This window comes from Paenibacillus ihbetae (assembly GCF_002741055.1).
GTDB lineage: Bacteria > Bacillota > Bacilli > Paenibacillales > Paenibacillaceae > Paenibacillus_AQ > Paenibacillus_AQ ihbetae.
This window is the reverse complement of sequence record NZ_CP016809.1, coordinates 4,182,464-4,643,836: the sequence shown is the minus strand read 5'-3', so window position 1 is coordinate 4,643,836 and position 461,373 is coordinate 4,182,464. Positions and strand designations below refer to the sequence as shown.

At 53.2% G+C, this 461,373-nt stretch carries 442 protein-coding genes, 24 tRNA genes, 2 rRNA genes, 5 pseudogenes, 5 riboswitches and 2 other annotated features (2 of these 480 only partly in view); of the genes and pseudogenes, 101 read left to right on the top strand and 372 right to left on the bottom strand.

Annotated elements, in window-relative coordinates; genetic code table 11:
* From BBD41_RS20845 to BBD41_RS20830, 4 genes are all read right to left on the bottom strand, one after another.
* Window positions 1–599: the 5' portion of an MBL fold metallo-hydrolase gene (locus BBD41_RS20845; RefSeq protein ID WP_099478606.1), read on the bottom strand. It extends 256 nt beyond the left edge of the window; 599 of the gene's 855 nt are visible here — the first part of the coding sequence; it begins with the start codon at window positions 597–599; the stop codon falls past the left edge of the window.
* 290 nt (window positions 600–889) lie between these two features.
* Window positions 890–2,863, bottom strand: a complete 1,974-nt coding sequence (locus BBD41_RS20840; protein WP_099478605.1) for a PTS fructose transporter subunit IIABC — start codon at window positions 2,861–2,863, stop codon at window positions 890–892.
* Between the two features lie 72 nt (window positions 2,864–2,935).
* Entirely contained in the window at window positions 2,936–3,847 is a 912-nt protein-coding gene (gene pfkB / locus BBD41_RS20835) for a 1-phosphofructokinase (protein WP_099478604.1), read from the bottom strand.
* On the bottom strand, window positions 3,847–4,596 hold the full coding sequence (locus BBD41_RS20830; RefSeq protein ID WP_007127323.1) for a DeoR/GlpR family DNA-binding transcription regulator: 750 nt from the start codon (window positions 4,594–4,596) through the stop codon (window positions 3,847–3,849). Before BBD41_RS20830 ends, pfkB begins: the two co-directional genes overlap by 1 nt.
* A 291-nt stretch (window positions 4,597–4,887) precedes the next feature.
* On the opposite strand from BBD41_RS20830, the gene BBD41_RS20825 reads away from it, so the two are divergent.
* Window positions 4,888–5,799, top strand: a complete 912-nt coding sequence (locus tag BBD41_RS20825; protein ID WP_099478603.1) for a J domain-containing protein — start codon at window positions 4,888–4,890, stop codon at window positions 5,797–5,799.
* 99 nt (window positions 5,800–5,898) lie between these two features.
* Here the strand turns inward: BBD41_RS20825 and BBD41_RS20820 are convergent, their stop codons facing one another.
* Window positions 5,899–6,846: a hypothetical protein gene (locus BBD41_RS20820; protein WP_099478602.1), complete on the bottom strand. Its 948-nt coding sequence runs from the start codon at window positions 6,844–6,846 to the stop codon at window positions 5,899–5,901.
* Between the two features lie 175 nt (window positions 6,847–7,021).
* Between BBD41_RS20820 and BBD41_RS20815 the strand changes: the two genes are divergently transcribed.
* Entirely contained in the window at window positions 7,022–7,882 is an 861-nt protein-coding gene (locus BBD41_RS20815) for a DegV family protein (RefSeq protein WP_099478601.1), read from the top strand.
* Window positions 7,883–8,130: 248 nt separating this feature from the next.
* Window positions 8,131–8,634 (top strand): hypothetical protein, encoded by a 504-nt coding sequence (locus BBD41_RS20810; protein WP_077567819.1) that lies wholly within the window; start codon window positions 8,131–8,133, stop codon window positions 8,632–8,634.
* Window positions 8,635–8,770: 136 nt separating this feature from the next.
* On the opposite strand, the gene glpX is transcribed toward BBD41_RS20810, so the two are convergent.
* From glpX to BBD41_RS20790, 4 genes are all read right to left on the bottom strand, one after another.
* Window positions 8,771–9,748 (bottom strand): class II fructose-bisphosphatase, encoded by a 978-nt coding sequence (glpX, locus tag BBD41_RS20805; RefSeq protein ID WP_099478600.1) that lies wholly within the window; start codon window positions 9,746–9,748, stop codon window positions 8,771–8,773.
* Window positions 9,749–9,901: 153 nt separating this feature from the next.
* Window positions 9,902–10,708: a pyruvate, water dikinase regulatory protein gene (locus BBD41_RS20800; RefSeq protein WP_099478599.1), complete on the bottom strand. Its 807-nt coding sequence runs from the start codon at window positions 10,706–10,708 to the stop codon at window positions 9,902–9,904.
* Window positions 10,709–10,721: 13 nt separating this feature from the next.
* A complete protein-coding gene (locus tag BBD41_RS20795; protein WP_077567822.1) occupies window positions 10,722–11,381 on the bottom strand; it encodes a helix-turn-helix transcriptional regulator in 660 nt (219 codons plus the stop codon).
* A gap of 237 nt (window positions 11,382–11,618) precedes the next feature.
* Window positions 11,619–11,795: a GapA-binding peptide SR1P gene (locus tag BBD41_RS20790; RefSeq protein ID WP_099480719.1), complete on the bottom strand. Its 177-nt coding sequence runs from the start codon at window positions 11,793–11,795 to the stop codon at window positions 11,619–11,621.
* Between the two features lie 317 nt (window positions 11,796–12,112).
* On the opposite strand from BBD41_RS20790, the gene BBD41_RS20785 reads away from it, so the two are divergent.
* Window positions 12,113–13,102 (top strand): cation diffusion facilitator family transporter, encoded by a 990-nt coding sequence (locus BBD41_RS20785; protein ID WP_099478598.1) that lies wholly within the window; start codon window positions 12,113–12,115, stop codon window positions 13,100–13,102.
* 98 nt (window positions 13,103–13,200) lie between these two features.
* Here BBD41_RS20785 and BBD41_RS20780 read toward each other — a convergent pair whose 3' ends face one another.
* Window positions 13,201–14,997: a S9 family peptidase gene (locus BBD41_RS20780; RefSeq protein ID WP_099478597.1), complete on the bottom strand. Its 1,797-nt coding sequence runs from the start codon at window positions 14,995–14,997 to the stop codon at window positions 13,201–13,203.
* A gap of 310 nt (window positions 14,998–15,307) precedes the next feature.
* On the opposite strand from BBD41_RS20780, the gene BBD41_RS20775 reads away from it, so the two are divergent.
* Window positions 15,308–16,699 carry a SpoVR family protein gene (locus tag BBD41_RS20775; protein ID WP_077567825.1) on the top strand — a complete coding sequence of 464 codons (1,392 nt, stop codon included), beginning with the start codon at window positions 15,308–15,310 and terminating at the stop codon, window positions 16,697–16,699.
* Between the two features lie 145 nt (window positions 16,700–16,844).
* On the opposite strand, the gene BBD41_RS20770 is transcribed toward BBD41_RS20775, so the two are convergent.
* The 3 genes from BBD41_RS20770 to BBD41_RS20760 all read right to left on the bottom strand — a co-directional run bounded on the left by BBD41_RS20770 (window position 16,845) and on the right by BBD41_RS20760 (window position 20,257).
* Window positions 16,845–17,915 (bottom strand): globin-coupled sensor protein, encoded by a 1,071-nt coding sequence (locus BBD41_RS20770; protein ID WP_077569077.1) that lies wholly within the window; start codon window positions 17,913–17,915, stop codon window positions 16,845–16,847.
* A gap of 138 nt (window positions 17,916–18,053) precedes the next feature.
* The gene (locus tag BBD41_RS20765; protein WP_099478596.1) at window positions 18,054–18,254 is read right to left on the bottom strand and encodes a hypothetical protein; all 201 of its coding nucleotides are present in this window, start codon (window positions 18,252–18,254) and stop codon (window positions 18,054–18,056) included.
* A 107-nt stretch (window positions 18,255–18,361) separates the two neighbouring features.
* On the bottom strand, window positions 18,362–20,257 hold the full coding sequence (locus BBD41_RS20760; RefSeq protein WP_007127310.1) for a PrkA family serine protein kinase: 1,896 nt from the start codon (window positions 20,255–20,257) through the stop codon (window positions 18,362–18,364).
* 265 nt (window positions 20,258–20,522) lie between these two features.
* Here BBD41_RS20760 and BBD41_RS20755 point away from each other — a divergent pair, with 265 nt between their 5' ends.
* On the top strand, window positions 20,523–21,347 hold the full coding sequence (locus BBD41_RS20755; RefSeq protein ID WP_099478595.1) for a DUF2161 family putative PD-(D/E)XK-type phosphodiesterase: 825 nt from the start codon (window positions 20,523–20,525) through the stop codon (window positions 21,345–21,347).
* 434 nt (window positions 21,348–21,781) lie between these two features.
* Here the strand turns inward: BBD41_RS20755 and BBD41_RS20750 are convergent, their stop codons facing one another.
* Window positions 21,782–23,011: an aminotransferase-like domain-containing protein gene (locus BBD41_RS20750; protein ID WP_077567827.1), complete on the bottom strand. Its 1,230-nt coding sequence runs from the start codon at window positions 23,009–23,011 to the stop codon at window positions 21,782–21,784.
* Window positions 23,012–23,124: 113 nt separating this feature from the next.
* Window positions 23,125–23,781 carry a DNA-binding response regulator gene (locus BBD41_RS20745; RefSeq protein WP_099478594.1) on the bottom strand — a complete coding sequence of 219 codons (657 nt, stop codon included), beginning with the start codon at window positions 23,779–23,781 and terminating at the stop codon, window positions 23,125–23,127.
* A gap of 363 nt (window positions 23,782–24,144) precedes the next feature.
* On the opposite strand from BBD41_RS20745, the gene BBD41_RS20740 reads away from it, so the two are divergent.
* Both BBD41_RS20740 and BBD41_RS20735 read left to right on the top strand, forming a co-directional pair.
* Window positions 24,145–24,558, top strand: coding sequence for a hypothetical protein (locus tag BBD41_RS20740; RefSeq protein WP_189636068.1), 414 nt, complete (start codon window positions 24,145–24,147; stop codon window positions 24,556–24,558).
* The gene (locus tag BBD41_RS20735) at window positions 24,555–25,640 is read left to right on the top strand and encodes a phosphodiester glycosidase family protein (RefSeq protein WP_099478593.1); all 1,086 of its coding nucleotides are present in this window, start codon (window positions 24,555–24,557) and stop codon (window positions 25,638–25,640) included. The genes BBD41_RS20740 and BBD41_RS20735 overlap by 4 nt, the downstream gene beginning before the upstream one ends.
* Window positions 25,641–25,934: 294 nt before the next feature.
* Here the strand turns inward: BBD41_RS20735 and BBD41_RS20730 are convergent, their stop codons facing one another.
* The 25 genes from BBD41_RS20730 to metA all read right to left on the bottom strand — a co-directional run bounded on the left by BBD41_RS20730 (window position 25,935) and on the right by metA (window position 56,744).
* Window positions 25,935–26,189 (bottom strand): AbrB/MazE/SpoVT family DNA-binding domain-containing protein, encoded by a 255-nt coding sequence (locus BBD41_RS20730; RefSeq protein WP_007127303.1) that lies wholly within the window; start codon window positions 26,187–26,189, stop codon window positions 25,935–25,937.
* 185 nt (window positions 26,190–26,374) lie between these two features.
* Window positions 26,375–26,839 (bottom strand): tRNA (uridine(34)/cytosine(34)/5-carboxymethylaminomethyluridine(34)-2'-O)-methyltransferase TrmL, encoded by a 465-nt coding sequence (gene trmL, locus BBD41_RS20725; RefSeq protein ID WP_077567830.1) that lies wholly within the window; start codon window positions 26,837–26,839, stop codon window positions 26,375–26,377.
* Window positions 26,840–26,979: 140 nt separating this feature from the next.
* Window positions 26,980–28,065, bottom strand: a complete 1,086-nt coding sequence (gene serC, locus BBD41_RS20720; protein WP_099478592.1) for a 3-phosphoserine/phosphohydroxythreonine transaminase — start codon at window positions 28,063–28,065, stop codon at window positions 26,980–26,982.
* A gap of 180 nt (window positions 28,066–28,245) precedes the next feature.
* Window positions 28,246–29,670 carry a type I glutamate--ammonia ligase gene (gene glnA / locus BBD41_RS20715; RefSeq protein WP_007127300.1) on the bottom strand — a complete coding sequence of 475 codons (1,425 nt, stop codon included), beginning with the start codon at window positions 29,668–29,670 and terminating at the stop codon, window positions 28,246–28,248.
* A gap of 332 nt (window positions 29,671–30,002) precedes the next feature.
* Window positions 30,003–31,058, bottom strand: a complete 1,056-nt coding sequence (gene aroF / locus BBD41_RS20710) for a 3-deoxy-7-phosphoheptulonate synthase (RefSeq protein WP_077567832.1) — start codon at window positions 31,056–31,058, stop codon at window positions 30,003–30,005.
* Window positions 31,059–31,255: 197 nt separating this feature from the next.
* Window positions 31,256–33,043 carry a cache domain-containing sensor histidine kinase gene (locus BBD41_RS20705; protein ID WP_099478591.1) on the bottom strand — a complete coding sequence of 596 codons (1,788 nt, stop codon included), beginning with the start codon at window positions 33,041–33,043 and terminating at the stop codon, window positions 31,256–31,258.
* Between the two features lie 41 nt (window positions 33,044–33,084).
* Window positions 33,085–34,659, bottom strand: a complete 1,575-nt coding sequence (locus BBD41_RS20700; protein ID WP_099478590.1) for a response regulator — start codon at window positions 34,657–34,659, stop codon at window positions 33,085–33,087.
* Window positions 34,660–34,735: 76 nt separating this feature from the next.
* Complete coding sequence (locus tag BBD41_RS20695; protein WP_099478589.1) at window positions 34,736–36,418, bottom strand: extracellular solute-binding protein; 1,683 nt, start codon at window positions 36,416–36,418, stop codon at window positions 34,736–34,738.
* A 202-nt stretch (window positions 36,419–36,620) separates the two neighbouring features.
* On the bottom strand, window positions 36,621–37,517 hold the full coding sequence (locus tag BBD41_RS20690) for a carbohydrate ABC transporter permease (protein WP_077567836.1): 897 nt from the start codon (window positions 37,515–37,517) through the stop codon (window positions 36,621–36,623).
* 30 nt (window positions 37,518–37,547) lie between these two features.
* Window positions 37,548–38,504, bottom strand: a complete 957-nt coding sequence (locus BBD41_RS20685; RefSeq protein ID WP_077567837.1) for an ABC transporter permease — start codon at window positions 38,502–38,504, stop codon at window positions 37,548–37,550.
* Window positions 38,505–38,835: 331 nt separating this feature from the next.
* Complete coding sequence (locus BBD41_RS20680) at window positions 38,836–39,792, bottom strand: 4-hydroxy-3-methylbut-2-enyl diphosphate reductase (RefSeq protein ID WP_077569079.1); 957 nt, start codon at window positions 39,790–39,792, stop codon at window positions 38,836–38,838.
* Window positions 39,793–39,844: 52 nt separating this feature from the next.
* On the bottom strand, window positions 39,845–41,290 hold the full coding sequence (locus BBD41_RS20675; protein ID WP_077567838.1) for a sensor histidine kinase: 1,446 nt from the start codon (window positions 41,288–41,290) through the stop codon (window positions 39,845–39,847).
* Between the two features lie 2 nt (window positions 41,291–41,292).
* Window positions 41,293–41,979 (bottom strand): response regulator transcription factor, encoded by a 687-nt coding sequence (locus BBD41_RS20670; RefSeq protein ID WP_077567839.1) that lies wholly within the window; start codon window positions 41,977–41,979, stop codon window positions 41,293–41,295.
* Between the two features lie 132 nt (window positions 41,980–42,111).
* Window positions 42,112–43,761, bottom strand: a complete 1,650-nt coding sequence (locus tag BBD41_RS20665) for a S1C family serine protease (protein ID WP_099478588.1) — start codon at window positions 43,759–43,761, stop codon at window positions 42,112–42,114.
* A 198-nt stretch (window positions 43,762–43,959) separates the two neighbouring features.
* Entirely contained in the window at window positions 43,960–44,619 is a 660-nt protein-coding gene (locus tag BBD41_RS20660) for a response regulator (RefSeq protein WP_077567841.1), read from the bottom strand.
* Window positions 44,619–45,719 carry a sensor histidine kinase gene (locus BBD41_RS20655; protein ID WP_077567842.1) on the bottom strand — a complete coding sequence of 367 codons (1,101 nt, stop codon included), beginning with the start codon at window positions 45,717–45,719 and terminating at the stop codon, window positions 44,619–44,621. Before BBD41_RS20655 ends, BBD41_RS20660 begins: the two co-directional genes overlap by 1 nt.
* A gap of 5 nt (window positions 45,720–45,724) precedes the next feature.
* On the bottom strand, window positions 45,725–46,903 hold the full coding sequence (liaF, locus tag BBD41_RS20650) for a cell wall-active antibiotics response protein LiaF (RefSeq protein WP_077567843.1): 1,179 nt from the start codon (window positions 46,901–46,903) through the stop codon (window positions 45,725–45,727).
* Window positions 46,904–47,208: 305 nt separating this feature from the next.
* On the bottom strand, window positions 47,209–47,508 hold the full coding sequence (locus tag BBD41_RS20645) for a hypothetical protein (protein WP_007127286.1): 300 nt from the start codon (window positions 47,506–47,508) through the stop codon (window positions 47,209–47,211).
* Between the two features lie 147 nt (window positions 47,509–47,655).
* Complete coding sequence (locus BBD41_RS20640) at window positions 47,656–48,420, bottom strand: 3D domain-containing protein (protein WP_077567844.1); 765 nt, start codon at window positions 48,418–48,420, stop codon at window positions 47,656–47,658.
* A gap of 139 nt (window positions 48,421–48,559) precedes the next feature.
* Window positions 48,560–50,497 carry a threonine--tRNA ligase gene (gene thrS, locus BBD41_RS20635; protein ID WP_099478587.1) on the bottom strand — a complete coding sequence of 646 codons (1,938 nt, stop codon included), beginning with the start codon at window positions 50,495–50,497 and terminating at the stop codon, window positions 48,560–48,562.
* 460 nt (window positions 50,498–50,957) lie between these two features.
* A complete protein-coding gene (locus tag BBD41_RS20630) occupies window positions 50,958–51,863 on the bottom strand; it encodes a putative sporulation protein YtxC (protein ID WP_077567846.1) in 906 nt (301 codons plus the stop codon).
* 206 nt (window positions 51,864–52,069) lie between these two features.
* Complete coding sequence (gene mqnC / locus BBD41_RS20625) at window positions 52,070–53,203, bottom strand: cyclic dehypoxanthinyl futalosine synthase (RefSeq protein ID WP_007127282.1); 1,134 nt, start codon at window positions 53,201–53,203, stop codon at window positions 52,070–52,072.
* 198 nt (window positions 53,204–53,401) lie between these two features.
* Complete coding sequence (locus tag BBD41_RS20620; RefSeq protein ID WP_077567847.1) at window positions 53,402–54,622, bottom strand: trans-sulfuration enzyme family protein; 1,221 nt, start codon at window positions 54,620–54,622, stop codon at window positions 53,402–53,404.
* Window positions 54,619–55,803, bottom strand: coding sequence for a PLP-dependent transferase (locus tag BBD41_RS20615; RefSeq protein ID WP_077567848.1), 1,185 nt, complete (start codon window positions 55,801–55,803; stop codon window positions 54,619–54,621). Before BBD41_RS20615 ends, BBD41_RS20620 begins: the two co-directional genes overlap by 4 nt.
* Before the next feature lie 23 nt (window positions 55,804–55,826).
* Window positions 55,827–56,744 carry a homoserine O-acetyltransferase MetA gene (gene metA, locus BBD41_RS20610; protein ID WP_077567849.1) on the bottom strand — a complete coding sequence of 306 codons (918 nt, stop codon included), beginning with the start codon at window positions 56,742–56,744 and terminating at the stop codon, window positions 55,827–55,829.
* 133 nt (window positions 56,745–56,877) lie between these two features.
* A riboswitch (SAM riboswitch) is annotated at window positions 56,878–57,005 on the bottom strand.
* A gap of 424 nt (window positions 57,006–57,429) precedes the next feature.
* On the opposite strand from metA, the gene corA reads away from it, so the two are divergent.
* Window positions 57,430–58,365 carry a magnesium/cobalt transporter CorA gene (corA, locus tag BBD41_RS20605; RefSeq protein WP_077567850.1) on the top strand — a complete coding sequence of 312 codons (936 nt, stop codon included), beginning with the start codon at window positions 57,430–57,432 and terminating at the stop codon, window positions 58,363–58,365.
* Between the two features lie 185 nt (window positions 58,366–58,550).
* Here the strand turns inward: corA and BBD41_RS20600 are convergent, their stop codons facing one another.
* The 13 genes from BBD41_RS20600 to BBD41_RS20540 form a co-directional block, all read right to left on the bottom strand.
* The gene (locus tag BBD41_RS20600) at window positions 58,551–59,564 is read right to left on the bottom strand and encodes an HRDC domain-containing protein (protein WP_077567851.1); all 1,014 of its coding nucleotides are present in this window, start codon (window positions 59,562–59,564) and stop codon (window positions 58,551–58,553) included.
* Window positions 59,565–59,773: 209 nt separating this feature from the next.
* Complete coding sequence (locus tag BBD41_RS20595; RefSeq protein ID WP_099478586.1) at window positions 59,774–60,655, bottom strand: ROK family protein; 882 nt, start codon at window positions 60,653–60,655, stop codon at window positions 59,774–59,776.
* 96 nt (window positions 60,656–60,751) lie between these two features.
* Window positions 60,752–61,429 carry a molybdate ABC transporter permease subunit gene (gene modB / locus BBD41_RS20590; protein WP_223260533.1) on the bottom strand — a complete coding sequence of 226 codons (678 nt, stop codon included), beginning with the start codon at window positions 61,427–61,429 and terminating at the stop codon, window positions 60,752–60,754.
* Window positions 61,426–62,265, bottom strand: a complete 840-nt coding sequence (gene modA, locus BBD41_RS20585) for a molybdate ABC transporter substrate-binding protein (protein WP_099478585.1) — start codon at window positions 62,263–62,265, stop codon at window positions 61,426–61,428. Before modA ends, modB begins: the two co-directional genes overlap by 4 nt.
* Window position 62,266: 1 nt before the next feature.
* Window positions 62,267–63,130, bottom strand: coding sequence for a 5'-3' exonuclease (locus BBD41_RS20580; RefSeq protein ID WP_206098332.1), 864 nt, complete (start codon window positions 63,128–63,130; stop codon window positions 62,267–62,269).
* Between the two features lie 412 nt (window positions 63,131–63,542).
* Complete coding sequence (locus BBD41_RS20575) at window positions 63,543–63,905, bottom strand: arsenate reductase family protein (protein ID WP_099478583.1); 363 nt, start codon at window positions 63,903–63,905, stop codon at window positions 63,543–63,545.
* Window positions 63,906–63,938: 33 nt separating this feature from the next.
* On the bottom strand, window positions 63,939–64,952 hold the full coding sequence (locus BBD41_RS20570) for an RluA family pseudouridine synthase (RefSeq protein WP_077569081.1): 1,014 nt from the start codon (window positions 64,950–64,952) through the stop codon (window positions 63,939–63,941).
* A 3-nt stretch (window positions 64,953–64,955) separates the two neighbouring features.
* Window positions 64,956–65,516: a cob(I)yrinic acid a,c-diamide adenosyltransferase gene (locus BBD41_RS20565; protein ID WP_077567855.1), complete on the bottom strand. Its 561-nt coding sequence runs from the start codon at window positions 65,514–65,516 to the stop codon at window positions 64,956–64,958.
* 207 nt (window positions 65,517–65,723) lie between these two features.
* Window positions 65,724–65,987, bottom strand: a complete 264-nt coding sequence (locus BBD41_RS20560; RefSeq protein ID WP_007127268.1) for an aspartyl-phosphate phosphatase Spo0E family protein — start codon at window positions 65,985–65,987, stop codon at window positions 65,724–65,726.
* Between the two features lie 118 nt (window positions 65,988–66,105).
* Window positions 66,106–67,311, bottom strand: a complete 1,206-nt coding sequence (locus BBD41_RS20555; protein ID WP_099478582.1) for an aminotransferase class I/II-fold pyridoxal phosphate-dependent enzyme — start codon at window positions 67,309–67,311, stop codon at window positions 66,106–66,108.
* A 14-nt stretch (window positions 67,312–67,325) separates the two neighbouring features.
* Window positions 67,326–67,826 (bottom strand): Lrp/AsnC family transcriptional regulator, encoded by a 501-nt coding sequence (locus tag BBD41_RS20550; protein ID WP_007127266.1) that lies wholly within the window; start codon window positions 67,824–67,826, stop codon window positions 67,326–67,328.
* A 181-nt stretch (window positions 67,827–68,007) separates the two neighbouring features.
* Window positions 68,008–68,388, bottom strand: coding sequence for a spore coat protein (locus BBD41_RS20545; RefSeq protein WP_077567857.1), 381 nt, complete (start codon window positions 68,386–68,388; stop codon window positions 68,008–68,010).
* 44 nt (window positions 68,389–68,432) lie between these two features.
* A complete protein-coding gene (locus BBD41_RS20540; RefSeq protein ID WP_099478581.1) occupies window positions 68,433–68,669 on the bottom strand; it encodes a hypothetical protein in 237 nt (78 codons plus the stop codon).
* Between the two features lie 147 nt (window positions 68,670–68,816).
* On the opposite strand from BBD41_RS20540, the gene BBD41_RS20535 reads away from it, so the two are divergent.
* Complete coding sequence (locus tag BBD41_RS20535) at window positions 68,817–70,046, top strand: NAD(P)/FAD-dependent oxidoreductase (RefSeq protein ID WP_099478580.1); 1,230 nt, start codon at window positions 68,817–68,819, stop codon at window positions 70,044–70,046.
* Window positions 70,047–70,137: 91 nt separating this feature from the next.
* Here BBD41_RS20535 and BBD41_RS20530 read toward each other — a convergent pair whose 3' ends face one another.
* From BBD41_RS20530 to BBD41_RS20515, 4 genes are all read right to left on the bottom strand, one after another.
* On the bottom strand, window positions 70,138–71,358 hold the full coding sequence (locus BBD41_RS20530; protein WP_077567860.1) for an MFS transporter: 1,221 nt from the start codon (window positions 71,356–71,358) through the stop codon (window positions 70,138–70,140).
* A gap of 146 nt (window positions 71,359–71,504) precedes the next feature.
* The gene (locus BBD41_RS20525; RefSeq protein WP_099480715.1) at window positions 71,505–72,086 is read right to left on the bottom strand and encodes a hypothetical protein; all 582 of its coding nucleotides are present in this window, start codon (window positions 72,084–72,086) and stop codon (window positions 71,505–71,507) included.
* A gap of 165 nt (window positions 72,087–72,251) precedes the next feature.
* Window positions 72,252–72,671, bottom strand: coding sequence for a DUF350 domain-containing protein (locus tag BBD41_RS20520; RefSeq protein WP_007127260.1), 420 nt, complete (start codon window positions 72,669–72,671; stop codon window positions 72,252–72,254).
* 131 nt (window positions 72,672–72,802) lie between these two features.
* Window positions 72,803–75,172 carry an endonuclease MutS2 gene (locus BBD41_RS20515; RefSeq protein ID WP_099478579.1) on the bottom strand — a complete coding sequence of 790 codons (2,370 nt, stop codon included), beginning with the start codon at window positions 75,170–75,172 and terminating at the stop codon, window positions 72,803–72,805.
* A gap of 157 nt (window positions 75,173–75,329) precedes the next feature.
* Here BBD41_RS20515 and BBD41_RS20510 point away from each other — a divergent pair, with 157 nt between their 5' ends.
* Together BBD41_RS20510 and BBD41_RS20505 are read left to right on the top strand one after the other, a co-directional pair.
* Window positions 75,330–75,695 carry a phage holin family protein gene (locus tag BBD41_RS20510; RefSeq protein ID WP_099478578.1) on the top strand — a complete coding sequence of 122 codons (366 nt, stop codon included), beginning with the start codon at window positions 75,330–75,332 and terminating at the stop codon, window positions 75,693–75,695.
* A 220-nt stretch (window positions 75,696–75,915) separates the two neighbouring features.
* Window positions 75,916–76,302, top strand: a complete 387-nt coding sequence (locus tag BBD41_RS20505) for a cupredoxin domain-containing protein (RefSeq protein ID WP_077567863.1) — start codon at window positions 75,916–75,918, stop codon at window positions 76,300–76,302.
* Window positions 76,303–76,429: 127 nt separating this feature from the next.
* Here the strand turns inward: BBD41_RS20505 and BBD41_RS20500 are convergent, their stop codons facing one another.
* From BBD41_RS20500 to leuB, 11 genes are all read right to left on the bottom strand, one after another.
* On the bottom strand, window positions 76,430–78,295 hold the full coding sequence (locus BBD41_RS20500; RefSeq protein WP_077567864.1) for a cell division protein ZapA: 1,866 nt from the start codon (window positions 78,293–78,295) through the stop codon (window positions 76,430–76,432).
* 346 nt (window positions 78,296–78,641) lie between these two features.
* Window positions 78,642–81,092, bottom strand: coding sequence for a phenylalanine--tRNA ligase subunit beta (gene pheT / locus BBD41_RS20495; RefSeq protein WP_099478577.1), 2,451 nt, complete (start codon window positions 81,090–81,092; stop codon window positions 78,642–78,644).
* 30 nt (window positions 81,093–81,122) lie between these two features.
* Window positions 81,123–82,157, bottom strand: coding sequence for a phenylalanine--tRNA ligase subunit alpha (pheS, locus tag BBD41_RS20490; RefSeq protein WP_099478576.1), 1,035 nt, complete (start codon window positions 82,155–82,157; stop codon window positions 81,123–81,125).
* A gap of 72 nt (window positions 82,158–82,229) precedes the next feature.
* Window positions 82,230–82,509 (bottom strand) — a binding site (T-box leader).
* Between the two features lie 115 nt (window positions 82,510–82,624).
* Window positions 82,625–84,490 carry a ribosomal protection-like ABC-F family protein gene (gene abc-f, locus BBD41_RS20485; protein ID WP_099478575.1) on the bottom strand — a complete coding sequence of 622 codons (1,866 nt, stop codon included), beginning with the start codon at window positions 84,488–84,490 and terminating at the stop codon, window positions 82,625–82,627.
* Window positions 84,491–85,023: 533 nt separating this feature from the next.
* Window positions 85,024–85,097: transfer RNA gene (locus tag BBD41_RS20480), tRNA-Gly, on the bottom strand.
* 75 nt (window positions 85,098–85,172) lie between these two features.
* Window positions 85,173–85,246: transfer RNA gene (locus BBD41_RS20475), tRNA-Pro, on the bottom strand.
* 173 nt (window positions 85,247–85,419) lie between these two features.
* Window positions 85,420–86,385: an aldolase catalytic domain-containing protein gene (locus BBD41_RS20470; protein ID WP_007127252.1), complete on the bottom strand. Its 966-nt coding sequence runs from the start codon at window positions 86,383–86,385 to the stop codon at window positions 85,420–85,422.
* Between the two features lie 170 nt (window positions 86,386–86,555).
* Complete coding sequence (locus tag BBD41_RS20465; RefSeq protein ID WP_077567867.1) at window positions 86,556–87,704, bottom strand: ATP-binding protein; 1,149 nt, start codon at window positions 87,702–87,704, stop codon at window positions 86,556–86,558.
* Window positions 87,705–88,040: 336 nt separating this feature from the next.
* Complete coding sequence (locus BBD41_RS20460; RefSeq protein WP_077567868.1) at window positions 88,041–88,448, bottom strand: hypothetical protein; 408 nt, start codon at window positions 88,446–88,448, stop codon at window positions 88,041–88,043.
* Window positions 88,449–88,723: 275 nt separating this feature from the next.
* Window positions 88,724–89,263: a peroxiredoxin gene (locus BBD41_RS20455; protein WP_077567869.1), complete on the bottom strand. Its 540-nt coding sequence runs from the start codon at window positions 89,261–89,263 to the stop codon at window positions 88,724–88,726.
* A gap of 166 nt (window positions 89,264–89,429) precedes the next feature.
* Window positions 89,430–90,506: a 3-isopropylmalate dehydrogenase gene (gene leuB, locus BBD41_RS20450; protein WP_007127248.1), complete on the bottom strand. Its 1,077-nt coding sequence runs from the start codon at window positions 90,504–90,506 to the stop codon at window positions 89,430–89,432.
* A 1,578-nt stretch (window positions 90,507–92,084) separates the two neighbouring features.
* Between leuB and BBD41_RS20435 the strand changes: the two genes are divergently transcribed.
* Window positions 92,085–92,585 (top strand): hypothetical protein, encoded by a 501-nt coding sequence (locus BBD41_RS20435; RefSeq protein ID WP_157929324.1) that lies wholly within the window; start codon window positions 92,085–92,087, stop codon window positions 92,583–92,585.
* On the opposite strand, the gene BBD41_RS20430 is transcribed toward BBD41_RS20435, so the two are convergent.
* On the bottom strand, window positions 92,549–93,331 hold the full coding sequence (locus BBD41_RS20430) for a SurA N-terminal domain-containing protein (RefSeq protein ID WP_077567872.1): 783 nt from the start codon (window positions 93,329–93,331) through the stop codon (window positions 92,549–92,551). The genes BBD41_RS20435 and BBD41_RS20430 overlap by 37 nt on opposite strands.
* A 144-nt stretch (window positions 93,332–93,475) precedes the next feature.
* Between BBD41_RS20430 and BBD41_RS20425 the strand changes: the two genes are divergently transcribed.
* Window positions 93,476–94,456: an aldo/keto reductase gene (locus BBD41_RS20425; RefSeq protein ID WP_028403768.1), complete on the top strand. Its 981-nt coding sequence runs from the start codon at window positions 93,476–93,478 to the stop codon at window positions 94,454–94,456.
* A 286-nt stretch (window positions 94,457–94,742) separates the two neighbouring features.
* On the opposite strand, the gene ilvC is transcribed toward BBD41_RS20425, so the two are convergent.
* The 3 genes from ilvC to ilvB form a co-directional block, all read right to left on the bottom strand.
* Window positions 94,743–95,735 carry a ketol-acid reductoisomerase gene (gene ilvC, locus BBD41_RS20420; protein WP_099478572.1) on the bottom strand — a complete coding sequence of 331 codons (993 nt, stop codon included), beginning with the start codon at window positions 95,733–95,735 and terminating at the stop codon, window positions 94,743–94,745.
* Between the two features lie 169 nt (window positions 95,736–95,904).
* Window positions 95,905–96,390, bottom strand: coding sequence for an acetolactate synthase small subunit (ilvN, locus tag BBD41_RS20415; RefSeq protein WP_077567874.1), 486 nt, complete (start codon window positions 96,388–96,390; stop codon window positions 95,905–95,907).
* Window position 96,391: 1 nt separating this feature from the next.
* Complete coding sequence (gene ilvB / locus BBD41_RS20410; protein ID WP_007127243.1) at window positions 96,392–98,134, bottom strand: biosynthetic-type acetolactate synthase large subunit; 1,743 nt, start codon at window positions 98,132–98,134, stop codon at window positions 96,392–96,394.
* Window positions 98,135–98,745: 611 nt separating this feature from the next.
* Between ilvB and BBD41_RS20405 the strand changes: the two genes are divergently transcribed.
* Window positions 98,746–99,192, top strand: a complete 447-nt coding sequence (locus BBD41_RS20405) for a GNAT family N-acetyltransferase (RefSeq protein ID WP_077567875.1) — start codon at window positions 98,746–98,748, stop codon at window positions 99,190–99,192.
* A 2-nt stretch (window positions 99,193–99,194) separates the two neighbouring features.
* On the opposite strand, the gene BBD41_RS20400 is transcribed toward BBD41_RS20405, so the two are convergent.
* The 5 genes from BBD41_RS20400 to BBD41_RS20380 form a co-directional block, all read right to left on the bottom strand.
* Window positions 99,195–99,521, bottom strand: coding sequence for a hypothetical protein (locus BBD41_RS20400; protein WP_099478571.1), 327 nt, complete (start codon window positions 99,519–99,521; stop codon window positions 99,195–99,197).
* 205 nt (window positions 99,522–99,726) lie between these two features.
* Window positions 99,727–100,086 carry a 50S ribosomal protein L20 gene (gene rplT, locus BBD41_RS20395; protein ID WP_007127240.1) on the bottom strand — a complete coding sequence of 120 codons (360 nt, stop codon included), beginning with the start codon at window positions 100,084–100,086 and terminating at the stop codon, window positions 99,727–99,729.
* 30 nt (window positions 100,087–100,116) lie between these two features.
* The gene (rpmI, locus tag BBD41_RS20390) at window positions 100,117–100,317 is read right to left on the bottom strand and encodes a 50S ribosomal protein L35 (protein WP_007127239.1); all 201 of its coding nucleotides are present in this window, start codon (window positions 100,315–100,317) and stop codon (window positions 100,117–100,119) included.
* A gap of 26 nt (window positions 100,318–100,343) precedes the next feature.
* Window positions 100,344–100,838: a translation initiation factor IF-3 gene (gene infC, locus BBD41_RS20385; protein ID WP_007127238.1), complete on the bottom strand. Its 495-nt coding sequence runs from the start codon at window positions 100,836–100,838 to the stop codon at window positions 100,344–100,346.
* A 277-nt stretch (window positions 100,839–101,115) separates the two neighbouring features.
* Window positions 101,116–102,354 (bottom strand): glycosyltransferase family 2 protein, encoded by a 1,239-nt coding sequence (locus BBD41_RS20380; RefSeq protein ID WP_077567877.1) that lies wholly within the window; start codon window positions 102,352–102,354, stop codon window positions 101,116–101,118.
* Between the two features lie 673 nt (window positions 102,355–103,027).
* Between BBD41_RS20380 and BBD41_RS20375 the strand changes: the two genes are divergently transcribed.
* Entirely contained in the window at window positions 103,028–104,155 is a 1,128-nt protein-coding gene (locus tag BBD41_RS20375) for a UDP-N-acetylglucosamine--LPS N-acetylglucosamine transferase (protein WP_007127236.1), read from the top strand.
* Window positions 104,156–104,339: 184 nt separating this feature from the next.
* Here the strand turns inward: BBD41_RS20375 and trmB are convergent, their stop codons facing one another.
* On the bottom strand, window positions 104,340–105,053 hold the full coding sequence (gene trmB / locus BBD41_RS20370) for a tRNA (guanosine(46)-N7)-methyltransferase TrmB (RefSeq protein ID WP_077567878.1): 714 nt from the start codon (window positions 105,051–105,053) through the stop codon (window positions 104,340–104,342).
* Window positions 105,054–105,243: 190 nt separating this feature from the next.
* Entirely contained in the window at window positions 105,244–105,423 is a 180-nt protein-coding gene (locus tag BBD41_RS20365; protein ID WP_028403761.1) for a hypothetical protein, read from the bottom strand.
* 329 nt (window positions 105,424–105,752) lie between these two features.
* Here BBD41_RS20365 and mnmL point away from each other — a divergent pair, with 329 nt between their 5' ends.
* The 4 genes from mnmL to BBD41_RS20345 all read left to right on the top strand — a co-directional run bounded on the left by mnmL (window position 105,753) and on the right by BBD41_RS20345 (window position 109,592).
* Window positions 105,753–106,706 (top strand): tRNA modification radical SAM protein MnmL/YtqA, encoded by a 954-nt coding sequence (gene mnmL, locus BBD41_RS20360; protein ID WP_077567879.1) that lies wholly within the window; start codon window positions 105,753–105,755, stop codon window positions 106,704–106,706.
* Window positions 106,706–107,296: a tRNA 5-(aminomethyl)-2-thiouridylate-methyltransferase MnmM gene (mnmM, locus tag BBD41_RS20355; protein WP_077567880.1), complete on the top strand. Its 591-nt coding sequence runs from the start codon at window positions 106,706–106,708 to the stop codon at window positions 107,294–107,296. Before mnmL ends, mnmM begins: the two co-directional genes overlap by 1 nt.
* A gap of 71 nt (window positions 107,297–107,367) precedes the next feature.
* Window positions 107,368–108,336, top strand: a complete 969-nt coding sequence (locus BBD41_RS20350; RefSeq protein ID WP_099478569.1) for a type I phosphomannose isomerase catalytic subunit — start codon at window positions 107,368–107,370, stop codon at window positions 108,334–108,336.
* Window positions 108,337–108,419: 83 nt separating this feature from the next.
* Complete coding sequence (locus BBD41_RS20345) at window positions 108,420–109,592, top strand: alpha/beta hydrolase (protein WP_418304236.1); 1,173 nt, start codon at window positions 108,420–108,422, stop codon at window positions 109,590–109,592.
* Between the two features lie 160 nt (window positions 109,593–109,752).
* Here BBD41_RS20345 and BBD41_RS30040 read toward each other — a convergent pair whose 3' ends face one another.
* The 3 genes from BBD41_RS30040 to BBD41_RS20335 all read right to left on the bottom strand — a co-directional run bounded on the left by BBD41_RS30040 (window position 109,753) and on the right by BBD41_RS20335 (window position 111,276).
* On the bottom strand, window positions 109,753–109,929 hold the full coding sequence (locus tag BBD41_RS30040; RefSeq protein ID WP_167392984.1) for a hypothetical protein: 177 nt from the start codon (window positions 109,927–109,929) through the stop codon (window positions 109,753–109,755).
* Between the two features lie 83 nt (window positions 109,930–110,012).
* Window positions 110,013–110,867, bottom strand: a complete 855-nt coding sequence (locus tag BBD41_RS20340; RefSeq protein WP_099478568.1) for a LysE family translocator — start codon at window positions 110,865–110,867, stop codon at window positions 110,013–110,015.
* Window positions 110,868–110,943: 76 nt separating this feature from the next.
* Window positions 110,944–111,276, bottom strand: coding sequence for an antibiotic biosynthesis monooxygenase family protein (locus BBD41_RS20335; protein WP_099478567.1), 333 nt, complete (start codon window positions 111,274–111,276; stop codon window positions 110,944–110,946).
* Between the two features lie 114 nt (window positions 111,277–111,390).
* Here BBD41_RS20335 and BBD41_RS20330 point away from each other — a divergent pair, with 114 nt between their 5' ends.
* The gene (locus BBD41_RS20330) at window positions 111,391–112,326 is read left to right on the top strand and encodes a LysR family transcriptional regulator (protein WP_099478566.1); all 936 of its coding nucleotides are present in this window, start codon (window positions 111,391–111,393) and stop codon (window positions 112,324–112,326) included.
* 176 nt (window positions 112,327–112,502) lie between these two features.
* Here the strand turns inward: BBD41_RS20330 and BBD41_RS20325 are convergent, their stop codons facing one another.
* Both BBD41_RS20325 and recQ read right to left on the bottom strand, forming a co-directional pair.
* Entirely contained in the window at window positions 112,503–114,302 is a 1,800-nt protein-coding gene (locus BBD41_RS20325) for a B12-binding domain-containing radical SAM protein (RefSeq protein WP_099478565.1), read from the bottom strand.
* A gap of 90 nt (window positions 114,303–114,392) precedes the next feature.
* Window positions 114,393–116,273, bottom strand: coding sequence for a DNA helicase RecQ (gene recQ / locus BBD41_RS20320; RefSeq protein ID WP_099478564.1), 1,881 nt, complete (start codon window positions 116,271–116,273; stop codon window positions 114,393–114,395).
* 364 nt (window positions 116,274–116,637) lie between these two features.
* Here recQ and BBD41_RS20315 point away from each other — a divergent pair, with 364 nt between their 5' ends.
* The 3 genes from BBD41_RS20315 (at window position 116,638) to speD (ending at window position 119,034) form a co-directional block, all read left to right on the top strand.
* The gene (locus BBD41_RS20315) at window positions 116,638–117,423 is read left to right on the top strand and encodes an AraC family transcriptional regulator (RefSeq protein WP_099478563.1); all 786 of its coding nucleotides are present in this window, start codon (window positions 116,638–116,640) and stop codon (window positions 117,421–117,423) included.
* A 65-nt stretch (window positions 117,424–117,488) separates the two neighbouring features.
* Window positions 117,489–117,950: an SRPBCC family protein gene (locus BBD41_RS20310; protein WP_099480713.1), complete on the top strand. Its 462-nt coding sequence runs from the start codon at window positions 117,489–117,491 to the stop codon at window positions 117,948–117,950.
* Between the two features lie 277 nt (window positions 117,951–118,227).
* Window positions 118,228–119,034 carry an adenosylmethionine decarboxylase gene (speD, locus tag BBD41_RS20305; RefSeq protein ID WP_077567888.1) on the top strand — a complete coding sequence of 269 codons (807 nt, stop codon included), beginning with the start codon at window positions 118,228–118,230 and terminating at the stop codon, window positions 119,032–119,034.
* A gap of 126 nt (window positions 119,035–119,160) precedes the next feature.
* Here the strand turns inward: speD and BBD41_RS20300 are convergent, their stop codons facing one another.
* Window positions 119,161–119,967 (bottom strand): MBL fold metallo-hydrolase, encoded by an 807-nt coding sequence (locus BBD41_RS20300; RefSeq protein ID WP_099480711.1) that lies wholly within the window; start codon window positions 119,965–119,967, stop codon window positions 119,161–119,163.
* Window positions 119,968–119,974: 7 nt separating this feature from the next.
* Window positions 119,975–120,607 (bottom strand): ArsR/SmtB family transcription factor, encoded by a 633-nt coding sequence (locus BBD41_RS20295; RefSeq protein WP_189636070.1) that lies wholly within the window; start codon window positions 120,605–120,607, stop codon window positions 119,975–119,977.
* A gap of 307 nt (window positions 120,608–120,914) precedes the next feature.
* Here BBD41_RS20295 and BBD41_RS20290 point away from each other — a divergent pair, with 307 nt between their 5' ends.
* Window positions 120,915–121,430, top strand: coding sequence for a hypothetical protein (locus BBD41_RS20290; protein ID WP_077567890.1), 516 nt, complete (start codon window positions 120,915–120,917; stop codon window positions 121,428–121,430).
* Window positions 121,431–121,522: 92 nt separating this feature from the next.
* Here the strand turns inward: BBD41_RS20290 and BBD41_RS20285 are convergent, their stop codons facing one another.
* From BBD41_RS20285 to BBD41_RS20280, 3 genes are all read right to left on the bottom strand, one after another.
* Window positions 121,523–122,377, bottom strand: coding sequence for a VOC family protein (locus BBD41_RS20285; protein WP_099478562.1), 855 nt, complete (start codon window positions 122,375–122,377; stop codon window positions 121,523–121,525).
* Window positions 122,378–122,775: 398 nt separating this feature from the next.
* The gene (locus BBD41_RS29850) at window positions 122,776–122,943 is read right to left on the bottom strand and encodes a hypothetical protein (RefSeq protein WP_007127219.1); all 168 of its coding nucleotides are present in this window, start codon (window positions 122,941–122,943) and stop codon (window positions 122,776–122,778) included.
* 115 nt (window positions 122,944–123,058) lie between these two features.
* Window positions 123,059–123,982 carry an AEC family transporter gene (locus BBD41_RS20280; RefSeq protein ID WP_099478561.1) on the bottom strand — a complete coding sequence of 308 codons (924 nt, stop codon included), beginning with the start codon at window positions 123,980–123,982 and terminating at the stop codon, window positions 123,059–123,061.
* Window positions 123,983–124,196: 214 nt separating this feature from the next.
* Between BBD41_RS20280 and BBD41_RS20275 the strand changes: the two genes are divergently transcribed.
* Window positions 124,197–124,538, top strand: a complete 342-nt coding sequence (locus BBD41_RS20275; RefSeq protein ID WP_077567892.1) for a hypothetical protein — start codon at window positions 124,197–124,199, stop codon at window positions 124,536–124,538.
* An 88-nt stretch (window positions 124,539–124,626) separates the two neighbouring features.
* Here BBD41_RS20275 and BBD41_RS20270 read toward each other — a convergent pair whose 3' ends face one another.
* Complete coding sequence (locus BBD41_RS20270; RefSeq protein ID WP_099478560.1) at window positions 124,627–125,100, bottom strand: GNAT family N-acetyltransferase; 474 nt, start codon at window positions 125,098–125,100, stop codon at window positions 124,627–124,629.
* Window positions 125,101–125,265: 165 nt separating this feature from the next.
* A complete protein-coding gene (locus BBD41_RS20265) occupies window positions 125,266–125,847 on the bottom strand; it encodes a GNAT family N-acetyltransferase (RefSeq protein ID WP_077567893.1) in 582 nt (193 codons plus the stop codon).
* A 110-nt stretch (window positions 125,848–125,957) separates the two neighbouring features.
* Here BBD41_RS20265 and BBD41_RS30570 point away from each other — a divergent pair, with 110 nt between their 5' ends.
* Both BBD41_RS30570 and BBD41_RS30565 read left to right on the top strand, forming a co-directional pair.
* Window positions 125,958–126,818: an aminotransferase-like domain-containing protein gene (locus tag BBD41_RS30570; RefSeq protein WP_335582723.1), complete on the top strand. Its 861-nt coding sequence runs from the start codon at window positions 125,958–125,960 to the stop codon at window positions 126,816–126,818.
* Window positions 126,787–127,413 carry an aminotransferase-like domain-containing protein gene (locus BBD41_RS30565; protein WP_335582722.1) on the top strand — a complete coding sequence of 209 codons (627 nt, stop codon included), beginning with the start codon at window positions 126,787–126,789 and terminating at the stop codon, window positions 127,411–127,413. The genes BBD41_RS30570 and BBD41_RS30565 overlap by 32 nt, the downstream gene beginning before the upstream one ends.
* Before the next feature lie 164 nt (window positions 127,414–127,577).
* Here BBD41_RS30565 and BBD41_RS20255 read toward each other — a convergent pair whose 3' ends face one another.
* Together BBD41_RS20255 and BBD41_RS20250 are read right to left on the bottom strand one after the other, a co-directional pair.
* Entirely contained in the window at window positions 127,578–128,081 is a 504-nt protein-coding gene (locus tag BBD41_RS20255) for a GNAT family N-acetyltransferase (protein ID WP_077567895.1), read from the bottom strand.
* Between the two features lie 112 nt (window positions 128,082–128,193).
* Complete coding sequence (locus BBD41_RS20250) at window positions 128,194–128,736, bottom strand: DUF2569 domain-containing protein (RefSeq protein WP_099478559.1); 543 nt, start codon at window positions 128,734–128,736, stop codon at window positions 128,194–128,196.
* Between the two features lie 163 nt (window positions 128,737–128,899).
* Between BBD41_RS20250 and BBD41_RS20245 the strand changes: the two genes are divergently transcribed.
* Entirely contained in the window at window positions 128,900–129,988 is a 1,089-nt protein-coding gene (locus tag BBD41_RS20245; RefSeq protein WP_099478558.1) for a M24 family metallopeptidase, read from the top strand.
* Window positions 129,989–130,121: 133 nt separating this feature from the next.
* Here the strand turns inward: BBD41_RS20245 and BBD41_RS20240 are convergent, their stop codons facing one another.
* The 7 genes from BBD41_RS20240 to BBD41_RS20210 form a co-directional block, all read right to left on the bottom strand.
* A complete protein-coding gene (locus tag BBD41_RS20240) occupies window positions 130,122–131,516 on the bottom strand; it encodes an L-cystine transporter (protein WP_099478557.1) in 1,395 nt (464 codons plus the stop codon).
* Window positions 131,517–131,732: 216 nt separating this feature from the next.
* Entirely contained in the window at window positions 131,733–132,554 is an 822-nt protein-coding gene (cobS, locus tag BBD41_RS20235; RefSeq protein WP_099478556.1) for an adenosylcobinamide-GDP ribazoletransferase, read from the bottom strand.
* Window positions 132,551–133,126, bottom strand: coding sequence for a bifunctional adenosylcobinamide kinase/adenosylcobinamide-phosphate guanylyltransferase (gene cobU, locus BBD41_RS20230; RefSeq protein ID WP_099478555.1), 576 nt, complete (start codon window positions 133,124–133,126; stop codon window positions 132,551–132,553). The genes cobS and cobU overlap by 4 nt, the downstream gene beginning before the upstream one ends.
* Window positions 133,123–134,190 (bottom strand): nicotinate-nucleotide--dimethylbenzimidazole phosphoribosyltransferase, encoded by a 1,068-nt coding sequence (gene cobT, locus BBD41_RS20225; protein WP_099478554.1) that lies wholly within the window; start codon window positions 134,188–134,190, stop codon window positions 133,123–133,125. The genes cobU and cobT overlap by 4 nt, the downstream gene beginning before the upstream one ends.
* 88 nt (window positions 134,191–134,278) lie before the next feature.
* A complete protein-coding gene (locus tag BBD41_RS20220) occupies window positions 134,279–135,064 on the bottom strand; it encodes an ABC transporter ATP-binding protein (protein ID WP_099480709.1) in 786 nt (261 codons plus the stop codon).
* The gene (locus BBD41_RS20215) at window positions 135,064–136,110 is read right to left on the bottom strand and encodes a FecCD family ABC transporter permease (RefSeq protein ID WP_077567902.1); all 1,047 of its coding nucleotides are present in this window, start codon (window positions 136,108–136,110) and stop codon (window positions 135,064–135,066) included. The genes BBD41_RS20220 and BBD41_RS20215 overlap by 1 nt, the downstream gene beginning before the upstream one ends.
* On the bottom strand, window positions 136,107–137,117 hold the full coding sequence (locus tag BBD41_RS20210; protein ID WP_099478553.1) for an ABC transporter substrate-binding protein: 1,011 nt from the start codon (window positions 137,115–137,117) through the stop codon (window positions 136,107–136,109). The genes BBD41_RS20215 and BBD41_RS20210 overlap by 4 nt, the downstream gene beginning before the upstream one ends.
* A 409-nt stretch (window positions 137,118–137,526) precedes the next feature.
* A riboswitch (cobalamin riboswitch) is annotated at window positions 137,527–137,736 on the bottom strand.
* 172 nt (window positions 137,737–137,908) lie between these two features.
* On the opposite strand from BBD41_RS20210, the gene BBD41_RS20205 reads away from it, so the two are divergent.
* Window positions 137,909–138,421 carry a GNAT family N-acetyltransferase gene (locus BBD41_RS20205; RefSeq protein WP_099478552.1) on the top strand — a complete coding sequence of 171 codons (513 nt, stop codon included), beginning with the start codon at window positions 137,909–137,911 and terminating at the stop codon, window positions 138,419–138,421.
* A gap of 51 nt (window positions 138,422–138,472) precedes the next feature.
* On the opposite strand, the gene BBD41_RS20200 is transcribed toward BBD41_RS20205, so the two are convergent.
* The 4 genes from BBD41_RS20200 to cobD form a co-directional block, all read right to left on the bottom strand.
* Window positions 138,473–139,366, bottom strand: coding sequence for a histidine phosphatase family protein (locus tag BBD41_RS20200; RefSeq protein ID WP_237086845.1), 894 nt, complete (start codon window positions 139,364–139,366; stop codon window positions 138,473–138,475).
* The gene (cbiB, locus tag BBD41_RS20195) at window positions 139,363–140,340 is read right to left on the bottom strand and encodes an adenosylcobinamide-phosphate synthase CbiB (protein WP_099478551.1); all 978 of its coding nucleotides are present in this window, start codon (window positions 140,338–140,340) and stop codon (window positions 139,363–139,365) included. Before cbiB ends, BBD41_RS20200 begins: the two co-directional genes overlap by 4 nt.
* The gene (locus BBD41_RS20190; protein WP_099478550.1) at window positions 140,337–141,074 is read right to left on the bottom strand and encodes an adenosylcobinamide amidohydrolase; all 738 of its coding nucleotides are present in this window, start codon (window positions 141,072–141,074) and stop codon (window positions 140,337–140,339) included. The genes cbiB and BBD41_RS20190 overlap by 4 nt, the downstream gene beginning before the upstream one ends.
* Before the next feature lie 303 nt (window positions 141,075–141,377).
* The gene (gene cobD, locus BBD41_RS20185) at window positions 141,378–142,502 is read right to left on the bottom strand and encodes a threonine-phosphate decarboxylase CobD (RefSeq protein ID WP_099478549.1); all 1,125 of its coding nucleotides are present in this window, start codon (window positions 142,500–142,502) and stop codon (window positions 141,378–141,380) included.
* A gap of 161 nt (window positions 142,503–142,663) precedes the next feature.
* Between cobD and BBD41_RS20180 the strand changes: the two genes are divergently transcribed.
* Window positions 142,664–143,665 (top strand): lipoate--protein ligase, encoded by a 1,002-nt coding sequence (locus BBD41_RS20180; protein ID WP_077567908.1) that lies wholly within the window; start codon window positions 142,664–142,666, stop codon window positions 143,663–143,665.
* A 141-nt stretch (window positions 143,666–143,806) separates the two neighbouring features.
* Here BBD41_RS20180 and BBD41_RS20175 read toward each other — a convergent pair whose 3' ends face one another.
* A complete protein-coding gene (locus BBD41_RS20175; RefSeq protein WP_099478548.1) occupies window positions 143,807–144,520 on the bottom strand; it encodes a metal-dependent hydrolase in 714 nt (237 codons plus the stop codon).
* Window positions 144,521–144,877: 357 nt separating this feature from the next.
* On the opposite strand from BBD41_RS20175, the gene BBD41_RS20170 reads away from it, so the two are divergent.
* A complete protein-coding gene (locus BBD41_RS20170) occupies window positions 144,878–145,792 on the top strand; it encodes a DMT family transporter (RefSeq protein WP_099478547.1) in 915 nt (304 codons plus the stop codon).
* A 77-nt stretch (window positions 145,793–145,869) separates the two neighbouring features.
* Window positions 145,870–146,676, top strand: a complete 807-nt coding sequence (locus BBD41_RS20165) for a Cof-type HAD-IIB family hydrolase (RefSeq protein ID WP_077567911.1) — start codon at window positions 145,870–145,872, stop codon at window positions 146,674–146,676.
* Window positions 146,677–146,793: 117 nt separating this feature from the next.
* Here BBD41_RS20165 and BBD41_RS20160 read toward each other — a convergent pair whose 3' ends face one another.
* The 3 genes from BBD41_RS20160 to BBD41_RS20150 form a co-directional block, all read right to left on the bottom strand.
* Window positions 146,794–147,558: a MerR family transcriptional regulator gene (locus BBD41_RS20160; RefSeq protein WP_099478546.1), complete on the bottom strand. Its 765-nt coding sequence runs from the start codon at window positions 147,556–147,558 to the stop codon at window positions 146,794–146,796.
* Window positions 147,559–148,246: 688 nt separating this feature from the next.
* Entirely contained in the window at window positions 148,247–148,840 is a 594-nt protein-coding gene (locus BBD41_RS20155) for a GNAT family N-acetyltransferase (RefSeq protein ID WP_077567913.1), read from the bottom strand.
* A gap of 7 nt (window positions 148,841–148,847) precedes the next feature.
* On the bottom strand, window positions 148,848–149,459 hold the full coding sequence (locus BBD41_RS20150) for a TetR/AcrR family transcriptional regulator (protein WP_077567914.1): 612 nt from the start codon (window positions 149,457–149,459) through the stop codon (window positions 148,848–148,850).
* A 259-nt stretch (window positions 149,460–149,718) separates the two neighbouring features.
* Between BBD41_RS20150 and BBD41_RS20145 the strand changes: the two genes are divergently transcribed.
* Window positions 149,719–150,192 (top strand): MarR family winged helix-turn-helix transcriptional regulator, encoded by a 474-nt coding sequence (locus BBD41_RS20145; protein WP_077567915.1) that lies wholly within the window; start codon window positions 149,719–149,721, stop codon window positions 150,190–150,192.
* 81 nt (window positions 150,193–150,273) lie between these two features.
* Window positions 150,274–150,477, top strand: a complete 204-nt coding sequence (locus tag BBD41_RS30680) for a YgaP family membrane protein (RefSeq protein ID WP_077567916.1) — start codon at window positions 150,274–150,276, stop codon at window positions 150,475–150,477.
* A 222-nt stretch (window positions 150,478–150,699) separates the two neighbouring features.
* On the opposite strand, the pseudogene BBD41_RS30675 reads toward BBD41_RS30680, so the two are convergent.
* A pseudogene (locus BBD41_RS30675) lies at window positions 150,700–150,984 on the bottom strand (IS1380 family transposase); the annotation flags it as partial.
* An 89-nt stretch (window positions 150,985–151,073) separates the two neighbouring features.
* Entirely contained in the window at window positions 151,074–151,664 is a 591-nt protein-coding gene (locus BBD41_RS20130) for a TetR/AcrR family transcriptional regulator (RefSeq protein ID WP_157929323.1), read from the bottom strand.
* A 159-nt stretch (window positions 151,665–151,823) separates the two neighbouring features.
* Between BBD41_RS20130 and BBD41_RS20125 the strand changes: the two genes are divergently transcribed.
* Window positions 151,824–153,476 (top strand): CocE/NonD family hydrolase, encoded by a 1,653-nt coding sequence (locus BBD41_RS20125; protein WP_077567918.1) that lies wholly within the window; start codon window positions 151,824–151,826, stop codon window positions 153,474–153,476.
* Between the two features lie 690 nt (window positions 153,477–154,166).
* On the opposite strand, the gene BBD41_RS20120 is transcribed toward BBD41_RS20125, so the two are convergent.
* The 4 genes from BBD41_RS20120 to BBD41_RS20105 form a co-directional block, all read right to left on the bottom strand.
* Window positions 154,167–154,943 carry an MBL fold metallo-hydrolase gene (locus BBD41_RS20120; protein WP_077567919.1) on the bottom strand — a complete coding sequence of 259 codons (777 nt, stop codon included), beginning with the start codon at window positions 154,941–154,943 and terminating at the stop codon, window positions 154,167–154,169.
* A 219-nt stretch (window positions 154,944–155,162) separates the two neighbouring features.
* Window positions 155,163–155,402, bottom strand: a complete 240-nt coding sequence (locus BBD41_RS20115) for a hypothetical protein (protein ID WP_007127192.1) — start codon at window positions 155,400–155,402, stop codon at window positions 155,163–155,165.
* On the bottom strand, window positions 155,399–156,424 hold the full coding sequence (locus tag BBD41_RS20110) for a TIR domain-containing protein (protein WP_077567920.1): 1,026 nt from the start codon (window positions 156,422–156,424) through the stop codon (window positions 155,399–155,401). The genes BBD41_RS20115 and BBD41_RS20110 overlap by 4 nt, the downstream gene beginning before the upstream one ends.
* Window positions 156,425–156,530: 106 nt before the next feature.
* Window positions 156,531–157,670 (bottom strand): serpin family protein, encoded by a 1,140-nt coding sequence (locus BBD41_RS20105; RefSeq protein ID WP_099478545.1) that lies wholly within the window; start codon window positions 157,668–157,670, stop codon window positions 156,531–156,533.
* 187 nt (window positions 157,671–157,857) lie between these two features.
* Between BBD41_RS20105 and BBD41_RS20100 the strand changes: the two genes are divergently transcribed.
* Window positions 157,858–158,454: a GNAT family N-acetyltransferase gene (locus tag BBD41_RS20100; protein ID WP_077567922.1), complete on the top strand. Its 597-nt coding sequence runs from the start codon at window positions 157,858–157,860 to the stop codon at window positions 158,452–158,454.
* 289 nt (window positions 158,455–158,743) lie between these two features.
* Here the strand turns inward: BBD41_RS20100 and BBD41_RS20095 are convergent, their stop codons facing one another.
* The 4 genes from BBD41_RS20095 to cysT are packed head-to-tail and all read right to left on the bottom strand — an operon-like array spanning window position 158,744 to window position 162,506.
* Window positions 158,744–159,799 carry a sulfate ABC transporter substrate-binding protein gene (locus tag BBD41_RS20095; protein ID WP_077567923.1) on the bottom strand — a complete coding sequence of 352 codons (1,056 nt, stop codon included), beginning with the start codon at window positions 159,797–159,799 and terminating at the stop codon, window positions 158,744–158,746.
* Between the two features lie 31 nt (window positions 159,800–159,830).
* Window positions 159,831–160,895: a sulfate/molybdate ABC transporter ATP-binding protein gene (locus tag BBD41_RS20090; RefSeq protein ID WP_099478544.1), complete on the bottom strand. Its 1,065-nt coding sequence runs from the start codon at window positions 160,893–160,895 to the stop codon at window positions 159,831–159,833.
* Between the two features lies 1 nt (window position 160,896).
* A complete protein-coding gene (locus tag BBD41_RS20085) occupies window positions 160,897–161,694 on the bottom strand; it encodes a sulfate ABC transporter permease subunit (protein WP_077567925.1) in 798 nt (265 codons plus the stop codon).
* Window positions 161,691–162,506 carry a sulfate ABC transporter permease subunit CysT gene (gene cysT / locus BBD41_RS20080; protein WP_077567926.1) on the bottom strand — a complete coding sequence of 272 codons (816 nt, stop codon included), beginning with the start codon at window positions 162,504–162,506 and terminating at the stop codon, window positions 161,691–161,693. The genes BBD41_RS20085 and cysT overlap by 4 nt, the downstream gene beginning before the upstream one ends.
* A 196-nt stretch (window positions 162,507–162,702) precedes the next feature.
* Between cysT and BBD41_RS20075 the strand changes: the two genes are divergently transcribed.
* A complete protein-coding gene (locus BBD41_RS20075) occupies window positions 162,703–163,104 on the top strand; it encodes a secondary thiamine-phosphate synthase enzyme YjbQ (RefSeq protein ID WP_077567927.1) in 402 nt (133 codons plus the stop codon).
* A gap of 152 nt (window positions 163,105–163,256) precedes the next feature.
* On the opposite strand, the gene BBD41_RS20070 is transcribed toward BBD41_RS20075, so the two are convergent.
* The 3 genes from BBD41_RS20070 to BBD41_RS20060 all read right to left on the bottom strand — a co-directional run bounded on the left by BBD41_RS20070 (window position 163,257) and on the right by BBD41_RS20060 (window position 166,040).
* Window positions 163,257–163,850: a TetR/AcrR family transcriptional regulator gene (locus BBD41_RS20070; protein WP_077567928.1), complete on the bottom strand. Its 594-nt coding sequence runs from the start codon at window positions 163,848–163,850 to the stop codon at window positions 163,257–163,259.
* A gap of 6 nt (window positions 163,851–163,856) precedes the next feature.
* Window positions 163,857–164,489, bottom strand: a complete 633-nt coding sequence (locus tag BBD41_RS20065; protein ID WP_099478543.1) for a YigZ family protein — start codon at window positions 164,487–164,489, stop codon at window positions 163,857–163,859.
* Window positions 164,490–164,684: 195 nt separating this feature from the next.
* Entirely contained in the window at window positions 164,685–166,040 is a 1,356-nt protein-coding gene (locus BBD41_RS20060; RefSeq protein ID WP_077567930.1) for a glucose-6-phosphate isomerase, read from the bottom strand.
* A gap of 191 nt (window positions 166,041–166,231) precedes the next feature.
* On the opposite strand from BBD41_RS20060, the gene BBD41_RS20055 reads away from it, so the two are divergent.
* Window positions 166,232–167,128, top strand: coding sequence for an NAD(P)-dependent oxidoreductase (locus BBD41_RS20055; protein ID WP_099480705.1), 897 nt, complete (start codon window positions 166,232–166,234; stop codon window positions 167,126–167,128).
* A gap of 308 nt (window positions 167,129–167,436) precedes the next feature.
* Here the strand turns inward: BBD41_RS20055 and ppnP are convergent, their stop codons facing one another.
* From ppnP to BBD41_RS19990, 12 genes are all read right to left on the bottom strand, one after another.
* Window positions 167,437–167,754, bottom strand: coding sequence for a pyrimidine/purine nucleoside phosphorylase (gene ppnP / locus BBD41_RS20050; protein ID WP_007127179.1), 318 nt, complete (start codon window positions 167,752–167,754; stop codon window positions 167,437–167,439).
* A gap of 96 nt (window positions 167,755–167,850) precedes the next feature.
* A complete protein-coding gene (gene tkt / locus BBD41_RS20045) occupies window positions 167,851–169,872 on the bottom strand; it encodes a transketolase (protein ID WP_077567932.1) in 2,022 nt (673 codons plus the stop codon).
* Between the two features lie 451 nt (window positions 169,873–170,323).
* Window positions 170,324–173,341: a VWA domain-containing protein gene (locus BBD41_RS20035; RefSeq protein WP_099478541.1), complete on the bottom strand. Its 3,018-nt coding sequence runs from the start codon at window positions 173,339–173,341 to the stop codon at window positions 170,324–170,326.
* The gene (locus tag BBD41_RS20030) at window positions 173,325–175,373 is read right to left on the bottom strand and encodes a vWA domain-containing protein (RefSeq protein ID WP_099478540.1); all 2,049 of its coding nucleotides are present in this window, start codon (window positions 175,371–175,373) and stop codon (window positions 173,325–173,327) included. The genes BBD41_RS20035 and BBD41_RS20030 overlap by 17 nt, the downstream gene beginning before the upstream one ends.
* Window positions 175,374–175,866: 493 nt before the next feature.
* The gene (locus BBD41_RS20025) at window positions 175,867–176,820 is read right to left on the bottom strand and encodes a DUF58 domain-containing protein (protein ID WP_099478539.1); all 954 of its coding nucleotides are present in this window, start codon (window positions 176,818–176,820) and stop codon (window positions 175,867–175,869) included.
* On the bottom strand, window positions 176,817–177,806 hold the full coding sequence (locus tag BBD41_RS20020) for an AAA family ATPase (protein ID WP_077567936.1): 990 nt from the start codon (window positions 177,804–177,806) through the stop codon (window positions 176,817–176,819). Before BBD41_RS20020 ends, BBD41_RS20025 begins: the two co-directional genes overlap by 4 nt.
* Before the next feature lie 65 nt (window positions 177,807–177,871).
* Window positions 177,872–179,569, bottom strand: coding sequence for a phage tail tape measure protein (locus BBD41_RS20015; protein ID WP_077567937.1), 1,698 nt, complete (start codon window positions 179,567–179,569; stop codon window positions 177,872–177,874).
* Between the two features lie 61 nt (window positions 179,570–179,630).
* Window positions 179,631–180,578, bottom strand: coding sequence for an ABC transporter permease (locus BBD41_RS20010; protein WP_077567938.1), 948 nt, complete (start codon window positions 180,576–180,578; stop codon window positions 179,631–179,633).
* A complete protein-coding gene (locus BBD41_RS20005; protein ID WP_077567939.1) occupies window positions 180,575–181,504 on the bottom strand; it encodes an ABC transporter ATP-binding protein in 930 nt (309 codons plus the stop codon). Before BBD41_RS20005 ends, BBD41_RS20010 begins: the two co-directional genes overlap by 4 nt.
* Window positions 181,501–183,861, bottom strand: coding sequence for a DUF7408 domain-containing protein (locus BBD41_RS20000; protein ID WP_099478538.1), 2,361 nt, complete (start codon window positions 183,859–183,861; stop codon window positions 181,501–181,503). Before BBD41_RS20000 ends, BBD41_RS20005 begins: the two co-directional genes overlap by 4 nt.
* 363 nt (window positions 183,862–184,224) lie before the next feature.
* The gene (gene purU, locus BBD41_RS19995; protein ID WP_099478537.1) at window positions 184,225–185,124 is read right to left on the bottom strand and encodes a formyltetrahydrofolate deformylase; all 900 of its coding nucleotides are present in this window, start codon (window positions 185,122–185,124) and stop codon (window positions 184,225–184,227) included.
* A 550-nt stretch (window positions 185,125–185,674) separates the two neighbouring features.
* Window positions 185,675–186,796, bottom strand: coding sequence for a deoxyribonuclease IV (locus BBD41_RS19990; protein WP_007132415.1), 1,122 nt, complete (start codon window positions 186,794–186,796; stop codon window positions 185,675–185,677).
* 126 nt (window positions 186,797–186,922) lie between these two features.
* Here BBD41_RS19990 and BBD41_RS19985 point away from each other — a divergent pair, with 126 nt between their 5' ends.
* Window positions 186,923–187,396 carry a DUF2621 domain-containing protein gene (locus BBD41_RS19985; RefSeq protein WP_007132414.1) on the top strand — a complete coding sequence of 158 codons (474 nt, stop codon included), beginning with the start codon at window positions 186,923–186,925 and terminating at the stop codon, window positions 187,394–187,396.
* 163 nt (window positions 187,397–187,559) lie between these two features.
* Here the strand turns inward: BBD41_RS19985 and BBD41_RS19980 are convergent, their stop codons facing one another.
* The 8 genes and pseudogenes from BBD41_RS19980 to BBD41_RS19940 all read right to left on the bottom strand — a co-directional run bounded on the left by BBD41_RS19980 (window position 187,560) and on the right by BBD41_RS19940 (window position 197,981).
* The gene (locus BBD41_RS19980) at window positions 187,560–187,982 is read right to left on the bottom strand and encodes a hypothetical protein (RefSeq protein ID WP_099478536.1); all 423 of its coding nucleotides are present in this window, start codon (window positions 187,980–187,982) and stop codon (window positions 187,560–187,562) included.
* A gap of 689 nt (window positions 187,983–188,671) precedes the next feature.
* A complete protein-coding gene (locus tag BBD41_RS19975; protein WP_099478535.1) occupies window positions 188,672–189,133 on the bottom strand; it encodes a hypothetical protein in 462 nt (153 codons plus the stop codon).
* Between the two features lie 74 nt (window positions 189,134–189,207).
* Complete coding sequence (locus BBD41_RS19970) at window positions 189,208–190,269, bottom strand: hypothetical protein (RefSeq protein WP_099478534.1); 1,062 nt, start codon at window positions 190,267–190,269, stop codon at window positions 189,208–189,210.
* Between the two features lie 540 nt (window positions 190,270–190,809).
* On the bottom strand, window positions 190,810–192,687 hold the full coding sequence (locus BBD41_RS19965) for a UvrD-helicase domain-containing protein (RefSeq protein WP_099478533.1): 1,878 nt from the start codon (window positions 192,685–192,687) through the stop codon (window positions 190,810–190,812).
* A complete protein-coding gene (locus BBD41_RS19960; protein ID WP_157929322.1) occupies window positions 192,677–194,788 on the bottom strand; it encodes an ATP-dependent nuclease in 2,112 nt (703 codons plus the stop codon). The genes BBD41_RS19965 and BBD41_RS19960 overlap by 11 nt, the downstream gene beginning before the upstream one ends.
* Before the next feature lie 921 nt (window positions 194,789–195,709).
* A complete protein-coding gene (locus tag BBD41_RS19950; RefSeq protein ID WP_099478530.1) occupies window positions 195,710–195,937 on the bottom strand; it encodes a hypothetical protein in 228 nt (75 codons plus the stop codon).
* A 258-nt stretch (window positions 195,938–196,195) separates the two neighbouring features.
* Window positions 196,196–196,786, bottom strand: a pseudogene (locus BBD41_RS19945) (ATPase, T2SS/T4P/T4SS family); the annotation flags it as partial.
* Window positions 196,779–197,981 (bottom strand): P-loop NTPase family protein, encoded by a 1,203-nt coding sequence (locus BBD41_RS19940; protein ID WP_099478529.1) that lies wholly within the window; start codon window positions 197,979–197,981, stop codon window positions 196,779–196,781. The pseudogene BBD41_RS19945 and the gene BBD41_RS19940, both read right to left, overlap by 8 nt.
* Window positions 197,982–198,298: 317 nt before the next feature.
* On the opposite strand from BBD41_RS19940, the gene BBD41_RS19935 reads away from it, so the two are divergent.
* The gene (locus tag BBD41_RS19935) at window positions 198,299–199,183 is read left to right on the top strand and encodes a thermonuclease family protein (RefSeq protein WP_099478528.1); all 885 of its coding nucleotides are present in this window, start codon (window positions 198,299–198,301) and stop codon (window positions 199,181–199,183) included.
* A 20-nt stretch (window positions 199,184–199,203) separates the two neighbouring features.
* Here BBD41_RS19935 and BBD41_RS19930 read toward each other — a convergent pair whose 3' ends face one another.
* The 6 genes from BBD41_RS19930 to BBD41_RS19905 all read right to left on the bottom strand — a co-directional run bounded on the left by BBD41_RS19930 (window position 199,204) and on the right by BBD41_RS19905 (window position 201,623).
* Complete coding sequence (locus BBD41_RS19930) at window positions 199,204–199,626, bottom strand: thiol-disulfide oxidoreductase DCC family protein (protein WP_077567952.1); 423 nt, start codon at window positions 199,624–199,626, stop codon at window positions 199,204–199,206.
* Window positions 199,627–199,719: 93 nt separating this feature from the next.
* A complete protein-coding gene (locus BBD41_RS19925) occupies window positions 199,720–200,001 on the bottom strand; it encodes a hypothetical protein (protein ID WP_028406504.1) in 282 nt (93 codons plus the stop codon).
* An 89-nt stretch (window positions 200,002–200,090) separates the two neighbouring features.
* Window positions 200,091–200,333 carry a zinc ribbon domain-containing protein gene (locus tag BBD41_RS19920; RefSeq protein WP_077567953.1) on the bottom strand — a complete coding sequence of 81 codons (243 nt, stop codon included), beginning with the start codon at window positions 200,331–200,333 and terminating at the stop codon, window positions 200,091–200,093.
* A gap of 127 nt (window positions 200,334–200,460) precedes the next feature.
* Window positions 200,461–200,880 carry an organic hydroperoxide resistance protein gene (locus tag BBD41_RS19915; RefSeq protein ID WP_077567954.1) on the bottom strand — a complete coding sequence of 140 codons (420 nt, stop codon included), beginning with the start codon at window positions 200,878–200,880 and terminating at the stop codon, window positions 200,461–200,463.
* A 191-nt stretch (window positions 200,881–201,071) separates the two neighbouring features.
* Window positions 201,072–201,154, bottom strand: a tRNA-Leu gene (locus tag BBD41_RS19910).
* Window positions 201,155–201,266: 112 nt separating this feature from the next.
* Window positions 201,267–201,623, bottom strand: a complete 357-nt coding sequence (locus tag BBD41_RS19905) for a helix-turn-helix domain-containing protein (protein ID WP_077567955.1) — start codon at window positions 201,621–201,623, stop codon at window positions 201,267–201,269.
* 178 nt (window positions 201,624–201,801) lie between these two features.
* Between BBD41_RS19905 and BBD41_RS19900 the strand changes: the two genes are divergently transcribed.
* A complete protein-coding gene (locus BBD41_RS19900; RefSeq protein WP_077567956.1) occupies window positions 201,802–202,452 on the top strand; it encodes a PAS domain-containing protein in 651 nt (216 codons plus the stop codon).
* Between the two features lie 231 nt (window positions 202,453–202,683).
* Here the strand turns inward: BBD41_RS19900 and BBD41_RS19895 are convergent, their stop codons facing one another.
* From BBD41_RS19895 to BBD41_RS19835, 13 genes are all read right to left on the bottom strand, one after another.
* Window positions 202,684–204,312 carry an alpha/beta hydrolase gene (locus BBD41_RS19895; protein WP_099478527.1) on the bottom strand — a complete coding sequence of 543 codons (1,629 nt, stop codon included), beginning with the start codon at window positions 204,310–204,312 and terminating at the stop codon, window positions 202,684–202,686.
* 17 nt (window positions 204,313–204,329) lie between these two features.
* Window positions 204,330–205,352 (bottom strand): FecCD family ABC transporter permease, encoded by a 1,023-nt coding sequence (locus tag BBD41_RS19890; RefSeq protein ID WP_099478526.1) that lies wholly within the window; start codon window positions 205,350–205,352, stop codon window positions 204,330–204,332.
* Complete coding sequence (locus tag BBD41_RS19885; protein ID WP_099478525.1) at window positions 205,345–206,352, bottom strand: FecCD family ABC transporter permease; 1,008 nt, start codon at window positions 206,350–206,352, stop codon at window positions 205,345–205,347. The genes BBD41_RS19890 and BBD41_RS19885 overlap by 8 nt, the downstream gene beginning before the upstream one ends.
* Before the next feature lie 34 nt (window positions 206,353–206,386).
* Window positions 206,387–207,415 carry an ABC transporter substrate-binding protein gene (locus BBD41_RS19880; RefSeq protein WP_099478524.1) on the bottom strand — a complete coding sequence of 343 codons (1,029 nt, stop codon included), beginning with the start codon at window positions 207,413–207,415 and terminating at the stop codon, window positions 206,387–206,389.
* Window positions 207,416–207,528: 113 nt separating this feature from the next.
* Window positions 207,529–209,202, bottom strand: a complete 1,674-nt coding sequence (locus BBD41_RS19875) for an AraC family transcriptional regulator (RefSeq protein WP_099478523.1) — start codon at window positions 209,200–209,202, stop codon at window positions 207,529–207,531.
* 362 nt (window positions 209,203–209,564) lie between these two features.
* Window positions 209,565–210,023 (bottom strand): KGG domain-containing protein, encoded by a 459-nt coding sequence (locus BBD41_RS19870; protein ID WP_077567962.1) that lies wholly within the window; start codon window positions 210,021–210,023, stop codon window positions 209,565–209,567.
* A gap of 191 nt (window positions 210,024–210,214) precedes the next feature.
* Window positions 210,215–210,297: transfer RNA gene (locus tag BBD41_RS19865), tRNA-Leu, on the bottom strand.
* 42 nt (window positions 210,298–210,339) lie between these two features.
* Window positions 210,340–210,415 (bottom strand) — tRNA-Lys (locus tag BBD41_RS19860).
* A gap of 74 nt (window positions 210,416–210,489) precedes the next feature.
* Window positions 210,490–210,564 (bottom strand) — tRNA-Glu (locus BBD41_RS19855).
* A gap of 110 nt (window positions 210,565–210,674) precedes the next feature.
* Window positions 210,675–211,373, bottom strand: a complete 699-nt coding sequence (locus tag BBD41_RS19850) for a Type 1 glutamine amidotransferase-like domain-containing protein (RefSeq protein WP_077567963.1) — start codon at window positions 211,371–211,373, stop codon at window positions 210,675–210,677.
* 169 nt (window positions 211,374–211,542) lie between these two features.
* A tRNA-Ser gene (locus BBD41_RS19845) sits at window positions 211,543–211,631 on the bottom strand.
* 4 nt (window positions 211,632–211,635) lie between these two features.
* Window positions 211,636–211,711: transfer RNA gene (locus tag BBD41_RS19840), tRNA-Asn, on the bottom strand.
* 30 nt (window positions 211,712–211,741) lie between these two features.
* Entirely contained in the window at window positions 211,742–212,227 is a 486-nt protein-coding gene (locus BBD41_RS19835) for a SprT family protein (protein ID WP_206098331.1), read from the bottom strand.
* Window positions 212,228–212,340: 113 nt separating this feature from the next.
* Between BBD41_RS19835 and BBD41_RS19830 the strand changes: the two genes are divergently transcribed.
* Together BBD41_RS19830 and cmpA are read left to right on the top strand one after the other, a co-directional pair.
* Window positions 212,341–212,691 (top strand): hydrolase/acyltransferase, encoded by a 351-nt coding sequence (locus BBD41_RS19830; RefSeq protein WP_077567965.1) that lies wholly within the window; start codon window positions 212,341–212,343, stop codon window positions 212,689–212,691.
* An 81-nt stretch (window positions 212,692–212,772) separates the two neighbouring features.
* Window positions 212,773–212,901: a cortex morphogenetic protein CmpA gene (gene cmpA, locus BBD41_RS19825; protein WP_007132384.1), complete on the top strand. Its 129-nt coding sequence runs from the start codon at window positions 212,773–212,775 to the stop codon at window positions 212,899–212,901.
* A gap of 111 nt (window positions 212,902–213,012) precedes the next feature.
* Here the strand turns inward: cmpA and BBD41_RS19820 are convergent, their stop codons facing one another.
* Window positions 213,013–213,483, bottom strand: coding sequence for a DinB family protein (locus BBD41_RS19820; RefSeq protein WP_077567966.1), 471 nt, complete (start codon window positions 213,481–213,483; stop codon window positions 213,013–213,015).
* A gap of 164 nt (window positions 213,484–213,647) precedes the next feature.
* Here BBD41_RS19820 and BBD41_RS19815 point away from each other — a divergent pair, with 164 nt between their 5' ends.
* Window positions 213,648–214,223: a CGNR zinc finger domain-containing protein gene (locus BBD41_RS19815; protein WP_077567967.1), complete on the top strand. Its 576-nt coding sequence runs from the start codon at window positions 213,648–213,650 to the stop codon at window positions 214,221–214,223.
* Between the two features lie 479 nt (window positions 214,224–214,702).
* Here BBD41_RS19815 and BBD41_RS19810 read toward each other — a convergent pair whose 3' ends face one another.
* The 10 genes from BBD41_RS19810 to BBD41_RS19765 all read right to left on the bottom strand — a co-directional run bounded on the left by BBD41_RS19810 (window position 214,703) and on the right by BBD41_RS19765 (window position 226,078).
* On the bottom strand, window positions 214,703–216,895 hold the full coding sequence (locus tag BBD41_RS19810; RefSeq protein WP_099480703.1) for a Tex family protein: 2,193 nt from the start codon (window positions 216,893–216,895) through the stop codon (window positions 214,703–214,705).
* A 738-nt stretch (window positions 216,896–217,633) separates the two neighbouring features.
* Window positions 217,634–217,984 carry a type II toxin-antitoxin system PemK/MazF family toxin gene (locus tag BBD41_RS19805; RefSeq protein WP_006212388.1) on the bottom strand — a complete coding sequence of 117 codons (351 nt, stop codon included), beginning with the start codon at window positions 217,982–217,984 and terminating at the stop codon, window positions 217,634–217,636.
* A gap of 3 nt (window positions 217,985–217,987) precedes the next feature.
* Window positions 217,988–218,269 carry a CopG family ribbon-helix-helix protein gene (locus BBD41_RS19800; RefSeq protein ID WP_028406492.1) on the bottom strand — a complete coding sequence of 94 codons (282 nt, stop codon included), beginning with the start codon at window positions 218,267–218,269 and terminating at the stop codon, window positions 217,988–217,990.
* Between the two features lie 234 nt (window positions 218,270–218,503).
* A complete protein-coding gene (gene alr, locus BBD41_RS19795) occupies window positions 218,504–219,691 on the bottom strand; it encodes an alanine racemase (RefSeq protein ID WP_099478521.1) in 1,188 nt (395 codons plus the stop codon).
* A gap of 269 nt (window positions 219,692–219,960) precedes the next feature.
* On the bottom strand, window positions 219,961–221,073 hold the full coding sequence (locus tag BBD41_RS19790) for an outer membrane lipoprotein-sorting protein (protein ID WP_077567969.1): 1,113 nt from the start codon (window positions 221,071–221,073) through the stop codon (window positions 219,961–219,963).
* A 223-nt stretch (window positions 221,074–221,296) separates the two neighbouring features.
* Entirely contained in the window at window positions 221,297–222,631 is a 1,335-nt protein-coding gene (locus tag BBD41_RS19785) for an MFS transporter (protein WP_099478520.1), read from the bottom strand.
* 54 nt (window positions 222,632–222,685) lie between these two features.
* Window positions 222,686–223,192, bottom strand: coding sequence for a winged helix-turn-helix domain-containing protein (locus BBD41_RS19780; RefSeq protein ID WP_007132377.1), 507 nt, complete (start codon window positions 223,190–223,192; stop codon window positions 222,686–222,688).
* 188 nt (window positions 223,193–223,380) lie between these two features.
* A complete protein-coding gene (locus BBD41_RS19775) occupies window positions 223,381–223,941 on the bottom strand; it encodes a GNAT family N-acetyltransferase (RefSeq protein ID WP_099478519.1) in 561 nt (186 codons plus the stop codon).
* Window positions 223,942–223,974: 33 nt separating this feature from the next.
* On the bottom strand, window positions 223,975–225,318 hold the full coding sequence (locus tag BBD41_RS19770; RefSeq protein WP_099478518.1) for an alpha/beta hydrolase: 1,344 nt from the start codon (window positions 225,316–225,318) through the stop codon (window positions 223,975–223,977).
* Between the two features lie 190 nt (window positions 225,319–225,508).
* On the bottom strand, window positions 225,509–226,078 hold the full coding sequence (locus BBD41_RS19765) for a GbsR/MarR family transcriptional regulator (RefSeq protein ID WP_077567974.1): 570 nt from the start codon (window positions 226,076–226,078) through the stop codon (window positions 225,509–225,511).
* Window positions 226,079–226,459: 381 nt separating this feature from the next.
* Here BBD41_RS19765 and BBD41_RS19760 point away from each other — a divergent pair, with 381 nt between their 5' ends.
* From BBD41_RS19760 to BBD41_RS19750, 3 genes and pseudogenes are all read left to right on the top strand, one after another.
* Window positions 226,460–227,662: a quaternary amine ABC transporter ATP-binding protein gene (locus BBD41_RS19760; protein WP_077567975.1), complete on the top strand. Its 1,203-nt coding sequence runs from the start codon at window positions 226,460–226,462 to the stop codon at window positions 227,660–227,662.
* Window positions 227,655–228,477 (top strand): annotated as a pseudogene (locus BBD41_RS19755) (ABC transporter permease); the annotation flags it as partial. The gene BBD41_RS19760 and the pseudogene BBD41_RS19755, both read left to right, overlap by 8 nt.
* A gap of 12 nt (window positions 228,478–228,489) precedes the next feature.
* Window positions 228,490–229,416 (top strand): glycine betaine ABC transporter substrate-binding protein, encoded by a 927-nt coding sequence (locus BBD41_RS19750; RefSeq protein ID WP_007132371.1) that lies wholly within the window; start codon window positions 228,490–228,492, stop codon window positions 229,414–229,416.
* A gap of 217 nt (window positions 229,417–229,633) precedes the next feature.
* Here the strand turns inward: BBD41_RS19750 and BBD41_RS19745 are convergent, their stop codons facing one another.
* The 8 genes from BBD41_RS19745 to BBD41_RS19710 all read right to left on the bottom strand — a co-directional run bounded on the left by BBD41_RS19745 (window position 229,634) and on the right by BBD41_RS19710 (window position 237,006).
* Window positions 229,634–230,365, bottom strand: coding sequence for a DUF6081 family protein (locus BBD41_RS19745; RefSeq protein ID WP_099478516.1), 732 nt, complete (start codon window positions 230,363–230,365; stop codon window positions 229,634–229,636).
* A 35-nt stretch (window positions 230,366–230,400) separates the two neighbouring features.
* Window positions 230,401–231,327 carry a prenyltransferase gene (locus BBD41_RS19740; RefSeq protein WP_099478515.1) on the bottom strand — a complete coding sequence of 309 codons (927 nt, stop codon included), beginning with the start codon at window positions 231,325–231,327 and terminating at the stop codon, window positions 230,401–230,403.
* Window positions 231,328–231,482: 155 nt separating this feature from the next.
* Complete coding sequence (locus tag BBD41_RS19735; RefSeq protein ID WP_077567980.1) at window positions 231,483–232,460, bottom strand: LacI family DNA-binding transcriptional regulator; 978 nt, start codon at window positions 232,458–232,460, stop codon at window positions 231,483–231,485.
* Between the two features lie 345 nt (window positions 232,461–232,805).
* Complete coding sequence (locus BBD41_RS19730; protein WP_077567981.1) at window positions 232,806–233,555, bottom strand: ABC transporter permease; 750 nt, start codon at window positions 233,553–233,555, stop codon at window positions 232,806–232,808.
* Window positions 233,556–234,317 carry an ABC transporter ATP-binding protein gene (locus tag BBD41_RS19725; protein WP_099478514.1) on the bottom strand — a complete coding sequence of 254 codons (762 nt, stop codon included), beginning with the start codon at window positions 234,315–234,317 and terminating at the stop codon, window positions 233,556–233,558.
* 211 nt (window positions 234,318–234,528) lie between these two features.
* Complete coding sequence (locus BBD41_RS19720; RefSeq protein ID WP_099478513.1) at window positions 234,529–234,870, bottom strand: DUF1048 domain-containing protein; 342 nt, start codon at window positions 234,868–234,870, stop codon at window positions 234,529–234,531.
* A gap of 70 nt (window positions 234,871–234,940) precedes the next feature.
* Window positions 234,941–235,261 carry a PadR family transcriptional regulator gene (locus tag BBD41_RS19715; protein ID WP_077567984.1) on the bottom strand — a complete coding sequence of 107 codons (321 nt, stop codon included), beginning with the start codon at window positions 235,259–235,261 and terminating at the stop codon, window positions 234,941–234,943.
* 362 nt (window positions 235,262–235,623) lie between these two features.
* The gene (locus BBD41_RS19710; protein ID WP_077567985.1) at window positions 235,624–237,006 is read right to left on the bottom strand and encodes an extracellular solute-binding protein; all 1,383 of its coding nucleotides are present in this window, start codon (window positions 237,004–237,006) and stop codon (window positions 235,624–235,626) included.
* Between the two features lie 287 nt (window positions 237,007–237,293).
* On the opposite strand from BBD41_RS19710, the gene BBD41_RS19705 reads away from it, so the two are divergent.
* From BBD41_RS19705 to BBD41_RS30035, 3 genes are all read left to right on the top strand, one after another.
* Complete coding sequence (locus tag BBD41_RS19705; RefSeq protein WP_157929321.1) at window positions 237,294–237,839, top strand: cohesin domain-containing protein; 546 nt, start codon at window positions 237,294–237,296, stop codon at window positions 237,837–237,839.
* Window positions 237,840–237,964: 125 nt separating this feature from the next.
* Entirely contained in the window at window positions 237,965–241,564 is a 3,600-nt protein-coding gene (locus tag BBD41_RS19700; protein ID WP_162292790.1) for a cohesin domain-containing protein, read from the top strand.
* 411 nt (window positions 241,565–241,975) lie between these two features.
* Window positions 241,976–242,149, top strand: a complete 174-nt coding sequence (locus BBD41_RS30035) for a hypothetical protein (protein ID WP_167392983.1) — start codon at window positions 241,976–241,978, stop codon at window positions 242,147–242,149.
* Window positions 242,150–242,315: 166 nt separating this feature from the next.
* Here BBD41_RS30035 and BBD41_RS19695 read toward each other — a convergent pair whose 3' ends face one another.
* The 10 genes from BBD41_RS19695 to BBD41_RS19650 all read right to left on the bottom strand — a co-directional run bounded on the left by BBD41_RS19695 (window position 242,316) and on the right by BBD41_RS19650 (window position 250,858).
* Window positions 242,316–242,951, bottom strand: coding sequence for a pyridoxamine 5'-phosphate oxidase family protein (locus BBD41_RS19695; protein WP_077567988.1), 636 nt, complete (start codon window positions 242,949–242,951; stop codon window positions 242,316–242,318).
* Window positions 242,952–242,985: 34 nt separating this feature from the next.
* Window positions 242,986–244,104, bottom strand: a complete 1,119-nt coding sequence (locus BBD41_RS19690) for a stalk domain-containing protein (protein ID WP_157929320.1) — start codon at window positions 244,102–244,104, stop codon at window positions 242,986–242,988.
* Window positions 244,105–244,345: 241 nt separating this feature from the next.
* Window positions 244,346–244,621: a hypothetical protein gene (locus tag BBD41_RS19685; protein WP_077569093.1), complete on the bottom strand. Its 276-nt coding sequence runs from the start codon at window positions 244,619–244,621 to the stop codon at window positions 244,346–244,348.
* 705 nt (window positions 244,622–245,326) lie between these two features.
* Window positions 245,327–246,961, bottom strand: a complete 1,635-nt coding sequence (groL, locus tag BBD41_RS19680; protein WP_028405904.1) for a chaperonin GroEL — start codon at window positions 246,959–246,961, stop codon at window positions 245,327–245,329.
* Between the two features lie 62 nt (window positions 246,962–247,023).
* Window positions 247,024–247,305, bottom strand: coding sequence for a co-chaperone GroES (gene groES, locus BBD41_RS19675; RefSeq protein WP_007132345.1), 282 nt, complete (start codon window positions 247,303–247,305; stop codon window positions 247,024–247,026).
* Window positions 247,306–247,821: 516 nt separating this feature from the next.
* Complete coding sequence (gene tatC, locus BBD41_RS19670; protein ID WP_077567990.1) at window positions 247,822–248,598, bottom strand: twin-arginine translocase subunit TatC; 777 nt, start codon at window positions 248,596–248,598, stop codon at window positions 247,822–247,824.
* Window positions 248,599–248,681: 83 nt separating this feature from the next.
* The gene (tatA, locus tag BBD41_RS19665) at window positions 248,682–248,918 is read right to left on the bottom strand and encodes a twin-arginine translocase TatA/TatE family subunit (protein WP_007132343.1); all 237 of its coding nucleotides are present in this window, start codon (window positions 248,916–248,918) and stop codon (window positions 248,682–248,684) included.
* Between the two features lie 266 nt (window positions 248,919–249,184).
* Window positions 249,185–249,676, bottom strand: a complete 492-nt coding sequence (locus BBD41_RS19660) for a MogA/MoaB family molybdenum cofactor biosynthesis protein (RefSeq protein ID WP_077567991.1) — start codon at window positions 249,674–249,676, stop codon at window positions 249,185–249,187.
* A gap of 47 nt (window positions 249,677–249,723) precedes the next feature.
* On the bottom strand, window positions 249,724–250,200 hold the full coding sequence (moaC, locus tag BBD41_RS19655) for a cyclic pyranopterin monophosphate synthase MoaC (protein ID WP_077567992.1): 477 nt from the start codon (window positions 250,198–250,200) through the stop codon (window positions 249,724–249,726).
* The gene (locus BBD41_RS19650) at window positions 250,181–250,858 is read right to left on the bottom strand and encodes a 5-formyltetrahydrofolate cyclo-ligase (RefSeq protein WP_099478509.1); all 678 of its coding nucleotides are present in this window, start codon (window positions 250,856–250,858) and stop codon (window positions 250,181–250,183) included. The genes moaC and BBD41_RS19650 overlap by 20 nt, the downstream gene beginning before the upstream one ends.
* A gap of 174 nt (window positions 250,859–251,032) precedes the next feature.
* Between BBD41_RS19650 and BBD41_RS19645 the strand changes: the two genes are divergently transcribed.
* Window positions 251,033–252,985, top strand: a complete 1,953-nt coding sequence (locus BBD41_RS19645) for an ABC-F family ATP-binding cassette domain-containing protein (RefSeq protein WP_077567993.1) — start codon at window positions 251,033–251,035, stop codon at window positions 252,983–252,985.
* An 850-nt stretch (window positions 252,986–253,835) separates the two neighbouring features.
* On the opposite strand, the gene BBD41_RS29845 is transcribed toward BBD41_RS19645, so the two are convergent.
* From BBD41_RS29845 to BBD41_RS19610, 7 genes are all read right to left on the bottom strand, one after another.
* The gene (locus BBD41_RS29845) at window positions 253,836–254,039 is read right to left on the bottom strand and encodes a hypothetical protein (protein ID WP_157929319.1); all 204 of its coding nucleotides are present in this window, start codon (window positions 254,037–254,039) and stop codon (window positions 253,836–253,838) included.
* A gap of 155 nt (window positions 254,040–254,194) precedes the next feature.
* Window positions 254,195–255,238 (bottom strand): tRNA (adenosine(37)-N6)-threonylcarbamoyltransferase complex transferase subunit TsaD, encoded by a 1,044-nt coding sequence (gene tsaD / locus BBD41_RS19635; RefSeq protein ID WP_099478507.1) that lies wholly within the window; start codon window positions 255,236–255,238, stop codon window positions 254,195–254,197.
* Complete coding sequence (rimI, locus tag BBD41_RS19630) at window positions 255,235–255,762, bottom strand: ribosomal protein S18-alanine N-acetyltransferase (RefSeq protein ID WP_077567996.1); 528 nt, start codon at window positions 255,760–255,762, stop codon at window positions 255,235–255,237. The genes tsaD and rimI overlap by 4 nt, the downstream gene beginning before the upstream one ends.
* 17 nt (window positions 255,763–255,779) lie before the next feature.
* A complete protein-coding gene (gene tsaB / locus BBD41_RS19625) occupies window positions 255,780–256,568 on the bottom strand; it encodes a tRNA (adenosine(37)-N6)-threonylcarbamoyltransferase complex dimerization subunit type 1 TsaB (RefSeq protein WP_099478506.1) in 789 nt (262 codons plus the stop codon).
* Window positions 256,565–257,026, bottom strand: coding sequence for a tRNA (adenosine(37)-N6)-threonylcarbamoyltransferase complex ATPase subunit type 1 TsaE (gene tsaE, locus BBD41_RS19620; protein ID WP_077569095.1), 462 nt, complete (start codon window positions 257,024–257,026; stop codon window positions 256,565–256,567). The genes tsaB and tsaE overlap by 4 nt, the downstream gene beginning before the upstream one ends.
* Before the next feature lie 332 nt (window positions 257,027–257,358).
* Entirely contained in the window at window positions 257,359–257,541 is a 183-nt protein-coding gene (locus BBD41_RS19615) for an H-type small acid-soluble spore protein (protein WP_077567998.1), read from the bottom strand.
* 3 nt (window positions 257,542–257,544) lie between these two features.
* The gene (locus BBD41_RS19610; RefSeq protein ID WP_099478505.1) at window positions 257,545–257,832 is read right to left on the bottom strand and encodes a hypothetical protein; all 288 of its coding nucleotides are present in this window, start codon (window positions 257,830–257,832) and stop codon (window positions 257,545–257,547) included.
* A 183-nt stretch (window positions 257,833–258,015) separates the two neighbouring features.
* Here BBD41_RS19610 and ku point away from each other — a divergent pair, with 183 nt between their 5' ends.
* From ku to ligD, 3 genes are read left to right on the top strand one after another with little or no spacing between them, the layout of a single operon-like run.
* Window positions 258,016–258,939 carry a non-homologous end joining protein Ku gene (gene ku / locus BBD41_RS19605; protein WP_099478504.1) on the top strand — a complete coding sequence of 308 codons (924 nt, stop codon included), beginning with the start codon at window positions 258,016–258,018 and terminating at the stop codon, window positions 258,937–258,939.
* 5 nt (window positions 258,940–258,944) lie between these two features.
* Window positions 258,945–259,850: an ATP-dependent DNA ligase gene (locus BBD41_RS19600; protein ID WP_077568000.1), complete on the top strand. Its 906-nt coding sequence runs from the start codon at window positions 258,945–258,947 to the stop codon at window positions 259,848–259,850.
* Between the two features lie 5 nt (window positions 259,851–259,855).
* On the top strand, window positions 259,856–260,773 hold the full coding sequence (ligD, locus tag BBD41_RS19595; protein WP_077568001.1) for a non-homologous end-joining DNA ligase: 918 nt from the start codon (window positions 259,856–259,858) through the stop codon (window positions 260,771–260,773).
* Here ligD and BBD41_RS19590 read toward each other — a convergent pair.
* Window positions 260,756–261,904, bottom strand: coding sequence for an SPL family radical SAM protein (locus BBD41_RS19590; protein WP_077568002.1), 1,149 nt, complete (start codon window positions 261,902–261,904; stop codon window positions 260,756–260,758). The genes ligD and BBD41_RS19590 overlap by 18 nt on opposite strands.
* Window positions 261,905–262,118: 214 nt before the next feature.
* Between BBD41_RS19590 and BBD41_RS19585 the strand changes: the two genes are divergently transcribed.
* Both BBD41_RS19585 and BBD41_RS19580 read left to right on the top strand, forming a co-directional pair.
* Window positions 262,119–262,694 (top strand): TetR/AcrR family transcriptional regulator, encoded by a 576-nt coding sequence (locus BBD41_RS19585; RefSeq protein WP_077568003.1) that lies wholly within the window; start codon window positions 262,119–262,121, stop codon window positions 262,692–262,694.
* A gap of 111 nt (window positions 262,695–262,805) precedes the next feature.
* A complete protein-coding gene (locus BBD41_RS19580) occupies window positions 262,806–263,861 on the top strand; it encodes a serine hydrolase domain-containing protein (RefSeq protein WP_099478503.1) in 1,056 nt (351 codons plus the stop codon).
* A 130-nt stretch (window positions 263,862–263,991) separates the two neighbouring features.
* On the opposite strand, the gene BBD41_RS19575 is transcribed toward BBD41_RS19580, so the two are convergent.
* Window positions 263,992–264,945 (bottom strand): YitT family protein, encoded by a 954-nt coding sequence (locus BBD41_RS19575; RefSeq protein WP_237086843.1) that lies wholly within the window; start codon window positions 264,943–264,945, stop codon window positions 263,992–263,994.
* Between the two features lie 166 nt (window positions 264,946–265,111).
* Window positions 265,112–266,542 (bottom strand): cardiolipin synthase, encoded by a 1,431-nt coding sequence (gene cls, locus BBD41_RS19570; RefSeq protein ID WP_099478502.1) that lies wholly within the window; start codon window positions 266,540–266,542, stop codon window positions 265,112–265,114.
* Window positions 266,543–266,832: 290 nt separating this feature from the next.
* On the opposite strand from cls, the gene BBD41_RS19565 reads away from it, so the two are divergent.
* A complete protein-coding gene (locus BBD41_RS19565; RefSeq protein ID WP_077568007.1) occupies window positions 266,833–267,807 on the top strand; it encodes a M23 family metallopeptidase in 975 nt (324 codons plus the stop codon).
* Between the two features lie 39 nt (window positions 267,808–267,846).
* Window positions 267,847–268,260 carry a bactofilin family protein gene (locus BBD41_RS19560; RefSeq protein ID WP_077568008.1) on the top strand — a complete coding sequence of 138 codons (414 nt, stop codon included), beginning with the start codon at window positions 267,847–267,849 and terminating at the stop codon, window positions 268,258–268,260.
* A 257-nt stretch (window positions 268,261–268,517) separates the two neighbouring features.
* Here the strand turns inward: BBD41_RS19560 and BBD41_RS19555 are convergent, their stop codons facing one another.
* Complete coding sequence (locus tag BBD41_RS19555; RefSeq protein WP_077568009.1) at window positions 268,518–269,294, bottom strand: ABC transporter permease; 777 nt, start codon at window positions 269,292–269,294, stop codon at window positions 268,518–268,520.
* Complete coding sequence (locus BBD41_RS19550) at window positions 269,284–270,201, bottom strand: ABC transporter ATP-binding protein (RefSeq protein WP_077568010.1); 918 nt, start codon at window positions 270,199–270,201, stop codon at window positions 269,284–269,286. Before BBD41_RS19550 ends, BBD41_RS19555 begins: the two co-directional genes overlap by 11 nt.
* A 580-nt stretch (window positions 270,202–270,781) precedes the next feature.
* Between BBD41_RS19550 and BBD41_RS19545 the strand changes: the two are divergent.
* A pseudogene (locus BBD41_RS19545) lies at window positions 270,782–270,973 on the top strand (helix-turn-helix domain-containing protein); the annotation flags it as partial.
* 187 nt (window positions 270,974–271,160) lie between these two features.
* Here BBD41_RS19545 and BBD41_RS19540 read toward each other — a convergent pair.
* Together BBD41_RS19540 and BBD41_RS19535 are read right to left on the bottom strand one after the other, a co-directional pair.
* On the bottom strand, window positions 271,161–272,102 hold the full coding sequence (locus BBD41_RS19540; protein WP_077568011.1) for an LCP family glycopolymer transferase: 942 nt from the start codon (window positions 272,100–272,102) through the stop codon (window positions 271,161–271,163).
* 376 nt (window positions 272,103–272,478) lie between these two features.
* Window positions 272,479–272,841 (bottom strand): hypothetical protein, encoded by a 363-nt coding sequence (locus BBD41_RS19535; protein WP_077568012.1) that lies wholly within the window; start codon window positions 272,839–272,841, stop codon window positions 272,479–272,481.
* Window positions 272,842–273,109: 268 nt separating this feature from the next.
* Here BBD41_RS19535 and BBD41_RS19530 point away from each other — a divergent pair, with 268 nt between their 5' ends.
* Window positions 273,110–273,478, top strand: a complete 369-nt coding sequence (locus BBD41_RS19530) for a helix-turn-helix domain-containing protein (RefSeq protein ID WP_007132316.1) — start codon at window positions 273,110–273,112, stop codon at window positions 273,476–273,478.
* Window positions 273,479–273,612: 134 nt separating this feature from the next.
* Here the strand turns inward: BBD41_RS19530 and BBD41_RS30030 are convergent, their stop codons facing one another.
* From BBD41_RS30030 to BBD41_RS19515, 4 genes are all read right to left on the bottom strand, one after another.
* Window positions 273,613–273,762 carry a hypothetical protein gene (locus tag BBD41_RS30030; protein ID WP_167392982.1) on the bottom strand — a complete coding sequence of 50 codons (150 nt, stop codon included), beginning with the start codon at window positions 273,760–273,762 and terminating at the stop codon, window positions 273,613–273,615.
* A 319-nt stretch (window positions 273,763–274,081) separates the two neighbouring features.
* Complete coding sequence (gene gltB, locus BBD41_RS19525) at window positions 274,082–278,677, bottom strand: glutamate synthase large subunit (protein ID WP_077568013.1); 4,596 nt, start codon at window positions 278,675–278,677, stop codon at window positions 274,082–274,084.
* Between the two features lie 475 nt (window positions 278,678–279,152).
* Window positions 279,153–281,420 (bottom strand): YhgE/Pip domain-containing protein, encoded by a 2,268-nt coding sequence (locus BBD41_RS19520; RefSeq protein ID WP_099478501.1) that lies wholly within the window; start codon window positions 281,418–281,420, stop codon window positions 279,153–279,155.
* Window positions 281,421–281,660: 240 nt separating this feature from the next.
* Window positions 281,661–282,242, bottom strand: coding sequence for a TetR/AcrR family transcriptional regulator (locus tag BBD41_RS19515; RefSeq protein ID WP_077568015.1), 582 nt, complete (start codon window positions 282,240–282,242; stop codon window positions 281,661–281,663).
* A 350-nt stretch (window positions 282,243–282,592) separates the two neighbouring features.
* Here BBD41_RS19515 and BBD41_RS19510 point away from each other — a divergent pair, with 350 nt between their 5' ends.
* The gene (locus BBD41_RS19510) at window positions 282,593–283,765 is read left to right on the top strand and encodes an MGDG synthase family glycosyltransferase (RefSeq protein WP_077568016.1); all 1,173 of its coding nucleotides are present in this window, start codon (window positions 282,593–282,595) and stop codon (window positions 283,763–283,765) included.
* Between the two features lie 147 nt (window positions 283,766–283,912).
* Here BBD41_RS19510 and BBD41_RS19505 read toward each other — a convergent pair whose 3' ends face one another.
* From BBD41_RS19505 to thpR, 3 genes are all read right to left on the bottom strand, one after another.
* Window positions 283,913–284,596: a metal-dependent hydrolase gene (locus BBD41_RS19505; RefSeq protein ID WP_099478500.1), complete on the bottom strand. Its 684-nt coding sequence runs from the start codon at window positions 284,594–284,596 to the stop codon at window positions 283,913–283,915.
* A 42-nt stretch (window positions 284,597–284,638) separates the two neighbouring features.
* Window positions 284,639–285,514 carry a cell wall hydrolase gene (locus BBD41_RS19500; RefSeq protein ID WP_077568018.1) on the bottom strand — a complete coding sequence of 292 codons (876 nt, stop codon included), beginning with the start codon at window positions 285,512–285,514 and terminating at the stop codon, window positions 284,639–284,641.
* Window positions 285,515–285,611: 97 nt separating this feature from the next.
* On the bottom strand, window positions 285,612–286,184 hold the full coding sequence (gene thpR, locus BBD41_RS19495; protein ID WP_237087118.1) for an RNA 2',3'-cyclic phosphodiesterase: 573 nt from the start codon (window positions 286,182–286,184) through the stop codon (window positions 285,612–285,614).
* 128 nt (window positions 286,185–286,312) lie between these two features.
* On the opposite strand from thpR, the gene BBD41_RS19490 reads away from it, so the two are divergent.
* Together BBD41_RS19490 and BBD41_RS19485 are read left to right on the top strand one after the other, a co-directional pair.
* A complete protein-coding gene (locus BBD41_RS19490) occupies window positions 286,313–287,266 on the top strand; it encodes a D-2-hydroxyacid dehydrogenase (protein WP_099478498.1) in 954 nt (317 codons plus the stop codon).
* A gap of 135 nt (window positions 287,267–287,401) precedes the next feature.
* Complete coding sequence (locus BBD41_RS19485) at window positions 287,402–287,713, top strand: MGMT family protein (protein WP_099478497.1); 312 nt, start codon at window positions 287,402–287,404, stop codon at window positions 287,711–287,713.
* Window positions 287,714–287,967: 254 nt separating this feature from the next.
* Here BBD41_RS19485 and BBD41_RS19480 read toward each other — a convergent pair whose 3' ends face one another.
* The 38 genes from BBD41_RS19480 to BBD41_RS19305 all read right to left on the bottom strand — a co-directional run bounded on the left by BBD41_RS19480 (window position 287,968) and on the right by BBD41_RS19305 (window position 320,902).
* Window positions 287,968–288,936, bottom strand: a complete 969-nt coding sequence (locus BBD41_RS19480) for a TRM11 family SAM-dependent methyltransferase (protein ID WP_099480699.1) — start codon at window positions 288,934–288,936, stop codon at window positions 287,968–287,970.
* Window positions 288,937–289,040: 104 nt separating this feature from the next.
* Window positions 289,041–290,078, bottom strand: a complete 1,038-nt coding sequence (locus tag BBD41_RS19475) for an MsnO8 family LLM class oxidoreductase (RefSeq protein ID WP_099478496.1) — start codon at window positions 290,076–290,078, stop codon at window positions 289,041–289,043.
* A gap of 68 nt (window positions 290,079–290,146) precedes the next feature.
* The gene (locus tag BBD41_RS19470) at window positions 290,147–291,562 is read right to left on the bottom strand and encodes a deoxyguanosinetriphosphate triphosphohydrolase family protein (protein ID WP_077568024.1); all 1,416 of its coding nucleotides are present in this window, start codon (window positions 291,560–291,562) and stop codon (window positions 290,147–290,149) included.
* A 536-nt stretch (window positions 291,563–292,098) separates the two neighbouring features.
* Window positions 292,099–292,884 (bottom strand): glycoside hydrolase family 73 protein, encoded by a 786-nt coding sequence (locus tag BBD41_RS19465; RefSeq protein ID WP_099478495.1) that lies wholly within the window; start codon window positions 292,882–292,884, stop codon window positions 292,099–292,101.
* On the bottom strand, window positions 292,871–293,323 hold the full coding sequence (locus BBD41_RS19460; protein WP_099478494.1) for a phage holin family protein: 453 nt from the start codon (window positions 293,321–293,323) through the stop codon (window positions 292,871–292,873). Before BBD41_RS19460 ends, BBD41_RS19465 begins: the two co-directional genes overlap by 14 nt.
* A 352-nt stretch (window positions 293,324–293,675) precedes the next feature.
* Window positions 293,676–293,813, bottom strand: coding sequence for an XkdX family protein (locus BBD41_RS19455; protein WP_077568029.1), 138 nt, complete (start codon window positions 293,811–293,813; stop codon window positions 293,676–293,678).
* Window positions 293,806–294,417, bottom strand: coding sequence for a hypothetical protein (locus BBD41_RS19450; protein ID WP_099478493.1), 612 nt, complete (start codon window positions 294,415–294,417; stop codon window positions 293,806–293,808). Before BBD41_RS19450 ends, BBD41_RS19455 begins: the two co-directional genes overlap by 8 nt.
* Before the next feature lie 12 nt (window positions 294,418–294,429).
* Window positions 294,430–297,006 carry a hypothetical protein gene (locus tag BBD41_RS19445; protein ID WP_099478492.1) on the bottom strand — a complete coding sequence of 859 codons (2,577 nt, stop codon included), beginning with the start codon at window positions 297,004–297,006 and terminating at the stop codon, window positions 294,430–294,432.
* Window positions 297,007–297,552: a YmfQ family protein gene (locus BBD41_RS19440; protein WP_099478491.1), complete on the bottom strand. Its 546-nt coding sequence runs from the start codon at window positions 297,550–297,552 to the stop codon at window positions 297,007–297,009. It abuts the gene before it with no gap.
* A complete protein-coding gene (locus tag BBD41_RS19435; RefSeq protein WP_099478490.1) occupies window positions 297,549–298,607 on the bottom strand; it encodes a baseplate J/gp47 family protein in 1,059 nt (352 codons plus the stop codon). The genes BBD41_RS19440 and BBD41_RS19435 overlap by 4 nt, the downstream gene beginning before the upstream one ends.
* Window positions 298,600–299,013, bottom strand: a complete 414-nt coding sequence (locus BBD41_RS19430) for a DUF2634 domain-containing protein (protein ID WP_077568034.1) — start codon at window positions 299,011–299,013, stop codon at window positions 298,600–298,602. Before BBD41_RS19430 ends, BBD41_RS19435 begins: the two co-directional genes overlap by 8 nt.
* A complete protein-coding gene (locus BBD41_RS19425) occupies window positions 299,010–299,306 on the bottom strand; it encodes a DUF2577 domain-containing protein (protein ID WP_099480697.1) in 297 nt (98 codons plus the stop codon). The genes BBD41_RS19430 and BBD41_RS19425 overlap by 4 nt, the downstream gene beginning before the upstream one ends.
* A gap of 6 nt (window positions 299,307–299,312) precedes the next feature.
* On the bottom strand, window positions 299,313–300,278 hold the full coding sequence (locus tag BBD41_RS19420; protein WP_099478489.1) for an XkdQ/YqbQ family protein: 966 nt from the start codon (window positions 300,276–300,278) through the stop codon (window positions 299,313–299,315).
* A 13-nt stretch (window positions 300,279–300,291) separates the two neighbouring features.
* On the bottom strand, window positions 300,292–301,008 hold the full coding sequence (locus BBD41_RS19415) for a LysM peptidoglycan-binding domain-containing protein (RefSeq protein WP_077568036.1): 717 nt from the start codon (window positions 301,006–301,008) through the stop codon (window positions 300,292–300,294).
* A 1-nt stretch (window position 301,009) separates the two neighbouring features.
* Entirely contained in the window at window positions 301,010–302,842 is a 1,833-nt protein-coding gene (locus BBD41_RS19410) for a phage tail family protein (RefSeq protein ID WP_077568037.1), read from the bottom strand.
* A 194-nt stretch (window positions 302,843–303,036) separates the two neighbouring features.
* On the bottom strand, window positions 303,037–303,459 hold the full coding sequence (locus tag BBD41_RS19405; protein WP_007132059.1) for a phage tail assembly chaperone: 423 nt from the start codon (window positions 303,457–303,459) through the stop codon (window positions 303,037–303,039).
* A gap of 27 nt (window positions 303,460–303,486) precedes the next feature.
* On the bottom strand, window positions 303,487–303,945 hold the full coding sequence (locus BBD41_RS19400; protein ID WP_007132058.1) for a phage tail tube protein: 459 nt from the start codon (window positions 303,943–303,945) through the stop codon (window positions 303,487–303,489).
* Between the two features lies 1 nt (window position 303,946).
* Window positions 303,947–305,266, bottom strand: a complete 1,320-nt coding sequence (locus BBD41_RS19395; RefSeq protein ID WP_099478488.1) for a phage tail sheath family protein — start codon at window positions 305,264–305,266, stop codon at window positions 303,947–303,949.
* Window positions 305,267–305,440, bottom strand: coding sequence for a hypothetical protein (locus BBD41_RS30025; RefSeq protein ID WP_007132056.1), 174 nt, complete (start codon window positions 305,438–305,440; stop codon window positions 305,267–305,269).
* The gene (locus tag BBD41_RS19390) at window positions 305,437–305,874 is read right to left on the bottom strand and encodes a phage tail terminator family protein (protein ID WP_099478487.1); all 438 of its coding nucleotides are present in this window, start codon (window positions 305,872–305,874) and stop codon (window positions 305,437–305,439) included. Before BBD41_RS19390 ends, BBD41_RS30025 begins: the two co-directional genes overlap by 4 nt.
* Window positions 305,875–306,156: 282 nt before the next feature.
* A complete protein-coding gene (locus BBD41_RS19385) occupies window positions 306,157–306,372 on the bottom strand; it encodes a hypothetical protein (RefSeq protein ID WP_157929318.1) in 216 nt (71 codons plus the stop codon).
* 81 nt (window positions 306,373–306,453) lie between these two features.
* Window positions 306,454–307,830 carry a hypothetical protein gene (locus BBD41_RS19380; protein ID WP_099478485.1) on the bottom strand — a complete coding sequence of 459 codons (1,377 nt, stop codon included), beginning with the start codon at window positions 307,828–307,830 and terminating at the stop codon, window positions 306,454–306,456.
* Window position 307,831: 1 nt separating this feature from the next.
* Window positions 307,832–308,398 carry a YmfQ family protein gene (locus BBD41_RS19375; RefSeq protein WP_099478484.1) on the bottom strand — a complete coding sequence of 189 codons (567 nt, stop codon included), beginning with the start codon at window positions 308,396–308,398 and terminating at the stop codon, window positions 307,832–307,834.
* A complete protein-coding gene (locus BBD41_RS19370; RefSeq protein ID WP_099478483.1) occupies window positions 308,391–309,545 on the bottom strand; it encodes a baseplate J/gp47 family protein in 1,155 nt (384 codons plus the stop codon). Before BBD41_RS19370 ends, BBD41_RS19375 begins: the two co-directional genes overlap by 8 nt.
* On the bottom strand, window positions 309,545–310,006 hold the full coding sequence (locus BBD41_RS19365; RefSeq protein WP_099478482.1) for a DUF2634 domain-containing protein: 462 nt from the start codon (window positions 310,004–310,006) through the stop codon (window positions 309,545–309,547). The genes BBD41_RS19370 and BBD41_RS19365 overlap by 1 nt, the downstream gene beginning before the upstream one ends.
* Window positions 309,999–310,388, bottom strand: a complete 390-nt coding sequence (locus BBD41_RS19360; RefSeq protein WP_099478481.1) for a hypothetical protein — start codon at window positions 310,386–310,388, stop codon at window positions 309,999–310,001. Before BBD41_RS19360 ends, BBD41_RS19365 begins: the two co-directional genes overlap by 8 nt.
* Window positions 310,381–311,358, bottom strand: coding sequence for an XkdQ/YqbQ family protein (locus BBD41_RS19355; RefSeq protein WP_099478480.1), 978 nt, complete (start codon window positions 311,356–311,358; stop codon window positions 310,381–310,383). The genes BBD41_RS19360 and BBD41_RS19355 overlap by 8 nt, the downstream gene beginning before the upstream one ends.
* Window positions 311,355–311,990: a LysM peptidoglycan-binding domain-containing protein gene (locus tag BBD41_RS19350; RefSeq protein WP_099478479.1), complete on the bottom strand. Its 636-nt coding sequence runs from the start codon at window positions 311,988–311,990 to the stop codon at window positions 311,355–311,357. The genes BBD41_RS19355 and BBD41_RS19350 overlap by 4 nt, the downstream gene beginning before the upstream one ends.
* Window positions 311,991–312,054: 64 nt before the next feature.
* Window positions 312,055–313,821, bottom strand: coding sequence for a TrbL/VirB6 family protein (locus tag BBD41_RS19345; protein ID WP_099478478.1), 1,767 nt, complete (start codon window positions 313,819–313,821; stop codon window positions 312,055–312,057).
* 14 nt (window positions 313,822–313,835) lie between these two features.
* On the bottom strand, window positions 313,836–313,970 hold the full coding sequence (locus BBD41_RS30490; protein ID WP_257790686.1) for a hypothetical protein: 135 nt from the start codon (window positions 313,968–313,970) through the stop codon (window positions 313,836–313,838).
* Window positions 313,971–313,993: 23 nt separating this feature from the next.
* Window positions 313,994–314,428, bottom strand: coding sequence for a phage tail assembly chaperone (locus BBD41_RS19340; RefSeq protein ID WP_007132046.1), 435 nt, complete (start codon window positions 314,426–314,428; stop codon window positions 313,994–313,996).
* 176 nt (window positions 314,429–314,604) lie between these two features.
* The gene (locus tag BBD41_RS19335; protein WP_007132045.1) at window positions 314,605–315,012 is read right to left on the bottom strand and encodes a phage tail tube protein; all 408 of its coding nucleotides are present in this window, start codon (window positions 315,010–315,012) and stop codon (window positions 314,605–314,607) included.
* 143 nt (window positions 315,013–315,155) lie between these two features.
* On the bottom strand, window positions 315,156–316,625 hold the full coding sequence (locus tag BBD41_RS19330; protein ID WP_099478477.1) for a phage tail sheath family protein: 1,470 nt from the start codon (window positions 316,623–316,625) through the stop codon (window positions 315,156–315,158).
* Between the two features lie 2 nt (window positions 316,626–316,627).
* Window positions 316,628–316,837: a YqzN/YkzM domain-containing protein gene (locus BBD41_RS19325; protein WP_099478476.1), complete on the bottom strand. Its 210-nt coding sequence runs from the start codon at window positions 316,835–316,837 to the stop codon at window positions 316,628–316,630.
* Between the two features lie 12 nt (window positions 316,838–316,849).
* The gene (locus BBD41_RS19320) at window positions 316,850–317,704 is read right to left on the bottom strand and encodes a hypothetical protein (RefSeq protein ID WP_099478475.1); all 855 of its coding nucleotides are present in this window, start codon (window positions 317,702–317,704) and stop codon (window positions 316,850–316,852) included.
* Between the two features lie 329 nt (window positions 317,705–318,033).
* Complete coding sequence (locus BBD41_RS19315) at window positions 318,034–318,990, bottom strand: alpha/beta fold hydrolase (RefSeq protein ID WP_077568041.1); 957 nt, start codon at window positions 318,988–318,990, stop codon at window positions 318,034–318,036.
* 270 nt (window positions 318,991–319,260) lie between these two features.
* Window positions 319,261–320,058, bottom strand: a complete 798-nt coding sequence (locus BBD41_RS19310) for a TetR/AcrR family transcriptional regulator (protein WP_077568042.1) — start codon at window positions 320,056–320,058, stop codon at window positions 319,261–319,263.
* Window positions 320,059–320,392: 334 nt separating this feature from the next.
* Entirely contained in the window at window positions 320,393–320,902 is a 510-nt protein-coding gene (locus tag BBD41_RS19305) for an ArpU family phage packaging/lysis transcriptional regulator (protein ID WP_077568043.1), read from the bottom strand.
* A 277-nt stretch (window positions 320,903–321,179) separates the two neighbouring features.
* Between BBD41_RS19305 and BBD41_RS19300 the strand changes: the two genes are divergently transcribed.
* A complete protein-coding gene (locus BBD41_RS19300) occupies window positions 321,180–321,620 on the top strand; it encodes a helix-turn-helix domain-containing protein (RefSeq protein ID WP_189636076.1) in 441 nt (146 codons plus the stop codon).
* A gap of 76 nt (window positions 321,621–321,696) precedes the next feature.
* On the top strand, window positions 321,697–322,122 hold the full coding sequence (locus BBD41_RS19295; RefSeq protein ID WP_007132039.1) for an ImmA/IrrE family metallo-endopeptidase: 426 nt from the start codon (window positions 321,697–321,699) through the stop codon (window positions 322,120–322,122).
* A 181-nt stretch (window positions 322,123–322,303) separates the two neighbouring features.
* Here BBD41_RS19295 and BBD41_RS19290 read toward each other — a convergent pair whose 3' ends face one another.
* The 10 genes from BBD41_RS19290 to BBD41_RS19245 all read right to left on the bottom strand — a co-directional run bounded on the left by BBD41_RS19290 (window position 322,304) and on the right by BBD41_RS19245 (window position 330,996).
* Window positions 322,304–322,864 carry a TetR/AcrR family transcriptional regulator gene (locus BBD41_RS19290; protein WP_077568045.1) on the bottom strand — a complete coding sequence of 187 codons (561 nt, stop codon included), beginning with the start codon at window positions 322,862–322,864 and terminating at the stop codon, window positions 322,304–322,306.
* Window positions 322,861–323,280, bottom strand: coding sequence for a YvaD family protein (locus BBD41_RS19285; RefSeq protein ID WP_077569097.1), 420 nt, complete (start codon window positions 323,278–323,280; stop codon window positions 322,861–322,863). The genes BBD41_RS19290 and BBD41_RS19285 overlap by 4 nt, the downstream gene beginning before the upstream one ends.
* A gap of 502 nt (window positions 323,281–323,782) precedes the next feature.
* On the bottom strand, window positions 323,783–324,520 hold the full coding sequence (locus BBD41_RS19280) for a hypothetical protein (RefSeq protein ID WP_077568046.1): 738 nt from the start codon (window positions 324,518–324,520) through the stop codon (window positions 323,783–323,785).
* A 334-nt stretch (window positions 324,521–324,854) separates the two neighbouring features.
* On the bottom strand, window positions 324,855–325,634 hold the full coding sequence (locus tag BBD41_RS19275; protein WP_099478474.1) for an AraC family transcriptional regulator: 780 nt from the start codon (window positions 325,632–325,634) through the stop codon (window positions 324,855–324,857).
* Window positions 325,635–325,640: 6 nt separating this feature from the next.
* Window positions 325,641–326,237 carry a LysE family transporter gene (locus BBD41_RS19270; RefSeq protein WP_077568048.1) on the bottom strand — a complete coding sequence of 199 codons (597 nt, stop codon included), beginning with the start codon at window positions 326,235–326,237 and terminating at the stop codon, window positions 325,641–325,643.
* Between the two features lie 125 nt (window positions 326,238–326,362).
* Complete coding sequence (locus BBD41_RS19265) at window positions 326,363–326,731, bottom strand: DMT family transporter (RefSeq protein WP_077568049.1); 369 nt, start codon at window positions 326,729–326,731, stop codon at window positions 326,363–326,365.
* 4 nt (window positions 326,732–326,735) lie between these two features.
* On the bottom strand, window positions 326,736–327,305 hold the full coding sequence (locus BBD41_RS19260) for a TetR/AcrR family transcriptional regulator (protein WP_077568050.1): 570 nt from the start codon (window positions 327,303–327,305) through the stop codon (window positions 326,736–326,738).
* A gap of 436 nt (window positions 327,306–327,741) precedes the next feature.
* On the bottom strand, window positions 327,742–328,548 hold the full coding sequence (locus tag BBD41_RS19255) for an energy-coupling factor transporter transmembrane component T family protein (RefSeq protein ID WP_077568051.1): 807 nt from the start codon (window positions 328,546–328,548) through the stop codon (window positions 327,742–327,744).
* Window positions 328,545–330,374 (bottom strand): ABC transporter ATP-binding protein, encoded by a 1,830-nt coding sequence (locus tag BBD41_RS19250; RefSeq protein WP_077568052.1) that lies wholly within the window; start codon window positions 330,372–330,374, stop codon window positions 328,545–328,547. Before BBD41_RS19250 ends, BBD41_RS19255 begins: the two co-directional genes overlap by 4 nt.
* Window positions 330,367–330,996 carry an ECF transporter S component gene (locus BBD41_RS19245; protein WP_077569098.1) on the bottom strand — a complete coding sequence of 210 codons (630 nt, stop codon included), beginning with the start codon at window positions 330,994–330,996 and terminating at the stop codon, window positions 330,367–330,369. The genes BBD41_RS19250 and BBD41_RS19245 overlap by 8 nt, the downstream gene beginning before the upstream one ends.
* Window positions 330,997–331,095: 99 nt before the next feature.
* Window positions 331,096–331,208, bottom strand: a riboswitch (TPP riboswitch).
* A gap of 166 nt (window positions 331,209–331,374) precedes the next feature.
* Between BBD41_RS19245 and asd the strand changes: the two genes are divergently transcribed.
* Window positions 331,375–332,220, top strand: a complete 846-nt coding sequence (gene asd, locus BBD41_RS19240) for an archaetidylserine decarboxylase (protein ID WP_077568053.1) — start codon at window positions 331,375–331,377, stop codon at window positions 332,218–332,220.
* Window positions 332,221–332,252: 32 nt separating this feature from the next.
* On the opposite strand, the gene BBD41_RS19235 is transcribed toward asd, so the two are convergent.
* The 4 genes from BBD41_RS19235 to pdxR all read right to left on the bottom strand — a co-directional run bounded on the left by BBD41_RS19235 (window position 332,253) and on the right by pdxR (window position 336,068).
* Entirely contained in the window at window positions 332,253–333,140 is an 888-nt protein-coding gene (locus BBD41_RS19235) for an SDR family oxidoreductase (protein WP_237086841.1), read from the bottom strand.
* A 363-nt stretch (window positions 333,141–333,503) separates the two neighbouring features.
* Window positions 333,504–333,626, bottom strand: coding sequence for a hypothetical protein (locus tag BBD41_RS30485; RefSeq protein ID WP_257790685.1), 123 nt, complete (start codon window positions 333,624–333,626; stop codon window positions 333,504–333,506).
* Between the two features lie 136 nt (window positions 333,627–333,762).
* Entirely contained in the window at window positions 333,763–334,548 is a 786-nt protein-coding gene (locus BBD41_RS19230; RefSeq protein ID WP_077568054.1) for a helix-turn-helix domain-containing protein, read from the bottom strand.
* Between the two features lie 20 nt (window positions 334,549–334,568).
* Complete coding sequence (pdxR, locus tag BBD41_RS19225) at window positions 334,569–336,068, bottom strand: MocR-like pyridoxine biosynthesis transcription factor PdxR (RefSeq protein ID WP_099478473.1); 1,500 nt, start codon at window positions 336,066–336,068, stop codon at window positions 334,569–334,571.
* A 124-nt stretch (window positions 336,069–336,192) separates the two neighbouring features.
* On the opposite strand from pdxR, the gene BBD41_RS19220 reads away from it, so the two are divergent.
* The 3 genes from BBD41_RS19220 (at window position 336,193) to BBD41_RS19210 (ending at window position 338,489) form a co-directional block, all read left to right on the top strand.
* A complete protein-coding gene (locus BBD41_RS19220; RefSeq protein ID WP_077568056.1) occupies window positions 336,193–336,807 on the top strand; it encodes a pyridoxamine 5'-phosphate oxidase family protein in 615 nt (204 codons plus the stop codon).
* A gap of 127 nt (window positions 336,808–336,934) precedes the next feature.
* Complete coding sequence (locus tag BBD41_RS19215; RefSeq protein WP_099478472.1) at window positions 336,935–338,233, top strand: aminotransferase class I/II-fold pyridoxal phosphate-dependent enzyme; 1,299 nt, start codon at window positions 336,935–336,937, stop codon at window positions 338,231–338,233.
* A 130-nt stretch (window positions 338,234–338,363) separates the two neighbouring features.
* On the top strand, window positions 338,364–338,489 hold the full coding sequence (locus BBD41_RS19210) for a sporulation protein YjcZ (RefSeq protein WP_077568058.1): 126 nt from the start codon (window positions 338,364–338,366) through the stop codon (window positions 338,487–338,489).
* Between the two features lie 141 nt (window positions 338,490–338,630).
* On the opposite strand, the gene BBD41_RS19205 is transcribed toward BBD41_RS19210, so the two are convergent.
* From BBD41_RS19205 to BBD41_RS19195, 3 genes are all read right to left on the bottom strand, one after another.
* The gene (locus BBD41_RS19205) at window positions 338,631–339,851 is read right to left on the bottom strand and encodes an ABC transporter permease (protein WP_099478471.1); all 1,221 of its coding nucleotides are present in this window, start codon (window positions 339,849–339,851) and stop codon (window positions 338,631–338,633) included.
* Window positions 339,848–340,600, bottom strand: a complete 753-nt coding sequence (locus BBD41_RS19200; RefSeq protein WP_099478470.1) for an ABC transporter ATP-binding protein — start codon at window positions 340,598–340,600, stop codon at window positions 339,848–339,850. Before BBD41_RS19200 ends, BBD41_RS19205 begins: the two co-directional genes overlap by 4 nt.
* Before the next feature lie 151 nt (window positions 340,601–340,751).
* A complete protein-coding gene (locus tag BBD41_RS19195) occupies window positions 340,752–342,092 on the bottom strand; it encodes a DEAD/DEAH box helicase (protein WP_099478469.1) in 1,341 nt (446 codons plus the stop codon).
* A 188-nt stretch (window positions 342,093–342,280) separates the two neighbouring features.
* On the opposite strand from BBD41_RS19195, the gene BBD41_RS19190 reads away from it, so the two are divergent.
* A complete protein-coding gene (locus BBD41_RS19190) occupies window positions 342,281–343,114 on the top strand; it encodes a nucleotidyltransferase domain-containing protein (RefSeq protein WP_099478468.1) in 834 nt (277 codons plus the stop codon).
* Window positions 343,115–343,122: 8 nt separating this feature from the next.
* On the opposite strand, the gene BBD41_RS19185 is transcribed toward BBD41_RS19190, so the two are convergent.
* Window positions 343,123–343,896, bottom strand: coding sequence for an SDR family NAD(P)-dependent oxidoreductase (locus tag BBD41_RS19185; protein ID WP_206098254.1), 774 nt, complete (start codon window positions 343,894–343,896; stop codon window positions 343,123–343,125).
* Window positions 343,897–343,996: 100 nt separating this feature from the next.
* On the bottom strand, window positions 343,997–344,455 hold the full coding sequence (locus BBD41_RS19180; protein WP_099478467.1) for a chemotaxis protein CheX: 459 nt from the start codon (window positions 344,453–344,455) through the stop codon (window positions 343,997–343,999).
* Between the two features lie 410 nt (window positions 344,456–344,865).
* Between BBD41_RS19180 and BBD41_RS19175 the strand changes: the two genes are divergently transcribed.
* Both BBD41_RS19175 and BBD41_RS19170 read left to right on the top strand, forming a co-directional pair.
* Window positions 344,866–345,768, top strand: coding sequence for a LysR family transcriptional regulator (locus BBD41_RS19175; protein ID WP_007132016.1), 903 nt, complete (start codon window positions 344,866–344,868; stop codon window positions 345,766–345,768).
* Window positions 345,769–345,840: 72 nt separating this feature from the next.
* Window positions 345,841–346,650: a histidinol-phosphatase gene (locus tag BBD41_RS19170; protein WP_077568063.1), complete on the top strand. Its 810-nt coding sequence runs from the start codon at window positions 345,841–345,843 to the stop codon at window positions 346,648–346,650.
* 303 nt (window positions 346,651–346,953) lie between these two features.
* Here the strand turns inward: BBD41_RS19170 and BBD41_RS19165 are convergent, their stop codons facing one another.
* On the bottom strand, window positions 346,954–347,862 hold the full coding sequence (locus BBD41_RS19165) for a metallophosphoesterase (RefSeq protein WP_099478466.1): 909 nt from the start codon (window positions 347,860–347,862) through the stop codon (window positions 346,954–346,956).
* Window positions 347,863–348,025: 163 nt separating this feature from the next.
* On the opposite strand from BBD41_RS19165, the gene BBD41_RS19160 reads away from it, so the two are divergent.
* On the top strand, window positions 348,026–349,405 hold the full coding sequence (locus BBD41_RS19160; protein ID WP_099478465.1) for an aldehyde dehydrogenase: 1,380 nt from the start codon (window positions 348,026–348,028) through the stop codon (window positions 349,403–349,405).
* Window positions 349,406–349,610: 205 nt separating this feature from the next.
* Here BBD41_RS19160 and BBD41_RS19155 read toward each other — a convergent pair whose 3' ends face one another.
* The 5 genes from BBD41_RS19155 to BBD41_RS19135 all read right to left on the bottom strand — a co-directional run bounded on the left by BBD41_RS19155 (window position 349,611) and on the right by BBD41_RS19135 (window position 354,823).
* Entirely contained in the window at window positions 349,611–350,306 is a 696-nt protein-coding gene (locus tag BBD41_RS19155; RefSeq protein WP_099478464.1) for a potassium channel family protein, read from the bottom strand.
* Window positions 350,307–350,433: 127 nt separating this feature from the next.
* Window positions 350,434–351,234 carry an AAC(3) family N-acetyltransferase gene (locus BBD41_RS19150; protein ID WP_099478463.1) on the bottom strand — a complete coding sequence of 267 codons (801 nt, stop codon included), beginning with the start codon at window positions 351,232–351,234 and terminating at the stop codon, window positions 350,434–350,436.
* A 119-nt stretch (window positions 351,235–351,353) separates the two neighbouring features.
* The gene (gene sdhB / locus BBD41_RS19145) at window positions 351,354–352,118 is read right to left on the bottom strand and encodes a succinate dehydrogenase iron-sulfur subunit (protein WP_077568068.1); all 765 of its coding nucleotides are present in this window, start codon (window positions 352,116–352,118) and stop codon (window positions 351,354–351,356) included.
* A 15-nt stretch (window positions 352,119–352,133) separates the two neighbouring features.
* Window positions 352,134–353,879 (bottom strand): succinate dehydrogenase flavoprotein subunit, encoded by a 1,746-nt coding sequence (sdhA, locus tag BBD41_RS19140; RefSeq protein WP_077568069.1) that lies wholly within the window; start codon window positions 353,877–353,879, stop codon window positions 352,134–352,136.
* A gap of 275 nt (window positions 353,880–354,154) precedes the next feature.
* A complete protein-coding gene (locus tag BBD41_RS19135; protein ID WP_099478462.1) occupies window positions 354,155–354,823 on the bottom strand; it encodes a succinate dehydrogenase cytochrome b558 subunit in 669 nt (222 codons plus the stop codon).
* Between the two features lie 271 nt (window positions 354,824–355,094).
* On the opposite strand from BBD41_RS19135, the gene BBD41_RS19130 reads away from it, so the two are divergent.
* A complete protein-coding gene (locus tag BBD41_RS19130) occupies window positions 355,095–356,021 on the top strand; it encodes a LysR family transcriptional regulator (RefSeq protein ID WP_077568071.1) in 927 nt (308 codons plus the stop codon).
* A gap of 22 nt (window positions 356,022–356,043) precedes the next feature.
* Here the strand turns inward: BBD41_RS19130 and BBD41_RS19125 are convergent, their stop codons facing one another.
* Entirely contained in the window at window positions 356,044–356,718 is a 675-nt protein-coding gene (locus BBD41_RS19125) for a potassium channel family protein (RefSeq protein ID WP_077568072.1), read from the bottom strand.
* A gap of 16 nt (window positions 356,719–356,734) precedes the next feature.
* Window positions 356,735–358,075, bottom strand: coding sequence for a TrkH family potassium uptake protein (locus BBD41_RS19120; RefSeq protein ID WP_099478461.1), 1,341 nt, complete (start codon window positions 358,073–358,075; stop codon window positions 356,735–356,737).
* Window positions 358,076–358,138: 63 nt separating this feature from the next.
* A riboswitch (cyclic di-AMP (ydaO/yuaA leader) is annotated at window positions 358,139–358,285 on the bottom strand.
* 291 nt (window positions 358,286–358,576) lie between these two features.
* On the opposite strand from BBD41_RS19120, the gene BBD41_RS19115 reads away from it, so the two are divergent.
* Window positions 358,577–360,265 (top strand): CPBP family intramembrane glutamic endopeptidase, encoded by a 1,689-nt coding sequence (locus BBD41_RS19115; protein ID WP_099478460.1) that lies wholly within the window; start codon window positions 358,577–358,579, stop codon window positions 360,263–360,265.
* On the opposite strand, the gene uvrC is transcribed toward BBD41_RS19115, so the two are convergent.
* Window positions 360,237–362,354, bottom strand: coding sequence for an excinuclease ABC subunit UvrC (uvrC, locus tag BBD41_RS19110; RefSeq protein WP_099478459.1), 2,118 nt, complete (start codon window positions 362,352–362,354; stop codon window positions 360,237–360,239). The genes BBD41_RS19115 and uvrC overlap by 29 nt on opposite strands.
* Window positions 362,355–362,496: 142 nt before the next feature.
* Between uvrC and BBD41_RS29840 the strand changes: the two genes are divergently transcribed.
* A complete protein-coding gene (locus BBD41_RS29840; RefSeq protein ID WP_157929317.1) occupies window positions 362,497–362,673 on the top strand; it encodes a hypothetical protein in 177 nt (58 codons plus the stop codon).
* Here BBD41_RS29840 and trxA read toward each other — a convergent pair.
* A complete protein-coding gene (gene trxA, locus BBD41_RS19105; protein WP_007132002.1) occupies window positions 362,654–362,971 on the bottom strand; it encodes a thioredoxin in 318 nt (105 codons plus the stop codon). The genes BBD41_RS29840 and trxA overlap by 20 nt on opposite strands.
* A gap of 250 nt (window positions 362,972–363,221) precedes the next feature.
* On the opposite strand from trxA, the gene BBD41_RS19100 reads away from it, so the two are divergent.
* Window positions 363,222–363,377, top strand: a complete 156-nt coding sequence (locus BBD41_RS19100; RefSeq protein ID WP_007132001.1) for a hypothetical protein — start codon at window positions 363,222–363,224, stop codon at window positions 363,375–363,377.
* 97 nt (window positions 363,378–363,474) lie between these two features.
* Here the strand turns inward: BBD41_RS19100 and dnaI are convergent, their stop codons facing one another.
* From dnaI to BBD41_RS19085, 3 genes are all read right to left on the bottom strand, one after another.
* A complete protein-coding gene (dnaI, locus tag BBD41_RS19095) occupies window positions 363,475–364,428 on the bottom strand; it encodes a primosomal protein DnaI (protein WP_099478458.1) in 954 nt (317 codons plus the stop codon).
* Between the two features lie 35 nt (window positions 364,429–364,463).
* Window positions 364,464–365,966, bottom strand: coding sequence for a replication initiation and membrane attachment family protein (locus BBD41_RS19090; RefSeq protein ID WP_077568077.1), 1,503 nt, complete (start codon window positions 365,964–365,966; stop codon window positions 364,464–364,466).
* 274 nt (window positions 365,967–366,240) lie between these two features.
* Window positions 366,241–366,540, bottom strand: coding sequence for a YuiB family protein (locus tag BBD41_RS19085; protein ID WP_007131998.1), 300 nt, complete (start codon window positions 366,538–366,540; stop codon window positions 366,241–366,243).
* Window positions 366,541–366,800: 260 nt separating this feature from the next.
* Here BBD41_RS19085 and hemQ point away from each other — a divergent pair, with 260 nt between their 5' ends.
* Complete coding sequence (hemQ, locus tag BBD41_RS19080) at window positions 366,801–367,550, top strand: hydrogen peroxide-dependent heme synthase (RefSeq protein ID WP_077568078.1); 750 nt, start codon at window positions 366,801–366,803, stop codon at window positions 367,548–367,550.
* Window positions 367,551–367,902: 352 nt separating this feature from the next.
* Here the strand turns inward: hemQ and BBD41_RS19075 are convergent, their stop codons facing one another.
* Together BBD41_RS19075 and BBD41_RS19070 are read right to left on the bottom strand one after the other, a co-directional pair.
* Window positions 367,903–368,166: a hypothetical protein gene (locus tag BBD41_RS19075; RefSeq protein ID WP_077568079.1), complete on the bottom strand. Its 264-nt coding sequence runs from the start codon at window positions 368,164–368,166 to the stop codon at window positions 367,903–367,905.
* Window positions 368,167–369,360, bottom strand: a complete 1,194-nt coding sequence (locus tag BBD41_RS19070) for an NAD(P)/FAD-dependent oxidoreductase (protein ID WP_007131995.1) — start codon at window positions 369,358–369,360, stop codon at window positions 368,167–368,169.
* Between the two features lie 480 nt (window positions 369,361–369,840).
* Here BBD41_RS19070 and BBD41_RS19065 point away from each other — a divergent pair, with 480 nt between their 5' ends.
* Window positions 369,841–370,842: an NAD(P)/FAD-dependent oxidoreductase gene (locus BBD41_RS19065; RefSeq protein WP_099478456.1), complete on the top strand. Its 1,002-nt coding sequence runs from the start codon at window positions 369,841–369,843 to the stop codon at window positions 370,840–370,842.
* A 223-nt stretch (window positions 370,843–371,065) separates the two neighbouring features.
* Here the strand turns inward: BBD41_RS19065 and sda are convergent, their stop codons facing one another.
* Both sda and BBD41_RS19055 read right to left on the bottom strand, forming a co-directional pair.
* Window positions 371,066–371,209: a sporulation histidine kinase inhibitor Sda gene (sda, locus tag BBD41_RS19060; RefSeq protein WP_028404801.1), complete on the bottom strand. Its 144-nt coding sequence runs from the start codon at window positions 371,207–371,209 to the stop codon at window positions 371,066–371,068.
* Window positions 371,210–371,493: 284 nt separating this feature from the next.
* Entirely contained in the window at window positions 371,494–372,156 is a 663-nt protein-coding gene (locus BBD41_RS19055; protein ID WP_077568081.1) for a YheC/YheD family protein, read from the bottom strand.
* A gap of 221 nt (window positions 372,157–372,377) precedes the next feature.
* On the opposite strand from BBD41_RS19055, the gene BBD41_RS19050 reads away from it, so the two are divergent.
* Window positions 372,378–372,587, top strand: coding sequence for a hypothetical protein (locus BBD41_RS19050; RefSeq protein WP_028404799.1), 210 nt, complete (start codon window positions 372,378–372,380; stop codon window positions 372,585–372,587).
* 203 nt (window positions 372,588–372,790) lie between these two features.
* On the opposite strand, the gene BBD41_RS19045 is transcribed toward BBD41_RS19050, so the two are convergent.
* A complete protein-coding gene (locus tag BBD41_RS19045; protein WP_007131990.1) occupies window positions 372,791–373,150 on the bottom strand; it encodes a HesB/IscA family protein in 360 nt (119 codons plus the stop codon).
* Window positions 373,151–373,543: 393 nt separating this feature from the next.
* On the opposite strand from BBD41_RS19045, the gene mqnE reads away from it, so the two are divergent.
* Both mqnE and BBD41_RS19035 read left to right on the top strand, forming a co-directional pair.
* Window positions 373,544–374,650 (top strand): aminofutalosine synthase MqnE, encoded by a 1,107-nt coding sequence (mqnE, locus tag BBD41_RS19040; protein WP_007131989.1) that lies wholly within the window; start codon window positions 373,544–373,546, stop codon window positions 374,648–374,650.
* A 188-nt stretch (window positions 374,651–374,838) separates the two neighbouring features.
* The gene (locus BBD41_RS19035; RefSeq protein ID WP_099478455.1) at window positions 374,839–375,897 is read left to right on the top strand and encodes an NAD(P)/FAD-dependent oxidoreductase; all 1,059 of its coding nucleotides are present in this window, start codon (window positions 374,839–374,841) and stop codon (window positions 375,895–375,897) included.
* A 54-nt stretch (window positions 375,898–375,951) separates the two neighbouring features.
* Here BBD41_RS19035 and BBD41_RS19030 read toward each other — a convergent pair whose 3' ends face one another.
* Window positions 375,952–376,203, bottom strand: coding sequence for a YuzB family protein (locus BBD41_RS19030; protein WP_077568085.1), 252 nt, complete (start codon window positions 376,201–376,203; stop codon window positions 375,952–375,954).
* Between the two features lie 82 nt (window positions 376,204–376,285).
* Here BBD41_RS19030 and BBD41_RS19025 point away from each other — a divergent pair, with 82 nt between their 5' ends.
* On the top strand, window positions 376,286–376,531 hold the full coding sequence (locus BBD41_RS19025) for a NifU family protein (RefSeq protein WP_007131986.1): 246 nt from the start codon (window positions 376,286–376,288) through the stop codon (window positions 376,529–376,531).
* Window positions 376,532–376,614: 83 nt separating this feature from the next.
* Here the strand turns inward: BBD41_RS19025 and BBD41_RS19020 are convergent, their stop codons facing one another.
* From BBD41_RS19020 to BBD41_RS18985, 8 genes are all read right to left on the bottom strand, one after another.
* Window positions 376,615–377,388 (bottom strand): SDR family oxidoreductase, encoded by a 774-nt coding sequence (locus BBD41_RS19020; RefSeq protein WP_077568086.1) that lies wholly within the window; start codon window positions 377,386–377,388, stop codon window positions 376,615–376,617.
* 279 nt (window positions 377,389–377,667) lie between these two features.
* Complete coding sequence (locus BBD41_RS19015) at window positions 377,668–378,510, bottom strand: MetQ/NlpA family ABC transporter substrate-binding protein (protein ID WP_099478454.1); 843 nt, start codon at window positions 378,508–378,510, stop codon at window positions 377,668–377,670.
* A 65-nt stretch (window positions 378,511–378,575) separates the two neighbouring features.
* Window positions 378,576–379,244, bottom strand: a complete 669-nt coding sequence (locus tag BBD41_RS19010; RefSeq protein ID WP_099478453.1) for a methionine ABC transporter permease — start codon at window positions 379,242–379,244, stop codon at window positions 378,576–378,578.
* Window positions 379,244–380,260, bottom strand: a complete 1,017-nt coding sequence (locus tag BBD41_RS19005) for a methionine ABC transporter ATP-binding protein (RefSeq protein ID WP_077568090.1) — start codon at window positions 380,258–380,260, stop codon at window positions 379,244–379,246. Before BBD41_RS19005 ends, BBD41_RS19010 begins: the two co-directional genes overlap by 1 nt.
* A gap of 112 nt (window positions 380,261–380,372) precedes the next feature.
* A riboswitch (SAM riboswitch) is annotated at window positions 380,373–380,521 on the bottom strand.
* A gap of 119 nt (window positions 380,522–380,640) precedes the next feature.
* Complete coding sequence (locus BBD41_RS19000; protein WP_099478452.1) at window positions 380,641–381,360, bottom strand: Cthe_2314 family HEPN domain-containing protein; 720 nt, start codon at window positions 381,358–381,360, stop codon at window positions 380,641–380,643.
* 51 nt (window positions 381,361–381,411) lie between these two features.
* The gene (locus BBD41_RS18995; RefSeq protein ID WP_077568091.1) at window positions 381,412–383,181 is read right to left on the bottom strand and encodes a UbiD family decarboxylase; all 1,770 of its coding nucleotides are present in this window, start codon (window positions 383,179–383,181) and stop codon (window positions 381,412–381,414) included.
* 108 nt (window positions 383,182–383,289) lie between these two features.
* Window positions 383,290–384,264 (bottom strand): COX15/CtaA family protein, encoded by a 975-nt coding sequence (locus tag BBD41_RS18990; RefSeq protein ID WP_099478451.1) that lies wholly within the window; start codon window positions 384,262–384,264, stop codon window positions 383,290–383,292.
* A gap of 215 nt (window positions 384,265–384,479) precedes the next feature.
* Window positions 384,480–384,824, bottom strand: a complete 345-nt coding sequence (locus BBD41_RS18985) for a thioredoxin family protein (RefSeq protein WP_007131978.1) — start codon at window positions 384,822–384,824, stop codon at window positions 384,480–384,482.
* 106 nt (window positions 384,825–384,930) lie between these two features.
* Between BBD41_RS18985 and BBD41_RS18980 the strand changes: the two genes are divergently transcribed.
* A complete protein-coding gene (locus BBD41_RS18980) occupies window positions 384,931–386,349 on the top strand; it encodes a DUF2515 family protein (RefSeq protein ID WP_237086839.1) in 1,419 nt (472 codons plus the stop codon).
* Window positions 386,350–386,466: 117 nt separating this feature from the next.
* Here BBD41_RS18980 and BBD41_RS18975 read toward each other — a convergent pair whose 3' ends face one another.
* From BBD41_RS18975 to BBD41_RS18965, 3 genes are read right to left on the bottom strand one after another with little or no spacing between them, the layout of a single operon-like run.
* Window positions 386,467–388,092 (bottom strand): putative polysaccharide biosynthesis protein, encoded by a 1,626-nt coding sequence (locus BBD41_RS18975; RefSeq protein WP_099478450.1) that lies wholly within the window; start codon window positions 388,090–388,092, stop codon window positions 386,467–386,469.
* Window positions 388,093–388,145: 53 nt separating this feature from the next.
* A complete protein-coding gene (locus BBD41_RS18970; protein WP_007131975.1) occupies window positions 388,146–388,625 on the bottom strand; it encodes a DUF456 domain-containing protein in 480 nt (159 codons plus the stop codon).
* 7 nt (window positions 388,626–388,632) lie between these two features.
* Window positions 388,633–389,379, bottom strand: a complete 747-nt coding sequence (locus tag BBD41_RS18965; RefSeq protein WP_077568094.1) for a Cof-type HAD-IIB family hydrolase — start codon at window positions 389,377–389,379, stop codon at window positions 388,633–388,635.
* Window positions 389,380–389,546: 167 nt separating this feature from the next.
* Between BBD41_RS18965 and BBD41_RS18960 the strand changes: the two genes are divergently transcribed.
* Window positions 389,547–390,011, top strand: a complete 465-nt coding sequence (locus BBD41_RS18960) for an SRPBCC family protein (protein ID WP_099478449.1) — start codon at window positions 389,547–389,549, stop codon at window positions 390,009–390,011.
* Between the two features lie 149 nt (window positions 390,012–390,160).
* Here BBD41_RS18960 and BBD41_RS18955 read toward each other — a convergent pair whose 3' ends face one another.
* The 3 genes from BBD41_RS18955 to BBD41_RS18945 all read right to left on the bottom strand — a co-directional run bounded on the left by BBD41_RS18955 (window position 390,161) and on the right by BBD41_RS18945 (window position 394,064).
* A complete protein-coding gene (locus BBD41_RS18955) occupies window positions 390,161–392,206 on the bottom strand; it encodes a peptidoglycan D,D-transpeptidase FtsI family protein (RefSeq protein ID WP_099478448.1) in 2,046 nt (681 codons plus the stop codon).
* Window positions 392,207–392,346: 140 nt separating this feature from the next.
* Complete coding sequence (locus BBD41_RS18950; protein WP_099478447.1) at window positions 392,347–393,492, bottom strand: transglutaminase domain-containing protein; 1,146 nt, start codon at window positions 393,490–393,492, stop codon at window positions 392,347–392,349.
* Window positions 393,493–393,617: 125 nt separating this feature from the next.
* Entirely contained in the window at window positions 393,618–394,064 is a 447-nt protein-coding gene (locus tag BBD41_RS18945; protein WP_099478446.1) for a hypothetical protein, read from the bottom strand.
* Between the two features lie 174 nt (window positions 394,065–394,238).
* On the opposite strand from BBD41_RS18945, the gene BBD41_RS18940 reads away from it, so the two are divergent.
* Both BBD41_RS18940 and BBD41_RS18935 read left to right on the top strand, forming a co-directional pair.
* Window positions 394,239–395,408, top strand: a complete 1,170-nt coding sequence (locus BBD41_RS18940; protein WP_099478445.1) for an MFS transporter — start codon at window positions 394,239–394,241, stop codon at window positions 395,406–395,408.
* A 408-nt stretch (window positions 395,409–395,816) separates the two neighbouring features.
* Window positions 395,817–396,164 (top strand): toprim domain-containing protein, encoded by a 348-nt coding sequence (locus BBD41_RS18935; protein ID WP_099478444.1) that lies wholly within the window; start codon window positions 395,817–395,819, stop codon window positions 396,162–396,164.
* A gap of 220 nt (window positions 396,165–396,384) precedes the next feature.
* On the opposite strand, the gene BBD41_RS18930 is transcribed toward BBD41_RS18935, so the two are convergent.
* From BBD41_RS18930 to BBD41_RS18920, 3 genes are all read right to left on the bottom strand, one after another.
* On the bottom strand, window positions 396,385–397,002 hold the full coding sequence (locus BBD41_RS18930) for an SCO family protein (protein WP_077568101.1): 618 nt from the start codon (window positions 397,000–397,002) through the stop codon (window positions 396,385–396,387).
* Window positions 397,003–397,140: 138 nt separating this feature from the next.
* Window positions 397,141–398,079: a heme o synthase gene (gene cyoE / locus BBD41_RS18925; protein ID WP_099478443.1), complete on the bottom strand. Its 939-nt coding sequence runs from the start codon at window positions 398,077–398,079 to the stop codon at window positions 397,141–397,143.
* Window positions 398,080–398,361: 282 nt separating this feature from the next.
* Window positions 398,362–398,589, bottom strand: coding sequence for an alpha/beta-type small acid-soluble spore protein (locus BBD41_RS18920; protein ID WP_077568103.1), 228 nt, complete (start codon window positions 398,587–398,589; stop codon window positions 398,362–398,364).
* 121 nt (window positions 398,590–398,710) lie between these two features.
* Here BBD41_RS18920 and BBD41_RS30020 point away from each other — a divergent pair, with 121 nt between their 5' ends.
* Entirely contained in the window at window positions 398,711–398,878 is a 168-nt protein-coding gene (locus BBD41_RS30020) for a hypothetical protein (protein WP_167392981.1), read from the top strand.
* Between the two features lie 64 nt (window positions 398,879–398,942).
* Here the strand turns inward: BBD41_RS30020 and trpS are convergent, their stop codons facing one another.
* Complete coding sequence (gene trpS, locus BBD41_RS18915; RefSeq protein ID WP_099478442.1) at window positions 398,943–399,929, bottom strand: tryptophan--tRNA ligase; 987 nt, start codon at window positions 399,927–399,929, stop codon at window positions 398,943–398,945.
* A gap of 60 nt (window positions 399,930–399,989) precedes the next feature.
* Window positions 399,990–400,243, bottom strand: a binding site (T-box leader).
* Window positions 400,244–400,422: 179 nt separating this feature from the next.
* Between trpS and BBD41_RS18910 the strand changes: the two genes are divergently transcribed.
* Together BBD41_RS18910 and BBD41_RS18905 are read left to right on the top strand one after the other, a co-directional pair.
* Complete coding sequence (locus tag BBD41_RS18910) at window positions 400,423–401,403, top strand: aldose 1-epimerase (RefSeq protein ID WP_077568105.1); 981 nt, start codon at window positions 400,423–400,425, stop codon at window positions 401,401–401,403.
* Between the two features lie 258 nt (window positions 401,404–401,661).
* Window positions 401,662–401,883 carry an alpha/beta-type small acid-soluble spore protein gene (locus tag BBD41_RS18905; protein ID WP_007131961.1) on the top strand — a complete coding sequence of 74 codons (222 nt, stop codon included), beginning with the start codon at window positions 401,662–401,664 and terminating at the stop codon, window positions 401,881–401,883.
* A 96-nt stretch (window positions 401,884–401,979) separates the two neighbouring features.
* Here BBD41_RS18905 and BBD41_RS18900 read toward each other — a convergent pair whose 3' ends face one another.
* Complete coding sequence (locus BBD41_RS18900; protein ID WP_007131960.1) at window positions 401,980–402,384, bottom strand: hypothetical protein; 405 nt, start codon at window positions 402,382–402,384, stop codon at window positions 401,980–401,982.
* Window positions 402,385–402,618: 234 nt separating this feature from the next.
* On the bottom strand, window positions 402,619–404,412 hold the full coding sequence (locus BBD41_RS18895) for a M3 family oligoendopeptidase (protein ID WP_099478441.1): 1,794 nt from the start codon (window positions 404,410–404,412) through the stop codon (window positions 402,619–402,621).
* A gap of 127 nt (window positions 404,413–404,539) precedes the next feature.
* On the opposite strand from BBD41_RS18895, the gene BBD41_RS18890 reads away from it, so the two are divergent.
* Both BBD41_RS18890 and BBD41_RS30335 read left to right on the top strand, forming a co-directional pair.
* Window positions 404,540–404,728, top strand: coding sequence for a YycC family protein (locus BBD41_RS18890; protein WP_099478440.1), 189 nt, complete (start codon window positions 404,540–404,542; stop codon window positions 404,726–404,728).
* On the top strand, window positions 404,725–404,955 hold the full coding sequence (locus BBD41_RS30335) for a hypothetical protein (RefSeq protein WP_007131957.1): 231 nt from the start codon (window positions 404,725–404,727) through the stop codon (window positions 404,953–404,955). Before BBD41_RS18890 ends, BBD41_RS30335 begins: the two co-directional genes overlap by 4 nt.
* A 143-nt stretch (window positions 404,956–405,098) precedes the next feature.
* On the opposite strand, the gene BBD41_RS18880 is transcribed toward BBD41_RS30335, so the two are convergent.
* Together BBD41_RS18880 and BBD41_RS18875 are read right to left on the bottom strand one after the other, a co-directional pair.
* Window positions 405,099–405,791, bottom strand: a complete 693-nt coding sequence (locus BBD41_RS18880) for a DUF2225 domain-containing protein (protein ID WP_099478439.1) — start codon at window positions 405,789–405,791, stop codon at window positions 405,099–405,101.
* Window positions 405,792–405,834: 43 nt separating this feature from the next.
* Window positions 405,835–406,218, bottom strand: coding sequence for a globin domain-containing protein (locus BBD41_RS18875; RefSeq protein ID WP_077568109.1), 384 nt, complete (start codon window positions 406,216–406,218; stop codon window positions 405,835–405,837).
* Between the two features lie 404 nt (window positions 406,219–406,622).
* Between BBD41_RS18875 and ylbJ the strand changes: the two genes are divergently transcribed.
* Together ylbJ and BBD41_RS18865 are read left to right on the top strand one after the other, a co-directional pair.
* The gene (gene ylbJ, locus BBD41_RS18870) at window positions 406,623–407,861 is read left to right on the top strand and encodes a sporulation integral membrane protein YlbJ (protein WP_099478438.1); all 1,239 of its coding nucleotides are present in this window, start codon (window positions 406,623–406,625) and stop codon (window positions 407,859–407,861) included.
* A 64-nt stretch (window positions 407,862–407,925) separates the two neighbouring features.
* The gene (locus tag BBD41_RS18865; RefSeq protein ID WP_077568111.1) at window positions 407,926–408,729 is read left to right on the top strand and encodes an NAD kinase; all 804 of its coding nucleotides are present in this window, start codon (window positions 407,926–407,928) and stop codon (window positions 408,727–408,729) included.
* A gap of 90 nt (window positions 408,730–408,819) precedes the next feature.
* On the opposite strand, the gene BBD41_RS18860 is transcribed toward BBD41_RS18865, so the two are convergent.
* Complete coding sequence (locus BBD41_RS18860) at window positions 408,820–409,326, bottom strand: YutD family protein (protein ID WP_099478437.1); 507 nt, start codon at window positions 409,324–409,326, stop codon at window positions 408,820–408,822.
* A gap of 37 nt (window positions 409,327–409,363) precedes the next feature.
* Window positions 409,364–410,263: pseudogene (gene lipA, locus BBD41_RS18855) on the bottom strand (lipoyl synthase); the annotation flags it as partial.
* A 285-nt stretch (window positions 410,264–410,548) separates the two neighbouring features.
* Between lipA and BBD41_RS18850 the strand changes: the two are divergent.
* On the top strand, window positions 410,549–411,637 hold the full coding sequence (locus BBD41_RS18850) for a M23 family metallopeptidase (RefSeq protein WP_099478436.1): 1,089 nt from the start codon (window positions 410,549–410,551) through the stop codon (window positions 411,635–411,637).
* A 57-nt stretch (window positions 411,638–411,694) separates the two neighbouring features.
* On the opposite strand, the gene yunB is transcribed toward BBD41_RS18850, so the two are convergent.
* From yunB to BBD41_RS18820, 6 genes are all read right to left on the bottom strand, one after another.
* The gene (gene yunB / locus BBD41_RS18845) at window positions 411,695–412,702 is read right to left on the bottom strand and encodes a sporulation protein YunB (protein ID WP_077568115.1); all 1,008 of its coding nucleotides are present in this window, start codon (window positions 412,700–412,702) and stop codon (window positions 411,695–411,697) included.
* Between the two features lie 109 nt (window positions 412,703–412,811).
* Window positions 412,812–413,219, bottom strand: coding sequence for an ArsR/SmtB family transcription factor (locus BBD41_RS18840; RefSeq protein ID WP_099478435.1), 408 nt, complete (start codon window positions 413,217–413,219; stop codon window positions 412,812–412,814).
* A 3-nt stretch (window positions 413,220–413,222) separates the two neighbouring features.
* A complete protein-coding gene (locus BBD41_RS18835) occupies window positions 413,223–413,648 on the bottom strand; it encodes an SRPBCC family protein (protein ID WP_099478434.1) in 426 nt (141 codons plus the stop codon).
* A gap of 179 nt (window positions 413,649–413,827) precedes the next feature.
* Window positions 413,828–414,253, bottom strand: a complete 426-nt coding sequence (locus tag BBD41_RS18830; protein ID WP_077568118.1) for a DUF1801 domain-containing protein — start codon at window positions 414,251–414,253, stop codon at window positions 413,828–413,830.
* A 178-nt stretch (window positions 414,254–414,431) separates the two neighbouring features.
* Window positions 414,432–415,241: a TrmH family RNA methyltransferase gene (locus BBD41_RS18825; protein ID WP_077568119.1), complete on the bottom strand. Its 810-nt coding sequence runs from the start codon at window positions 415,239–415,241 to the stop codon at window positions 414,432–414,434.
* Window positions 415,242–415,322: 81 nt separating this feature from the next.
* Window positions 415,323–415,985, bottom strand: coding sequence for a potassium channel family protein (locus BBD41_RS18820; protein ID WP_077568120.1), 663 nt, complete (start codon window positions 415,983–415,985; stop codon window positions 415,323–415,325).
* A 152-nt stretch (window positions 415,986–416,137) separates the two neighbouring features.
* On the opposite strand from BBD41_RS18820, the gene sspI reads away from it, so the two are divergent.
* Window positions 416,138–416,377, top strand: a complete 240-nt coding sequence (gene sspI, locus BBD41_RS18815) for a small acid-soluble spore protein SspI (protein ID WP_007131943.1) — start codon at window positions 416,138–416,140, stop codon at window positions 416,375–416,377.
* A gap of 81 nt (window positions 416,378–416,458) precedes the next feature.
* Here the strand turns inward: sspI and BBD41_RS18810 are convergent, their stop codons facing one another.
* The 29 genes from BBD41_RS18810 to BBD41_RS18670 form a co-directional block, all read right to left on the bottom strand.
* Window positions 416,459–418,039: a peptide chain release factor 3 gene (locus tag BBD41_RS18810; RefSeq protein WP_077568121.1), complete on the bottom strand. Its 1,581-nt coding sequence runs from the start codon at window positions 418,037–418,039 to the stop codon at window positions 416,459–416,461.
* A gap of 115 nt (window positions 418,040–418,154) precedes the next feature.
* Complete coding sequence (gene zwf / locus BBD41_RS18805) at window positions 418,155–419,705, bottom strand: glucose-6-phosphate dehydrogenase (protein ID WP_077568122.1); 1,551 nt, start codon at window positions 419,703–419,705, stop codon at window positions 418,155–418,157.
* 137 nt (window positions 419,706–419,842) lie between these two features.
* Window positions 419,843–420,631 (bottom strand): YwmB family TATA-box binding protein, encoded by a 789-nt coding sequence (locus tag BBD41_RS18800; RefSeq protein ID WP_237086837.1) that lies wholly within the window; start codon window positions 420,629–420,631, stop codon window positions 419,843–419,845.
* A 99-nt stretch (window positions 420,632–420,730) separates the two neighbouring features.
* Entirely contained in the window at window positions 420,731–421,375 is a 645-nt protein-coding gene (locus BBD41_RS18795; RefSeq protein ID WP_077568124.1) for a response regulator, read from the bottom strand.
* Complete coding sequence (locus tag BBD41_RS18790) at window positions 421,359–422,432, bottom strand: sensor histidine kinase (protein ID WP_099478432.1); 1,074 nt, start codon at window positions 422,430–422,432, stop codon at window positions 421,359–421,361. Before BBD41_RS18790 ends, BBD41_RS18795 begins: the two co-directional genes overlap by 17 nt.
* Window positions 422,433–422,482: 50 nt before the next feature.
* Window positions 422,483–423,127, bottom strand: a complete 645-nt coding sequence (liaF, locus tag BBD41_RS18785; RefSeq protein ID WP_077568126.1) for a cell wall-active antibiotics response protein LiaF — start codon at window positions 423,125–423,127, stop codon at window positions 422,483–422,485.
* A gap of 174 nt (window positions 423,128–423,301) precedes the next feature.
* The gene (locus BBD41_RS18780; protein WP_007131936.1) at window positions 423,302–423,988 is read right to left on the bottom strand and encodes a PspA/IM30 family protein; all 687 of its coding nucleotides are present in this window, start codon (window positions 423,986–423,988) and stop codon (window positions 423,302–423,304) included.
* 1 nt (window position 423,989) lies between these two features.
* Entirely contained in the window at window positions 423,990–424,481 is a 492-nt protein-coding gene (locus BBD41_RS18775) for a PspC domain-containing protein (RefSeq protein WP_077568127.1), read from the bottom strand.
* A 2-nt stretch (window positions 424,482–424,483) separates the two neighbouring features.
* Entirely contained in the window at window positions 424,484–425,158 is a 675-nt protein-coding gene (locus tag BBD41_RS18770) for a PspA/IM30 family protein (RefSeq protein WP_077568128.1), read from the bottom strand.
* Window positions 425,159–425,228: 70 nt separating this feature from the next.
* Complete coding sequence (locus tag BBD41_RS18765) at window positions 425,229–425,528, bottom strand: hypothetical protein (protein ID WP_077568129.1); 300 nt, start codon at window positions 425,526–425,528, stop codon at window positions 425,229–425,231.
* Window positions 425,529–425,956: 428 nt separating this feature from the next.
* Window positions 425,957–426,036, bottom strand: a tRNA-Leu gene (locus BBD41_RS18760).
* A 7-nt stretch (window positions 426,037–426,043) separates the two neighbouring features.
* Window positions 426,044–426,117, bottom strand: a tRNA-Arg gene (locus BBD41_RS18755).
* 11 nt (window positions 426,118–426,128) lie between these two features.
* A tRNA-Cys gene (locus BBD41_RS18750) sits at window positions 426,129–426,202 on the bottom strand.
* 11 nt (window positions 426,203–426,213) lie between these two features.
* Window positions 426,214–426,288: transfer RNA gene (locus BBD41_RS18745), tRNA-Gly, on the bottom strand.
* Between the two features lie 8 nt (window positions 426,289–426,296).
* Window positions 426,297–426,371, bottom strand: a tRNA-Gln gene (locus BBD41_RS18740).
* 18 nt (window positions 426,372–426,389) lie between these two features.
* Window positions 426,390–426,465 (bottom strand) — tRNA-His (locus BBD41_RS18735).
* 20 nt (window positions 426,466–426,485) lie between these two features.
* Window positions 426,486–426,559 (bottom strand) — tRNA-Trp (locus BBD41_RS18730).
* 7 nt (window positions 426,560–426,566) lie between these two features.
* A tRNA-Tyr gene (locus tag BBD41_RS18725) sits at window positions 426,567–426,652 on the bottom strand.
* A gap of 4 nt (window positions 426,653–426,656) precedes the next feature.
* Window positions 426,657–426,732, bottom strand: a tRNA-Thr gene (locus tag BBD41_RS18720).
* Between the two features lie 18 nt (window positions 426,733–426,750).
* Window positions 426,751–426,826 (bottom strand) — tRNA-Phe (locus tag BBD41_RS18715).
* A gap of 66 nt (window positions 426,827–426,892) precedes the next feature.
* A tRNA-Asp gene (locus BBD41_RS18710) sits at window positions 426,893–426,969 on the bottom strand.
* A gap of 29 nt (window positions 426,970–426,998) precedes the next feature.
* Window positions 426,999–427,075: transfer RNA gene (locus BBD41_RS18705), tRNA-Met, on the bottom strand.
* A gap of 29 nt (window positions 427,076–427,104) precedes the next feature.
* Window positions 427,105–427,180: transfer RNA gene (locus tag BBD41_RS18700), tRNA-Val, on the bottom strand.
* Window positions 427,181–427,246: 66 nt separating this feature from the next.
* Window positions 427,247–427,321: transfer RNA gene (locus BBD41_RS18695), tRNA-Glu, on the bottom strand.
* A gap of 16 nt (window positions 427,322–427,337) precedes the next feature.
* A tRNA-Ser gene (locus BBD41_RS18690) sits at window positions 427,338–427,429 on the bottom strand.
* Window positions 427,430–427,434: 5 nt separating this feature from the next.
* A tRNA-Asn gene (locus tag BBD41_RS18685) sits at window positions 427,435–427,510 on the bottom strand.
* Between the two features lie 207 nt (window positions 427,511–427,717).
* A 23S ribosomal RNA gene (locus tag BBD41_RS18680) occupies window positions 427,718–430,642 on the bottom strand.
* Between the two features lie 428 nt (window positions 430,643–431,070).
* Window positions 431,071–432,625 (bottom strand): 16S ribosomal RNA (locus BBD41_RS18675).
* Together the 16S and 23S rRNA genes with 16 tRNA genes alongside form the textbook arrangement of a ribosomal RNA operon.
* A 638-nt stretch (window positions 432,626–433,263) precedes the next feature.
* The gene (locus BBD41_RS18670; RefSeq protein ID WP_077568130.1) at window positions 433,264–434,145 is read right to left on the bottom strand and encodes a nucleotidyltransferase-like protein; all 882 of its coding nucleotides are present in this window, start codon (window positions 434,143–434,145) and stop codon (window positions 433,264–433,266) included.
* A 222-nt stretch (window positions 434,146–434,367) separates the two neighbouring features.
* On the opposite strand from BBD41_RS18670, the gene BBD41_RS18665 reads away from it, so the two are divergent.
* Window positions 434,368–434,733 (top strand): DUF2614 family zinc ribbon-containing protein, encoded by a 366-nt coding sequence (locus BBD41_RS18665; RefSeq protein WP_077568131.1) that lies wholly within the window; start codon window positions 434,368–434,370, stop codon window positions 434,731–434,733.
* A 143-nt stretch (window positions 434,734–434,876) separates the two neighbouring features.
* Here BBD41_RS18665 and BBD41_RS18660 read toward each other — a convergent pair whose 3' ends face one another.
* The 20 genes from BBD41_RS18660 to uptA form a co-directional block, all read right to left on the bottom strand.
* Window positions 434,877–436,589 carry a glycosyl hydrolase family 18 protein gene (locus tag BBD41_RS18660; RefSeq protein ID WP_099478431.1) on the bottom strand — a complete coding sequence of 571 codons (1,713 nt, stop codon included), beginning with the start codon at window positions 436,587–436,589 and terminating at the stop codon, window positions 434,877–434,879.
* Between the two features lie 121 nt (window positions 436,590–436,710).
* Window positions 436,711–437,130 (bottom strand): peroxide-responsive transcriptional repressor PerR, encoded by a 420-nt coding sequence (gene perR, locus BBD41_RS18655; protein ID WP_007131640.1) that lies wholly within the window; start codon window positions 437,128–437,130, stop codon window positions 436,711–436,713.
* An 88-nt stretch (window positions 437,131–437,218) separates the two neighbouring features.
* Window positions 437,219–438,538: a DUF4097 family beta strand repeat-containing protein gene (locus BBD41_RS18650; RefSeq protein ID WP_099478430.1), complete on the bottom strand. Its 1,320-nt coding sequence runs from the start codon at window positions 438,536–438,538 to the stop codon at window positions 437,219–437,221.
* Window positions 438,539–438,604: 66 nt separating this feature from the next.
* Window positions 438,605–439,255, bottom strand: coding sequence for a hypothetical protein (locus tag BBD41_RS18645; protein ID WP_099478429.1), 651 nt, complete (start codon window positions 439,253–439,255; stop codon window positions 438,605–438,607).
* Window positions 439,256–439,460: 205 nt separating this feature from the next.
* Window positions 439,461–440,174 (bottom strand): MgtC/SapB family protein, encoded by a 714-nt coding sequence (locus BBD41_RS18640; protein ID WP_099478428.1) that lies wholly within the window; start codon window positions 440,172–440,174, stop codon window positions 439,461–439,463.
* Window positions 440,175–440,226: 52 nt separating this feature from the next.
* Complete coding sequence (locus BBD41_RS18635; protein WP_077568136.1) at window positions 440,227–440,688, bottom strand: GNAT family N-acetyltransferase; 462 nt, start codon at window positions 440,686–440,688, stop codon at window positions 440,227–440,229.
* Window positions 440,689–440,803: 115 nt separating this feature from the next.
* Window positions 440,804–442,243 carry an Asp-tRNA(Asn)/Glu-tRNA(Gln) amidotransferase subunit GatB gene (gene gatB, locus BBD41_RS18630; protein ID WP_007131645.1) on the bottom strand — a complete coding sequence of 480 codons (1,440 nt, stop codon included), beginning with the start codon at window positions 442,241–442,243 and terminating at the stop codon, window positions 440,804–440,806.
* Window positions 442,244–442,274: 31 nt separating this feature from the next.
* Complete coding sequence (gatA, locus tag BBD41_RS18625) at window positions 442,275–443,732, bottom strand: Asp-tRNA(Asn)/Glu-tRNA(Gln) amidotransferase subunit GatA (protein ID WP_077568137.1); 1,458 nt, start codon at window positions 443,730–443,732, stop codon at window positions 442,275–442,277.
* A 20-nt stretch (window positions 443,733–443,752) separates the two neighbouring features.
* Window positions 443,753–444,040: an Asp-tRNA(Asn)/Glu-tRNA(Gln) amidotransferase subunit GatC gene (gene gatC / locus BBD41_RS18620; RefSeq protein WP_077568138.1), complete on the bottom strand. Its 288-nt coding sequence runs from the start codon at window positions 444,038–444,040 to the stop codon at window positions 443,753–443,755.
* Between the two features lie 457 nt (window positions 444,041–444,497).
* A complete protein-coding gene (locus BBD41_RS18615) occupies window positions 444,498–444,878 on the bottom strand; it encodes a hypothetical protein (RefSeq protein WP_007131648.1) in 381 nt (126 codons plus the stop codon).
* A gap of 101 nt (window positions 444,879–444,979) precedes the next feature.
* Window positions 444,980–445,756 carry an ABC transporter permease gene (locus BBD41_RS18610; RefSeq protein WP_099478427.1) on the bottom strand — a complete coding sequence of 259 codons (777 nt, stop codon included), beginning with the start codon at window positions 445,754–445,756 and terminating at the stop codon, window positions 444,980–444,982.
* Entirely contained in the window at window positions 445,753–446,676 is a 924-nt protein-coding gene (locus tag BBD41_RS18605; RefSeq protein WP_099478426.1) for an ABC transporter ATP-binding protein, read from the bottom strand. The genes BBD41_RS18610 and BBD41_RS18605 overlap by 4 nt, the downstream gene beginning before the upstream one ends.
* Complete coding sequence (locus BBD41_RS18600; RefSeq protein WP_077568141.1) at window positions 446,673–446,867, bottom strand: PLDc N-terminal domain-containing protein; 195 nt, start codon at window positions 446,865–446,867, stop codon at window positions 446,673–446,675. The genes BBD41_RS18605 and BBD41_RS18600 overlap by 4 nt, the downstream gene beginning before the upstream one ends.
* 53 nt (window positions 446,868–446,920) lie before the next feature.
* The gene (locus tag BBD41_RS18595; RefSeq protein WP_077568142.1) at window positions 446,921–447,118 is read right to left on the bottom strand and encodes a hypothetical protein; all 198 of its coding nucleotides are present in this window, start codon (window positions 447,116–447,118) and stop codon (window positions 446,921–446,923) included.
* The gene (locus BBD41_RS18590; RefSeq protein ID WP_099478425.1) at window positions 447,111–447,452 is read right to left on the bottom strand and encodes a YxlC family protein; all 342 of its coding nucleotides are present in this window, start codon (window positions 447,450–447,452) and stop codon (window positions 447,111–447,113) included. Before BBD41_RS18590 ends, BBD41_RS18595 begins: the two co-directional genes overlap by 8 nt.
* Entirely contained in the window at window positions 447,436–447,981 is a 546-nt protein-coding gene (gene sigY, locus BBD41_RS18585; protein ID WP_099478424.1) for an RNA polymerase sigma factor SigY, read from the bottom strand. The genes BBD41_RS18590 and sigY overlap by 17 nt, the downstream gene beginning before the upstream one ends.
* Before the next feature lie 1,077 nt (window positions 447,982–449,058).
* The gene (locus BBD41_RS18580) at window positions 449,059–449,247 is read right to left on the bottom strand and encodes a hypothetical protein (protein ID WP_077568145.1); all 189 of its coding nucleotides are present in this window, start codon (window positions 449,245–449,247) and stop codon (window positions 449,059–449,061) included.
* Window positions 449,248–449,437: 190 nt separating this feature from the next.
* Window positions 449,438–450,076 carry an MBL fold metallo-hydrolase gene (locus BBD41_RS18575; protein WP_077568146.1) on the bottom strand — a complete coding sequence of 213 codons (639 nt, stop codon included), beginning with the start codon at window positions 450,074–450,076 and terminating at the stop codon, window positions 449,438–449,440.
* Window positions 450,077–450,079: 3 nt separating this feature from the next.
* Window positions 450,080–450,646, bottom strand: a complete 567-nt coding sequence (locus BBD41_RS18570) for a thioredoxin family protein (RefSeq protein WP_077568147.1) — start codon at window positions 450,644–450,646, stop codon at window positions 450,080–450,082.
* Window positions 450,639–451,259 (bottom strand): undecaprenyl phosphate transporter UptA, encoded by a 621-nt coding sequence (gene uptA, locus BBD41_RS18565; RefSeq protein ID WP_077568148.1) that lies wholly within the window; start codon window positions 451,257–451,259, stop codon window positions 450,639–450,641. The genes BBD41_RS18570 and uptA overlap by 8 nt, the downstream gene beginning before the upstream one ends.
* A gap of 154 nt (window positions 451,260–451,413) precedes the next feature.
* Between uptA and BBD41_RS18560 the strand changes: the two genes are divergently transcribed.
* Window positions 451,414–451,722: a hypothetical protein gene (locus tag BBD41_RS18560; protein ID WP_077568149.1), complete on the top strand. Its 309-nt coding sequence runs from the start codon at window positions 451,414–451,416 to the stop codon at window positions 451,720–451,722.
* Window positions 451,723–452,299: 577 nt separating this feature from the next.
* Here BBD41_RS18560 and BBD41_RS18555 read toward each other — a convergent pair.
* From BBD41_RS18555 to yyaC, 5 genes are all read right to left on the bottom strand, one after another.
* Window positions 452,300–454,729, bottom strand: a complete 2,430-nt coding sequence (locus tag BBD41_RS18555) for an O-antigen ligase family protein (protein ID WP_077568150.1) — start codon at window positions 454,727–454,729, stop codon at window positions 452,300–452,302.
* Between the two features lie 326 nt (window positions 454,730–455,055).
* A complete protein-coding gene (locus BBD41_RS18550) occupies window positions 455,056–456,240 on the bottom strand; it encodes a class I SAM-dependent methyltransferase (RefSeq protein ID WP_077568151.1) in 1,185 nt (394 codons plus the stop codon).
* A 26-nt stretch (window positions 456,241–456,266) separates the two neighbouring features.
* Window positions 456,267–456,950: a DUF6483 family protein gene (locus BBD41_RS18545; protein WP_077568152.1), complete on the bottom strand. Its 684-nt coding sequence runs from the start codon at window positions 456,948–456,950 to the stop codon at window positions 456,267–456,269.
* Between the two features lie 201 nt (window positions 456,951–457,151).
* Entirely contained in the window at window positions 457,152–457,949 is a 798-nt protein-coding gene (locus BBD41_RS18540; protein WP_077568153.1) for an alpha/beta fold hydrolase, read from the bottom strand.
* Window positions 457,950–458,055: 106 nt separating this feature from the next.
* Window positions 458,056–458,595 carry a spore protease YyaC gene (yyaC, locus tag BBD41_RS18535; protein WP_077568154.1) on the bottom strand — a complete coding sequence of 180 codons (540 nt, stop codon included), beginning with the start codon at window positions 458,593–458,595 and terminating at the stop codon, window positions 458,056–458,058.
* A gap of 187 nt (window positions 458,596–458,782) precedes the next feature.
* Between yyaC and BBD41_RS18530 the strand changes: the two genes are divergently transcribed.
* Window positions 458,783–459,007, top strand: coding sequence for a DUF1128 family protein (locus tag BBD41_RS18530; RefSeq protein ID WP_077568155.1), 225 nt, complete (start codon window positions 458,783–458,785; stop codon window positions 459,005–459,007).
* A 162-nt stretch (window positions 459,008–459,169) separates the two neighbouring features.
* On the opposite strand, the gene BBD41_RS18525 is transcribed toward BBD41_RS18530, so the two are convergent.
* Window positions 459,170–459,883, bottom strand: coding sequence for a pirin family protein (locus BBD41_RS18525; RefSeq protein ID WP_099478423.1), 714 nt, complete (start codon window positions 459,881–459,883; stop codon window positions 459,170–459,172).
* Window positions 459,884–459,938: 55 nt separating this feature from the next.
* Window positions 459,939–460,955, bottom strand: a complete 1,017-nt coding sequence (locus BBD41_RS18520; protein ID WP_099478422.1) for an asparaginase — start codon at window positions 460,953–460,955, stop codon at window positions 459,939–459,941.
* A 289-nt stretch (window positions 460,956–461,244) separates the two neighbouring features.
* Between BBD41_RS18520 and BBD41_RS18515 the strand changes: the two genes are divergently transcribed.
* Window positions 461,245–461,373, top strand: partial view of a GlsB/YeaQ/YmgE family stress response membrane protein gene (locus tag BBD41_RS18515; protein ID WP_077568158.1) — the start only. The gene runs 132 nt beyond the window's last position; only the first 129 of its 261 coding nucleotides appear in the window; its start codon is at window positions 461,245–461,247; its stop codon lies off the right edge, out of view.

The following is a 461,373-nucleotide window of genomic DNA, read 5'->3' as shown; positions in this document are numbered from 1 at the left end:
TCAATGACGTGATTCCGCAGCCGCTCAACAAGACCCGGGTATACGACGGTATCACCTGCGTGATATATCAGAACACCCGAGATATCAATTAAATAACCGACATACCGGTGTCCCAGTACCTCATCCTCTTCAAGCACTTCGTGTGCCGCAGGCACCGCCATCAAGCGGAAGCTCTCAAACGCCTGCCACTGGTCGCACGCGGCAGCCATCAGGCGGTCTTCGGCAACTCCGGCCTCCCGCATCGCCTTATGACAGATTGCAGGCGCGACAAAACGGGTATCCGGGCTATTTTTGGCGATCACCGAGATCGTGCCCAGATCCATATGGTCATCATGCTCATGCGTGATGAGCACCACATTGGCATTCGTAACGTGCTTCGGCTCAAGCGGGGCCGGAAAGGCTCGCTGGAAGCCGTCCTTTTGCTCCAGCTCGCCGGACAGATAGGGATCGATATAGATGACAGTCTCCCCGCCTTTAATCACAACGCTCTCCTGTCCCAAAAACCAAACGGCAGCCATCCCGTGCGGAGCGGATGTTCGATTGATCTCCTCGATCAGCTGCTCCGGTGTTCTTCCATTCCCATTAATACGTACGTTCATTTGTCTCCTCTCCCTTCGGTTGATGTTGCAATAACGGTAAGCCCAGATCCTTTCAGGTATTCATCTGCTCACCAGGCCTCTGTACATACTGTACCCTAAATCAGCATCGTCCGGGAGCTTTTCAACGAAGGAAATATATTAATCAGGGAAACAAAAAAAAAGAGCCGGAAAAGGGCAAAGCGCCTCTTATTCCAACTCCCATTCAAGTACTTAGAAATATTCTTGCTGTAAAGCCAGCAATATGCAAGTGATAGTGATTATGCTAGTGAGATCGGACTAAATCCCCTGCTCTATTTGCTTTCAACCGGGCGCTTCCACAGCCCTAGCAGTACGCCGGACAGCGCCGCGCCGATGAGCACGGCCAGCAGGAACAGCAGGGCGTGGTTGGCCAAAGCCGCCACGAAAATCCCTCCGTGCGGAGCCGGAACGTTAATGCCCCACAGCTGTGTCAATCCGCCGGCAACCGCCGAACCGAGAATGCACGATGTCAGTACGCGCAGCGGGTCGGCCGCGGCGAACGGGATCGCGCCTTCCGTGATAAAGGAAAGACCCATGACATAGTTCGTAACGCCGGACTTGCGCTCCTGTTCCGTAAATTTTCGCTTGAAGAACGTCGTAGCCAGGGCGATTGCCAGAGGAGGTACCATGCCGCCGGCCATAACGGCCGCCATCATCGCGCCGTTCGTATTGCCGCTCGACGTAAATACGCCGATGGCGAATGCATAAGCCGCTTTATTGAAAGGGCCGCCCATGTCAATCGACATCATTCCGCCGAGGATCAGGCCGAGAATGACGGCATTGCCCGTGCCAAGATTGTTCAGAATATCGGTCAGGCCGAGATTGATCCAGCTGAAGAACGGATCGAACAAATAGAACATAATGGTGCCGGTGATCAGCAAGCCGACGACCGGATACAGCAAGATCGGCTTCAGGCCGTCGAGAGCCTTCGGCAAGCCGGCAAACCATTTGCGAAGCAGAATGACGACATATCCGGCCAGGAAGCCGGCAGCCAAACCGCCGAGGAACCCGGAATTCGAATTCAGCGCCATCAGGCCGCCGACCATGCCGGGCATTAACGCCGGACGATCTCCGATGCTTAAGGCAATGAATCCGGCAAGGACCGGAATCAGGAAGTGGAAAGCGCCTTCGCCTCCGCCAATCGTCTGCAGCAGCTGAAAGAGCGGATGATTCTCCCCGGCAAGCTGCTCGATCAGGAAGGATACCGCCAGCAGTATGCCTCCGCCCACAACGAATGGCAACATATGCGAAATTCCGTTCATCAGATCCTTGTAAATTTTGCTGCCGATGCCGCTGTGTCCGCCCTGCTGTTCTCCGGATGTCCCTCCACCTTCGCTGCGGTAGATCGGCGCATCGCCGCTCGCTGCCTTGCGAATCAGCTCCTCCGATTTGCGGATGCCGTCGCTGACTGGGCGCTGCAGCACCGGTTTGCCGTTAAAGCGGGCCATCTCGACCTGCTTATCGGCGGCAATGATGACGCCGGCAGCGCGCCGGATTTCCTCCTCGGTCAAAACGTTCTGCGCCCCTTCCGAGCCGTTCGTTTCCACCCGAATCTCGACGCCCATTTCCTGGGCCTTCTTCTTGAGCGCGTCCTCCGCCATAAACGTATGCGCGATCCCGGTCGGACAAGCCGTTACGGCAACGACGAAAGCGCCTTGCCCGCCGGAGGTTGTTCCGTCCGGTACAGGTGCGGCTTCGATAGCGCTGTCAGACTCCGGGCGCTTGTCTGATTGCTTCTCTGTTTCTTTCCTTTGCTTGGCAGCTTCCTTCTCAGCCTTTGCCGCTTCTTCTTCCGCCTGCTTGGCATCAAATAGCGCCGTTACTTCCTCAGGCGTCTTCGTCTCCATCAACCGGCTGATGAAATCGGCATCAATCAGCAGCCTGGAAAGTGCAGCAAGCGTCCGCAAATGGGTATTTCCCGCGCCCTCGGGCGCTGCAATCATGAAGAACACATAAGCCGGCTCGCCGTCCAATGCCTCAAAATCCACACCCTTGCTGCTCTTGGCGAATACGACGGTCGGTTCGTTCACCGCCCGGGTCTTCGCATGGGGCATCGCAATGCCTCCGCCGATCCCCGTGCTCGATTCCGCTTCCCGCTTCAGAATCGCTTCCTTGAACAGGACCGGATCATTGATTCGTCCGCTTGCGGCCAGGCTGGCAATCAGCTCGTCAATCGCCGCCTCCTTCGTTACCGCTTGCAGATCCATAATCATGGTCTGCTGAATCATCAATTCCGTTATTCTCATTATGGATAACACTCCCTTAATTTCTGCCTTAGATGTCTGCCGTTTCGCGCCGCATTGCAAACATGCACGTCCTCACAATGGCGTGATCGTGACCTGTTCACGAAGTTTATCGATCATTTCCCTGGCTGCCAGATCGTCCGAGAACGCTGTTGCGCTTCCCGATGCAACCCCTGTCCGGAATGCCTCAAGCGGACTGTGCCCCAGAGACAGCGTGCCGACAAACCCGGCAATCATCGAATCGCCTGCGCCTACCGAATTCCTTACCGTTCCAGCCGGAACGCAGGCATGATAGACCTGATCGGCCGTAATCAGCAGAGCCCCTTCTCCGGCCATGGAGATCATCGCATGCTGCGCACCCTTCTCAAGCAGCTTGCGGCCGTACATGACAAGCTTATCGCGCGAATCCATCGGGACGCCGAACAACTCGGCCAGCTCGTGATGGTTCGGCTTGACGACAAGCGGCTGGTGAGCTAAAGCCTTCATCAGCGCATCCCCCGTCGTATCGATCACGAATTCGGCTCCGCTCTTCTTGCACGCTTGAATTAATAGCTCGTAGAAGCCCGATCCAAGCGAGGGCGGAACGCTTCCGGACAGTACCGCGATATCACCCGGCTGAAGCCGTGACAGCTTATGGACCAGCTCATCGGCCTCCTCGTGCCGGATGTTCGGCCCAAGGCCGTTAATCTCCGTCTCGTCCCCGTGCTTAAGCTTGATGTTGATTCTTGTATCATCTTCAATCGTCACGAAGTCGGTGACGATCCCTTCCTTCCGCAGCGTCTCGTCAATAAACCGACCGGTAAATCCACCGAGAAAGCCGATCGCGGTATTGTCTGCGCCGAGCTGGTTCAATACCCGCGAGACATTGATGCCTTTGCCCCCTGGAAACTTCAAGTCCCGGGCCATTCTGTTCAAGCTTCCCAGCTCGATATGCTCTACTTCCACGATGTAATCGATGGAAGGATTCAAAGTTACCGTATATATCATCATGATCCCTCAATTATGTTGGTTTTCTGTGCTATGGACTTCCGCCAGGCTTCCGGCAGCGATTCGGTAATCAGCGTCGCTTCGCTTAAATCCAGCAGCTTAGCGAACGTGACTTCTCCGATCTTGCTGGAGTCCGCAAGAACATAGCTGGTAGCGGACAGCTGATGGGCCCGCCGCTTGATCAAGGCTTCTTCCGGATCCGGCGTCGTATACCCCATCTCGATATCGACGCCGTTTGTCCCGAGAAAACAGCGATCAAAGCGGAAGTTATCCATGTTTTGAAGAGCTATGCTGCCGATTACGGCTTTCGTGCGAATCTTCATCATGCCGCCCAGAAGATAGCTGTTGATGCGTTTGCTTACCAATGCTTCGATATGCGATAAACCGTTGGTCACAACGGTCACGTTGCTTGCTTCGATAAACGGGATCATCGCCAATGTGGTCGTTCCCGCATCCAGATAAATGCTCTCGCCATCCTGCACCTGCTGCGCAGCCAGCTTGGCAACGGCATTTTTCTGTTGAATGTTTTTGAACGATTTCTCTTCCATTCCCGGCTCGGGAGCCTTTTGACTCGGCAGCGCTGCTCCCCCGTGAATACGCTTTAATAAACGGCGTTCCTCAAGATCTATCAAATCACGCCGCACTGTAGATTCCGATGCTTCCAGGAGTTCGACCAATTCCTGCAATTTGACGACCCCGCGCTCTTGTAAGCGCTCTAAAATAACGCGGTATCTTTCTTCGGTCAGCATAATGAATCCCCTCCAGAACTAATCCTATCATATTTCCCGCAAAAAACAATCACAAATAATCAAAAACATTCATAAACCTTCAAACTATTGAATGGCATATTCCCTATATTTTTCATACGGCTCCAGCTTTATCCGCCCCGCTGCTTCGTCTCTTCTTTCTTCCTGTTCCGGCTGGGGTTTATCGTCCTGATGCCGGCTCGCCTGCGCCGTTTATAAACGTTTGTGCAAGTATGCCTCTTCACTATATACTGGTAACTAGGAAACTCTCACAGTATAGAAGAGGTGACATGGATGGATCAATTGAAAGAAGCCTATGAACGAATGGGCTTGCCGGAGGATGCGACCAGGGAACAGCTTGATGACAGGTATACCCTTCTCATGCGTCAGACCCGTTCGCAGCAAAGGCGTGAGCCGGACCGGGCGGAAGAGATTGAAGCCCGCTTCGCCGAGATAACCAAGGCTTACAAATTCATTCTTGATGAAGAGAACCGCAAGTCTCTGGAGGAATTGAATCAGAAGCGGTATGGAAAGTTCAAAAAGCTGGCCGGGACTGCCGAGAAAACCGACCATTTCTTCCGTTATTATAAATTTCATCTGCTTGGCGGCATCGCCATTCTTGGCATTCTTGTGTATATCGCGATCAGCATCTTTAACCATCAGGCTGAAAAAGAGCGGCTGGCCAAGCTTCCCCCGGTCGACCTCTCCGTGATGTTCCTGGGAACGTATTTCAATCCCGACGGCGGTACGGATGTTAAGCCGATCGAGGACGCGATTTTGGCACAGTTTCCTGAGTGGAAACGCGTAACCGTTAACATGAATTATGTGCCGGCGCTTGATTCGAACAATCCGCAGGACGCCGCCATGCTGCAAAAAGCGATGCTCGTGCTGGCAACCGAGAGGCCGGACCTCTATATTATGGATAAGAATGCATTTGACTGGGTCGGCAATCAAGGGATGGTGCGCCCGCTTGAAACCGAAGTGAACGGCGAGCTGAAAGCGCTTGTGACGCCGGAGATGCTTCTGAAGGGGGTCGACGAGGAAGACGGCACCGAGCATGTGTATGCCGTCGATATTATGGGAAGCAAGCTTGGCGAGGAAATTCCGATCATCAAGAATGAGATGTATGCGGGGATTCGTGAGAGCACGGAGAAGGATGCCAACGCGAAGCTGTTTATTCAGAGATATCTCGAAGCTTCCAAATAGTACGCAGCAGTAAGGGAATAACAAAACTGCCCGGGGCAAGGAATCGGCACGCGATTCCCCTTACGCCGGGCGGTTTCTTTTATCTGAATAAGTGGAGAGCTATTGATTAACGATCGTAGCTAGCGATGCAAACGCGTGAGGCACAAAGCCCTCTGTAGGCTCGCGATGCGGGATGTTGACGCGGAAGATAAAGCCTTGACCGTCGATTTCCGCTGCGATATATTCCCGAGTCAGCTGCTCCCCTTCGCCAATCATGTATACGGACGCATCCTTCAGCGCCTGATTTCTTTCGTTCTCCTTCGCTTCGCGGACCTTGCCCACCTCAGCCAATTCCTTCTCGGCCTCCAGCTTCAGCATATCCCCGTTGTAATCCGAAGGGAGCTTCGTAATTTCTACATAGTAATCCTTATCCACATTCATTGTCAGCATGCCGGTCTTGGCATCAAACGAGAAAATATCGAATATATACAGGGAATACCCGTTTCCCGAAGCCAGCTTGGCGGTTTTCGTCTCTTTCATCCCTTCGAGCTCAAGCTCCATTTCCTTCGTGGCCGGAAGCTGCGAGGTATCCGAGCCTTGGCCGCTGCCGGACTGCCGGACCGTTATTTTCGTCAGAATGCGCTGCTTCAGCCCTTCATCGCCTTCAACCGGCTGCTCAAAGTATTCGAAGGCAACCTCCTCATTTCCCTGGAGTCCGGCAATGGCATCCTGCATATCATCCCCGAGCCGGAAGGCGGTCGGTCCGTCTTCCGTTTCAATCTCTACGGAATGATTATCAATTTGACCCACATAGGTACCGGTCCCCTGCTTCGTTTCCGGGCTCTGCCCCTCTACCGGATCACCCGGCTTTACCGGTTCTTTCGCTGCATCTTCTTCTGGTTCGGGCTCGGCCGGCTGCACCGGTTCTTGTACGCCGTCTTCAACCGGATTCGGATCGACCGGGGGCTCAGCCTTCGGTTGTTCACCGCTGCATGCAGTAACGGCCAGAAGCAAAACAGCCGCAGTCGTAATTGCGACCAGCTTGTTCCGAGCTGCTCTCTTTCCCACATAAACCACCTCCTACCATTACGGACGGAGGAGGTTCGATGAAGGTTGCGGGCATTTACCAATTCCCCTCCATATTTCCTGCTGTTGACGAACGCCTGACAATATCATTCACTTTTACTATCAAACAAGGTATTCTAGTAGTACAGAGCAAAATAGTTGATAAAGGGAGATGTTCATGTCTGGAAAAGTTAAAATATTCGCCGATAGTACCTGCGACCTGCCCTCTGCATGGATAGAAAGGCATCATATCGGAATTATTCCTCTCTATGTGGTATTTGGTGAGCAATCTCTGCGTGACGGCGTGGATATTACGCCGGAACAGCTGTACGCCAAGGTCGACCAGGTAGGCCATCTGCCAAAGACAGCCGCTCCTTCCCCATCCGATTTCATCGCCGCCTTCACGCCATCGATCGAGCAGGGCGAAGATATACTGTTTCTCAGCATTTCATCCGAGCTGTCCTCGACGTATCAAAACGCGCTGATCGCTGCCGGCGAGCTGCCTGAGGGCCGGGTTACCGTCTTTGATTCCCGCAATCTCTCCTGCGGCATCGGGCTCCTCGTGATGAAGGCCGTGCATGCAGCCGAGCAAGGCGCCACCATTCCCCAAATCGTGGAGCTGCTCAGCCGAACCGTCAATGAAGTGGAGTGCGAATTCGTTATCGATACGCTGGATTATTTGCATAAAGGCGGCCGCTGCTCCGGCATGCAGAACATCATCGGCAGCTTGCTGAAGATCCGTCCGGTTATTAAAGTCGTTAACGGCGGCATGATTCCTGCCTACAAGGTTCGCGGCAAGAAAGAAAAGGCGCTGGACCAGATGATCCAGAATGCGCTGGCTCAGGCCCAGGACATGGACAATGATTTGATCATTGTTGTACATACGATGGCGGAAGAGGAGGCCCGGTTCCTGCAGAAGGAACTGCAGGAGAAGACCGGTGCACGGGAGGTTGCCATCTCCACGGCCGGATGCGTCATATGCAGCCATTGCGGACCGCATACCGTCGGCCTGATGTATACCAAGAAACCGGCCGTTTAAGAGGCTGTTCAAAAATGGCCGCTTTTTCCGGGCTTATTGAACTCGCGCTGTAAACAATGGTTATTCAAAGACAGCTCTGTTGTGCAGTCTAGCATCATGCAGAGCTGTCTTCTTTATGTCAGGCTCTTCATTGCAATAACCTAGACTTTGGTCCAGTTCCGCAGGATACCCGGGACCGAGGACATCCTAATCCAGATCATGGTATTCTTGAGTTAACCATTTTCTTTATAGGAAGGAAGTAAGCTCGTATGTTGAAACGTACCATCCTCGCTCCCCTGCTTATTCTGCTCGGTGCTTACCTGCTGCTCAATCAAGGCGGCTCCGTTGGCGCCGGCTCCATCTTTGCCACTTTCTGGCCAACCTTGTTCGTGATTCCGCTGGGGCTGTTTTTCCACTGGATGTATTTTTCGCTGGTCGGACGTCAAGGCATCGGCCTGCTCATCCCGGGAGGAATCCTGCTTACAGCCGGTGTCGTCAGCCAGATCGCTTCCTTATTCGACAGCTGGGAGACGATGTGGCCGGGATTTATTCTCGCCGTTGCAGCAGGGCTGTTCGAGTTCTATTGGTTCGGCTCGCGCAATAAATGGCTGCTCATCCCCATCAATATTTTGACCGTGCTGTCTCTGTTGTTCTTCGTTGTCTTCTCCATCGGTCCGATGCTGAACTATTTGTCCGTGATCCAGCCTGTCATTGCTGTGCTGCTCGTACTCGGAGGGGCTTGGATCATACTCGGCCGCAAGCGGCACGGCTGATTCCAAGCCTGCACGAATTCAATAAAACAAAAGCTGCCACGGGAATCCCGGGCGGGCGCTTGAGCGCATGCACAAAAAGGCTGTTCCAAGGTCCCTTGACCTGGAACAGCCTCTTTTTATTCCCAAGACGGATCGATCAGGATGAAGCCGCAGCTGCCAGCGCTCCCGTTTCCGCGAACAGCTGGTGGACGCTCCGCAGGTAACGAACCGTTTGGGTCCCCGAATGCATCAAGACCGAATGCGTCTCCGCCCGCTGACCCGGAAGGAATTTGACGCCCTGCAGAAAATCTCCGGGCGTTACGCCGGTCGCCACGAACAGCACGCCTTCCCTTCCTACCATATCCTCCATCCGAAGCAGCTGCTCGGGATCCTGGAGTCCCATCCGGCGGCAGCGTTCCACATCGCCCGGTGTAACCGGAATAAGCCGGCCTTGAAGCTCGCCGCCAAGGCATTTCAGTGCGGCCGCGGCCAGCACCCCTTCAGGAGCCCCGCCGGACCCGACATAAAGATCGACCCCGCTGTCCGTGCAGGTCTCGATCGCTCCCATCACATCTCCATGCGTCAGCAGCTTGATTCGAACCCCTGACTCCCGTAAAGCCGCAATCATAGCACTGTGACGCTCACGGTCCAGAATGGATACCGTCAATTCCGATAACGGCTTATCCAGAATGTCCGCCGCCTTCTGAAGCGTTACTTCGATCGGATCATCCAGGCTCAGCCTTCCTGCGAGCTTAGGGCCTGCCGCCAGCTTGTGCATATAAATATCGGGCGCATGCAGAAGGCTTCCCCTCGGAGCAGCCGCGATCACCGATAGAGCATTATTCAAGCCGCTAGCCACCGTTTCAGTCCCTTCCAGCGGATCAACGGCCACATCCATCTTCGGTCCTTTGCCGCTGCCTACTCTCTCCCCGATATACAGCATGGGCGCTTCATCCATCTCGCCTTCGCCGATGACGACCACGCCGTTCATTGCGACCGAGTCGAAGTGCTTGCGCATCGCAAGCGTCGCAGCCTCATCGGCACTGTGTTTGTCTCCTCTGCCGGTCCACCGGGCGGACCTGAGCGCCGCTTCCTCCGTTACTCGTACCAACTCCAATGCCAATGAGCTCTCCATAAATCGTACCCTCCCTCTCCAGTATGTTTCGTCCTATAATTTGGACAGATTGAATGAATGTCGTGGGCAAGTACGTCAAATGTTCCTGCAATCGCAGAAATCATTTACTCTCTTGCCTGCATCGTATCCTTAAGACAAACTTCTATGGAACTATTATTTCAATAAATTCGTGATCAGCCCGGCCGTCTCTTCAATCGCTTTATCGGTCACATCAATGACAGGACAGCCCAGTCGTTCATACAACGACAGCGCATAACCCAGCTCCTCGCGGATCCGCTCAAGGGTCGCATATTGAACCTCATTCGGAAGCCCCATCACCTTGAGCCGTTCGCTGCGGATCTTCAGCAGATGCTCAGGCTCTATCGTTAAGCCGATGATCGTCCCCGACTTCACCTCTTGGAGCTGCGAAGGAGGAGACATTTCCGGTACGATCGGATAATTGACCGTCTTGTAGCCTTTATGAGCAAGAAACATCGACAGCGGCGTCTTGGAGATTCGCGATACGCCAAGCAGAATGATGTCTGCCTTCAGGATCGCGCTGACATCCTTGCCGTCATCGTATTGAACGGCGAATTCCATCGCCTCTACGCGGCGGAAATACGTATCGTCCAGGCGATGCAGCAAGCCGGGAAGCCGTTTCGGATAATCGTTGAAGGTGTCGGCGAAGGCCTGCATCATCGGTCCCATAATATCGACCGCGCGGATATTCAGCCTCACCGCTTCCTCCCGGATCACTTCCCGCAGCTCCGGCTGTACCAGCGTATACGCCACAAATCCGCCCCGTCTGGCAACCTCCTCCATCAGCTCCGTGAGCTCTTCCTCGTCCCGGACATTCATATATCGCTTGATCTCGGCATCTTCCAGCTCGAACTGCCGCAGCGTTGCCTGTACGACCGCCTCAGCGGTTTCCCCGATTGAATCTGAACAGATTGCTATAAAATGAGTCGATGCCTGATTCATCCGATTCCTCCCATTATTCCTCGGCTACCATGTCGAGCAGCATTTTGATGATATTCGTTTTGGTAATGCGGCCTACGACCTTCCAGTGATCCGGATTGCCGTCGTCTGCCGGAACGACAACCGGCAGGCTGTCGATCTGCCTCGTGATGATTTTGCGGGCCGCATCCAGCACCGTATCCTCCGGCTGTACCGTTGTTACATTCGCGCGGCGCGTCATGATAAGGCTGACCGGCATGGACGAGGCCGACGGATTCCCCAGCGTCACCTTGAGCAGGTCCTTGCGGGACACGATGCCTGCGAGATGGCCGTCCGCATCGGTTACGATGAGGTTGCCCACGTTTTCAAGGAACAGGGCAACAACCGCCTCCTGGATCGTTGTGGTCTCCCTTATGATGATCGGAACGCCGTGGAGGTCGCCAACCTTCATTTTGAGCAGTCGGAACTTCTCCTCCCGGTCAGGCTCGCCCCGCTTTCCGAGAAAATATCCGACTTTAGGCTTTGCATCGATGTAATCCAGTATGACAAGCTTGGATAAATCGGTACGCAGAGTAGCCCGGCTAACGTTAAGCAGCTCCGCGATTTGATCTCCCGTAATCGGGGCATGCTTCTTTACGATATCGACGATTTCCAGCTGTCTTGGCGTCAGTTCGATAGTGATCCCTCCTGCTTCCATTTCCTCTGCTTGCGGATATAATACGTCATATATATTATATATGCAACATATTTTCGTCTAAAATGATGACATAAAGTATTAATATTTTTTGTATGACCTATTAAAAAAATTGATAAAGATTGTTTTCCTGATGATCCTCGGGCCCCCATCCCATGCCTGACGCCAAATAAAATGCAGAAAATAAAAAGCATGCCCCGGAATGCACTTCCTAGGCACGCTTTGTTTAGATTAATGAACTTATGAATTCTGGGCAGTATTTCGCTCGCACTCTCCTTTGCCGCAGTATCCGTGAATGATTTTTACGCCGTCGGTGGGGATCGTATCAACCATTTCTTCACATCCGGAGCAAATAATAAGCCCCAAATCCTGTCTTCCTTGAGCCACTCCTGCCTCTGGACTTGTCAACGCTCTCATTCCCATTTCCTCCTTAGCATTGTTTCGCATTGCTGCAAGGCAGATGTCCTTACTCCTTACCCAATGGTTCATCCTTCAATCCCTTCTCGCCGCATCCAGAACGGCATCGCCCCACCCATCCTTTATTTTCCACTATATTGTTAATGTATTGGGTAAGAAATAAAGTTATGAGTAATTCATGGAGAATGAGCTTCAACTTCGGGTAAACTAAGGAAACGACCGCACGCCGGAGGAAAAAATGACCATATATTCGGTATCCTGTGATAATATAGATTTCGGAAATCCTTAAAATTGACACTAATCGACGGAGGGTTTGGATGAAAAACTTGTGGCAGCTCATTAAGAAAGGAAATACGTCTTCGGCCATCGCATCGCTTGGCAATACGGGACTTGCGATCATTAAGGCGATCGCCGCTTCCGTCAGCGGCAGCGGGACGATGTTCGCCTCCGCCATGCATTCTGTAGCCGACGCCGTGAACCAGGGCTTCGTCTTCGTCGGCAGCGTGCTTGCCGAGCGAAAGCCGACCAAGAAGTTTCCTACGGGGTTCGGGAGGGTCATCAATATCGTCTGCATGGTTGCGGTCATTGTCGTTACGATTATGGCCTATGAAACCATTCATAAAGGCTACAAGCTTCTAAAGCATCCCGAGGAGGCAACGAACTTCTGGCTGAACTTCGTTGTTCTGGCGATAGCGGTCTTGATCGACGGCGCCATTCTGATGAAGGCGATGAAGGAGATTTTAAAAGAAACCCGGACCGAAGCCACCGGACTCGGCAAGTTCCCGGCTGCCTTCAGAAACGCCGGCAAGGCCGCACCGCCTACCCGGCTTGTGTTCTATGAAGACATCGTCGCCACGCTGGGAGCGCTGTTTGCGCTGATCGCCATCGTGTTCGCCCACTTCATGGACTTCCTGATCCTCGACGGCATCGCCACGATTCTGATCGGATGTCTCATGATCGGCGTAGCCTTCAAGGTCGGGTATGACAATATGGTTGGCTTGATCGGCGTTTCGGCGCCGAAGGATGTCGAGGAGAAGATCTCCCGGATCATCCTTGGGGACCCGGATGTCCGCGACATCAATCGGCTCCGCATTGTGCAGGAAGGACGAAGCTACCATGTCGAGGCATACATCGAGCTGCGGCAAGGCATGTCCCTGGCCGAGGCCAGCGTATCCAAAATGCGGGTCAACTCCTTGCTGCTGCAAAACCCGGACATCTCCGATGTTACCCTGGGCATTCTGGAAGACGACAACATCCGGGTTTGGAACCCGAGCGCCGATCTTGGCAGCGAACCACAAAAGCCTTAAAGCCCAGCACCTGTCGCCCCCTCGCGAGCACTGAACAGTCCGCTACAGGTATAAAGCAGCGCCCCGCATCTTGATGCGGGGCGCCTATTTTGATTACTTTATTGATTTCTCCGCAGGAACTCGGCCATACGGGCATAGGCGATTTTTTCGTTAGCCTTCTTCGTGATGCCATGCCCCTCATCCTCGAACACGATATACTCCACATCCCGTCCCTTGGCACGAAGCGCCTCAACGATCTGGTCCGATTCCGCTTGAACGACACGCGGGTCGTTCGCTCCCTGGATGATCAGCATCGGGTTCACCATGTTGTCCAGGTAGGTGATCGGCGAATCCTTGATGAACCGCTCCCGATCCCGCTCCGGATCGCCGAGCCAGCGCTCCATGATCGGCTTCCAATGATCCGGAACCGAGTTGTAAAAGGTAAACAAGTTGCTCACCCCGACGATGTCGATCGCCGCTTTGAAATACTCGGGATTGCGGCCGGCCAGGAGCAAGGTCATATAACCGCCATAGCTTCCCCCCATGACAAAGAGCTTCTCCGGACTTGAAATCCCCTGCTCGAACAGCCAATCCATTCCCGCAAGACAATCCTTGCGCGGCCCTTCGCCCCAGTCCTGTTCGACCAGCTTCACGAAGGAGCTGCCGTAGCCTGTGCTGCCCCGGAAGTTCGGACAGAAGATATGGTATCCCTGTGCCAGCAGATACTGGAACATCGCCCGGAACTGCTTGCGCTCTGCGGCTTGCGGCCCGCCATGCGGCCAGAAGATCGTGTATCCGTTAGCCACTCCTTCCTTGGCCCGGAACAGCAGCGCTTCGATCTCCATCCCGTCAAAGGACGGGTACGTAACGGTGTCAGGCGAGCACAGATCCGCCTCTGTCAAGCCTGTCAACACGTTCTTCGTCAGCATGGTCCAGCTGCCGTCCTTGTACCGGTAAATATTCAGCGGTTTGACCGCGCCGCGGGCCAGCAGGTACAGAACCCCCGATTTCGTTACGTTCAGCTGCTCTACGATATCCGCCGGCAGAGGCAGCTCCGTCAATTCGCTGCTGTCCATGGAATAGGCATACAGCTTATCCTCCACGCCTTTTTCCGTCAGGATATAAAGCGTTCGGGAATCCTCATGCCAGCGCAGAAGCTGGACGCTCTCCCGTTCGATCCGGCACAGCGGCTCAAACTTCCGCTGGGAAATGTGATACGAGGCGACGTAAGAAAACTCGGAATCATAGTCGGTCGTAAACACGACATGATCGTTGTCGATAAACTGCACGCCGCCGGCGGTATGCACCTGCTCCGGTGACGGGGTCAAACACAGAGGCTCCCCGGATTCCCGCTGTACATAGCTTATGTAATAGGTATTGGCATACATTTTCGTATAAGCGATGGTCTTCTCGTCGGGACTCACCGCAGACAGCTCCGTGGCCGTATCCCGGCCTTCATGCAGAAGCCTCTTCTCTCTCGTCTCCAGATCATATACCAGGGAGTTCAGATAGGACGGGTTGCCTTCCGATGTGACGTAATACAGCCTTCTGCCGTCCTCGGACAGATGTACGAAGAAATACTTGTCATCCGGATTGGCATCCTCGAATAACGGAATCGCTTCCCCGCCGCTCCAGCGCAGCGCGTGCAGGTGATAGTTCTCGTTGCCGTCGTGGTCAAACCCCGTAAGAATATGGCGCCCCTTGGGGTCCAGCTTAACGAAGCTTGCGGCCTGGTCATTGTAGGTGAGCGGGTAAGGGTATGCCGTCTCCTCCCTCAGGTCCATCGCCCATAAATTGAACTTTCCGTTCATGCTGCTGCTGAATACCAGTCTGGACTCATCTGCGCTTACAGCAAAATTACGAATCAAATAAGTCTGGAAAAATTGCTCGACATCCGGTTTAGGAAATGGAATCATTCATTTGCCTCCCTGTCCTTCTAATTATCCACAGGTTGATTAACTGGTGGATTATGCCAACGCAGCGGATTATCTCATATTATAACGTAAATCATTTCCGTGAACATCCTGACATAGTTATGAGGGTAAATCTGTGATCGACAGTCTCGGTATGGTATTTTTTTACACCAAAGTGTGGTCTCCATGCTTTCACCGTCCGCTCTCTAACAGCCTATTCATCGTGCGGTTCTACCCTTGAGCCCGCATATCTCCATCAAGTTCCCATATATATGATAAGAACCAGGTTTCCATTAACGAAGGAGGGATCCTCGTGCACCAAGACGAGATTGCTGAGTTAGAGCGTTCCATTGCAGAGATTACCGAAATCGCATCAGGCTTCGGCCTTGATTTTTATCCCATGCGGTATGAGATCTGCCCGGCAGACATCATATACACCTTCGGCGCGTATGGCATGCCGACGCGGTTCAGCCACTGGAGCTTTGGAAAAACCTTCAATAAAATGAAGATGCAATACGATTTCGGCCTTAGTAAAATTTACGAGCTCGTGATCAATTCCAATCCGTGCTACGCTTTCCTCCTTGACGGCAATTCACTGATTCAGAACAAGCTGATCGTCGCCCATGTTCTCGCCCACTGCGATTTCTTCAAGAACAATGCCCGCTTTTCGGTCTCCAATCGGAATATGGTCGAGAGCATGTCCGCTACCGCCGAACGGATATCCCGGTATGAGCTGGAGCATGGAACGGAAGCGGTCGAGCAATTCATAGACGCGGTATTGGCAATCCAAGAGCATGTCGACCCGCAAATCCTGCGTCCCGAGAAGCTCGACAAGCAGCGCTATAACGAGCGGCGGATGCTGGAGCAGCGGGAGGAGGCCAAACGCCACAAGCCTCCCGGCCGGTACGATGATCTGTGGGAGCTGGATGAAGAAGAGGAAGATAAACCCGGCCCGGCTCCCGCGGCACCGAAGCGGTTTCCGGCTGAGCCGGAGAAGGACATCATGTGGTTTATTCAGGAGCATTCCGATATTCTTGAGGATTGGCAGCGGGACATCATGAGCATGCTTCGCGAGGAGATGCTGTATTTCTGGCCGCAGATGGAGACGAAAATCATGAACGAAGGCTGGGCTTCGTACTGGCATCAGCGCATCCTGCGGGAGATGGACCTGACCAGCGAGGAAACGGTGGAATTCGCCAAGCTGAACGCTTCCGTCGTCCAGCCGTCCCGCCACAGCCTGAACCCGTACTATCTGGGGCTAAAAATCTTCGAGGATATCGAACGGCGCTGGGACCGGGAGAAGATGTTCGACGTGAGGGAATACGACTCCGACATCTCGTTCCTTCGCAATTATTTGACCAAGGAGCTCGTTGAGGATCTGGATCTGTATGTGTTCGAGAAGAAAGGACCCGAGTGGAAAATTACCGACAAAGCGTGGGAAAACATTCGGGATCAGCTCGTCGTCTCCCGGGTCAACGGCGGCAACCCCTATCTGGTCGTCACCGACGGGGACCATCTTCGTTCCGGTGAGCTCATGATCAAGCATCTATTCGAGGGCATCGAGCTGGACCTGAAATACATGGAGCGCACAATCCCTTACGTTTACCGCCTCTGGGGTAAGCCGGTGCATCTGCACAGCATGATCGAAGGCAAGCCGATCCTGTTCTCCTATGACGGTAAAAAGCTCCATCGGCGTTTTATTTGAATATCCTTACGGCGCAGCTTCCATTCGTTTCTCCAGCTTAAATAAAAATAGAAGCAGCATCCTCCGGTGCAATGGTTCCGGTACGAGGATGCTGCTTCTTGTTCATCTGTAAGCTTTATCGCCAAGCACCGCCTTCACTATCGAATTAAACGGTGGCTTTCTCGGTCTTCATTAGAGCCGATTCAGCGTCCAGATCATGCTTGTGCACGTCATACTCATGCTTTAGCGCCTCCAGGTCATCGGCGAGCTTCTCCATCATTTTCACGAAAGCCGCCAGCTCCTGGGAGCTTGCAGCCTGATTCCGCGCGTTCACCGATGTCTTCTCGGACTCCTGCTCCACCAGGCCCAGCTTGCGTATAATGCCGCTGACTTTGCTTTGGATCTCTTCCATCGCTTTTTTGGAATGCGTTGCGAGCTTTCTCACCTCGCCCGCCACCACCTCGAAGCCTCTGCCGAGCTCTCCGGCATGCGCTGCCTCGATCGCGGCATTCAGTCCGAGCAGATGGCTCTGGTCCGAGATTTCCCGAATCAGGCTGCCCATCTGCTCGATCTGAAGAATCTCCTCGCCAAGCTCGGCGGTCAGCGCATGGGCCTTCTCTTGAGCCTCTGCGGTTTTCATGGCATTATCGGCCATCAGCGCTGCGCTTTGATCCAGCTCAACGATCATGGCGGTCAGCTCCTGCACAGCCTCTGTAATCGCTTCCAACATTTTCTGTTGATCCGTAACCAAGTTCTGAATTTTTTCTTTCTCCTTCATCTCATAAGCCTCCAGAACGAGCTGAGAGTCCAGATTGAACATTTTGCTGAGCGCATGCACGACGTGCGTCCATTGGTCAGGAAGCAGCTGCTTAAATAGATCTGCTGCAATATCCAAATAAACCATATAGCTGCCCAGATAATAATCGGTGTTCAGCCCGATTCTCGAATGGACTTGTCCAATCTTGATCCGGTTCTCAAGATAAGCCTCATCCACCCGGCCCTCTGCGAGCGACAGCCAATATACCCGCTGGGTTTCCTTAAGCCGCTCCATGGTCGACGTTCGGTTAATAATCTGCATCAGCTGCGGCTGTTCGCCGATTCTCGCGTAAAACCGGTCCACCACCTCCTCGACCACCTTGACAAACACATCGCGGTGCTGAGCAAGCAGCTCTAAATCACGTTCACGAAGTCCGATATACTCCAGCTGCTGACGTCTTTTCGGTGAAACATCCATCATGACGAAATCCTTCACTCCCAAATAGAATGATCCCTGTTACAGGTCTAAGTACTTAGGGTTCATTATAGACTATATTTACCAATCGCGGCATAATGCCAAAGTCCTAATTGGGTGTATAATATCACATCTTGAAAATACTCAAATACGCAAAATGTATAGAACTTCCATCGTCCGCGTGTTCTTTTCGATTAAACTCTCGATAAACTCCTCTGCAGACAGAAACAAGCTGCGCAGCCGGTAACGAATTACCGCCGCGCAGCTCGCTTCAAACTTCATTTGGATTACCGCTCCCAAGCATTGATCCTCTGCGTATCCCGTCGCCGACAGGGCTGGCTCCATTGAGGCTGCGCCCTCCGCCGGCTGCTCTTACCAGTCCTTCGACTTCTGCCCCGAGCCTTACTCCCTGCAATAAAGGTTTGGCAGATGACCGCCTTCAGACGAGAAAATTATCGGTTCAGCAGACTGCCTACGTACCGCAGCAGCTCATTGGCGCAGACCGGGCAGTAGCCGTGTTCCTCGATCAGTCTGGAGCTGACTTCGTTAATTCGTTTCAGCTGCACGGCATCCGGCGTTTTCGTGGAGGTGGTGATTTTGACGATGTCTTTAAGATCAGCAAACAGCTTTTTCTCGATCGCTTCGCGTAAACGCTCATGATTGTGATATTCGAACTTTTTGCCTTTGCGCGAATAAGCGGAGATTCGAATCATGATTTCCTCGCGGAAGGCCTTCTTCGCGTTCTCCGATACCCCGATCTGCTCCTCGATGGAACGCATCAATCTTTCATCCGGATCCATCTCCTCATCGGTCAGCGGGTCGCGGATCTTGGTCCAGTTGCAGAAGGCCTCAATATTATCCAGATAGTTCTCGAACAGCGTCTTGGCCGACTCTTCAAAGGAATAGACGAACGCCTTCTGCACTTCTTTCTTGGCCAGCTCATCATACTCTTTGCGCGCAGCTGCAATAAAGTTCAAATACCGCTCCCGCTCCTCCTTGGTAATGGAAGCGTGCTGATCCAGTCCATCCTTAATCGCCCGCAGCATATCCAACGCGTTAATGCACTGAAGATCCTGCTTAATAAGAGCACTTGAGATCCGGTTAATGACATACCGGGGATCCACGCCGGACATGCCTTCCTCTAAATATTCGCTCTGCATCTCTTTGAGATCGGCTTCCTTGTAGCCCTCCACTTCCTCCCCGTCGTACATGCGCATTTTCTTGATCAGGTCCATTCCCTGCTTCTTCGTTTCCTTCAAACGGGTCAGTATGGAAAATATGGCGGCGGAACGGAGTGCATGAGGCGCAATATGGATATGCTTCATGTCGCTCTGCCCGATCAGCTTAGCATAGATTTTCTCTTCATCGCTGACCCTGAGGTTATACGGGATCGGCATGACGATCATCCGGGATTGGAGCGCCTCGTTCTTCTTATTGGCGATAAAGGCTTTGTACTCCGCTTCGTTTGTATGTGCAACAATCAATTCATCCGCGCTAATCAGCGCAAAGCGTCCGGCCTTGAAGTTCCCCTCCTGCGTCAGGGACAGCAAATTCCACAGGAACTTCTCATCGCATTTGAGCATTTCCTGAAATTCCATCAGCCCCCGGTTGGCTTTATTGAGCTCCCCGTCGAACCGGTATGCCCGCGGATCCGATTCGGAGCCGTATTCCGTGATGGTAGAAAAATCAATGCTGCCGGTCAGGTCGGCAATGTCCTGCGATTTCGGGTCGGAAGGGCTGAATGTCCCGATCCCCACCCGGCCTTCTTCCGAGATGAGCACCCGTTCTACCTTCACGCTCTCAATATCGCCGCCGTATTCGGTCTTCAGCCGCAGCTGGCAGGCCGGGCACAGGTTCCCCTCGATGCGAACGCCAAGCTCCTTCTCGATCTCCGGCCGCAGCTCCAGCGGGATCAAATGAAGAGGCTCCTCCTGCATCGGGCAGCCTGAAATGGCGTACACCGCACCGCTGTCGGTTCGGGAGTACTTCTCCAGCCCTCGCTTGAGCATCGTAACGATCGTGGATTTTCCTCCGCTGACCGGCCCCATCAGCAGCAGGATCCGCTTGCGGACATCGAGCCGCCGGGCTGCGGAGTGGAAGTATTCTTCGACCAGCTTCTCAATCGCCCGGTCCAGTCCAAAGATCTCCTGCTCGAAAAACTTATATTTTTTCCGGCCGCCGCTCTCCTCGATCCCGTAGGATTCGATCATGTCATACACACGGGCGTGAGCCGTCATGGCTGGAGAGGGATCCTTCTTTAATAATTCAATATATTCCCTGAATGTGCCGCTCCACGCCAAACGGTCGCTCTCTGCCCTATATGATGCTATGCGTTCGAAAATATCCATTTTCGCTACCTCCTATGAGTCTGTTTATGGGGATTGGCTTCCATTCCACAGCGTCATTTGAAACATTCGATTTCGAAAAAGTGTACTACATACCTATGCGCCTTGCCCGGAATAGTTGACCTTATTTTCGAAGTCAAGCTTGAGCTTTTTTGCTGAATGCAGCTCGTCTTGTTTGAATCGGGAACGCCAGGATGCGGTCCTCATGCTATACTGATTTTACATGAACGTAACATTCGTGCTGGTGCAACAATCAAGGAGGGTAATCATGGCGATCAAGCATGAAGCCGAGCTGTACGCTCCGTTGAAGGCTTTTTTTGAAATAAACGGGTATGAAGTCAAAGGGGAGGTCCGGAACTGCGACCTGGTCGGAATGAAGGAGGGAGCGGACGAGCCTCTGATCGTGGAGATGAAAAAAACGTTCAATCTTGCCCTGCTGCTCCAAGGGCTCGAGCGTCTCAAGCTGACGCCCTATGTGTACCTTGCCGTCGAGAAGAGCCGGGCCAAGAAGGGGGCCGTCAATCAGCGCTGGTCCGAGCTGACCGGATTATGCGGGCAGCTGGGCCTCGGGCTCATTACCGTCACCTTCTACAAAACGAAGGCCCCGTTTGTGGAGGTGCTCTGCGAGCCGGAGATCGCCGTCACCCGGGGACGAACGGCAATCAGGCGCAAGGAGCGGCTGCTGAATGAATTCAGGGAGCGCAGCGGCGACTACAATACGGGCGGCGTCACCCGCGCCAAGCTGGTGACGGCATACCGCGAGAAGACGCTCCGCGTTGCCGCTGCCCTGTACGGCGCGGAGCATGAACAGCGGGAAGCGCTGCGGATGAGCGGCGAGGCGTCTGCTGCAGTTGAGGGCTATACTGCCGCTCCCCTGCCGGGAATCTCGCCTGCTGCTGTCCGTGACCGGAGCGGCGTCGGCTCGGCGGCGGCCATCCTGCAGCGCAATTACTACGGCTGGTTCCGGCGGGTCAGTCGGGGACGTTACCTCCTTACCCCTGCCGGTGTCCAGGCTCTCGCGGACTATGCCAACGTGCTCGAATCCGCTAATATGACAGGACTTAATGTCTTGCCATCCGAGCGTCGACGCTGATCATCCAGCAGCAGGTCATCATTACAACGCGCGCCTGGAGGCGCGCGTTACCTAATTGAGTAGAAGTGATGATTTCATGGATCAAGACGATGGTCCACGGAGACGAGCTATGTCGACGAAGCATGGAGTACCTGAAATCCCAAAAAAGGCTGCCGCTCCAACCAAACGCGGTTGAATCGGCAGCCTGTATTCTTAGAGTTTTTATTGCAGACGCATCTGTGGTGTGAGTGTAGATGCAGCCTCAAGATACAGCTGTATATGTGACTGTAACTGCAGACGCATCTGTAGATGTGACTGTGACCGTGACTGATGATGCAGCCTAAATATGTGACTGTAAGATTGTAACTACAGCTCTAGATGTATTGTATCGCAGCCGCATTTTCCCAGCTCCACCTTATTTCGCTAAGTTTGCTGATATCCTAGCACGCTGACGGTTAATTCCGCGCGGTAAATTCCATGACGGCTTCACTAATCAGGTTCATCCCCAGCAGAAGTTCATCACGGCCGGGGTGGGTAAAGTTCAGCCGGATGCACTCGGCATTCTCCCCTCCTGCCGAGCACATCGATCCCGGGAGGAAAGCCGCCCCCTTCATTAATGCAGCCCGCAGAAGGGCATCGCCATTCAGGCCGGGAGGGAGTTCAACCCACAGAAACATACCGCCGGAAGGGACCTCGTATTTCGCATCCTTCCAAGCGCTCCGCTTCAGCAGCTCCACCATGAGCTTAAGCCTCGTGGCGTACTCTCTGTTCAGCATCTCGATATGGTCCTCGAGCTTAAAATGATTCGATTCCAGCAGATGATGGAGCATCCGCTGATTCAGCATGCTGGATTGCCAATCCGCCATCTGCTTCACTGCCGTCATCATCTCAATGACCTGAGAGCTGCCTGCCGCCCAGCCCGTTCGGAGCGCCGGAGCTACCGTTTTGCTGAACGAGCCGACATAAAGCACATGCTCTCCCTGCTTCTCCTCCAGAGAAAACAGGGATGGAAGCCGCTGCTCCCGCTGCTTCCGATCCTGCCCGCCGGCTGCCCCGAAATACAAATCCCCGTACGAATCATCCTCAACGATGAGAAGCCCGTGCTGCACGCACAGCTCCAGCACCTGCGTTCGCCGTTCCAGGCTCCACATCACACCTGTGGGATTCGTGAAATTCGGAGCGGCCATCAGCAGCTTGGGCCTGTGCTTCCGAATCAGCGGCGCAAGCCGGTCCGGGAGCATGCCGCTGCTATCTCCGGGAACCGGCACGATTTCTGCCCCTTGAAGCCGGAGAACCTGCAGCAGTCCAGGTGACGTCGGATTCTCCACGAGAACGGCATCCCCGGGCTCCACGTACACTCGGACCAGCAAATCAATGGCCTGCTGGGTGCCTGTTGTCAGCAATATATTGCCGGCTTGAACGCTCAACCCTTTGCGCTTGGCAAGGTCCCGGCTCAGCCATTCACGCAGCGGGCGATAGCCTTCCGCCTCCCCGTACTGCAAGGCTTCCGGATCGGCTGTTAGGACAGAGGTAGCGGCCTCGGCCAGCGAATGCATGGGGAATAATTCCTCAGCCGGCAGCTCCTCTGCCAAGGAAATAAAAGAATCCCGCTTCGCAAGCTCACGGATATTGCGCAGCGGGGATGACAATAGGGTCTGTGCACGGGAAGCAAAGGAATACTGCATGGAAATCCCTCCTCTAACCGTTTATGGAAACCTCGGTTTTATATTATGGGGAGCCTCTTTACAACCTCTAAAAATTATTCCCGATATCTATATATTATACCTTATGTAAAATTCTAAGCATAAATTTGCCTTCCTTGACGGGTATACAGCGCATATTTCTCAATGGCCTGCGCCCGGGTCGATACGCCAAGCTTGACATAAATTTTCCGGAGATAATTGTCGATGGAACGCCGGCTGACCTGAATTTCAGATGCGATCTTATCGTATGTAATGCCCTGCACGATCCGTTCCATGATAAAGGCTTCCGTCTCGGAGAGCTGCAGCCCGCCTTCGTTCATCGCCGAGGCCGTCAGCGGCCAGATTCCCTGTCTTACCCATTCCAGCGGAAGAGAGGCTACCCCCTCCCGAAGCCCGGCGATCATATGGATAAGCTGAAAGGTCGATGCCTGCTTGGACAACAACCCGCTCGCTCCCCGGCTAACCAAGGACTGCAGCAGCGGAAGGCCGTCGTTGTCGGTCATGACCACCACATGGGTGTTCGGGGACAACTGCTTCATCTGTTCCAGGATCGCTTCCGAGGTCTGGTCCTGAAGTTGGTAATCCAATAAGACCAGTTCGGGTAACTGCTCAGCGACCATCCGCACTCCTTCCGTGCCGGAAGAAGTCATGCCTAGGACGATCAGGTCCTGCTCCTCCTCCAATATCAATTTCGTTCCCAGCATGCTTGTAGGTTGACTGCCGACGATAACTACCCGCCAAACCTGATTCATATTCCAATAGACCTCCTGTTTCGTCTGATATCTCTATTTCTAAGTAAGCGGCATCATCACGAAGCATACATCCGACATGCGAATTTACGTTGTTTACGGCATGGATCGACATTTTGGACTGTGAATCACATGCAGATCCGTAGCGAATTTAATCCTGAAGACGCAGAGAAGTCAAAATAAGCATGGCGAATGTCTTATATGTATCCTACTTGATAAACAAATCTATACAGATTGTATCCCACTCTAACTTTCTAGGCAATCTTTTTTCATAACTCAAGTGCTTTTTGTTCGTCTTTGCGAAAGTATTTCTGACATGATAGAATAGATATCTGGAAAAAATGATAGATTTTGAGGGGTGATGAAATGCCGGTGTTGGAATCAGAAAACAATACCCCCTACGAAACCCGTGAGGAAATGCAGCGCAAAGGACCTTCGGCCAGATGGTTCTGGGTATTTTGGATTGTTCTGATCGGGCTTGGCACTACCGCAGCCTATTTATACAGCAATCATTTGAAGGAACAGGTCGTTATCCAGCTTCAGGAGGATACCAATCGGCAGATGGCTTCGTTCAAGTCGGAATACGATCAGCGTTTCAATGAGCTGGTACAGGAATTGGACGAGATGCAGAGTCAGGTTCAATCCTTTAACGAGCTCTTGACCTTTACCAAGGATCAGGCGAGCGGCAAAACCGACAACAGCAACAAGCTGTACAGCCAGCTGAGCGAGGTCGAGAAACAGCTCAAGGAACTGGAACGCAAAATGGAGCTCTTAAAGTGAGCAAGCTGAAATACATCCGACCGAAGCAGGTAAACCGTTTATTTATGCTAGCCATCGCGCCTTTCATCGGCATGCTGCTGTGCATGTGGCTGCTAACCGAGCCGCCGCGCATTACGCTGCACTCCTCGGAATATGTAGCCGACAGCCATATAGCCGAGCAGTCCGCGAAGATCAAGGACGATCTGGGCCAAGCGGCGGCAGCCGCCAAGCAGACCGTATCCTCCATTGAAAAGACGGCCGTTCTCTATCAGCAGACGACCGCCAAGGTAGGGTCCCTTCTGGGGAAAGCCACGACGCAGGCCGCAAAACCGGAACAAATCTATAACCGGAGAATCACCTCGAAGCTGGGAGCCCCGATCGAGACGGTTCACAGCGACCGGATCCGGATTGAACTGTATAAAGTCAATCCTGGCCCCTATCATGGCTATGCGATGAAGGTCAAGCTGAAGGACCCTTCCGCGATGAGCATGTCCCTGGGCAGCGAAAGCGGCAAGCCCGGTACGGTGGAGACGACGATGCGGGCCGTCAGCCGGCACGGGGCCGTTGCGGGCATTAATGCCGGCGGATACGCCGATGGGAACGGGGGCCGCTTCCCGCTCGGCACGACATTTTACGAAGGGCGCTATGTATCCGGCTTTCAGCCTAGCTTTAAGGATCTGGCCTTCGTCGGGATGAGCACCTCCGGCAAACTGATCGGCGGCAAATTTTACAGTCAACAGCAGCTTGACCGGCTAAGCCCGAAATTCGGAGCCACCTTTGTGCCCGTGCTGCTGCAGAACGGAAGAAAGACGACCATACCCGAGAAGTGGAGAAGCACGCCGGCGCGTGCGCCGCGCACCGTCATCGGCAATTACAAGGACGACCAGCTGCTGATTCTCGTCACGGAAGGATATGATGAGAACGGCAGGTCTGGCGCTACGCTGCAGGAGCTGCAGAACAAGCTTCTTAAGCTTGGCGTGATCGATGCCTATAACTTGGACGGGGGCGGCTCCTCCTCCCTCGTCTTGAACGGACGGGTCGTGAACAAGCCGTCGGACGGACAGCTTCGCCCGGTGCCTACGCACTTCCTGTTTTTCAAATAAAGGGGCAGTTTTCATATTATCATTTATTTTTTCGGCTAAGATGGTTATAATATAGATTAGCTTAGCAGGAGGTGGCAGTAATGTCTTTCTCATTAACCTTTTGGATCGTCATGATCGTATTTGCCCTTTATATGGTCGGCATTTTGACCGCAGCCTACAATGATGACAAAACCAAAGGCCTGTAAGGCATGACTCCCTCTTCTTAGGAGGGGGTCTTTTATTTTTTTGGCGATAAAAAAAAGCACCGCTGTCAGCGATGCCATCAAATGAGACGATAGAACCTCATATTAGGAATCAAGCATGTCTCGGAAGCTGCTGCATCTCCGACATGCATTGTGTGCAGATATAACGCTCCTTAAACTCGCTTACGCCGTCCATCGAGCCGCAAAAGACGCATTTGGGACGGTAACGCTCCAGAATAATATGGTCCCCCTGCACAAGAATTTCTACGGGATCGCCTTCGTTCATCTGATATCTCTTACGCAGAGACTTTGGAAGAACGATTCTCCCCAGCTGATCGACCTTTCGAACTACACCAGCAGGTTTCATAACAATCGTACACCTCTTTCATCTTCAACAAGTGATTTCTGGAATTCTCAAACTGATAATAAGGGCCTAGTAGTATAGTTCGATAAAAAGCTGTCGAATCCTGCTGGTTTTAAGAATTTATTAGTTTTTTTCGATATCTTATAGGTATACTGGATGGTTTTTCCGAATCATTTCGTCAGCCCGACTCATTCCATTCCTGGAAAATCCAATTGGCGCAAAGCCTCGTATACGATAATGGCCGCCGAATTGGATAAATTGAGGGAGCGGACCTTATCGGTCATCGGCATTCGGATGCAGGACTCCGGATTCGCAGCCAGCAGCTCGGGCGGGAGTCCCTTCGTCTCTTTCCCGAACACGAGGAAATCCTCATCCTGAAATTGGACGTCCATATACCTTTTCTTGGCCTTCGTCGTCGCGTAGAAATAACGCCCTTCCGGATACTTCGCCTTCAGCTCCTCAAAGGAATCATGATATTCGATATGTACGGCATACCAATAATCCAGGCCTGCTCGCTTCAAGGTCTTGTCATCGGTATTAAAGCCGAGCGGCCGAACCAGATGCAGATGTGTGCCTGTAGCCGCACAGGTTCTGGCAATATTGCCCGTATTGGCTGGAATTTCGGGTTCAACGAGTACGATATGCAGTGCCATGCTGTATAGTCCACCTTTTCTTTAACGTTTTCTTCTATTATAACCGATCCGCCGGACTTTTCAGGCCGATTCCAGAAAAACCCTTCCGCCGAATGATCAGGGAAGGGTTGGTTCAGGTTTGTTGTTGGATTTATTCCAGATTAGCGGCTGTTCTTAAAGTGCTCCATAAAGTCCACAAGCGCTTTACAGCTTTCGTAAGGAACCGCGTTGTACACGGACGCCCGCAAGCCGCCTACGCTCCGGTGCCCCTTAAGCCCCACGAAGCCTTCCTTCTCGGAAGCCTTCACGAATTCCTTCTCAAGCTCCTCGGTTTCCAGGCGGAACGTAATATTCATATCGGAGCGGCTGTCCGGATTCACGCAGCCGCGGTAAAATCCGCCGCTGTTATCAATGGCATCATAGATGAGTGCGGCCTTCTTGCGGTTCATATCCTGAACTCCAGCAAGCCCGCCCTTCTCCTCGATCCATTTCAAAACCTCGTTAATCATATAAATGCCGAAGGACGGCGGCGTATTGTACAGGGAGTTGTTGTTCAGATACGTATTATACCTTAGCATCGTCGGCAGATGCTTCGGAGAATCCGTAACCAGGTCCTCCCGAACGATCACGACGGCCACCCCGGACGGCCCCAGATTCTTCTGTGCCCCCGCGTAGACCATGCCGAATCGGCTCAGGTCAAAAGGCCGGCTGAGAATGTCGCTCGACATATCGCAGATCAGCGGCACTGCCCCGGTATCCGGGAAGTCCTTGAACTGCGTGCCCTCGATCGTCTCGTTGGAGGTCAGATGCAGGTAAGCGGCATTGTCGGATAATTGGATGTCCGCAAGCTTCGGCAGGGACATGTATTTGCTCTCTTGGGAGGAGGCGGCTACATGCGTCTCCCCGATCAGCTTCGCTTCCTTGAGCGCCTTGTCGGACCAGCTTCCCGTCATGACGTAATTGGCGGTCTGGCCCTGTCCCAAAAAGTTCATCGGAATCATCGCAAACTGCGTGCTCGCTCCGCCCTGAATGAACAGCACTTTATAGCCGGCCGGATTCCCCAGCAGTGACAGCAGGCGTTCCTGCGCTTCATTATGTACAGCTTCATAAACGGCACCGCGGTGGGACATTTCCATGATCGACATGCCGGTACTGCGGTAATCGACGAATTCCGCCTGCGCGCGCTCCAGCACTTCCAGCGGCAATGCGGCAGGTCCTGCATTAAAATTGAAGGCTCTCTTGCTCAATTGACTCTCCACCCTTTCTCTGTGTTCCCTTTATCGCTTTATTGATTTAACGCTAATCATAGCAACAATCCGATGGTCCTTCAAGTGTAATTATTCACAATTTTTTCCCATGGCCGGTGACTACCTAAAAAACGCCAAGGGCTTAGTAATAAGCCCTCGGCGCTAAATGAAGCTGATCTTTTACAGATCGTAGTACAGGGAGTACTCGTGCGGATGAACGCGGATGTTAACGGCTTTCGCCTCAGCACGCTTGAACTCGATGAAGTTATCGAGGAAGTCCTTTGTAAATACGCCGCCTTCGGTCAAAAACTCGTAGTCTGCTTGAAGCGCATCCAGCGCTTCGTCCAGAGATCCGGGAACGCTGCGGATTTCCTTCTTCTCGGCATCGGACAGCTCGTAGATGTTCTTGTCGAATGGTCCGTATCCAAGAGCCGTTGGATCGATTTTACGCTTGATTCCGTCCAGACCGGCCATCAGCATTGCCGCGAATGCCAGGTAAGGATTCGCCGTAGAGTCCGGCGTACGGAACTCGATCCGGCAGCCTTTAGGTGTTACTGCAGCAACCGGAATTCGAACCGCGGCGGAACGGTTGCCTTTGGAGAATACGAGGTTAACCGGTGCTTCGTAACCAGGAACCAGACGTTTGAACGAGTTGGTGCTTGGGTTCGTCAGAGCGATCAGTGCCGGTGCGTGGTACAGAATACCGCCGATGTAATGAAGCGCTGTTTCGCTCAGGTTAGCATACGCGCCTTTCTCGTAGAATAACGGAGTATCGCCATTGAAAATCGATTGGTGAACGTGCATGCCGCTTCCGTTGTCTCCGAACAATGGCTTCGGCATGAAGGTTGCCGTTTTGCCGTATTGACGAGCCGTGTTATGAACGATGTATTTATAAATCAGCAGATTATCTGCTGTTTTCTTCAAGGTATCGAAACGGAAATTGATTTCCGCTTGCCCTGCAGTCGCCACCTCATGGTGATGACGCTCTACGCGAAGTCCTGCTTCATTCAGCAATCTGCACATTTCACTGCGGATATCCTGCTGCGTATCCACCGGCGCCACCGGTACATAGCCGCCCTTTACGCCGACTTTAAAGCCGAGGTTGCCGCCTTCTTCTTTACGGTTCGTATTCCAGTTAGCTTCCTCGGAATCCACGAAATAGCTGGAGCTGTTCATCGTGCTTTCATAGCGTACATCGTCAAACAGAAAGAACTCGGATTCAGGCGCGAAATACGCTGCCGTGCCTACACCGGATTGCTGCAGATATTCTTCCGCACGTGTCGCAATCCCGCGCGGGTCGCGCTCATATGCTTCACCTTCCGGCGTATAGATGTTGCTCATAATATTGATGGTTGGATGTGCTGTAAACGGGTCGATATAGTAGGAATTTGGATCCGGCATCATGACCATATCCGATTCCTCAATGCCCCGGAAGCCTGGGATAGAAGATCCGTCAAAGGCTACCCCGTTCACAAACGTCTCAGCATCTACTTCTGAAGCTGGCAGGGAAATGTGATGCGCCCGTCCCGACAAGTCTACAAAACGAAAATCGACCCACTCAATGTTATTCTCTTGAATTGTATGCAATAATTTCTCTACCGACATGTCTCTTCCTCCCAATTTCCGAACATTAAGATTAAAACTGCTTAACAATGTTCCTATATTCTTCGTTTTCTTTTCGTCATTATATGCTGGCAGATAACCTCACGTCAATAGCTATGTAAGGTATTTTTAAAAACCATGTCATATATATTGACATATGAAACCAATTAAAGTAAAACCACACGAAAAAGACACCTGCAAATAACGTGCAAGTGTCTTTATAGCTATGCTGTGACTCAGCATATCCATATCCGCTATTCCTAACTTCTCCCGCGGTTTCGCGGCTCCTTCTCCAAGCATCGCATCGACATTGCAGTCGGGTAAGAAGCGTAGGATTATACGCGCACAAAATCGGATGCCGGAGCCTTGGACGTGTTAAAGCTTTTGCCCACGAGCGGAGCCAGCTGCTCCAGATCCTTGAGCAGAGCGGCAAATTGATCCGGGAACAGGGACTGTACGCCATCCCCTGTCATCGAATTGTCCGGGTCGGTATGCATTTCAATAATAAGCCCGTCAGCGCCCGCGGCCACGGAAGCCTTCGACATCGGTTCGACCAGCTCCCGGCGGCCTGTTCCATGGCTCGGATCCGAGATGACCGGAAGGTGACTGAGCTGCTGCAATACAGGGATGGCAGACAAATCCAATGTGTTCCGCGTATAAGTCTCGAATGTTCGGATTCCCCGCTCACACAGCATTACATTCGGGTTCCCTCCGGCAAGAATATATTCCGCCGCATTCAAAAATTCATCGTAGGTTGCACTGAATCCCCGCTTAAGCAGCACTGGCTTTCCGCAAGTGCCCAGCTTGCGCAGCAAATCGAAATTTTGCATATTCCGCGTACCAACCTGAAGAATATCCGCGTATTCCGCGCAAATGTCGACGTACTCCGGTGTCATAACCTCCGTGATCGTCAGGAGACCATGCTTTTGCCCGGCTTCAGCCATCATGATGAGGCCTTCCACACCGATGCCCTGAAAGCTGTACGGTCCCGTGCGCGGCTTGAAAGCTCCCCCGCGAAGCACCTGTCCGCCGGCCGCCTTAACCAGCTTGGCAATCTCGTCGATCTGCTCCGCGGATTCCACGGCACAAGGACCGCCCATGACAACTAGATTCCCGCCGCCGATTTTCGTCCCTTTAATCTCGATGACCGTGTCGTCAGGATGGAAATCACGGCTTGCAAGCTTATACGACTTAGAAATTTTAATGACGTTCTCTACGCCCTTCATCTGGCGCAGATGCTCGGCAAGCTTCGGATTGACACTGCCGATGAGCCCGATCACGGTTCGGTCCGCACCGCGCGATACATGGGCCTGCAGCCCCTCCTTCTCAATCTCGCCTACAATATGCTGAATTTGCTCTTCCGGTGTTTGATTCGAAGTGATGACGATCATTCTTAGCCCTTCTTTCCTCAATATGCTCGATAAGATAAATCTTATTGCTAGCTAATTCCACTATGGACTTTCGCACTTAAGCGCTTGTTCGCTTTTAAGCTTTTATGCTTTTAACCATTAAAGTAACTATACAAAAAATGCCCCTTTCCGTCAAGCCCAAATCCTGGACCTTTAGAAAAGGGGAGCTGTTGGTGTACTTACGGAATCGGTTTGTCGCGTCCCTCCGACACTTTACGCTTAACCAGCGGGATAACGATTCTTACCGTGGTTCCGATCCCGGCCCGGCTGAACAAGGTAACCCCGTATTGACTGCCGTAGTGCAGCTTGATTCGCTGATCCACGTTACGGATCCCGTAGCCAGCGTTCGTCAGATTCTGAGCCCCGGTGTTATCCAGCCTTCGGTCAGGAGGGAAACCAACCCCGTTATCGATAACGCGGAATTCCAGCACATTCTGAAGCACCTTGGCCGTGATGCGGATATGAATGGAGTCCCCGGTCCAGGCATGCTCGAGCACATTTTCAATGAACGGCTGAAGAATTAGCTTCACCGTCTCGTACCGGACGACTTCCGGCTCTACGTCATAGCTGACTTGCATTCGTTCATCGTATTTAATCTTCTGGATATCGACATAGGCTTGTGCCTGCTCCAATTCGTTCTTGACGGAAATAATGTTTCGGCCGTCATTGAGCGACAGGCGGTAAAACTTGGCCAGATCCAGAACCATCCGATGCAGCTTATCCAGCATGCCAAAGCGGGCCAGACGGCTGATGGAGGATAATGTATTGTACAGAAAATGCGGATTGATCTGCGCATGCAGCGATTCCAGCTCCGCTTCCTTCTTCTGCAGATCGGCCAGGTACACCTCATTAATCAGTCTGCCGATGTTGCTGCCCATCTCATTGAGCGCGGATGAGATATGCGAGAATTCATCATTGCCTTTGAAATGGGCCCGCTTATGGAATTCCCCTTCCTGGAACGAATCCAGAACTGAGACGATTTTAGACACGCGGAGGCTAAAATATCTCGAGACGATCAGGCTCACCACGAAGAACACCACGATGCAGACGAGGCAGATCAACAGAGTCAGATTGCGGATCTTGACCGTATCCTTCTCGACGATTGGCGCGGGGACCACAGCGATCAATTCCCAGCCAAGCTGCGGAATCGGTTCCCGGATGAGCAAATCGCCGTTATTGCGGAGCTCCTTCTCCCTGAAGACGGTCGTCTGCACACCGCCCGAGGAGAGGATGATTCGCCCCTGCGAGTCGGATAAATAAAGGGCCGTTCCTTCACCGATTTTTTTATAGTCCATACTCTCGAACAAATAATCCAGGCTGACGTTGATCCGCATAAATCCGATTTCCTTCAGCTTGATCGTCGTGATGTCGATCAAGCGGCGAAGGAGCGAGATGCGGCCCTGGGCAGCATCATGCTCGATCTGCTTCCATTGCAGTGTCGTTCCGTATTCTTCTTCCGGCGGATAAAGCTTGTACCAGGTTTTGTCAACCAGGCGGTCATACCGATAAATATCGAACAGCCGTTTATCCGCATCAAGCGGATCGGAATCCGAATAGTTATCATACACTTCTCCGAGGTCGTTATTCTTTAAATAGATCGACATCCATATTTTTCGATTGGCCGTGCTGATGGCCGTCTCCAGCTTGGGAATCAGAACCTTGACCATGGTATCGTAACTGACCCACTGACTCTCCGTGTAACGAAGGCGATTGTTGAATAAGGTATCGAAATACAGCATATCCGAAATCCGCACGATATCCTCGATCTTGTACGTAATGTTATTATTCATCTGATGAAGCGTGCCTTGTATGTTATTGTGCGTCTGTTCCCGGATGGACGTAACAAAAATCTGGGTGGCGATGTTCCCGACCAGCAGCACGGGAATAATGATGAACACGCAATAAGATATCATTAATTTATAGCCGAACGGCACCTTGACCCGGATTCGTTCGAATTTCCCCCTCATGACCAATCACGACCTCATTATCTACGGTATAGTATGGACGGCTAAGCGTGCTTGCGCCGATATTCCAGCGGTGTCATGCCGTACATTTCTTTGAATTGCCGGCTGAAATAGGGCAAATACTGGTAGCCGGTCTGGGAAGCAATTTCATATATTTTAAGCTTTGTTGTAACCAGCAGCTCCTTCGCCCGTTCCATACGAAGCTTGATGACATAATCGCTAAAATTGTATCCGGTTTCTTCTTTGAAGAGCACCCCTAAGTAATTCGGTGAAAACGAAAACCGGTTCGCCATATCGCGCAACGTAATGTTCTCATGCATCCGTTCGCGGATATTGCTGATGATCTCCTCGACCAGCCGGCCGTTCCTGGAATGCTGCCGGAAGTTGAGCTGCTCCGAAATTTCGAACACTTTCATGCGGAGCCAGGCGAAAATATCATTCATCGTTTCAAATTGCATAAGGACATCCAGGTTTTTCAGGTCGATCCCGAGCAGGCGGAACAGATCCTCATGCATGGTATGGAGATGCGCATCCAGCTTCATGATGATATAAATGGCAAGATTACGGATTGTAAATTTGGATCTGATGTTAGAAGCCAGGGCTTGAATCGCTTCGATCTCGTCGTGAATCCGCACAATATCGTAATTGGTCATTGCTGTGAATAGGGAATCCAGGCGGATGTCCAAAATTTTGGCGTCCTCGCGATCCTCGGTCGGAACCTCGTAATAAGGAATCCACTGCCCCTTCCCGCGGAACATTTTATAATCCAGTGCTTCCACCGCCGTCAGATAAGAAGCGTGCAGCTGCTCCAGCTCATTGGCAACCCCTCCTTCGCCAACCGTAACGGTTAAGGCGTAGTCCTGCTTCAGCTGCTCCAGCAGAGGCTGGATATCCGGCTTATCGTGCTTGCTGTCCAGCAGCACCGCCATTCGCTGGTCCGTAACCTTGCATACATGCCGGACTCCGGCCTGCTCCAGGAGCATGTGAAGCTTAGCGAAGAACTGCTCGTTGACCCCGGTCCCCTTTTTCCTCTCCTCATAGCTGCTGCGCCAGGTGCTGACATCATCGATTTCCAGGAGCGCTACACGGACCGGCCAATCGATCTCATTCAGCCTGTACTCCCGTTCGATAATCTCCAGCATCGCTCCATCATACGGCTTCTGCAGGATTTGAAGAAAGTATTGGTTTTTCAAGATCGGCACCATCTGTTGATAGGCACGCTCCGTCTCCTTCCGCTCCCGAAGGCGGTCCAGCTCCTGCTTGACCTTGGTCAGCGCTTCGATAAGCTCCTCATCCTCCATCGGCTTCAGCACATAATTGCATGCTTTGAGAGCGATCGCCTGCTTAACATAACTAAAATCCTGGTAACCGCTCACGAAAATAACCTGCAGCTCTTCATTCACCTTCTGGGCCTTCTGTGCCAGCTCAATCCCGGTCATATTGGGCATGCGAACATCGGTCACGAGAATATCCACCGGCTCCTTCTCCAGCACTTCCCATGCCGCAAATCCGTTATTAACCGCAGCCGCGACCTCCATGCCGAGGCTTTCCCATGGAATAAAGCTCCTCATGCCTTCTAGGTCCAGTATTTCATCATCTGCCAGCAGCACTTTATACATGGGCATCTACTCCCCCTAAAATTCCGATAAGGGTATACTGCATCCGCAGCATACCCTTTCGGTATTTCATATGGTATTATTGGCCGTTCATCTTGGCGAGGTTAGCTTGCCATTTCTCGGTTTTGTAAGCAAGAAGCTTCTCGTAGCCTGCTGCTTGAGCATCGGCTTCTGCCTTATCCAGCACGGCCAACACTTCGGCATCGTCCTTCGCAAACAGGGCCTTCGCTCTAGCTTCGGTATAGATATCTTCGATACGCTGACGAATAATTCCTTCTTCGCTTTCAGGTGACGGATCCAGGTTAATGAATTCCGTTGCATTCGCTTGCGTTTTCCATGTGATTTCATACTGCCAGCGAGTCGACCAGTTGCGCTGCTCTTCAGGCAGCGTGCTCTCGTACTTCGCTTTTGCGGTGTCGACGAATACGGTGTTACCGTTCCATTGGATATTCGTCGTTGTTGCTTGAAGCTTAGCCAGACCTTCGGCATCCGTTATATACTTCTCTGTGAACTTCGGTGTCTTGCCGTCTTCCTCAAATCCGTCCCAATATCCGCCTGGAGGGCCCCACATTTGGACGCTTTGTCCTTCAGGACCGGTATACCAATCCAGGAAAGCAAAAATGGCTTCCGGATCTTTCGCGCTCTTCGTAATGACGCTTACGTTCCAGCCCAGCTGCGTATAGGTACCCGGATAAATTTTGTTCTTATCCAGACCTTCCTTGGCGATCGGCCAGATCATGAAATAACCGCCGTTCGGATCCTTCTTGGCCAGCTCGGCATGAGCATTCATGGCATTTTCCGTCGGGCTCGATGCAGCGTAGACAGCAACGCGGCCCGTCATCACTTTTTCTTTAACCTGGTCGTTCGTTTGGGTCAGGGCATCCTGCGAAATCAGCTTGTCGCGGAACAGCTTCGCCGCATACTGCATCGACTCGCGATACGTCGGATCGGTGAAGATCGAGGTCAGCTTGTCGCCGTTTGGCACGCCGCGGATCGCGATCCAGCGCGTCAGCGCGTTCTCCTTGAACGCGGAGTACAGCACATCGATACCTTGGCCTTCAATGCCCGGCTCGAACGGTACGACTTCGTTGCCGTACTTCGCTTTGACGGCCGCCAAGTAATTCGCCAAATCCTCGGTCGTCTCGAGCTTCGGCTCTCCAAGCTCCTTGTAAATCTTCTTGTTCACAACGTAACCGGCGTTGCCGTTCGGCTGGCTCGTATACCAGTTAGGGAACTGATACAGCTTGCCGTCATCGGAACGAAGCATGTTGATCCCGGCTTCGCCGAGCCATTCCTTCAGATTCGGATATTTATCGAGATATTCATCGAAAGGCACGAGCATATCCGCCTCTCTAAGCTTCTCTACGTCTGGACCGCGATCGAGCCAGATCACGTCCGGAAGCTCTTTGGACGCGATCATCGTATTGAATTTTTGCTGTGCGTTGCCTTGGGAGTTAATCGCTTTAACATCGACCTTTTTGTTCTCTTTAATCCATTTGGAAGCGTCGTCCTCTCCCCAAGGAGGCATCGTATACCAATCGTAATGACCATAGAAGCTGAACTCAAGCGGCTGTTCACCCAGCACGTACTTGCTGTCGGACGCTTGCTCTGTCGGCGTGCCCGTATCGCCGCCCGTGCTAGGAGCCGGATCCGACGTCTTCGTTCCGCCGTTGCCACCGCCGCCGCCGCATGCCGACAGCATCAGCGCTGCCGCCAGCAAAGCGGTCATCGATGTGGTCAGAGATTTCTTTCTCAACCTCATTCTCTAATTCCCCTTTCGTATTTCCACTTGATATTTATGTCTAAAGCGAATGCTTCAAACAACGTGTTAGATGGGTCAGGATTATGCAAACATTCGATTCAAGCCGCTTCCAGGTCCAATAGATAGATGAACGAAACCGTTTCACCCTACATACTGCTGATTGAAAGCCGCTCTTTTGGATATTTGCATGGATCCCTCGGTTCTACTCTTTCAAAGAACCTACCAGTACACCCTTTACAAAGTGCTTCTGCACAAACGGATACACCATAATAATCGGCAGGGTTGCCACGATCATCGTTGCCATGGACAACGATTTGGTCGTTACGCTTTGCATTCTCGACAGCGCTGCCGCCGACGAGGAATCGAGCTGGCTCATCTGCTCGGACATGATGTTCGAATTCAGAATTTGACGCAGAATCGTCTGAATCGGAAGAAGCTCTTCCTTCGTAATGTAGATACTCGGCAAGAACCACTCATTCCAGTGCGCCACGGCCGTAAACAGGGACAGTGTCGCGATAACCGGACCGGACAGCGGCAGGATAATCCGGAAGTAAATCCCCCAATTGCCTGCGCCGTCAATCTTGGCAGACTCCTCCAGCCCGTTCGGAAGCCCTTGGAAGAAGGTTCGGAATATGATCATGTTCCATACGCTTACCAAGCTCGGAATGATGAACACCCAGAAGGAATCCATCAGACCCAGACTGCGGACGAGCATGAACGTCGGAATCAAGCCGCCCCCGAAGTACATGGTAATGATACACATCACCATGTAATATTTCCGTCCGATGAGCTCGCGCTTCGTCATCCCGTAAGCAAAGATCGACGTCACCAAAATCGAGCTGATCGTACCGACCACGGTCCGCGCGACGGATATGCCGAAGCCGTTCAGCAGCCGTTTGTCCTGGAAGACGATTTCATAGTTCTCCAGCGTAAAATCTCTCGGCCAGAAAGTCACTCCGCCCAGGGCGGTATCCGAACCGGAATTCAATGATATGACAAGTCCGTTCCAAAACGGATAAAAGGTCACAAAAGCCAACAATGCAAGAAAGATATAGATGATAACCTGCATGACGCGGTCACCGAATCCTAATCGTACCAAATCTACCCGCTCCCTTCATCACAATGTCGTTTACCATAGACTGTTGCCCGATCTGCGTGCAATCAGGTTGGCGATCGTCAGAAGCATCACGCTGATTACCGCTTTGAACAAGCCTACAGCCGTTGCATAGGAGAACCGGGAGTTTTCGATGCCGATCCGGTAAACATATGTATCAATAACATCGGACACCTCTCTAAGCACTGGGTTCTTCGCCAAGAGCAAGATGTCTTCAAACCCGGCAGTCAACAGGTTGCCGATCGCAAGAATCATGAAGATGACAACCACCGGCATGATCGAAGGCAGTGTAATGGTGAAAATCTGGCGGAACTTGCTGGCTCCGTCCATGTCGGCCGCTTCGTACATATGCGGATCCACACCCGCAACGGCTGCCAGATATACGATCGACGAGAATCCGATTTCTTTCCAGACGCCTGTCGTTACGAGAATGGTCCAGAAGTATTCCGGCAAGGACAGGAAGTTGATCGGCTCTTCGATCAGGTTCAGCTTCATCAACAAAATATTCACGCTGCCGTTATCCGTGGACAGCAGGGAAATGACGAACCCTGATACGATAACCCAAGATAAAAAGTGCGGCAAGTAGCTGACGGTCTGCACCAAGCGCTTGAAGAACATGTGCCGAACCTCGTTCAGCATCAGCGCCAAGATGATCGGTGCCGGGAAGCCAATCAGAAATTTAAGCAAACTGATGACAATCGTATTGCGCATGACGTTCATGAATTCAGGGGATTCAAAGAACATCCGGAAATGCTTCAGACCCGCCCAAGGGCTGTCGCCCATTCCTTTGAAAATGTTGTAGTCCTGGAACGCCATCAAAATCCCGTACATCGGGATGTAGCTGAATATAAAAATCAGCGCGAGCGCGGGAAGCACCATAAGCTGGATATCCCACTGTTTGGCAAAGCGAATAAACAAATTGTCTTTCTTCCGTTTAGGAACAGGTTCCTGCTTAACGGATATTTGTGCCATCTCCAACCCCCCGTATGTTTATGCCATGAAGTATCTCTAATGTCTATCATTCTAGTTGAAAGAGGCGATCATGAATATTTGCCTGATCAACGAAAAATGATAATATTCAATCGAAATGTATCCTAATGAAAAAAAGAGCCCCTATGGGCTCTTATGCAGGCATCGTTTCACGGTGGCTGTAACGGTAAATTGCTTCTTGCTTCCCTGCTTAACGAGAATGATATTATTCAATGAAGCTCTAGAATCCGAATGCATAGATAACGGCTTAGCATAAAAAAAGCCGCTGCGAAATTACCGCAGCGGCTTCTTCCTAAATGTTCATCAGGCATTCTTATGCTTGCGTCTTGCTTTTTGCGCGTACCGGAGGCAGCAGCTTGCTCATGTTCACCGTGCGCTTGATCTCCCAAGTTTCCGGTTTGTCATGCTCATACTGCTCCAGGTATGCAATGACCTCTTTGGTGATCGGCGTCGGCGTCGAGGCACCGGAGGTGACCGCCACCTTGCTGATGCCTTCAAGCCACTCGCGCTTCAGCTCGGTCACATCGCCGATCCGGTGCGCGGGGACCCCGGCAATTTCCTCGGAGACTTGAGCAAGCCGGTTCGAGTTGTTGCTTCGAGGATCGCCAACCACGATGACGAGGTCCGCTTGCCCTGCCTGCTCCGCTACGGCTTCCTGCCGTACCTGCGTCGCCAGGCATATTTCGTTATGAATTTCAGCGCCCGGGAATTTCTCCAGCAGACGCTTCATGATATGCTTGATATCCCACTGGCTCATCGTGGTCTGGTTCGTAATGATGATCCGGGATGCATCCACCTGAAGCTGATCAATCTCCTCTTCCTTCTCGATCAGGTGGACATGCTCAGGCGCGATGCCGATCGCCCCTTCGGGCTCCGGGTGGCCTTTTTTGCCGATATAAATAATTTCGTATCCATCCGCAACCTTATCCCGAATCAAATCATGCGTCTTCGTCACGTCCGGGCACGTCGCATCCAGCGTGGTCAGCCCTTTATCCCGGGCGAGCTTGCGAACCTCCGGCGAAACGCCGTGTGCGGTAAAGATAACCGTCCCGCTGTTCACCTGCTTCAATATTTCCATCCGGTTCGGACCGTCCAGCGTAATAATGCCTTCATCCTCAAACGATTGCGTGACATGACTGTTATGCACAATCATGCCCAATATATAAATTGGCCGGGGAAGATCCAGGTTCTGCGCGGCCTGACGTGCCAGCACCATGGCATCCACGACGCCGTAGCAGTAACCTCTCGGCGATATTTTGATGACTTCGATGATCCTCACCTGCTTTCGCGTTGTATTCCTTAGGTTCATAAACCATTATACCCTATTCCAGGGGAGGAGCAAAGACGACCGGCAGCCATACAATAAACGTACTGCCTTCCCCTCTGCGGGTAACGACCTCGACCGAGCCCTTGTGTTCATCGATGATCCACTTGGCAATCGAGAGCCCAAGGCCCGTTCCGGCGGTTACGCCTCGGGACTGGTCCGCGCGGTAGAAACGTTCGAAGATAAAAGGCACCTCGTCCTTGTCCATGCCGATTCCGGTATCCGAAATTCTCAGGCCGACCTGCCCCTTATACAGAACGGCGTCCAGGCTGACCTCGCCTTCCGGCGTATACTTGAATGCATTTTCGATAAATATGAACAGCATCTGCTGCAGATAATCTTTGTTTCCCTCAACGTAAACCCCGTTCAAAACCGACAGCCGGCCAACATGCCACTCCGCCGTCTTCTCCAGAAACTGCGCCCGCCGCGCAACCTCCTCAACGAGCGGCTGCAAAGGAATCGGCGACAGCTCGAAGGTCTGACCGGTATCTGCGCGGGCAAGGGACAGCATGTCGTTCACGAGCCGGCTCATCCGTTTGGCCTCGTCCGAGATGTCACCGACCGCCTCGATGGAAATTTGCTTGATCATTTCATCGTCCATATCCATTCGTTCGCCTTGCTCCGCCGTCCACATCTTCTGCAGCAGGTCGACATTGCCGCGAATCGTGGTCAGCGGGGTCCGGAGCTCATGGGAAGCGTCGGAAACGAAACGCCGCTGGGCGGCATAGGCATCCTCCAGCTCCTTATAGAATCCCTCGGTTCGCTCCAGCATCGCATTAAAGGTGCCGATCAACTGTCCGATTTCGTCCTGCGGACCGTCGTACTCAATCCGGACGCTAAGGTCCGTCCCCTTCTGGATATGTTCCGCGGCCTCGGTCACTTTGCCGATCGGGTTCATCGATTTACGCGCCAAGAACAGACCGAAGGTGGAAGCAATCACCAGCGTTGCAGCCGATCCCATGATCAGGATCGACTGAAGCCGGTCCAGCGTTTGGTCGATTAATCTTGTATTAGCACCAATTTGAAGCCACAAGATGGCGTGACTTGGATTTTTAAACAATGCTTTTTGGTATACAAGAAAAGAGTTTCCATTGATATTCATGCGTGTAAACTTGTTGTCGTACTTTTTAATATTGTCAGCGGGAGGAATATCAAACTGGACCTCGCTAAAAATCATATTATCCGATCGCCATGTCAGCCGTTCCGTAGTCGATGTCTGCATAAATAAATCAGCAGCTTCGAGCCGGTCGGCCGTATCACGGCTAGGAAACACTTCGAAGCCGTTGGTTCCGAGCTCCATCTCGCCTGATTGCTTGACAATCCTTTGTTTCAGCTCATCGTACGTGTACAGATGTACAAAGCCGTACACCGCTGAGCTGAATATCAGCAGCGTCACAAACAGAATTCCGGTATACCAAGCGGTCAGCCTTAAACGAATGGACATCTTTAGTTGTCACCTCTTAGAATGTAGCCAGCTCCGCGGATCGTCTGGATCAGCCGCTTCCCTCCATGTTCCTCAGTCTTCTGCCGGAGCATGGCGATGTAGACCTCCAGCACGTTGGATTCCCCGCTGTAATCGTAGCCCCATATTTTATCCATGATCAAATCGCGGGACAGCACCCGCTTCGGGTTCTGCATAAACAGATGGAGCAGCTCGAACTCCTTCGCGGTCAGTTCCAGCCGCTGTCCCGCCCGGATGACTTCCCTGGCATCGGTGTCCATAACAAGATCCTCGAAAGTCAGGCGTTGAGAGGATGAATCCTCCCCAGTTTTACGCCGCAAGAGCGCGCGCACGCGTGCGAGCAGCTCCTCCAGCGCAAACGGCTTGACCAAATAATCATCCGCGCCGGTATCGAGCCCCTTGACGCGGTTCTCTACCTCGTCTTTCGCGGTCAGCATCAGCACCGGCACCGTGCTGCCCCCTTCACGAAGCCTTCTCAGCGCTTCAAATCCATCGACTTGGGGCATCATGACATCCAGCACGACCACATCCGGATCTTCGCTCAGAATCAGTTTCAAGCCTTCGGCCCCGTTCGAGGCCGTCAGCACATCATAACCCTCGAAGGCCAATCCTCTTCGAAGCATCGAAATAATTTTCTCATCATCATCCACGATTAAAATTCGGGACCGCATCGGCGACATCTCCTCTATCTGCTAGCATCTCAATTGTTACGTCGTTTACAATCCCATTATATCGGCCGGTCCAAGCACAAGACAAGCGGAAGGGAATCGACCCTTCCGCTTGTAGCGCTTCTATGTCAATGCTTACGGCTGCCGTTGCTGCTGCTGGAGGGAAGCCTCAAACTCGTTTCTATCCCCAATCGTCAGCGGCAGGTCGATTTTCTTGCCGTTGCGGTCGACGTTAAGCGTAATTTTATCGCCGACCTTCTTCGATTGAATGAGTTCGATCAAATCGGTATGCGTCGGGTATTTCTGACCATCCACGCCAATGATGATGTCATATTGGCGAAGGTCGGCTTCATACGCCGGCGAGCGGAAAACGACACGATTGACGTAAGAGCCTTCCGTTACGCTTGATCCAAGCTGCTGTGCAATTTGCGGCGTAACGGTTGCCAGCTCCGCTCCGATAAACGGTTCCGGCTCTTTCGGAACTTCCTGGTTGTTCTTCAGGTAATCCAGCACTTCCTTAATCGTGCTGGACGGAATCGCAAAGCCGATGCCCTGCGCTTCTGCGCTGACGGCCACGTTCATCCCGATCACTTCACCCTTCAGGTTCAAGAGCGGTCCGCCCGAGTTCCCCGGGTTGATCGAGGCGTCCGTCTGCAGCAGGTGCTTATAGGAGCGGTCCTCTTCTCCATTCGTTCCTGGAATTTCGATTTCGCGCTCTTTGGAGCTTAACACGCCGGCGGTTACGGTATGATCGAACCCTCCCGGGTTGCCGATCGCCACCAGCCATTCACCGACTTTCACGGAATCGGAGTCGCCCAGCTTAACCGACGGGAAGTTATCCCCTTCAATCTTCAGCACGGCCAGGTCGAGCTCGTAGCTGGAGCCGAGCAGCTTGGCTTCATACGGCTTCTTGGTGCCTTGGACCGTAACTTGAATGACGTCGGCGCCATGAATAACGTGCTCGTTCGTCAGAATGTAACCGGACTTATCGAATATAAAGCCGGAGCCGAGACCCGAAGGCACGAGCTGCTGATTGCCGCCGTTACCGTTGTTGCCGCTATTGCCGCTGTCTTCCTGCTGACTGGACGGGCCCCCGCCGAAGAAATACCAGAACGGATCGTTCAGACTCGGATTGGAGCTTTGCCCGCTGCGGCTGTTGACCAGCGTTTCGATCAGGACAACGGCAGGGCCGGCTTCATCCACGACAGCCGAAACGTCCCCTTGGTTGGTTGGAATCATCGCGGATGCCGTTGTCGCGCCGCTGTCGTTGCCGTTACCGCTACTATCGACAGGCGCCGCCGTTTCCTGAGACGGCTGTTCGGATGAGAAGGCGGCGTCAGGCGTGAACAGATTCGTCCGGTCTGCGGCAAACATCAAGCTCGAGATGACGATAACGCCTGCGAGAAAGGACAGCAGCACCGTTTTGACTGACGTTTTCGGCTTGGAGCTGTAGTTCCAATGCGTATTCCTTGTCACGGCGTCCGACGGTCCCCCGCTGCCGCCCTGTTGTCCGGCCGATTGCGATTGGACGTAGCCGGAAGACGGAATCGGTTTTACGGGCTGCGGTGCCGTAACCTCAACCTCTTGGGATTCCCGTCTCCTATACGGGTTGTCTTCGGTTTGCTCGCTGTCCCTCTCATTGGATAGGGACTGAAAGGGTCCGTACGAATAGTAGTAGGAAGAGCTGCCCGAGGCTGGTTCCTCTTGTCTGTTCGGCTCATTGCCGGGTTCGTTGTTCGCTCGCTCATCATCTGGATAGCCATATCGCTTTCTTGGATCGTCCATGGGTGTTTACCTCCTATTTGAATCGCCTGCTTCCAAGCGGTTTCATTGATTAACTGTCTTTATTGTGTACTATAAACCTTAATAGTACCTTAAAAACAATTAAAAGGCAGATAAAAACCTTACCATTATCCGTACGACGAAATCACTCCAGACTCTTCGCTCCTGTTCGCTTTCCTTGTTCTTACAGCTTCCCTTAGCTTACGACGATTTGACCCAGCCCTTCCGGTGGGCATAGATGGCTAGCTGGGTCCGGTCCTCCAGCTCACACTTCATCAGCAGGTTGCTGACATGGGTTTTGACGGTTTTGATGCTGATATGCAGCTCCTCCCCGATCTCCTTGTTACTCTTGCCTTCGGCGATCAGCAGCAGGACTTCCCGCTCCCGCTCGGTCAGTCCGGACTCGTCTTCGTTCACCATATGCCGCCGGATTCCCCGGGTCAACGCTTCCGAAACGTCCTTCGTCATGACCGGCATACCCCGGAACGCCCCCTGAAGGGCATAGATCAGCTCGTCGGCGGATACCGTCTTCAGCACATAGCTGACCGCGCCTGCCTCAATGCATTCCACGACCAGATCATCTTCAAGGAAGCTGGTCAAGATGACGATCTTCTGCTCGGGAAACTCCGCCATCACCGCCCGCGTCGTCTCCGCTCCGTTCATGATCGGCATCATTAAATCCATCAACACCAGATCCGGTCTGGAGCTCTCATCCGCGCTGCGCAGCATGTCAATAACCTCTTGCCCGTTCGCCGCTTCGCCGATCACCTCAAAGCCGGGATCAAGCGACAAATAGGTTTTTAACCCCATCCGCACCATATCATGATCATCAGCCAGCAATACTCGAATTACCCCACTCATTATTCTCCCGCTCCCCTTTCCAATGTGCCGGCGCCTGCCGGTACTTCCCGTTCCGCCTGATCCTCGCCGCTATCTTCCTGCCCGTTCTCGTCGTCAAACAGAGGAATGTTGACTCTAACGGTCGTACCTGCTCCCTTCTTGCTGATAATCTCGACCTGCCCGCCAAGCTTCTCCGCCCTCTCCCGCATGGTTGAGAGTCCGTAGGAGCCCTGTCTTCCGGCAATCTCGTCGAATCCGATGCCGTCATCGCTGATGCTGAGCACGACCCGCTTCTGGTCTTCCCGCAGCGACATGCTGACAAGCCCCGCACCCGCGTGCTTGACGATGTTGGCAACCGCCTCCTGTATGATCAAGAACAGCTGATGCTCGATCGCCTCGGAAACGCCGCCGTACAGTTCAACGTCCTTCATGCCCTTCAAACCATTTTGGCGGCAGTAATCCGGGAACCATTTCTCAAGCGCTTCCTCAAGCGTTCGGCCCTCCAGTTCAACCGGGCGCAGCTGTGCGATCAATGCCCGCATCTGCTTCTGTGCAATGTGTGACATCTCGATAAGCTGGCCGAGCACCTGATCCCCATGCTCGGGGTTCCGTTTCAGCACGGCCGGCAGCGAGGAGGCCGACATGTGGATGGCGAAGAGCTGCTGGCTTACCGTATCATGCAGATCCCGGGCCATCCGGCGCCGCTCTTCCAGAACGGCGGCTTCCGCCGCGATTTCCTTCTCCATCACTTCCTGTTCGCCCAGCCGCTGCAGCAGCTTCACCTTCTTCTCCAGCGCTTCGATCATGCCGTTAAATTCATCATACACTCTGGAAAACGAACCGTCCTCAATGACAGGCAGCCGCACCGTCAAGTTGCCCTTCGCTGCCTGGAGCATATTTAAGTGAAGAAGATCCAGCGGCCGCTGGATGCGCTGGCCTGCGATATACCCCGCGATGCCCGAAAACAGAATGACACCGACTGCGTAAACGAACCACAGCCGGTTATCTATAATATGTATATAGCCGGTTTGGTCCGCTGCATACAGGAATACAGCGACGCCGGCTCCAATCAGAAGGAAATTGACCATGATGATCCATTTTGTGTTTTTTAAAAATCCCATGGGCGTTACCCTACCTTGTTCACTTTAACGTCACCGATAAATACGCTGACATTGATTCGAATTTTCTTGCCCGCTTCCCTGTAATACGGGCTTTCCAGACCGGCGCTTCCCATAAAGCCGCTCCGCTTCTCCTCCAGAACCTTCATATCGCCGATGAACGAGCTGGTTGATACATGGATCCCGACATCCGAGTCATTCGGAACGAATACCTTCACATCGCCGATGAATGCCGAGATATTGATTTTGGTTTCCCCGTAAGGGATTTGGGCTTTGGTTAAATCAAGCACCGTGTCGCCGATAAACTGGGAAATATTCGTCGGCTTGAGCTGAAAATAATCCTTGCCCATATGCACATCCCCGATGAAAGAGGACTTGTTCACCGTATCATGACCGGCATAGCCGTGATGGTGTCCATAATGATCGGCATGGCCGTAATGGCTATGGTTGTGCTCGTGCTCGTTTGGACCATAGGCATCCCCGTACCGGGAATCCCGGCCGTCCATACCGATATAATCCCGGTATTTTCTGCGATCGTCCCGTTCGCCGCCACGGTCTTCATCGCGTCGGTCGGCATGATGCTTGCCCTGCCAGCGATACCCCTTCACCGATTCGCTGTGTCCAGCTCTCCGTTCTGCACCGCCGTTCATACCGCCTATACCGTTCATGCCGGTCTTGTCGGTCTTGTCCATGCTGTCCTGCTTGCCGAATCTGCGCTCGAACTCCTCATCCAGAGAAGAATCCAGCGGCTGGGCCTCCGGCGGCTCCGGAATTTCATGAAAGCCCTCTCCCCGTGCGGAGGTGAAGTCGTCAGGCTTAGGCGGGGACGGTGGCGGCGGCGCCTGATGCTTCGGAGTAAATATCACCTGCAGACCGAAGCCGATCAGCATAATCGGAATGGCGTATTTAACCAGATCACCGAAGGTAAAGTCGACGACACCCAAATTCCGGCCCAGGAAATAGAAGCCGATAATCAGCGGAACGACGGCGCCCCATAGCCCTCCTCCGCGCGCATAAATCAAACTCTGCAGTCCGAACCAAATAATGAACACCGGCCAGAAGGTTGAGAAAATATATCCGAGATCCACATCTACAAGATCCAGCTGATTGAGAAGAAACAATACACCGATCCCGATGAGCAGCAAACCGCTGCTGAGCTTGCTCCACCCTTTTCTACTCATGGTCATCCCCTTGCTTTCGTAGTTCTATTTGTAGCTTACCTACAGTGTACTACATGATGAGGGGAATCGGTTAGCGGCGGCGGGAGGAAACTGTTCTCGGTCTCGAGACCGAGGAGCTGGATATTTCTGGGCCCGCCACGCTAAAAGCCATCGGCGTGCTTTCAATGAAAACCGAACGCGTTTAGAGCCGTTCTTCCGGATATTTAGGCAGCACATCTTATTTTCTTAAATCTACAAAAATCTACAAAAAAGACCCTCGCCTAGGCGAAGGTCTTTTATTTGAAACTCGAACGATCAACCATCAAAAATGGTTAGCGGTTCGTCGGGTGGTCGCCTGGCTGGTTCAGCTCACCAAACTCGGCGTCAAACTTCTCGTTCGGTTTTTTGTAGTTCTCTTGAACTTTGGCGTTACCTTTAGGGTTGCTCTTGATTCCGCTGGTATCTTCAGCGAACTCAGCGTTGAACTTTTCGTTCGGTGTTTGGAAATTCTCCTGAACTTTAGCGTTCCCCTTCGGGTTGCTCTTGATTCCGCTGGTATCTTCAGCGAACTCGGCGTTGAACTTTTCGTTCGGAGTTTGGTAGTTCTCTTGCACTTTGTTCTTTTTAGGCACAATGTTCACCTCCCTGTTCTTATCGATACCTTCATCCTCTTCAGGGGTTCTTGCCCCCCGAAATGTAGTATGTGATGAACAGGGTGACCTTATTCTGAATTTCCGCGAGGTGAACTCCCGGCTCAAATCGATGTTTCGGAATGCTCTTTAGATCGCTTCCTCGAGCACCGAGGACGGCAGAAACCGGTACGTTTCGATCGCATTGCCGAACGTTCTCAGCATTTGCTCCGTGCATTTGCCGCTGCCCTGCTTAATGACCTGAACCTCGACGTCCTTCTTCCCCCACTCCTGGAACACCTGCTTGGTGGTGGCAAAATACAGGTCGATCTTCCGGCCTTTGATCGCCGATCCGATATCCGCAACGATGCCATAACCGTAGCCAGGAATGTACAGGATGCTTCCGAGCGGAAAAACATCAGGGTCTGCCGCGATCGTGGACAGCGTATTTTTGTCCCGCTTGACCTTAACGCCGGAATAGGTTATTCCGTACTGCGGGTGGCCCGGTTTCTTGCCGGTGGATTCATAGCCTGCCGTATAGCCGGTCGCCGTCACTTTTACCGTATGAAGCACCTGATCCTCCGGCGGTGCAAGCACCGGCATGGAGGATGCCCGTCTCTTCGCAGGCCCGGTTTTCTTCGGCGCCGTTTCGGGCAGTTCGGGCAGGGTAATATACCGGCTCAAATCGGATAAGCCGGCGGCACGCATGGCATAAAACACGGACAGATCTACGTACTCCGAGCCCCGGACTTCCCCTTTCCTTGAACCTTCGTAAATAGGACTGCTATCGATCCTGCTGTATGATTCACTTAAAATGGTATTGTAGGCTTTAGCCGAAGATGTCCATGTACTGAATAGCATAGCTGACAGAACGGAACCGCAAAGAACCCTCTGCCATGTTTTCCATTTGATCATGTGAGTACCTCCCCCTTAATAGCGAGGGTTCCCACATCCCGAATGAAATATACATCATGACAGAGGGATCTGACGGTTTACCATTTAATGGATTGCAGCCTTCAGCTGCGCAAGCGGCTCCAACGATTCAGCCCCGAAATTAGACGAGGCGCGTGTCGATCTCTTCACGAAGCTTCGAGATGATTTCGCCGAGCGGCTGGGCGCCGATGTCCCCTTCGCCCCGCTTGCGGACGGAAACGGCACCCGCATTTTTCTCGTTTTCGCCCACAATGAACATGTAAGGGATTTTCTCCAGCTGCGCTTCGCGGATTTTGTAGCCGAGCTTCTCGTTGCGGAGGTCCGCTTCGACGGAAATGCCGGCCTGCTGCAGCTTCTCGGCCACTTCCTTCGCATAGTCCTCGAACGCGCCGGATACCGGAATGACCTTCACCTGTACCGGGGACAGCCACAGCGGCAGCGCACCCGCGAAATTCTCCAGCAGGAAAGCGGTGAAGCGCTCCATGGTGCTGATAATGCCGCGATGGATCACGACAGGTCGATGCTTCTGGCCGTCGTCGCCTACGTATTCCAGCTCGAAGCGCTCCGGAAGCAGGAAGTCCAGCTGTACCGTGGACAGCGTCTCTTCCTTGCCAAGCGCCGTCTTGATCTGGACATCAAGCTTCGGACCGTAGAAGGCGGCTTCGCCTTCCGCTTCGTAGAACGGCATATCCAGGCCCTCGACAACCTCGCGCAGCATGCGCTGGGACATTTCCCACATTTCGTCGTCCTGATAGTATTTTTCCGTATCCTGCGGATCCCGGTAGGACAGGCGGAAGCGGTAGTCCCTGATGCCGAAGTCCTTGTATACCGTCATGATCAGCTGAATGACGCGTGCGAATTCGTCCTTGATCTGGTCCGGACGGCAGAAGATGTGGGAATCGTTCAGCGTCATGGCCCGTACGCGGTGAAGGCCGGTCAGCGCTCCCGACATTTCGTACCGGTGCATCATGCCCAGCTCCGCCACGCGGATCGGCAAATCCCGATAGCTGTGCATTCCGCTCTTGTATACCATCATATGGTGCGGACAGTTCATCGGACGAAGCACGAGCTCCTCGTTGTCCATAGCCATTGTCGGGAACATATCCTCCTGATAGTGGTCCCAGTGCCCGGACGTTTTGTACAGCTCCACGTTACCGAGGACCGGCGTGTAGACATGCTGATATCCAAGACGCTCCTCCATGTCGACGATGTAACGCTCCAGCGTCCGGCGGAGCTTGGCTCCGTTCGGAAGCCAAATCGGCAGTCCCTGTCCGACAAGCTGGGAGAAGGTAAACATCTCCAGCTCCTTGCCCAGCTTGCGATGATCGCGCTTCTTGGCTTCCTCCAGCAGATGCAGATGCTCATCGAGCTGCGCTTTCTTCACGAAAGCCGTTCCGTACACGCGCTGCAGCATTTTATTCTTGCTGTCTCCGCGCCAGTAAGCACCTGCAACGCTCATCAGCTTGAACACCTTGATCTTGCCGGTAGACGGAACGTGCGGCCCGCGGCAAAGATCGAAGAACTCGCCCTGCTCGTAAATGGTGATTACGCTGTCCTCCGGCAGAGCATTGATCAGCTCGAGCTTGTACGGGTCGCCCAGCTCACCGAAGATTCTCAGCGCTTCCGCACGGCTGACCTCCTTGCGAACGATCGGAAGGTTCTCCTGGGTGATGCGCTCCATTTCCTTCTCAATCTTCTGCAGGTCCTCCGGATTCAGCGGCTCCTCAAGATCCATATCGTAGTAGAAGCCGTCCTCGATCACAGGCCCCACGCCAAGCTTGACTTCCTTCGCGCCAAACAGGCGCTTCGTAGCCTGGGCCAGCAGGTGTGCGGTGCTGTGGCGGATAACCTCCAGTCCTTCGGCGGAATCTTGGGTAACGATTTCAATCAATGCTCCGTCCTCAAGCGGTGTCGATAAATCCACCAAAATCCCGTTCTGTTTGCCTGCGACGGCATTTTTCTTCAGCCCGCTGCTGATCGAAGCGGCAACATCCTCAATGCTGCTTCCCGCTTCATACTCGCGGACGGAGCCGTCAGGTAATTTGATACTGATAGCCACCTTGCATTCCTCCTCCAAAATGATGATTGTTCACGTTCATTGACAATTCTGTTTAGGACAGGTCCATCCCGTGCATTCCAGCTTTCATCCCTTATATGGCAGGCTTAAGTGAAGGCTGCCTATCGGGCCTGATAAATACAAAAAACACCCGTCCCGCAAAGGGACGAGTGTTATACCCGTGGTTCCACCCTAATTCGATCGCTCCAGCCGCATGCAATACGTTAGACTCGGAGGATCCTTCATCAGCATGAGGTAACGGTCATGATCCGGCGATGCCTACTAAGCCTGGGAGGGATGTTCGACAGCACAGCTACAAAGGGGTAAATCAATGGCATCCCGGAGGAAATCTCAGCCGATGTTTCCTCTCTCTGAAAGCGGTCTGGTCCGAATTGATTCATGTCTTTGTCAGAGCTTTTTACGTGAATTTATCAGTAATTATAATCCTGTCCCGCGTAAAACGTCAAGTCATCATCCGGCCGCTCCCGAGAAGCGCACTGCATTCCGGACAGCTGCAGCATACCTCGGCGCGATTATCAAAGATATGGGCAAGGGTCACGATAACCGGAAGTTCCGGCTGCCTTGTATGAATGATCATCCGGGCAGGAGATACGGAAATCAGCGTGCTGACGACCATATCCTCGATCTCCATCTCCTGATCCAGCCGCTCCATCACAAGCCCCTCCTCCCGGGGGCGCTCAAGCGGCCTTAAATTGCCGTCCAGCAGGAGAAAATCCTCGTCCCCCTTATGAATAACATGGACCAGCGGCATTTTAGGCTCTTGAAAATAAACAAAATATTTCAGCAGGCTCACAAATTCCTCGTACTGCTGATCCAGCATAAATTCATCAACGGCATACTCTGCCATCTCGCGGAGCTCCTCTTCATATCCCTGAAGCCGGAAGATCATGAACCCGTCCAAATTCAGCTCCGGGCTCTCGAGCAGGCATTGATAAATGCCATCGGACAGCTTTCGCCTGCGGCTCCGCCAGAAGTCGCCCGAAGGACCTTCTTCCTTGGTCAACAGCATAAGAAACCATTGCAGAATCCGATCGGCCTCTTCCTCATCGTCAAACTCGAATTCCGAGAACATTAACCGTGCAGCAATCTCCTGCTCCTTCTCCTCGAGAATATAAGCCGTGACGGCTTCGGAGACTTGACGCCGAAGGGTTTCGGCAGAGACTGTCCAGGATGACAGCGGAAGCTTGCCGGAGCAAGTCCAAATGACGCGGTCATCGGAAGCGCTGAACGTGAATTTCAGCTGCTTGCATTGTTTATGTAACTCCTTCTGCTTGTCTGACAATATACGGTGAAACGCTCTTTTCTCGTCTTCGGTCCGTGCACTGACAGAAATGCTGAACAGTTCCATGGAATCACTCCTTTCGAATCCCTTTTCAGTATATGGGGACCCGCACGGGGATATACGGAACACCTGCTTGGAAAAACAAGCAAGTCCAAGGAATATTTAAGCGCCGGAATGAATAGTGGCCTGGGCGATTAACGGCATGCAAAAAAGCGGACCGAGGCCGTTCCCCGATCCGCTTTCGCAGCGTGTACGCTATCTAAGTATTGGTATTAGTTCTGCATGACGAAATCGCGCTCTACGCTGCTGTTGTCCTCAAACACGCGGAGGATTTCGTAGCGGGTGTTCCGCTGGGCCGGAATATTGCCGGTCTCGCGGATCAGCTTCAGAATCGACTCGATGTTAACCTTGTACACGGCACCTGCAGAGGAAACCACGTTCTCCTCCATCATCGTGCTGCCGAAATCGTTGCAGCCGTAGCTAAGCGACAGCTTGCCGATCTCCGGTCCCATCGTTACCCAGGAGGACTGCAGGTTCGGCACATTATCGATGGCGAGGCGGCCGATCGCAACGGTCTTCAAGTAAGCCTCCGGCGTCTCCCGCTCACGCTTCAGGTTCGTGTTGTCAGGCTGGAAGGTAAATGGAATAAAAGCAAGGAAGCCCTTGGAATTCCAGCCGTTCTGAATGCACTCATCCTGCGCATCCCGCACGCGCAGCAAATGCAGCGCCCGCTCTTCCATCGTCTCGCCGAGACCGATGACCATCGTGGCCGTCGTGTTCATGCCGAGCCGGTGAGCCGTCTGCATGACATCCATCCATTGGCGCCAGGAGCCCTTCAAGCGGCTGACCTTCTTCCGGATCCGGTCATCCAGAATTTCGGCGCCGCCGCCGGGAAGCGAGTCCAGTCCGGCATCGCGGAGCTCGCGTACGACCTCCTCCAGCGACAAGCCCGACACCTCGACCATCTTCATGATCTCCGCAGGCGAGAAGGAGTGCATCGTAATATTCGGGAACCGCTTCTTGATGTTGCGCAGAAGATCCGTGTAATAGCTGAATGGCAGATCCGGATTGGTCCCCCCCTGCATCAGGATCTCGGTTCCGTTAACGTCCTCGGTCTCCTGAATCTTCTGAAAGATCGTCTCGTCCGGCAGCACGTATCCTTCAGACGAGCCCGGTCTCCGGTAAAAAGCACAAAAGCGGCAGTATACGTCGCAGACGTTCGTATAGTTGATGTTCCGGCCGATGACAAATGTCGTGATCGGGTCTGGGTGCAGACGCTTGGTCATCACATTCGCCGCATGCCCTATTTTCTCCACCTCATCGCTTTCAAACAGCGTAACAGTATCCTCGAGGTTTAGTCTTTCACCGCGTAAAGCTTTATCCAAAATACGGTTTACCGCACTCATTTCTTGCAGCCTCCCTTATCCGAAAAAATGACTACTCAACAAAACAATCAAAAAACTTCGTCCTTTCATCCTACCACAATCCGGCAACAAAAACGACATCCCGCTGCGGGCGGGATGCCGGATAAAAATATGGAAATATTGTGAACAGCCGTTCCGCACTGTCCCTTTTTACGGAAAGTCCCACCGGTCGCGCGCTCCTTAGCGGCTGCCGGCAAGTGCCTGATCCAGGTCGGCAATTAGATCATCCACATCCTCAAGTCCGACGGAGAAACGCAGCAGCCCGTCCGTAATGCCCCGTTCGTGACGAACCTGCTCGCCCATCGCCGCATGGGACATCATGGCCGGATAGGACAGAATGCTCTCCACCGCTCCCAGGCTGACCGCCACCAGCGGCAGCTTCACTTGGTTCAGCACCTGCTTCGCCCGCTCCCCGGAACCGACGTCAAACGAGATGACCGCCCCATAGCCGCTCGATTGCTTCTCGTGAATCTCGCGCCCCGGATGATTCAAGAGACCCGGATAGTAGACGCGCTCGATATCGCTTCTTCCTTGCAGCCATGCCGCCAGCTTGGCTGCACTCTCTTCGGAATGAGCCATCCGCGCGCCTAGCGTCTTCATCCCCCGCATGAGCAGCCATGAATCCTGAACGCCAAGCACCGTGCCAAGCCCGTTCTGGAGCTGCTTCAGCCGCCCGGCCAGCTCTTCCGTTCTGGCAACCGCGAGGCCTGCGAGAACGTCGCTGTGTCCCCCCAGAAATTTGGTGGCGCTGTGAATGACGATGTCAACGCCGAATTCGATCGGCCGCTGATAGTACGGGGTCATAAAGGTATTATCAAGAAGCGTAAGCAGATCATGCTCCTTCGCCCAATCGGTCACTGCTCCGATATCCGTAATGTTCAGCGTCGGATTGGACGGCGTCTCCATATAGACCGCCTTCGTGTTCGGCTTAAGGGCCGCCTTCACCTGTTCAAGATCGGTCATGTCCACGAAGGTGCTTTCAATGCCCATCCGGTTCAGGATGCTGGTTAACAGCCGATAGGTTCCTCCATACACGTCCTCCGTAACGATCATATGATCGCCTGCCGACAGCAGCATGAACGAGCTGGATATCGCGGCCATGCCGGAAGCGTACGCGAACCCCCGAACACCGCCTTCAAGCAATGCGATATAATCCTCGAGCGCTTGGCGGGTCGGGTTGCCGGATCGGCTGTAATCATGAAGCGGAGGCTGGTAGATATCCTCGTGGTGAAAGGTCGATGCCTGATAGATCGGCACACTGGATGCCCCGGTCGCCCGGTCGATCTCCCCGCCGAAATGAAGCAGCTTTGTCTCGAAGCGGAGCGGGTCCGCATCCCGTCCTTTCGGTCCGGAATGCGTCCGCCCCTTCTCGCCAATGCGCGCAGCTTTGTCGATGCTCATCCCCGTACGCCTCCTTCCACTTCGGCCACGGCCGCGTTCAAGGCCGCATCCAAATCAGCGATCAGATCATCCGCATGCTCGATGCCGACCGAGAAACGCAGCAGCCGGTCATCTACCCCGACGGCCTCGCGAATCTCCACCGGAATATCCGCATGCGTCTGCACCGCCGGATAGGTCATGAGCGATTCGACGCCGCCGAGGCTTTCGGCGAAGGCTATCAGCTTGATATGTCGCAGTACGGGCTCTACGTAACGGGCATCTTTCACTTTGAAGGAGAAGATGCCGGTATTTCCGCTGGACTGCCGGTTCTGAATCTCATAGCCCGGGTGCTCAGGCAGCGCAGGGTAGAACACCTCCGCGATCGCCGGATGGGTTGTCAGAAAGCGGGCGACTGCAGTCGCGTTGCTTTGGTGCCGGTCCATGCGGAGCGCCAGCGTCTTCATGCCCCTCATCAGCTGATAGGAATCGGATGGGCTTAGCACCGCGCCGATGGAATTGTGCAAAAAGGCGATTTCTTCGGACAGCTCCCTGCCTTTCGTAACGATAAGCCCGGCCAGCACGTCATTATGGCCGCCCAAATACTTGGTGGCGCTATGTATGACGATATCCGCTCCAAGCTCGATCGGACGCTGGAAGTAGGGCGTCAGCAGCGTGTTGTCCACAATCGTGATCAGACCATGATGTCTGGCCCATGTACAGACCGCTTCAATATCCGTGATCATCATCAGCGGGTTGGTCGGCGTCTCGATAAACACCGCCCTCGTATTCGGCTTGCGGGATTGCTCCAGCGCGTCCAGGTCATTCGTGTCGACATACGTTGCGCTCACGCCGAACTTGGACATGATTCGGTCCAGCAGCCGATAGGTTCCGCCATAGAGATCCAGCGATACGATCAGGTGATCGCCTTGGCTGAACATGGCAAATATCGTCTGCAAGGCCGCCATGCCCGAGCTGCAGGCAAAGCCCGCGTCGCCGGACTCCAGTTCGGCGATCGATTCCTCCAGCACTTGCCGGGTCGGATTTTTCGTGCGGATATAATCAAAGCCCGTGCTTTGCCCAAGCTTCGGATGACGGTATGCGGTGGCCTGATAGATCGGGAACGTCACGGCTCCGGTCACCGGCTCATTCACCGATCCGATTTGCGCCAGCCGGCTCTCGATATTCAGCGGTTTTCTCTCCATTACAACTTCCTCCTTGGCGGCTTCTATATTTGTGGACCGATATCATATGGAGTTTCTTGATATACATAGTAATTGAGCCAATTCGTAAACAATAAGTTAGCATGGGCCCGCCAGATCGAAGGAGGATTGCGGGTCGGATCATCATTCGGATAATAATTGCGCGGCAGCGCAATATCCAATCCCTTCGCGATATCCCGGTCATATTCCCATTTCAGGGAATCCGGATCATATTCCGAGTGACCGGTGGCGAATATTTGCTTGCCGTCCCTGCTTGCTACCAGGTAGATGCCTGCCTCCTCGGACTCCGACAGAATGACCAGGTCATCGATGCCCGCAATGTCCTCGCGCCGGACCTCGGTGTGGCGGGAATGCGGAACGAAGAACATGTCGTCGAAGCCGCGAAGCAGCTTGGTACAGGGCTCGCTGACCGTATGGGAAAACACGCCGAAGCACTTCTCTTCCAAGCTGTATTTCGGCACGCCGTAATGGTAGTACAAGCCGGCCTGGGATGCCCAGCAAATATGCATGGTCGAGGTCACATGCGTCTTGCTCCATTCGAAAATTTCGGTGAGCTCCTCCCAATAATTGACCTCTTCGAATTCGAGCTGCTCCACCGGAGCACCGGTGATAATCATGCCGTCAAAGCGGCGATTCTTCACTTGCTCGAACGTTTTGTAGAACGACTTTAAATGCTCAGCCGACGTGTTCTTCGATACATGGGAGCTTGGGTGCAGCAGGACAACATCAACCTGGAGCGGCGAGTTCCCGATCAGCCGGAGCAGCTGGGTCTCCGTCGTTTCCTTCGTCGGCATAAGATTCAGAATCGCAATCCGCAGCGGGCGGATATCCTGGTGAAAGGCATGACTTTCATCCATAACAAAAATGTTCTCTCCCGCCAGCACTTCTTTGGCCGGCAGGGCATCAGGGATCTTAATAGGCACCTTTAGCTCACTCCTTCAAAAATATGTAGTGGTACATCCGCTGCAGCTTGAGTAAGAGCGCTTCGACTGTATAAACGCAAGAAGACCTTTCTCGGTCGAGAAAGGTCGTCGTATACATTACTACAATGCTCCTCTCTCATCTGCCAGGCTATACGTTCCATCATGGATTGTCGTACAACCTGCAAGAATTAGCACCGTGCGATATTGCCGCCGGTTGCCGGGTTTCATAGGGCTAGTCCCTCCACCTGCTCTTGATAAGATTTCGCTGTATTTAGTTGTGTTGTTATATTGATACTTACTTTATATCATCCGTATATTTTCGTCAAGCATCTTTTCAAGCGAGCCGTCACATTACATCCCTTTCTCAATACCCTGTATTAACGCCTTCCGTTTGGCCCGATTACGGCTTGAAAGCTCCTAAACCCGGCGTTATACTAGACAAGTGCTATTTAGCCCCATGACGAAAGAGGTGAAACATGAAAATGGACGGTGACCCGAGCCAGAACGTGGAAGCGAAGGATGCACAACCGCATAGGACCAGGATCAGCTTACCGGCAGAGGGCAGCGTTATTTTTCATGCGCTTTTGTCATAGTTCTCACTTGGAGAAGACCAACAAAGCCCGTACACCGGCTAAGCTGATATCCTGTGCCTTGAATGTTCGAATGAAGAAGGAGTGATATCAGAATGAAAATCCGGTTGGTTGATGCGGGTGTATTTACCCCTGTTGATGATATCCAGATGACGCTGACGCCACCGGCCAGCGGCTTTTACTGGCTGGATGCGGATGTCGATGATTTAGCCGAGCTGCAGCCGCTCTTCTCCCTGCATGATCTTGCGGTGGAGGACTGCCTGAGCGAAGAGGAGCAGCGTCCGAAGATCGAAATATATGAAAACCATTATTTTATCGTTGTAAACAGCATTCGTTTTGATGATGAGGAAATTTTCCTCCGTGCCCTGAATATTTTCCTGGGCAGACATTTCATTATCACCGTGACGAAACAGAAAATTCACGAGCTGCGTACCGTCAAGCCCCTGCTATGGGAAGACGAGGTCAGCACGCCCGACCGGTTCCTCTACCTGCTGATCGACTTGGTTACGGACAATTACTTTTCGGTCGGCGACCGGATCGAAGCCCGGATTGAGAAGCTAGAGGAAGACATTCTTATTCATACCAAGAAGACGCATCTCAGCGAAATTATCGGCCTGCGAAGCGAGATCCTGTGGCTGAAGAAGGTGCTGGGACCGCAGAAGGAAGTTATCAATACGCTTAACAAAAAGGATCTTCGGCTGATCGACGACCAGCTGCAGAAATATTTCAGCGATATTTATGAGAATGCCGTGAAAATTTCGGAAACGTTCGAAACCTACCGCGATTTGATGGGCAACCTGCGGGAAGCGTATCAGTCTAGCATTGCGAATCGTGCCAACGAAATCATGCGTGTTTTTACCGCCATTACGACCATCTTCATCCCGCTGACGCTGATCACAGGCATCTACGGGATGAACTTCGACAATATGCCGGAACTGCATTGGGAATATTCGTATTACGTTGTGATCGGCGTCATGGTATTTGCCGGCCTGCTGATGTTTTATCTGTTCCGGAAAAAGGACTGGATTTAAATTACAGAGCATAGGTATAGCAGCATGTTATTAAAGAGGAGGCGTCCCTTGAGATCATTCGATCTTGCGGGGCTCCTCTTTTTCTATGCGAAGAGATGCTTCGTGCGCAGCTATCGTTCATAAAAAACTGCCCCACAGTAGATGCTCTACTCATGGGACAGCGCGATTCTGCAGTATACCTAGCCTTACCCGGCACTCGCTTGCCGGGATTCCTCTCGGCGGAAGCGGATCCGGATCAGACGCAGCCGCTCATACAGCTTCTCCGTTCCGCCAACCTCCTCTCCCCCCTTCTCCTGACCGTATACGCGCTGAAGAACCGGCTTGAGAAACGTGTCGCCAAGCTCCTCGAAAGCCTTCCATACCGCTGCCTGCTCCGCGTCCGGCACGGTGCCCAGCTCGGCTTGCACCAGCTGTTCGGTGTCGTAGCCTTCCTTCTCAAGCCCCTCCAGCTGCTCGATCAGATCGCGGCGGGACAGCGACGTACGCTCTTCCAGCTGCTCCAGCGTCGCTCCTTCAGCTATGCCAAGCAGCATCGAGCGGCGGATCCGGTACCGCTCCAGCTCCTGCTTGTATTTCTCCTCCTTCTGCTTGTACAACCAGGAGACGAACACATCCTCCGGGAGCCGGTCATAAACCCAATCCAGCGGGAAGGTTGTCGCGCGTTCCACCTTCGCCGTGATCTCAAGCCACTCCGCCCCGTGCTCGGAAGCTTTGGCAGGCCCGATTCCGGGCAGCTGCAGCAGCTCTTCCTCGGTCTGGGGCACGAACGCGCTGATCAGCCGCAGCACCCGGTTGCTGGCGATAAAGTACGGAGCCTTCCGCCCGGAAGCCGCCTTCCGGCGCCGCCAGGCGCACAGCTCGGTATACAGCTCCTCCGAGCCGTACAGCTCGCTGTAGCATTGAAGCTTCTGCACATGGAGATTCCTGCCGCCGATCTCCCCGGACTCGTTAAAAATCCCTTCGATGATCGGACGATACCCCTCCGCCAGCTTCCTGGCCAAGTGGTGGCGGTATACGCAGAGGAGCTCATTCCACGAGCCTCCTTCATACCAGTCGTCATCGGCGGCCTCGCCCTCGGGGTCGATGTCCCGCCAGCCTAGGCTCCAGACGCCCTCCTCCTCTCCGATCCATACCTGCGCGAAGCTCGAGTGCCCCTGCTCGTCCGTTTTGCTCATCTGATTCATGAACACGATTTGCATAACTCCTGTCTACCTCCCGTTATCACATTCTTTCAGTACAACCTCATGCAACGCAAAAAAGCACCCCAACTCCGCCGCAGCGTCGTTAAGGGTGCTTCCCGTTTCACTATGTTATACTGTTGGCTATATAGTACCATATTTTGTAACGGGAGCCAACAGGTTTTATAAAGATCTATCCGTTTACAGTCAGAATATCCTCCGGCTTATGGTTACTTCTCGGCAAGAGCGAGCTTGGCAAGCGCCAGCGCGCCGCACAGTCCCGCGTTATCGCCCAGCTGCGGCGGCACGATAAACTGATCGATGTTCTCGCGCAGGCTTGGATGGTGCACGTAGCCGGCCAGCAGCTCTTGAAGCTTGGTACGGATCATCGGAAACAGCTGCTCCTGCTTCATGACGCCGCCGCCCATAACGATCCGCTGCGGAGAGAGAATCAGCACATAGTTCATCAGCGCTTGAGCCAGATAGTACGCTTCCATTTCCCAAGCCGGATGGTCCGGTGTCAGTTCCGCCCCCGGAACTCCCCAGCGTTTGCCGAGCGACGGTCCTGCAGCAAGCCCTTCGAGACAGTCTGCATGGTATGGGCATGTGCCTTCATATCGATCCTCCGGATGGCGGCGGACATAGATGTGACCCATCTCCGGATGGGACAAGCCGTGGATCAGCTCGCCGGATACAACAGCGCCTGCTCCGACACCCGTGCCGATCGTAATGTACAGGCAGCTGTCCAAGCCTTGGGCTGCCCCCCAGGTATATTCGCCAAGCGCGGCTCCGTTAACGTCCGTGTCAAAGCCGATCGGAACTTCGAACCGCTCCTCCAGCGCTTTAACGATATTATAGTTGCTCCAATGCGGCTTAGGCGTCGTCGTTATGCAGCCATATGTAGGGCTGCCCTTCACCGGATCGATCGGCCCGAACGAACCTACGCCGATCGCTTCAATATCCTTGTCCGCAAAAAAGCTGAAGACGTTCGCCATCGTCTCCTCAGGGGTGGTAGTCGGGAAGCTTACCCGTTCCACGACCGTTCCGTCCGCGGTTCCAACGCCGCAAACGAACTTTGTTCCTCCTGCCTCAATAGCTCCAAGTAAACTCATGCTATTCATCCTCTCCACGTGTGCTCTCTTTCTCTTGGGTTGTTGTTAAACAAGCTCTATTCGTCAGCATATGGAAACATTCTTCTTCCGTCAAGCCTAATCGCGCTTGCGCGGACCTCGCCCCGTTCCCGAAGCTGCAAGCAGCAGCCAGGAAAAGAGGACGATCATGCCGGTCCAGGCCCAGGCGAGCCGGCTGTCACCGTTGCTTACAGCAACATAGATCGCTGTGGGCAGCGTCTGTGTCACCCCGGGAATGTTCCCTGCAACCATCCATGTCGCGCCGAATTCGCCCAGTCCCCTGGCAAACGCCAGAATATAGGCCGAAACCGCGGCCCGCCGCACGAGCGGCAGCGTAATCCAGCGGAACACCTGCCATTCGCCGGCTCCGGCCGAGCGGGCCGAATCCTCAAGCTCGTCATCCACCGATTCGAACCCGACGCGCATGCTTTGATAAACAAGGGGGAACGAAACCACGATCGCCGCGATGACGGCGGCCCCCCAGCTGAATACAACGGGCCTTGCGAACAGCCATTCCGCTGCCGTCCCTACCCAGCTATTCCTGCCCAATATAACAAGCAGAAGAAAGCCGACAACCGTCGGCGGCAGGACGAGCGGAAGCATAAGCAGCGTTTCGACCGCGGTCTTGCCGGCAAAGCGGCGCCTCGACATCCAACGCGCTGCCGCAGTACCCAGTATAAACGTAATCATGCTGGAGAGCAGTGATGTTTTTATCGACAGCCATACCGGCATCCAGAACATCTCGGCTTCCGTCACGGCGATTCCTCCACCACGTCAAAGCCTGCGTTCTTAAATATCGCCTTCACTTCCGGTGATTTCATAAAAGCCAGCAGCTCGCTTGCCTCCTCCGGATGCTTGGCCTGTACCGGCACAGCGGCGGGGTACTCGATCGGCTGATGCAGCCCCGGGTCGATTTCCAGGGACAGTACGGCTTTCGACGAATGGGTAACATCCGTTTTGTAGACGAATCCCGCATCCGCGTTACCGGACTCCACATAAGCCAGCACTTGCGACACATCCTTGCCGTACACGGCTTTGGACTCCACCTCGTTCCACAGCCCTTCATGCTGAAGCGCTTCGGCCGCATACTCGCCGGCCGGAACGGTATCCGGCTGGCCGACCGCCACAATCCGGACATCCGGCCTCAGAAGCTCGTCCAGCTGTTTAATGGAGGGCTCCGGTCCAGGCTCGATCAGCACAAGACTGTTCCGGAACATCAGCTGAACCGAGCCGGCTTTTACCATTCCCTTATCGACTAGGCGATCCATGGGCTCCACTGCGGCGGACACGAATAAATCGACGGGGGCTCCTTGCTCCAGCTGCTGGCCCAGGGAACCGGAGCCGCCGAAATTGTACCGGATCCGGATATGGGGATGCTGCTCCTCGAACAGCCTCCCTGCTTCCTCCATGCTGTCCTTAAGGCTTGCGGCTGCCGATACCAGGAGCTCCACCGGTTCTTCCCCGCTGGAGGCCTTGCCTTGAACGTCATTCCCCGAAGGACGATCGGAAGCGCAGGCTGATACAAGAAGCAGCATCGCTAACAGCGCAAGGATCATCATCCCCCGTTTCGGGAAGGTTCCGCAGCCGGCCATGTCAGGAAACCACCGCAGCGCCGATCAGATGGCTGAGGCTCTTCATCTCAAGCTCTTCGAGCTTCTGCAAGGCACGTTCAGGATCGACCGCCAAGCGGCATAAATCCAGCTCGCATTCCATCGGAACCTCGCAGTGGATCTCGGCAAGCTGGCGGGACAGATGAAGCATGTCCAGGTCGGCTTCGATCTTGCTTCGAACTCCCTTCGTCAGGGAATCCAGATTTTCAAGAATCCCTTCCACCGATTCATACTCCTGAATCAGCTTGACCGCCGTCTTCTCGCCGATCCCGCGCACGCCCGGATAGTTGTCGCTGGTGTCGCCCATAAGCCCCTTCACATCGATGACCTGCTTCGGCAGGAGGCCTTTCTCTGCATATAACGTTTCCGGAGTATATACCATATAATTGCCGTGGCCTTTTTTCATAATAATGACGGAGGTGGACTCATTGACAAGCTGCAGCAGATCATGGTCCCCCGACAAGATCATCACCTTCATGTCACCGCCGAACCTCCGGGACAACGTTCCGATGCAATCATCGGCTTCGTAGCCTTCGACTCCCAAATTCGGCATGCCGAGGCATTCGGTCACTTCACGTACGAGGGAAAACTGAGGGATCAAGTCATCCGGCGCATCCGGACGGTTGCCCTTGTACATCGCAAACTGCTCCGAACGGAACGTTTTCGATCCCATATCCCAGCAGCAGGCCACATGGGTCGGATTGAATTTATCGATTGCATCCCATAAATAACGCAGGAATCCGTAGACTGCATTCGTAGGCAGACCGGATTTCGTACGGCGAATGTATCCGCTGGATGCGGTAGCATAATAAGCTCGAAATAATAAAGCCATCCCGTCTACGAGCATTAAGGATGGTTGTTGATGGGGTATCACGTAATATCGCTCCTAACTATATGCTTCTGTCATGCATTGGTTACCATTATGATTCCTTGCCATTATACCATATCAGCCCCGGATCTTGGGGCTCCTATCAAGGCGTTTCTTTGAATTTCCTGCCTATTCCTTTCAGTCTTTGATCTAGGAAGACCAGCCTGGTTCAAAATCCCGCAAAAAAAGAAAGCATCCCCGGTCTCATGACCTTAAGATGCTTCCTCGTTGTATCCGCTGACTGGCCGGCTGGGGGCAGGGTGATTTCCGTTTGGCGGCATGATGCTCCATCAGCTCCAGCACCAACGTTCAGCTTCGAGACGATCTCGATTGATTTCCGGGTTGACCGGATTGTTCTTACACCCGCCGCTGACTTGATAGGGCTGCCATCCTACTTGCCCCAAGCCTCCTGATATTGCTCGGCCTTAAAACCAACCGTTACCCGCTTGCCGTCCGTCACGATCGGGCGCTTGATCAACCGGCCGTTGCCGGACAGCAGCTCGATCTTCTCCTCATCGGAAAGGCCCGGCAATTTATCCTTCAGGTTCATCTCCTTGTAAACCTCGCCGCTCGTATTAAAAAATTTCTTCAGCTCCAGTCCGCTCTTTGCGACCAGCTCCGTCATTTCTTCCTTCGTTGGCGCTTCTTCGAAAATATTTTGCAGCTCCAGCTCGTAGCCTTCATTCTGAAGCCATTTCACCGCATTGCGGCATGTGCCGCATTTCGGATATTGGTATACCTTCAATTTATTCATACGTTATGTGCTCCTTCTATGTCGTAAAAAATGCTAGGGTCTTGCTCTTTCAGCTTCGCAAAGCCGCTCCTTCAGCCGATTCATGTCGTCCGGCAGCGGTGCCGAGAACTTTACCGCCCGTCCATCCATCGGATGCACTAGCGTAATGCTCGAGGCATGAAGCGCCTGTCTTCCGATTGTATTGTCCAGCTTCGCCACCTTCTCATTGAGCGATGGCAGCGACGGGTCCGTAGCTGAGGCTTTGGCCCCTTCCGGCGCCGATATCTGGCTGTAGACCGGATGGCGGTACATCGGATCGCCGATCAGCGGGCAACCGATGCTTAGCATATGCACCCGAATTTGATGGGTTCTGCCGGTCTCCAGCTTCAATTCAACCAAGGAAGCGCCGCGGTATGCCGCAACCACTTTGTAGCGGGTCAATGAAGGGTAGCCGCTCGGCGTAACGATCCGCCGGTGAGGCTCGAGCGGGTCCCGATCGATCGGTCCGTCAATATCGCCCTCGGCCGGCTCAGGTTGCCCATGAACGAAGGCGACATATCTTTTATCCACGGTTCCGGCGATCATTTGCTCGGATATATGCTGATGAACATAAGGGTTCTTGGCGATCACAAGCACTCCGGATGTCTCCTGGTCCAGCCGGTGAACGGCCCGGAACCGGTAGTTCCAGCCTTTTTGCTGCCAGTAATGAACCACGCCGTTGGCCAGGGTATCCGTATAGTGCCCATGCGTCGGATGTACAATGATCCCTGCCGGCTTGTTCAGTACGAGGATAAACTCGTCCTCGTACACGATATCCAGTTCCATCGGCTGAGGCAATATATCGTCCGAACGCTCCTGCTCCATGCGGATTTCGACGACATCCCCAGCCTGAACCTTGACGCTGATATATACGCGCTCGCCGTTGAGCATGATCCCCTTATCGGTGAGCTTAAGACGGGAGAGCAGCTTCCGGGATACCCCCATCCGCTGTTGAAGGATCGTCTTCAGCAGCATGCCCTCCTCATGCTCGGATATGACATAGGTGATCGGCGGATAATACGAGTCCATCAATTATCGAAACACCTTCCCGCTGCGCTCGTACTCCACATCCGGTATTCCCGCACGGGCATTCGCCGCGCGCGCCGCCACGAAGAAATAATCCGACAGCCGGTTCAGATAACGGCGTACCTCCGGATTACTCTCGATGTCGCGCTGCAGCGTGACGGTCAGCCGTTCCGCCCGGCGGCAGACGGTCCGGCATACATGGAGGGCAGCGGCCAGAGGGCTTCCTCCCGGCAGAATAAAGCGTTCCAGCGGCGGATTGCTCTCCTCCAGCTCGTCCATCCACACTTCCAAATGATCGACGAGGCCGGCACTTACCTTGTATTTATCCTCCCGCGGCCTTGCGTAGGCGAGATCCGAGCCGCAATCAAACAGCTCATGCTGAATCTGGACAAGCTGCTGGGCCAGCTCCTCGAACCCGCTCTCCTTCGCCAGGCACACGGCCTGTCCTGTGAAGCTGTTTAATTCGTCAATCGTACCGTACGCTTCGATCCGCGGGTCATCCTTAGGAACCCGTCCGCCGATAATGGAAGTCTCACCGGCATCCCCTGTTTTCGTGTATATCTTCACTTGCACGTCTCCTCCTTATCCCGATTCCGGCAGCTTTCAGAATTTCATCTTATTATGCTCAACTATAGCACAACCTGAAGCAATTTCCCCAATCGTCTTCAAGTTACGAACGATGCCCGGATGCGAATAAGGCTGCTCTGGCGGGTAATTGGATCACCCACAGAACAGCCTTATCTTTATATATTTCATGTATCAGGATACTCGCGTTTATAATTTCTTTTTCGGGTTGGCTTTCATATACTCGTTAATCTTCAAATCCAGCAGGCTGCTGATTTCGATCACGATCTCCGAAGTGAAGGACTGTTCTTCAAGAAAGATCTGCTCCATCTTCCGGCGAAGCATGTGAATTTCGTCTTCCAAGGTGATTTCCTGAGGAGTGGATTTCGCTGATTTCATTGACCATTTACCGTGATCATTGTCTTCAGCCGTGTAATCACCACGGTAATTTGACAATTCATAATCACAAAACACTGGTGATCCCTCCTTGGAAAGTAAAATTCTGCTCCCAAAATAAAATTATAACATATTTCTAACCGATGAAAAGCAAAACTTTTGTTAATTCAAGGAAAACGTACAACGAATTCCTTGCTTATATCAATTTTTCCATAAACTTTCCTATTCGCTCCAACGCTTCGTTCAGCTGGGATATGGATGTTGCATAGGAGCAGCGTATAAAGCCTTCCCCGCCCGATCCGAAAGCCGTGCCTGGAACGGCAGCGACCTTGGCTTCTGTCAGGAGTCGCTGTGCGAAATCCTCCGACGTCATTCCCGTCCGCTTAATGCTTGGGAAGGCGTAGAAGGCCCCTTGAGGTTCATGGCAATCCAGCCCGACATCGCACAAGCCCTTGACGATGAGCCTGCGCCGCTGATTATACGACTCCACCATCCGATCCTTCTCGCCCATGCCGTTGCGGAGGGCTTCCAGCGCGGCTACCTGCCCCATCGCAGGCGCGCACATGACGGTGTACTGATGGATCTTCAGCATGGCGGCAATCAGATCGGAATGCGCGCACACATATCCCATACGCCAGCCTGTCATCGCAAATGCCTTTGAAAAGCCGCTGACGAGAATCGTGCGGTCTTTCATGCCCGGAACCTGGGCAAAGCTGACATGCTTGCCTTCATACGTCAGCTCGGCATAGATTTCATCGGAGATGACGATCAGATCATGCTTCTCGACCACTTCCGCGATCGGGAGCCAATCCTCATAGGTCATAATAGCCCCTGTCGGATTGCTTGGATAACACAGAATCAGAATTTTCGACTTCGGCGTAATCTTGGCCTCAAGTGACTCTGCCGTCAGCTTGAACTGATTCTCGGCCTTCGTCTCAATGCCAACCGGCACCCCGCCGCCCAGCGAGGTGATCGGAGAATAAGAAATATAACACGGTTCAGGTATTAGAATTTCGTCGCCGGGAACGATCAAGGCCCTCAGCGCCAGATCGATCGCTTCGCTTCCGCCGACGGTCACAATCATTTCATCCGCAGGGTCGTAAGCGACGTGGAAGCTGTCATTCAAGTATTCCGCAATCGCTTCGCGCAGCTCCGGCATGCCCGCATTGGACGTGTAGCCGGTAAAACCGCGCTCAAGGGAATAAACGCAAGCTTCGCGGACATGCCACGGAGTTACAAAATCCGGCTCGCCGACTCCGAGGGTGATGATGTCCTTGTTGCCGCTGACCAGATCGAAAAACTTCCGGATTCCCGAAGGCTGAATATTTCTAACACTCGGCGCCAGATAGGAGCTCATCGATTTCCTGTTTTGTTCTGCAAGCTGCTGTTCGTTCACAATCATAGCACACGCTTCCTTTACGGCGAGATCAGGAGACGATTGTCTTCTTCACGTTCTTCAAAGATAATCCCGTCTTGTTTATATTTTTTCAAAATAAAATTGGTCTTGGTCGACAGTACCGAATCGATCGGTGACAGCTTCTCGGACACAAAATTGGCCACTTCGCGCAAATTGGCGCCTTCCACTTCGACCAACAGATCATACGCGCCGGACATGAGATAGACCGACTTCACCTGAGGGAACAGATAAATCCGCTCCGCAATGCCTTCGAAGCCTCTTCCGCGTTCCGGCGTAATCTGTACTTCGATCAGCGCCGTGACCTTCTCGTCCTCAACCTTGCCCCAATTGACAACTGTCGCATATTTCACGATCACATGATCCCGCTCAAGCTCTGCAATGGAGGTCTTTACCTCTTCCTCATCGACACCGAGAAGGGTAGAGAGCAAAGCCGGCGATCTTCTCGCGTCCTCTTTCAGCAGGTCAAGCACCTTCAGTTTCAATTCGCTTAGCTCTTCCATATACGTATCCTCCAGCACTTGCTCCGATTCCCTTCATCAGCTGCAGGGTTCGGAAACAGAGATTAATACCTATATTACAATAACTCACATGGGATGTGCAAAACAAAAAAACCGACGGTTGTTCCCGCAAAAGCTGGGGCATGGACCATCGGTTTTTATACGGCAAGCGCATCGCTCGCATTTAGGATAGCGGCGGAACATTTGCCCCATGGGAAGCGACGTTCGGCTGGTGTGCGAACGGCCCCATCGCGGCGCTTTTTTGGCTGATGATGTCCCGCGCTTTTTGAACGGACTGCTGTGCCTGCTTATGCTGCTTGTCCACATCGACCTTCAGCGCATACGATCCCGCGGAATACATGTTTTGCTGCTTCATCAGGGCGTATAACTCTCCCTGCAGCTTCAACGTATCCGCCGTCAGGCTCTCGAACATATGCCGGACGGCGGGGCAAGATGACTCCGTTGTGGCCGTCGTGTATTCGCGAGCCGTTCGCTTCAGCTCGCCCAAAATCGTGCTGAGCAAATCCTGCTCCGGTAAGAATGAAGCATTGCCTATGGATGCCATGGATAGTCCTCCTTATGTTCATGTGCTCGATGCTAAAGTTGAGATTACTGGGGCTGTGCAGGAGCGATTCCGCTGTGTGCCTGAAGCATATTCACCAGCGTATCCATATGCTGCCCGTGACGGCTTGCGAACCCCATTAGCGCCTGCTGAATCGCAGGATGCTTGCTAGCCGCCGCAGTAGCCGCGCAGTGCTTGGCCAGCATCGCTTCATTCGATATGCAATCCGCGATATAATCCAGCTCTTTGAAAGTCAGCGGCTCCATTTGATGATTGGATATCATGTCGTTGTCATTCTCCTTTGCCATAAAGTATCGCAACCCTAGTATGCCTCGGGCAATAAAAACTATGTTGCGGGCCTCATAAATCCCCGGCGGGAATCCAAAACTAACATGGATCGCGATACGTTTTGAAGGAGGAACACGAAGGACATGATATTGACCGGCGGCACCACTCCCTGGACTTTTTTACACAACGAGCCCGTTGCGATATACCCCCGTTTAGAACATAAGGTCCATTGCGATGTTCTGGTGATCGGCGGGGGAATCAGCGGAGCGGCCATGGCCTATGTTCTGACGAAGCAGGGGGCGAACACCGTGTTATTGGAAAAAGAACGCGTGTGCAGCGGCAGCACCTCGGCTAATGCGGGACTTCTCCAATTCGCCAACGACCGGATGCTCTCCGAGCTGATCCAGCAGTTTAACGAACAGCAGGGCAAGGCCTTTTACCGGATGTGCAAAGATGCGGTGAAACGGTTATCCGTGATTGCCGGAGAGCTCTCCATCGATTCATCCTTCACGGAAAGAAACAGCCTCTATTATGCGAGCAAGCCCGAGGATGCCGGCAAGCTTCGACATGAGTATGATGTTCTGAAGCGCTGCGGGTTCGATGTGGAGTATTGGGATCGAGAGCGCATCAGGGCCGCCTTTCCTTTCGCAAAAGAAGCGGCGCTATACACCCGCGGAGACGCCGAGGTTAATCCTTACCTTCTCGGTCACGGCATGCTGAAAGACGCAAGCCTTCAGGGACTCCGGGTTTATGAGGACAGCGAAGTCCTCCATTGCATAGATGCCGGCAGCAGCGTCACCGCATATACGCAGCTGGGGGCGGTGACGGCCAAGAAAGCGGTATGGGCGGGAGGCTATGCCATGCAGGATTGGAAGCGGGACCGTCAGGTCGTGCTGACCAATACGTATGCGATCATGACCGAGCCGGTATCCGATCTATCCTCGTGGTACGAGCGGGCGTTGCTGTGGGAGTCCGGCAAGCCCTATCTCTATTTCAGAACGACGCAGGATCACCGGATCATGGCCGGCGGACTTGACGAGCCTCCCCCTTCTTCCGGCAAGCCCGATCAATTCATCGCGGAACGCGGCGGCAGGCTGCTGAAGGAAATCGGCCGCTTGTTTCCCGAGCTGGCCGAGGTAAAAATGGCTTGCGCCTGGGCCGGGATCTTCGCGTCTACGAAGGATGGCCTGCCGCTCATCGGGCCTCACCCCAAATATCCGAACAGCTATTTCATGGAAGTATACGGCGGCAACGGTACCGTGTTCAGCATGATTGCGGCGGAGCTGCTGGCCGAAGCCATTGCCGGCCGCGAGCCCGAAGAGCTGGCTTGGTTGTCCTTGACCCGTCCGGTCGAGGTACAGGAGACGAATTAAAACCGATACAATGCCGGCCAATGCAGCAAAGGGTATCCCGGGCATGAACTCCCGCGGATACCCTATTTTTGATGCTCGTCCCTTAATGTCCTCAATCTGCTTTACCGGTATAGGTCGCTTGTTTATCCCCGGCAAACAGCTTCCGCATAAAGATCCAGGAGCCGATCGGCGAAGCGCCCAAAAACAAAAGCAGCAAGGTGATCGTTAACGTATCCTGCCGTATGGACAACACCATGATAAACACCAGAAGTCCTGCGATTCTCCCTAATGTCAGGCTGAGCTCCCGAAGCACGACAAGCTCCACCCGTTTCTCCACGTTTTCCCGGTTCAGTCCCATCAGGTCGAAGCTCACCGATACGGACGGCAGCATGTACAGCGGAATAAACAGCGAGGTGCCGATACCAAGCACTAACAGGGTCGTGTAATTGACATCCAGCAGCAGAGGCACGATGACAAGCAGCATACACGCAGCGCCAATGAGCATGCCCGTTTTGCGATACTTCGGCTTGAACCATTTTCCGCATATCCAGTAGCTCACGAGCGAGACGGCTGAGGTGATTAGCGCGAATTGGCCGAGCTTGGCCTCGCGGTCGGTAGCGACAAATACGAGCAGCGTGATGAGAAAGGAAAATACCCCTTCCCGCATCCCCTGCACGGCAAGCCCCCAGACGGCATATTTCCACACTCCGCCCTCCTTTAAACGGTGATAGGCTTCGAGCCAATGGTAGCTGCCCTGGACCGGACGCTTGTGCAGGAAAAAACTGAGCACGACCGTAACGCCGTAAATGATCATCGAGACCGTGAAAATAAACCTGTAGCCGGACTCTCCGTGCATGATCGTGATGATCCAGCCCGCTAACCACGGCCCGATAATGCCGGTAATGGAGCCGAGCAGCCCGATCCAGCCATTGAACCAGTCCCGGTTCTCCGCGCTTGACACTTCGAAATAGACAACGTTAAAGGCCAGCCAAAATAATCCCAGCGATACGCCGAACAGCAGGCCGAGGGGCCAAATGTAGTCAACGGCATGCCCTCCTGCCCACAGCACGCATAAATAAAAAATCCCGGAAACGGCAATTCCGAGGCGGAGCGCATTCATCTTGTTGTGCTCCTTCACCCATTTCCCGGCAGCCCAGAAGGTTAGCCCCAAAGCGACTTGCTGGGCGATCGTAAACCAGCCAAGCATCGTATAATCCTGCCGGCTCTTCCACAGGTACACGTTCAGGAATGTGCCTGACAGCGCGCTCGATAGAATGAAGAGGCCATGAACGGAAAGCAGTAGGATAGCCTGGGGGTCCTTTGTCCATTTCATCTGCAGTTCCTCCCTTGCCAGATACACTGAAAGTCCTCGGATATTTTACCCTTTCCGTATCCGCTTCATAACGAAAAAAAAGGAACCGCTCCTCAGCGGTTCCCTGTAAAAAGCCCCAAGTGGGGCCATATCGCCTATTCGTAAGGCTATTCCTTTTTCTGGATCAAGCTTCGAATCAAACGCAGCCGGTCGTCCTCGGCCAAATTGTACTGGACCTGGAAGCAACCGGGACACACGTAGACGTTCATGTCAAAAGGCGGCTTCAACACCGGTCCTTGCAGCAGGGAGGCGATTGCGGGCTGGAATCCCTCTTCCGTCACGCGCTGCGTGCCGGCATGGAGCATGTATTCCCGGCAATGGAAGCACTCCGGCACCTCCTCCTGCTCGTCCAGAACCGCTTCCACGGCCTCCTCAAATGCAAACAAATCATGATCCTCGCCGTATTTATCGACCGTTCGCAGCGAAGAGAGGTTCTCCGTATCGGATCCCCATATGCGCTGAAGCTCACGCTTCTCATCTTCGGAAATACCGAAGGACTCTTCGTCATGCTCCTCCAGATCCTCCTCCAGATCCTCCGGATCGGTTTCCTCATCCTCCCGGTCTATGGATATGCTGAGGGTCCGGTATCCTTTCAGCTCGTTGGAGCAGTGGGGACATGTATCCTCAGGACCGATCTCTTCGTCCCACACGATTTCACTTTGACACCATGGACATACCGTTGGCTCCATCTTTTCATTCATTCCTTTCCTAATTAAAACGGCCCGTGATAGGTCGGTTCATCTATTTTACTGCGACATCAAATAAACGATGCCCGCCACAAAGAAGATCAGGGCGGCCGCAAACAGCACCCGCGGCAAATATTTCATCGTACTTTTCCTCCCGTACTAGCAGCCCTACGTAATACTGGCGCCGATAATGTAAGATAAAGATACGGTGATCAGCAATACAATCAAGCCGACGGCGCGGTTATCCTTGCCGATTTCTTCATCAACGGAGAATACCGGTGTAAGAAACTCCAACAGCAAATACGCCGCCAACAGCAGTATAAACCCTAAGAACGACCATTTAATCATGCCGTAAATGGAGGTGTTGGCCGTAATGCTGTAGCGCATAACATTGCATATACCGAATACCTTGCCCCCCGTTGCCATGGCTGCGGCCACATTCCCCTTGCGTATTTCATCCCAGCAGTTGTACTTGGTCACGAGCTCAAAGCAATACAGGTACACGATCAGCGCCAAGATAGCCACCGAAAAATACCCGACAAGCACACCCAGTGGGTGGGTCAGCAAATGATCAATCGCTTCCATCATTCCCTATAGTTCCTCCCCGAACCTCGACGGGACTCTTAAGGCTTGTTGAAGCCAAGAATCCCGCCGGACTAATCCCTATGGTGTATTGTATACGTATGAAGGAGAAAACGGTTCCTGATTTTTGCTCTTCCTTATTTCAGCTCGGCAATCGTGACGCCCGTTCCGCCTTCACCGTAGTTGCCGAGGCGGTAGCTTTTGACATGCTTATGCTTGCGCAAATATTCCTGAATGCCTGTTCGCAATATCCCCGTACCTTTGCCATGAATGATGTAAATCTGGCCCAGATTGCCGAGGAACGCCTCGTCGATAAAGCGATCCACCTCGATTAACGCTTCCTCCAAATTTGCGCCGCGAAGATCAAGCTCATTGCGGATATTCGCATCACGCGTTCGCTTGAGCACCGTCGCATGCTGCTTCTGCACCTGTTTGGCGTTGGCAGCCGGATTGGACAGCAGTTCCAAATCGTCGAGCCCGACCTTCATCTTCATGATGCCAAGCTGCACGATCGCTTCCTTCGAACCTGCGAGCTCTACGACATGCCCCTTCTGGTTCAGGCTGTACACGCGGACCTCGTCGCCCGCTTCGATACTGCGCTGCTGCTTGCTCTGGCGCTGTGTTCCCGGCCTTTTGCCCTGCTGGGGCTCGGCTTCCTCCAGCCGCTTTCTGGCTGCGATCAGCTTATGCTCCTTCACCGAAGCCCCTTCCTCCTGTGCCAGCTTCCGCAGATCCGATATGATCTGTTCCGCCTCGGAACGAGCTTTATCGACAATCTGCTTCGCTTCCGCGCGCGCTTTATCCACCAGCTTATCCCGCTGGTCCTCCAATCGCTGGAGCTCCTCGCGATGTCGGGCGCGAAGCTCTTCCATTTCCTTCCGGACATGCTCCGCCTTCTCGCGCTCTATCTCGGCGGTATGACGATTCTCCTCAAGGGAGGCAATCATGTGCTCGACCCGCTGGTCCTCTTCCTTCACTTCACCCCGGGCAAATTCCAGAATGGAGCTTGGCAGTCCGAGCCGCTCCGCGATCGCAAAAGCGTTGCTTCGTCCCGGCACGCCGACGAGGAGCCTGTAGGTTGGGCTCAGCGTGTTAATGTCGAATTCCATGCTCGCGTTAATAATGCCCTTCCGCTCGTAAGCGTAGGCTTTAAGCTCGGAATAATGGGTCGTTGCGATCATGCGGCAGCCCATGGAATGGATATGCTCGAGGATCGCGATCGCCAGGGCGGAGCCCTCCGCCGGATCCGTGCCTGCACCTACCTCGTCCAGCAGTACAAGGCTTTTCGGCGTCATTTGGGTCAAAATGCGAATGATATTGGTCATATGGCTGGAGAAAGTACTCAGGCTCTGCTCAATGCTCTGCTCATCCCCGATATCGGCATAGATCGCATCGAATACGCACATTTGGCTGCCTTCCTCCGCCGGTATGAACAAACCGGACATCGCCATCAGATTGAGAAGCCCGATCGTTTTCAGCGTAACGGTCTTCCCCCCGGTGTTAGGACCGGTCACGATAATCGAAGTATACGAATTGCCCAGCTCGACATCAAGCGGCACGACCTGCTCCATCGGAATTAGCGGATGGCGGCCTTTCCGCAGCTTGATATATCCCCGGTCGTTCATTCGCGGCAGCGAAGCCTTCATGACATGCGCCAAGCGGGCTTTGGCAAAAATAAAGTCCAGCTGGCCGACCAGATCGACGTCAATCGCCAGCACATCGGCCTGCTCGCCGACTTGCGCTGTCAATTTTTGCAGGATGACTTCAATTTCCCGTTCTTCCCGAATCCGGGTTTCCCGAAGCTTGTTGTTCATGGCCACAATGGATTCCGGCTCGATAAACAGGGTCGCGCCGGAGCCGGATTGATCGTGGACAATGCCGCCAAAGTACGAACGGTACTCCGCCTTGACCGGAATGACAAAACGGTCGCCGCGGATCGTAATCAGCTGATCCTGTAGCATCTTCGCCACCGATTGGGAACGGATCATCGATTCCAGCTTCTCCCGGATCCGCACCTCGCCGTTTCGCAGCTCGCGCCGGATCTGGGCCAGCTCCGCGCTTGCCGTATCCAGCACTTCGGCCGAATCATCGATGCATGACCGGATCGCATCCTCCAGCGGCTTCTGCTCCGAGATCAGATCGCTCAAATGAAACAGGATGTCGACCGGCTCATCCTCATGGATGCCTGCGATGAAACGCTTAATGCGCCGCGAGCCTAAGATGGTGTTCGCCGTAGCCAGCAGCTCATGCGGATTCAGCGTCCCTCCGATCCGCGCCCGCTTCAATGCGTCACTAATATCCGTAACGCCGCTGAAGGAAGGCGATCCCTTCAGCCGATCGACGGTGTAGGCCTGGTCGGTCGCCGCGAGCAGATGCTTCACGTCCTCAAGCTCCGTTACGGGCCGAAGCTGCTCCGTTCTCTCGGCTCCCATCGAGGTCTGGGTAAAGTGGGACAATGTATTTAAAATTTTTCGATATTCCAACGTTTGCAAAATCTTGTCGTTCAAGAAGCTCACAACTCCTCTCAATCAATGCATATATTATAACGAAAGCCGTGGAAAATCGCCATGGAAACCAAAATCCTTCCACACATAACCGCAGGCTGTATTGAACAAAATAATTTCGCGTAACATTCTTAGTCCTATTTCTAAGGAGGCAAGTACCATGCAATTCCTCGGGCACGTCGTTCGATTTATCGTTGCCGCGCTTGTACTTATGGTCGTGGGATGGATTGTTCCTCAATTCACCGTCGGCGGATTCGGAAGTGCGCTCTTGCTTGCACTGGTTATCGCTCTGTTTGGCTGGGCGATTGAGGGGATCTTCGGCAAAAAGGTCACCCCGTTTGGACGCGGGATTGTAGGCTTTCTCGTGAGCGCACTTGTCATTTACCTTGCCCAATTTATTGTCGGAGGCGTCAGCGTGTCCGTATTGGGCGCTCTAATTGCCGCTCTGGTTATCGGGATTATCGATTTGTTCATCCCGATCTCCACACCGTTTGAAGCCGGCAAGAATCGCCGCAAGAATTCGTAACGCACCTGTGCTAACCGCTCCTTCTTCGACAGGACGGTCGGATTTTTCTGGAGCAAACCCCTGTTGCCATCAACAGGGGTTTGTTGTCCTGTTTCGGCTAATTTCTAGGCGCGGTGTTCACCAATTTTTCATAACAGCGATGTGCATGCCCTCTCTTTCTGCGCTATGATAACGATGATAGGTAAAGTTCACCAATATTTCATAGTCAGGAGAGATAATAGTGAAAAAAGCGATTGCACTGCTTATATCTTCTATGCTTCTGCTTGTACTGGCTGCATGCGGCGGAAATCAGAATGGATCCGCAGGAGATTCGGGCATTACCGATACAGGCGTAGCGCCGGAAGCTGAACTCGTGATCAAGGGAACGAACTTCAAGTTCGACCAAGAGGAATACCGTCTGAAGAAAGGGGTTCCCGTCAAAATTACGTACGAGAACGAGGAAGGCAATCACGGGGTTATGATCCCGGCTCTGGGCCTGCAGCTTGACCGCAAAAACAGTTCCACGGTCATCACGCCGGATGAAGCGGGCGAATTCGAAATATCCTGCTCCATTATGTGCGGGAGCGGCCATAGCGCGATGATCTCCAAGCTGATTGTTGAAGAATAAACACCAGCAAACAAAACCTCCGGATTGCTCCAGAGAGAACTTCCTCTCTTTGCAACCGGAGGTTTTTGCCGCTTGTAAGAATGGGATGATTCCGTGCCGGATCGGAATATGGAAGCAGACCCTCGGATTATCGCTGGTCCTGCTCGATCAGTTCAATCCATTCATTGTATTCGACTTGAAGCTTGGCGTACTCTTCCTTCAGCTTCTTATGTTCTTCTTCGAGCTGGGCGGTTTGCTCCGCCTTCAGCTCCTGTTCGGCCTGCAGCAGCCGGTATTGATGCATGATGACCTCATATTGCTCGCCCAGCTCGGCGTACTGCGCCTCGGCATCCTTCTTCTCGCTCTCCATCCGTTCGCAGGCTTCCTTCGCGGACGCGATTTCACGCTGCCAAGAAGTCAGCTCCTCTTCCAGCGCGTCCCGGGACTTCTTCCATTCGTCGCGTTCGGCATGAAGCCGCTCCGTCTCTTCCGCGAGCTGATCCCGCTCCGCCATCCATTGCTCGCATTGCTCCTGCCAGTGAGCCGCTCGTTCCTCTGCCTCTCTTAACCGCTTCGCCAGCTCTTGACTGTGCTCCTCGCTTGCATCAGCTTTACGGCGAAGCTCTTCCAGCTGGCCGGAAAGGGTATCGTATTCTTCCTCCAGCATCGCGTAGAGCTTATGCGTTTCTTCCTCGCGGGTCTCCGCTTCCTTGCCCAGCTTCTCAAGCTCGTCATACCGGTGCTGCAGCTCGAGCAATTCCTGCCGGGCCGCTTTCCGGTCGGCATTCGCGCGTTCGGCTTCATCCTTCAGTACGCCGATTTCATCATGGAGGCCTCTCAAGCCTTCCTCCAGGCTTTCGTTGCCTTCCATCAGCTCGACAATCCGCATCTCAAGCTCGCCGGTCTCCACTTTACGCTGATCGGCCAGCGTGCGCCACGACTGAAGCTCCTGGCTCAAGCGCTGCAGCTCCTCCTGATGCTTCCTCGAAGCCTGATTCGCATCCACGACGAGCTTCTGAAGGCGGCGCCGTTCCTCTTCCGACTTGGCGGATTCGGCTTTCAGGCTGTCCCGCTCCTCGGTCAGCTGCTGCAATTGGCTCCGAAGCTTCTGCAGCTCCTGCTCGGCGTTCTTGCCCTGCTGTCTGGCCTGAAGCAAATCCTCCTTCAGCTTCTGGGACTCGCCCTTGAGTGCGCCCAGCTCCTTCTCGGCGGCTGCCAGGCGCGACTGCAGCTGACTTCCCCGGCTTCGCTGATCCGACAGCTGCTTCTCCAGCTCCTGTACGGCGGCCGCATGCTGCCGGTCTTTCTGAAGCGCCTGCTGCTTGAAGGATTCCTCCTGCTTCTTGGCATGCTGGGCATGCTTCTCGGCTTCCTCTTTGGCGGATGCCTGATACTGCTGCTCGAGCTTCTCCAGCGCCTGCTTATGGCTTCCGTTCAATTGCTGCTGCTGGCTTTCATGACGCCGCTTCATTTCCTCCAGCGCCTGCTGGTGCCGCCGCTCCAGCTCTTCTCGCTGCTTCTTCAGCTGCTCTTCCAGCTGCTCCTTATCCCGCTGCAGCTCAGACACACGCGCAGACTCCTTCTGCAGCAGCTCCTTGGTCCGCTCGGATTCCGCCGCCAGGGTCTCTTTCGCGCTCCGGTATTCCTCGGCCAGCGCGGTCTGCTCGGCCAGCTTCCGCTCCATCAGCTCGCTCTGCTGACGATGCCTTTCCTGCTGCTCAATCTGCAGCCCCTGAACACGCGCCAGCTCGGAGCGCAGCTCGTTACGCTCCGTATTAAGCTGCTTGGCCTCATTCTGATAATGCTGCATTTGCAGCGCTTCTTCAGCCATATGTACGGCAGCAAGGACGGCAATGCGCGGGGTATCCAGCCGGTTGTGCGCCTTGGATATCGTGCGCATCCGTTCGTCCACATAGCTCGCGACCTGTTTCGTATAGTCGCTGCTGCTGCCGACAAGTTTATAGGAAGTCCCGTAGATGTCTACGGTGACGCTTTTACGATCCGGTGTTGTCACGGTTGTGCCCTCCTTCTATTATGTGTGCGTTCTATGATGTAATTGGCCTATCCCTCTTCCTTCATTATATATGAGATCACAAGTGCAGACGAATGGTAGAGACACAGACCGAAGCTTAATTTATGACAATAGCCGCTTGTGGTTATGCTTGTGGTTATCATTATCTACCGAACGGGCATCAGGATGCAACTCTTGCGCAAGGATGCCGCGAAGAACCGCTAATGATGCTTGATCCTGTACCTTGGATGGAAAGAATTCCGTCCAAACGGGCCTAGGCTCGATCACAAAAAGCCCGCATCGAATCTCTGATGTGTAAAGGATTCGATGCGGGCTTTCACAATTCCTGCTACTTTCTCAATTCTGCGCCAAAAGTTTGCTGAAGCGCGTTTACGGCTTTTTCGGTTACCTGGGCAACCTCTTCATCGGTCAATGTCCGATCCTGATGGCGGTACATGAGGGAAATCGCAACGCTCTTCTTGCCTTCGCCAAGCTTGCTTCCGGTGAAGACATCGAATACTTGAACCTGCTGAAGCAGCTCGCCGGCATTCTCACGAATGACCTGGATCAAGGAGCCTGCCTCCACCTCTTCATTCACCACGATGGCCAGATCACGCTCCATACCCGGGAATCTCGGCAAATCACGGTAAGCCACCCGGTCATTGGTCAGCTCATATAACGGAGCAAGCAATATTTCTGCAGCGTAGGTATCCTCCAGATCCAGCTCCTGCTGGAGCTTCGGATGGATTTGTCCCAGCACGCCCAGAAGCTGCTTGCTGCCTCCATGCTGGACGAATACCGATGCCGAGCGACCAGGATGGAAGCCGGCCGGCTGGTTCGCCTCATAGCTGACCTGATCCGCGGCAATGCCGAGATAATCCAGCACGGTCTCGATCGCGCCCTTCAGGTCGAAGAAATCCACCTTCGCCGGCTGCACATTCCACTGCTTCGCTCCTGTGCGGCCCGTCAGCAGCAGACCCAGCACCGGGCGTTCCTGCGGCTGCTTCGTCAGCACCTCTTCCTTCGTATGGAAAAGGTTGCCGATTTCGAACAATGCAAGATCCGGCTGCTTGCGGTTGAGGTTGTACGCGGCGATATCGAGCAGCTGCGGCAGCAGGCTGGTCCGGAGCACGCTGCGGTCCTCGCTCATCGGCATCGCCAGCTTCACCGCTTTGCCTTCTTGCTCCAATGCGGTAAACCGTTCCGCCTGCTTCGGATGAATGAAGGAGTACCCGAGCACCTCCTGGAAGCCGCCATGGGTCAGCAGCTTGCGGAGCGAGCGGCGGATCGCCTGCGCTTTCGTCAGGGAGCCCGGCGTCGTCGGCCCTTCGATCGGCGTCGTCGGAATGTTGTCGTAGCCGTACAAGCGTGCAACCTCTTCGATCAGATCCACATCCAGCGTAATGTCACCGCGGCGGGTCGGGACTTGAACGTCCACCAGCCCTTGACCGGCATCACCGCTTGCAAAATGAAGCCTGGAGAAGATCGTCTTCACCTCAAGCAGCGACAGATCGGTACCGAGGTAGCGGTTCAGCTTCTCGAGCGAGAGCGTGATCACCTTCGGCTCGGAGGCTGCAGAACCCGCTTCGGCAATGCCTTGGTACACCTTGCCGCCGGCATATTTCGCCATCAGGGATGCCGCGCGGTTCAATGCCGGAATAACCGCTGCAGGATCCACTTCCTTCTCGAAGCGCGAGCTGGCTTCGGAACGAAGTCCCAGTTGACGGGACGTCTTGCGGACGGTGCCGCCGTCAAATTTGGCCGATTCCAGGAAGATGTTCACGGTATTGTCCGTAACCTCGGAATCCAAGCCGCCCATAACGCCGGCCAGGGCTACCGGTTTGCCGCCAGACGCGATGATCAGCATATGCGGCGCAAGCGTACGCTCCTGGCCGTCAAGCGTCACCATCTTCTCGCCGTCTTCGGCCATGCGAACGTGCACGGCGCCGTTCTCCAGCCGGTCCGCATCAAACGCATGCAGCGGCTGCCCGTACTCCAGCATAACGTAGTTGGTAATGTCAACGATATTGTTGATCGGGCGAATCCCCGCCGCTATCAACCGGTTCTGCATCCACAACGGGGATGGAGCAATTGTAACTCCGCTTATATAGCGTGCCGCATAATGCGTGCACTGCTCCTCGGCGCCGATGGTCACAGCAATATGATCCGCTGCGCGCTCATGCACCTCTACCATGTCCTTCTGCGGATCTGGGAGGCTCAGCTCCCGTCCAAGGATCGCGCTTACCTCGTAGGCTGCCCCGAGCATGCTCAAGCAGTCGGAACGGTTCGGCGTAAGATCCAGCTCCATCACCTCATCGTTCAAGCCGAGCACATCGACGATCGGCTTACCGATTTCGGTATCCGTAGGCAGCACCAAAATCCCCTCCTGCAGCTCCTTCGGCAGCAGCTTATCGTTCATGCCCAGCTCCTTGGCCGAGCAGATCATCCCTTGGGACAGCACGCCCCGCAGCTTCGCTTTCTTAATGTCCAGGCCGCCCGGAAGCTTCGCGCCGACAAGAGCGACCGGCACTTTCTGTCCGGCGTCAACGTTCTTCGCCCCGCACACGATCTGCAGATCTTCCTCCTGCCCTGCATCCACTACACAGACGTTAAGCTTATCCGCGTCCGGATGCTTTTCCTTGCTCTTCACGTAGCCGACAACGACCTTGCTGATTCCCTGATTCCGTTTCTCGATGACGTCGATCTCAATGCCGGCTGACGTAATCCGACCGGCAAGCTCCTCTGTGCTGACGCCCTCGAGCGATATATAATCGGACAACCAATCCGTTGAAACTCTCATTGTATATTCACTTCCCTTATCTTGTTTAAGTTAGATCCGCGTAAACTGCTTCAAAAATGCCGTATCGTTGTTGAAGAAATGCCGGATGTCATCCACGCCGTATTTCAGCATGGCGATCCGCTCGACTCCCATGCCGAATGCAAAGCCGCTGTATTTTTCCGGATCATAGCCGCCCATCTCCAGCACTTTCGGATGAACCATGCCGCAGCCCAAAATTTCGAGCCAGCCGGTATGCTTGCACACGCGGCATCCGCTGCCGCCGCACTTCACGCAGGAGACATCCACTTCGGCGCTCGGCTCGGTGAACGGGAAGAAGCTTGGGCGCAGGCGAATCTGCGTATTTTCCCCGAACATTTCCTGTACGAATTGCAGCAGCGTTCCCTTAAGGTCGCTCATCCGGATATTCTCCCCGATGACCAGGCCTTCGATCTGGTGGAACTGGAACGAGTGGGTCGCGTCATCGTCGTCCCGGCGGAATACCCGGCCCGGGCAGATGATTTTGACCGGAACCTCCCCTTCCATCGCCAGCATCGTCCGCGCTTGCACCGGAGAAGTCTGGGTACGCATCAGCAAATCCTCCGTCAAATAGAAGGAATCCTGCATGTCGCGAGCCGGATGGTTCTTCGGCAAATTCAACGCCTCGAAGTTGAAATAATCGGTCTCCACTTCCGGTCCCTCGGCGACGCGGTAGCCCATTCCGATGAAAATGTCCTCGATATCCTGAATGACTTTGCTGAGCGGATGAATCGCGCCTTGCGCAAGCTTCCTTCCCGGAAGCGTAACATCCACCTTCTCCGCACGGAGCCGTTCTTCCGTCTCCTGCTGCAGGAACGCCTCCTGCTTGCTCACGATAACTTCCTCAATCGCCCCGCGGACATCGTTCGCCACCTGTCCGATTACCGGGCGCTCCTCGGCGCTCAACTGGCCCATGCCGCGTAAAATTTCGGTCAGTGCCCCTTTTTTGCCAAGGTATTTCACCCGCAGATCATTCAAGCGCTGCGGATCGCTCACGTCCTGCAGTTGTGCTAATGCTTCCTGCTTCAATGCTTCCAATTTCTCTTTCATTGCTGTTCGCACACCCCTTCATGAACTCGTATTTGCTTTCTTGCCTGCAAATAAAAAAGGCCTTTTCTCCCGAAAAGGGACGAAAAGACCGTGGTACCACCCTTGTTAGCATACCAGCTTCTTGAGAATGCGGCGTGCAAACACCGGCATTCCCTGATATAAGCAGACATATGCTCACTTGACCGACGTAACGAATCGGACCCGTTATCCCCTACTGTACGGCATTGTGCCGTGTTCAGGGAACTGCTCCGGAGCGAACTTCACCAGCCTGATTCCATAGAGACGCTCTCAATCTGCGGCATCTCTTCCCTGTACGGAGGCACTGACTACTCTTCTCCATCCATGCATTTAAACGCTATGGCAAATATAAATTTATAGGGTATATTATATGCAACCTTTCGACATATGGCAAGCTGCATTTACCCGAAATGCCTTATACTAGAAGGTTTGCCCGTACCGATTCGCGCTTATTCACCTTGCAGCCGGGCAAGCTCCTTCCGGAGCGTCCGGATTTCGGCGAGCCAATCCTCATCCTGCTCTGCTCCACCCTCCCCGGCCGAGAGTCCAAGCAGCTCTTGAATCCGGTACTCCAGCTCCATCCTGCGGTTCTCCTTGTCGGTATCTCCCCTGATCACCCCGACACGGGCCATTTGCTCCTCTTCCTCTGCGACGCTGCCCTCGAACCAGACCGGCGTGCCGCCTGGCTTCAGGGTCAGAAGCCGGTTGGCGACTTTGCGAACCAGGTACCTGTCATGCGATACGAGCGCTATTGCTCCCGGAAAGCGGACAAGAACCTCCTCAATCACCTCGCGCGTATCCACATCCAGATAGTTGGACGGTTCATCGAGCACCAGAAGATGGGCCCCGCTAAAATACAGCTTCAGGAAGGCCGTGCGGCATTTCTCCCCCATGCTGAGCTGGCCGATCCGTTTGAAGACGTCATCCCGGCGGAACAGGAAGCATCCGAGCAGCGTTCGGGCATGGCTCTGCGTCATTCCAGGAATGGCAAGCAGACTGTCCAGCAAGGTCATGTCATCCTCCAGCCCTTCGAGCTGCTGGGAGAAATACCCGATTTTGACGGCCGGATGCCAGGCAACGGTCCCTTCCGTCGGCGTAATTTCGCCTAGCAGAAGCTTAAGCAGCGTCGTTTTTCCGCTTCCGTTCGGCCCCCGGACCGCGAGACGGTCCCCGCGGTTCAGTTGAAAGCTGAAACGGTCAAACAGCAGACGGTCTCCGAATCCGAAGCTCATCTCCTTGACGCGCAGCAGCGTTTTGGCACCAATGGCCTCCGCATCCAGCTCCATTTTCAGCTTCGGATCGCTCCGCGGTTTATCCACACGCTCCGCTTCCAGCCTTTCGAGCGCCTTCTCCTTGGCATGGTATCTCGAAATGTTCTTCTTGGCTTTCGCCTTATAGTAGCTGGCCGTGATTCGAACATCTCCATCCCCTGCCGAATTATGCGCTTTATGGAACCATTCCTCATATCGGCGAATCGATTCTTCAAGCGCTTTGCGGGCCAACTCCTGCTTGCGGTAGAGGGTTTCCTGCTCACGGAGCTCACGCTCTTTCTCCCTCCGGTAATCGGTGTATCCCCCACGGTACCTCCGCAGCTCGTTGGCGGACAACTCGCACACTGAGGTGGCAACGCGATCGATGAATTCCCTGTCATGGGATACGAACAGTACGGTCCCTTTATACACGGAGACAAGCCACTGCTCGAGCCAGACCAGGCTCTCACTGTCCAGATGATTGGTCGGCTCATCCAGAAGCAAAAATTGAGGATTCCGTACGAGCAGTGCGGCCAGCATCACCTTCGTCTTTTGTCCGCCGCTCAGTCCTTTATAGGGAACTGGCCAGACCTCCGACCCGATGCCGAGCATCGTCATGGCCTTCTCGACTTCAGTCTCCCACTGGAAGCCTCCACCGGACTCATAGCGCTCTAACAGATTCCCGTACTGCTCAACCAGCCGATCCATAGCATCAGCATCACTTGCCTGCATCTGCTTCTCTATAGCGGCAAGCTGCTGCTTAAGCTCCCAAAGGGACGATTCGCTGCGGCTGCGAACCATTTCGAGCGCCGTCATCTCGGATTCGTCAGGCTCATCCTGCTGCCGCATCCAGCCCCATCGTTCCCTTGGCAGTACCGCCTCGACCGTTCCGTTCGTCGGCTGGCGCTCTCCTGCCAGGATCGACAACAGCGTGGATTTCCCCATTCCGTTTCGTCCATACAGGGCGATGCGCTCTCCCTCGGCCACCTCCAGGTGGATCCCCTCGAACAGCGGCTTTCCTTGCAGCTCCATTCCTATATCCTTAGCCTTTAAGATCATTGTCATATAACCTCATCCTCCCTGAAAAATCCATTAAAAAAACCGCAGGCCATGGCCTACGGCGGATCATCGAAGAAAGAGATGCGGATGTGTTTATGAAATGAACGGCATGATACGACAGCTCCCTGGCTACAGCGCACGCGCTGTTCCTTCCAACATACAGCGGTTCTGTTCGGATGCCGAACATCCCAAAACGAAGCCCGCCGATCATGGGTGGGAATTGCTGATCAAGCCGGATTGAAGTTCCCTTTGTATAGAAAATTAAAAAAGGCACCTCGAATCCCATTTTTCAGACACACCAAATCTCTTCTCCAGCACCGTAGAGAAACGCCTGCAACATCATTGCAGTTGTCAGAGAAAAGGGTATCTTACTTCATCGGACTATGGTTACCTCGCATTCCTGTAATTGATTTCACCGACATTGTAACAAATCTGGTTGTCAATGGCAAGCGGAAAATCAACAAGAGGTCGATCACTGTTCATGACATATCATGACACAAAAAAGCCCTTGATGCTCAAGGGTTCTTGTCTGCTCATTATGGAGCGGGTGATGGGAATCGAACCCACGCTACCAGCTTGGAAGGCTGGAGTTCTACCATTGAACTACACCCGCATATCAACCCACAAAAGCGGCGCTATGCTTCAGAGCATATTCGATCACTTTTGCAGGGCCTATTTCGTAAGCCAATCGGGACGACACGATTTGAACATGCGACCCCCTGGTCCCAAACCAGGTGCTCTACCAAGCTGAGCTACGTCCCGATAATTCAGTAACTGTCGTGAAGACAAAAATAAATATACCATGCCGTATTCATAATTTCAACATGTATTTTATGGAAATCGTCATTTGGGAAAATAAACAGGCAGCAGTGTCCCTACTGGGTCCTTGGCTGCCGCCTGATCCATCCAATAACCGCCGAATGTTAGCGCGATTGTTATTTCTTTTTGTCGAATGTCACTTCCGGTGTCGTCAGCTTATCGTAAAAATCTACAACTTTATCCTTGTCCTCCGATGCTCGAAGCGCCATGGCCGACCGCGGATGTTCGTCCAGCGTACCGGTGATCATGTAAGGAATGATGTAGCCCCACTCCTCTTTCTCCCGCAGCGGGATCATGAAGCGCTCAATGATATCCAGAACCGGGCGAAGCTCGTACTTGGTACCTTTCAAATGGGTGACGAGCAGCTCAGTCGGGCAGTTGCCCGCGGCCCGTCCCATTCCGTACACGGACGCATCCAGCAGCTCCACGCCCAGATCCGCTGCAACGAGTGTATTCGAGAACGCAAGCTGCATGTTGTTATGGGTATGGACGCCAAGGCGCTTATTCGGCAGATGCGTTTTAAATTTATTGACGAGGTATTCGATATCCTTATGATCCAGGCTTCCATAGGAGTCCACGATGTATACGACATCGACGACGCTTTCCTTGATCAGCTCAAAAGCCTCCAGCAGTTCATTCTCCATTACGTTGGAGAGCGCCATAATGTTAAGGGTAGTCTCGTAGCCCCGATCATGGAAGGTTTGTACGAGCGCAAGCGCCTTATCCACATCTTTGATATAGCAGGCTACCCGGATCAGATCCAGCAGGCTTTCCTCTCGCGGCAAAATATCATCCTCATCCACACGACCGATATCGACGAGAGCGGAGAGCTTGGTTTTGCCTTTATGGGGGATGACTTCCTTCAGAAAATCATCATCCAGGAAGCGCCATGGACCAGCCTGATCTGCGCCCTTCAGCAGCTTTGGCGAATTTTTATAACCGATTTCCATATAGTCCACGCCAGCCTCGTTCAGGCCCGCATATAATTGCTGTACAAATTCGACGCTAAAATCCCAGTTATTCACCAATCCGCCGTCACGAATGGTGCAGTCCACAATCTTTGTCTGACTACTCTTGATCATTCTAAGCTAAACTCCTCTCGGCAAGTTTCTCTTCATCATACTTGAATCCAATGAGAAATGTAAAGAAGAAAGTCCCTCTATATATAAGAAAGCTTTTTACTTGCACAAAAGAAAAAGACCATTCCATCGGAACAGCCGCTTTCTGCTTATGGAGCTGGGCTCCGATTGGTTTATATCCTTACGTTTGGTGCATTTGGGCCCTCAGCCGCCTCCAGCTTCGGAAATGTGATCACGAACTCGGTTCCTTCGCCGATCTCGCTGTCCACCGCAATCGAGCCGCCATGGTTGCGGATGATGCTGTAGCTGACGGACAGCCCTAACCCTGTACCGCTCTCCTTCGTCGTGAAAAACGGATTGAACAGATGGTTCAGCGTATTCTGATCCATCCCGGCCCCGTTATCCGAAATGCAGATGCTAATGTTCTTACCGTTGTCACGGGCTGAAATATCAATGATACCGGTAAAGTTCTCGACATGCTGTTCATTGATCGCATCGAGGGCGTTTTTGATAATGTTGAGGATCACCTGTTTAATCTGCTTTACATCGACAGATATAAAGGCTGGCGGCATCTCTTCCGTATGTAGGTTGATTTGGCATCCCTTCATCAGCGCCTCGCTCTCGGTAAGAAGCACGACTTCCTTGAGCAGCGAGGATACGGCTACCACCTTGGTTTCCGGAGCGGAAGGCTTGGAGGAATTCAGAAATTCATATATAATATCATTTGCCCGATCGATCTCCGTCAGTATTATCCGGGCGTATTCTTCCTTGCCGAGGTTCACCAAATGGGGGCGAAGCAGTTGGATAAAGCCCCGGATCGAGGTCAGCGGATTGCGTATTTCGTGGGCGATGGAGGCGGAGATCTTCCCGAGCATGGCAAGCTTGTCGTTCTGATAGGCTGTCTGCTCAATTCGCTTGAAATCCGAAACATCCTTGACGCTGATCAAAAAATCCCCTTCCATCTGATCCCCATAGGTCATCGTAATAAGCCATGATCGACCATACTCGTCCACGAGCTCATGGTAACGTTTACGGTGAAAAACCGTCTCCCGAAAAATGCGGAGGATTTTCTTCTTTTTAAATCTGGACAGCTGTTTATGACGCAGCAGCTGGGTTAATGTGCAACCGGTTAGCGATTTGCGGGGTACGCCAAGCAATTTTGCCATTTGAACATTGACAAAAGCAAGTACACCCTCACTATCAAAGAGGATGATCCCGCTGTCGAGATTCTCCAGTATGTTCTCATACTTGTTCCTAATTAGCTGGCTCGAATGAAATGACCGAATTGCTTGCAGCTCAGATTCACGGATTTGACTCAACAAGATGGCTCCCCCTTTTCATGAAAAGTTGAACTCACCAAACCGACAATCAATTGTTGCAAAAAAACAGTTTGTCCGTCTTTGAATCATTAGCAGCCTGAATCTGCTTCCTTTCATGATAGTCATCATGGGAAACAAACGTCAATCAGAAATCCTGTCGAAAAATGGATATCTTCATAAAAATACCAATATTCCGACTAAAGACATGCCTCTTATGTATGATTAACCCTGCTTCAAACAACAATAAGAGGCTTATACCCATTTTTCTCTCATTTGAAACATCTTAAAATCCACCAAAAATAAAAAGCCCCGAAGAACGAGGCTTACACAGGTCACTGATTACGGCTGCTTCTGTAGGCGGAGTCTTCGCTGGCTCATGACAGCCAGTCGCCGTTTCAGTTCACCCTGCCACTTTTCGTCCTGCATCCATTTCGCAACGGCGAGGAGATCCAGTGAAATATCGATCTGGCTTTGAACAACGGTAAGAGGATCCTCCGATTCCCGGTTGACCACATTTTCAAAAATCGCATCTTCATCTTCCATCACATAATCCTGAAAATCCACTTGGGAGGCACCGTCCCCGTGAGCATATTCGGCAAGGATCTCATATTCGTTCTCAACGCGATGATGTACTTCAACGCGATGGCAGACCGGACACAGCAGCAGGGGAACATTATGTACTTGAGTGCGATAATGCTTAAGTGTACCCTTTGTACCCATCATACTAGCCCCACAGCAAAAACTCATACCGTTCACCCTCCTCCATCAATTCTCCACCGTTTCCCATAGTGTATTCGCTTTCATGCCCTCTAATTCCTTCAACTCTCGGTGGCTTCATAAAATTTGGGCCTATATACCTAAACGGTTACGAAAAGTCTAGTTTTCCCTATTATATATCAACGAAATATCGGTTGTCTAAACACCAGTGTTCCCTGTTTCCGGCTTGAGCACTCTGTCAAAAAAACCCCCATCTTCTGAACAAATTGTCAGATGATGAGGGTTTTTCGGATTTCAACAAAGGCTTACAGGTTCTTGTCGCCTGGTTTCCAGTTCATTGGGCACAATCCGCCGGATTGCAGTGCTTGAAGCACGCGAAGTGTTTCTTCTACGCTGCGGCCCACGTCGTTGTGGTTAACGACTTGGTATTTCAGTTCGCCTTCCGGATCGATGATGAACAGGCCGCGAAGTGCAACACCTTCTTCTTCGATCAGAACGCCGTAGTCTCTTGCTACGTTCTTCGTGATGTCCGAAGCGAGCGGGAAGTTCAATGCTCCCAGACCGTTAGCGTCTCTGGATGTGTTGATCCAAGCTTTGTGGCTGTGGATAGAGTCAACACTTACACCCAGAATTTCAGTATCCAATGCTTTGAATTGATCGTAAGCATCGCTCAGTGCCGTGATTTCAGTCGGGCACACGAAAGTGAAATCGAGCGGATAGAAGAAGAATACGAGCCATTTACCGCGGTAGTCGGACAGGCTGACTTTTCCAAATTCTTTGCCGTCTCCCGATACGGTTTCCATCGTGAAATCAGGAGCTGCTTTACCAACCAAACGTTCTGCCATGATTGAATTCCTCCTTAACATATGTAGAACATATTAAAATGTGTAATCTATGTTCCCACGAACATTCACTAGAAATGTTATCATCGAGGCTTGGCAAAGTCAAGATTATAGAGGTTACTTTTTTATAATTATTATAAATAAGAATTTTTCTTGAACAGTGAGCGGTTTATCGAATGGCCGCTGCAATCAGGTCGCCCATCTCTGTAGTGCTGAGCGCCTTGCTCTTATCGACGGCGATGTCCGCTGTCCGGTGCCCGGCATCCAATACTTCAGCTACCGCGCGTTCGATTGCGTCCGCTGCATCGGCATAGCCGAAGGTCAGGCGGTACATGAGAGCAACCGACAAAATGGTCGCGATCGGGTTGGCCAGCCCTTGTCCCGCAATATCCGGCGCCGATCCGTGTACCGGCTCGTACAGGCCGAAGGCCCCTTCGCCCATGGATGCCGATGCCAGCATGCCGATGGACCCGGTGAGCATCGCTGCTTCGTCGCTCAGAATATCCCCGAACATGTTCTCGGTCACGATGACGTCAAAGCTGGACGGGCGGCGCAGAAGCTGCATCGCACAGTTGTCCACCAGCACATGCTCCAGCTCCACATCCGGATATTCCGGCGCGATGCGGTTGACCGTTTCACGCCACAGACGGGAGGTTTCCAGCACGTTCGCTTTATCGACCGACGCCAGCTTCTTGCGGCGCTTCTGGGCGATCTCGAACGCTTGGCGCACGATCCGCTCTACCTCGGCCGTATTGTAAACACAGGTATCCACCGCTTCTTCGCCGCCGGCACCTTCGCGTCTGAACTTCTCACCGAAGTAGATGCCGCCAGTCAGCTCGCGGACCACCATTAAGTCCGTGCCCTCGAGCACTTCGGGCTTCAACGTGGAAGCATCCTTCAAGCAGTCAAAAATGACAGCCGGGCGCAGGTTCGAAAATAATCCGAGCTCTTTGCGGATACCGAGCAATCCGGTTTCCGGGCGCAGCTCCTTCGGATTGTTGTCCCATTTCGGACCGCCTACCGCACCAAGCAGCACGGCATCGGCGCTTTTGCATACGCTCAGCGTTTCTTCCGGAAGCGGCGTCCCCTTCTCGTCAATGGCGATGCCGCCAAACAACGCGTGCTCTGTCGTGAAGGAATATCCGAAGACCTCTTCGGTCCGCTTTATAATTTTCTCCGCTTCCGCAACGACCTCAGGACCGATTCCGTCCCCGGCGATTACGGCAATTTTCTTCGTTTCTGCCATCGGTTGTCACTCCTTATTTATAATACGCTTCTCGTTTCGTCATCTAGTTACTGTTGTAACATACTTCCCTCACGGTGACCAAGATATAGAAACTATGAACTTAATTTGTTTTGCCTATAAGTGGGGGAGTGATCCGCAGGGAACGCGTTGACGATGTGGCCGGGGGCATTACTGCTTGGAGGGGGCTCCGAGGTAGTTCCATGGGTAGTTCCGTGGATAGTTCCATGGGTAGTTCCGTGGATAGTTCCATGGGTAGTTCCGTGGGTAGCTCCGTGGGTAGTTCCGTGGGTAGCTCCGTGGGTAGTTCCGTGGGTTGCTCCGAGTACGTATCGTTCCTCCAATCGCTGTTGTCGCCGACTTTCATGATTATATATTTAGCGGTGGAATTTCGGCTCCAAAGGCGAACGCTTCGCTTTTCCGGAATCGATTCGTCCTCTCCGCTGCTTCGCAGCTCTTGGCTGTCCGCGTTCCCTTCGGCTCACTTGGCGGGAAGGGGGATGGCTGCCTGCTCCGCTTGGGCAGCCACCCTTAGAATTTGAGTATCGCTTCGTCGGGTCCTGCTGCCTGGCTCCGCTTGGGTAGCCACCCTGGGACTTTGGGTATCGCTTCGTTAGGGCCTGCTGCCTGACTTCACTTCGGCAGCCCTGAAACTTTAGGTGTCGCTTGGATGTGCAGACTACTTACTGGACATAGTTGAGTACGTTTCTTGGCTGCTGGTGGATTACTTCACTGCTGCAGGGGTTACTCCGAGTACGTATCCCACTGCTTTTTGCCGGGGTTGCTCGAGTACGTATCGTTCCTCCAATCGCTGTTGTCGCCGAATTTCATGATTATATATTTAGCGGTGGAATTTCGGCTCCAAAGGCGACCGCTCCGCTTTTCCGGAATCGATTCGTCCTCTCCGCTGCTTCGCAGCTCTTCGCTGTCCGCGTTCCCTTCGGCTCACTTGGCGGGGAAAGGGGATGGCTGCCTGCTCCGCTTGGGCAGCCACCCTGAGAATTTGAGCGTCGCTTCGTCGGGTCCTGCTGCCTGACTTCACTTCGGCAGCCCTGAAAACTTTAAGGGTCGCTTGGATGTGCAGACTACTTACTGGACACAGTTGAGTACGTTTCTTGGCTGCTGGTGGATTACTTCACTGCTGCAGGGGTTACTCCGAGTACGTATCCCACTGCTTTTTGCTGGGGTTGCTCGAGTACGTATCGTTCCTCCAATCGCTGTTGTCGCCGAATTTCATGATTATATATTTAGCGGTGGAATTTCGGCTCCAAAGGCGACCGCTCCGCTTTTCCGGAATCGATTCGTCCTCTCCGCTGCTTTGCAGCTCTGGGCTGTCCGCGTTCCCTTCGGCTCACTTGGCGGGGAAAGGGGATGGCTGCCTGCTCCGCTTGGGCAGCCACCCTGGGAATATGAGTGTCGCTTCGTTGGGGCCTGCTGCCTGGCTCCGCTTGGCCAGCCACCCTGAGAATTTGAGCGTCGCTTCGTCGGGTCCTGCTGCCTGGCTTCACTTCGGCAGCCCTGAAAACCTTAAGGGTCGCTTGGATGTGTAGACTACTTACTGGACATAGTTGAGTACGTTTCTTGGCTGCTGGTGGATTACTTCACTGCTGCAGGGGTTACTCCGAGTACGTATCCCACTGCTTTTTGCCGGGGTTGCTCGAGTACGTATCGTACCTCCAATCGCTGTTGTCGCCGAAATTCATGATTATATATTTGGCGGTGGAATTTCGGCTCCAAAGGCGACCGCTCCGCTTTTCCGGAATCGATGCGTCCTCTCCGCTGCTTCGCAGTTCTTCGCTGTCCGCGTTCCCTTCGGCTCACTTGGCGGGGAAAGGGGATGGCTGCCTGCTCCGCTTGGGCAGCCACCCTGGGACTTTGGGTATCGCTTCGTTGGGGCCTGCTGCCTGGCTTCACTTCGGCAGCCCGGTTACTTTGGTGCCGCTTCGTTGGGGCCCTGCCTGGCTTCGCTTTGGCATCCATAACACAGACCGATTCCGCAGCAAGAAGCTAGCAGCTGAAGGAGCGGGCAGCCGCTTGTCCATCCGCTATACCGGGTCCAGCTCGCTTAAATCGGGCACCTGAATGCGGTGTTTTTTCCAAAAATCCGTATAAAGCTCCGCTTGAAGCGCCCTATAGCTATCCATCCCTTTCAGGTCTTCATCCGCTAGGATATGTCCCATCAGCTTATTCGTGTATATCGCTGCCTCGTACGCGCTGTACAGCTCCTCGCTATTCCAGAAATCCTCCTCGCTCAGTCCCGTGATTCGAATCCGCTGCTCCATGATGTATAAGGTCAGCTGTTCCGCGGATGTTTTGGGGCCGGTGTCCTTCATCGCACGCATCTGCATGTCGATCATATCCCTGACCTCTTCCTGTGTTACCGTGATTCCGGTTTGTTTGGCATGGTGCACGGTCAGCGCCTCGGTAATCATGTGTTGCAGCACCTCCTCGCCCGAAGGTTTCTCGTTCCACTGATTCAAGGCGTGGATCAGCTCTTTGCTTTTCATGGTGAACACGTATTCCGCAAGCGAAATACGCACTTCGTCCGTCTTGATCTTCCAAGGGGACAGCTCTTGATTCCGGATCTGATGCTGGATCGATTGGATGGAATCAAAGGTATCCCGGACCAGCCGCTTGTTGTCTTCCGTGAATGCGGCAGTTGGAATCGCGGGCATATCATCCGCGAGCTCCGGCAAAGCCCGCTGGGCGTTCTCGTCCGTCTTGGCGGCAGGGGCATGGTCACATGCGCTGATCGCAAGTAATACCGCCACTAATCCAAACAGCGAGAGCTTTCGTAAGCGGATTGCGTTTCGGTAACGAGAGCTCATGCTCGCTCGTCCCTCCTTATAAAATCCTCCGTTTCTTTTATTAACGTTACGCTCACCCCTTTGGTTACATTTCTTTGTTAATGCGCTACAATAGAAAATGAAATCGTTTTAATTACCAATACCCACCAAGGAGATGATCCCCTCATGCAGTACACCTCTCTAGGCAAATCCGGCATGAAAGTCAGCCGTCTGTGTCTCGGTACGATGAATTTCGGACCTGCCACCGATGAGAAGGAAGCCTTTCGCATCATGGATGCGGCGGTGGATGCCGGCGTGAATTTTTTCGACACCGCTAATGTTTACGGCTGGGGCGAAAACGCCGGGCTGACCGAAACGATAATCGGGCGATGGTTCAAGCAGGGCGGCGGCCGGCGGGAGAAGGTCATTTTGGCCACGAAATTTTACGGGTCGATGAGCGATCCGCTTGACGGTCCCAACGATGCGGCAGGCTTATCCGCTTATAAGCTCCGGCGCCATCTCGAAGGTTCGCTGAAGCGGCTGCAGACCGATCATATCGAGCTGTACCAGATGCATCACGTGGATTCATCCGTAACATGGGACGAGCTATGGGGAGCATTCGAGGTCGCGGTTCATCAAGGAAAAATCGGTTATGTCGGCTCGAGCAATTTCGCCGGATGGCATATCGCCGTTGCTCAGGCCGCTGCCAAAAACCGGAACTTCCTTGGTCTGGTATCCGAGCAGCATAAGTACAGCCTGACCTGCAGGCTCCCTGAGCTTGAAGTGCTGCCAGCGGCGCAAAGCCTCGGCCTCGGCGTCATTCCGTGGAGTCCGCTCGACGGCGGATTGCTGGGACGCAACGCGCTGAAGAAGATTGAGGGTTCGAGAAGCGGCGGCAATGCGGAGCGGATTGAGAAGCACCGTGCCCAGCTGGAGCAATTCGCCGCACTTTGCCAGGAGCTCGGAGAGCCCCAGGATAATGTGGCACTGGCCTGGCTTCTTAAAAATCCGGCCGTCACCGGACCGATCATCGGTCCGCGTACCTTGGAACAATTCGAAAGCTCCTTAAGATGCCTCGAGGTGGAGCTCGACGAATCCGTTATGAAGCGGCTGGATGAAATTTTCCCTGGTCCGGGAGGCCCTGCGCCGCAAGCTTACGCCTGGTAAGACGCAAATCCTGGAACACCCCGTAAAAATAATGCCACTTTGGACAAGTTGTTCACAATATGGGCCCCTCGCAGCGCTTAAACGATTTCAGTCAGAGCGAAAGTACCGGAGCACACTTGCTTACGCGCTAACGTTCTCCGGTGGAGCCATAACCGTACGCAGCTATTACAAAAAAAGGAGGATCCGCTTAAGAAGCGGCTCCTCCTTTTTATATCAGTCATTTCCAGGCTGTTCACCCGTCGCGTAGAAAAGGCTGCAGCCTGGGAATTCCCAATAATTATTACTCTTATTTCTTGATCCAATGCATCATTTCACGAAGCTGTGCGCCCACGACTTCGAGCTGATGCTCGGACTCGTTGCGGCGAGTAGCTGTCAGGAATGCACGGCCGGATTGGTTCTCGAGAATAAAGTCGCGAGCGAATTTACCCTGTTGAATATCGGACAATACTTCCTTCATCGCTTTCTTCGTTTCTTCGGTAACGATGCGAGGGCCTGTTACATAGTCGCCGTATTCCGCAGTGTTACTGATGGAGTCGCGCATGTTAGCAAGTCCGCCTTCATAGATCATGTCGACGATCAGCTTCAGTTCATGCAGACACTCGAAGTAAGCCATTTCCGGAGCATAACCGGCTTCTGTCAACGTTTCGAAACCAGCCTTGATCAGCGCGGATACGCCGCCGCACAGTACAGCCTGCTCACCGAACAGATCGGTTTCGGTTTCTTCGCGGAAGGATGTTTCGATAACGCCTGCACGGGTACAGCCGATGCCTTTAGCATAAGCAAGGCCGATTGCCTTAGCTTGTCCGGTCGCGTCCTTCTCGATCGCGATCAATCCAGGTACGCCGAAGCCCTCAACATATGTGCGGCGAACCATGTGACCCGGGGATTTCGGAGCTACGAGCAGGACGTCGTTGTCTTTAGGTGCCACGATTTGGCCAAAATGAACGTTGAAGCCATGGGAGAACATCAACGCCGCGCCCTTCTTGAGGTTCGGCTCGATATCGTTCTTGTACACCGACGCTTGCGTTTCGTCCGGCATAAGAATTTGAACGACATCCGCACGGCTTACAGCCTCCGCTACAGAAAGCACCTCGAACCCGTCGTTCTTCGCTTTGTCGAAGGATTTTCCTTCACGAAGACCGATCACCACTTGGAGACCGCTGTCGCGCAGGTTCTGTGCTTGGGCATGCCCTTGGCTGCCGTAGCCGATTACCGCGATCGTTTTGTCCTTAAGTACGCTGAGCTCTGCATCTTGTTCATAGTAAGTAGTAACTGCCATTTGGATAAGTCCTCCTTTAATTTTAAGACCCTTCATGATGAGCGGGTATTTCAATCGGCCCGGCTTAGTGGCCCGGTCTGCTGAAACACCCGCTCATGCCATGCAGGTGTCTGCTGATATTGATGGTTTGAAGCTCAAAAGCGAATTGTATCAAGAAGCGAACGGATGATTACGCATTACCGCGAATCATCGCGGTAACGCCGGTCCGGGACAGTTCTTGGATCCCGTAAGGCTTCAGCAGCTCGATCATCGCATCGATCTTCACGGTATCGCCAACAACCTGAACCATCAGGTTGGAGGTACCGATGTCGACGACCGAAGCCCGGAAGGTCTCGACGACGCCCATGATTTCAGGTCTGGCGGAAGGCTCCGCCTTGACCTTGATCAGGGCAAGCTCCCTTGCGACCATCGGCTTGGAGCTCAGGTTGATGACTTTGATGACATCGATCAGCTTGTATAGCTGCTTCTCGATCTGCTCCAGCGTCGTGTCATCTCCCGTCGTCACGATGACCATCCGCGACAGCCCCTGCTCCTCCGATTGCCCCACGGTAATGCTCTCGATGTTGAAGCCTCTGCGGCCAAACAATCCCGAAACCCGCTGCAGGACACCCGGCTGGTCGTTAACTAGTACGGCAATGGTATGTTTTGTACTCATCTTACGCATCCCCCATCAGCATTTGATCGATCGTCGACCCTTGCGGTACCATCGGATACACGTTCTCGCCTTTCTCGACCACGAACTCGACGAGCACCGGTCCCGGCGTTTCCATCGCTTCGGCCCAAGCGCGGTGCGCTTCGTCTTTCGTCGTGGCGCGAAGACCTTTCACACCGTAAGCTTCAGCAAGCTTGACGAAATCCGGGCTGCCCGCCAGATCGATGTGGCTGTAACGGTTGTCGTAGATCAGCTCCTGCCATTGGCGAACCATGCCAAGCACCTGGTTGTTGATGACCACGATTTTGACCGGAATGTTGTTGATGGCGCAGATCGCAAGCTCCTGGGAGCACATCTGCATGCCGCCGTCCCCGTTGATCGAGATGACGAGCCGGTCGGGATGGGCCATTTGGGCGCCGATGGCGGAAGGGAATCCGAAGCCCATCGTGCCGAGGCCGCCGGAGGTGATCCATGAACGCGGCTGGTTGAATTTGTAATACTGGGCCGCCCACATTTGGTGCTGTCCGACGTCCGTCGTTACGATCGCTTCGCCCTTGGTCGTCTCGTTCAGCATTTCGATAACCCACTGCGGCTTGAGTACGGTATCCGAATCCACGTAGCGGTACGGATATTCCGCCTTCCACTTGCCGATCTGGTCTCTCCAAGCATCCGCCTTGCCTGCATATCCGACGAGCGGATTCAGCATTTCAAGCACGGTTTTGACATCCCCGACAATCGGAATATCGGTTGGCACGTTCTTGCCGATCTCGGCCGGATCGATGTCAATATGAGCGATTTTGGCATTCGGTGCAAATCCATTGAGTTTGCCGGTAACGCGATCATCGAATCTGGCTCCGATGCTGATCAGCAGGTCGGATTGTTGAATGGCCTGGTTCGACGTGTACGTGCCATGCATGCCCGGCATGCCCGTCCAGAGCTCGTGTCCCGTCGGGAATCCGCCCAGCCCGAGCAGCGTCGTCGTGATCGGAATGCCCGTCTTGTTGACGAATTCCAGCAGCCCTTCATGCGCGCCGGAGTAAATGACGCCGCCGCCGGCAAGAATCATTGGACGCTCGGCATCCTCGATCGCACGGGCTAGCTTGTCGAGCTGCAGACGATTCGGTACCGTTCGCGGGTTATAGCCCCGCAGGTGAACGGTATCTTCCGGCTTGAACAGCGTGGTTGCCGCCGATACGTCCTTCGGAATATCGATCAGCACCGGCCCTTTGCGTCCCGTGGACGCGATGTGGAATGCCTCGTGGATGATCCGCGGCAGATCTTCGACATTCCGCACCAGATAGCTGTGCTTGGTGATCGGCATCGTGATACCTGTAATATCCGCTTCCTGGAAGGCATCCGTTCCGATCAGCGTAGTTGCTACGTTACCGGTAATGACAACGAGCGGAACAGAATCCATATAGGCTGTTGCAATCCCGGTTACGAGGTTCGTTGCCCCCGGTCCCGAGGTGGCGATACACACACCTACTTTACCGCTTGCCCGGGCATATCCGTCGGCTGCATGGATGGCGCCTTGCTCGTGACGAGTCAAGACATGGTTGAAATCCTCAAAACCATACATCGCATCATAGATATACAGGACGGCTCCGCCCGGATATCCGAATACGCACTCGACACCTTCGAGCAGAAGACTCCGAAGCAAGATTTCCGATCCGGTAATCACTTCAGGCTTCATCCATTTCTCACGTAATTGTTCTGTAGACCGCACTTCTGGAGTTTGCGCGCTCATCAGTCATCCTCCTCTCAAAAATTGGCTTGCTCTAATTTCCACCGATCCAAGCATCAAAAAAACCTTCCGTCTCCACACCCGGATTATCTCCGTGTGAGGGACGAAAGGTTCTGGCTTCCGTGGTACCACCCATATTTGCTCTACACCTCGCAGTGTAAAGCCTCAGCAGGTATGAAGGCTCTCGCATAACACCAGCTCTTCAATATCTGCAGTCCGTAACGTGGACTTACACGATTTTCCCTAATAAATGCTGTTACGACTTAATGCGGTAAAGTCATAGCATAGCATCTTTCAGGAAAACAGCTCCGAGGTGAGCTCGTATAAAAGGGGTTTTGGTGGTGGTTGCAGCAAATCCATCCACTCTCTGAGCAAAAGAGCCCTTTAAACTTCGTCCTCATCATTGCCGATTGGATATATTCGTTAAAATGTTTAGAAACATTATATGACCGTTCCAATCCAGAAGTCAACACATTTATTTTACTTCGGATGATAGGTTTTCATGCACTATGCGATTTATAGCTTTCGGCCTTTGCCGCAAAACACGCTCCCAAAGCCTGATACATATGATAAATCGAGCAGCAAACCTCGGCGCGTGAAGGGAGAGAAAAACGATGATCCGCTACTGGAAACCCGGGCAGGATGACGTCATGATTCTGCAGCTGATTGAATCCCAGCTCGTCCCTCTTTCCCATATGAGCCCGAAGGAGATCGATGCGATCCGTAAAGATATCCCTGCCCGATTACGTCGCGGCGTAACCCTCGTTGCAGCCGGACAGGAGGATCGAGTCCTCGCCTTCATCCATTTCCTGATGCATGGCGAGCTGCTGTATATCGATATGCTGGCCGTCGCACCCGCCGTACAGCGAAAGCAATGGGGCATCCGCTTGATGGAGCATGCCGAACGTTTCGCTATATCCCGCGGTTGCAAGCGAGCGAAAGTGATGGTAGATATCGGGAACCGGGGCGGGCTCGCCTTTTACAGCAAGCTCGGTTATACGGTAACCCGAATCATCTCAAACAGCCGGTGCTACGAGATGGAAAAAGTGTGGTATCCTTAGCCTTACCAGAAAAATCCGCCGAACGGTCCGCCAAATCCGCCGTAACCGGGGCCGTAGAATCCGCCATATCCGGAATATCCCCCGTATCCGTTCGGATATCCGGGATACCCGCCGTAAGCGTAAGGTGCGGTGCCGATTGCAAGCAAGTCGAACAGCACGAGAGGAACGATGGCTTTCGTCTTTACCTCTTTCCCGCTCGGTTCAACGTACAGACGGCTCCCCGATACCTTGACCAATTTGCCTGTCACCACGGTCCCGTCTTTCTTATACACCACGATCCGCTTGCCCACATACGACTTCACTTTCGCCTTGTTGACAGGCTTTTCCATGAAGATCCCTCCTTGAGGTAATATACATTTCAATCTATTCCGCGAGAGGGAGACTTGCTTGTTTGATGGCCCTATGCAGCAAATATAGACGATAAAATTACGAACACCCCGGGGCAAGATTAACCGGTGTTTCCGAAGCCTCTGAATATCCGATGAACGCAAAGAAACCGCCGAATAATTCGGCGGTTTCTTCATACATGTAGTATTAAGCGTTCACTTTTTCTTTAGCAACGGTTGCCAAAGAGTTGAATGCGTTCAGATCGTTCACAGCCAGATCAGCCAGCATTTTGCGGTTGATATCCACGCCAGCAAGCTTCAGGCCATGCATCATTTTGCTGTAGGACAGACCGTTTTGGCGAGCAGCCGCGTTAATACGAACGATCCACAATTTACGGAAATTGCGCTTCGTTTGACGGCGATCCCGGTAAGCGTAAACGAGGGATTTCATAACCTGCTCGTTTGCAGTTTTAAAAATACGGTGTTTGGAACCGAAATAACCTTTCGCAAGCTTCAATACTTTTTTATGTCGACGACGAACGACAAATCCGCCTTTAACTCGTGCCATATCAAAAGACCTCCCAATAAATGTTGTTTACTATTTCAAGTTAGCCAGACCTTGCTTCAAACGTTTAACATCTCCAGGCGCCATTACAGGGCTGTTGGACAGCACGCGCTTCGCACGCTTGGATTTGTGGGACAGCAAGTGGTTTTTGTAAGCTTTGTAACGTTTAACTTTACCAGTACCGGTAATCTTGAAGCGGCCTTTCAGGCTGCTGTGTGTTTTCATTTTAGGCATTGTTGTACTTCCTCCTCTAATTTCTCTTAGGCTTTAGGAGCCAAAATCATAATCATGCTGCGGCCTTCCAGCTTCGGCTGACGTTCGACGACGCAGAGGTCCGCCACTTCCGTCTTCACGCGTTCCAGAATCTTCTGGCCGATGTTCGCATGGGTGATTTCACGACCGCGGAAACGCACGGAGCATTTCACTTTGTCGCCGTCCTTCAAAAACTTAACGACATTGCGGAGCTTGGTCTGGAAATCATGCTCCTCAATGTTGGCCCGGAACCATACTTCCTTGATATCCACGATCTTCTGGTTCTTGCGCGCTTCCTTCTCTTTCTTCTGCTGCTCATAGCGGAATTTACCATAGTCCATGATGCGGCATACCGGCGGTTTCGCCTGAGGGGCCACGTTCACCAGATCCAGATTGAGATCAATTGCCATCTGCAGTGCTTCACGAATCGGCTTGATCCCGATCTGTTCACCCTCCGGGCCGACCAAGCGCACTTCCTTGGCCCGAATCTCGTCATTGATCATATGTTCCTTACTGATAGTCCTCCACCTCCAGATAACTTGTGATTCCTGCTTGCACAAAAAAATAAAGGGATGACGGTTCAACCACCGACATCCCTATTTGATAACTCATTCAAAAATGAAACTTAATCCATTCATTGATTTCGTGATCAAACCAGCCAACCTATGTCGGTCAGGTGAGAAGCGGTGCTTCTACTTGCAATCAGAATATTCTGTTACAAAGACTAGAACAGTATAACAAGTACACTGGACTATGTCAACACTGTCCGCGAAATTTTAATTAGCCTTGCTTGCTCTGCACTTCTTCAAGCCGAACGACCCGCGTATGCTCGGTATGGCTCCATGTTTTGTTATTCTGCGTGAAGAAGGCATAGACGGTAATCGGGTACCAAGACAGCAGATAGATCGGGAACAGAATGAGGTACATGTATACCTTCTTGAACTTCACCTTCTCCAGGATCATGGCGATCATGAAGGTGAACACGTTCGCCGCAATCGCCGTAAAGCTCAGCCAGATCGGCAAAAGCCCGTATAGGTTCGCGATATTCGGACCGTCAAAGAACGAGTTGTCGACCCAAATGATGGCGGTCAATACAAACGTCAGCAGGACGATATACACGTTGACCCCATACAGCGCCAAGTCGAGCTTCACGATGCTGCGCTCCTTAATAGCGCGCCACAGCAGCGGGAAGAAATAACGGCGGGCAACCGTGAAGTGGCCCTGCATCCAGCGCAGACGCTGTCTGGCCGAAGCCTTGAACGTCAGCGGCTTTTCGTCGAACACTTTGGCGTCGTAGTTGAACTTCGGATAAACGCCGCGCATCACGCTGCGCATCGTGAACTCCAAGTCCTCGACCAAGCTTGTAGCTCCCCAGCCAATCTCCTTCAGGAGATTGGTCTCGAAGCACATGCCGGTGCCGCCGAGGAAGTTGGCCATATTCAAATTGTGGCGGGACAGCTGCCACAGACGGTTGATATACCAGTAGGATACGCCGTAAGCGGCTGTGATCCAGGAATCCTCAGGGTTCTTGGTATCGATATATCCCTGGATGACCTTCGCTCCCGAGCAAAGATCGTTATTCATTTCGATCAGGAAATTCGGGTCCGCCAAATTGTCGGCGTCAAACATGACGACCGCATCGTACTGGCGAGGCATCGCCCAGAGCTCTTTGAGCATCCACTCGATGGCATACCCTTTTCCGCGGAGATTCTGATTCGTGCGCACGCACGCATTCATCCCATGCGAACGGACGATTTCGGCTGTGCGGTCTGTACAGTTGTCGCAGATAACGAATACATCGTACAGCTCCTTCGGATAATTGAGCTGCTTCAGGTTCTCCATGAGAGCCCCGACAACCTGCTCTTCGTTGTGCGCAGCCACAAGGACTGCAAAGGATTTATTCGGTGCAAAGTGCTTTTTCTTTTTTCTCTTGATCAGACCAAACAAAGAGAATACGAACTGGTACACACCCACCGCGGCCAAAAATAATTGGAGCGCGATAAAGATGGCGTCTGTCATGATTCTCCGTTACCCCCTTTTTTATAACCCGAGAATGTGTTGTGTTTTTTTCTCTCTACATTTTTTTCTTGCTCTAATGACCCTGTTGACTATTGTCTTGTGTCTTTTCTAGATCTTAGCCTCGGTGCCGCGGGGCTGCTTTTCGCACGTCATACACGATTTTCCACACTTTCGTATCTTTTGTCAAAAGCGTGGAATGCTCTAATTTACCGAAAAACTTCGCAAAAGAGCTCAGCTTGCATTCCAGCGTGGCAGCAAACTTCGTTTCAAACGGCTTTAGTTCTTATTTTCATCTGTTTTCTTGCTTTTTATTTCTTTTGGCCGCCTAATTTTTTTACAGCAAACTTGTCCGCCAATGAATAAACGTAACAGACAACCAAAAAGTTTTGATTCATCACACTCTTTTCTTTAAATAAACTTTTTGCTGTCCGTTTGAATCATTGTAGCGGCTCCTTATACCGAAGTCAAAAGTCCGCAGACCCTTCTTTTCTACAAATTCCGCATCGCCCGCAAGTGGCTTAAGTAGCAAGCAGGATGGGACAGCGCATGTCAGCATTGATTTCTTGATCCGGGACCATAGTCCCTCCCCATAGCAGCCGGAAACAGTTGCATTCTCTTCCTAAAGCCGATATGTTAAAGTTAAAGAATAACGCTGCAGAACGGGTGAAAAGTAGTGGCTAAAAAAAGAGTCTTGCTGTTATCTGAAGGGTTCGGTGCAGGTCATACGCAGGCCGCCCACGCACTCTCCAGCAGCCTGCGCCAATTGTCCCCTAGCGTACAAACGAAGGTACTAGAGCTCGGAAGCTTCCTGAACCCCAAGATCGCTCCGTTGATCATCTCGGCGTACAGGAAGACGATCACGACACGCCCGAGACTCGTAGGGTACATGTACCGCCATCAGAAATCCTTTAACCGGTTCACCGCTTTAGCGCTCCACCGGATCTTCTATACAAGCACCAAGAACGTGGTCAGGGCGCTTCGGCCCGATATCATCGTATGCACGCACTTTATTCCGAGCGCGGTTATATCCCGTTTGAAGCGGCTGGGCACCGATGTGCCTCTGTGTACCGTTATTACCGATTACGATGCCCATGATACGTGGATCAGTCCCGAAGTCGACCGCTACTTCGTCTCGACGCCGGAAGTGAAGCGGAAGCTGCTGAACCGCGGCGTCTCCCAGGCAAAAATCCAGGTGACCGGCATTCCGATCCACCCCGATTTCTGGACCCATCCAAGCAAGGATGAAATCCGCGAGCGCTTCAATCTGTCCGATATGCCGACCGTTCTCGTTATGGGCGGCGGCTGGGGCATTATGAACGACGAGGTCGTTAACGAATATTTGACCCGGTGGAGCAAGCAGGTCCAGATTATCTTCTGCCTTGGAAACAATGACAAGGCCCGGGAGGAGATGGAAGCCAACCCGCGCTTCCAGCACCCGAATATCCGGCTGCTGGGCTTTACCCGCGAAATTGACAAGCTGATGGAAGTATCCGATCTGCTCGTCACGAAGCCGGGCGGAATGACCTGTACGGAAGGGCTGGCCAAAGGCATTCCGATGCTGTTTCATCAGCCGCTTCCCGGGCAGGAGGAAGAGAACTGCCAATACTTTACGGCTCAAGGCCTGGGGGAGCCCATCACCTCGCTGGAGGTCATCGGCAAATGGATGAACATGCTGCTACACCAATACGACCGCATCCAGGAGCAGCGTGAGCGGAATTTGAAGGACATCGAGCGGTTTCATCCCATGCAAAGCGCGAAAAGCATTATCGACATGCTTGAAAATGAAAAGGTGTACTCCTAGAAATTGGAGTACACCTTTTTGGATTAACCAGCGTTCCCATCCCATCCGCACGAAGCTGCATCAATCGACCATGTTCCCGAGGATCCGGATGTAAATCGGTGCAAGTTCGATCTTTTTCTTCTATTATAATTATCCTTGTAACCGTTATCATAGGAAGTGCACGGTGCTGGCATTGTGCAATCTACTATTTTCCGTATTTCTCCAGCCGGTTCGGGCGATAGCTTTCGAGCGCGGCTTCCCCGATAAGGACCTCGCAGCGATGAATCTTCATCCCCTGCCCGACAAACTTCGTCTCGTATTCGGTCATCACATGCTCTTCGTTCAGCCCGTCACGATGTAAATCCAGGGAAATATTAGTCATCTGCAAACCGTAATCCGCGAAAGCATTCAACGAAAATTCAAACAGCGTGACCGAGTCCGTCTTAAAGTGAATCTGGCCTCTGTCGTTCAAAATCGCCTTATATTTATCCAGGAACCGCGGATGCGTCAAACGGCGGCGCGCATGTCTTGATTTGGGCCACGGATCGCTGAAATTCAAATAAATTCGTTCGATCTCTCCCGGAGCGAAGGCCTGCTCGACGTTCTCGATATTGAGCAGAGCCAGCTTCAAATTCGGCGGGGTATCCACTCCCTCCGAAGCCCATACGCCCCGTCCCTTCTCGCTTGCACGACGAATCAGCTCATCGTACATATCCACGCCGATAAAATTGACATCCCGGTGCTTGTAGCTCATCTGACTGATGAACTGGCCTTTGCCCATACCGAATTCGACATGGATCGGAAGATCGTTGCCGAACAGCTCGGCCCACTTTCCTCTATATTGACCGGGGTCCAAAACGACCAGATCTTCCTGCTGCTCCAGATTTTCCCGAATACCTTTTCTCCCGCGTAAACGCATCACATACCTCCACAAGCTTGTCCAATGAATTGGGACGTCATATCCCGATACTGCAATATTGTGACGAAGTTACGGCCAAAAGTAAAGAGCCAATAGAAAAAGGAACCTTATCTTTCCCTCCCGGAAAAGAAACAGGTTCCTCTTTCTTATATTGGAATTGGGGTTCCGCGGTAGTTAAACTGTGAAATATTTACCTTTCTTGTGTTTGGAAATCAAATGTCTTCTCAAAGGCGGCCCGAATTTTACGTTGTGCCGAAGCCTTCACATCATGATCGGCATTAAATTCCACGCCGGTCAGAGCCAAAGCTTCATTCGGGGTAAGTTCCACAGCGATCTTATCTCTGTCAGACTTCACTGTCGATGAATTCATTCGCAATCACCTCACGGTATTATTGTATCCATGACGTCTTACAAATATGAATCCTCTCCGTATATATACCCGTATCAATACAGCCTGAAACAGATATTTATTTTTCTAATTTAAATATACCAACTAAGGGAGGCCCATTCAAGTAACAATGAAGAATTAGGCTGTAAGACCCCCATATGACGATAACGGCTGTTTTTTGCTACAATAGACGTAAGCCGCGATCAAAGTCCAAGCAGTCGCAAAGCCGTATCCTTTTCGAGGAATCCGGGGCTTGGCCTTAGCTTGCTTACAACGTATTCAGCCCACCTGTGTGCTGTAAAGGAGAAGCGATGAGTACAACAGTGATGCAGACCCCACGATTATGGGGGGATAAACGTTTTCATACATGGAATTACGAGATGCGCAGCCAATTCCAGGATAAAGTGTTCAAAGTCATGCTGGATGCCGGTTTTACCTGTCCCAACCGCGACGGAACGATTGCCAAGGGCGGCTGCACCTTCTGCAGCGCCCGCGGATCCGGCGATTTTGCCGGGAGCCGGCGCGATGACCTGGTCACCCAGTTCAACACAATCCGGGACAGACAGCATTTGAAATGGCCGAACGCGAAATACATCGGGTACTTTCAGGCCTATACCAACACCTATGCGCCGGTAGAAGTGCTTCGCGAATACTATGAAGTGATACTTAAACAGCCCGGTGTCGTCGGATTGTCGATTGCAACGCGGCCGGACTGCCTGCCTGATGACGTGATCGAATATTTGGCCGAGCTGAACGAGCGAACGTACCTATGGGTGGAGATGGGGCTGCAGACCATTCACGACTCAACTTCCGAGCTCATCAACCGCGCCCATGACACCGAATGCTACCTCAGGGCTGTTGAGAAGCTCCGCAGCCATAACATCCGTGTGTGCACCCATATTATCTATGGCCTTCCGCAAGAGGACCATGAAATGATGCTTGCTACCGGCAAGGCGGTCTCGAGGATGGATGTCCAGGGCGTCAAGATCCACCTGCTGCACCTGATGCGCAAAACCCCGATGGTGAAGCAGTATGAAGCGGGATTGCTCCGATTTCTGGAACGAGATGAGTACGTGAATTTGATCGTCGATACCCTGGAATTCCTGCCGCCGGAGATGATCATCCACCGCCTGACCGGGGATGCGCCGCGGGAGCTGCTCATCGGACCGAAGTGGAGCCTCGACAAATGGCCGGTTCTCAACGGCATCGATGCCGAGCTGAGACGCCGGGATACTTGGCAGGGCAAGCTGTGGAGGGATTCGTAATGGGTTTCCTTTCCGTTCTAAGCTTTGCGCATAAGCTCGTGTCCGAACGGCTTCGGGCCGGGGAGGCTGCGCTTGACGCGACAGCGGGTACGGGGGCGGACACCCTGTTCCTGGCACGCTGCGTCGGCCCGAAAGGCAAAGTATTCGCCTTCGATATTCAAGAAGAAGCTCTGGAGCTGACGCGCCGCCGGCTTGCCAAGGAGCCGCCGGCGTCCCTTGGCGAGGTCTCATTACACCTTGAAAGCCATGCCCGCATGAATGACTGCGTGCCCGAGCTGCTTCACGGCCGGATCGGAGCGGTCATGTTTAACCTGGGCTACCTCCCGGCAGACACGGCTGATAAGCAGATTATGACCGAGCCTGAAAGCACGATTGCGGCTCTTGAGTCTTCCTTGCAGCTGCTGCGGCCCGGCGGCATCATCACCACCGTGCTGTATACCGGCCACCGGGGCGGCGACACGGAGGCCGCCGCCGTTGAGGCCTGGGCCGCAAGTCTGCCTTGGAGCACGGCGCAGACGATTGTGTACCGGGGACTGCAGCGGCCCGATGCGCCATATCTTATTGCGCTGGAGCGAAAAAAGCCGTTATGATAAGAGTTCAATGAGGCACAACCATTTTATCAACCACTACTACCATCATGATGAAAGGCAGTTGATTTACAATGACGAAACCTTATCCACTGTTGTTTCAACCCGAATTTAAAGAGCGTGTATGGGGCGGCCGCGCGCTGGAGCAGTTCGGCCTGGAGCTTCCCGAAGGGCATATCGGCGAAGGCTGGATGATCGCGGATCATCCGAACGGCACGACTACGATCGTAAACGGTGAGCTGGCAGGCCGCGGCCTTGACCAGATCCGCGAAGAGCTCGGACGCGAATGGTTCGGCACGAAAGGCTTTTCCGAAGTGAACGGACGCTTTCCACTCTTGATCAAGCTGCTTGACTGCAACGACAATCTGTCCGTACAGGTGCATCCGACCGATGATTATGAAGGCCTTCCGAAGGGAGAGCTCGGCAAGACGGAAATGTGGTATGTGCTTGATGCGAAGCCGGACGCCAAAATCATTTACGGTCTGAAGGAAGGCGTTACCCGCGACGTTCTGAAGGAAGCGATGGAAAACGGCACCGTCATGGAGCAGCTTCAGGAGATGCCCGTGAAAGCAGGCGATACATTCTACATACCGGCAGGCACCGTTCATGCCCTGTGCGCAGGGGTTGTCGTCGCGGAGATCCAGCAAAATTCGGATACCACCTACCGGATTTACGACTACAACCGTCCTGGGCTTGACGGCAAGCCGCGCGAGCTTCACATTGAGGATTCCCTCAATGTCACGGCCTATGAAGGCTCGGGGGCCACGAAGATGAGCACGGAAGGGGCTGTTCCTGGAGAATGGCTTCAGCTCGCGCAATCGCCGTACTTCATTGTGGAGAAAGGCATCGTTAACGGGGCATGGGAGCTCTCTACATCCGAGGATAGCTTTACCATTATCGTCGTCTGTGACGGAAAGGGAACACTGCGTTGGGACGGAGGCTCGATCGACTATACGTCCGGCCAATGCTTCCTGCTCCCTGCTAACCTGGGAACTTACACCCTGGACGGGGAATCCACGGTTCTTCGTTCCTATCTTCCTTAAGCTTAAGCAGCACGGCTCCACTCATCAGAGACATACGAGGCAATGCAGGGTAAATATTGTCTGTATGGAGGTGCAAGTCCTAGATGCAAAGCGAAACGTTTACCATGTTGAATGCTGAAGCCATGCCGATCCATGTTTATAAATGGCTTCCGGACGCAGAAACCCGGATACGGGCTGTCGTCCAGATCGCCCACGGCATGTGCGAAACCGGCAAGCGCTATGAGGAGCTATCTGCTTTACTTACCGGTCACGGATTTGCGGTATACGCGAACGACCACCGGGGGCACGGGCTGACCGCCGGAAACATCGAGCGTCTCGGCGACGCCGGAGAGAATGGATTCGAAGGCATGATTGAGGATCAGCTGCTGCTCGCTTCCGAGCTTCGGAAGGCTCATCCGGGCCTGCCTCTATTTTTAATGGGGCACAGCATGGGCTCCTTCCTCACCCAGAAAATCATGTGCATTCACGGCAAGCGTTTCGACGGCTTCGTCCTCTCCGGCACGAACGGGCCCCAGAAGATGCTGCGGCTCGGGATTCAGCTTGCATCGGCGCAGATGCGCCTTCAGGGCAGCACCCACCGCAGCTTAATGCTGAATGCCATCGTGTTCGGGCCCTACAACAAGGGCTTTGGCGTTATCCGCACCCCGTTTGACTGGCTGTCCCGGGACGAGGCCGAGGTCGACAAATACATTGACGACCCCTATTGCGGGCAAGTATGCAGCGCCCGCTTCTTCCGGGATTTCTTCCGGCTGCTGTTGGAGCTCCACAAACCGCAGCTGATGAAAGGGCTGCGCAAGGATAAGCCGGTCTATGTCTTCTCCGGCGAGGAGGACCCGGTCGGGCAGCGCGGCAAGGGCGTCCGGCAGCTTATCGAGCTGTATCAAGGATACGGCATAGCAGACCTGGAATACCGGCTGTATCCCGGCGGTCGTCACGAAATGCTGCATGAGATCAACCGGGATGAAGTCGCCTCGCACCTGCTGGACTGGTTGGAGCGGCATACGCCTGCAGCCACCATTGAGGATGCTGCAAGCATGGAAGACGCCAATGTGAGGGACGCGAGTGAGGAAAACGCCCTTGCCATAGACGTGAGTGCAGCAGACACGAGTGCCGAAGATGAGCTTGCCAAAGACAAGAGTGGCGAAAACGCGCTTACGAAGGACGCGAGTGCCGAAGACAAGCGTACCGAGAACGCGAGTGTCAATGATGCGAGTACCGATGCGAGCGCAGCCGACGCGAGTGCCAAAGACGCTTAATTAGGTCAAGGGAAGCGATGACTTGTCATGGATCGTTGAAAATGAATGTGAAAAAGGGATGCCCCTTGGTCGATAAGAACAAGGCATCCCTTTTGCTGTAACGCGAAATAAGGCTTCACGCGTCTATTCAGTAACCTCGCAAATGCAATTTAGACTATATTTACTCGTCATCCGGCGTTCGGTCAATCACGAACTGGGTGACTTCCGTATAATCGCCTCTTTGGATTTCCTCGTCGGTAGCCTCTTCGCGCAAATCATCATTCGTCTCCATCCCCGGGGCGATGGTCGGTTCCTCATGGTTGCTTTGCTCAGGCCCGTGCTCGCGCTTCTCGTTCATCCGAGTCCCCTCCTTCTTGATCGTTCTATGCCTCTAGCGTACCGATTAACGGGACGAATTATACCGCAGCAGCATCGCCTTTTCTACCTATTCATCTTACCTTCGAATGCCAGCCATGTACCTAGTCCAATCAGTGTGATTCCGCTAATGGTTTGCTGCCACCAAAGAGCAATTTTGTTTCTCGATAAAAAATTACCAAATAAGCTTGCAATCAACGCTACCGAAATATCGACGGTCAGCCCAATCAGCCCTAATATTAACCCTAGAATAATAAATTGGCTGTTAATACTAGATGTGTCCGGATTTATAAATTGAGGGATGAATGTCAAGAAAAACAAAGCCACTTTAGGATTAAAAATATCCGTGATCGCTCCCTCCCAAAATGCTTTATACACACTAACCCTTTTTTTATTGGAGGAGACGCTAAGCCCCTTTCTATTTCTTAGTGTTTGAATCCCCAAATATAGCAAATAAATCGCACCAATGTATTTAATGATTAAAAAGGCCCAAACCGATGTCATTAAAATCGCCGATAAGCCAAGAACCGCTAAAAGGATATGTACTAACGTTCCCATTTGAATACCAATGGCTGTTGCAATCCCATGCCTTCGCCCCTGTGAAATACTGCGGCTGATCACGAATGCCATATCCGGACCCGGGGTAATACAAATGATAAATGCCGCCAATATAAATGCCGGCAAAAGCGTAAAGTCTAGAAAGTTAAACATACTTTGTACTTTGTCCTCCTTTAAAAAAATCGCTTGAATTCTTCCATCGCGATCGCGACTAATCTGCACCCTTATCAGGATCACATCCAGCCCGTCCTTATCATCTGGGACTGCTTTCGGGGAAATCTTCCCTCGGACCGAAATTGAGTAACCGCTCGCATCACAGTCCAACAAAAACAAGCCCGAAATCGATCCAGGCTTGTTTGCCACGGTTATTCTTCATAACCACTTCGTCATCTGTACGAAATAGGCGTGTGCTGGCAGCTCCTGCTTCGGCTTTTTACGCTCAAATATTCATGTAGTCGTCCCTCTCGACCCTACTCACCCGCAGCCCGAACCGGGCATACCACTCGCTCTTTCCTTTCTCTTGCGCCGTCTTGTGCAGGGCATTCTCCTTCCAGGCCTTGATCGCTTCGAGCGAATCCCAATAGGAGACGGTAATTCCGACGCCGTCGGCTCCCCGAACGCTTTCGACGCCAAGAAAACCCGGCTGCTTCGAAGCCAGCTCGACCATCTTATCTCCCATCTTCTCATACCCTCTATTCTCGCCTTCGGACATTTCTGAAGTGAAAATGACCGCATAGTACGGCGGTGCCGGCGTCTTTGCAATAGCTCCCATTTTGCTCCCCCTTTTTGCGATTTTCTACTTGCATTATATCGAGCCTCTTACAATAAATAAAATGAATGTTTAAAATGGTATTAATGATTATTTCTCATGGCAGGAGTGCTTAACATGACCTTAGCGAAATACGAAATTCTCGGTAAAGTGGTCGAGACCGGAAATCTGACCAAAGCGGCGGAGCAGCTAAACTTAACCCAGTCGGCGGTGAGCCGTGCCATCCTCAGCCTGGAGCAGGAAATGGGCATTCAGCTCCTTGTCCGGGGCCGGTCAGGCGTACGGCTGTCCCATGACGGAGAACGGTTGTGGGGATATATGAAGGAAATGCTTCATCTACAGAAAAAAATGATGCAGGAAGCGGATCAAATCAAGGGACTGATTAGCGGTACGGTCACGATCGGCACGTTTACGAGCATATCCATTCATTGGCTGCCGGATATTCTTCACCGTTTTCAAGAGAAATACCCGTTAATCGAGATCAGGCTGCTCGACGGGCATTATCACGATATCGAGCGATGGATCGCGGATGGGACTGCAGATTTTGGATTCGTGAATATGCCTTCTTCCCATGGCCTGGAAACTGCAATGCTCATCCGGGATCAGATGATGTGCGTACTGCCGGCTGGCCACGAACACGCCATGAAATCCGAGATCTCGCTGCAGGATATTGCGGACGAACCGTTTATTATGCCCGCTAAGGGATGCGATACGGATGTGAGAGCTTGGTTTGACGGACAACGCGCGGTGCCCCGCACCCGGTTCGAGCTTGAGGACGATCACGCCATCATGGCGATGGTGCGCAGCGGACTCGGCGTCAGCATCCTGCCGGAGACGATTCTTGCCTCCGCTCATGCAGGTCTGGCAGCCCGGCCGTTGGCCCCGAAAGCTTCGAGGTCGATCGCGCTGGCCGCGGTTTCTTTTAAGAAATGCTCCCCGGCAGCGGCCAAGGCGATAGCTTGTATTATGGAGATGATGGGGACGCATCAGCGTCTTAGCTATAAATCAAAAAATCCGTGCGCTGTGATGCAGGCTAAGCAGGTTAACGAATGAAACGGATCCGGCAATCAAGGACAAGTCGTGCGATGATATTAACCGCTCGAACGAGTCCTTCTCTATACACAAAAAGCGTTCCGATGCTCTCGCACCGGAACGCTCGCTTTTTTATTTATTAACCGCAGGCGATCATGATCGCTCTCGATCCATTGATATGGAGCATGGTACCCCTATCAATGGTTTGAAATTCCCGCGGTCGACCCGGCCAGCGGCATCGTGAAATAGCGCGGCTGGCCGCGATCATCCTGCTGGTACAGCACGAGCAGCAGCGTAGCTGCACGTCCTTGCTCCGGGTTGTCAACCGGGATTCCGTTACTGCCGCCATGGATAACCTCGTGCAGGTCGAACGGCAGCAGCTCGATCATCGCATGCTTCTGCAGCTCTCTCTCCGTGATGCCGAGCCCGGCGAAGCCGTCAGACAGCGCCTTCGGCTGCTCCAGGATCCGCCGTACGTTGGCCGACCACTCCGCTTTGTTTTGCGTGTGCTCCCACCAAATTTTACGCGGCTTATACTTATGGCCCAGGAAATAATCGAATTTCATCAGCCCTGTAATGATATCCATGTTCGGCGTTTGGCGGTCTTCCAAAAAAGCCGTCAACCGGGTAAACAGGTCCTCGAGCTGGTGGCCGATTTTTTGCCAGCCCCGCCCCTCCCAGTAGTCACCGAACTCCTGGAAGAAATCAAATGGCGACGCAAATTCGTGCCGGATTAAGTAGTTGACCGTATGATCCATCCGGTGTGCATTCCAGTACTTCTCCAGCACATCCTCCAGACGCTTCAACCGTACGATATCCGAGAAGGGCAGCACATCGCTGCTCAATATTTCGTAAGGCGCATGATCCATGTACGTGTAGTTATATTTCTCGGCATCGATGCGGAGTCCCGTCCCTCGAAGCATTTTCAAAAAGCCCAGCTGCAGCTCCTCCGGCCCCAAGGCGAACACGTCATTAAACGTTTTGCGGAAGGTAGCATAGTCCTCCAGCGGCAGACCTGCAATCAGATCCAGGTGCTGGTCGATCTTGCCGCTCTCCTTGATCATCGTTACCGTCCGGGACAGCTTCGCAAAGTTCTGCCGCCGCTTCACCAGCTCGTTCGTCGGATCGTTCGTGGATTGAACGCCGATCTCGAAGCGGAATATGCCTGGCGGCGCATTCTTCGACAAGTAGTCGAGCACCTCCGGCCTCATAATATCGGCCGTAATCTCGAACTGGAACACGCAGCCGCCGTGGTTCTTGATGAGAAACTCGAACATTTCCAGCGCATAATCCCGCTTAATGTTAAAGGTCCGGTCCACGAACTTGATAAGCTTCGCGCCGTTCTCGATCAGATACAGGATGTCGGCCTTCGTCCGCTCAATATCATAATAACGCACGCCGACCTCGATGCTCGAAAGACAGAACTGGCAGCTGAAAGGGCAGCCGCGGCTCGTCTCAAAATACACCACGCGCTTGCCGAGATGCGGGATGTCCTCCGGAAAGCGGTGCGGCGAAGGCAGCTCGGCCAGTATGCTCTTCGGCCTGCCCGGATTGATGATGACCTCATCCTGCTTGCGGTAAGCGATGCCGTACACAAAATGGAATTTGCGGTCCCCTTCGATCGTCTGAAGCAAATGGTGAAACGTCTCCTCCCCTTCGCCCATGACGATAAAATCGACGTTAACAAGCCGCTTCATCCAATAATCCGTATCGTAGGAAACCTCCGGCCCGCCGAGAACAATCGTAACCTCAGGCATGATCTTCTTGATAATATCAATCACTTTGACGGTCTCTTCGATGTTCCAGATATAGCAGGAAAATCCGATCACGTCCGGTTTGCGCTGAAACAGGTCGGAGACGATGTTCATGACCGGGTCCTTGATGGTGTATTCCGCCAGTTCGATATCAAAATCCTTCTCGCTGTAAGCCTTCAAGCAGCGTATGGCAAGAGAGGTGTGTATATATTTTGCGTTCAAGGTAGATAAAATGACTTTCATGATTCACGATCCTTCTCTTCAAATTCCGTACATGCAGCTTAGCGATCCGTTAGGCCAATGCCTATTCATCGCAAGGTCAGCCATTGCCCCTCACTCATAATCATACAAGTCATCGCTCTCCGCCGTAACCCCCGGGCCATTCTGGAAAAACTCCAGAAACGGCCGCCCATACTTGCGGAACTTCACTTCCCCTACACCTTTGACTTGCAGCATTTCGTCCTCGGTCTGCGGGCAGACCACGCTCATTTCGCGCAGCGTTGCATCATTGAAAATGATGTACGAAGGCACATGCTCCTTGCTCGCCAGCTCTCGCCGGATGAGGCGAAGCTGCTCGAACACCGTCTCGTTGACCGCCGACGGCGATGAATCGCGGCGGCTGGCGCTGCGCGTTCCGCCAGCGGTGCGCGCAGGCCTCGGCACGCGCTGCATGACCTCGCGCTGGCCCTTCAGCACTTCCGCGGCCCCGCTCTGCAGCTTCACGACCGGATATTGCCCCTCTGTCAAGGCCAAATAGCCCTCCGAGATAAGCACATTGATCGTCTCGGATATTTCCTTCTCGGTTCGGTTCGACATGACGCCATAAGTGGGTAGGCGGTCAAAGCCGTATTCCAGAACTTTTTTGGCGCGCGAGCCCTTCAAGACCGCTGCCACCATGGACACGCCAAACCGCTCGCGCATCCGGTGAATGCAGGAGAAAATCTTCTGCGCATCCACGGTAATATCGATCAGCTCCCGGTCGTCCGTGCAGGAGCTGCACGTGCCGCAGGGCTTGTCGTCATGCTCCTCCCCGAAATAATCCAGCATTGCGCTGCGCAGGCAGCGCGTCGTATAGCAATAATCGATCATTTGCTGAAGCTTGCGGTATTCGTTATGCTTGCGCTCCGAATCCTGCGGGTTCTGTTCGATCAGAAACTTCTGGGTCATGATGTCCTGCGCGCTGAACAGCAGGATGCACTGGCTCGGCTCGCCGTCCCTTCCCGCACGGCCCGCCTCCTGCACGTAGGACTCCATATTTTTCGGCATATTGTAATGGATGACGTAACGCACATTCGATTTGTCGATCCCCATGCCGAACGCATTCGTGGCGACGATCACCCGAATATCGTCATAGAGGAACGCTTCCTGGCTCTCGGCCCGCTCGGCATCGCTCATCCCGGCATGATACCGGCCTGCGGGCAATCCATGGGCCTGCAGCCGTTGACACAGATCATCGACCTCTTTGCGGGTGGCAGCGTAGATGATGCCCGATTGGTGGGCGTGCGAAGCCGCGTAATTCAGAACGAACTCCCGCTTGTTCTCCCCGCGCAGCACCGACATTTCCAGATTGTCGCGGCCCAGCCCCGTAACGAATACCTGCGGGTCATCAAGGCGGAGAAGACGCTGCATATCCTCCATGACCTCGGGGGTGGCCGTTGCCGTGAATGCCGCAACAATCGGCCTTCCGGGCAGCTCCGCGACAAAAGGCGCGACCGAAAGATAGCTTGTCCGGAAGTCATGCCCCCACTGAGACACACAGTGCGCCTCGTCTACGGCGACGATGGAGATATCCAGGCCGGCCATTTCCTCCCGGAACCAATCCAGCTCAAGCCGCTCCGGGGCAACGTACAGCAGCTTCAAATCCCCACGCTTGGCCGCGCGTATGCGCTCGTTCACCTCTTTGCCGCTGAGCGTGCTGTTGATGTAAGCGGCGTTGATGCCCGCCGTCGTCAATGCATCCACCTGGTCCTTCATCAAGGATATTAGGGGGGATATGACAAGCGTCAGCCCCGGATGCATGAGCGCAGGAATTTGGTAGCAGATGGATTTCCCGCCGCCAGTCGGCATAATGCCGAGCGTGTCCCTTCCGTGCAGCAGGCTGTCCACGATCTTCTTCTGGCCTTCCCGAAAATCCGGATAACCGTAATATCGCTGCAGGTATTCCCGCGCGGCCTCCATATTCATGGATTCTCTATCATTCGTTTCCACATTCATGGATAAAAACTCCTTATATCACTTGACTTTGCAACTAAAAATTCGTTCTGCCCCTCGAAAGAGCCGGACCGGCTGCCATCAGGCTTGCCCCGGACCACCCATGGTGCACACAGGTAAAGGTGCACACTGTGCAACGTGAAGCCGCATGATCGCGTCTTCTTACGAGCACATATTCGAGCGGCTGCCGATCGTTAACAAATCTACCATCCTTTAAGTTTAACGGTGTTTCAATGAATGGGCAACCGGATCAGGCAGGAAAAAGCTTGGTGCGTAAAGAAGTAAATCAATCAGAAGGCATGACAGCGGGCCTGACATAACGGGCCTGACGGATCGATATTTATCCAAAGTTGGTGATTGTTCAAAAATGAATGAAGAGCATGGCGAAATCATTGCCAAGGCGATCCAATATATGAAGGAGCATCTGGACGAGCCCTTGACCACAAAGCGGCTGGCAGATCAGGCCGGGTACAGCCCGTTTCATTTTTCAAGGATATTCAAAAAAACCACGGGGATTTCGGTAAGGCAATATCTATCCGCCCTCCGGGTGGAATCGGGGAAATCGGAGCTGCTGAAAGCCCCCTCCCTGCTGGTCAAGATCGGGATGCACGTCGGACTTACAAGCCCGGGCACCTTCAATTCGCGGTTCAAGCAGTTCGTCGGACTATCTCCGCGCAAATTCCGGTCCGTCTCCGAGTCCCTTCACCAGTATGTCAACCAATATAGGCATAAGCCGCTAAGCTTCACAGAAGAACGTTCGGGCCAACTGCCGCGGGTTCATTGCCGGATCGAGGCCCCTTCCGGTTTTCACGGCATTATCTACGTCGGGCTCTTCCCACGACCTGTACCCGATCAAAGACCCGCCGCCGGCACCGCCGTCAACCTGAAGAGGAGAACCTGCGTCATCACGGGGATGCCTCCAGGCACATATTACGTTCTGGCCGCCGGCATTCCGTGGAGCCTGAACCCGAAAGACTATTATCTGCTCAACCATTCGCTGCGGGGCAAGCTGGACGAGCCTGTTCACGTCAATGAAACGACGGATATCAGCGTTGTCATCACGCTCAGGGAGCCGCAGCCGTACGATCCGCCCATCGTCGTGAATCTGCCGCTGCTGCTGTTTGAAAAGGAACGGGGCAACTCAGCAAAGTAGAAGAATTTCGGGCCGATTTTCCCCGTTATAATGGGAAAAGGAATGGATTAATGGAGGAGAAAGATATGATTATCACACAAGAAACACAGATCCAGGCAGACATCGCGCTTGTATGGCGCGCGTGGACGGAAACTGCGCGCATTACGGAATGGTTCGCACCAGCTGCAGATATTGAAGCCAGGGAGGGAGGGAAATTCGAGCTGTACTTCAACCCCGCGGATAAACGCAGCATGAGCACAGCCGGGTGCACCATTCTGAAGTACGAGGAGCCGCATGTGCTCGCTTTTGAATGGAAAGGACCCGATCCGTTCGCGGACACGATGAACCGCAGTGGCGAGCTTACCTGGGTTGAGGTCATCCTCGCGCCGGAGCCTGAAGGGACCCGGGTTACGCTGAAGCATCATGGCTGGAAGGACTCTGCCGACTGGCAAGCTGCGAGGTCGTGGCATGTCAAAGCATGGGAGGATATGCTCGCAAGCCTGAAATCCCGCATGGAATCGGGCCAGGGCGTTCTCTGCTGCCAATAAGCATCAAGCGCGAATATTTTGGGGAGATCACGATTTCCCGTAGTACAACGAAAGATTGTTTCACGCGTTGCTTAACGCCCCTGCCATAGAAGGGTTCTTTGCGCTCGCAAGGGACCCTTCTTTACGTATTGACGGGGATTCTCTTGTTATTCGGTGTCCCGATTCGGGTAAAGAACATAATAATAATTCGGCTGCCCATTTCCCAGTCGACTAGGAATCATCATTATGGGAAAGAATAACTCGAACCTGATATATCAATCACAAGGGGAAATTTCATATGGATATTACACCGGAACAGCGCGTCACCTTACACGGCTTCAACAACCTGACCAAATCTCTAAGCTTCAATATGTACGATGTGTGCTATACCAAAACAAGGGAAGAGCGGGAGGCTTACCTTGAATACATTGACGAGCAGTACAATGCCGACCGGCTGACAAAAATTCTAAGTCATGTCGCCGATATCATCGGGGCGCATGTCCTGAATATCGCCAAGCAGGATTATGTTCCGCAGGGGGCCAGCGTAACCGTCCTTGTATCGGAAGGACCGGTCGTCGAGGTCCCTGAGGAATCATATGATGAATCACCGGGTCCGCTGCCGGACAATGTGATGCTCCAGCTTGATAAAAGTCATATTACCGTGCATACGTACCCGGAATTCCACCCGGACGAAGGCATCAGCACCTTCCGCGCCGATATCGACGTATCCACCTGCGGCGAAATATCGCCGCTGAAAGCGCTGAATTATTTAATTCACTCCTTCGATACGGATATCATGACCATCGACTACAAAATCCGGGGCTTCACGCGCGATATTCACGGTCACAAGCTGTTTATCGACCATGAGATCAGCTCCATCCAGAACTATATTCCTGACGAGGTCAAGGAAATGTTCGACATGATCGACGTTAACGTCTATCAGGAGAACCTGTTCCACACCAAGTGCAAGCTCAAACAATTCGACCTGGATAACTACTTGTTCGGATACACGAAAGACAAGCTGTCCCCTCAAGAGCAACAGGAAATTACCGAGCGGTTGACGCTGGAAATGAACGAAATTTACTACGGCAAAAACATGGATTGAGAACCTCTCTTCACCTAAAAAAGCCTCCGGCAGGATGAACCGATATCTGCCGGAGGCTTTTTGCGCTGCATTGACCAGGCGATTGGCCCCGGCCAGACATGCTGATCTGGCTGCCAACCTTATCCGTTAGAATTGTACTGAAAATCCATCAAAGCGGTGAATGCCTGTCCCGAAACGGATCAGATCCTTCTCCCTAAGCTCCCTGGCGGCCTCCCGTACAACCCTCAGCAGCTCCGGAGGCAGCCCGATCCGGTTATGCCCCCCGTAAATTTGGGTCACGCCTTCGATGGCGGCAATCCGCTCCAACGAGCGGACGAGATCCTCCGGACTTGTCGTCGGATAAAACGCGTAGACGGGGGTTTCGTCATACAGCAGATCCCCGGTGAACAGATACCCCCTGCTCGTATCGAGAACAGCGATATGTCCGGGAGAATGGCCCGGGGTGTGGTAGATCACCAGCCTTCGATTCCCCAGCTCAATCACGTCCCCGTCACGCAGCAGGCCGGCAGGGCGCCCCTGGTACGGGGTGTACGTTGCCGGATTAAATGATGGCGGTACCGGTCGCGTAATGTCACGCGAAATATCCTTCCGGATCTGTTCTATCGACAGCTTTTTGATTCCGCTGACAAGCCAGTCCTCCTCGGCCTCATGCACGTAAATTTCATCGTACTGGCCGTGGCTTCCGATGTGGTCGGCGTGAACGTGAGTCGTCAGCACCATAATGGGAAGGTCGGTCAGCTGATCGGTCATCCTTCTCATATTATCGATGCCGAGTCCCGTATCGATAAGCGCTGCCCGTTCACTGCCCAGCAGCAAGTAGGAGTGGACCTTTTCCCAATGGCCGAATTCACTGATTGCATAAGTCGCCTCGTCCAGCTCGGAAACCGTAAACCAGGCGTCGTCGATGACAATGTTATGGTGTTTGTTTTTCATATGCATACTATCCTCCATCCTGCTTCTCTTCTTGACTGTCCGTCCCCTCGGCTCCATCAGGAAACGCGATCAAGGACATGCGGTAGCTTTTCTCATCTTCCGATCGCGAAGCCTCGCTTGCTTCCGTATTCCGCATGGAGAAATGCTTGTGCATCAGCTGCTTAAATTCTTCAATAAACGCGTGGAAGCTCTCCTCCGTGGCATAGAAGCTGTAGGTCGAGGCAATGTTCTTTCGTTTGCTCTCATGGGTGTGATCCAGGGCAAAGGAGGATGCTGGCGCATGCTCGACTTGGGATCGCGCAGCATCGAGCGTCTCCAGGAATACCTGCCTTGAGGTTTCGACCAAATCCAGGCTGGGCAGCAGATGCTCCTCGGGAATAAACCGGCTTGCTGCAGCCCGGTAATATTTCTGAACGATGCCGTTCTTCTCCTCTTTCCGGACAATCCGGATAACGCCGTGCTTCTCCAGCTCCCTAAGATGAAAATATATATTATTCCGTGTAATCCCCAGCATTTCCGCCAGCTGCTGGCCGGTATATTCCTTCTTCACAAGATTCATCAGCATTTTCGTCCGCAACGGGTCGGCAATCGCTTTAAGCTGCTCATGCGTTGAAATTTTGTAAACCCCCGTAATATCCATTTAGTCACCTCCGTATTTTTTTATCGGTAAAATTATTTTTACTGTTATGGATAGATCATATCCGGTTTTCTCTCCCTGGTCAATACTTCCAGTCACTGAATCAAGGCCATCACTTAAATCTACAAGTCGCTTTCAGTCCTCTCGAATCCTTCAAATCGCCATGGAACTGCCGGCCGAACAGAAAAGATCTTAAAGCCGATGTCGTCCGCCTTATCTATCGCGCACCGAATTTTCGATTGCATAATGAAGTATGGTATATTAACCACAACGGAAGGATGTTCAATGAATCGCAAAAAGGATGTGCACGATGTTTGACCCGACTGTATTTGAAAATTTAAAAGTAGGCATTGAGAACGTAGTCTACGACTTGGACAATCTGGACGAGCTCATCCTCGTTACCGGACGGGAGGATCTGCTGGACATGGCCGTCATGTCGAGGAGCTTCAGCCTGAGGTTTGAGCTAAGGGGGCTGGAGGAGGCAGCTGCGGAAATTCGCCTTGATGCCGGACTTCAAGAGCTCGCGGCCGAAATATTGGAAACGCCGGGAAAGCAGCCTGGCTGCAAGCTGAATGTCCGCTTTTATAAAAACGTGAAGAGCATTGAAGAAGAATGCGCAGCTATTTCCCGAATCGTCGCCGCCATATGGGAACCCGAGATTCCCCCGGTGCAGACCGTGACATACATCGTTGGAGAAGAAGCACGCGGATACCGCATCATGACCGAGGTACGTTTCCCGCGCACCATTAACGAGGAGCAGATGGAGGACCTTCCGAATTTGGCGGATCATATGCTCCAGACGCTGGAACAGTTGAACCGAACCTAAGTGTTATTAAATTGTGAGAAGGAGGCGAGACTCGTTCTTGTCTCCCAAGCAAATAAAGCCTGACGGATGATCGTATCCGTCAGGCTTTATATTTATGCGGCCAGCAGCCGGATCCATATATCCGAAGGGTCCTGAACGAACCAAGCGCCCTCCCGTTGTACAGTGGCGAGGCCTGCCTCGCGGATTCGTCCGGTTACGGCTTGAAGCTCCTCCTCGCTTGGAAGCACGATGGTAAAGCTTTCGATACCGGCTGCATGCGGCGGCGTATTCGGGATGCCGGTACCGGCCCATGTGTTTAACCCGATATGATGGTGATATCCCCCCGCGGAAATAAACAGGGCGGCTCCGCCGTAATGGGCGGTCAGTTCAAACCCAAGCGTATCGCAATAGAACGCACGGGCTTGGCGAAGATCCGATACATGGAAATGCACATGTCCGATGACGGTGTCCTCGGGAAGTCCGTTCCATTCCTTATCCGCGGACAGAGCAAGCAATCCATCGATATCAACCGGATCGGTTGTCATAATGTATTCCCCTTGAGCATCCCGCTTCCAGGTTTCACGAGGCCGATCGGCGTAAATCTCGATGCCGTTGCCGTCCGGATCGTTAATGTAGAGGGCTTCGCTTACCAGATGGTCCCCTTGACCGACCGAGATATGATGAGCGAGCAAGTTCCGCAGCGCAAGCCCCAGACTCGCCCGGTCCGGTACCAGAATGGCGAAATGATACAATCCGGCTGTACGTGCCCTGGACTCCTCGAAGCCTTCAATTTCCTCAAGCGTTAACAGCGTCTCTCTTCCGCCTGCCGTAAGCTCGGCAACTCTGCCGTGCTGTCGCAGCATTCTCAAACCTACCACTTCCGTATAAAAACGAACCGATTGCCCCAAATCGCTAATGCGCAGCGAGACGGCGCCCAGTCTCGTCGCTGGATGCAAAATAGCCGACATTCCCTCACTCCTGACTCTTCAAATATTTTAAATGGAGAACGCGCTCCGTGTTAAAACAAGCTATTGCCAAACCTTTCAAGCGAAAGCTTCAGGCAGAATGGAACCTCATCGGTTACAGCGTGCCCTTTTTGCGAAATAATAACGAAATTTATAATTATGTAATTATTATAGTTACTAAATTTTATAAAGTCAATCCATCCGGTACCCGAACATCTGGCTCCTTATTGACCATAACCATCCAGCGAGCTCCGGATCAGGCTACATGCCGCAACGTATGCCACCCTATCGATGACCGGACATTATGCCTCCTAAGTTAGCGCTTAACAATGCCTGTCTATGACAAAAGAAGCCTCCTCAGCAATTACGCTAAGAGAAGGCTCCTTCGTGAATCCTGGCGTTTAGAACATCGGGAATACATATTTAATCAGGAAGTACAAAAATCCAAAAAAGATAATCAGATATGCCACATACTTGATTAACGTAGACGCTACCCTGCTGGAGTCATTCCGCTCCTCCACGTTACGGGTTTCGATTTCTACATCGCGATCAACGCGCCTGCTCATCATCTCCACCTCCATCCGTTCTACGCATGCGTAAGATGTTGGAATGCTCTCGAATCTTACTACTCATTACACGCGGGTGAACGGCTTGAACCAGGTGGATAAAGGCCTCTTTAAGCGTCTACAGAATCCCGATCAATAGCGGCAGCAAGATGAACGAAGCCAGGGTGGTCCATAGGATGCAGCGCGATACGAGCTTTGGCGCGGCATCATACTCCTCCGCCAGGATGACGGCATTCACCGCTGCGGGCATAGCCGACAGGATGAGGATGACGGCGAACAGCGTCCCCTTGATCGACAAAGCAGCCAGCAGTCCCCACGCCACCAGCGGAGCGACGAGCATCCGCATGCCCATGCCGGACCAGAATCCGATCCTTGATACCGAAAGGGCTGCATCGCTGTCGCGCACGCCGACCATCTGCGCCCCCAGGATCACCAGCGCCAGCGGCGCATAAGCGGCTGACAGCATCGAAATGCCCGTATCCAGTCCTTGAGGAAGCTCGAATCCGGTCACCCGCATGAGCACTGCCAGCATCGCAGCATAAACCGAGGGGAGCGTAAAAACGGATTTTACGGCCTTGGCTGCCGAGAAATGGGATCTCGCCGCCAAATAGACGCCTAGCGTATTCATGATAATAATCTGTACGATGACGTAGACGGAGGCTTTATCTAGACCTGCCTGTCCGAAAGCGAGAAGAACGAGCGGCAGACCGTAATTTACGCTGTTGGTAAAAATCGTAGTCAGGGCAAGCCCGGACCGTTCCGTCTGGGGCAGACCGAGCATTCTTCCGGCTAACGAGCTGAGAAGCCACAGTACGATTACATTCAAAAGACAGAAAATGATCGTGACATTCACTTCGCCAGAGGTTATGGAGGCATTCGCCAAGGTTTCGAAGATGAGCGCAGGACTCATGACATAGAGAGACAGGGCCGAGAGGGCCTTCGTCTCAAGTCCCTTGAACCGTTTCAGCAGCGCGCCGCCGATAACGGGCAAAGAGATCGGCAGGAACACGCCGACCAATGTAGTTAAGAAAGAAGAAATCACAAAGCTCACCCTTATCCAAAAACTGTCGCTGTTCCCTCCATCCTACTCCATCCTGAAGCTCCCGTCCAAGACCCAATGGCTATAGATCTAATAGGCAAGGGTTATACATTCTCTTTCCCTGGGCTTTTTGGATTGGCGCTTGAAATCGCCACAATTCCTAGTATAATACTTGGTAAAACGCAAGGCGTACACTACATTAAGGGGGACGTTCAACATGCATCATCATAATATGAAGGACGCCTCATTATCCCTCGATGACTACCTCGATCTTCTGAATCTGGCAATTCGCTTGGGTGATGAGCATTGGCAAGCCGAAATTATCAGTACGCTGAAGCAGATGCAGGAGCAGCCGGAAATCTGCTCGGAGAAGAAGGAATATTCCGAACAGGAGCTCTGGCAATGCATCGACCAAATCAACCGCAAGATGCATGAGCTGTATGCGGAATTGAAGGCAACCCGGGATGAGAGCAAGCAGCGCAAACTGCTCGACCAGATGTGGGAGCTGAAGATCGCGCGTATCGAAGTTTACCGGAAAATACGATCGATTTATCAATAATTGCAGGCGTACTAAAAAACGGCGGCGTCCATGATTCAGGACACCGCCGTCGTTTCTTGCCCGAATGAGCACCTTGCCTGCCTGTACGCTACAGCGAGAGGTTGTAGTATAGAAACTCGCTGTCCAGCACGTACCCCGCCGATTCGTAAAGTCGGCGGGCAGCCAGGTTATCAGGGTGGGTCGACAGCGTAATGCCTGAAGCCCCTGATCGCGCAGCGTGCTCCTTGGCTTGGTGAAGCAGCCTTCGTCCAATCCCATGTCCCCGGAATTCCTTCGCGACATAGAGATCGTTCAATATCCATAACCGGGACATCGAAAGGGAAGAGAAAGACGGATACAGCTGCACAAAGCCTGCAGCTTCCCAAAGGGCTTCTCGCCCCTCCCGGCATGCAGCCGCAACGAAAATGACGGAATCCTGCAGCGTCAGCCGTTCCCCGATAAACCGGGCCGCTCCGGCCGCATCATTCTGCTTGCCGTAAAATATGCGGTATTGGTTAAACAAACCCGCTACAGCGTTCAAATCGCTGCCGTCAGCCTGACGGATCTGAATCTCCGCTCCCATGAGCCCTCATCCTTTCCTTCGCATGGCGTGGGTTAACCCTAGTTTAGCGAACACGGCACCTGTAAGGGTATGGAGAGATCAGGCGAAGATTTGCATTTCGGCACTATCGTTCTTAATGCCTGCCGATTTCGATTACCTTTTCCTGCGTTCTCTTACGCCCCCATGTCATTCTACGCCGTACCGCTCTCGAAATTCTTCCTCCAGCATGCTCATCCAGATCGAATCATGGTAACGGTGGTTATAATACAGCGCACCCCGCTGCACGCCTTCACGCTTAAAGCCCACCTTCTCATAGGCCTTGATCGCCCGCTCGTTATAATCGAATACTTGAAGCTCAATCCGGTGAAGATTCAGAATGCCGAAGCCATATTCCAGCAGCAGCTTGATCGATTCCGGTCCGTAGCCCTTGCCGAGGTGCCGCTCCGAATCAATCGCAATTCGCAAGTTGGCATTCCGGTTAACCTGATCGATGTCCTGCAGCGCAATATCGCCGATGACCGTGTCGTCATCCCGAAGCGCAATCAGAAGCAGCACGGTCGTACGGTCCCCGGATTTCGCCTCGATATACCGGCGGACCTCCTCAAGCGTGAACGCCTGACGGGTCCCTGTCAGCCGCCGGATTTCCGGATTGAACAGCATTTGATAATATCCTTCGGCATCCTCAGCCGATACGGGTCTCAAATACACCCGTTCCCCCTCCAGCAAACGTACCGGCCGAGGGTTCCATAACGCGGATGGTATGCTCATATTGAATTTGCCCTCCTGTTTTGTTTCCTGCTCGGATCCCTTATACTATAGCAATGAATTGACCATAGCTGAATATACAGATTTCAACCTATAAAAAGGACAGATTTGTCATGAAACAGATTCAGGTTCCGATTCACCAAACGGAGATGACGTCCGCTCTTGCGGGCTACTCCGCTCCGCTGTACGTCCAGGCGTATCAGTACATGAAACGGGAGATCACCGCCGGCCGATGGCCTAATCAAGCCCGTCTGCCTTCCGTGCGCAAGCTGGCTGACCTTCTTGGAATCAGCACGACGCCGGTGGAAATGGCTTATCAACAGCTGCTCGCCGAAGGGTTTATCGTCAGCAGACCCCGGAGCGGGTATTTTGTGCACACGCCGGATGAACTCTTTCCGATCCCGGCGGCACCGCCTTCGCCAAGCGGACCGAAGCTAAAGCGCCATCATCATTTTCCGTTTGATTTTCATATGTCCAAAAATGAGTATCGGCATTTTCCCATCGCAGCCTGGAGGAAAGCCTACAGCCGGTGCCTGCAAGAGGAGAACGGAGCGGAGATGCTGTTTTACGGCGACCCCCAGGGAGAAGAGGGCCTTCGACGTGAAATTGCAGCATACGCAAGAAGCGTGCGCGGGGTTCAATGTACCCCCGAGCAGGTCATTATCGGTTCGGACCCTTATCCTTTGCTGGATATCGTCTGCCGCCTGCTTCGCCCATACGGAGACCGGGTTGGCGTTGAAAATCCGGGCTACCCACAGTATCCCGAAGCGTTCAGGCAAAACGGCTTCCAGGTCATCCCGCTGGCCGTGCATGAGGACGGCATCCGCCAAGATGACCTTCGGGGAAGCGGGGTCAGGCTGGTAACCGTGTCGCCATCGCATCAATTCCCGACCGGCGTCACCATGCCGATCTCGCGGCGGCTGGCTCTGCTGCAATGGGCTCATGAAAACCGAAGGGTTCATTATCGAGGATGACTACGACGGAGCATTCCGGTATTACGGCCGGCCCATTCCTTGCCTGCAGGGTCTCCGGTCCGACGGCCGGGTCATCTATATGAGCGGGTTCTCGCAGGTTCTGTCTCCCGCGATCGGGGTCCACTATATGATACTGCCCGCAGTCCTGCTGCCGGCGTACCATCATTTGAAATTCCACCTGTTCCTGGAATGCACCGCCTCCAGATTGCAGCAGCTGGCCCTCGAACGCTTTATGAAAGAAGGGTATGTTGACAGGCATCTCCGCAAAATGAGAATGCTGCTCAGAAAGAAGCATGATTGCCTGGTTGCCTCGATCCAACGGTATTTCGGAGAACGGGCCGTCATTAGCGGGTGCGGCGCAGGATTTCATCTCATGCTGTCCATCCTGCATCCGCTCTCCGCCCACGAGCTCCAGACCCGCGCGGAGCATGCGGGGATCCGCGTAAGCGCTGCAGACTATACGCGGCTTCAGGAAACCCGCAGCTTGACAGCAACGGAGCTCAGAACGTTCATCGTCGGGTTCGGCGGTCTCTTGGAGGAAGAGATCGATGAAGGAATAAAGCGGCTTGCATCCTGCTGGCTGTCAACGTGGTGAGCTTCATCAACATAAACGGCAACAAAAAAGGACTGCCCATGACTCGCATGGAACAGTCCTGCCTTTAAAGTATCGTATGGATGACACAGCTGGGATCGCCGGGCAAGTGCCTCGTTGCTCGTGTGCAAGAAGGCTTTAAAACGCCCGGCCAATATCGATGCCGGTTATACCGCACGGCCCACGATGACAAGATCCCGCTTAACCCCATCCAGCTCGGCTACACCCGGGAGAAGCCCCCACTGCTCGAATCCGAACTTCCGCAGCAGCTTAAGCGAGGGCTCATTGTGACCGAATACGAATCCGACCAGATTGCTGACGCGCAGCCGCGGACATTCCTCCAGCGCCTTGGCGATCAGGATGCTCCCAGCGCCGATCCCTCGAAACTTCTCATTCACGTAGATGCTGATTTCGGCAGTTCCGTTATAGGCGGGGCGTCCGTAAAAGGATTGAAAGCTCATCCAGGCGACGATTTCGCTCCCAAGACGCATAACCCACAGCGGACGGTGGTCCTCGCTGTGCTCTTCGAACCATCGAATACGGCTCTCGACCGTCACCGGCTCCAGATCGGCCGTTACCTTTCGGCTTTGAATCGTAGAATTGTAAATATCGACAATAGCCGGCAAATCCTCCATTACGGCGTATTCGATTCGATACTGATGCGCTGTCATTTGCTACCTCCGAGTCGTTGAATGATGATTGTCAGATTGTGATGACGATGAGTGTTATGAGGTCTATTGTACAGGAGGAAGCGGGATTACGCCTTATTTTTCTGACCGGGAATTAATTTACAAAAGTGTTGCGCACCCGCTCGGAACGGATAAAATACGGGATCCAGATGCAGGCATAGATCGTGGAGCGGACAATTTGGGTTAAGGATTGGCCGTCGTCGGTCTCGGCCAGCAGTTCGATTTGGCTGGCAACGGCGAAATCTACAATGCCGAACAAAAGGCTTGCGATAATATAGCCGATCATCAATTTCGGAAATGCCCTTTTCTTGTTGTACATCATCACCAATGCAATCAGGAGGCCAATCACAAATATAATATTCATTACCGTCTCGAACAGAATTAGCGGGACCAGCATGGCGTCATAATAAGGAGATGACGGATCTGTGAGCACATCCCATATCTCGGGCTCATAAATCGGGAGCACATTTGTAATAAGCAGGGCAGTAATCGCAATCAAAGAAAAATAGATGGAGATCTGGACGAGGATCAGCCAGCCTCCAAGTCCTTCAACCGGGGGCTTCAGCAAATAGCCCTTCTGCTTTCCCGGCTCTAGCGGCGGCATATGCCCGTTCTCTTGAACCTGATTTGAATCCATGAATAAGAAACTCCTTCCAGCATTATACAATTTTTTTTAACTATGGTACATTATATAGAAAGGACCAGCTCTCATAAAGGGAAACTTTACTTCGGGAACCGAACGGTATACCCTTACATTAATAGCTGTACCACCGTTCTAACCATGAAAGGAATGAAACTTGATGCATGAACGTTTAAACACGCTGCTGCAATCCATGAATGCGCAAGGCTGGGATCATGCGCTGATTACGGATCCGAAGCACGTATACTACTTAACCGGATTTGCCAGCGATCCCCATGAGCGTTTTCTCGGCCTGCTCCTCTCCACAGCGAGCGAGCCGGTCCTGATCGTCCCCGCCCTGGATGCGGCCGCTGCCGAAGCGGCATCATCCGTCAAGCACATCGTAACGCATCAGGATACCGATAATCCGTACGTTGTGCTCCAGCACGCTCTTCGCGGTTCTGCCGGCACGGTGGCTGTGGAGAAGGACCAGTTGACCGTCTCCCGCTTCGAGCAGCTTCAGCAGCATGTGAAGGCCTCAGCCTTCAAGGATGCCGGACCCGTTCTTCGCGAGCTGCGGGTACGGAAATCGGCGGAGGAAGTATCGCTGATCAAGCATGCCGTCAAGCTGGTGGAGGATGTGCTGCGGCAAGGATTGAAAAAGGCGGGCATCGGCGTTAGCGAGTTGGAGCTTGTGGCCGAGCTCGAATATTTGATGAAGAAGCTCGGAGCCGATGCGCCTTCGTTCGCGACGATGGTGCTGTCAGGGCCAAACACCGCGCTTCCTCACGGCGTGCCGGGGAGCAGACGGATCGAAGCGGGAGATCTGCTCATGTTTGATCTCGGCGTATACGCCGGCGGCTATGCCTCGGATATTACCCGTACCTTTGCTGTCGGCGACTTGAAGCCGGAAGCCGTTCGCATTTACGATACCGTTCTGGCCGCGAATCAAGCCGCCATTCAGGCGGTGAAGCCCGGAGTTACGTACGGATCGATCGACCGGGCGGCAAGAACCGTCATCGAGCATGCGGGTTACGGCCCCGCCTTCGTTCATCGCCTCGGTCACGGCCTCGGGATGGATGTCCATGAATACCCGTCCGTGCATGGTCTGAATGAGGATGTGCTGCAGGCCGGAGCTGTGTTTACCATCGAACCCGGCGTATATGTACAGGATGTCGGCGGCGTACGCATCGAGGACGATGTGCTTGTCACCGAGACCGGCGTCGAAGTGCTGACATCGTTTCCGAAGGAGCTGACCGTCATCGGTTAGTCCAGATTGCATGCAGGCTATAGGATTGTCATTCATACGACAAAAAGGCCCTCCGGCAAGGCATTAGATTCGCCTTGCCGGAGGGCCTTCTTCTTTTACTTTAGATACCAGGATGGCTGTCGAAGCCCAAGCGTTACTCCTGGACCATATCAAGCTGAATGTTCTTGTCGTTATATACATCCTTATCCACTTCATTCATCACTTTCCCTGTAATGACGCCTGCCGTCATGGAATCGTTGACGTTCAGTGCCGTCCGGCCCATATCGATGAGCGGCTCGACAGAAATGAGCAGTCCGGCCAGCGCTACGGGCAGGTTCATCGTGGACAGAACGATAAGGGATGCGAACGTCGCCCCGCCGCCGACGCCGGCGACACCGAACGAGCTGATCATAACCACGACGATCAAGGTCAGGATGAAGGACCATGAGGTCGGATCAACGCCGGCGGTCGGCGCGATCATAACGGCCAGCATGGCAGGATAAATGCCGGCACAGCCGTTCTGTCCGATCGTGGCCCCGAGCGATGCGGACAGATTCGAGATCCCCTCCGATACGCCGAGCTTCTTGCTCTGCGTCTGGACATTAAGCGGGATCGTCGCCGCGCTGGAACGCGACGTGAACGCAAAGGTCAGCGTCGGGAATACCTTTTTCACATACGTAAACGGATTGAAGCCGAACAAGGCGAGCAGCACTAGATGAACAATGAACATGACGATCAATGCCACGTAGGAAGCTAGCACAAAATCAATCAGATTCAAAATAACCTGCAGATTCGTCGTTGCGATCGTCTTGGCCATCAACGCAAGAATACCGTATGGCGTCAGACGAAGCACAAGCGTCACGATGCGCATGACAACTCCGTAGACCGCGGAGATTATGCCCCGGAACGTATCGGCCTGCTCTTTATTTTTCCGGTCCAGACCGAGTACGGCAATCCCGACAAAGGCAGAGAATATAACGACGGCGATCGTGGACGTTCTTCGCGCCCCCGTCATATCCTCGAACGGATTGCTCGGAATGAAATCAAGGATCTGCTGCGGCAGCGTACGATCCTCGATGTCTCCAAGCCGCTCCTGCAGCAGCGCGCCCTGCTCCTCCTCTGCCGCTCCGCCCTGAATGTTGACCGCAGACAGATCGAAGGACAGCGCGGTCGTGATCCCGACGGTCGCGGCCACCGCGGTCGTCAGCATAAGCACGGCGATGATAAGCCCGCTCATTTTGCCGAGATTGCGCCCACCCTTCAGCTTGGTGATAGCCGAGATGATCGATACCATGATCAGTGGAATGACCATCATCTGCAGCAAACGGACGTAGCCGTATCCGACCAAATTGAACCAATCCGCTGAATCGGCCACGATATCGGAGTCAGAAGTGTAAACGAGCTGCAGAACGACGCCGAACAGTACGCCCAGCCCCAGGCCCGCAAAGACACGCTTGGTGAACGAGAAATGCTTTTTCTGCATCCAGTACAAGACACCGACCAGCAGAAATAAAACAAGGACATTGATAACGACCCAAAGCGTTTCCATCCTTTGCTTCCTCCATTCTCTAATTCGGATTTAAAGTTGTACCATCCTTGTGGGGATAAGTGCGCTAGTATGTATTCATTTCCAACTCACCGCCCACTCTAAACATTACATTACCCGTTCTTCCCGAATCTTATCGGAAATCGGCGCTTCCCGGCATCGAATCAATTCGATTATACAGATCGGAATACCAAGATAAACTCTTTTACCTCTATCCTATCACCAATCCTGAAGGAGCAGAACCACAAATAACAGAATGGCCGCCTCAAGCAGTTCATTCAGTGCGCCGTACGTGTCTCCCGTGAGGCCGCCAAGGCGCCGGTTCATACGTCCAGCCACTGCCGAGCCGATCAGCCAAGCCAGGAACGGGGCAAGCACGAGCGACGATAATCCGGTGCTCCAAGCATGCGCCGAATCCGTGACCAGCCAGAACGTGATGAGAACCCCGATCGTGAGCAGAACCGCCGTCAAGCCGGCCTGCAGCCTCCGCAAGCTGGATAATCCGCTGAACAATGCAGCCAGCCCTTCACTGCCTCGTGCCATAGGCCAGCGGTACATCGCGTGCACCATAAACCAACGGCTCCAGACGGGAGCAAGCACAAGCAGTAGCGCTTCCTGCTTCCAGTCGCTGCCCGACAGTTCAAAGATCGATTGAATCAGCGAGACCTTCAGCAGCAGGAGCAGCATACAGGCGATCACCCCCATTGCACCTACCCGGCTGTCTTTCATAATCTCGAGCATCCGCTCACGAGACCGATGGCTGAGGAGGGCATCCGCGCTGTCCATCCACCCGTCCAGATGAAGACCGCCCGTCAGCCCCACCCACACGGCCAATGTGATAACCGAGGCCGGAAAGGTCGGGAGAGCATAGCTTAATCCCCACCCCAGCAGCGCCACTGTCAGGCCGATCACGCCTCCTACCAGCGGATAAAAGACAACGCTTCGCTGCTGAACCTCCGGGGTAAAGGGAATCTCCCGCCGGATCGGAAACCTTGATAAAAATTGAAAAGCGGCCGCGGCCGCTTCCATCATCCTGTTCATATCCGATACTCCCTGCTCTTGATTTCCATCGGAATCCCTGCGGTTACGAGAAATACTTCATGGCAGACCCGGGCAAGCCGCTGGTTCATCAGCCCGGCCCAATCGCGAAATATTCGGCCCAGCGGATACTCCGGGACGATCCCCGAGCCCACTTCGTTCGTTACCAGGATTACCGTTCCGGGATACGTCTCAACGGCACGGGCCAGCCTCCCGATATCCAGCTGCAGCCGTTCCTCCATGGCCGCGGCTCCCTCCGGCTCGACCTGGAGCAGCACGTTCGTGAGCCACAGCGTCAGGCAATCCACGACGAGCGCCGGCGCATCCGATGCCGATTGGCCGAGCGTTTCGAGCAGCTCCGGCAAGGCGACGGGCTCTTCGACCGTCTCCCAGCGATAATCCGCATCGCTGCGCCTGTCCTGATGAATCCGAATCCGTTCCTTCATTTCATCGTCATACGCCTGAGCCGTCGCTATATAAAGGCCCGAGGACGACCGTTTCATGCAGAGCTTCTCGGCGAACGAGCTCTTGCCGCTTCGGGCGCCTCCCGTTACGAGCGAGCTTAATGGGTTCATCGTTCCCCTCCGCTTATTCCCGCGCTTTCGAAGGTTGCCATCTCGCTCATGATCCGGCACGCGGCTTCTATCATATGAAGGCATAACACGCCTCCGGTTCCTTCGCCAAGACGCATGTCCATATGCAGCATCGGAGACAGTCCCAGCGCTTGCAGCAGCAGGGCATGTCCACGCTCCTTCGAATTGTGGGATGCGATCATATACGAAAGCGATTCAGGACAAATTGCCGCAGCGATTAGGGCGGCTGCGCTGGATATGAAGCCGTCGATAACGACAGGGCAGCCCTTGGCCGCCGCGCCGAGAATGAGTCCGGCCAGGCCGCCGAGCTCATACCCGCCGACCTTGGCAAGCACATCCACCGGATCCTCCGCCAGGGGGCGATTGACCGAGATCGCCTGCTCGACAACGCGGATCTTATGCAGCAGCTGCTCGTCGCTAACGCCGGTTCCCCGCCCAACGACCTCAGCCGGCGGCTTGCCGGACAGAACCGCGAAGACGGCGGCGCTCGGTGTCGTGTTGCCGATGCCCATTTCCCCGGTCACGAACACCCGGGTTCCATGAGAATAGAGCTCGGCGGCTACCTCGGCACCGGTCATGATCGCCTGCTCGGCCTCCGCCCTCGTCATCGCAGGCCCTTTTGCAATATTATTCGTTCCCTTATTAATTTTACGGGAAAGGAGACGTTTATGGGACAGGTCCGCCGCAACGCCGATATCCACGCACAGCACGTCCGCGCCCGCTTGACGGGCCAATACGTTGACGGCGGCGCCGCCGTTCAGGAAATTCATGACCATCTGGGGCGTTACCTCTGACGGGAAAGCGCTGACGCCCTCCTCGCACACCCCATGGTCGCCGGCCATGACCACGACGGCCTTTTTCTCGAAGGAGGGCTTGATCGTCCCCGTGATTCCCGCGAGCTGAATCGCCAGCGATTCCAGCTTGCCGAGGCTCCCGGGAGGTTTCGTCAGCTTGTCCAAATAGGCGGCGGCTTCCGCCTGCGCCCGGGCATTGGGCGCGGTGATTGTACCAACCGATCGCGTCAATCGGTCCATGAGCTCCTTCATGCAACAAGCCTCCCTTTTTTGCTTATGTCGCTTGTACTTACTTTATCCGAATCCATGCGCCCTGGGCAAGCCATAGGCTTGCAGGCCCTTATTTCCTTGACCGCTTCGCCGTGAGCAGCACCTGCGGCGCCCCGTTCTCGGGGTGCTTGACGACGGAAGGCATGACCCGGAAAATCCGGCTGATATACGCCTCGGTCAGCACTTCCTCCGGTGATCCCATTCCTGCAACGCGCCCCTCGTGCAGCACGAGCAGCTTATCGCAAAACTGCGCGGCCAGATTCAAATCGTGCAGGACACTGATTACGGTAATTTCCGACGTCTGTCTCCAAGCATCCACCATCTCCATGAATTGAAGCTGGTAATGAATATCGAGATAGGTCGTCGGTTCATCCAGCATCAGGAGCGACGGCTCCTGCACCATCACCTTGCCGAGCGCAACCCGCTGCCGCTGGCCGCCGCTCAGCTCCGTAAGACGCCGCTCCTGAATATCGCGAAGCTCCAGCTTCTCCATGATGCTGTCAATCAGGGGTGCCGCATCCTGCTCCTCCCGGCCCAGCCAGTTCAGGAACGGATAGCGCCCCATCTCAAGCACCTCCCGTACCGTAAAATCAGTCGGGTCCAGCCCCTCCTGCTGAAGCACGGCAACAATTCGGGCGAGCGCTTTGCGGCTGTAGCTTCCGATATCGCGGTCCAAAAGCCGCACGCTGCCCTTGGAAGGACGCTCCACGCCAGACAGCAGCTGCATCAGTGTGGACTTGCCGCTGCCGTTCGGTCCGATGATGCCCCACCACTCGCCTTTCCCGACCTGAAGCCCGACCTCCGACAATACCGTTGTGCGGCCATAGGCCTTTGTCAGCCCTTGGGCAACGATCATCATGAGAATCCCTCCCTGCGCCGCTTCTTGTTCCGGTAGAGCAAATACGCAAAGAACGGAGCGCCGATAAACGCAGTGACCACTCCGAGCGGAATTTCAGTCGGAGCAAGCACCGATCGCGCCGCCGTATCGCACCATACCATGAAAATAGCGCCTCCCAAGGCGGAAATCGGAATAATGACACGATAATCCGAGCCCGTCATCAGCCGGATCATATGCGGCACCACCAGCCCCACAAATCCGATTACGCCCGAGACCGACACGGCCGCCGCCGCAAGAAGCGTAGCAACGACCAAGACGCTGGTCTTCAGCCGATCCACGTTCAGCCCCATATGGGCAGCCTGCCTTTCGCCAAGCGACAGCAGATTCAATGCCCGCGAACGGCTCCACAAATAAATAAGCCCTACCCCGAAATACGGGAAAAGGATGGCCACATAGGACCATCCGCGCATGCTCAAGCTTCCCATCGTCCAGAACAGGATCTGGTTCACCGTGTCTTTTGACATCACCGTCAGGAAGGAAACGACGGCGCCGAGAAAGGATTGCATAACGACACCGGACAAAATGAGTCCGTGCACCGGCAGCTTCCCCTGATCCCGTGCCAGCAGCAGAACGACCCATAGCGTACCCGCTCCGGTCAGAAATGCAACCAGCGGCAGCGTGTAGCCCCCGGCGAAGGAATACTCCATCCCGAAAAAAATGAGGGACGCCGCCCCGAGAGCGGCCCCGGACGAAACGCCCAGCGTAAACGGATCAGCCAGCGGATTGCGCAGCACGCCTTGAAACGCCGCTCCTGCCACCGCAAGCGAGGCGCCGACCAGCATTCCCAGCAGAATCCGCGGGAGCCTCACCTTCATCAAAATCTGCTCGGAGGATACCTCCCAGCCCGGGACGATCGCATCGCCGACCCAAGGCAGCCGATGCAGCAGCATCGCTCCGATCTCGCTAACAGGCAGGTGGACCGAGCCGATTCCGAGGCTGACGATCAAAGTCAACAGCAGCAGGACAATGCCGGCCGATCCGTAACCCGCCAGTTTTTGTCTCATGGTGTCATCAGTTCCGGATAAACGGCTTTGGCCACTTCAATCAAACCTTGCGTGACGCGCGGTCCCGGACGGCTCAGCAGATTATCGTCCATCGCAATGACCCGGTCGTTCTTGATCGCCTCGATCTGATCCCAGCCGTCGCGCTCTTTAATCATCTGATCCAGCGTTTTCTTGGTGGCTTCGTCGACAACATTGCTCGAATACAGGATGACATCCGGATTCGCCGCAATGATGTTCTCCTCGCTAATTTCGAACCAGCCCTCTGTATCCCCGGCTGCGTTGACGCCGCCAGCCAGCGTGATCATCTCATCCATGAACTCGCCTTTGCCGACAGTCCAGCCCGGCGAGAACTCGACGTACACTTTCTTCTTGTCCTCTTCCTTCACGGATTTCACCGCTTCTGTAACGCTTGCCAGCTCCTGCTGCATCTGCTCGACCACAGTCTGCGCTTCTTCCTGACGGTCGGTAATTTGTCCGACCAGCGTAATGGAAGACATGACTTCTTCAATCGTGGACGGATCGTTAACGAACAATTTCATGCCCATCCCGCGGAGCTTCTCCGCGTTTTCCGCATTCATCGACGCGCTGAACACGACATCAGCCTCGGCTGCGATTACAGCCTCTTCATTCACTTGGAAGCCTCCCATTTTCGGCTTGGATTTCGCGGCTTCCGGATAATCATCCAGATCGGACACGCCTACGATTTCCTCGTCCAGCCCGAGGGCAAACAGCTTTTCCGTCTCGGACGGAGCCAGGGATACGATACGGGTCGGCGCCTTCTCGAAGGTGATCTCTGTTCCGGTCGCATCCTTAACGGTGAGGGGATACTGCGTCTTCAGCGCACCCTGATCCTCCGCAGGCTGTTCAGCCGGCTTCTCCTGCTGGGCAGGCGTTTCCGAAGGCGTGCTTTTCGGCGCGGCATCCTCGGCGTTTCCGCAGGCGATCAGCGACAGCGCCATCAGCATCGCCACGATCAATACGGACCATGATTTCAACATTGCTTTCATTTTCTTGTTTCCCCCTACGTCATCATTGAGAACCCTAGCCTGCATATTTCACAACTTCAATTCCGATCCTTACCGGGTATGAAAACGACTGTCCTCGCATGTATAAGGAGAACCGGCTCGACCCTCCTGTCCTGTTCCCCGCAATCCGGCCGGAAGCGGTTTACCGAGCTGCCCCGGCAGCGGGATCGGGAATCAGGAGGCCGGCATTGCTTCTCGTTCTCCAGCAAAAATCCCCGACTCCTTGAGCATTAAGGAATCGGGGATTACGTTTCAGCTTCAGGACACCTGCAAACATATAGCATTGATCATCAAGAAAGCAGCTTCTTGCCGAAAAACTGTGCCATGACAGCTCCTGCCGCTCCCGCGATCAAAACGGGTCCAAGTGAACGTAATCCTCTCCTCGAAGGACCGTCATTCATTGCCGAGGGCAGGTCTCCTGACTTACAGGCCTAACGACTTCTCCGCCTTCCCAAGCGCATCAGCGCTCAGTGGCATTAAGGGGAAGTCTCCTGCTTCACAGTGGCGGGACCGTGCCGGATTTGCACCGGCTTCCCTATTAACCCGAAAGGCATGCCGTCATGCCGGCTGCCTGTCCAGGACCCTCGCAAATCATATGAATCATGCTTATATAGCCAAGCTGGATTTCTCTGAACAAGATTATAGGGGATAACCCCCGGCCTTACAACTTAAGGATTAACCCATTCTTCGAGTATAATGGTACTGAAAGTTCTTGTTATCGTTCATTATTCGCCTGAAATCACATCTTTTTGAAACGGAGGGTGAAATCCGTGATGAATATGCCTTCAAACGATAAGCCGGAGAGACTTCGTCTGAGCGCCCTCGAACCCGGACATCTTCCGGTGCTGAGCCAATTCTCCCTCCCGGAGCACCAGCGAAGATTCACTTCGCTTCCGAACGAAGTGCTGAAGAAGCTCGGCGATCCTCCCGCAGAGAAGCTGCCGGTCGTTCTGCTCGCGGCGGATAAGCCCGTCGCCTTCTTCGTCCTGGATCGCGGGGAACGGATCGCGCGTTATACGCCGAATCAAAACGCCGTGCTCCTCCGCGCCCTGTCCGTGGATCACAAGGAGCAGGGGCGGGGCTACGGCCAGGCTGCCATGCGGCTGCTGCCCGAATTTATTCGCTCCCGCCTGCCGGGGGTGAACGAGATTGCCCTGGCGGTAAACGCCCGCAATGAGCATGCCCGTCACGTCTATCTTCGAGCCGGCTTTCGTGACAGGGGATACCGGGTTATGGGCGTGCAAGGCATCCAGCATATTTTGCATCTCGATCTGGAGATCCGTTGATGCTTTCTTGTGGATTGCCCAAGGTCCTTGCCAACGGGTATGGCAGGGCTGTCAGCTCATGATCTCGCCTTGCCAGCCCAGTCCGTTCCAAGCCAGCTTCAGCCTAAGCTCCTCACCCGGCAGGATACGCAAGCTCCAAAAAGGGGTGTCCGGAACCGTAGCCGCCGCAATCTGGCGAATCACGCCGCCATGCGTGACGGCCAGCAGGTCGGGCGTTTTTTGGGAACTCCGTCCTCCGGCTTCCCCGTTCTCATCCTTCCCACAGCTGCGGCTTAGATCTTGATGCATCCCCGCCAAAAAATGCTGAATCCGGGACGAGAAGGCTTCCCAGCTCTCTCCGCCCGGCGGAGTGACAGCTGCCGGGTCCTCAATCCAGCGTCGATATAAAGGATCGCCCTTCAAATCCTCGTAGGTTTTCCCCTCCCATTCGCCGAAATGGAGCTCGCGCAGCCTGCGGTCATACACGGTTCCCGGAAGGGGCAATGCTTCCGTATTGCCAGATAAAGCGGCACTTTGAACCTCGTTACCGGTCAGCAAATAGCGAAGAGTCTGCCTGCATCTGAGCAGGTCGCTGCAGTAAACGCGTCCCCAGTGCATGCCTTGAAGCCGCCGTGCCAGCGGGGCCAGCCGTTCCAGCTCCCCGGATATCACGCCCTGATCCTCATGGCCGAGGTACCGCCGTTCCTGATTCCACCGGGTAACGCCGTGGCGGACCAGGTGCAGGACAACCTGCAGCGGATTCGTATCTTTTTCAAGCAGCTGGTTATTCCGGTCGCCCCCCGCGGGATGTGCAGGCTGTGTACCTTCTGCGTTCTGTTCGTTTTTTGCCTCTTTCGCATCGATCGCTTCCTGTTTGGCGTTTGCATCAATTGCCTCGCTCATGTCGATCGCTTCCATTCCTGCATCCTCATCGTTTGCATTTACGATATCCTTCGGCTCCCTCATGCCCATCCTCCCCCGCCTGCGGCAATCACGATTGCCAATGCTGCGGTGCCGATCACGGCAAAAATCACCGAAGACGCAAGGAGCAGCCGGGTCGAGGTTCGAATGTCTTCCGCATTCAGCGTCCGCTCCGGATCGCCCATATACGCCCGGAACGAAACGATGCCTTGATATGAATTTTCCCCGCCAAGGCGAATGCCGAGCGCGCCGGCCACCGCCGATTCGGGAAATCCGCTGTTCGGGCTCGGGTGCTTCCTCGCATCTCTTCGAACGGTTGCGATGGACTTCCGCCATGGCAAAGAGAGCATCGCGGCCGAGATCGCCACCAGTCCCGCCGTCAGCCGGGCGGGAATCCAGTTCGCGATATCATCCAGCCGGGCCGATGCCCAGCCAAGATGCTCGTATTTCTCATTCTTGTACCCCACCATCGAATCAAGCGTGTTCACCGCCCGGTAAGCCATCGCCAAGGGCGCCCCGCCGATGAGGGCATACAGCAGCGGGGAGATGACCGCATCGACGATATTTTCCGCCACCGTCTCCACCGTACCCCGTACGATTTCCGGCTCATCCAAATGGGCCGTGTCCCTTCCTACGATCATGCCCAGCGAGCGGCGGGCAGCCGGTAGATCGCCGGCACGAAGGTGGCCGTAAACCTCAAGGCCGGCATCGCGCAGCCCTTTTACCGCGATGGTTGTCGCAATGAGCACCGCTTCTGCGCCTGCAGCCAGCCAAGGATGAATAAAGGCACACAGCATCAGGAGCAGCAGCGTGATTGCATAAGAACCGCCTGCAACGATCAGCGGGAGCAGAATGCCGGCCCGCTTCAAACCAGCCGGCGATTGGGTCCGGGCGCGAATCAGCTTCTCCACTGCGCGGATCGCTTTACCCATGCCGATAACCGGGTGCGGAAGCCATCTGGGGTCACCGATCAGCAGATCGATCACAACGGCCGCCCAAATAATCCAGACCGCGGTCATGACCGATCATCTCTTTCTGTCCGGACGCTTTCCGTAATGCTGTTATACACGAGGCGTCCAATCATACCGCCAAGGTCGGTTGCGGTTCCGGCATATCGATGCTCCACTCCGTAGGCCTCATTTCCGCTGACGGCGACGATGATCGCATCGGTCGTCGTCCCGGTAGCAGCGGCCCCGGTTTCATGATCTGCAATACCCAAGTCCCCGAGCGCTGCCGCTTTCGCTTCCGTAGCGGTCAAGATCGCGTTCACCATGCAGGCCGGCGTCAACCGTCCGTCGATCATCAGCATGATATTGATCGTCCCCGGCTGATATGCGGCGAAGGTGGTCCGGTTGATGCCTGCCCGCGCGGCATTGCCTGTTCCGGCCGTTGTGCAGCACAGTATGGAAGCCTGGGAGCCGCCTTCCTCCCAGATTGAAGCATATTTCAGCCGCACGGCGGTTAATAACCCGGCCGTCGCATCCTCCGGGTATCCGCAGCCGCGAATGAAGCTATGCATATCCTTTACGGGATCACTGCAATCGTAGCGCCGGTCCACATACCGGTTAACGATATGGTTCAATCTTGCATAACCTCCGCCGTATACCGCGCTGCCCAAGGCATCCGCCGGCTGCGGCAGCGATATGCGGATATGCGGGTGCTCCGGGGAAACCTCGAATGAAACGATCAGGCCCGGCCATACGGCGGACGAATAACTGCGCGGCTCCTTCACGCGCAAAAAAGGTACTGGCACGTCTCTCTCTCCCTGCTCTAAACATTTGAAATGGCTCCCCGTTCAAAGTCACTGCGAAGTGACGGGGGAGTTTAAATATCGTGCATACTTCTCCCTGTATGCACGATGCTTGGTGGGGCATGCTTGGAGGGCTGGTTGCCCATCTTCCCCAAAGCGCCTGGCTCGTTCCTCGCCATAACTGCAGTATTCAAGGGAGACTGGTGAATGCGAGATGCATATCTGTTCTTCGAACCCGATTGTCCCCTCAGGTAACGCAAGCTTAGGCTTGCTGCCTCGACACTATGGAACGTAGGGCGCCGCCCTTTACACCTCCGGCCGAGCCGATCCCTGAAGCACTTCCGCAGCGGTTTGCAGCAGCCTAATGTTGGATTCCGCATCCTTTACGGCCAGGCGGAAATGGCGTTCTCCGAGTCCCGGATACATGGCACAGCTGCGAATCAGGACACCTCGCCTGCCCATTTCCGCTTGAAATGCCGCGGCCGTCCAACCGGCCGGCAGCTCTCCCAGCAAATAGTTGACCTCGCCAGGGGTCACATCCACACTGAGCGCCTGCAGCCCCTCGATCAGCCTCAAACGCTCGCCATGGATCAGCTCCAGGGTTCGCCGCTCATACTCGCTGCCGCTTCTTAGACAGGCTTCGCCGGCCATCAGCGCCAGACCGTTGACGCTCCATGTCACTTGCTTGGCGGACATGGAGCGGATGACGTCCGGATGGCCGACCGCATAACCGAGACGCAGTCCCGGTATCGCGTAGAACTTGGTCATCGATCTTATAATGACGGTCCTTGAATAAGAGGACAGCTCCGGCAGCAGCGTCTGCCTCTCCGCTAACGGAATGAAATCCATGAACGCTTCATCCAGCACGAGCCACGTCCCCTGCCGCTGCGCCTCCCCTGCGATTGCCCGAATGTCTTCCAGGCTGTACTGCATGCCGTTCGGGTTGTTGGGCTGTCCCAGGAACACCAGGTCGCAGCCGGAGAACAGCTCCATGATCCGCCGAGGGGAGGCGCGCCATGCCCGCTCCTTCTCGCCGGTTACAGAGCGAATGTCCGCTCCGAATTTTAGTGCCAGTTCGCGGTATTCCGAGAAACAGGGATCCACGACGCCGACAATCCCCGGCTTTAGTGCCAGCAAGAGCAGGGCCATGCATTCGGCGGCACCGTTTCCGACCAGAATATTGTCTGGCCGGGTTCCCAGGTGCTCGGCAAGCATCGCCTTGAATCCGCGATGCCCCGGGTCGGGGTAACGAATGACGGCTCCCAGTCCATCCTGCAATGCGGCGATAACTTCGGCCGGAGGGCCTAACGGATTAATGTTGGCGCTGTAGTCGAGAATAGCCTCCGCCCTTTGTCCAAACCTCGCCGCGGCCGTCTCGATATCGCCTCCGTGACCGTATACTTCGATCCAAGGCAAATTGGTTTCCGTCATTTTCTCACGCTCCTGTACTAGCTGCTCGCAATGCCATCATTATGTGGGTACCTTCACCCAAACGTCAATACGGAATGCTTTGTCTTTCGCACTGCAATTGGTTTACAATAAGTGAATAAGAAGCAATCCAATTTTAAATACATGTGACGACGGAGGATGTTATGCTGTTTATCGATAATCAGGGAATCCACGATCCCGCCATCAATCTGGCGATTGAAGAATATGCCTTGAAGCACTTGTCCATGGACGAGAGCTACCTTCTCTTTTACATTAATAAGCCTTCCATCATTATCGGGAAGCATCAGAATACGATTGAGGAAATCAATCAGGAATATGTCCGCAACAACAACATTCAGGTCGTTCGCCGGCTGTCCGGCGGAGGGGCGGTGTATCATGACCTCGGCAACCTCAATTTCAGCTTTATTACGAAGGATGACGGCCAATCCTTCCACAATTTCCTGAAGTTTACGCAGCCAGTCATCGATTTTCTGCGGAAAATGGGCGTGCCCGCTGAATTAAGCGGCCGCAATGACCTTCAGGTCGGCGAGAAGAAAATATCGGGCAATGCCCAATTCTCCACCCGCGGACGCATGTTCAGCCACGGAACGCTCATGTTCGATTTGAACCTGGATGATGTACAGGCCTCCTTGAACGCTAATCCGGAAAAATTCAAATCCAAGAGCACCAAATCGGTGCGCAGCCGCGTAGCCAACATCAAAGAACTGCTCGGCACCGACATGACGATCGAGGAGTTCCGCGCAGAGCTGCTGCGTTCCATTTTTGGCATGGAGCCGGATCAGGTGCCGCAGTATGTGCTGCAGGACAAGGATTGGGAGATCATCAACCAAATCTCCAAAGAGCGTTATCAGAATTGGGATTGGAACTACGGCCTGTCGCCGGAGAGCAACGTGAAGCATGCCAAGAAATTTCCGGTCGGTATTATTGATATCCGGATGGATATTCGTGAGGGGCATATCGGAGAAATTAAAATTTACGGGGATTTCTTCGGTGTAGGCGATGTCGCCGATATCGAAAACCTCCTCCGCGGCAAAAAATACGAGGAGCAAACCGTTCGCGCCGCCTTGTCCGGCATTGACGTCAAGCACTATTTCGGCAATCTCGAACTGGACGAGCTGGTAGGACTCATCTTCCTTGAGGAATAGTATCCTCCTAAGTGGACAAACAGACCCGCCCTTTAGCGAAAGCGCGTTAGCTCGCTGCGATGGGCGGGTCTTCTTGTTGTCTGTTTCATTCGCACGCATCTATCGGATTCGATTGTTCAATAGGGAATCCAGCGAACGGGATTAGCCCGATGCCATGAACACGTACCACACCAGTACCAGCGTCAGCAGAATGCAGATATTCTCCACCGTGCGGCCCCAGCGGCTCCCCGTGCTCATGATCTTCAGCTTGATTCGCCATTTCAGCGGCGGCAGCGGCCGAATGCCTCGATTCGTCAAGGCGTCGGAGAGCAAATGGATGAAATACGACAAGCCTCCGGCAAACCACAAGCTTTCCGCTCCCTCCTTGCCCTGTGAGGCAAAATACAGGAGCGCGCACCAGCCGCAAGCGGCGTAAATCGTGTGCGTGAACCCGCGATGAGTGACAAGCGAGGCCACGATCAGTACGCTGCCTGCAATCAGGTTCCATGGACTGAAGCCTTGACCGAAGGCGATGAGGCCAAGCCCGATCAGAAACATGACGACATGCCGAAGCGTCCTGCTTGGCAGAAAGGATACAACCCCGATTAATCCGGCCAAGGCGAAATTCCATGGCGCATAGTCGCGGCCATAGAACAATACGAATAGAGCCGCCCCGATCATGGCCAGCTGCAGCAGGCGCAGTATTTCGGAAGGAATGGCCTTGCGAACCAGCAGGGAGTTCGGCTCGTCAATATCGGGAAGCAGCGAGCTGACTAAGGCCACCGCGGCGGCGGGCAGCGTCACCTGAACCCCGCTCATGCCCATTACCGATAACGTGACCCCTGTGCTGATAATTAAATGTGCTCTTCCCATCATGATGCAATTCTTCCTTTCTCAGCTCTTTCCATGCGTCTTGGAGTCCTATAATAGCGCTGTATACCGCTTCACAATCACCCCGAAGCGAATATACGTTCGGTTTAATAGTATAGCAAAATCATCCTCTTTTTGTCCAGACCTTCCATCTGAGGACCCCTTGAAACGGTTGTTCGATTCTTCATTTTGGGATACAATTTGATCACTTGCCTACTCCGCGATGCCAGACCCAGCCAAGAAATGACGGCTGATCCCGAGCGCTTGGGGGCAGCAGATTTACCGACTAGCCGCTCGGGTCGAATCCGGGCTTTGATTATGCTAGATAACATTTACATAGTAATTTGAAAGGATGACACCATCGTGAACCGATCTCGCGCTGCCGATCTCAGCCTGCTTCTGGTCGCCATGATGTGGGGATGTACGTTTCTCATCGTTCAGCATGCGGTACGCGTGCTTCCGCCCATGGCTTTCAACAGCGTCCGTTTTCTCGGCGCTGCCTTGCTGCTGGCCATCATCATTACCGTCTTCTATCGGAGCCAATGGAAGGAAATGACCCTTAAAATGCTCCTGCACTCGTGTGTGCTGGGCCTTTTTTTGTTCATAGGCTATGCCTTTCAAACCGCAGGATTGCTGTACACAACGACCTCGAATGCGGGGTTCATCACCGGACTATCCGTTGTGCTGGTCCCCTTCCTGTCCTTTGCCCTGCTTCGGCATTCGATTTCCAGGTATACCTGGTTCAGCGCGCTGCTCGCTGCGGCAGGGCTGTACTTGCTGACCTTCTCCGGATCGGGCATGAGCCTGAACCGCGGTGACCTCCTTATCTTTGTATGCGCAATCGGTTTTGCGCTGCATATCGGTTATACGGGGATCTACGCCGGACGCTATCCTGCCCTGCCGCTCGCGGCGCTGCAAATGGCGGTCGTCGGACTGCTTAGCCTCGCCGCTTCTGCCTTAACGGAGCCTATTTCGGATCCCGCTGCCCTCTTTGATCAGCTGACCCGGCCCCAGGTGCTGTGGGCACTGGCCGTATCGATCGGGCCCACAAGCGCTTTTGCCTTCTGGATCCAAACGGTGTGCCAGAAGTATACTACGCCGTCCAGGGTCGCGATCATTTTCGCGACTGAGCCTGTTTTTGCAGCGATGACCGGCATTTTGTTCGCGGGTGAGCGGCTTACATTCATCGGCGGTATCGGCTGTATATGCATTTTGGCCGGGATGGTGGTTGCGGAATTGAAATCCGTGCCGCCAAAGGTACAATCGGAGGCCGTTTAGAGGTACAATAGAAGGCAGATACAGATAAAGATACAGATACAGATAGAGACCAGAGACAGTCCAAAGGAGAGAAGACCATGACAACCTACAAACTGATGGCCATCGATATCGACGACACGCTGATCAATGATGACAAGGAGGTTACGCCCGGGGTCCAGCAAGCACTGGAGGAGGCCGTTTCGAAGGGCGTCGTTGTTACGCTCGCCACGGGGCGGGCCTATGCATCAGCCCAAGCGATAGCCAGACAAACCGGACTTAACGTCCCGATCATTACCTATCAAGGTGCCCTCATCAAAAACCTTCTCGACGAAAAAGTGCTCTACGAGCGCTATTTTCCGGTCGATGCCGCCGTTAAGCTCTATGAATACTGCGTGGAGCACAATCTTCATCTGCAGACCTATATCGACGACAAGCTCTACGCCCGTGAGGAAAACCAAAAGCTGATCGACTACTGTGCACTGAACCGGACCCCTTATTATATAGAACCGGACTTTATGAAGATGGTGAAGCAGCCAACCCCGAAAATGCTTATTATCGATGATCCGGACGTGTTGGACGAGCTCATTCCTATCTTCCGCGAGCTGCTGGGCGAAGACGTGCATATTACGAAATCGAAGCCGCATTTTCTGGAGTTCATGCATAAAGAGGGGACGAAAGGCCATGCCCTTACGTTCCTGGCCAATCATTTCGGCTGCGATCTGAAAGAAACCATCGCGATTGGGGACTCCTGGAATGACCATGAAATGCTCGAAGCGGCAGGACTTGGCGTTGCGATGGGAAATGCCATTGAGCCGCTGAAGGCAATCGCCGATTTTGTGACGAAGAGCAATAACGAGGACGGCGTCAAGCACGTCATTGATACCTTTGTCCTCAACCCGCGCTAAGATTCGCCATTTATTCTAAACAAAGATACAGCAAAGCAAGCCTCCATTTCTGATGGGGGCTTGTTCTATGTTCAATGAACCTGTATCCAGCTTTACTTCTCCCACCCCTAGACTCAGCTAACGGTCCCCCTCCGGATCAAATGTATGGATCGGTTTGTGCTCCGAGGACTCGCCCGCCTCCATGAGTCCTACCTCCAAACACAGCTCCATCAATTTCTGGATCCCGATGTATTGCTGACGATTCCGCTGATGAATGCCGGCCAGCGCTTGCTTCAGCAGCTTTCTGGCATGGTCGATGCTCTGATTCTCCACCACCTGGACAATCTCTTTGATTTTATCGAGAAAAAATACGGTCGTTCGCAGCGAGCGGATCAGCAAAACTTGACGAACATGCTTTGGCGTATACAGCCGGTATCCGTTCTCGGGGTTCCGATCGGGTGTCAGCACACCCTCCTTCTCCCAATGGCGGATGGCTGACGGCTCCACATGCGTTGCCTCGGCCACCTCGCCGATGGTCATGACCGGCTTCAGCTTCTTCTGATTCTCAATGGGCAGCTCCGGATTTTCCAGCATCGCCAGCGTTTCGTCAGCGGTTTTCTTCTCCTGCATAAGCTTGGCCTGCTCCGCATTGACCAGCCATAACGCTGCATCCAGCTCTCCATCCTGTACATTACGAAGCACCTCGTAGGTAACTGCGTATCCGAATCCGGGAAACATGGCCCGGAGGCAGCGGAAATAAGCGAGGTGGACCTGCGTATACAGACGATACCCATTCCCGCCTCGTTCCGGTGCTGGCACGACGCCCCAGGATTCATAATGCCTTAACGCGCTTGTGCTGATCCCGAGCTCATCGGCAATTTCCTTCGGCTTGTAATACGGCATGCGATTTCCCTCCCATTCCCGATTGAGAACCTAATGTACCAGAAACATAAGGCGCTGGCAAACCTTCCGCATTAACCTTATCGAGGTTGCATTCTCTCTATAAGGCTTTGGAGGGAAGTGGGGGTCTGCATCATAGCCACGAAAACAACGTGCTTCATTGGGTCCCTAGACAAGGGCTTTGGTGAAGGTTGCGCTGGCGAATTGTCCTTGGGAGCTCAGATCCGTTCCTGCAACCATTTTTCGTACCAGTGGCTACGGAGCCTTACAGGAGTTGCAAGTCGCAGGGTCACAATTTATCAGAAGGAAGGCATTGTGAATCGCTTCGGATCCTTTAATGAGGTGAAACGGTTGGCGCAACAGGCCCTTGCAGATCCGCATGGATTAATCAGCACTTACCTTAAATGCAGGAATATGACCTACGTCTAACGGAGTTCACATAATAATTATTCGAACGATTGTTTATCAAAAACATTGATTACGAGTATATTAAGGTTACACATTTTACCACTTATTAGTGTCTCTGATTGCCCGTTAACGCAATGAAGCTGCTCGATCATGCCGGCAGCTTCGTCCATGTTGTTTGATGGAACTAACGTACCCGTTAGCTCAACGACGGCAGTTCGTATTCTGCCCGGTTGACTTTAGGGTCTAGAATTCGTAGCTAAAGTTAGACTTTTTCTAATTCACGTTATTTGATATACCTCAGTGATACAACGTAGTTGATTCCGATTTTCTTTGCTCGTTTAACGGGTATTTGCCTACGTTTGTATTCTTCAAAACCTAATTTATAATAAAGTTTCATGGCTGGAATATTGCTGTCGGCGACTTCTTCAATCAAATAAACCTTATGAGGTGTAAGCTCAAAGATCTTTCGAATCAGCTGTGAAGCAACGCCCTGTCCCCTGAATTTGGATGCCGTCCCTACAAATTCAATGGAGCCGACACCAGGTGAAGGACGAACGGAGTTAGTTTCAAATTCTTTTTTCAAGAAAATACCGGCCAGAGTGCCTTTATAAAGACCTAAATGTTTGCGAAGTTCCTTTTTATCCAATTTAACCGAGAGTGAAGTTCCATCTGTACAAGCAGCCATTCCGACCACTTGCCCTTTGTATAAGGCCACATAGAATTGGTTCAAAACGAATATATGGGAGAACGCTGCAGCAATCCTTTTCGGATCCTTAGAGAAAAATCCAAGCCACTGTGTGAATCCCTCAGCGAATATTTCAGCTATCCCTTGCCTAACATCAGCTTCGGCTTGGTCAGCTCTAACCACATTAATCATGAAATGGTCACTTCCTTTCCACTAATAGAAATGCGATAAGGGTAGATGATGAGGGCATAGTAAAATTATTCTTTAGTAGTACTTTCATCTGAGCCAATCCTTGAATCGATGCAAAAAATAAGGTGGCCATCTCCTGTGCATCACCCGTGTAAAATTCTCCAAGCTGCTGACCCTTACAAATGAGCTGTGCTGTAGCATCAAGCAACCTGGCATTTACCTGGAGGATCTCGTCATATTGTATTGAGGCTGCGGCAGCTCCAGCTATCAGCGATTGATTGATAAGGATCAGTAAATGGGCCAGTTGCTCCCCGTTGATCATGTCGCTGTAGACTTCGTCGACAAACTGTTCCATTAACGTTTTAGGGGATTGGGTTGATTCGAAGAAAGTAATAATACGTTTCAATCCTTCAACCGCGTATGTAACCAATTCATTAAATAACTGATCCTTCGTTTTGTAATGACGATATAGTAGTCCAATACTAATTCCAGCTGTATCCGCAATCTCTTGAACATTCGTCGAGCCGTAACCTTGACGAACAAATAACTGCATCGCTGCTGAATGGATTTTTTCCCTAGTTGCATTGCGCATTTCTTCAAACTGTTCCTTGCTGCGCGGCAAAGTGTCCACCTCTTTTGATGAGTGAGTTTTTTTTCATTATAAAACACTGAGCTTGGAATAACAATACTTAATCTAAATATTGAAATATTCCCGTTACTTCATCAGCATGTAGGTTAGATCTTTGAGCCGAGGATTACAACGAAAAGAAGCGGCGTTGATCGAAACCGCTGCCTTTACCGAACCCGCCCATTCCCAAGATACGAAAATTGCCGATTGATTCCGTTTAACCTATAATGTTGCTTAGAACGGAGGAAATCACATGACCGATAACAAACCGTTGGAGCATAAGGAATTTACCATTGATGACGGTATCCCCTATCGAATATATAGATCGTGGCGATTGATCCGGTTTATGTTCTTTAAGATCGCTCAACACAACGGGATAGATGTAACACCAGAACAACTATTTGTCCTTGTCAAGCTTGCAGAAAGGGAAGGGCAATCTCAAGTTGAATTAGGTGACAGCGTGTTTAATGACCGTCCGAATATGAAACGAATTCTTGATTCGATGGAAGAGAAACAATATGTCGAACGAAGGCCTCATCCGGTGGATAAACGAAAACACCGTGTATTTACGACCGAGAAAGGAAAGCAACTGTTGGCGGAGGCGATTCCTCATGTCCTTCATACACGGGACCAAATCTATGAAGGCCTGAGTCATGATGACGTCGTTCATGCATTAAAAGTGTTCGACGTTATCGAGAGCAATATCATGAAGAAATTTTTCGATTAAAAACAAATGTTGCTAAGGCAACATTTTTTTAATACAATTATTTTAGTTGCCTAAGCAACATATTTCCGAGGAGGAACCCAAATGGTCAAAAATGTAGGCGGTATGGAACGTGTTTTAAGATTCGTTCTTGGAGTCGTATTATGTTCGTTGGTATTCATCCTAGATGGTAATTGGAGATGGGTCGGGTTGATCGGGCTATGGCCTCTGTTGACCTCCGCTGTCAGTTGGTGTTTGTTCAACAAGTTGATCGGCAGAAATAGCTGCAAAATCCCGATTAGCAAATAACGCAGACGATGATTGCAATATGATAGGCAAACAACGCAGACAACTTAGCTGCGTTGTTTAATGTGTGCAAGCGGAACCGATCCGGGAACGAAACAGGAAACGCTGGCGAGCGTCAGTACTGAACTCTGGATTACGTATGAATTAAGCAGCGCTTCTCTCTATTATCGAACCATATGCTGTGCTATCTTATCGTAATCCTCAATCCTCAGACATATCGAACTTACTTAGGTTAAGCCGGGTCTGTCCTTCAAAAAGCGAGCAGCGGATCATAGCTTATGCATCCGGGCTTGTGCGGATTGGTGCCCTTGGCCGCGCCGGACTGACGACAAAAACGGAAAATCTGTTCACAGCCGAGTATCCGGCCACGAGATAGAGCAGGATACGGTGAACGGGAAAGAGCGAGTTGCGCGCTTTGCCACCGGAGAGGTTGCGCATGGCGTCAGCTAGCTTGATTTTTCAAGAAAGGCCAGAAAGATTTTGACTTCCTCCGAAGCTGGTCGCGTTTTGCGTGCGGGGGCGCGGGTCATACGCTTGTTTTCTCGGGCTGTCGCAACTAAAGTGGTCGCGCCGGAATGCCCACGCCCGTCCTTAATCAATTAGCCCTCGGCTTTCTTTCCGAATATCCCGTAAAAATATAGCTTCTTTATACTATTTTTATACTCTTGGCTGCTTTCCAAGAAATTAGGATCTTTGAAAATTGCCATTAATGCACCAATATACGCCATTAATGCTTCGGTCGTTATATCTTCATCAATTTCCCCTTCGGCTTTTCCTTGCCTAAATATTGATGCAATAGCAGGCAAAGCTCGCTCTGAAGCGATTTTACTATATTCATGCTGAATCATAGGGTCATTCCAAATGGTGGAATTAAAAAAATAGCTGCCTATCGCATCTGTGCCAGTGTCACTAGCGGCCAAAACTTTAGAGATTTTCTCTTTTGCCGACAAATCTGAAGCAATAAGTTCTTCAAATTCATCCATCATGTTATTCATATATGACGAAAAAACCGATAAAACAAGATTCTCTTTGCTGGAAAAATGCTTGAAAACGGTAACCTTAGAAACTTGTGCTTTTTTCGCAATGGATTCTATGGTAGTTCCCGCCACCCCATTTTTGAGAATTAATTCCAAAGTTGCATTCACAATTGTAGCCTTTTTCATTTCCTTTCTTTTTTCGTATCCGTTCAACGATGTCACCTTCCTCATTTTCAAATACGAATCATATTATACCACAGAAAATGAACTATTTATAATTAAATAGTTCATTTTCTATTGACACAACAATCGACTCTAAATATAATGTACTCAAAACAGTTATTTGAGTTCATTATGTAGAGGAGTGGTTTTATGAGCTTAACGAGTAAAATACTGAGCATATCCGCAAAGCTTCCACCTGCGGAAACACATTCGATAGGTAAGGAACGAGACCTGGAAATAGCGATGTCCGATGGCGCAGTTTTACTTGCAGATCATTACTACCCTCTGGACTTGAATAACAGACCAACGATATTAACACAATCCGTTTATAATAATAGAAAAATGGGCATCTCAAGTATCGAAATACTGGTAGAACAGGGGTTCCAGGTACTTGTTGTGAGCAGTCGGGGTACCGGCGGTTCATCGGGGAGCTTACAACCTTTTCTTCAGGAACGTTCGGATTGCGCCGCTGTAATACAGTGGTTGAAACAGCAGTCATGGTTTAATGGTGTTTTAGGGGTACATGGTGCAAGTTATCTAGGATACACACAATGGGCCTTTGCGGCTGCTGGCGATGAATGTTTAAAAGCAATGAGCACTTGTTTGGTAGGAGCTAACGCTTATGATTTTATTTATGATGGAGGTGCTTTTAATTTTGAAATATTCTACGGATGGATAGGAATGGTAGAAGCTATTAACAAATCTTTCTTGGCCCATTTGAAAAACAGCATTTTGGGAACAAAAAAGATGTCTGAACAATTAAAAAAATTGCCTTTGGAGAGCCTTGATGTTCCACGAACGGGTAAGGTCCAAGGCTATTGGAGAGAGTTGCTTGCCCATCCATCTAAAGATGATAAATACTGGATTCCTGCCAATTTTCAAAAGGATATAAGTAAAATAGATGTCCCTAATCATATGGTGTCCGGCTGGTATGACGTTATGCTCCCTGGACTTATGAAAGATTATAATGTATCGTGTTCGTCCGGAAAAAAACCGTTTTTGACAATTGGTCCATGGTCGCATTTTGAAGGCGAAGCTTCGTTTCAATCTCTGCATCACTCTATCCTATGGATGCGTGCCATACTCCTGGGCGACAAAAAAATATTAAGAAAACAACCTGTAAAAATATACGTTATGGGCGCAAATGAATGGCGCGAATACGATTCGTTTCCCCCTGCAGGAATAGCAATTCAAACTCTGTTTCTGCATCCTGGCAAGAAGTTAAAGAAGCAAAAAGCACCCGAATCTCAACCTGACACTTATACCTATGACCCTTCTAACCCAACACCAAGTGTCGGAGGCGCATATCGTACAGCTGGAACCGGGAAATCGGTAGTTGATAATCGCAAGCTGGAAGCTAGAAGTGATGTTCTTACTTATGAAACAGAAACATTTATAGATGATTTGGAAATTATTGGCCGATGTGAAGTTACATTATTTTTCTTATCAAGCGCTTCGTATTTGGATTTCTTTGTCAGAGTCTGCGATGTGCATCCTAACGGTGCTTCTTACAATGTGTGCGATGGGATTTTGCGTGTAACTCCCGAAAACAAACAGTATCAAGCAGAAGAGGTATACAAAGTCACTATAGAACTAGCCCCTACCGCATATCGTTTTTTAAAAGGGCATAAGATACGCTTACAGGTTTCAAGCGGTTCTTTCCCACGTTTTAATCGCAATTTAGGAACAAACGACTCCGCAGGCACGGATACAACATTTGTAAAAGCTAAACAACAAATATTTCATGACCAACTGCATTCGTCATGTGTTAGCCTGCCCGTCATGAATGGCACGTTATTATAATTAGCGAATGTTAGCGCATTGAGAGTTGTGATAATGCCGATTATCGCTCTGCGAAAGTTGAGATAATTAGAAGCCGGCGACGACCCGCGTCCGCGTCTTCGCGCCAATGTTTGTATTCCTCATCGTATTCGAGGTCATCCTTATCTGATTGAGTGAGAATAACCCACGAATGGACTCCAAATATACGAGCCTTGCGGAGTCGCTACCTGTCCGCTCATTGACTTTTTCAAATAACCTTTCACTCTCCGATGTGTCCACGGTTGCCCTCGCGGGTAGCTACGAGTACGTATCATTCCTCCAATCGCTGTTGTCGCCGAATTTCTGGATCAATCCATAAGCGGTGGAAATTCGGCAACAAAGGCGAACGCTGCGCTTTTCCGGAATCGATTCGTCCTCTCCGCTCCTTCGTCGCCTGCTCCCGCGCTCCCTTCGGTTCGCTTGGGGGGATGGGGGTGGCTGCCCGGCTTCGTTTGGGCAGCCACCCCTGGTGCTTTTCGGGTCGGGATGGGCTGTAAGACGGCATTTACTGTTGCAAATATTTCCGAGTGCGCTTTGTGGTCTAACTTTGACGGAGTCTTTGACGGAATAAAAACAAGAGATGGTGCACACGTAAAAATATCCCGAGCGCCTCCATCTCATCGTAAGGTATATAAGTTGGGCGAAGCCAACAGATTTGTTGTTCGCACCCGTCTATTTGTGCAAGGGTACCGTCATGCCCGCCTTCGCTATGCGCACCCCTTCGGGCAGCGGGAGGGCCTCCCGCACGTCCACGTCATGGGACATATGGGTATAGATCGTCTGGCGCGGCTTCACCTCGGACAGCAGCTCCGCGGCCTCCCTCATGTCATAGACGGAGCGCGTCTCAAACGGCGCCGTTTCGTGCACGAAGCTGGTCCCCAGCACAAGCAGATCGAGGCCTTGCAGGGGCTCCTTTTCCCCGGGGCTCAGGTTAATGGAATCGGAATTATATGCCCAATGATAATTGCCCTTGCGGAATCGGTACGCATAACTGAAGCCGTTCTTGCCATGGTTTACTTTCCAGCAGGTTATGGCCCAGCCGCATAGCGCAGCTCCATCATCGACAGCGGTCATCTCCATCTGCCGCGGCAGCCACGGGTATTGCCGGACAATCTGCTCCAGCACCTCGGCCGGCGCGTATAACCGCCCTTTCTCGCCTAGCCACCGGCACGCATCGCTCCATTCCGGAAGTCCGCCAATGTGGTCGAAATGGGCATGGGTAATCAGCATATCCCTCACCTTTCGCTTGCCGAGGCGCTCCATCATGAAGCGCCAATCCGGTCCGCAATCGATGATGAATTCCTCGCCGTCGCCCTCCACCAGCACCGAGGAACGAAGCCGGCGATTCATCCCCGTCTCCCGTGCCTCTGTACAGACCAGGCAATCACAATACACCCGAGGTACTCCCATCGCATCCCCTGTACCCAAAAAAGTAAGCCGATCCTCCATCTGCCTCTCCTCCGTTCTAACCGCATCTGTCGATATAGGCATTTCTAGTTTCTTGGTGAACGCTTGTCCCGTCGATTTCGTTCCCGGGGACGGATCGCTCCAAGCCTCCTTGTCAAAGCAAAGCAGCCTTCAAATGAACAAAAAACCGCCCCGGCCCATGCCTAGCGGTCTTGTCTTCTATTTAGCGATCCTAAGCAATCCATTTAGCATCCTTATTATCTAAGCAAATGAGGGCTTATTATCATCAACAGCTCCGCTGATGACCTTGACATATTTCTTATCTACACCTTCAACCGAAGGGCCGACATACACGCTATTCTTGCTCTGGCGCCTTACCTTGCGGTTTCGCGATTTCAGCGTACTCAGCATCGGCACCGGTCCCCGAACCACCCAGCTCCCATTGGCGGACTCTTGCGGCTGACTTGATGAAGTTGTTTTTTTTCTCTCATTCCTGCTCATGGCGAATCCCCTCCAACTAAATGCCTGATGGTACGAAGCAGCTCACGGTTCTGTTCCACAATCTCCGCGAGTTCGTCCTCCGAAAGAACGTCATGTCCTGTAAAATGCACCGACAGCACATGATTCTCCCCTAAAGGATAGCAGAACACATACACCTGCGCAACTTCCTCTTCGTGATAAAATGCCCATTTTCCACTATTATAGACATCCATCACGTAAATCGACTGGTTGCTCGGGGAACGACTCTCGCCAAACGGGAAAAATCTCCCTCTTCCTACATTACCCCCAATATGCCCGATTCCCTCATCTCCTTTTCGAGCCCAGAAGGCAGCCCCCGTTACCCGGTAATCGCCTTTGCCGGGCGGCAGCAGGGAATTGCGCACGGCTTCACTCAGCGCATGATACTTCTCCGCCTCGTCGGTTACATGCACATTCCGGTTATATTCCCAGAAAAAATGCAGCACGCTCTGCTTGCGCCTAAGCTCCAATTCCTTCTGCTCAATCACGTCGTTCGGGCTGATATAAGCCCCTTCCGCCTCGATTGCATGCATAATATGCCCGCATGCGACATCCACCGCCGATTTATAATCGTTGTCGCTTCGCAGCTCATATTCCAGCAGCGTAATGCCCTGCAGATCGGAGAGCAGATGATATTCCTTAACCGTCACGTCCTGCACGGACTCATCATCCGGCTCCACGTGATCGGGGATGATGCAGAACACCCTTCGCCTTCCGAGCCTTCCCCAGAACAGGCCCATTTCAAACAGGGTATTGTCGCGGGTTACAAAGACATGCTTGCCTCGAATCAACGCCACATCGTCTGGAGCAAATACGAACACACCAAAGTCACTGGACGCAAGCTGCTTCTCCAAAGCCTCCATCGTATACATGTTCGCCCCGAACGTACCGCCATACCAAGGTGTCACCTGTGCCGTCCGTTTGAGCTGTTCGTGGATCGCTCGGGCATACTTGATGGACTCTCTGGAGGAGCCGATGAATAATTTCGGTTTCGGCATGGACATAGGCAATCCGAGTCTCCCTTTGTTATACATTTTAGTCTTATTCGATCATTATAACAAAGTTGCCTATTTTTGGGTAAAAATAATGGGGCAGAATCGTTATTGTATCTTATGCCCGGGGATCAAATACAGACCCCATGAATACCCATGCCCCCGTGTCCCGATCCTCGATCGCAAAGAAAAACGGGCGGTTGACGTCCATCTCGATCGGCTTGGGCGAAGGCTCCGCGCTCGCAGCAATCCCAACCGAAGTAACGGCAGCGGCTTTCGTCCCGGTTTCGCTGACGTCCACGATCGCTTTGTGCTTCACTTCGTCGATGTAGAAGCCGTTTCCTCCTTCGGCCATGGCGGAAAAATCCTCCCACAGCTCCTGATGCAGTGTGGCAAGCGAAGAGGACGCCTTCGGCAGGATGACCAGCATATGCATCTGCCCTTCTGCATACGGGATGCGAATGGCCTGCCAATCCTCCCCTTCCTTATATTCGTATTTACCTTCCCGCTTCATCATCGGAATTTGCTTACTGTTGCCGTTGGCCAAGGTAAACGACTCGTCCACGGTATTCGCCGGATCGAATTCATCCTTCCAGCCCCCGTTGAAATAGATCGCATTGATCAATACAGCAACGCCGCCCGGCGGCTCGCTAAAGATGGAGGGAATCATCCCTTCCGTCTTCTTGTTCACCCAGTCGTTGATCTGATTCATAGCCGTGTCTTCTCCTAAATTGGTCCCTTTGGCCTCTGCCCCATAGCTGTCTTGAAGTGTGTTCAGATAGTCCTTCTTCATAGCCACTCCCTGCTGATACCAGACGGAATTGGCCACGTTCAGGACTACCCCGTTTCCACGCTCCAGAAGCGTTGATAGCTGGTGGTTCCCTTCATTGACGTCTGCCAGGGGCTGGTCCTTCCAGCCGAGCATGGCGGACATCTCGGCCGCCGTATCCCCTGCTGCGCCGTTATACGCCAGCGCAAGCGCTTGGGTAATGCTGTAAGGCGATAGAATCAAGTTCTCTTGTTCCAGCTCCGTTGCGAGCGATTGATGCAGTCGCAGCGCAAAATCACGCCCGGCTTGCGTCATGTCTTGATCGACCTTGGCCAATACGTTTTTCCGTTCCGCTTCCGACAACACCTTGATTTTTTTCTGCTGCTCCGCCTTTTTCCCGCCCTCGGTTGGCAGCTTGTCCCCCTGACCGCAGGCAGTGAGCCATATGAGCAAGCAAGCACAGGTAAAGACCGTCATCCATGTCCGCATGATATACGCCCCTTTTTATGGATTATTCGCTGTTAATCTATAGAGACGCGTCAGGTTATCCTAATGTTGCATCCAATGGCGCAATTATCCATTTATATTAGTAATTCGCCCCAGGCAGAGGTACAATGGATGTGCAATCGAACGCCAGTTTATGGTCTTTTCAAGAAATCGGAGGAATGATCTACATATGCAAAATATCGTTATTCAAGGCAATCTAGTCACGCTTCGAACCCGTCGTCAGGAGGATACGCCTGTTCTCTACGAGCTTATATACGGTACCGACAACCCAGAGTGGAAACAATACGACGCACCCTACTTTCCCTTGAAGCATGTTTCCTATGAGGTATTTGAAACACAGTGGAACTCCGATTTGGAATCCGGTCGTTTTCCCAGCGATTTGCTCATCGAAGTCCAAGGTCAAACGATCGGACTGGTGACCTTCTACTGGGAGCATGAGCCGTCGAGGTGGCTGGAGGCGGGCATTATCATTTATGACCCGCTCCATTGGAGCGGAGGCTATGGAACCGAGGCGCTGTCCCTGTGGGTGGATTGCCTGTTTCGCCATCTAGATATCGCCCGGGTCGGCATTACGACCTGGTCCGGAAATCCGCGGATGATGCGCTGTGCGGAGAAGATCGGGATGCGCCTGGAAGGACGCATGAGAAAATGCAGATACTATAATGGGGTTTACTATGATTCCATTCGGATGGGCGTGCTGAGGGAAGAGTGGGAGGAACGAACAGCTTCAAGCGAACCAAGCTGCGTAGGCCAATCTATCAAATAGCATGCTGCTGCATTCAAAAGCTTGACGCACCGAAATGAGCCGGCCGGGGAATTCCCCCAGCCGGCTCGTTTTATATGCAGCGGGGATGCCGCCGCATATAGGCTATCGCTTCCTGGCGTCCAAATCGCCGGGACATCGAATCATGATCTCCTGCATGCTTCATTGTCGAGATATCCCATTCCGTGACATACCATACCCGGATGAAATTCGTATCGTCCGGCAGGGCAACGGTGGCGCGTTTGTCGGTTTGCCCTGGTAATGAAAGCCGGGCTTTCCGTCATATCGGCAGTTACAAGCCGGCCAGCACCTGATACCAGATGCCGCGCTTCGAATACAGCGTCTCGCGGACGGTATCCCAGCCCCCCAAATATTCGATGTCGAACAGCCCCGGCGGGTTCGGGAAGGCGTCCTTCGTCTCGGCATAGACCGTTTCCTCCACCGGGCGGAAGCCATGCTTGACGAAGATGCGCTGCGCATCCGGAGAATACAGGTATTGAACGAAGGCTTCAGCCACGTCGGATGTTCCGTGCTCCTGGGCATACTTCTCGACCACGACGGCCGGATTCTCGATCAGCATCGTATGCTCCGGGACCACAATATCGTAAGGCACCCCTTGTGCAATGCGTGCCAGCAGTTCATTTTCATACGTGACAATGACGTCGCCGACCCCGTACTCAAAGGCAGCCATGGACGCTCTGCCGCTCTTGTCGAGCGACTCCACGTTCCGATGCACCGCTTCAAGGAACGCCTTCGCTGCCGCAGGATCCCGCTGGCCCTTCGCTTCCGATTGCTTCAGCCCTGCGCCGTAAATGGCGTTGATATCCCACTGGGCGCCGCCCGACGTCTTCGGGTTCGGATACAGAACCTTCACACCCGGTTTCGTGAGGTCGTCAAAATCCCGAATCCCCTTCGGATTTCCTTCCCTCGTGCCCAGCACGACGATCGAGCGCGTCACCATGCCGCCATAGGCTTGGTTCTTCCACTCCTTCGGCACCAGGCCCGATCTCACCAGCTTGTCGACGTCACCCTCCATGGCGAGCAGTGTCACATCCGCTTCGAAACCGCCTGTAATCGCGCGTGCCTGGGTTCCGGATGCCTCGTACGATTCCTGAAACCGGATCGTTTCGCCCGTCTCCTCCTTCCACTTCTTCTGGAAGGCCGGAATAATTTCGTTCATGGCGTCTCTGGCGACACTGTATGCGCCAAGAACCAGCGTCCTTTCGCCAGGCTGGACGGCTACCTCTTGAGATTGCTCCTCCGCGGCGCATCCGGCGATCAGGAAGCCGAAGAGAAGCGCCATGCCGATCAGCAGGAACTTGGCATGGTGATTTCTCAAGATTCGCATGATACCACTTCCCTCCGTATAGTTAGAACGGTCAGATCATGATCGGCATCGGATCGACCTTCAGTCGATTCTCTTCAATCCAACTGTGCTCCTCATTGAACAGATAAGCCCGGTGTACGAGCACCCGTACTTGCTGCCCCGGATGCAGCGTCTCCTTCTCCAAGGAGCGATACGTAATTAATTTGTGGCCTTTGACCTCGACCTCAACGAGCCATTCACTTCCGCGGAAATGCAGATGGCGAACGATCCCCGTCTCCGTCGCGGACAGCACCGGGAAATCATGCTCGCTGCCAAGTTCGATATATTCCGGCCGAATGAGCGCGCGGGTGGCGTGCTTGTTCACGGCCGCTTCGAAGCCCTTCAGCTCGCCAGCGCTGGCAATGACCGTGGACTCGCCGATAAAGGACGCGACAAACGGCGTCTTCGGCTCCTTATAAATATCCCAAGGCGTTCCCTTCTGCTCGACCCGCCCCTGATTAATGATCATGATTTCATCCGCGACCTCGATCGCCTCATCCTGGTCATGGGTAACGAAGATGGACGTAATGCCCACCCGCTCGATCAGCTCCCGCAGCCAAGAGCGGAGCTCCTGGCGAATCTTGGCGTCGATCGCCGCGAACGGCTCATCCAGGAGCAGCAGCTGCGGCTCGGGAGCGAGCGCCCTTGCAAAGGCGACGCGCTGCCGCTGGCCGCCTGACAATTGATGCGGGTATCTGTGCTCGAACCCTTTGAGCCCGGTAAGCTCCACCAATTCCGTCACCTTGTCTTTGATTCTTGCTTTCGGCTCTTTCTTGATCTTCAAGCCGAACGCAATGTTGTCAAACACGGTCATGTGCTTGAACAATGCATAATTCTGAAAGACGAATCCGATCCCCCGCTCCTGGGGCGGCAGGTCGTTGACCGCCTGGCCGTGAAAGGAAATTTGGCCCGAGTCCGGGGTCTCAAGCCCTGCCAGCATGCGCAGAATCGAGGTTTTACCGCCGCCGCTCGGACCGAGAAGCCCGATCAGATGCCCCTTCTCGATTTCGAAGCTGACATCCTTTACCGCGTGAAACGTACCGAAATGCTTATTCAGATCGCGAACTTCAACATGCATGTCAATGCACTTCCTTTCTTTTCTTGGCCCACTCCATCATCAGCAGCAGCGCCACGGAAAAAGCCGCGAGCACGAGAGCCACTCCGTTGGCGGCAGCCACGTTAAAATTCTCGACATCCTGGTACACAAGCGTAGTCGCCGTTTGCGTCTTGTTCATGATATTGCCCGATACCACCAGTACAGCACCGAACTCTCCGAGGGAACGGGCCACCGTAAGCACAAGGCCGTATACGACAGCCCAGCGAATGGAGGGCCAGGTCACCTTGCGGAACGTGGTCCAGCTATAGGCTCCCAGCGTGGCGGCAGCCTGCTCCTGATCATGTCCGATCTCCTGCAGAACCGGCATCACCTCGCGCACCATCAGCGGAAACGTTACAAAAAGGGTGGCAATGACCATGCCCGGGAAGGCATAAACTACCTTAAAGCCGATTCCTTCAAAAAATCCGCCGATGATGCTGTCGGGGCCCAGCAGCAATACAATCATAAGGCCGCCGATGACCGGGGATACGGCGTAGGGAAGATCGACGATGCTGTTCAGGATGCCTTTGATTTTTTGGCTCAACCAATTCGCCCGGACCAAATAGAGCGCCATCATAATGCCGAACAAAGCATTAAGTATAGTAACAACGATTACGATAAGTCCTGTCATCATCAAAGCATGCAGCGCCTCGGGGCGAAAGAGCCCCTTGGCAAATCCCTCAAGCCCGTTCTCAAATGCCCCAATGGCGATGCGGGACAATGGAATAATGAGAAGAACGATAAATACCGCATAGGTTAATCCGATCCACAGCCTTCTCATGCCCTTCTCCCCCTCTGCTGAACCATGTTGATGATCCATAGGATAAGGAACGAGAGCGTAAGGAGCACGACGGATACGGCTGCGGCCCCTGCCGGGTTGTCACTTTCGATCTCCCCAAAAATGAATACGGAGGCAATCAGGGTTCGTCCGGGGATGTTTCCGGCTACCAACACGACGGCGCCGAACTCGGCAAGCGCCCGGGAAAATGCCAGCATCCCCCCGCTGATAATGCCCGGCAGCATAGACGGAAGAATGACCTTGAAAAATGTGGTTGTCTTGGATGCTCCCAGCGTATAGGCCGCTTCTTCCTCAAGCGGATCCAGCTCCTCCAGCAGCGGCTGGACCGCCCGAATGACGAACGGAAACGTGACGAACAGCATAGCAATCACGATGGCCGGCTGATGAAACACGATCTCGAATCCGAGCTTCTCCGCCGCCTCGCCGATCAGGCTTCCTGGTCCCAATAAGAGCAATATCATAAGCCCTCCGACCGCGGTAGGAAGGGCAAAGGGCAAATCCACCAGACTATTGAGCAGCGTTCTTCCCGGAAAGCGGTATTTTGTCAGCACCCAGGCGATCATCGTTCCGATAAGCACGTTGATCAAGGTAGAGATCAAGCCAAGCTTGATCGTAAGCAGCACAGCCTTCCAGGCGATCGGCTCCGCGATGCTCTCGGCGAAATGGCTCCAACCGGCAGAAAAAGACTGTACATATACGCCAAAAATCGGCAGCACGATCAGGGCAACAAAATAAAGCAGGACCGTGCTCCGAAATCCCCAAGTCCATCCTTTATGGCGTATCCATGTTGTCACAATGCACCCCTCCCGCCTCCGGATCTTCTTCCGGTCGACTCGTACACAGAATTCATCTTTATATTTCCTATTTGTATACTTGGTTTTTTACTTAAACATACTTTACCAAATGCGGAATCCGATCGTCAATCCATCTTTTGCAGTTTATAGGGTAAAATAATAATAATTATGGAAAAAGTTGAGGAGGTTTCACTTTATGCTGTTTACAGGGGAATTACGCACACAGGGACGGGACGAGTTGAGGGATATAACCCGTGAGGTTGCTTCCTACGTGAAGCAAAGCGGAGTCCAGCATGGGACCGCGCTGATCTACTGCCCTCATACGACGGCAGGCATTGCCATCAACGAGAATGCCGATCCGGATGTGAGACGGGATGTGCTGATGGCACTTGATGAGGTTTATCCGTGGGAGCATCCCAAGTACCGTCATGCCGAAGGGAACACGGCTTCCCATCTGAAATCCATCACATGCGGCCCTTCCCAGACCGTCATTATTCATAACGGACATTTGCTAATGGGACGGTGGCAGGGCATTTATTTCTGCGAGTTTGACGGACCGCGGCAGCGGCAGTACCATGTGAAGATCATGGAAGGCTGAATAAAGCGTGGGGATACCATGAGAAAAAAGACAGGCATCATGCTATAGGCGTGATGTCTGTCTTGATGTTACACCAGGTGATTGACGTTTCAACGCAACATCGTTGTAATCCATTGAAGCATCAAGCGAAAACGGTATGGAAAAAACGGGAACTAGACCCGGCTGTACAAGCTTCGGCATAGTACCTTGATATGGGTGAGTGCGGCGGGTTTGATCTCTTCAAAACCGATCCGGTCCTGAATGTAATACGATATAAAGCCATGCAGCGACAAAAACAAGGTCAGCGGAACGGTGCGCCGCTCCTCCTCGCTATAGTTCTCCTCAAGCAAATATTGACGGACAAGCATAGCGAACATTTCAAAACAGCGCCCCTGCTCAGAGCGACAGTAGGATAGCAGCTCCTCGTCCCGGATCATGAACATAATCTCGTATTGGTACGGATTGTCCAGACCGAAACGTACGAACTCCAGCATCAGCTGCTCCAGCTTCGAAACTCCGTCACAGGGAGGCTTTCCCGACACTTCCAACAGCAAATCATTCAGATCATTGAAATCCTTCACGACAATGGCGTAGAATAGCTCCGCCTTTTCCTTAAAATGATAGTACAAGGAGCCGTGGCTATAACCCAGATGCTGCCCGATGCTGCGCATCGAAATGGCCCTGTAGCCCTTTGTTATAAACAAATGCCTGGCTGCTTCCAATATCCGCTCCCTGGACAACTCGCGTTCAACTGCTCTTCTTGCCATATTATTTTATTCCCCTTCAATAAAATAAAGCCGCTCTCCCTCCGTGATCAAGGACTGCCCCTGCGTCAAATCAACCATCCAGGCGATAAAGCCCTCCGCCTCGCCGTCCAGCGGCAAGCAGGTCAATGTCACTGTATCGGCAAAGCTCGTCTCTCCCATGCGTACACCGCGGTTGCGGAGCTCGTTCTCTACCTTGCCAAGCCAAGTATAATCCAGTTCCACGAAAACCTCCCGATGGAGTACCCTCGTAATCGGATCTCCCGACTCAATAGCGGCCACCGCTCCGTCTGTATAAGCCCGAATGAGTCCGCCCGCACCCAGCATGATGCCGCCGAAATACCGGGTGACGACGATCGCTATATTTTTCCGCCCCTGGCTGCGGATGACTTCCAGAATCGGCTTGCCGGCCGTACCGCTCGGCTCCCCGTCATCGGACTGCTTCTGGATTTCGTCCCGCTCGCCGATCATGTAGGCGGAGCAGTTATGCGTCGCGTTCCAATGCTTCTTCTTGATGTCTTCAATAAATACGATGGCTTCCTCCTCGGTCTCAACCGGCATCACATGACCGATGAATCGGGATTTTTTGATGACGATTTCCTTGGAGCCTGCCTGACGCACCGTCTTGTAACGATCCAACATGAATCAATAACCACCCCTTACTGCCGGGCCCTTCATCCCCGAAGCGGCATAACAATCCATGCCCGTATGGATGCATGCTTCGCGGGTAAGCCCGAGAACGAACAAATTACCAAGAAAGCAGTTCCCGGCACAAAAAATATGCCGGCGAACTGCTTTCTTCAGCGTCTTGCGTTAAAATTCCATGATGTGTCAGGTTTATTCGGAAAGTCTTGCTTCCAATTCGGCTTTTTCCTTCTCATATCCCGGTTTGCCAAGCAGGGCGAACATGTTCTTCTTGTAAGCCTCTACGCCCGGTTGGTCAAACGGGTTCACACCCAACAAGTAGCCGCTGATACCGCATGCCTTTTCGAAAAAGTATACCAGATATCCGAACGAATAGGGAGTGAAATCTGGAATTGTCACAATCAAGTTCGGAACTTGTCCGTCCGTATGGGCCAGCATCGTGCCCTGGAATGCCTTTTTGTTGACGAAATCCAGCGTTTTACCGGTCAGGAAGTTAAGACCGTCCAGATCTTCCGGATCCGATTCGATCGTAATGTGCTCGGATACGTTCTCCACCTGAATGACGGTTTCGAAGATATTGCGGCTGCCTTCCTGGATGAATTGGCCCATGGAGTGCAGATCGGTCGAGAAATCCACCGATGCCGGATAAATGCCCTTGAAGTCCTTGCCTTCGCTCTCGCCGTACAGCTGCTTCCACCATTCGGACACGAAATGCAGCGATGGCTCGTAGTTAACCAGAATCTCAATGGCCTTGCCTTTGCGGTACAACGCGTTACGAACAGCGGCATACTGGTACGCTTCGTTCTCGGCAACGTTCGGGCTGCTGTATTCCTTCGCAGCATCCGCCGCGCCTTGCATCATCTCTTCGATGTTGATGCCGGCCGTTGCGATCGGAAGAAGTCCCACGGCCGTCAAGACCGAGTAGCGTCCGCCAACGTCGTCAGGAATAACGAAGGACTCGTAGCCTTCCTCGTTGGCAAGCTTCTTGAGCGCGCCTTTCGCTTGGTCCGTTGTCGCATAGATCCGTTTGCGCGCTTCCTCCTTGCCGTATTTCTTCTCGAGCTCGGCGCGGAAGATCCGGAATGCGATGGCCGGCTCCGTCGTTGTTCCCGATTTGGAGATTACGTTGACGGAGAAGTCCTTGCCTTCAATCAGATCAAGCAGATGCTTCACATAGGTGGAGCTGATGTTGTTGCCTGCAAAATAAATTTCCGGCGTCTTGCGCTTGTCCTTCGGCAGTTCATTATAGAACGAATGGGACAGCATCTCGATCGCCGCGCGGGCGCCGAGGTAGGAGCCGCCGATGCCGATGACGATCAGCACGTCGGAATCGCTTTGAATTTTAGCTGCCGCTTTCTGGATTCGTGCAAATTCTTCTTTATCATAATTCGTTGGAAGGTCGATCCAGCCCAAATAGTCGGAGCCGGCGCCTGTGCCTTTATGTAACTGTTCGTGAGCGGTGCGGATCGGCTCCGCGAAATAATCCACCTCGTGTTGATTGACGAAAGTTAGTGCTTTACTATAATCAAATTTGATTTTTTTAGACATGCCTCTAAACCTCCTGTGAATTTAGGAATAGGATACTGTAATTTGATAGGGACCGCAAGGTCCGCAGGCGAACCGTCATGCATTCTTCATCGTTCCCTATGCATCCGGCTTCCTCCGGCAAAGACTGGCTTCGGTTCGGAAACCCGTGCTAAGATAGAATGGATCAGGAATCCAAAAGCGAAGGTGATAGCATGAAGAAAATCGGCTTTATCGGGCTCGGCACCATGGGCGCACCCATGGCAGCCAACCTGCTTAAACAGAATTATGACGTTACCGTGTACAACCGGACCAGTGAAAAATGCCGTCCGCTCGCCGAGCAGGGCGCTTCCGTAGCGGATACGCCGCGCGAAGCCGCAGAAGGACAAGATGTCGTTATCACGATGGTAAGCAACGACGATTCCATCCGGGACGTCTTCTACGGCGAGAACGGTCTGCTGGGCTCGCTAAGGGGCGGCATGACCGTCATTGATTGCAGCACGATCTCCCCAAGCCTCGTCAAGGAGATTGCATCCGCCGTTTCCGGACTCGGCGCCTTCTTCCTTGACGCGCCCGTAACCGGCAGCAAGCCTGCCGCGATGGACGGAACGCTGGTCTTCATGGTCGGCGGCGATGCCGAGGTTATAGCAGCTCAGTCGGACGTGTTCGATACGCTTGGCAAAAAGGTTATCCACATGGGCGCGAACGGAAGCGGCGCGGTGGCCAAGCTCGCGCATAATACCATCGTCGGCATCAACAATCTGGCGCTTGCCGAAGGATTCGCCATTGCCGCCAAATCCGGCATTCCGGCGGATAACTTCCTCGAGCTGGTTCAGCTAGGCTCGGCGGGCAGCAAAGCGGCGGAGCTGAAAGGCCGCAAAATTATCGACGGCGACTTCAGCAATCAATTCTCCCTGGCGCTCATGCTCAAGGACTTGAAGCTGGCATCCTCGCTCGCCGACAGTGCCGGCATGCCGTCCCCGATGCTCAATCTGGCGAAGACCCTGTTCCAGGCCGGAGCCAGCGAAGGCTACGGCGAGGAGGACCTGTCCGCTGTCGTGAAATGCTACGAGGCATGGATCGGCCAGAAAATCGGAGGCCAGGAACTGTAGTAAGCTCAAAGCCGAGCTCTAAGTGCTCAAGTCAAGCTCAAGTCAAGCTATCAGCAAGCTCTAAAAGTAAGCTTTAAGACAAGCTCTGAAGCAAGCTAATGCAAGCTCAAAGCCAAATGAGACAAGCTGAGGCAAGCTCACATAAAACGTATGGCTGGCATCCACATGATACGGCTCGTTCCCTAAGTATCCGTCATTGACACCCGGATCGGGGGACGGGTCTTTTTTTTGTGTGTCGATCCACTAGCAATGATCGGTGATCCCCTGCTGACTGACCGAGTACGGCAGTCGAAGCTTCGCACCTTGGATCAGGACGCCGGATAAGAGCAGCAGTAATCGGTAACGGTGCGGATCTCCAGCTTAAAGCTCGAGTTACCCGGCACGTCGAAGGTGGCGCTCCCCTGAATCTCCCGCCATTCCTGCTCACCCGGAAGAAGAACCCGCAGATCGCCCGACAAGATCTCCATAATTTCCGGGCCGTCCGTGCCAAATTCGTAGCTGCCCGGCAGCATGATGCCCAGCGTTACCTTTTGGCCATCCTCCAAGACCACCGTGCGGCTCGTCACGTTCCCCTCATAATAAATGTTGGCTGCCTTCGTAATCGTAGCATTCTTGAATTGCGACATCGTTTTGCTCCCCTCCAAAATATGTAAAGCAAGATATATGACGACACCCGCATGAAGCGGGTGCCGGTTGATCCTATGGAGTTCGTTCTAAATGGATTACAGCAGCGCTTTGACGCGGCTGACGACATTTTCAACGGTGAAGCCATACTCCGCAATGACACGGTCGCCAGGTGCGGAAGCACCGAAGATGGAGATGCCGAGAATGTCGCCTTTTTCGCCGACGTAACGCTCCCAGCCGAACGGATGGGCCATTTCAACGGCAAGGCGGGCTTTCACGTCCGGAAGCAGGACGGAATCTTTGTAAGCCTGATCCTGGCTGTCGAACAGATCCCAGCTCGGCATGCTGATGACGCGGACATGGATGCCCTCTTCAGCGAGCGCCTCTTGGGCTTTCACCGCAAGCTGCACCTCGGAGCCGGTCGCAATGATTTGCGCCTGCACCTGGCCGCCTTTGGCATCGGATACGACATACGCGCCGCGTTTGATGCCTTCGCGTGCGTTGTCTGCAGTGCCTGCAAGAATCGGCAGGTTCTGACGGGTCAGCACGAGCGCAACCGGACGGTCCGTATTTTCAACCGCATAAGCCCATGCCGCCGACGTTTCGTTGGCATCCGCCGGACGGATCACGGTCAGGCCTGGGATAATGCGCAGCGAAGCAAGCTGTTCAATCGGCTCGTGGGTTGGGCCGTCTTCGCCAACCGCGATGCTGTCGTGCGTCAGTACGTAAGTTACCGGCAGCTTCATCAGCGCAGCCAGACGAATGGCCGGACGCAGATAATCCGTAAACACGAAGAAAGTACCGCCGAAAATTTTCAGTCCGCCATGAAGCGCAATCCCGTTCATCGCGCCGGCCATCGCAAATTCGCGCACGCCGTAGTAAACGTTGCGGCCTTCGTAGCTTTCAGGCGTAAAGGACGGCAGGTCGTTAAGATGCGTCATCGTGGAGCTCTCCAGATCCGCAGAGCCGCCAAGCAGATGAGGCACGCCGGATGTCAGGCCGTTCAGCGCTTTGCCGGATGCAACGCGGGTGGAAACGGCTTTGTCCTCAGCGCTGTACTTCGGAAGATCCTTATCCCAGCCTTCAGCAAGCTTGCCCGATTCGCCGCGCTCGAACTGCGCTGCCAGTTCAGGGTAAGCTTCCTTGTACTTCGCGAATTGATCGACCCAAGCTTGGTATGCGGCAATTCCGCGTTCCTTCACTTTGCCGAAATGCTCGCGCACTTCTTCAGGAACATAGAAATCCTCTTCGTATACCCATTTGTAGAATTCCTTGGTCAGCTTCGCTTCCTCGGTGCCGAGCGGGGAGCCGTGCGTACCGCCATGGCCGCCCTTGCCTTGCTTGTTCGGGCTTCCGTAGCCGATGATCGTCTTCACTTCGATCAGCGTCGGACGACCGGTTTCGGCTTTCGCTTCCTCGATCGCTTTCTCAATGGCAGGCAGATCGTTGCCGTCTTCGACGCGCAGCACTTGCCAGCCGTATGCTTCGAAACGCTTCGCTACATTTTCGGAGAAGGCCAGGCTCAGCTCGCCGTCCAGGGAGATATCGTTGGAATCATACAGCATGATGAGCTTGCCAAGCTTCAGATGACCGGCCAGGGAAGCCGCTTCGGAAGCAACGCCCTCCATCAGGTCGCCGTCGCCGCAGATCGCGTACGTATAGTGGTCGACAACTTTGAAATCGTCCTTGTTGTATGTCGCGCTCAGATGCGCTTCCGCCATCGCCATGCCGACTGCCATCGCCACGCCTTGTCCAAGCGGTCCTGTCGTAGCGTCAACACCTGCCGTATGACCGTATTCCGGATGGCCCGGCGTCTTGCTGCCCCATTGACGGAACTGCTTCAGATCCTCCAGCGAGAGATCATAGCCGCTCAGGTGAAGCAAGCTGTACAGCAGCATGGAACCGTGTCCTGCCGACAGTACGAAGCGGTCGCGGTTAATCCAGTTCGGCTGATCCGGGTTATGGACCATGGTCTTCGCGAACAATTGATAGCCCATTGGCGCAGAGCCCATCGGCATGCCCGGGTGACCGGATTTCGCCTTCTCGATCGCATCGATCGCCAGCGTCCGAATCGTCGCGATGGACAGGTTGTCGATCGTTTGATTATGTTCAGTTGTCATGATTCGTCCTCCTCAAATCTTCTCCGTCGTAAGCTTCGAATTTGAAGTCATCTTACGCCCCTTCGGCCCTGTTATGTAGCAATGAGGGCAGTTAGGAATGTTGAGAATATCATTTTGACTCTTATTGTATCACCAGACGTGATTCATTTCCATAACGTAATTTTCGTTGTTTTCCAAATTGACACAAAAGCCGCGAATGTCCCTCCTGCATTATTTCCTTTATTAGACGGGTTATAACCGCCGGGAGCGAATCTTAAACCAACCGCTGGAAATGAGGCCCGGGAATCGGCTCTCCGGGAAAACATCATGACATTCCAAAATCCGAATGTGCCTGTCGTTTTAGGCTTCCGTCCACCCCCCGGCTTCTCCCAAGCTGGCTTCCCCGTACGAAAAAAAGCCCCGGTCCCAGACACAAATGGTCTGGCCGGAGCCTTCGGGTCGGCATTCAAGCTCATCGGCGGGTTCCCCGCTTCTTGGCCTGGAGGAGGCGATCCATGGAGGAGCCTCCTCCCGCAGCCGGCCCGGTTCCCTCGGGCCGGCGCTCTCCGCCCCCCGGTGCCTTCGGCGGCGGGGGCGGCGCGCTTCCGCGGCGCGCGCCCTCCCCTGCGGCCGGCTTCGCCTTCGCCGGCCGCTCTTCCCGCAGCGGGGCGGCCCCCCGCTGCGGAGCGCGTGCCTCCGGCTGGGCCTTGCGGCCCCCAGCCGGAGCCGCGCCGGGCGCCGGGGCGGGGTTCCCGCCCCCGGCGGATGCGCCTGCGCCGCTGCGCTGCTGCGCGGGCGGCGCCTTGGTCGGCGGCGATGCCTGGCCGCCGCCGTAAAAGGTGGCGGCGCGGGCTTTGCGCGCCGCCAGCCGCTCGAGGCCGGTGCGCTGCCCGGCCTCGCCGGCGGGAGCCGGCCGCCTGCGGAGCAGGGCGGCCAGGCGGGCGCCGATGGCGGCCCATGGCAGCGCCAGGCGCCGCACGGCGATGTCGGCGACCCAGAGCAGCAGGGCCGCAACCAGCAGCGGGTAGCTCCAGTCATGCAGCTGCGTCCGGGAAGTCGCCTTCCCGGCGAATACCTCGGCGGGATTATCCCAGGACAGCACGCGTCCGCCCGTAAGCTCTGCAAGACGGGTCAGTCCTTCCTCGCCCTCCCCGGACGAGATCCGGTATTCCGGCGAATAAGGGACGACAAAGCCCGTTCCCGGCGCTGCCGCTTTCGATCCGTCTCCGCTCGCATCCTCGAGCGAGAGGAGGAAGGCGCCCGGCTTCGTCACATCCACCAGCCCTGTATAGCGGCCCGGCGCTTCCTGGACCAGCTCTACCTTCTGCTCGCCGGCTTCTTCATCGCCTATGACCGCATTCAGCTTCTCCGGCGGATTCTCCCCGTCGGTCGTTACCTGCAGCTTTACCTGGTTTCCGGCCGTTACCGTCGTAACCTCATAAGGCGAGGAGGTAAACTGCGGGAACGTCCATTTCACGATCTCCGTCAGCGTATCCGCAAAGGCGTTCCAGGACACCCATTCCTTCGACCATTTCCCGTTCAAATCGCTCGTCCACGCCACGCTTCGGCCCGATCCGTACTGCCAGCGGGCAAGCACCGGATCCGGCTCGGGGCTGACCAGCACCGTCTGAGCCGTCGATTTCGGCGTTGCCGCCACATACCCGTACAGCCCCGGGACGCCCTCCTGAAACAAGCTTCCCCAGTCCCCCGCCTGCTGAAGCGCAGGGACGAACGGCTTATCGACAATATAGGACTTGGCCAGCATGACGGCTTCACGGCTGAATATCGCCGGCAGCGTCGTTTCGTCCTCCACGAAGTAGAAACGTCCCTTGGCGGCTTCCGCCAGGGTTTGCAGCAGGTTGACGTCCGCATCCATCCCCACCGCTACCGAGGACATCGTGATTTTATTCTTCACCATCGTATCGGTCAGATCCTGATACCCCGAATTGAAGGCCGACTGGCCGTCGGTCATCAGAATGATATGCCTGCGCTGCGATTTGATTTTCAGCATCTCATCCAAGGCGGACGAAACCGCCGGATAAATATTCGTGCCGCCGTTGCTCGGGATCGACTGGATGCTGCTGATGATCTCTTCCTTATTTTCCAGTGTCTGCGGGGGCACCACCCACCAAGGCGCATCGTCGAAAGCGACCACCCCGACCGTATCTTTCGGCCTGAGGAGCTCCACCGTACGCATCGCGGATTCCTTCGCAAGCTCGATCTTTTCCCCGCTCATGCTTCCCGAACGGTCAATGACCAGGATCAGCCCGAGCGATGGGATTTCCCGCTTGCCCTCCAGCTCCATGGACACAGGCAGCGCCTTCTCGATCGGCGTCTTGAAATATCCGCCCATCCCGAAGCTGTCCTCGCCGCCGGCCATCATGAACCCGATGCCGAAGCTGCGGACCGCCTGTTCGATCAGCTCCATTTGTTTGCCGCCGACACGGCTGCCTGAAACATTGTTGAAAATGATGCTGTCATAAGCGGCGTACTTGGCGGCATCGAGCGGCAGCAGCTCCGGCGGGATGACCTCGGTACCGATCATGCCGGATTCTAGAGCAGCCGTAATGTTGCCGGAGGTACCGGGGGCGCCCTCAACGATCAGCACCCTCGGCGCTCCGTCGACCCGGGTAAAATCATACGCGGCATTGTTGGCCGCTGATTCATCCCCGTCCATGAATATTTCGGCCCGGTACCGGTGAAGCCCCGGATTCTTGGCGAGTCCCTTGATCGCAAAACGGTTCTCCCCTGGCGATACTTCCACGCGCTCCCGGCCGATTTCCCGGTTGTCCTCATAAATGCGCAGCTCGCCGGCGGTTTTGAAGGTGCTGCGGATGAGCGCCTCCACATAAAAGGATTCCGCTTGGTAAAGCTTCTCCGGCACCTTCAGCTCCTCGACGGCGACATCCCGAATCTCTTGCTTCGGAGCCGGGAGGACATCCACCGCGATGCCGCGATCCTTCAGCAGCCTTGCGGCGGCCGTCATGCTTCCGACATTCTCTTCCCCGTCGGAGATCAGCACGATTCGGGAATCGCCGTTTCCGTCCAAAAGGCTTCCGGCAAGCTGCAAGCCCGACTCCAATCCCGTGAACCGCCCTTCGAGCAGCGCATTCAAAGACGCACCGGCCGACTCGTCCGCCGAGAGACGCCGCTCCACTGCGCCTTCGAGGCCCGTGGAGACGACCGCGGTTGTATCATCTTCCCCTTTCGCTGCCATGGACTCGCTGATCCAGCTTGTGATCCGTGACGAGTCTCCCATGCTGTCCGATCGGTCCGCCAAAAAGACGACCTGTTTATCCCGCAGCACGGTGAACCCGTGCAGGCCCGACAGCATGAAGACGAGCAGCAAAATGACCAAGGTTCTGAGACCCAGCGCCAGCTTCCGCCGAAAGCCGCTTAACCGGAAATCCGACCGGTATGCATAATACAGAAAGATCGCTGCCGGGATCAGCAGCAGCAGCAACCATGGATGACTAAATTGAACGCCCACGCTGGTACACCCCCCATTCTGCAGCGATCACGGCCAGCGCGAGTGCCGCGAGCCAAGGCATAAGCGAACCGGCCTGACTGGCCGCTCTGCGCTGCTCTGCAGCCGAAGCGCCGCTGCCTTGATCTTCTCCGCCGGACTCTGCGTCAGAGCCGGTCTGACTCACCGTCGGACCTTGCTCCGTGCTCCAGTCCGCTTCGTACGGATCGGCCGTCACCGCGAGCCAATACGACGTTGTCTCTCCCGCTTCGTTCCGCTGTTCAAACGCATACAGTCCCGGAACCTCCGGTACCGCCTGCACCGAGGAAATGCCGCTCTCGCTCCGCTGCACCTCCGCGGAGGCCGGGCCGTCCGCAAGGGCAAGCCCGCTCTTGGGTACCCACTTCGCGGATACCGTATCGGCCGCTACCGGAATATCCGCCTGCGCGCCGGCCATGAATCGGCCAAGCCCGGTCCCCGAGCCGGAAGTCATCCAATCCAGCGCATTGTTTACAAGCACCGGGAACTCCGGCGACAAGGGGAGGTCGCTGTCCTGCAGCAGGAACTGGAAGGACAGCCGCGGGCGGCCTTCGGCCACACCGGCGTATACAAGCGGCTGCTCCCCCAGCCGGATAACCGGCTCTCCCCAAGCCGGCTGCTGATCGATCAGCTTGCCGAAATAAACGCCGGACATGGTCAGATACGAAGTGAGCGGATGCCGGGCCAGGACAGGCCGCCCGCCCTCGCTCCCGACCTTCGGTCCATCTCCGCCGATAGTCCACAGCGGCGTTTGCCGGGCCAGTTCTGCCCATTTCCCCTGCGTGAAGCCCTCTGGAATGCTTCCGTCCATAACAAGCAGATCGAATTCGCCGTCCGGAACAGGTGGAATATCCGGTTCTGTACGGTCATTCTTGTTTTCTGCGCCTTGACCGCCTTCGTCCTGACCGCCTTCCCCTTGTTTTCCTGAAGCTTGGTCGCCTTGACCGCCGGCCGACCCATTCACGGCGATCCGGGTCACTTCCGCTCCGCTTAGCTGCAGCGCCTTCTCCAGAAACAGATTGCCTGAGGTTAACAGCAGCACCCTTGCGGAGCTGCGGCCGGTTCCGAAGGCAAATGATTCATTATCGGCCGCATAACCGTCCTCGGATGCCAGCTCGAGCCGGTACACCTCTGCAAACGGGAGATCGGAAAAAGACGCAGTCGCCTTTTTCTTGGGCTCAAGCTCAACGACTCTGCTCGCGAGCAGCTGGCTGTCTCCGTACAGATTTACCTCGACGGAGGAGGCCCCCTCCGCGTTCGAGCTGACCACCGCCACGCCCTCGTACGAGGATCCCGTCGCCCCCTTGGGAGAAACGCCGAACTGCTCGATCGATACGTTGTGTTTCGCCGCTCCCGGTATCGTCTCCACCGATACCGGCACCTCGAAAGCGATCGGGACCGAATCCTGCCGCCAGTGGCTGTCCGTGAATACGACAACCTCGGCGTCGGGCTCCTCCCTTGTCAATGCCGCTGCGAGCGAAAGTGTCTCCCGGTACGATGCCGTTCCGTAATAAGGATGCAGCTCTTCAATCGCTCGGTCGATCGCGCCACGCTCGCTTTCATGGGATACATGCGTTACAGGACTGGGTCCGGTCGACAGCAGCGTAATCTCGCTCCGTCTCCCGTGATCCCGGATGTACGCCTTCAAGCGCTCCTTCAGCTGCTCCATTCGGGAGGAGGCTTCCGCTTCCCCGCTGCCTTCTGGCTGCATCTGCGCGCTCATGCTGCCCGAGGTATCGGCAACGATAACGATATGGGCGCTGCCGCCGGACACCTGCATAAAGGGCTGCATCAGGGCGAAGACCATCAGCGCGGCAGCCAAAAGCTGCAGCCATAGCAGAAGCCGGTTCTGCAGCTTCTGCCATGGCCTGTTGGCCTCCAGGTTTTTAAGTACTCGCTCCCATAACAGGTGGCTGGGAACCGTTGTATCCACATATTTTCGTTTGAACATATACATCAGCATGATGGCCGGCAGCGTTAGACCGAACCACAGGCTCATCCATGATTGAATCCCCACAAACACGTTCCCTCCTTACTCCCATACCGCAATCTGGTTACGCGGCGCGGCCCGCGGGACAACTCACCTTGCTCGCACTCGCCACTGGTGGCATTTCATGGGCACAGCTTGCTAACTCGCACTCGCCACTGGCGGCACGCCATGGGCACAACTTGCTAACTCGCACTCGCAACCTTGTGGTATACCACTGGGCACACTCACCTTGCTCGGACTTGCCACTGGTGGCATTTCATGAGCACACCCTGCCTGCCCGCACTTGCTCCTGGCGGCGGTCCGCTTAGGACCCTATGCGTTACTCCCCGCGCGCACTATGCATAATTCAATGCCTGCCTGGATCGCTGTTGAGGCTTGCCCGAAACCTGCTGCCTCCTTACCATCGCCCCGACTGCCGCGGTCCGGCAAGCCGTTCCGGGAAAGTGCGGACGGTCCGTAGTTAAGACGGTGCTGCCCGCTCTGGCTCCACTGGTTGGATCCTAGGTCGATGCAGCAGATGCTAGCTTGAAACCACTCCCGCACCCGCCAGCACGCCAAACATGGCATCCCGCAGCGGCATATCGGCCGGAATGAGCACGTAGGTCATCCCGCGCTCCGCACATACGCCGGACAGCATATGACGGTAACGCTCGAGCTCGGCTTTGTACGCATCCAGCACCTTGCCCGTCAATGCGACTTCCTTCCCGTTCTTGGTCTCGCTGTCAATCAGGCGAAGATCGCCGGCCAGCTTGGGATCGAGCTCCTCCCGGGACAAAATATGGACCAGCACAACCTCCTGCCCGCTTCCGGCAAGCAGGGACAGCGCCCTGAGCAGCTCCTCCTCGCCGCCTTCGAGCCAAAAATCCGAAAACACCCAGGTCATGCCCGGATGCCTTGGAAGCGCACCGGGCTGTCCGAGGGCAGCGGCAAGGCTCCCTTCACCGCCGGTCTGCGCTCCCTGCAGGAATGAGAACAGGCGGTGCGCCGAGCCTTTGCCCCGCATCACGGGCAGACGGGCCGAGACGGTGCGGCTGTAACAGGCAATCTGAAGCCGATCGTAGGAGGAGAGCGCCATGTATCCGACGCTTGCCGCCAGCTGGCGGGCAAGCCGCCATTTCGGGCTGCCGTGGACCTCATGATCCTCCGCCCCTACCGGACGCTCCCCTTCCGCAGACGTTATCACCGCTCCCATCGATGCGGAGCAATCGACGAAGATGCTGACCGTCAGCTCCTGCTCATCCATGAACCGGCGGACAAACGCTTTACCGGTACGGGAATACACGCCCCAGTCGAACCGGCGCACATCGTCGCCGGGCGTATACAGACGATAGTCCGCAAATTCGAGAGAGGAGCCGAGACGGCGGGATCGCCGCTTCCCCTGCTGGGTTCCCGCCACCCGGCGCTTCGCGGACAGCGTCAGCCGCTCAAGCCGCGGAAGCCATTCCGGCGGAAGCAAGTGACCGGCGCCGCTCACGCGGAGGCCTCCAGCGCCTGAAGCACCTCTTGGATGACCTGATCGGTCGTTATTCCGATCGCCTGTCCCTCAAAATTGAGGAACAGCCTGTGGCGCAGCGCCGGCAGTGCGACAGCCCGGATATCCCCGGTGGATACATGCATCCGCCCGCTGCACAACGCCCGGACCTTGCTGACCGAGATGATGGACTGAATGCCGCGGGGACCGGAGCCGAATTGGACGTATTTTTGGACTGCCTCCGGTGCGGACGCCTCCTCGGGATGCGTCATCATGAGCAGCCGGACCGCATAATCCAATATTTCATCGGCGACCAGCACTTCCTTCGCCCCCCGCTGGATCTCCAGCAGGTCTTCGCCCGTCATTTGGCGCTCGACCTGGAACGTATGCGACGACGTTGTCCGCTTTACGATTTCCTTCAATTCGTCGGCGCTCGGATAAGACACTTCAATCTTCAGCAGGAACCGGTCCAGCTGCGCCTCCGGCAGGGGATAAGTTCCCTCGTTCTCGAGGGGGTTTTGGGTAGCGAGCACGAAGAAGGGGTTTGGCAAACGATGCGTTTCCCCGCCCACCGTCACCGTCTTCTCCTGCATCGCCTCGAGCAGGGCGGACTGTGTTTTCGGCGTCGCCCGGTTAATTTCATCTGCCAGCACGATGCTGCTGAAGAGGGGCCCCTTTTGAAAGGTCATCCCCGTGCTTCCATGCTGCCCGAACGACAGAATATTCGTGCCCGTAATGTCGCTCGGCATTAAGTCCGGCGTGAATTGGATCCGGGAAAACGAAAGGTCCAGCGCATCGGAGACGGTGCGGACGAGCATCGTTTTTCCAAGTCCCGGTATCCCCTCCAGAAGGGCGTGACCTCCGGCAAAGATACACCAGAGCATTTGCTCCACGACCTCCTGCTGTCCGACAATGACCTTGCCGATATGTTCCCTCAGCCCAGAAATGCTCTCCATCCATTCCTGGGGTCTCACTGCTATATCCGACATGGATTAAACCTCCGTCTTCTAAATAAATTCAACGTTCGCTGCAGATGGTCCTAGCCGCTAATGCCTCACGGATTCGGATTGATCTGGATGAAATATTCCTCCACCAACCCCTGCATTTGATCAGGGAGCTGATTCCGGTCTAGCGTGTTTCTGGCTTTGGTCTCATAATCCCGGTAGACTTCCTCGTACGGACGCGACGTGCCGGGGATGGTCGGCGATATGCCGCCTTTCTGGATATCGCCGCCGGAGCCGTTAAGCTCTCCCGAATCGTTCTGGACGTTGCCGCCGCCCTTGAAGTTTCGAGGAATCGTGACAAGCTCGCGCCCTCCGCTGCCGAGCCCGGCACCGCTTCCTACCCCGCTGCCCGAACCGGAGCCAGAGCCTGCTCCTGAACCGGAGCCGCTGCCGGACCCCTGACCGCTGCCAGAACCGGAACCGGAGCCACTGCCTGCGCCTTGGCCGCTCCCCGAGCCCTGCTGGTCCGAGCCCGCGCCGGAACCGGAGCCGCCGTTCTCACTCTGCTCTCCCGAGCTTTCCCCAAGGCCAGCCTGCGCCAGCGCCTCCGCGCTTCCGCCGTTTGCCCAGGCGTCGGATACCGACAAGCCTGCTGCCTTCATCTGATCCGCCATGGCCAATCCCTGTGAAGCGAGGGATGAGGCCAAAGCCGCTGCCGCTTCCGACTGGCTCTCGGAAGCAGCCTTTGCCAGCGCCGTTTCGGCCAGCTCTTCAGCCAGCTTCTGCAGCTCCTCTTCGAGCTCTTTCGGCAGCTTGCCTTCTTTTAGCGCCTCGGCCGCTTTGGACAGCGCCTTTTCCAGTTCTTCATTTCCCTGCTGCTTGGCCGCTTCCTCCGCAAGCTTTTTCAGGGCATCCGATAAACGGTCTTTCTCTTCCTGCGGCATTTTCTTGACTTGCTCGGATACCTTCTTCATCTCCTGCTTGACCTCTTCGGACTTTCCTTCTTCAAGCTTCTTGCCCGCTTCGGAAAGCGCCTTCTGCTGCTGCATTTGCTTGGCGAGCTCGGATAACGCCTTGGCCTTCTCCTCCTGCTGCTTCGCCAGCTTCTCCAGCTCCTCCATCGCCTTTTCAATCTTCTCCAGCGCCTGCTCGGGCTGCTTTTCTTTAGCCAGCGCTTGCCTCAGTTCGTCCAGCTTCTCTTTCAGCTTCTGCCGATCGACCGGGTCCAGCGTCTCCTTCTCCAGCTGCTCGGCGAGCTTTTCCGTTTTGGCCGCCTGCTCCTGAATCCAGTTCTTCTGTTCCTTGGCCGCCTCCACCTTCTTATCCATCGGGTTCGGAATCAGCGCCAGGACCACGACGGCAACCAGACCCACGGCGCAGATCAGCAGCTGACGGTTACGGCGAGGAGAGGGAAGACGCTCGGCCAATTGCTCCGTGAATCGCTTGCCGTAAGCTTCCGCCTGCTCCCGCTGCCAGCGGGCGGCCGCTGAATCTTCCTCCCGGAAGGACAAAGCGGTCACCATCATATCGCTTCGCTCGGCGCCCCCGGATGCCTGGTCCATGGCCGCCGCCGCGTCCGCAGCCGGAATCCGGCGAAGCCATCCCCAGAGAAGGCCGGCAAGGAGGCCGGCCGCCGGAATGGCAGCCGCCGCGATGTTCATCCACGATATCGGCACGAAACGCCCGATGATCAGCAGCAGCAGCGATAGAACAAAGCCTGCCGCGAGTCCGTACAGCGCATAAGCGATGACCCGGAAGCGCTGCAGCCGCCGGCGTGCCGCCTCGATTGCGCGCATGATGTTGTCCACTTGTTTCTCCTCCTTCAGATCCTTCAAATGCTTTCAGATCAGATCCGTTGCATAGCCTTCATTACACACCATTTTCGGACGGACGGTGATCCTGCGGAAGCTGTTCGGCAGGCTCCTCACCCTTTCTTCGCCGAGCGACAGGCCGGATGTTCCGAATGGCAATCCAGAGCGCCAGCACGATGACGACAGAGTAAACAATGACAAACTCGAGCCACAGCTCAATCGGCGCTTTGCTGTTCAGATTGCCGCCATAGAGCAGAAATGCCTCCTTCGAGAACGAAGAGTCGAACAGGCTCATCATCGCTCCGGCCGGATTCAAGCCCAGCAGATAGCCGACCCAGGAGTGGGAGCCCGCGGCAGGAGGCTGTCCTGTCACATACATATTCCGCTGCTCGATTCCCATGAAGAACAAATAGAGAAGACCCGTTACCAAGAAAATGATAAGTCCCACGCCATATGTCACGATGATGGCCACGATCGTCCGCTTGAACAGCGTCGAGAACATGACGCCGAGCGCGCCAAGCAGCAGCATCACGAACAGATAGAATAAAAACACCGATATCAGCTGCTTCGGCGATATGCCGCCATACAGAAACACAATGCTGTACACCGGCAGCGTCGCCAGCACGATCAGCGCCATGAAGCTGAGCGCGGACACCAGCTTGCTGAGCACGATCGTTGACGAGCTTTGCTGAGTCGTCAGCAGCATGCTAAGCGTCTGCTTCTCGCGCTCGCTGCTGATGACGCCGGCCGTCAATGCCGGGGCCATGAAGGCAATCAGCACCAGCTGGGCAAAACTCAGCACATAGAACATCATCTGGCTTACCTGCGGATCGAATCGCTGCGGTCCCCGGTTGCCCAAATACAGAAACAAATAAATGAAACCCATCGCAATCGTGCCGAGCGCCAGTATATAAAACAACACCGACAGCATGGAACGGGTCGAACGCATCCGCAGCCGGAATTCCTTGTCGATCACCGGATTGATCAATCTTCTGCTCCAATTCATTCGCGCGGGCCTCCTTTCGTAATTTCGAGAAATACGTCCTCCAGATTGCTCTGCGCTTCCTGGAACGAGACAATCGGGATTTCCCAGGAGATCACCTTCCGCAGAAGCTCGCTCTGCTGTACATCGTCGCCGCTGTAATGAACGTGAACCCCGGTGTTGTCCGTCAAGACGGACGTCACCAACGGCTCATCCCGCAGCTTTTCGGCCAGCTCCTCACCTCGCTCGAGCGTGCGGATATGGATGACTTTTTTAACCCGCAGACGGTTCTGGATATCGGATACCTTGCCCTGTGCCACCATTTCGCCGTGCTCAATGACGCCGATTTCATCCACCATTTCCGCCAGCTCCGGCAAAATATGCGACGAGATGATAATCGTCTTGCCCATCAGCTTCAATTCCTTCAGAATTTCCCGCATTTCGATTCGCGCCCGCGGGTCAAGCCCCGACGCCGGCTCATCCAGAATGAGGACCTCCGGATCATGCACAAGACAGCGGGCAAGGCATAATCGCTGCTTCATCCCCCGCGAGAGACTGTCTACGTACGTATCCGCCTTATCGGTCAGGTTCACCAGCTCCAGCAGCTGCGGAATGAGCTGCTCGCGCTCGGCACGGGGAATCCCGTAGCTCGCTCCGTAAAAATGCAAATACTCCGTAGCTTTCAGCTGATCATATACGCCGAAGAAATCCGGCATATAGCCGATTCGTTTGCGTACTTCCTTCGGATGCCGGGTAACGTCGTAGCCGCCTACCTTGGCGACACCGGAGGTTGGCAGCATCAGCGTTGCCAAAATCGACATCGTCGTCGATTTGCCTGCCCCGTTCGGTCCGACGAATCCGAATACGGTCCCCTTCTCAATGTAGAGACTGATATCCTTCAATGCATGGAATGTTCCGTATCGTTTGCTCAGATTCCGAATCTCGATCATGGCTTAACCTCCCCCTTTACAGACAGCTCCGGCATTTGGAAATTGGTTTGGTCGGCAGCATTCAGCATGAACCGGATGCGGTTGTTCAAAATATACCGTTCAGGGTTCTCCGTGACCTTCAGCTCATTTCCGGAACCATTGACCTGCTCCCACTCATTTTTCTGCGCATTCCAGATTTCCATCTTCACATTGTTGTTTGGCTTGATGCCCTTAATGGAGAATTCCGAATAGGCGACCTCCTGGTCGGAAATCAGCGGGAATTCAGCAATGAGGGAACCTTGCCCAAGCTCGATGCCGTTTCCATATGAACTGAAAATCGGTGCGTTCACCTGTGAAATTTCCGGTGCGAGGAAGCCGTAAGGAACGTTAATCGTCCCGCTTGTTCCCCATGTCATGGCCACCGGCTGCACCCAGAAATTGAGCTGGTCGCTGCTTACCTCTTGCTTCTTGAGCGAGTAATTCGTCAGGTGATCGGTGCTCCATCCGAGAACAAACGCTTTGTCCGTATTGACCGTTCGATTCGAATAAGCATAGTTGGATATAATGTCCCGCTGTCTATATTTATCATCGTTCTGCGAGTACGGGTACAGCATTCCGGCAATATCCCCGCCCATGAAGTTCAAAATCTGCTTCGGATCCTGAGGGATCTGGGCGGATCCTCCTTTCGGAATATCGCCAAGCTTATAGCCTTTGCCCCCGATCACCAGCACCACTTCAGTAAGATCGCCGGCCGTATTGTTTATGACCGTTCCGCTCAGCTGCCCCTTGGCATCCAGCTTCAAATCCGTCTCCATCCGTCCGAGCTCCTCCGGCCTCTCGGATTCGGCCCACACCTTGGCGAGCGACCACTGGGACATATCGCGCAGCTCCACCGTCGTCGAGTCCGGGTTCTTTCGGACAAAGCTCTTGCTCTCGTCCATTCCACCGCCGAAGGAGGAACGGGAGCCTGATGTTCTCAAATACATACCGCTCGGAAATTCCAGCTCATAATTGCCGCTGCGCGGGGTAAAGAACGCGGTGGCCGTCGTTTTAACCGCACTGCCTCGGCCATTCATCTCAATAATATTGATCGTATGCGCCAATTCCTTGGTCTTGTCTGCGGAACCGGCCATATACACCGCGCCGCTTGCGATGATCGCGATGACCGGGATCAGGAACCAGGCCCATTCCCGTTTGTCGAACTTTTTCAAGATAAAATAGAGCACCGGCGCCACGACGACGGCATAAATGATCAGCATCCACAGCAGCAGTGTAAACGAAGGCATCGATAAGGACGGGAAATAGTCCAGTACATAGTTCAGATTGTCGATCAACGGATTGTAGTACGTATTTTGCGATCCGACCGGCAAACTGCCTTGCAAGACGGATGTCCATACCACCGGATGACCGGCCCATGAGCTGACCGGCTCCATGGCGAGATCGTACGCGGCATACTGCACCTTGCCCTGTCCATAGTCGTGGGATGCAAACAACGGTTCATTTGCGGCTTGGGTACCGGTTTTCGCATCCTTTACCGGGGTGGCAGTTGAGATCGTAAAGTCCCCGTCCAGCTTCAACGGCTTGCCGCCAAGCTTCTCCAGCTCGGGCAGCTCATTGACTGCCGTCGTGCCGTCAGCCGTTACCGGCGCAATCTCGGCAAAAGGCGCTGCCGTCTTAGCGTATCCTGCTCCGCCTGCGAGAACGAGCGTGCCACCGCCGTTCACCCAGCCGACAATCGCTTGTCGCTGCGGCTCTGACAGCGTATCGGATGCAAAATTGTTGATAACCAGCACATCAAGCCCGCTCAGCAGCATGGCATCAACCGGGATGCTTGCCGCCTTCAACGGCAAAATGTTGATGCTCGTGCCCTTGCCGTTGAGCACATTCATGAAATTCATGGTGTCCGGATCATCCGACAGCACACCGATCAGGGCGCCGTTATAAGGATTCGCCTGCACGTAATTTTTTCCGGATGCAAATGGGATCGGCTTTCCCTTCTTATAAGACTCCTCATAGAACAAGATCTGGTTGTTATCTTTGTTAAGCATCGTACCCGGCAGCCCAAGGAGGACTTCCTTTGGCGTATCCTTCGGCAGCTCGACGTGCTGCACGTAGGAGGTGTGAAAGCCCGCGCCGTTCTGGCTCAGCACTTGTACGACGATATCGCCGGAGATGTCCTGATCGCTCGTAAGCGTCAGCTTGAGCGGGTTCCATTTATCAAACTTTACTTTACCTTCATAACCGACTTCGCTCTTGATCGAAATGCCGGGCCCGTCGGCAAAGGCCAGCTGCGCCGGCAGGGCCAAAGACAGCATGGCCGTGATCAGCAGCGCAGCAAGCGGCAGCATCATCCGCATTCTTCGTGTATAAAACGACAACTGATGATTCCCCTCTCCCTAATGTTTAGTGTTAATTGGATGTAATCCCCGTGTTCCCCTTAACCTCCAACTGCGAATATGCAGCACTCCGGAGCAGCCTAGAAGCAACCGATCTCGCGGTTCGAATATAATGACGAGTCCATATTGGAAAAAGTTTGACCTTTTTTCCCGTTACCGGGCACAAAAAATCGCGCTCCGCTCCACCCATACCATCAAACGATCCCATTTATGTAAAAAATCCCGCCCCAAAAAGGAGCGGGATCTTCAGTCAATCCATTGCAGCGTTAAAGTGTCGGGCTGCTCCATTGTAGTACTGTTGGGACTATATGGATGACTTCGCTAACCTGAGTTTGTTTTGTACGTTTAGTTAAATACAACCGTCTTGTTGTTATGCACCAGAATCCGATCCTCGACATGCCATTTCACGGCTCTTGCCAGCACAACGCGTTCAATCGTACGGCCGATGCGTTTGAGCTCGTTAACGTCGTCGCGATGGCTCACCCGCTGAACGTCCTGCTCGATGATCGGACCGCCGTCAAGCTCTTCGGTTACATAGTGGGCAGTGGCACCGATAATTTTGACACCCCGGTTATAGGCCTGGGCATAAGGCTTGCCGCCGACAAATGCAGGCAGGAAGGAATGATGGATGTTGATGATCCGGTTGCGGTAATGCTCGATGAACATCGGCGAAATGATCTGCATGTAGCGCGCCAAAATGATGACGTCGATATCGTCGCCGATCGTCTCCAGCTGCCGCTTCTCGGCCTCCTGCTTCGTCTCCGGCGTAACCGGAATATGGTGGTACGGAATACCGAAGGATTCCACATACTCCCTCATATCCGGGTGATTGCTGACGACCAGGGCGATATCGGCATCGAGGTCTCCCGCCTGCCATTGCCAGAGAAGCTCTACGAGGCAGTGGTCCTCTTTGGAAACGAATATCGCAAGGCGCTTTTTGCGCGCGGCATGGTAAATTTTCCATTCCATCCTGAATTGGTCCGCAATCGGGCGGAACGATTCCTCCAGCTGCGGCAGCTTGGCCGTAAGATCCTCCAGGTCAAACTCGACGCGGATAAAGAACATGCCGCCGTCAGGATCCATGGTGTACTGGTCCGACTGCACGATGTTCGCGCCATGCTGATACAAAAACTGGGAGACCGCCGCTACAATCCCTGGTCCGTCCGGGCAGGAGATGAGCATGCGGGCTCGGTTAGGATATTGATCCGCCGGGGATGGCCGGTCTTTCTTGATGTGAATTTCCATAAGTCTTGGTGATCCTCCTCTATATCTAATACATCATTATAAAATAAGGGTAATACAACTGCATTCGGTTGATACATGCTCTTTTTTATGAGAAATGCATCATTGCTATCGTTAGTACATTCTCATTCTTACTGGAAATGGCGCGATCGCTTCCGTTAGTGCATTCTCATTTTTACGGAGATGCTTGATCGCTTCCGTTAGTGCATTCTTGTTCTTACGGGGAATGCTTGATCGCTTCCGTTAGTGCAATCTTATTCTGATGCTTCAATACCATCTCTCACTTACAGAAGTGCATCGTCGCACCATGCCATCTATCACTTAAAGAGATGCGCAACCTTCGGCATACGTGGAATTCATATTATAATTCCCGGATTCATTATCTCCGTACGCTAATACATCCGTGAGGTCCGGAAGCTCTTCCAGCGGAGGCTGTGTGTTATCCACTGTGTTGGCGCTCCCGGACGCAACGGATGTTAGTGTTAAGCCTGGCTCCCGTACATGCCGGAAGCAGCACTGCTGCTTTCTGACATTCCGGTTTCAAGCGATGGAATTAAGCCGTAAGGGAAGCACCGGACAAGTAGGCGATCAGCCGCTGGTTGACCTGCTCTTCCGAAAGCTCAGGGAACAGCTCGGCGGACATCACCATATCGTATAAGCGTTCCATCGGCTCGCGAGGGTCGGCTTTCTTGGCCTTAGCATCGTTTTTCAACAGATTCCATGTATCCAGTACGAACGAACGGGATTCAATGCCTTCCTTCGCGAAAAATTCATGCAGCTGTTCGACCTGCTGAATGAACGCTTGTCCAAAGCGTTGCTCCACATCACCGCGCAGCAGCGCGATTTCGATCTCATACATAGGACGCTGTGTCTTCGGATCTTTCCCGATCCACGGCGTCTCAAGGATGAACGGACGGCCTTGGAGCTTCTCATGATGGACGATCCGGTGAATCGCATCGTATCCGATCCAGCCTGTTCCGATCGGAGTATGGCGGTCTTTGGCCGCGCCGCGCGGGTTTTTACTGTCGTTAATATGAACGACCGTCAACCGGTCGAGACCAATCACTTGATCAAACTTCTCCAGGACACCGTCCAGATCATCGACGATATCATAGCCTGCATCGTGAATGTGGCATGTATCCAGGCAGATCGCCAGCCGGTCGTTATATTTTACCTTATCGATAATGGAAGCAATCTCCTCGAAGGAGCGCCCCATCTCAGTGCCTTTGCCGGCCATCGTTTCCAAAGCGATATGCACTTCCGTCTCATCGGTACCGCCAAGAACCTCATTCAGGCCTTCGGCGATCCGGTCAATGCCGTATTCCGCATCCTTATCAGTGTATGCCCCTGGGTGAAGCACGATATTCTTCACGCCGACGGCATGGGTACGCCGGATTTCCTCTTGAAGGAAGCTCACCGCAAGCTCATACGTATTCGGCTTGTACGAGCCGAGATTGATAATATAAGGCGCATGCACCACAATCTCCTCAATCCCGCATTCCTGCATGGCCAGCTTGCCTTCCTCGATAAACATCGATTCAATCGGCTTGCGCCGTGTATTTTGCGGAGCGCCGGTATATATCATGAACGAGCTGGAGCCGTAAGATTTAGCCTCTGTCGCTGCAGTCAGCAGCCCCTTGTCCGAGAAGGACACATGGGACCCGATTTTCAACATAAAACTTCCCCCTTTGTGACACACAATTACACCTATTTTAGCTTGTATATCGAAATAAATAAAGAAATGCGTTATAATTCTCATGAAACTGTCATGTGACAAAAATCGTTCGAGGTGATATACAAGATGAAGAGCACAGGGGCCGTCTTGGGGTATTTGTCGTCCAGCGCGCCGCCGTCATGGTTCATGAATACCATCGCGTTCTGGGGATGGGTCATGCTCGGACTGATGGGCATCGGTGGATTTTTCATGTTCCGCAAGTTCCTGAAGGTGCTGCCGAAGGCCGACGGCAAGTCCAAGCTGGATTGGCAAAATTACTGGGTGGAACGGAGCCGCCCGCTGTGGACGGATGAATCCAAGGCCTTTTTGGACGAGCTGGTTCAACCGGTTCCCGGTCCATTCCGCGATATCGCCAAGCACTCGATTGCAGCCGAGATCGGCAAGATCGCCGTCGAATCCGGCGCAACCGAAGTTACCCGCGACCACTGCATTAAAGGCTACATCGTAGCCACGCCGAAGCGGGACTACAAATTCTTGATGAATTTCCTCCAGAAGAAAAATATCGATTATACACCGTATCAGCATCTCATTAATAAGTAACGCATAAGAAAAAAACGGCTCGGGCATCCATCCTCGATGAATGCGCTCGAGCCGTTTTGATGTTAGACGGTATTTTCAAATGGATTCTCTCATGCTTTTTAGATTGCTGTGTACCCGAAATAAATTCAAAGTTGGCCCGTTTTATTAAAGACATCCCTTACATTCACTTAGGCCTGTCGTTTGATTGACTTTTTAATTCCATTCCTCTTGTAAAAAATACAACACCAAGGGCAGCAAATGTAACGTAATTGCTTATTCTTGCTATAACTGCCTCATCATCCTCATCATTAATCCAATACAACAGCGCAAACGGCGAAACGAACAATAATATCTTCATAGCTAGCATAAAAACATAGCGGACTTTTTCTTTTCGCGGATTCCCTTCTGCTGCAGCTATCGTCAGGGCAACCTTCGAAGAGTCATAGATGGTTATAAATAATGCGATGATACTTGTGTATGCTGTAATTTTTACGCCAATTTCAATCCACGGAATAAAGGATACGATTGCAATACCTATATAGATTCCAGCAGCCAAATAAAATAAGTTGATCTTGATCTTTCTGCGCAAAATTCCCGTTCCTCTCATGATGGTCCTTTTTAAAAGCGAATAGGTGTATTTTACCATAATTACGAAGAAATCAAAGATCATAAATCCGCAGCGTTAGCGAGGATGAAATTTAGTGACGGAATGGTGTTCCCCCAAGTGTCTAAGCAATCTAATTTCTTAGTGCTGATTTTGTACGCATGAGTTAAAAAACTTTTACGATTAAAACATATATTATTTTCACCAATATTAGACCATCGATTTCACCTGTTTGCCCTATTTATATGACCCGTTTATGAACAATGCTCCTATCGCAACAAAAATCCAGCTCTTATCTATAAAAAACATCCATTCTTGGGACACTCTTCATATATAAATCATCGTTATGAACAATAATATCAAGCAGCCTCTCGTCTTAAGTTCATTCTCATTTTAACTAACAATGAAATTCAAACATAACCTGCTTAGCCATACAAATACACCACCTAAACGAGTTCATACTACAATTTCATTATTAATTAAATAACAAATTACAATCTAAACGATGAACAGCAAAAAATTTTAATTTGTTGTATTCAATCAGAGACAAAAAATAGAACAATCCAAAATGAACTTGGAATATCTATTGGATATTTTTTAAATTTATGGAAGCGCCATCAAAAATATTATGAAGAAAAGTTTAGTATCAGAGCTAATAATTTAAGCATGAGGTTGATGAAACCAATTCATGACTATGGTCTCTTATGCTCATTTGAAAGATTGCCAACTATAGAGTATAACCGCTCAAACACGACGCTCGCGTTATTTTTTATCTTATATTTATGCCGGTCAACCAGCAGTTCTCCTTTCTCATTGATCTCTAATGTATAATCATCCAATGAACCATTTTTATCATAGAAAATATAAAGACTCATGTATCTCGTATCATTCTTAATATTCTTACTTCCATTGGAATGAGTAAATTTAACTTGATCAAAAATGTCAATTATTTCACTAATCTTCTCAGGATCAGAAACATCTAAGTCTATTGGAGTAATTCCTTCTTTGTCAATGTAATTGGATATATATACTTTTTCTATTTTATTCTTATATTTTATTATAGTATCAGCTGATAACGGAACATTATGATAGGTTATTAATAATCCAGCTATAATAAGTAAGACAATAGTAGTTAAAATAAATATCTTTTTCATGCACACCTCTCATATAAAGAGAGAACTGATGGATTGACTCAGTTCCCTCAAAGTTTATTCTCTAAGTAAAAATATTAATCTATGGCACTTTTAAAGACCAAGCCATAATATTCATGTTGAGTAATCAATTCATTCCAATAATTGAGGCTCCCCTTTTGCTCATAGGCTTTTTGATCAAGCCATTGGTAATTTTCCCCTTTGTAAGTAGCAGTTTCAGTTTTACTTGTAATTTTTCCTGAAACAATTTTATCTGAGTGAACTTCGTAATTAGGAACCCAATCACTAATTGCACCTAATTTATAATCTGTAGATGGAAACATAACACTAGTATATTTACGATATTTATTTACCTCAGAAACAAATACTTTAATCTTGTCTTTCGTGTCTCCACCAATTGCCGGATCTTGACCAAACATACTCACAAATGAATAAGATATTCCAACTGCAGGTACTTTCTTAAATTGATTTAACCCTTCTCCTACAAGTACTTGGATGAGTTGACTAAAAACTTTTTTATACTCTGCCTGCGCTTGATCCTTAGAATTCCATTTTCTTTCCCCTGTTAATGAAGAGTAATTCTGAATGTGTAATACCTCATCTTTATATTTGAGGGATCCTTTCCCTGTATAGTATACAGTCGGTAAATACCCGTAAGGAGTAACTGAGTTACTGTTTGCTTCGAATGTTTGGAGATTCTCAACAAGCGCTGGAGAATATACATTGATGGAGAAATCATCATTACTCGCATTTTCAATAACTTTATTAATATCATCTTTAATATAATCTGAAATACGATTATCTTGTTGAATGCTATTCAAATTTCGAGGATCAACTTCTTTTTTTCCTACAAGCTGATATTGATTATTAGCTGTTTCAATTAGATAATTTGTAACATCGTTGTTTTCACTATGTAGCTCGTAAATAGCATCATTTTGTTTATAAATGCTGTAAGCCTTCTCACTATTTTTGTTGAAATTTAAGGTGTTATTACTTTCAACAAATACGCCATGTCCTTTATACACTACAGTTTTGACGCTATCGTCATTTTCATACGTATCGGCTGAAGCTACTAAACCAAAGGAAGTGAACATAATACTAAACGCCAACAATCCAGTAAATATTTTCCTTTTCCTCATTTAACAAACCTCTCCTTTTAAATTTTTTATTCACTCAAGTACTTCTATTTTTTCCATAGCATCCCTCCACAGTTCAATAATACCTTTAAAATACAAATATATCCAGCCATTTTATGGTAAATAAGGTTTTTTAACTCATAGTAGTGGCCTTTGTGAAATTTAGTTAAAATTTTTTAGTATACTTACCAACTATTTTATAAATCCATGGAAGTCTATTTTGTAAATCAACTTTCATCCATTTTTTAATAATCTTCGATCATTAAAATCAATTTACCAGAGTTTAACCAAGCATAATCAGTACTAGTTGATTCTCTAAGGTCGTCCCATGCTTCATCAAACTTTTAAAGCCAAAAAGCGACGCAGAAGAAACTGACAACCTAATGCCCAATTTTCTCTTCTTACGTCGCAAGATTAAGAAGCGTACCGTTAAAGTCCGTTATAATAATGAAGAATCTGCTATTTAAAATTAGTTATATAATTTTTAGCTTCAAAATCTAACCACCATGCAACAAATAGTGGTTTGGGAGTCCTTATTTTTGCTCAAGTGATATCAAGGTAATCATTAACTTCTACAATCCTCCAACCGAACCTTTCTATATCTTGAATATTTTGAATCGAAAGATTTTCTTCATGCATCGCCACGCCTACAAAATAACGCGGTCGGCTTAAAGCAACATAAGCCAGTTTTAATGAATCTTTTACAAGCGATTCTTCAACCAATTCAGGCTGGTATGTACCTGTGAGAAAGCTGATAATTTTCTGCATGTCTGAGACCCCATCTCTTACTGATTCTAATAGAAGAGTGGCGAAATGGGTCTCACCTTTAACACCATGTATGGTGTTTAATTCGACAGCCAATCCTACAGGAATAGTGTTAGTTGCCGTTTCAGTGGGTTCAGTTCGGGTATTCTTTTGAAGAATCTTTACTAAGCGGGGCCTCAAATCATGAATTTTTGTAACGTCGATATCGTCATTATTGTCTTTATTCAAAGTAGTTGTAATCAATTCTCTGTATTTAACCTCTAGGTCAACTAAGATCATTGATTCATCAGTTTCTTCACTTATAGCTTTTATCCACCTAGCCCAAAGCGCTTTTATTTCAATATAGTTTGATGGATATTTATCTCTTAAGAATTGAGAGATATTCTTCAGGTACTCACTTCGTCCGTTCTCTTCTCTTCGATCGTTCTTTCTTAATGCGTACACTAATGATTGATGACATTCATGTAGGCAAGCCTGCATTTCTGACAGTAATGGCTTGCTAATTTTTGAGCGTTGATATGTTTTTGAATACCCTTCGAGCGAATCATGATGATGACAGACAGCCGCTATCTTTCCCTTGATTTGGACAGTTTCGAGAGAAGCAGCCTTAAAATCAGATACAATTCGAGAATAAACACTCAATAATTGCTCTTTGTTCTCATCATTATATATAAAAAAGTGCGGAACGGCCGAACTGATCGTGTTATTCGCTTCTAAACGGCTATATTCCTCGATACATGTGGTTCTAAGAATTCTGGCTATGTTTTCTCCAAAGCGATTACTAAAATTAATTTGTAGACTCTCTTCGAGATCTGGCTTCCAGGCATCATCTTTACCATAGAGACTATAGAGTGCTTGATAAGAATCCCCAAACCACTGCACAATAGTTTCATTGTTATTTTCGATCAACATGCTGAGATTCTCGTATTGCTCAATGCTGGTGTCCTGCGCTTCATCTATAAAGAAGTATTGAAATCGATTTTGAAATGCTTTTTGAATAGCCGCTTTATGGTTTCGGATATACCAATTAGCAAGCGCCACAGTATCGGAATGCCTTATAAATCCTTTGCAAAACATGTCCTGAATCGTATTTAGAACAGGAGCGCTATAATCCTTACCTTCTCTCTTGGAAATAATATGGAGCTGGTTATTTTCATCAATGTGTATATCTGTTTTATCAACAGCATTAACGGGAGTTGGGTAAGTCCAATACCCTGGTTTGTTATACTCAAAGAATCTTTCGAAATATTTCTTATACTCTTCATTATCTAGTAAATAAAAAGCATCTTTCTTCGTATAAAAACCATACGCTTTCATAGAAAAAAAAGTATTAAAAAACTCATGAATGGTGCCTACGAAGTGAGGGTACATAATATTACTTATCCCTAATTTTTCAAGACTACTGACTATCTCTTCAACGGCGACGTTTGTGTGAGTAATTACACAGATCCCTTTTCTCGAGCCTTCTTTTTTAATTTTATCTAAGAGCAAAGCAATCTTAGCAATCAATACAGTAGTCTTCCCACTTCCCGGACAAGCCATGATGTTCGTTGAATGAGTCGAATTTATTACCGCGATTTGTTCTGGTTGAAATTGCCGGCTGCCGCCAAGCAGCAAGGATTCTATACTTCCTCGATTTGCATTATTAATTAGCATCGCTCGGCGCTCCTCCAGTTACATGGTATATGGCATCTCTTAAATAGCTCAATGTTCCATCATTCAATAAACTTATTCTTGTTACTTCTGAATTCTTTTGCAAAATTACCGCTAAGTATTGAGCTGCAGTTGCTTTTGATACGTTCTTCTTGAGCAATGGTCTGTAAATCTGATATGCTCTTGCTTCCGGAGGGAGCTCTTCGAGTAATTGTTTATATGCTTTAAATTTTTCTTCTCGTTCAGTGGAACTTAAATTTTTATGTTGAATGGTATGAATAGCTTCCGCCAACATCATTCCTAAGCCACTTAATGCAATTTCATACTCTAAAGTCCAGTTTTTCGCATAGTTAAGACCTATATTCCCTTGCAAAGAACCATAGGTGTCAGTGAGGCTTTTAGCTTTATGCGTTCTTAAAGATTCAATTGTTTCTGCAGAAAGCGGCTCCCTAATCAGTTCAATAATTCTTGCAAATGCGGATCCACCGACTTTAACATAGCTCTGAATTTCTTCTTTAAAGCTAGACTGCGTGCCGAATGCTTGGTTCAACAAATGATTGATCTGTTCTGTTTCTATCCCCATTTCATCAGCGACTTGATCAATGTTATCCTCGTTTAAAATATAGATATCTCGCAGGGCAGGAGATTCATCACTTTTGCTCTTCTTATCTAAATAATATGCTAATGGCCGCACATCAAGATCCGTCACTATAGAAACTGGCATCATCAGATTCGCCTCAGGATATTTTTCCAACCAAGCTTCTGATCTGGAATAAATTTTCACATATCTTTTAAATGCCGTATTACCAATATTGACGATGGATACTCCGAATTTATGTAATGGCCGACCCATTAGATTGGCAATTGTCGGTAGGAGGAGATTTTCAGCATCTCCTTCTACAAAGATAACACCCTTCGCAAAAAAGAGATTCGATTTTGTTGCATCCAAGAAACGTTCAAGAAATTCGTAATCTTCTGGATCAAACGCAGTATATTCCGGCCCCATGGGGTAGGCAACTCCATCGTACAGCAGAATGATATGCTTTAATTGGGTTGACGCTGCAAGGGTAGGACTATGAGTACTCAAAATGAACTGACTTCCCACGTTTCCGGATTCATCATCTACTTTGTCTTGCAAATACTTAATAAGACGTAGTTGAGCTTGGGGATGAAGATGGGCTTCTATTTCCTCGATTAAAGTCAAGTTGGGGCCGATGGCCAAATCGTCATCGTGGAGCAGTAACTCGGCAGCGATAAAAAGTAAGTTTAAGCTGCCTAATCCGGAGGGTACTTCTTCAAGAAGCAAGCTTAGTTTCCTTAGAATTTCATTCAATTTCACTGACGTGATTTTGAACTTAGATTTAGTCTCAGGTTCGTCCCCGACAGGCGTGTTGAAAAATTCCGACAAGTATTGTTTGAGTTGTAGCTGGATCGTCTTTTTTTGGTCTTCACCGTAAGGCTTGAGAAAAAACGCTTCCACCTGTTTATTGGCTTCTTCGAAAGTCAGCTCCAACTCATGCTTTGTTGAACGATCTTTATTAATAAAAGCAGGGTGGCTTTTAAGAATTTGCGCCAATCGTGAGCGAATTCCTGGCTGGAGTTCAATTTCAGCATTTCGCAAAGGTTTCAGGTAAGTTGTACGAAGAATTTCTCTAGCCAATCCCTCAAGCCGGGAAGAGGAGATCTCCGGACCTGCTTTTATGTATTTATCGATCCGTTCAGCTACTCGAGCTTCTGCTGCTTGCTTTTTGGCGATTAATCTTACCTGCAGCTCATAGTTACCGTTAATATCGAAAGACAGCCATTCAAAAAAAACCCCCGCTTCTTCATCGGTTAGCCCTGCTAGGATGCATTCGATTTTCAATTCGGTCGAACTTACTCCGTCTTTAGAGACAAAAAAATCTTCATCCGTAATCCATAGACTATCATCACTCGTTGTACCCAAAGTAAGCTTGATTGCATCAATTATTGCCGTTTTACCGGAGTCATTTTCTCCAATCAGCAGGTTAAAAGTCGGATGGAAATGTACAGTTGTACCAGGCAAATTATTATCAACACCACTAATCCCATATTTCCTAAAGTTCCAGATTCTCAGTTCTTTCAAATACATGTTGACCCCTCAATTTCTATATATTTTATACACATAGATAATTATTTAATATGATGACAGGATCACTTCTGCCATGATGTACACGAGTTCTAACTTTTCTCCGTCTTTATCCGTATGGCAATCCCCTTTTTCCGCGCATTTTCAACAGCCACTGTTGCCATCCTTTTAAGTTTAAAGGTAAACTAGCACGACTTATCTAGTCCGCAGCGCATTCGCCATTCTCCGTTAACTTCTCAAGCCTTTTAATCTCCGCCTTGGATAACCCGATCACAGCCGGAAGCCGGATTCTGCTCGCAAAAGGCTCAATTAATATAGCGTGACTCCCCCCCTCATCCTCAACAATGCCATAGGTTGTATGTACTAATTCAACAAAATCTGACAATATCCTCCTACTTCCCCAGCTGGTCATTCTTCTGCCGAGGACGTTGTACAGTTTTTGGCTTGAAAACCAACTTGTATCAAGCTGACATATAAAGAAACTTACTTTTCAAAAAGATCTTTATTTTGCCCTCCGCGAAACACCCTAACAGCTTTTGGCCTATAACGAATTTCTTACTCCATCCTGCAAAAGCACGCCACTAATCCCGTCGTCCTCCGGCTATACATCCTAATAACGATCCGAAAAGTCTGACCTCAGAACAGATAACGTTTCGCTACTCGGCGGTACACTCTCTATTGGAGCAGATAGTACATAGGCATACGTATCACGTTGTTGAGCAAACTGACTTTACCAGCAATTTGTATCTGCATAGAAACTATAAAAGGATTTAATACATTGCCTAATGAATACATTCATGCAAGTAGATTGCCTAGATATAAACAAACAGCACATGCCAAATTAACTCGGCACGTGCTGTTTATTTGTCCCCTTGGCTTTATTTTCGTGTCTTACTGATTTTGTGCAATGAGAGCGGATTATGGATTATAATACCTTACCTCTTTAACCCCATTAATCTCAACAAACCTGATTTCTTCTTTCATACCGCTATCCGTCCTAATTGGAGATCTTTCATACATTAGAAAACATTTCATATCTTCAACATATTCGACGAAAACAAACTTAACGAATATTCCCAAATCAAATGTATTATCATCGTACTCTACAACAATTGCATCTCCCTTTATGAGATTCCTATTTTCCATGAATATAAACTCCTTACTATATGAATATTCTAATAGTCATTCCTCTCATAACACATTCCATAAAATGATTATTCCCAGCTCTATCAATTTTCCTTTTTTGATACTAAGGATAGTTCTAACTACACCTGACTCTTATATCTCTATTCTAATTTCCTCGATTACAACTTTCTCATCCATATATTCTCGATCCTATTTTACAATCATCCAACAAACTATAAGTTCATGAAATAAACAATTCTATTTACATAAAAACTATAAGCCACCGATGAAGATGTTGTACTTGCCCCTGACTAGGATTCGAAGCAGTTCTGCCGCCTCCGGGGATAGTGCGTCCCGTCCCACCAAATCCTCCATCGTCATCGGCGCTTCCGGAAACTTTCGGATCGTCATGGTCGGCCCCTTGAGCGCGATGGGCGGAAGGACGATATTCACCCTGGACCCATCCTTCAGCCTGGCGTCCACGATGGGCACAGACTCGTTCACGACCCGATTGACACTCCCTACGATACCCTGAATAATGTCCTCCAGCCTTCCCTGCGATTCGAACTGCAGCGGCACCTGCTTCACCTCTCCGTCCTGCTCGATGAAGATCTCCCGGTGGCTGTTAATCATAATCTCCGTAATTCGGGGATTGTCGACGAGCGGCTGCAGCACATCCAGCCCGCGAAAGGAATCGTACACTCTGCGGACCAGATTCCGCTTCTCCATGGCCGTCAGTCCTGCAAGCTCCTGCCTCCTCCACACCAGATCCTCTATGCGCGCCATGAATTCGGAATTATGGACGCTGCCGGTCATGTCCAGCTCCGACCGAATCTGATCCCGAACAGAACGGAATTGCTCCTCATGCATAGAGTTCCCCCCTGTTTACGTCGGACAGCCCGGAATCTCCACCTCCAAGGAGCTGTCGGCACAGCTTCAGAACTTCCCTTTGGTATATCGGTGACATCAGCAGCAGCTCCTGCTGTTGAAGCTGCTTCCATGAGGGGATATATGGCAGCATGCAATCGATCAGGATGTCTTTCCGAGGAGGTCTGTTTACAAGCTGTCCGGTGTAACGGTTGACAACAAACCTGCTCCGCTTCATCAAGCCGCCCGAGAAGCTCTCGTCCTGCTGCAGCAGCTGGTCGATCCGAATTCCGCTCTTAAACATGCTGATCGGATCGTCCAGCAGGACCCAGATCAACGCACCGGCATGCTCAAGCACCGCTTGCAGCCTCTCCTCCCGGACCCCCGACGCTCCATCCGTATCCACAACGATGACATCATACTGGCCGGTGGATCCAAGAGATCGAAGCAGCAGCTCCGTATCGGATCTCGTCATCTCCATTATCTCTTTCACGTGCAGACTCGGCTCGAACGTGTCGCATTTCAGCCCCTGATGCCTGAGGCGGTACGGCATAACCTGAAGAACATTCTCTGATCCGCCTTCCTGAGCGGCCTTAATATCGTACAGAAGCCGGGAGAAGCTTCCCTCCATTCCGTCGCAGCCTGAAGGAAACTGCACGCTGCTGTTGACGCTCTCCAGATTGAGGTAAAACACCCGCAGTCCCAATACGGCAAACTGCTTGGCCATATTCATCGCCAGCGTGCTCTTCCCGCACCCGCTCAAGGGAGAAACAACTCCGATAACGGCAGCCATTCCGGTCTGGAGTCCCGTGCCGATGCTGTTTCCATTGCCGCTGACGGTTAAAATGCGACTTTCATGGCAGCATGCGGATATCGCTTCCAGCAGCCTCGGCAGCGGCTGGTACTTGGCTGTATGGGATCCTCCCGCCGGACATGCAGCAGGCAACTCAGCGCCCTCGTTAAGCAGCAGCCAAGGCACAGGAGGTTCGCCAAGCCGGAACCAAGCCATCAGCATCTCTGCATCTCCAACCACGAGAGCCGGGAGTTCCCCTGACTGCATATATTGAAGAAACGCATCCGGCCGTGTAAAAGCGGTCACCTGCATCGACGAGCCATAGGAGCTTCCGTTTACATAGTTCAGGAGCGGCTCTACATACCTGGCGTCCTGTACGGCCATCACGAATCGGACCGGTAGCATTGCATATCCCCTCTTCCTTTCTCAGCAACGCAAAAAAAGCACCATTCATGCCGCAGACCTGCGGTTCATGAACGGTGCTTCCGTTGACTTGTTATATTTTGACATTAGAATAGCACAGCCGCCAGCAGACGGCAAGCATTATTTTTCTGCAGGATATATGCCTTTACCGCTATTGCCAAAACAAGGATATATGCAATACTATAAAAGCTTGGAGCAAATATTTTGTATATAGAACTTCCTTATATAGGATGGGTTAATAGAGTCTCCTAATCCCTACCCATACATATCATACAGCCTAGTCAGGAGAGTGACATCACGTGAAGAAACGAATCTTAACCGCACTGTTAACCGGTCTGCTGCTGTTGTCCGGCTGCAGCCAGCCGCTAGCGCCACCTGCTTCGAACGAGAAGACAGCTGCTGCCCCCCAAACGGAACAGACAACGTCCACGAAGGCGGCACAAAGCCAAAGTCCGAATGGGAAGCAAGCCTCTTATCCTACTGACGACCTGAATCTGCCCCGGGTACCCGTCGAGCTCGTCAAGGCGGTGGACGGGGACACGATCAGCGTTATGTTTGAAGGCAAGAAGGAGAGCGTCCGGATGCTGCTGGTCGATACGCCGGAGACAAGCCACCCCAAGCTGGGAGTCCAGCCTTTTGGACCGGAGGCCAAAGCTTTCACGAAGGACCTCGTCGAGCAAGCCGGCAAGCTCGAATTGGAATTTGATATCGGTCCGAACCGGGATAAATACAACCGGCTGCTTGCGTACGTGTATGCCGACGGAAAAATGGTCCAGGAAGCACTGCTCGAGCAGGGCCTGGCGCGCGTAGCCTATATTTATCCACCGAACGTCCGTTATGTCGATAAATTCAATGATCTGCAGCGCATCAGCAGGGAGAAGGCGCTCGGCATTTGGAGCGTGGAGAATTACGCGCAGGAGGACGGTTTCCACCCTGAAGAGCAGGACGGGGATACGCAATCCAGCTCCGCCGCCGCATCCGGGGAATCCAAGAAAACGGCAGATTCAGGCGCTGCGGCGGGCAGCCCCAAGACCGGCTGCAGCATCAAAGGGAACATCAACTCGAAAGGCGAGAAGATCTATCACACACCCGAATCCCCTTACTATGAGCGGACGAAGGAGGAGCAGTGGTTCTGCACCGAGGAGGAGGCCGTCGCGGCCGGGTTCAGGGCCCCACGCTCATAGGGACCATAGGGAACTCCTGGTTATGAAAGGAACCGGCGCCGGATATCCGGCGTCGGTATCATGCATGCTTCGGAGCGGCCGAACCAGCGGTAACGGTTCTTGGCCACGATGCGGTACGCACGGTCCCGGATCGGACGAGGCACGATGATCATCGCATAGGCGAGAGGCCACGGGAAGCGGAGCCGCCGGGCAATGCGCAGCGCCCCCTGCGACCGGGTATAATATCTCCCTTTTTCGATCAGAACCATCGTATCCCCGCCGTCCGGGGTCAGTCCTCCCTGCTCCAGCAGTGACTGCCCGAGCTCCGATTGGAGCGACGCGAACCGGAAATGGCAGGCTGGATCCCGCTGGATTATGAATCGGGTCAAGCCCTGGCATAAGTGACACACCCCGTCGATCAGCACGATGGCGTATTCTTCGTTATCCTTGCCCGTCTTCTTCATATTCAATCTGCCCCCCTTCGGCAAATGCGACACGCGAAACTCGCCCAATAAGAAAAAACGCAGGAATTCTCCCGCGCTTCATCATAAGTCGCCTTATTCAGATTCGACCGCTTTGTTCAGCCACTCGCCGTCTCTCATCTGCTGATCGAAATCATCCGAAAATCTATCCATGCATTTACAAATGAAATCCTTGCGGCATACCGGGCATGGCACTTTACCAAGCCGGCTCAGGGCCGTCATCTTCCATTCAGGAAACCGGTTGTAGAACACGCGGCAATCCGTTCCGTCAGCCAAATGGATAATGAATTCGTACAACCCTTCCTTCTCATTGCTCCCAGCTTTGGTTACATCTGTAATCTGCGGTTTGTATGGCATGTCATCACCCGTTTATATTGATTTGTAATTGCTTATGACTGGTTGTACTTTCTGGTACTTAGTCATATTAAAGAATTTTAAAGGCGATGTCAACCGAAGAACACATCGAGGATCGAGCCGATTTGGCCGCGCTTTTTCCCCTCCAAAATATCCGGATTAAACACTTCCACATACCCGCAGTGGGTGCAGGATACAAATAGGAAATGATTGTGCTGAATATCGAACAGCTTGCTGAGCCCCGCTCCCGACATGGATACTTCCTTCGTCTCACACTGAGTTCCGCGGCATTTGCTGCAGACGAACCGTTCAGCGATCATCTCTTCAATACGCATAGTATGCGCTCCTTTCAAGCTGCCTTTTAATAACGGAATACGGCGAAGTATGGAAAAAGTTCCATATTGTTATGCAATAAAAAGGGGATTATCCCGCATGGAGGACAATCCCCTTCTATAACAATCGTCAGATTACGTTGAGCTCCACATCGATGTTGCCTCGCGTCGCTTTGGAATACGGACAGAAGTCATGCGCCTTTTTCGCAAGCTCCTCGGCCTGGCTCCGTTCGATCCCCGGCATCTCAATCCTCAGCTTCACGGCCAGCTTAAAGCCGTCGTCCGTTTCATCCTTGCCGATCATGACCTGGGAATGGATCGTCACGTCCTTCAGCGTTACCCCTTCCTTGCGGGCGATATTCGCCAGCGCGCTTTCGTAGCAAGCCCCGTATCCCGCCGCGAACAATTGCTCCGGATTGGTTCCTTCTCCTCCGGGTCCGCCAAGCTCCTTCGGCATGCTAAGCTTATGATCAAGAGCCCCGTCGGACGACCGGATCGAGCCCTCGCGTCCACCAACAACCTTCACATCTGCCGTGTACAGTGGTTTCATAAATTGCCTCACTCCTTCATGCCCTAGTATGAACGCTATATTAAGTCTTTAAACTTGTGGCATAAATTGAAACGGTATGAACAGGCATTGTGAGCTCAGCATCGAATTAACCCGGGGTTTCCGAGACAACAAAAAAAGCTGATGCTCAAGCTTACGCTTGAACAACAGCTTCTTATGCTGATTCTTCATAATGCGGTAGAGAGGACTCGAACCTCCACGGGTATACACCCACTACCCCCTCAAGATAGCGTGTCTGCCATTCCACCACTACCGCATATAATAAAGAAGTTCTTTAGCAGAACATTCCCTATTATATAGCCATGAACGCCAATTGTAAAGCTCCAATTATTACCTGCTTATTACCTGCAATCCATGCCTTGGCAAGGCTAGGTCTTCTCGTTTCGCTTATCCCTTCGGTAAGCCGAAAACTCAAGGTACTCCCGTATGAACTCCTTCTCGCTTTCTTCGAGACCCGACAGCGCGGACAGCGCCGTTTCTGCCTCATATTCCTCTCGCGTTTCGTTCACTCGGGTGGTGGGCTTGCCCTTCCCGATAATCAACCAGTCCAGGCTAACGGAGAAAAATGCGGCAATTTCAATTAATTTATTCGTACTCGGCGTTGTTTTCCCTCGCTTCCAGTCACCAAAATTCCCTGTGCTGATCCCGAGGGTTTCACAGAACGCCTTCTTCGTCATACCCCGGCTTTCTATCAGATGTTCGATTCGTTGGTAAATAGACTGCATCAAACAACCGCCTTCCTGATTCTCTTTCCAAAGAAAATATCTTAAATACGTATTTTCTTCTTGCATAAGCACTTAAAAACGTGTATAATCTATCTATGTTGCCTAAATTATACCATAGGACCCATGGATCGTTGTACCTTTTACCCATGAGTCTATTTCGTAAGAGGAGCGAACCCTTTTGCCCTACGATACCATGAGCACAGCTTGGAACTATGCCGTCCATGCCTTGAACAGGGGCCTGATGATTATCACGCCCGACGGTATGATCGATAAGATAAACGACCCGCTTGTGACGATGTCCGTAAGATATGGTGTCTCGCCTGATTTTCAATGGCAGGGGGCATCATTTTTTGATATTATGCCCGGGTGCTTTGGGAAGGTCGATTTCGGCAGCTTGGACGGTGAACATTATTTATCCTCGGTCAGAGCCGTTCTCGAAGGAAGCCAGCCGGATTGCGTCCTGGAGTATTCGGTCTCCCGGAACCGCAAAGTATTCTGGGTGCTGTGCGAGGTCCAGCCGCTGTCCGTAAGCAGCGACAATTTCATTCACGGCGCCGTCCTCTCCTTTACCGACATTACGAAATATAAACAGCGGCAAATCCTGCTCGAGCAGACGCTTGCCCGCAGCCTCCCCCTACCGGAACACATCCCCATCTGCGCCGTATGCAAGCATGTCAGCCAGGAAGAGACATGGGAACCGGTTGAAAGCTATCTTGAGAGCCGCCTTCCCATCGAATTTACGCACGATATTTGTCCCGACTGCATCCGCAGGCTCTATCCGAAATATTCCTCCGCTCTGGACGATGACCGTACCGGGGAGATTGAGTAACATTCGCGTTCATCTTTCATTTCGCCTTTCGCACATTCGCATAGCCCGGAATACTTCGCCTCACCCTTCGCACATTCGCATAACCCGGAATACGCCCCTCTGGCGGCACCAGCCTGTGCAGGCGTGTTCCCATACGAGCACATTAATAAAACAAAGCAGTACAGGATCCCGCATCGGGTCCCATACTGCTTTGTTTGTTATTATCTGGTTTGGTTGTATCCGGAATGCTTCCTAATATGAACTGATCAGACGAAGAAGCGGGCTTACCAGCGACGGCAGCACGGATACATGGCCTTCCCCTTCGATTTCATGAAGCTCGGCTTGCAGCAAATCCTTATGCTCCCGCAGCTTCGCATACAAATCCCTTGCGTCTTGAACCATGGAGGGCTTTTCTTCGGTGCCGACAAAAATGCTCAGCTTCCGCTGGAAATCCAGCGGCCGGAAAAATAGTTTGGTGACCTCCCATGTCTTGTACAGCACATGCTGCTTCCACCAGACCGATGGGCTCGCAGCAATATACCGCCGGAAGACGTGGGGCCTGGTGAACAGCGCATAGAGCACGAAGAAGCCGCCCAACGAATGGCCGAATACCGACTGCTTCCCGGGATTCACCGGGTATTGCGACGCAACGCGGGGGATCAGCTGCAGCTCGATAAAATCCAGGAAGTCATCGGCGCCGCCGGTTTCCGGCCACGGCATTCCGTTCGGACGGACGGGGAGCTCGTGTGCCGCCGCAGGCACGGTATAATCGTAAAACCGCTCATCCGTCACGATCGGGCTGTCGCTTTCGTAGCCGATCCCGACGATGATGGAGGGCGTTATGCCGCGCGGCGTACGGGATTGCAGCCTCACAGCCTCCGCCAGCGTCCCGAAAGATGCATTGGCATCAAGCGAATACAGCACAGGGTAACCGCCCTCAGGCGGCGGTCCCATCGGCTCGGCAACGGAAATCCGGTATGCGCGTCCATTCGATTCGGACCGCATGCTCCATGTAACCGTGCCTGATATGCGATAAGCGGGCCCAACCGTCTCCGGGATGCCGCGTATTCCTTCCGCCGCAACGGCTTGTCCCGCTGTGCTTGCATCATGCTCCGCTGCTGCTCGGGGCTTCACAGCGCCGCTGCCATTTTCGTCAAACAGCCACGATACCGCATCCGGGAATCTCCTGGACATAAAGATCGGATCATGGGTTCCATCCGGATCCATGTGGAGCTTAACCCTGGATTCCGCTCCTTCTTCCCCCGACCAAATGCGGAATGCCTCCAGATTGCTCGGCGTCATGTGCTTCTGGATTCCTTGCTTATACGCCCCTTCGTATTGACCGACCGACATATAGACGCGAAGGCCCGGCGGCAGCTTCCCATGCTCACGGATGAATTCCATGACGCCTTCATACCATAGAGAAGCCGAAAGCATGCCGATACGGCCGAACGTATCCGGCCGCCAATATCCTGCGAGCATGGAGATCAGCCCGCCGAACGAGGCGCCGATGATCCCCGTATGTTCCGGCTCGGGCCGCGTCCGGTAACAACTGTCAATATAAGGCTTGATGCGATCGGCGACTTCGTCGACGTACTCCCTTCCCCGCCCCCCAAAGGGAGGACGGCCTTCAAGCAGCGGCTTTGCCGGCCATGGCGTATATTCATCGTTCCGGTTCTCCGTCGCGATCCCGACCAGGATCAGCTCTCTGAGCCTTCCGTCTTTGAACAGATGCTCTAAATAGTTCAGGCAATCCATGAAGGAATCGCCGCCGTCCTGAACATAAGCCACCGGATAACAGCGGTCCGATTCATCGTAAGATGGGGGCAAATACAAGGTTAGTTCCCGGTCCAATGCCGAAAGCTTCTGATATCGGTTCATAGGTCCTCCCCGGATGATCAAGATTTTCTCATGCGAAACAATAAATAAACGAAGTAAGGGACGCCGATCACCGATACGACGATGCCTGCGGGAAGCTCTGCGGGAGCAAAAACCGTTCGTCCGATGAGATCCCCGATCATGACGATCGCCATGCCGGCGAGGCCGCTGACCGGAAGCATATACAGATGCTTCAGCCCCACAAGCTGCCTGGCCAAATGCGGAGCGATCAGGCCGACGAAGCCGATGCTGCCCGATACGGCGACGCTTGCGCTAACCAATCCGATGCTGCACAGCAGAAGGAGCCTTTTCTCGCGTTCCACCGATACGCCAACGCTTTTCACGCTCTCCTCGCTGAGCTGGAACAGATCAAGCACGTGGGCACGGCTCCAAATAATGACCGGCAGAATAAGCAGCCAGGGAATTATCGTCGCCACGAACTTCCAGTTGGCGCTGTGAAGGCTTCCAGCCAGCCAGGCAACCGCCATCTCGTAATCCTTGGGATTCATTTTGAGTGAAAAATACATCGTCACCGCCCCGAAACCGGAAGCTATTGCAATCCCGACCAGAATGAGCCGCTGCGGATCGAGCCTCCCGCCTTCCTTTGCAAACATATAAATGGCTCCGGTAGCGGCCAAACCGCCCGCCACGCCAAACATCGGCATCATCATGACGCCGGCCCAGCCTGTCATCGTCAGCTGTCCCTGGAAAAGGAACATGAACAGCACAACCGCCATGCCTGCTCCGGCATTGATGCCGAGGATGCCCGGATCCGCAAGCCCGTTGCGGGTAACGCCCTGTATCACTCCTCCTGCCGTTCCGAGCGCGAAGCCGACCAGCGCGCCAAGGACGATTCGCGGCAGCCGGAATTCGAAGACGACGAGATCAAATTCGTGGCTTGAATCGATGCGCAGCAGCGTGCGGACGACTTCTGCAACGGACATATCAAACGTTCCGCTCGTCAAGCTGAAATAAAAGGCGGCCAGCACCAATACAATCCCTGCGCCGAACACGAGGCCGAAACGGCCGGCAGCATTACGCACGCTGAGCCCCTCCCCTCGTTTTGATTAAGTACAGGAAGAAGGGGACGCCGATGATGGACGTGATCACGCCGACCGGCGTCTCGAACGGGTAATTGACGAAGCGCGCCAGAATATCGCACAGAGCCAGGAGCAGGCCGCCAAGCACCCCGGAGACGGGAACGATCCAGCGATAATCCGACCCTGACAAATATCTCGCAATATGAGGGATGATCAACCCGACAAAAGCCACTTTCCCCGCAAGCGCAACCGACACGCCAGTCAGAATGACAACTGCAAGCATCGCCAAGGCTTTAATGATCCATGGCCGCACGCCGAGACCTTTAGCCGTATCGTCTCCGAGCGAAAGGAGCGTTACCGATTTGGAAAGCGTTAAGGCAAGCGCCAAGCCGGCCACAGCGAAAGGGATGCTCAGCTTGATCAGCTCCGGATCCATCGCATGCAGACGGGCATTGTACCAGAAGCTGACCGTCTGCGAGATTTGAAAATAAGCCGCGATCGCCTCCGCCGTACCGCTGAGAAACGTCCCGATGACGGTGCCGAGAATGGCAAGCTGAACCGGACGCATGCCGCCCGGTATAAGCCAAGCCAAGCCGAATACGACGGCGGCCCCGATCGCGGAGCCGACTAGCGAGCTGACAATATACAGGCCGGAGGAGGCATTCGGCATCAGCACCATAAACAGCGTGACCGCGAACACCGAGCCGTCCGACACCCCCATAATCGAAGGGGACGCAAGATAGTTCCTCGTCATGCCCTGCATCAGCGCTCCCGAAACCGCAAGAAAAGCGCCGATCAGCATGGCCCCGATGACCCGGGGGAGCCGGGAGCTCCGAATGATCTGATGATCCACGCTGTTCGGATCGAAGGCAACGATGGCATCCCAGACGGTATTCATCGTAATATTTTTGGCCCCATACAGGATGGAAGCCCCCATCAGCAATAAGCATACTGCCGGAGCCATCACCAGGATGACAGCCGGCAGCGATTTCTTGAATCCCATGAACAACAATCCTTATCCGTTTATGCCGTGATTTTTATTTCGCCAGATGCTCCACAGCCGCCTTCAGAAACTCGATCTTGCTGTACGCCGTTCCGCCCTGAGCAAGCGGATCCACGACGTTCACGAATGCCTTGCCGTTCTTGAAGGCGTTCAAATTGCTCATGATCGGATCGTTCTGCAGCTCCTCCAGTGCATTCGGTGTATCCTTGTTCTCGTCAGGAGAGAACTGGATAAATACATAATCCGGGTTCATTTCGGCGAATTTCTCTTTCGAGATCAGCTCCTGCGCCTCGGCAGCAGCCACCTCTTCCGGTACCGCTATCCCCAATTCCTCATACAACACCGGATTGAAAAATACGCCAGCCGGATAAATGTACATCTCTCCCGCACGGACCCGGAGCGCAACGACCTTCTTGTCCTTCAGGCTATCGCCCAAGGTCGCCTTGGCCGCCTCCAAATCCGCTTTATATTGGCTGATGGCCTGCTCCGCCTGCTCCTCTTTCCCGCTCAGCTCCCCAAGCAATCTCAGATTCGCTTCCCAGTTGGTCGACACATGGGAATACGGAATTGTCGGCGCGATTTTATTCAGCTGCTCGACGACCTCCGGCTTGAATTTGGTCGAACCGAGGATCACGTCCGGTTTCAGGGACAATATGGTCTCGAAGTTCGGCTCCGTTTTCTCGCCGATTGACTGCGCGTTTTTCGTTATCGATTGAAACATTGGCGGAAACTCGCCGGAGAACGAGATAGCCCCGACCGGATTCACATCCAGCACGATGGAATCCTCCATTGCCTCGACCGCACCTGTAATCACGATCCGCTCGGTGCTTGCCGGAAGGGTATACTCCTGATCCAAGTATTTGACAACCTTCGTTTCGGACGGTGCCGGAGCCGTTTCTTCTTTCTCTTTTGTCGCGGTGTCCGTATTTGCTGCTCCCGCAGCTTCCGAAGCGCCGGTTGCCGCCGTGCCGGCGTCCTCCGATTGATTCGCTCCGCCGCCGCAAGCGGACAGCACCAGGGCTATCGTAAGCATCAGCCCCAAGATCCATTTCGTTCTGCTCATCTCTCTCCTGCTTCCCCTTTCACATCTCATTCATTGATAATGATTATCATTATTGATTATGGTAAAGGAAAGCGATTCGTTTCGCCATGGACGAAATACCGATTGCGCATGGATCATTTCCGGATACGGCCATTTTCCGTAAAGAGCCTGCCGGCCTCCTCCGCCATTCGTTCCATCGCGACAGGAGAATACTCCCGCCATGGGAAAGAAGGCAGCTGGTGCACACGCCCCTCCCTTACGGCAGGAATCATCAGCCACTCCGGCGACGCCTGCAGCTGCTTCCAAAAAGCGAGCGTTTCCGAATCCTGTCGAACAAGGAGCAGGATATGATCCGCTCCGCATTCCTTGATCGCCGTTACGCTCAAATCCTCAAGACCATGACGGTCAGCTTCAAGGAGGGACCCTAGCGCCGGCTGTAATTTCAGGCGGTCGAACAACAATTCCTTCATACCAGGATGACTGTACGCCGTAAGCTCGCGCTGGTGTACACGAAGCGTGAGAACCGTCTTCTCTTCATTCTCACGATTCTCAAGTGCGCTGCAGCAAGCGGCCGTCTTCTCCTGATACGATTCGATCCAGCTGTCCGCTTCCGGCCTCCTGCCCAGCTTGTCCGCTAAAGCAAGCAGTTGAGCCCGCCATCCCTCCCGGTCCTCCGGCATCACGTATACAGGCGCGATTTTCTCCAGCAGCTCCCGTTCCCAAAGCTCGACCTCCTGTGCGCATATAATCAGCTCCGGGCTTGCTGCAGCGAGCCTTTCCAGGTTCGCGGATTTGTTATGGTTCTGTCTGTAAGCGTCAAGATGCACGGGGATCTCGGATCCGAGGGCATGATAATAGTAAGGGGACCACTTGGGATGGACCGGTGCGGCATAAGGGACGAACTGCAGCGGCATCGCATAGCCGAGAAGCGAGGTCGAGCCGTACAAGGCGATTTTGTTTTTCCGCTTCTTTCTGTATTCGGATGGAGAGAGGCCAAAGCTTTTCTTGAATTTGCGGCTAAAATAGAACTCATCCTTATATCCCACCTGATGCGCAACTTCCCGAAGCAAAGGCTCGGACCGCAATAGCAGCAGCTTCGCCTTATTCATGCGGATGCCTGAAAGATAATCCATCGGGGTGTGGCCATACGTGTTTTTGAACACTTCCGCAAAATATTTCGGGCTAAAGCCCGCCAAATCGGCCAATTGATCCAGCGTCAGATCCTCATCATAATGCTCATGCATGTAGTCTTTGGCCCGCTCCAGCGCCTGCCGTTTGCCCTCGGATTGACCGGAAACAGCTTCCGAAATCATCGTGTACAGCAGCTCCTGAAAGTCAAGCTGTGCCCGCCACTCCTTCATTCGGTCTCCGCTGTGAAAATATTCATACAGCGAGCTGCAGGAGCTGTACAGCGATTCCGGCAGGCCGGCTTCGCAAGGAATCAAGGCGGAGGCATCCGCCTCTCGAAGGCGCCCGCTCCCCGGCAGCCCTTCATAGAAGGCGAAATAAAGAACGGCAATGACGGCATGCGCCTGCTTCTTCTTCCCTGCATGGCCGACCTTGGTCAGACCGAAGGTAGAACCCGCCCGGCAGATTTTAACGCTCCCTTTGCGCATATGCAGGCTCTGCTCTCCCGTTTGGAGGAACGCTTCCCCTCCCATCTGGAGGATCAGCGCCGAATGCATTGTAAGCTGATATTCGAGCGGCAAATCCTGCTCCCGGAATATTTCGATATTCCACAACCGGGCCGTCACCCCCCCAATTTCCTTTTGCCCGTTCAGTGCCTTGCTGCTCCTTGCCAAATCCATATGTGAAAAACCCCTATCATAAATGAGAATGGTTATCATTATCATATTATCACATCCGGATCCTTGTCCAGCGGATTTCTCTAAAATATATGCGGATTTCAAACTAGGCCGCTTTATTTTATTTCCGCATCATAAGGCTGCATGAACGAGCGAGAGCTGGAAACGAGCTGCCTCATTCTATAGACACAAAAAAGCAGCTGCGGATCCCTAAGGATTCACAGCTGCTTCGGTGGTTGAACGTCGAAGTGCAGGTTGATCTACGCAGTCCCGCATGCTTGTCGCATTGGGCGGGTCTTTGGAATGGGACTCCGTGCCCATCCTAACCGCTAAGCCTGCCTTTTACGAACGATTCGTCGATAATGTTATTCCCCGCGGCGCTGACGGGCTCTTGCCTCGCCGCCTTTGCGTCCAGCTTCCTCACGGCTCATCTTGCCGTCATTGCCGTCGCTGTCATTCCGGGCTTGTCCACCCTTCTGGCCGATCTCCTGATAGAATTCTCGGTCATGGGAATCAGAGGTCGCTTCGCCGCCTTTACGTCCGATCTCCTCATAGAATTCGCGTCCATGAGATTCCGCCGTGGCTTCGCCGCCCTTCTGGCCAATCTCTTGGTAGAACTCCTTGTCATGGGACTCGGCAGTAGCTTCGCCGCCCTTCTTCCCGATCTCCTGATAGAATTCCTTATCATGAGACTCGGCAGTGGCTTCGCCGCCTTTGCGACCAATCTCTTGATAGAACTCTTTGTCATGATTATTTGCTGTAGCTTCCCCACCTAAACGTCCTGCTTCTTCACGGCTCATCTTACCATTATTGTTGTTAGCCATTCTGAATCACTCCTTATAGGTTTTTTAGAAGTTGTACTCGTCTACGGTATGATATTAACCTCTTCTGCGATTATGAAACATCCTTCTTGCGTATCCGTGTAACGATGGGCAGGTTTTAGCCGCTTGAAGTTCATAAAAACGAAAAAACCCCGCACCGTTCAGTGCAGGGTTTCTTATCGTTCGATCATGTATGCGGTAGAGAGGACTCGAACCTCCACGGGTATACACCCACTACCCCCTCAAGATAGCGTGTCTGCCATTCCACCACTACCGCATAATATAAGGATGAAGCAAATCGACCACTTTATCAAAAAACTGGTGAGCCATGAAGGACTCGAACCTTCGACACCCTGATTAAAAGTCAGGTGCTCTACCAACTGAGCTAATGGCTCTCGATGACAATCATGCAGCTGCCATAAAGACTTCCCAACATCCGGATTAGGATCCGCAGTGATATTAAGAAAGTTGGTGACCCGTAGGGGATTCGAACCCCTGTTACCTCCGTGAAAGGGAGGTGTCTTAACCCCTTGACCAACGGGCCACTTTAACCACGTCGCCGTGACGACAAGATTGAGTATAGCATAAATCCAAAAAAGATGACAAGCACTTTTTTTAAATTTTTTATATTTTTTTCGCAGGCACGATCAAAGGTCATGAACCCAGCCATTTGACCCGGAGCTCCTGCTCTTCCACCATATCCCCTGCCCGCTCTACGCGGTATGCTTTCGCATGGGGCCTCGAGCTGACGACCCCGTGCAGATGCCCGTCAATAAAATGCAATGCGGCTCCGTCGTCTGCGGCATAACCAGGCTGAACCTCTCCTTGAAGGATCAGGTCATGGTATGCGGGCCTCCGCTTGCTCTCTCCGTCATAATGCGGGCAATGGCTCCCCGCAAGCAAACCAAGTCCGTTCAGTTTATATAACGGGCCGTTTAACGGATCGGTAACGCCTTCTTCAAACCAGCAGATCGACCCTGCGCTGAGTCCGGTCAAAACCGCTCCACGCACATAGGCTTCCCGGAGAATGCGATCAAGGCCCCACTCTTTCCACAGGATCAGCATATTTCGGGTATTGCCGCCCCCAACATAAAGGATGTCCTGCTCAAGCACATAGGATCTCAGATCCGCGAAATCGGGCTGAAACAAGGATAAGTGGCATGGCGTGCAGGACAGCGGACGAAAGGCAGTATAGAACCGCTCTACATAGTTGTCCGCATCCCCGCTCGCCGTCGGTATAAAGCATATCTTAGGTGTTTCCTTCGGAACTTGGGCCAGTACATACCGGTCAAGCAGCAGGTTGTCCGGCTCCATGGAAAAGCCCCCGCCGCCCATGGCAATAATTTGTTTCATCTCTTCTCCCTCCAGAAGTTCAATTCCCCGAAACTGCGGATGATGTTACCCTATAGAGCTGTTGTTCGCTATCCATAAAAAAGCTTGATGTCCTAATCATCCCTATGCAAGTATGCAAGAAAGCCCCCGGTCACTGATGTGACGGGAGCTTCCCATGGTGTGTATCAAACGGAGAGAGAGGGATTCGAACCCTCGCACCGCTTACGCAGTCTAACCCCTTAGCAGAGGGTCCCCTTATAGCCACTTGGGTATCTCTCCATGATGGCTCCCCGAACAGGACTCGAACCTGTGACAACTCGATTAACAGTCGAGTGCTCTACCAACTGAGCTATCGGGGAACGTCAAGTCGATTAGCTAGTAATAATTTATCATGACTTCTTGGGGGAGTCAAGCTGTAGAAGCGTCAGGCGCCCGCTGCAGCGACCGCATCGGTAACGCGCCGGATTCATTTTGCGCTTGCGTAAATACTCGGTGCCGCATGCCCCGCATCTTAGCATATATCGATAGGGCTCCGGCTTCCTGCCCGCAGGCTTAGTAGCAGGCAGCGATTTGCAAAACCGGCTGCCTCCGACCGCCTGCAGCAGCTGCTTAAAATCGGGATCGCGGTGCCGGTAGCCTTTTCCCGCGATATGAAGATGGTAGTGGCACAGCTCGTGCTTAATGATCTTCTCCACCTCTTCCGGCCCGTTCGCGGCCAGCTGGTGCGGGTTAATCTCGATATGATGTGCCTTCAAAAAATACCGGCCTCCGGTGGACGATAAACGCCGGTTAAACGTTGCTTTATGCCTGAAGGGTACCCCAAAGCTCTTCAACGAGACGCTTTCAACCCAGGCCTGCAGTTCCTCGTTGCTCATTTCCTTCATGGTCCCTGCTGTTCCTTTCCTATGCTTGTAAATGCTACTTGAATTTTAACTTCCCTCTGGGCTACACTGTCAAGTAGAAAGTCATGGAGGGAGAACCTGCGAACATGCCAACGATGCGTTACGTAATCCTACAGCGGCAGCATGAGCTGGAATTTGTGGAAATGCCCAGCGATTATGCGTATCAGCTCAGCGCACTGAACCTGCGCCTGAATAAAGAGATCGACAAACTGACCGCTCCCGGCAAGCCTCGGCTGCCGATTGCCATAGCCGAATGCGACAGCCTGGATTTGCTTCAGGAATCGATGAGCATTCGAAACGGACTGGAGTACATAAATGAACTTGAGCAATCCTTTGCTTCCTTGAACGAAAGCGAATATCCGCTCATTGCTTTGCTGACCGAAATTCGGGCGCTTCAAGCCCAGCTAGAGCAGTGGTATGAGGAAGAAGGGCAATAAATCCATGTAGACCTGCACGCTTTGGGCCTTTTCCCCATATGCTATCCATACAGATGGAATTAGCAAGAGGAGGAGATACCCTTGCCGCAATGGCTCTGCAATCAATTGACGCGCGCCTTCCGCAAAAAGGACAGACGTCAGATCAAGCTGCTGAACGAATGCTGGTTCTTTTACCGGAACTCCCCGGGCGAGAAATCGAATGTCAGATAAGACGCGCCGCTCATTATCAATAGCCAAGTAGGTATGAACGACAAGCCGGACATCTTTCGTCCGGCTTGTTTTTGCATGCATGGATCGCTGCGCTTGCGTTTCTTCAACAGGCTACGAGAAATGACGCTTGGCCGGCCAGGAGCCCTGCATCTTCCGCAGCATAATCATCTGTCCGATATGGTAGGCGTCATGGGTAATCAAGCTAAAGAACCGCTGCGGCGACTCCTGAAGCTCCTCCTCCGGCAGCTGCTCGATCTTACGCCTTAATGCTGCATGAACGTCCTTCAGCTGTTCTTGGGCCAACCGCCATGCCTCCTCGCTCCGATCATGAACGATAAAGGTCTCGTCATTATCCGCTGCCTCATGGCGCAGCGTCGTCCCTTCAAGCCGGGCAAGCAGCCGCTGTTTGTAATACAGCAGATGCAGCACGTTCTCCCAGATGGAGTTAACCGGGCTCCCCTCTGGCTTCCACAGCGCTTGCTCCATCGTTACATCCTTTAAAGCATCGAGCGCAGGCGGGTACCAATCCTCCTGGTCCATCACATAATCCCAATTCTGAAGCAGCACATCCCGTAAACGCATCCTCATCGCCCTCCCCATGAAATTTGCGATCAAATGTTGTAACCATCAAATATTGTTTAGACCATTACACCCAACTTATCACACCTTCACTTTATTTTCAAGTAACTGGCAAATCCAATGTTTGATTGTTACAATAAGAAGCAGCTTAGAAAGGATGTATCACCATGCTATGGGATGATTTTTTGAACAGTGAGTGGCGCGACTGGCGGGGCACCGGCCGCTCTGAAGATCGGCTTGAGCGCAAGGATTGGGTCGAGGAGCTGATCCGCACTCACCGCCTTCGCGTGTCTGCGCTGCCAACCGCGCAGGAGATGGATAAGCTTCGAGCGTTCCGCTCCTTTCTTCTGAGTGTTGTGCGGCACATCGCCGCCGGAGAAGCCCTGCTGGGGAGCCAGGTCAAGGAACTGAACCGCTGGATGGAAGGCGGTCCGCTCGCCCGGCAGCTTCATACCGGCATGGACGGTCGGATGGCGATCAGCTACACGCCGCTCGAATCCGGGTGGCAGGGCGCCATCGCCGAAATTGCAGGCTCCTTCGCCATTACGCTGGCGGAAGGCGAAGCCTCCCGGATCCGGATCTGCACCAATCCGGACTGCCTGTGGGTCTATTACGACGATACCCGCAACCGCTCCAAGCGGTACTGTGACGAGAAGGCCTGCGGCAATCTGATGAAGGTTCGGCGTTTCCGGGCGAAAAAGAGACAGAACGGCTCGAACGACAGGCAGGACGAGCCGATGTGACACGAAGCATAAGCCTCACCGGAGCACCAAGGATGCATAGAACGGCTCGAGGTACAAGTTTATCCGGTATACCAAGGTTACCCTTAACAGTTCAATACACCAGCTTATCCAGAGCATCGTGCCGACCCAGCCACAACAGCTCAAAACACAAGTTTATCCGGATTACTAAGGCTACCAGAGCGACTCGATGCACAAACTTATCCGGTAGACCAAGGCCAGCGTGCCGATTAATACTTATGCTGCGTAGGCACAACCTGATGCTCTTTCGGCCCGGGATTCGCTGGATTAGAACGATTGACCCCGGGTATAAGCTTCCTTATTGGACTGATAAACGGGAAGGCTGACCGGCTGAGAACAACACCATTAGTTTTCGCCCGATATCGATTAGGACCGGAATTTAAGCATCAAAAAAAGAGGCGCATCCCCATACAGGAGATGCGCCTTTTGCTCCGACGGCACTTCCATTACCGCCGTATTAATTACTGATCCTTCGGCTTTCGCATCGTCAATCCGACGCGGCCTTTCTTCAAATCCACGTTCAGCACCCAGACTGTCACGTTGTCACCAACCGAAACGACATCCATCGGATGCTTGACATATCCATCGCTAAGCTGGGAAATATGGACGAGGCCGTCGCTCTTGATGCCGATATCGACAAAGGCGCCGAAATCGATCACGTTGCGGACCGTTCCCTGAAGCTCCATTCCCGGCACCAGATCCTCGATCTTCAGCACATCGTGCCGGAAGATCGGCTGAGGCAGCTCCTCCCGCGGATCCCGTCCCGGGCGCTGCAAGCTGTCCAGGATATCGCGCAGGGTCGGCACGCCGACATCCAGCTTCACCGCGAGCTGTTCAGGCTGCTGGGCATCCAGCAGCTCGGCCAGCTCCTTGCTGCCGAGCTTGTCGAGCCCTACCTGGAGCTCCTGGAACAGCCGGTCCACCACCGGATACGATTCCGGATGGATCGGCGTCCGGTCCAGGATGTTCTCGCCGTCGGAAATCCGCATGAAGCCCACGCACTGCTCGAACGTCTTCGCTCCAAGGCGAGGCACCTTCTGCAGCTGCTTGCGGCTGACGAATTTCCCGTTCTCCTCGCGGTATTTGACGATATTCTTCGCAATTGTGGCGTTGATGCCCGATACATAAGAGAGCAGCGAAGGCGAGGCCGTATTCACGTCCACGCCGACATGGTTAACCGCCGACTCGACGACCGCCTTCAAGCTTTCCTCTAGATGCTTCTGCGTCACGTCATGCTGATACTGTCCGACGCCGATCGATTTCGGATCGATCTTCACCAGCTCGGCCAGCGGGTCCTGAACCCGTCTTGCAATCGAAGCCGCGCTGCGTTCCGCCACATCCAGATCCGGGAATTCCTCCTGTGCCAGCTTGGAGGCGGAATATACGCTGGCTCCCGCCTCGTTCACGATCAGGTAAGCAAGCTCGGGATCTCCGATATCCGCGATCACATCTTCGGCGACGAACTGCTCCGTCTCGCGCGAAGCCGTGCCGTTGCCGATGACGATGAGCTTAATGCCGTACTTGGCAATCAGCTCCTTGAATTTGGCGGCAGCCTCCCGCTTCTTGTTGTTCGGCGGCGTCGGATACGTAACCGCCACCTCCAGCAGCTTGCCGGTCTCGTCAACGACGGCCAGCTTGCAGCCCGTCCGGTAGGCGGGATCCACGCCGAGTACGCAGCGTCCCTTCACCGGCGGCTGCAGCAGCAGGCTGCGCAGGTTGCCGGCGAAGATCGAAATGGCCTGGTTCTCCCCCTTCTCGGTGAGCTCTCCGCGCACCTCGCGCTCGATCGACGGCGCGATCAGGCGCTTGTAGGAATCCTCAATGACAGCCGTCAGGATATCCGTGACGACAGATGTGCCCTTCAGCACCTGCTTGCCGATATAGGCATGAATGGACTCATAAGGAACCTCGAGTCCAACCTTCAGTATATTCTCACGCTCGCCCCGATTAATGGCCAGAATCCGGTGCGGCGGCATTTTCTTCGCCAATTCCCGGTAGCTGTAATAATTCTCGTACACCGATTCCGCTTCCGCATCCTTGGCTTCCGAGGTCAGAATGCCGTGGTCCAAGCTGAAGCGCCGCACCCAGGCGCGAATCTTGGCATCGTCCGCGATGTTTTCGGCCAAAATATCCATGGCGCCTTGAAGCGCCTCCTCCGGCGAAGCCACTCCTTTTTCCTCGTTAACATATTTCGAAGCTTCAGCCAGGGCATCGCCCTGCTTCGGCTGCGACCAGATCCATTCCGATAACGGCTCAAGACCTTTTTCCTTCGCAACGCTGGCCCGGGTCTTGCGCTTTTGCTTATAAGGACGGTACAGATCCTCTACTTCCTGAAGCTTGACTGCCGCTGTAATCGATGCCCTCAGCTCATCCGTCAGCTTGCCCTGCTCCTCAATGATGCGAATAACCTCGCGCTTTCGGATCTCGAGATTGCGCAAATAGCCCGTCCGTTCCTCGATGCTGCGCAGTTGGTTCTCATCCAGCTCGCCCGTCATTTCCTTACGGTATCGCGCAATAAACGGTATCGTATTGCCTTCATCCAGAAGCTCTACGGTCGTACGCACCTGTTTCTCGGACAATTGCAGCTCCTTCGAAATCTGCTTAATGATCCGTTTCAGCTCTTCCTTTCGAATTTGTTCCTCATTCGCTTCCATTACGGCTTCCAAATCAGACAATGATATCCCTCTTTCTTTCTTCAACGTAACTTGTACAGCTATTATCCCAAATCTCCGCTGGCATTTCCACTTTACGTCCGTGAAGCCGGCGGCTTTAAGCTTCGTTTCATGTCTTTTTCATCTGTTTTTAAGATTCACTTTATATTCTATTAAATAAATACGCTAACGATCGTTTTGCATTTAAGACAGCCGAGCGAACCTCTTGCGAGCGCTGCAGCTGCCAAATCGCTGCCAAAAGCATGGTGCGGGTCATGCCAAGACAGCCCAGAGAGGGGCCGTGGTTTCCCCCCTTTATCGGACGGGCCCAACTTCAGCCACTCAACCACATATTAGGAGGACATCATAATGAAAATCAATCAAGCATGGACATGGTCCTTAATATGCCTGTTGTTTATTGCTGCCGCTGTTACCACCGCCTATTTTCTTATACCGGCGCCTGGGGCATAAGCTTTAAGCCTTGCCCTGCCAAAGGCCATGCGCTAAAAAGCGGAGCTGCTTGTCTTTGGCTCCCGTTAAGGCGTCTGGCCCGCCGCCGACATCGAGCCCCCCGCTTTTGGCTGGCTCTGACGTCGGGCCCTGAGCATCCGCACGTCAACAATACGATACATACGCTGCTTCCGGTGAACTAACGCACCGCAAAAAACCTCAAGGACGCTCTCCTTGAGGTTTTTTGCACATACCTATATGATCTAAACGCATATACGCTTGTTCGGTTCGCTAGAAATCGATCAAGCCCAGACTGATCTGCAGGGAATCATCCACCTTGCTCATCATTTCGTCGTCAAGATGGGTGATTTTATCGGTTAGCCGTTGCTTGTCAATCGTACGAATCTGCTCTAGCAAGATAACGGAATCCCGGTCAAATCCATGCGACGCCGCGTCGATTTCGACATGGGTCGGCAGCTTGGCTTTTTGAATTTGTGCCGTAATGGCTGCAACAATTACCGTCGGACTAAACCGATTGCCGATATCGTTCTGAATGACAAGGACCGGCCTTACGCCTCCCTGCTCCGAACCGACAACGGGTGATAAATCCGCAAAAAATACGTCGCCCCGTTTAACGATCACTGTCTACACCCCGCTTACTAAGCGGTCTAGAGTGTTGTCTGCATCTTCCTCCGCGTGAAACGCCTCGGAAGCCATGGTTAGGTTAATTTTGGCCATCTCCATATAACCCCGTTGCATGGATTCGCGAATATATCGCTTCTTCCGTTCATTCAGGTACAACTTCATGGCTTGCCTAATAAGCTCACTGCGGTTGGAATTCTCCAGCTGCGCGATCCCGTCCACTTCCTGCAAAAGATGATCCGGTAAACTGATCATGATTCGTTTGGTGTTCTGCATATTGGCCACCTTCTATTACACCCCCACAACCTTCTCGCCCTGTGCACCAGTATTACATTATTCAAGGAAATTTATACAAAAGAATATATATGCCGAAGGTATATCATGTATGCTGCATATCATTATAAACTACAATCGACACATTCGTACAGACTTTAGCGACATATTCATCATTCGCCAAAGACCGTCCAATTTCCTCCTGCTGTCTTCCTTGATTTAAAATACACATGCGGCGTCTTTTATTCAAGGGGTGGTCCAAAGCGGGTTCAGCGTCTTTTCGGGTATATCATCCCGTATATACCGGCGCGGCACCCGATGGGCAATCATGCAGACGACTTCATAGTGGATCGTTCCCAGCTTGGCAGCCAGCTCATCTGCCGTAATGCGCTCGCCAGACTGCTGGCCGATGAGTACAACCTCTTCACCAGCTTGAATTTGTGCCGACTCTTCGGCAAATGGTTTGAGCGATACCATGCATTGGTCCATACAGATATTTCCGACAACAGGGACGCGGCGGCCGCGTATCAGCACCTCTGCCTTACCGCTCAGCATCCGGGAAAAGCCGTCTGCGTAGCCGATCGGAAGCGTACCGATCGTCTCCGTTTGCTCGGTGACATATTTCGAGCCATAGCTGATTCCGGAATGCGGAGGGAGATTTTTGACAAAGACCAGCTTGGTCTTTAACGTCATGACAGGGTGAAGGCTCACCGCTCTTCGATTCACTTCCTCCGAGGGATACAGTCCATACAAGCTGATGCCGACACGCACCATATTATAGGACAGCTCGGGTGTATCGATGGCGGCGGCGCTATTACCCGTATGTATGATCGGGATATGTCTGCCTCTATCCCGCAGCGCGTCCGCTACGCCCTTGAAACGGCGGTACTGTTCCAATGTATAGTCTTTGTTGTTTTCATCTGCTCTTGCAAAATGAGTAAACATTCCTTCGACAATGACCTGCGGCAGCGAGAATGCCTCTTCGATAAAAGCAAGGGCATGCTCGCCGGGAAGCAGGCCCAGACGACCCATCCCGCTGTCGATCTTGATGTGTACCTTAAGCGGCTTATCCGGCTCCGCAGGCAGCGCTTGGATCGCCTGGAGCACTTCCGTGCTGAACAGGGTGATCGTGACGTCATGCCGGCGCGCCACCTCCACGCCTTCCGGCGGCGTATAGCCGAGCACGAGGATCGGCAGCGTGATGCCGGCTTGACGCAGCTCGAGCGCCTCATCGAGAAACGCAACGCTCAAATAATCCGCACCCAGCTGCTGAAGCTCGCGCGCCACTTCCACCGCGCCATGTCCGTACGCGTTCGCCTTCACGCATGCAAGCAGCAGCATGTCTTCAGGCAGCGCTTCACGAAAAGCGTTGTAGTTGGCGCGCAGATGATCCAAGTTGATGTCCGCCAGGGTAGGTCGATATATCGCTTGCAATTCCAGTCACCTTCTTACCATTTTGAAAAAGCTGTGGGCTAATAATAGATTAATGGTAATGTTCCCGAAGGCAACTGTCAATTGACACCTGCTGCCCATTTTTCGTGCATGACCGGTACCACGAACCGGGAAAGCATGGACATCTCCCGATAAATCGGCAGCAAAAAAGCTCGCAGCCCGCCTCAAATGTCCTTTATTTGGAAAAAGAGGCGAATGGCCTCATTGTCGGAACGTTTCTTCCGCCAAGCTTGGTATCCGCCTTCATCGTATTATTTACCCGATTGTCCCTGCATGGAAGCAGCGATTTTCTTCATCTCCTCGACAGGGAGATTGGCGCTCGTCAGTCGATATTCGACCCCATCCGTGCTCCACGTCAGCGTGCGCTGCTGGTCGCCGGTCAGCAGTCCAACCGTCGTAAAATCAATGTAAACCGCTTCGCCCGGCACAAGCGATACGACACGGTCCTTCGGTCTGGATTCCATAATCGTGTACTGGTATACCCCGTCATATTTCAGAATCACCGCATGGTCTTCGCTATTCGGCACTTCCATCGTATCCTTTTCCGTTACACCGGCCGGCACATATTCTGGATAGACGATGCCGAAAGATCCCATATCCTTACCCGCGGCCGTCTCTGTCAAACCCTCGGGTGCATTCGCACTGCCATTCTCGGTGCCGGAAGCGACCGGGAGCCCGTTCTCGTCCACTTCGGCCAGCATGCCCTGGGTTTCGCCCATCGCGGAGAGGTTCCGGCTCGTGTCAAACGATTCTTTCGTCAAGTTGGTATCGAACGTGAAATTATTGAATTTCACTTCAACAACGACATTCGCTTCCGAATCGGAAACTTGAACCTGCTTCGGCGAATAATTGTCCTTGGCAAGCCAGATCTTCTGCCGGATTAGCGAATGGCTGTGATAGTTCGCCGCGACGTCAAATACATAGCTGTCCTTGTCCTCGGCAAACTGGCGCGTGTTATCGTTCAGGATACTGCTGAGCAGCGTCTGGTACAGATATACCTGACCCTGGTTATCCGGCCAATCGCTCTTGAAGCGGAAGCTTTTGTTCAAGCTTGGCGTCAGAATAAATACGCCGTCATCGTTGCGGAGCACGATCTGCTTAATGTCCTTCTCCCCATTGGCCAAGCTGATCCGATAATAAGATGGAGACTGGTACCATACCTCAACTTGATACTCCTGCGGCGTCGTACCGGTATGTATGGTCATGACGCCCGCTCCCTGGTAAGCGCCTTTCGCACTTTCCAGCTTATCTGCCACCTTGTTCAGATCCTTCACAACGCTGTCCGCATTTTTCTTCCCGCATCCCGCCAGTATCGTTGCCATGCATAATACGACAGCGAGCAGCACCCATGAAATCCGGCGCATGTCATCATCCCCTTCAACACATGTTTTGACTTGATTAGTACATGTCTATGAGGGACTTGTTCACATTATGCAGACTAGCCTGACAAGCAGGAATGCTCATTCTACATGAGCTCAACCCTGCAATCGCGAATGCTCCGGACAACCGAAGAAGAGGCTGCGGGTATGTGTCTACCGCATTGCCCCTCCGGGATTCGGTCTTGCAGAACCGAAAAAAACTGATACATTATGCTTCCGTTGAAACGACACCTGCCGGAGATTTCTTCGCCGCCGGTGCGAAGCTGCTCTCATCCATATCATTAGGAGCCGGCAGCCCCCGCGTTACCGGGTCGAAGATCCAGTACAGCCCGACAAGCAGCACGACCAGACCGGAGCCGGCAATGATGGAGGAGCTGGCCAGAATTATGCCTAAGCTTCCGCCGATCAGGCTGCCGAGCGGCATCGCAATCCCGCTTAATCCGTTGGCAGCGGCAAACACCGTACCCATATTTTTCTCAGGGATCGACTTCTGGATGACCGTATTGATGATGACGTTCGTAATACCGCCAGGAAACCAGGCCAGGCCGTAGATCAGGACCACCATCCAAGTCCAAGGCGTGAGTACGCTCAGGCACCACAGGGCTCCCGACACGCAGAATGCCATCGCATAAATCATTCCGAGGCGGTATTTCTCCAGCTTCAAATACGGGGCGGCCAGCGCGCCCAGCAGGCTGCCGCATGCTTGCGCCATAAGCAGAATGCCGTAGACGCCGGGGCCGCCGAGATTGTCGGCAAAGGCCGGCATGACCGTAAAGGTTGCGCCTCCGACAGCGTTGATCGCAATGACGCCGAACAGAATCCGCGCCAGCGGTGTGCCTATGAAAAATCGCATTCCTGCTTTCATATCCTCAATGTACAGATGGAAGGAGCCTTTCCTTTTGGCTGCCGATGTACCGTCCGTAGGAACCATTTTACTCGAACTCGATTCTACGTTGTTAGACGAAGTCGAACTTGATGCCTTGATGCGAAGCTGGGCAAACAGAATCGCCCCGATGAAAAAACCGACCGAATTCCACACGTACAGCGATACGGCACCTAGCAGAATGATGAGCCCTCCCGAAACCGCGTTGCACGCAACGTCAATGCCTTGGTAAGCCAGAGTAAACAATGAATTGCCCTGCGTTAGCTGCTTCTTGTCAATGATTCTTGGCAGCGCCGACATTTGAGCCGGATACACCCACATATTGAGCGTCGACATGATCGGCGTAATGGTCAGTACCAGCCCCACCGTCAGAAAATCGAAATAATAGGCAGCAGGCACGATGAGCAGCAATCCGGCCTGGATGAGCTGCGTATATACCAGAATTCCGCGCAGTGGAAAGCGGTCGATGAGCGGTCCGGAGAAAATCTGGATGACGCGGGGCAGAATGGACAGAAACCCGGCCAGACCCGTGTAGAGCGTCGAGCCTCCCAAATCATAAACGAGCCACATGGCGGCAACAGCGTATAAGCTGTCGCCGATATTCGTCAAGATGCGGCCGATAAAGAGGAGCAGGAAGTTGCGGTTCTTAAAAATTTCCATCGTTTAACACTCCATTTCAGTTCGTTTTTTGGAGGAGGCTCGGAAGCAAGCTCCTTATTTCTTAGACGCCTCTTCGGTAGAGACTAAATTGACGCCGATCGCATACTCTTTGGAATCGTCTTTGGCGGCGATGGTTTTCTTGACCCATTTTTCTAGCAGCGATCTAAAATCCTTCGCCAGCTCTTCCCGCTCCTCTTCCGTCAGCTGCAGCCGCAGCTGGATCTTCGTGCTGGAAACCGCATTGTAATCATCGGCCAGCGCAGGATCCAGCGATTGCGGGCCTGTCGTGTTAAACCATTTGGCCTTGGATTTGTAGTATTTCTCCACAATCCCCCCCACCGTACGGGTCTCTACCAGATCGATCAGGCCTCCATCATACAGCTTTTGGATATGGTAGTGGATGCTTCCGGGAGATTCCCCCAGCTCATCGGCTACTTGCTTGGCGGTTTTCGGCGTATCGGTCAAGCTCCCGATGATCTTGACTCGCTGTGAGCTCCCGAGCAGCTTCGCCTGTTCCACCGTAATGTCGAACATGCCCTGTTGATTTTGATTCGAATCCATATGAATCACTCCGTTCCAATAATTATTATTCATTCTAACTACATAATTTGATCTGATTTAATCGTTTGTTCTAATGTTTCTATTCATTCTAATTTTTTAGATCGTCCTGGATCAATAATAAACCACCTATTACCAATTGTAAATAGGCGGTTTAAAATTTTTCTGGATTACTTTTTTACAAACTCTTTTTATAAAAGCTTGACCATATGACGGTAAACATGTCCGTTAATCATGATTTCTTTATCCGTGGCGTAGCCCCGTCTTTCATAGAGAGCATAGGCCCGTTCATTCCCTTGTACGACGGCGAGCGCAATTTTACGATATTGCAGCTCCTTTGCCCGCTCCTCCATATAGCTGATTAGTGCAGAACCTATGCCTTGCCCGCCGAATGCCGGGGATACGGACAATGTATCGATATAATACTCGTCGATATCGGCTTCCTTATCCAACGTCAATGTATCGTCATGCTTGAGACGGCGCAAACGCTCGATGATCGGGCGGTCCAGTTCCGGCGCTTGGTCCCCTCCGTAGGCGACGATAATACCGGCTGCGGTGCCTTCGATCTCTTTGACGGCTGCCTGCTTATAGCTAAGCCTGCCTTCATGCTCCCGGAAAAACTGCTCCAGAACACGAACAGCCCCTTCCTCGCTTTCTTCCCCCGTCAGCTGGTGCGCAATGTCGTGCAGGGCGTCATAAAGCAATCTTGAAGCAGCTGCTGCATCCTCCGGTCTTGCCGATCTAATCGTCATGATGTTATAACCTCCGATTTTGTTCCAAAAATTCTAAGTCTCCCAACCTTCTACCTCATAATACAGCTCCTGATCGGAAGACGCCACAAACGACCGCCGCGTGATTCCCGAATCCGGCTTCAGCCGCTCATGTCGGCCGAACCCATGTGATACCTTGAACGTAAAAGTAAGACCGTGAGGGATCATCGCGCTCCCCTTGTAGAGCCCGTCTCCAGCCGGCTTGACCTCAATCCCCGCATACAGCGAAGGATATGGCGGCGTTGATGCCGGGACCTTTACCGTGACCGTTACGTTAACCCGTTCCGGCAAAGCGTCGACAATGGTGATTTCCTTGTCCGCCGTGCAGCCTCCATATTGGACGATCACCCTAGTCGTTCCGGGCGATTTGGCGATCAGCGTACCGTCAGGCTTGACTTCAAGCAGCTGCGGGTCAAGAACCGTATATGTCGCTCGCATGGCGCTCTGCATGAAACCGCTCGTATACGTCACCACCGGATTGATCCGCTTGTCGGGCCCCTTCACCCCCACGATCTCGTCCCCGCAAATCTGGAGAGCTTCAGCCTCCCCGATTCGTCCGAAAAAGTACAGCAGCGGGGCGTGGGCTCTAGCCGCCCAATCACTCTGGCTGTGACCAGCACCAGGATGCAGGTACAGCATAAGGTCTTCTCCGGGCACGAACCCGTCGGCGACCAGCCGTTCGGCTTCTTCTCGGGCGTACTTCTCCATGAACGTCCCTTCGGCTCCGCCCATATCCAGCCACACCCGAAGCTTCGGGTGCGTGCCGTATCTGTGGTAGAACGGAATTTCGCGAAGCTCGCCCTCTTCATCGAAATCGGCCTTTACGAAGTAAGGCGACATCACCGCAATCTGGCCGAACACATCCGGACGCCTAAAGCCGATATTGTACGTGACGATTCCGCCTGCGGAGGAGCCCATCATCGCCGTATGCCCGGGACCGGTCAACGTTCTGAAGGACCGGTTGATGTACGGCATCACTTCATCAATGACAAACGCCTCATACCGATCGCCATCAAAAGGCGGTTTGAATGCAAGGTGCATGTTTGGATGCTCGTGAAAATACTCGTTCAGCCTCTGATCCGGCACGGTCGCGATGCCAACGATCAAGATCCCGTCCATCCGTCCTTCGGCGACAAGCCGGTCTGCGGTAACATGCATGTCCCAGGATTCCCCCGACGCATCCGCGGAGAAGACGTGCTGTCCGTCATGCATATAGAGTACGGCGTAACGACGCTCCGTATTCTCGTGATAGTCGGGTGGAAGATAGACGAACAAGCTGCGGGTGTTGCCCAGGATTTCGGATGCAAAATGCGGAATTTCCACCAGTCTTTCATCATGCCGGGATTTCGAATGTACCATATGTAACCCTCCCACTTTATTCTTTGGGAGCAAGGGTGAAGCTTTGACGCGCGATTTCGGATCCTTGATGCCGGCTTCCTCCCCGCCCCTGACCCAACAAAAAAAGGCACAACCCGATGAACAGGTTGTACCTTGTTAGGTAAGCATTGCCTTACTCGTATTATAAAAGGAATTTCAGCTGCTTACAAGATCAGGAACCGCCCTCCGGCGGCTCTTTCGGAACATATTTAAAAATATCTCCGTCAACAAAGGCATCAATCAGCCGCTCCAGCCACCGGTAATACGCCACGGCTTCGCGCATCTTGGTCCGATCGGCCTCAAGCACGGCTACCATGACCGGATCATCCTCATATTCTTTAAGAAGCTTCTCGGTTTCTTGCAGCGCCTTGCGAAGGACGAGGATGTTGCTCTCCACCGACTTCCTCCACTTAATGTCGAAAAAGTCCACGAAGGTCTGGTACCAATCATACTCCACTTCATACAGGTCTTTGCGGGAGCCCTTCTCCCACACTTTGTTTACCATCTTATGATCGAGCAAGGTTCGCACCCCGGTGCTCATGCTGGTCTTGCTCATCTTCATTTCCTGTCCCATCTCATCCAGGTTCATCGGTTTATCGGCAAAATACAACAGGCCATACAAATGACCTGTCGAGAGCGGAATGCCGTACAAGTCCATATTTCGTCCAATATTTTCAATGACACGCTTACGAATCTTTTGCACAGCAGCCTGCCGTTCCTCATCCAACTGGTACAAGCTCATGCTTGCAGCCTCCTCTTTCTGTAACCATCCAAGAAGTCATGCCATACAACAAAACTGATTGGACTCGAGTTGTAGTGTGAACGATCTGGAGCGAATCTAAACAAGCCCAATCCACACACATTCTCTCGTCTATTGTAGGGAAAGCTATTTTAAAAGTAAAGAACAGCGATGACTAAGCATATGGGAGCATCCGAAAGGATTCGGGAGGATAACTTTGTACAGTTTTTACTGTACGTACTTTACGTACGGATATAACGTTTGATACTTTACGTAGCCATTGTTACAATGATGAACATGGGTTTACGAGACGGCAGTGACGGACCGGGTTAGCACTGAGGTTAGCTCGGACGCGTCTCTACACATTAAAAGGAGGAGTCACTCTTGGCTATTCTGCAAGTGAAGAACGTCAGCAAGCTGTTCGGCCCGGGTGCCGAGCAAGGGCTTCAGCTGCTGGAGCAAGGCTGGTCCAAAGCGCGAATCGCAAAAGAGAAAAATATAACGGTTGGCGTTAACCGTGTCAGCTTTGATATTCAGGAAGGCGAAATCTTCGTCATCATGGGGCTGTCCGGCAGCGGTAAGTCTACATTAGTCCGTTTGCTAAATCGGTTGATTGAACCGACTTCAGGAGAAATTCTGATCCATGGCAAGGATTTGAGAAAAATGAATAAGGAACAGCTGCGCGAGGTACGCCGCAAAACGATCAGCATGGTATTCCAAAAGTTCGCATTGTTCCCGCACCGTACCGTGCTCGACAATGTCGAATACGGCCTGGAAATTCAGAAGGTCAATAAATCCAAGCGGCGCGATGCCGCCATGAAGGCGCTCGAGCTTGTAGGGCTCAAGGGCTGGGAGGACAAAATGCCGGATGAACTCAGCGGCGGCATGCAGCAGCGTGTCGGGCTGGCCCGGGCGCTTGCCAACGATCCCGAAATTCTGCTCATGGACGAAGCGTTCAGCGCGCTCGATCCGCTGATCCGTCGGGATATGCAGGATGAGCTCATCGAGCTTCAGGACAAAATGAAAAAAACCATCGTGTTCATTACCCACGACCTGGATGAGGCGCTCCGGATCGGAGACCGCATCGCCCTGATGAAGGACGGCGCCGTCGTGCAGATCGGTACGCCTGAGGAAATACTGACACAGCCGGCCAACGATTACGTTGAGCGGTTCGTGGAGGACGTCGATCTGTCGAAGGTACTGACGGCGTCACACGTTATGCGCCGGCCCGAAGCGATTACGATGGACCGCGGTCCGCGTGTTGCGCTGGAGCTGATGCGCGAACGGGGAATATCCAACCTGTTCGTGATAGACCGCGCCAAGAAGCTGCTCGGAGTCATCACCGCCGAGGATGCTTCCGATGCGATGAAGAATCATCGCAAGCTTGAGGATATTTTGATTACGGACGGTCCTAGAGTCGGTCCGGACACTTTGCTCAACGAGCTGTTCGAAATTACGAGCATGTCCAAAGTACCGCTTGCCGTTGTCGACGACAATGGCCGCCTGATGGGCGTTATCGTCCGCGGGGCCGTGCTCGGCGCGTTGGCCGGGGAAACCAAGAATGAGGGGGTGACGCAAGATGCCTAAGATTCCTCTCGCAAGCTGGATCGATTCCTTGGTGGATTGGATGGGAGAAACGTTCTCGGGCTTTTTCAATGCCATCTCCTTTGTTATTGAAGGAATTGTCGAGTTTTTTACAGATGTATTTATGCTGCCCCATCCGTACCTGTTCATCGTCATATTGGCTGTCCTTGCGTATTTGCTTGGTCGCTTGCCGCTGACGTTTTTTACGGTCATCGGTTTTCTCATCATCGAAAATCTCGGGTATTGGCCGCAAACGATGAGCACGCTAAGCCTGGTCATTACGGCAGGGTTGATCTCGATCGTGCTCGGAGTGCCGCTCGGCATCTGGGCAGCCTACAGCAAGACCGCTTCCAGAATCATCATTCCGATCCTGGACTTTATGCAGACTATGCCCGCTTTCGTCTATCTGCTGCCTGCGGTTACGTTCTTTAGCCTCGGGGTCGTTCCGGGCGTGATCGCTTCCGTGATCTTTGCGATTCCGCCGACGATCCGCCTGACGCGGCTGGGCATTATGCAGGTATCCGGCGAGCTGACCGAAGCCGCCGATGCATTCGGCTCGACTTCCGGACAGAAGCTGTTCAAGGTACAGCTGCCACTGGCTATGCCGACCTTGATGGCCGGGATTAACCAAACGATCATGCTGTGCTTGTCGATGGTTGTTATCGCTTCGATGATCGGTGCCCAGGGTATCGGTGCCGAGGTCTACCGTGCAGTAACCCAGCTGCAGATCGGTAAAGGGTTTGAGGCGGGTCTGGCTGTCGTCATCCTGGCGATTGTCCTGGACCGCTTTACTCAAAATATATTTAAAACGAAAAAGAGGGGTGCTTAACTTGAAGAACAAGAAATGGTGGTTGATGCTTAGCTTGGCGGCTGTCCTCCTTCTGTCCGCATGCGGACAAGGCGGGAACGGCGGCACGAACGGAGCCCAGGGCGGCGAAGGCGCAAACGGCGGAGCCGCCGGCTCGATCGGCGAACAGGTAAACCATGAAATCATCGGTATTGATCCAGGCGCTGGTATTATGAAAGCCACAGCTGCCGCGATCGAGGAATATGGCTTGACGGATTGGAAGCTGATCGAAGGCTCCGGTGCAGCGATGACAGCTACGCTCGATAAGGCGATCAAGAAAAAGGAGCCGATCATCATTACCGGCTGGACGCCGCACTGGATGTTCTCCAAGTATGATCTGAAGTATCTGGAGGATCCGAAGAAGGTTTATGGCGAAGCCGAAGAAATTCACACGGTCGTCCGTAAAGGCCTGAAAGAGGATCAGCCGGAGGCTTATCAGTTCTTGAGCAACTTCAAATGGACCTCGGACGATATGGGTCAAATCATGACCGCCATCCAGGAAGGGCAGAATCCTGAAGCTGCTGCCAAGGAATGGATGGAAGCGAACAGCGAGAAAGTGAACGAATGGACGCAAGGCGTTCAGCCCGTTGACGGCAAAAGCTTCAAATTCAGCTATGTTGCTTGGGATTCCGAAATCGCCAGCACCAACCTGCTGAAGGTCATTATGGAAGAGAAGCTTGGCTTTAAGGTCGAGGCGCTTCAGGTCGAAGCCGGCCCAATGTGGACCGGGGTCGCTAACGGCGACGTCGACGCTACGGTTGCTGCATGGCTCCCGCTGACGCATGCCGACTACTGGGATAAGTTCAAGGATCAGGTCGAAGACCTTGGCGCTAACATGGAAGGCGTTAAAACCGGTCTCGTCGTTCCTTCATATGTCGACGTGAACTCGATTGAAGATTTGAAGAAGTAAATATTGAGCCTTAGATGAAAGCCACCCGCAAAGGGTGGCTTTTTGGGCTATAGTGGGGATGTATAGTCCGGGGGCACGTCCGTTTTGGGGACTTGTTGGCTCGACAATCTACCCCCAGCCACGTGCTACCCAAGTAAACCAATCCACTCCCTTCCGTACAACGCAAACGAGCCGCGCTCTAATGTGAGCGCGGCTCGCTTTTTTACATGGATAGCAGCTATTCCTTGATGGTTACCGTAACCGGGGAGTACTCGGCTATGACGGTTTGGCCATGGACCGACACGCTGCCCTGCGGTGTCAGATCCTTCTCCGTCATGATGCCAAGGGCAATCGTGAACTTGTTGAATTTGATTGGGATGTTGTTCTCCCGACGGACTTCCTGTCCGTTCACGTAGAATACTGCCTCGTCCTCGCTGCGGTTATAGGTGATTTTGTACGTGTTGAATTCCTGCGGTTTGAAGTGCGTGTCTTCCTCTTTAAAAATGCAGAAAAAGCGGGTTTTATCCGATTCCGGCACCTGCACGCCAGGGAAAGGCAGCACCGCATACACGCTGGCATACTTATCGTTCGAAGCGAAGAAGTCGAGGGCGGCTCCGGTGGAGAAATCCAGCAGATTCAAAGATACATAGCCGTCGTACAAATCGCCGGGAACGGTGCCTTGCGTACGGGCACGGATCTGGAGCTCGAAGGTCACTTCGCCCGATTCCGGCACCTCAACCTCTTCCACGGAATAATACATATGCTTGGCATTGTCGAGAATCTGAATCTGATCGTTCTGACGGCTCAGCGGCGCGCGCACATACAGGATGCCATTGCGTACGATAACGACGGCGTTGGGCTCCCGGTATTCCCAGAACGAACCGTCCGGCAGCGGAAAGCCGCCGATCTTCCACACCTTGCCCTCGGACAGGATGGTATGAAAATCACCAAAAACGCGTTGTTGTTCCATTCTCAAGTCTCCTTCTTTCTCACAAAAATAGGTGTTTAGAATGCCTGGATTATGCCTTGGACAAGCAACGACAGGATCAACACGCCGCCGCAGCGCATCGTTGTCATCGTTGACGCGCCCATCAGCGGCAAGTAAGCTTCGGAACGGTTGCTATCCTTCAGTCTTCCATACACAAGATAGAGCGGAATAACGGTCAGCAGAGCGATAATCGCATAAGGCGGAAGCGCCCCGGCAAGGACGCATGCAACCAAGGACAGACAGGCCAGCAGCAGCAGTGCACGCGAGAACGTCAGTGCCCGCTTCTCCCCCCATACGACCACGAGCGTTCTCTTTCCGGCCTGACGATCCGCCTGCCAATGCAGGAAGTGATGATTGAACAGAATCAAGGTCGTGAGCAGCCCGATCGGCAGCGACAACAGCAGCGCACGAAGATCCATGGTTGAAGTCTGGACATAGAACGCTCCCATTACAGGCAAAATACCGAAGGACAATAGGATCGCAATTTCGCTGTAGCCCTTGCCCCGGTATCCGAACCGAACGGGCGGCGCCACGTAAAAATAAGCGATGAGCCCGCCGAGCGCGCCGAACAGAAGCGCCCACCAGCCGCTGATCAAGCTCAGAATAATCCCGCATAATGCGGCAATTCCGAACAGCGTCCAGGTAACGATCTCGAATTTGCGGATGGACCAGATCCCCTTGGTCAGAAAACCGGAATTCGTGGAGATCGCATCGACGTGCTCCTGGGCCTCCGTATCGGTCCCGTTCTTATAGTCCCACAAATCGTTCACCATATTGGAGAACAAATGGGCAGCCCCGCTTCCGAACAAGGTCAATAAAAAAAGCCCGATATGGAAACGGCTTGTCCATACGTAAGCTCCGAGCGCCCCCAAAGCAACCGGAATGAGCATGACCGGAATGACTTGGATACGGGAAGCTTTTTTGAACTGATTCAGGACATCCACTAGCGTAGGCTCCTTTCTTTCTTAAATACAGAATAGAACGCCTGCAAAACGCTTGCAGACGTTAATGAATGTTGTGAAACAAAGAACTTGCTCCACTAAGGATATCACAATTGTCGAACTTTGTAATCTATCTGTAAGAACTTGGCTTACAGTCCCTATACCGACGAGCGTTCAATCAATTCGAATGGCAGCTCCTTTCGCACCGGGTCTTTCCGCTCCCCTTGAATATGGGCATACACGATTTTGAAAGCCTCGGCACCCATATCGAGCAATCGGTTGTCGATCGTCGTGAGCCCCAGCATTTTGCCGATGGGTTGATTGTCGAATCCAATGACCGCAAGCTCCCGCGGGATGGATAAACCCCGCTTCTCCGCTTCGTAGATCAAGCCGGCCGCCACATGGTCCCCCGTCACGAGCAGGGCGCTTGGCCGCTCTTCCATTTCCGTTAGCCGGTCCATAATGGCCGCGCCATCCTCAAGATCAATGCAGCCATCCAGTATCCATTCCTCACGGGAAGGCTCTCCGATTTCTTCCAGCACCTCTTCATAGGCTGCTTTACGGGCTCTCGTGCTCGGGCTGTCCAGCCTCCCTACCGTAAACCCGATTCGGCGGTGGCCCCGGTCAATCAGATAATGCATAGCACGCCGGAAAGCCTCCGCATGATTAATATATATAGAAGAAAATAATCGTTCACCGGCATCCAGACAGCACACAATCGGGCCATATGGACAGTAGGCTTCGATCTGCTCCGGGGTAACGGCGGACGATAGAATAATGATTCCGTCAATTTCCCGGTTTCGCAGCATCTCCAGCACTTCCACTTCTTTATCCTGCGCATAACCCGTCTGACAAAGAATAAGCCGGTAGCTTGCCGCCAGCGCTTCTTGTCCGGCCCCCTCCATCAGCAAGGAGAAGTACGCATGATTAATGAACGGCAGCATGATGGCGATATTCATCGTTCTGCCCGTAATGAGGTGAACAGCGTTCATATTGCGCGCATACTTCAGCTGCTTCATCGTCGCCAGGACCCGCGCACGCTTTTCCTCGCTGACATAGGGATGATTATTGAGCACCCGGGATACCGTGGATACCGACACGCCCGCAAGCTTCGCGATTTCTTTGATATTGGCCATGCTCTTGCCCTCCTCGATTCTAGCCTGCCGTCTATCTATTCTCGATACTATCATGATCCGGCAGTTGATTCAAAAGAAGGCTGGATATCGCCAAAAGAGGTCAACCAGAACGTTCTGGCTGACCTAATTATGCGAAGCGGAAGGATTCGACCACGAAATATGCGGGGATCACCGAATGTAAAAGTCCATGCCTGTAGATTTCGTTGATGATTGCCCAGGCATTTATGCAGCCTTATGTGAGAGCAGCTGTATTCGGCTGACCATGGATCGCGCGGTGTAATGATGGCCGCTGCACCATGATCAGCGTCGACTACAAGCGATAAGTCCAGTCCCCTAATGGTTTACTTACGCTAACTGGCGTTTAAATGCTTTAATAGCGAAAAAGTAAGCGATGACCATGATCCCCACGCACCAGGCAAGCGCGATCCAGATATCGTTGCCGACGGATCCTTCATACAGGAGGGCGCGAATCGCATTCACGATGGAGGTTACGGGCTGGTTCTCAGCGAAAGCACGGACAACTTTAGGCATGGTTTCGGTAGGGACAAAGGCCGAACTGATAAACGGCAAGAAGATTAGCGGGTACGAGAAGGCCGTCGCCCCTTCCATAGTCTTTGCTGTCAAGCCGGGAATGACCGCCAGCCACGTCAGCGCCAGCGTAAACAATCCGAGTATCCCGGCTACCGCGAGCCAATCCAGGATATGAGCGCTAGAACGGAAGCCCATCAGAAGCGCGACGAGGAAAACCACCACCACCGTAAGCGCATTGGAAACAAGCGACGTCAACACATGCGCCCATAATACCGACGAGCGCTTGATCGGCATGGTTATGAAACGCGCCATCAGCCCGCTCTTTACATCCCCAAACAGCCGGAAGGCTGTATAAGAGACGCCGGACGCGATCGCCATCAGCAGAATTCCCGGCAATAAATAATTAACGTAGTTGGCCGTGCCTGTCTCGATCGCGCCGCCAAATACGTAGACAAACAACAGCATCATCATAATCGGCGTAATCGCCACCGTAATAATCGTATCGGGGCTGCGCATGATATTGCGCATTAATCGTCCCAGTAATGCTCCTGTTCTGCTTTTCATTTACATCTCCTCCTTTTTGCCGATGATCGCCAGGAAAATTTCCTCCAAGGTCGGCTGCTTCTCAATGTACTCCACTTTCGCTGGCGGGAACATCTCTTTGAGTTCGGCAAGGGTGCCGGACTTGATGATTTTTCCGCCATGCAGGATGGCGATACGGTCCGCCAGTTGTTCCGCTTCCTCCAGATACTGGGTCGTCAGCAAGATGGTCGTGCCGCTGCCAGCAAGCTCCTTGACGGTATTCCAAACCTCAATCCGTGCCTCAGGGTCAAGTCCTGTGGTCGGTTCGTCGAGGAAAATGACGGCTGGACTCCCGATTAAGCTCATGGCGATGTCAAGCCGGCGCTTCATCCCGCCGGAATACTGGTCCGCCCGGCGGCCTGCGGCTTCGGTCAGGCTGAATTTGGCAAGCAGATGGTCGGCTACCTGCGCGGGATTGGAAACGCCCCTCAGCTTGGCGATCATGATGAGGTTTTCCCTTCCTGTATGCATGCCGTCCAAAGCCGCAAACTGTCCTGTCAGGCTGATGCTCTGGCGAACCTGATCCGGTTGTCGCTGGACGTCAGAGCCGCAAATACGCGCTTCGCCGCCATCGGGCTTCATCAGCGTCGAGAGGATGTTGACCGTCGTCGTTTTGCCCGCTCCATTGGAGCCCAGCAGCGCGAAAATTTCGCCACGCCGCACCTCGAAATCCACACCTTTTAAGACCTCCTTGCCTTTAAAGGATTTCTTCAACCCTTTTACAGAAATCGCTGCATTTGTCATCATGTTTTCCTCCTTATATAAATTCGCAGCATGGCCGCCTCAAAGAACCGGAATTACGGTCGATGCGCCTTGCTGTGGGAAATCGCCTGCACCCTCTATTCAGTAAGACTGATAATCTGTATTACTTACTAGTAAGCCAAAAATATAACTGAATAGCGAAGGCGCCCATTCACCTTGTAATTAGCTAATCAGTCGGTAATTCATTAGGATTTTACTTTTTTCCCAAACGCTGCATGATGCTCTGATTCATATCTTCCCGATACTTGGCGACATAGGTTTTAGCATTTGTGACCAGCTCATCAGCAAAGGAAGCCACGTCGTCACCCGTGATGTCCAGCACATGCCTGCCTTCTGCCGCACCGGCTTCGAACAAGTCGATCAATTCATACTGCATTTGCAGCATATCCATCCCATTGCCTGATGCGAAATTCCACATGTAGCTTTGAATTTTCTTAAACACAAACTGATAGTCCTCGGGCAGGGCTTCAACCCGTGCCATCATCATCTTGTACTCCTTTTTATCGCCAATCATTTTTTTGAACATTTCCATCAAGATCTATCTCCTCCTTTTTAATAAAGCTCAGTATTTCGCTCCAAAATATCAGACAGAATATCTTATGACGCTAGGTTGACTTCAAGACGTTGATTTTGGATGATACGAACCCCCATTTTTGCCAAAACAATGCAAGCTCCTGGCGCCCGGCCTCATTAAGGGAGTAGAATTTGCGGGGCGGCCCCATATCTGACGGCTTCTTTTCGATGTTCACCAGTTGTTTCTTCTCCAATCGCACGAGGATGGTATAGACCGTCCCCTCAACAACCTCAGTAAACCCAAGCTCGTTCAGTCGTCGGGTGATCTCGTAGCCATAGGTTTCATGGCGGCTGATGATTTCAAGCACGCAGCCTTCAAGCACACCCTTCAGCATTTCGGTTAAATTCTCCATGTTCAATAAGCCTCCTCTGTGTCGTCCCTCCTCTTTTTGGCCTGATCCTATTCAGTACAGCACAGCACCAAGGGAAATTTTCATTTATCGATTTACGGGAAGGTAAGCTATTCAGTATTACTTATTACATGTACATTGTATTACTGAGTAGCAGATGTGTCAACTACCTTTTCGAAAAAAATTCTTTCATCCTCACGTTTTCAGTATCGTTCAAACAACAATCAACGCCTGCTTGCGGACTCAGGAAGTCCGCAAGCAGGCGCCATCAGATCAATGCCAGTAATGCGCAAAGCGCAAACGAATGCGGCATTCCTGTCTATATGCTGTTCGGCGAGGTTTCCCGTGAAGGAGCAGGCTTATTGTCAGGATTTCACTCCAAGCCTGCTTGCAAGACGTGCGGCGGTATCCTCGGCCTGCTCCATATTCGCCCAAAACAGCTTCAGCTCCTGCCGCAGCCGATGCAGCTCCTCCATCGTGATGCCCAAGTCCGCATAGCTGCTGTAGGTCGGGACGATCTCGCGGTACAGGTTAAAGCGCGACGGTCGATACATCGTTTCCGGGCCTTCCCATTCGGCCGACGATTTCCGGGCCGGAATGCTCAGCGTCTGCTTGCGGATATGCAGCTGGGCCGCGGCCGAGCTTAGAAAATCAACCAACAGGCCCGCCGCTTCCTTCTGCTTCGATTGCCGATTGACAGCCAGACCCGTCACAAGCAGCAGCGTTTTCGCGCTATGCTCATAAGGCAGCGGAGCAAGATCATATTCGAAATCGGCTTGCTTCAGCATTTTTAAGCCATAGTACGTCGTCATCACCATAGCAGTCTTCTGCTGCAAAAACAGCTTCTCGGCATCCCCGTCGGATTCGGACAGGAACGAAGCCGACAAGCCTTGTCCGTAGATGATATCCCGGAACATGCCGAGGCTCTGCCACAGCTGCGGATCATCATAGCGATATCCGCCTTGCTCTTGCGCGAACCGAAAGTGCTTCTGCAGCAATAGAATCGGGAAACGGTTCGTGGAGGCGATATGCGCGTAGAAGCCGAACAACCGATGCTCTCTCCGGATGTGACTCGCCGTCTCCGCCAGCTGCTTCCATGACCAGCTGCTATCCGGCTCCGGCATGCCCCATTTCCGGAACAGGGTTTTGTTATAGCACAGCACTACCGGCGAAAACGTGATCGGCCGGGCGTACAGCCGCCCGTCTTGCCCCAGATAATCCTCCAGAAACGAATACGCCTCCGGGTCCGGGTCCTGCGGAAGAAACCGATCCAGTTCGCCGTGCTCCAGCATTTCACGGAAATTCCACGTATTTAGCGAAAGCACATCCACCCATCCGTTTTCCAAATACCCCTGAATCGCTTCAGGATAGTTCGTGTAGGGCAGCGTAACGGTATCCACCGAGATGTGGGGATACGACGCGTGGAACTGCTCAAGCAATCCTTTCAGGTCGATCTCATCCTCCAGGGAAGGATAGCAGCCGAGCTTTAACGACACCCTCGGCACAGGGGCAGGGGCGTTGATCCGGTTGCCCACGCGCGGCTCTTTCGTTATCAATCCTTCCTCCACAAGCAGCTCGAGTCCCTTGCGGACGGATTTTTTGCTAAGCATATATTGCTCTGCCAACGCCAGCTCGGAAGGCAGATAGTCCCCAGGCGGGCGGACCGAGGTAAGAATGTCGCGCCGAAGCGTGGTTACCATCTCATCCAACCGCTTCTGAAACGTGACACGATCAGGTTTGTTGCTCATCGTCAAGACTCCCCATTCACCAACAAGGCAATGTTCATGTAGGGATAGTATACCATATCCAGCATTTTCTACACAGATCATGCACCACATTTACACCAATTTATTCCCTATTTAAGGACATTGACAGTAATTTTGAATGATATTATCATTTTTGTATACCTCATGGATACCAGAGTAAATAAAGTGATTTCTAAAAAATGAATGCGAAGGGAAGGAGGTCGTGCCCGGTCAGCAAGCATGCTTTGATTCAACAAAACAACATTCAAAATCACTGGAGGTGTATCATATTGAGAAAGCAATACGGTTTGGCTGTCATGATCGTCCTTCTACTCGTCAGTCTGTTCGCCCCCTACCCTGCATCCGCGGCAGGCGGACAACTGGAGCTGGTGAGAGTGCCTAATGCCCTCAAGCCGGGATCCAAGGTCAAAATTCGCATAAACGCCTCGCAAGTACAGGATTTATATGGATTGCAGTTCAATCTAAAATTCAATTCCAGCCAACTTCGATATGAAGGGATGACGATTTCGAATCAGTATATCAACTACCCATCTAGTTCGCAGACCAAGGAGGGCCAAGTTTCCGCTGCGCTGATCCGCAAGGATAGCAAGGATACGTCCTATAAGAAGAAGCTGCAAGTCGCAGAAGTGACGTTTACTGCTTTAAAGCCGGGGGCAGCCACTCTTCAATTACAAGAGGTGAAAGCGGTTACAACAGAAACCTATATAAATGAACATGGCAGGAACGATCTTCGGACACTGCCCCTTGAGACGATGAAGGAGCTGTCGTTCCAAATCTCTCCCCACCCAGGCAAAAAGTCCAATTCTCCAAGCTAGCCTGTACCGAGTCAGCCTGCTTGCAAGTCACCATAAACCATTAGCTGTCATGCGGCAGCAATATGAATAACCGATTCCTTATATCCATTCAGATATTTCTAATCTTATTACCGGGAGGGATTTCATTGAATACCAGCCTTCGAAAAATGAAGAAAAGCCTCGCTTCCCTGCTGTCCGTCACGCTGGCCGTTTCGCTATTTCTATCCATGTCTCCCGCTGCTGCAGCTTCTGAGCTTGCACCCGCGGGCGTTACGGCGGCGGCTTCCAAATCCGTCAGCATGCCTTTAACCAATCCTGGTTTTGAGGATAGCGCTTCTGGAGCCGCCATCCCGGGCTGGAGCAGCATGTTTGCTGTGAAGGAGGGTGAATATACCTATGCCGTTTCCACGGAGAACAGCCATAGCGGCAATCAGAGCCTGAAAATCACCGATACGTCGCAAAGCAATTCCGTCGCTCTCATGAGCGGCAAGCTTGATATTACGAGCGGTGTCACTTATACCGTGACCGCCTCGGTGTACATGGAGGAAAGCGGGACGGCAAGTCTGAACCTCCGCTACTTCGATGCGGCCGATAAATCCATTGCCGAAAAGCCGCTTCATAACGACACCTCGAAGGGCTTTCCCGTAAAGCAGTGGACCTCGGCATCTACAAGCCTGGAAGCGCCGGCGAATGCGGCATATGCCAGAATTATTTTATACACGACCGCTTACAGCCGGGCAACCGCTTATTATGACGACATTACGATGTCTTACGAACAACTGGTCCAGCTTCCGGGAAAGCTGGCGCTGTCCGCTCCAGCTAGCGCAGAACAAGGGGATACCCTCAGCACGGTGCTGAGCTTGACGGAAGGCGCGGACATTTCCAGCGTTACCGCCTCCATTTATTACGACCCCTCCATGCTGGAGATCGCCGAGGTGAAGCCTGCCGGTGCGTTTGGAGATTCGAAGGCCTCCTTCTCGTCTGATAAAGAGAATGGCAGCATTCGTCTGGAGGGGAGCCTGCCGGATGCCATCGATGGAGACAGCGAGATTGCCGTGATGACGTTCAACGTTATTGCGGATAGCGGAAGCACATGGCTCATCCTCGCCAAGGGAGCCCGGCTGAACGGCATGGATTCCGTCTCCGAAAATGTAGTGAAGCTGATTACGATCGGAGAAGATTCAGGGCAGCCTGGAGCAAGCCTCGACGACTTCCAATTCGGCGAGCCTGAGTTCAGAACGCTTCCGATTTCCGGCGTTGTCGGATTAATGGACGGCGAGGCCGGCATTGAGGACGGCAAGAACGTAATGTACACAACCGTAAAAGGCATCCCTCCGATGTTCCACGTCGTCGATCTCGATGACTACCGTGTCATCCGCAGCTTACCGCTTGAAGGCGGCGGCGAAGTGTGGAACCATGAAATCGCGCCGGACGGCACGGTGTATATCACTTCGGCCGGGCAGCTGTGGGCTTACTCCCCGGTTACGAAGGACGTCAAGAAAGTGTATACCCATCCGACCGAGAGCGTCTTCTGGTGTCTCGCCATCGATGAGGCAGGCGCTGTCTACATCGGCGCAGGACCCGGCGGACGGGTATTGAAGTATGATCCGGTCACCAAGGAGAGCCGCGACTACGGCATTATGGTTGATGGCGCCGGACAGCAGTACGTTCGATCCATCGATTACAGCAACGGGTATATTTACGCGGGGACATCCCACAGCAAAGTCTATAAAGTGAATGTCGAGACCGGGGAAAAGGTCGAAATCGCTTCCTCCCTGAACGAAACCGGGTATGTGTATGACTTGAGCATTGTTGACGACAAGTTCCTCGTCATCCGGTACGATACGCCGCAAAAACGCTACATTTATGATCTTGAAGCCGGGGAATGGCTCGATGTCGTGATCGAGAAGAGTTCGTCAGGCCTTCACCTGCCGAAGGAATCTCTGAACGGCAAAATTTACTTTCCGGCCGACAAAAAAATCAAAACCTTTGATATCGTAACACATGAAGTCGCCGATTCCGGAATGGAATACGAAACGGCGTTCCGGGGCGCGAATTGGGTGCAGGTCGCTGATCCCGATCTGCCGGGCACAAGCCTGGTTACGATGAATTTCAGCGGCATTATCGTGTTCTTCAATCCGCAGACGAATACCGTCAAGCGATATGAAAATATTTTACCGCCTTCAGCAACCATTACCCACAAATTCGTGAATGGCCCTGACGGCAAAATTTATGTTACCGGCATGCAGGCTTCCAAGGCCGCCGCCTATGATATTGCGACGAATACGGCCAAGACGTTCAGTATGGGGCAGGCCGGGGCGGTCGAGTCTTACGGCAACCGGATGTACTTCGGCGTTTACCCTGGCGGGGATATCTATGAATACGATCTGGGTCAACCGGACGGAACCGGCAATCCGAAGAAGCTGTTCACCCTGGGCAACGGGCAGGACCGAATCGGTGCAAGCACCCTTGCAGGCGACAAAATTTACTTTGGCTCCGTTTCAACCTACGGCGAGCTTGGAGGAGCCATCTCGGTATTTGATCCGACCGCAGCGGACCCTTCCGCAGCTTACCGCGTGTTCCGCAATGTGGTGCAGGACCAGAGCGTCGTTTCCCTAGCTTACAAAGACGGCAAGCTGTACGGGTCCACCAGCATTAACGGCGGTATGGCCGTTGATCCGAAGGCCGCGGAAGCTAAGCTGTTCGTGTGGGATACCGTTAAGGAGGAGAAGATTCTGGAGACGACGCTGGACATTCCCGGACTGTCCAACCCTCCTGCCATCGGCGGCCTCACCTTCGGTCCGGACGGACTGCTGTGGGGCGGCGCAAACGGTTATGTATTTGCGCTTGAGCCAAATACGCTGCAGGTCATCAAGTACTTTAACATTAATCCAGCCGACAGCGGCACCGCTCTTCGCTGGGGCAACTATGATCTGGCTTGGAGCAAGGAAGGCATTCTGCTTGCCAATCTGACAAAGAAGCTGTATGCAATCGATCCGGCTACGTTCGAGTTCATCGAGCTGGCCGATACCGAATCGTTCACGCTCGGGCCGGACGGCCATCTGTACTATGCCCCGTCCTTTAACCGGACTCAAATGTATCGGATTACGATGAATATGGCGAAGGAACCGGAAACCCCGGGGAACGATCGGATCCGGTTCGATCTCGCGGCACCTGCGGAAACCAAAACCGGTGAAACGTTTGAGGTGACCGTTAAAGCAGCGGATGCCGATCTTTTGTACAGCGTGCATTCGCGGATCAGCTACGATGCCTCCAAGCTGGAATTGGTCGACGTAGCACAAGCGGGCCAATTTGCAGGCGAAGGCACGTACATGAACACCGCCCTGGAGCCCGGCAAAGCCGTCGTTACATCCAGTCTGACCGGAGACCGGAGCGTCATCGGCGATACCGATGTGCTCACGCTCAGCTTCAAGGCGCTGAATCTGATAGGAAACGCCTCCGTTACGCTGGCTGCAGGCTCCTCCTGGACGTTGGCGAATGCGGACGAGACAGGCGAGCTCCATCACATCAGCGAAGATATCGTGAAGCAGGTGAGCATCGTCAAAGCCGTGGCGGAGGATGTCAACCATGACGGCACCGTCGATCTGCTGGATGTCATGATGGTCGCCAAGTTCGTGGGCACGGCCGTGAATGAGGCTACCCGGGGACTGGATATCAACGGCGACGGTCTGATCGATATCGCCGACCTGGGGCTGGTCGTCCTTAAGCTCCATTCTGCCGTTTAACCCAATAAACGCCCTTGCTATTCGTCCGGCTAAGACGATGGCGGGGCGTTTTTTTCCTGCGCGAAAAAACACTTGATCTGGTATGCTTTTCATATTTTACACTGAAATTGCACCAAGCCGATTACGGAGGCCAGCGTGACCGCATGGGCGTGATGGCACTGTAAACGGCCCATGACTTCTTATGTAGTCGCAAACCATTGAAGCGCCCATTCATGAGTGAGCATAAAGCTTGCCGGGTACGGCATGACGTTTTGACATGATCGGATATGCTAAGGGGATATGTCATCGCGACGACCCCAGGCATGTGGCAGTAGGGATATCCCGAATCGGAGTTTTTCATGGATCGGAAAAAAATAAATGGAACTTTGCTCTTGTCTTTCACGTTATCCTAAACAAAGGAGCTGATGGAAGATGGAGACGTTCGGAAGAGGCTGCCTCTATTTGATTATCGGGGCGGTTGTCCTCCTGCTGCTGGCCATGCTGCTGGGGACCACGATCACGATTCCCTGGTTTATCTTTATTCCGCTGGTCATTATTGCCTTTGTAGTCGCAGCGTCCAAGAGCAACCGCAAGGACGATGATTAGCCTATATCCTTTAGCCGCCAAAGGCTCATGGCAAACCCTCCCGTAAATCCGCCGGAACGCAAGAAGGCTGTCCCATAAGATCATTAGAGATCTTGCGGGAAAGCCTTCTTTTTTTACGTTGGCGATACCCTCTCGAGGTACCAAATCATTGCATACCTCCTTCGTGTTAGTACAGACGTTTCGTATAGCTTTCCTGCAAGCCTCGCGCTACCCATTGCTCCGATACGCCTTCCTGGTTGACATGGTCGGCGATCATGCGGGACGGGTTCGGAAGCTTATCTGCCGGCAGCCATGTATTCGGATCCCAAACTCCGGAACGCATGAACGATTTGGCGCAATGCATATAGCATTCCTCGACCGAGACCCCGATGCCGAGCCACGGCTTTTTCCCCTGTGCCGAAAGCTTCTCCAGCAGGTCTTCGTCACGAATAAGCACAGCCTGGCCGTTGATTCGCAGCGTCTCCTTCAGTCCCGGGATGACAAAAATGAGGCCGATCCCCGGGCTTGTCAACAGGTTTCGAAATGAATCGAAGCGGCGGTTGCCCGGCCGCTCCGGGATGACCAGATGGTGATCATCCACCACATGGACGAAGCCGGCAGAGTCGCCGCGAGGCGATACATCGCATGCTCCCGATGCATCCGACGTAGCCATGAAGAGCAGCGGGCTCTTGGCGATAAAGTCCCGGCAGTGCTTGTCCAAAGCATGTATCATTTTGTGCTTAACCACCTGATTCGGTTCCCCGAACATCGATCGAAGCTCCTCCTCGGTCGTGACGATGGAACGGAACGGTCCCTTATCCATATAAGTCCCCCTCTGTTCGTATTGAATCCGTCGTTTATTTACCTGCAGGCTTGTCCTGACCTTCTACCGAGATGTCATCAATCAGGTTCTTCAACTCGACGGATTCGGGATGAAGGCCGTCCGGGCCATTCGCATACGTGAACTCAAAGTCGCCGATATAATAAGCAAACCCAATATCCCCCGCAGATTTTGCAATCAGCTTGTTGCCCTCCACCCGATAATACGTGACACCGCCGAAGCCGATCTCCGTCCTGTATGCGTAATCGGGATCCGCATCCGACATGCGGAGCTGGAGCTTTTCGGGAGACTTCCCTCGTAAATTCAGGTCGATCCGCAGCTCGGAGCCCTCAAGCTGAATGCTCGATGCGACAAACTCTCCTGCCGCTGTCTCCGGAGGCGTCACCTTGATTTCCTTCCCGTCCTTCACACTGACGACATGAATCTCTTGCGCATACACCCCGGTTCCGTAGCCTGTCACAAACACGGCAACCGCTTCCGGCTTGCCGTCACCGTTCACGTCCGCGTAGAAGAGCTGAGGCGGCCGGTTCGGAAATCTCGGAACCTCCCAGTTAAACCGCAATCGCTTTCCTTCAGCCTCCAAAATAAATCCGCGGTACTCATCGCCATCCTTCAAGGCAGGGTACAGCTTCACCTTCGGATTTTCTTCCGCTACAGCGACCGGTTCCGTCGGAACACGTACGCTCGTGCTCATCGAGCCGGAACGGATATCAACCCGGCCGGAGGAATCCGCAACGAGTTCCGCCCCCGTGAAAGTGTTCAGATCGTATGCAGGAAAATACAAATGGCCTTTTTTCAGCAGAACGGGACCTGATAATCCGACTTCGCCCATCCCCACTGCCGTTGCCAGCTTGCTTCCCGCTTTAAAAATGCTGACTCCATCCGAAGACTTCAACGTAGCGATCTTTCTTTTGTTGTCCCAATGAAACGTATAAGGATAAAATTCGCCCAGAACTCTAATCGGAATATACAATGTCTTTCCTTTATAAAACGGCTGACCCGCAGCCTTTGCCGCCTCTCCATCCACCAGCAGCTTAATCTGACCCGCTGCGTGTGCCTGCTTCGGTGCAGGCGTCCAAGCCAATATTGCGGACATCAGCAGGATCGCTGCTCCAGCCGCAAGCTTTTTATTCATATCTTCTCCTCCTCCATTCACCTCCTTTTCATTATATTGGAAGGCACCCCCCATTTCTGTTACGCGGTTGTAACAAAATGGAGACAAGCTTGTGACTTTGGGACGAAAATTGCCCCTTTGTTAGACTTGCATACCGGGATACCTAACAAAACACAGCCCGCCACCCTTGCTAAAGGGGACGGGCTGTGAATATAAAACCTAGCCGGCTCTAGGCGTCTCGATTTTTTGGTTAAACTTATGCTCATCGGAGAATATAAGCTTCTATCAGATCGCTAACACTTATATCATCCAGCTCTTCTGCCATTTTATCTGCTTTTGTTTTCTTCCTTATGGATCCTTCCAATAAGATTTGGATTCTTTGATCCCTGTCGATTAAGACGGACTCGACCTCCAACGCGTTTGTAAGCAATCCGACGATGACTGCAATCTGTTGAGGGGATATTTGGGGCAGTGAGTTTTTCTTGTTCTTCCCATTCTTTTTGTTCTTCCCGTTACCACTGTTCCCATTCTTCCTCACTGCTCTTACCCCCATCACTAGTTCACTATGATCGGAATATTGTCATCTCCCCCATCTCCTTCCGCGGGGCTGGTTATAAGTGAAAAAATAATCACAGCTACTACGATAAATGTAATGATGCGTTTTCCCTCATCTTCGTCCAAATTCATCACTCCGCACTCCGTCATGTGTAAACCTTTCCGTGAAGGTCTAAATGTAGATGGAGATTCTATCTGCTGGCATGTTTACGGTCTTCAATTTAAGATTTTAAATGCCATATATCCCTGTCATTCCTGTCTGGGTATCTGGGGTCCGTCCCTGATTGCTTGTTCAATTATTTTTAATGCCTCACCTAATAAAGAGTCCGTAGCTTCTTCTCTCGATGGACGGAAGTATCAGGGTAAAAACGACAGCCCCGCTCGGACACAGGTCCATTGGCTCCTCCTGAATCATTTACGAACAGTATATTCATGAATGTTCAGGATGAACCATGTCCGAGCGGGTTACGCCAAAAACCAGGGGCTATCGAACCCATCGAGGCCATGCGGAATGGAAGACATTTCTAATAGCCGCTTCGCAAAATGTCGGACCTCAGCCTCAACCATTTTTGCGAGTTCTAAACCTGAAATAGAAGAGATATGATCCCTTCCAATTTTTCAATCATATAAAAAAGGCCCCCTTTCGGGAGCCTTTCATTTTGCGGTATGATAAGGGATTGATCCCCTATTACATCATGCCACCCATTCCGCCCATGCCGCCCATGTCTGGAGCGCCGCCTTTTTCAGGCTCAGGCTTGTCGGCGATAACAGCCTCGGTAGTGAGGAACATTGCAGCAACGGATGCAGCGTTTTGCAATGCGGAGCGAGTAACCTTCGCAGGGTCAACGATACCTGCGTCGATCATGTTCACCCACTCGCCGTTTGCGGCGTTGTAACCTACGCCCACTGCTTCGCGCTTCAGACGGTCCACGATAACGGAGCCTTCTTCACCCGCGTTGGCAGCGATCGTACGGATCGGAGCTTCCAGAGCGCGAAGCACGATGTTTACGCCGGTTTGCTCGTCGCCTTCAAGAGCTTCGGCTACTTTCGCTACAGCACCGTAAACGTTGATCAGAGCCGTACCGCCACCGGATACGATACCTTCTTCAACTGCAGCGCGAGTTGCGTTCAGGGCGTCCTCAATGCGCAGCTTGCGTTCTTTCAGCTCTGTTTCAGTAGCAGCACCGACTTTGATGACAGCTACGCCGCCAGCAAGCTTAGCAAGACGCTCTTGCAGTTTCTCCTTGTCGAACTCGGAAGTCGTTTCTTCGAGCTGGGAACGGATTTGCTTCACGCGAGCCTCGATGTCTTCCTTGCTTCCAGCACCGTCAACGATGATGGTATTTTCTTTCGTTACGCGTACTTGACGAGCCGTACCCAGTTGATCCAGCGAAGTCGATTTCAGGTCAAGACCCAGTTCTTCGGTGATCACTTGGCCGCCTGTCAGAGCAGCGATATCCTGCAGCATGGCTTTACGACGGTCGCCGAAGCCAGGAGCTTTAACAGCTACCGCATTGAACGTACCGCGCAGCTTGTTCACGATCAGCATCGCTTGCGCTTCGCCTTCGATATCTTCGGCGATCAAGAGCAGCGGCTTGCTTTGTTGAACGATTTTTTCAAGAACAGGCAAGATTTCTTGCGTGTTCGTTACTTTCTTGTCGGTGATCAAAATGTAAGGATTGTCCAGAACCGCTTCCATTTTGTCCGTGTCCGTGATCATGTATGGAGAAATGTAACCGCGGTCGAACTGCATACCTTCAACCACTTCAAGCTCCGTTTCGAAGCCGCGGGATTCTTCAACGGTGATAACGCCGTCGTTGCCCACTTTTTCCATAGCTTCAGCGATCAGCTCGCCCACTTCGTCGTCTGCAGCGGAGATGGCAGCAACTTGAGCGATGGATTGTTTGTTCTCAACCGGCTTGGAGATGTTGTGGAGCTCCTCCACCGCTGCACGAACGGCTTTGTCGATCCCTTTGCGGATGCCGATCGGGCTTGCGCCTGCCGTTACGTTCTTCAAACCTTCCGTGATCAGGGCTTGAGCAAGAACCGTAGCCGTCGTTGTACCGTCACCGGCAACGTCGTTTGTCTTGGTAGCAACTTCTTTAACAAGCTGTGCACCCATGTTCTCGAATGCATCATCCAGCTCGATTTCTTTTGCGATGGTAACGCCGTCGTTCGTGATCAATGGGCTTCCGAATTTCTTCTCAAGCACCACGTTGCGGCCTTTCGGTCCGAGCGTTACTTTCACTGCGTTTGCCAAAGCGTCAACACCGCGAAGCATTGCGCGACGGGCGTCTTCAGAGAACTTAATGTCTTTTGCCATGGTATAACATCCTCCCTAGTGGATTTATGAAAAAATGGAAACAAGATATATTCAGGCGTGCATTAGCCTAAGATCGCGTGGATGTCGCTTTCTTTCATAATCAAATATTCTTTACCTTCGTATTTGATTTCCGTGCCGGCGTATTTGGAGAAGATTACGCGGTCGCCTTCTTTAACTTCCAAAGGTACGCGAACGCCGTCTTTCAGGGAGCCGCTGCCTACAGCGATAATTTTGCCTTCTTGCGGCTTTTCCTTAGCGGAATCAGGAAGTACAATCCCGAATGCTGTAGTTTCTTCTTGTTCGATCGGTTCTACCAATACGCGTTCACCTAAAGGTCTGATCATGAAAAAATAGCCTCCTTTAAATATGTTGTGATGCTTTTTTCAAAGCTTTATGTATTAGCACTCGACAGCTCTCAGTGCTAACAACCAACTTTATGATACTCAAGTTGATTGAAGATTTCAAGTCCTTTGCATCAATTTCTGATCATTTTTTTGAGGGTTCCTTACTCCTTCGGTTTGTCCGCAAAACCCACTTCACCATTGTATCCATGCCCCGCCAAAATATGCCTTCAAATCCTACAGGCCCATGTACGGGTTCATGAATAAACGACCGGCCCAGCCGGTCAATCCTCCCCGACAGAACGATTTGTATCCGATTCGAAAAGCAGACAGTGGACTGTCCCGGATTTGTATAGCGGGTCGGGGGACGAGTTGTCAGAACGATTCCGGTCGGACTTAGTATTCATCATTAGTTTATGTAAGAGCAATCCTTGCCCCAAACAACGCAAAACCCCGGCAATCTGACTAAGACCGGCGCAGGTACAAAGCCAAAACTGTCGGGGTATGTGACGCAAATGATCAATCGGTGTCCTCATCCAGCGAAACGTACCGGCTGTCCCGCTCCATATCCGCCTCAAGCTGTTTGCGATAGATCGTCGAAGACAGAAATACGCTGAATTCATATAGCAGCAGGAGCGGAATCGTCACCAGGAAATCCGATATGAAATCCGGCGGGGTGATGACCACCGCGATGAATACGAGCGCAAAATAAGCCACTTTCCGCATTTTCCGCAACCGCAGCGGATTGAGGATCCGGATTCGGGTTAGGAACATGACCACCAGCGGCAGCTCGAACAGGAGCGCCAGCGGCAGCACCAGATTGAACATGAAATTCAGGTAATTCGTAATTCCGTACGTTTCCGTAAGCCCCATGCTCTTCGTAATCATGGTGGTAAAGGACAATGTCATCGGAAAAACAATGTAATATCCGAATACGATCCCTACAATGAACAGGATAAAAGCATACGGAACATACCGTACAGCCGCTTTCTGCTCGTCCTTGTGCAATCCGGGCTTTACGAACGCCCACAGCTGATAGAAGATCAGCGGGATGGAAATGACCAGCGAGAAAATCGCGGCAATTTTCATATAGATCCCGATGCCGTCCCAGAACGAGAAGGCATGCAGCTCGAAATTTTTCGCTTGCTCCGCGGCCGTTAAGTAATGATAGATCGGTTCCGCGACGAATATTCCGCCGATGAGGCCAGCCACGAATACGACAAGCACGACGATAATCCGCTTGCGCAGCTCGCCTAAATGCTCCACAAGCGCCATCTCTTTCATTGGCTTTGACATGATAGACACCACCCTATTGTGACCCTGACAAAACAAAATCCCTCCCATGGAGGAGGGATTTCACAGCTTGCTAATGCATATGCTTATTCCGGAAGACGCTTGTCCTCAGACTTGCTGGGTGCTACAGCCTGCTGGGGAGCCTCCTCTTTCTTCTTTGCCGGGGTTTCATCCTCTGCCAGAATCTCGCGCGTGCCGTTCTTAAATTCACGGAATGTTCTGCCGACAGCCCGTCCCAATTCAGGGAGCTTGTTCGGACCGAACAGCAGCAGCGCCAAGATCACGAGCAGGATAATGCCCGGCACTCCGATCGTTGAGCCCATATCTATTCTCCTCCTTGTCCTGCTTATTGCCATTCAAGGACTTCAGGAAAGTTTGAAAGCAATCCGTCAAACCTTTGCACTTCACAGGTGTTAACCAAACCGACAGCTACAATGGACGATTCATCATTGAACCTCGTACAATATATCGCCATCATACCATAATGTAAATCACATATACAGTCTTCAATCGTGACAGATTATTTACATATTTATCTAGTGAACATTCGCGCTTGCTCCATCCACTCCAGCGAAATTCCGGCCTCTGCTTATAGCTGCTCCCGGTACTGGCCGGTCACCATCAGCAGCGCTTCCGGAAGCTGGTCCATGACGGCAGCCAAATTTTCATGCACACCCTTCGGCGAGCCCGGGAGATTGACGATCAGGGTGCGGCCGCGAATGCCGCAAATGCCTCGAAAGAGCATGGCGCTCCGGTTCTTCTGCATAACGGTTGCCCGCATCGCCTCCGCAATCCCCGGCACTTCCCGTTCAATGACCCGCCGTGTCGCCTCCGGGGTAACGTCGCGGACGGCAAGCTCCGTCCCGCCCGTCGTCAGAACTAGATCCACCTGGTAATAATCCGTCAGCTCGATCAATGCAGCAATAATTTCATCCTGCTCATCCGGAACGATCCGGTATTCGATAATTTCACCGCTCAGCTCTTCCTCTACCAGCTCCCGGATCACCTGAGCGCTTGTATCCTCACGTTCTCCTCGCGAGCCTTTATCACTCGCCGTCAGGATCGCCGTCTTCCACAGCATGAGCCCTCTCTCCTTCCCACTCTATCCGAATCTCCGGTATAGCGATATTAAGTTGTTTCCGTTATGTAATCCCCGCTCTTCCCGCCTGTCTTGCTGATCAGCATGGTCGGACCGATGATCATATCTTTCTGCAGCGCCTTGCACATGTCGTATACCGTCAATGCGGCAGCCGAAACAGCGGTCAGGGCTTCCATCTCCACCCCGGTCTTCCCCGTGGTCTTCACCGTTGCTTCAATATAAAGCTCATCGCTTCCATTGTCGCTGAAATCGACGTTCACGCCGGTGAGAGGCAGAGGATGGCACATCGGAATCCAGTTCGATGTGTTCTTCGCAGCCATAACCGCTGCGACTTGGGCTACCGCCAGGACGTCGCCCTTGCCGATCTTTCCTTCCTGAATTCGAGCGAGCGTATCCGGATGCATCCGAACCGTCGTTTTCGCCACGGCTGTCCGGGCCGTTATCTCCTTATCGCTCACGTCAACCATCCGGGCTCTGCCTTGCTGGTTAAAATGACTCAGTTCCATCCGATATCCCTCCGCTGCGAGCCGAGCCCGCTCTATAATACCCCTTCTCCGTAATCACTCCGTCCAAGCGGCGGTCATGCTCATCCATCGGGACGCGATCCACGAGCTGGATGTCATAGCCGAGACCGATCCACCATGGCTTTCCGCGGTCTTCCGCCGCTTCCGTCCGTGAACCGTGTTCAATCACGCCGGACAGCCGGTCATAATAACCACCGCCGTATCCTAGGCGGCCTCCGTCGCGGTCAAAGGCAAGCCCGGGTACCCAGAAGATGTCGGGAGGAATGGCCGTATACTTGCTTAATCGCTTCGGATCAGGCTCCATAATGCCATAAGCACCAGGGGAAAGCTCATCCCACGAGCGTATCTCATAGAGCTCCATGGCGCGACTCTCCGGAATGCTCCGGGGAACGATCACCCGGATCCCTTCCTGCCAGGCCCATTCCACCAAAGGCCTTGTATCCAGCTCGGATCGGAAAGGAACGTAAATCATCATGCTCTTGAACAGATGCTGCTTCATCAATGCGGAAGCGTGCCCGCATGCCTGACGCGAGCATTCCGAACGCTCCTTCGGGGGAATTTCGTTCCGCAGCCTTGTCATTTGCTCCCGCAGCTGTCGTTTCAGGCTTCCTTGTTTATTCTCATCTTCAAATTTCGACAACGTGATTCTTCCTCTCACGTTTAATTAAGACTAGTTTACCACTGTTCCTCCCTTTAGCCAAGAAAGACGCAAAGTCAATATCAAGGTCGATTGTTCCACCGTTTTCAGGTAAACTTACTGTATTACGAACCATTTCTTAAAAGAAGTATATCGATTGATGGAGGTTTCACATCTATGCTGCTGCAGGCCAATGGCATAACGAAATTATATGGAGTAACCCCGGTGCTTGAAGGAATTAATCTGCAAGTGCTGGAGCGCGAACGCATCGGGCTGGTCGGCGTGAACGGAGCCGGCAAATCCACCCTGCTGAAAATTTTGGCGGGCGAAATGTCCTACGACGGAGGCCAGATCTTCAAAGCCAAGGAAACGACGATCGGCTATCTTGCGCAGAACAGCGGTCTACAATCGGACCGGACCATTTGGAATGAAATGCTCGACGTGTTCGCACCGCTGCTTGAGACCGAGCGCGAGCTGCGTACGATGGAAGAACAAATCGCTGATCCGAAATCGAGCGAGGATCCGAAGAAATACCAAGAGCTGTTGGACCGTTATGCGATCCGTTCCGACTGGTTCAAGGATCAAGGCGGGTACGAAATCGAAACGCGAATCCGAAGCGTGCTTCACGGGATGGGCTTTGGCAGCTTCTCCCCGGATACGCCCATCTCTACTTTAAGCGGCGGCCAGAAAACAAGGCTTGCTCTCGCAAAAATACTGCTGCAGGCGCCCGATCTGCTCATGCTCGACGAACCGACGAACCATCTGGACATCGCCACCCTGACCTGGCTCGAAGATTACCTTCGCGGTTATTCTGGATCGCTGCTGGTCGTATCCCACGACCGGTACTTCCTGGATCGGCTCGTTACGACCATTGTCGAAATCGAACGCCGCCATTCCAAGAAATATACGGGCAATTACAGCCGCTATATCGAGCTGAAGGCTGCTGAATACGAATCCCAGCTGAAGCAATATGAGAAGCAGCAGGAGGAAATTGCGCGCATGGAAACCTTTATCCAGCGCAATCTCGTCCGGGCATCAACGACCAAGCGGGCGCAAAGCCGGCGCAAAGCGCTGGAGAAGATGGAACGTCTGGACAAGCCAATGGGGGATTTGAAAAAAGCCCATTTTTCCTTTGAGCCTGAATATATGTCCGGGAAAGACGTGCTGCAGGTTCGGGACTTGTCGGTCGCTTTCGAGCCGGGCAAGCCATTATTCGAGCATGCGTCCTTCGATCTGCATCGCGGGGAGACGGTTGCATTGATCGGTCCGAACGGGGTCGGCAAGTCTACGCTCCTGAAATGCCTGATCGGAACGATGAAGCCGACTGCCGGATCGCTGCAATGGGGGACCAAGGTAAAGATCGGTTACTATGACCAGGAGCAATCGGAGCTTAATCCAAGCAATACCGTGCTTGAGGAACTGTGGAGCGCCTATCCGCATATGGAGGAAGCCCGTATTCGCACCGTTCTCGGCAATTTTCTGTTCAGCGGCGAGGATGTACTCAAGAAAATCAGCTCCTTAAGCGGCGGCGAGAAAGCACGCGTGTCGCTCGCCAAGCTGATGCTGCTTGAAGCCAATATGCTTATTCTCGACGAGCCGACCAACCATTTGGATTTGTTCAGCAAAGAGGTGCTCGAATCGGCACTAATTGATTATGAGGGAACGCTGCTGTTCATTTCCCATGACCGCTACTTCCTTAACAAAATGGCGGAACGGATCATCGAGCTTCATCCGGACGGTATTCAACATTTCCTGGGTAATTATGACGATTATACAGAGAAAAAGCAGGAGATTCTGGATATGGACGATGAACCGTCCGAGCCATTCGCCCGGCATGCTATAAAGCCTCAGGCCAAGCAGGAGTCCCCGGTTGAGAAGCAAGGAGCCCTTTCCTTCGAAGCCGAGAAGCAGGCCAAGCGCGAGGAACGGAATCGGCAGCGCAAGCTGGCGAGCCTGGAGGAGCAGATTCACACCCTTGAAGCCGAGATTGCCGCGTTGGAGGAAGAAATGGCGCAGCCTGAGATTTATCAGGATTACATGGCGCTTCAGGAGCGGCAGCAGTCCCTCGACGAGAAGAAGGCGCAGCTTGATCAAATCTTTGCCGAATGGGAAGCTCTCTTGGAAGATTAAAGTCGCCAGACAGGATTGACCGGGGACGGGATGGAATGGTTTTGCCCGGGCAAATCGATGTCGAATCGACATCGGCGCCAAGCTTCTCCTAAACCTATTTATGGCATTCCAAAAAAATTCACAAATTCGTTTCAAATGCGGGATTGGATTTATTCACAAACTTATCCCCAAAATTAGTGCATAAGTCAAACTTAAAAATGGCCGAAACGGCCATTTTTTTGTTGTTATCCTCGCCTCTGCAGCCCGATATCCAACATTATCCACTAAGTTATGCACATTATCCACAGATTCCACCGAAAAAAATGAAAAACATGTCCCCTTATTTCATTCTCTTTCAGAGGTCCGGTATATCGACATTTTTCTTACTTATTCACATTTTCCACCGGATATGTGGATAACTTTGTTCACAACTTGACAGGATGCAAATTTCACAATCGCGAAGATACTCCTCTACGTAAAAATGGAACAGATTCCATCATGCAATAGCCCATCGCTGTTGGGAGCAATTGCGTGATGCAGGTCCACACCAGCATGGAGCAGACAATCCGCCGCTCCTTAACTCCTATTCCTATTCCTATTCCTATTCCTACTGTCACTCATGCTCCATAACTCATACTCATACTCATACTCATACTCATACTCATACTCATACTCATACTCATACTCATACTCATACTCATACTCAAACCTAGCAACCTTCTCACAATCACGATTACGCTCACAGCTCCATTATTCATTTAAACAACATATTCACGTCATTAACACAGCCGCCACCTCATCGCCATCAGCAAAGTCAACAGAGCCGCCACATCAGCAGCATCGTAACAACTCAACAAGATCTGCAACATCGCTAACTAGACAACATCAACTCAACAACATCTGCAACATAGATACCAGCAATATCAGTAGTACAAGCAATATCAGTAGTACCAGCAATACCAGTAATACCCGCAATACCCGCAATACCCGCAATACCAGTAATACCACCAATACCACCAATACCAGCAACAACAGCATTACCTGCATTACCTGCATCTTCCCCAACATCACACAAAACTACCGCGAGCGCTGATAAATCCCGGCCGACGACAAGTTCACAAGCAATTCCGAATCATAGCAAAAGAGCCTGCCGTCCCTTTTAACAGAGACGAAAGGCTCTATAGTTCATGTTGGTTGCTTTCCCTCCCGCCGAACAGGACCGTGGACGGCTTAAAGCCTTGCCCACTCCTCCAACGGCAATTGCGGATCGGCCTTCATGTCCAGCGGCGTAAAGCTGCCCTGCTTCCACTTTAAATGAGCCGCCGCTGCGATCATCGCGCCATTGTCCGTGCAATATTGGAACGGCGGTATCGTCAGCCGGATGCCTTCGGCCTGACAACGCTCGGTCAACGCGCTGCGAAGACCCCTGTTGGCTGCAACGCCGCCGCATAAGAGAAGCTGCTTCGCACCATACTCCTTGACGGCACGAACCGCCTTCTCAACGAGCACTTCCACCACGGACTCCTGGAAGCCGCGGGCAATGGCTTCGATCCGGACGTCCTCGCCGCGCATTTTACTCTGGTTGACAACATTCAATACGGCCGACTTCAACCCGCTGAAGCTGAAGTCGTAGCTGTCCGGTTCCAGCCAGACCCGCGGCAATTCGATGGACTCCAGCGCCTCCAGCGCCATTCGATCCACATGGGGCCCGCCGGGGTATGGGAAGCCGAGAGCTCGCGCAACCTTGTCGTACGCCTCGCCGACCGCATCGTCCCGCGTCCTGCCGATCAGCTCGAAGCTTCCCTCCTCCTTCATAAGAACAAGCTCCGTGTGACCGCCGGATACGACCAGAGCCATGCTGGGGTACTCAATGTCCCCAACGAACCGGTTGGCATAAATATGCCCGGCTATATGATGCGTGCCGATAAGCGGCTTGCCCAGCGCAAAAGCCAGGCTCTTCGCTGCCATAACACCGACCAGCAGCGCCCCGACCAGGCCGGGACCCTGGGTGACCGCGACGGCCGATATGTCCTTCATCTCGATTCCGGCCTCTTCCACCGCCTGTTCAATGATCATCGTGATGCTCTCGACATGCTTCCTTGAGGCCACTTCGGGCACTACGCCGCCAAAAGCTTTGTGTGTTTCGATCTGGCTTGCAATGACGCTCGAGAGCACCTCGTACCCATCCCTCACGACCGCAACCGAGGTTTCGTCACAGCTCGTTTCAATAGCCAAGATACAGCTGTGCTCCCGATCTATTCTTTCATCTATCATGACTGTTTATGACTTCCTTCCATGCCTTCGTCCCCCCGATAGGGAGGCAGATCCGCCCACATAATCAGCGCGTCCTCCTGATTGTCCGAATAATAGCCCTTGCGCACGCCGGCGGGCTTAAAGCCTTTTTTTATATATAAGCGCTGAGCGACGTGGTTGGATATACGGACCTCCAGCGTCATTTTCTCCATTCCCATAAATGCCGCCGTTTTCATCAGCTCGCTGAGCAGCCGTTCCCCCCACTTCCGTCCGCGATAGGCTTCGAGCACTGCGATATTGGTCACGTGGGCTTCGTCGACAATGGTCCACATCCCTGCATAACCGATTAAGCGTCCTTCGTATTCCATTACCATATAATGTGCAAAATGATTCAGCTTCAACTCATTGCGAAATGCTTCTTCCGTCCAGGGCACCGAAAAAGCCTCGTGCTCCACCGCAAGAACATCCGGAATATCCTCTAGCGTCATCAGCCGGAAGGACAGCGCTCCTTCCTTCTGCGCATCCGGCTTCCACTCTTGCTCCATGAACGTCCCTCCTGACTTCACCGCCTGCGCAGCAAATTGGCTTCCGCTTCGGAAAGCTGTGTGTAATTCGGTATCAGCGTATGCGGATCAGCCGAATCCCCGGCCAACAGACGAGCCGCTCCCAGATAGCCAAGCCAGCGCCCTTCGAGCGCATAAGGCACCAGCTGCAGGTGATCGCCGAACCTGGTCGACAAACGGCGGGCCGCCTCGGCGTGAATATCCGTCTCGCCTACAACATACACCGCGGACGGCCGCTCCGGCTCAGAGAGTCGGGCGAGCCGCTCATTCAGCTCATCCACCCAGGCTTCCATCAGACGGATGCCGTCGGCCGCAAGCCGCTCAGGTGCCTTCGAGCCTGCTGCTTCTGCAGCAAACAGAGCCGTATATACCTGACCTCGTCTCGCATCGAGCAGGGGAATAACCCAATGATTCCCTGCTGCTGCTTCATGCTGAGCCCTGCCAGCCTGAAGCCCGCCCCAAGCGAGCGCCTGCAGGCTCGAAATGCCGACGATTGGAACCCCGTTCGCCCAGGCCAGCGTCTTCGCGGCCGTTACCGCAATCCGGATTCCGGTATAGGAGCCCGGGCCGATTCCGACGGCAATGCCGTTGATATCATCCATACCGATGCCGGCTTGTTCCAAGGCCTGCGCCATGACCGGATGCAGATACACCGAATGGTTCCGCTCCGCGCTCGTGTTGATTTCCGTTAACAGCTGATCGTGATCCATCACGGACACCGCCAGCGAAGACGTGGACGTATCCAGCGCCAAAAACCGCTTCTGCGGCTTCGTGTCGTTGTTGTTCATTCCTGTTTACCCCATTTTTCATTCAAGTCCCGGCACCAATCGCCGTATAGCTTCCCCCGAGGGGTCAGCGTCATCAACCGGTCTCCTTCATCCGTCATGGCAATCGAAAGATGGAGATACTGCTCCGGCATCAGCTCCGTGATCAGGCTGCTCCATTCCACAAGGCAGACGCCGTCACCGTAAAAGTATTCATCCAGACCCAGCTCGTCCGCTTCATCGATGGACAGCCGGTACACATCCATATGATAGAGCGGCAGCCGCCCGTTATATTCTTTAATAATCGTAAACGTCGGGCTGTTCACCACCCCGGCTACGCCGAGATGCTTTGCGAAATACTGGGAAAATGCCGTTTTCCCCGCTCCAAGATCCCCGTCCAGACCGATCACCGTCCCGGGCTGCGCATGTTCTGCCAGCCAGGCGGCAAGCTGCTCCGTCTCCTCCAGAGCGCTTGAAATCATTTGAAACCGGCCATCCGTACGGCCTTTATTCACGATTTAACCCACCTTTATTGAAATAATCCAACCTTATAAAATGCTTGATCTTCATTATATCGGTCCTCCCTTCCCCCTGCAAGGAAAGTCACGCTCTCCCAAATAAAGCTAAAACGAGCGGCTGGCTGGAAGCGAACACTGACCATATGACGGAGGATCTTTCGCTTGTTTTGCAGAAAACTCCGTAGGCGGCCTTAGCCGCCAATTAAAATACACCTTAAACCAAGTGGTGCTGAATAAAACACAACACCACCGATTAAGGTGTATCTTCATTCACATTATGGCGGCCAGGCTAAAGGCTATTCGCCCTCTTCCAGCCGGTCTACCTTCACGGTCTGCGTATTGGTAGGGCGAGACCCGACCTGGACCGTAGCCATGCCGTTCTGCTGATCTACATGCTCGATCCAGACCGGCTCGCCTTCAAGCTTCACCTTGTATGTGTCCTTGGATTCGAATATTTCTACGGCGCGTTGCACATCCATTCCTTAATCCCTCTCTTTCTTGAATCTCGGCGATTCGTCGACGAGATCCATCGTATCGGTGGTCGAAGGGCCGATCAGCCCGTTGTCCATCGTGACATTCCCCCCGCCAAGACCTTCATTGATCATTCGGTCAATATCAAACATGGTAGATTCCCGGGAGATGTCGCTCTCCTCTGAAGTAATGCTGTGCCAATCCACCACATCTCCGCTGATCGGCTCTGCGGAAGCGCGGTCCGAGGACCGATCCTTCTGAATTTCTTCCGACGGTTCGGATTCCCTGTGCTTATCCATTGAAGATCCCTCTCCTTGCTAAGGCAGTGTTCACCGTCAATATGCCTCGATTCCCCCGGGTTTATTCAAAGACCGGCAATGACTCATAGGAGCATCCTTTTTTGGGCACACTAATAGAAGCAGATCATACGTCCACATCCTGTTCATACGATTCATTCCAATAACAGATAGGAGGTTTCATAGATGCATACGGTTTGGAAAGGCGCCATCAGTTTCGGCCTGGTGCATGTGCCGGTAAAGATGTTCTCGGCAACGGAAGACAAGGATATCTCCATGCGCTATATTCACAAGGAATGCGGCAGCCCGCTCTCTTATGTCCGCAAATGTCCGGTTTGTGAAGAGGAAGTCGGCTGGGAGGAAATTACGAAGGGGTATGAGTATGAAAAAGGCAAGTTCGTGCTGTTTGAAAAAGATGAGCTGGAGCAGCTGGCCGAGCAGAACAGCAAAAACATCACGATTCTCGATTTCGTCGATTTGACGGAAATCGATCCGATCTACTTCCAGAAGACCTACTATCTCTCGCCCGATCAAGCGGGCGCGAACGCGTACCGCCTGCTGATGGAGGCGATGAAGGAGTCCGGAAAGATCGGGATCGCCAAAATCTCCATCCGCTCCAAGAGCAGCCTGGCGGCGATTCGGGTGCTGGATGAGTGCCTGTCAATCGAAACGATTTTTTATCCAGACGAAATCCGTCCGATCTCGCAGGTGCCCAATCTGCCGGAGAAGACCGAGGTCAATTCCAAGGAGCTGGATATGGCGAAGCTGCTCATCGATCAGCTCTCGACGCCGTTTGACCCGGAGAAATATACGGATGATTACCGGGAGCGTCTGCTGGAGGCCATCAACAGCAAGGTGTCCGGCGAGGAAATCAAAATCGCCCCAGCCCGCCAGGAAACCAATGTTGTCGACCTTATGGCCGCACTTCAGGCCAGCATCGAGGCGGTGAAGCCGATCGGGACCGATCCGGGAACGAAGGCGAAGCCGCGGAAGACAACGCGCAAGCCGGCAGCCAAAGAGCCGGCCGCGAAAGCGAGCGGCGACGATACGGATGAAACGCCGAAGCCCAAGCGCCGCGCCAAAGCCAAGAAAACTGAAGCGGGCTCCTAAACGAAATGGGACATTTACGAGAGCTGCTGCCTAAAGAGCCGATGGCGCCGATCTCCACGGAGAAGATCGAAGCCGGCGACGATTGGGGCTATCAATTGAAGTGGGACGGGGTTCGTATCCTTGCAGGCATCGACCACCAGAAGGTCTCCCTCTATTCCCGGAAGCTGCTGGATAAGACGTCCCTCTATCCCGAGGTGGTTGCCGCACTGTCGAAGCTGCAGCATGATCGTCTGCTCCTGGACGGTGAAGTGGTTTATTTTCATCCCGAGCTGGGACGCCCGGTGTTCCAGAAGGTACTGCAGCGGGAACGTTCTCGATCGGTTCGGTCGGACGCCCCGCATTTCACGTATGTGCTGTTTGACATTCTGGTCGACGGCGATAAGGATATGCGTAAGCTGCCCTATCTTGACCGGCATCACCGGCTGAAAGAAATCGTCTCCAATACGCCCGGAATCCTGACGGCCGATCTGTTCCTGGAAGGCGAGAGCCTCTGGGCATGGGCCGAGGAACGCGGGTGGGAAGGAATCGTTATGAAACGGCTCTCCTCCCCTTACCGTGAAGGGAAGAAGCACCGGGACTGGTACAAGAAAAAGATCGCCATCACCATGCAGGCGGAGGCTGTCGCCTTGATCATAAGAGAAGGCCGTGTAGCCAGCCTTGTGCTGGCTGACGATGAGAACAACTATATCGGCAGGGCATCGCTTGGACTGAACGAACAGACCAAGCAGCGGCTGTTAGACTATACAGGTCTGCATCCGGCAGGTGCCGGCTGGAATACGCTGCACGCAGACCTGAAGAAGGAGCAGCTCGCTTGGCTAAGCAAGCCGCTGACCGCTACGGTTACCTTCCTGGAGTGGAGCCAGGACGGAATGATGCGGCATCCGAAGCTGCTGTCGATTGAGGGGGTGTAACGGCTATGGCCCGTACCGTCAAAGGAACGCTGACCATTGAAGGTCAAGAGATTCAGATTACCAATCCGGACAAGCCGCTGTGGCCCGAGGTCGGCATTACCAAAGCCATCTATCTGCAGAAGCTCGCGGCGATCTCTCCCTACCTGCTCCGCTATTGCAAAGGCAGGCTGCTGACAACCATCCGTTATCCGCACGGCGTGGACGGGGAATCGTTTTATCAAAAAAATGCGCCCGAGCCGCTCCCGCCCTTTGTTAGCACCTATGTGCACGAGGGCATCAACTATGTCATGCTGAACGGGCTGCCCGAGCTGTTATGGCTGGGCAACCTCGCAGCCTTGGAATTCCACCCTTCGCTCCACCTGGCCGGTGACGTTCTGCCATGCGAGTGGATGATCGACCTGGACCCGTCGCTCCCCGAGGAGCCAAGGATCATGGAAGCCACCGCTATCGTCGGCAATGTGCTGCACTCGCTTGGAATCGCCTCCGTTCCGAAAACGTCGGGGGCAACCGGGGTGCAGATCATCGTCCCGATTCCCGAAGGCATTACGTTCGATGAGCTGCGCTCCGTCGGCCAATTCGTAGGTCAATACGTAACGGAGAAACACCCCGAATTGTTCACCATCGAGCGGCTAAAGAAAAATCGCGGCGACAAAATCTATTTCGATTATCTCCAGCATTACAGCGGAAGAACGCTTGCCGCACCATATACCCCCAGGGCAAGACGCTTGGCGACGGTATCGACGCCGCTCACCTGGGAAGAGGTTCAGCGGGATGTCTCCCCGTCGGATTTCCACCTGCTGAACATCGAGCAGCGTCTTAAAGAGAAGGGCGACCTGCTTCAGGCCCTGCCTCCGCAGCCGATCGGAGACATCATCCGGCATCTGAATGCCAAGGGGAAGCCGGCATCAAAACGGAAAGGATAGCTGCTCAACCTCCGGCTTCAGCTCTTCGGCGGAGACCGGTGCCGCAGGCTCAGGCAGCTTGCGCCGTCGGGTGGAAAGGGACGGGGCTGCTTCCCGGTCACGCTCCTCCCCTTCCTTATACCCGGCACTTCCAGATAGAGCGTGCGGGCCTGCCCCTGCAACATTGCCTGAACCAATGCCCTCCGCCAATCCGGAGGCCTTTCCTCCCGTCGCGGGATCGTAATAGCCCGTGGATGGATTCTCCGTGCGCTTCGCCGCCATCCATTCCAGTCCATACTCCGACAAGAGGCGGGCAGCCATCATTTTAAAGCTCCGTACATACTGCTCTTCGGCATAAGCCCCCGCTCTGTACAGCTCCCGATAAGATTGCACGACCTCGGGGAAATGAAGCTTGAGCGTCTCCATATACCATTTCTTAACGTCGCGAGACAGCCGCAAGAGCGATATCATGGCAAACGAAGCGCCGTGTTCCTTCACCCTGGACAGAAGCTCCCGAAGCCCTTCTTCCCCATCGGTAAGATAGGGCAGTACGGGAGCCGCGAATACGCCCGTCCGTATTCCGGCGGAAGACAGCCTCCACACGGCTTCCAACCTGCTCGCAGGATGCGGCGAAGCCGGCTCAAGCTTGCGGATCAGATCGGCGTCCAGCGTATTAAGGCTGATATTGACCGAAACGTCCTCCATCCGGGTCAGGATATCCATATCGCGCAGCACGAGCGGCGAGCGGGTGGTTATGCTGGTTGAGATCCGGTACTTCGCCAGCAGCTTGAGGCATTCCCTCGTGATCTCCGCCTTCCCCTCGATCGGCTGGTACGGATCCGTAGCCGTCCCGATGGTCACCTGTCCGATCGACCTCCGCATCGCTTCGATGTCATGGCCGAATTTGGCGGCTGCATCGGACAGCTGCTTCGCCAGCGCCTCCGCCGCGTTGGTCTTCATGAAAATATGATGCTGGAATTCATCCTCCGCCCCCATCCCGATAAAGGACTGGAAGGCGCGCGCATAGCAGAAGCTGCAGCCATGCCCGCATCCTCTGTACGGATTGATCGACCAGTCGAACGGCATCCGCTCTTCCTTGACCCGGTTGAGCGTTTGCTTGGTCGAAATGCTCTCGTAAGTCGTTTGTGCCATATCCCCTTCGCCTCCTTGTCGCAACCTGTTCTATTCCGAAAATGTTATGATTTTATTATAACAAACACATGTTCCCATTATAATCGGAATTTACTGGATTTACAAATCAGTTTGTCAAACATTCCGCTAGTAATTGGGAATACAATCTCTTATAATCAATAAATAACATATGTTATATATCAGGTGTTATCATTCTTGAACAAGGAGCATACATATGGCACCAAAGCCTAAATTCACAAAGCAAGACATCATTCTGGCCGCATTTGACATTGCCTGTGCGGAGGGGCTCGATTCCGTCTCCATCCGGAAAGTGGCCGACCGCCTGGGATGCTCAATCGCCCCGATCTACGTCAATTTCGCCGACGCCGAGGAGCTCCTGCAGCGAGTGGTGGAACACGCGCTTCACACAGCCAAGCAGATGATTGCCGAGCAGCGAACCGGACAGCCGTTTCGTGATATCGGAATGGCCAGCCTCCGCTTTGCCAGGGAATTCCCTCTGCTGTACCGGGATTTGATCATGAAGAACAATCCGTATATGAAGCATGATGAGCAACAGCTTAATGAGGTGGTCGGGCTGATGAAGAAGGATCCCGATCTAGCGGGATTTTCCGGCGAGGAGCTTCGGGCGCTTTTAATCAAAATGCAGACGTTCCAGACCGGCCTGTCCGTCATGGTCGCCAACGATTTGTTTACAACGAGTCTCGACGAGGAGCAGGTAATGGCCATGATGGATGAGGCGGCCGAGGATTTCATTCGGGCTGCACGCTTGCGGCAATCGGACGCAACCTGAACCGCCCCTCCCTTCTCTCGGGCAAACTCTGAGGATTGCCAAATTGTCAAGCAGCAAGGCTTTGAAGCTGCATGGCGAAGGATTCCAATCTATGGTTAGGGAGGCATGAAAATGAAGGATAAGGCAGGACCATCGCCGCTGGATCAAATGCTGATGGATCGCTGGATGGCGGCGATGGCGCGCAAAAGAAACATATTCGGCGCCGTCATATGCGCCGAGAATCAGGACCGGTCGCTGTCGATCATCAGCAGCGGCGGGGAAATGGAGCCGGAGACCCCTTATTTTATCGCCAGCGTAACCAAATTGTACGTCACGGCCGTTCTTCTGCAGCTGCGGTCACGGCAGCGGCTGCGGCTCGATGACCGGATCGGCGAGTACTTACCCGAAAAGCTGATCAAGGGCATTCACGTTTATCGCAGCATCGACTATTCCCGGGAGATTACGATCAAGCAGCTGATGTCCAACACCTCGGGCCTTCCCGATTATTTCTCGGGACGCGTCTTCGCCGACTTAATCGCCGGGAAGGACCAGTCCTGGCCGCTAGAGAAGACGCTTGAAGCCGTCAGGCAGCTTCGTCCGAAATTCCCGCCGGGCATGAAAGCCCAATACTCCGACACCAATTATCAGCTGTTAGGGAAGCTGATTGAAACGATAACCGGCCAGCCGATCGAGGCGGCTTTCAAGGAGTACATCTTCGACAGGCTGAACCTGACCCAGACCTACGTATACAAGGACCCGCTGGATGGGAGACCCGCTTCCTTTTACTATCGGCAAACCCGGCTTCATATTCCCTTGTACATGTCCTCCATCGCACCGGAAGGCGGCATCGTTTCCACGGCCCGTGAGACCATGACCTTTCTTCGCGCGTTTTTCCACGGCGATCTGTTCCCGCAGACCGATCTGAAGGACCTCATGGAATGGAGGTTCCTGTGGACACCCGGCACCTTCTTCTACGGCTCAGGCATTGTCCGGCAGCCGTTGTCCCTCCTTAACATGAAAGACGGCTTGATCGGCCATTGGGGCCAATCCGGCGCGTTTGCCTTCCATCACCCGGATACGGGACTATATTTCACCGGAACGGTAAACCAAGCCATCGGCCAGTCGGCCGCCGTCTACAAAATCGCCCGCATCATACGCCACTACAAGAAGACGGGAAGCCCCGCTTAGCCGCAATGCGCAGCAGGAACTTCATCGTGCTCCTGTAGAGGTATGCTTTTGGCATCAAAAAAAGGGCTCCGCCCGCTTCTTGCAGAAACCAGAGCAGGTGGAACCCTTACGTATTCAAGTTCAATAACGTTTAATGAATCGCCTTCTTCTTAAACCGGCCGCCCTTGACATCATGAATATTGCCGACCGCCACGAAGGCCTGCGAATCCCAATCTTCCACGATCGACTTGAGCTTCGCTTCCTCCAGCCGGGTAATGACCACAAAAATCACCTTCTTGCTGTCGCCGGAATAGGCACCCTCGCCCTCAAGATAAGTGACTCCGCGTCCAAGCCGCTGGGTCAGCGCGTCGCCGATTTCTTTATGCTTATCGCTGATAATCCAGACCGATTTGGACTGGTCGATGCCCTCGATCGTAATGTCGATGAGCTTGAATGCCAGATAGTAAGCAATCAACGAGTACATGGCATGATCCCAGCCAAAGATAAAGCCCGCGCTGCCGAGAATGAATACGTTGATGAACATCACGATTTCCCCGACCGAGAACGGCGTTCGCTTGGTAATTAAGATCGCTACAATTTCCGTACCGTCCATCGATCCTCCTGATCGAATGACCAGACCGACGCCCACGCCAAGGAGTACTCCGCCAAAGACGGCAGCAAGCAGCGGATCGATCGTAATCGGAGCGACAGGATGAAGAAAATAGGTTCCGATCGACATGACCAGTACGGCGTACAACGTGGATAAAGCAAAGGTTTTACCGATCTGTTTATAACCCATAAACAGAAACGGAAGGTTGAATAAAGTCAGGAATATCCCGAGCGGGACATCGGTTATATGGGACACCATAATCGATATGCCGGTAATTCCCCCGTCAATGATCTTGTTCGGCACCAGAAAAATTTCCAGTCCCACCGCCATCAGCATTGCACCGAAAGTTAAGAACACCAGACGACGGAGAAGCTTTAAAGCAATCGATCCGCTCTTCGGATTCTCCGGCTTCTGCTGGTCCGCTTTCAGCGGCGGCACGGCCTGCGGTTCCGGCTGTGTGTGCGGCTGTGCAGAAATCTTCACATCATTTGACATAAATCTCCCCCGTTCATTATGAACCTTGGCTACTGTATATTTATTAGCGGCACTCCTATAAATATTCTATCATATTAATGAAAGCCGCTACTACCATTTTCAAAGATCAACCTCTATATGCATGTCATTCCTCCGCCAGCTGACTTTAACGCTAAGAGATATGGAGTTATAGCAACGGGGACAGCATCCGGCACAGTATTTCGGCCGCCTTTTGCCATCTCCCCCTCGCATGGAACGTTTCCAGATCGATGGATCTGCTGTGGCTAAGGTCCTCCTTGAAATCCGATACCAGCCGCTGGATCGGCGGCTTGTCGAACATCACGGCCGTCAGCTCGAAGTTGCAGAAGAAGCTCCGCATATCCATATTCGCCGTGCCTACGGAAGCAAGGAGCTCGTCAACGATCAGCACCTTGGCATGGATAAATCCTTTTTCATACTCGTAAAAGGACACTCCGGCCGCCAGCAGCTCCTCCACGTACGACAGCGACGCCAGCTTGACGAGCCGTGAATCCGCATGATCCGGGATAATAATCCGCACATCAACGCCGCTTACCGCCGCCGTTTTCAATGCTTCATACAGCCCTTCATCCGGAATGAAGTACGGCGATGTAATCCAGATGCGCTCCTTGGCAACCGATATGGCCCCAAAGCACATCTCATGAATGGCATTCCAGCTCGTATCCGGTCCGCTGCTCAAGATCTGCACCTGCTCCTTCCCGGTACAGTGATGCTCGGGATACAAGCCCGGATTCGAGATCGCTTCGCCGGATGCCAGCTTCCAGTCGTGCAGGAATACGCTCTGCAAAAAATAGACCGCATCTCCCTCAACCTGCAGATGGGTATCCCGCCAGTAGCCCATGTCCGGATATTCCCCGAGATAATCATCCCCTACGTTGATGCCGCCGAGGAATCCGACTGTACCATCCACCACGACGATCTTCCGGTGGTTTCTGTAATTGATTCTGCGGCTGAACATGGATACCATGGCAGGCAGGAAAAAATAGAACTCCACCCCGGATTCCTTAAACCGCCGAATGAACGCTTTCTTCAGTTTATAGCTCCCCAGCCCGTCGCATACAAGACGAACCTTGACCCCTTCCTTGGCCTTGCGGATCATCACATCCTGAAATTTCGTACCGATCCGATCGTTTCTAAAAATATAAAACTCGACATGGATATGATCCTTGGCCTTCTCCATCGCTTTCAGCATCGCATCATAGGTCTCTTTGCCATCGGTCAGGACACGGGTCTGGTTGCACCCTGTGATCGGACTTTCGGAAAGATGCTTTAACAGATTAAACAGTCGATCATGATAATGAAAGCCGGGATTGTTCATATCCTCCTTACGCAGGACGACGGCCGCCCGCTCCCAGAAATGCTCCTTCATCTCCCGAAACAGCCTGGTGCCTTTTTGGCGAATCTTGAGACGCTTCTGATAATCCTGTGCAACGAAAAAATAGATCACGAACCCGAGCAGCGGAAGGCAGAACAGAATAAACATCCAGGCAACCGTCTTGGAAGGATTGCGGAATTCAAGCAGCAGCACGGCACCCATTTGCAAAATAAACACAATGAGAACAAGCAGAAGCCACACCATACGGCAGCCTCCTAACGAAAATAATAGTGGTCTTCTATACGGAAATTGCTGATCCTTGGCGTCAGGCAGCTATCTGGATAAGTAGCGTAAATAAAGACAGATAACTACAGCTTTGACCAATTAATAATGTATTTATTCAATTACCCAATGCCGGACGTGTTTGAATAATATAGGTTCCCATCTCATTTTTGACATGTTTTTCGAAAGAGTAGAATACATAGAAGATAAGGAGCTGGCCAAGTCTTGCGGAGGATGCTATAACCACTAAACATGAATGGAGGGGAGATGCCATGAAAACCGCGCACCGTAACCAACGCTTAACCCTGCTGGTGCTCCGGGATGCCCAGCATTCCGTCAAGCAGTTTCATTTGTCCAAGCCTCTGATGATCGCGGTGCCGGCGGCCGCGGTACTGTCGATCGCCGGGCTGATCGTGTCGCTGCAGATTCAATCGGCCCAGACCATTTCGAATCTGGAGCAGCAGCTGACGCTCAAGAGCCTCGAGGCCTTGAAGATGGAAGTGACCGTCAGCGACAAAGATGAGGCCATCGAGCGCTTGAACAAAGCCATCATCCAGCTGTCGGGCGAGGCCGAAGAAACGAAAGCGCAGATGGAGCGCGTTCAGCAGCTGGAGCAGCAGCTCCAGCAATTTATTGAGAAGCACGGGTCTTTATCGAGCACGCCGACATCCTCGGCTTCCGATGAAGGGCAGCTGCATGTCGGCGGAGAATTCATTGCCGTGCACGAGAACGAAATGCTGAATTTGGCGAGCGACATTCGGGATGACTTTGAGGAAATGCAGCAGCTGCTATCCCAGCTGGAGCGCCATATCCCGCGAACGCTGGACCAAGCCCAGGAGACCCAGGAGCGGCGGGAAGGCCTTCCTTCGCTGTGGCCGACCGAATCGCGGCGGCTGACCTCAAGCTTCGGCTATCGCAGCGATCCGTTTACCGGCCGCTCCGCCTATCATGCCGGAATCGATATTGCCGGCAAAGTCGGCGATCCGATCTATGCAGCGGGGAGCGGCAAGGTTACCGCGGCAGAGCGCAGCGGCGCAAGAGGGCTGTACATCGTGATTAAGCACCCTAACGGCCTGGAGACCTGGTATATGCACCTGAACAAGCTGAGCGTATCGGTCGGAGACCAGGTTGCCCAGGGAGAGATCATCGGCCAGCTGGGATCTACCGGGCGCAGCACAGGGCCTCACCTGCACTTTCAGGTTGTCAAAAACGATGAGACCGTTGATCCTATGCGTTATGTGCAGTAATCCAGAACTTTATTTGATTGGTAAGGAGGACAACCGATTATGAAGAAAAAGAAACGCAAAGCAGCTCATCTTATCGATTCCTTGATCGGACCGGGCAGCGAGTTTGAGGGGGTGCTGCAGTCCGAGGATAATTTGCGGATCGACGGCCGGTTTAACGGATCCATCGAAAGCCAGGGCAGCGTCACCATTGGCGAGAGCGCATCGTGCCGGTCCAATATCTCCGCCAAGGAGGTGATTGTAGCGGGGAAGGTATACGGGGACATCATTGCCGAGGGCAAGCTGACCATAACCCCGAGCGGACAGATGTACGGCGATGTCTACGCCGGATCCCTGATTATCATGGAAGGCGGATTATTGAACGGAGCCAGCCGGATGGATCATGCGGAAGCGGCTAGTGCCGCATTGGAACAATCGGAAGCCGCACCATCGCTGCAGCAGCCGGAAGCAGGCTGATTCGGGGGATGTGCGACCTTCGGTTTGGCATACACTTTCTGCGGGTGATCTACGAGAAAACGGCTTTGCGGCAGGAAGTTCAGCCTGCCGGCTGGGCAGATCCGCCCTACCGTTCCTTCTCCCCTCCAAGGCCCTCCAAGCAAAAGAAGAGCCCCTTTTCAGCCGTCACTCATTTTGGCCGAAGGAGCTCTTATTTTTTTGCCTAAATATAAATCAGCACATGGATTACCGAACGAAACTTCGGTCGTCATGCGGATCTAGGCGGCGACATCCCGCTTGGCGAAGGCCCACCAGGCAACCAGCAAAAAGACGAGGCTGTACGCGGCCAAAATGAAGATGGAGAAGCTGAGAGAAACCCCGCCGGGCCCGATCGGCGATTGGATATATCCGCTCAGGTCGATATGAAGGAACAGGATGTATTTCGCCCAAGCGTATTTATCCGGGTTCAGCATAAAGCCGAACAGATCCTTCGTAAACAAGACCAGGAGCGAGATACCGATGGCGAGGCTGCCCGACCGGAACACCGTCGACAGCATAAACGCAACGAGCGCGATCATGACCAGCTGGATCGTATCGGTGAGCAGCAGCAGCAATGAGCTTGAGATCGACGAAGCTCCGGATCCGGAGCCCATGCTGCTCGCACCCGCAAAGAACAGCTGGGCGAGCGCGATGCCGACTAAAGCTGTCAGGACTGCGCAGAGCAGGATGAACAGCAGGACGGCGACCCATTTAGACATCAATATTTTCCCCCGACGGAGCGGGCGGATCAGCAGCAGCTTGATCGTCCCCGTCGCAAACTCCCCGGCAACGATGTCAGCGGCAATGACAACGGTAAAGATCGCGCTCAGGTAAAGCGTAAAGCTCTCCGTCCATGTAAAGACGGTCCATGCGTCCATCGCAGCTCCCGTTACATACAGCATCGCCGGCATCGCGGCGCTGAAAAACACGAGGATCGCCAGCATGATCCAGGTTCTTACGCGGAAATAGATTTTCATATTCTCGTTGGCGACCAGACGGGGAAAGCTACTCCACATGGCGATCCCCTCCCGTCATTTCCAAAAACTGATCCTCCAACGATTCGGTTACCGGCTGGATCGAAAATACGCGAATCCCCGCTCCAACCAGAATGGCATTGATATCCGCGACGGTCTCCGGATTGCCCCGGACAATCACCTTGTTCCCTTCGGTCTTCGCCCCGAAGGATTGAAGCAATGCGGCAGCCGATGAAGCATCATGAACGGTAAAAGCCGTCTCCTCGGCCGTCCGCTCGCCGTCCGCACCCCGAAGCTGCCGGATATCGATCAGGCGGCCGTGCCGGATAATGCCGACGCGATCGCACATCAGCTCCATCTCAGACAGCAGGTGGCTGGATACGAACACGGTCGTCCCCTCTTCCCGCGTTAATCTGCGCAAGTAGTCGCGCAGTTCGCGGATCCCCTGCGGATCCAATCCATTCGTAGGCTCGTCCAGGATGAGCAGCTTCGGCCGATGAAGCAGGGCCTGCGCCACGCCCAGCCGCTGGCGCATCCCAAGGGAATAGGTCTGAACCTTGTCATGGATTCGATGCTCAAGCCCCACGAGCTCCACCACCTCGCGGATGCGTTCTTCAGATATTCCCGGCATCATCCGGGCGAAATGCTTCAAATTGTTATACCCCGACAGATACTTATACATCTCCGGGTTCTCGACGATGGCCCCAATCAATGCGGCAGCCTGCTCATAGTGCGACCGGATGCTGTAGCCTCCGATCACGATATCTCCCTCCGTAATGGACATCAGTCCGACCATCATCCGGATGGTTGTTGTCTTGCCTGCGCCGTTCGGCCCAAGAAATCCGAAGATCTGGCCCGGCGGTATATCAAAGGTCACGTTGTCCACCAGCACCCTGGACGATATCTTCTTCGTCACGCCGAGCAGCCTTACAAGCGGTTCCTGCTGCATCATCTACTCTCCTTTGCCCTGGTATCCTATCGCTTCGAAACATGCCCATTATACAATACCAGAACAAAAGACTAAATGTGCGCACTTATAACAGGCCTTATGCCGAGCTTCAACGTCCAATCCATTCCCCAATAACCCCGTAAATGCTATTTGCGCTCCTCCGATAAACCCGCCTGGCATTCCTTGCACATCCCCGCAGGGACATTATGCTTATAAAATCCGGTTCTATACAAAGTGTAGCTTTCCATCACGGGCAGTATTCGGCAGCAGCTGACACAATACATCAACCCTTCGCTCATCCCGTCATCTCCTTTCCGGGATTCATAAGCTGTTATGCTTATGCCGCTATGATACATTTTGTATCCGCACCAAAAATATTATAAAATATGCTGACCTTTGTCAAATAAAATAGAAAAATATTGATCGCATATTCGATGATACAATTTGTTTCATTATTGACACTTTGATACAATATGTATTGACGATATCTCCATTTTAGGATACATTTTGTATCATAACAAACCTAGAAATAGTCATTGATTTCTTTAAATCCTTGAGGAGCGTAGTGAGGTGAATATGAATGACATATGGATCTCGCATAGCGAAATTGCGGGAACAGAAAGGATGGACTCAAGAAGAGCTGTCAGAGTTGATCGGTATTAGCCGCGCATCTCTATCCCATTACGAACAAAACCGAAGAAAGCCCAATCTGGAGACGCTGACACGTCTTGCGGACATATTCGAGACCACGATCGATAAAATTATCGGACGATAGCTTCCGGTTAAGAGAGGATGAATATAGGCAAAGGGCAGGCTGGATCCAGCATCCGGCTTCCGATGAAAGCGCTCCTATTTTGCCGAATAAAAAAAAGAGGAAACGGCGGTGAGGCAGATAACCTGCACCTCCTTTTCCTCATGAACCTCTTCGCTTGACCATCGCCAGACTACGGACGCAAGCCCTAGCTCCCCATAAAATCGCTAAGCAGGGAGTGAATGCGGGCCTTCTCATTCTGATCGACAATATAGTACCATATTCCGTCGATGATCTGGCCGCGCCCCTGAATCTCCACCTGATCGATCCGCTCCAGCTTCTGCATATAATCGGTGACGAACCGTTTCATCTCATCGAAGGATATATCCGTTTTGACACTGCCCCCGACATCATCCAACAGGGCTTCAAGCTTGAACACCGTCGTAACCTTCATCGCGTTATCAAGAACTCCCTTGATAATTTCCCGCTGTCTGGCGTTTCTCCCCAGATCCCCCTTCGGGTCTTCGAAACGCATCCGGGAAAAGGCCAGCGCCTCCTCCCCGCTCAGCTTCAGTACGCCTTCGCCGAAATGATGGCCCGCATAATCAAACGCCATCTGGTTGTTTACCGTTACGCCGCCAAGCGAATCAATGATCTGCGAGAAGCCTTCCATATTGACTTTAACGTAATAATCAATCGGATATTGCAGGAAGTTCTCTACCGAGCGAATGGACATATCTACGCCGCCGAAGGCGTAAGCATGGTTGATTTTATCCACCTTGCCGTGCCCGACGATGCTCGTACGGGTATCTCTTGGAACATTGAACATCATGATCGAGCCCTTGGCAGGGTTCACGGCCATCAGCATCAGCGTATCCGAGCGGCCCCTGTCATTCGGTCGTTCGTCCACCCCAAGCATAAGCACCGTAAACGGGACCGGCTGATCCGCATTTTTCAATTTATCCGGCTTGACGCGGATCTTCTGCTCGACCGTAGTCACTGGAACTGCCGGCGGCAATCCTTCCTCTCGTTCCTCGTAAATTTGATGCGCAGTCGATTTGATGGACTGGTACACATACGTCACATAACCCGCAGGCACGACCACGAGGACGATGAGCAGCCATATCCACCATTTTCTCCATATTCTCATTCGAAGCTGCCCTCCTAGTAGATCACCACTATGATTAGACCAACATACATCAACAAAACGCCTCGCTCAAAAATTGTCGATTGGAAACTTATTTTGTCGTATTATGAGGAGGAGCATTGCGTGGAATATAGCTGAATCCATAATGATTCATGCTGAAAAGAGGTATCGGGAGAGTAGTTCGCCTGGTTCACGTAAATGCCATTACGAGCTAAATCGTCAATGTTTTCGCCATTTAGGACGCTCCGATTTAAGGTAAAAGAACTAATGACCGGGCATCGTAAATATAGTAGAATAACAATGAGCCGAAGTTCGTATATCACGTCTTAAGTCATAAGTTTTTTTGTCAGCGGCCACGCCCGGAGATGTCTGGTGTTTTTTAGCTGTACAATTTTAGCTTGCTTGGCTGAAGTTCATGGAGCATCATTCTGTTCAGCATGCCGATGATCCGGCTTTTCTGCTCGCGGTCCGCTTCGAACTCCAACCGGTACATATAATGACCTTGAAAGAGCCCCCGATCCTCAAGAGAGCCTGTTAACAGAAGATGATCCACCCGATCGTCAATCACATAACCGAGCGTAATATTAGATTGTATTGGGATTTTCCACGGACATAGGAATACCAGCCCATTCGGGACCAGCTCCAACGGGATAACCGGGTGGCTTTTCCCATGAATAGTCATCTCTCCGATTCGCAGCAGACGAATGCTAACGGTGATTTGGTGCTGCCGTTCGTGTAACATGATAAGATATCTCCGCCATCCCTTATCGATTTTTTTGGTATGGGACGTTTCCTTGCTGGATAAAATGATACTAAATGTCACCCATTGACCGAATTTAGATACGATTCGTATCTACTATTACTACTCAACATAATACGATACATATTGTATCTAGTCAACCGCATAATACCGATTTTCCCATAATTTTGGTCACAGGCATCTTGATGACAGATCGATGTAATCAGCTTCTATAGATACAAACACTCCATCGAAAGGGGGATCAATGCATATGAACTACGGAGAACGAATCTCTGAATTACGCGAACAGCGGGGATGGACCCAGGAAGAGCTTGCTGCTTCTGTCGGAATCACTCGTGCGGCACTATCCCATTATGAAAAAAACCGGCGCAAACCGGATTTTGAAACATTGACCCGCCTTGCAGACCTCTTTGACGTATCGATAGATTATCTCATCGGACGAACGGCACTGCCAAAAGCAGTCCTGGAGCCGGAGGTGCGTGAGTTTGTCGACCAGTTGGAGCTTTCCGACGACGATCTGCTGGAGCGTTTTAATCTCACGATCGATGGTCGCAAGCTGACGGAGGAAGAAGCCAAGCGGTTCATTGCTTTTGTGCGAATGGAGCGCTCCATGAAATAAGGGGTTCCCGGCTTTATTCTTCCATGCCCGTTTGCCGTACGTGCGGCAAATCAACGAAATCCCCGGCGGGTTCGATCCTGTCGATCCTTCCGCCGGGGATTTTTGTGCAACAGTATTCACATATGTTGACCGTGTTATTGTCCTTGTTGACGTTCCTTTGCCTGCAGCCATTTTTCAGGATGGATTCCTAATTGGATCATGAGCTTGTGAATGTCCAGATCCGTCTTCAGTCGGTCAAGCTTCTGCTCGGTGCTTCCTGAGCTTCTCTCCTTGTCCATACTCATTTTCTTAAACGACTCTCCTATCTACTATATTCCCTAATCCATCCCTTACTGCTCTTCAACTTGTATGTACGATTTACCGACAAACAACTTACTTACCAATATTATACCGGACCCTTTCTTATGATGGTGTCGTCTGGTGGAAGCATTGTCCTCCGCGAAAGCTTCTATTTTTGTCGAATATTGAGGTTCGCCGCCCCTTCGCCATGTACGAGTATGCAGTGCAGCCTTACCGTTTTCTTATATATGAAAAAAAGCTGCATTGTATTCTGATAAAGAACACAATGCAGCTAATTTATGCGTAAAAAAGTCTTATCGGCCTTTAGCTGCCTGAGCGAGCCAATTCTTTCATATTCGCTTCGAACGCAGCGAGCAGCGCGGCTTCACCCGCCAGGCCCTGGGCTTCAGCCTTCTCGATCTGCTGCAGCATGCGCTTGTAATCCTTCGGAATAACCCGAACAAAGCGCTGAACCGCCTCATCCCATTCCCCGAGAATTTGCTGGGCAGGCACGCTGTCCGTGTGGATGGAGTGCTGCTGGATCATCCGGAACAGAATGTCCTTCTCCTTCGGCTCCTCCACCCGCTCAAGCAGCACCATCTCCAGGTTGCAGCGCTGAACGAAGGTTCCATCCGGATCATAGACGTATGCGACGCCGCCCGACATCCCGGCCGCGAAGTTGCGTCCCGTCTCGCCAAGCACGACCACCCGGCCGCCGGTCATATATTCGCAGCCGTGGTCGCCTACGCCCTCTACAACGATGCTCGCACCGGAGTTACGAACCGCGAAGCGTTCGCCTGCAATTCCCCGGATGTAAGCTTCGCCGCCGGTAGCTCCGTAGAACGCGGTATTACCGGCGATGATGTTCTCCTCCGCTTTAAAGGTCGCCTTCGGAGAAGGCTTCACGATGAGCTTGCCTCCGGACAGGCCTTTGCCGATGTAGTCATTGGCATCGCCTTCTACCGTCAGCGTCATTCCCTTCGGCACGAAGGCGCCGAAGCTTTGACCAGCCGATCCGGTAAAGCTGAAGCGGATCGTGTCCTCCGGCAATCCGGCAGCTCCGTATTTGCGCGTAACCTCGCTGCCCAGAATGGTGCCTACCGCGCGATCCACGTTCGTGATCGGGAACGCGCCTTCTACCGGAGAGCCGCTTTCCAGCGCAGGCTGGGCGGCTTCCAGAAGGGAACGCATGTCGAGCGTCTGCTCAAGCCCATGGTTCTGCCGCTGGGAGCGATACCGCGTGCTGCCTTCCGGAAGCTCCGGTGAGTACAGCAGCGCCGAGATGTCGACGCCCTTCTTCTTCCAATGATTATCGGCTTTCACGGCATCCAGGCAGTCGGTGCGCCCGATCATCTCATCTACGGTGCGGAAGCCGAGCTCCGCCATAATCTCCCGCATATCTTCAGCGACAAAGCGCATAAAGTTGGCGACATGCTCGGGATCCCCCGTAAAGTTCTTGCGCAGCTCCGGATTCTGGGTCGCTACGCCGACCGGGCAAGTGTCCATCTGACATACCCGCATCATGATACAGCCGATCGCCACGAGCGGCGCCGTGGAGAATCCGTATTCCTCGGCCCCGAGCAGCGCGGCCACAACGAGGTCGCGCCCGTTCAGCATTTTACCGTCCGTCTCCAGCACGACGCGGTCGCGCAGATTGTTCATGATCAGCGTCTGGTGGGTTTCCGCCAGCCCCAGCTCCCACGGCATGCCGGCATGGCGAATGGAGCCCTGCGGCGAAGCGCCTGTGCCGCCGTCGTAACCGCTGATCAGAATGATATCCGCCCGGCCCTTCGCCACACCTGCGGCGATCGTGCCGACGCCCACCTCCGACACCAGCTTCACGTTGATGTCCGCGCGCGGGTTCGCGTTCTTCAAATCATAGATGAGCTCCGCCAAATCCTCGATCGAGTAAATGTCGTGATGCGGCGGCGGGGAGATGAGGCCAACCCCCGGCGTGGAGCCGCGAACCTCGGCTACCCAAGGGTATACCTTACGTCCAGGGAGCTGTCCTCCCTCGCCCGGCTTCGCGCCTTGAGCCATCTTGATCTGGATTTCGTCCGCGTTCACCAGATAGTTGGACGTTACCCCGAAGCGGCCCGATGCTACCTGCTTGATCGCGCTGCGGCGGGAATCGCCGTTCGCATCCGGCACGAAGCGCCCCGGATCCTCACCGCCCTCGCCGGTATTGCTCTTGCCGCCGATGCGGTTCATCCCGATAGCCAGGCTCTCGTGGGCTTCCTTGCTGATGGAGCCGAACGACATCGCGCCGGTCTTGAAGCGGCGCATGATCGACGCGGCCGACTCCACCTCATCCAGAGGAACCGGTGCACCCGCGGGCTTGAGCTTCAGAAGAGCCCGAAGTGTCAGATGCGCTTCGTTCTCGCCCTGCACCAGCTCGGCATACTTCTTGTACGTGGCGTAATCGCCCGTACGTACCGCCTGCTGCAGCAGGTGGATCGTTCTCGGATTGAACAGATGCTCTTCCCCGTCAGCCCGCCACTGGTATTCGCCGGCGGAATCCAGCACTTTATCATTGCCGTCCTTATCGGAAAAGGCCCGCTCATGATGGGCCAGCGCCTCGAGCGCAACTTCCTCGAGCCCGATTCCGCCGATGCGGGATGGCGTGCGGGTAAAGTATTTCTCGACAAAGTCTTCCTTCAGGCCGACTGCCTCGAAAATCTGTGCACCGCGGTACGACTGGATGGTGGAGATCCCCATTTTGGATAGAACCTTCACGACGCCCTTGCTTGCCGCTTTAATATAGTTCTTCACGGCCTTCTCGTGGGAAATGCCGCGAAGCATGCCCTCCCGGATCATATCGTCGAGCGTTTCGAACGCGAGGTACGGATTGACGGCGCTCACGCCGTAGCCGAGCAGGAGCGCGTAGTGATGCACTTCCCGCGGCTCGCCGGATTCCAGCAAAATCGCAACCTTGGTCCGCGTCCCCTGACGGATCAGGTGGTGATGCAGCGCCGAGACGGCCAGCAGCGATGGAATCGCCGCGTTGTCCTTGTCGACGCCGCGGTCGGACAGGATCAGAATGTTATGTCCCTTCGAGATGACGCGGTCCGCCGCTTCGCACATCGTATCGATCGCTCTGCGGAGACCCTCGGCCCCTTCGGCCGCCGGGAAGAAGATCGGAATCGTCATCGATTTAAAGCCGGGACGGCGAACATGGCGCAGCTTCGCGAAGTCCTCATTGGACAGCACCGGCGAATCGAGAAGGATATGACGGCAGCTTTCCGGCTCCGGCTTCAGCAGGTTCCGCTCCGGTCCGATCGTCGTAGCGGTCGAGGTGATCAGCTCCTCCCGGATCGCGTCAATCGGCGGATTCGTAACCTGGGCGAACATCTGCTTGAAATAGTTGAACAAGCGCTGCGGGCGCTCGGACAACACCGCCAGAGGCGCATCGTATCCCATGGAAGCAATGGCTTCGGCTCCAGTGATCGCCATCGGCTCCAGTACCTTGCGCAGCTCCTCGTACGTATAACCGAAGGCTTGCTGAAGCTGGCGCACGTTCTCGTGCTTCGGCTCCGGAGCTTCCGGCGCATCCGGAAGGTCATGCAGCTCGACCAGATGCTCCTCCAGCCAATCCCCGTACGGCAGCTCGGCCGCGATCGCCGCCTTGACCTCCTCGTCGGAGATGATGCGGCCTTCCTTGGTGTCTACAAGCAGCATCCGTCCCGGACGCAGACGGTCCTTGTACAGAACGTTCTCCGCCGGAATATCCAGTACCCCCGCTTCGGAGGAGAGAATGATCAGATCATCCTTCGTAACGTAATAACGGGACGGACGCAGACCGTTCCGGTCCAGCGTAGCGCCGATCTGGACGCCGTCCGTAAAGGCCATCGCCGCAGGGCCGTCCCATGGCTCCATCAAGGTGCTGTGGTATTTGTAGAATGCTTTTTTCGTATCATCCATGCTCTCATGGTTGCTCCATGGCTCGGGAACCATCATCATGGCCACATGCGGCAGGGAGCGCCCGCTGAGATACAGGAATTCAAACGTATTGTCGAACATGCCGGTATCCGACCCGTCGGGGTTGATAATCGGCTTGATTTTCTCCAGATCGCTGCCGAACAGCTCGTGCTCGAACAGGGACTGGCGGGCATGCATCCAGTTCACGTTGCCGCGCAGCGTGTTGATCTCGCCGTTATGGATCATGAAGCGGTATGGATGCGCACGCTCCCAGCTTGGGAAGGTGTTGGTGCTGAACCGGGAGTGAATCAGCGCGATGGCCGATTCCAGGCGTTCCTCCTGCAGGTCGAGGTAGAACTGGCCCACCTGCTCCGTCGTCAGCATGCCCTTGTATACGATTTTTCGGCAGGAGAGGCTGGACACGTAGAAGCTGTCGCCCTCGGGCTTGCCGCTGTAACGGATCGCCAGCTCGGCGCGGCGGCGAATAATGTAGAGCTTGCGTTCAAAAGCAAGATCATCCGAGATATCCTCGCTCCGTCCGATGAATACCTGACGGACATACGGCTTCGCCGATTTTGCGGATTTGCCGAGCATCTCGTCGTTGGTCGGGACATCCCGGAAGCCGAGCAGCGTCTGCCCTTCCTCGGCAATAATCGCGGCCAGCTGGTCTTCATGTGCGGCACGAACCTCAGGGTCATGGGACAGAAACAGCATGCCTGCGCCGTATTGTCCGGCTTCAGGAAGCTCGAAGCCCAGCTTCGCCGCTTCCTCGGCGAAGAAGGCATGAGGAATTTGCAGCATAATGCCTGCGCCATCGCCGGAGTTCGGCTCGCTGCCCTGACCGCCGCGATGCTCCATGTTGGCCAGCATCGTCAGCGCGCTGCTGACGATGGCATGGGATGGTTTGCCCTTGATATGGGCGATGAAACCCATACCGCACGCATCTTTTTCAAACTGCGGATCATAGAGGCCCTGTTTCTGGGGAAAATCGGTATGTTTCATAGAATGCAACCTTTCTTGTTATAGAATAAAATGCGGCTGAATGAACTAAAAGCATACGACCCTGCATCGATCCCCATGCTGAAGCAAGAACACCGATTAGAAATGATGCAGTTTAGTGCAAAATGGACAAAGGTCATTCCTTACCTGATACGTTAGATTAATTAGTACAGATTATTGTATCACCGTCATACGATGGGGGCAATTCAAACTTTTTATGAAGATGATAAGAATTACTTTTAAGAAAACACGTTATGGATAGATGTTTGAAATCATGTAGAATAGTGCAAAAAATAATGCAAATATAACATTCCGAACCCCCTCCATGTCCGATTGTCCTCCCTCCTTTTCGTTCGAGCCTCAGAATTCCCGGTGAATTCACAAGCACAGAAAAGGGGCTCCCCAGGTCCTATGACCTTGGAGAGCCCCTTGTGGATACTGCTTATCGCTGCTTCGGCGCATCGACTGGATGGCACCCTTATGCCGATACTGCGTTCTCGGTATTTACCGATTTCTTAACACCGCAGTTCGACAAAAAGTAAATGGCGGTCAATACCAGGAATACGAGGCCGAATCCGGCCAGCACGCCCGTATTGCTCCACATGCCGTCGAAGTTGCCCGTCGATATGACGTCCTTGTACCCCTTCACGCTGTAGGTCATTGGCAGCAGAGGGTTCAGCACCTTCATCCAGTCCGGAATAAGCTCCAGCGGGAAGGTACCTGCGCTCGTCGTCAATTGGAAGATCAGAATCACGATGACAACGAAGCGCCCCGGTTGATCGAGCCAAGTGACAAACGCTTGAACCAGGAACATGAAGGACAGGCTCGTCACGAAGGAGAACAGGTAGAAGAGCGGTACGTTCTGCACATCAAGCTTCAGCCCGTAGAGCATGACGATGACCGCCAGCAGCGCCTGAAGCATGCCCATACCGGCAAATGAAAGCGTGCGGCTGACGAATCGGTTCCAGCCGGATGCATCCGGCACGGAGGAGTTGCGAATCGGCAGGATGATCGTCGAGATCAAGGCCCCGACGAACAAGCCGAGCGACAGGAAGTAAGGCGCGAAGCCCGTGCCGTAGTTCGGCACCTCATTCACCTTGTGCTCATCGATCTGCACCGGTCCGGCAAACATCGTAATGGTCTCGTCCGTCGTCTTGATATCGCCCGTCTTGTCGGCGGCCTCGTTCAGCTTGCCGGCCAGCTCTCCGCTGCCGTCCTTCAATTCGCTCATGCCGCTGACCAGCTGACCCGCGCCGGAGTCCAGCTGCTTCGAGCCGTCGGCGAGCGCGCCTACGCCGCTGCCGAGCTTGCCCGCTCCGCCTGCCAGCTGCTGCGTGCCTTGTGCCAGCGTTGCGGCGCCGCTTGCGAGCTCTTTGCCTCCGGCTGCCGCCTCGCCAAGCTTCGTGCCAAACAGCTTCATGCCGTCAACCAGCTGCGTCTGTCCTGCATTCAGCTGCTTCGCGCCAGCCAGCAGCTCCTTACCGCCGGATGCCAGCTGTTTGCCGCCTGCAGCAAGCTCCGAAGCACCGCTGCTGAGCTTGCCCGCTCCCGCATTCAGCTGCTGTACCCCCTGATCCAGGGCTGCTGCGCCATCGGCCAGCTTCTTCTGGCCGGCATTCAGCTGCGAGGTACCGGAAGCAACGGATTGGCTGGCAGCCAGCAGCTTCTGCATCTCCGGGCTTTGCGCAAGCTCAGGGTTCCCTTCCGCAAGCTGCTTCAGGCCGTCTGCGACCGCGTTAGCCCCTTGCTCGAGGGAAGCCGCAGCTTCAAGCGATTGTTGGAGTCCTGCCTTCAAATTGCCGCTGCCCTCGGCAGCGCTCTTCGCACCGGCTGCCAGCTGCGCGGCACCGGCCTGGTTGGCCTGCAGGCCTTCATTCAGCTTCGCGCTGCCCGCTGCCGCAGCTTCAATCCCGGACTGCAGCTTCGCGCCGCCCTTGCTCGCCTGCTCCGCGCCGGCTGTAAGCTGGCCGTGAGCGCTCTTCAACTGCTCCAAGCCCGAGGACAGTGTTCCCGCCCCCGTGCTAAGCTTGCCGGCGCCGCTGTTCAGCTCCTGCATGCCTTGCGTCAGAGGCGCCAAGCCGTTTTGGAGCTCCTGGGTTCCGCTAACGAGCTTCGCCAGGTTCTCCTTCAGCTTCACGGCTCCGTCATCAAGCTTGACCGCGCCTTCCGACAGCTTGGATGCGCCGTCCCCCGCTTCGCTCAAACCATCCGACACTTTGCCGATCTGGTCAAACAGCGTTTCGGTGTAGGCCTCCGTCACCTTCTGGGACACCTTGGACTGGATTTCCTTCACAGCCGTTCCGCCGATCTGCGCGGCGAGGAAGTTATAGCCCTCATTCGGCTCGAATACGATCTGGGCCGGCTGAGGATGCTCATCCATTAACGTCGTCGCCTGCTGCGAGAAGTTCTCAGGAATGGTGATCGTCATGTAATACTTATTGTCTTTCATCCCTTGCTCGGCTTCGCCCTTGTTCACGAACTGCCAGTTAAAATCTTTACCCTTCTTGAGCTCGGCTACCAGGTCCTTACCTGCCTGAAGCTCCTTGCCTTCGAATACGGCTCCCTGGTCGTTGTTGACGACGGCGACGGGAAGATCATCCATCTTCCCGTAGGGATCCCAGAAGGCTCCAAGAAACATACCGCTGTACATCACCGGTATGAACAGCACGGCGATGATCGGAATCAGAATTTTCGGATTACGAAGCGCCGCGCCGATGTCTTTTGCAAATACAGATAATGACTTCATCGGAGTCTCTCCCCTTTTTCTCTAAATAACGGTGTTGCATGCCGACATGATCCACATTCGTGGAGGTATTACATGGCAAGCCAGTACATAATGACCAATATGCTCATTCGGTCAGTCGAGACGAAAAAAATGCCCGATCCAAGAAGACCTCCTCATTCACCCGCCTGATCTTATGATCTTATCCGTGAACGGAAGGTCTCCTAAATACGGCAGACCAAGAAAAGAGTCCCTTTCTATTTCTTACTGCGAGGTCTTTAGCCCGTCAGCCAGAAACACCATCATATATTCCTTGATCTGCTCCTTGCTCAGGGGGGCATGCAGCTGGTTGAGGTCGGTTGTTAAGGCAATGTACAGCTTCAGCATGACGAAGGATACCACCTGGGCATCCAGCGGTTTGATCTCGCCGCTTGCCATAGCGCGTTCCACAATCCCCTTCAAATAGCCGACAATCCCGTTCTCTACCTTGGTCAATCCTTCATGCGCTTTAGGCGTCCCGATATCCCTCACCTCTTGCGAGAGCTTAATGAACAGCTCATGCTCGCTCCGAAACTCCAGAAGGACATCCAGCACACGATACAGATTGTCGAAGAATTCCCTGTCCTCCCGGATTTCCCGCTCGGCCATCCGCTTCATCTCCATGATCGCCGAGTGCAAAATCTCGTCAAACAGCTCATCCTTGTTCGTAAAAAACGTATAAATCGTGCCCTTGCCCACATTCGCGATCTTCGCCACCTGTTCCATCGTCGTCGCCTTGTAGCCGAACAAGGCAAACGATTTGGAGGCCGCATCAAGCACTTGCTTCCGACGGTCCACAGCTGACATGCCAACCCCTCCTCCTGTAATAAGCGCACTTCGTCCGATTTCGTAAAACTGACCGAAATACACTTTTGGTCATTTGGTCAAAATTTACTTTACCAGATTGTCATTCGGTTTGCAATAGGTTTATTTCATATTTAGATCATGGAGCCCTCGGGAGCTCTATTCAACCATCTCTATATTATAGAAGAAAAAGGTCTGGGCAAGGATGCATCCCCCTCGTGGATGGACAAAATAATTGAAATGCTTTCCCCCATCGGCGCGTATATATAGGACGCATGCTCTTTTTTTTCACGCGCTCTTCAAAAAATGATTCCTGTTCTGTAAGATAGAGGGAGAAAGAAGTAGGTGAAATCATGCGATATACAAGAGTGCTCCTTTTTTCCGAAGGATTCGGTACGGGGCATACGCAAGCAGCTTATGCGCTGGCTGAAGGGATACGACGGATGAATCCCGGAATCCACTGCCGCGTAATCGAGCTGGGTAATTTTCTTAACCCGACGGTGGGCCCGTTGATCCTGTCCGCTTACCGCAAAACCGTCAGCACCCGGCCGCGCCTTGTCGGCATGCTGTACCGTTCGCAATATAAGAAATCGCTAAACCGTTTGACGAGGCTGGCGCTGCATCGCATTTTCTACGCACAGGCCGAGCGCTTGATCGAGCAGCTGAAGCCGAATTTGATCATCTGCACCCATCCGTTTCCGAATGCGGTCGTCTCCCGCTTGAAGCGCCAAGGGCTCTCGGTTCCGCTTTATACGCTGATTACCGATTATGATGCCCACGGCACCTGGGTCAATTCGGAGGTGGACGAATACCTGGTATCCACTCCCCATGTGAAGAAGATGCTGATGCACCGGGGAGTTCCCCCGGAGTTCATCCGCGTGACCGGCATTCCCGTGCATCCGAAGTTCTGGGAGAGCGGCGACAGGAAAGCCCTGGAGGCGGAGCTTGGCATCAACAGCATGCCTACCGTGATGATCATGGGAGGGGGCTGGGGCCTCGTATTTAACAAGGAGCTGCTCAGCAAGCTGGCGGCGAGGGCGAATGATATCCAGCTCGTCTTCTGTATGGGCCAGAATGAGAAGCTGGTAGCCAGCATGCGCGAAGATCCCATCTTTCAGCACCCGAACATCCACGTATGGGGCTACCGTGACGATATACATAAGCTGATGGACGTCTCCGACCTCCTGATTACAAAGCCGGGCGGCATGACCTGTACAGAGGGCGTGGCAAAAGGCATCCCCATGCTGTTCTATGAGCCGATCCCGGGACAGGAGGAGGAGAACTCCAATTTCTTTGTCAGCAGGGGTTTTGCCGAAATATTGGATTCTCCGTCCGTGATCGACAAATGGCTGGATCTGCTGTCCAATCAGTACGAGCAGGTTCAGGAGCAGCGCAGCTCTGCCGCCCGGTCGCGTTCGTCGCATCTGGCGCCGAAGCATTGCGCCGCAGAGGTCATGGAGCTGCTGAGGGATGAGCAGCCGCCCGCTATAGGAGACGAAGCCCCCCGGGTCTCGGATCAGCCTTAAGGATGATCGATTATTCTTACGGTGTTCAACTGCTTTATTCCCATAGTTTCATACCCGGCCGCATAATAAAAGCTTCCCTGTCGCAAGTCAGACAGGGAAGCTTTTTGTTATGGATAGTCAAGCGATTAAATCTATGGTTCTATGAATCTAGATCTCGAGACTTTCTCCCGCCTTCAGCGGATGCCCGGAAACGCCGGTTTTCGCGAGCTCGTCGCAGAATGCCTGCGCATCCTGACGAATGCCCGGAAACGTATCGTAATGCACCGGAATGACGTGCTTGGTCCGAATCCACTGCGCCGCAAGCAGCGCATCCTCCGGTCCCATCGTCAGCATATCCCCGATCGGCAGCGCGGCCGCATCGATGCTATGCATCTCGCCGATCAGCTTCATGTCGCCGAACAGGCTCGTGTCGCCCGCGTGATAGAACTGCTTGTCCCCCATCGTAAGGATGACGCCGCCGGGCTGACCAGCATAAATCCAGGTGTCTCCCGTCGAAATGGATGAGGAGTGAAACGCAGGGGTGTACTTCACCTTGAAGCCGTCAAACTGCGCGCTTCCCCCGATGTTCATGCCATAGGATTTCAAGCCCTGGTTCCCGCAATAGACGGCAAGCTCATAGACCGCAATGACGGGACAATCGTTGTTCTTGGCAATTTCAATGCAGTCGCCAAAGTGGTCGGAGTGCCCGTGGGTAAGCACCACCGCATCCACCTTTACATCGCTTGGCGAGATGCCGGATCCGGGATTTCCGGATAGGAACGGGTCAATGATGACGCTCTTTCCGCCCGCTTCCACTAGAATGCTAGAATGGCCGTAGTACGTTATTTTCATCGTTAAACACACCTCCTACAACCTAGTTTACCCGTTCGGGGACTACTTGTAAAAAGAGTGGTTTCCTATTTTCTTCACAAACGTTCTGGAATGATGCACGGTCAGATCCTGAGCAAGCTTTAGAGACAGAAAAAAATACGTGTCATCCTGAACCGCCTTATGGCCATGAAGCGCCGCATTGACGGATTTGATCGTCTCTTCGTTCGGCTTGACACGCTTAAGACGCCCGTTCGCTACAGGACTGAATTGATGCTTTTGATAGATGACTTCAGTAATGGTATCGGGAAAATTGGCTGACCGCAGCCGGTTTAAGACAACATTGGCAACTGCCACTTTGCCTTCGTACGGTTCGCCTTCCGCTTCTGCCATGACAATCTTCTGGAGCAGAAGCAGTTCTTCAGCTGACAAATCGTAGGTCCAGGTTGCTTGGTCTTTCTGATCCTGGGTCAACGTCTTTGTTCTCGTGAAGAATAAAGTTGTGGGGGGTTTTAGGCTTTCGGCCTGTGACTTGGCGACATGCGTCCCCTTCTTGTTCCCCGTTTTATCCTCGGCAGTCTTGGCCTTCGGCGCTTTAGCCGTCTTCGCTTTCGACTGTGAATTCGGGTTCCCGGTGGCGGTGGTGCCACGCTCTATATTAGGAAAGGAGAGCTTCTCGTCGCCCTTCATATTCCATGGTTGGTAAACAATTGAAGATAAAATATTGACAGGTTCCCCATTACTTATAATCTTTGATTTATTCCCAGCCGGATCGGGGATGCCTTCCGCAGCCAGCGCTGTCTTCGCAAGCACTGGCGCTGCATCCAGCTGCTCCCCTTCTGTTGTTTGCATACCAAGCAAGCTTATAAGAGACAAACTCACCAAGAGCGCACCAAGAAGCAGCGCAACCCAGCGATTTTGCCGAAGTAGTTTAATAACCATATTTTTCCTCCTATAATGTCGGCACATTCCTACACTATGTAACCACATTTTTGGGCATTGAAAACATGGTAATTTTATGAACATTTTATTTTTAGTTTCAGAAATTTCTTGAAAGCCGCGCCACTCCAACGATTTCGTACATCGGGGTTGCATGTAAATTTGTTCGGAAAAGAACCAGTTCATGAACGTCCCACTGGATGTTTACAGGAGGGCTTCCAATAATGTCCATTGAAAATTTTTCATCCCCTTGAAATTTACGGGCAATTGTAATGTGCGGGCGGTATGGGCGATCCTCCGGTACGAAACCGTACGATTCCATCCTCGACACGACGGAGCGCTGAAGCTTCGCCAGGGCGTCCACATCACCCCGGATTCCAGCCCATAAAATTCGCGGCGAAACGCTTGCGCCGAAAACCCCCGCTTCATGGACCCCTAAGGTGAATGGTGCATGCTCAGCAGCTGCCGCCGACAGCCCTGCCGTCAGCTCGGGAATTCGCTCCCTCGACGTATCGCCGAGAAATTGAACGGTTATATGGTAATCCTGCGGATGCACCCATTTGCGGAACGACGCTTGCGGCTTCAGCTTGTCCGCCCATGCACCCAGGCTTGCAGAAGCATCCGGTGACAAATGGACAGCAACAAACAGACGATCCATCGCATTCGAATCCATGTGTGTCAAACCTATTCACTTCCTTTCGATTGTCTGCGCCTATGCGGAAAACCGCAATATCTGATAAGATGAACGAAATAGATGTAATTTATGCCCAGGCTCTCATTACATTCCAAGGAGGTAGTACCATGCCTAATATCATTGCCTTACATGACATTACACCCCAACAGCGGCAAAAAATCAAGGAAATCGCCCCCAGTTACGAGCTGACCGTCACCAAAGCGAAGGATCTTGCTCCAGGAATGATCCGTAACGCCGACATTCTGCTCGGCTGGTCGCGTACGATCGAGGAGGAAGCGCTCGCCCAAGACAGCAAGCTGAAATGGATTCAGGCATGGTCGGCAGGCGTGGATAAATTGCCCCTGAGAAAATTCGAAGAACGAGACATCCTGCTGACGAACGCCAGCGGGGTACATAGCGTTCCCATTACGGAGCATATCTTTGCGATGATTCTCGCCTTCAACCGCAATCTCCACCTGGCGGTCCGCCAGCAATCGAACAAGAGCTGGGATACGTCGGGGACCTTCACCGAGCTTGCGGGAAAAACGATGGTGATCGTCGGCGTCGGCCAGATCGGCAGCCATACCGCACGCATCGCAAAGGCCTTCGGCATGCGGACGATCGGCGTACGGAATTCCGGCAAGCCGGACCCGCATGTGGACGTGATGTACACGGTGGGTCAACTGGATGAGGCATTGTCCCAAGGCGACTACGTCGTCAACATTTTGCCGCTGACGACCCAAACCAAGGGTATTTTTAATCACGAGCGTTTCTCCGTGATGAAATCCTCCGCTTTCTTCGTTAATGTGGGACGGGGGGCTACTGTGGTAACCAGCGATATGGTTCAGGCCCTTCAATCCGGCGCGCTTGCCGGAGTCGGCCTCGATGTGTTCGAGGAGGAGCCGCTTCCGCCCGAGCACCCGCTTTGGACGATGGACAACGTGATTATGACGCCGCATATGGCCGGCGATACGGACCGGTACGGGGAACGCGCTGTGGAGATTTTTCTGGATAATCTGAAATCATACGTCAAGAACGGGACTCTGACCCGCAATGTCATTGATTACAGCAGATCCTATTAGCCTTCCTCGTGAAACTTCGGAAGTAAAGGCTCTCCCAGTACAAGGCGAAAGGACGCTCAGGGGCGGATTTCCGCCGGGAGCGTCCTTTTTTGTAATTCGGATACCATGTTGGATATAAAAGGAGTTTGATCATCCATGCAGCCCTTTACGCAGCGTGTTATTGAAATCATCAAGAGCATCCCCGAAGGCCATGTCATGACTTACGGGCAAATCGCCCGATTGGCCGGCAGTCCGAGAGGAGCGCGGCAGGTTGTCCGCATCCTTCACTCTCTCAGCCGCATACATAAGCTCCCTTGGCACCGGGTTGTCAATGCCAAGGGAGAAATTGCAATCCAGGATGACGAATCCAGGATGATGCAGGAGCTGTATCTTCAAGGAGAAGGGGTCAGCGTGAATCATCGCGGCGTAATCGATTTGGATAAATACCGCTACGTTCCCGAAGAATAGCGGTGTCGTTTCGTTCCCGAAGAATGGCGATGCCGGCGCTCCTTCCAAGCAGCCTCAGTAAAGCCGCCGCAGCTCAACCAGCTCTGCCGGTCGATGAAGCGCCTATAGCTAAATTCTTAGGATGAGGACCTTGCCCTTTAGCACAACGCCGCTGAGGGTCCTTCACTTTGGTGACTGGCTCATAGCTAGAAGCTTCGGACGAAGGTTCCTTGTCTAAACTGAAAGACTCGCCTGGCTATCCCGGTCGATGCTTACTACTCACACAGCCAGATGCTTCGTTCGAAGGTTCCTTTGCGGGTCGTGCAGCTGCTGAGCACCTGCCATCCGGCCTGCTCCAGCTGCTCAGCCAGCGGCTCGGTGCTCACGATTACCGCCCGGTTTGCCAAGCGGCGCAGGCTGTTCAGCATCCGGCGCTGATCCTCTTCCGGAAATACGGAGCACACATTGTAGGGAAGATCCAGAACCGCGGTCTCGAAATGCCCTTCCAGGGTGTTCATGTCCCGTATGGCTACGATGCTGTCATCGTACCCGTAATGAGCCAGATTAACTCGGGCTCCCCGTACCGCAAGCGGATTGATGTCACAGCCCTCGCAGCGGATGCCCATGGACAGCGCCTCAATCAGCACATTGCCCATCCCGCAGCAGGGGTCGAGCAGCTTGGCACGTGGATCCGGTGCTGCTATATTGACAAGAGCCCGTGCGAGGCGGGATGTAAGGCCGGTCGAGTAATTTTGCGGCTTCTGCTTATGCTGGTGCCAAGCCCGCCGCGGGAGATGGAGCAGTCCGAGCTTCCACCCTCCTTGAACCGACAGCAGGCCGAACCGGTGCTCGGGCGTCTTCATGTCGGCCCGGCCCTTCATGCTTCCACCTACAATCCGTTCCATCGCCCGGAGTTCTTCGTACGATTGATGCTTCACTGCCTGCAGAGCGATCACCTTAAACGTCCCTCCGTTAAGCGGGATGCCCGCGGCTCGTTCCGCAAGCCGCTCGATGGAGCTGTCTGCCGCTATAACCTCGACGCATGCGGTCACGAACGGGCTTCGGTCCGGATCAACCCAGGTATCGCTTTCCAACCAGTCTGTACCATCCGGCTCGTGTCCGAACAGCGCCCTCAGCTCCATTCTGCACAGCTCCAGCTCCGTCTCGTGGGAAGCGAAGGTGTATAGATAGGTCGGCTTCGCCATCGCCGGGAATAAACCCGATCCATTTATTCGGTTGCTCATTTTTCGTGTCACAATATCATCTCTTCTACTATATATGTTTAACCGCTTGTTCCTTGAAAATCAGCCCCATGGTCATGCTTAGCGCAATCAAGAATCCGTAATGCCTACATCCCCATCAAAAGTTGGTACGACTTCAGCCGGGCGGCATAATCGGCGACCGGGGTTACGATAAGAAATTCGTCGCTCTCGTACTTCTCGGCCATTTGCTTCAGCACCGATTTTACGCTTTCTGCGGTACCTGTTAGAGTCCGAGGAAAGGGTCCTCCATCGTGTCTATCATGTCCATTGTGCTCGTCTTGTCTATCGTGTCCATTTTGCTCGTCTTGCCCATCCTGCCCATCGCCCCCGGTTTGCCCTGGCCGGGCAGCGTTATCTTGCCCCAGCTGCCCACTGTACTCCTGCCTGAGGCGTGCGGCTGCCGCAGCCATTTCACGGGCAAGCTCCTCTGTTTCCGCGCAAATGACGCTCACAGCCACGATCGTTTGCGGCTTCTTCAGGTGAGCCGAAGGCCTGAATGCTTCCCGATAGGATCGAAGCACCTCGGCGCCGTCCGTATCGCTCATAAACTGCCCGAAGACGTAGCCTGTCCCGAACTCGGCCGCATAGCCGGCACTCTTCGTATTGGTCCCCAGCATCCAGAGCGCAGGAGAAATTCCCGGCACCGGCTTGGCCGCAACCGGCACGTCCTCGTACCGGTAACGGTCCTCCAGCAGCTCGGTCAGCGCCCGGATCCGGTTCGGCAGATCGGCGACATGGCCGAGGAAGTTGCCGCTTAGCGCCATGCTCGTATGGGCCGAGCCGCCGGGTGCCCGGCCGACGCCAAGATCAATGCGGCCGGGATATAATGCTGCCAGCATGCGGAAGTTTTCCGCAACTTTGAGCGGGCTGTAATGCGGCAGCAGAACGGCGCCGGAGCCAAGCCGGATGCGCTCGGTCCGCGCCCCGATATGGGACAGCAATATTTCGGGAGAAGCACAGGACAAATGCTCCAGATCGTGGTGCTCCGCCGCCCAATACCGATGATAGCCCCATGCTTCGGCGCAGCGTGCTAATTCCGCAGCCTGCTGCAAGGTGTCTTCAAACGTACTTTCTCCAAGACGCGGAACGAGATCAAGGACGCCAAGCTTCAATGTTTGATTCAATAAGTCCACCTCCAAGGGCTTTGCACGTCGCTTTCCCTTTATATTCCGGGTCGCCACAGGATCCGATTTTAATCCAGGTCGTAGATGGATCCCACCTTCAGCCCGTACAGCTCATTGTATATTTTTTCCGCAAAAGCATCGGTCATGCCCGCAATATAATCGATGACCATATGCTCCCACGTCCAGATGGGATTCTCCCGCTTCTGGTCGGCCTCATAGCGCTGGAGCCAGTCGGACGGAATTATGGCCTGAGAGGCGACAGGATCGAGAAAGGCATCCCAAAGACGCTTGATGATCCACTCGCTGCGCTTTTGCAGCCGCTGCACCCGAAGGTCGCGAATCATCGTCACCCATGCAAAGCTCTTCAGCACACTAACCGTCCGCAGCATATCCTCGTCCTCGGCCCCGTCTTTGACGAAAGTGACCTTCTTCCAGTTCCCGTTCGGGATGACACCGAGACTGCCGACGAAAAGGCTGACCCAGTAAGCCTTCACCTCGCGCCGGGTGCGGGAGTAGTCATTCTCGCAGGTCGGCATTTTCTCGTTCCAGACGCGCAGGAACTCGTCCAGCACCGACTCCACCTTCGGATGGATCCGCTCCTTGGTCCATCCCTTCCACACCTCGTCTTCCAAGGTCATGATTTTCTGCACGATCAGCTTGTTCAAATGGCTGTCCCGAAGAAAATGCTCATGCACCTCAATCTTGCCGGCCTTAATCCCATCCTCCAGATCATGGGCGGAATAGGCGATGTCATCGCATAAATCCATCAGCTGCGCCTCGAGCGTCCGCTGAGTGCCGGGAATGCCCCACTCCTTCCGGATGTGCGAGATATACTCCCATTCGTGCCGGTACATCCCCTTCGGATTCTCCAAGCCGGAGAAGGGATACTTGTTGATCCCCAGCAGCACCGCGTCGGACAGGTTGAGCCCGTTTACGTTTTCCCTTTTTTCCAGGAACATGATCAGCCGGAAATTATGCGCATTGCCTTCAAAATGCTCATATTTCCGCCGCATCGCCTGCTGCACCTGTGCCGCCTGCTCCGGCGACGGGATTCCCGGCTGACGCGTCAGCGCCTCCTCGGTCTTCCGATCAATCAGCTTTTCCAATATGCCCTGGAGCACTTCCTCTCCTTTATGCCCGAAGGGCGGGTGTCCAAAATCATGGGCAATCGCCGCGCATTCCACCACCTCGGGATCAATCATCAGCCCTGCATTCTCTGCCGCTTCCGGCAGCACTTCCGGGTAGCTTCGGGCAAGGCTCCTTGCGGCCTCCCTGGCAATCTGCGCCACTTCCAACGAATGCGTCAGCCGTGTCCGGTAGTAATCGCCGGTCCCTGCACCGAACACTTGCGATTTCCCTTGAAGCCGTCGGAACGTCGGCGAATGGATCAAACGGGAATAGTCCCGTTCATACACCGCGCGGGAGGCATCGGACTTCGTCTGCTCCGGATATTGGCGATGCTCTCTAAGCTCCTTCAGCGTCATGTTTCCTCACTCCTGTTTATCTATTTGTAGTCGTTCTAACGCAATATGTACTTCCGATTATATGCCATCCGGCATCGGAAAGAAAAATACAATCTCCTGGGAGCGGCCGAATTTACAAAAATAACTAAATATCCCGTTCAGGAAGGTTAGATAAACTTACATAAAGGAGGGCTATTGTCTTTTTGAACTTGAAGGAACGAAACGGACTCTTTTAATGAGGTAAGGAATGGAATATGGAGTAAACAATATATTGAACGGGTTACGGCCATTAGGGTGGAAGGTTGTAGGATAACGGATAGGTCGAGAGGAACGTATGTATATTGGCAGGCATGGTATCGAGTTTATGAGGAAGGATTTCGCCTGTGTCTCGAGTGCTTCCTTGCGATAGAATGCTACGGCGCCTAAAACCCACTCTCCTCAAAAGATTTAATAGCCGCCTCCCCCATCGTCATGACAGGAGGGGCAGCTATCCACAATGGCATTACAGCATCCTCATATCGCTTCGCAAGCCGCTTAAGCTCGATCCTCATCAGGGATCACTTCTTCGGATCGCTAAATATCCCCATGCGGTGCAGGATTGTGAGCATCCGGTAAAAATCGTAGCTGCCGTCGGGATCTTTCAGCGCTGCCGCCTTCTTGGCCGCCTTCACGGCATCCTCTGCCCACGCCGGAACCTGATCAGGCTGCCGGGCTTCCAGCTTCTTCAGCCTAGCTTGCAACTGCTTGATTGTGTTCCCCTGCTCGCTCAGCGTGTTCAAAGCCGAAGCGTATTGGTTAGCGAGCTGCCGCAGTTCCCCTTGGGTTTTCTGCAGCTCGGCCGTCAACTGTTCGATTTTCATGCGTTCCTCCTCCTCGGGACTAGGCAGATCATAACGGTGGAGCGAATATTGCTCCATGATCGAGATCAGCTTCTGCGGATACTTGGGATCTGTCGCATAGCCGCCTTTCCAGATCTCCGTGGCCGCCGTCTTGTAGTCCGCCCATAAAACTCCGTGATAGCGCTTCGGCTTGTCTCTCGTTCCGTTCAAAATGAGTCTCGTGTGGTCGTCCACCGATTCATGCCAGCCGTTGTACTTGCGGAAATGGGCCTGAACGGTATACGGCGTGTTCCCCCGGTACTCCGTTGTCGGCATCGTTACGCTGCCGGCCGGACCCGTTCCTTTGATGCCGAACAGATTATTGGCCTTTTGCGTCAACCCGCTCGTCCCCCAGTTTGACTCCAAAATCGCTTGCGCCAGCGTCAACGAAGCGGGTACGCCGTATTTTCTCATGTCCTCGGTCGCGATCGGCGCCAGCTTGGCGATAAACTCATGAGGCTTCATCCTTTTTGTCTCCTTTCCCAGCGGTTTTCTTCTCACCTTCCTCCGATTTGATCTGGAAGACCTGTACCACATTACGCAGCGATTGCGGAATCGGTACGCCCATCCGCCCAACATTCTCAAGAATGGACAGCAGCTCATTGGCCAGGTAGAAGAAGATGACCGTGTTTTGAAAATAGTTCATCTCGCCGAGCACCCGGTCAACCAGGTGCATTAACGCGATGATGAGAAAAATCGTGATTTTCCGGGCGATGCCGGCGTAGCCCTTCCGGCTCCGCAGCTCGCCATTCATCCAGGCCGCCCCCCAGCCGGTCAGCCAGTCGATCACCACGAACCACAGCAGCAAATGCAGCGGCAGGGACCAGCCGCCCCAGACATACCCGGTTACGGCACCCGTCCCAGCCACCAGCATCTTAAACAGTTGACCGATGTGCTCATACATAATCGTTCCTCCTTTTTATCGTTGAAGGGATGAGAAAGCCCTCGGCGGCCGAGGGCTTGAAAGGAATGTGGCTCTAAGAAGCTAATTGATTGGTTATCAGGACTGCGCTTGCGGAGTCTGCCTCCACCTTTTGTTGGCGTATCAGCACTTCGAATGCGGATCCTGCCTCGCCTTTGTTGGCGTAACAGCACTGCGCATGCGGATCCTGCCTCCGATCGCTGTTGTCCCCGGATTTTTGTGAAGACTTTTAAGCAAGGTTAAAATCCGGGGACAAAGGCGAACGCTTCGCTTCTCCAGCAGCATTCCGCCTTCTCCGTTGAAGTCTTGGATTCTGATCGAAACTCTTAGAAGATCAAAAAGCCTCCCCTGTAATGGCTTCGTACTCCTCTGGCGTGATGACGCCAAACGCTACGTACTGTCGAAGCTGGGGCTTTTGCGCCCACCTTTTTTCGTAGTAATATTTCAAGCGTTCAAAATCATTCTCAAACATACGTTTCCCCTCCTTCGGATGGACTGCCTTCAAGCGACAGCAGACGTAGCTCCAGCCCTACGACTTGCGCGCCGAGTGTTTCGTTTTGCCGGCGAATCTCCAGCATCTCCAATTCCCGTGCTACCAGCTCTGTGCCCAGCCAGTCCAACTCGCTTGGGGCTTGCGGCTGGGGTGCAGTGATTCGCTCAATCTCCTCGGGGGTTAGCCCCTCGATCCATAGGGCGGGCATCGGTGGAATGTTCAAGACCGGCCGGTTGCCCCGCTCCTCCTCTGGAGTGGAGTTCCATGCCCTCATCGCCTCTTGATAGGCGGCTTCCGCTGCTAGGATCGAGTCCTCGTATTCCCGCCACGCCTCAAGATCGAAGCGCGGGTGGAAGAGACCGGGTGGAACCGGGATGCCGACGATATAGCCTGCCGGTTCCCGGTCGACTAGTTCATCTCCGGTGCTAGCATTCGAGATATTGATAACTGTATCTAGATGCTCCGGTCCATTGGAAATGGGTAGAACCGGGGAATAAAAAGGGACGACACCGGTAAAGGTATCGTCCACGAGTTCGTCCTCCAGATAGAGGCCGTCAATATTTACCTTAGGTACGGCTTTCATATAATCCCCCCTCTATTGTTCAGCGAGAAACGGCGGTATGTTAAAGAACGAGACCCAATGATTAGGATTATTGGTCGGCACGAACACAACGTCACCATTGGGATCGATGTTAATGCGCGTGTATACATCGCCGCTATCCGTTGGCAACCCAGCTACGATAAGTACATTCAGCACACCTGGGCGATACCCTTTTGGCAGTTTAAACACGGTGCTGACTGACATATTCATTGGTTTTATAGCCCCCTGTATGTGTACGTATCCCATTGAATCCTTCATGATGCGAACAGGGGGGAGTCCTGTAACATTTATCGCTCCATTCAGCAACGTCGGCGTAATCCATCCTGCTGAGTCCTTATCCGCCTTCTTATTCATCAGCACGGATACAGCGGTCGCATTCTGCTGCACGGTGTCCGTCAGCTCTTGGAGCATCATCTTTTCGTTTGCTGCGTACGATCCGGTGAATGGGACGATTGGCGACGTGTCCATCATTAGGTACGTGGCAGAATAGGCAGCGGATGTATCAAAGAGACTATTTTCAATCCTTGCTTGCACGAGTCCGTGTATATCTTGAAATCCCGAATCTACGGGTTCATAACGCCATCCGGTATTTTGCCTCGCGTTTTTGTAAATAGTTAGTATTTTACTCGGCCTATTTTTCAGAGGATAGCTAGGAATAGTTCTCCCGTTGATCCACGTGTAACCATTCGACCAAACGACAGGTTTCACACTCTCCCGTACCACTATTCCCGTTCCAACTTCGATCTGGTTATCGCCTTCGTTAAACGTCAGCATGCCTTCGGAAACGATAGGTTCGACCGTTGGCGTTGCGAGTTGGTATACGAGTTGATATGGCGTGTACTCTACTGCTGGAACGGTAGGTATCGTTGTTGTGTATTCCGAATGATCTCCTTTGACGAACTTGGCTAGATTTACCCATGCCTTACCGCCAGAACCGTTATAAACAGAAGATGCATTAGCTGCGGCGTCATACATCTTCCAGCCTATAAAATACGCCTTAATCTCGTCGGCTGTCGGCGTGTAGTTGTCGCCCCAACCGCTGTCTGTGTTGGAAATAGACAACAACCAGCCATGAGTATCTGAATAGTCCACTGCATCTACCCTCGTCGACGTATCAATCAGACTCAGTAAACTTCCTTGATACTTAGTTGCCCAATACTTTTGTAAGGTTAGCGGTAAAGGCAGTTGTCCGACCGGAACAGCCACACGTTTAAACCCGGTATAGTTGTTAAGAACTACATACGACAATGAACCATCTAATGCGTTTCCCTTCCACTTCGCCAGCTTAAAATACTGCCCATCCTTCTCGAACACTTCGTCAGCATTAGCGCCATTAACCGGATCAGCGTATAAGTCCGTTTGCATCGCGAGCATGGAGTCTTCGCGTGGTTTGAACGGTTTGGTTTCGGAGCCGAGCGTAAGCATAGGATTACTAACATTAAATACTCCGACCTTCGTATTAGTAAATATAACAACGATAGAAACTGTGCCTTCAGGTACAGTGTAATTAAGGACGTTTATCCCTATTTTTGACTGTGAAGTGGTTATATCGAGACTATTAATCGCGCCCGAAGAGTCATATCCTCTAACATGAATATATCCCCCTACATCACCTGAGAATGTAGCAGTTAAGGTGTAAGATTGACCTATTACGAAAGGAACTTCACAAGTCGTTATATGAAATGCTTCAATGGCATTCAAATTTAATGCGTACGGTGAAATAACATTTGTTTGGCTACCGCGCGCCCACTCATAAAACGGCGGTAGCAGATTCTCCCCGTACCGGAGCACATACGGATTACGGACAGGCTGTAGGCTATCGACGTATGGATACTTGGCGGCGATTTGTTCCGGCGTCATGCCGTCGAGTGCGGCGTAATCAATTGCGGAGATCTCATAGACACGAATGGCGTCCACATAACCTACGCTTCCAGAAGGTCCGACGACTTCCCCCACTGCGTAAACCGTAGCGGCAGCACTCACGCTATACGCTTTCCAAACGGTTTTAAATTTTGTGGTGTCGGTAGAGTTCGTATTACCTTTGCTGTAAGCCAAACCGTTAAGGTACGCCCCAATCGACGTCCCGGATCCCAACCTGACCTCTGCAACAATAAGATAATAACTCCCCTCTTTAACCGGGAACCCCGTTAATGCACCTGATCCGCCGGGCGTTGCTGTTGTCGTTATCTTTAACGATTGATTGCCTTGTGTCTTATTAACTGTTTCGGCTGCTAGAGTCGCTTGCCATGGAGTAAATCTGCTAACATTTTCACAGTTACCATCCCGCCCCAACAAATTCACCAACGTCCGCCCCTTAATCCCGCTCAGCGAAAAGGGTGCGCTGCGCTCCTCATTCACGATCTGCAGCCCCGGCTGCAGCACGACCTCCCGGCGCTCCTCGGTATCCAGACGCTGCTGCAGCGCCTCGATGGCCTGGCTCGCTTCACCGGCGAAGCGGTCGACCGTGTCCGCGTTCTGGTCGATATATTTCTCCAGATCGAAATACGTCGTTGCCGGCGACGTCCGATCGATTTTGTTCAACCCGATATTCGGTGTTACCGGATTCGTCATTTATGCTCCTCCTCCCAACAATCTGTCTTGCGTCGTAGCCGTTAACTGCTCCACCGTCATGCCCTCCACCTCGGCGATCGTAAGGTAACGCAGCGCATAGTCGACGGCCATGTGCGCCGGCTTGATCGCTTCAATCGCCGATTGAAGATCGCTCAAATTCGGCGGAATGCCGAGGGTATCCCTGAAATGAATCGTCACCTTGTACTCGGCCGGCTGGACAGAAACCTCGATGCTGCCCCGCTCGTAGGCTTGGGCGACATTTTTGAGCATGCTAGCGGACACCTTGCCGCTTCCCCGCATCTTCGAAATGACGACCGAGCGCCGATGCTCGAGCGGCTTGGACGGGTTCACCGGGATGCTCAGGTCCTGCTCATACAGGGACAGCGCCCAGGTCGCGGTCTCCGGATAGTACTGATCGATCATATCCACCAGACTCTCATCCAGCTTGTCCAGCTCAGCTCCTTCCGCATTGGCGATGGCTTTCATGTCCCGGATGCCGTGATAAAAGGACGGGAGATATCCCACCCAGACCTCTGCCTTGCTCATCGTACCGTCACCGTCCCCAGTACGGCGACCGCTTCCGGTTCAATCAAGACGCTCTCGGTCCCTCCGTTGACGGTCAACACCTCGTAGTCGATCACTTCGGGAATATCCAGGATGACGTTGGCAATCCGGTTATACCGGACCAGTGGATCCGTCATGGCGAGGTCCTTCAAATACTGCCGAACGCCCTGCTCAATCGCTTGCTGGACGCCGTCGAAGCCCGCGCCATCCAGGAGAGTCACCTGCACCTCAATGTTGACAGGCACTTCAACCGCCCCGGTCACCGTCACAACCGATCCGACGGGAGCGGCTCCCTCGCCCATCCCGTCCATCGTGGGGTCGATGTACTGCTGCACAGCTTCTACAATAGTTGGCGCGGGCGATCTCATCTCATTGTCCAGCAGAACGACTTTGACCGTTCCCGGCCCGTCCCATAGCGGAAAGGCTTTGGCTTTGCCAACGCCGGCCTGCTCCCGCGCCCACAGCTCATATTGATTTCGATTCGCGCTGGTGACGGGTCGGGAGATTTTTTCCCGGTAACGATCATACAACGCCTCATCGGACTCGGTATCTTCCCCGGGTGCCAGCAATTCGAGCAGCTCCGCCTTCACCAAGACTTCGATATACTCAAGCGGCAGAAGCGTGCCAAACCTCCTGTTGCCCTCTTTGCCGGCCGTTTCGCATTCCAGCACATATTCCCCCGCATCCAGCCGGCCAATGACCGTGTAGTTTAACGCATCCAGCGAAAAACGGCTCCCTATCGGAACCTCTGCCGGTCGATTTTGTTCTCCTATAAAACGTCCGCGCAGCCGCGCTTTCGTGGCCTGCTTACGCGTCAGTCCCGACCAGGCGATGCTCCGGTCCAAAAACTCACCGGAAGCCGTGGCGGCAAACTTGAAGTTCATGGAGGAGCTCAGCTCAATGTAAGCTTGCGCAAGCTCCGCAGCGGCTGGGGCAAGCGCATCGAAGATAATGCTTCCCTCTCTTTTGTCCAGTCCATCCGGCACCCGGCCCAGCATCCGTTCCAGGATCGCTTCATAGGTCTGATCCTCATACATCCTCCCTCACCTCCTTCGTCATCGCAAACGGCCCATATACGGTTCGGACCGTAAATTCCGCCATTGCCGTCTCTCCGGCAAAAGAAATATTCATGTCGTCGACCGACAGGATCCGGTCGTCCTGAAGCAGCGCCTCCTTGATATGCCGCTCGATCTCGGCATACGCCCACAGCGGGTCACGACCGATGACATCATACAGCTCATGGCCGTAGTCGCTGCTATAAATCAGGTGCTCGAAGCGGCGGGTTTGGAGCACCTTGGCAACGGCCTGCTTGATCGCCTCCAGTCCATCAATTTGACCTGACAACGTCCCCTCCTGCAGGTTCAATCGGTAGGTCAAACTCGGCTGGTCCAGACTCTCCACCACTTCGGTATCCGGTTGAATCGTGCCTCCCTGCGGAATCATGACGGCTTCACCAGCCGATCCAGCACAAGATACGTTTGTCCGCCCTGATAACGGAGCAGCAGCACCGTATCTCCGAGCTCAAGCCCTTTGCGGATCAGCACGTCCTGACCGTCAATATTCAGTTTGTACTCCGTCATGGACTCTCCGATCACTAAAAAATCCTCCGTCAGGCTGAAACGCTGATCCACGTTCACCTCCAGAGGATTCACAGATGTTACCGTGCCATACAGCACCGATACGGGATTCGTGCTTCCCACGGCGCTCAGGCTCGCTTTTTTGATAATATCCAGCATCATGACTTACACCACCTTCATATTCAGCGACATCGTATGCGTCCCGTCCGAGAACTTGTGCGAGCACTCATCGATGAGATACGGCTTCAAGCCTTCGCCGGGGAGATTGACGTAAATCGTGTTCCCTGCCCGAACGCGCAGATCACCGATCGCCTCGATAGAGAGCGTCTGCTGCTCCCTGTTCTTCAGCTCCAGTAAATTTTGGGCAAGCTGCTTCAGCTGCGCCGGATTCATGTTCTCATCGGCAACCTCGTACAGCTGGAGAAGGCCCCACTGGGCGATGTTCTCTCCGTGCTGATAGAGGTAGACGTCCCGCTTCCCGGTCTGCTTGTTATCGCGCACAACCTTAATTCGATTGTACGTTTCGTTGTCGATGCTCTTTTTATAGGAAAAATCCGTCATCAGGCTGTCTTCCCCAACGGCCAGCATCAGCAGCATGTCCTTGATGTTCTTGAGCGTCAGCTTTCCGAACTCGTCGTAAAACATATAGTACTGCTTGGTGGCCATCAGCGTCGCGTCCAGCGCTTTGCAGATGATATCGATCAGCTTCTTGTCCGCCTCCAGCATCGCGGGAATGACATGTCCCGTATCGGCCAGCGTCCCTGTCTTCAAATTGAAGTCCTTGGCAATCTTGCGGATAATATCCTCCACTTTGGCGTTGGTAAACCGGTAGGTAGCGTTGCTGGACAGGTAGCGCAGCTGGTCGTAGGCCATGAGCTTCACCTCGGCATCCATGCCCCACTCTTTGGAGAAAACATAACCGTAAAACAAGTCCTTATCATCCTTGCGGAACCGGACAATGTCGCCGTTCTCGATCTGGAATTGCCGGCTCTGCGCCAGACCATCGTTCACGAAGCGAATATCCAGACTGGCCGGCTTCGCCTGGCGGCTTGTCTTCCACGTGATGTCGGTGACGACCTGCCCGAGATCCCATACGCTTCCGTTCTTCCGGTCCACCATTAGCTCGATCATGCCATCGCCTCCTTTAAGGGATTTTCAGAACCCGGCCAACGGCGAGCTTCCGGACCTCATGGTCCTTAATGCCGTTCAGCTTTTGGATTTCGGTATGGCGGGAGCCGCTGCCGAGCAGCTTTTGGGCAATGCTCCAGAGCGTGTCTCCCTTGGCAACAGTGTACGAATTCGGCTTCTTCCGGTCATCCGGACGCTCCTTGGTCTTCACCGCAGCCGCCTTGCTGTCCTTGGCCGGCACAACCTTGCGGGCGCCATAGAATACATAGCGCTTGAGGGTGATCGAAAATTCGATATCCTCCGGCGAACCGGACATCGTGTTCCAGCTGAAGCTCTCGATGGAGGCCGCCATGTTGATGCCGAAGGATTTCATCGCCCGTACCACATTCCCGCTGTCCGTACCGCTGAGCGGATCGGGGACCAGGCCCGTCATGACAAATCGCACAGGTCTTCGGCTTTCCATCCATCCCTTGATGGTGTTTACATAATCGATGGGGAGTTTCAGCTTATCCTTGCTTGTATTGACGAAAGGATACGTTCGTCCCGGAAAAAAGCTTTCAAACGATATTTCGGTCAGTTTCGGATACAGGATCGCGTTGATCTCTCCGAGTCCGGCCACCGTGTAGGATTTTCCCTCACTGCCGTCCTTGACTTCGATCCGTTCCGGATTGACCGGGAAGCGGAACACTTCCTGTTGATTGTTAAAACTCAGAAACAGCCCGTAATCGCTCATGCTACAAATACACCCCCTCCGCGCTGGATACGAACTGCTCCTCCAGCGTCCGGTTAATTCGGGACATAATCGTATCGAGATCGGCGCCGGAATTAATATCCCCTGTCGTCATCTGAACCGTCGGCGTTAACGTGATCATGTTGCTGATCGCGTTCACCTCGGCCAAATCGCGCATCACTTTGAGATCCTCGCTCGCTACGTCAACCGTGTTGTTCACCTGACCGATAGAGTCGATGCTGCCGCCCGCAGGGGCGACCGGCACCGGCGCCGCCGGCATAGCAGGCATCGCAGGCGTGGCGGGCATGGCTGGAGCCGGGGCGGGTTTAGGATAAGCGACGTCGTAGCCGGTTTTGCCGGCGTTGTTTTGTTTGAGGAGGTCCTCGTAACTTGGCCCCATATCAAGCTCCGGCATGAATTTCTTCTTGAGGTTGTCCATGGAGAATTCCTCGATGGCATCCTGACCGGCTTCTTTAAAGCCAGAATAATCAGCCTGATATTCAATTAATTCGATTTTTTTAGCCTCTACCCCAAGCAGATTCGCGAAGAACCCAGTAACTTTGTTAACCCCGTTTAAGATGCCATTGATAATTTTGATAACGGTATTCACCGTATTCTGAGCCAAGTCGACAATAAATCCGAAAGCATTGCTAAACGCTTGTTTAACGCCTTGCGAAGCCGACATTAAAGTCAAAATAACCGTGACAATGCCAATAATCAACGAAATAATCCTCATGATTGGATTCGCGTTCATTACGGCCCATAAACCTTTAAAGGCTGTAGACAGGATATTAACAACCGTCGAATATACGGTAGTCAAGACTTTTCCAATTGTAAAAATGCTGAGCAATAATAAAATCCCAGCTATTAACGGATATAGCACAAATCCGACGGATGAGATGGCATTCTTCAGGAATTCCCATGCCGGCGGCACAATCTGGGCTACCCATAAAAATAGCTGTGCTATTAAGGTCAGCCCCATCGAAATGATCAAAATAAATGGCTCAAAACTTCCTGATGCAAAGGCTGCATTCAGCATATCAAGAATTGGGGAAAGCGACTCCAGGGCACCTGCCCCCATCTGAGAAAATGAATTATTCACGTTCCCAAGCAGCGCCTGCCACTGGTTTACCGGTGAATCCATCATGGTGTTCAACCCTTCCTGGGTCATTCCCGCTTTCTGAAGCAGTTGATCCATTGAAACAAGAAATGCATCAAAATTCCCCTTTGACGCTTCGATCTCGTTTTTGAAAGAATCCATGTGGACTTCAGGGATTAAAAATTGTTCAGCTAAGGCATCAGTATCCCCCTGCATCGCACTCATAATGGCCGATGCTGCGTCCGTGGAGCTGCTTTCCCCGGGTGACAGCTTGCTCAGCCTTGCTGCAAAGTTGTTCAGCTCTGAAATCTGATCAGAATTTTTGGTCATAGACATAAACGTTAATGCATTATTCAATGATTCTTTGACGTCCACACCGGCGGATAAAGCATCCTTTTTGAATGTTTCAAACATGGCCGTACCGACCTCGGGATTGCCGACCCTGATCTTGAATAGATCCTTAAGCGCCTGATCCTCCGCCGCTGGAACAATCACGGTCTCTACGACGAACTGCATATGGGAGTACGCTTTTTTCATCGAATCCATTACTTGGCTCAGCTGGCTTGCCTGCTGGGCACCGTTAACAATTTGGTTATTCAAATTCTGCATTGCGTTCGTCGAGGCAGTGATCACGTTATTCACCTGATTAAAAGCCTGATTCATACCGTTTACAAGTCCCGTAACTCGGCTGATTAGGGCTGGACTAAGAAAAAATGCAGGGTTTCCCACACTCGCCATTCCCTCACCCCCTTCTTCTAAAATCTATCTTCGCTTCCGGATCCGCTCCCGCTTCTCCTTCTCCACCCGCATCGAGATCATGGCATAGATGGCGGCCCGTTCCCGGACCGTCATCGCCATGAGCTCATGAGGAAGAATGTGCAGTTCGTGGAGGGCGTAGTACGCATAGTTCGCGTCGCCGTCGCCCTCGTTGATTAGTTTTTTACTTCATCCACCAGCTCGTTCATATCGCGGTCAAAGCCGTTAAGGGCCTGCACGCGCTCCCCGAGCGCCGCAAACTCGCCCGGTAGCAGCATTTTGCGCAGCAGGGATTCCGCGCCGAGCACGCCGTACGATTTTTGCAGCTCGCTGTTTTTCAAATCCGGGTAAATGACGCTTGTCACCATCAGCTTCGCCATATAGTCATTCGGATCGATCTCCGGCGTATACACGCCGTTCTTGCCCTTCACCTTCCGGGTGGCGGCACGGCGGCACTCTTGATTCTCCTCCTCCGTAATGCTGCGCAGCTTCCACGGAACGGGCTTGCCCTCCGCATCCTTGAAACGAATGGAGACCACGAATTCCTCCGTGATCTCCGCCGGCGACTGACCCGCAAAAAACATGCTAAAATCGCTCATTTTCCTTCCTCCTCTTGTTTGTTCGTATTAGGCCAATGGGTTGAACGGGGTTTCGATCCGCACGTTCTCAAACGTAAACGCCACTTCTTCCTCCAGCGCCTCCGCTTCGGTATCCAGGGAAGCCATGATGACGCTGTCGAGGTTGACCCCCTCCAGGATGACCGTCTGCCGTCCGGTGGACGAGCCCGGATCCTCGTTGCGGACCTCGATCATGAAATAAGCGTCCTGTCCGGTCTGGATATATTCCATCATCAGCTCGCGGAACAGCGAGGTGACATAATAGATGGTCATCGTGCCGCTGCCCTTCCAGCCGATCGCCTTATGCTGGACGGCGCGCTGGCCCATCGTTTTCAGCTCAGCCTTCTCTTTCTCCACCGTAGCTTCCAGCGTTTTGATATAAAACATTTCCTCCATACGGTCGCCAATCTTGACGAATGCCTTGCCCTCTTGTCCCGAAATCGTATCGCTTGCACGTAAAAATGCCATCTTAGACCACCTTCACTTTCATGTATACTTTTTCAATTGCATCGACCGGTTGAACCTTGATATCGACGAACAGCACGTCACCCTCGGTACCTGGCGTCACCACAATATCCTCATTCGCGTTGAAGTTCTGAATCGCCCCGATATTCTGCAGGGAAGCGAAATACGCCGCGCACTCTGCCCAGAACAGCGTTCGGCCGTCCACATTGTTGTCGACTTTGCCGATGTAGGATTGCTCGAAGATCAGCTTCAGATCGTTCGCAATGCCGTCCAGAACGCGGACCACCCGGTTTTTGGAAAAATGGCGCGCCTTGGCCGGCTCGATCGACGTAAAGCTGTTAATGTCCTGCTCTACCACGGCTTTACCGCCGCTGTAGCTGAACAGGAATTCGCCCTTCGTCAAAGCTTCTTCAATTTCCGTATGGCTCAGACGAATATCGGTATCAACCGCTTCATCATAAGCCGCATACGTCAGAGACTCATTAACGGCTGCAGCAGCCGTGGCGCCCGTCACCCAGGCAACCGCCTTAATCTTGTCCACGATGGTGCCGTCGGTGAGGACAACGCCGTTTTTCACGCTGATAATGCCTTCGTAATCCGCCGCCGGATAATCCGGAAGCACGGCCTGCACCTTCTTGCCTTCCTGCTCGCGCAAGCGCTTGATGAACGCCGTATACAGCGATTTGAGGGTAGCGTCGTCCGAAGCCAACCCCACCGTCTGGAAGTCTTGAACCTCAAGCGCAGCCAGAAAATCGACATGATCTTGGTTCGTCACGGTCCCGTTCGCGCCGCCTGTCAGTGCAAATCCTGCCGTTGCGGCCAAATCGCCGGTATCCGGCGCGAAGGTTACATACAGATTCGGCTGCAGTTCCTCGGCGTTCGTAACGAGCTGCTTGTCCACGGCTTTGCCGCTCAGCAGGGTGCTGACGACGAACTTGCCCGCATCATCGACCGCGTTCTCGATCACGATGCGGATATCGTTGCCGCGCTCCCCGCCATGCCGAGCGGTCACGCTAAGCCCTGCTACGGCTCCTGCAGCTTGAACGCCGCTGTTCAGGCGGTACAGCAGAAGCGTTCCTGCCCGCTTGAGCGTTTCTTTTACCAGCAGCAGCTGAGGCGACGTGATATCGTAGCCCAATACCTCCAGCAGATTGCTGCCTGGGTTGATGGCGAGGAGCTTATGCGGCTCTCCCCATGGAAGCGAGAGTCCCAGCGCGGCGATCCCGCGTTCGCCGACGCGTCCGATCGGCTGCTCCTGCGATGTGATTTGGGTGTATACCCCAGGTCTTACTTTGTTAGGTGTTGTCCATGTTCCTCCGGCCATTTAAATGACCTCCTTTTTCAAAAATGTGGTAAGCTGTTCTTTCGCTTGCTGGACCGTGTACGTCGTCTCTTCTGCCAGTATGGCGTTCAGCACATCCTTCTCCCGGTTGCTGAATTGCTGGGACTGTACCAGCTGGTGTTTCGTAAACGCCGGTGCTGCCTGTTTCTTGCTCATTTCAAACCGCCTCCTTGTTGTAAGGTTTGCATCTTTGGAACGGATTCGGCTGAATCCGAAGATACCTGAATAACATACTCTGCGCGGAAGCATCCTTCTTCCGCCGCAGCTTCTTCCCGCTCCGGCCGCTCCCATGCGACCGCCGCCGCCCGGCATGGCCGGCCGCCCGCTTCGAGCTCCGTCAAGCTCTCCAGCATCTTGTCCATGATCCCTGCCACGGACTGCCCCGCCGCAGGCACGTACAAGATGTTGAAACGAAAACGAGCCGCATATCGTCGTTGCGATATCGGCTCGAATTCGGCTAGCGCCAGCTCGGTATGGAGGTAGGGTGGTTCTGGTATAGGAACGGCATCCTCTTTGGAAATCAGGGGGATGCCGGGGAAGGAGCTGTTTAGTCGGGATGCCAGGGCATCCGTGATGTGTTGGGTTAGCATGGGGGTGCTCCTTTCGGTAAGGTGAAATTAGAACGAATGTTAATGAAACAAAATAATGTGCTTAGTATTGCTAAGTAATTGCAACTTTCATCTCTACGAAAGATCAGACACCACTTGATAATGTTTTTTAAGGTTATAATTATAAAAATGGCTAACGAATTGTAGCACCCAATGCTGCATATTCAACATTTGTCATTAGCGTGTACTCTTCCGGTGAGGTAAATTTTGCGGTGACAAAGGTCTTAAAGGCTATCATTACCGCATCTTACTCAGCACCTCCGTTCAGGACAGCAACTTCCAAGAATAGTGCCCCCACGGTATCCTCCAGGGAAGAGATTGTTGACTTGTCATTGGCACTCTCAAAGATGTGGCTTCCAATCGTTTGGTCAGATCAGCATTCACCAGTTGTAAATCAGATATATTGTTTTCAATTGTTTCGGGATCGTAGTAGTCGTAGTACAGTTTTTTCTTCTCGTCCACCGTCAATCTTTGCGTCAAATCTAGAATGACTTCCTGAACTTGCCCAATCAGATCAGATGCTTTCTGGTATATGACGCACATATCCATAGTCACTGTTATTTAAGTTGTAACAACCACTAAGTCTCTGGCGTATGCTCTTGCTATAGGCCTCATATCATTTCCCGAGTACATGTGGGCACTACAGAATCGCAGCTGCCCTAGAAGATTAAAGTTAGCAGGGAACGCTGGCATTGGTGTAACGTTAGGTTCAGTATCTCCTACAAACGGTCTGCTGTACATGCTTCCTGCACGCTCTTTTCTGGCGATGTAAAATCCCGTTAGGTTCTGCCTGATATCAGCGCCGCCTGATGTCGTCGTCACTAGTGTGTACATTACCCCTGCTTCATCAATAAGGACTAGGGCTGCGGTCTTTATTGTGCTATAATCGTCCGCCATAGTGAACGATTCTATTTTGTCAATTGTGTTATTTTTAGTGGTAAAAACGTCTACATAATTACTACTAGGCGGTATGACAAACAAGTCCATGATCAACCAAGTGTTAGGATCTGGAATTTCCTTTTCTGGAAGGTAATTCGTTACCATCTTACGACTTCCTGGAGAAAAAGTCCCCACTGGTCCCCCCGGTCCACCTACCCTAACACCTGCGCGGATGTTCTCAGGCTTCAAGTCAGGCTCTGTTGCTGCCACCCAGGTATTTCCGTCATAATAGCCATGTGGAGGGCGGATAAAATATCGATCCCCAGGCCACAGTGTCTGTTCTAAACCCGGCATGTGTTGGTTTTCCGCACTTCGATTTGGCATCAGCCCGTTTTTTTTAAACCCGTCGTCATATCCCGATTGACCAACAAGCAAATACTGTGGATCGAGTAAAGCGTCAGCCGTATCAACTATGGTAGATTTACCAGCCACGCCGAAAATATTGGCTCCATTCTTTATGTTTTCGGAACGAAGCGCTAATTCAGCTTCTTGCAATTGTGCAGTTGTAACTTTTATTTCTCCATCACCAGCGCCACCTTTTTGATAGCCCTTCTCAGGGTATACAGCGAGCGCTCCATCCGGCCATTTAGCCGTGCCTGTAGCTGTTCTAATGCCGGTAAGGTTAGGTATGGTTCCGGTTATTTTCCCGTTAGGACCGTAGGCCGTTTTAGATGCCAAAATATCTCCAGCCACAGCAGTTGCGTCGCTTGTATCTGTACCGGTCGGGATGGAACGAATCCCGTCATTGAGTTCCTCAAACGTTGCAATCTGCCCTTGCTTGGAAACCGTTCCTTCTTTGGCGATGATGGCGGTTTCCAATTGATTTTTCCCGTCAACGCCAGATTGCTTTAAATTAGTTATTTCAGCCTCACAGCTCCCGACGGCAGTATCAATCTTGTCCCAGTTCTCGTTCAGCATCGTCTCGATGTTGAATGTCTCGTTGCCATCCGTCATCGGGTCTTTTTTCAATAATCCTAAATTCGGTGTGTTACTGGCCAATTCAGGCACCTCCTGCAAATTTGTTTAAAGGCATCTGTCCCAGCTCGTCCAAGGTCATTGTCTCATGGATGTCACGGATGAGCAGGTAATTGAACGCATAATCCACCGCCAAATGCGCCGGCTTGATCTCCTCGATCGCCGCCTTCAGATCCTCCAGGTTCGGCGGAATGCCGAGCGTGTCGACGAACTGGACGGTAAATCGCCATTCCCCCGGTTGAAACGTAACCTCGACCGCGCCGCCGTCATAAGCTTCGGCGACGTTCTTGACGAGCCGGCCGGAGAAGGTTCCGGCTCCGCGCAGCTTCGACTCCAGCACAGCCCGCCGCTGCTCAATCGGCTTCGCCCGGTCCGTCGGGATACCGAGCTCCTCCTCCCAGCGGTCGAGCCCCCAAGTCGCGGTACGGACGAAGAACTGGTCCGCGGCTTCGTTGAGCGCTTGATACAGCGCGTCCAGCTCGCTCCCCTTGGCCTCCATGTCCGACTGCATGACGCGGGACGTCTCGTAGTAAGCCGGCAGATATGAAAACAGCTCGCGTCCCCGCAAGCTGTTGATCCTCGCCTTATTCACTTACGCTCACCGCCCCCAGCACCGCCACCTGGCCGGAGCCGATTTCGATGTTTTGCTGCTCGGCATGGCCGTTAATCGTCAGCTCCGAATAGTCGACGATGATCGGGATATCCAGCAGCACGGCGGCAATACGTGTATACCGGACAAGCGGATCCTTCCGGTTAAACGCGATTTGCTGCAGGTAAGCTTGGACCCCTTCCTCGATCAGCGCCCGGATTTCCTCAATCGTGGACGGCTGTTCCTGAGTGCGCTGCACCTTGACCGAGATATGAATCTCGACTTCCTCGGCCGGCATGACGGTGACGATAGGACCTGCCGGGGCCGTCCCCTCCCCTTGTCCATCCTGCGTCGGGTCGATATGCTGCTGGACGGCATCCACGATCTCCTGGCTAGCCGCCCGCTTGTCCGTGTCCAGCAAATAGAGGCCGACCGTCCCCGGTCCGGCCCACAGCGGAGCGACCTCCACGCCGCCGACGCCGGGTATTTCGCTGGCCCACTGCATATACTGCGCTTTGTTGCCGCTGGTCCCCTGGCTTCGGACCTTTGCGTAAAATCGCTCCAGCAGCGACTGATCCGTCTCAATATCAGTGCCGCTTCGCGTCGGCTCGGGATTCGTCACGGACGTGACGCCGCTGACGGAGGTCATCATCAGCTGGATGACCCCTGCCGGCACATTGCCGCTCTTCCCTGGAGTTACGGCACGGATCGGGGCTGAGCCGGTGCCGTCCTGTCCTAGCGTGACACTCGCTGTCGTGACATACTCTACCGAGGACTCCCCTGTCGTCTCGTCTGCCGGCGTTGCCACATACGTTCCCTTCGGGACATTCGTGCCCGGTTTCCCCGTAAACACGACACTTCCCGATGAAGCTACCGCGTCGCGTCTTGTGACGCCATGCTCGGCGGTCCGAAGATCCAGCTCGGCTGAGCGGATATCCGGGGAGTCGCTGGCCGCCGTGCTGGCAAATCCTCGGCGAAGCAGCTCCTGCGCCCACAGGGCCGCTTCGGACAGCATGAACGCCACCGGCGCCTGCGCGTCCCAAATAAAAGAGCCCTCGGATTTATCGATATCCGAAGGCACTTTTGCCAGCATGCGGTTCAAAATGTTCTCTTCCGTCTGTTCCTGCAAATACATCGGCACATCGGCCATCAGGTCATCACCACGCTTTCTATCATTTCCGTCTCATCCCGTACGCTCGTGATGCGGCAGCTAAAACGGCAGGCTTCCCCTTCCCATTCAAACTGGAATTGATCCACGCTCTCCGTGCGGGCATCCGCCAGCAGCGCTTCGGATACCATCCGCCGGATTTCGCTCTCCAATAACGGACGGCCATGCCCCTTGCCGATCAGCTCCTCCAATTCACTGCCATAGCCGCGAGAATAGATCAAATGCCGGTAGCGGGGAGTTCGAATCGTTTTTTCACACCAGACGACCCATGCATCCTTCTCATCCGCGGCAACCAATTTTCGGGTTGGGGTCATGACAAATTCTCCGGCTTCAAAATCAAACCGCCAGCTCCGCCCAAAAACGGCCCCGTGATCTTCGGACGTTTCAGGCCCAACTGAATCGGTCCAGATCATGTCCTCCGTTTCGGGGAACAAATTAGCCATGGCCGCTCACCACCTTGCACACCACGACGACGTCATGGCCGCCGTTGACGCGTACCGCCAGCACTCGATCACCGGGCTGTAATCCTTGGTTCAGCTTCCAGAGTGCCTCCTCCACTTCCGTTTCCTCCATTTCCAAAGAGACTGCCGTCTTGCCGCCATCTCCGCTGATCGTTCCTTCTACGGTTCGGCGAGGCAGCGACAATTGGCCCGGAAGCTCGGCAACCATATACTCTTGCAGCTCATGCTTGAAATCATCCAGCTTGAGTCCGGTCGAAGTTATCGTGCCGAGTACGGCTCCCACTCCGCCGATCGCTTGGCGGGTCTGCTTATGGAAGGAAGACAGTAAGGAGGATGCCAATTGTCCATAGGGGTCTTTACTCAAGATAAAACCTCCTTTTTACATCGTCATAGCTCCCAAGCTCCAGCATCATGCTTCCCGGATTGCCGAGCTCCCGGCTGACCGAAATCACAAGCAGCTTCGACGAACCGAGGATGACGGCATCTCCTGCGCGAATTGTGTTGATGTCCGGAGCGTTTACCGTGATCGTCTCCCGGATTCCCCGGAGTCTGCTTCGGACCAACTGACGCGCGGCCGCGGCGGATTTCACCTCATCGTCCTGGATGATCGCCTGCAGCTGCCCGTATTTGGCGATATCCTTCTCTTCGATGGCCATTACCTTCGAAGGGACCTCCTTCCCGGTCTCGCTGGCCGATGTTGCCAGCACCTTGACCTTGGTCGCCGCCCCTTCGAGCGTCCGCTGCTGAATCGTATCGGTTAACGTCTCTAAGACGTATACCTCGCGGTTTGACCCCAGCTCATACAGCTCAAGTCCCGAAGGGACCATGCGCGGATGGTACAGCTTGCCGCCGGCCTTGGCCGTTTCCCGCAAATCCGCGAACATGCTGGCATAGATCGACTGCGTCCGGTAAACGGAGCGTCCGAGCTGTTTTTCGGTATCGGGCAGATGGGCAATCTTGATGTTCCAGTCGGCCGCGTACTTTTTGAAGCGCTGCGTTGCCGTCTGTTTTGCCGGGAACAAATATTCATCCTCGGATTTATCCAGATAGACCGTCCGGTCATAGATCGTCAGCGTCATCCGCTTCACGCCATTGTTCGTAGTCTCCGCTTCCCAAACCACAGCTGGATGGAGCAGGGGAACATAGTCCTTCTTCCCATAGGGAATACCGCTGATCCGAATCGCCATCCCGGGTGAAATCGGCGGCAAGTCCGGCGTCACCACCAGGTTCACCGTGCCTTGATAGGCGACCTGCTCCAGGGAATCCCTTAAGTTGATAGCTTCCACCAGAGGCGACAAATCGTATTTGTCCTGCAAAATCACTTTATAACTCATGGCAGCACCAGCTTTTGACCGGGTTTAATGGCATTTGGATTGTTGCCGATCGCTTGCCGGTTCAGTGTATAGATCTGGTTCCATTTCGAGCTGTCCCCGAGCTCCAGCTTGGCGATTTTGGAGAGGGAGTCCCCCGGCTTGACCGTGTAAGTCTTGCTTTTCTCCTTCATGTCGGCCCGCGGCTTTTTGTTGATGCCCGATGCGCCGGCGGTTTTCGCTACTTTCATCTCACTCCACGTCCGGAGGGTCAGGTCGAAATACACATCCCCCTGCTCCCCGCCGCGAAACGTCGTTTGATGGGAAACCACGAACACCGGTACATTGACCGCGGTTTCGGTAATGATAAACTGAAGCGGCGTTTTGGACACCAGGAACTCATTGAGCGTATTCATGGCCGTTTGCGGTTTCGGGTGCGAATCCCGGCTTCCTTTGCAGTATGATTCGTCGAACTCTTTTGGAAAAAAAGAAGAGAAGGATATTTCCTTGATTTTGTTTCCCTGCGGAAAATCAAACTCGCCAAAGGTTAGAATCGTTGCCGTTTCAAAGCCCTTTTGCCGTGAAATGGTCACTTCCTCGGGATTAACCGGAAATATAAATTCCTTCCCCTTGCCGTTCTTCAAAATAAACTCCATCGCCGGCCCCTCCTTTCCGTTAAAATGCTGCTAAAGTTTCTTGCCTGCCTAGTGCCTCCAACCGTTAATATGGCATAGGCGCAGCCGGCTTCCGGTTCTGGGATGCTTTCATCAACTCCGCTCTCAGGCGCTGTCCGACCTGCAGAATCAATCCCTCCACATCCACCGGATGCTCCTCACGCACCGTAACCTGCACCGCTCCAGGCGGAAGATTATAGTTGGTTGTCGCCTCCGTTTTGGAATCCCGCAAATATCCCGTCAGCGCGCTCATTTGCTCCGGACTGATCTGAACCATTTGCGGCGACATCTGCTTGCCGGCGGCATACGCCTGGCTTCGGGCGGGATCAATGGCCGGTGGACCGAAAGATGATCCGGAGTATGGAAGGACTGGGGCGGATGGCGGGCGTGGGGTTGCCGGACCCGCAGGTATTGCTGGTGCCGGATTGGCAATCATGGCACTTGGGGCAGAAACGGCTGGTGCCGCCGGCTTCGGAGCCGGCTTTGCCTCGGCAACAACGTCCTTTTTCTTTTTCCCGAACGAGAACGTGTTGGAGAACCATTTCGATACCTTATCTCCGCCCGACTTGAACGTTTTCGTAATCCCGTTAATTGCACCGCCGATTTTTTCGCCCACGAAGCTGCCGACAGCGCCGCCGACGGTCGAACCTACCAAGGTGCCGGCCACCGGGATAACGGACCCGATCGCGCCGCCGATCGTTGCGCCTATACCACCGCCAACGGCAGAGCCGATCGCTTGATTGCGCTCTTTTCCGGGTTTGGCCGCCGCAATATCGTTAACGTCAGCTAAGAAGCCTAAAGGTCCCAAGATTCGCTTGCCTGCTCCCTTTAAGAAGCCGGAAGCAAGCTTGTTTGGAACTGCTCCTGCTGACACCTTGGAAGCAGCAACCTTTGGATCTGCTGCTACCGCCGCTTGCGAAGCTGCCCCGTTGTCCGTGCCTTTGCCCGCTCCAGATGCCGTACTGCCAGTGTCCGCTATTTTATCTGCCGGTGTCGCGGCAGCCTTGCTGCCAGGATTCGCCACTGCTTGTGCAGCCGGACTGCTTCCTGCGCTTATCCCGCTGGTCGCAGGGGCGCTGCTGCCACCGCCAAAAAGCGCGCTTCCGCTTTTCCAGAAGTCTCTGGCTCCTCCGAGAATCCCCGTACCTGCATTACCTACGGTTTCAATCAAGTCACCCGCGGCAGCGATCGTTCTAAATCCCCTTCCCTTTCGCTGCCTTCTCCCTCGCTCCACTCTGGATTCTTTAGGATAGGAGCTCTCCGAATTGGAGGAGTCTTTGTTCGCTTTGGTATCATTTCCAAGCCAGGCATCGCCTACCTTTTTCGTCTTATCGCGCAGCTCGCCTACGCTTTTAGCACCTCCTCCGAATGTTTTCATTGCCCCAAACATATCGATGGCATGATCAAGCTTGGATTTCGGCTTCTGTGCTCCTCCCCCGCCGCCAAGCTGCAGTTTCGCAAGCGCGTCGGCAAGGCCCTTCAAGGCAACTGTATTTTCTTTAAGTGCCTTTACTAAGGGATCGAAGTTCAGCGGCTGCGCGGAATGCTTGACATTCACATTCATATTCACATTCCCCGAAGCATTGATCACCTGCGATTTCACGCGGTTGATCTTGGCCAGCAGGTTGTCCAGGCCTTTGGAGGCGCGGTCCTTCAGCACGATCTCCGGTGCCATGCGGGTTCTGCCGATTCGCAGCACCCGGCCCTGGATGCGTTCGAAGTAGCGCTCCATGGCGCGCAGCTCGCGGTTCGCCTTGATGACGTTTTTCGGATCAATGACCAGATTCATCCGGTAGTTCATGGCTTCAGCCATATCGATTCACCTCCTCACATTTCGCTCTGATCTGCGAGCCGGTCCATTTCCTCCTGGGAAAAAGCGAGCAGCAATAAGCGCTCGCCTCGCGGCAGCCGCCAAAACTCTCCGGGGAGAAGGTGATGCCGGGCCCATAAGTGGTACAGCATCGTAGTCATTCCCCCGGAGCCGATCAGTTTTTTAGGTCGGCGATCTCGACTCCGAAGCCGGACAGCTCAAGCACCTTATCGCCGACGGCATCCAGCTCCCCGGCCAGCAGCATCCGGCGGACCGCCTGCTCTCCGCCCGACAGCTTCAAGCGGCTGGTGATGCGCGGATCGCCCCAGCCGTTCAGCGTCAGCCCTTTGACGGACAAGCTGCCGGTCGCTTCCGAAATCAGGAGCGCGTTGAACGTCTCCGTATCCACCTTCTCATCCACCGCGCCTTTCACGTTCCGGCGGACCGTGCAGCGCTCCCGGATGCTGTCCACCTTGCTCGAAGTCAAACCGTGCAGCACGATTTGCATATCGAGCCGCTTGATGCGCACCGTTTCCTCCGGCAGCTTCTCCGCCGCCTCGAACAGGCTGTCCAAAATTTGCTCTTCGCTCAAATGCTCGTTCAAGCTCACATCGTTGTCCCCTTTCCCGATTCTTTAGCCTTTCAATCGTTCACTCCACCAGTTATTCAAGGCGTGAACCATTCATCTCTTTTCCCATAAAAAGAGCAGCATCTCCCAACATTCACGGCATGTATCATCGATCGATGCTGCATATTTATGCTATTTTCACTCTTATAATAGAAATATTAGTCCGCCGAAATCGGATCGAGCAGCTCGTACCCCTCAAAGGTGAACGATGTCTCCTCCTGCACTTCTTCACCCGCAGTCCAGTTCGCGAGCTGGATCTTGTCCGGCATGCAGCGGATCAGGCGCACGCGCTCATGACCGTACGATTCCGGGTCGTCCAGCTTGGAAATAATATCGAACTTCGTAAAGCCGCGGGCGATCATGTCCGATGTGACCTTATAGCCGCTCATCGTGCCGGTGCCTTTTTTGCTCCCGCTCTTATGCACCGTCCAGTCGTTGCCGACCAGCTTCAGCTCGCGCTTCTCAAGCTCCACGCTCGCTTCCAGCTTGTTAATATGCGTCTGCCATACCCCGTCGATATAGGCCTGGCCATACGTTCCCATAATGACTCTTGAAGCATCCAACATAGATATTCCTCCTCAGCATTTTTGAATGATTGGATTGACCGGGCTTCACGGTGCCGCAAAAGTCGAACCGGTCCACTCGTTCCTAAATCGCCCTGCGCCCTTGCCGATACGGCTCTTCACGTTACCGTAAGCCACTTCTGCCTTTATTGCACGTAAAACGTGCCAAACAGCTGCTCCATCACATCGGTCAGCTTCACGTTCCATTGCAGGAACACTTGATCCGGCTCCGGCTGCTTCACCGCGGAATCGCCGTAGTAGGCAGGGTCCAGAATGACGTCATAGCCGTCCGGCTCGATGACGTTGCTCAGCGACAGCTGGCCCAAATATTCCTTCACGGCCCCGATCAGCGCTAGCCTGCCTTCCTCGGTGTTATTCACCTTGCCGATGTACGTGCCTTCAGCGGCCGCCTGCAGGTCGGCATGAATGGCATCCATGACGCGGATCGAACGAATCTTCTTCCACGCATTGTTCTGGCCCTCCGCCGGATTCACGAGCGTATTAATGCCCCGCAAAGCTTTCACCTGGCGTCCGTCAAAGATAAGCAGGAAAACACCGTTCTGAACCGCAAGCTCCTGTTCCGAGCGGCTCCACCGGCGGGTGACATCCTCAAATGGCGTCACCGCATATGTAGCGGACTGGTTCAGCCGCTGACCTGCAATCAAGCCAGCCACATAGGCGGCTGTCTGCGCAGAGCTGTAAACCACGCCGGACAAGCGCACGCCGGTGCCGACGTTCACAACGCCTTCATGGTTCAGCGCAAGCGAACGGGCGGCTGCGGTCTTCGGCGCATCCTTGGACACATCGTCGGCCGCGCTTCCGCCGAATACGGCCATAACTCCGCGACCTTCCTGGCGGAGGCGCTTCACCCAAGCGGCAAAGCTCTGAAGCAAGGACATGTCGGCCGCATCGTCCAGTGCCACGACATCGAACTGCCGGCCTTCGGCGGCTTCTTGAAACTCTAGATAATCCGCATTGGCAATTCCGCTGTTGCCGCTGGTTCCGCCGGTGAATGCTGCGCCGTTGACGTCGGCAGGCACTGCGCTGCCATCGCCGAGCACGGTCGCGCTCACCCAGACGTTCTCCGCGTCCTCATTCACCTTCGCAGCGATCGATGCGGCCGTACCGTCGGCGCCAATATAGGTGCCGAGCAGCTTGGCCCCTTCATACAGGCGGAGCTCCCGAGCGGCCGGATCCATCAGCGACGGCTGAATCGTTACCGAGAAGCCGTTTCCGCGGCTGCCCGGGTATTTAGCCTGAAGCTGCAGCACATCGGACGGCGTCGCTTCGCCATCTTGCAGCGTAACGGACGCCACCGAAGCCGTGCTGTCCGCAAGACGGTACGCGAGCAGCTTTTTCGGACCGCCCAGCAGCGCCAGATACAGCGTCCGGTAAGCGGTTGCTCCATTCTCGTGATCTGCGGAGAATAACTCGCCGATCGCATGCTCGTTTCCGATCTCGACAAACTCGCGTACCGGTCCCCAGTTCGCCTTTACGGGAACGATGACCGTCCCACGTGCGCCGCCTTGAATCGCCGAGGCTGCCGCCGCTTTAAAATTCATATACAAACCCGGCAATACCGGTTTATTCGTGCTATCCCATGTTCCTCCCGCCATAATCAGTCCACCTTCGCTTTCATAAAATGTTTGATTTGTTCCTGTACCTCCGCTACGGTAAACAGCTCGCCCGCTGCTCCGTACATAGCGCCGGTAATGACTTCAGGCCGGACGCCGAACCGTTCCTTGGCATGAGCCGTCAGCTCAGCCAATGTGTACCGCGGCTCGCTTCCGCTGTTCACTTCCGTCTTGATAGATTTCTTAACCGCCATCTCGAGCCCTCCTTAATTTAGAATCGGATGAACATGAACGCGGCGAATCCTTGCGGCCTCCTGCGCCGAACGCATCTGCCGCTGGATGAGCGTCAGCTTGAGCTGACCGTTCAAAATCGCATCGGCCTCCAAATCGCCGGAAATGCCGGCGACGGACAAATACCGGCCAGCTTCGGGATCAAGCAGCAGCTGGGCCTCGGAGCCAAGCGACTCCACCAGCGAAAATGCCGTTAACTGTTCATGCTCTGAAGAAGTAGACGCCACATGACCAGTGAAGCTCTTGCTGATTTCGTAGACGGAGGCTCCGGCCATCTTCGTCTCGCATCCCGACAATCGCCACAGCACGGCATGATCTTCCCGGTCCGCCGGCCATGCCGTCCGGTACACGCTCCAGCTGCTTCCGAGCTGCTTGGAGGTCCACGCGATCAGCGCGGAAAGCCACTCATCCGGTTCGCCGTTGCTTCCGGAGTCATGGCCGCTGGCTGACGCCTCCGGGACATAAACGCCGAAACGGATCACCCGGAGCGTGCGGCCGAGGCTGAAATCCCGCTGATCCGCTTCCGGAACGCCGAGATAATGAAGCTTGAAGGCATGGTCTTCCGGACCCGTTACCCGCTTCCGATGCAGTCCCTGTATGAGCCGTTCCGCCTGCGAATCCAGCTGACGTGCAGCGGCAGTCCCGCCCGCGTACAGCTTCAGCCTGATCACCTGACGGTAGCCGGCCCACGGTGATTTCCATACATCCTCGCCAAGCTGCACAACGGCAAAGAAATCATCTGCAGCGCTCTCTGGCGGATGCGCGTCATAAATCCGTCCCGCAAGCTCCGGTACCAATTGGATAACGGCCTGTTTAATCGCTTCTCTCATTCAACATATAGCCGAAGCGAAACCGGCATCCGGTGACACAACGACTTGCTTATCCATTCGTTCGTTTGCCCATTCATACGGCCCCCTCCTTCCTGTGTGATAATGAAACGGGAATGAGGCTAAGGGGGCTTGTCCGCATAAAAAAACCGGCTCCATGGCCGGTTCACATTTCCTGTGCGGGGTTAGCGGTGCTGCCCTTTCGCTTCATTCCCGATGCTATAATCTTACACCGGTCCGCACCAAGCGGAGACGGGGAATCGGCGAACATTCGGCGAAGTTTGGGATGACTTGCGGCGGTAAAAAGACGATACCTTCCCGAAGGCCTGCGACTAGTGCGCTTCGATTGCCCCTTCTTGCTCTAACGAGATCAGCATCTGTATGCTGTCCATCACGATGCCGGGGTGCAGCTGCGGAATCATATGCCCGGCATCGGGGTGCATGATCAGCTTGGAATGCGGAATCTCCCGATGCAGCCAGGTGCTGTGCACCAGCGTCGGGAACGGATCCGCTTCGCCGGCTGCGATGACGACTGGCACCGTGATCTCCCCGTATCTCTCGGAAATGTCGTCACACGCTTGGGCGAATGCCAGTACGTCCTCACGGTTGGCCCGGAATTGACCGGGCCGGAACCATAAAGCACGGACGGCCCTTCCGTATTCCGGCGGGACCGGTTCGGGAGCAAAGGTGGCCCGCATCATACCGCTCGATAGCAGCCGTCCCATCGGGACCAGAAGCGTATAGAGGAACAAGCTGCCAAGAATCGGCATGGTCACGAGCTTTGACAGCAGGTCTCCCTCCGCAGCCGGATAATGCTTTCTATACATCCCTCCACCTATGATGACCAGCCCTGACAGCTCATCCGGGTAATCGAGCGCATAGGTCAGCGCCAATACCCCGCTCCATGAATGCGCGACCAGGATCGGCCGCTCGGCTCCCAGCTGATGCAGCGCGCCATGCAGCAGCCTTGCCTGATCCTTCGGCGTTGTTATTCCCTTGCGGAATCTTCCGCTGTACCCGTACCCGGGACGATCGAAGGCTAACGCCCGGTACCCTTGACGGACTGCCCATGCTGAGGCTTCCTTGAAATCCTCTCCCCACAGCACCCCGCCATGCAAAAATACGATCGGCTGTCCGTTTCCTGCGTCGTGGACATGCAGCCGAACCCCCTCAGCCTCCACGAACGATCCGGCAGGCGGATATAATCGCTTCGCGCACCATACGGTGAATACGCTAAATATATATAGAAGAAATAAAATAACGACAGCTGTTCCGAACGCAAATAACATGCTGATCCCTCAATTCTTTATAGTATATCTTTCACGTACTTTTTAGTATGTTCACGACATAAAAAATACAGTTTAACCACCCAAACGTCTGAGAGACCCTCAAGTCTCTGTCAGAGCGAATTGGGTGGCGTAAACCTTGCTTTGAAGGCTTGTCCTCCGAGCGTCGACGCTGATCATCATGCAGCAGTCATCAGTATTCCGCTGGCCGGGAGAGGCACGCGGTAATAAGCCGTCCGCTGTGAACGCATTTAGAGCATATCCCCGTGCTGCTCAGCGCTCGGGAGAGGGACGAGGATCTATTCCGTTCCACAGCATGCCGGCAAAATCGTCCATCATCGAATCCAGCTCCATATCGTCCCGATGAATGACAGCGGTAACCATCAATCCGTGCATCACGGATTGAATATACACGGACATCGCTTTAGCATCCGCCTTGCCGGACAGCCGGCCGCTTCGCTGGAGCTCGGCGAGCATGTGCGACACCTGCTCATGCATCTCGTCGAATACAGCCGCCAGCTTCTCCCGGATACCCCGCTCGCGGCTGGATACAAGAAACTCCAGGAACAACAGGGCGGAGTCCGGATGCTCCAAACAGGCACGGAACTGCCCGCGGAGCCAGAACGATAGCGCTTGGATCGGATCTTCAGCCTCCAGGACGGCTTGTGCCTGCATGGGAATCAGCCGCCGCTGCGCGGCAACGTTATGCTCGAGCAGTGCCATATAAAGATCCTGCTTGCTGGCATAGTGCCAGTATACCGCCCCCTTGCTCATGCCGGCATCGGCAGCTACCTGATCGAGCGTAGCACCATTGTAACCGCAGCGTGCAAATACGCTTCGAGCTGACTCCAATATTTTCGTACGGGTATCGGCCTTGGCCGGATCCCTCCCTTGATCGCTTAGCTGATCGGCGAGGTATGCCCTCATCTGCTCCTTGCTGCCAAGATGACGCCTGACCGTTGTCCAGTGAACCCCCGCTGCTTCAGCGATATCGGCATAATTGATTTTATCAAGAGGCAGGCGGTCCGCCATGCTTAACGCAATTTCTACGATTCTGGACTTGGAATCCATATCGGCCCACACCTCGATCTGGTTAATAATATCACAAACACATACTTAATAGTATGTAAATAGGATACTTGCCAACAAGCTCCTTGTCAATGCACTTCATGAATCGTAAAAAAAACCGACCCTCAGCAGAGTCGGTTCTGGCCCACAGTCGTCCATTATTATCTAACGAGTCATCCATTATTGTCTAACGAGTCAGCCATTATTGTCTAAAGGAGTGATCCATCCATTGTCTAAAAGTCATCTATCTCTAGGCTAAAAAGTCCTCCAAGCCCGGTCAATCAACCTTTCATGATGTGCTTCCCGCGATCGATCTTCTCGAATTACCGAGACGGGTTTATCTTAGGGCCCCCACCGCCTCGGCCCCTTCATTCTTTTTCAGCCGGGTTAGGGGCTTCACGAGGGTATCCAGCGGCAACATGCCCAGATCGGCAAGCACCAACGCCATTTTGTAAAAAGCTCGGGTGCGGATTTTAACATAAGTGTCCTTACTTACCGGCGGATCGAAAATATGGTTGTACACCTTGTAGTCGTACACATCGTCCTGCTTCATGTACCGTTCCCTTATCAGCAGCTGCTCGCGCGCTCCCAGCCGCTCCACGATCGATTCGATCGTTTCGCAGTAGTGCTTCCTTGCCGCAGGCATATCTACATTATATATCGCTACCTTTGCCGTCTGATCCGAAGTCACATTCGTCGGTCCATGGAATCGCTCCGTGTACGATGCGGTCACGCTCGCCTCCCTCATCTCGAACGTTATCGTTTTATAAATTCGATACTTCTCGAATACCGCCTCAATCGCGTATTGGGTTTTTCTGCGATCCAATTCAGGTAACATATGATTCATACCGGTTCACTCCCCATTGATGATTTATCCTAGCTTACTTTTGCCATTTGGCAGAAAATCAAGGCCACGCCGACTGTTCGTATATTTGTTCGTATTTTCCGTTATAATACCACTATCTGGAGATCTTCGTAAACGTTCAATTGTGCTGCAAAAATCAAGAAATGGGCCCTCTCGCTCTCATATTCTTGCCTTTTGGCAATATTACTTTGTTTTTATTTTACCTGTTGGCAAAGGTATCGGATGGGTTTATACTATAAACAGAGGTTACAGATGGATTATGGTGAGGAGTGGCCGGAGCGTGGATCACAGATTTGGAGCATACTTGAAGCAGATGAGGGAAGACAAAGGCTTAAGCATCAATCAGCTCGCGCAAGCCGCTGAAATCAGCGGATCGCAAATCTCGAGGATCGAGAACGGGCTGCGCGGCATCCCCAAGCCGCAGACGCTTCGCAAAATTGCCGATGCGCTCGGGGTTCCCTATGAAGAACTGATGAGCAAGGCCGGTTATTTGGACTCGGAGCTTTCCCTGCATGAGGACCTGACCGTTCCCGATTGGGCCACGGCCAAAGATAAACGGGATTTCAAAAAAATGCTGGAGGACGACGGAGAGCTGATGTTCGACGGAATCCCCTTAAACCAGGAGGACAAGCAGCGCATCAAGGATGTGCTGACCGGCTTATTCTGGGAAGCCAAGCAGATGAACAAACGGAAAAAATAGCATGTCATGAAGGAGTACATAGCGATTACAACCCTACGACAACCCATAACAATCTCGATATTGCAGGTGAACCGGCATGGATGATCTTTTACAACCGTTAATCCGTCAGCTTGTCAGAAAACATCATACCAACTGCCCCTTCGAAATTGCGGCTTCGCTCGGCATTCATATCCGGTACGCGGACCTCGGCAAGACAACGAAGGGGCTGTACTTCCGCAAATTAAGACGCAGGTTTATCGTCATTCATAGTCAACTGCCGCCGCAGTGGCAGCGCTTCGTCTGCGCCCATGAGCTCGGTCACGATCGGCTCCATAAGGGAATCAGCCGATTTTTCCTTGAGGAGCATTCCTACTTCAGTCCGGGCAAGCTTGAACGTCAGGCGAATCGGTTTGCGGTTGCGTTATTGACGGCGGATTTGACCATTGGCCCGGGAGAGTCGTTGCATGAGTTCTACCTTCGGGCAGGCATTCCACAGGAAATGCTTTTATTTTTTAGACTTTAATCGAACATACGTTCTGATCCAGTGCAATCTTTAACCTATCATGATCCAATCATGTACGGGAGGCAGACACGCGAATCTGCGGGTAACGCATTCGCAGGAAAGCCAAAAGCGGCTGCACGGCAGCCGCAAATTCTCCACATCTGCGTGGCGTTTGTATGCTTGGCGGACTACAGGAGGGGACTTAACGGTTAGCGGGCGAACGGATGCCTTCCATCAAGAAGTCAACCATCTGCTCCAGTGCTTGCTGCAGCGTCAGCCGGCCACCGGAAGCATACTGGTCGATCAGCTGATATAATGCCCCTACATATACCTGAATGAACAGCTCGACATCAAAAGGACGAAAGATGCCTGCAGCAGCCCCCTCGTGAATAATCAGCCGGATATTCTCCCAGCCTGTATTCATGTAGGCATCGATTTGCCTCCACTGCTCCGGGTACCGGAGCTCCAATTCCTTCATCACGCGAATATCGTGGAAGGCGACGCCTTGCGGAAGGAGCGTTAATGCCCGGAACAGCTTATCCGCTAGAGGAATCGAATCGTCCTTCATCAGCTTCTCCTCCTCCGCCATCATATTCCCGATGGACTGGACCACGATATGGTCGACCAATTCCTCCTTGGATTCAAAATGCTGATACAGGGTCTTCGTGCTGATCCCGAGACGGCCTGCAACATCCCGAATGGAGAACTTCAGTCCACGCTGGGCGATTTCCTGAATGGCGGCCTGGGCGATTTTGTCCTTCATAGCGCCACCGTCTCCTTCCCGGTCACAGAACGTCCGCTTCCGATCAGCCTCGGCAGGAAGAAGAGCGGATACAGCATCAGGAACAGATTCGGCAGCCACCAGAAGAGATCGAAATCAAGCCGGATGCTCCAAAATGCAATGGCCTGCAGCCCTGAGCAAAACGTCAGCACAAGCGAAACCAGACACCACGGCTGCCATTTATAATTACCTTTCCTATAGAGATACATGCTCCATAAGCCGGTTCCGGAGATCAGCAGATCCAGCGGAAGGAACGATAAATTCCACGCCACCAGCAGCGGATTGTCATAATCCTGATACAGATACTCCTTCGGAATCAGGCTGAGGCCGATGAGCAGCCAATACAGGATAAATCCGATATCGGTAGCGAGCATCAGTGATTTTAATGTTCGGTTCATCCCCATCCTCCATCCTCCATTCTCCATTTTCCAATTTCCTTTTCACGCACGGAAATCATGGAAAACATTTTATTTTATATGTTTTCCATCTTACCCCACCTTTTTCTCATAATCAAGAGCGATTTAGGCATGTCTTATAACAACCGGCTGGCTGCATACCAAAAAGCCTCCGCTCTGCCGGCATTGTAACCGACAAACGAAAGCCATCTTTTTAGTTGTTTAGGGCTTTTGGCTGGGCTTGGTACCCTCTCTAACTGGCCCCAAATTGCCGGTATATAACCGGCGAACGGGATCCGTCTTTTTAGCTGTTTAGGGTTTTGACTGGGCCTGGTACCCTCTCTAACTGCCCCATTTGCCGGTATTGTAACCGGCAAACGGGAGCCTGTCTTTTAGCGGTGTATGGTTCCGCTGGAGGGCTGTTACCTCTCTCCTGCGGTTTATGGTTTCTCCAAAGCCTATTGCCCTATGCCCAGTCCTCGATCCGGCCGACCGGCTCAGCGCGTCATTCCCCCAGCGGTTCGAAGATCGCAGCCTGCCGCTTCCCAATCTTCATATGCTGGAGTCTTCGGAACCGGTCATGCTTTAATTTCTGTCCTTTATCGGAAATGACAGCGACAACCGAGCGGGCGGGATCGAGAGTCGGGTGGATCTGCTCGAAAAAGCGCCCCACCGGATCTTCGCTTCCGCCGCCCCAGCTAACCAAGTCCCCGTACGGGAGATCCGTCATGACGATGTGAGTTCCCCGGGCCCGGTCCAGCGCTCCCTTCGGGTCCGTAATATCCAGCTGGAAGCATGCCGCCTCTTCGACCGCGGATTCGGCGATCAGCTCCTTCAGGCGAGCGGCGCTTTGCAGCGCATCCCGATGGGACGGCTTTCCGTATTGTTCATACAGCGACTTGATCTGCTCGGCTCGCTGCTCGAGCCCCTCCTTGCGCAGCAGGGACAGGTTCTTCCCCGCGATTTGAAGCACATCGGGCTGAATATCCGAACCGATGATCCGGCCCAGCCGCCGTCCATGGAGCAGCCCGATCACGGTCAGCAAATACGCGCCTCCGCAGCAGGGATCATATAACGTGTAGGGACCCTCAGCCCCCTTTTGTTCCAGAATGTGAAAGCATCGCTGAGCCAGCTCGCTTGCCAGCCTTACGGGAAACGAGGTTGTGCCCCGGGCGTTATGCAGCACCCGGCCGCTGGCAAAATCCTCGTAGCTGCGCGGTGCCGATTCATATAGGTATTCCATGGTCATAATTCCTTCCATCTCTGTTCATGCAGATACATGCATGCTTATGCTGATTCAACTACAGATTAACACCGATTCGCCGGATCTCCAAACCTTTGAAGCATGTAAGGCGGATAGCGATGCGGCCGTTACCTCCCTACAGCTCAAAGAAGCAACCCTCTGGCCGGATCCGACACGCGGGTCTCCTGCGGGTTGCTTCCATTACCTTGATCATTAGGTCGGACGAGCAAAGGGCTAAAGCCCCGGTCGGTCCCTCATCCGCTCATTCGCTCATCTGCCGCCGATGCTAACCGCCTCTTTCACCTGCATATTGTCTACTCTGACAAGATACAGATTATCCCCCAAAATGGGACATGTAATCATAGGCCGTCGTGCCGTACACGTTCTTGAAATGCCGGTTCAAGTGTGCCAGATCCGTAAAGCCGCATTGGGAAACCGCGAGATATACGTCGCGGCTGTCCTCGATGAGATGCTTAGCCCATTCCACCTTGCAGTTTAAGTAATATTGGTAAGGCGACATGCCGCTGTTCGCTTTAAAGGTGCGGATGAACTGATATTTGGACATGCCGAACGCCTGGCTGATTTCATCCAATCGCAGCACTTGATCCAGATGCTCCTGCATCAGCGCCTTGGCTTTCTTGGCAAATCCGCTGTCCCGCTTGCCTTCTGACCTCAAAATGTCTTCATTAAAATGCCCCGCCAGCTCCAGCAGCAGCTCACTGCACAGCGCATCCGGCTTGCCGGTGAATATCGCCCGCGTGACATTAAGTATACTCTGTCTTAGGCCGGCGTCATACACGATCGGCGAATGGAAGCGGATGATGTCCTTCTTCTGAATCAGCTCATGAAACAGCTGCGGATGGATGTAGATCATCACATAGTCGATGCCCGTACGCTCCTGGGACCAGCCGTCATGGCTCTGTTCCGGTTGAAACAGCATCACGCCGCTCTGATAGGAAGCTTGCTGGCTTCCGTCGAGCGAATACTTTTGAATCCCGCGCAGGGTGACGCCAAGGGCGTACTCCTCGTGGTAATGCTTCTTATATTTGAAATCGGTAAAGCTCGCGGACAGCGCCGTGATGCCGCACGCTTTTTTATAGATAAACCGCTCCATCTTCCATCACCCCTTCAGAAGATTCGGTAAGTCCGACACGACGATGGCCGAGTACAGCAGGAACAAAGCCAAGACCGTGTTGGTCGTTCTCCGGTATTTTTGCAGAACGCCCTGAAACAGATTGCCGCACACCGCCCAGGTCATATACGCAGCCAGCCCGATCAGCGAAACGGCGACAACGAAGGCGGAAATGACCTGCCCCTCGGTATAGTATGGCATGACGTAGCTCGGAATGACCGTAAGTGTAAACATCACGACCTTCGGATTCAGAAACTGCATCAAAAAACCCGACGCGAAGGACGCCGTTCGGTTTGTTGACGCGTTGGAAACGTCCATATGGTATACCTGGTACGCCAGATACAGCATGAACAGACAGCCTGCAATCCGCAGCACCGGCAGAATGAACGGCAGTCGAGAGGACAGCGTCTCGCCGAGGACGACAGATAGGGCAATCAACAGGAAAAAAGCGATCGAGGCGCCGGCGATATAGCGGAGCGTTCGTTTGATCCCCGACTGCTGGACCGATGCCAGAATGACGATATTCGACGGCCCCGGAGAAAACGCAACGATAACGCAATAAATAAAGAACGAAGAATAGTTCATGACCTGCAGCTCCTTACAAGGAATTCCCTTGCATTATAGAGCGGCCGGCCGAAAAGGGTATAGTACATTATTGCGCATTCAAGAGAGCCGCCCGGGTATTCCATCGGCCGGATCCAAGGCCTTTATCAACCCGCCTGAACGTCCGTTTCCTCCGCCTTCGGCTGTTCCTGCGCATGGGCGCCGCCCGACAGGTTCAGCAGCACAACACCCGCAATGATCAGCAGAATCGAGAATATCTTCAAGCCGTTAATTTGTTCCGAAAAGAACGAATATCCGATCAGCGTGATGATCATAATGCCGAGGCCGGACCAGATCGCGTACGCCACCGAAATTTCGATCTGCTTCAGGCTCAGCGTCAGAAAGCTCAGACTGCATATATAAAAAACGACCAGCAGCACGCTCGGCAGCAGCTTCGTAAATCCCTCCGACATTTTCATATTAATGGTGCCGGCTACTTCAAACAAGATCGCCAGAGCTAAATAGAACCAGTGCATCGTTTCACTTCTCCTTTCCCTGCCCCGCGGCGATGCCGAACAGCAGAATATCCATGATCGACTTCAGCAGCTCCCCAAGCGGCATCTGATGCTTCACCGTTGCCCGGGAGTCGTACATTTGCTGGATTGCGCCCAGATACAGATCGATAAACAACGGAAGCGGGATCGGCTTGATGACGCCCTCCGCCATCCCCTGCTCCATCAGCTTGCTGACGATGCCCCACTCTTCTCTAAAAAAGGCGTCCAGCTTCTCCCATTGGTTATAATGAAACTTTTTGAGGTCCGTCAAAAGGCGCATATCCATCTTCTCCACCTCTTGGGGCAAGCAGATCAGGATTTGATGGATTTTCTCCAGAACGCCCAACTGTCCGTCCGCCGCAATTTCCCGCTCCCGCTGCTGGATATGCTGAATCAAGCTGTCAACGATCGACTCGACGATCTCTTCCTTGGAGGAAAAATGCTCATAAATGGTCCGCTTGCTGATCGCAAGCCCCTGCGCCAGATCACTGACGGTAAAGGCAAAGCCCTTCTGCTGGATCAAACGCATCGTTTCTTTCAAAATACGCTCCCGCATATTCGAGCCTCCTTGTTCTTCTTACGTTGAGCCACCTGGATACGGCGCTTCACTTCCGCCTTGCCCCTGACCGGGTTGTCGTCCGCTCAAGGCGTGCTTTGTCTTTCCTGTTCTTATCCCTCACCGTGTGCTTGGACTCTTCTGTTCTTGTGACCTCAAAACCGTACTTTGTCGTTTTTGTTCTTGTCACCTCAGAGAGTGTTATGTGCTTTTCTGTGTTGTTGGCAACTCAAAAAAGTGCAGCATCCAAGTGGAACGCATACCGCCCCAGGTATGTAAGATTGGTACCAGTAGTAACAATTCGGTACCATCCGTATTATATACCATTAAGACGGAATATCCACCCTTTTTTCGCTGCCCTATGCAACGCCAGCCCAGCACAAAAACACAAAAAAGGCAGCTTACGCAAAATTACTAGCGTAAGCTGCCTCTCTATCTAATCAAAGCGCACATCCCCGATGCCAAACCATGGAAAATGCCCCGCAGCGGCATAAGCGCCGTATGCTGCCGCCGCAAGCAGCGCGATGGTGAGCAGATCATAGCGGGAATAGCGCGAGGGGTAAAAATACGTTCGGCGCCGTCCCCGCTCACCGTCAAATCGCTTGGCTTCCATCGCCGCCGCAACCCGGTGCGCCCGGCGGATGCTCTGTGCAAGAAGCGGCACCACGTACATCCCTGCCCGGTTCACCGCCCCGCGGACGCCGCGGATCGGGACCACTCCCCGCACCTTCAGCGCTTGCCGGCGGATCACATATTCCTCCCACACCATCGGCAGAAGCCGGATGGAAGCCATAAAGCTGTAGGCGTACTTGGGAGCAAGCTTCAGCTTTTGCATCAGGCTGTAGAACAAATCGACCGACGACGTCGTCGTCACGAGCAGAAGCCCTTCGCAGGCGAAGGCGATTCCTTTAAACCCGAGGTGCAATCCACGATAGAAGCTTTCCTCCGATACCTTGAACAGCCCCCATTCCCACCAGATCGTCTCTCCCTTCCCGAACAGCATCATGGATGATGAGGAAGAGATGAAGGCGAGCAGAAATGGAATGAAGAACAGCAGCATCTTCCATGTGCGCACACCTGACAGCGCCAGGAGGCAGATCATAAAGATCAGCGCCTGATACGCCACGAAATCAATGTCGTGCGTCAGCACCGTCATCAGGAACAGGCAGCAGACGAGAAGCAGCTTCACGACCGGATTTGCCCGGTGCAGGCACGTGATGCGGACCGGATTCCATAGATTCATGACCTCACCTCCGCGTACGGCTTGCCGGAAGATTCCTTGTTCTCCTCACGGGCAGCATACTCCTTGGCTTCGCCCTCTGACCACATCGGCGGATAACCGTTCTCCTGGAAGCCAGGCGCTCTCCTTGCCGCCAGCCTTGGCGATGCCATGCAGGAGACCAGCTGCCCTTGACGAATCTCCCAAATATGGGTGGCCGCCTGCTCGGCGATTCGCATCTCGTGGGTGACCATCATGATCGCCGTCCCGGCCCGGCGCAGCCGTTCGCACATCTCCAGAATCGCAAACGTGTTCCGCGCATCCTGGCCAAACGTAGGCTCATCCAGCAGCAGCACCGCCGGCTGTCGGGCCATGGCTGTGGCCACGCTGAGGCGGCGCTTCTGGCCCGTGGAGAGCTGGTACGGATGCCGGCTCTCCTTGCCGTCTAGTCCGAATCGCTCTAGCGTCCGGCTGGCCTGCTCAGCCGCCTCATCCGAGGACATGCCGTCCACCAGCAAGGAGTACGCCACCTCATCCGACACCCGCTCCGTCACGAATTGCAGCTCGGGATTCTGAAATACGAATCCGATTCGGCGGAGCATCCGCTCCTTTTGTTTGCGGTTTCGTCTTCCTTTCCCTAGCGGTACCTCCTCCCCGCCGAGGAGGTACCTACCTTCCGCATTCAGCAGCCCCATCAGACTGAGAAGCAGCGAGCTCTTCCCCGCCCCGTTCGGCCCGACAATCGCAATAAAATCGCCCGGATACACCTCCGCCCCCTGGACGGTAATAACGGCTTTGTCCCAACGCTTGCCTGAAAATTCAGCCAGCTGAACGGCAGGCTTGCTCTGTTCCGCCGACGTAAAGTCCGCCACGTTAAGCCGTCCGGACTCCTCACCGGAATAGAGCCGTTCCCGGTTCTGTATCTGAGCAGCTGTTCCCAAATCCCCGGCGAAGGAATCATCCTGGCGGGATCCGCCGGAGGATGCGCTGGATGATGCGCCGGAGGATGCACCGGAGGATGCCTCGAGCGGTGCAAATATTTCCCTGCCGGATGGGGACTGCGCATAATCGTCCCATACGCCGGGATACCAGATGCCGAATTCCTTCAGCTCCCGCGAATAGCGGGCGAATACATCGGCCGGCGTGCCTTCACCCAGAATCGCCCCATCCGGGCCAAAAAGCACGACCCGGTCTGCATATTCAGCCATCTCTTCAATCCGGTGCTCCACGATGATCAAGGTTCGCCCTGAGGATACGGCCTTCACCGCCGTCCAGATTTGCTCGCGGCCCTCGGGATCGAGCAAGGCTGACGGCTCATCCAGAAACAGCACCTCCGGCTCCAGCAGCAGGGCAGAAGCCAGTGCAAGACGCTGCTTCATCCCTTGCGATAAATGCGCGATTTTGACATGCAGCGACTCCAGCTCCAATCCGACCGCATGCAGCGCTGCCTGCATCCGCTCTTCCATCTGCTCCCGTGGAACGCATTGATTTTCCAGGACGAATGCCAGCTCCTCGTCCACGAATGGCATGCAGAACTGGGTGTCGGGATCCTGGAACACATATCCCCAGGATGCGGGAAGCTTCTGCGCCTCGCATTTCATCGGCACCTCCGTCGCCCGGGGAATCATCCCGCTCAGCACCTGAAGAAGCGTCGATTTCCCGCAGCCGCTTGGACCCAGCAGCAGCACCTTTTCTCCGCGGGCGGCCGAGAACGAAAGGTCTTTGAACATCAGCCGTTCCTCGCCCGGATATTTAAGGCGCAGACCTTCCACATAAACCGCCGGCTCCGCCTGCGGATCATTAGACGCATCGACGGTATTTCCGGGGAGGTCCGTTAGCGTTTTAGACATGGCGCGAATCGTCCAGCGCCTCATAGTCTTTTTGCGAAGCCGGACGCAGCAGGGAGGTTACGCCGGTACGCTCCAGCGCTTTGGCGAGGACGAGCATCAAGAGGCCTGCAATGACGGCGCCGCTGAAGATCCGCATGCCGTACTTCGCCAGAAACATCCAGGTCTGCAGATCGTCCGTGTAGCTGTAGAAGAAATCAAGCAGCATCGAGCCGACGGCAGCAGCGGCCCCGGCCAGAGCCACCGTCAAGGCAGAGGAGCTGCGGTAGCGGGTTGCGGCAAATACGAGCTCGGCCCCCAAGCCTTGAATCAAGCCATACATCAGCAGCGTAAGCCCCCACCCGCTTCCGAACAGCACTTCGACATGTGCGGCTGCGACCTCTGCAATGATGGCCACGCCGGGTTTCCGAATCAGCAGATAGGCCAGTGTCGCCGCGGCAAACCACATGCCGTACAGCAATTCGTCCGCTTCGAAAAAGAGCGGCTTCAGCAGGTTGTATACCGAGCCCCAAAAGTGATACACCACGCCCAGCACCAGCGATACAAGCACCGTCACCAAAATATCGCTCAGTCTGAGCCCTTTCCTCGGCTGAGCCCCCATCATTCCTTGCCTCATCGTTTCCATCATACAACTTCCCCTCTCCATCGCTAATTTTTTGAAAATGGAAAAATCGCAACAAAAAACCGTCTGGAAAAACGCGCAGACGGAAATTAGGCCCTAATATGAGCAGGGTCGGATATTCTCTACGCTGGCATTACCCAGTTCAGATTAACGGTCAACAGCGGATAGCAGCTGCAATCTCAGCCTGATTCACTCAAGCACCCGTATTCCCTATTCGGTTTTATGTTAACTTTAAAATACACAGCCTTCCCTGTTTTGGCAAGAGTCTTTTTTTCTTCAGAGTCCGTTTGTTGATTTCCAGCCGATTCTATGTCAATATCAGAGTGATTGCTTTTCGAGCATCATCGATAGCTGAGGTCTTTGCACAAAAAGGAGATAAACATGGCCAAACGATTGCTGCGTCTGATGACAGAGCTCTCCTCCCGAAAGTGGTTGTCCCATTTGGTGGGGCAGTTCTCCCACAGCCGGTTGAGCCGTCATCTGATCCCTGCATTTATTCGAATATATCAAATTCCGGCGCATGAAGCGGAGAAGGAGCTGCATGAATACCGCTCGCTAAATGAATTCTTCTCCCGCCGATTAAAGATCGGCCTGCGCGCCATAGATGCCACAGCCGATGCGATGGTAAGCCCGGTTGATGCGACGATTACCGCCATGGGCACCATCGATACCGGCACCATCCTGAACGTCAAGGGACAGGATTACACCATTGAAGAGCTGCTTGCACAGTCTCCGAGATTCGAGAATTATGTGAACGGTTACGCGTTCGTCTTATATTTGAGCCCGACGGACTACCATCGGATCCATTCCCCGGTTACCGGCGTACAGATCGAACGGGAGCATCTTAAGGGCAAGGTGTACCCCGTCAACGATTTTGCCATGACCCATATCCGGTCGGTGCTCAGCCGCAACGAAAGGCTCATTACCTACATCAAGCATGAATTCGGTGAGGTTGCCGTGGTCAAGGTCGGGGCTTTGAACGTAAGCAGCATCCGATATGCCGACGAGAGCGTGACGAAATGGCAGATCGGGGACGAGCTGGCCTACTTCGAATTCGGCTCAACCGTTGTGCTGTTGACCGAGAGCGGCACCTTTACCCCCCGGGGAGATCTCGCTCTCGGGTCGACGGTTAAAATGGGCGAGCTGCTCGGCATCCTCCATCCGCCCGCAGACAAGAAGAAGAAGCGGGAGGTGTGCTTGGAGCAGGAGTTATGTACGGAAAAATAAGAACGCCCTTGCCGTTTTAGACAAGGAAAACGTCATGAATCATCTTTTCCCAGCAGCCGGACGATCAGCCGCTGAAAGAAGCGGTCGGGCAGCCATGCCTTGATCCGCCCGGTCAGCCGGGTGCTGCGGGGAAGCCGGTACCGGAATCTTGGATGGTCCATACCGGCGATTCGAGCCACCAACCTTGCAACCTCGAGCGGATCCCCGCTCTTTTTGGCGGTCCGTTCGGAGTACGCCAATACCCGCTTCAGCATCCCGCTGTAGGGCGATCCCTCCCTCACCTTCAACTCACCGAAGCTCTTCCCCCAGATCGGCGTACCATAAGCCCCGGGCTGCACCAGCACCACATCGATGCCAAGAGGCATCAATTCCATGGCCAGGCTTTCCCCAAGGCCTTCGACAGCGAATTTGGAAGCCGCATACGGGCCGTACCCCGGAAAGCCAACAACGCCGCTGATGCTGCTGATCAGAATCATTTTGGATTTACCGGTCCGCCGCATCAGCGGCAGCATGCTTTGCGTTACGGCGACGGTTCCGAGCACATTGGTCTCGAGCTGTCTTCTCCACTCGCTGAGCGGCACGTCCTCTACGAATCCGCCGACCGCGATGCCAGCGTTATTGACCAGCACATCCAAGCGCCCGAGCTCTTCCTCTGCGAAGCGCGCGGCTGCTAATACCTGCGCTTCGATGCAAATATCAAGCTCGATCACGCGAATCCGTTCGGCCACGTCGAACTTCGCCGCCTGCTGCAGGAGCTTCCCGGCTGCCTCCGGTCTTCGCATCCCCGCTGCGACATCATACCCGCATTTCGCCAGCTCGATGCTGATCAGCAGTCCGAAGCCGCTGGATGCGCCCGTCACCAGGGCTGTCTTTTGATTCGCCGCTTTCATAAACTCCATCCCCCCAGCTTTCTCAATCATGCAGTCGCGACTCCCCCGCTTGGCCTAATCCCTTGCCGCAACTCGAAAACCTCTTATAAACCGCTTCGCGAATATCCGTAACCTGATCATACACGGGGTCGGGCCCAAGCTCAATCGTGAAACTTAGATCCTGAGCATACAAGCCAAGGGGCATCACGCCAGGGGCCCATGTAAAAAGAGAGCCCTGCCGGACTCCCTTTACGGTTAACTTATAATATTATTCCCACATGATGCTACTCGCCAACCAGCCAACCTGGTATGTACAAGACTTTTAAGATCACCCGGCCGGGCTGCTAGCTTTGGATCATCGTATATAAAATCGGGGTTCACCTTCTTATCCCCGGACAAAATACTCAGGCTCCATCAAAACCATACATCAAGATGCCCTTGGTTCATCGTCGACTTCATGCGGCGCAACCGATTCCGAAAAATGCTGCCGCCGCCGCGACTGAAAAACCGCCCGCGCACCCGTCTTCTTGGGCTCATTCCCTTACACCCCCCTTCAATAATCCCTTGCTCTCTATAGACCGTAAGCGATGATTACCCTAAATGGCTTACGATGAAACCCCGGTCCCTTTCCGCTACCGCAAGAGCATGCGCCAACAAAAAGGGCGCGGGGGAATCACCTGATTTCGGACGGACTTTTTCCGGTATATTGCTTGAATTGCCGGCTGAAAAAGAAAATGTCGCGATACCCGAGCGCGTCGGCCACTTCCGTGACATTCATTCCCTGGTGCACCAGCAGATGCTGCGCCCGCTCGATCCGCATCTGGATAATGTAGGATTGGACCGGCGTGCCGATCAGCTCCTTGAATTTGATCGAGAAATAACGCGGGGACAGCCCGGCTCTCGCCGCCAAATCCTCTACGCGGTGGGGAATTCCCGGGTGCTGGCGCACATAGTTGGCGATTTCGTGGATCGCCTCCATCAGCTGGTTGCTGGCTTTTTTTACGACAGGCTCATTCAGGTCGGACCGCAGCAGATGAATCATGAGCTGCTTCAGGATAAGCTGGCCCTCTTCTTCCGCCCCGTAAGGCTTGTCCAGATACAACCGGACATACCGCGCCAGCAAATATTCGAAATCCATCGTCTCGCTTAGCTGACGGTATGGAGCCGGAATGTCCGTAACCGGTTCCTTTACGTCAAAATGAATGTATGTTAAAACGAGCGGCTTCTGCGGATTATGGGTTGCGCTGGTGTGGTCGCCCGGACGGAACAGGAAGCAGCTCCCCTTGCCGATCGTATAAGGCTTATCATTCAGTTCCAGCGTCCCTTCACCGCTCCATACATAAAACAGATCGTAGTTCTGCATGGGCCGTTCGCGTTTCTGCCACTTCCAGCCCGGCTCGCAGGCGATCTTCGCCAAGGCGGGCATTATGACAAAAGAAGACGGCGATGCATTCAGCATCACGTCATTCCCCCTCATCTCTAATAAAAATGTTCTCTTTCCATCATACCCGGTTTTCCGTTTTTTTGCATGTCCGCCCATGCCGATGCCAAGCGGAGCACGCCTGCTTCGATACGTGCCTGCTCCAATTGGGAAAATCCAAAGCATGCGCCGGGCGGACCGGGAGTGCAGCTGTAAACGGTGGCATCGCGAAACAGCACGCCGCGGCTGCGCGCAGCCTGTCGAAAGGCGTGATACTCGGCGGGTGATTGCAGCCAGTCGGCATACACATGCAGCCCCGCATCGCAGGGCCGGAGCCGGAATAAACCGCCTGCATGGGCATCCATCGCTTCGCGGAGCGCCCGATACCTCGCCCCGTAACGCCGGGTCATCCGCCGAAGATGCCGTCCGTATCCGCCGCTGGCGATGAACCGTGCCAGCGCCCGCTGCTCCAGCACGCCGGGCGAGATCGGATCATACAGTGACTTGGCCGTGATGACGGCATGCGCAAAACTTGGGGGGAGCACCGCATAGCCGATCCTTAGCCCGGTGAACATCGTCTTGGAGAAGGAGCCGACGAAAATCACCCTCCCCTCGTCATCCAGCATTTTCAATGGCTCGATCGGCTTGCCTCCCCAGCGAAGCTCGCTGTCGTAGTCATCCTCGATAATGTATGCCTGGCGGGCTCTCGCCCAGTTCAGCAGCGCCCTTCGCCTCTCCAGCGGGAGCACGGCTCCCGTCGGGTACTGCCGGCTCGGGCTAACGACCAGCAGCCTGGCCTCCCAGTCGGCAGGGACAAGTCCTGAAGCATCGACCGGTGCCGGCAGCGGAATCCCGCCGGAAGCGTACACGCCCCGGCGGATCCCGTCGTAGCCGGGATCCTCGATTACCGCGTGATCGCCGGGGTCCAGCAGGAGCTGGAACAGCAGGACGATCCCCTGCATTGATCCGCTGAAGATTACGATATGCTCCGGCTCCGCCTGGATGCCCCGCGTAAACCGGAGATGCCCGGCAATCGCCCGCCGGAGCTCCATAGAGCCTGCGGGCGGAGCGCCGGAGGACAGCTCTCTCCCCCCGCTCCCGCCGGCATAGTTCAACGCGCTCCGCCATTCGTCATACGGAAAATCCTCCATCGGCATGCGCGCATCGGCAAAGGATATGGTGCCTTTCGGCGGCGCAAGCTCCATCCGGCGGAGCTCCGCGGATTCATCCCGCAGCTCCGCCAGCCGCCGGCCCCAGGCCGACAGCAACGGGGCCGCCGCGGGAGGAGACGTTTGCTGCGGCACCGTGATCCCCTCGGCGACAAAAGTGCCGCTCCCTTGTCTTGAGACGACGTAGCCTTCCGCCATCAGCATGTCATAGCTTTGCGCAGCGGAGCCTCTGGATATGCCGTACAGCTTTGCAAGCTCCCGGGTAGCGGGGAGGCGCGTCCCTTCCGGCAGCCTGCCGCTGTGAATCGCAGCGCGAATAGCGTGATAAAGCGCCAAATATTTGTATTTGTACTGCTCAACGTAGGTTTCGAACGGAAGCCCAAGCTCCACCGGCGGGTCCTCCCTTTTCTAAAATTGGACTATATAAATTAATGTAAATTGGCGCTTTTTCCTTGTCAATGTTCATCGTATGCTGATATCCATACCCAATGCGATGGAGGGAGAGCGTAATATCATGAGAAGAGACGAATTTGCAATCGAGGATCCGAAAGAGATCGAGGATTTCCTGAACGGAATGAGCTTCGGCTTTCTCGGAACCGTGGATGAACACGGGCTGCCGCGGGTTACGCCGCTCAATTTTGTTTATGTACAGGAGAGCTTCTACTTTCACGGCAGCCGGCTGGGCGAGAAAATGGAGCATCTGCGCCGGACTCCCGCGGTCAGCTTTACGGTAGCGGATGAGTATGCCTTGATCCCTTCCTATTTCTCGGATCCGGAAATGGCATGTCCCGCAACGGCCTACTTCAAGAGCGTAACGGCAGCCGGAGAAGCGTTCCTCGTGGACGATCTCGAGGAGAAAGCATTGGCTATGGAAGCCATGATGCGCAAGCTCCAGCCCGAAGGCGGTTACCGCACCATCGATGCCGGAGACCGCGCCTATGCTTCCCGGCTCAAGGGAGTAGCGGTAATCAAGCTCGTTCCGAAGCGGATGAGCGCCAAATTCAAATTCGGCCAAAATCTGAAGCCTGATCGGCTGCAGGATATGATCGGGCGGCTTGAGCAACGCGGCCGAAGCCGGGACGGCGAGACGGCTGCGCACATCTGTAAATATTACCCTGGGCCGCGTTAAATCTGGGCATTTATCCGTGACGGTTCCCGGGTCTGATGGTATAATGAAAGGCAATGAAAACGTAAGAAGCTTTCATGCATCCGCCTCTTACCTTAACCAAAAGTACTCGGAAGGAAGGAACCATTTCATGAACCCATTGGCTGGACAATTGAACGAGAAACTGTTAGCAGGCAACCCGCATGTGTACGACATGCTCTCCTCGCTCGGCAAAGAAATATACTTCCCGAAGGAAGGAATTCTGAGTCAGTCGGCGGAGGCATCCGCCCAAGCGAAGAAATATAACGCGACGATCGGCATCGCCACCGAAGGCGGCATCCCGATGCATCTTGGCGTGATCCAGGATAAGCTTTCGGCTTTCCAGCCGAAGGATCTGTATCCATATGCCCCGCCGGCAGGCAAGCCCGAGCTGCGGACCGTATGGCGGAACAAGATGCTCCATGAGAATCCGTCCTTGGAGGGAAAGAGCTTCAGCAATCCGATCGTCACCAATGCCCTGACTCATGGTCTCAGCATCGTGGCCGACCTGTTCGCCGATGAAGGCGATGCGGTCATTTATCCGGACAAGAACTGGGAGAATTACGAGCTGACGTTCGGCATCCGCCGCCATGGCGTTCATGTAACCTATCCTCTTTTCACTGAAGATATGAAATTTAATGCGGAGGGACTTCGCGAGGCTCTTCTGAACCAGAAGGATAAAGGCAAAGCGATCGTTCTGCTGAACTTCCCGAATAACCCGACAGGCTACACGCCGGGAGCCGAGGAAGGCGCAGCCATCGTAGCCGCCATTAAGGAAGCGGCCGAGGCTGGCATTAACGTTGTCGTTGTAACCGATGACGCCTATTTCGGATTGTTCTTTGAAAATTCCTTGACGGAATCGCTGTTCGGGCATCTTGCCGGCCTCCATCCGCGGATCCTGCCTGTGAAAGTCGACGGCGCTACGAAGGAAGAATATGTATGGGGCTTCCGCGTTGGCTTCATCACCTTCGCCTCGGAAAACCAGGATGTGCTGGATGTGCTTGAGCAGAAGACCCTCGGGATCATCCGGGCAACCATCTCCAGCGGCCCGCATCCTTCGCAGTCGTTCGTCCTTGAAGCGCTGAAGGCGCCGGAATTCGAAGCGCAGAAGCAAGAGAAGTTCAGCATCATGAAGGGACGCGCCAATAAAGTAAAAGCCATTCTCGACAGCGGCAAATACGGCGATGTATGGGAATACTATCCGTTTAACTCGGGATATTTCATGTGCCTGAAGCTGAAGACGGTATCAGCTGAAGCGCTTCGATCCCATCTGATCCGCCAATACGGCGTCGGTACGATTGCCCTGGGTGAGGATGATCTCCGGATTGCATTCTCCTGCATTGAAGAGGAGTACCTCGAGGATCTGTTCGACCTGATCTACCAGGGAATTCAGGATTTGCAGCAGGCTTAAGCCGATAGACCCTCGTCCGATTTGATCTGAGCATCTTTCTTTGATAAATAAACGCTCGCCCATACACATAGCCCCCCTGCAACATACAATACCATGTACTACAATTCAACTAAGTGAAAGGGGAATGAACATGGGTGCAGTTGAAGATGTAAGAGGATGCGGCGGATACGGCGGATATGGCGGTGGATACGGAGTAGGAGCAATTCTGGTTCTCTTTATCCTGCTCGTTATCATCACTCGTTCTTTCTGGGTGTAAGCCACTTCCTAGCTGGCGGCGCGGATATTGACAGGTCGTCCGACCCCAAAGGACACTGCGGTTTCTGCTGCTGATACGGCTACTATTCATACGAAAGCAATAGAGGAAGGCCGGGATGGATGCATCCCGGCCTTCCTCTATTTATTCATCATCCTCATCGGTTCGTCGGTTCTTACGGACAGCGTTCCAGCGGGACAGAAGAACCAGCGCGATTCCTCCCGCCAATGTAAGAAGCGTCCGATCCGGCGTTCCGGGAACTGACGGGATCAACGGTAACCACAGCAGCACGGCCCAGAACAGCTGCACCTGAAAGATCAGCTTATTCTCGCTGCTCCGCCTTGTCCCCTCGGGAAGCGGGTAAATATGCAGCCAGAAGGATTCAGGATGAAGCTTGCGCAGGGCGGACAGCTGCAGTCCGATAATCAAGAGCCCCATCCAATATACGGCTGCCGAAGCCCAGTCATCCCGGGTGAGCCATACGAGCAGCACTCCCAGCAGTCCGACCCGGACCAGAATGCCCAAAATATCGCTGCGGGCAAAGCTCTTGACGAGCAAATACCGGTAGGCCTCGTCCTTGCCCCACGGAATGCCCTTTCCCCATCCCGACAGCCATTTCCTGGCGTGCACTCGCTGCTCGCGCTGCGGCACATTCACGAACCAGCTCAGCACCAGCATGACCCGTCCCGCCTGTCTTCGCTCAATGGCGATTAACCGCTCCCAGGCAACAAGGTGCCGGACAGGAAAGCGCAAAGCGAACCCATACGCGAGACCGAGCAGGGCGATAAAGATCAGGCTTCGCCCGGACGGATGCCACAGCCAAGCGGCAATGCCGAGCGCCGACACGGCCCAGCGCAGTAAACGGTAAGCGCCTGCCGCGGTACGGGACACCATCAGCTGCTCCCTCCAGCTTCCGTAACTGGCGAGCAGCTTGAGGGCAGCCAGCACCAGGAACGTGGCCAGAAGCGTCTTTGGCGACGTATCACTGCGTATGTACAGAGGCCATAAAATAAGGAGTACGATGCCTAGACCGATGATTTTGTATACGACACCGGCGGTCCAGCCTTTGCGGAAATAGATATGCATTCGGGATTCCTGCGGCAGCAGAAATACCGTGTCCGCCGGACGCAGATATGTGCGCACGCTGCTGTTAATGACGAGCGGGAGCAAAATAACCAGCATGATCCAGCGGATCGGGAGCTCCTGCGGAATATGCTGCAGAAAGGCCGTATACCACGCCGCGAACGCAATCAGCAAAAACAGCGTAACGACGGCGACCCCGCTTTGTATGACATAACCCAGGTAGGGCAGGATATCGCCCCAGAACTGACCGCGCCGTTTATCATACAGCTCGCGCAAGTTCATATCCCGCTACCACCTTGAACCAATTCGTTAAACAGCTCCTCCAGCGGAAGGCCGGGCCTTCCCGCTTGCTCCCGCATCTCCTCCAGCGTTCCTTGGGCAATAATGCTGCCGCGGTGCAGCACCACGAACCGGTCGCAATAATTCTCGATGGTGGAGAGGATATGCGAGCTTAACAGAATGGAAGAGCCGGAAGCCTTTAGCTCCAGCATGAAATCAAGCAGGGAGCGGATCCCGAGCGGATCCAGCCCGAGAAAGGGCTCATCGATAATATAAAGGGAAGGTCTGGCCACGAATGCGCACATTATCATCACCTTTTGGCGCATCCCCTTGGACAGATGCGTTGACAGGCTGTCCATCTTCTCCTCCATCCGGAACAGCTTGGCCAGCCGCTCTCCCCTCGATTCATAATCCTCGCGGGAAACGCCGTAGGAACGGGCCGTAAATTCCAAATGCTCGCGAACCGTCAACTCATCATACAGAAGCGGGGATTCGGGGACAAAGCCCAATGCGCTGTGATACGCCTCGGAATCCTCCGTCCGGCGCTTGCCTTGGACCTCGATCTCGCCCTTCTGCGGATTCATCAGACCGAGGATATGCTTCATCGTCGTGCTCTTCCCCGCCCCGTTCAATCCGATCAGACCGACCATCTCCCCCGGCTGCACCTGGAACGTAATATCATGCAGGACCGGACGGTTAATGCTGTACCCGCCGCTTAATCCTTGAACAGACAACACCGGCTGCTCACTCATTACCACATCACCTCTTCTACTTAAAAAAAGCACCGAATCCTGCTATGGACAGAAGCCGTATGTGCACGCCGATCCCGCTTGAGGATATCGGGCCCAGCTCAGAGCCGGCTTCTGCGGATTCGTATCGGTTACATATAAGCTGTGCCGCAGGTCAGCCCCGCGGCGGTTTATTCTTAAGCCATTTCGGCGCACCCTTGTTCTTGCGGTCGCGCTCCCTATCGCTCGGGCGATCTCCGTTCGCCTTGCCGTTTCCTGCCCTTCCCTTTGTGCTGATCGATGCCGGTTTCCGGGCAGCCGGCTTATTGGCTCTATTGCCGGCCTGTGGACTGCGGCCGGCCCCCCGTTCCGAATCGGAACGCGGCGTGCGCACCTTCCCGCCGTACAGAACTCTCTCTTCGATCGAAATACCCAGCTCGCGGTTGAACTTACGCATAATAAAGGTTTGCCGGTCGGTCACTAGGGTAATCGCAAGCCCCTTCCGCCCCATCCGTCCTGTCCGCCCTGCACGGTGGGTATAATGCTCGGCATCAATCGGGGGATCATAGTTGATGACCATGCCGAGACCTTCAATATCCAGCCCCCGGGCAGCGACGTCACTTGCCACCAGCAGCTTCGTCCGCCCCTCCCTGAAAGCGTTGAGAACCCTGCTTCGAGTCAGCTTGTCGGCGTCTCCGTACAAGGCGGCCGCATTCAGTCCGAGATAATTCAGCTTGGCTTCCACCTCGGCCAGATCCTCCGTCGCATTCACAAAGACGATCGCCCGGTCGGGATCGTAATGGCGCACGATCCGGCGAAGCATGTCCAGCTTGTCCCGCTCTTCGGATACGAAATAATAATGCTCCAAACCGGACGGCGTCCGGCGCTCCGGATCGATGCCGATTTCAACCGGCTGATCCATCTCCTTCTTAGCCAGCTCAGCCGTCTCAGGACCGACGGTTGCCGATAGGAAGACGAGCTGACGGTCGCGCAGCGCGCTGCGCAGAATCCGCTCCACATCGCTCGCACCGCCCGACTGAAATACCTGATCCACCTCGTCAATGACGATGGTGGTTACCTGGTGCATTTTGAGCTTGCGAATTTCGATCAGCTCCCGGATGCGTCCCGGCGTTCCGACGATTAGCTGCGGATGCTGCTTCAGCTTCTCGATCTGCCGCTTGGCCGCCGCGCCGCCGATTAATCCGATGACGCCGATGCCGCGGGTTTCCCCATAACGCTCGCCCTCTCTGACGATCTGGATCGCCAGCTCCTGGGTTGGAGCTACTATCAGCTTCTGTGCTGCCTTTACCTCCGGGTCGATGCCCTGGAGGATCGGCAGCAGGTAAGCCAGCGTCTTGCCGGTTCCTGTCTGGGACGTTGCAAGCACGTCCTTGCCCGCAAGGATCGGAGGAATGGCTTCGGCTTGAACCGGTGACGGCGTCATAATGCCGAATTCCGACAGCCTTGCCGTTAAATCCTCCGCTATTCCCAATGTATGAAACGTAGTTGAAGTCATATGATCGTCCATCCTTTATTTTATCGGGTCTCATTCATTCCTTCTCATTATATGCCAAAACCGTGCGCTCACCAAATACAACCTTTCGGGCAAGCATTTGTGGGAAGAGTTTTCGCTTTCATTACCATCGGTCATTTGCCGGTTTTCGTGTACAATGAATATAACAGATCCGACTGGGGGGATTTACCATGACTGCAAAGATCGAAACACTGCTTGATAAAATCACGAAAGAACTCCGCCATCTGCCCGGCGTCGTTGGCGTCGTGCTTGGCGGCTCCAGAGCGAAAGGGACAGCCCGGCCGGATTCGGATATCGATATCGGCATTTATTATGATGAATCCGAGGGCTTCCAGGTCGAGCATATCGCCAAGGCAGCGAAAGCTTTGGATGACGAGCATCGCGAAGGCATTATCACTTCGCTCGGGGAGTGGGGCGCCTGGGTCAACGGGGGCGGCTGGCTAGTGATTGAGGGCTATCACGTGGATTTCTTGTTCCGCGATATTCACCGCGTGTCCCGAATCGTGGAGGAATGCGCGAAGGGATCGGTTTCGCCCCATTACCAGACGGGGCATCCGCATGCGTATCTTAACGTGATGTATATGGGGGAGCTGTCTGTCTGCCGCATTTTGTCCGATAAGGATAACCGCATGCAGACGCTGCAGGCGAAAACGAAGCCTTATCCTCAGGCTTTGAAGAGCGCAATCATCGGATTTTTCACCTTCGAGGCTTCCTTCTCGCTGATGTTTGCGGACGATAGTGCGGCGAAGGATGACGTCACCTACGTTGCCGGCCACGTCTACCGGTGCATTGCCTGCTTAAATCAAGTGCTGTTCGCCAAGAATGAGACCTACTGCATTAACGAGAAGCGCGCAGTGGCCATGATCGAGTCCTTCCCGATCAAGCCGGACCGCTATAAGGAACGGCTGGACCAGGCGATTACCCTGCTCTCGGCGGATGCCGAGCAGACGAAACAGGCTCTCCGCCTGCTGCGCGACATTCTCGCGGAGACGGAAAGCCTGTAGGCTGTTGATTATTTCTGATTCATCCACCGATGGGATATACGGTCCGCGAATCTCGGAAACAGCTGATATAAGCGGATGCCGACAGCGGCCAACCTTGGCAGATTGAGCTCTTCCTTGCGTTTGATAATGAGCTTGACGACCTGTTCGGCTACGTATTCCGGCTTCATCATAAGCCAGCCGACATTTTTGACGTATCCGCCCGAAGGGTCAGCCAAGGAGAAGAACGGTGTATCAATCGGTCCCGGATTGACGGTCGAGACGGTGATGCCTGTATGCCGGAGCTCCTGCCGCAGAGCATTGCTAAGTCCCAATACGGCATGCTTCGTCGCGGAGTAGGCGGTGGATTTGGCAGTGCCGATCTTCCCTGCCATAGAGGCGATGTTGACGATCTGACCGTCGCCTCGCTCCAGCATCCCGGGCAGGACAGCCTGGGTGCACCGTACAATCCCCATATAATTGACGTCCATCATATCTTCAAATTCATCGGGAGGCATGTCCAGGAAGGCCTCGAACTTGCCGTATCCCGCATTGTTTACCAGCACGTCGATTCTGCCGTGCTTCCGGCATGCTTCTTTCAGCACCGAATCCACCTGCTGGGGGTCTTGTACGTCCATGACGACCAGCTCATGGGGGCCATTCAGGCGGCCGCCGGCTTCCCGCAGGCGTTCCATCGAACGTCCGGCCAGTATAACGACCGCGCCTTCGTCGGACAGCCGCTGGGCAATCAGGGCCCCGATGCCGCTTGAAGCCCCCGTCACCACGATCACTTTATTTTTGAGCATGATTTCGTTATCCCTTCCTTTGCCGCTAGGGTTCCCTATCAGCGCCTGCCGGCTTCCCGGCACTGCCCCGAAGGAGCACGGCGGCTCACTTGGTCTTATTTTACGAAATCATGACTTGAATATCCAGTTCGCCGATGCCTTCCATCATGAGGGGAATGCACAGCGCTTTTTTCTGAAACAGGCTGGAGGCATGATCCGACTTAATCACCCGCGGCGGCGTAATATCAACGCTTACCCCCTGGTTGGACAATATCATGCTGGCATTGCCGCTGATCATATTGCCCAGCTCCGAGATCGCACTCTGTCCCATCTCGTCCATTTCGGTAATGACGTAGCCGCCCATCATGGCCGATACCATATGCAGCGCTACCTTCTCCTGGATTCCAAATACGATATCCCCGTTCATTTGCCCTGTCATTCCGATTTGGATCCAGATATGATTCTCGATAAATCCGATCTCTTTGACCCCAAGATTCCCCGTGGAAGGTGAAACCTGTATGACTTGCTCGATCACATGTCGTGCGGACTCTAAAAAAGGATTGATGACTTCCGCTTTCATTCCTTACTTTCGCCCCTTTCACTGGGTTGTTGGTCAGGGTCCCAAAGTCCCAACGATTTATTAAACATTATAATGGATACCCTGTAATAAATCATCACAAATTAGCGACAACCCCCTGTTCCAACAGCTGTTTCAACCTTGGAGCTATCGTAATAACATCGGTTTCGCATTCGGTCATCCATTTGCTCAGAAGGTACTTTGGTCTCACCTGAAGCTATGTCTACTTTACTATTATCGGATGCATTCGCAATCTTTTAATAATAAATGTCCGGATTTCGAAACTTTTTAGCTGACATGAGCAGGATGCCGCCCTTAATTGCTCCTTCCGGCAGAATACCCTATAATTTAAATAAAGCGGGTTGCACGTGGAGTTAAGAGCGGAAGAATCATATCAAGTAAGGAGGAAGGCTATGAACATCAGCCAATTGGAAACGCTTATTACCATCTCCAAAACGATGAGCTTTCGCAAAGCCGGAGAGCTTCTTAATCTGACACAACCGGCCGTATCGGCTCAGATCAAGAGCTTGGAGGAAGAGTTCAAAACCGTGCTGGTAGACCGGAGCCAGCCGGTAACGTTAACCGACCGTGGACAGGTGTTCGTGGAGCATGCCGAGCAAATCCTGAGCATCGTGGACGAGCTGAAGCAGCGGCTGTCGGATCTAGACCAGACGCCTCAAGGGCATATTCAATTAGGTACGACCACTTCCATCGCCATTCAGATTCTGCCCCGGGTTCTTTCCTACTTCCAGGATCAGTTCCCCCACATCAAAACAACCATTCAATCCATGGCATCCTCGCAAATCTACCATAGTGTGGAGAATGGTCTCATCGACATCGGGATCGGTTATTTGATTGAACGCAATCCCAACCTCAGTACATCCATCCTGTACTACGACACGTTTGAGTTAGTTGTATCCCCTCAGCACCCGCTGGCCAAACTATCCAAGGCAAGTATCGATGTGCTTGGCAGCACGCCTCTTATTTTGCTATCGCGCGATACCGTTGGCCGCCGTTTCGCCGACGACGTCATGAAGAAGCACGGCATCGATCCTCAGGTCGTCATGGAGCTGTCCAGCAGCGAGGAGATCAAACGGATGGTCGAGATCAATCTTGGCGCCGCCATCATTTCGAAGCAATCCGTAGCGACCGAGCTTCGAAACGGCACCCTGCAAATCGTTCCGCTCAGCGAGCTGGAGGTAAGCCATCCGGTCGGCGTCATCTACAAGAGCGGTCGTTATGTCAGCTCGGCCATGCGGCAGTTTCTAAGCGACTTGAAGGGCATGCCGGAAACGCAATTCATCAGCACCGAGTAAGCACGATAGCGATGATCGGAATCAGGTTCTCGATATTATGTAGGACGGTAACAGCATGAAGGAGGGCTTATCATGAAATTTGATCTGCACACCCACCATTTCCGCTGCGGCCATGCGGACGGGAATATTCGGGATTATATCGAAGCGGCCATTGCCGCGGATTTGCAAGTCATCGGGATTTCGGACCATACCCCATATTTCGGAAGCGAGGAGGAGCATCCTTTCCCTTCGATCTCTATGGCCAAAGCCGACTTTGACGGGTACGTCCAGGAAGTCCTGCAATTGAAGCGGGAGTACGAGGGGAAGATCAAGGTACTGCTCGGAATCGAATCGGATTTCTTTCCGGAGCATGCCAATGTATATCAACAGGCGATGGCCGCCTACCCTTTCGATTACATTATCGGCTCCATCCACCATGTGAGAGGCATCAGCATTTTTAATAAAAACCGGTGGAAGAAGCTGTCGCCGTCCGAGCAGGTGGCCGATAAGGAGGAATATTTCAATCTGATCCGGCAGTCCGCGCGAAGCGGGATGTTCCAAATCATCGCCCACATGGATGCCATGAAGGGCAACTATCCGTTATTCTCCGAAATCAAGGCAGATGAAGCGATTGAAGAAACGCTGAAGGTCATCGCGGAATCCGGACTGGCGATTGAGATCAATACCTCCGGCAAAACGAAGCTGTGCGGCGGATGGTACCCGTCCAATGAAATTCTGGAGGTCGCGCATCATTACGGCGTCGATGTGACCTTCGGCTCGGACGCCCATAAGCCTTCCCGGGTCGGCGACGAGTTCGAGGAAGTGGCCAAGGTTTTGAAAGAGATCGGATTTAAGGAATGGGTCTATTACGAGCAGAAACAGAAGGTTGCCGTACCTCTTTAATAGGGGTACCCCTTCTGTTTTTTTAATGAGGATCGATAAATATTAAATATGAACAAAAAAAAGTGGACCCGCACAGCGGATCCAAAAGCATCATATATATTCTCAAAAGGGGGTCATGTGATAAGTTTAACCTCTCGCTGTTAGAGTTTCATAACAGGTATATTTCATTTGTGTAACAAAAATTCAAATTGTACGTTTCATATTGATCCTTTTGCCCGAACATGAACAGCTGTCTGTTATGTTATCGCACCTTGTTCTTATCAAATCAGCATGGCTGAATTCAAGCACCAAGTCTTAGCACGGTCACACGCCTTCTGAACGAAGCGTCAATACCGTAAGCTCTGGTTGACATAATAGCCGGACCGGAAGCTGCGTCATCCCGATTCCCCGATTGACGTACAGCGGCATCCCACGGCTGCCGACATGATACAAGCCTTGGACATAGCGTTTCGCCCCCGGCGGCGTAACAACCTCCCCGAGCCAAGGCAGCCGTACCTGTCCGCCGTGACTGTGACCGGAGAGCTGCAGATGAACCGGGTACTCCGCTGTTGTATCGCCATAGTCCGGTTCATGCATCAGCACCAGCTTGAACATCCCCTCCGGCAGTCCGTCCAGCGTCGCTGCCGGATCAGGACGTCCCCAAATTCCGTCATCCAAGCCCGCAACCGCGATCGCTTCGCCGCCTCGCTTGAGCATAACGCGGCTGTTGCGCAGCACGGTGAATCCCGCCTTCTCCTCCATCCGGATCAGCTTCGCGACATCGTAGAAATCATGGTTGCCGAGGATCGAGTATTTGCCGAACGCGGCTTCCAGTCCGGACAACGGCTGGATCGCTTCCTCCAAAGCATCAAGCTCCCCGTCCACCATATCCCCTGTAAAGCATATGAGATCAGGCTGCTCCCGGTTAATCGCTTCAACCACCCGGACGGCATCCTTGGCACCGGTGTAAAAGCCCAGATGCATATCGCTAAACTGTACGACCTTCAAGCCGTTGAAAGCAGCAGGCAGACCGGCAAGCGCCAGCGTGAGCCTCCTGACCTCCAGTCGGTTAGGCTCCCACAAGGAGGCGTAGGCACCCACCGCAAGGCCTGCTCCCAGCAGCGCAGCCGCCCCATGCTTCAGAAACCGGCGCCGGGTCATGGTCGTGCCCGCCGCCGGCTTGGCATCCGCTTGGCTGGATGCGCGCTGAGGCCCTGTGGATGAATTTTTCATAATCGGACATCCTCCTATATAATATGGGAAAGAACACATGGATTGTATTGGCGTGATCTTATCCGTTGTTAGTTCGAAATAACGGTTAAGCATATTGCTTTGCACAATAAATCTTACAAGTCTATGCCGTCGATGCCCATGGAAAGGAGCCTGCAGCCTGCTTATGACTGTTAACGAATCCATCCCGTCATTAGTTTCATCGCAGAAGCAGTTTTTTCTGAAAGGATTCACGAAGGAGCCCGAATACCGGATCCGGCAGCTCACCAGACTCCGCCAGATCATCGTCGCCAGGGAGAGCGAGGTGATCCAGGCGCTGCGCCAAGACCTGAACAAGAGCGAGCAGGAAGCCTATACGACTGAAATCGGGATCGTGTACAAAGAGCTCTCGCATATCTTGAACAATATAAAACGCTGGAGCAAACCCGGGCGCGTGAAAACGGCCCTGACGCATGTCGGGAGCAAGGGAATGATCTACCCTGAGCCGTACGGCAGCGTGCTGATTATTGCTCCCTGGAATTACCCTTGGCAGCTTGCCATCTCTCCTCTGATCGGCGCGCTGGCTGCAGGCAATACCGCTATAGTTAAGCCGTCCGAGCTGACGCCCGCCGTCTCCGCGCTCATTACGTCCATCTTGGAGGAAGCTTTCCCGTCAGAGTATGTGGCTTCTGTTGAGGGCGGACCGGAGGTCAGCACCGAGCTGCTGAAGCAGAAGCTGGACTATATCTTTTTTACAGGCAGCGTAAATGTGGGGAAAATCGTGATGGAAGCGGCAGCGAAGCATCTGACTCCCCTCACGCTTGAGCTCGGGGGCAAAAGCCCCTGCATCGTTCATGAGGATGCGCCCTTGAAGCTGACGGCATCCCGCGTTGCCTTCGGAAAGTTCACGAATGCCGGCCAGACATGCGTCGCACCGGATTATGTATTGGTTCACAGCCGCGTAAAGGAGCCGTTCATCGCTTATTTAAAGGAAGCGATCGTGGACTTCTATGGCCCGGAGCCGCTGAGCAATCCTGAATATGGCCGAATAGTAACCGAGAAGCATTTCGATCGGCTGGCAGGCTTTCTGGATAACGGCCGCCTCCGTCATGGCGGCAGGGCCGATAAGGAAATGCTCCGCATCGAACCGACGGTTCTGGATCAGGTGACATGGGATATGCCGGTTATGGATGAAGAGATCTTCGGACCCGTATGCCCGATCCTGACTTATGAGGATATAAATGAAGCGATCCGGGCCGTTCAGTCTCGCCCCAAGCCGCTTGCATTGTATTTGTTCACCGAGAATGAAGAAGTACAGGAGCATGTGCTGTCCTCCGTCTCCTTCGGCGGAGGCTGCGTCAACGATACGCTCATGCATCTGGCTACGCCATATTTGCCGTTCGGCGGCGTCGGTGAGAGCGGGATGGGCTCATATCACGGGCAATACAGCTTCTACACGTTCTCGCATATGAAAAGCGTGCTGAAGCAGACGAACCGGTTCGACTTTAAATTCCGATATCCGTCCAAAAACGGGCTCAGCATTCTTAAGAGGCTGCTAAAGCCGTAAAACGGGGATAACCATCAATGAGAGCAGACCTTGGAGCTTGGTGGTGTCGTTGGAGTCTCTGCTCCCTTCCCGGCTGGGTGCCTATCAACGGTATATGAGATCAAATTTTTGATGATTGCTGCAGCTACGCTCCCTGCAATATCAGCATGAGCATCCAATGCGCCTTGAGCCGAAATCATTTCCTGCGCTCGTCAAGCCTGGCTGATTATCGGGTGTAATGCTTGCGTCTGTGGGGCGGGGCTGCCGTCCCCGGCTCGCCGCCCTCTTCTGTGCTGTAGATTTCAGGCTGATCGCTCCCCGGCTTGAATATTTGCCGCAGTGTTCCCAGCATGGACAGCGCGTAAGCAACGGTGATAAAGCTGAAGGCGATCTCCAAGATGACGACAAGTCTTGAAGTGTTGTCAACCGGACTAACATCCCCATACCCGACCGTTACGAACGTGGCCATGCTGAAATACAGAAAGGTCACGAACTGCGACAGCGGGTCCTCTCCGAGATTATCCCCTTCGAAGGATACGCCGCCGAACAGCTTGTAAATCGACATATATACCAGCGTGAAAAATAAAATGCACATGGCAGCGGCCAAGCTGATTCGGACGAGCGTCGTCTTCATATCGACATGCCGGTTCACGGAATCTGCAATCTTATCGAAAATGTACAGCACATAGAAGACAACGGAGCACAAGGAGAAGATCACGATGAGAGCCCGCATCCCTCCCTCTCCAGGTACAATTTTCATCAGATCGATCCAGCCGAGCAAATCCTCCACCGACACCAGGACATAAATCAGCAACGGTGCCAGCAGCAGCGGCCGGCTTGACCACTTCTTGTCCATCATGTAGAACGCATAAATCAAGCCTACCAAGCCAACCAAATTGAGCAGCCACATCCACCAGCTCATGAGCGTTCCCTCCTTTCTACGGCCTCTTTAACGACCATCATCTACCTCCGGCCGTATAATAACGCCTTATCGTCTATTACCCTTGGAGAGGAGCTCATGCAACTGGCGTTCCTTGGCAATCCGCCTTTTACCGGTTACGGGCCAGCCAATCGACGGCAAAATCGACCATTCTACGCTGTTTGACCAGCACGCAGGAGGCAGCGCCTACATTCCCGAAACTGCAGTCTTCCTTGCACGCCTGCTCAAATGCCGCCCCCAGCGCTTCAAAGTCGTCGGAATGATAATTGATATCCGAAAAGGATACCCATTCCGTCTTGCCCCCGGCTCGCGATACCGGAGCTTGGGACGTGATATGCTCTTTGCCCCTCCACGCTGCCCGGTACTCGGCCAGATGAAAGGAGGTATCGCTGCCATAGCCGGTTCCGAGCATCAACACGAAGGCATCTGCCGCGTACAACCGGGCCAGCGGCGAGGATTCCCCGAGGCCGTCAGTCAGCGGATGCGGTTCCATAAGTTCTCTCGCTGCACGGCCGCGAGCTGCGAAGGAGACGTGCGGATGAAGGCTCCGGATGACCCCTTTCTGTTTGCGGAACGTTTCCGGAATAATCCCCATTCCCGAGGTTACGGTTGCATCGGGATCATAGGGAGGCATACTGTCCCGGATCAGCTGCCACCATTGGGGATCCGCCGGCGGATTCCCCCAGGTTTCCGGGTTCGTTAAATTCGGGGACTGCGTCGGCATCACCAGCGTCCCTTCCTTGCCTAGCACCTCCTCCAGCGCGAGAATGACGGCTTCGGCTCCGCCGACGATCCATCCGCCGATGCTCTTAAGCGAAGAATGGAGAAGCACGGTCATCCCCTCCTTTACGCCCAAAGCGGCGAAATCCCGGCTCAAATCCCGGATCGTAATCGGTCTTTCTGTAATCATGTTTGCGTACCACCTTTGAATAAAAAGTTCTCTATTATCGTACAACAAAACAGCGCCCGACCGCGAATGCATACAAGCGGTCAGGCGCTGCTGTTGCCAATATCGTAAGCTTTTCGGTTCTAGACGCTGAGCCAGCGCTTGAACAGATGCTTCGTTGTTTCTTTATTCATCTCCGCGATCGATGTCGTCAGCGGAATGCCTTTCGGACAGGAGCGTACGCAGTTCTGCGAGTTGCCGCAGCCTTCGATGCCGCCGTCCTGCATAAGCGCCTCAAGACGCTCCTCCTTGTTCAACTCGCCCGTTGGATGGGCATTGAACAAGCGAACCTGGGAAATGGCCGCAGGACCGATAAAGTCGGTTTTCTCGTTGACATTCGGGCAAGCCTCGAGACATACACCGCACGTCATGCACTTGGACAGCTCGTAAGCCCACTGGCGCTTCTTCTCCGCCATGCGGGGACCGGGACCGAGATCATACGTGCCGTCGATCGGAATCCAGGCTTTAACCCGCTTCAGGGCGGAGAACATCCTGCTCCGGTCGATGACCAAGTCGCGGACGACAGGGAAGGTCTTCATCGGCTGGATGCGGATCGGCTGCTCCAGCTTGTCGATCAGTGCAGCACAGGCCTGGCGCGGCTTACCGTTGATGACCATCGAACAGGCACCGCACACTTCCTCCAGACAGTTGGAGTCCCAGCATACCGGGGAAGTCGTTTGGCCTTGCGCGTTCTTCGGATTGCGCTGAATTTCCATCAGCGCACTGATGACGTTCATGCCGGGACGATATGGAACCTCAAATTCCTCTGTATACGATTTGGATTCCGGATTGTCCTGGCGAGTTATAATAAATTTCACACTCTTTGAGGCGGTTGCCGTTTGAGCCATGGTAAATCCCCCTTCTTACTTTTCTTTCGAATAGTCGCGAATACGCGGCGGGATTAAGGAAACATCCACTTCTTCGTACGAAATTTGCGGACCTTCAGGGGTCCATTTCGCTTTCGTTGTTTTCAGGAACTCCTCATCATTGCGGTCAGGGAACTCCGGCTTGTAATGGGCTCCGCGGCTTTCGTTCCGGAGCAGGGCTCCAAGCGTCATAGCTTCCGCAAGCTCCAGCATGTTCCACAGCTGACGCGTGAACGCCACGCCTTGGTTGTTCCAGCGGGATGTATCGGTCATGTTGATGTTGCGGTAGCGCTGCTTCAATTCCTTGATCTTGTTGATGGTCTCCTGGAGCTTGTCGTTGTAGCGGACAACGGTCATGTTGTTGGTCATCCATTCGCCAAGCTCTTTATGAATCACGTAAGCATTTTCCGTGCCTTCCATCTTCAGAAGCCCTTCATACTTCGCGGTTTGCTCTTTCGTGTACCGGTCGAAGACGCTGGAGGAGATATCCTCGGACGATTTCTTCAAGCCTTTAATATACTCGATCGCCTTCGGACCTGCGACCATACCGCCGTAAATGGCCGATACGAGCGAGTTGGCTCCCAAGCGGTTGGCTCCGTGATATTGATATTCACATTCCCCGGCTGCGAACAGACCCGGAATATTCGTCATCTGGTTGTAATCGACCCACATGCCGCCCATGGAATAATGGACTGCCGGGAAGATCTTCATCGGAATTTTGCGAGGGTCGTCACCCATAAACTTCTCATAGATCTCGATGATGCCCCCGAGCTTCACGTCCAGCTCCTTCGGATCCTTATGGGAGAGATCCAGGTATACCATGTTCTCGCCGTTAATGCCAAGACCCATGTCCACACATACGGAGAAGATCTCGCGAGTTGCGATATCCCGCGGAACGAGGTTGCCGTATGCAGGGTATTTCTCTTCAAGGAAATACCAAGGCTTTCCGTCTTTATAGGTCCAGATCCGGCCGCCTTCACCGCGGGCCGATTCCGACATCAGACGCAGCTTGTCGTCGCCCGGAATGGCGGTCGGGTGAATCTGGATGAATTCGCCATTGGCGTAGTATACGCCCTGCTGGTATACCGCGCTTGCTGCCGTACCGGTGTTGATAACCGAGTTCGTCGTTTTACCGAAAATGATGCCGGGACCACCGCTGGCCAAAATGACGGCCTCCGCCTTGAACGCCCGGATCTCCATGGAGCGAAGGTCCTGGGCGGCTATGCCGCGGCATACGCCCTCGTCGTCAATGACCGCGTTCAGGAACTCCCAGTTCTCGTACTTGGTCACGAGACCCGCAGTTTCCCAGCGGCGCACCTGCTCATCCAGCGCGTACAGCAGCTGCTGGCCGGTCGTCGCTCCGGCAAACGCCGTACGGTGATGCTTCGTTCCGCCGAAGCGGCGGAAATCGAGAAGGCCTTCCGGCGTACGGTTGAACATAACGCCCATGCGGTCCATCAGGTGAATAATGCCCGGAGCCGCTTCACACATAGCCTTGACCGGCGGCTGGTTCGCCAGGAAGTCCCCGCCGTAAACCGTATCGTCAAAGTGCTCCCACGGGGAGTCGCCTTCGCCTTTCGTATTAACCGCTCCGTTAATGCCGCCTTGCGCGCACACGGAGTGAGAACGTTTCACAGGTACCAGTGAGAACAGATGAACATGGGCTCCCGCTTCGGCCGCTTTGATGGTTGCCATCAATCCGGCCAGGCCTCCGCCCACTACGATAATATTAGATGCTGCCATTTATACGTTCACTCCTTTAAGAGGTTGTTCAAAAAGTCGTCTTTTGATCACGTAGTGTATCAAGATGTAACTCGGCATCGAATCTTGAACTCAGCCGGGCCTAAGTAGAAGCTTCCGAAGCATGTTTCCTGCGGAAACATTTCAAGTGCTCACGTACCCAATACCTACGTTCAACCCTTCAGTCCCTAGCTTCATCTAACCTAAAGCGTTTTGAAAAAACGCACTTCGGAAGCATACGCTCCGGTGCTGAAAAACCGGCTTTTTGAACTTGCACTTTAAGCCAAGACTGTCTTAACTACATCGATCGCTGCTTGCGCCGCCTGGAATTCGGAGTTTCTGAACCCGGTCATCGCAAGGATAAACAGGACGCTCATAAATACGAACAGGCCCATGCAGATGTATGTGGATACACGCTGTGCGCGCGGGCCGACGGTAATGCCCCAGCTAACGAGGAATGCCCACAAGCCGTTCGCGAAGTGGAACGTAGCCGATACAACGCCGATGATATACAGAACAAATAATACCGGATTGCTCACGATATCGTGCATGACGGCGCCCAGATCATCATGGGTGATCTTGCCGATCATGATTTGAAAACGGGTGTCGTACATATGCCAGATGACAAATACGAACGTAATAACCCCGGTAATCCGCTGAACGGTAAAACGAATGTTCCGCTCATAATTGTAGTTGCCGATGTTGTTTTTGGCCTGATACGCAATGTACAGTCCGTAGACGCCGTGATACAGCAGCGGCAGCCAAATCAGGAACAGCTCGAGGAAGAAGACAAGCGGCATGCTGTTCAAGAAATGAACGGCTCCCTCGAAGCCTTTCTTTCCACCCTCGAAAGCCTGAAAGTTGGATATCATGTGGCTGAGCAGAAATGCTCCAAGCGGTATGACACCGAGTAAGGAATGCAGCTTTCTGGAATAATACCCTTTCATTAGTTGACGTTCCCCTTTCCAATGTGCAGCGTTTTCAATTTCAATCTTTCCTATTTACGGAACAATTACACTTACTTACGCACTTACACAGTGCTTTTCGCGTGCAACGACAAAATGTTCCCTTTTTCCACAAACGTGTGAACATCCTGTGTCATGTTTCATGTTACTCCTTTTTTTCTTATAAGGGAATTGCAATATAATTATTAATCGTTATAATCTATACGCATAAGGATATTTTGGAACACCATCCTATATATAATGGAGGAATATCATGCTCGAAGATCTGGACATGTTTGCCGTTGTGGTGGAGCAATCCAGCATCAATAAAGCGTCCAAGCTGCTGAACCTGTCCCAGCCGGCGCTCTCGCGGAAGATCGCCAAGCTCGAGGACGAGCTCGGCCTGCCGCTGTTCAACCGACGCGGCAAGCGCCTTGAGCTGACGTCGATCGGACAGATCGTATATACCTTTGCGCTGGAGCAGCGCCAGCAGCAGCTGAAGCTCATGCAGACGCTCGCCCACTATCGGGAAGGGGAGCAGATCTCGATTAATCTGGGCGCGAGCCTGACGACGCTGCAGACGACGCTGCCCCCGCTCGTCAATGCGTTCATGGAGCGGCATCCCGCCGCGGAGATCAAGCTGATTACCGGCAAAACCCATGAGATCGTTTCCTATGTTAGGGATAAACGGGTAGACGTCGGCATCGTTGCCTCTTCCATCAACCAGCCGGGACTCAACTGCATTCCCCTGTTTGACGATCATTTGGAGCTCGTCATTCCAGCCGTCCATCCGCTGGCGGAGCTGGAGGATGTCGAGGTCGAGCACCTGCAGGGACTACCGATGATTATTTTCTCGACCGGCACCTGGTACCGTAAGCTGACCGACGACCTGTTTCACCGGTGGGGCATCATGCCTGATATTCGGATGGAGATCGATTCCTTCGAAGCGATCGTCCGCTTGATCCCGACCTGCAAAGCAGCGGCCCTGCTTCCGAAATCATACCTCCGTCCGCAGCTGCTCTCCGACAACGGGCTTGTGGACATTCACATCCCCGCGCTCATGGAGACGCGGCGGACGACATCCCTGATTTACGGGGATGCTTCAGAGCTCAGCAGCGCCGCCCGTCGCTGGATTAACGAGACCGAGGTGCTCTTCCGGAGCCTTGCGGAAGAGAAGCAGCGAAAAAACCTGACGACCTAGAAATTCGTCAGGTTTTTTTGTATTATTTCTGCTGCAGATTCACGACTTCGGTCTCAAACCGTTCCACATTGTCGTTGGAGCCGATGACGACCATAACATCGCCGGCATTAACCACGTCCATCGCCGTCGGCGCAACGATAATGCCGGATCGCTTGTTGAGGGCAACCACCGTGACACCGTAACGGACGCGCGTGTTCAGTTCGCTTAACGTCTTGCCGTCCATACAATCGGTTACCGTCATTTCCACAATCAAATAATCCTTAGATAATTCGATATAGTCGAGCAGATTCGGCGTAACCAGCTGGTGAGCCACACGGATCCCCATATCCCGCTCCGGGAAGATGACCCGGTCCACGCCCAGCTTCTGCAGCGCCCGGCCGTGCAGCACGGAAATCGCTTTGGCCACGACGGTCGATACACCGAGTTCCTTGAGCAGAATGGCGGACAGAATGCTCATCTGGATATCGTCTCCGATCGCGACGATCCCGCAGTCGAAATTGCGGATGCCGAGCGATTTCAGCATCTCCTCATCCGTAGCATCCGCGACCACCGTATGGGTCAAATGCTCGCTCATATCCTCGACGACCTCTTCGTTCCGGTCAATGCCGAGAACTTCATAGCCTAGTTCCATCAGTTCCAGTGCCAGACTCGAGCCGAACCGCCCCAAACCGATCACTGCAAATTGCTTTGGTTTCATGTCTCTCCTATACTCCTTATCCAATAATCATTTTGCCTTCCGGATAACGATACAATTCTTTACCCTTTTTCGGCCCCAGTGCATAAGCCAGCGTCAACGGACCGAGACGTCCGGCAAACATCGTCAAGCTGATCAGTATTTTGCCGAGCACCGTCAGATCTGGCGTCAAGCCCATCGATAAGCCGACGGTGCCGAAGGCCGAGGTCGTTTCGAATAAAATCTCCAGGAAATCCGCATCCTCCGTCGTGGACAGAATCATGGACACCGTCAATACGAGCAGCAGCGCCAGAAGCGCAATCGTCAGCGCCTTAAGCACGCGCTCCTGGGCCAGGCGATACCGGAACATAACGATATCGTCTCTCCCTCTCATCATCGCGAACACGGCCCCTACCATAACCATAAAGGTTGTCGTCTTGATCCCGCCCCCCGTCGAGCCAGGCGACGCTCCGATAAACATAAGTATAATAATGAAAAATTGCGTGGCTTGCCTGAGGCCGCCGATATCTATCGAATTTACGCCCGCTGTTCGCGGACTGACCGACTGGAAGAACGAGGCAAGCACTCTGCCTCCCCCATCCAAGGAGCCCAGCGTTAGCGGATTGGTAAACTCAAAAATGAATATGATGATCGCCCCGATAAATATCAAAGATCCCGACATCGAGAGAACGACTTTGGAGTGAAGCGAAAGCTTCCTTTTTTGACGGAAATCGATCAAATCGGATAATACAACGAACCCGATACCGCCGGATATGATCAATAGCATGGATACGATGTTCACCAGCGGATCATCGACATAACCGGTGAGACTATGAAAATCGCCGAACAGATCGAAGCCCGCATTGTTAAACAGCGAAACGGAATGGAACAGGCCGAAATAAATGGCTTTTCCAATAGGCATATCCCATGCCCAGCGGAGAGTAAATAGTAAGGCTCCGCATGCCTCGAAGGTCAGGGAATAGATAAACACCCGCCGGATTAAACGAACGATCCCTTCGATCGAGGACTGATTCATCGCTTCCTGCAGAACAAGCCGGTCCTTGAGGGATATCTTGCGCTTAAACACCAGGGCGAACAGGGTTGCCATCGTCATAAACCCGAGCCCGCTGAGCTGAATGAGCAGGAGGATCACCGTATGTCCGAAGGCACTGAAGCTTGTGCCTGTATCCACGACGACAAGCCCGGTCAGACAGACGGCTGAAGCTGCCGTAAACATGGCGTCAATCCAGGCGATCGGTTCGCCGGTCCTGCTGGATACGGGCAGCATGAGCAGAAGGGTTCCGACCAGGATCGCCGCCGCAAAACCGAGCGCAAGGATCTGCGGAGGTGACAGCTTAAGCCAATTCAATTTTGAGTTCAATGTTTCACCTTCTCCAAAAAAATCAACGAAAAAAGACACTGGAAAACAGTGCCCTTAACGGTCTGGTTCCTGTGCAGCAGCCTACGAGGTTAGCTGACGGATTCGGGCATTATCACAGGCCGCCCTATCCATGATCCGAAAGAGATCATGAAATTCACCCCAATTACATGGTTCCCCCGTTCTCAGTACGAAATTCGGCTGGTCTATTCAGTTCCTTGAAAGCATGATGTGATTATAACGCAATCCGGGAGGGAACCCAACGCCGTTTTTTTACCAAAAAGACTTTAAATAAGGGCGATTTGGGCATATTCAAGAGTACAAGGATATCATTCTCTAACGTTTTCGAAACCTTTCATTCATTTTCAGCGTTTTATTTCATTATTGGGCTTTGGGATAAGCAGGGCTTGTTCTTCATATGTATGTTATATTGACTCTATGATCCGCATGTTGCGGGGCCGGTTATTCATATCGGAAAGCACTAAAATCAAGAGGAGGAATTTCATGAACCGTGCCGCAGAGCCCTTGAAGCTGACGCCTAACCTGAAGAAGCTTATCGCCCCGGCCATTATCGGCCTGATCCTGTTTCTTGTTTTTCAGGTACTCCCATCCACTTCCTTCGAGTCAACCGATACGCCCTATCCGAAAATCATCTCCAAAGAGGAGGCTGCACAAGCCGCGTCACGGTTCGCGAGCGAGCATTTAGGATTTCCTGCTGCCGAAGGGGAAGACACGCTTGTTACATACCAGTCCAACTCCGAGCTGTACGGATATTTGGCGAAAGAGAAGAAGCTCCGGGATTATAATAAGAGCTACGGAGCCAAATACCCTTACGATGTATACCGTGTCCGCTTCACCTTGCCGGGCGGCGATGCGCTGAACGTGGATGTACATATGCAAAATGCCGGCATCGCCGGATTTTCCTATGATTCCGCCCGCTCCGTTTACGACCGGATCGAGCTGAATCAAGGGGAGGTCCGCAAGCAAATGCTGCTCCTGGTGGAGGAGGGCATGACGCTGGCCGAGAAGCAGGCTCTCGCCGAGCCGTGGCTCAAGTGGGCCGGATATGATGCGACGCAGCTCCAGCTCTCCACCCGGGAAGGCGAACCCACGCTGAAGTATACCGTCACGGAAGCGGCGATCGGGGATTCGAGGCTGCAGCTGGCGTTTACCTTTGAGCATGGAAAGCTGCGTTCCTTCGAGCCGGCATTCTCGGTTCCGGCAGCGCACACCGCCTATGTCAACAAGCAGACGCAGGACGCAACGCTGCTGACGCTCGTCGGTTACGGTTTGTTTACGCTTGTGCTCGGTATCCTGGCCATCGTCTACAGCGTCAAGACCCGGGCCTACACCTCGTTTAAGCGCGGTATCCTGCTGTCCGTCCTGTTGTTTGTCATCCAGATGCTGAATACGTACAACCTGGTTCCGGTCTTTAAGGCACAAGGAATGTCCGAGACCGGGATCATCGGGATTATGATCTTCTACGCCATTTATTCCCTCATCTTCTCCGCTCTGCTCTATTTCTCGCTTGTCGGCGGAAGCGGCCTATGGCGGAAGGAAGACGGGCTTAATCCGTGGCCGCGGGCCAAGGAGCCCGGATACGGGCGCTATGTCCTGGACAGCATGAAGGTGGGCTATATGTGGGCACTCATTCTGCTCGGCATCCAGTCCTTGATCTTCATCGCGCTCGGCCTGACCTTGAACACCTGGTCCACGACCGATGCCTCGCAGTCCCCTTACAACATGCTCTATCCATGGCTGTTTCCGCTGATGGCTTGGCTCGCAGGCATATCGGAGGAAGCGGTATACCGGCTGTTCGGCATTAGAATGGTGAAGAAGATCGTGCGCAGCACCTTTGTCGCGAGTTTGATCACCTCGATCATCTGGGCGCTCGGCCATACGCTGTATCCGATTTACCCGGTGGTGTCCCGCCCGATTGAGCTGGTCATTATCGGCCTGCTGTTCAGCTATATCTTCCTGAAATACGGATATATTGCGGCCATGTTCTCGCATGTCATCTTCAACAGCATTCTTATGGGATTCAGCCTGGTCATGCTTCAAGGCGCCCCTAACGTGCTGATCGGCCTGTTCTATATGGTGCTGCCGGCCATCGTGGCTTACGTGATCTATCGCTTGAATCCAATAAAAAAAGAGAAGCCGTATGTCACGACTCCTCATCACGAAGGGCATTGAGTATATCCGTAGCTAATTTTTCACCGATCGAAAGGGGCTTAAAGTCTTCGACTGAAGCCTCTTTTATTTTTTTGATCGAGCCGAAATGCTTCAGCAGCAGCTTCCGCCGCTTCTCGCCGATGCCCGGGATCGAGTCCAGCTTGGACGACACCATCGATTTGCCGCGCTGGTCTCGATGGAAGGAGATCGCAAACCGGTGGACCTCGTCCTGGATGCGCTGCAGCAGATAGAACTCCTGGCTGTCCCGAGGGAGGGACACCGGCTGCGGCGGATCGCCGACCATCAGCTGCGCCGTTCTATGCTTGGCATCCTTCACAAGCCCGCAGACCGGAATGAACAGTCCCAGCTCATTCTCCAGCACATCGATCGCAGCCGAAATCTGTCCCCTGCCGCCGTCGACCACGATCAGGTCCGGCAGCGGCAGATTCTCCTTCAGCACCCGCTCGTACCGTCTCCGGATGACCTCACGCATCGTCTCGTAATCATCCGGACCCTGCACGGTGCGGATTTTGTATTTCCGGTATTCCTTCTTATCCGGCTTCCCGTTCGTAAACACGACCATCGCCGAAACCGGATTCGTCCCCTGTATGTTCGAGTTGTCAAACGCCTCGATCCGGTTCAGGGATTCGATGCCGATCACTTCGCCGAGATTGGCCGCGGCAATCGATGTCCGCTCCTCATCCCGTTCGATTAAGCGGAATTTCTCATCGAGCGCAACCTTTGCATTTTCAATCGCCATCCCGACCATCTGGCGCTTTAAGCCGCGCTGCGGCACATGCACTTTGACGCCGAGCCATTCCTGCAGGGCGGCTGCGCCTCCGGCGGCGTCCACCAGGCCGGCAGCCTCCGCCCGCTCGTTCTCGGCTTTCGTCGCGGCGGCCAGACGTTCGGCCTCCTCCCCTTGCCCGGAGCTTTCCGGACCGCTGCCTGCCGAACCCGAGCCGGACGGGTCCTCTGCGACCGCTAAGGAAGGCGATCCAGCGGCATCGCCTTCACCGGCGCCTGGGGCCTGGCCGCTCTCGGTGGAAGCGGCGGCTCTGCTGCCTGCTCCCTCCGAAATCGGAGCATCCTTGGCCGCGATGCTGTCTTGCGCGTCGGATTCGGCCTCCTCGATCAAGACCGGTCCAGGAAGCAGGATTTCCTGCGGCACGGCAGGGTTATCGCTGTAGTACTGCGCAATGAAGGACATAAAGTCGCTGTGCGCGTCACCGTAGAACGGAAAGATCGACTTGTTGCGCTGTACCATTTTCCCCTGCCGCATGTACAGAATTTGCACGCACATCCAGCCTTTATCCACGGCATATCCGAATACATCGCGGTCCCGGGTGTCGGTCGTCGTGATCTTCTGCTTCTCCATCAAGGTGTCGATATGGATGATCTGGTCCCTGAGCTCCTTGGCGCGTTCGAAATACAGGTCCTCTGCGGCTTCCTGCATTTTGCGCTGCAGCTCCTTCTTGATCTCTTCATGACCGCCGCTTAGAAAGGAGTTGATTTCGCTGGTGATCTCCTCGTAGGCGGACTTCGGCACCTCTTTCACGCATGGAGCCATGCATTGGCCCATATGATAGTACAAGCACACCTCTTTCGGCATAACCCCGCATTTGCGCAAAGGATACATGCGGTCGAGCAGCTTTTTCGTCTGCTGAGCGGCATAGGCGTTCGGATAGGGACCGAAATACTTGGCTTTATCTTTAAGCACCCGGCGCGTCACTTCCAGGCGGGGATGCTCTTCGTTCGTAATTTTAAGATATGGATAGGTTTTGTCATCCTTGAGCAGTACATTATACCTTGGCTGGTGCGTCTTGATCAGGTTGCACTCCAGGATGAGCGCTTCCATATTGCTGCCCGTTACGATGTATTCGAAATCGCGGATCTCGGATACCAGCATCTGGGTTTTGCCGTTGTGGCTGCCGGTAAAATAAGAGCGAACCCGGTTCTTCAGCACTTTGGCCTTGCCGACATAAATAATGGTTCCTTCCCGGTTCTTCATCAGGTAGCACCCTGGCTGATCTGGCAGCAGCGCCAGCTTGTGCCGGATATTCTCCAGCGCCTTCTCCTGCTCCTGCAGTTGTTTGGCGAAGTCGTCCATCTTCTTCCTCCTCTCCAAGAAGATTATATATGATTATGATGAGAATTCTGCAAAAAATCCAACAAGCGACTTTCAATCCGCCTTGTACAGATCAACGGTTTTGTTCGTGGCGCCAAAGGCGCTCGCGGGCGGCTCGCTCACGATGGCGCTGACCGGGATCTATATATTGTACCCGGAAGCGCCGTCATCGAATGTTTACCATAATCCTGATGATAAACCGCATAAAGCGCCTATCGGATTGTTGACCGAAGGCGCTTTATGGAAGCTTTATGGCGATAGCGGCACTTGCAAATCAAGCATTATTGATGCTTCGCAATGATGCCTTTCAAGGCTTCTTTGGAGTTAAGCCCTACCACTTTATCGACAGGCTGGCCGTCTTTAAAGAAAATCATCGTCGGAATGCTCATGACGCCGAAGCGTGCTGCGGATTCCGGATTTTCATCCACGTTCACCTTTGCGATTTTTACATCGTCGCCGAGTTCTTGGGACAATTCGTCCAGAATCGGAGCGAGCATTTTACAAGGACCGCACCATGGGGCCCAGAAATCAACTACAACCGTTCCTTGACCTTCCACTTCGTTCGCGAAGGTTTGATCGGTAACATTAACGATAGCCATTGTATACTCCTCCTTACAGGATAATTTCAAGATATAGCGCGAATCATAATGTCGAATGCGTCGACGGTTTTAGTATACCACAAACTTTAAGAAAAAGTGAAATATACTCACCTAAAGAAAGAGGATTTCTCGGAATATTCATGCAATCTTTACAAATGATTTGGACATTGGGTATACTACTAATAATAAGTCGGGTGACCTGTCTTAGCCGTGCATACGGAATGTTCACCTTTTTGAGGAGGCAAGCACCATGGATGTAAACGTGCGCATGAACGATCCGCGGGAGCACATCAATGAAGAACCGCGTAATGATTTCAGCGATTTGATGATGGGCTTTCTTGGGATGTTCGGTTTCATGACCATCATCTTCTTCGGATTCGTCATTATCAAATTTTTGGTCGGCTAATTGACGGCTCCTGTGCGCTAAGAAAAGCCTGATCCCTGTCATCGCGTCCTGCGAAGCCAAAGGGATCAGGCTTTTTTACAATTCAATGATGAGCAGCCTAGAATTTTCCCCTCTGATTCTCGCCGTACAAATGAACGACATCCACGAACGGTGCAATACGGTTCATCAGCCGCTGCCCCTTATGGGCCTCTTCCCCGTCCTTGCTGGTAAAGCTTAAGTGCCGCTCGAGCCCGTCCAGCGGATAGTTGGATGTGTAGAAGGTCGGCTTGCGGTTCATCCGGTAATTCAGAATCGACCCCAGCACATGATCCCGTACCCAAGGGCTTAAATTCTCGGCGCCGATATCGTCGAAGATCAACAGATCGCAGTTCTTCATCGTCTCGATCATTTCCTTCAGCTTCGGCCCGTCCTGCATCATCGTTTTCAGATCCTCTACAAAGTCGGGCATATACACGATCACGCCCGAATACCCCGCCATCGCCAGCTCATAGAGCAGATAGCCCATCAAATAGGTCTTGCCGGTGCCGAAGGATCCGGTCAAATACAATCCCCGGGGACTCAGCCCATTCTCCTTCGTCTCCTTGATATACTTGAACACCTGATGAACTCCGGGAGCTCTCAGCCGATCCTTGGCCATAATCTCCATATGGTCATAGCCTTCATTCAGCGCCTTGTCGTCGACATAGAAGCTGCGGATCCGCTTCCGGATCTGATCCTCATTCGTTTTGGCAACCTGCAGGGAACACGGCGTTTTCCGTTCATAAATCTCCACCGTTCCATTGACCCGCTGAATATCCAGCTTGCTGTAGTGTCCCTGGAAATCATTCGGGCAATGGTCCAGTCCGGGACACTGCTTGCAGTTGGCCTGATCGCCGGCATACTGGTACAGCTTGCTTAAATTGATGCGCAGCACCCGGTCGTCAATCTCGGGATATTCCGCCCGCATCGCCTGAATAAGCGGATTCTTCAGCAGCTCCTCCGTAATCTCGGCCGTTCTGCGCCGTAGCGCAGAGCTCTTCATACTTTCCAGCAGCTCGCCAAGGGATTCCATCTCTCTCCCTCCTTCATCTATAGCATCTTTGGTTCTTATACGCCTTTCTTATTGCCGGCCTGCATCTCGGCAGCGAACCGCATCATCTCTTCGAATTCTTCATCCGAAACCGCCTCGCCCTTATCGGTCTCCAGCGCCACCGGAATTTCGGGCTTCGCCTGTCCGCTTCTAGCGTATGTACGCGTACGTGTTGAGGCCTGCTTCTGCTTGCCTTTCATCTTGGCTTGGTCCCTTATATATTGAACAGCCTTCTCGTAGCTGTTAACCTGCTTCAGCAGCATGTTGGAAGCGATCGCCTCCACGAAATTACGGTTGATCCGCTGCTCGCCGCCGACTGCGATCAACGACACCAAATAATGAATCAGTACGTTGATGACCTCGCCCGGCAGCTTGTAACTAAGGTCGATTTTTTCGAAAATGTCCAGGAACTGGGCGGGTACCGTCCCCGGAAAGAACGTCTGCAGCAGCCGGGTATACGGCTCATTGCGCAGCATCATATTATATTGATGGATATCGCACTTCGATTGGAACTGCGCAGGCACCTCGACGTAATACTCCATCTGCACGGCATGCTCCTCGGCAGGTTTATCCGGATCCGCATTCAATTCCTGATGCAGGGCCACCACCTTGCCGGCGGTAATCTGCCTCTTCTCCTGAAGCTTCATTCCCTGACGGAAATGAAGGCTCGCCTTGTGCTGCAGATCGTCCAGGACAATTTCCCCGTGCTCGCTGAAGATTCCGTCCTCGTCCAGAAGACGGCACAGGTCCTGAACGCTGAGATCATACTTGCGGACCACGTAATTCACGATCCCCATCTGCTCATGATCGTAGCGGAGACGCTCCACGAACACCCGGTTGCGGGACTCGCGCGGGAAGCGGAGGATAATGTCCGCATAATTGAGCCCTTCTCCCGGCGGGGTCGGCGGCAAGGCCGGCCTGGATACCGCTACCTCCTCCAGCGCCTGCTCCAATTCGTAATCGATCACATGGGTATTCAATTCGAAAATATCATAGAAGGGAACCGAAATGTTCTCCTTATTCAGCGAAATGCCCGACCATTCATGGGGCTCCTTGCTCCACAGCTCCTCGCGGAGCGACAGTACGGCGAATTTGCCGACCTTATCGCGGAGCAGCAGTGTCAAATGCTGCGTGTTGAAAAATTCGGCAGGGCTCAGCGGAGCCTGCAGCTCATACTCGTAGATGTAGTCGTCCGTCTCGGGGACGAACATCCGGCTCGTCTGCAGCAAGCCTACCGCCTCCAGCTTGGAGGTCTGCTCAATGAGATACCGGCGTCCTTTCTCGCTGGGCTCCAGCCCCAGCGTCAGAAACAGCCGCCGCTGCTGTTCGATCGCCGAATACCCGACCTTCTCGGCCGGCACATGCTGGACGAAAAGACGGTACAGGCTGATCGCAAAGGCGCCTACCATCGGCTGATATATCGAGCTGAGCATCTTGTCGTCCAAGCTGCTCAAACAGAAGTCACGGTATACGCAGTAACGGTGATTCTCGGTAAAATATAAAAAATTAGTCATGCGCATCGCTGTTGCTCCCCCTGTCGCCCAAAAATAGACTTCCTCTATTCTATCACAAATCAAGGGTTCGGAAGTCGGTTCTTTTGCATCAAAAATATTGGAATTCCATGCAAGCGCCTCATTCATTCCAAGCGAATAATAAGCGGCGGCCCCCAGTATCGAAGAGCCGCCGCCGTCATCCTATTCGCCTATTCCTCCTGCTTCCAAACCATTGAAGCGGATTGCCGCAAGTGCGTCAAACGATCCTATGAAATCGCTGCTGCACTGCTGCATATTTGTTCTAAAACATTTTAAAGCCTTTGATCCGCAACGTCTTAATCGTCCACCCGCTCATATAAGCGCCGATCAGTCCGGCAACGCCGGTCAGGTAATCCACCAGCTGGAATGATCCGACGTGAGTCCAAAACGGCGTCTGGCTCCGATCCCACAAGCTGTATACGACGACCGGCAAAATGACGATGACAAACAAAAAGCACGGAAACCAGGTCGTCTTCATCAACATATTAAGGATAAAGCCGATACCGAACATCATGACAAAAAATAAAATCATCAGGACAAGTACAGGAATAAATTGAAGCATAATCGCCTTATTCACCTCTTCTTTAACGCCTACGCATAGCAGCCTGTCAGGTTGCTGCTGTGCAGCATGATAGCAAGGCCTAAGCTTCAGCTAATAGCTAGTTTACTAAAAAAAATGTCACAGATCAACGAACAATCCGTGAATGAATTGTGACGCGTTTGCTCTGCGGACGGCACGTACAGTACAATGTAGGGAGTTGTAATGATAGCAAGCGGTGATCCGCTTGTGAGCTATCGAACATATTGTTTAGGAGTGATCTCATGAACGAAGCTGCAATGACGCTTGAAGGCTGGTATGCCCTGCATGATTTCCGCACGATCAATTGGTCTGCCTGGAAAGCCGCGGACGATGAGGTTCGCGCCTTTGCGCTGGACGAGCTGAACGGATTCCTTGAGGAGTGGGCTGCCGTTGACGAAGCCAAGCAGGGAAGCACCGCCGTATATACGATTGTCGGTCAGAAGGCCGATTTTGTGTTTATGCACCTGCGCGAGACGCTGGAGGAACTGAACGCGATCGAGAATGCTTTTAACAAAACAACCTTCGCCCAGTTCACTACCAAAGCCTACTCTTATGTAAGCATCGTCGAGCTGAGCAACTATTTGGCAGGCTCCTCGAACGAGGATCCGATGCAGAATCCGCATGTCGTCGCCCGCTTGAAGCCATCCCTGCCGAAAGCGAAGCACATCTGCTTCTACCCGATGAACAAAAAGCGCGATTTGTCGGACAACTGGTACATGCTGAGCATGGAGGAGCGCCGTTCCATGATGCAAAGCCATGGCCTGATCGGCCGCGGATACGCCGGCAAGGTGAAGCAGATCATCACCGGCTCCGTCGGCTTTGACGACTGGGAGTGGGGCGTTACCCTGTTCGCGGACGATGCGCTGCAGTTCAAGAAGCTTGTCTATGAGATGCGTTTCGATGAAGTCAGCGCGCGCTTTGGCGAGTTCGGGCCGTTCTATGTCGGCAACTTGCTGGACCAAGCCTCGTTTACCGAGCTTATGAAGGTTTAACAGCAGCCAATCGATATAACGTTAAGAGGGTTTCCCACAAGATCCTTGATCTGGCTGGGGCCCTCTTTTTGGTTTGGGGACAATGCGAGAACTGCTTAGTCCCATCGCTGTCCCCTTCAACGGGTTCCTCGATCCAATGGAGACATTCGGTATGGGGCATGTGTGTCCGGTGCAAAGTTTTCCTTTGGGAAAGCTTTCAACCACCAAGCCGCTCCCCTAAACGAAAAAGGTGGAGGACAGGTGCTCACTTCGAGCATGTCTTCCACCTTTTTTTGATTAGCACTAAGAAAGCGATCGCCTATATTAGAATGCAGAATGAAAATCCACTTGTGCTTCGTGGCATTCCAAGACGTCAACCCTCTTCCTCGTCGTCTTCCTGCTCCTGCTTGCGCAGGCCTTCCAGATACTCGGCCGTTGCCCGGTCCCGGGCACGTCCCTTATCCTTCAGTCGTTCGATGGCGGGAAGAATGAGAATATCCACTTCCTGCTGGATCGTATACGCCAGGTCGTAGCGCTCCTGGGATTCCAGATAGGAGCCGACCTCCATCAATGCATTGTAGCGGTCCAGCTCCTCTCTCGTGAGCAGTCCCCGCACCTGAACGCTGCAGTGTCTCATTTACAGAAACCTTCCCTTTCTCAGGACAAGCGGAATGCCGCCGATAATAAAGAGGTATCGCAAATCCACCAGCTTCTTGAGCTGAGCGGCCTTCCAGCCCTGATATTTCTTGTCGCCGACGACGGCGATTCCTTCTCCCTTGCCGAGAGAGGCAACCGTGCCTTTGTTATGGAATTCGAACTTCCGCATCGCCTTGCCGCGGATCGAAGCCACGATATTCTGCGCACAGCAAACGCCTTGCTGCATGGCGATCTGGGCGGTAGGCGGATAAGGACGGCCTTCATCATTAAAAATCAGCGAGTTGTCGCCGATAATATAAATGTTCTCGTAACCCGGAGCCCGCAAATACTCGTCCACCTTGACGCGGCCGCGCATCGTCTCGAAGCCAGCCGCTTCGACAAGGCGGTTCCCCCGGATCCCGCCGGTCCACACAACGGTTTGGGAGCGGATCTCTTCCCCGTTGTTCAGGAGCACGGCGCCAGGCAGGCACTCTTTAATGGCTACGCCGAATTTGAAGGTGACTCCCTTCTTCTCCAGCACGCGGATCGCATAATCGACCAGCTCCGGCGCAAAGCCGGGCAGCGCGGACGGCGCAGCCTCTACGTTGTAAATGTTCACCAGCGCCGGGTCAACGTCATATTCCTTGCACAGCTTCGGAATGCGGTCAGCCAGCTCAGCAACGAATTCGATGCCGCTGAAGCCCGCGCCGCCAACGACGAAGTTAATGCGCTCCTGCGGTCTGCGTTCATTTTTATACAAAGCAAACTGATACTCGATATGCTCCCGGATCAGCCGCACCGAGTTAATGCTCCGGATCGTCATCGCATGCTCGGCAAGCCCCGGGATGCCGAACGTCTCCGGCTCGCCGCCGAGTCCGATCACGAGATAATCATAAGATAGGGTGCCATCCTCAAGAATAACCTTCTTGTCATGAAGTCGGATCTCTTGAACCGAGGATTTCACCAGATCGATCTTGAATTCGTCGATCAGCTTCGAGATGGATACCCGCGTATTCTCGATACTGTCCGTTCCTGCTGCCGGCATATGTAAATGCGTTGTTATATAGTGGTAGTCGTGTCGGTTCACCAAAGTAACGTCGGCCTCATTATAATTCAGCTCTTTTTGCAGCCGCTGCGCTGTCAATATGCCCCCGTAACCCGCACCAAGGATTACGATCTTCGGTATGCTGCTCATTCTCCTGCTCCTTCCGGCTTGACTCTTTATATATATAGTATGGTTTACTTGTTAACATTTTGTGAAAAGCATGCAAAAAAAGAGAAGAGCCCTTCATCAGAGCCCATTTCACGATTTGACCTGACTGTGTCCGTCCATGCTCGTCCAGGCCCGATAATTCGGGTGGATTCGGATGTTTATCCAGATGCTGTCCTATTCAGTCAACCTGCTATGAACACAAGTTATCACGTTAATAATATGCATAAAGCCAGCAAAGATCAAGTTTTTTTTGCCGGCATATGAGTCACCCCGGCGGCATCGCATCCCCTCTCCTACAAAGTAAGCGCAATCATCGCGAGTGTAGGTATTTTAGCTCAATTCTCGACTTTTCATGCCGGGTCGTGACGATTATAATAGTTAGGGAATTCATGAATCAGCATAATCTTAGACAAACGTCTGTCTGATTCGAATAGAACCCTATTAAACGGAGGTGCTTACCGCATGACAACGACGCCACAAGACAACAGCATGACCGACCTATTGATTATCGGCGGCGGACCTGCAGGGATGTTTGCTGCGTTTTACGGCGGGATGCGCCAAGCGTCGGTAAAGCTGATTGAGAGCATGCCTCAGCTTGGCGGCCAGCTGGCAGCGCTGTATCCTGAGAAATATATTTATGATGTGGCAGGCTTCCCGAAGGTTACGGCCCAGGAGCTTGTGAACAATCTATCCAAACAGATGGACCTGTTCAACACGGATATCCGCTTGGAGGAGAAGGTCCAGTCTGTCGAAAAGCTGGAAGAACGCCACTTTGTCGTCAAGACGAATCTCGGAGAGCACCACGCCAAGGCGGTTATCATTACGGCTGGCGTCGGCGCATTCCAGCCCCGCCGGCTGGAGATCGAGGGCGCGGAGAAATATGAGAAGAGCAATCTTCACTATTTCGTAAACGATTTGAGCCGCTTCAAGGGCAAGAAAGTGCTGATCAGCGGCGGCGGCGATTCGGCCGTCGACTGGGCACTGATGATCGAGCCGATTGCCGAGCAGGTGACCCTGGTTCACCGCCGCGACAAGTTCCGCGCGCATGAGCACAGCGTCGAGCAGCTGATGGCTTCCAAGGTGAATATCATTACCCCTACGGAGATCACCGGACTGCACGGCGAAGATACGATCAGCAAGGTGACGCTGACCCACATCAAAACGAAGGAAACGCAGGAGATCGAAGTGGATGACGTGATCGTCAATTTCGGCTTTGTTTCTTCGCTTGGGCCGATTTCGGAATGGGGAATCGCGATCGAGAGCAACTCCATCGTCGTCGACTCCCGAATGGAGACGAGCATTCCCGGCATTTTCGCGGCCGGCGACATCACGACATATCCGGGCAAGGTCAAGCTGATCGCCGTCGGCTTCGGCGAGGCGCCTACCGCGATCAACAACGCGAAAGTATACATCGATCCGGAAGCAAGACTGGCTCCGGGCCACAGCAGCAACATGAAGCTCTAATCACGGCCTAAGAATCTACTATCTATGAAATTGCTGCGAACGTGCGATAGATTATAGGGGGTAACCCAAAGAAAAAAGGTATCTTTGATCCGAAGGAATTATCCTTCAATCGAAGATACCTTTTCTATTCGGTTGATCTACATATGTAGAACCAGGTTGTTCCATCCCGCATTATACGCATGCAGCGTCGTAATCTATCTGGTCTTTATACGAAAATTGTGAATTAATGCAGGATGCTGCCGGAATTGGTGTCCAAGTTCCGTTTATGAATTTCGGCCAGCAGTAGAGTAATGAACTCACGCTCTAACTTCAATTCAACAGCCATATGATAGGAATCGAGCAGCATCTCATCCGTCAACATAGCCATCCCTCTCACACCCTTCCTCAAATTTCCTGAATCTATCATATCAGACATAGAAAAGCGGAACAACTGTTCGCTTATCCACAACCTACTGTGGAAATCCTGTGTATAATTTGTTGGTAAGTGGTAAAAACAAGGTCATATCAAAGTGGATTATGGGGATAAATGTTATACACAGGATCGTGAACAACTTCCTATAAAAAAATTTAATCAATAGATATATTGTTATTTTTTTATTACCCTATGAATAATTCGTATAAACGATATAATATGGAAAAATTCGTATTTTATTAGGCCGGTCTCGTGTTCACTTCAAGAATCCAAATCTTCCCTTCATGATCGAGCCCGTAATCGAAGCCAAGCTCGCCGATCCCCGGAAATCTTGCTTCCAAAAGGGCGATGCACTGCCGGGTCAGTTGGCGCATTTCATTCCGCTTCTCCCAGGCATTGATGTGCGGCAGGGATAAACGAAGCGCATGACGCAGCCGAAGCAGTGATCCTCCCTTGCAAATATTCGTGACAAACAGTCCCGGGCTTGCAAGTCTACCCAGCATCGCGCGGAATTCCCATCTGCCCCTTTCCTTGACCACTTTCACCCGATAATCCAGGGGACGGCCTTGAATACTGGCCAGATGAATCCCTTGCTGGATGATGTAGCGTCGTCTAAGCCTCATTCTGGACAACACATACAGCATAGATTGTTGTGTATTTACATGAACGGAACGCCTCTTATGGGTGATCAAGTAACCCGTTCCGTCTTTCAGTACCCGGATCACGCCGTTGCCTCCAGTTCCTACGATCGGCTTAATCACAACCATGCCGTGCTCATCCAGCATTGAGACCAGAGTATCCGCTGCATACGGCATCGTAGCCGGAATGTAGGGAGCGACTTGCGGATCCGTCAGCAGCGCCTCCGTTTTGAGCCACTTGCTGGCCAGCTGTCTTCCCGCCATGCTGCTTTCGCCTCCTTTTATTCATGACATACGTTATCGTATTCGATCCGCCCTGTATCCTCTTGGATGATTGTCCGTGACGGTATGCCTAATAATTTGGCATTATCGTGTCGTCTGTACCGGTACGCTTTCCAAATGCTGTGTTCTGTCGTATAGTAAAACCATCAGGATGTCCAAAACTAATAACACATAGGGATTTTAGATCAAGGAGGATTTTCATTTTGGCTGGCTTGTTTGAAGTGTTGTACTGGATTGCCATGATTGGCATGTCGCTTGCCCTTGCAGCGGTCACGGTTGTTATCTTCGTGCTGGGCTTCAGGTTCATCAAGGATAAGCGCCGAGGCCTGGGAGCCGGCTGTATCGTCTTCTCGCTGGTCGCAGCGGCGATGGTTGTGCTGATGCTGAACGATACGTTCTTTTTCCCCGCTTGAGAGGGCAATATAAGAAAAACGTCTATCGTCGTACATTCAAAGATGACAGACCGCGTTTAGCGGTAGTTTTTTCTTGCGACAGCAAGCTGATCAGCGAAGTTTATATTTTCTGATATCATAAAAAATGCAGCCTTCTCTTCATCAAGTGAAGAAAAAGCTGCATTTTTTATTTAGTCTTCTATGTTAATGCAAAAACTCCGGTTTTAGCAAGGCTCAGCGCTTGGCTTACCCGCATCTTCCCTCGTGCGGAAGGACGAGCCGCAGCCGCAAGTGACGGTAGCGTTCGGATTATGGATGGTAAAGCCCCCGGTCATGCCGGATTCCTCAAAGTCAATTTCAAGACCGTTCAAATATTTCATGCTGTCCTTCTCGACAACCACCTTCATATCCTGAACGTTCATATATACATCATCTTCCGTCTCCTGGTCGTCAAAGCCCATCGCATACGAAAAACCGCTGCATCCGCCGGCCGTGACACCCAAACGAAGGAACATATTCGGTGTTTCCTGTTCAGCCAGCATCTCTTTCAAACGCTCTGCAGCTGTGTCGCTGATTGTAATCATTTAGGTCACCCTCCTTTTCGTTCACTCTTAAGTATACTCCTCTTTCCTCAATCCCTCAAGGCCGTAAATGCCCGCCGCTTCTTCCTGCGGATTCCCTTTTTCCAATTCGTCTATTTGTATTGCTACCCCGGAGGGTCAGGTTTATAATAGGGGAGGAACATGGGCGGCAACTGTCAGATTATTGTCACACTCCCGCATATCGCGTGGGAAAAAGGTTATGGCGGTCTACAGTTGTATATTTTTTCACAAAGTTTGGTTTTTATTCAGCCCTATCGTTACGTTGATGCTGTACCCTTGAGAACCGGACCGTTCCCTGCGGGGAGTGATTACTTATTGATCATTTCAGCTTGCCGGATTTCACGGAAGCTGAAGTGTGAACAGGAGGATGGAAGTATGTCCACAATCATAACACCATTTACCGATCGGAGAATGGCTGAGATCGTCGAGAAGGTACGGAGCGGCGAGCGCCTCAACCTCGAAGACGGCGTGTACCTGTACCAGACGGACGACCTGCTGACCCTCGGGCAGCTGGCCAATGAAGCGAACCTTCGCAAGAACGGCAAGAAAGTATATTTCATCGAGAACATGAGCCTTTACTTTACGAACGTGTGCGAATCCCGCTGCGCGTTCTGCAATTTCAGAAAGGATCAGGGCGAGGAAGGCTCCTATACGCTGTCCGGTCCCGAGATGATCGAATACGTCGAGCAGCATATCCACCCGGGCATCCGCGAATTCCATATCGTCGGCGGACATAATAATCATGTGCCGTTCCAATATTATGTCGATTCCCTCAAAGCGCTGAATGAGCGTTTCCCTGACGTAACCCTGAAGGCCTACACGGCAGCCGAGATCGAGTTCTTCACCCGCATCAGCGGTCTGAGCACGAAGGAAGTGCTGGAAGAGCTCATGAAGGCGGGCCTCAAATCCCTCACCGGCGGCGGAGCCGAGATCCTGTCCGACCAGTACCGTCAGAAGATGAAGGTGGACAAAGCCAATGTCGACCAGTACCTTGAAGTACACCGCACCGCCCACCAGCTCGGCATGAAGACCCATACCACCATGCTGTACGGGGCGATCGAGAGCCATGAGGACCGGATCCGGCACATGATGCAGATTCGGGATCTGCAGGATGAAACCGGCGGCTTCCTTGTCTTCATTCCGTTGTCCATGCAGCCGAAGAGTAAAAATGCCGGCATTATGCGCCGCAACTCCGCCTACGAGGATCTGAAGACCATCGCGATCAGCCGGCTGATGCTGGATAACATCGATCACATCAAGGCCTATTTCATCAATATCGGCCCGCAATTGACCCAGGTATCGCTCAGCTTCGGCGCTTCGGACGTGCACGGCACGATTCTGAAGGAACGAATCAGCCATGCTGCAGGGGCACTGACGCCGGAAGGCCTTACGCGCAAAGAACTCGTTTGGCTCATCCAAGGCGCAGGCCGCATCCCGGTTGAACGGGACACGTTCTATAACGAGATCAAGGTTTACGAATAAACGATCGATCAGCCTAATCCCCAACCTTCTGGAGACTTCGGCACCCGCATCAGCGTTCGAAATAACGGAAAACAGGTTAAAGAGATATTATAGTGTGGGGATCCCTAGCCGCTTCTAGCGGCGTTTTTCTTGCGACTGGCACTTACAAACAATCTCTCATTCTTATCTCTTGAGAAAGGAAGAATTTTATGAACAAGCTCGTCATTCTCGGCGGAGGCTATGGTGGTCTTGCCTTAATTCAGGAATTATTCAGCGGCTATCTTCCCCCGGACGTGGAGGTCGTGCTCATCGACCGCATGCCTTACCAAGGACTGAAGACCGAATACTACGCGCTGGCAGCCGGCACGGTGGCCGATACCGCCGTTCGTGTTAAGTTCCCGGTTTATGACCGGCTTCAGATCCTGTACGGTGAAGTCACATCGATTGATCTTGAGATCCGGCGCGTGAACCTATTGGACCAGGATCCAGTGGAATACACTCAGCTCGCCATTGCGCTTGGCTGCACGGATCGTTACCACGGAGTACCGGGCGCGGAGGAGTATACCTACAGCCTGCAGTCGTTCGCCGCGACCCGGGAAACCTATCTGCGGCTGAACAATTTGAAGCCGTACAGCCAGGTTCATATCATCGGCGGAGGCTTAAGCGGAATCGAGCTCGCGGCCGACCTTCGCGAAAGCCGTCCTGACCTCAATATCGCCATCCTGGACCGGGGACAGCGGGTGCTTTCTTCTTTTCCTAACCGGTTGTCCGCTTATATTCATCGCTGGTTCGAGGAGCATCATGTCGATATCCACAGCGGAGTCTCGGTATCCAGAGTGGAGAAGGATGCTGTCTATAATCTCGATACGCCGATCGCCACGGATCTGGCCGTATGGACGGCAGGCATCCAGCCTGTCAAAGTGGTGCAGGACCTCGATCTGCCAAAAGACCGCAGCGGACGCGTGCTGCTGAACCAATATTATCAGGTTCCTTCCCATCCGGAGGTATATGTCATCGGCGACTGCGCGAGCCTTCCATTCGTACCGAGCGCCCAGGCGGCCGGCGCGCAAGCCGAGCAGGTCGGTCACGTCATGAAGGCATTATGGCGCGATGATGTGCCGAAGGTATCGCCGTTGAAGCTGAAGGGGACCCTCGGCTCCCTCGGCAAGCATGCGGGCTTCGGACTGATGGGCAATACCTCCGTCATCGGACGCGTGCCGCGGATTCTGAAGAGCGGTGTGCTCTGGAAATCCAAGCGCCACTACTAGTGGATCATAGATTCACCGATCCTGCTTCATAAAGCGGACAGGGAACCTGATTCGTCAATCTTCGGGCTCCCTCCCTTCCGCCAAAGCTTCGAGCCGGCGGCATATCTTGTCATACAGCTCCTCCGCCGTGGGCGCTTCCACCCAGTCGCCGTCGACATATGCGAAGGGCATCAAATAGCATTGACCGCAGCTGGTCAGGCAGCCGTACTCGATCACCCGGCAGTCGTATTGACCTTCCAGCTTCTGCAATGCTTGATCCGTTCCGAAATAGGAGTTGCTTGTGCAAAATTCAATATAGATGGTCATCGGTCACAGTCCCGCCTTAAGATTGGCATTTTAATTTGCCGGTTTATGTACTATAATATAGGGAGGAAAGGAGTTGAACAAGATGAGCGATAACACGCAAACCACTGTATACGATGAAGTGGCTGAAGTGCTTGATAAGCTTCGTCCGTTCCTGCAGCGCGATGGCGGTGACGTGGAATTGGTCGACGTTGAAGACGGCATCGTTAAGCTGAAATTGATGGGTGCATGCGGCAGCTGCCCAAGCTCCACCATCACCTTGAAGGCAGGGATTGAACGCGCCCTGGTCGAGGAAGTAGAAGGCATTCAAGAAGTAGTGCAAGTATTTTAATCTTGTGTTTAGTATAAGAGTCTTGGCTCCCCTCGGGAACCAAGACTCTTTTTTGTGGCAATATGGTATGCCGTGCTCGTGCTTTATTCCGGTTTGATCAAAGGACGGATCGGATCCAGCCCGCCGGATATATCCATAATGTTGCCGGTAATGAAGTCCGATTTATCCATGCATAGATATTCAATCACTCTCGCGATATCCTCGCCGCTGCCCGAGCGTCCCCGGGGCGTCATGCCGTCATGGATGCCGGCCACCTCGTCGATGGTCTTCTCCTTGTTCGCCCCGCGGATGTCGCCAGGGCAGATCATGTTTACGGTAATTCCGTAGGGTGCCTCCTCGACCGCCAAGGATTTCGTGAAGGATACGAGCCCCACCTTGGCTGCGGCGTAAGCGGCACGCTGGGGCCAAGCGCGCGCTTCCCCGGCATGGCCGAAGCCGAAATGGATAATCCGTCCCCATCTCTTCTCCCTCATGGCCGGCAGCACCCGGTGGTCGAGCAGCATGACGCCGGTCAGGTTGCCGTTCACCATATGCACGATTTCGTCCCGGCTGTATTCCGAGAACAGGCGCCTCTCCCGGATGAAAGGACCCGCGTTGTTAACCAGGATATCCACGGTGCCGAGCTCGCGTTCCGTCTGATCGACGAGGGAATACAGCTCGGACTCGTCTGCAATATTGGCCTTTACCACGATGGATTTAACGCCGAAGCTTTCAATTTCACGGGAGAGCGCCACCGCTTCATCCTTGCTGTTCACATAATTTATAACAATACTGCATCCCTGCCGTGCTAACGACAGCGCAGTCATTTTTCCGAGTCCTGTCGCACTGCCGGTAATCAGCGCCACTTTTCCCTTCAATGGTTTCCCTCCTTCGAGTATCTCCTTCCTTCAGTATAAAAGATTTGCTGTTTCCCCACAACTTGAGGACAGACCGGATCTTGCAGCCATGAGAGCCATGAGCAGCCCCTCAAAAAGAAAGAAAGGAGCCCCCGATTAGCTGCACAAGCCGCAGCATGGTCGGGATGCCCCTTTCCTGATAAATTCGTTGTATTCAGTAGATCCTTCTGTTCGGAGTTATCCAGTCTAACCCGTAATCGGACCGGATCCGCTTCCGCAGGCCTCCTGCCTGCATCCGCATTAGAATGCCGGAATAACGGCTCCTTTGTATTCCTGTTCAATAAATGTCTTCACATCTTCCGAAGTCAGCGCCTTCGCCAGCTTCTGGATAGCTTCCGAATCCTTGTTGTCCGGGCGAGCTACCAGCAGGTTCGCGTAAGGGTTATCCTTGTCTTCGATAAACAGCGCGTCCTTCGTTGGGTCAAGACCTGCTTCCAAGGCATAGTTCGTGTTGATGACAGCAAGATCAAGCTCATCCAGCATGCGAGGCAGCATGGCAGCTTCCACTTCTTTGAACTCCAGGTTTTTCGGATTTTCCGAAATATCTTTCGCGGTCGCTTCCAGCTTGGTTTCGTCCGCCAGCTTGATAACGCCGTTCTTGGACAGCAGGGTCAGCGCGCGGCCCGCATTGGACGGATCGTTTGGAATGGCGACAACGGCGCCGTCCTTCAGCTCGTCGACCGACTTGATCGTTCTGGAATAAGCGCCCAGCGGCTCAACGTGTACGGCGATAACGGACTCCAGCTTCAATCCGCGTTCCTTGATCTCGTTATCGAGATACGGCTTATGCTGGAAGAAGTTCGCGTCGATCTCCTTGGAGTCGACCTTCGTATTCGGCAGCACGTAATCGGTGAATTCGACGATTTCCAGATTCACGCCTTCTTTTTCCAGCGCAGGTTTGATATGCTCAAGAATCTTTGCATGCGGTGCCGGCGAAGCACCCACCTTAATGGTTACCTTCTCCTGTCCCCCAGCGCCGTTTGTATCCGCAGGCTCCGATGCGTTATCCGCAGGCTTGCTGCCGCAAGCAGCCAGCACCGCGACCAAAGTCAAACTAATGAATGCCAATACCCATTTTTTCATCCTAAAACTCTCCCTCCGAAAATAATTTATCTATATGATGTCTTCCTTGTTGCTCCAGCAATCCGTTATTTTCTTGTAAAATGACGCACCAGCCGGTCCCCCGCCATCTGCAGGAGCTGCACCAGCACAATCATCAAGACAACGGACAAAATCATAATCTCCGTCTCATAGCGGTAGTAACCGTACTTGATCGCCAAATCCCCCAAACCGCCGCCGCCAACCTGGCCGGACATCGCGGTATACGATACGAGCGTCACGATCGTGATCGTCATGCCTGCCAGCAAGCCCGGGCGGGCTTCCGGAAGCAGCACCTTCCACACGATCTGGCTGGTGGATGAGCCCATGGCATGGGCGGCTTCGATGACGCCTTTATCCACCTCGTTCAGCGCCGTCTCCACAAGTCTCGCGAAGAACGGAGCCGCGCCGACGACAAGCGGAGGAATGGTCCCGAGCACGCCGTACGATACGCCGACGATCGACTTCGTAATCGGAATCATGGCTACGATCAGAATGATGAACGGAACCGACCGCAGAATGTTCACGATGAACGACAGGATGGAGTAGCCGAAGCGAACCAGGCCTGACGTTGATCTTGCAGCCATATACAGCAGCACCCCGATCGGGAGACCGATGATGAAGCTGAACAAGGCCGAAGCGCCAAGCATGCGCAGTGTATCCAGCGTGGCCGTGCCAATCTCATTCCAATCCACCTGAGAAAAATCCAGTCCCAGCATCAATGAATCACCTCCACGTCTAATCCTTGATCCAGCAGTCTGCGGATCGTGTCTTCAATCGCGCCCTCGCTGCCTTCAAACCGCACGACCAGCTGCCCGTACGGCGTTTCCTTGATCGTTGAAATGGTTCCCTGCAGGATCGCAAAGTTCACCCCGGTCTCATGGACCGTATGCGACAAGATCGACTCGTACGTCTTCGACCCGAGGAACGTGATCTGCACCGCCTGCGAGGAACCCCCGTCTTGGCCTTGAAGCGCCAATCGCAGTGCATCACCGTTGTCCATCTCCTGACGGATGAACTCCCGCGTAACCTCATGCTTCGGCTTCAGAAACACTTCCGTCACCGGACCTTGCTCCACAATGCCGCCTTGGTGAATGACCGCCACTCTGTCGCAAATGCTCTGAATGACATGCATCTCATGCGTGATCAGCACAATCGTCAGGTTAAACTTCTTGTTAATATCCAGCAGCAGCCGCAGGATCGAATCCGTCGTCTGAGGATCCAAGGCCGAGGTGGCCTCGTCACAGAGCAGCACCTCCGGGTCGCTTGCAAGCGCCCGGGCGATGCCAACCCGCTGCTTCTGGCCGCCCGACAGCTGGGACGGGTACTTGTCCCGATGCTCCGCAAGACCCACCAGATTCAGCAGCTCGCTTACCTTGCGCTCGATTTCCGCCTTCGAGGTCTTGATCAGACGAAGCGGAAAGGCGATGTTGTCATACACCGTTGCCGAGGACAGCAGATTGAAATGCTGAAAGATCATGCCGATCTTCCGCCGCTCAGCCTGCAGCTGCTTCTTTCCGAGGCTCGTCAGGTTGACGCCGCCGACCCACACCTCGCCGGACGTCGGGCGTTCCAGCAAATTCATGCAGCGGATGAGCGTGCTCTTGCCTGCCCCGGAATGTCCGATGACACCGAATATCTCTCCTTTTTCAATCGACAAATTCAATCCGGATAATGCTGTGGTCGTTCGGCCGGCTTTTCCGTACTGCTTCGTCAATTGCTTCAGTTCAATCAAACCGTGATCCCCCTTTTTTCGTGCTAACGTTTCATATCTATTTACCCGCAAAAGAAAAGAGCCACTTTTTGCAGAATCAAAAAGGGCTCTCTTTACATAAAGTCGACGCCTTTTCTCATCTGTCAAAGCAGCCTTTACGTCGCGCTGCTTTGAAGGAATTAGCACCATGTCACTCCATTTGCGTTCATTGCACTTGCAATCAACGCTGGAGCCGGTTGCCGGGCTTCATCGGGCCTGTCCCTCCGCCTCTCTCGATAAGAAAACTCGATATGAAATTTTTTCGTTATATTGATGTGTTTTTCAAATCATATTCATGAATGCAATTGTTAGTATAGTTTTTTTTCGCCCTTTTGTCAAAAGGAATTTCATGGTCGGCTGCGTCAAGCCCGGATCCCGTTCTTCGCCCACATTTGGTTCGTATACCGGTAGGATGCTCTCAGGCTTTGGCACACCATCTCAAGCCCTTGCTCCAGCTCGTCCAAATGCTGCCCGATATCCTCCAGCTCGATCCGCTCCGACAGGCCCTGGTGGCGCTGCCACAGGTCGTCCTGCATTTCCGAATTCATGTAGTGAATCTCGGTGTTGCGCCGTTTCCGTAGCTTGTTCATCGGCGTTTTATAGCGCTCCTTGATGGCCTCCAGCTCTGCGGACAGCTCGCCGTGCGCCTTCAGGAACTTGAACTGGCGAAGCACGGTGAAGTAGGAGAAATGCTCCTTCACCTTCGAGGTGTTCAGATCGTACAGATCGTCAAGCACCGTTCCCAGCTTGTCAAGGATTGAGAATACGCGAATAAATCCGTTCTTATAAAAATAAACATAGCGCCGGTATTCCCCTTGCTCCTCGATCGACATGTCATCCACATATCCCGAATGGACCGATCGGCTGAAGTGCTTCGCTGCATTCCAGCTCTGCTCCAGCTCATCGAGCGAAACGATCAATCCGCGCGTCCATATTTCAAGCTTGCGAAAGTCATGCGTCGGGTCCTGGTTCTTCTCCATTTCCTTCTTCAGCAGCTGGCTGGTCTTGACCATCGATTCGATCGCTTCTTCCAGCAGCCCGTTATTCTGCCGCGGTTGTTCCCCAAGCAACAAACGAAGCATTGGCCGCACCTCCTACTTCAAAATGTCCCTGATTCCTCTAGGATGGACTGGTCATTTGCCGAAATATTCGTTCCAGCGGGCATCCACCGTCTTCACAATATCCTCCCGCGGGAACAGCTCATCCGGGTATCCGGGCTTCATGCGGGCATCTATGACCAGCGGAAGCTTGTACGACAGATGATGATGCTCGATCTCGCTGGCGGCGAAGATATCCGTCGCGGGATTAAAGCGGGTAAATACCGTCCACAAGAACGAAGTTTGCGTGGCTGACGTTGCCTTGGCATCATCAACGACGATTACCATCGGCCATTTCGTGCTGCGGGCATGCATGAACTCCATGACGCGCCGGGCCAGCTCAGGTTCTTTCTCATAGGATGCCCCGGATACGACAAGGCAACCGCCGCAATATGCGACCGCCTGGGAAATTCCCGGAATATCCCCTTCATCGTAGCTTCGCGGCAGCTCGCGGATCGGCTCCCCGATCCCCATCAGCACGGCTTTGCTGCCGTGATTCAGCTTCTGCCCCGTATAATCCAGCGTATCATGCGAGGTTTTATTAAATATGAATAAATCCGTTGCCGGATTAAATCGTTCCAGCACCGCTTCAAGCGTCTCGTTGAAATCCGACAGGTCCAGCGGCCGGTTCGTCAGCATCAGCATTTTGGTGAGCGACAGCTGACCTTCGCCCAGAATCCGGAACGCGGAGACGAGCGCCTCGCGGGAATAGCTCTCCCGAACGACCGCCGCCGTCAGCGCATGGAAGCCGGTTTCCGCATAGGTCCATAGCGAGCGGACCGACGGCATCACCATCGGGAAGGCCGGGGACAGCAGGCGCTGCAAAAACTCGCCCAGGTAGTAGTCCTCTTGCCGCGGCTTTCCGACGATCGTTGCCGGATAAATGGCATCCTTGCGGTGCCACATATTCTTCACGTGAAGCACGGGGAAGTCATGCGCAAGGGAATAATAGCCGTAGTGATCGCCGAAAGGTCCCTCCAGGCGGCGTTCATGCGGCGGCACGATTCCGCTGATCGCGAATTCCGCTTCCGCCGGAATGCGGTGTCCGCCAAGCGGGTTGTCCGTCATCGGCAGCTTGCCGCCCATAATCAGCGAAGCCAGCAGCAGCTCCGGCAGATGCTCGGGCACCGGTGCGATGGCGGATGCGATCAGCGCAGGCGGACCGCCGACGAAAACGGACACCGGCAGCGGCTGATTCTGCTGCTCTGCCTCGAAGTAGTGAAAGCCGCCGCCCTTATGAATCTGCCAATGGATTCCGGTGGTCGAGTCATCATAAATTTGAATCCGGTACATGCCCAGATTATGATCCTTCGGCTTCGATGGGCTCTCGGTATAGACGAGCGGCAGCGTGATGAACGGTCCGCCGTCCTCCTGCCAGCTGGTCAGCCGCGGAAGCTGCTTGAGCGGATTCTCCGTCACCTTCACGCCCATAACCGGCGCTTCTTGCTGAGGCACGGATTTCATCCCGACCTTTAAAATATCCTTAAACAGCCCGCGTTCATTCCACAGCGCGGAAAACGTAGGCGGCAGCAGCTTATCGGTTGCCCCGATGATCGATTTCATCAGCTGCTCCGGCCGCGGACCGAAAGCCATGTCGACCCGGCGCGCGGTTCCGAACAGATTCGTGGCCACCGGAAAAGGCGTCCCCTTCACATTGGTAAACAGCAGGGCCGGCCCTCCCTCTTCAATCACGCGCCGGTGAATTTCAGCCAGCTCCAGATACGGGTCCACCGGTGCTTCAATGACAGCCAGATCATTTTCCTTGCGAAGCGTTTCAAGCCATTGGCGTAGATTCTGGTAAATCAAATGCTCCACTCCTTCGGGTACAACAAAGTCCTCGAGCATGTTTCGCTTCGGGGACTTCGCCTGCACAAATATTAAAACGTTCCATGTTGCATACTGTAGTGACGGGAATTAGCCGGTCTTCTCCCCGCGCAGCTCCAATTCGCCCTGCTGCTCGGCAGATACCGATTCTCTCAGCTGCCAAACCCGGACGCTCAAGTAACTGAGCACGCCGAACAGCGCAGAGATCAGAAGGGTGTGTCCAAGCGCGGAGAATACATATACTTCGTCATTGTGCATCGTGGCCATAATGATGGCTCCGCTGAAAATTTGCAGCAGGCACAGCACCGTTGCCGAAACCCCAAGCATCTGAATTTCGCGGTTGTCCCGGTTTCGCCAATAAGCGAAATGTCCCAATACGGCTACTACGATAAGCAGAAGCAGAGCCGCCACCCGATGCATGAAGGCAATGCCCACGCCGCCGCTGAGCTCCGGAATCACTTCGCCGTTGCAGAGCGGCCAGCCGGAGCAGCCCTCTCTCGAGTCGGTATGGCTCACGAATGCTCCGATATATACCACGATATACGTATAAATCGTCGCCCCCCAGACGAGCCGGCGAAAACCATTGCTGACCCGGGGCAGCCGTTCCGTTCCGAGCGGCACCTTCGCCTTTTCGACCCTCCGCATGCCCAGCGCAAGCATAACCGAGCTTGCAAATGCGATGAGGGAGAAGCCGAAATGCAGCGCCATCACGGCCGCCGACTGAGGCTTGACCACTGCGAGCGCTCCCATAATCGCTTGAACAATCACGAACGCCGATGTCATGACCACATAAGCCATCAGATCCTTGCGGTCACGCTTGTATTTCCAAAATGCGATCAGGGAAGCCAAGGCGGCCAAGCCGGCCATCCCGCTGACAGCGCGGTGCGAGTATTCAATCAAGGAGGAGACGGTGTAAGCGGGAATAAACTTTCCGTTACACAGCGGCCACTCTTGTCCGCAGCCTAGCCCGGAGCCGGTCTTGGTAACGACCATGCCCCCGAAGGTGGCGAAGAACATGACGGCGCATGTTATGTAACTCAGCCATTTTAATTGTTTATCATTCACTAATCTCACCTGCTGCCTATATTCTTAACAATCCGCCATCCATAGTGGATTCCTTATTGCAGTCCAAATTTCATTATACCTGATTATGCCGCAGCGGTCACTTTAACGATTGTGACAAAATGTTCAAAATTAGGAGGAGCTTATTGCCAAAAACAACACCGCCGCCAAGGGGTAACCCGTAGGCGACGGTGCGTTGTGCATCCTTCCCGTTATGCTTACTTATGAATCGTTTCGTACACATCTACCGCACGCTGCAGGAAATCTTCGATTTCCTCGCGGGATTTGCGGAATTTGTTGACGAAGCGGACCAGCTCCCGGCCGTCGGCATAGGCGACGAAGCTGGGGATCCCGAGGATGTTCTGCTGCTGGCTCACGTCGCCGACGGCATCGACGTCAACTTCTACCAGGGTCAGCTGGTTCGAGAACTTCTGCTCCACATCCGGCATGAATGGATCGATAAACTTGCAATCGCCGCACCAGTCTGCTTTGAATACAGCGACCGTCAAGCGCGGAGACTGGATAGCAACCTGAAATTCGGCTTCCGAAGTGATTTTGTCCATGGATGATCTCCCCTTTTCGTCGAAATGGTTCAACTTTAGTGAATCAAAATGTGGAGTGGAAGTCAAATATTCGTGACATACTGACAATACCAAGATAGCAATCGCCATGATGACCAATCGACTAACGGCAGGTGAGAACGGGATGCAGCAAGGCGGCAAAGATAAACAGGCGTGGGCCGGATCTCTTCGCAGATGGGTGTCCACATTGGCGGAAGCCGCAGCGGAAGCCTTGAGCGGAAGGGTGACCTCCTGGGAAATATCCTCGAATCTAAGGGAAAGCCGAAAGCAATGGAGCTGGGACCCGATCGCAGCGCGAGGCCTCCGTTCCGAGCTAAAGCGTATTGTCCGCAGGCAGCAAAAGGAATTAAAAATGAGCGTGAGCCCACCCGCCATGAGCTTACCCTTTATTCGATCCGTGAATACCGCTGAAGGACTTCATGCCAGGGAACAGGAAGTCGTGGAATCCATTCAGAGCACCGTCGAGGATGCCAATCGGAGCAACATCACGCGCACCGAGGCCTACCTTAGCTGCTACGAAGCCTTTCCCGAGCTGCATTGGGCATTTCTTGCCCATATGGTCTCCCGTAATGCCGGCTGGAATATGACTGACCTGCAAGGAGGTCTGCTGTCAGATCTGACGGATTCCGAATTTCAAGTGAATCTGTTCCGTTTTTTAGAGCGATGCAACGCCCTGATCTTTCAGGACGCCTACCCCCAGCTGCTGCTGTACATGCATAGCCGGAAGCTGGGCGAGCCGCTGTTTCATCTCCTGCCATGCTTTCATGTCTCGGCCTTCATGCTCCCCTTCTGGCAGCATTTCTGGCAGGAACCCGATCACGGCGCTATGCTCGCCGTTGCCCTCATCCTAAATGAACAGAATTACATTGAAGGCCGGGTTGCCCAGGATCCGTATTTTCGCTCCCGGGTTCTGAAGCATCCGTATTTTCGTTTGCACGAACTTGCGAGATTCAACCAAATTTTATTCCCGCTTGGGCAGACAGAAGCCGTTACCCGGGGCGTGGATCCATTTGGTACAAGCCATAAGCTCCCGCTGCGGCCGCTAGCGGGGCTCACCATTCCCAGATTCGACAGCTTGACGGCTCGGATCAAAGCCGGTAAATCACTCTACGGTCTGCTTTTCGGTTACGAGGAGGTGCACCGGCGCGCACTCGCTTTTGCCAGATCAACCCCCCACCGGGGATCGCGTTCCGAATATTGGCCGGCGCTGTTCACCGCGGACAAACAGGAGGCCATCAACAGCGGGAAGGAGAGCAGCGTACTGATGGAATCCGAGTGGCTCCCTTCAGGCAATCGCCTGTACAGCCCTGCACTGGAATCCGTCTGGCAGGATACGCCCGCCGGCCCGATTCCGCGGTATGATTGGTATCGCAGCTCGGCCAAGCTTCGGCATTTTCGTGAACCGGACCGGCCGCTGCTGTTGGATATGACCCACGCGCACCGGGCCCAGCTGGAGAAGACGGCCATGGCCCACGATGTCTCTCATATGAAGCAAGCAAGGCCTTGATCACCAAAAAAAGGACTGCTCCGATCCTTGGATCCGAACAGTCCTTTTGCTTAAAACATTTTCTCTATCGATCGTATAGCCGCAATGCGTATAACCGCAAAGCGCAAAACCGCAAAGTTATCCCCGTTCCCGCATCCGTGAAGGCGCCAGTCTCATCAGAGGACGGAATACCTTCTGCAGCGGACGCGGATAATTACCTAGCTCGGACTGGCGAATGACGCCGAACACGACGAGCAGCACGAGATAAATCACGACGACGGCAATGCCAACAATAATGCATGTTAACAGGAATGCCAATCGTGCCGGAATGACCTCAACCAATTGGATGCCCGCTTGGTTCAATCCGTAGCCGATTCCCGCTGCAGCCACGACGGTACATAGGAATCCCAGCCAGCGGCTTCCCAATATCGAGAACGAAACGATCGTTTTAATCGACCGGATGTTAAGCAGCGTGATGACCAGGAAGCAAAGCGCCGTACTTCCAATGATGCCGTAGATGCCGAACAGGGGAGCCAGAAGGAAGCTGGAGGCCAGCTTGACGGCAACGCCGATTATCACGTGAACCATGGACAGCTTGGCCTTTCCAATCCCGAGCAAAATCGAGTTCGTTGTCATCATCGTAATCTGGAAAATGGTGCCGAACGTCAAAAATGCGATGATTCCGCTCCCGCCCAGCGAGCTGAACAAAAGACCGTTCACCGAATAGGCCGCTACACCCAGCGCGATAACCACCGGCATGCCGGTCAAAATCCCGATCCGCATGGCAAGCGTTACTTGGCGCTCCAAATGCTCTTGGTCACGTCTGGCGAACGCTGCCGATATGATCGGAATCAGCGATGTGCTGAGGGCAATGGCCAGAATCGGCGGGATGCCCGCCACGCTCTGCGCCCGTGTCCCCAGAACGGCGAGCGCCTCGGTCGCCTGCGCCGCGCCAATCTCGCCCGTCAGGAGCGGCTTGACGATGGAGCCGTCAATGAAGTTGACCGCCGGGACCGCCAGAGAGGACAGCACGATCGGTATCGATAATGTAAAAATAGCCTTGTAGATGCCGCCGAGCGGAATCGAACGGTCTGCCGAAGGCAGCTTCTGCTCCCGGTCGCTCCGGCGGAGCTTCGCGGCGAAATACAGCATGACCGCGAAGGCGCCGATGCTCCCGAGCACGCCGCCGAAGGAGGCTCCGGCTGCTACCCAGGTATCGTCATACCCCAACCGCAGCAGCACATAAGCTAGGCCGATGGCCGTCAGCACTCTTGCAATCTGCTCCACGATTTGGGAAATCCCGCCGGCCGACATATTGTTCCGGCCCTGGAAATACCCCCGCATCATGGCGATGGCGGGGAACAGCAGCAGCGCCGGGGCCAGCGCCTGGATGGCTGCGGCTGATTCAGGCACCTCCGCAACATGGGTCGCGTAATACGGCGCTCCGAAATACAGCAGCAGCGTCATGACAACGCCTGCCGCTCCGGCGAAGATCAGCGCCGCTTGATAGACGCGCTGAGCCTCCGCCGGCTTATTCAGCGCATATCGCTCGGAAACCATTTTGCTGAGCGTGCTCGGAATACCGGCCGTAGCGACGGTCAGCAGCATCAAATACACATTGTTGGCAATCGTGAAGGATGCATCCCCCACATCGTTCAGCATGTGCTCCAGCGGCACCCGCTGTGCAAGTCCCAGCACGCGGGCGACCAGCGCCGCCACGGCCAGGATGATCGTGCCTTTTATGAATGATTCCTTCTTAGACAATTCCTTACCTTCTTTCTCCTCCAATAGCGCCTGTTAAGCGCCCTAGCCCCTGCTTAAAACACCCAAACGATAAACACGATGATCATCGCAAGCTGCAATACGACCTTCACCACGATGCTGCTGAACAAGCCGAGCACCGAACCAAGTCCGACCTTCATCGACTTGCCCGCTCCCGATCCCGCCAGCAGCTCCCCGATAAAGGCGCCGATAAACGGGCCGATGATCAGACCGAATGCCGGAATGACGAACGGTCCGATGATCAGGCCGATCGTGCTCCCCCATATCGAAGCCTTCGAGCCGCCAAGCTTCTTCACGCCCCATGCGTTGACTGCATAGTCGGCGATGAACAGCACAACCAGAATGATCGTCTGTATGGTCCAAAACCATGCGTCGTAATGGGCAAACGTGAAGAACCAGCCGTATACGAACAATGCCAAATAAATGGCGATAACCCCCGGTAATATCGGGTAGATCGCACCGGCCATCCCGATGATGAACAGTGCGATCACAATAATCCAGCCTAATACGTCCATCCGCTAATCACCCTTCGATCAAAATATGATCCCTGATCACTTCCACAATTCCGTTCTCATTGTTGCTGGCCACGACAAGGTCCGCCTCATCCTTGACCGTCTGCTGGGCATTGCCCATGGCGACGCCAAGACCCGCTTGCTGGATGACGGCCAGGTCGTTCAGGCTGTCGCCAACGGCCACGACCTGGGACATGTCAAGGCCAAGCAGTTCGCATACCTGCTTAATCCCTGTCGCCTTGTTCACGCCTTGCGGATTGATCTCCAGATTCACCGGCGAGGAGTTGGTAATTTCCAGCCCCCCCATATCCTGAAGGCGCATCAGGATGCGATGACGAACCTCATCGTCTTCCGACGTATAGCCGAATTTCAGCCACTCCTGATTCTCAACATCCTCGCACCAGTTCTCCTGGTTATACAATCTCTCTACAGAATACGCCCAGAACCAGGCTCCGGTTTCAACGGCAAGCTCATGCATCTCGGCAACAAGCTTGCTGTCGAGCAGAGAACGCCGGTACAGCTCATACGGGGCACGCCATACTTCGCTGCCATTGACCGTTACCATCGGGGTGGTCAGCTCGAGCTGCTTCGCATACGGATATGCATCTTGAAACGGCCGTCCGGTGGACAGGCAGACGTGGATGCCTTGCCGAACCGCTTCCTTGATCCAACGGACGGTCTCCGGCGACACTTCATGATCGTCCTGAAGCAGCGTGCCATCCATATCTAAAGCCAGCAATCGGTACTTACGATTCATTGTTTAAGCCTCCTAATCTAGTCAGACAATAAGCATAACGACATTTTACCACAAAAGGTACGGGCTCAAAACCGAACGCGCGGACAAATAAGCAAGGGATAAGAAGTCAGGTCCGCTATAATGTGCTAACCTATTGGAAACTCTACACGATATAAGGAGTGTGTCCCATGAAATCACCGCTGAGTTCTTCTGTTACCGTTCAAGCCGAAATGCTGATCCGCAGGCCGGATTCCGAAGTTTTTGAAGCTTTTGTCGATCCGGATGTCACGACCAAGTTTTGGTTCACCCGATCCACCGGCAAACTGGAAGCCGGTAAAGAAATTCGTTGGGACTGGGAAATGTACGGCGTATCGGATACCATCCTCGTCAAGGACCTGGAGGCCAACCGCCGAATTGTTATCCAATCGTCGGACGGCACGACGACGGAATGGCAGTTCTTGCCTCGGAGCGAGGACGGCACCTTCGTGACGATTATCCATTCCGGATTCGAAGGGACGGATGCGGACGTTACCCGCCAGGCCATCGATTCGATGGGAGGATATACGATGGTGCTCTGCGGGTTGAAGGCGCTGCTTGAATTCGGCATTGTCTTGAATCTCGTTGCGGACAAGGCCCCTGACGCCCACGTATAGCTGTTCTAAAAGCTCAGTACATATCCGGATATTGGGCAATTACGTAAAAAATGTACCTACCAATCGTTGTTGGTTCCGGATTTCTTGACCAACAGAAAGAAGGCAGCCAAGCCCTTATCGCTTGATCGCTGCCTTCTGTTTCGTTATGCCTATTCTCCGTTGCCTTCCTGCTCATCCTTGTTCTTCGGATGCGGCGTTCCGTCGAGACCGTAGATTTCGTCGTACGCGTCGAAAATCTTGCGTGCCACCGGCGCCGCACTTTGGGAACCGAAGCCGCCTTCCGGAATGACGACGGCAACCGCCAGCTTCGGATTTTGCCGAGGAGCGAAGGCGATAAACACGCCGTTGTCTACGATGTCACGACGTCCGTTCTTATAAATCTCCTGCTCGGACGTACCGGTTTTACGGGCAAAATCATACGGAAAATCTTCAAACGCCCGAAGATTCTGGGTATTCATCCCTTGAATCACTTCATTCCAGTACTGCTGCGGAAATTCGACGTGATTCAGCTCTTCACGTCCGTACTTCTTGACTACCTTGCCGTTCTGGTCCACGATTTTGCTCGCAAGCTGAGGTTTAATTCTTGTGCCTTGATTTGCAAGCATGGTGGCATATTGCGCTAATTGAAGCGTCGTATACTTCCCGGACTGGCCGAAGGAAGCGTAAGCCATCGCTGCCAGATAACTGCCCGCCTGCTCGATGTTCATATACTCGATAATGCCTTTATGCTCATTCGGCAGCCCGGATTCGGTGGATACGCCCAGCCCGAATTTCTTCATGTATTCGTCCCACACTTCGACGGATTTTGAGCCGTACTTGTTGAACAGCTTCTCCCCGACCCAATCGACCATGAAGGCGTTCGAGGATTTTTCAAGAGCTTTTCGCGCGTTGATCGATCCATTCGCCTTTCGGCCGGAGTTGAAGACCCTCGAGTTATCCTTACCGAAGTATGCGGCACCTTGGTCCGGATAATAGTCGTTCGGGCCGAATAAATGCTCATTCAGTCCGATCAATACGCTCAGCGGCTTGATCGTGGAGCCGAGCAGGACGGTTGACTCCAGATTGTTGCCGGAGCGTCCCGAGCTGTATGGCCATATGGTTCCGTTACGGTAATGACTCATGACCGAATCCCAGTCATCCGTTCCGGTCTCCCATACATTCGGATCGTAATCCGGAATGCTGGCCATGGCTACAACATTCCCTGTGTCCACTTCCATGGCTACCGCATACCCCGTCTTGGCATTCGTATGCAGCTTACCCGATACGGGATTAGTATGCAGCCATTTCAGCTGGTCAATAATCGCCTGCTGCGCGGCGAGCTGAATGTCCTTATGGATGGTCGAGTGGATATTATAGCCTTTTTGCGGCGGGACCATCGTCGGTACGCCGTTGGCCATGTTTTGCGGGCTGATCGGAATATTGATATAACCGTTCTTCCCGCGGAGCTCATCTTGGAACATCATTTCAAGCCCGTCGACACCGACCTTCTCCTGCTCCGAATAGATCAGACCCGGATCCTTCTGGGTTTTGTTCTGCTGATCAATGGCTTTGTACTTGTCCAAATCCTTCTGGCCTTTAAACTCCCTTAAATACCCGATCGTCTGTACCGCAATTCGGTCCTCGCTGTACTTTCGCTCGCTTTCCTCCACGATCTCGACGCCGGGATACTGGGATTTATGCTCCATGAAATAGGCGACTTCCTTCGAGGACAGGTTGGCTTTAATTCGTCGCGGTTCATATCCCGGCTGCTTGTTAAAATTCAGGTCCATTGCTTTGATGACATCTTCCACGGTCATCTTCTCGGCTTTGGGATCGCCGTAGCGGTTGAAGACATCCACCATCTCTTGCGCCAGCTTCTCGATCTCCGGCCGATTCTCCTTGCCGCGGTCGGAGTTGCTGTAATCTTTCATCAGCGTAAGATACAGCGCCTGGGAAGGCGTTGAGTAAGCTATCGGCGTGCCCGATGCATCAAGGATGCTTCCGCGGATCGGCTGGAGCGGGAAGTCTTTAATTTGACCCCCGGTCTCCATTTCCTTAAGCTCAGGCCCTTCCACGAATTGAAGAATCGCCAAACGTATAATGATGACACAGAAAATAATAAACGTGCTAAAAAAGAACAGGTTGACTCGCAGATTAAACTGACTGCCGGCATCTCCCTCATCCTGTTTGCGTTTATCCGGCCTAAACCCTCTCACGTATGCTTCTCCCCTTTTATGCACATTACCTAACCCTATATTATCACAAAAAGCCTCCCCACTTCATCCGGGTGACATTTAGCGGATTCGCAAGGGGCGGACCCCCTTTGCCTTGGGTCCGCCCCTGATTCGATTTGCTATTAAAATACGCTCTCCTTAATATGCGTTTCATTGAACCGCGGAGGGTTAAACCAGTCCCCGCTCTGGGCCCATGTCGGATCCAGCGGAACCCACTTTTTCTCCTCGCTCAAATACACTTCGTTCCAGGCATGCGGCCCATAGCCGCCCTGGCCATTATAGCCGCGTCCGGTTACGACGCGGACGTCCAAATCCTGGGAACGGGCCATCATCGCATAGAGCCGGGCGTAGTCGATACAGACGCCAAGCCGGGTATCATACGTATCCTGCGGGGTCTGCTCTTTCCAAATCCTTTGCTCTTCATAGAGGCGAACCTTCTCATGATCATAGGATATCCGGCTGCCGACCCAATCATAAAGCTTGCGGGCCTTCTCTTTATCCGTCGCTGCCCCCTTGACCACATGCGCCGCGGTCTGCTCGATCCCCTCCGGTATCCGGTGGTCGATCACCTCGTATTTCCGCTCCATGATGCCGCTTAGTTCATCTTGAACCGACTGGGCAAATACCGGCAGCTGTTCACGTACCAGCGATCCCGACAATGGCTCGAGTACTGCCCTTGCTCCCTGCGAATAGATTGGGGAAGCCTCGACATAACGGCTGAATCCATGATCCGGATTCAGGCTGACCCACACGAACAGCACAGCGATGACAAGCATGCTTCGTGCAGCACCAATGAGCACGCCGATGCCGGTGCCGGCCAGCCGGCTTGGAAGCGATGCGGATGTTTCCCTCCCGGATCGGAACAAGCTTCCCCCTCCGAAAATCAGGGAGATCAGCAGACGCAGCAAGAATACGATCAATCCGTAGCTCAGCATAAACAGAACCGCAAATCTCAGCAGCGGAAAATCAGCCAGCGATCTCACCGCCGTATAATACACCTGCTCCCAGAACCGCAGCTCCCGGTCCGGCAAAGCGGAGATCGTGCCTAACCAATCTCCGGCCTTTGGCGACAGCCACAACGTAAACGGGATGGATATCACCAGACCTCCGATCCGGAGCAGGGCATCCCCGAGAAAAGAAACCAGCTTTCCGGCGGAGCGGGAAGCTCCCCGTCTCCACCCCTGTATCATGGAGAAGGCCACAATCAGCAGCAGCAAAACGGTAATTCCGTTTCCGTCTCGCACACTATCGATCCATGCGGACATCACACGGCATTCCCCCTCTCCCAATGATGTTGGTGCAACCCGGCTGCAGATGAGCGGGCAAAATACTTTAGCATCCCACATCGGCTTCCGGGTCTGATTGCACCTTTATCTAAGTGAATTGGTTTTCGTTATTTGGAATCCGTATTGTTCTTGGCATCGTTGATAAAGGTGCGTATCGTGTCGTTAATGTCCCACTTTCCTACCGCTACCCCGCGAAAGGTTACCTCAACTTCGCTGGAGCCGGAACTGCCCTTCAACTCCAGGTTCGGGGCCGTAATGGAATAGGTTCCGTCTCCATTCGACGTATATTTTGCTTCCTTCGCTTCCTTGATCATCAAATTCAGCGCTTCGGTCTTCACGGTATCGATGGTTTCATCCTTTACCGTCGTGACAACCTCCCCGATCTTGTCCAGCGATATTCCGCTATAGACCAATAGGCCTACAATGATCAGCACGGCGATCGCCCATTTGATGACCGTTCTCACCACATTCAGCACGACAAACAGAATAATTAACGCGATTGCGATAACGAGCCAGTTTTGCTTCAGAAACTCCATCCATACTTGCGTATCCATATCCTTCACTCCTGTCGCTAATAAACGGCGGTTTGACGGCCGTCTTTTTAATTATACATGATTCCCAAGGATGCTGTCAGCCAACCGGGTCTTTTTACAAAGAGGTATAAGCTTGCCCCTTGGCGCGTACAAGTAGTATCATAACGATCTTTTGCCGGATAGGAGGGTGCCATATTGAAAACCGCTCTATGGCTCTACATGTTTTTATTTCTGGCGTTTTTTGATTTGCACGCCCAATATCCCGTGCTCACGCCGTTCGCCATCTCTCTGGGGGCTGCTCCGGCCTTTATCGGCTGGATGATGGGCATCTATGCCCTGACCCATCTGCCGGGCAATCTGATTGCCGGCGGCCTGATCGACCGGCACGGCAGCCGGCGCTACATTATTTTCAGCCTGACTGCGGCAGGCATCATTCTGCTGCTGCAGGCCCATGTCCAGCTTCCCTGGCAGCTGCTTGTGCTCCGCTCCATCAGCGGCTTTGTGCTGGCTTTCCTTTCACCTGCATGTCTTGCCCTGCTGGCATCCTTATCCAAAGATCCTGTTACGCAAGGCAAATACATGTCCGGGCACGGCCTTGTACACACCCTTGCTTCCGTTCTTTCGCCAGCTGCCGGAGCTTTTATCGTCGCCAACACCGGATTTTCGGGCACCTTTCAGAGCCTCGGCTGGCTTCTCATCTTTACGGGAATTATGGCTTTCCTAAGCCTCCCCAAGCAGGCGGCAGAGGCGGTCGGCAAGAAGGAAGCCAAGGTTCCTTCCAACCAGGGAACGACCCGATTGCCCTTTAGTCTCCGGCTTTATCTGTTCCCGTTTGTCATCGCGTGCTCCCAAGGCATATTGTTTTTTGAAATTCCGCTCCGCGACAGCGGGCAGGCAAGCATCATGTCCACCGGACTTCTCTTCTCCGTGATCAGCCTGGGGGCGCTTGTTACCCTGAGCATGCTTTTCCTGAACCGGTATCCCCCTCGGGCCAGGGTAGCAGCGGGCGTGCTTGGCCTGGCCATCAGCTTTTATTTGCTGGCCGCAGCTGATCAATTGCCGTTGACGGTTACTTTATTTTTATTGGGATTGTCTAAAGGTCTGCTGTTCCCTGCCTTATCATCGCTATTTATTGAGCTGAGCGGGGGCACCCGGCTCGGGAGGGTATTCTCGCTGCAGTCCATCGCCATGTCGCTCGGTTCCTTTGTCGGCCCGATTGCAGCCGGGCAGCTGCGGACGATCGTATCCCCTTATTTTATTGCGTTTCTTATGCTGATGACCGTTCTCCTTCTGCTTCCGCATCAGAAACGTGTCGAGCCTTCGGCCTCCTTGGCACCGGAGACGACACCGGTATCACCGCTCTGACAAATATCACGGATATGGGCTCCATAAACGGGATCAAGTGGGCCAATACACAATCCTATTGGGTAAATGGACATAGAATACAGTGTGGCAACTGACCACGGACATTTAACCAAGGGGTGAAAACAAATGAGTCATGTCCATCATAAACATTGTCATGCACCGGCATATGGAAACTCGGTAGGAATGATTCTGGTTCTGTATATTCTTCTCGTGATTATCCTGAGCAGCTGTTTCTTCTAGAATACATGAGTCTTACTGAAGCGGTCTTCCTGCTGGAAGGCCGCATTTTTCTGTTTTGCATGAACGGCGGTAAACAAGTTACACTATATATACATCTTTCGACCAGGACGTCAACATTTCCCGGGGAATGCTGCCAAGCTACGCCGTATCATGACAGAGGTGAACAGCATGTCAATATTTATCATCGTGGAGGGGAAGAACGACCGCAGCCGTCTCCGCCGGCTGCTAACTTCCGATATTACGATATTATGCACATTCGGTACGTTGAACAGCGCCAAGCTTGACGCCTTGCAAAAGCAGGTACGCGATCAGGAGGTGTATCTGTTTATGGATAACGACAGCTCCGGCAAAAAGATTCGCGGGATATTGCGCGATGCATTCCCGGACGCCGAGCAGATTTACACCCGCCGCGGGTACGCAGGCGTAGAGGGCACGCCTGATGAATATTTAATTGCCCAGCTAGAAAAAGCAGGACTGGAGGAATTCATCATCTACCCTCCCCCTGAAGCTTACTAGCCCTTGTTACCTGTTATAAGGTATCCAAACACTTGCCGCCCAGCTGCAGCGATTTTTGTATCGCGCTTCTCGTTTTGCATCGCGTTTCTCGTCTTGTGACCTTTCTCGCTTTCCGCTCTCTTCAATCAGGTCAAACAACCTGATTAAGAAAAAACGGCAGTGCAGGATGATTCCCTGCACTGCCGTTATCACTACATCTATTCAATGGGTCGGATAAGTACTATTCCTTGATCAAGGTCTTGATGTCTTGAATGATATCTTCTGTTTTTACATCCGACGGAATGCCGGCATTATACATTTTGCGAATGTTGTTATCCCGGTCCACCAAAGCGATGGAGTTGCCATGGGTGAAGTTCGTCGAATCGTTGCCGAGAAGCGGGATCTTAAAGGACTCTTGCATCAGCTTCCGGGTTTCTTCCTGGTCTCCTCTCAGAAAGTACCACCCGCTGTAGTCTGCATTGAAGCGGTCGCCGAACTCTTTGATTTTCTCTTTCGTGTCAGTCTTCGGGTCAAAGGAAATGGACACGAAATTCACTTCGCCCCCAAACAGCCCTTCCTTCTTCAGTTGTTCTTGAATTTGAGAGAGGATTAGCGTCGTTACCGGACAAACGTCCGGACAGCTGGTGAAATAAAAATACATCAGCTTGACCTTTCCCTTCGTATCCTCCGACGCGATGGTCTTGCCGTCGACATTCTCCATGGAGTAGCTGCCGACTTCACGAATGACGGGGAGCTTATCCTTCCCGAATCCCAGTGCGTTGTATACGAGGTATACGGCTGCGACTACGCAGACGGCCAGCAAAATCCAAGTCCATTTATAGCGCTTGAATGCGTTCATTCCCCTTGCTCTTCTCCCTTCTTCCCGGCCTGGCTCTTATGGAACCATATGCCTGTCCCGCATATTGAACGTAATGATCGCTAAGCAATCCAATGTCTACCGACCTTCCGAGGTTGACCGACCAGATTTATTCGAGTGTTAGAAGGTCGTGTTCAGAATCAGAACAATGAGGCTGAGGGTTAAATAATTGATCGAGAAGATGAATACCTTCTTTGACCAAGCCTCGTCATCCTTCGCCTTGAATCCCTTCAAAGCCGTATAGAGCCAGCCGATCGCAAGGAGCAGGCCGATGACCAGGAAGAAGATGCCTGCGTATCCGTACACATACATGAGGATCGGAATCGGCAGCAAGAGCACAAGATAAGGGATCATCTGAATTTTCGTACGCTTGATGCCCTTGACGACCGGAAGCAGCGGAAATCCTGCTGCACGATACTCTTCCACCCGCCGAATGCCAAGCGCCCAGAAATGCGGCGGCTGCCATAAGAAGAGCAGCGCAAAGATCAGAATTGCCCCCATATCTACCTGCCCCGATACCGCCACATAGCCGATAGCCGGCGGCATCGCCCCGGAGATTGCGCCGACGGATGTGCTCCATGTCGAGGTGCGCTTCAGCCATAGCGTGTAAACGACGACATAAACGAACATGCCTACCGCGCCGAAGATCCCCGCCAGGACGCCGGAGAACAGGAACAGGACCGCTAGTCCCAATGCCCCCAGTATAATGGCATACCAAAGAACAACCTTCGGCGTCAGCCGTCCGGTTGGAAGAGAACGATCCCGCGTCCGTTCCATCTTCATATCGAGTTCTCGGTCGAAATAGTTATTAAACACGCACGAGGATGCCATGACGAGCAAAGTTCCAAGCAATGTCATCGCAAGCAGTCCGAACTGGATGTCCCAGCGCGACGCCAGCCAAAATCCGGCAAATGCTGCTATCAAATTAGACCGGAGTATTCCGGGTTTGGTCACGGTTATAAAATCTTTCCAAGTCCCCGCTTTTTCGGGAGGTGCAGGCGCTGCGGAAGCCAGTGCTGCGGATTCTGAAGGAGCCTGATATCTCAAGTGATTACCCACGTGTAAACGTTCCTCCTTGTATCTGTCGTTATGGAGGAAGTACTGCCTCCGCTATAAAGTTTATCATATCATTAGTAAAAAGTGTTTAGCAATCCTTCGGAATTCTGTCGATCTATATGACAATTCAGTGACATTTGCCAAGGATATTTCCTTGACGTTATGGCGTTGTTTGAGGCACAATTTGTCTATGTATAGCGCCGGGTGAGGGACGTTCGACAAGAAGCAAATGAAAACCCGGAGCGCATCGAGCGCCCCGGGCGGTAAGTCCCTTATGAGAAGAAATTACAGTGTGCGTCCAGAACCCGAAAGTTGCTGTTCAGCTTGCTGTACCAGACGCTTCGTGATGTAACCTCCCAAAGAACCGGTTTCACGGGATGTATAGTTACCCATGTAGCCGTCTTGAGGAAGAGTCACGCCCAGCTCGCGAGCAGCTTCCGTTTTCAGCTGCTCCAGTGCTTGTCTTGCTTGAGGTACAACCAGATTGTTGCTGCGGGAACGACCTTGTGCCATATTAAATATCTCCCTTCACTGAATGTCTGTTATTCCAGTGCAAGCTTGCAAACTTATTATGGCTTCATCTCGCAGCCTTATACGTAGTTTTTTATTTTTTATGTTGGAGGTTTTTTTTCATATGAGCAAAGGTCTTTCCCTATGGTTTGCCGTCTCGTCCATCGTCCTTCTGACCGCCTGCGCCATGATGATCAGCACGAATTGGCTGATCGCCGTCGGACTCGGCATTCTGTCGATTCTCAATATCGGATGGGGCTTTATCATCAAGTCCAAGCGCAAGCCGTCTTAAAATCAAGTTTCATGAAGTCGGGTTCTCGGCACCGAAGCGTACGCTTCCAAAGTGCACAGAGCGATTATTTCGCTGGGAGAAAGCCCATCTTATCCTTGACGCCGTCCAAGATTTGGGCGGCTTTGCTGCGTGCCTGCTCTGCCCCTCTTGCGAGAATATCGTGAATTTCCCCGGATTGGCGAATTTCATGATACCGCTTCTGAAGCGGCTCAAGCGCAGCCACAACAACCTCGCCAAGCTCCTTCTTGAACGCACCGTACATTTTCCCTTCGAAACGGTTCTGCACGTCCTGCAGGGAAATGCCTGCGCATTCCGAATAAATGCTCATCAAATTGCTGACCTCCGGCTTCGTGGAAGGTTCGTAAACGACCTCGGTACCGGAATCGGTTGTGGCGCGGCTGATTTTTTTGCGGATCTGGTCAGGCGTGTCCAGCATGGCAATATAGCTTCCCTCAACCGGATTGCTCTTGCTCATTTTTTTAGACGCATCGTCGAGCGACATGATCCGAGCTCCTACTTGAGGAATATACGGCTCGGGTACGGTAAAGAACTCCCCGAATCGATGGTTAAACCGTCCCGCCAAGTCGCGCGTCAGCTCCAGGTGCTGCTTCTGGTCATCCCCCACCGGAACGAGGTCCGCGTTATACAGCAAAATGTCGGCCGCCATCAGCGCAGGGTACACGAACAGACCTGCTCCTACCGATTCCTTGCCTTCCGATTTATCCTTGAACTGCGTCATGCGCTCAAGCTCGCCCATATGCACGAGCGTCGTCATCAACCACGAAAGCTCGGCATGCTGCGGAACATGCGACTGCATAAAAATATTCGCTCTGGTCGGATCGATGCCGGCCGCAACATACAATGCCGCGACCATCTCCGAGCGCTCGCGGAGCGCCTGCGGCTCCTGCGGGACCGTGATTGCGTGCAAATCCACGACCATAAAGTAGCAATTGTGCTCATCCTGGAGCTTCACAAAATTTTTAATGGCTCCGATATAGTTGCCCAGCGTCAAGGTGCCGCTTGGTTGAATGCCTGATAATACGGTTTTCATTCCATAGTCCTCCATTTCTAGTTTCTAGCGACAAATCCAACAAAAAAAGGCCCCACATCCGCAAGGGACGTGAGACCGTGGTGCCACCCTTATTCGCCGCAGCCGGCATTGAATGCATAACAGCTGCAGCCTTCCATTCTTGTAACGGAGAATACCCGGCCGGCATATTAAGGAATTAACACGATTGTTGTTTATCCCGTTCAGCTCGGCACTCAAAGGTCCATTCAGCAAAGCGGCTCCACCGGTTCACATCAGCCACCGGCTTTCTGAAGGAGCGACCGCATATGCCTACTTGTCCTTGTCATCGTGTTCAATCATCATTGATCACTATTACATGCAATAATAAATCTCTTACATCACCTTGTCAATTCCAAGATCGGTGCGAAGCGCGCCATCCGCGATTTCGAGCAATTATTGTACGCGACGCTTAAAAATCTGTTATGATGTGGTTAATCGTCCAGACCATGATTTTTGTTAGTAAAGGAGCATCGATATGAATCAAGTGACCAAAGGCCAGTGGAATGGTTACGACACCTATATCTTAAACAGCGGCCGTCTTGAAGTGACTCTCCTCCCTCGTCTAGGTAACAACGTGATTGGGATTAAAGACATCGAAGAACAGCGTGAAATCCTCCGAAGGCCGGATGAAAGCGAGCTTGCATTCTATCTCCAAAAGCCGTACCACTTCGGCATCCCGATGCTCATTCCGCCGGGACGGATATCCAAAGGCCGGTTCGAATACGGCGGCCAAACGTATCAATTCGATCAAAATACGGCAGGCGATAATCATATCCATGGACTGCACCGGACCCAGGCTTGGTGCGTGAGCGATATTGAAGAGGATGATGAAGGCTGCGCGGTTTCGACAGAGTTCGCAACCTCCGATGATCCGAAATGGATGTCGCAGTTTCCGATCCCCCTGAAGCTGGAAATGAACTTTCGACTCCAGGGAGCCGAGCTGGTCCAAAACCTGCGCATAACGAACACCGGCAAACAACCCGCCCCATTCGGCATGGGTTATCATACATGGTTCCTGCTTGACGGCGAACCACATCGATGGTCGCTGGAAGTGCCTGTCGAATCGATCTATACGCTAAATAACGAGCTGATTCCGACAGGAGATACGTCGGCACTGGGGCATCTTGAAGGCCTCAATACCGGATTGAATCTGAAGGATACGGATCTGGACACGATTTTGAGAATACCGGAAGGCAAGCCTGCCCTTGCCCTGCTCAAACGGGACGACGGTTACGAGATCCAGTACTCGGCAGATCGTCAGTATTTTAAGCATTGGGTGCTGTATACGAAGGGCCAAGCTGAGGAGTTCCTGTGCATTGAGCCGTATACATGGCTTCCAAATGCCCCCAACCTGAACTTATCCAGCGACGAGACTGGCCTGATTCATCTCGAGGCCGGAGCATCCGTCGAATTGCAAACCCGTATTCGTGTTGTCCATGGCGGAAATGTCGAATGATGGCAATATCGGCTCGACATTTAGACGACTTGATCATTGATCATTGATCTTATTGGAAGAAACGCGGAAGCGCCAAGCATACTGCTTGATAGAATGGCAGCCCTCCAATCCGGAAGGGCTGTTTTTTAATGTCCTTAACCAGAGCAGGATGCTCGCGCCGCCTAATTTTACCAGCCCCGTTACTCCCTTGATGGCGAATGAGATCCCTATCTTTCAGGTCATAATATCCTCATACAATCTCAAAGGAGGTGACATGACATGGCTCAAGGACGTTCTTCTAACAACCTGGTTGTTCCTCAAGCGACTGCAGCTCTTCAACAATTGAAAGTAGAAGCTGCTCAAGAACTGGGTGTAACTCTTCCGCAAGACGGCTACATGGGTAACTACACTTCCCGTGAAACTGGTTCATTGGGAGGTTACATCACTAAGCGTCTGGTACAACTGGCTGAGCAGCAATTATCGGGTCGTTCGAACCTGTAATCGCATCTCTTCCCTCCAGCCATAAATAGAAAGAGGCGATCTTCTCCCCAAAGATCGCCTCTTTCGCTGTTATTATGGTATGAACAAACAATAATTTCAGGACTTCGAAGCCGCTTCGGGATATGTATGCCGGGGATATCGTATCATTAAGCTCGCCATATTGTAATTCGACTCGAGAATAGCATCCACCACAACCATGCCTTGCCGCACCATAAACTCGTAACTGATTTCACCGTGCGTCCAATGCCGCTTATGCTTTAGGCTTTCAAGCGCCATCATCCGAAACGAATACTGCTGAGCTTCGCTTAACCCCTCCTCACAAGGTGCTATCACCCCGTTTCGCCCGGCCAACGGATTGTGCCGGATACCGAATTTGCCGATGATATTATTTCGTATTTGTACAAATACCGTACCTGAGGTCAGCCCTCCAAGTTCTTCCTCCAGCTCGCGAAACACGATATCCAACTGTCTGGCCAGCGATAACTGATCCAATTGCACCATATCGTCACCCCTCCTTTATTAGTAAATCCTCCCTAATATTAGGGCTTATGACTCATTATAAGGGAATGAAAATGTTCCATCAACATAATTCAACATAATTGGGTATATATGACTAAAATTGCACAATTACTTAAATGCATTTCCGTATCTTCCGGCATTTTTCTCCCCTATGCGACAAAAAAAGAAGCCCGCAAGGAGCTTCTTTTATCGTATTTCCGCGATGCATTCGGCACCTTATGCCAAATGCTCGGTTAATTGCAGAAACTGTCTGATATCCGATACGCATAAATCCGCCGCGCTTTGCCAAAAATCGCGCTGGGTCAAATCGACGTCCAGATGCTTTTTCGCCAGATCCTCAACCGTCATGACGCCCGTGTCACGGAGAAGTGCATCGTATTTTTCAGCAAAAGCAGGGCCTTCCTGCAGGGCGCGAACGTAGAGGCCGGTGCTGAACATGTAGCCGAATGTGTACGGGAAGTTATAGAACGGTGTTCCCGTAATATAGAAATGCAGCTTGGATGCCCAGAAATGAGGATGGTAAGATGTCAAAGCGTCGCAATAGGCCTCTTTCTGCGCCTCCACCATGAGGTCCGAAATTTCCTCGGCGCTGAGCAGCCCGCTCTTCCGTTTCTCATAGAAACGGGTCTCGAACAGGAATCTTGCATGGATGTTCATAAAGAACGCAACGCTGTTCTGAATTTTCTCCTCCAGCAATGCCAGCTTCTCTTCCTCGGTGGACGCCCCTTTCACCATTGCGTCAAATACGATCATTTCAGCGAAGGTCGAAGCAGTTTCGGCGACGTTCATCGCATATCTTTGGTTGAGCACGGGAATTCCGCGCATCAGGAATTGATGGTACGCATGTCCCAATTCATGAGCCAGCGTAGACACGTTCGAGGCGGTTCCGCCAAACGTCATGAAGATCCGCGTCTGCTCGCTGGCCGGGAACGAAGTACAGAAGCCGCCAGGTCTCTTGCCGGGACGGTCCTCAACCTCAATCCAGCCTTTATCGAATGCCATTTGGGAGAAGTCGGCCAGCTTCGGACTGAATTTGCGGAACTGCTCTACGATATTAACCGCAGCGTCGTCATAGGAAATTTTGGCTGCCGACGTGCGGATCGGCGCATCCACGTCGGTCCACGACAGCCCGTCAAGACCCAGCAGCTTCGCCTTCCGATTCAAGTACTCCACCAGCACAGGCTTCGTATCCTGAATGACCGCCCACATCGTATCCAGCGTCTCGCGGCTCATCCGGCCGATCGCGAGCGGCTCTTTCAACACATCGTCCCAGCCCCGGTTCTCATACAGCTTCAGCCGGAAGCCGGACAGATGGTTCAGGGTATCCGCGCAGTAATCCGCCGCTGCCCCCCATGCTGCCTCCCATTTCTCAAACATCGATTGCCGTACCTCTCGGTTAGGATCATGCATTTTGTTAAAGGCTTGTCCGGCGGAGAGCAGCTTGGTCTCGCCGTTCTCTTCGTACGGAATCTGAATTTTGCTGACGATGGTGTCGTAAAACTCGCCCCAGCCGTGGTAGCCGTCAACGCCGAGCGCCAAAGCCAGGCTTTCCAGCTCGGGGCTCATTTTCTCCTTCGCCAGGTTCCGGCTTTCATTCAAGATGAAGTCCAGCTTGGACACTGGCTCGGTGCCTGTCCATGCCGTCCAGAGCTCATCGTTCATTCCGCGAAGCACATTATCGAACCGGCTTTTTACGGATTGGAGCGAAGCCGACAGCGAGGTAACCCGCCCTGACAGCTGAACGGCTTTTTTATCGTTTACGTTCTGTGCGGTCAAGCAGCTTACAAATGCGGAAGCCTCCCGTACGCGGGCATAGCAGCTCTGAAACTGCTCCATAAAGGCTTCCAGCGCTTTTGCGTCCCCGATTGTAGCCGGCACGGACAAGTGTTTAACGTCCTGCTGCAGGGCTTGCATATCCTTTTCCAGCGTCTCCAGGAAGCTGGCCAGCTCCGGAGACGAGGAGCCTCCCGGGAAGATGGTTTCTAAATTCCAGGTTTGTTGAAGTGTCATATCCATAGTCCGCCTTTCAAAATTGAAGTAAGTTTTTTTCTTCCAGCTTGGCGCTCATATTTGTATGAACGACGTGAAAAGTGTATAACTATATATATTAAAATTACTGCTGGAGGATCGATAAGCGATGAGACCATTACAAATTTCACCGGAAACGGCGGTAACCTTGTCCAAGCAGCTGGGCGTTCCGCTGGAGCAGCTTATGCATATGCCGCAGCATATCCTGATGCAGAAGATCGCCGAGCTTGCTAAGAACGATAAGGCAGAGCCGCAGTCGGAGCAGGAGAGCGAACAGGGTCGTTCGGAGAACTCATGATACCTTTTTCAAACACATGGCCCTATGATGTCGTCGGAAATGACGTATATGTACAGACATGCCCCTTCTGCGGGACCGACAATGTACTTCTTCCCATGAAGCCCAAAGAACTGATTAGTGTCAGGGAGGGCAAGAAAAAGCTGCTGATCTTCCCCTGCTGCCACAACAGAGTTACCGTGCTCGACAGCGACATTGATTATTTGCTTACAGACCAGCGGCTCCGCTAATTTCATTAGCCCGGCCGCTTGGTTCTACCCTTCGGCGTCGATGTCCCTGTTCCCCGTAAGTCCGATCTCTCCGGAGAGCGGAAAGCTCCAAGTTATTCTTATCGGCACCTTCAGCCGGCCTTCGTTTCCTCAGGATGAAGCCGCTATTCCGCTCCCAGCGCGTGGCCCTTTTCTTCCCTCAGCTGCTCGGAAGCGACCCGCCACTGTTCCCTGGAAGCGCGAATCATCGCCGCATCCACAATCCTCTGGTCTTGAACCACTCTTCCAAACCACTGCACCGCCTCCTGGTATTGTCCCAGCCTTCGGTGAATTTCCCCGATGAGATAGAGCAGCTTGGCATCATTGGCCCCTACTCCCTCAAGCTCGAATACACGGATATAAGAGTCCAGACTATACCTTAAGAAGCGTTTTTCCTGCTCCTGATTCTGCTGGTATCGGTACAGCCAAGCAATATGGTGAAGCAGGCTTGCGATGATTCGCTCGCGTTCCCCGATGATCTGCGCGCAGAGCAAGCCGAGCTTGTACGTCTCCAGCGCCTCCTCCAGGCTGCGCCGGCCTCCGAAGTCGCGTCTCTCCCAGCGGCTTGCGATTTGCGCCTGAAAGGCCGACCTCTGCTTGTCGTTCAGCTTGACTATGGAATTTTCCGTTGAGGCAAATCCGCAGCTCGGACAGATTCTCACGACGTAGTAATCGGGATTTTCCGACTTATAGTACGCGCAAAAATCGGTATCCGTCCGATAAGCTTTTTTAAAGCTGGGCCGGACCCTCGACGTTTCAAACTCGTGCTCGCAGTGAATACACTGCACTTTGATGGAATACAAGGGCTCCAATTTCATCTTCGCTTCCCATCCCTTCCCTTGCGTACTCTCGTCATAGCCTTTAGTCCAGGGGCGTATTCACGAAATGGTGGGCAGGGCCGGACAGGCGCTGCAGCACAAATTCACGGAGCTCATCGTCCACGCCGATCTCCGTCAATGCACCTTCCATGCAGCGAAGCCATTCCTCGGCATGGCGCTCGGTAATCGGGAATCGAAGATGCCTTGCCCGCATCATCGGGTGGCCATACGCTTCGGAGAAGAGCGCGGGGCCTCCGAAAAACTGGCTTAAAAACATATACTGCTTCTCCATTACCGGCTCGATATCCTCCGGAAACAACGGTGCCAACAGCTCGTTCTGCTGAACTCTCGGATAAAATGCCTCGACTAAAGACCGGATCCCCTCGGCCCCGCCGAGGTTATCATAGATGCTCAAATGCGGATTCATACCCTTTCAGGTCTCCCATCTATATATATAATTTTCGACATGTATGCACTTCTCTATTATAGCAAAAAACAACAAAAAAAGGCGCACCCCAGCGGGGAGCCCCTTCTAAATGCTATTAATAACTGCGCCAATCCTCTTCACTCTGGACGAGAGAAGCACGTATAACATAAACGAAGGCGCATACCAGAATACCTGCGACTATGCTCATGATCATCACTCCATCCAAACATAATACGAAAGATGTGCTTTGATGCTTTTTATTATAGCACATGTTCCCGGAAAATAAAGCAATTTTGAAACCGCTTACTCATGTTTTTTTAGACTGTTTGTCCTAATCCCGGCATACATTTTTAGAACAGACTTATATTTGAGAATTTTCTTCGATGCCAGGAGGCAATGATTACATGACCATGAAAAAAGCGGGCTGGCTGCTGCTGGTGACGGCATTGACCAGCGTGATCGTTCTAATGGCTATATATCCGGAGGCTGCTCTGGAGTCTGCGCTCAGGGGCCTCTCGATCTGGTGGGATGTGCTGTTTCCATCCCTGTTTCCCTTCTTTGTCATATCCGAAATACTGCTCGGCTTCGGGGTAGTGCATTTGATCGGCACCCTGCTCGATCCGTTGATGCGCCCGCTGTTTCGCATACCCGGTGCAGGCGGGTTTGTTGCGGCGATGGGCTATGTATCGGGGTACCCCGTCGGCGCAAAGCTCACGGCCAAGCTGTGGGAGCAGAAGATGGTGAACCGCGAGGAAGGAGAGCGACTTGTCGCCTTCACCACCTCTTCGGATCCGATCTTCTTGATCGGCGCGGTATCGGTCGGCTTCTTCCATGACCCGAAGATCGGCTTGATCTTGGCGATCGCCCACTATGGCGGAGGCTTTGTTGTGGGTCTCCTGATGCGTTTCCATGGCAGACGCAAATCCGCGGACCATCCCGGCGAAGACACGCTGAATATCGCAGGCGGGAAGCCGGGGCGGATCAAAGCCGCATTCCAAGCGATGCATGCTGCAAGACTGCAGGATGGACGAGATCTCGGCACCTTGGTGAGCCAAGCGATCCAATCCTCCCTTCAGCTTATTATTGTCGTTGGAGGGCTTGTTGTATTCTTTTCCGTCTTTCTGGAGCTATGGACCCGTGCAGGTGTTGTTACAAGCTTCACCGAGCTGATCAAGACCATGCTGTCGCTGATCGGGATGCCGCAGGCCCTGTCGACCGCGCTGGTGGGGGGCATTTTCGAGGTAACGCTCGGTGCTCGTTATGCGGGGGAGGCCGGTTCATTCATCCCCCTGCCTTATAAGGCTGCTGCCGCGGCTTTTATCCTGTCATGGGGGGGATTGTCCGTGCATGCGCAAATCGTCAGCATTTTGAATTCTACCAATTTACGATACTTCCCGTTTGCCGTCGCCCGGCTGATCCACGGGATTATAGCAGCCACGGCCGTCATTCTGCTGTGGGAGACGGTGATGGGGACCCCGATGCCTGCGTTGATGGATCTCTCCGCTGTTTCGACTCCTGCCTTAAGCGGGTATAGCCATATTATGGCGGGCTTTACCGTACTGATCGGCACGCTGATCGTTTGCATATTGCTGATTCGTCTGATCAGGGGCCTGCATCAAAAAATCCGCAAAATCCCAAGGTGAACATTGTGTTATTCTCCAAGATTGATTATCATCTTTATATAACCTTACAAAGGAGCTTATCAACTTGAGATATTATGTTCTGGACCGCGGTGACCCATTGTCTGTCGAGCTGACCCAGCAGTTTCACAAGCTGGCCGAACAGCGGGGGTTTGTGCTGGATGCAGAATCTCCCGAGATTGTCGTTTCGATCGGTGGAGACGGTACGATGCTGCACGCATTTCATACCTTTATTGACCGTATACCCGACCTGGCTTTCGTCGGTGTTCATACCGGTCACTTGGGGTTCTACGCAGACTGGAAAGCTGACGAGCTGAACGAACTGATTGATCATATGAGCGGGGCCCGAAAGACGGGATCCGTGGAGCCGCGTCTCGTCAAGTATCCCTTGGTACAACTGGAGATCCATAAGAAGTCGGGGACTTCATCTTATATTGCGCTGAACGAATTTACGCTCAAGGGCGTTGACGGGACCGTTGTCGCTCAGATTGATATTAACGATGTAACCTTTGAAATGTTCCGGGGAGACGGCATTTGCGTATCCACCCCATCCGGCAGCACGGCTTACAACAAGAGCGTTGGGGGGGCTATGGTGCACCCCTCAATCGATGCCTTACAGATCGCGGAGATTGCCTCGATCAACAACCGCATCTTCCGAACGCTCGGCTCGCCGCTTCTTCTGCCCAAGCATCATCATTGTGATATATTTTCGCGCAAAGAGCAGCGCTTGCTCCTTACGATTGATCATATCAATATTTCGATCGATGATCTTATCTCCGTTCGCTGCCAGGTGGCGGAGCAGCAGGTCAGCTTCGCCCGTTACCGGCCGTTTCCGTTCTGGAACCGGGTTCGCGATGCGTTTCTTGGTTAATCAAGCAATCAAAAAGATCGGCCTCTGTCCGTTGGTGCAGAGATCCGATCTTTTTTTGATTAGGATATGAAGTTCAAGTCAAGACGGGGTTCACGAAGTAGCGGATCTCGGAGCCTTCGGCCCCTTCTCCCTCGGCTCGCGCTGATCACGCTGCTCCCGCTTCGCTTCCCGGACTTCGCGGTCCCGGCCTTCCTTCTTGCTTTTCACTGACCCGTCTTGTGCGGCGGCTTCCTTGCTGCCCTTGTTGTCCTCATCTGGCCGGACTTCCTTCAATTCTGCTGTCTCCCGTGCTTCCCGGTCCTTCGGCTCTTTATGCTCCTTGTGCTCCTTGGTCTTCTGCAGCACGAAATGGGCGCAGCCGAAATTGCAGTACTCGTTAATATAGTCAGACATGCTGGAAAATGTGGAGTCCTTGGCGGCCTTCGGATGGTTGTCGCGGTAGAAGCCTTTGAGACGGAGCTGATTGTAGCCCCAGTCCCCCACAATATAGTCATACCGGTCCAGTACCTCGCTGTACCGATCCCGGAAAGCCTCCAGATTCCATCCGTTCCGGTAGTCCTTCAGCAATTCATAGCTTTTGTTGCCGATAATGATCATGACAGCATCCCTGCCTTTCTAACACGCTGAGACTGGATTAAGACTGAACCGTTTCTTCCTTGCTCCGAGCTGCCGATTTCACCTGCTCGTGCGCATGGTAGGAGCTGCGCACCAGCGGACCGGATTCCACGTGGCTGAAGCCCCGCTTCATTCCTTCTTCCTTCAGGATGGCGAATTCTTCCGGCGTGTAATATTTCTCCACGTTTAAATGCTTAGGCGACGGCTGCAAATACTGGCCGATCGTCATAATATCGCAATCGACGGCCCGAAGGTCATCCATCGCTTCCAGAATTTCATCCCACTCTTCGCCGACACCGAGCATAATGCTCGATTTCGTCGGAATATCCGGCTGCATCTTCTTGGCATTCTTCAACAGCTGGAGGGAACGGTCGTACTTCGCTTTAGCCCGCACCCGATCCGACAGTCGCTTAACCGTCTCAATATTATGGTTCAAAATATCCGGCTTCGCATCCATAACAATCTTCAGCGATTCCTCGCTGCCCATAAAGTCCGGGATCAGCACTTCGACCGAGCACAGCGGAAGACGTCTTCGGATCGCTTTCACCGTCTCGGCGAATATGTACGCGCCTCCGTCCTTCAGGTCATCCCTCGCTACACTTGTCACAACGCAGTGCCGAAGGTTCATCTGCTCGGCGGCCTCGGCTACGCGCTCCGGCTCCTGCAGGTCAAGCTCCGTCGGGAGCCCCGTGTTTACCGCGCAAAAACGGCATGCACGCGTGCAGATATCCCCCAAAATCATAAACGTCGCGGTACGGTTCGCCCAGCACTCGTAAATATTCGGGCACCGGGCCTCTTCGCACACCGTATGAAGCGTTTTGGACCGCATCATGCTCTTGATTTCCTTATAATTATCGCCGGTTGTCAGCTTAATTCGAATCCAGTCGGGTTTTGGCTGTTTGGTTTTGGACAAAGAAAATACCTTCTTTCGTTGGTTTGATCTTGCCTAATGTTCATAAACTCACGTTAACTGTTCCATATTATATCATGAAAACCATCATATTACCTGTCCTCATCGATATAACATTAATCTATGTACGGCATGGATAAAAATCCTTGCTTTGATTCACCCTACGGTGTAGGCACTCCTATCCGACCGGCGGGCGGCCATCTGCCTATAGGCTTCGCAGCGCCGGTGCACGCCGATATTTAAGCGTACTAGAACCCTCAATAACAACAGTCTAAAAAGGGGGTGAAGAACACATTGAGGATCAAGCGATCGCTATGCTCAAGCCGCGCGTTGCGCCGCTGGATACTTGCAGCTGTGGCTTCCCTGACGTCGATCACCTGTTTACACGGAACGGTACATGCCGTACCTTCTTCAGAGCCGCCCGACGCAGCTGTCGAAGCAAGCACCCCGGGCGGTAATGCTGCTGATGTATACGCCGCCAGGAAATCATTATATGACCAGGTTGCCGCCGTAACCCAAATTCCTTGGTACCGGCTTGCGGCCATTGATCAGTATGAACGAACGCTGACCCAGGTTCATCCCAGGGACCGAAAGCATCCCGAACGGACCCTCGGCATCTTCATTCCTCCTACCAGGTGGGCAGGAGCGTTAAATCCCGATCAGGAGGATGTCGATCCGATGTCCATCAGCGTGTTCTCGGGAATCGGGCTTGACGGGAACGGAGACGGTAAAGCCGATCCCAACGATGATATGGACCTGCTCTATACTGTCGCGGCTAGACTGGCCCCGTATGGCCATGCTGCCGATGACTTCAGCATCGGCTTATGGTCATACTATCAGAATACCCGGGCCGTCCAGCGTGTGATGCAGTATGCCAAGCTGTACGAAACCTTCGGGAAACTGGATTTGTTCGAGCACGCCTTCCCGCTCCCCGTCAAAAGCAATTACTCCTACCGAAGCACCTTCGGCATGGGACGCAACTGGGGGGGCAGAAGGGTTCACGAAGGCACCGACCTGTTTGCCTCCCACGGTGTCCCCGTTCGCAGCACATGCTATGGCGTGGTGGAGATCAAGGGCTGGAACAAATACGGCGGATGGCGCATCGGCATTCGGGATTTGAACAACCACTATCATTATTACGCCCATTTGCAGGGCTTTGACAAAAGCATCGCCCTAGGAGATGTGGTCAAGCCGGGACAGACCCTCGGCTGGGTCGGCAGCTCCGGTTACGGCAAGCCGGGCACCCAGGGGAAATTCCCTCCGCATCTGCATTACGGCATCTACCGGGATACCGGCCATACCGAATGGGCTTTTGATCCATATCCCCTGCTCAAGCGGTGGGAGCTGGAGGAGAAAAGATCCAAGAAAAAAACGCGTTCCTGAAGCTTTTCAGGACGCGTTTTTTACGTTATAGGGGCATGCAGCTTAGGTTCGGCTGCCCTAGTGTCCCGCCCCTCCCCCTTCGGGCTGGACCGAACCGGGGTCGGATTCCCCTGCAGGCGTTTCCCCCGGTGCAGTAGTCGAGCCTGGCGATGCAGCGCCTGGGCTCGTGCTGCCAGACGGCGGTGTAATAAGCGGCGTGTCTCCGGTGCTTCCTTGCGGCTCTCCCTCTTTTGCGCTGTTGTCAGTGGAGGAAGGCGGAGGGATCGCAATGCTTGGCGCGCTCGCTTTATTTTCCCCGACGGCTTTTCCCTGTGCATCATAGTAATACATAGGCACGTCTCCGACAACGAGCAGGTAGGAGATCGGGATATCAGTCTCAACGGTCTGCGGCTCCATATCGAACGGGACGACCACCGCTACCTCGGTCACGATATGGACGAATACTTCCACCAGAATCATATTGATCCCGGCCCCCTGCTGGCGGGTGTCCAGCTGCACCTTTACCGCTCCCTGCGGTTCGATCTTCAGCGGAATCTGCGGACCGAACGAGGCGATGATCGGGCTCTTGAGCACTTGGCCCAGCGGGATATGCTCCTTCCGCTTATGGATATCATCCAGCGTTTGCTGAACGACCTGCGTCGTATGCGACGTAATTTTCAGATGCTCGGCATAATTCAGCATAAAGCCCGTCACTTTTCCGCTGCTGTCCGTTTTCCAATTCACCAGGTTCTCGAAATCCTGGCCTTGCGTTACTTGGGATGTGATCGCTTTATTAATTGCCTCGGTAGCGATTTGCTTGACCCGAATTTGGGCCAGATGCATGATCGGCGGTCTGAGATTCCGTTCAATATGCATAAAAAACTGCGTAATTCCAAATATAATCAGCACGATTGCGATAAGCCACCATTTCTTCCTGCTGCGCCGCTTGGCGACCTGTGGACGGCCCCCGCCTCGCGACGGTACCGCCCGGAACCCTCTCCTGGACGGCTTGAACGTTCGGCGCGGTTTGGGCCATGACAGGGACGGAAAGGATAAACGCCTGCTTCCCCATCGTTTTCGTCTCAAACTGTATCCCCCCTATTCGGGCGTCCTGAATGCTGCAAGATCACCCTGGCAAGCTCCTCCTGTATAGAGGGTATGCGGACAACCGGCAAAAAAGAAGAGCAGGGAATCGTTATCCCTGCTCTTCTTGATTCAGGCAAGACTTTCGTGACACCAGGGAAAGGGCTGGATCCTCGCCTTCCGGCGTTTCCCGATCCATCGGTCCCTCTTCCACATAATGCTTCAACATCGACAGCTTATTTTCCCAGAAGCGATCGAAATAGGACAGCCAGTCCTTCAGATCCTGCAGCGGCCCGGCATCCAGACGATATCTTGTCTCCCGTCCGACCTTGCGTTCCTTCACAAGCCCGGCTTCTTCCAGAATGCGCAGATGCTTCGATACCGCCGGCCGGGTCATCGAGAAATGTCCGGTAATATCTTTGACCGGCATTTCCTTCTCGCTCAGAAGGCCAAGAAGCTTACGGCGCGTTGGATCGGCGATCGCCTGAAATACGTCGTGCTTCGGAGCGGCCCCGGTCATCGCTTACCCCTCAACATAGCCGGCGAGCTTTTGAACAAGGCCTGCCCAGCCGTTATCCATGCGCCCGCGGACAAGCTCGTGAGCTTCCCCGAATTCCGTAACCTGATCAGCGGTCCAGCCCCCGTGAATAAGCGTAAACTCGGAATGATCGCCGTGCTCAACCAGCTCGAACGTCAGCGTCCAGTCCTTCCCCCAATTAAAGCTCAGCCGGTGGGGCGGGTCGAGCTCGGTTACTTTACATGGGGACATGCCGAACGGCCCGGCATTCAGTTGAAATTCAAAGCCCAGGGCCGGCTCGAAGTTGTTCGGCATAAACCAAGCCGCAATCCCTTCGGAAGTTGCCACAGCCTGCCACACCTTGTCGATCGGGGCTTTTAAAGTAATCGTATGTCGTATATCCGGCAGTTTAGCACCGCTTGCGTTGTCCATCCTCGGTCTACCTCGCTTCATCCCGTATTAAGAAACCTTTCGGTTTCATAATAGCATTATATGAAACCAAAAGGTTTCATGTCAACAACCATTACTTACCTGCTTCCTCTGCCGTGACTTCCTACGTGACTTTCCTGCGTGACTTCTCTATCGTTAACCCCATACCTAGCTGCCATGACTCAATCCTGAACCGGATAGGTTCGCTGGAGAAAATCGATGGATTGCACAATGAGCTGCTTTAGCACCTCTTCGTCAATATCGGCGACTTTATTGATATAAACGCAGCCTTTGCCGGCGGTATATTTGCCAAAGCTTGACAGAAGCTCCTCGCGCTTCTCATCTCCAGGCGCAAAGTACAGGCTTATTTTCGCTTTTCTCGGAGAGAAGCCGACATACGGCGCATCGCCTTCGTGCCCGGAAGCATAACGATAATGATACGAGCCGAATCCGATGATGCTCGTCCCCCACATTTTTGCCGGGAAACCGCTCGTTTCCGTGAAAATGTCCAGCAGCCGATAAGCATCCTCCCGCTTTTTGGGATGGTCCACCTGCTCGATAAATTCGATAACGCTGTTTTCCGTCGCTTTCGTTTTTTGCTCGTACATGCCGCTTTCCCCTCTCCTCGATATCATTCATCATCATTCCCTATCCATCCAGTCTGTATAAGATGGCGCTTATGCCCATCCTAACAGATATCGGCCGCTCATAATAAATATCTTGTTCCCTATGAATGTGCTTAGCCGCATCAAGTAAAAAAGACTGGAGCCGATCGAACGAGCCCGATCAATGTCCAGTCTTGCTGTCGCTGTATTCCCGCTGACGCAGCGCTTCATACATGAGGACGGAGGCTGCCATCGCTGCATTCAGCGATTCGGCTTGACCCGGCATGGGGATCCGTATCGCATCATCCACCAGAGCTGCCACCTCGGGGGATACCCCACTTCCTTCACTCCCGATGACGATCCAGCAGGTTCCTTGAAAGTCATACTCGAAGCATGAGCGGTTCCCTTCCAGCAGCGTCGTTACCAGCCGGGCTCCTCTCGCTCGAGCCTCCGGTAAAATCTGCAGAAGATCGCCCTCAAGCACCGGCAAATGAAATAACGATCCCATCGTGGAGCGGAGGGTCTTCGGATTGTATACATCCGCGCAGCCTCGGCCAAGCACAACGCCTGCCGCCCCTACAGCGTCCGCCGTACGGATAATGGTGCCGACGTTGCCCGGATCCTGCAGACCGTCCAGCACCATCACAAGGCCGCCTTCGCGCAGGATCAGCTCCTGCCACTGACGGGCTTCCTTGCGAACGACGGCAAATACGGGCTGCGGGGAAGGCGTATCGCTTACCTTGGCAATGACCGCATGGGATACGCCGATCCATTCGACACCCTGTTCCGTATCCGGTATGCCGGTTAGCTCCCGGGGGATGCCCCGCTCGATGTCAAAGGCTACGCACTCGACATCCGCTCCGGAGGACAGCGCCTCCTGCACCAGATGAATCCCCTCGACCACATATTTTTTTTGCTTGTCCCTATGCTTCTTCTCTTGCAGCTGAGCCCAGCTCTTCACACGGGCATTCTGCGGCGATAATATCTCCATCGCTGTATCCACCGTTCTCTATGCATTTATGAAATCATAGCCTGGCTTTAGCCGGCATATCAATCTATATCTATATCAGGTTCATTTCGGGTAAGCGAGCTCCAGCTTCGCCAGATCGTTCTTGTGGCCGACGATAACGAGGATGTCGCCCTCTTCGATGCGGTCTTCCGGATGAGGTGAAATGTTCATATCCGATTCGCTGCGGATCGCCATAACGTTGCAGCCGAACCGGGCCCGGATATCCAGCTCTCTCAGATTGTGCCCGAGCAGCTCCCCTGTAGCCTGCATCTCCATAATGCTGTAATCATCCGACAGATCGATATAGTCCAGGATGTTCGGAGATACCAGATGATGCGCAACCCGGAGCCCCATATCCCGTTCAGGGAAAATCACCTTGTCCGCCCCGATCTTATGAAGCACCTTGCCGTGCAGTTCATTTTTCGCCTTGACGACAATGGCCGGCACGCCAAGATCCTTCAAGATCAATGTCGTCAAAATGCTGGACTGGATGTCCTCCCCTATGGCCACGACAACGACATCAAAGTTGCGGATGCCGAGCGCCCGCAGCGCTTCTTCATCGGTCGAATCCGCCGATACCGCGTGCGTAACCATATTTGCGATTTCCTGCACGCGCTGTTCGCTCGCGTCGACGGCCAATACATCAAAGCCCATGATGCTTAATTCCTTCGCTACACTCGTGCCAAAACGTCCCATGCCGATAACTGCGTACTGTTTCTTCGCCATTTATATAATCCTCCCACGAGCCTAGATCCATTCCGCATTGTTCTGGTTTTTCGTTATTACAGTATACCATACTGACCCGAATACTTGAATGTAACTGCCTCTCTGCGGGTACATTACCAATGACCCTTTCATAAACAAGGAGGAACATTTCGATGTCCATATTGTTAGATCTACGGCAAGCTGTCATTCACAAAGTCCATAATCAGGACCAGGAAGAGCTGCGCTCCATGATCGAGGGTTCCGTCGACGGACCGGAAGCCGCCCTGCCGGGACTGGGGGTAATGTTTGAAATGATGTGGAAGGACATGGATGCTTCCGAGCAGAACCAGCTCGTCTCCTCCCTTCACGAGCATCTGAAGCACGTCACCCCCGGCAACCTGACGCAAGGCTAAGACGGCCGGCGGCCGCAAAGAAACAATCCTCAAAGCTTAAACAGCCTGAGGATTGTTTTTTGCTGCTTATATAAGGAGCGCTTATGGTGCAGTCTCCAAAAATTTAGCCGTCGGATTTTTCTCGATCGCGGTTCTCATGGCATACTCGTTCTCGAATAACACCACGTAATTTTCCTTCTTATCCTTCACCAATGTCGAGTTAATCCGGAATTTGGACGGGTCGATCTGATCATCTACGATCCAGCGGGCGAACTGGTATGGCAGCCGCTGAAGCTGAACGTCCACGCCGTATTCGGCCTTCATCCGGTGCTCAAACACCTCGAATTGGAGCTGGCCGACAACGCCGAGAATGATCTCATCGAAGCTGGTCGTCCGGAACACCTGGATGGTGCCCTCCTCTGTCAGCTGATCGATCCCCTTCTGGTACTGTTTATGCTTGAGTGCGTTTTTCACGGTGGCCTTGGCAAAGATCTCCGGCGAGAACGTAGGCAGCTCGTCGAACACGACCTCCCGCCCTTGGCTGAGCGAATCGCCGATACGGAAAATCCCCGGATCAAACAGGCCGATAATGTCGCCAGGATACGCCTCTTGGACAATATCCCGGTCCTGCGCCAGAAACTGCTGCGGCTGGGAAAGTTTAATCTCCTTGCCTGCCCGGACGTGCTTCACGCTCATCCCGCGCTCAAACTTGCCGGATACGATCCGTAAAAAGGCGATACGGTCGCGATGCGCCGGATTCATGTTGGCTTGAATCTTGAAGACATATCCCGAGAACTTCTCGTCCGTCGGCTCCACCAAGCCTTCCGTGCTGCGGCGCGGCTCAGGCTTCGGCGCCAGCTGCAGGAAATTCTCGAGGAAGGTTTGCACGCCGAAATTGTTAATGGCGCTGCCGAAGAATACCGGGGTCAATTGCCCCTGCAGCACTTTTTCGTAATCAAACGGATCACCCGCCACATCGAGCAGCTCCAGATCCTGGCACAATTGATCATGCAAGTAATCGCCGGCCATCTCGCGGATCAGCGGGTCCTCATAGCCTTCAACCTTTTGCACCTGGATGGTTGAATGGTCATCCCCCTGGAACAGCTCCACCTGGTTCTTCACCCGATCATATACGCCGCACAGATCCCGGCCGGAGCCGATCGGCCAATTCATCGGAACCGAACGGATGCCGAGCACCTGCTCCAGCTCCTCCATCAGATCGAACGGGCTGCGCCCTTCCCGGTCCAGCTTGTTAATAAACGTAAAGATCGGGATTCCCCGCTTCGCGCATACCTGGAACAGCTTGATCGTCTGGGCTTCGACCCCTTTAGCCACGTCGATCAGCATGACGGCGCTGTCCGCGGCCGTCAATGTACGGTACGTATCTTCACTGAAATCTTGGTGACCCGGGGTATCCAATATGTTAATCCGATGCCCAAGATAGTCAAATTGCATGACGGATGAAGTGACCGAGATTCCGCGCTGCTTCTCGATTTCCATCCAGTCACTTGTCGCATGCTTGCTCGCCTTGCGCGCTTTTACAGTTCCCGCCAACCGTATGGCGCCCCCGAACAGGAGCAGCTTCTCGGTCAGCGTCGTTTTACCGGCGTCAGGGTGGGAAATAATCGCAAACGTACGGCGTTTATCCACTTCCTGCTTTAATTCATCGCTTAGCTTTGCCATCACACATATCCCTTCATTACTAAAGTCATGTATATCATTGTACCACAATTAACACGCAAATCATCCCCACGCGTGCTGCGCGTGGGGATGATTTTCTAGGCATATATCGAGCTCATTATTCGCCTTTAAGCCAAACCACATTATCTTCCAGCTGGCCGTTCACCGGCCACCAGTGGAAGCCGTCTTCCTTAAGAAGCTCGTCGGCTTTGGCAGGGCCCCAGGAGCCGGCAGGATAGGACTCCAGCTCGCCCTGGTTCTCTCTCCAAGCGCTGGCGATGCGATCCACGAAGGACCATGCCGAAGCGACTTCATCCCAGCGTGTGAAATAGGTGGAGTCTCCGCGGGCAGCATCATGCAGCAGCCGCTCGTACGCTTCCGGCGAGTTAATGCCGACGATGCAGCTTTGGCAGAAATCCATAGCTACCGGCGCGATTTCCGATTCCGAGCCCGGCTTCTTGGCATTGATCTTCACATAGATTCCTTCCATCGGGTTAACGCGGATAACAAGCAGGTTCGGCTCAAGCGAATGCTTTTGACCTAAGTATACGTTGTTCGGCATCCGTTTGAATTCCACGACCACCTCGGTCGTCTTGACCGGAAGACGCTTGCCTGTGCGGATGTAGAACGGAACGCCCGCCCAGCGGAAGTTATCGACAAAGACTCTTGCGGCAAAATACGTCTCTGTATTGGATTCCGGATTCACCTTATCCTCTTCCCGGTATGCCGGCAATTCCTTGCCGCCTGCAGAGCCTCTTGTATATTGGCCGCGAACGACGTTCTTCGCCACTTCCTCATGGGTAGCGTAAGGACGAAGGGAACGAAGCACCTTAACCTTCTCATCCCGAATGTCCTCGGCCAGCAGACGGCTAGGCGGCTCCATCGCGATCATCGTCAGCAGCTGCAGCATATGGTTCTGGCCCATATCCCGCAGAGCGCCGGCATGATCGTAATACCCTCCGCGCTCTTCTACGCCAACCGTCTCGCCAAGCGTAATTTGAACGTTAGCGATGTGCTTGTTGTTCCACAATGGCTCGAAGAATGCATTGGCGAAGCGGATGACTTCAATGTTCTGAACCATTTCCTTCCCGAGGTAATGGTCGATGCGGTAGATTTCTTCTTCCTTGAACACTTTGCGAATTTCTTCGTTCAGCTTGGCTGCCGACTCCAGATCGTAGCCGAACGGCTTCTCGATCACAAGACGGTTCCAGCCTGCGCCCTCCAGCATGCCGCCCTTCATCAGGTTGAACGATACGCTGCCGAACAGCTCCGGCGCAAGCGCCAGATAGAACAGACGGTTGCCCGGGATGTTGAACTTCGCTTCCAGCTGCTCGGTTTGGTCGCGAAGCTCACGGAAGCCGTCGATATTGTTAATATCTAACGATTTATATTCAAAATGCTGCGCGAAGGCATTCCACTCCTGATCCTGCTCGGAGCTGTACCGGCAGAATTCCTGGATGGAACGGTAAACGTCCTCGCGGAATTCCTCTTGGGTGCGCGGACGACGCGCCACGCCGATTACTGCAAAATCCTCATCCAGTTTCCCTTCACGATAAAGACTGTAGATCGCCGGAAACAGCTTACGTCTTGCCAAATCACCGGTCGCTCCAAAGATGAAAAATACCGCTCCCGGTGCCTTCAATGTATCTAGATTTTGTTTTTCAGCCATGGCTCCTCATTCTTTCTATGTAATATAGTGTATTTTTATGCATCTGGACTTTCTTTGATTTGATGACATTTTAGCACATTCATTTCAACTATGCTATCTCATTCCGCATTTTTTCATTATAGTTTCAGAACCTGTTTTCAATATTCTACTGTAATGACGGGAAATCCGATCGTGATTCTACTACTTTTCTTCATCGAATCTTCATGCACTGCCAGCTGCATATGAATCGGCTGCTCCCCGCTTTTGACGAATGTGCCCAGCGCTGGAGCTTCATAGGATCGACTGACCGTGTTTCCGTCTTCATAATCCTCCACCATGCGCATCGCCAACGTCCGGCCAAGATCTCCTTCAAGCCGGCCGATCGTCTCGGCAGCTCCTTCTTCCCTTGGGCTGTAGCCTTGAACAGCGGCATTCGTCGCGGCGTCGACGCCAGCATGAGCCAGCTCATCCAGCACGCGCTGCTGCATCCCAATCATCCGCTCGGCCTGTTCTTCCCCTTCGGCGGTCAGCATCACCCGTATATAGCTTCCCCCATGCTGGGTAAGCGCCCAATCCATCTGGACCGGAAGGCCCTCGATAAGCCCTTCGGTTCGGAACACTTCGCTGCCATGCACGCTCCCTGCAGTAACTGCAGGAAGGCCGAGCGCCTGTGCAACCCGTTCAGCGGAATCCATGATTTGATCCCTTGTGCCCGCTTGTGCTTCCCCCTGCAATTTGACGGTGAAGCGAATGTCTGAAGCCATATGCTCCCGACCAAGCTGGAGGAGAAGCCGCAAATCCCTCTCTGCCTGAGCGGCTGCGGCCGGGGTCTCATGGACACTTCTAGACAGCGGACCGGATGTTACGTCCGTAAATCCGACCAGCACTCCCATCAAGCCGCACAGCACCATAACCATCCCCAGGATTTGAAATGATATTCTCCTCACCGTTCGTCACGCTCCCCGTACAATCTATCAATCTAGTAAAAGGATCGCCGATTCGGGAGGAAAATATACAAGCGGGCATAAAAAAATGAGCCGGCTCTTCTACTCAGCCAACCCATTTTTGTACGCATATATAGCTGCTTGGGTACGATCCTCAACGCCAAGCTTGCCCAAAATATTCGTGACGTGAAATTTCACCGTCTTGATTCCAATAATAAGCTCATCGGCAATATCCTGATTCGATTTGCCTTGGGCAAGCAGCCGCAGAACCTCCATTTCCCGATCCGTCAGATCCTGATGCGCCGGGGCTTCGTTTTGGGGATGACGGAAACGGTTCATCATCTTGGAAGCGACCTGCGATTCCAGAACCGACTGCCCGCGCGCCGCTGCGCGTATGGCGTCCGCAACCTCGGAGGCCCGGGATGTTTTTAGCAAATAGCTGAAGGCGCCGGCCTCAATCACCGGATACATCTTCTCGTCGTCCAGGTAACTCGTCAGCACAATCACCTTCAGGTTCGGGAACTGCTTCATCAGCTGCCGGGTCGTCTCGATTCCGTCCATTCCCTCCATCACCAGATCCATCAGCACCACATCCGGCTGATATTCCTGAGCGAGCCGGATGCCTTCCTCGCCGCTGCCGGCCTCGCCTACCACCTCGATCCCATCCTCCGTGCCCAGCACGGCAGCCAGGCCGATCCGGACCATCTCGTGATCGTCCACCAGCAGCACTTTAATCGGTGTTTCCATCGCTATCCCCCCGTTTGCGTTCTTCATTCATGAGCGGTACCGTTATTTCTATGCGCGTTCCTTTGCCGGGGGCGGTAATAAACTGAATGGAGCCCCCAATCTCCGTGACCCGTTCCTGCATGGTCGATAGACCGTAAGAGGTTTGCTTCTTGTCATCCAGCTCAAACCCGACACCGTCATCGCGGAGCAGCACCCGAACGGTATTCTGCCTGCGGTGAATGCGGATATCCATTTTGTCCGCCTTGGCATGGCGAAGCGTGTTGGACATGGCTTCTTGAATGATCCGGAACAAATGGTTCTCGATCCCCTTCACCAAGTGAATATCCTCGTCCATTTCAAACGTAATTTCCATCGGTACTTTAATCTGCAGCTCCTTGATCAGATCCCGCAGACCCTGCTCCAAGGCTTTACCCTCCAAGTAGACCGGCCGCAAATGAAGCAGAAGCGCCCTCATCTCGGACTGGGCGACCGCCGACATTTCCTCGATCAGAGCCACCTGGCGCTGGGCTTTGTCAAAATCCTTATCCAGCGTCCTTCCCACCGCCGTGGCGGTCATCGAAATCGCGAACAGCTGCTGGGACACCGCATCGTGCAGCTCACGGGCCAGTCGCTGCCTCTCCTCGACGATCGCCGTCACCCGGGCTTGCTCCGCCAGCTGGGCGTTATTGGTCGACAGCCGCTGCAAGGAGGATACCTGGTCCTCCCAGCGCTTGCTGATGCGCACAAGCTGCTCGCCCAGGCGTCCCACTTCGTCCTCGCCGATATCCGGCATCACATCGGTCAGACTCCCCTTCTCCCAGCTTACCAGCGTTTCCCGTACAAGATCAATTCTTCGCTTTACCCGATATCCTTGATAAAACCCATAAATAGCGCCAAGACCAACCGGCAGAAGCACGATGGTGATCATCGCTTCAATCCGCCCCTTCCAGGTCTCAAACGGCTGCAAGTATCCGTATGTATACAGCAAGTACAACACGATCAGCATGACAACCAATCCCAGAAGGGCTCCCTCGCGCATGCTACGGGTTATGATGTTTGCTTTTTTTTCCGTTTCCACGGGGCAACCCTCCTGATTGGTTTCCAAAATCCAATGTATGAATAAGTCATTTACGTCATTCGTATATTCAAATCTCCGCCTAGATACGAAACAATGAACTTCACTTTATATTCACTCGTTTCATAGTTGGGAGTTTGATAACGTACGCGGTTGATGATGCCCGTCTCCTTCCGGTCGCCGATATGGATCGATCCAAACAGGATGAAGGCCTCGATTTCCACGCCATAATAATCGGGGATCATCAGATCGATATCCCCAAGCAGCCCGTGAAACATCATAACCGTATGACGCTCCTCCGGCAGGGCCAGGGACAGGTCCACATCAGCTTCACCGAGCACATGCCATATGCTCAGACTGCGCATCACCCATGGTGACTGGTCCCAATCGAAGTTGGACATAAAACTCTGCTTCTGGACGTAGCCGGTCGTACCATGGGCCCGTCTGGATTTTCCGTAAAAAATGCCAAGCGAGATCAGGCTGACGCCGATAATCAGCATGAGATGCTCCAGCATCAGCATGACAGCTCCGACACCGAGCAGAATGTAGCCTCTCTTCACTTGGCCTGTGCGGACCTGCAGCACGCCTGCAAACATGAGCAACAGGGCGACAATGGTAAAGAAACCGAACCATCGGCCGAAGAGCATAATAAAACCTAAACAGATGAACCCTACTGCGATCCAGCGGTTTCGATCCATGTCGCACCTCCTTGATGACGAAATATAAAGCCCGGAAAAGCCATATCCGTGAGGAGCCCCTCACGGTATGGCTTTGTCCTATGCTACCCGGGCACCTTCATCCGTATAGCATATCATATGAACCCGGAATTTCGCATACGGTTTTTCATTTATTTTGCTAAGTTTCCTGAACAATTACTCCGATTTCGAGGTGTTGTTCAGTTTGTTCTTCAGCGCTTCCAGCTGCTCATCGACTTTCAGCTGCTTCTCGGCATCCACCGGGCTGGTGTAAGCCGCGTTGTTCGGACGGTATGGTGCGCGAAGCACGTCCGCTTCTGCCTCCATTTGCATGATTTTCTCTTCCATGCGGTGGAAGCCCATCGAAGCGCTGCCGCTCTCAATCGTATGCAGGCTGCTCACTTGAGACATTTGCTTCTTCGCTTTGGCCATTTGCGCACGAGCTACGAGCTCATTCCGCTTGTTGCGCATTTTGTAGAACTCGTCTTTCATTTGGTGAAGCTGGGCAACCAGTTCTTTAGCTTGGGATTCCGATTGCAGGTGCAGCTCGGAGTACTCGGTAACTTTTTGATCGAAGTAGATTTTTTCCTCCAGCAGCTTGCGTGCCACTTCTTCTTGACCGTTCTTCAGAGCCAGCTCGGCTTGCGCCTCGCGCTGTGCAGCCATCTTAACCGCCTCATCCACGCGCTGCTTCATCCGGCGCTCATTCGCCATTTGCTTCGCTACCGTTACCTCAGCCTCGTGAATCTCTGCTTCCATGTCGCGCAGATATTGGTTCAGCATTACAATCGGGTCCTCTACCTTATCCAGCAGCTCATTCACCGACGCCTTTGTCATATCTTTAATTCTTTTAAATACTCCCATGTTACTTATCTCCCTTCTCATATTCCGATAGTTTTTTCTTCAACTCTTCAATTTCTTTTTGCAATGCCTTCTTCTCGATGTCTTGCATCATCGAATCCAGACCGGAATCGGAGGATACGGTATTTCGGGGACCATAGCCTGGATCTGGCCGGCCGGGGCGATCATATCTCGGTCCAAAGCCGCCTCCTTCATTCGGATATCCTTGACGACCATAGTTATCGTTATAGCCGTTATATCCGGGTCCGGGTGCATCATTGAAGCGATATCCTCCATGTCCTCCATGAGGTGCGTATGGATCGTGATAATACGGCGGCTCTTTGGAAACAACCAACGACGCGATCAGGTAAATTAATAGTGTTGTACCGCCAGTGAAAAAGATACTGACTACAAATATAATTCTGAGGATGGTCGATTCGACTCCGAAATGATCGGATATGCCGCCGATCAACCCGGTAAACATTTTGTCTCGGGTAGAACGGTACAATCTACTCATGGTTACTCCTTTCCGCTGTCATTCAGCTTTTGCTTCAATCGGGCGAGTTCCTTCTCGAGCACGGAAGAGACGGTATTGCCTGCCTGTTCCACGTACTCTTGGCCCATCCGGCGTAAATCGCGCAAGCTTCTGGCTTCAAGCTCCCAATCGCTGATGCGATCCTCAAGCCGGTTGAACATCCTTGGAACATCTTGACCGCCGTATGCGCCGGTACGTTCATTCATCTTCTGCTGCAGACGGAGAGTCTCCATCCGGGCAACATAGTACTGTCGCTTGCTGTATACGGTTTGATACTCCATGCGGAGCTCTCCGAGCTGCTCTTCAATCTCTCTCAGCGACTCCAGGCTGGTAGATAACAAGCCCTGGTATTGTTCAATCTTTTCTTCATAGATCAGCTTCTCTTGAAGTGCCAGCTTGGCCAGATGATCCTCACCGGCCTTCAACGCAAGCAGCGCTTGCTCCTCACGCTTATCCCGCATGGTCTCGGCTTGGTCAACCTGCTGTTTCAGCTGCCGAGAGTGAGTTTGGCATTGCTGCAGAAGCTTCTCGGCTTCCGTGATGTCTTGTCTTGTCGAATGAAGGAACTGATCGATCAATCGAACCGGATCCTGACTCTGTTCGAGTCTTTCGTTCAAGGTTGCAACGGTAATGTCTCGTATCCGTCTGAAAACACTCATTTAGGTTTAGCCCTCCTCTTCTATCAACTTCTTATCCTTAGCTTCAGCTGTTCGTCATCCTGTATCGCCATTAGTAGCGCGGTCTTCCCTTCTTGAATCGGGACACCCCGTAGATGATCAGGATAATACCGAGTACCGGACCGATGAGCCAAGACAGCTTACCCATCAACCAGATGACGCCGATACCAAGAATAATCCACCCGATCAGAGCGTTGCCTCGCCGAATTCCGTAATATCCTAAAGCAATCATCAGGACGGGAAGCAAAAGACTGAACAACCATCCGAGCAGAGGAGCGAATACACCCAGAAGAATCAAAACTCCTAGACCAATCAGCAGGAGACTTAATCCGTTTCCTCTCGAATATCTCATTTATACACCGCCTTTCTGTCGTTTGATCGTTGTTTATGTGTTCAACCTTATGACTCTATTCTAGGTAATTTCACGTTTCACTAAAACGGACTGCGGACGGTTTTTGCACCTAGACCTAAGTCGGGGCCCTCTATAGACCTGCGTCCAAACCGTTCCTGGCCCATTAAAGCAGCCCGAACTTCCTACTACTCTTATGGCATTCAGACCTTGTCCAATCCATCCAGACGGCGTCCATTCCATCCGGACCGTATTCGATCCAGCCAAGAACGTGTTCATTCATTCAAAACCGTGTTAGCCGAGCCCGACTTTCCGCTCCAAAGCGTCTAATCCGGTCGAACGTGATCTCACCAGCCGATCATAAGACGATAAGACGAGAAACGCAAAAAAGGAATGCAAGACGATAATCGTCTTGCATTCCTTTTGGATGATGCCGGTGAAGGGACTCGAACCCCCACGGTTTCCCTCACGATTTTGAGTCGCGCGCGTCTGCCAATTCCGCCACACCGGCATAAAAGCGTGCCCTAAGAGATTCGAACTCCTGACCTTTTGATTCGTAGTCAAACGCTCTATCCAGCTGAGCTAAGGGCACAGAATAGTGAATGGAGGCGCCACCCAGATTCGAACTGGGGATAAAGCTTTTGCAGAGCTGTGCCTTACCACTTGGCTATGGCGCCAGAAATGAAAATGGAGCGGACGACGGGAATCGAACCCGCGACCCTCGCCTTGGCAAGGCGATGCTCTACCGCTGAGCCACGTCCGCAGAAATCATGGCTGGGGATATAGGATTCGAACCTATGCATGACGGAGTCAAAGTCCGTTGCCTTACCGCTTGGCTAATCCCCAATATGATTTTTTGTAATATGGGGCGATCGATGGGACTTGAACCCACGAATGCCGGAGCCACAATCCGGTGCGTTAACCCCTTCGCCACGACCGCCATATTTATTAAGTTTCGATTGGCAGGGGCAGCAGGAATTGAACCCACACTAACGGTTTTGGAGACCGCTGTTCTACCTTTAAACTATGCCCCTATAAAACTGGTGGAGGATGATGGATTCGAACCACCGAACTCGTAAGAGAACAGATTTACAGTCTGCTGCGTTTGGCCACTTCGCTAATCCTCCATAGTGGTGCCGGCGAGAGGACTTGAACCCCCAACCTACTGATTACAAGTCAGTTGCTCTACCAATTGAGCTACACCGGCGTATGCAATTGTGAAACATGGTGGCTCGGGACGGAATCGAACCGCCGACACGAGGATTTTCAGTCCTCTGCTCTACCGACTGAGCTACCGAGCCTTACGCTCTTCGTGAACTTCGACGAATCCCATATCGGACACTCATCTCATCCCAAAAGTTAAAAAATGGCGGAACTGACGGGATTCGAACCCGCGATCTCCTGCGTGACAGGCAGGCATGTTAGGCCTCTACACCACAGTTCCACGAGGCACTATCGCATATGCGATATAATTGGTTGCGGGGGCAGGATTTGAACCTGCGACCTTCGGGTTATGAGCCCGACGAGCTACCGAACTGCTCCACCCCGCGTCATTATAAAAGGGTTACAATGTTATTTATGGTGGAGGCTGAGGGGATCGAACCCCCGACCCTCTGCTTGTAAGGCAGATGCTCTCCCAGCTGAGCTAAGCCTCCGCAACAAAGCGATTTCTATCATACCAGATAACCGGCAACAAAATCAAGTCTTTTTTAAAGAAAAGATGGTGACCCGTAGGGGATTCGAACCCCTGTTACCTCCGTGAAAGGGAGGTGTCTTAACCCCTTGACCAACGGGCCATGCTTTAAATAATAGTGGCGGAGAGAGAGGGATTCGAACCCTCGAGACGCTTTTGACGCCTACACGATTTCCAATCGTGCTCCTTCGGCCAACTCGGACACCTCTCCATAAATGGCTCCCCGAACAGGACTCGAACCTGTGACAACTCGATTAACAGTCGAGTGCTCTACCAACTGAGCTATCAGGGAACATTATTCAATTCAAGTGATGGTTTGATCACCTGAAAACTAGATACGAAACGTCTTTGCGTTGATTAGAATCCGTAGCAATGTCCCTTCAGATCCTCAGATCTTTCCGGGCCCCGCCAAAGTAATCGGAATCAGCTGCGAAGCTCTTCTTCACTTTGGTGGGTTTTTGTCTATGCTTCCGTAGCGAGCTTTCTTTCAGAAAGCTTGTAGGATAAGCCCTCGACCGATTAGTATTGGTCAGCTCCATGCATTACTGCACTTCCACCTCCAACCTATCTACCTCGTCGTCTTCAAGGGGTCTTACATACTGGGAAATCTCATCTTGAGGGGGGCTTCACGCTTAGATGCTTTCAGCGCTTATCCCGTCCGTACGTAGCTACCCAGCCATGCTCCTGGCGGAACAACTGGTGCACCAGCGGTACGTCCATCCCGGTCCTCTCGTACTAAGGACAGCTCCTCTCAAATTTCCTACGCCCACGACAGATAGGGACCGAACTGTCTCACGACGTTCTGAACCCAGCTCGCGTACCGCTTTAATGGGCGAACAGCCCAACCCTTGGGACCTACTTCAGCCCCAGGATGCGATGAGCCGACATCGAGGTGCCAAACCTCCCCGTCGATGTGGACTCTTGGGGGAGATAAGCCTGTTATCCCCAGGGTAGCTTTTATCCGTTGAGCGATGGCCCTTCCATGCGGTACCACCGGATCACTAAGCCCGACTTTCGTCCCTGCTCGACTTGTAGGTCTCGCAGTCAAGCTCCCTTATGCCTTTGCACTCTTCGAATGATTTCCAACCATTCTGAGGGAACCTTGGGGCGCCTCCGTTACTCTTTAGGAGGCGACCGCCCCAGTCAAACTGTCCGCCTGACACTGTCCCCGTACCGGATCACGGTACCAGGTTAGAACCTAGATACGATCAGGGTGGTATCCCAACGTCGCCTCCACACAAGCTGGCGCTCATGCTTCAAAGGCTCCCACCTATCCTGTACAGATCGTACCCAAATCCAATATCAAGCTGCAGTAAAGCTCCATGGGGTCTTTCCGTCTTGTCGCGGGTAACCTGCATCTTCACAGGTATTAAAATTTCACCGGATCTCTCGTTGAGACAGCGCCCAAGTCGTTACGCCATTCGTGCGGGTCAGAATTTACCTGACAAGGAATTTCGCTACCTTAGGACCGTTATAGTTACGGCCGCCGTTTACTGGGGCTTCGGTTCACAGCTTCGGATTGCTCCTAACCGCTCCCCTTAACCTTCCAGCACCGGGCAGGCGTCAGCCCGTATACTTCGCCTTGCGGCTTCGCACAGACCTGTGTTTTTGCTAAACAGTCGCTTGGGCCTTTTCACTGCGGCCCCCTCGGGCTATTCACCCTACCGAGGCACCCCTTCTCCCGAAGTTACGGGGTCATTTTGCCGAGTTCCTTAACGAGAGTTCTTCCGCGCGCCTTAGAATTCTCTTCTCGCCTACCTGTGTCGGTTTGCGGTACGGGCACCTTCACCTGACTAGAGGCTTTTCTTGGCAGTGTGAGATCATGACCTTCGCTACTGTAATTTTCACTCCCCATCACAGCCCAGCCTTACGATGTGCGGATTTGCCTACACATCAGCCTCACTGCTTGGACGGACATCCATCAGTCCGCGTCACTACCCTCCTGCGTCACCCCATCGTTCATAACGGTTTACGGTGGTACAGGAATTTCAACCTGTTGTCCTTCGACTACGCCTTTCGGCCTCGCCTTAGGTCCCGACTTACCCTGAGCGGACGAGCCTTCCTCAGGAAACCTTGGGCTTTCGGCGGATCAGATTCTCACTGATCTTTTCGTTACTCATACCGGCATTCTCACTTGTGTACTCTCCAGCGCTCCTTACGGTACACCTTCAACGCATACACAACGCTCCCCTACCCCTGATGCAAGCATCAAGCCATAGCTTCGGTGGTGTGTTTAGCCCCGTTACATTTTCGGCGCAGAGTCACTCGACCAGTGAGCTATTACGCACTCTTTAAATGGTGGCTGCTTCTAAGCCAACATCCTGGTTGTCTGTGCAACTCCACATCCTTTCCCACTTAACACACACTTGGGGACCTTAGCTGATGGTCTGGGCTGTTTCCCTTTTGACAATGGATCTTAGCACTCACTGTCTGACTCCCGGACATAAGTCTATGGCATTCGGAGTTTGACTGAGCTTGGTAACCCTTGCGGGCCCCGCACCCAATCAGTGCTCTACCTCCACGACTCTTCATTCCGAGGCTAGCCCTAAAGCTATTTCGGGGAGAACCAGCTATCTCCGAGTTCGATTGGAATTTCTCCGCTACCCCCACCTCATCCCCGCACTTTTCAACGTACGTGGGTTCGGGCCTCCAGTGCGTGTTACCGCACCTTCACCCTGGACAGGGGTAGATCACACGGTTTCGGGTCTACGTCCACATACTAAAGCGCCCTATTCAGACTCGCTTTCGCTGCGGCTACGGCTTCTCGCCTTAACCTTGCATGGGAACGTAACTCGCCGGTTCATTCTACAAAAGGCACGCCATCACCCCTATAATGGGCTCTGACTTCTTGTAAGCACACGGTTTCAGGTTCTATTTCACTCCCCTTCCGGGGTGCTTTTCACCTTTCCCTCACGGTACTGCTTCACTATCGGTCGCTAGGGAGTATTTAGCCTTAGCAGATGGTCCTGCTGGATTCATACGGGGTTTCACGTGCCCCGCACTACTCGGGATCCGTCTCGGAGGGTTCACATTTTCGATTACAGGGCTTTTACCTTCTATGGCCGGCCTTTCCAGACCTGTTCGTCTAATCTAAACCTTTGTAACTCCATGTGAGACGTCCCACAACCCCAGAGAGCAAGCTCTCTGGTTTAGGCTGTTCCGCGTTCGCTCGCCGCTACTGACGGAATCACTCTTGTTTTCTCTTCCTCCAGGTACTTAGATGTTTCAGTTCCCTGGGTATGCCTCCTCGTATCCTATGTATTCAGATACGGGTAACTGGCTATTACACCAGTTGGGTTTCCCCATTCGGACATCCCCGGATCGAAGCTTGCTTACAGCTCCCCGAGGCAGTATCGTTGTTCGCCACGTCCTTCATCGGCTCCTAGCGCCTAGGCATCCTCCGTGTGCTCTTAGTAGCTTAACCTTGTGCTCCGGTTATTGTGCTCATCGCTCTGTTGTCCGCTTGTTTCCTGATTGGATAAAACCACTCAAGGGTGAAACAAGCTTCCAAAGGATCGATGATCCCAAAACCTTCGCGTGCTACTTTTGTTACTTGGTCTTTCAATGAAGACACAAGCAGCTAAAAGGATATTTCTAAAACGCAAATTCGTTTCGTTATCTAGTTTTCAAGGATCAAATTCCTTCGGTCATTTAGCGACCGGAAGAATATCTTATCAATTCTCAGCGTTCTTGTCTACAAGAAAGATCTGGAATCAACAAGCTTGAGAGGTTGAACTCTCAAAACTGACCAACGAGTGAGTAGGTCGACTTTACTTCGTAAAGCCTATTTATCCGGCAGCTTGCGCTGACCGTATTTGTACCGCTTCGCTACGGAAGCGAGGTACTCCATAGAAAGGAGGTGATCCAGCCGCACCTTCCGATACGGCTACCTTGTTACGACTTCACCCCAATCATCTACCCCACCTTCGGCGGCTGGCTCCCGTAAGGGTTACCCCACCGACTTCGGGTGTTGTAAACTCTCGTGGTGTGACGGGCGGTGTGTACAAGACCCGGGAACGTATTCACCGCGGCATGCTGATCCGCGATTACTAGCAATTCCGACTTCATGCAGGCGAGTTGCAGCCTGCAATCCGAACTGAGACTGGCTTTTTAGGATTGGCTCCAGATCGCTCCTTCGCTTCCCGTTGTACCAGCCATTGTAGTACGTGTGTAGCCCAAGTCATAAGGGGCATGATGATTTGACGTCATCCCCACCTTCCTCCGGTTTGTCACCGGCAGTCACCTTAGAGTGCCCACCTTAAGTGCTGGCAACTAAGATCAAGGGTTGCGCTCGTTGCGGGACTTAACCCAACATCTCACGACACGAGCTGACGACAACCATGCACCACCTGTCTCCTCTGTCCCGAAGGCCGCCCCTATCTCTAGAGGATTCAGAGGGATGTCAAGACTTGGTAAGGTTCTTCGCGTTGCTTCGAATTAAACCACATACTCCACTGCTTGTGCGGGTCCCCGTCAATTCCTTTGAGTTTCAGTCTTGCGACCGTACTCCCCAGGCGGAATGCTTAATGTGTTAACTTCGGCACCAAGGGTATCGAAACCCCTAACACCTAGCATTCATCGTTTACGGCGTGGACTACCAGGGTATCTAATCCTGTTCGCTCCCCACGCTTTCGCGCCTCAGCGTCAGTTACAGCCCAGAGAGTCGCCTTCGCCACTGGTGTTCCTCCACATATCTACGCATTTCACCGCTACACGTGGAATTCCACTCTCCTCTTCTGCACTCAAGTTCCCCAGTTTCCAGTGCGTCCCGAAGTTGAGCCTCGGGTTTAAACACCAGACTTAAAGAACCGCCTGCGCGCGCTTTACGCCCAATAATTCCGGACAACGCTTGCCCCCTACGTATTACCGCGGCTGCTGGCACGTAGTTAGCCGGGGCTTTCTTCTCAGGTACCGTCACTCTCATAGCAGTTACTCTATGAGACGTTCTTCCCTGGCAACAGAGCTTTACGATCCGAAAACCTTCATCACTCACGCGGCGTTGCTCCGTCAGGCTTTCGCCCATTGCGGAAGATTCCCTACTGCTGCCTCCCGTAGGAGTCTGGGCCGTGTCTCAGTCCCAGTGTGGCCGTTCACCCTCTCAGGTCGGCTACGCATCGTCGCCTTGGTGAGCCGTTACCCCACCAACTAGCTAATGCGCCGCAGGCCCATCCTCAAGTGACAGATTGCTCCGCCTTTCATAACCCTGCCATGCAGCAGGTTTAATTATCCGGTATTAGCTACCGTTTCCGGTAGTTATCCCAGTCTTGAGGGCAGGTTGCCTACGTGTTACTCACCCGTCCGCCGCTAAGCTAATGGTTTCCCGAAGGAAACCGTTGCTCCGCTCGACTTGCATGTATTAGGCACGCCGCCAGCGTTCGTCCTGAGCCAGGATCAAACTCTCCAAAAAGGATCATCCTTTCGGATGATTGATTGAAAGAGCGATTAAGCTCATTTAGAAAAACTGACGAGAATTTGTTCAATTCTCTATTGTAACTCCCCGCCGAAGCGGTTCGTTTTTTACTCACTCGTTGTTCAGTTTTCAAAGATCAACCTGTGTTTCTTATCGTCATCCGCATCTCAGCGGCGACTTTTATAATATATCATATCGCCCATCTTTTCGTCAAGAACTTTTTTAAAAACTTTTTAATTCGACATTTTCTCAACCGAATTACCAAAGTCCCTTTCGAGGGGCGAGTTATAATGTATCACAGATCGATCGCGTTCGTCAACATTCTTTTTTTAAAAATTATTCGACTTCATATAACAAATGAAATCCTATATTGCTCGCTGCCTTGCTTCTATGAAAAGAGAATCACTCCTTCTAAACGAGTCCACTAGTGAGGAATTAATTTTCTCTGCCGCTGGTTTTGATCGGTGCTCTGAACACGTCTAACTCGGGGTCCTCTCCCATTCGTATAGGAAATTCCTTTGTGTCCAGGTCCAGCCATGCCCGGCTTAGACAACATGCACCGTACAGCATCAACCATCGCGATCAGATAGGGTCGCATTTAGAAAGAAACAAAAAGGAAGGACTCTCGTCCTTCCTCAGCATTCCGAATAATAGCGGATGGTTGAGAAGCCGTTATGCCAGGACTCCTTGCATACAGGGGCTTCCTTGACCAATGATCGATATACCAGGTTGCGCAGTACGATCTGGAGCTCTGCAGCCACCGGGGCGAGCTCCGGATGAAGGATCAGTTCCTGAATCGTCCACGGCGTGCGGCGGCTCCGCATCACGCGCAGGAGCAATGCTGCACATTTCTCCAGCTTCGACACCATGGAGAACTCATATGCAAGGAGCGCAAGCTCTAACCGCTGATCAAGTGTTTCCGTGCTGACCGTAAGCTCTTCATACAATTTCCGTACCGGGGTATTGAGTCCCGTCATTTGCTCCCATACCGCGATTTCCGGGTGTATGCCCCGTTCGATCAGCTCCAGCTCGGCCCAGTAATGAAGCCCTTCCAGAAGAGTATGATAGGCGTCCAAAATTCGGTCCTGCTTGATCAGCAGCTTAATGTCCACATACTTCTGCAGAAAATGAGCAAACCCAATAAACAGCTTTCGTTCCCGAATCGGCTCGGCGAATCTTAAGAAGTCACGTCGAAGCTTGGCGAGGCGATCCTCATGATCACTAATAATATCCCCTTCGAGAAAACAGCGGATCAATACCTTATGCTCCCCTTCAAGAAGCTCATGCTCCAATGCATCCATGCCGATGCTGATCACCTGGCACCGATCACCGTTTACCATAGAATGCTGGTTGGGAGGCTCGTCAGGTGTTCCATCATAGACGACTACGAGATTCATCTCGAAATCATGAACAGGCGAGCCCAGTATTGCGTCGTTCTTATTACGGTATGCAATCGCACCTATAGCTCCATCATCTACCGTATTTCCATAATATAAAGAAAAGTTGGCTAATTCCACGGTTCCCCTCCATACATTCCTTGGCGAACTTCAGCCATTTCAGTTATAATGTAATTCTACATGTCCATGTCAGTTCCTTCTTTTAGTAGATAAGAAAAAAGGGCGCCGGATTGCGTAGCTTTAGCAAGAATGCAGCCTTCTATTTAGATGCTCAAATGAATCTATGTTTGGTTTAATCATGACGATCCATTCAACATTTTAAAGACAGGAGTTTATGAAGCCATGATCTTTAAGAACGCAAAAATCAACGCTTTCCGCACATGGGGCTTGCTGCTGACCATGCTTGGCATGGGACTCATGGTCCTCGGAACGGCCGGTATCGTCTTCTGGGGCCAAGCCGGCAAAGTATTTGCAGGAGTCGGGTTAGTATTCGGTCTCATTATGATGATGGGCAGTCTGGCCATTTACTTCTGGGCCGGGATGCTCTCCACAAGCGCTGTTCAGATCCAGTGTCCGGAGTGCGACAAGCTGACCAAAATGCTGGGTAAGACAGACCGCTGCATGTTCTGCCACACGATCTTGACGCTCGATCCGAACCAGGCCAACATTACCGCAGAGGAACTGGAGTCCCAGAAGAGCTCGACTTAGCAAAACCGCTGGAAAACCGGACTACCCAAGAATTGGCCTTTCCCCGCCGCTTATAAGCCTCATAAACAGACAAAAAACCGGTTACCTTAATGGATAACCGGTTTTATTTATTTCCTCGATATCACCAGATGATGGCATTAAATCTAATCATGGATCGTATTTAGCACTTTCCATGCTTCAGGGACTGCAAAGCTTCGATTCCATGCCGCAATGCCGGCCAGCTCCAGCTTTTTAGCCAACTGAACGCGGGCTTTAAGGGATACGCCATCCTCCATCCAAATTCGGTTCATGGCGCCGCCTTCTTTAAACTGCACGTAATTTTGTCCCGTTGCTGCATCGAGGGTTCCGGAAAGCTTCCGCTCCTTCAGCAGAGTCTGCAGCTTTTCCATACCGATTGCCTTGGACGATACCTTGACTTCTCCTCCATCGCTCTCTTCTGTCCATACCCTCGTATATAATGGCACGCCTAATACGAGCTTGGATGGCGGTACTCCGTCCTCTTCGATAATGCGCCTAACAGACTGCTCCGCCCATGGAAGCGAGGCAACCGATCCGGCTCGGGGACTGGATGCCCAGTGCTCGTCGTAAGCCATTACCATCATGTAATCGACCGCTTCTCCCAGCCGTTGTCGATCCAGAAACAAGGACCACATTTCGCTGTTTGACTTCGGCGTCACATCGATGGAGAGGATCAAGCCCCGCTCCTTTGCGAACGGCCTCAGCTCACGCACAAACTGAACAACCTTATCTTTGTCCTTGGTATGGACATTCTCAAAATCGATGTTGATGCCGTCAAGCTTATACTGCTTGGCATAGGAAAGCATTTGCCCGATAATGCGGGATCTCCGGTCATACGTTGACAGCGCTTCGGTCGTTAGCTCAGGGTCAAAGCTGTTGTCCAGAAGCCCCCACACCTCCATGTCCCGTTTATGCGCCCAGGTAACATACGGCAACGAGGCTTTGGATTTGACGCTGCCTTCCGTATCGGCAATGCTGAACCAGGTAGGACTGACCACATTCACGCCGGGCATCGGCTCGATTTGATCAGGGCTCGGATTTCTCGTATACACGGCCTCCCACGCCAAATTAACGGATTTATTTTTCCATTCGCGCTCTGCTCGGGACGGTTTTTCGGCGATGACCGGAATGTCCTTCACTTCCCTCTTCGCAACCCGCTCCACCGGAACATATCCGGTATATCCGTTATCCGTTTGTACAAAATACCATCCTGCTTCCTCACGCCATATGCGCAGCCGCTGCCCAGCTGAAAGATCGAGCACGATCGGCGATTTTTTCCCCATGTCCGCTCTCATCGCAACCGTTCCGTCAGACTTGGCCGGTGCGGCCTCAGCCAACTGAATCGAATCGCCGGCCCGCATCAGGATAACCGCCCCGTCGGCCCCGTCCTCATGTACCGCTATGCCGTAATGCTCTTTGAGCGGCTTCATCGGAACATACACGATGCCGTCAACGAGCTCGGGTGCAACCGGATAAGTTAACGGCTTGCCGTTCAGCTCGCCCTCCCTTGATCCAATCTTCATCCGCAGCACCGATTCCGTGGTCGTAATAATTACCGACTTCGAATCCGGCTCGTAACGGATATTGCCGTCGACCGCCTCTTGAATCACCGGCAGCGGCAGCTTCAAATCCGCCTGGGTCCCCCGGGCAGCGTGATCCATAAGCTCTCCTTGAACAAAGATCGGCTTGTCCATCCCCAGCCAATCCGGGATAGTATGCTTTGAATTCGACGCCAGATCATTCATGACCCACCAAATTCCCGCAGCAATCAGTATGACGCCTATATAGAAGGAGCCTCTCCTGGCACGACGCTTTCTTCGATATCTTCTCCTTGCCAATACCTCTCCTCCATTTCCCCATCGATCGATACCATGTTCCGGGTATGCCCACAAATGGCTTCAAAAAAATAAGAACGTGTGGAATCGTGGATTCCGCGCGTTCTTCTAACCTAACCGATGTTTATTTGCAGGACTTGCAGAGCCCGTATAGCTCCATCCGCAGCCCCTTCACTTCAAACCCGGTACACTTCTCAGCCTGCACTTCCACATCTTTAAGGGACGGGTAGCTGAAATCTTCAATTTTTCCGCATTTCTCGCAAATAATATGATGGTGATCCGATACATTCGCATCGAAACGACTGGAATTATCGCCGTAAGTCAATTCGCGCACCATACCGGCTTCAATAAACATTTTCAAATTATTATATACAGTAGCTACGCTCATACTTGGAAAATTCGGCTCCAGAGCCCGATAAATATCATCCGCAGTCGGATGGCCCATGGATTCCACCAAATATGTTAAAATCGCATGACGTTGCGGCGTAATACGGACACCGGTCGTTTTAAGTTGTTCCAGCGCATGCTGCACGGAAGTTGCCATGGTTGCCCACCGCCTTCAAGTTGAACTAGGATTATCCGCAGCCTAAGCCGCTCTTATCCTTTATTGTACGGCGGCTGTTGGATTTTTGTCAATGCGGCAGAGGCGCCATGCCCCTGTTGTTGATGCTCTCCGAGCTTTCCGGATAGCTTCGGTAGATGTTCAGATCGCTGTTGCCCTCGATCTTGATCGAATGCTCGCCAGCTCCGGCTTCCCCGGAAATCGTCTTCTGCTCGATGAACAGATTAGGCAGCGTGGTTAAAATACGGCCGTAGCTGATCGTTCCCTCCAGCTTGTAATCCCCTTCAAGCGGAATATGAAGCTTCATTTCTCCCACCGCACTATATATGTTCCAGTCGCCGCCGACCTTCGTTGAGCGGATCGTCACGCTGCCATTCAACGACTCTGCGCTCAGATCGGCCGGGACGTCGCTAACCAGAATATGGCCGTTTCTCGTCTGCACGTGAATATGATTTAATGCCCTTTTAACCGTCATGTTGCCGACTTGCGAGCTGAGATCCGTTTCCCCCGCAATATCGACAGCGGTCATGCTCCCCCGGTTCGTTGACAGCTTGAGATCTCCGATAATCCCCCGGGCCATAACCTCCCCGTTAAGCGTCTTCCCCGTCACATTTCCGTAGATGCCGGCAAGCGAGATAGGACCGTTGCCGGTTTCGAGCGAGATTTTATCGATCGCCTGCACGTCTTTAAGCGAGATCCCGCCGTTCATCGTCCGCACTTCCATATTGAACCGCCTGTCATCCGGCACAGATATATTGAGATTGATGCGGGGCTGCCTTTTGCCCGATTCCCCGTACGATTTTCCTTTAGATCGAATCGTGACGGTGCTTCCCTCCGTTGCTTCAACGACGCTTTGCTCCGCGATGGCTGCGGCCATGCTCGGCTCCTCCTGATCGACCCATATCTCGGCCTCAACGATAATATCATCCACATTCCGCCGCACGACGGAGATGTCGCCGTTCAGATGATCGATCACGATCTTATCCGTGCTGAGCTCGGCCGGGATTTCCAGGACAGGCTTGTCGAAACGATTATCCGCCGCTTCGCTGTAGTCGACGCCGGCAGCCGTCAAATTCAGGCTGACGCGGTTCCATAAATGGAGAAAATGCTCCTGCTGGGAGATAACGAATACGGACGCCGTTAAAAAGACGGTAAGGCCGACGCCGCGGAGATCGGGACGAAACCGGAATTCCTTCCGGCGTCCCAGCACGACCGACAACGAATAACGCACCAAGTATTCCATCCCGAGCAGGACGAACAGCAGCGGCCACCACCGCTGGAGCAGAAACACATAGTCCGTCCCTTTCCACTCGTCCATCAGCAATAGTACCCCGGTGCTGATCAGCAATACAGCCGCTGTATAGCGTCCTACTCTCACTCTAGGCTTCATCCGTCTCCTCCCTTCACCGCTATTCTATAGCTTTAAACGCTTGTCTTCTTGTGATTCACCGCTATTCTATAGCTTTAAATGCTTGTCTTCTTGTGAAGAAGCGCCCCGTCCGTGAAAGCTGCGTTTGCTCTTTCGATGCCGGGTCGCTTCCCGGACAGCAACCCACGCCCCGGCGGCAATCAGCACCACTGCGCTTGCTTCCGTGCCGTAATCGCGTATTACGGACTGAAGCCAGGGCGGTTTGGTATGAAACAAGATGAGCAGGGCTCCCGAACCGACCAGCGTAATGCCAAAGGCCGCCCCCCGCTCGCCGCGAAACGGATTGCCTCTTCGCTTCCCGTCAATAACCGGGGCTCCGACGCTCTCGCTCCTTCTCTTATGGGATAGGATCACTTCGGCGGATTGCAGCGCATCATACACATTATAGAAATAGCCCACCGGGATCAGCAGTCCAAGCACGACGAGCAAAGGAACATTGATCTGCATGCCGATCGAGGAAAAATACAATAATGCGGAGATATCCAGCAGAAGCAGCATAATAAACGTAATGCCCCGGCGATACATGCCAAGGTAAATATGACCCATGCCCGGGATGAGCGCAGCCAATAAGAGGGCGAATAGCTTCCGCTGCCTGCCCCGCATGCCCCGATACCGTTTCACACGGATTTTGCGCGGTTTATTCCCCCGAGCGGTCCTTTGTTCAGGTGCTGTACGCATAATCTTCCCTCCTTCCGGCATGCCGTATTTACGTAGATCACGCAGTTCGCGGTTTTCTTTGATAGTACCCTAACCGAAGCGTGAAGTAACTGGCAAAAAACTGGATAGAGCCCTTCTGAGCTCATACGAAAGCCAGCAGCTTCTCCTAAAAAACGGCAGCTGCCTTTGATCAGCAGCTGCCGTTTTTCAATAGGTTCATTACGAATTATTCCGCCGTCACCATGCAGACTTGCCCGATGGTCCGTATGCGCCGCGTGATTTCAACCGGCTCGAATTTCCGGTCGGTTAAGACCTGCAGGGAAATCTCCAGCATCGGGAGCGCAGGCTGTAATTCACCGTAAGGAACCGTACTCCGTTCGTTGACGACCAATTTTTTGATGACAAAGCCCTGCTCCTCAAGAATTCCGGACACCTCATCCAGGACACCGGGCGTGTTCGCGGCATGGACGGTAATCAGATGGAGCTTGCTTCCCCGAATGTAGCGCTGCTCCAGCTTATTGAAGACCACCAGATTGAGCAGGATCAGCAGCGTGGACACGATTGCCGCAAAATAAAACCCCGCCCCCACGGCAAGCCCGATGGCGCCTACGACCCAAACCGAGGCAGCCGTCGTCAAGCCGGTGATCGATTTGCCCGTGAACAGGATGGTGCCCGCCCCGAGAAAGCCGATGCCGGTAATGACGGCGGTAGCCAGTCGCGCTGGGTCGATCCGGACGTTGACTTCGGCAACAAAATCCGCAAAGCCGTAGATGGATAGCAGCATAATTAACGAAGAACCGAGACAGACCAGAATATGCGTGCGCAAACCGGCGGCATGGTTCGAGCGCTCCCTTTCAAACCCGATCAAGCCTCCAAGCAGCATGGAGAGCAGCAGACGAAGCAGTATCGTCACATTGTCGATCACCCATGGATTATTCAAAATGCAGTGCCCTCCTCATGATGATTGCGTTGAAGTTTACGCGTATTGGCTTCTATGGATGAACCCTTAGATGGAATTCGGTCAGCTCCACACCCGGAGCGACCTCAAAGGCATGATCCCTCACAAAACCGAACTTCTCGTACAACGCGACGGCCGGCGTATTCCGCGTTCCCGTCGAAACGATAAATAAAGGAACCTCCCCGTAGCTGTCCAGGACGTGGCGGACCAGCGATCCGGCGATCCCCTTCCGGAAATGGCCGGGATGCACCATCATTCGGGAGATCGTCACCTGATGGGGCTCAGGTTCAACCGCGATGGCACCGATAAGTTCTCCATCATGATCTATATACCCATAGAAGGTTTCTCCGCATTCACGAAGAGTCTCAAATGTATCAAGCAGCGGCGGAATTTCAGAGAAGCCGATCAATTCGGCCTCGAGCGGATAAGCCATATGCTGCAGAGCCCATATTTGCTGTACCGTGTCCCGGTCTTCCAGAGATAAGCGGGTAATCATTTTGACGTAAGCTCCTTCGTCGCATATTTTAAAAAGGAACTTGCCCCTGTCAGAGGGACAAGCTCCGTTCTATCGGTATCCCTGCCGGTATAAGTTCATGCCATGCAGCCTTGGATCAGCCGTTTAGCACTTCTACCAGCAGTTTATTCACGAGCGCAGGGTTTGCTTTCCCTTTGCTCTCTTTCATCACTTGACCAACCAGGAAGCCGATGGCCTTCTGCTTGCCTGCCTTATAATCCTCCACGGATTGCGGATTATTCGCAACGACCTGCTCCACAATGCTCTTGATCGCACCTTCGTCGCTGATTTGGACCAGTCCTTTTTCCTCAACGATTTGGGCAGGGAGCTTACCGCTTTCCAGCATCTCCTTAAAGACCGTCTTGGCGATCTTGCTGCTGATGGTGCCTTTCTCGATTAAGCCGATCATTTCACCGAGGCCTTGTCCGGTAATCTTAACCTGGGAAAGCTCCAGATTATTCGCATTCAAATACCCCAGCAAATCGCCCATGATCCAGTTGGACACCGACTTGGCGTCCTTCGTATAGTTCAGGCTGTCTTCGAAAAAGTCCGCGAGCGGCTTGGACGCCGTAATGACGGCCGCATCATAATCCGGAAGACCGTACTCCGAAGTATAGCGCGCTTTCCGTGCATCCGGGAGCTCCGGAATCGTCGCGCGGACCGCTTCTTTCCACTCCTCGCTGATATGCACCGACACCAGGTCCGGGTCCGGGAAGTAGCGGTAGTCATGCGCCTGTTCCTTGCCGCGCATCGAGAACGTTTTGCCCTGCGCCTCATCCCAGCGGCGGGTCTCCTGAACGATCACACCGCCTTCATCGAGCACCTCAGCCTGACGGAACTGCTCATATTCAAGCCCCCGCTGCACGCCGCGGAAGGAGTTCATGTTCTTCAGCTCGGCCTTCGTTCCGAATTCCTTCTGTCCCCAAGGCCGAAGACTGATGTTGGCGTCGCAGCGAAGCGAGCCCTCTTCCATCTTCACGTCGGAAACTTCACAATACTGCATGATCGCACGCAGCTTCTCCAGATAGGCCTTCGCCTCCTCCGGCGAGGATATTTCCGGCTCGGATACGATCTCGACGAGCGGTGTTCCTACCCGGTTAAAGTCAACGAGCGATGCGTAGCCACCATCCACGTGCGTCAGCTTGCCCGCATCTTCCTCCAAATGGAGACGGGTAATTCCGATCCGCTTCGTCTTCCCGTCAACTTCGATATCAATCCATCCGTTCAGTCCGATCGGCTGGTCGTATTGCGAAATTTGGTAGGCTTTCGGTGAATCCGGATAGAAATAGTTCTTCCGGTCGAATTTGCTGACGTCGCTGATCGTGCAGTTCAGTGCCATGGCAGCTTTCATCGCATATTCGACGGCCTGGCGGTTCAGCACCGGCAGTACGCCAGGATGTCCGAGGCAGATCGGGCATGTATGGGTATTCGGCGGCGCCCCGAACGCCGTGGAGCATCCGCAGAAAATTTTCGAATTCGTGTGCAGCTCGACATGGACTTCCAGTCCGATGACCGTTTCATATTTTGATGTAGACATTCTCTCGTATTCCCTCCTTCTTCCACGCGTTTTACAGCTCAGGGCGGCGCTTGTGATGGTCCGTATTCTGCTCGAAGGCGTGCGCCACCCGCAGAACCGTCGACTCGTCGAACGCTTTGCCGATGATCTGCATGCCGACCGGCAATCCGTCCGCAAATCCGCAAGGCACGCTCACGGCCGGTACACCGGCCAAGCTGACCGGAATCGTCAATATATCGTTCAAGTACATCGTCAGCGGATCATCAACTTGGGTGCCCAGCTTGAAGGCCGTCGTTGGCGCGGTTGGTCCAATCACCACGTCATACTGCTCAAATACCTTGTCGAAGTCCTGCTTGATCAGCGTCCGCGCTTTTTGCGCCTTCAAATAGTAAGCATCGTAATAACCGGAGCTGAGCGCATAAGTCCCCAGCATGATCCGGCGCTTTACCTCATCCCCGAAGCCTTGGCTGCGGGATTCATGGTACAGATCGATAAGGCTGCCCGAGTTATCGGCGCGAACGCCGTAACGTACGCCGTCAAAACGGGCCAGATTCGAAGAAGCTTCCGAAGAAGCCAGCAAGTAATACGTCGCTACGGCATATTCCGTGTGCGGAAGGGAAACTTCTTCCCATACGGCGCCGAGACTCTCGAGCACCTTCAACGCATTCATGACCGTTTCCTTCACTTCGGCATCGACGCCTTCGCCCAGATACTCCTTCGGCACGGCAATACGCAATCCCGAAATGTCGCCGGTCAACGCGCTCAAATAATCCGGCACGTCCACTTTGGCGGAAGTCGAATCCATCGGATCATATCCGGCGATCGCCTGCAGGACGTAAGCGGAATCCTCGACATTTTTCGTAATCGGTCCGATCTGGTCGAGCGAGGATGCGAAGGCAACCAAGCCGAAACGGGATACGAGTCCGTATGTCGGCTTCAGTCCGACCACGCCGCAATAGGAAGCGGGTTGGCGGATCGATCCGCCGGTGTCGGAGCCGAGGGTGAAGTAAGCTTCGCCCGCTGCCACAGCCGCGGCGGAACCGCCGCTTGAGCCGCCCGGAACCCGCTCCAGATCCCATGGATTGCGAACCGGATAAAAGCTGGAGTTCTCGTTCGAGCCTCCCATCGCGAATTCATCCATATTCAGCTTGCCGATCGTCACGATATCCGCCTGTCGCAGCTTGCCGACTACCGTCGCATCATACACCGGATTGAAATTGGACAGGAATTGGCTTGCACAGGTGGTCCGCAGTCCCTCCGTTACAATATTATCCTTGATGCCGGCAGGAAGGCCGAACAGCAAACCGCGGCTCTCGCCGGAGGCAAGCTTGCTATCCAAGGCCTTGGCCGCCTTACGTGCTCCCTCTTCATCTAACGTAATAAAAGCCTTCACCCGGTCCTCACGCTCACCGATGCTTGTGAAGGCTTGGTCCACCAAATCGGATACGGAAAGCTCCTTATCATGAAGCTTGTTATGTATTTCCGACAATTTGAAATCAAACAGGCTCAAGTATGTCTCCTCCCTTCAGGCTATTCCAGTACAGCCGGCACTTTGAATTGATCGTCTTCTTCATCCGGCGCATTCAGCAGCACCTTCTCGATCGGCAGGCTCTCGCGAACCTCGTCTTCCCTCATGACATTGCTTAGATGAAGAACGTGCGTGGTTGGCTCTACGCCGTCTGTATCCAGTTCATTTAACTTCTCGGCATATTGTAAAATCGCGTTCAGTTGGCCGGTAAACATCTCTTCTTCTTCCGGCGTCAAGTTCAGACGGGCCAGCTTGGCGACATGCTGAACGTCTTGGACAGTAATGCTCATGGCTTGGACTTCCTCCTTCGTGCCCCAGATGATGAATGGGGTAAAGTCTGTCTCGATAACTTTTCTCATTATATTGTAGAAGCATGCAAGATTCAATCGAAACGGAAAGCTCGGATCCTCGCCGTTTTTTTCCGGGATGAATCCTTCGCGAAGCTTGTCCGCCACGAAACCATGGAATTCACGGTGATTAGGACGCAGAACGCTGGATGCCGGGGAGTCGAAGCTGGAACCATGGCTCATCCCCGCATCTTCTTGCCCTCCGAAAGGCATCCCTGCAGACATACTCCGATATCATGCATTTCTGTTTCATACTCATAAAAAAACGCCCTATCGAGGTACTACCAATGAAGACAGGCCGCGTTTAACGGTAGTTTTTCTGGTGATATCAGCCAGGAGATCCTCCGAAGCCTTATACCATCTGATATCTACAAAAAAGAGCCGGCCAAAGCCGACTCTTCTAAATCCAGGCACGAAGATTCACTTGCTTGATGAAATCGGCCTGGGACATCGTTTCTTTCGATTCTTCCTCTTCTTCAACAGCTTGCAACTCGCCGTTCATCACCTGATGGAACAGCTTCTCGTTATATGTCGACAGGGCGAAATCGATGAGCGCTTCCCGCTCGATCCGCTCGGCTTCCTGTTTCAACACGACAGATTCCAGCTCGACATCGCTTGCCGGAACGAAGAAATTACGGTTGAGGTTCGGAATCCGAATGACGTAATCAAACGCATTGTCCGGATTTCGGTCATAGGCGATCAAATATCCGTATTGACCAATTGGAAGATTCTGCTCAAAGGCGTCCGCGACGATTGTAATCTTTTCCCCTAAACGAAGCATCGTCTACCTCCTGAGTTGTCTATCCTTATCTCCATAGTCTACTAGAAAAAGCTAGAGATGTCCATGCTCAATAAGGAAATCTAGCAAAGCTCCGGCGGCATCTAGACTTGCGGCGATAACGGCCGACGTTTCAGTAGTAGAGCTGCCGCTGCGGTTGACAGAGCGATCAAGCATATGGCCGACACCGCAGGTGCCCACGCTGATGGGTCTCCGCCTGTAAGCCATTCCGTGGCGATTGCGCTCAAGCGGCCGGGGCTCCATAGAAGATGCGAAGGGAGCAAGGAAGCGAGCATCGTCAGCGCGGCTGCCGTTCCCAAAGCGATGAATGCCGCAGCTGGACCGCGAAGCACCGCTCCGAGCGGGAGCACGAGCGTTACGATCCAAGCGAGCCAAGCGACGTAGAAGACGCCCGCCCGGAGCATCGGTCCCCATTCCAGCGCGCCGATCAGCTGAGACGTATAATAAGCCGATCCAGCATAGCCCAGTACGAACGATACAATCAACAGAGACATCATTGCGGTCCACTTGGCGATCATCATCGGCAGCACGGAGGACATCCGGGGCAGCACAAGCTCGGCCGTTCCGTTCGAGCGCTCCCCTGCCACCGTATTCATTCCCGACAGCACAAGCACCAGCAGACCAATCGTGCTGAACTGGCTCAATGTAGAGGCCAGGACTTCCTCGGGCGGCGGTACCTTAATCAAAGCAGCCGCTTCCGGCGGAAGATCGCCGGACATCATCAGAATGTCGGGCAAGTAATACATCATGACCGGCTGCATGACGCCAAGGAGCAGGAACACGGCAGGCACCCATATCCATTTATATGACCGCGCGGCTTCCAACATTTCTTTTTTTAAATGAATCCAAAACATGCTCATGCCCCTACCACCTTCATAAACATATCTTCCAGCGAGGAAGCGCCTGCTTCGATGCGTTGAAACCGGATTCCGGCATCGGCCATTTCCCGCACCAATGTCGCTCTGGCTTCATCCATATCATGAACGACCAGCCTGGCAGCGCGATTGCGAATTTCGGCCTCTTCGATAAAAGCTCTCTCCGGCAAACGCCGAAGCCAATCAGCTTCCCGTTCGCCAGGCTCAACCTCCAGCAGCAGGAGCGGTTGACGGTACTTGGCCCGCAGCTCAGACAGTTCCCCTTGTTCGGCAATTCGTCCATCGACCATCAGCACCATGCGATCGCAGACCTCCTCTGCATCATGAAGCACATGCGTGGAGAACAGAATCGTCACCTCGCCTCGAAGCCGGTCCAGCAGATCCATCACTTCACGGCGCCCGATCGGGTCAAGCGCGGAAACCGGCTCGTCCAGCAGGATCAATTCGGGCTCGTGCACAAGCGCCTGGGCGATGCCAAGCCGCTGTTTCATTCCTCCGGAATACCCCGATATCCGGCGTTTGGCGGCTTCCCGCAGGCCGACCATTTCAAGCACCTCAAGGCTTCGAAGTTTGGCTTGTTTGCCGGACAAGCCCGACAGCCTGGCACTGAAGATCAAATATTCCAAGCCGGACATCCAACCGTAAAATTTCGGGTACTGGGGAAGGTATCCAATCCGATTACGCCAATGATGGTTATCTCCACCTGTATTCCCATACCGGATCTCTCCTTGGGACGGTGATAAAAGGCCTGCTAGCATGCGCAGCGTCGTGGTTTTGCCGGCTCCGTTGGGACCGAGCAGCGCGGTGCAGCTGCCCCGCTCCAAACCGAATGAAATGCCTTTGACAGGCGTCAGACTCCCCATATTCTTAGTCAAGTTGTGAATGTGAAGCACAGGTTCCATCATGCAGCCCTCCTCCCTCCGATGAAGTAGGCGACGCTGCCGAGGATGTTTCCTAGTATAATAATCAGCACCCACATCCATTTCGGTCCTCGGATTTGTTCTGTTTCCGCCTTGGTTAAAGACACCAGGGCCGTTACACCCAGCACAGCCTGCAGCGCAATAATCGGCCAGATTAATCCCCAATTGATCTCCATTTTGATCACCCTTCTATATATAGAATAGGACCGGTGGTCTCCTCATTTCCGCCTTACTGTCTCCGAACCACCAACAAAACGTAAAGCAGCAGCGGCAGCGGAAACGTTGTAGAGCCCCATATCCCCCAAAACCAAGCCCATTTCCCAAGCCCGCGCTTGCGCGCATCAACGAACAGAGAGGTCCCTTGAGTCAGGACCAGCACAACAATCAGTACAAGCAGCCATACCGGGACCGTGCTTACATCATTCATGGGATCCCTTCTTTCCGGCGGATCTTAGTTTCCTGGAGCTTGCGAGAATCACGATCCCTGCCAGCATGCTGGCTCCATGGATCAGGATCAGCACCATCGGTGCGGCCAACGCCGCCATACAAACGATGCTTACGATGAGCAAGGCTGTCAGCATAAAGAGCACCAGCTCGTATTTCATCCGGCGCCGCTTTCGCCAAAGGGTATGTGCCGCGAGCATCTGAAATTCCTCCAAGGAGGGCGATGGTCCCTCATCAAACACCCGTTCCAGACGCTCGAGATCCCGGCTTAAGCCCTCCAGCAAAATCTCGTTTTCCGTATCAGGCTTGTTCGCCATCCATCTTCAACTCCTTCCGCAATTGCTTAATGCCATAAGCGGTTCTAGATTTAACCGTACCTTCCGGTATGCCGAGCATATCGCCGATCTCCTCGTAACTGTAGCCGTAATAATGCTTCAGCAGAATCGCGATCCGATGCTCTTCGGACAGCCCGGCAAGGCCATCCAACAAATCGGTCCACTCCTCCCCCTGCCGCTCCATCTGCCAGCGAAGCCGTCTGACCGACCGCTGCTGCTCTTCCTCAAGCCACCTTTTCTCCCGCTTTCTCTTTCGGGTGCGGTCGATATAGAGCCTGGTGGCAATCGTAATCATCCAAGAAGAGAAGGACGAGGTCCCGTTATATCGCGACAGATTCTCCATGCAGCGAATCACGGTGTCCTGGGCGGTATCCTCTGCCACGGTTTGATCCATCGTGATCTTCAGCAGGTATTTATATAAAAAGCTGTAATGGTGCTTAAAAAGCTGCCCCATTGCATTCGTATCGCCTTGCTGCGCTTTTCGTATCCAATCCTCTTCTTCAAGGATCATTGCGAAACCATCACCTTCTTTCCTCTTCCATCGTAGTACGATCTGCTCTATGGAATCGTTCAAATCGAAATATATTTTCTTTATCGGCTGCACTCGCAAGGGCAACTAATAGGCTGTGTGTTGGATGTCCAGTAGGGCCGACCGCATGGCCAATGGCGATAGAGCCAAGCTAAGGACTCCAATGGCCCTAGCGCAAGGCCATGTGCAGGGGCAGTAAACCTCGTGCTGGGGCCCCGGTACGGCCAACCGCGAGGACTCCGATGGGCTAAGCGCACCGACGTCGTACAAAGTAGTGTTTGCCTTAACAAAAGGGGTGCATTCAAGGCGGGCCTAACGGGGAAGAAAATGTGTGTCACAAGTACCTAAAAGGAACTTGTTCCGGCAATAGTGGGCGGTTTGCGCTTCACAAGTACCTAAAAGGGACTTGCTCCGGAATTGGAGGGCCGTTTGCGCTCCACAAGTACTTAAAAGGGACTTGTTCCGGCAGTGGAGGGCGGTTTGCGTTCTACAAGTACTTAAAAGGGACTTGTTCCGGCGTTTGGGGGCGGTTTGCGTTCTACAAGTACTTAAAAGGGACTTGTTCCGGCGTTTGGGGGCGGTTTGCGCTCTACAGTACCTAAAAGGGACTTGTTCCCGCGATTGCGGGTCGTTTGCGCTCTATAAGTACCTAAAAGGGACTTGTTCCGGCGTTTGGGGGCGGTTTGCGCTCTACAAGTACCTAAAAGGAACATGTTCCGGCAATAGTGGGCGGTTTGCGCTCTAAGACAGCGAGAACAACAAAATTACCTAAAATAAAAGAGCCCCTCATGTAGAACGCACGTTTAACTCCGCGCCCTTAATAAGGAGCTCCAAGGTATACCCGTATGACAACTAATATGATTTCCTACCGCGCCAAAAAAGTCAATCCTGATCGTTTATCTGAATTAAGCTATGACTGTGTAGTCATGTCCCTTGTCCGCACTTCCCGATTCATATACATTGCCCGTATTACCTACCTTACCCATGCTGCCGCGTAATGTACTTTGTAAACTCTGCCCTGAATAGTCTCTATCCCGCTCTGCTCTGATGAAAATCTATCTACTCATGGTATCTTATGTACTGCAGACGTTGATGCCATGGCTGCCGGACGAGCGCTTCCCCCTTTACCAGCCGACTCCACACGATTGATGATATCTCCGGTTGCGCTCGCAGATGATGGTCTCTCGACATTTCTTCCTTGCTTCCGGCTACGTATCCGTCCAAAAGCGACAACTCATCTTTTCTCACAGCGACTCCCCCTAATAACATCCATCCCCAACATAAAAACGCGCATAAAGGCCCATAAAATAAAAGAACGCAAACCGGGACGGATTCCACAGTCTGCGTGCTTCGCAATGGGTAACATTTAATTAACCGTATTGTATCAATCTTGTCTTCGTTTGTCCAGACATAATTCTCGATTTTTGTCGTAATTATGTTAGCTTCTGGCCGGAACGTACGGATTATGCTGTTTTTCATACCCGATTTTGGTCCGGGGTCCGTGTCCGGGATATACGACAACCTCGTCGGAAAAGGAATACAGCGTATTCTGGATGGAATGGATTAAATCCCGTTCCCGCCCTCCAGGCAGATCGGTACGTCCAACCCCCATCCGGAAGAGCACGTCCCCTGAGAAGAGGTCATTTCCACATAGGAAGCTGACGCTTCCCGGCGAATGGCCCGGCGTATGGTACACCTTGAAGGTTTCGCCGATCAGCTGCAGCTCAAGCCCATCCGCCAGATCGTATTCAGCGGGCCCGGTGGACAGCGGCGGACAAACCTCCGGCCATCTCGTCGACCCGTTCAGCTTCGGATTGGTCAGCCATTCGCTCTCCATCGTATGCAGATAAACCGGACATCCCTTCAGCTTGCGAATCTCCTCTACGCCGCCCATATGATCAAAATGCGCATGCGTCAGCAGGATCGCTTCAATCTCTAAATCTGCTATTCGTTTGACAAGCGGAGCTGGATTCATCCCCGGATCAATGATGATCGCTTTGCCTTCCTCGCTGCCTCTCAGCAAATATGCATTGGTTTCCAGCGGCCCCAAGCTAAAGGTTTCGATATGAAGCGCCATTATTTAAAACCCCGAAATGAGCTCGCGCAGTTCCTTAATGATGACGGCATGAAACTCATTTCCTTCCCCATAGGCTTGGATGATTTTTTGTCTTGTGGCAGCGAGGTTGTCTTGGTAATCCGAGGCTTCGCGGTCAGGGTTATTCTGTTTAAACTCGATCATATGCTTCTGGACATGGGCAGGCCGGGGCCCCCAAGTGCCCATCACATAACCGCCGGTATCCGCAAAAATGACAACCGGCACCGAGCGCCCGCCCATCGTCAGAAACTGGTCCATCAGCTCAAAATTTTGTTCCAGGATGAACACTTCCGTCGGGATCCCCGCGGTTTCCATTGCGCGAAATACGACCGGCACGTTGCGGACAACATCGCCGCACCAATCCGCTGCAAGGATAAGCACCCTCAAATCATCGCGGTAATTTAAACTTTCGAAGAATTCCCGATCCTCGGCATTACTCCACTTGAACTGCTCGTATCCCGCTTGGAAGGCCTCCTGGTTCTTCTCCATGCCTTCGACAAACTGCTGCGGGGTTATACCGGTTCCCAAATAGGAAGCCACATTTTTACTCATCTAGCCTCGACCTCACTTTCGCTGATTTTATCCATTTGATCAAAAAATAAAGAATCATGACAGCCAAAGCCCCCAGCAAAATTTCCTGCGTATAAGGCTTTGCCTTCTCGCCAATCTGTTCCCAACGGTCCCCCAGCATCCAGCCCAGATATAAAAATAAAGCCGTCCACGGTATGACCGCCAGCGTCGTCAGGAGCGTGAAGCGGCCCACATTCATCTTCGAGATCCCTGCCGGTATCGAGATGGCATGTCTCACAACAGGCACAAACCGCGCCGTAAAAATAACGCCGGTGCCGTATTTGGCGAACCATTCTTCAGCGTAATCCATGTGCTGCTTTTTAATCAATATATACTTCCCGTATTTCTCCAAAAACGGCCTGCCGCCATAGCGGCCGATCCAATAAACGAACAGCTGCGCCAGTACGCCGCCGACAGTCCCGAACAGCATGGCCCCGAGAAAATGAACCTCGCCCAGCGATATCAAATAACCACCGTAGGCCAAGACGATCTCGCTCGGGATCACCTCCACCATCAGGCCAAGCATAATCCCGAAGTATCCCAGCTGCTGAATCCATTCAAACAACCGGCCGACAATATCGTAAAAGAATTCCACGCGAAGGCACACCTCTTTCTGTTTGCGCTGATTTCTTCTACTAGCCTATTCTACCATAGCCCCGGACATGCCTTCTACTGTGCCCATTTTGCCGGAGACACTGTGACTTCCGCCCGTTGCAGTACATATGGTGAAGCAAAAGGAGTGAATAGCGATGTATCATACGAAACAACCGGGCGGCAAGCCCCCTTCGCCGCGCGGCATCAGGCGGGCCTGCAGCAAGGAATTGTACCGGACGGCCAAACGTCTGAAGCAATTCATTCCGCCGGAAGCCGTAAAGCAAGGAGAGGAGCTGTACTACCGGAAAGTCATCGGTAACCTGATCTGGATTCATGACAATTACAGCAATAAAAAGCTGCTGTGCGACTGGTGGGAAAAAGAGGTCTGCGGCGAGATCGCGGAGCTGTGGCAGGTTCCGGAGCGGCAGCTAGCCTCGGCATTCCGCGACGCCTTTGGCGGTTAGGCCGTGCCGGACCGGATTCGGCCTAAGACAAGCGCCGCCATGGTCCACTGCCACCCTCGCGGCGAGGGCAGCAATGCTGGCGATGGAGGGCATAAAACCAAGGTCCTACAGCAGCTTCGTGTGTAGGGCTTGCCTAGTGTTAGAGCGTGTCTCGGTGCTTGGATATGGCACGTACGTAGCGCATGCTTCGCGCATAGAGTATGACTCGTGTGTAGTGCATGCCTCACGCATAGAGTATGACTCGTGTGTAGTGCATGCCTCGCGCATAGAGTATGACTCGTGTGTAGTGCATGCCTCGCGCATAGAGTAATGACTCGTGTGTAGTGCATGCCCTGTCATAGAGTATGTTGTGCTAAAGCACGCCTCGTGTACACGCACGCCTCATGCGTAAGCATGCCTCGGTCGTAGATCTCAGTGCGTTGAGCATGCCCCGGTGCGAGACGCATGCCACCTCGGTGCATAGAGGATGCTCTATGCGTTGAGCATGTCATGGTGCGTAGCGTAAGCCCCTAAGCGAGCAGCTAATGTTAGGGCATTGGCGGGTGCTTGGGGACGGCGCCGGAGCGACCTAAAGCTGTCACTGCTTCCCGCGCCCGATCCAACCCGCTAAAAAGGCGGCCTGCCGCTGCGCTTGGGCCGTCAAATGAAATCGCCGGTCGTTCCGGACGCCGGGTGATGCATGAACCGCTTCGGCGAGCCAACGGTAGCTCTGCAGCATATCCATCGCCGCCGAAGCGGAGCGCCCGGCTCCGGAGACATCCCCGGCAGCGCTTTGTTTCACGGCAAGCGAGGTTAGCGCCAGCACCGCCCGCGTCTGCTTGTCGGAACTATAACGATCCAGCTCAAGGCTTTTGCGGTACCAGAAGGCAGCCGTATCGGCACGACCTGCCAACGCATGGGCTTCCGCGAGCCTCCAGCTTAAGCCTGCATGCTGAGGCGCATAACGCAGGCTTCCCTCTAGCAAAATCATTTGCTGCTCTGGTGGAAGCAGCTCGGACAAGCCCACCGCTGCCGCGCTGTTTGCGGGATTCCACGACAAGGCAGCTTGCAGCAGCTCGCGTCGCTCCGCCTCCCCCGCTGAAGCCGCGAATCGAAGCTTCATCTCACTCATGCCGAGTGAAGCGGTTAAGACCGCCCAGCATAGGAACCCAAGGAGAAGCGGGAGACGATGCCATTGGGCAGGCAGCCGTGGGGGAATCATTCGGCGCAGCATACAGGAAAGCTTAAGCTGAGTGCCCGGGAAGTAACGCCGGAAGCCCTCCTTTGGAGAGTCGGTTCGTTGATGCCGGTAGTACCGTACGGTCGGCTTACCGGACGAGATCCAGTGCAGCATACGGGATCGCCAGAACATTCTCGGGTCCTGCAAATCGGACAGCAGCGGGGATGACATCCAGCACAACTTCCCTAAACGCTGGGGCGAAATCCATTGCCACTTGCTCAAACGCTGAGGTGGAGTACGCATCCATACACCGGGCGCATCAATTGGAAGAGGACGCAGCCCACCAACGGGCTGGGAACGTTTTGGGATAGAAGCTTCCCGTCCAAAAGCATTCACGCCTCCTTCTTGCCTCATTGTCCAATCCGCCGGAGGAGCCATTCCTGTTCCCATTGCCGGCAGCCATAGCATAAGCAGCCAGACCAAGGGATAGCTCCAATCAAAATCGATGGCTGCATGCAGCGTCAGAACGAGAAACGGCGGCAGCAGCCTCGGACATGCCTTGGCGATCCCAGCAATTAATGCAAGGAGCAAAGCACATACGAGCAGCAGGCCGATAATGCCCGTATTGAGCAGCATGTCGAGATATCCGCTGTGCACCTCGCCCCCGACGTAAGGCTGGGACTGTACGGCGCGGTAAACATGCCGCCACGTCTCCCCCCCTTGTCCCAGCCACAGCGACGACTTGGCCAGCTGCCACGCGTCGCTGTAGATCAGGCGGCGGGCGCTAAGCGTAGCCGCGCCGCCAAGCGCCCGATCCTGCACCTGGTGCAGGATCGCAACCCCCGCTGCGGCATATCCCGCCGCCGCAGCAACCAGGGCCGCCGGCGCCAGCACGCGCCGCCGGAGGCCCCCGCTGTGCCGCAAGCGGCACAGCAGCAGGCCGGCGAGGACGCCGCCGGCCCAAAGCCCGGCCAGCCACAGCAGGCCGGGCAGCACCGCGGGCGCCAGCTTGGCATCGGCCAGCTGGCGGTACACAAGCGCCGCGCTCGCCAAAGGCGCGGCGGCGGCAATAAGGAGCGGCGCAATCCGCCGCCGCTCAAGGGCAAGCCCGGCCGCGCACGCCAGAGCGGCCGCGAGCCAGGCGCCGCGCGACTCCGTGAGGAGCAGCGCGGCGGTGTAGGGCAACAGCGGCAGCAGCGCAGCCGCTGTGCGGAGGGCGCCCGGCCGTGCCTGCAGCGCGGGCGCCAGCGCGAACAGGCGCTCAAGCAGGAAGGCGGCCATCAAGGCCCCGAACGTGTTCGGGTACTGCAGCAGGCCGCCGAGCCTCGCGCCCGTCGCGCTTATGGCGGGATCTGCCGTATGATAGATGCCGTACGGCAGATCCAGCACGCCATAGACGTGAAGCAGCGCGCTGCCGCACAACACCGCACCGAGGAGATGCCAGCCAAGCCTTAAGGACAACCTGCCTTTCGCTGTCCTGCTAACTTCCCAGGCTGCCGCCGCAAACGAACCGTAAAGCCCCCACAGCACGAGCTCCTTCAACGTTCCTTCCATGCTGGCGGGTCCGCGAAGAGCATGTTGCACATAGATCGCAAGAATTCCTCCGATACCTGTCGCTGCAATTGCACGGTAAGGATTGGTCGGTTTTACGGGAAGAGCAGCCCGGTGGTAAGAGAAGCGCTGGAAGCCGCTGTTCCTTCTTAGAACGAACAGCAATAAGAGAAGACCCGCCCAGCCTGCAGCCGCCAAATAAAGATCCGAATCAAAGAACCATCCGGTTTCGCTGCAGGCTGTAAGCAGCAGCACCGTCAGCAGCAGGCCGCCATACCATGAACCCCTCAGTCCCATTCGTGCCGCCTCCTTTCTCGTCCGCCCACGCCCTGATCGCTTCTTCCTCTTAAGGATTAGAACCTATCCACCATGATTAACGGCGGATTTTGCCAATATTCAAGGTCTATTAGCAAGTGTGGACATGGCCGGCGGAGGATATTCTTGCAGGAACGAACGATATCTACAGCGTGTAGATGCTGCTGTCATTTGCCGCTCCGGATGCAATTTGAAGCGAAATCCCGCCCACTTGATATGGTTAGCATCATAGGGGTTCGACGCGTGAGGGCATAACAAAAGGGCGACAAAAGCGGACACTCCCGCTCCTGTCACCCTTCTTATGAACGTTAAATCGATGGTTGATCCGGCAGCAAATCCCTGCAGGCCCGCTCCAAATAAGGATCTGCCTTCAGAAAATCGCGAAAAGCGGTATATTCCCGCCACAGCTTATCCCGCTCTCCGGCAGAGCCGCTGACCGCGCGGATCAGAATATTTTTCGGCGTATGCTCCATATCGATAAACTCCAGCAGCTGCGTCTTGTATCCCATCAGGTCCAGCAGCTTCGCCCGGATGGCGTCCGTGGCCAGCGCCGAGAAGCGTTCCTTCAGAATGCCGTGCGACAAGAGCGGCTCCATCACCGGACTGTTGATTTGGGCAAACAGCTCGTGCTGACAGCAAGGCACCGACAGAATGACCGAAGCGCCCCAACGCACGGCTTTTTCCAGGGCAGCATCGGTGGCGGTGTCGCAAGCATGCAGGGTGACGACCATATCGACCTGCTCCAATTCGTCATATTCCGCAATGTCGCCGACAAGAAAACGCAGCTGGCTGTAATTCAGCTTTTTCGCCAGCATACTGCAGTGTTCGATCACATCCGCCTTTAGATCCAATCCGACAATATTCAGCGTTCTGCGCGCCTTTACCGCCAAATAGTGATACAGCGCGAACGTCAGATACGATTTGCCGCATCCGAAATCCACGATCGTCAGCGGACGATCTTCCGGCAAATGGGGGAGGACATCCTCTACCATCTCCAGGAAGCGGTTAATCTGTCTGAATTTATCGTACCTGCGTGCGAATACCTTCCCGTCCTCGTTCATGATGCCGAGCTCTACCAGAAACGGAACCGGCTCGCCTTCTTCAAGGATGTACGATTTCTTGCGGTTATGGGACATGTCCACAGACGACTTGGTCGGGGACTTTGTCAGAATCGACACCTTGTATTTTTTCGAGATCAGAACCTGATAATCGGCTTCCGGGGTGTAAATCATCGCCTGGCGGAAGACATTCTCGAACATATCGATCAGGACGGCCTCCGCTTCCTCCGTCGGCACATTCTGGTGCGTCACCTTGGTGCCCGAATAGTAGGCAAACTGGTAATGAAGCTTGCTCTTGAGCTCGACCGGCTTGACCGTCACCTTGCTGTAGGTCATGCCTTCCCGTTTGCGAAGCTGACTCAGTGTCGCTGTAATTAACGCAGACTGCTCCATGATGTTATGAATCAATTTTCTTAAAGCTTCCAAAGGGTACATCTCACTTTCCTTATTAGATAGACCGGCTACTCCCGGCCGGACAGTTCTTCCTGCTTCCCCGGCAGGAATCGCCGGCTCAGCTCCTCCATGCCCTCATGAACCTCCGCAAGCGGGAGCTGTCCTCTCTCCAGCTCCTCCGCAGGCTTCAGCAGAAGCCGATGATAGAAGCGGATCGCTTCATCGGCATCAATCCCGCCGCTTTGCAGAAGCTGATAAAGCAGATTCTCCGCATCCGCGTAGCGTCCCTCCTGCTCGGCATAGGCCATATCGTCACGAACCAGCCGAGCGGGCAGCTCGTACGCGCGGAGCCGTTCCTTTACGCTCCGGATTCTCCCCGGCAAATCGAATAATCCGGGATCGGCTCCGTTCAATGCGGATTTCAAATACAGCTGAAGCACTTTGGTGGAGAGATGAACAGCCTCATCCTCACGGCCCAGCTCCTGCTCGATCTCCGCCTCTTCTTCAAGCAGCCTGGCAGCCCCTTGAAGCCTGTCTGCTTCCAAGTAACCGTGATTGTAAAACAACTGCTCGATATCGGAGGCCGACAGTGAACGCAGCAGCTTGGAATTCAGCCGGAATTGGCGCCGGAGCATGTCGTCGAGCTCCCATAAAGCCTCGGTATGCTTGCGCTCCTGCTTCAGGGCAAATACTTTGGCAATCATTTGGGTCATATCCTCTACCATTCGCATAAGATAATCTCTCCGTAACATGAGCTTGCCTCCTCTTATTATCCCTGACATGGGTAATGGCTAATCTACCGTGTATTGCTGACGTTTAAATTGTAGGCTATTCGGAATCAGAAAGCCAGCGGCCAGAACAAAGCGGATACCCCTGTTCGGGAATATCCGCTCATTCGTATGCATCTATTCGATTATAGCGCTCATTCGTATGCATCTATTCGATTATAGCGCTCATTCACTTTCCGCATGCAGCGACTTCATATAAGCAAGGATCGCTTCGGCGAGCTTCTCCGGCGCCTCCATCATGCTCATATGGCCTGCCCCTTCAATAACGACCTGCGTCACATTGTCATGGTCTGTCGTAAAGCTGCGTTCCGGCGGGATTAAGGCATCCCTCTCTCCTGCTACCAGCAAAATCGGCAGCGTCGAAGCAGAGAGCACATCCCGGCGGTCGGGACGCTCCCGCATTGCCAAAGCAGCGCCGATTGCGCCTTGCGGAGGCGTCAAATACCCGATTTCCTTCGCCCGCTGGATACACTCCGGCTTGGAGCTCGCGGTGTCCGGCGCAAACAAGCCCGGCACTAGACCATCCACGAAGGAGGTGATGCCCTCGCCTTGTATCGTACTGACGGCCTTTACCCGTTTCTCCTTCGCTTCCTCCGAATCCGGATAACCGGTCGAATGGATCAAGCCGAAGCCGTGAAGTCGAGAAGCGTAACGCTGGGCGAACGAGAGCGTAATATAGCCCCCGAGCGAATGACCGAGCAGTACAGCCTTCGGAATATCCAGCTCATCCATCAGAAGCTGAACATCATCCGCCATCTGCTCGATGGTGTACGATCCCATCGGCGCATCGGAACGGCCATGTCCCCGGAGATCCGGTACAATGAGTCTATATCCGGGAAGGTGCGGCAGAAGCTGCTCCCAGTAGGCAGAGCTTCCGCAAAATCCGTGGAGGAGGATGATCGGCTCCCCTTGTCCCTGATCGACATAACAAATCGTGGTGCCGTTGCATTGTACTTTTTCCATAGCGATACCCTTCTTTCTATCCAGCGGATGCCGTTAGCCGGACACCCAAATTTTATAAAGAATGCAATATAATTAAACCAAAAAGCCCGGACTGAAACGAGATGTCTCACGCCCTAAGGCCAAAGGCCGAGGCGGCTTGAGACGCGATTTGCTCCGCCATCTGCATGACTTGATACAAGGATGTTACCTGGAGCGTCCAATAGGGCTTCGGGCCGTGGACGTTGACGACGGCTGCAACGCTATACTGGCCGACGGCAGGCAGCTTGCCGCCCACGGAGGCGGCCGGCGTAAGCGGACCCTCCATCGTGTAGAAATAGCCTACGGAAGAAGGCTGGCCCAGGCAAGCGTCGACGGCGATCATGATCTTTCCTTCCGGAATCTCGTTCAGCCGGGTTTCCAGGTTCCCGGCATCACAGGGCTCCTGCAGCGTTCCGACCACAAGCGGGAAGCCGTATTCCAGAAGTCGGCTTCCGGTTAACGGTCCCAGTGCATCCCCCGTCGAACGATCGGTTCCAATACATAAGAACACAACATCTTCAGCGTCATGCCGTTTGGAAATTTCCCGAAAAAATGGCCCCAGCTCCTGGCCCGACATCCTGACTCTTGCAGTCTGTGCCATCGGGAGCTTGCCTGCTTGATCGCTCATGACGGACCTCCTCATCAATATCTAGCCCATGGATTCCATGGGAGCCGAAAATCGGAATGGAGCAATAGGTTTTCCCTGATTTTACCCTATCCTCCTCGGTCTTGGCAAAACTATTGGTCGTTCCCGCGGGGCCGTGTTACAATACAGGGATGAATTGTGTAATCCACCTGAGAGGAAGGTGTTAACCATGGATTTGAATGAAAAGACGCAAGCCAACGTCGAGTATATGATCGAGCAGATCAAATCGAAGCTCCGCATGGCCAGTGCGGCCGCTATGCAGGCCTCCGCATTCTCCGCAAGCCAATACGACGATATTTATGACTTATATGAAATGGTCATTAACAAACATAACCTCAGCATCTCGGAAGTCGAGGCAGTCGTCTCGGAGCTGGGCCGCCTTAGGGGCAAGTAATGGCCTTTCCGGCCTTGATCCAAGCGTTCTTGCCAGCACCTTTGCACCTTGGCCTTACCTGATCCATTCTTGGCTTTGACGTTTCTGCAGGGAATAAACCATAGACCATGCCAAAGCCCCCGATGCTCACCTTCGAGCACCGGGGGCTTATTGGGCTTCTCCCTACGGCATATCAATAATCATCATTTCCGAGAAGCCTTCACTCGCATTCCCGCGGAATTTGATCTTGTCGCATTTCTGAATTCGAGCCGTATCTCCTGAAGTTAGGTCGAATACCCCTTCCTCCGTCGTGATTTCGACATGTCCGCTAATGGCATATACGTGGATCCTTCGATCCTTGGATGGACACGTCAGTTCATGTCCGGTCTCCAGCCTGCCGCTGTACATCTTTACATCCAATGACATTGGCAGGCTGCCCTCCCCGCTTCCCGTTATATGGATCGGAGACAGCGGATTCTGCGGCTGTTCTGCAAACGCACCTTCATGATAACTGGATGAAAGGCCCGGCTCGGCCGGCAGGAACCACATCTCCAAATACGATACATCCGAAGAGGGAGAGCTGTTTCTCTCGGCATGATATACGCCGGATCCCGTATTTACAACATGTACGGTCCCCGGCTTCAATTCTGTAAGTCTGCCCGTATCATCCTCATACGTCAGCGTTCCCTCCAGCACGACATAAGCGATGACCAGGTCATGGTGAAATCTTCGGTCGAAGCCCTCCAGCGGCCCCAGCTTATATTCATTATGAGCCAGCAAGCTCCCGAAATGCTCATTATGCGGATCTACGTAATCTCCGAAGGAAAAGCTGAATTCACCGTGTATTCCGTTATGATGGGTTGTATGTCTTTCCGCAGCCGTCATGATTTTGATCATGCTCGGTTCACCTCCGCCGTTTTACTAATCAATACCCCGGCGGAAATTGATCTAATCAGTTCGGACTAGGACCGTGGGCCAGCTTGAAGACCGTCTCCGCTCTGCCGACCGTGCGGCCGCTGTCGTTCATAATGCCGGTCGGAAATGCTTGCGCCAAGCGCGAAATGGTCGCTTTATTGGCATAACCGATCTGCTCCAGGATGGACTGGGCAATCCAGCCCCATTCCTCCTCCGAGCCGTCCAGGATTTTAAAGGCTACCCCGAGTCTTTCCTTTTTTAGGCCGAAGCAGTACACCCCTTTAAAGCCACCCTTCGCCACAATATTGCTGTCCTCCAGAAGAACCGTGTCCACCTTGCCGCTGCCGGCTACCATGAACGGGGATGTGTTCATCGCGGACGTTATGGTAAGCACCGCCTCTCTTGTCGCCTCGTCCTTGATCCGGTCAGGACATGCCAGCTTCATGTAAGCCGTCGCCAGCGCCTGCAGCGGCATGGCAAACACCGGCAGACCGCACCCATCGGTTCCAATTCGAATGTCGCCTTGGGCAAGCCCGGTGAGGTCGGCAATCGTTCTTATGATCTCCTGCTGCAGCGGGTGATCCGGCTGGTCATAGCCGTTTAAAGGCAGGCCGGCCATTTGGCAGTAAGCGAGCATGCCATAGTGCTTGCCGGAGCAGTTGTGATACCACCGGCTCCGTTCTCCGCCCGTGCGCAGAAGGACTTCTTTGCTCCGATCATCAAGGGGCCAACTGGGGGCGCAAACCATCAGATCTTCATGAAGTTTCACCCTGCGCGCGAACTGCTCAAGCACTTCAACATGACGCGGCTCCCCCCGGTGCGAGGCGACCATGATTGCAATTTCTTCATCCGATAATCCGTAGAACTCCGCCATTCCATCCCGGATAGCAGGTATCGCTTGGAGCGGCTTCGCGGAAGAACGGGTAAATGCGACAAAGCCCGGGTCGCCCGTATAGGCCTGTATCGCGCCTTCTTCATTAACAATACATATATGTCCATTGTGGGCGCACTCCACCATATCCGCCCGGTATTCTTGAACCAATACATTTTCCATGAGCATGAACTCCTTCTATATTCCTTATACGGCTTATACAGCGCATTCCTATCTAATCAGGCTTCGAGTCATGTTGACAGCGCGGGCCGACATGGAACCTGAATCTTTGCCAATCTGTATTCAGTATAAGACAAATATCCGCAAATGGCATGCGCCAAAATTCCACAACGGGCGGACATTAAATTCATTGTCGATTGTTCTTGTTCTTGTTTCATGGTCAGAGCTCCCGTTTAAATACGAGATAAGCAAGCCCACTCGAAAGTCATTGCTCTGAAAAGGAGGCGATTTTATGTGGGGGATTATTATTAGCATCGTCATGGCAATTATCATCGGGATTATCGGAGATGCGCTGGTTGGTCATGAAATGCCGGGCGGCATTGTCGGATCCATGATCGCCGGTTTTATCGGCGCCTGGGTC

Bases quoted from the DNA above. Each gene is read 5' to 3' on its own strand.
- sdhA (WP_077568069.1), bottom strand. From the start codon at position 353,879: ATGGCAGCATCTAATATTATCGTAGTGGGCGGAGGCCTGGCCGGATTG.
- BBD41_RS19210 (WP_077568058.1), top strand. From the start codon at position 338,364: ATGGGTGCAGTTGAAGATGTAAGAGGATGCGGCGGATACGGCGGATAT.
- BBD41_RS19470 (WP_077568024.1), bottom strand. From the start codon at position 291,562: ATGACGCTGAAGGAGCTTAGAGAGCATCGCCAATATCCGGAGCAGACG.
- BBD41_RS30040 (WP_167392984.1), bottom strand. From the start codon at position 109,929: ATGAACGAGAAGCGCGAGCACGGGCCTGAGCAAAGCAACCATGAGGAA.
- BBD41_RS19780 (WP_007132377.1), bottom strand. From the start codon at position 223,192: ATGGATTCGAATCAAAATCAACAGGGCATGTTCGACATTACGGTGGAA.
- asd (WP_077568053.1), top strand. From the start codon at position 331,375: ATGGCCAAACGATTGCTGCGTCTGATGACAGAGCTCTCCTCCCGAAAG.
- BBD41_RS18770 (WP_077568128.1), bottom strand. From the start codon at position 425,158: ATGAGTGTTTTCAGACGGATACGAGACATTACCGTTGCAACCTTGAAC.
- BBD41_RS19445 (WP_099478492.1), bottom strand. From the start codon at position 297,006: ATGACGAATCCGGTAACACCGAATATCGGGTTGAACAAAATCGATCGG.
- BBD41_RS18560 (WP_077568149.1), top strand. From the start codon at position 451,414: ATGTATCATACGAAACAACCGGGCGGCAAGCCCCCTTCGCCGCGCGGC.
- BBD41_RS18570 (WP_077568147.1), bottom strand. From the start codon at position 450,646: ATGAGTAAAAATGTGGCTTCCTATTTGGGAACCGGTATAACCCCGCAG.
- BBD41_RS18810 (WP_077568121.1), bottom strand. From the start codon at position 418,039: ATGGCAAAGCTAAGCGATGAATTAAAGCAGGAAGTGGATAAACGCCGT.
- BBD41_RS19440 (WP_099478491.1), bottom strand. From the start codon at position 297,552: ATGAGCAAGGCAGAGGTCTGGGTGGGATATCTCCCGTCCTTTTATCAC.
- BBD41_RS19985 (WP_007132414.1), top strand. From the start codon at position 186,923: ATGAAGAGCACAGGGGCCGTCTTGGGGTATTTGTCGTCCAGCGCGCCG.
- BBD41_RS19810 (WP_099480703.1), bottom strand. From the start codon at position 216,895: ATGGAAGCGAATGAGGAACAAATTCGAAAGGAAGAGCTGAAACGGATC.
- BBD41_RS19940 (WP_099478529.1), bottom strand. From the start codon at position 197,981: ATGCTACCGGTCCGATTCGTGATGGCCGTACAGGACGCCAGGTATGTA.
- BBD41_RS18645 (WP_099478429.1), bottom strand. From the start codon at position 439,255: ATGCGTACAGCACCTGAACAAAGGACCGCTCGGGGGAATAAACCGCGC.
- groES (WP_007132345.1), bottom strand. From the start codon at position 247,305: ATGATCAGACCTTTAGGTGAACGCGTATTGGTAGAACCGATCGAACAA.
- BBD41_RS29840 (WP_157929317.1), top strand. From the start codon at position 362,497: ATGGCGCTGACCGGGATCTATATATTGTACCCGGAAGCGCCGTCATCG.
- mnmM (WP_077567880.1), top strand. From the start codon at position 106,706: ATGGGTTTCCTTTCCGTTCTAAGCTTTGCGCATAAGCTCGTGTCCGAA.
- BBD41_RS18900 (WP_007131960.1), bottom strand. From the start codon at position 402,384: ATGGTGCAATTGGATCAGTTATCGCTGGCCAGACAGTTGGATATCGTG.
- BBD41_RS18920 (WP_077568103.1), bottom strand. From the start codon at position 398,589: ATGGCACAAGGTCGTTCCCGCAGCAACAATCTGGTTGTACCTCAAGCA.
- dnaI (WP_099478458.1), bottom strand. From the start codon at position 364,428: ATGGAATCCCTTGGCGAGCTGCTGGAAAGTATGAAGAGCTCTGCGCTA.
- BBD41_RS19590 (WP_077568002.1), bottom strand. From the start codon at position 261,904: ATGGCACAAACGACTTACGAGAGCATTTCGACCAAGCAAACGCTCAAC.
- BBD41_RS18795 (WP_077568124.1), bottom strand. From the start codon at position 421,375: ATGGAAACACCGATTAAAGTGCTGCTGGTGGACGATCACGAGATGGTC.
- ilvN (WP_077567874.1), bottom strand. From the start codon at position 96,390: ATGAGTACAAAACATACCATTGCCGTACTAGTTAACGACCAGCCGGGT.
- BBD41_RS19710 (WP_077567985.1), bottom strand. From the start codon at position 237,006: ATGAGCAACAAACCTGATCGTGTCACGTTTCAGAAGCGGTTGGATGAG.
- BBD41_RS19260 (WP_077568050.1), bottom strand. From the start codon at position 327,305: ATGCGGGAGCGTATTTTGAAAGAAACGATGCGTTTGATCCAGCAGAAG.
- BBD41_RS19560 (WP_077568008.1), top strand. From the start codon at position 267,847: ATGAAGAAAAAGAAACGCAAAGCAGCTCATCTTATCGATTCCTTGATC.
- BBD41_RS20290 (WP_077567890.1), top strand. From the start codon at position 120,915: ATGTTTGACCCGACTGTATTTGAAAATTTAAAAGTAGGCATTGAGAAC.
- sigY (WP_099478424.1), bottom strand. From the start codon at position 447,981: ATGATCCTTGAAGAAGAGGATTGGATACGAAAAGCGCAGCAAGGCGAT.
- BBD41_RS19295 (WP_007132039.1), top strand. From the start codon at position 321,697: ATGGATGATCTTTTACAACCGTTAATCCGTCAGCTTGTCAGAAAACAT.
- BBD41_RS20005 (WP_077567939.1), bottom strand. From the start codon at position 181,504: ATGATCGAGATTCGGAATCTGAGCAAACGATACGGAACATTCCATGCA.
- BBD41_RS18965 (WP_077568094.1), bottom strand. From the start codon at position 389,379: ATGAATCGTAAGTACCGATTGCTGGCTTTAGATATGGATGGCACGCTG.
- BBD41_RS20245 (WP_099478558.1), top strand. From the start codon at position 128,900: ATGCATGAACGTTTAAACACGCTGCTGCAATCCATGAATGCGCAAGGC.
- BBD41_RS20345 (WP_418304236.1), top strand. From the start codon at position 108,420: ATGCAAAGCGAAACGTTTACCATGTTGAATGCTGAAGCCATGCCGATC.
- BBD41_RS19290 (WP_077568045.1), bottom strand. From the start codon at position 322,864: ATGAAGGACAAAATCGCCCAGGCCGCCATTCAGGAAATCGCCCAGCGT.
- BBD41_RS19130 (WP_077568071.1), top strand. From the start codon at position 355,095: ATGCTCGAAGATCTGGACATGTTTGCCGTTGTGGTGGAGCAATCCAGC.
- BBD41_RS18600 (WP_077568141.1), bottom strand. From the start codon at position 446,867: ATGGAGATCAATTGGGGATTAATCTGGCCGATTATTGCGCTGCAGGCT.
- gatC (WP_077568138.1), bottom strand. From the start codon at position 444,040: ATGAGCATTACTGTCCAAGACGTTCAGCATGTCGCCAAGCTGGCCCGT.
- BBD41_RS29850 (WP_007127219.1), bottom strand. From the start codon at position 122,943: ATGATGAGCAGGCGCGTTGATCGCGATGTAGAAATCGAAACCCGTAAC.
- BBD41_RS20105 (WP_099478545.1), bottom strand. From the start codon at position 157,670: ATGCGGACATGGATGACGGTCTTTACCTGTGCTTGCTTGCTCATATGG.
- BBD41_RS19075 (WP_077568079.1), bottom strand. From the start codon at position 368,166: ATGAGACACTGCAGCGTTCAGGTGCGGGGACTGCTCACGAGAGAGGAG.
- BBD41_RS19830 (WP_077567965.1), top strand. From the start codon at position 212,341: ATGCCAACGATGCGTTACGTAATCCTACAGCGGCAGCATGAGCTGGAA.
- BBD41_RS19390 (WP_099478487.1), bottom strand. From the start codon at position 305,874: ATGCTAACCCAACACATCACGGATGCCCTGGCATCCCGACTAAACAGC.
- BBD41_RS20275 (WP_077567892.1), top strand. From the start codon at position 124,197: ATGCATCATCATAATATGAAGGACGCCTCATTATCCCTCGATGACTAC.
- BBD41_RS19615 (WP_077567998.1), bottom strand. From the start codon at position 257,541: ATGGATGTGCAACGCGCCGTAGAAATATTCGAATCCAAGGACACATAC.
- BBD41_RS19530 (WP_007132316.1), top strand. From the start codon at position 273,110: ATGAACTACGGAGAACGAATCTCTGAATTACGCGAACAGCGGGGATGG.
- BBD41_RS20300 (WP_099480711.1), bottom strand. From the start codon at position 119,967: ATGAAAAACAAACACCATAACATTGTCATCGACGACGCCTGGTTTACG.
- BBD41_RS19155 (WP_099478464.1), bottom strand. From the start codon at position 350,306: ATGAGCTGGTGGATGTGGCTGCTCAATTTGGTTGGCTTGGTAGGCTTG.
- BBD41_RS20600 (WP_077567851.1), bottom strand. From the start codon at position 59,564: ATGCAAATCGTGTTCATGAATCAGATGAGCAAAACGGACGAGCAGGGG.
- BBD41_RS20660 (WP_077567841.1), bottom strand. From the start codon at position 44,619: ATGAGTGGGGTAATTCGAGTATTGCTGGCTGATGATCATGATATGGTG.
- recQ (WP_099478564.1), bottom strand. From the start codon at position 116,273: ATGAATGTGGAAACGAATGATAGAGAATCCATGAATATGGAGGCCGCG.
- BBD41_RS20800 (WP_099478599.1), bottom strand. From the start codon at position 10,708: ATGAATCAGGCATCGACTCATTTTATAGCAATCTGTTCAGATTCAATC.
- BBD41_RS19520 (WP_099478501.1), bottom strand. From the start codon at position 281,420: ATGAAGTCATTATCTGTATTTGCAAAAGACATCGGCGCGGCGCTTCGT.
- BBD41_RS19435 (WP_099478490.1), bottom strand. From the start codon at position 298,607: ATGTATGAGGATCAGACCTATGAAGCGATCCTGGAACGGATGCTGGGC.
- BBD41_RS20095 (WP_077567923.1), bottom strand. From the start codon at position 159,799: ATGCGAATCTTGAGAAATCACCATGCCAAGTTCCTGCTGATCGGCATG.
- BBD41_RS18595 (WP_077568142.1), bottom strand. From the start codon at position 447,118: ATGAATGATGTAAGCACGGTCCCGGTATGGCTGCTTGTACTGATTGTT.
- BBD41_RS20255 (WP_077567895.1), bottom strand. From the start codon at position 128,081: ATGACAGCGCATCAGTATCGAATCGAATACGCCGTAATGGAGGATTTG.
- BBD41_RS20685 (WP_077567837.1), bottom strand. From the start codon at position 38,504: ATGGCACAAATATCCGTTAAGCAGGAACCTGTTCCTAAACGGAAGAAA.
- BBD41_RS20825 (WP_099478603.1), top strand. From the start codon at position 4,888: ATGGATCAATTGAAAGAAGCCTATGAACGAATGGGCTTGCCGGAGGAT.
- BBD41_RS19220 (WP_077568056.1), top strand. From the start codon at position 336,193: ATGAGAAGAGACGAATTTGCAATCGAGGATCCGAAAGAGATCGAGGAT.
- BBD41_RS18930 (WP_077568101.1), bottom strand. From the start codon at position 397,002: ATGAACGCATTCAAGCGCTATAAATGGACTTGGATTTTGCTGGCCGTC.
- BBD41_RS19895 (WP_099478527.1), bottom strand. From the start codon at position 204,312: ATGAACCGATATCAGAAGCTTTCGGCATTGGACCGGGAACTAACCTTG.
- BBD41_RS20620 (WP_077567847.1), bottom strand. From the start codon at position 54,622: ATGAGCATCGACAAAGCTGCGCGCATTGGCGAGAAGGGGCGGACGCAT.
- BBD41_RS19250 (WP_077568052.1), bottom strand. From the start codon at position 330,374: ATGTCTAAAACGCTAACGGACCTCCCCGGAAATACCGTCGATGCGTCT.
- BBD41_RS19420 (WP_099478489.1), bottom strand. From the start codon at position 300,278: ATGATCGAGCTAATGGTGGACCGGAAGAACGGAAGCGTATGGGATCTC.
- BBD41_RS19125 (WP_077568072.1), bottom strand. From the start codon at position 356,718: ATGAAACCAAAGCAATTTGCAGTGATCGGTTTGGGGCGGTTCGGCTCG.
- BBD41_RS20285 (WP_099478562.1), bottom strand. From the start codon at position 122,377: ATGTCGGCTATTTTGCATCCAGCGACGAGACTGGGCGCCGTCTCGCTG.
- BBD41_RS18550 (WP_077568151.1), bottom strand. From the start codon at position 456,240: ATGTACCCTTTGGAAGCTTTAAGAAAATTGATTCATAACATCATGGAG.
- BBD41_RS19255 (WP_077568051.1), bottom strand. From the start codon at position 328,548: ATGAATCTATGGAATCCGGTCCGCATCACGTGCCTGCACCGGGCAAAT.
- BBD41_RS20765 (WP_099478596.1), bottom strand. From the start codon at position 18,254: ATGGAGCCAGCCCTGTCGGCGACGGGATACGCAGAGGATCAATGCTTG.
- BBD41_RS20070 (WP_077567928.1), bottom strand. From the start codon at position 163,850: ATGGCAAGAAGAGCAGTTGAACGCGAGTTGTCCAGGGAGCGGATATTG.
- trmB (WP_077567878.1), bottom strand. From the start codon at position 105,053: ATGCGTTTACGCGGGAGAAAAGGTATTCGGGAAAATCTGGAGCAGCAG.
- BBD41_RS19345 (WP_099478478.1), bottom strand. From the start codon at position 313,821: ATGGCTGAAGCCATGAACTACCGGATGAATCTGGTCATTGATCCGAAA.
- BBD41_RS19395 (WP_099478488.1), bottom strand. From the start codon at position 305,266: ATGGCCGGAGGAACATGGACAACACCTAACAAAGTAAGACCTGGGGTA.
- BBD41_RS19510 (WP_077568016.1), top strand. From the start codon at position 282,593: ATGCGATATACAAGAGTGCTCCTTTTTTCCGAAGGATTCGGTACGGGG.
- gltB (WP_077568013.1), bottom strand. From the start codon at position 278,677: ATGAAACATACCGATTTTCCCCAGAAACAGGGCCTCTATGATCCGCAG.
- BBD41_RS18880 (WP_099478439.1), bottom strand. From the start codon at position 405,791: ATGAAATTGGAGCCCTTGTATTCCATCAAAGTGCAGTGTATTCACTGC.
- aroF (WP_077567832.1), bottom strand. From the start codon at position 31,058: ATGATCGTCATCACTTCGAATCAAACACCGGAAGAGCAAATTCAGCAT.
- BBD41_RS20430 (WP_077567872.1), bottom strand. From the start codon at position 93,331: ATGAGCTCTCGTTACCGAAACGCAATCCGCTTACGAAAGCTCTCGCTG.
- BBD41_RS19045 (WP_007131990.1), bottom strand. From the start codon at position 373,150: ATGATTACAATCAGCGACACAGCTGCAGAGCGTTTGAAAGAGATGCTG.
- BBD41_RS19970 (WP_099478534.1), bottom strand. From the start codon at position 190,269: ATGAGGAAAAGGAAAATATTTACTGGATTGTTGGCGTTTAGTATTATG.
- BBD41_RS20205 (WP_099478552.1), top strand. From the start codon at position 137,909: ATGAATATGCCTTCAAACGATAAGCCGGAGAGACTTCGTCTGAGCGCC.
- BBD41_RS19450 (WP_099478493.1), bottom strand. From the start codon at position 294,417: ATGAAAGCCGTACCTAAGGTAAATATTGACGGCCTCTATCTGGAGGAC.
- BBD41_RS20165 (WP_077567911.1), top strand. From the start codon at position 145,870: ATGACAACCTACAAACTGATGGCCATCGATATCGACGACACGCTGATC.
- BBD41_RS19055 (WP_077568081.1), bottom strand. From the start codon at position 372,156: ATGGCGGGAAGACAGCTGGCCAGCAAGTGGCTCAAAACGGAGGCGCTG.
- BBD41_RS19405 (WP_007132059.1), bottom strand. From the start codon at position 303,459: ATGAGCGATTTTAGCATGTTTTTTGCGGGTCAGTCGCCGGCGGAGATC.
- BBD41_RS19135 (WP_099478462.1), bottom strand. From the start codon at position 354,823: ATGAAAGGGTATTATTCCAGAAAGCTGCATTCCTTACTCGGTGTCATA.
- BBD41_RS18830 (WP_077568118.1), bottom strand. From the start codon at position 414,253: ATGTACGAGCAAAAAACGAAAGCGACGGAAAACAGCGTTATCGAATTT.
- BBD41_RS20760 (WP_007127310.1), bottom strand. From the start codon at position 20,257: ATGGATATTTTCGAACGCATAGCATCATATAGGGCAGAGAGCGACCGT.
- BBD41_RS19195 (WP_099478469.1), bottom strand. From the start codon at position 342,092: ATGACTTCAACTACGTTTCATACATTGGGAATAGCGGAGGATTTAACG.
- abc-f (WP_099478575.1), bottom strand. From the start codon at position 84,490: ATGACAATGATCTTAAAGGCTAAGGATATAGGAATGGAGCTGCAAGGA.
- sspI (WP_007131943.1), top strand. From the start codon at position 416,138: ATGTCCATATTGTTAGATCTACGGCAAGCTGTCATTCACAAAGTCCAT.
- BBD41_RS19065 (WP_099478456.1), top strand. From the start codon at position 369,841: ATGACAACGACGCCACAAGACAACAGCATGACCGACCTATTGATTATC.
- BBD41_RS20020 (WP_077567936.1), bottom strand. From the start codon at position 177,806: ATGTCGGATATAGCAGTGAGACCCCAGGAATGGATGGAGAGCATTTCT.
- BBD41_RS20790 (WP_099480719.1), bottom strand. From the start codon at position 11,795: ATGAGAGCGTTGACAAGTCCAGAGGCAGGAGTGGCTCAAGGAAGACAG.
- BBD41_RS20250 (WP_099478559.1), bottom strand. From the start codon at position 128,736: ATGGATTCAAATCAGGTTCAAGAGAACGGGCATATGCCGCCGCTAGAG.
- BBD41_RS19580 (WP_099478503.1), top strand. From the start codon at position 262,806: ATGAAGGATAAGGCAGGACCATCGCCGCTGGATCAAATGCTGATGGAT.
- BBD41_RS19190 (WP_099478468.1), top strand. From the start codon at position 342,281: ATGACTGCAAAGATCGAAACACTGCTTGATAAAATCACGAAAGAACTC.
- BBD41_RS30490 (WP_257790686.1), bottom strand. From the start codon at position 313,970: ATGCTGTACCACTTATGGGCCCGGCATCACCTTCTCCCCGGAGAGTTT.
- cobD (WP_099478549.1), bottom strand. From the start codon at position 142,502: ATGACGGAAACCAATTTGCCTTGGATCGAAGTATACGGTCACGGAGGC.
- BBD41_RS20530 (WP_077567860.1), bottom strand. From the start codon at position 71,358: ATGAAATGGACAAAGGACCCCCAGGCTATCCTACTGCTTTCCGTTCAT.
- BBD41_RS18945 (WP_099478446.1), bottom strand. From the start codon at position 394,064: ATGGATACGCAAGTATGGATGGAGTTTCTGAAGCAAAACTGGCTCGTT.
- BBD41_RS20075 (WP_077567927.1), top strand. From the start codon at position 162,703: ATGCTGTTTACAGGGGAATTACGCACACAGGGACGGGACGAGTTGAGG.
- glnA (WP_007127300.1), bottom strand. From the start codon at position 29,670: ATGTCGGTAGAGAAATTATTGCATACAATTCAAGAGAATAACATTGAG.
- BBD41_RS19165 (WP_099478466.1), bottom strand. From the start codon at position 347,862: ATGAAAAATTCATCCACAGGGCCTCAGCGCGCATCCAGCCAAGCGGAT.
- BBD41_RS18545 (WP_077568152.1), bottom strand. From the start codon at position 456,950: ATGTTACGGAGAGATTATCTTATGCGAATGGTAGAGGATATGACCCAA.
- BBD41_RS20455 (WP_077567869.1), bottom strand. From the start codon at position 89,263: ATGGCAGAACGTTTGGTTGGTAAAGCAGCTCCTGATTTCACGATGGAA.
- BBD41_RS20295 (WP_189636070.1), bottom strand. From the start codon at position 120,607: ATGGATATTACGGGGGTTTACAAAATTTCAACGCATGAGCAGCTTAAA.
- BBD41_RS20840 (WP_099478605.1), bottom strand. From the start codon at position 2,863: ATGAGAATAACGGAATTGATGATTCAGCAGACCATGATTATGGATCTG.
- BBD41_RS18840 (WP_099478435.1), bottom strand. From the start codon at position 413,219: ATGACCGGGGCCGCTCCGAAGCACGACGTATTTCAGGCGATCGCCGAT.
- BBD41_RS20525 (WP_099480715.1), bottom strand. From the start codon at position 72,086: ATGGAGCCAACGGTATGTCCATGGTGTCAAAGTGAAATCGTGTGGGAC.
- BBD41_RS18860 (WP_099478437.1), bottom strand. From the start codon at position 409,326: ATGATCATTATCGGCAACAAAAGCTATGAATTGCTGAAGGACTACCGG.
- mnmL (WP_077567879.1), top strand. From the start codon at position 105,753: ATGAGTACAACAGTGATGCAGACCCCACGATTATGGGGGGATAAACGT.
- BBD41_RS19465 (WP_099478495.1), bottom strand. From the start codon at position 292,884: ATGAAGCCTCATGAGTTTATCGCCAAGCTGGCGCCGATCGCGACCGAG.
- BBD41_RS20695 (WP_099478589.1), bottom strand. From the start codon at position 36,418: ATGAGGTTGAGAAAGAAATCTCTGACCACATCGATGACCGCTTTGCTG.
- zwf (WP_077568122.1), bottom strand. From the start codon at position 419,705: ATGGCTGAAAAACAAAATCTAGATACATTGAAGGCACCGGGAGCGGTA.
- BBD41_RS20405 (WP_077567875.1), top strand. From the start codon at position 98,746: ATGATCCGCTACTGGAAACCCGGGCAGGATGACGTCATGATTCTGCAG.
- mqnE (WP_007131989.1), top strand. From the start codon at position 373,544: ATGTCCACAATCATAACACCATTTACCGATCGGAGAATGGCTGAGATC.
- BBD41_RS20400 (WP_099478571.1), bottom strand. From the start codon at position 99,521: ATGGAAAAGCCTGTCAACAAGGCGAAAGTGAAGTCGTATGTGGGCAAG.
- BBD41_RS19085 (WP_007131998.1), bottom strand. From the start codon at position 366,540: ATGCTTCAATTTATTCCTGTACTTGTCCTGATGATTTTATTTTTTGTC.
- BBD41_RS19320 (WP_099478475.1), bottom strand. From the start codon at position 317,704: ATGAGAGAAGCGATTAAACAGGCCGTTATCCAATTGGTACCGGAGCTT.
- cobT (WP_099478554.1), bottom strand. From the start codon at position 134,190: ATGAAGGAGCTCATGGACCGATTGACGCGATCGGTTGGTACAATCACC.
- BBD41_RS19035 (WP_099478455.1), top strand. From the start codon at position 374,839: ATGAACAAGCTCGTCATTCTCGGCGGAGGCTATGGTGGTCTTGCCTTA.
- BBD41_RS19930 (WP_077567952.1), bottom strand. From the start codon at position 199,626: ATGAAGAAGACGGGCAAGGATAACGAAGAATACGCCATCGTGCTGATC.
- BBD41_RS30680 (WP_077567916.1), top strand. From the start codon at position 150,274: ATGGTCAAAAATGTAGGCGGTATGGAACGTGTTTTAAGATTCGTTCTT.
- BBD41_RS18985 (WP_007131978.1), bottom strand. From the start codon at position 384,824: ATGGACAAAATCACTTCGGAAGCCGAATTTCAGGTTGCTATCCAGTCT.
- BBD41_RS20085 (WP_077567925.1), bottom strand. From the start codon at position 161,694: ATGAGAAGGCTGTGGATCGGATTAACCTATGCGGTATTTATCGTTCTT.
- BBD41_RS18605 (WP_099478426.1), bottom strand. From the start codon at position 446,676: ATGATGGAACCTGTGCTTCACATTCACAACTTGACTAAGAATATGGGG.
- BBD41_RS20510 (WP_099478578.1), top strand. From the start codon at position 75,330: ATGCAATTCCTCGGGCACGTCGTTCGATTTATCGTTGCCGCGCTTGTA.
- BBD41_RS18980 (WP_237086839.1), top strand. From the start codon at position 384,931: ATGATGACCAATCGACTAACGGCAGGTGAGAACGGGATGCAGCAAGGC.
- BBD41_RS19500 (WP_077568018.1), bottom strand. From the start codon at position 285,514: ATGGTTATTAAACTACTTCGGCAAAATCGCTGGGTTGCGCTGCTTCTT.
- BBD41_RS20630 (WP_077567846.1), bottom strand. From the start codon at position 51,863: ATGGAACTGTTCAGCATTTCTGTCAGTGCACGGACCGAAGACGAGAAA.
- BBD41_RS20065 (WP_099478543.1), bottom strand. From the start codon at position 164,489: ATGTTGGATCGTTACAAGACGGTGCGTCAGGCAGGCTCCAAGGAAATC.
- BBD41_RS19160 (WP_099478465.1), top strand. From the start codon at position 348,026: ATGACTGTTAACGAATCCATCCCGTCATTAGTTTCATCGCAGAAGCAG.
- BBD41_RS20730 (WP_007127303.1), bottom strand. From the start codon at position 26,189: ATGAAACCTGCTGGTGTAGTTCGAAAGGTCGATCAGCTGGGGAGAATC.
- BBD41_RS19330 (WP_099478477.1), bottom strand. From the start codon at position 316,625: ATGGCGGGAGGAACATGGGATAGCACGAATAAACCGGTATTGCCGGGT.
- cobS (WP_099478556.1), bottom strand. From the start codon at position 132,554: ATGAACAGGATGATGGAAGCGGCCGCGGCCGCTTTTCAATTTTTATCA.
- BBD41_RS20200 (WP_237086845.1), bottom strand. From the start codon at position 139,366: ATGAGGGAGCCGAAGGATATCGTAAATGCAAACGATGAGGATGCAGGA.
- BBD41_RS18935 (WP_099478444.1), top strand. From the start codon at position 395,817: ATGTCAATATTTATCATCGTGGAGGGGAAGAACGACCGCAGCCGTCTC.
- pfkB (WP_099478604.1), bottom strand. From the start codon at position 3,847: ATGATATATACGGTAACTTTGAATCCTTCCATCGATTACATCGTGGAA.
- BBD41_RS20210 (WP_099478553.1), bottom strand. From the start codon at position 137,117: ATGAAAGCAATGTTGAAATCATGGTCCGTATTGATCGTGGCGATGCTG.
- BBD41_RS19695 (WP_077567988.1), bottom strand. From the start codon at position 242,951: ATGGATAAGGGACCGTTCCGTTCCATCGTCACGACCGAGGAGGAGCTT.
- BBD41_RS20160 (WP_099478546.1), bottom strand. From the start codon at position 147,558: ATGCCGTATTACAAGCCGAAGGAAATTGCCGATGAGCTCGGGATCAGC.
- speD (WP_077567888.1), top strand. From the start codon at position 118,228: ATGGATATTACACCGGAACAGCGCGTCACCTTACACGGCTTCAACAAC.
- BBD41_RS18590 (WP_099478425.1), bottom strand. From the start codon at position 447,452: ATGGCGAACAAGCCTGATACGGAAAACGAGATTTTGCTGGAGGGCTTA.
- BBD41_RS19350 (WP_099478479.1), bottom strand. From the start codon at position 311,990: ATGGAGTTTATTTTGAAGAACGGCAAGGGGAAGGAATTTATATTTCCG.
- BBD41_RS30570 (WP_335582723.1), top strand. From the start codon at position 125,958: ATGAAACAGATTCAGGTTCCGATTCACCAAACGGAGATGACGTCCGCT.
- BBD41_RS19785 (WP_099478520.1), bottom strand. From the start codon at position 222,631: ATGGAAATTTTTAAGAACCGCAACTTCCTGCTCCTCTTTATCGGCCGC.
- BBD41_RS20595 (WP_099478586.1), bottom strand. From the start codon at position 60,655: ATGAGTTTACTTGGAGCTATTGAGGCAGGAGGAACAAAGTTCGTTTGC.
- BBD41_RS19265 (WP_077568049.1), bottom strand. From the start codon at position 326,731: ATGCACTGGTTCTATTTAGCTCTGGCGATCTTGTTTGAAGTAGCCGGC.
- tsaB (WP_099478506.1), bottom strand. From the start codon at position 256,568: ATGAACAACAACGACACGAAGCCGCAGAAGCGGTTTTTGGCGCTGGAT.
- BBD41_RS19850 (WP_077567963.1), bottom strand. From the start codon at position 211,373: ATGAAACAAATTATTGCCATGGGCGGCGGGGGCTTTTCCATGGAGCCG.
- BBD41_RS19880 (WP_099478524.1), bottom strand. From the start codon at position 207,415: ATGAGCAGAACGAAATGGATCTTGGGGCTGATGCTTACGATAGCCCTG.
- BBD41_RS20265 (WP_077567893.1), bottom strand. From the start codon at position 125,847: ATGAGCATACCATCCGCGTTATGGAACCCTCGGCCGGTACGTTTGCTG.
- BBD41_RS30035 (WP_167392983.1), top strand. From the start codon at position 241,976: ATGGAGACGTTCGGAAGAGGCTGCCTCTATTTGATTATCGGGGCGGTT.
- BBD41_RS19885 (WP_099478525.1), bottom strand. From the start codon at position 206,352: ATGGGATTCAAGAAATCGCTGCCGGCTGTCATCCTGGTGATGGCTCCG.
- BBD41_RS19920 (WP_077567953.1), bottom strand. From the start codon at position 200,333: ATGCGTATTGAAGAGATGATCGCTGAACGGTTCGTCTGCAGCAAATGC.
- thpR (WP_237087118.1), bottom strand. From the start codon at position 286,184: ATGGATTCGAATGCGATGGATCGTCTGTTTGTTGCTGTCCATTTGTCA.
- BBD41_RS19915 (WP_077567954.1), bottom strand. From the start codon at position 200,880: ATGAAACCACTGTACACGGCAGATGTGAAGGTTGTTGGTGGACGCGAG.
- sdhB (WP_077568068.1), bottom strand. From the start codon at position 352,118: ATGGCTCAAACGGCAACCGCCTCAAAGAGTGTGAAATTTATTATAACT.
- BBD41_RS19185 (WP_206098254.1), bottom strand. From the start codon at position 343,896: ATGCTCAAAAATAAAGTGATCGTGGTGACGGGGGCTTCAAGCGGCATC.
- BBD41_RS19540 (WP_077568011.1), bottom strand. From the start codon at position 272,102: ATGAGAATATGGAGAAAATGGTGGATATGGCTGCTCATCGTCCTCGTG.
- BBD41_RS20335 (WP_099478567.1), bottom strand. From the start codon at position 111,276: ATGGGAGCTATTGCAAAGACGCCGGCACCGCCGTACTATGCGGTCATT.
- yyaC (WP_077568154.1), bottom strand. From the start codon at position 458,595: ATGAGCGATCAAGCAGGCAAGCTCCCGATGGCACAGACTGCAAGAGTC.
- BBD41_RS20555 (WP_099478582.1), bottom strand. From the start codon at position 67,311: ATGATTGTGAACGAACAGCAGCTTGCAGAACAAAACAGGAAATCGATG.
- BBD41_RS19335 (WP_007132045.1), bottom strand. From the start codon at position 315,012: ATGTTGGATGCTTCAAGAGTCATTATGGGAACGTATGGCCAGGCCTAT.
- BBD41_RS18780 (WP_007131936.1), bottom strand. From the start codon at position 423,988: ATGGGAGTATTTAAAAGAATTAAAGATATGACAAAGGCGTCGGTGAAT.
- BBD41_RS18530 (WP_077568155.1), top strand. From the start codon at position 458,783: ATGGATTTGAATGAAAAGACGCAAGCCAACGTCGAGTATATGATCGAG.
- BBD41_RS18970 (WP_007131975.1), bottom strand. From the start codon at position 388,625: ATGGACGTATTAGGCTGGATTATTGTGATCGCACTGTTCATCATCGGG.
- tatC (WP_077567990.1), bottom strand. From the start codon at position 248,598: ATGTCAAAGCCAATGAAAGAGATGGCGCTTGTGGAGCATTTAGGCGAG.
- sda (WP_028404801.1), bottom strand. From the start codon at position 371,209: ATGGCTATGTTGACGGATGAGATGCTGCTCGATTCCTATCATATGGCT.
- BBD41_RS19820 (WP_077567966.1), bottom strand. From the start codon at position 213,483: ATGCGTTTACGGGATGTGCTGCTTCAGAATTGGGATTATGTGATGGAC.
- liaF (WP_077567843.1), bottom strand. From the start codon at position 46,903: ATGACCATGAGTAGAAAAGGGTGGAGCAAGCTCAGCAGCGGTTTGCTG.
- BBD41_RS19090 (WP_077568077.1), bottom strand. From the start codon at position 365,966: ATGCGCATGACTAATTTTTTATATTTTACCGAGAATCACCGTTACTGC.
- BBD41_RS19585 (WP_077568003.1), top strand. From the start codon at position 262,119: ATGGCACCAAAGCCTAAATTCACAAAGCAAGACATCATTCTGGCCGCA.
- BBD41_RS19305 (WP_077568043.1), bottom strand. From the start codon at position 320,902: ATGAATCATATGTTACCTGAATTGGATCGCAGAAAAACCCAATACGCG.
- BBD41_RS18610 (WP_099478427.1), bottom strand. From the start codon at position 445,756: ATGAGCATGTTTTGGATTCATTTAAAAAAAGAAATGTTGGAAGCCGCG.
- BBD41_RS19950 (WP_099478530.1), bottom strand. From the start codon at position 195,937: ATGGAAAATAGGAATCTCATAAAGGGAGATGCAATTGTTGTAGAGTAC.
- BBD41_RS19565 (WP_077568007.1), top strand. From the start codon at position 266,833: ATGAAAACCGCGCACCGTAACCAACGCTTAACCCTGCTGGTGCTCCGG.
- BBD41_RS19980 (WP_099478536.1), bottom strand. From the start codon at position 187,982: ATGAGAGGAACGGGAATTTTGCGCAGAAAGATCAAGATCAACTTATTT.
- BBD41_RS20315 (WP_099478563.1), top strand. From the start codon at position 116,638: ATGAATGAAGAGCATGGCGAAATCATTGCCAAGGCGATCCAATATATG.
- BBD41_RS19875 (WP_099478523.1), bottom strand. From the start codon at position 209,202: ATGGATTTGGCAAGGAGCAGCAAGGCACTGAACGGGCAAAAGGAAATT.
- BBD41_RS19775 (WP_099478519.1), bottom strand. From the start codon at position 223,941: ATGACGATTAGATCGGCAAGACCGGAGGATGCAGCAGCTGCTTCAAGA.
- BBD41_RS20100 (WP_077567922.1), top strand. From the start codon at position 157,858: ATGCAAAATATCGTTATTCAAGGCAATCTAGTCACGCTTCGAACCCGT.
- BBD41_RS20570 (WP_077569081.1), bottom strand. From the start codon at position 64,952: ATGGACTCGTATTATCCGCCGATCACCTATGTCATATCCGAGCATGAG.
- BBD41_RS18875 (WP_077568109.1), bottom strand. From the start codon at position 406,218: ATGAATCCGCATTTGAGCATCTATGATAACCTCGGCGGGGCCGAGGGG.
- BBD41_RS20740 (WP_189636068.1), top strand. From the start codon at position 24,145: ATGCCGGTGTTGGAATCAGAAAACAATACCCCCTACGAAACCCGTGAG.
- BBD41_RS18520 (WP_099478422.1), bottom strand. From the start codon at position 460,955: ATGGAAAATGTATTGGTTCAAGAATACCGGGCGGATATGGTGGAGTGC.
- pheT (WP_099478577.1), bottom strand. From the start codon at position 81,092: ATGAGAGTTTCAACGGATTGGTTGTCCGATTATATATCGCTCGAGGGC.
- BBD41_RS19415 (WP_077568036.1), bottom strand. From the start codon at position 301,008: ATGAGCGATTACGGGCTGTTTCTGAGTTTTAACAATCAACAGGAAGTG.
- BBD41_RS19025 (WP_007131986.1), top strand. From the start codon at position 376,286: ATGAGCGATAACACGCAAACCACTGTATACGATGAAGTGGCTGAAGTG.
- BBD41_RS20215 (WP_077567902.1), bottom strand. From the start codon at position 136,110: ATGAGACAAAAACTGGCGGGTTACGGATCGGCCGGCATTGTCCTGCTG.
- BBD41_RS20785 (WP_099478598.1), top strand. From the start codon at position 12,113: ATGAAAAACTTGTGGCAGCTCATTAAGAAAGGAAATACGTCTTCGGCC.
- BBD41_RS20755 (WP_099478595.1), top strand. From the start codon at position 20,523: ATGGCGATCAAGCATGAAGCCGAGCTGTACGCTCCGTTGAAGGCTTTT.
- BBD41_RS18825 (WP_077568119.1), bottom strand. From the start codon at position 415,241: ATGGAGATATTATCGCCGCAGAATGCCCGTGTGAAGAGCTGGGCTCAG.
- BBD41_RS19925 (WP_028406504.1), bottom strand. From the start codon at position 200,001: ATGCCATACAAACCGCAGATTACAGATGTAACCAAAGCTGGGAGCAAT.
- BBD41_RS20365 (WP_028403761.1), bottom strand. From the start codon at position 105,423: ATGAATTCATCGACAGTGAAGTCTGACAGAGATAAGATCGCTGTGGAA.
- ku (WP_099478504.1), top strand. From the start codon at position 258,016: ATGCATACGGTTTGGAAAGGCGCCATCAGTTTCGGCCTGGTGCATGTG.
- BBD41_RS19485 (WP_099478497.1), top strand. From the start codon at position 287,402: ATGCAGCCCTTTACGCAGCGTGTTATTGAAATCATCAAGAGCATCCCC.
- BBD41_RS18615 (WP_007131648.1), bottom strand. From the start codon at position 444,878: ATGCTTCGTTTAGGGGAAAAGATTACAATCGTCGCGGACGCCTTTGAG.
- BBD41_RS18895 (WP_099478441.1), bottom strand. From the start codon at position 404,412: ATGACACTTCAACAAACCTGGAATTTAGAAACCATCTTCCCGGGAGGC.
- BBD41_RS19770 (WP_099478518.1), bottom strand. From the start codon at position 225,318: ATGGTACATTCGAAATCCCGGCATGATGAAAGACTGGTGGAAATTCCG.
- BBD41_RS20580 (WP_206098332.1), bottom strand. From the start codon at position 63,130: ATGCTCGTAGACGGGATGGCTTTATTATTTCGAGCTTATTATGCTACC.
- BBD41_RS20110 (WP_077567920.1), bottom strand. From the start codon at position 156,424: ATGTCCATGCCGAAACCGAAATTATTCATCGGCTCCTCCAGAGAGTCC.
- BBD41_RS19100 (WP_007132001.1), top strand. From the start codon at position 363,222: ATGGATGTAAACGTGCGCATGAACGATCCGCGGGAGCACATCAATGAA.
- BBD41_RS30020 (WP_167392981.1), top strand. From the start codon at position 398,711: ATGAGCAAAGGTCTTTCCCTATGGTTTGCCGTCTCGTCCATCGTCCTT.
- BBD41_RS19455 (WP_077568029.1), bottom strand. From the start codon at position 293,813: ATGTTTGAGAATGATTTTGAACGCTTGAAATATTACTACGAAAAAAGG.
- BBD41_RS20120 (WP_077567919.1), bottom strand. From the start codon at position 154,943: ATGGAGGATCGGCTTACTTTTTTGGGTACAGGGGATGCGATGGGAGTA.
- BBD41_RS20380 (WP_077567877.1), bottom strand. From the start codon at position 102,354: ATGACAGACGCCATCTTTATCGCGCTCCAATTATTTTTGGCCGCGGTG.
- BBD41_RS18555 (WP_077568150.1), bottom strand. From the start codon at position 454,729: ATGGGACTGAGGGGTTCATGGTATGGCGGCCTGCTGCTGACGGTGCTG.
- corA (WP_077567850.1), top strand. From the start codon at position 57,430: ATGAAAATCCGGTTGGTTGATGCGGGTGTATTTACCCCTGTTGATGAT.
- BBD41_RS19870 (WP_077567962.1), bottom strand. From the start codon at position 210,023: ATGGCTAACAACAATAATGGTAAGATGAGCCGTGAAGAAGCAGGACGT.
- ilvB (WP_007127243.1), bottom strand. From the start codon at position 98,134: ATGAGCGCGCAAACTCCAGAAGTGCGGTCTACAGAACAATTACGTGAG.
- perR (WP_007131640.1), bottom strand. From the start codon at position 437,130: ATGGCAACTTCCGTGCAGCATGCGCTGGAACAACTTAAAACGACCGGT.
- tsaE (WP_077569095.1), bottom strand. From the start codon at position 257,026: ATGATTTCAAGCGCTCTGGAGGAGACGGAGCAGCTTGCCGCCTGGCTG.
- BBD41_RS18905 (WP_007131961.1), top strand. From the start codon at position 401,662: ATGGCTCAAGGACGTTCTTCTAACAACCTGGTTGTTCCTCAAGCGACT.
- groL (WP_028405904.1), bottom strand. From the start codon at position 246,961: ATGGCAAAAGACATTAAGTTCTCTGAAGACGCCCGTCGCGCAATGCTT.
- trpS (WP_099478442.1), bottom strand. From the start codon at position 399,929: ATGAAAACCGTATTATCAGGCATTCAACCAAGCGGCACCTTGACGCTG.
- modA (WP_099478585.1), bottom strand. From the start codon at position 62,265: ATGGCCGGCTGCGGAACCTTCCCGAAACGGGGGATGATGATCCTTGCG.
- BBD41_RS19275 (WP_099478474.1), bottom strand. From the start codon at position 325,634: ATGGAGCGGTTTATCTATAAAAAAGCGTGCGGCATCACGGCGCTGTCC.
- BBD41_RS20060 (WP_077567930.1), bottom strand. From the start codon at position 166,040: ATGTCTAAAAAAATCAAATTTGATTATAGTAAAGCACTAACTTTCGTC.
- BBD41_RS20535 (WP_099478580.1), top strand. From the start codon at position 68,817: ATGATATTGACCGGCGGCACCACTCCCTGGACTTTTTTACACAACGAG.
- BBD41_RS19070 (WP_007131995.1), bottom strand. From the start codon at position 369,360: ATGAGCAGCATACCGAAGATCGTAATCCTTGGTGCGGGTTACGGGGGC.
- BBD41_RS19575 (WP_237086843.1), bottom strand. From the start codon at position 264,945: ATGTCAAATGATGTGAAGATTTCTGCACAGCCGCACACACAGCCGGAA.
- BBD41_RS20705 (WP_099478591.1), bottom strand. From the start codon at position 33,043: ATGAGGGGGAAATTCGAACGAATCCGGGTCAAGGTGCCGTTCGGCTAT.
- BBD41_RS19430 (WP_077568034.1), bottom strand. From the start codon at position 299,013: ATGATTCCGCAGGGAGGCACGATTCAACCGGATACCGAAGTGGTGGAG.
- BBD41_RS19905 (WP_077567955.1), bottom strand. From the start codon at position 201,623: ATGCAGTCTATTTACCAACGAATCGAACATCTGATAGAAAGCCGGGGT.
- BBD41_RS20540 (WP_099478581.1), bottom strand. From the start codon at position 68,669: ATGATATCCAATCATCAAATGGAGCCGCTGACTTTCAAAGAGCTGGAT.
- BBD41_RS19180 (WP_099478467.1), bottom strand. From the start codon at position 344,455: ATGAAAGCGGAAGTCATCAATCCTTTTTTAGAGTCCGCACGACATGTG.
- cbiB (WP_099478551.1), bottom strand. From the start codon at position 140,340: ATGACCGCGGTCTGGATTATTTGGGCGGCCGTTGTGATCGATCTGCTG.
- gatB (WP_007131645.1), bottom strand. From the start codon at position 442,243: ATGTCTACATCAAAATATGAAACGGTCATCGGACTGGAAGTCCATGTC.
- BBD41_RS19200 (WP_099478470.1), bottom strand. From the start codon at position 340,600: ATGAGTGAGCAGCCGGTGTTGTCTGTTCAAGGATTAAGCGGCGGGTAC.
- BBD41_RS20310 (WP_099480713.1), top strand. From the start codon at position 117,489: ATGATTATCACACAAGAAACACAGATCCAGGCAGACATCGCGCTTGTA.
- BBD41_RS19690 (WP_157929320.1), bottom strand. From the start codon at position 244,104: ATGAATAAAAAGCTTGCGGCTGGAGCAGCGATCCTGCTGATGTCCGCA.
- BBD41_RS18835 (WP_099478434.1), bottom strand. From the start codon at position 413,648: ATGGACAACGCAAGCGGTGCTAAACTGCCGGATATACGACATACGATT.
- rplT (WP_007127240.1), bottom strand. From the start codon at position 100,086: ATGGCACGAGTTAAAGGCGGATTTGTCGTTCGTCGTCGACATAAAAAA.
- BBD41_RS19765 (WP_077567974.1), bottom strand. From the start codon at position 226,078: ATGAGCTTGTACCAGTTGGATGAGGAACGGCAGGCTGCTGTGCAAAAG.
- BBD41_RS18960 (WP_099478449.1), top strand. From the start codon at position 389,547: ATGAAATCACCGCTGAGTTCTTCTGTTACCGTTCAAGCCGAAATGCTG.
- BBD41_RS19715 (WP_077567984.1), bottom strand. From the start codon at position 235,261: ATGGAGAATTTAACCGAAATGCTGAAGGGTGTGCTTGAAGGCTGCGTG.
- BBD41_RS19010 (WP_099478453.1), bottom strand. From the start codon at position 379,244: ATGCTGGGACTGGATTTTTCTCAGGTGGATTGGAATGAGATTGGCACG.
- BBD41_RS19300 (WP_189636076.1), top strand. From the start codon at position 321,180: ATGGTGAGGAGTGGCCGGAGCGTGGATCACAGATTTGGAGCATACTTG.
- BBD41_RS20240 (WP_099478557.1), bottom strand. From the start codon at position 131,516: ATGGAAACGCTTTGGGTCGTTATCAATGTCCTTGTTTTATTTCTGCTG.
- BBD41_RS18765 (WP_077568129.1), bottom strand. From the start codon at position 425,528: ATGAGATATTCGAGAGGAAACGGATTAAGTCTCCTGCTGATTGGTCTA.
- BBD41_RS30565 (WP_335582722.1), top strand. From the start codon at position 126,787: ATGAAAACCGAAGGGTTCATTATCGAGGATGACTACGACGGAGCATTC.
- BBD41_RS19205 (WP_099478471.1), bottom strand. From the start codon at position 339,851: ATGAACTTGCGCGAGCTGTATGATAAACGGCGCGGTCAGTTCTGGGGC.
- BBD41_RS20655 (WP_077567842.1), bottom strand. From the start codon at position 45,719: ATGGGATTTTTAAAAAACACAAAATGGATCATCATGGTCAATTTCCTT.
- rimI (WP_077567996.1), bottom strand. From the start codon at position 255,762: ATGGAGCAAGAGTGGAAGCCGGATGCGCAGAAGGAAGGAGCGCTGTCC.
- BBD41_RS19965 (WP_099478533.1), bottom strand. From the start codon at position 192,687: ATGCTAATTAATAATGCAAATCGAGGAAGTATAGAATCCTTGCTGCTT.
- BBD41_RS20780 (WP_099478597.1), bottom strand. From the start codon at position 14,997: ATGATTCCATTTCCTAAACCGGATGTCGAGCAATTTTTCCAGACTTAT.
- BBD41_RS19235 (WP_237086841.1), bottom strand. From the start codon at position 333,140: ATGATTGAGAAAGCTGGGGGGATGGAGTTTATGAAAGCGGCGAATCAA.
- BBD41_RS19315 (WP_077568041.1), bottom strand. From the start codon at position 318,990: ATGTTATTTGCGTTCGGAACAGCTGTCGTTATTTTATTTCTTCTATAT.
- BBD41_RS20670 (WP_077567839.1), bottom strand. From the start codon at position 41,979: ATGCGGTCCCGAATTTTAATCGTGGATGATGATGAGAAAATTATTTCG.
- BBD41_RS19270 (WP_077568048.1), bottom strand. From the start codon at position 326,237: ATGAACTATTCTTCGTTCTTTATTTATTGCGTTATCGTTGCGTTTTCT.
- BBD41_RS20460 (WP_077567868.1), bottom strand. From the start codon at position 88,448: ATGAGTTTTTGCTGTGGGGCTAGTATGATGGGTACAAAGGGTACACTT.
- BBD41_RS20550 (WP_007127266.1), bottom strand. From the start codon at position 67,826: ATGGAAGAGCTAAGCGAATTGAAACTGAAGGTGCTTGACCTGCTGAAA.
- BBD41_RS19280 (WP_077568046.1), bottom strand. From the start codon at position 324,520: ATGGAATACCTATATGAATCGGCACCGCGCAGCTACGAGGATTTTGCC.
- BBD41_RS19835 (WP_206098331.1), bottom strand. From the start codon at position 212,227: ATGAGCAACGAGGAACTGCAGGCCTGGGTTGAAAGCGTCTCGTTGAAG.
- BBD41_RS20125 (WP_077567918.1), top strand. From the start codon at position 151,824: ATGAGCTTAACGAGTAAAATACTGAGCATATCCGCAAAGCTTCCACCT.
- BBD41_RS20470 (WP_007127252.1), bottom strand. From the start codon at position 86,385: ATGATCAAGAGTAGTCAGACAAAGATTGTGGACTGCACCATTCGTGAC.
- BBD41_RS20520 (WP_007127260.1), bottom strand. From the start codon at position 72,671: ATGATGGAAGCGATTGATCATTTGCTGACCCACCCACTGGGTGTGCTT.
- BBD41_RS18665 (WP_077568131.1), top strand. From the start codon at position 434,368: ATGATCTTTAAGAACGCAAAAATCAACGCTTTCCGCACATGGGGCTTG.
- BBD41_RS20350 (WP_099478569.1), top strand. From the start codon at position 107,368: ATGACGAAACCTTATCCACTGTTGTTTCAACCCGAATTTAAAGAGCGT.
- BBD41_RS19745 (WP_099478516.1), bottom strand. From the start codon at position 230,365: ATGGAACAACAACGCGTTTTTGGTGATTTTCATACCATCCTGTCCGAG.
- BBD41_RS20155 (WP_077567913.1), bottom strand. From the start codon at position 148,840: ATGATTAATGTGGTTAGAGCTGACCAAGCCGAAGCTGATGTTAGGCAA.
- BBD41_RS18635 (WP_077568136.1), bottom strand. From the start codon at position 440,688: ATGATTACCCGCTTATCTCTGGAAGACCGGGACACGGTACAGCAAATA.
- BBD41_RS30485 (WP_257790685.1), bottom strand. From the start codon at position 333,626: ATGAGCCCAAGAAGACGGGTGCGCGGGCGGTTTTTCAGTCGCGGCGGC.
- BBD41_RS19790 (WP_077567969.1), bottom strand. From the start codon at position 221,073: ATGCGCCGGATTTCATGGGTGCTGCTCGCTGTCGTATTATGCATGGCA.
- cobU (WP_099478555.1), bottom strand. From the start codon at position 133,126: ATGAACCCATTAAGCTCGCTCGTAACGGGAGGCGCCCGAAGCGGCAAG.
- BBD41_RS19215 (WP_099478472.1), top strand. From the start codon at position 336,935: ATGAACCCATTGGCTGGACAATTGAACGAGAAACTGTTAGCAGGCAAC.
- tsaD (WP_099478507.1), bottom strand. From the start codon at position 255,238: ATGATAGATGAAAGAATAGATCGGGAGCACAGCTGTATCTTGGCTATT.
- leuB (WP_007127248.1), bottom strand. From the start codon at position 90,506: ATGGCAGAAACGAAGAAAATTGCCGTAATCGCCGGGGACGGAATCGGT.
- BBD41_RS18540 (WP_077568153.1), bottom strand. From the start codon at position 457,949: ATGGAAAAAGTACAATGCAACGGCACCACGATTTGTTATGTCGATCAG.
- BBD41_RS20815 (WP_099478601.1), top strand. From the start codon at position 7,022: ATGTCTGGAAAAGTTAAAATATTCGCCGATAGTACCTGCGACCTGCCC.
- BBD41_RS19460 (WP_099478494.1), bottom strand. From the start codon at position 293,323: ATGTATGAGCACATCGGTCAACTGTTTAAGATGCTGGTGGCTGGGACG.
- ylbJ (WP_099478438.1), top strand. From the start codon at position 406,623: ATGACCATGAAAAAAGCGGGCTGGCTGCTGCTGGTGACGGCATTGACC.
- BBD41_RS20770 (WP_077569077.1), bottom strand. From the start codon at position 17,915: ATGATGGATGTTTCACCGAAAAGACGTCAGCAGCTGGAGTATATCGGA.
- BBD41_RS20145 (WP_077567915.1), top strand. From the start codon at position 149,719: ATGACCGATAACAAACCGTTGGAGCATAAGGAATTTACCATTGATGAC.
- BBD41_RS20180 (WP_077567908.1), top strand. From the start codon at position 142,664: ATGCTGTTTATCGATAATCAGGGAATCCACGATCCCGCCATCAATCTG.
- BBD41_RS30335 (WP_007131957.1), top strand. From the start codon at position 404,725: ATGATACCTTTTTCAAACACATGGCCCTATGATGTCGTCGGAAATGAC.
- BBD41_RS20270 (WP_099478560.1), bottom strand. From the start codon at position 125,100: ATGGGAGCGGAGATTCAGATCCGTCAGGCTGACGGCAGCGATTTGAAC.
- BBD41_RS19115 (WP_099478460.1), top strand. From the start codon at position 358,577: ATGAACCGTGCCGCAGAGCCCTTGAAGCTGACGCCTAACCTGAAGAAG.
- BBD41_RS19610 (WP_099478505.1), bottom strand. From the start codon at position 257,832: ATGGATAAGCACAGGGAATCCGAACCGTCGGAAGAAATTCAGAAGGAT.
- BBD41_RS19015 (WP_099478454.1), bottom strand. From the start codon at position 378,510: ATGAAAAAATGGGTATTGGCATTCATTAGTTTGACTTTGGTCGCGGTG.
- BBD41_RS20220 (WP_099480709.1), bottom strand. From the start codon at position 135,064: ATGATCGTTGCCCAAGGGCTGACAAAGGCCTATGGCCGCACAACGGTA.
- BBD41_RS20795 (WP_077567822.1), bottom strand. From the start codon at position 11,381: ATGGAAGCAGGAGGGATCACTATCGAACTGACGCCAAGACAGCTGGAA.
- BBD41_RS20675 (WP_077567838.1), bottom strand. From the start codon at position 41,290: ATGTCCATTCGTTTAAGGCTGACCGCTTGGTATACCGGAATTCTGTTT.
- uvrC (WP_099478459.1), bottom strand. From the start codon at position 362,354: ATGGACGACTTCGCCAAACAACTGCAGGAGCAGGAGAAGGCGCTGGAG.
- BBD41_RS19310 (WP_077568042.1), bottom strand. From the start codon at position 320,058: ATGGATTCCAAGTCCAGAATCGTAGAAATTGCGTTAAGCATGGCGGAC.
- ppnP (WP_007127179.1), bottom strand. From the start codon at position 167,754: ATGTCGCAATTCAAGAATGCTACGATTACGAAGGCAGCCAACATTTAT.
- BBD41_RS20665 (WP_099478588.1), bottom strand. From the start codon at position 43,761: ATGGACGATCCAAGAAAGCGATATGGCTATCCAGATGATGAGCGAGCG.
- tatA (WP_007132343.1), bottom strand. From the start codon at position 248,918: ATGGGCTCAACGATCGGAGTGCCGGGCATTATCCTGCTCGTGATCTTG.
- BBD41_RS19245 (WP_077569098.1), bottom strand. From the start codon at position 330,996: ATGGAAACGATGAGGCAAGGAATGATGGGGGCTCAGCCGAGGAAAGGG.
- BBD41_RS19365 (WP_099478482.1), bottom strand. From the start codon at position 310,006: ATGGCTAATTTGTTCCCCGAAACGGAGGACATGATCTGGACCGATTCA.
- liaF (WP_077568126.1), bottom strand. From the start codon at position 423,127: ATGGATCGAAACCGCTGGATCGCAGTAGGGTTCATCTGTTTAGGTTTT.
- BBD41_RS20575 (WP_099478583.1), bottom strand. From the start codon at position 63,905: ATGAATAAATTGAAGGTATACCAATATCCGAAATGCGGCACATGCCGC.
- BBD41_RS20055 (WP_099480705.1), top strand. From the start codon at position 166,232: ATGAAGAAAATCGGCTTTATCGGGCTCGGCACCATGGGCGCACCCATG.
- BBD41_RS19480 (WP_099480699.1), bottom strand. From the start codon at position 288,936: ATGAGCAACCGAATAAATGGATCGGGTTTATTCCCGGCGATGGCGAAG.
- BBD41_RS19410 (WP_077568037.1), bottom strand. From the start codon at position 302,842: ATGGCGAGTGTGGGAAACCCTGCATTTTTTCTTAGTCCAGCCCTAATC.
- BBD41_RS19490 (WP_099478498.1), top strand. From the start codon at position 286,313: ATGCCTAATATCATTGCCTTACATGACATTACACCCCAACAGCGGCAA.
- BBD41_RS20330 (WP_099478566.1), top strand. From the start codon at position 111,391: ATGACCTTAGCGAAATACGAAATTCTCGGTAAAGTGGTCGAGACCGGA.
- BBD41_RS18910 (WP_077568105.1), top strand. From the start codon at position 400,423: ATGAATCAAGTGACCAAAGGCCAGTGGAATGGTTACGACACCTATATC.
- BBD41_RS20545 (WP_077567857.1), bottom strand. From the start codon at position 68,388: ATGGCATCCATAGGCAATGCTTCATTCTTACCGGAGCAGGATTTGCTC.
- BBD41_RS20425 (WP_028403768.1), top strand. From the start codon at position 93,476: ATGCAGTACACCTCTCTAGGCAAATCCGGCATGAAAGTCAGCCGTCTG.
- tkt (WP_077567932.1), bottom strand. From the start codon at position 169,872: ATGACAACTGAACATAATCAAACGATCGACAACCTGTCCATCGCGACG.
- BBD41_RS19325 (WP_099478476.1), bottom strand. From the start codon at position 316,837: ATGGCGGTTAAGAAATCTATCAAGACGGAAGTGAACAGCGGAAGCGAG.
- BBD41_RS20745 (WP_099478594.1), bottom strand. From the start codon at position 23,781: ATGAATCAGGTTTGGCGGGTAGTTATCGTCGGCAGTCAACCTACAAGC.
- BBD41_RS20810 (WP_077567819.1), top strand. From the start codon at position 8,131: ATGTTGAAACGTACCATCCTCGCTCCCCTGCTTATTCTGCTCGGTGCT.
- BBD41_RS19150 (WP_099478463.1), bottom strand. From the start codon at position 351,234: ATGATTACAGAAAGACCGATTACGATCCGGGATTTGAGCCGGGATTTC.
- BBD41_RS18890 (WP_099478440.1), top strand. From the start codon at position 404,540: ATGAGACCATTACAAATTTCACCGGAAACGGCGGTAACCTTGTCCAAG.
- BBD41_RS19535 (WP_077568012.1), bottom strand. From the start codon at position 272,841: ATGTTACACGAACGGCAGCACCAAATCACCGTTAGCATTCGTCTGCTG.
- BBD41_RS18525 (WP_099478423.1), bottom strand. From the start codon at position 459,883: ATGATCAAAATCATGACGGCTGCGGAAAGACATACAACCCATCATAAC.
- BBD41_RS20750 (WP_077567827.1), bottom strand. From the start codon at position 23,011: ATGCAGTATTCCTTTGCTTCCCGTGCACAGACCCTATTGTCATCCCCG.
- BBD41_RS20830 (WP_007127323.1), bottom strand. From the start codon at position 4,596: ATGCTGACCGAAGAAAGATACCGCGTTATTTTAGAGCGCTTACAAGAG.
- glpX (WP_099478600.1), bottom strand. From the start codon at position 9,748: ATGGAGAGCTCATTGGCATTGGAGTTGGTACGAGTAACGGAGGAAGCG.
- rpmI (WP_007127239.1), bottom strand. From the start codon at position 100,317: ATGCCTAAAATGAAAACACACAGCAGCCTGAAAGGCCGCTTCAAGATT.
- BBD41_RS19000 (WP_099478452.1), bottom strand. From the start codon at position 381,360: ATGCTTCGTTTGTTGCTTGGGGAACAACCGCGGCAGAATAACGGGCTG.
- BBD41_RS19735 (WP_077567980.1), bottom strand. From the start codon at position 232,460: ATGGCCAATATCAAAGAAATCGCGAAGCTTGCGGGCGTGTCGGTATCC.
- BBD41_RS19170 (WP_077568063.1), top strand. From the start codon at position 345,841: ATGAAATTTGATCTGCACACCCACCATTTCCGCTGCGGCCATGCGGAC.
- BBD41_RS19355 (WP_099478480.1), bottom strand. From the start codon at position 311,358: ATGAGTTATAAAGTGATTTTGCAGGACAAATACGATTTGTCGCCTCTG.
- BBD41_RS19975 (WP_099478535.1), bottom strand. From the start codon at position 189,133: ATGAAAAAGATATTTATTTTAACTACTATTGTCTTACTTATTATAGCT.
- BBD41_RS19370 (WP_099478483.1), bottom strand. From the start codon at position 309,545: ATGGCCGATGTGCCGATGTATTTGCAGGAACAGACGGAAGAGAACATT.
- pheS (WP_099478576.1), bottom strand. From the start codon at position 82,157: ATGAAAGAGAAATTGGAAGCATTGAAGCAGGAAGCATTAGCACAACTG.
- BBD41_RS19730 (WP_077567981.1), bottom strand. From the start codon at position 233,555: ATGAAAAGCAGAACAGGAGCATTACTGGGACGATTAATGCGCAATATC.
- BBD41_RS19230 (WP_077568054.1), bottom strand. From the start codon at position 334,548: ATGCTGAATGCATCGCCGTCTTCTTTTGTCATAATGCCCGCCTTGGCG.
- BBD41_RS20615 (WP_077567848.1), bottom strand. From the start codon at position 55,803: ATGGAGAGAAAACCGCTGAATATCGAGAGCCGGCTGGCGCAAATCGGA.
- BBD41_RS20640 (WP_077567844.1), bottom strand. From the start codon at position 48,420: ATGATCAAATGGAAAACATGGCAGAGGGTTCTTTGCGGTTCCGTTCTG.
- BBD41_RS20090 (WP_099478544.1), bottom strand. From the start codon at position 160,895: ATGCATGTTGAAGTTCGCGATCTGAATAAGCATTTCGGTACGTTTCAC.
- BBD41_RS20115 (WP_007127192.1), bottom strand. From the start codon at position 155,402: ATGAGCAGGAATGAGAGAAAAAAAACAACTTCATCAAGTCAGCCGCAA.
- BBD41_RS30030 (WP_167392982.1), bottom strand. From the start codon at position 273,762: ATGAGTATGGACAAGGAGAGAAGCTCAGGAAGCACCGAGCAGAAGCTT.
- BBD41_RS20700 (WP_099478590.1), bottom strand. From the start codon at position 34,659: ATGTATAAAGTGCTGCTGGCAGATGATGAAATACTGGACCTAGAAGGC.
- BBD41_RS19555 (WP_077568009.1), bottom strand. From the start codon at position 269,294: ATGTGGAGTAGCTTTCCCCGTCTGGTCGCCAACGAGAATATGAAAATC.
- BBD41_RS19425 (WP_099480697.1), bottom strand. From the start codon at position 299,306: ATGCTGGATATTATCAAAAAAGCGAGCCTGAGCGCCGTGGGAAGCACG.
- ilvC (WP_099478572.1), bottom strand. From the start codon at position 95,735: ATGGCAGTTACTACTTACTATGAACAAGATGCAGAGCTCAGCGTACTT.
- BBD41_RS20175 (WP_099478548.1), bottom strand. From the start codon at position 144,520: ATGATGGGAAGAGCACATTTAATTATCAGCACAGGGGTCACGTTATCG.
- BBD41_RS19505 (WP_099478500.1), bottom strand. From the start codon at position 284,596: ATGAAAATAACGTACTACGGCCATTCTAGCATTCTAGTGGAAGCGGGC.
- BBD41_RS18820 (WP_077568120.1), bottom strand. From the start codon at position 415,985: ATGGCGAAGAAACAGTACGCAGTTATCGGCATGGGACGTTTTGGCACG.
- BBD41_RS19515 (WP_077568015.1), bottom strand. From the start codon at position 282,242: ATGTCAGCTGTGGACCGTCGGAAGCAAGTGCTTGATGCGGCCTCCAAA.
- BBD41_RS30025 (WP_007132056.1), bottom strand. From the start codon at position 305,440: ATGAGCAAGAAACAGGCAGCACCGGCGTTTACGAAACACCAGCTGGTA.
- hemQ (WP_077568078.1), top strand. From the start codon at position 366,801: ATGAACGAAGCTGCAATGACGCTTGAAGGCTGGTATGCCCTGCATGAT.
- purU (WP_099478537.1), bottom strand. From the start codon at position 185,124: ATGGAAATTCACATCAAGAAAGACCGGCCATCCCCGGCGGATCAATAT.
- BBD41_RS18650 (WP_099478430.1), bottom strand. From the start codon at position 438,538: ATGAAGCCTAGAGTGAGAGTAGGACGCTATACAGCGGCTGTATTGCTG.
- BBD41_RS19990 (WP_007132415.1), bottom strand. From the start codon at position 186,796: ATGTTGAAAATCGGGTCCCATGTGTCCTTCTCGGACAAGGGGCTGCTG.
- cls (WP_099478502.1), bottom strand. From the start codon at position 266,542: ATGGTGTGGCTTCTGCTTGTTCTCATTGTGTTTATTTTGCAAATGGGT.
- BBD41_RS20010 (WP_077567938.1), bottom strand. From the start codon at position 180,578: ATGAATTGGAGCAGAAGATTGATCAATCCGGTGATCGACAAGGAATTC.
- BBD41_RS19600 (WP_077568000.1), top strand. From the start codon at position 258,945: ATGGGACATTTACGAGAGCTGCTGCCTAAAGAGCCGATGGCGCCGATC.
- BBD41_RS19285 (WP_077569097.1), bottom strand. From the start codon at position 323,280: ATGAACCGAACATTAAAATCACTGATGCTCGCTACCGATATCGGATTT.
- BBD41_RS18575 (WP_077568146.1), bottom strand. From the start codon at position 450,076: ATGGCGCTTCATATCGAAACCTTTAGCTTGGGGCCGCTGGAAACCAAT.
- BBD41_RS19645 (WP_077567993.1), top strand. From the start codon at position 251,033: ATGCTGCTGCAGGCCAATGGCATAACGAAATTATATGGAGTAACCCCG.
- BBD41_RS19175 (WP_007132016.1), top strand. From the start codon at position 344,866: ATGAACATCAGCCAATTGGAAACGCTTATTACCATCTCCAAAACGATG.
- trmL (WP_077567830.1), bottom strand. From the start codon at position 26,839: ATGGCACTGCATATCGTACTCGTTGAACCCGAAATTCCAGCCAATACG.
- BBD41_RS19725 (WP_099478514.1), bottom strand. From the start codon at position 234,317: ATGACAAATGCAGCGATTTCTGTAAAAGGGTTGAAGAAATCCTTTAAA.
- BBD41_RS19400 (WP_007132058.1), bottom strand. From the start codon at position 303,945: ATGGCATTTTTACGTGCAAGCGATACGATTTCGGGACAAGAGGGCAAG.
- BBD41_RS19030 (WP_077568085.1), bottom strand. From the start codon at position 376,203: ATGACCATCTATATTGAATTTTGCACAAGCAACTCCTATTTCGGAACG.
- moaC (WP_077567992.1), bottom strand. From the start codon at position 250,200: ATGGAACTGAGTCATTTTAACCAGCAAGGCAGAGCCCGGATGGTTGAC.
- trxA (WP_007132002.1), bottom strand. From the start codon at position 362,971: ATGGCTATCGTTAATGTTACCGATCAAACCTTCGCGAACGAAGTGGAA.
- mqnC (WP_007127282.1), bottom strand. From the start codon at position 53,203: ATGAGTGCGGTAAACCGTATTTTGGATAAAGCTTTACGCGGTGAAAGA.
- BBD41_RS20325 (WP_099478565.1), bottom strand. From the start codon at position 114,302: ATGAAAGTCATTTTATCTACCTTGAACGCAAAATATATACACACCTCT.
- BBD41_RS19815 (WP_077567967.1), top strand. From the start codon at position 213,648: ATGCTATGGGATGATTTTTTGAACAGTGAGTGGCGCGACTGGCGGGGC.
- ligD (WP_077568001.1), top strand. From the start codon at position 259,856: ATGGCCCGTACCGTCAAAGGAACGCTGACCATTGAAGGTCAAGAGATT.
- BBD41_RS19660 (WP_077567991.1), bottom strand. From the start codon at position 249,676: ATGCTGTGGAAGACGGCGATCCTGACGGCGAGTGATAAAGGCTCGCGA.
- BBD41_RS19550 (WP_077568010.1), bottom strand. From the start codon at position 270,201: ATGCAGCAGGAACCGCTTGTAAGGCTGCTCGGCGTGACGAAGAAGATA.
- infC (WP_007127238.1), bottom strand. From the start codon at position 100,838: ATGATCAATGACGAGATTCGGGCCAAGGAAGTGCGCTTGGTCGGCCCG.
- BBD41_RS18775 (WP_077568127.1), bottom strand. From the start codon at position 424,481: ATGAGTAGATTGTACCGTTCTACCCGAGACAAAATGTTTACCGGGTTG.